Source organism: Burkholderia sp. Bmkn7, from assembly GCF_041103175.1.
GTDB lineage: Bacteria > Pseudomonadota > Gammaproteobacteria > Burkholderiales > Burkholderiaceae > Burkholderia > Burkholderia cepacia.
In genome coordinates, this window is the sequence record NZ_JBGCUH010000003.1 from 2,096,828 (window position 1) to 2,548,641 (window position 451,814).

Below are 451,814 nucleotides of genomic sequence, written 5' to 3' on the forward strand. Positions count from 1 at the left end.
GATGATGAGCAGGCGCAGTTGTCGGAACTGCTGGGGAAACTGCTGGCGGGGGTGGGAGGCAGGGCGCCGGGAGAGTTGGGAGGCAAGTAGCGTCGCTGAATGCGTCACGCAAATGCACGCTGCGGGCAAAAGCACGGTTCTGCGTGAATTTTCGTGGATGTCGCTTGGCGACCCAGAACGGCCGGACGAGGGAGCGAGATCGACGCCTGTTACCAGTCACTCATATGGTTCGAGCCGGCTCCTCGCCCTTTCGCAATGCGTTCCCCAGGCTTCATGCCTCGATTAGGGCAAGCGCCCGCTCGAAGAATGTTTTGCCTCCGGAAGAAAAACCGCCGGAATCTTGCTTGGCGATTCGCTCTCTCGCGACATCAACAGCAGAACTCATTTCTCCCCGCAGCATGTGCACGAGCAGACGCTCCTTCCAGACGGTTACCGCCGCACATGGGTGCTTCTGCATGAAGATTTCGTACTCTCTATCGAGGAAACGAATGTAGGAGTCCAGGGAGTCAACCGCAAGCGCTACCTCTTCAGCCCTAGATGCCGCTTGTCGGGTGGCGATCTCGAGCTGCTGTTCCAGCACCCCTGGTTCCCACATAAGATCACGGACTGTGAAACGTTGAATTTCCCACCCGGTAAGCACGAAGGCTCCGTTGGCGTGAAGACTGAAGGGTGCGTTCTCGTTGCTTGACATGCCGAGGACGTGCCAGAGTAGATGATCAAGTTCAAGCCACTTGAAACCCAGCCACGAGTGAAATGAACCCTCCTTCGCCCCCGAGGACAAGGTCATGGAGAAGAAGAGAGGGCCATTGGTCCAGTAAGGCGTTGCGCCGACTGACTTCCAGCGCCTCGCTTTAGCTTCTGCCTTTACCAGCAGTCGAAGTTCTCGGTCGATTTCGGATTGTTTCATTGGAGGAAGTCGAGTTCTCTTACATCAATTCTTGATCGATTGGGCCGGCAGGTACCGGTCATCCGACAACGGCTGCTCTTGGCCGGCCTCGTCCTTACGAAGAAGGTTTGAGGCAATCACTTCGACGGATCAAGACCCTTACCGCGCGCATGAGGTGATGGTTTATCGTCGGAATCAGTGTTGCCGGAATCTCATAAGGGCCAGCGGTCCGAAAATCGGCTGCATGCAAAATGTGAGCCCGCCCACCGTTGAACTGAACGAACGCTTCGATCGTCGGATCGTCCCGCATAGCCGCTTTCATTTCATCTTCCCCGAACCAGGGTGACGAATAAAGGGTGAACGTCGGTCCATCGAATGGCGGTAGCGCTCGGAAACCCGCGTGAACGAGCCAGTCGAATTGCGCCCGATTCACCTTGACGATACTGGACGCGCCGTAAAGACTGCTACCGCTGCGCGCGAGATAGTCGATCCACCAGTCGTTTTGCCATGGCTCGTAACCAAGCAAAGCACCCTCCAGCCGCTCCATGTTTTCGTAGCCGTCGCCTTGTCGGTTGAGGTTCTGGCGGAAAAACTCCAGGGCAGGGATGCGCCACTCCTCGCCTTTGAGCGTATATAGAACTTGCCCGATTCGACGTGCTGGACGGCCTTGAAGCACCGGTGCGTCGACGATGATTTCCTGCGAGTGCAAGACACCTTGAGCCACATACTCGTCAAAGCGAGCCTTCAGTTTGACCGACGGCCGGCATTCGCTGTCGAAATCGATGAACCCGAATGGTTTACGCCCTTGCACCATCAAAGCCAGTTCGTAACCGGTATGGACAAGGTACGGTACGGGAACACGGGCTTCTACATACTTCGTGAGAATGGCTTCGCGTGAACTGTGTTCAAAGTCGATCGCGAAGAATTCGCAAACGTCGGCGACCTGTATCGGCGACAGAAGATACCAATCGTCAAGCGCGGCATCCTCCGGGGCGTCCGGGTCGACCAGCTGCCGCAGCGCCGCAACATCGTCGATTTCGAATCGGATCTGAAGGCAGGGGTACAGAAGATCAGGATCGATCGCCGACAGAATGAACGAGTTTCTCGGATCTCTCATGGCAGCTTCCCGTGCGTCAGTGCGAAGACTTCGATTCAATACGCGCGAAGATTGTCGATGATCTACTGGCCCACACGCAATCAGAAACGATCTGGACTTCGGCGCCAGATTTACCTTTTAACGTCCGTCCTTGGCTGAACGCGGTCGCCCAGCATTAGGCGTCACATCAGGCGAAACCAAGTTCGAGAAGCTCAAATTGGATACTCGAACATTCCGATGTAGACCAGTTCGAATCCTTCGCCTTGCACTGACCTTGGCGATTTTATCTGTTCGCAATTTATGAAAATCAGCGCGTTCGCATCTCCCAAATTTGCGGCGCGCGCCGCTTCACATAGCGCTTCCGACCATTTGTCCGAGTACGAGTGAGGTGCAAAGAACTCTTCCAGTGAAGTACCCGGCTGTCGCAGCCCTGTTTCCATGAAATCATGGTCACAGAAGAACTCACCCTGAGAGCCGTAGAACTCGGAAACTGGTCGACTTTCATCTTCGCCGTAGTGTTCTGCGAGAAAGCTTGAAAATCGGGAGGCGTCAGTTATCCGGCCAAGATAGAAATGAGAAGCTTCCATTCTATGCATCGTTGGTTGGCTCCCCTTGAGCGCAAAGAAAATTGTATTCCTTCACCTACTGAGCGGCTGCCTCTGGCCGAACACCGCCCGTCTCCCCCAGCATTCCCCGGAAATTCGCAATGCCTCCCGAAAGCCCGCCGCCCAATGCGAGCGTTTCAAGTCCGCAGCCGCGCGGGCCGCACAACGCATAGCGCGCGACCCGCCCAACCGCTCAGCCCCGTGCCGGAATATTGAGCCCACGCGCAACGGCCGGACGCGCAACGAACGCATCGAGCACCCGCTTGACGTTGCGGAATTCACTGAAGCCGACCAGGTCGCCCGCTTCGTAGAAACCCACGAGATTTCGCACCCACGGGAAGATCGCGATGTCGGCGATCGTATAGGCATCGCCCATCACCCACTGGCGGTTCGCGAGACGCGCGTCGAGCACGCCGAGCAGGCGCTTCGACTCGTCGACATAGCGGTCGCGCGGGCGCTTGTCCTCGTAGTCGCGGCCAGCGAACTTATGGAAGAAGCCGACCTGGCCGAACATCGGCCCGATGCCGCCCATCTGGAACATCACCCACTGGATCGTCTCGTAGCGGCCCGCGAGATCCTTCGGGATCAGCTGGCCCGTCTTGTCCGCGAGATAGATCAGGATCGCGCCCGATTCGAACAGCGGCAGCGGCTTGCCGTCGGGGCCGTCCGGATCGATGATCGCCGGGATCTTGTTGTTCGGGTTCAGCGACAGGAACGCGGGCGAGAGCTGGTCGTTCGTGTCGAAGCGCACGAGGTGCGGCTCGTACGGCAGGCCGGTTTCCTCGAGCATGATCGACACCTTGACGCCGTTCGGCGTCGGCAGCGAATAGAGCTGGAGACGGTCGGGATGCTGGGCCGGCCACTTTTGCGTGATCGGGAAGGCGGACAGATCGGGCATGAAGGTTCGCTCGTCGAAGTGAATGACTTGCGCACCGTCCTTGCTGCCGTGCGCCACGGACGGTGGCGCGGCGGCGGGACGGTGCGCGCCGAAAACGCCCACTGTAGCCGATCCCGGCGATCGATGCTGGCGGCGGCCGCGCGCGGCGGTCGCCACGCCACCAATGGCCACCGCACGTCCACCACATGCCCCGCAGCCGTCAAAAATTGTGCCGCAGCCCGACCATCGCGGCCGTCGTGCCGACGCCCGGCGCGACCGGTTGCCCGTACACGAGCATCTGGTCCATCGTGCCGCGGTTGTTCACGTGGCCGACCTGCGCATAGACCGTCGTGCGCTTCGACAGGCTGTAGTCGGCCGCGAGCACGACCGACGTCGACTTGTTGGCCGAGACGTTGCGATCCTTCAGGTAATACACGGCCGAGCTCACCTGAAGGAAAGGCGTGAAGCGATAGCCGATGCCGGCCGACAGCATGTCGAGGTTCACCTTGTCCGCATGCGACGGATTCCGGCCGTTGCCGTACGACGCCGACACCGAGAAATCGCGGATCGTGTATTTCGCGCCGACGTAGACGAAGCGGTTGTTGTCGACGCCGGTCGGCGCGACGCCCGGCGCCGGGTTCGTGTCGTGCCCGTTGTAGTACACGGCCGACGCGTTCAGCCCGTAGTTCGCATACTTGAGCACGACCGATTCGCGCGTGCCGCCCTGGAACTGCCCGGCCACGCCGCCCGGCGCGTATTCGAGCGCGATCGACGCGCCCGCGAACACCGGCGACTGGTAGACGAGCGCATTGCTGTCGTACAGCGCGCCGATCGCGCCGTTGGTGCTCGTCCCGGGCCAGCCGGCCGCCGTGTTCAGGCCGAGCCACGCGGTCAGCACGCTGCCGAAGAACTGCGCGTTGCGCACGTCGGTGTCGGCCATCGCATAGATCATCGGCACGATCTGGCGGCCGGCCGTGAAGGTGCCGAACGGGCCCGACACGCCGAGCGACGCGACCTGGTTGAAGATCGCGACGGCGCCCGGCGTATCGCTCAGCTGCAGCTTGCCGGTGCCGCTGTCGAACGACCCCTGCAGCTTGAAGTTGACCTTGTAGCCGCCGCCGATGTCCTCGCTGCCCTTGATGCCCCAGAAGCTCGAGTAGATGCCGCCGTCCTTCATGCGGAACACCTTGCCCGTATTCGGCGCGGTGGGGCTGAACGACGCCGCCGATGTGCTCTGGTACAGCAGGCCTGTGTCGATCACGCCGTAGAGCGTGACGGAGGATTGCGCGTGCGCGAACGCCGAACAGCCGGCAAGCGCCGCGAGCGCGGCCAGTTTCGTCTTCATGAAGTCTCCAGGGTCGTATTGGACCGGACGGGATCGAGCCCGTCCGGGTGAAGCGGGGAAGCAACGAGGCGGGCGGGAAGACGTGACAGGCGGCGCCCGCGTGAGCCATGCGGAAAGACTACGCAACGGCGGGCGGCCGCTCCCCCCCATGCGCGGGGGGCAGGGTTGCGGAGAATCGCGGGAGGTGGAGGCGGGGGCGCCGTCCGATCGGCGGAACCGGCGTTACGGCGCGCTTTCGAGCAGGCCGAGCACCAGCGCGCGGCGTACCGCATGCTTGCGCGAGCTGGCGTCGAGCTTGCCGAACAGGTTCTTCAGGTGCCACTTCACGGTTTCCTCGCCGACGGCGAGCGCCACCGCGATCTCCTTGTTCGACAGGTTGCGCGCGAGCAGCTCGAGAATCGCGCGCTCCTTCGGCGTCAAGACGACGCTCGGCACCGCGCGTGGGCTGGCCGCGCCGCGCGGGGCGGGCGGCACGATGCGCGGCGGCGGCAGCGCGTGGCGCGCGGGGCCGGCGCCGGCGGCCGCTTCGTCGCCGGCGCGGCGCGCCCAGTCGGCGATGGCCGGATGCGCGTCGGCGAGCGTGCGCGTGAGCCCGAACAGCTCCGCGAGGTTCATCGCCTCGTCGAGCAGCGCGCGGCCGTCGCCCCCGGACTGTTCGCGCGCGAACGCGCCAAGCGCCATGATCTCGATGCGCGCCTGCCCCATGCTCATTTCACGGGCCAGCACCGCCGCTTCGTCGAGCGCCGCGCGCGCGTCGTCCCAGCGGCGCGCGGCCAGCGCCGCACCCGCATGCGCGCTCGCCTGCAGCAGCACGACCGGGCGCCGCCACAACGGGCCGTGCGACGGAAACTCGGCGGCCGCGATCGCATCGATCCGCTCGACGAGCGCATGGCAGGTCGCCTCGCGATAACGCGCCGCGTGAATACGCACCTGTTCGGCGAGGCTCGCGACTGACAGGCGCGGCAGGCGGCGCGCGACGCCCATCGCATCGAGCGCTTCGAGCAGGTCGATCGCGCGGTGCTCGACGCCGCGCAGTAGCGCGATGCGCGCGGCGGTGCGATAGCCGAGCAGCACGGTATCGGGCGTGCCCGCGTGTTCGAGCACGTCGAGCCGGTTCGCGAGCAACGCGGCGGCCTGGTCGACGCGGTCGGCCTCGTACGCGAGCGCCGCGCACATCGCCGCGAGCATGCAGGTGAGCGGATGGCGGCGCCCGAGATTGGCTTCCGCGCGTGCCAGCGCCGGCGACAGCGTGTCGTCGGCCAGCCGGACCTGGCCTTCGCGCAGGTAGCTCAGGCCCGTGATCAGCTCGCCCCAGCGCGCGACGTAGCCGAACCCGGCCGCCGTCTCGCCGCGTGGCGCGGCGTGCTGGAAGCGGCGCGCCTGCGCCGGTTCGCCGACGATGATCGCGCGCGCCGACAGCCGGTTCGCGTGCATTTGCGCGAGCCACGTGGCCGCCGGCGGCGTGAAGTCGGCCCACGGTTCGAACAGCTCGACGAAACGGTCGATTTCGTCGGCGTAATACGCGGCCGCGCTGAGGATCAGCGCGCATTCGTAGCGCATCGCCGCGGGCGTGCCGGTGTCGGCGAGGATGCCCGCGATCTGGCGCTGCGCCTCGACGTGGCGCTCGCCGAGCGCCAGTGCCCACGCGACCGCGATGCGCAGCGTCGGGCGCTTGTCGAGCTCCGCGTCGGGCAGCAGCGCGAGCCAGTCGAGCACGTCGTTGATGCGGCCCTGCTTGATCGCATCCTCGAGGCAGCGCTGCGCGAGCCCGTACGCCACCTCGAACTGGCCCGCCGCATACGCGTGGCGCGCGGCTTCCTCGGTCATCCCGTGCGCATCGAGCCAGGCGGCCGCACGCGCATGCAATGCGTTGCGCCCGGCGTCCGCGGCCAGGCGGTCGCGCAGCGTGTCGCGCACGAGAGGATGCAGGCGGCACCAGTCCGAATCGTCCGACGCGATGAACAGCGGCGTGTCGCGGGCGAGCCGCGCGAGACGGCCGGGCGCGTCCGCGTCGTCGAGCAGCGCGGCGCACAGCGACGGATGCAGGCGATCGGCGACGCTCGTGCGGATCAGGAACGCCGTGTCGTCGGCCGACAGGTTCGCGAGCAGCAGCTCGACGAGGCGGTCGCGCGTGCCGTCCACGCGGGCGGCGAGCGCGTCGACCGCCTGGCGCGGATCGGCCGAGCGCGCCATCGCGGCCATCGCGAGCTGCAGGCCGAGCGGCCAGCCGTCGACGCGTTCGAACAGCCGCGCGCACGCGTCGGCGTCGACCCGCTGCGCAAAACGCGCGCCGACCAGCGCGATCGTCTCGTCGAGCGTGAAGCGCAGCCAGTCGGGGCCCGCGAGCGTGCATTGCCCGCCGGCGAGCAGGTCGCCGGCCGTGTGGTCGAGGCCGCGCCGCGCGGCGACGACGACATGCAGGTTTTGCGGCGCATTGTGCAGCACGTAGGTCAGCGCCTCGAGGCCGGCCGGCGGCAACCGCTCCGCATCGTCGACGATCAGGAGCGCGTCGATCGACAGCTGCGCGACCTCGGCCAGCCAGGCGGTCACGCCCTCGAGCGCACGCGCCGCGTCGGCCGCGCCGGGCGGGATCAGGCGCCCGAAGCCGGGCCGGGCGCAACCGGTCCGCACCGCCTGCACGAGGCCCTGCAGCAACCGGGGCGCATCGTCGCGCTCGTCGGCCGACAGCCATACGACCGCGCGGCCAAGCGCGAGGGTCTCGCGACGCCATTGCGCGAGCAGCGACGTCTTGCCGTAACCGGCCGGCGCCTGCACGAGCGTGACCGGCCGGCCGTCGAAAGCGGGCGACGCGAGGCTCAGCCGCGCGCGGGCCAGCAACTGCGCCGGCACGCGCGGCGCGGTCGTCTTCAGGACCAGTTCGGTGGGAGGCGCGTCGGCGCGAGCGGGTGGGTGGGCCATCGGGGCAGCAGTGGGAATCCGGCGGTGCCGTGCGGGCCAGCGTCCGGGGTGGGTGTGGGGGGAAGGATCGGCCGAACCGCGTTCGCGCGTCAATCCCCCCCGCGACGAGTGGGGCCGTACCGGCACCGCGTCGATAGCATGGGTTCCGATTCACGACGAACGCAACGAGGAGAGGGCCATGAACATCGTATCGACAGGCACGCGGCGCAACGCGTCGCTCGCCGGATAAACGGAGCGGCACGATGTACCGCCATCTGCTCGTGACGGTCGACGGCGCGCCCGGCGGCATCGACGCGATCGGCCATGCGCTCGAACTGGCGCGCGCGGTCGGCGCCCGGGTCACGTTCCTGCTGGCCGGCGCCGCGCCGGCCTCGCGTTTATCCGGAGCGCGGCTGCCGGAACACGGTGCGAAAGTGGAAGCCGCCGCGCGGGCGCAGGGTTTGTCCCATGTGATCGCGGGGGCCGGCCATCCGGGGGCCGGCCTTCCGGGGGCCGGCGACGCGGCACCTGCCGCGCTGGCGGCCGAACTCGGCTGCGACCTGATCGGCGTTGCGGCGCTGCCGCACGACGCCGATGCGGCGGCCTGCGCGCAGCGGCGGCACCTGCTCGCGACGAGCGGTGTACCGGTGCTCGTGTGCACGTCGCGGCGCACGCCGGCCGAGGCGCGCGTGATTGCGCGTTGCCTGGATGCGCATCGCGCGGTCGGCGAGTTGCTGCATGCGCTGATGGCGTTCGGCGTGGACGCGGATGTGGACGTGGATGCACAGCAGCAGCGGCAAGCGAGAGACGCGCAGCGTGGCCTGATGGCGATCGACGCACACGCGGACGTACCGCTGCGCCGCGCGGCCGACGCGCAGCGTGCGCTGGCATCGCTCGCCGCGTTGCAGCGCGCCCGTGTCGGCACGGCCGCCGAAGCGCAGCTCTTCGCGGCATTGCGCGTGCGCGCGGAGTGCGTCGCGGCCGAACTGGACGAACTCGACCGCCAGCGGCAGCGCGATGCGCAAGCGCTCGATGCGCTCGAGCGAATCGCCGCGGACGGCCTGCCGTCGGCCGCATTCGACGCGGCGCTCGCCCGTTATGCGCACGGCGCGTTCGAGCAGATGGGGCGGATGGAAGGCGTGATTTTCCCGGCCGCGCGACGCTACCTGGGCGACGCGGACTGGGCCGGACTGGACGACCCGCTGGCGGACGGCGCAGCCGCGACGCCGCCGGGCATGAACGAACCCGACGATGCGCGGCGCGCATCCGACTGACAACATACGGAGAACACGATGGCACATGCAGTGCGATTCCACGAAACCGGCGGCCCCGACGTGCTGCGCTGGGAAGCAGTCGACGTCGGCGATCCGGGCGCCGGCCAGGTGCGCCTGCGGCACGAGGCCGTCGGACTGAATTTCGCCGACACGTATTTCCGCAGCGGCCTGTATCCGGTGCCGCTGCCGGCCGGGATCGGCGTCGAGGCGGCCGGCGTGGTCGACGCCGTCGGCCCGGGTGTGACGAACGTCGCCGTCGGCGACCGCGTGACCTACACGGGCTTCCTGAACACGCTCGGCGCGTACAGCACCGAGCGGCTGATCCCCGCCGCGCCGCTCGTGCGGCTGCCGGCCGGCATTTCGTGCGAAACGGCCGCGGCGATGACGATGCGCGGCCTGACGTCGGCCTACCTGCTGCGCCGTATCCACGCGTTCGCGCCGGGCGACACGATCCTGCTGCACGCGGCCGCCGGCGGCGTCGGGCTGATCGTGTCGCAATGGGCGAAGCTGCTCGGGCTCACGGTGATCGGCACGGTTTCCAGCGAGCACAAGGCCGCGATCGCCCGCGCGCACGGCTGCGACCATACGATCGACTACAGCCGCGAGGACGTCGCGAAACGCGTGCGCGAGCTGACGGACGGCGCGGGCGTCGACGTCGTGTTCGACAGTGTCGGCAAGGACACCTTCGAAGGCTCGCTCGATTCGCTGAAGCGGCGCGGGCTGATGGTGTGCGTCGGCACCGCGTCGGGCCCGATCCCGCCGTTCGATCCGCAGCGCCTCGCGATGAAGGGCTCGCTGTACCTGACGCGCCCGGCGCTGGCCGACTACATCGCCGATCCGGCCGAGAAGAACGAGCTGGCCGGCGAACTGTTCGCGCACGTCGCGGCCGGCCGCATCAGGATCGAAATCAACCAGCGCTACGCGCTGCAGGATGCCGCGCAGGCGCACCGCGATCTCGAATCGCGCAAGACGACCGGTTCGTCGGTGTTCATCGTCTGAGGAGACGCGCATGCGAGTCGAACCCCTGACCTGCGCGCTGGGCGCGGAACTGCTGGACGTGAGCCTCGCCGACGCCGTGCACGACGACGGCCTGTTCGCCGAGATCCGCGCGCAGCTGCTGCGGCATCGCGTGCTGTTCCTGCGTGACCAGGACATCACGCGCGCCGAGCACGTCGCGTTCGCGCGGCGCTTCGGCGAGCTCGAGGATCATCCGGTCGCCGGCAGCGACCCGGAACACCCGGGGCTCGTGCGGATCTACAAGTCGCCCGACCAGCCGAACGACCGCTACGAGAATGCGTGGCACAGCGATGCGAGCTGGCGCGTGGCGCCGCCGTTCGGCTGCGTGCTGCGCTGCATCGACGGTCCGCCGGTTGGCGGCGACACGATGTGGGCGAACATGGTGCTCGCCTACGAGCGCCTGCCGCACCACGTGAAGCAGCAGATCGACGACCTGCGCGCGCGCCACAGCATCGAGGCGAGCTTCGGTGCGGCGATGCCGATCGACAAGCGCCTCGCGCTGAAGGCGCAGTACCCGGACGCCGAGCATCCGGTCGTGCGCACGCACCCCGAAACCGGCGAGAAGGTGCTGTACGTGAACGCGTTCACCACGCATTTCACGAACTACCACACGCCCGCGCGCGTGCGGGTCGGGCAGGACGCGAATCCCGGCGCGGGCCAGCTGCTGCAATACCTGATCAGCCAGGCATACATCCCCGAATACCAGGTGCGCTGGCGCTGGAAGAAGAACAGCGTCGCGATCTGGGACAACCGCAGCACGCAGCATTACGCGGTCATGGACTACCCGCCGTGCGTGCGCCGGATGGAGCGCGCGGGCATCGTCGGCGACGTGCCGTTCTGAGCGCGCTCGCACCCTAACCGATTCGCCACCCCGAACAACGCGCCGGGCCCGCCGCCCGGCGCGGCGGGATACGCGCGCCCGTACGCCTGCACAAAAACGATTTCCACTGGAGGACGACATGCAATTTCTCGACGATTCGCTGCACCCGGAAAACCAGGACAAGGTAGTCATCACGGTCGCGCCGTATGGCCCCGAATGGATGCCCGCCGATTTTCCGGAAGACATTCCGGTGACGATGGACGAGCACGTGCAGAAGGCCGTCGACTGCTACAACGCGGGCGCGACGGTGCTGCACCTGCATGTGCGCGAACTCGACGGCAAGGGCAGCAAGCGGCTGTCGAAGTTCAACGAGCTGCTCGGCCGGCTGCGCGAGGCGGTGCCCGACATGATCCTGCAGGTGGGCGGCTCGATCTCGTTCGCGCCGGAAGGCGACGGCGCGGAAGCGAAATGGCTGTCCGACGACACGCGCCACATGCTCGCCGAGCTGACGCCGAAGCCCGACCAGGTGACGGTCGCGATCAACACCGTGCAGATGAACATCACCGAGCTGATGAACCGCAAGGACATCGCCGGCACGTCGCTGAACGAAGCCGCGCTGTGGGACGCGTACCGCGAGATGACCGTGCCGGCCGGCCCCGGCTGGGTCGACGAGCACCTGCGCCGCCTCCAGGCGGCCGGCATCCAGCCGCATTTCCAGCTCACCGGCATGCATGCGCTGGAAACGCTCGAACGGATCATCCGCCGCGGCGTCTATCGCGGCCCGCTGAACGTCACGTGGGTCGGCATCGGCGGCGGCTTCGACGGCCCGAATCCGTACAACTTCATGGAATTCGTGCGGCGCTGCCCGGACGGCGCATGCATCACGCTCGAATCCCTGATGAAGAACGTGCTGCCGATCAACACGGTCGCGATGGCGCTGGGCCTGCATCCGCGCTGCGGGATCGAGGACACGATCATCGACCAGAAGGGCAACCGGATGACCTCGGTGCAGCAGGTCGAACAGTGCGCACGGATCGCGCGCGAGCTCGGCCGCGACATCGCGACCGGCAAGGAAGCGAAGGCGATCTACCGGATCGGCGTGCAGTACGACGGCATCGACGAGACCCTCGCGCAGCTCGGGATGGCGCCGAACCGCCGGCCGGGCCAGCCGAACGTGCCGCTGCGGGCCGCCTGACGCGCCGCGCATCCGCGCATCCGGGCCCGCGGCCATGGCGGCCGCGGCCCGCCGATCGTTGTGGCGTGGCACCCATCCCCGCGCGTGATGCGGGGGCGGACTCCGGTCAACGGAGCGGGGCCACGCAAGCCGCGCCGGAGCACGACCGCTCCGGTGCCGGAGGAGACACGCATGCTGATCCATCATGTCGAGCCGTCGATCCAGGACGTCGCCGCCGCCGGCCGGCGCGCGCCCGCCTATGCGTGGCTCGTGTTCGGGCTGACCGTCGGCCTGCTGCTGTCGGACTACATGTCGCGGCAGGTGCTCAACGCCGTGTTCCCGCTGCTCAAGCAAGCATGGGCGCTGTCGGACACGCAGCTCGGTTCGCTCTCCGGCGTCGTCGCGCTGCTGGTCGGGCTGCTGACGTTTCCGCTGTCGGTGCTCGCCGACCGCTTCGGGCGCGTGCGCAGCATCGTGCTGATGGCCGCGCTGTGGAGCGTCGCGACGCTCGGCTGCGCGCTGTCGACTCATTACACGGAGATGCTCGTCGCGCGCGGCCTCGTCGGGCTCGGTGAAGCCGCGTACGGCAGCGTCGGCGTCGCGCTGATCCTCAGCATCTTCCCGGCGCGGCTGCGCGCGACGCTGACCGGCGCGTTCATGGCCGGCGGCGCATTCGGCTCCGTGTTCGGCATGGCGCTCGGCGGGCTCGTCGGCGCGCATCTCGGCTGGCGCTGGTCGTTCGGCGTGATGGCCGCGCTCGGCATCGTGCTGCTCGTCGCGTATCGCTGCGTCGTGACCGAACGGCGGCTCGCCGCATATCGCTCTGAATTCGGCACCGAATGCGGCGCCGAATGCGGCACCGAACCCTGCCGGCGCGACACCGACACGCCGCGCGACCTGCGCGGCAGCGTGCGCGTGCTGATGTCGGGGCTGTTCGCGTCGCGTTCGGTGATCTGCGCGTATCTCGGCAGCGGGCTGCACCTGTTCGTGCCGGGCGCGCTGTTCGCATGGCTGCCGAGCTACCTGAACCGCTACTACGCGATGGCGCCCGACCGCGCGGCCGTGCTCGCCGCCGGCTTCGTGCTGCTCGCGGGTATCGGGATGGTCGGCTGCGGGATCGTCACCGACCGCGTCGGCAAAACCGACGGCAAGCGCAAGTGGCTGACCGCGATCGCGTATTGCGTGCTGACCGGCGTCTGCCTCGCGGTCGCGTTCCGGCTGCCGCCCGGGCCGCTGCAGCTCGCGCTGATCTGCGCGGGAATGCTGGTCGGCGCGGGCGCGTCCGGTGCGTCGGGCGCGATGGTCGCGAACCTGACGCCGGCCGCGATCCACGCATCGGCGTTCGCGACGCTCACGCTCGCCAACAACCTGCTCGGCATGGCGCCGGGCCCGCTGCTGACGGGGTGGGCCGCCGATCGCGCCGGCCTCGTCGGCGCACTCCAATGGATTCCCGTCGTGCCGCTCATGGCCGCCGTGCTGTTCGCGATCGGACGCGCGAGCTATGTGGCCGACCTCGCGCGCGTCGAACGCGAACGGCGCGCGTCCAGACTTTCCTGAACGCTTCGGAGGCTGCATGACCCTGACGACCGCACCCACCATCCTGATCGTGCCCGGCTTGCGCGATCACGTCGAAGACCACTGGCAGACGCACCTCGAACGACGCCTGCCGAACGCACGCGCCGTCGCGCCGCTCGAAGCCGACAAGCTGAGCCGCGCCGCACGCGTCGCGGCGCTCGATGCGGCGCTGGCCGCGATCGACGGCCCCGTGATCCTCGTCGCGCACAGCGCGGGGGTGATGATTGCCGTGCACTGGGCGCGGCAGGCCACGCGCAAGATCCACGGCGCGCTGCTCGCGGCGCCGGCCGATCTCGATACGCCGATGCCCGCCGGTTATCCGGCGCCCGACGCGATCGACGCGCACGGCTGGACGCCGGTACCGACCGGGCGGCTGCCGTTTCCGAGCATCGTCGCCGCGAGCCGCAACGATCCGCTCGCGCGCTTCGATCGCATCGAAACGCTGGCGGCAGGGTGGGGCAGCAGGCTCATCGATCTCGGCGAAGTGGGGCACCTGAATCCGGCGTCGGGGTATGGCGAGTGGCGCGATGCGGAACGGTTGATCGGCGAGGTGATGGCGTTGGGTGAAGGCGATTCAGCCTTGAGGAATTGATATTCGGGCATGGTTTGCCGTCCTCGGGCCGTTTTCGTCCATTCATCGGGCGCCATGACTGGCAGCGACGCGACCGCTCCATCCGATTGACGGACAAGCGGCCGATCGCTGTCATTTTTTGCGGAATGCCGTCACGGATCCCAAACGAAAGGTGCTGTACGGCGTTGCGTTGAAACCCGCACGATCATCCGTCCTACCCACGAGGCCAAGGCTTCGACCGAAGCCGAGGAGGACGACGTCCCGCGCGGCGCGAAAAATCATTTCCGGCCACCGGGACGTGTTGATCGCGCTGAAGAACCGCTGATTTGCCGGGCCTGCCGAACGCTGACGGCACCGATCCAGTCGGGGCCAGTTGAATCCACTTCGCCGGGATTGCCCCAGCAGAGATATGACGTCGCAAGACGACTGGGCATCCAGCCGCGATCCCGGCCCATCTTGCCGGGTAATCAAACTGGCACTCACCGGAAGGTGTTTGTCAGGGAAAGTCCCGCCCCGGCCACCTCGGTTTTTTGTTGACCGACATCGTATAACACCGTCATGATTTCCTGAAAAGAAAGGTCCCATCCACCGACCGAAGTGAGGAGACATGAACGCCACCACGATCGCTCGCCGTGTCCGCCGGATCGCACTCGCCGTGAGCTTCACGCTGTCGGCCTCGGCAGCCGTTGCCGCCCCCGTATCGCTGAACATCGTCGATGTCGCGGGCAACCTGCAGCTCACGCAGAAGGCCATCGAAGCCTTCAGGGACAAGAACCCGACCGTCGTGTCGAGCGTCACGTTCACGAACGCGCCGGCGCCGCAGCTGCCGGGCAAGATCAAGGCGATGCAGGCGGCGGGGCGCGCCGACATCGACCTCGTGCTGACGGGCACCGACGCGCTGGCCGCCGGCATCGAGCAGAACCTGTGGCTGAAGGTGCTGCCCGACAACGCGGGCGCATTCCCCGGCGTGCTCGACCGGTACGCACCCGGCCCGCGCAAGATGCAGGACCTCGCACAGGGCTTCGGCCTCGAAGTCACCTACATGCCGGCCGGCCCGCTGCTCGAATACAACCCGGCGAAGGTCAGCGACCCGCCGAAGACGCCCGACCAGTTGCTCGCGTGGTGCAAGGCGCACCCGAACAAGCTGATCTACGCGCGCCCGGCGAACTCGGGCCCCGGCCGCACGTTCCTGATGGGGCTGCCGTACGTGCTCGGCGACAAGAACCCGCAGGACCCGATCAACGGCTGGGACAAGACCTGGGCGTTCCTGAAGCAGCTCAACGACTGCGTCCCGTACTACCCGGGCGGCACGTCGGCGGTGATGAAGGAGCTCGGCGAAGGCACGCGCGACATGACCGTGACCGTCACCGGCTGGGACCTCAACCCGCGTGCGCTCGGCATCGTGCCGGCCGAGTTCCGGGTCCAGGCGTTCGACAACATGACGTGGGTCAACGATGCGCACTACATGGTGATCCCGAAGGGCGTGCCGAAGGACAAGCTCGACGTGCTGTTCAAGCTGATGAACTTCCTGCTCGAACCGGCGCAGCAGGCGATGACCTACGACGACGGTTACTTCTATCCGGGCCCGGCGGTGAAGGGCGTGACGCTCGAGATGGCGCCCGCGCACAGCCAGGAAGTGATCCGCAAGTTCGGCCGCCCGGAATACGCGAAGCTGCTGGCGGATCGCCCGCACGTGCAGCCGCTCAGCGCGCAGGCGATGGTCGCCGCGTTCCAGAAGTGGGACCGCGAGATCGGTTCGCAGAAGTCGAAGTGACGCATGGGCCGGCGGGCGCCGCGGCGCCCGCGTCGATGGAGTTCGCGCAATGAAGCAGAGTTTCGAACGGCTGCGGCTCGATGGCGTCAGCCGCAGCTTCACCAATGCGGAAGGTGCGCAGGTCGCCGCGCTGAACGGGCTCGACCTCGAGATCCGGCGCGGCGAGTTCATCGCGCTGCTCGGCCCGTCGGGCTGCGGCAAGTCGACCGCGCTGAACTGCATCGCGGGGCTGCAGCCGCTCACGAGCGGCGGCATCTGGCTCGACGACACGCGCATCGACGTGCTGCCCCCCGAGCGCCGCGGCTTCGGGATGGTGTTCCAGAACTACGCGCTGTTTCCGCACCTGTCAGTGCTCGACAACGTCGGTTTCGGCCTCAAGATGCGCGGCGTGCCGAAGCAGGAAACGCGGCGGCGCGCACAACAGGCGCTCGAACTCGTGCAGCTCGTCGGCCACGAGGGTAAGCTGCCCGGGCAGCTGTCGGGCGGGCAGCAGCAGCGCGTCGCGATCGCACGCGCGATCGTCATCGAGCCGCCGCTCGTGCTGATGGACGAACCGCTGTCGAACCTCGACACGAAGCTGCGCATCGAGATGCGCGCCGAGATCCGCCGCATCCACACGCAGCTCGAACGCGCGACGATCTACGTGACGCACGATCAGGACGAGGCGCTGTCGATGGCCGACCGCATCGTCGTGATGAAGGAGGGCGTCGTACAGCAGGTCGCGACACCGAAGGACGTCTACACGCGCCCGCACAACCTGCACGTCGCGCGTTTCATGGGTTATCGCAACGTGCTGCCGTTCACGCTCGACGGGATGGCCGGCGGCCACGTAAACGTCAGCGCCGCAGGCGTGCAGCTCACGGGCGTGCCGATGGCCGGCTTCGACGCGAAGGACGTCGCGGTCGCGCTGCGTCCCGACGACATCGAGCGCGCGGCAGACGGCGCCGACAACGCGTTCGACGCGACCGTCGAAACGGTCGAATACGGCGGCCGCGATTCGCTGATCCGTGCGGCCACGCCGTTCGGCCCGATCTGGGCGCGCGTGGCCGGAGAATTCGCGGAAGGCGAGCATTTGCGGTTATGTGTTGCGCCGTCGCGCACGCTCGTCTATGCGGGAGACGCGTGATGAACGGCCGCCGCATCGCGCGCACCGCAACGCGCCACCGGGAGGCCGCGTGAGCACGCTCCCTGCCGGCGGCACACCGCGCGACGCGAAAGCCTGGCTCGTCACACCCGCACTCGCGTTCATCGTCGCGCTGTTCATCTATCCGTTCGCCTACGGTCTCGTGCTGTCGTTCCAGCCGATGAACGGCGGCGGCGCGCTCGCGAACTACGTGCAGTTCTTCACCGACACCGCGATGTGGCCCACGGTGCTCGTCACGCTGAAGCTGGCGGTGCCGGCGGCGCTGCTCAACGTCGGCGTCGCGGTGCCCGTCGCATTCGCGCTGCGCCGCAATTCGCCTTACCAGAAGTTCGTCACGACGCTGCTCGTGATTCCCGTCACGCTCGGCACGGTGCTCGTCGCCGACGGGATGCTCACGTATTTCGGGCCGAACGGCTGGTTCCCGCAGGCGTTGCAGGGGCTGCACCTGTACACCGACGAAGTGCGCCTCACGCACAACTACTGGGGCGTGCTGCTGTCGCTGATCGTGTCGGGCTTTCCGTTCGCATTCCTGCTGATGCTCTCGTACATCAGCGGCATCGACCCGACACTCGCTCGTGCGGCGGCGACGCTCGGCGCGAACCCGTGGCAGCAGTTCCGGCGAATCTACCTGCCGCTGCTCGTGCCGGGGCTCACGATGGCCGCGTGCCTGTCGTTCGTGCAGGCGTTCTCGGTGTTCCCGTCGGCCGTGCTGCTCGGCGCGCCGGCCGGGCCCACGCGCGTGATCTCGATCGCGGCGGCGGAAGCGGCGTTCGAGAGCTACGACTATTCGCTCGCGTCGGCGATCGCGATCGTGATGGGTTTCGTGCAGCTGCTGGTGGTCGCGTCGATGCTCGGCGCGCGCCGCTTCTTCTATACCGGCGCGGTGACGGGGGGCAAGGGCTGATGGCGACCGACAATCATGCCGCCCGCGCGTGGCCGCCGAAGCACGATGCGCCCGATGCGCGGCCCGCCGACGCGAGGAAACCGCGGAAGATGGCGGGCCATCTCGCCGGCCGCGCGTGGCACGCGCTCGTCGGGGCGCTGATGGCGTTCTTCCTGCTGAACGTGATGCTGCTGATCGCGACCGTCGCGGTGAACTCGATCGCGACACGCTGGTTCGGCACGCCGCTGCCGCAGGGTTTCACGCTGCACTGGTACGCGAAGGCGTGGGCGGACTTCCAGCTCGCGAGCGTGCTGTGGGTGACCGTCGAGGTCGTTGGCGCGGTCGTGCTGCTGTCGATCGCGCTCGGCGTGCCGGCCGCCTATGCGCTCGCGCGCGTGCAGTTTCGCGGCAAGCGCTTCGCGCTGCTGGTGTTCCTGCTGCCGCTGATGGTGCCGCCCGTCACGTACGGGATCCCGATGGCCACCGTGATGTACAAGGTCGGGCTCGCGGGCACGCTGCCCGGCGTGATCCTCGCGAACCTCGTGCCGGCGCTGCCGTTCGTGATCCTCGTGATGACGCCGTTCATCGAGCAGATCGATCCGAATCTCGAAGCCGCCGCGCGCATCTTCGGTGCAAACACGTGGCGTTATTTCCGCCATGTGCTGCTGCCGCTGCTCGTGCCCGGCATGCTCGCGGCGGGGCTGCTCGTGCTAGTGCGCACGATCGGGATGTTCGAGCTGACCTTCTTCACCGCGGGGCCGAGCACGCAGACACTCGTCGTCGCGCTGTATTACGCGGTGTTCTCGACCGGCGTGCGCGCGCCGCAGTCGATCGACGCGATGGCGATGATCTACATGGCCATCACGCTCGTATGGGTGGTCATCGCGCTGCAGTTCGTGAGCCCAACGCAGCTCGTGAGCCGCGTGAAGCAGGAGCGGCAGTAGGGGCGTCAGCAGGCGCGGGCGAAGCGGAGGACGATCGCGCCCGTGCAATTGGTTACAAATGGATACCGCGCACGATACGCGGACGTTGCAGACTACGCGGCGTTCACCCGATAACGGATATCCATGAAGTTCCAGACGCTGCTGACACTCGCCGGTGCATCGACCCTCCTTGCCGCCTGCAACCTGCTCCACGACGGCCCCGGCTCGGGCGACGTCGATGCCGCCGTGCGCCGCGCGCTCGAGGCGGAAAACCACGGCGGGCTGAACGCGCTGTTCGGCCAGCCGCTGCCCGTCTCGGCCGATGTCGTGTCGGCGAAGCCCGACGGCGACTGCAAGAAGGTCGGCGATCGCACCTACTCGTGCGACGTCGTGGTCACGTGGCGCAATACCGACTACAAGCCGTCGCGCGCGAACCTGACGTTCGTGAAGGCCGCTGACGGCTCGTGGCAGACGTCCGGCGTCGACGCGGCGATCGTGACGGGCACCGCGAAATCGCTGGTCGACCAGATCGGCAAGGCATGGCCCGGCAACGCGGCAAGCGGCGCGTCGGCACCGCAGTGACGCAGTGACCTGCGAGGGCAACAAGCGGGGCGTTTCCCTCCGGTAATACGCGGCCTGTCGCGCCCGAACGCCGCGCCACGCCTTCCACCGACTTCACGCCACCGACCGATTGCCCGCAAGCGCATCGCCGGATGCACCGGGGCTGGCGCACCGCGACCGGGCTGGCGGCCGGACACGGTTGCCGGCAGCGCCAATACGGCGCGAACCCCGCAACCGGTCGACCCATCCTGTTCGATCGACACTCAGGCGCGGACTGGCAGGAAAAAAGGGCGAGAGCATCGCGTCCGCGCGTGACCGAATGCATCCTCGGTATGCGGGCCGACTTATAGGGAAAACCCTTATTTCGAGATATAATCACGGCCTAAGTGATAGGTCGAACCATGCCTGAACGTTTCCAAACCCTTGAAAAATTTGTGTTTTCCCTCGTCGTGATGTCCGCGGTCGTGTGCTCGGCATTCCTCGCGTACGAGCGTCATCCCGAGATCAAGATCGCGCTGCACGAAGGCGAAGCGCTGATGCGCGAGAGCGCCAAGTATTCGGTCATCTGCTCGCCGTCCAAGGTCGATCCTTGCGTCGAGATGTCCGCTTACTGAAACGCGCGCATTCGGGTCGGGATCAGCGCGTCGGGTGGTGCGCCGCAGCCAAAGCCGGCGAGATCCAGTGCGCGGCCCGACCAGCGTCAGGCCGGCCCTGCAGCATCGGCGGCCCGAGTTCCCTGACGTAGCGCTCGTCAGGCATTCAGAAACCCGCTGCAAGACAGCGCGGATGCATGAACCCGATGCACAAACCCGCTACGTGCCGGGTCACCGGCGTAAGCAACTCCCGATCCAAAGCCCCGCTTCGAGCAATCGAGCGGGGCTTTTCTCGTAGAGCCGTCGAAACGATCCCCGCGGCTGCGCATCACACGACATGCGTCGGAGCGCCCTCGACGAACGCGGCGACATTGTCGACGAGCTGATCGGCGAGCGCCTGCATCGCCTCGTCGCTCGCCCACGCGACGTGCGGCGTCAGGATGAAGGCCGGATGCGACAGGATCGCGTGGAACGGATGCGCGGCCGGCAGCGGCTCCTGCGTGACCACGTCGAACCCGGCGCCCGCGATCTGCCCCGACTGCAACGCGTCGACGAGCGCGTTTTCATCCACGAGCCCGCCGCGCGCGGTATTGATCAGCAACGGCCGGCGTGCCATCCGCGCGAACGCGGCCGCGTCGATCAGGTGTCGCGTCGCCGGCGTGAGAGGACAGTGCAGCGTGATCACGTCGCTGTCCCGAAGCAGCGTGTCGAGCGGCGCGTAGTCGTCCCCCGACGCATCGCCGTGCGCGGCGAACCGTACCCGCATGTCGAGCGCGCGCGCGATGCCGGCCACCGCGCGCCCGAGCACGCCGTCGCCGACGATCCCGAGCGTCGAGCCGGTCAGGTCGCGAATCGGATGATCGAAGAAGCAGAACTGCCCGCTGTCGAGCCAGCGCCCCGCGCGCACCGCGTCGCGGTACGCGACGAGGCTGCGGCGCAGCGCGAAGATCAGCGCGAACGTGTGCTCGGGCACCGTGCGGACCGCATACCCGCGAATGTTGCTCACGACGATGCCGTGCGCGGCACACGCGTCGAGATCGACGATGTCGGTGCCCGTCGCGGCGATCGCGATCATCCGCAGGCGCCGCGCGTCGGCAAGCGCCGCTGCGTCGAGCCGCACCTTGTTGGTCACGACGATGTCCGCGTCGCCGATGCGTGCAGCGACTTCGTGCGCGGCCGTCCGCTCGAACGAGCGCAACACGTACGGAAACGGGAACGGCTTCAGCACGGTTTGCGGCGACAGCGTCGCGCGGTCGAGGAACACGATCGTCGCGGGAGAGGAAACGGAAAACATGGCGGGCCTCGCTGGCAGGCGCCCGGGGCGGGCGCGGAACGGGTTCGATTCTGCCGGCGGCACGCGGGCCGTCGTTTGACCGTTGCGCGAGTGCGCTTTCCCGGATGGAAAGGCTGGCGCACCGCATTTGTGAACGGACGCGGCGCACGCCTTTCCGTTTCGGAAAGGCTGGTTGAGCATCGATCGATTTTCGCCGGACGGGAACGCCGTCATGATCGCCGTCATCGACAACACGCTTTCATCGGAGACAACCATGACACGGCCCCTCGACGGCATCCGCGTGCTGGAACTCGGACAACTGATCGCCGGCCCGTTCGCGGGCCGGATGCTCGCCGAATTCGGTGCGGACGTGCTCAAGGTCGAGCCGCCCGCGCTCGGCGACCCGCTGCGCAAATGGCGGCTGCTGCACGACGGCACGTCGGTCTGGTGGGCCGCGCAGTCGCGCAACAAGCGCTCGCTGACGCTCGACCTGCGCACGCCCGAAGGGCAGGACGTGGTACGCCGCCTCGTCGCGGAAACCGACGTGCTGATCGAGAACTTCCGGCCGGGCACGCTCGAGGGCTGGGGGCTCGGCTGGGACGCGCTGTCCGCGATCAACCCGGGGCTCGTGATGCTGCGCGTGTCGGGCTTCGGCCAGACGGGCCCGTACCGCGACCGGCCCGGCTTCGGCGTGATCGCCGAGGCGATGGGCGGCCTGCGGCACCTGACCGGCGAGCCGGGCCGCACGCCGGTGCGCGTCGGCATCTCGCTCGGCGATTCGCTGTCGGCGCTGCACGGCGTGATCGGCGTGCTGCTCGCGCTGCGGCATCGCGAGCAGCAGGGCGGCAAGGGGCAGGTCGTCGATGTCGCGCTGTACGAGTCGGTATTCAACATGATGGAAAGCCTGCTGCCCGAATACTCGGCGTTCGGTGCCGTGCGCGAGGCGGCCGGCAGCAGCCTGCCCGGCATCGCGCCGACCAACGCATATCGCTGCCGCGACGGCCGGTATGCACTGATCGCCGGGAACGGCGACAGCATCTTCCGGCGCCTGATGGAGTTGATCGGCCGGCCCGATCTCGGCAACGATCCCGCGCTCGCGCACAACGACGGGCGCGTCGCGCAGGTCGAACGCATCGACGCGGCGATCGGCGCGTGGAGCGCGCGGCACGATCTCGACGCGGTGCTGGCCGCATTGAACGACGCGCGCATCCCGTCCGGGCGCATCTACGACGTGGCCGACATCGCCGCCGATCCGCATTACCGCGCGCGCGACATGCTCGTCGATGCCGCGCTGCCCGACGGCACGCCCGTGCTCGTGCCCGGCATCGTGCCGAAGCTCGGTGCGACGCCCGGGCGCATCGAGCGCCCGGCGCCCGCGCTGGGCGCGGATACCGACGCGGTACTCGAAACGCTCGGCATCGATGCGGCGACGCGCGGCGACTGGCGCACGCGCGGCGTGATCTGAACCCGAACCAGGAGACGACGACATGAGCGCGCAACGCACACGGCTCTACATCCACGAAGTCGCGACGCGCGACGGTTTCCAGAACGAAGCGGCATTCGTCGACACCGACGACAAGATCGCGCTCGTCGACGCGCTGAGCGCCTGCGGCTACGCGAAGATCGAGGTCACGTCGTTCACGTCGCCGAGGGCGATCCCCGCGTTGCGCGACGCCGAGGCCGTGATGCACGGCATCGCGCGCGCACCGGGCGTCGTCTACACGGTGCTCGTGCCGAACGTGCGCGGTGCCGAGCGCGCGCTGTCGTGCGGCGTCGACGAAGTGAACCTCGTGATGTCGACGAGCGAAAGCCACAACCGCGCGAACCTGCGGATGACGCGCGAGCAATCGTTCGCGCAGCTGCGCGACGTGATCGACGCGGTACGCGGCACGGGTGTCGCCATCAACGTCTCGCTGTCGACCGCGATGGGCTGCCCGATGGAAGGGGACGTCGCGGCCGAGGGCGTGCTCGCGTGGATGCAGCGTTTCGCCGATCTCGGCGTGCATGGCTTCACGCTGTGCGATACGACGGGCATGGCATTTCCGTCGCAAGTGCGGGAGCTGTCGGCACGTGCGCGCGAGCGCTTCGGCGCGCTGCAGCTCACGCTGCACTTCCACAACACACGCGGGATGGCGCTTGCGAACACGCTCGCGGCACTCGACGCCGGTATCGACCGCTTCGACGCATCGCTCGGCGGCCTCGGCGGTTGCCCGTACGCGCCGGGCGCGACCGGCAACGCGTGCACCGAGGAACTCGTGCACATGCTCGAACTCGACGGCTACGATACGGGCGTCGATCTCGCGGCCGTGCTGGCCGCGTCGGCACGGCTGCCGGCGCTGATCGGCCATGACGTGCCGAGCCAGATCCTGAAGGCCGGGCGCCGCTCGGACCTTCATCCGCCGCCGCGCGCCGACGCCGGCGACATGCCCGCGCAACGCGCTTTCTCGTGAACGACCAACCGGAGCGAACCTCATGGCACTGATTGACCACCTCGACCATCTCGTGCTGACCTGCGTCGATCCCGACCGGACGACGCATTTCTACACCGAGGTGCTGCAGATGCAGCTCGAAACCTTCGGGGCCGGCCGGATCGCGTTCCGCTTCGGCAACCAGAAGATCAACCTGCACGTGCGCGGCGCGGAGTTCGAACCGAAAGCGCATGTGCCGGTGCCTGGCGCGCTCGACCTGTGCTTCATCGCGTCGGTGCCGCTCGACGACGTGATCGCGCACCTGAAGCGCGTCGAATGGCCGATCGTCGAAGGGCCCGTCGAACGCACGGGCGCGACGCGGAAGATCCGCTCGGTCTACGTGCGCGATCCCGACCTGAACCTGATCGAGATCTCCGAGCTGATCTGACTCGATCCGACCGCCGGCGCATCGTCGGGCATCTCGTGCCATCGCGCATGCGGCCCGGATCGTACCGGTGCGGCCTCCTGCCGCGTCGATCTGCCGCCGAAAACGGACAGCCGGTTTCCGCGCTCGCCGATTCCGGATAGCCGGCCAGTGCCGCGCTGCGGATAATGCGTGCTTCGGCGACTGAGAAGCCGCCTTCGCACCGGACGCAACGCCTGCGTCCGCGCTTCCGCAACCCGACCCGAACGATTCCGATGACGATCCTCTATCGCGGCATGGACCGCGCGGCCCTCGACGCCGCCTATCTGAACACGAAGGTGGTACCCGATTTCCCGGCGCTGCTGGCGTCGATGCAGGCGCGCAGTGCGGCGCTCTACGACACGACGCGCGGCCGGCGCGACCTGCGTTACGGTGCGCAGCCCGCGCAGCGATTCGACTGGCTGTCGTGCGGTCGGCCGGATGCGCCGCTGTTCGTGTTCATTCACGGCGGCTACTGGCAGCACTGCGCGAAAGAGGATTTCGCGTACGCGGCGAGCGGGCCGCTCGCACGCGGTTTCGACGTGATACTCGCCGAATACACGCTGGCGCCGGTCGCGACGATGACCGGCATCGTCGGCGAGATCGGTGCGCTGCTCGACTACCTGGCGAACGACCCCGACGCAATCGGTACCGCCGGGCGGCCGATCCACCTGGGCGGCCATTCGGCGGGCGGCCACCTGACGGCCGTGTACCGCGCGCATCCGGCCGTCGTGTCGGCGCTCGCGATCAGCCCGCTCGTCGATCTCGAACCGATCTCGCTGTGCGTCCTGAACGACAAGCTGCAGCTCAGCGCGCGCGAAGTGGACGCGTACAGCCCGTTGCGCCATGTCGGGCCCGGCGCACCGACGGTCGTGGCGGTCGGCGATGCCGAGCTGCCCGAACTCGTCCGGCAGGCACGCGACTATGCGACGGCATGCGAAGCGGCAGGCGAACGGATCGTCCACGTCGGGCTCCCCGGCATGCGGCACTTCGACGTGCTCGACGATCTCGCGAAGCCGGACGGTGCGATGCTCGCCGCGTTGCAGTCGATCGCGCCGCGCTAGGCGCCGTTTTGCGTCGTCGTGCACCGTGTCGCGAGGGGACGGCCGGGCGTATGATCGGCGTCAGGCCGCCGCGCTGACGGCAAGCACCGGCCTGGCCTCCCCAGGACCCACGACATGGTGAACCCGCTTCATTTCGATCTGCAATCGCTGCGCGTGTTCGCGCTCGTCGCCGAGCACGGCAGCCTGACGAAAGCGGCCGAGCATGGCCAGCTCACGCTGTCCGCGGTCAGCAAGCGCATCGCCGAGCTCGAAAGCGTGACGGGCAGCGCGCTGTTCGTCCGGCATGCGCGCGGTGTCGAGCTGACGCCCGCGGGCCGCGCGCTGCTCGACCATGCGGCGAAGGTGATCGAGCAGGTCAACCGGATGGCGCACGAGATGAGCGACTACGTCGCCGGCGTGCGTGGCCACATCCATGTGTGGACCAACACGTCCGCGATCGTCCAGTTCCTGCCCGCCGATCTCGCGGCGTTCCTCACCGACAATCCGGGTATCAAGGTCAGCCTCGAGGAGCGTTTGAGCCACGAAATCGTCGACGCGCTCGCGTCCGGCAAGGCCGATCTCGGCGTGTTCGCCGACAACGTGCCGGCTCCCGGTATCGAACGGCGGCTGTACCGCCGCGACGAACTCGTGCTGCTCGTGCCGCGCACGCACCGGTTCGCCGCGCGCGACAGCATCCGCTTCGCGGACACGCTCGACGAGGACTACGTCGGGCTCAGCGACGGCAGTTCGCTGCTCGCGCGGATGACCGACGCCGCGTTCGCGGTCGAGCGCTCGCTGAAGCTGCGGATCCAGGTATCGAATTTCGATGGCGTGAGCCGGATGATCGAGGCCGGGCTCGGGATCGGCATCCTGCCGCGCGACGCGGTGACCGGCGAGCGCGCGGCGCGGCTCGGGGTCGTGAAGCTCGACGATGCGTGGGCGACGCGCACGCTGTGGGTCGGCGTGAAGGCCGGAACCGTGCTGACGACCGATATCGCGAAGCTGTTCGATTTCATGTCGGCGCGTTGAGGCCCGCCTGCAAGCTGGCGGGAATGGTCGCGGTGCGGCTTCGGGGAAGGGCGATCGTCAGGGCGCGTTCGGCTCGCCGTCGCGGGAAGCAGATGCCGTTGCGGGAAGCGATTCGTAGCAGCCGCGCCGGACCGACCGGCGGACGACCGCGAACAGCCGGCGCATAGTGCGGCCCGGATGCAGCCGACAGTCGCGAGCACGGCGCGCGCGCTCCTGTCTGGCCGCGGCAACGCCCGTGCCTGCCGCACACGCCGGTGCCCGCACACGTCGCCGCCGCGAAGCGCATGCTTCGCCTTGCCGTCGCGGGTTCGTTCCTTGCACTATCGTTACGCCGTTCCCGCTCGTGTCGGCGATGACCGTCGGGCCGGACACATTCCCGCCTGCTGGATGGGCGGTGTAACCGATCTCTCCGTTGAAGCCGCCCCGTTGAGCAGTCATTTTTCGCACTCGCCACAATATTCCCGCGCCTGAAACGTCTTCAGGTGCATGGAATCGCCACCCACTTCACGCACATGACCGACCCAGACCGCGACATCACCGCGATAGTGATGCGTGAACGAACGAGGCTGGTGAGCTTCATCCGGCGTCGGATTCGCGATCCGGACGATGCCGAGGACATCCTTCAGGACGTGTTTCACGAATTCGTCCAGGCTTACCGGCTTCCGGCGCCCATCGAACAGGCGAGCGCGTGGCTGTTCCGCGCGGCGCGCAACCGTATCGTCGACCGCTTTCGCAAGAGGAAGGAGCAGCCGCTGACCGATCTGTCCGAGGCCGACGACGACGCGGACAGCGAGTACCGGCTGGATCTCGTGCTGCCGGCGCACGATGCCGGCCCCGAAGCCGTCTACGCGCGCACGCTCCTGCTCGAAGCCTTGCAGGATGCGCTCGACGAGCTGCCGGCGAATCAGCGCGAGGTGTTTATCGCGCACGAACTGGAGGGCCGTTCCTTCAAGGAGATGGCCACGCAAAGCGGCGTTGCGCTCAATACGCTGCTCGCGCGCAAACGCTATGCGGTCTTGCATCTGCGTGCACGGCTGCAGCTCATTCATGACGAACTGGACAATATCTAGAGGAGTCGACAAATGAATTTTCGAATCAGATGCGCGGGCAAGGCGGTGCTCGTCTTGATCGCCATAGGCGTGCTCGGATGGGTCGTCATGATGTTGTGGAACTGGGTGATGCCGGCGCTGTTCGTCGGTGCCCGCACGATCGATTTCGCCCGGGCGCTGGGCCTGCTCGTGTTGAGCCGCATCCTGTTCGGCGGCTTCCGCGGACACCACGGCTGGCGCGGCCGGCGCCACTGGCGCAAGTGGGAATCGATGACGCCCGAGGAACGCGAGCATTTCCGCAACGCGTGGCGCTCCGGCGGCGACCGGCCCACGGGAGCGTGAACGTGCGCGAAAAATCCACGGGCGACTGCAAACAGCAACCGGGCGTGATCGCGCCGGTCGTCGATCTGAAACGTTGCGAAGGCAAAGCGGATTGCGTTGCGATTTGCCCTGAAAACGTGTTCGAGGTCAGACGCATCGACCCGGCCGATTACGTCGGCCTCGGCCTGATGCATCGCCTGAAGCTGCGCGTGCACGGCATGAAAGTCGCCTACACGCCGAACGCGCATGCGTGCCGGTCATGCGGACTATGTGTGACCGCGTGCCCCGAGCGCGCCATCACGCTCGCCCGAATCGCATGACAACCTCCGCGTGTCGCCGATATCGAGCGGCCGCGCCGAAACCCTGGCGCAAGAGGCGCGGCCGGATACATCGTCGACGTGATCAATCTCGTCAAGGAACACACATGGCTTCATCCACCGCCGTTCTTCTGCGACGGCTCCACGAAGAGAGCCGGACCGAAATCATCGCCCGTGCCCGCGCGCAGTTCCCGGGATCGAACGAGGAGCTTCTGTCGTTGGCAGAGGAATACGAAGCGATCGCCCCCCGTCTGCGGGGGCGGTTTCTCGAAACGTTCGGGCTGTTCACCGACGACTTCGACTCCCCGGAAGGCAGCCGGCTATCGTTGGCCGTGTCGCCGGAAACGGGCGGGTTCTTGCGCAACATGGTGCTCTCGCAACGGCCGGCCCGCATCCTCGAACTCGGCAGCTCATGCGGCGTGTCCACGCTGTATTTCGCCGACGCACTGCGCACGTTGGGCCGTGGCGTGGTCATCGCGACCGAACGCGATGCGCTCAAGTGCGCCCGATTGCGCGATCACGTCGGCACGGCGGGCCTGGACGCCCATGTCGACATCCGGGAGGGCGACGTATTCGAGACCGTTGCCGAACTGGACGGCCACTTCGACATGGTATTCATCGACGTCTGGGCCGACGCCTACCTGAAGTTGTTCACGCAGATCGAGCGCCTGCTGCGCCCGGGGTCGATCGTCCTGGCCGACAACATGTACACGGCCGAGGACGCCGTTCGACCGTACAAGCACTATCTCGATGGCGATCCGCGCTTCTCGACCACGACACTGGATTTTGAATCCGGGATCGAATTCACGGTCGTCGTTTCCCGAGCGGACATGGCATCGCAGGGCCCTTGCCGAGACGGCGCGCAGTGAAGGGCAGAACCATCGATCGCCGGGCATCTCGCTTCGGATTTCGCGTGCCAGCGGTCGACGCATACGAGCGTTACGTGACCGTAACCGTATGCGGGAAACACGACCGCCTGCCGTGGGCCGCCGGGCGACCGATACCCCGGCCATCGGCGAAGCATCAGGAACGACGCGTGAACGCGTTCCCGCGCCCCGCATCGACACGCGCTCAAACCGGATTGATCTCGTCCTGGCTGCGCCGCGTCGTCAGCGGCCCGAGCACGCGCAGCGTGACGGCGACAATGCCGAGCGCAACCGAGATCACGCCAAACATCGCGCCCGCGCCGTAACCGCCGAGCACCGGCAGCAACACGAACGGCAGCGCACCGCTGACGATGCGCGACAGCGCATAGGTACTGCCGATCGCCGTCGAACGCACGCGCGCCGGAAAAATCTCCGCCTGGTACACGTGGTACGCGTTGCTGAACACGTTCGACGCGCAGGTCGTCAGGAACCCGAAGCCGACGATCAGCACGGTTTGGCCCGAGTACGCGAAACACAGCCCGAACGCCGCGATCGACAGGATCGACGCAATCACGAGCGTGCGGCGCTCGATCCAGTTGAGCAGCGGAATCGACAGCAGCGAGCCGACCGGATAGCCGATGAACGACAGCGCGATGAACAGCGTACTGTCCGTCACGTCGAAGCCGCGGCTCTTCACGACCGTGCCGGCCAGCGTGCCGAAACCGTAATAACCGAAGCCCTGGAACAGATGAAAGATCGCGAGCATCAGGTAGCGCGCGCCGTACGGCTCGCGCCGCAGCAGCGCGATACGCTCGCCGAGCCCGAGCGGCCGTTGCGGCTCGACCGGTTCCGCGAATTGCTCGGGCACGCGCACGCCGGTGCCCTCCGCGAAACGCCGCAATGCCGCGTACGCATCGGCGGTGCGGCCCTGTGCGAGCAGCCAGCGCGGGCTTTCCGGCAGCCGGTGCTGGACGAACAGCACGTACACCGCGCCGAGGCTGCCGATCGCGAGGATGATGCGCCAGCCGGCCACGCCGCCCACGTGCAGCGGATTCAGCCACAGCGCGAGGAAACCGACGAGCGGCACCGCGACATAGGAAGTCGTATAGGCCCACGCGGCGAGCCGCCCGCGCTTTTCCTTCGGCAGGATCTCGGACAGGAAGCTGTCGGCAACCGGATAGATCGCGCCGACGCCGATGCCGGTCAGGAACCGGCACGCGACGAGCATGTCGGCGTTCACGGAAAACGCGCCGACCAGCGAGAACGCGCTGTACCACGTGAGCGTCAGCAGGAAGGCCTTGCGCCGGCCGATGCGGTCGGCGAGGCTGCCGAGGCACATCGCGCCGACGAACATGCCGATGAACGCCGATGCCAGCAGCAGCTTGAAATCGGTGCTCTGCCGGCTCAGCCCGTATTCGTTCTGCAACGCGGAACCGATCGTGCTGACGAGGAAGATCTCGTACATGTCGAAAAACAGCCCGATGCCGATCACCCAGACGACGAACCGGTGCAATGCGCCGACCGGCAGGTCGTCCATGAAATCGCCGAGCGTGACGCGGCGGGCGGGGAGGGCCGACCCGGCGGCGCCAGTGCCGGCGGCGGCCGCTGGTCGTGCGGGCGCGGGTTCGCCCGTGTTGCCGCCGAGATCGAGGGAATGGCTGTTCATCGTGTCTCCTGATTATCGGTACGCCGTGGCGCGGGGCCCGGCCGTTCGCGACCGGCGCGATGCATCCGGTCGCACGACGTGGCGGCAGGCACCGCAAGCCCGTTGAAAGGGCCGGACAGGCGGGCTGTACCGATCGTCCGGCACATGGTGGGCAAATCCGCGGCACGTGATAATTGCGGATGTTTCAAGCGTCCTTTCCCGCGCAGAAAGGGTGCGGAACACGCGGCAGCCGGCATCCGTGCGAGAGGCCCGTGCAGCCTGCGTGGCGTGCGGTCGTGCACCGGAATCGCCGGCGCGCTCACGCAACCGGCTGGCCGGGAAAACCATGAGGCCCGTCGCGCGACTGCCGGCGAAACAACCGCCGGCAGTCGGGCCGTCATGCTCAGTCGGCCGGCACGAACGCCGCCCCGTGAAACACGCGCACGGGGTTGCCGCGCTCGAGCGCAAAGTGCTGCATCCGCCGCTGCCGGCGCGCGTCGGACGCGTGACGGTCGGCCTCCTGCTGCAGTCGAACCTGCAGCAACTGCAGCGCGAGGCGCTTGTTCGCATGCTGGCTGCGCTCGCTTTCCACGCGCACCGACAGGCCGGTCGCGACATGGGTCGCGCGAATCGCCGAGCTCGTCTTGTTCACGTGCTGGCCGCCCGGCCCGCGTGCACGCATCGCTTCGAATCGCACGTCGCCGTCCGGCAGCGGCTGCGCGTCGGCGCAGCGCGTGACACCGATGAACCAGTTCTTGCGCGGATGGCGCAACCGGTACGGGCTCGCGCAGATCCATTGCAGCGTGCCCGTCCAGCGGTCCGCCAGCGCCTGCGCGCCGGCACCGTCGAGATCGAGCAGCGCCGAGCGCAGCGTGCCGGGCCGTTCACCCGGCTGCACGTCCAGCACCGTGACGACGACGCGCTGCGCATCGGCTTCCGCCTGCAGGCGCCGCAACGCATTGGCCGCGGCGAGCTGGCACTCCAGCGGCCCGTGCGCGGAAGAAATCTGCATCAGCATCGGCCTGCCTCCCCGGACGTCTTGTAGGTCAGCACCGGCGCGAGCCGCGCGAGCTTGCGCAGCAGGCCGGCCGCCTCGAGCGCGTCGACGACGCTGTCGATCGGCTTGTAGGCCTGCGGCGCTTCCTCGTACAGCAGTTCGCGGTCTTCGCAGACGACGTGGCTGCCGAGCGGCGTACGCGTGAGCTGCGATGGCGTGAAGCGCCGTTCGAGACGCCCCTTGCAATCGCCGCGCGCCCACTTGCGGCCCGCGCCGTGTGCAAGCGACGCGAGGCTGGCCGCATCGTCGGGCCGCACGGGGGCGACGAGATAGCTGTAGTCGCCGCGCGACCCGGGAATCACGACCGGCCCCGCATCGGCCGGCGTCGCGCCTTTGCGATGGAGCCAGCCGGGCTCGCCGTCGACGCGCGCGCGGCTCACCAGGTTGTGGTTCACGTCGAGCACGCACCGGCCGTCGCTGCGCCAGCGCGCCAGCATGCGCCGCGCGATCAGGTCGCGATTCGCGATCGCGTAGCGCAACGCCGCGTCGTGGCGCGCAAGGTATGCCGTGCATGCGGCATCCGTGTCGTCGAGCCCGTTGTAGCCGTGCTCGCGCATGTGCTGTTCGAGGATCGACTGGCCGAAACCGCGCGACCCGCTGTGCACGAGCAGCAGCAGGCGCTCGTGATCGAGGCCGAGTGCGTGGACGGCATCGGCGTCGTACACCGCGTCGATCCGCTGCGCTTCCGCGAAATGATTGCCGCTGCCGATCGTGCCGAGCGATGCCGCGAACGCGTGATCCGCGAACCCGGCGGCCGCGATGAGCGGCTGCCAGCTTGCATCGGGCGTGGCGTCGATCGAGCCGAGCCGGCTCGCGAGCTTCGACGCGCTGACGCGCCGCGCATCGAGCGCGGTTTGCCACAGCGCCATTCCGCAGCCGATATCGCCGCCGATCAGCGCCGGGTACAGCCGGCCCGTCGAGAAGAACGCGGCGCCGACCGGGTAGCCGCGTCCGGGGTGAAGATCGGGCATGCCGGCGACACGCCGCATGCCGGGGAGGGTGGCAGCGTGTTCGAGCTGCCGGATGGCCTCACCTTCGATCCAGGTGGTGGCGCAAGCGCACAAGGTGACGCGCTCGCCCAGGTATTGCATGGAATTGCCCATGGAGGTTTCCGTTCGATGAAAAGGTAGAACGGCGGGCCATGGCGCAGGCAGCGCTCGAATGCGCTGCCCGACATCGGAAGTCGGGAAGAGGGCGGCACGACCGGATCGGAACGACCCGGCTCATCGCCGTGACGGCGATACGGTGTGCTGCTGCGTGGCGTGAACGATGAAACGGACGGACGCGAAAAACCCGGACTACGACCCGCGACGGGAGGAGCGTTGGCGTGACGTCATGATGTTCTTCTCCTTGCGAGTGAGGGGTTGATCGGAATGGCGGCGACTCTAGCATGCACGCAGCGGACGCAGCAAGCGGGCAGCACGGCGCTGCCCATCGAATCGTCGCCCGATGTGGCGAAAAACACACATATAGATATCCTGACAATGTGCGTGCCGACGGCGCGTGCGGCACGCCACAGCAGGTATTCAACGCATGCAGGCGGTCGCAACAGCGGGTTCCGACAGCGCTTGACAGTGCAAAAGCCGTTTCGTAGCATCCGCCTGCTTCATCCCTGAACCCTCATCGAACCGGTGATCCAAGTGCCCGCAAACATTCGTCCCTTCGCCTGATACGCCGACGACTGCCGTCCCGGCCGCGTGTCGTCCTGCCCGTTTCCGCCTGCCTCGCGGCGCTGGAACGTCGACTGCAGGAACGCGCCCGGACAAGCACTGACACCGCAACGCACACCAGACCGTTCGTTCACGTCGTCGGCTTTTTCCCCTGTTTCCGGAGAAAGACCATGACGCTGGATTTTCGCGCATACGCGCAATCGCTCGACCTCGCCCGTTACCCGCGCACGCCGCATCTCGAAGGCTCGCGCCTGCAGGACGGCGACGAAGGTCGCGAACACGTTCCCTATCGCACCCTCGCGGGCGCACACATCGTCGTCGAGGAAAAACTCGACGGCGCGAACACGGGCATCAGCTTCGGCCCGGCGGGCGAACTGCTGCTGCAGTCGCGCGGCCACTATCTGGCCGGCGGCGGCCGCGAGCGGCAGTTCGGTTTCGTGAAGACGTGGGCCGCCGCCCATGCTGGCTGGCTGCTCGACCGCCTCGGCGATCGCTACGTGATGTACGGCGAGACGATGAGCAAGAAGCACGCGGTGTTCTACGACGCGCTGCCGCATCACTTCTTCGAATTCGACGTGTTCGACCGCACGACGGGCCGTTTCCTGTCGACGGGCGCGCGTCGTGCGCTGCTTGCCGACGGGCCCGTGCTGTCGGTGCCCGTGTTGTACGAAGGCATCGCGCCGGCGCGGCTCGCCGACCTGAAGGCCCTGCTCGGCCCGTCGCTCGCGAAGACGCCGGACTGGCGTCGCGCGTTCGAGGAAACGGTGCGGCGGCAGGGGCTCGACCTCGCGCGCGCATGGCAGCAGTGCGACAAGTCGGCCTGCGCGGAAGGGCTCTACGTGAAGGTCGAGACGGACGACACGACGACCGCGCGCCTGAAGTGGGTCCGCCACGATTTCGTGCAGGCGATTCTCGAATCGGCGTGCCATCACTCGGAGCAGCCGTTCATCCCGAACCTGCTCGCGCCGGATGTCGACCTGTATGCGCCGCGCCCGACGGTCACGTGGCGATCGATCGCCACGACGCGCGCGCACCCATGAATGCGGAACGGCCGTGCGCCGTTTCGAGAGGAGTCTTGATCATGAAGTACGAACAACTGCAGGCACTCGTGCCGGCGCCCGGCCGGCAGCCGGACTACCGCGCGTGCCTCGCGGCGTTTCCCGCGCTCGAACAGGCGAAGACGACACCACAGGAGCCGGCGCATCACGGCGAAGGCGACGTGTGGACGCATACGACGATGGTGATCGATGCGCTGCTCGCGTTGCCCGGTTATCAGGCCGCATCGCGCGCCGACCAGGAAATCGTGTTCCTGGCCGCGCTGCTGCACGACATCGCGAAGTACCGCACGACGGTCGTCGATCCCGTTACCGGCGCGATCGGCCATCCCGGCCACTCGCGCAAGGGGGCGATCGATGCGCGTATCGCGCTGTGGGATGCCGGCGTGCCGTTCGCGGTGCGCGAGGCGATCTGCCGGATGATCGCCGTGCACCAGGTGCCGTTTTTCGCGATGAGCGGGTCGCGCCGCGGCACGCCCGAGTTCATCGCGCGCGAACTGTCGTGGCAGGTGAGCCTGCCGCTGCTGTGCCTGCTCGCCGAAGCCGATATGCGCGGGCGCATCTGCAGCGATACGCAGCGCGTGCTCGACAACATCGAACTGTTGCGCGAACTGGCGCGGGAAGAGGGGTGTTATGGCCAGCCGCGCGCATTCGCCGACGCGCACACCGCGCTCAGCTATTTTCGCGGCGCGGACGTGCATCCCGACTATCCGCTGTTCCGCACGCCGGGCTCGCGGGTCGTCGTGATGTCGGGCCTGCCCGCGTCGGGCAAGAACACGTGGGTCGCGCAGCATCATCCGGAGCTGCCCGTCGTTTCGTTCGACGATGCACGCGATGCATTGGGGCTGCGCCATGGCCAAAACGAGGGCGCCGTCGCGCACCGTGCGGTCGACGCCGCGAAGGCACTGTTGCGGGAGAAGCGGCCGTTCGTGTGGAACGCGACGAACCTGTCGCCGCTGATGCGCAAGAAGACGCTCGACCTGCTGTTCGCGTACGGCGCCGACGTGACGCTCGTCTATCTCGAGCAGCCGCGCGCGGAGTTGTTGCGCCGCAACGCGCGGCGCGACACGTCGCTGACGAACCGCGCGCTCGAGGCGATGCTGCCGCGCTGGGATCCGCCGCTGCCCACCGAAGCGCACGCGGTGCGGTACGAAGCCTGATGCGGCAACGTCGCGACAAATGTCACCGCACGAACCGGTACACCGCCCATCATGGCGGCATACCGGCTCGCATCATTTCAGCGCGGGATTCTGCTGCGTCGCACACGCGCGCAACGCTGTGACGAGATCGGGCTGGCCGAGCTTCTCGAACAGGTCGGCCATTTCCATCTGCGCGACCGGATCGCCTTCGCGCGCCGCGCGCCAGCGCAGCGACGCGATCATCCCGCTCATGCCTTCGCCGGGCGTTTCGCCGTCGTAGCCCGACATCGCCTGCAATACGTCCGCGAGCTTGTTGTAGCCGGCCGGCACGTGATGAACGAGCAGCCACGCAATCGCCGGCTGCGCGCCTTCCCAATCCTCGTCGTCGAGCGAACTGCTCGCGAGGCGCGCGGCCGCGCGCCACGAACCGAGCGATGCGGCTTTCGCGTAGGCCTTGTCGGCGTCGCGGCCGCGCGACGACGGCGCCGCGTCGAACGCGGCCTGCGCTTCGGCGGACGGCGGCGGCAGCGCGAGCTTCGTGCAGCTGAACGCACCGGCATCCGGTGCGTTGCCGGGCTGGCCGGCCCAGCGCGCCTGGTCCTTCAGCGCGCGATCGAGCGTGGGCCGCACGTCGCTTTCCTTCATCGACGCGAACACCCAGTCGGTACGGACATGGCGCGCGGCGTCCCAGTCGCTTTCGGCGGCGGCATGTTGCGCGAACGCGAGGCAGGCCGCCACGCAGCCGATGCGGAACAGGTTTCGGACAGGAGATTTCATCGCCGACCGCACCTCAACTCGCCACGATGATGAAGGTGGTGAGCGCGATCGGAAACAGCGCGAGGCCGAGCAGGCCCAACGCGCCATCGGCCGCCATCGCGATCGGCGACAAGGCCAGCTTCGCGCCGCGGCCGACAGCCGTCAGCTTGTCCGTCACCGTGACCTCGTACGGACGATTGAACGCCTGCGGTACCGACGAAGACGTGACATCGTTCGGCAGATAGCGCTTGCCGCTGATCCTGCCTTCCGACTCCAGGTAGGCACCGTCCTTCTTGAAACCGTCCGCGAGCGCACGCTCGCGCACGTCGGAGCCGGTCGGCGCATCCGCATAGTCCAGCCGCATCGTGTATTGACCGGTGATCGCGTCGCCGTGCGCCTCGAAATCGCTGAACCCCGTGTGAATCTTGGGGCGATAGGGGGCGTTGAGCACCGTCGCAAGGCTCGGCGGCATCTCGAAGATGTAGTGATACTTCTTGCCGAGCACGACGAGCTGTTTGCCGTCCGCGGTAATCAGGAACGTCGACAAGGTTTCGTCGTATTTCGAATCGCTCATCCACGCCTTGGTGACGGGGCCGAAATTGGAGCAGCCGGCAAGCATGCCGGACGCCGCCACGGCGGGCAGCGCGAGAAATGTTCTTCTTTTCATGAGTGCTGGTGGGTTGTGGTTCGTTATTCAGCGGTACCGCTTGAATGTCGGACGCCGCGTTCGATGAACGCGGCACCCTGACGGCCGTTCGTGCGGTTTCTGCGCCTGCGCATTGTAGGGCCAAAGCGGCAAGTGCAGTGTCCCCGGAGCCGGGCATCGCGTCGGTGTGCGGTAGACTGCTCGCTCGCTTGCCCGCCGCCCATTACACGGCCGTTCGCACCCGGCCCGCTCAAACCATGGATCGAATCGACGCGATGAAGGTGTTCGTCGCCACGCTGGACGAAGGCAGCCTCGCGGGCGCGGGCCGCAAGCTCGGCCGGTCGCCGGCGGCGATCAGCCGCGCGATCGCGTTTCTCGAGGCGCACACGGGCACCGCGCTGCTGTACCGCACGACCCGGACGATCCGGCTCAGCGAAGCCGGCGAACGCTACGCCGCCGCGTGCCGCCGCATCCTGTCCGATCTCGAGGAAGCCGACATGCTGGTCGCCGACGAACGCTCGGCGCCGCGCGGCATGCTGACTGTCACCGCGCCGGTCGCCGCGGGCGAGGACGTGCTGCGCGCGCTGCTCGACGAATTCATCGAACGCCATCCCGCCGTGTCGATCCGCCTGCAGTTGCTCGACCGTCCCGTCAGCCTGATCGACGAAGGCATGGACGTCGCGCTGCGAATCGCGCACCTGAGCGATTCGACGCTGGTCGCGATTCCGGTCGGCGCGGTGCGGCGGGTCGTCGTGGCGTCGCCCGATTACCTGGCCAGACATCCTGCCATCGAGACGCCGGCCGATCTCGCCCGGCACCGGATCATCTCGATGACGCATTTCGGCCTCGATTCGTGGAGCTTCCCGCCGTCCGCGCCGGCGGCGCTGCCGCAAGTCGTCCAGTTCGCGCCGCGCTTCATCATCAACACGGTCCGCGGCGCGGTCGCGTCGGCCGTCGCCGGCCACGGCGTCACGCGGCTCTTTTCCTATCACGTCGCCGAACCGGTGCGGGACGGCACGCTGCGGATCGTGTTGCGCGACAGCGAACACGCGCCGTTGCCGATCCATCTCGTCACACCTTACGGGCGCCTTTCCGTACCGAAGGTGCGTGCGTTCGTCGATTTCGCGGCGCCGCGCCTGCGCGAGCACTTCGCGCGGCTGGCGGCCATCACCGACGGCGATTGAACCGGGATGCGGAAGAATGGCTTTCGAGTGACGGCGATTCACTCGGCAATCGGCTCAATCTAGACTTCCTTCAACCCACGGACGCGCAGGGCGCCCGTTCAGCGAATGGAGGTCAACATGGATCGAGCGCTTTCCAGCCGGCCCCGCGCCGGTGCGTTCGGCGCGCGCCGCGCCGGGTCCGGCATCGGCATGGCGCGTTTCGCCTTCGTGCCGTTGCCGGCGAATATCGTCGCGCAAGGGTTTGCCGCACCGATGACCGCGACGGCGAGGGCGGAATGAGCACGATCTCGCAGGCCCCCGCCGCGGCACGGGCCGAACGGCCCGCCGCCGGCTACGCCGAACGCAACGCGCGCTACTGGCGGCGCAATCTCGCCGTCTGCGTGTTCGGGTCGTTCACGACGCTCGTCAGCCTGAGCATGCTGCTGCCGTTCCTGCCGCTGTACGTGCGGCAACTCGGCGTCGACGCGCAGTCGGCCGTGATCCAGTGGTCGGGCGTCGCATTCGGCGCGACGTTTCTCGGCACGGCCGTCACCGCGCCGCTGTGGGGCCGGCTCGCGGACCGCTTCGGCCGCAAGCCGATGCTCGTGCGCGCGGCGATCGGCATGGCGATCGTGATGTCGCTGATCGGCGTCGCGCACAACGTGGTCGAACTCGTCGTGCTGCGGCTGCTCGCGGGGCTCGTCGGCGGTTACGCGTCGGCATCGACCGTGATGGTCGGCACGCAGGCGCCGCGCGAACGCGCGGGCTGGGCGCTCGGCATCCTGTCGACCGGCGCGCTCGCGGGCAACCTGGTCGGGCCGCTCGTCGGCGGGCTGCTGCCGGGCTGGCTCGGCATTCGCGGCACGTTCTTCGCCGGTGGCGCGATGATCGCCGTCGCCGCGCTGCTGACGATCTTCGTCGTGAAGGAGGATTTCCACGCGGGCACCGATGCGAAACCGCGCACCGCGAGCGCGACGGCCGGCACGTCGCGCGGCACGGATCGTGCGGCGGTGGCCGCGCTGCTGGTGACGGCGATGATGGTGCTGCTCGCGAACATGTCGATCGAGCCGATCATCACCGTCTATATCGGCGGCCTCGGCGTCGGCGGCGATCATCTCGCGCGTGTCGCCGGCGTCGTGATGGCGTGCTCGGCGCTCGGCAGCATGCTGACCGCCGCCCGGCTCGGCGCGCTGGCCGACCGGATCGGCAGCTGGAACGTGATCATCGGCTGCCTGTTGCTGACCGCGCTCGCGATGGTGCCGCAGGCGTTCGTCACGCACTGGTGGCAGCTCGCCGCGCTGCGCGCGCTGATGGGCATGACCCTCGCGGGGTTGCTGCCGTCGATCGGCAAGCTCGTGCGGCAATCGGTCGACGAGCGTGCGACCGGGCAGATGCTCGGTTACCTGCAGTCCGCCCAGTTCAGCGGGCAGGTGATCGGCCCGGTGATCGGCGGGCAGATCGGCGTCGCGCTCGGGCTGCATTCGGTGTTCTTCGTGACGGGTGCGCTGCTGGCGGCTTGCGCGGGGCTCGCGCATTGGGCGCGCGGCCGATAGCCGTTGGCCGCTGGCCCGCGGGTCACGGGCGGGCGTAGCATGAGCGCAGCAGCAGGTGCCGCGCCGCGCAACGCGCGATGCCGTACACCGTCGCTGCGAAGGCAAACACCGCATCGCACGGCTGCGCGCCTTTTTCGACAGAACTTTCATGCGACCGGCTGCGCGCAAGGCACGATCCACGCGCACCGGTCCGAACCCGACTCACGCTTCGGCCCGCATCCGGTCGAAGCATTTCGATTGCGGATCTTGCAGGAGGCCAGCGACATGAATCAATCGACCGACAACCGGACGCTGTTGCGCACACTCGGCGTGCGCATACCGATCGTCCAGGCGCCGATGGCCGGCGTCAGCACGCCGGCGCTGGCGGCCGCCGTGTCGAATGCGGGCGGGCTCGGCTCGCTCGGCGTGGGCGCGACGAACGCCGACGGCGCCCGCAAGATGATCCGCGACACGCGCGCGCTCACCGACCGGCCGTTCAACATCAACGTGTTCTGCCACCAGCCGGCACGCGCCGACGCGGCCGTCGAACGCGCGTGGCTCGACTGGCTCGCGCCGGCGTTCCGCGAATACGGCGCGACGCCGCCCGCCTCGCTGTCGGAGATCTATACGAGCTTCGTCGCGGACGACGCGATGCAGGCGCTGCTCGTCGAAGAGAAGCCGGCCGTCGTCAGCTTCCATTTCGGGCTGCCGTCCGCGGACGTGATCGACGCGCTGAAGCGCGCGGGCGTCACGCTGTTCGCGGCCGCGACGAATCTCGACGAGGCGCACCGGATCGCCGCCGCCGGCATCGACGCGATCGTCGCGCAGGGCGTCGAAGCGGGCGGCCACCGTGGCGTGTTCGATTCGACCGCCCATGACGACCGCCTCGGCACGTTCGCGCTCACGCGCCTGATCGTGCGCGAATGCGCGCTGCCGGTGATCGCCGCCGGCGGCATCATGGACGGCGAGGGCATCGCCGCCGCGCTCGCGCTCGGCGCGCAGGCCGCGCAGCTCGGCACGGCGTTCGTCGCGTGCCCGGAGACATCGATCGACGACGGTTATCGCCGCGCGCTGCTGAGCGACGCCGCACGGCGCACGACGTTCACGGCCGCGATCTCCGGCCGGATCGCGCGCGGCATCGCGAACCGGCTGACCGCGCTCGGTGACGACCCGCAGGCGCCGGCCACGCCCGCGTACCCGATCGCCTACGACGCCGGCAAGGCGCTGCATGCAGCCGCGAAGGCAAAGGGCGAATTCGGCTACGGCGCGCAGTGGGCCGGGCAGGCGGCGCCGCTCGTGCGGCAGTTGCCGGCGGCCGAGCTGTTCGCCGCGCTCGAACGCGAGACGCGGGCGGCGATCGAGCGGATGCAGCACGTGCTGGATTGATCGCACGATCCGCGCTCCACGCGCGGCGGGCCGCATGCGCATGCCGGCGATCGGAGCATGCAATCCGATTGCCCGCCGCCGATTTGAAACGTCCTGTATCTGCGCGAACCGCGGATACATCGCGATACATCGCGGGTTCGGGCGTCCGCTATAAAGCAGGCATGACCTCTTCTGGAGTGCACCATGTCTGCCACCTGGCTCAAAGGGTCCTGCCATTGCGGGGCCGTCAGATTCGAAGTCCGGGCCGCCGTGACGCCGGCGGTTCGCTGCAACTGCAGCCTGTGCCGCCGGCGCGGCGCACTGATGAGCCCGATGTTCGCCGCGAGTGAACTGAAGATCGTCGAAGGCGAGGGCGCGCTGACGTGCTACCGCTTCAACACACACACGGCGCGCCACTATTTCTGCAGCCATTGCGGCGTCTATCCGTTCCATCAGACCCGCAAGGACCCGGCCTGCTGGCGCGTCAATCTCGGCTGCCTCGACGGTATCGACCCGTATGCGCTCGACGCGACGGTCGCCGACGGCGCGAGCCTTTCGGTCGTGGAGGACGCATGAAACGCTGGCTGATGATCCTGCTGTTTGCGGCAGGCGGGGTCGCGACCGAAATCGCGCATCCGGTGCAATGCACGCTGTTGTCGGCCAGCCGCGTGCAGACCGGCAAGCGCCGCACGCCGGATTGACGGCGCGTGGCGCCCGTTGGTTCATCGAGGCCGATTTATCATGCTTCCGATAAGATCGCACGCGATATATAATGCGTCCATCTGCGGCCGTTCGCGTCGCTGGAGGACGTTCATGAAACCGACCGAAGCACCATCCGCCGCCGCGCCGAAGCTGTCCGAGTTCCTGTGCTTCGCGATCTACTCGACGAACCTCGCGTTCGGCAAGGCCTACAAGCCGATCCTCGAAGAGCTGGGGCTCACGTACACGCAATACATCACGATCATTGCGCTGTGGGAGCAGGACCACCAGACGGTCGGCCAGCTCGGCGAGAAGCTGTTCCTCGAATCCAATACGCTGACGCCGATCCTGAAGAAGCTCGAGGCAATGGGCTACCTGGAGCGGCATCGCGATCCGTCGGACGAGCGCCAGGTGCTCGTCAGCCTGACGAAGAGCGGGCGCCGCGTGCGCGAGAAGGGGCTCGACATGAACCTGGTCGAGGCCACCGGGCTGAAGCCGGACGAATTCGCGAAGATGCAGAAGGCGATCGTCACGCTGCGCGGCAACCTGATCCAGTCGATCGACGAATAAGCCCACGGGCTACCGGCGGCCGGCACGTGCATCGTGCCGGCCGCGTCGTCATGCGTGCCCGTCGCCCAGCACCAGCAGGTGCATCTCGCGGCGCACGACAAAACCCAGTGCGAGATAGCGCTCGATCGCGACCCGGTTGGACGTGAGGACGTGCAGGAAAGGCGTTTCCGCGCGCGCATCGATGGCCGCGATCAACGACCGGATCAGACGTGCCGCCAGCCCTTGCCGCCGGAACGCGGCATCCACGCACACGGCGCTGATCTCGGTATACCCGTCGACCTGCATCCGCTCGCCGGCCATCGCGGCCAGCCTGCCTTCGTTGCGGATGCCGATGTAGCGGCCGAGCTCGAACGTGCGCGGGCCGAACGGGCCGGGCTGCGCGGCCGTGGTCAGCGCGAGCATGTCCGGCACGTCGGCTTCCGCGAGCGTGACGTGGCCCGCTTCAGGTGCCGGGGCGGGCGTCCCTTGCCAGACCATTTGCAACAGGGTCGCGCGCCGGATCGCCGACAAGCCCGCCGGCAATTCGATCTCGTCGGGCATGACGAGTGCCGCCGGCCCGTGTGCGGCGACCAGTGCGCGCAACGCGTCGAACGATGCCCCGCCGGTATCCTCGATCGCGGCAAACGGCGCGATGGCCGCCGGAAACCGCCATGCACGGCCGTCGCCGAGCGCAAAGCGGCGCTGCCTGCCGGTCAGCGCGTTCCACACCACATGGTCGAGCGGGTGCGTACTGTCTGTTGCGCCTGTTGCGCCTGTCGCGTTTCCGGTCGTTGCATCGGACATCGGCTGCTCCTCGATTGAAGGTGTCGGTTGCACAGCATAGACCGGGACCGGACGGGCAGGGCGCCGCGCAACATCGATCGTGTCACCGGCACGGTGCGGGATGCGCGGCACGTGTTACCGAAGCCCGGGCCAGCGTTGCCGGCGTGCCGGCTCCACCCGGAGCGGGAACGACAGGATCGCCGCCAGTCCTTGCCCTCCGGTACCGGCCGTCACCGCGACGGGATGCCGCTCGTCGCGATGCCGGCCGAACAGGCCGTCGCGATCGCTCACTGCGCGTTCGCGCGCCACCTCGCCGAGGATGGCGCGTTCGACCAGTTCACCTGCGTGCCGCGCTGCCGGATCCCGGCGCGCTACCTGGAGGCGATGCGCATTCGCGCCGTTCGGATCGGCATTGCGTGGATGAGCTTTCCGCCCGCCGTCGTGTACCGCTTCGAACGCCGGGTCGATGCAATCGGCCGTCAATGGCCCGATGCTGCGCCGCAGTGGCATGTGGTTGCGGAAGCAACGATCCTGCACGGCGTCGGTATTGTCCGGTTGCGCCGTACGCCGTCACTCGATTCGAGCGGCGCCGGGCCATCGGCAGACGCGCGTTCATCATCGTGAACGCGCTCGGGAATGGGGTGTTGTGCGGCATGCCACCGCTGCTGTCTTTTCCTGCATGCCCGCTGGTCGCGAGAACCGGCGGGGCCGCGTCGGTGCGGCGGGCGATCGAAGCCCGGGCTGACGCAAATAACGGATGTACGTCAGCCTGCATCGCCGCTTTCCGCCGAAGGCCGACGAGGGGCGCGCCGTGCTCGCGCGCCCCCGCTCCCCGCACGTCGTACCGGGCCGCCCGGACAGGCGTCACGATTCCGGCGACGCATGCTCAATGGCCGAAGTAGATCGAACGCTCCGCCATGCGAATCGCGCTGCGGTTTCCCGACTGCGTCGCCCCGACGGCGTCGCCGCCGTAACCGGACGCTTGCGGCCCGACCGCGACCGCATCGTTGTCGTGAACCCGACGCAGCGCAGCCTGCAGATTGTCCGGATAGTTCGGGTCGTTGGGGCGGTTCGGCAGGTAGCCGGCCGTTTGCAGCGCGGCCAGTTCCGCACGCACCTGCGCACGCGTCACGGTTTTTTCGCCGGCGTACGTCGGCGCGGCAACGGCGGCCGACACGGCAACAAGAAGGGCGGCGATCAGTGGGGTCTTCATCATTCACCTCGACAAATAATTGGATTCAGCGGTTGCGCATCGTGCGCCGGCAGCCGGCGCCGTACGCGGATTCGTTCAATGACCGAAGTAGATCGAACGTTCGGCGACGCGTGTCGCGGGCCGGCGGCCCGACTGCGTCGCGGCGACGGCATCGCTGCCGTAACCGGATGTCGCCGCATCGGCCACCACGGCGTCGTTCGCGTGAATGCGCGTCAGCGCGGCCTGCAGGTCGACCGGATAGTGCGGATCGTTCGCGCGGCCCGGCCGATAACCGGCCTGTTCCAGCTGGACGAGCTCGGCACGCACCTGCGCGCGGGACACGACGGCTTCATCGGCGAACGCCGGTACGGCGGCGGAGGCGGACACGGCGACGAGAAGGGCGGCGATCAATTGGGTTTTCATCATTTACCTCGACAGAACAGGGATGGAAGGAATTCAGGGTTCGCGTTTCGACGGACGGCGCAGCACGCTCAATGTCCGAAATACACCGAGCGGTCGGCCACGCTGACTGCATGGCGGCGGCCCGATTGCGTGGCCGCATCGCCGTTGCCGCCGTAGCCGGACGCCCGGTCGTTGCCGGCGACCGCATCGGCCGCCTGGATCCGCGTGAGTGCGGCCTGAAGATCGTCCGGATAGGTTGCGTCGGTCGCGCGATTCAGCGGGTAGCCGGCGTGTTGCAGCTGGGTAAGTTCGGCGCGCACCTGCGCACGCGTCACGGCGGCTTCGCTGGAGAACGCCGGTGCGGCGGCGGTGGCCGAAACAGCGACGAGAAGGGCGGCGATCAATCGGGTATTCATCATTCACCTCGAAAAAAAAAGAAGAAGAACCGGGCATTCGGTCAGGCGGCGCCGGGCCGCCCGACGCACGTTCAGGCGATGCGGATGTCGACGTCGATGTTGCCGCGCGTCGCCTTCGAATACGGGCAGGTCTGGTGTGCGGCATCGACGATGCGCTGGGCGACGTCGCGATCGAGCCCCGGCACGCTCACGTTCAACCGGGCCTGAAGGAAGTACGCGTTGCCGGCGGTGCCGAGATCCACTTCGGCGTCGACGGCGAGATCGGCCGGCAACGTCACCTTCGCGGCACGCGCCGCGAGCTGCATCGCGCCGATGAAGCAGGCCGACCAGCCCGCCGCGAACAGTTGCTCGGGATTGGTGCCGGTGCCGGCGCTGCCCGGCGACGACAACTGGATGTCGAGGCGGCCGTCGGAACTGCGTGCGGCGCCGTCGCGGCCGCCGGAAGTCGTATGCGTCTTGCCCGTGTACAGCACGTGTTCGATCTTGCTCATCATTTGCTCCGTCAGTTGAGGTTTGTCTCAGATGCGATTCGATCGCATGCGACGCAGTTTGGTCTTGTCGCCGACCCACGTCAAGCGCATTCGATTAAATCGTATGCGATATTTTGTATTTCAATGTATCCGGAACGCGGAGCGCCTTTCAGGGCAAGCCTTCCCGGCGATCGATCCCTGATAACCGGGGAACACTGAACGACGCCGAAACAGGCACGGAAGCGGGGAGTTGCCGCCCCGACTTTCCATAAAGCGAACAGGTTCCTTGTCATTATTTCGCTTTCTACAATGCATCGTCTCTTCTAACCTTGCCGCACCCGATCGCAAGCGGCCCGCCCACGGCCGGCACTTGCACGGATCACGAGCACAATCGAAACGGAGACATTACGTGTCGCGCGTCAGCCCTCTTGCAACGGCCACGGATTCCCGGCCGACCGGAACCCTCGCGAACCTTCGATCCATCTTCAGCGGATCGGTAGGCAACCTCATCGAGTATTACGACTGGTACGTGTATTCCGCGTTTTCGCTGTATTTCGCGAAGGCGTTCTTTCCGAACGGCAACCTGACCGTGCAGTTGCTGAACACGGCGGCCATCTTCGCCGTCGGTTTCGTCATGCGCCCGATCGGCGGCTGGCTCGTCGGCCTGTACGCGGATCGCAACGGACGCAAGGCCGCGCTGCTCGTCTCGGTGCTGGCGATGTGCGTCGGCTCGCTGATCATCGGCCTGACCCCCGGTTACGACACGATCGGCCTTGCCGCGCCGGTGCTCCTGGTCTTCGCGCGGCTGCTGCAAGGGCTGAGCCTCGGCGGCGAATACGCGAGTTCGGCAACGTACCTGAGCGAGATGGCCGACAAGTCCCGGCGCGGCTTCTATTCGAGCTTCCTGTTCGCGACCCTGTCGCTCGGCCAGTTGCTCGCGATGGGTGTGCTGGTCGTGCTGCAGCAGTTTTTCCTGACCACCGCGCAACTCGAAAGCTGGGGATGGCGCATCCCGTTCCTGCTCGGGTCGCTGCTGGCCTGCAGCGCGATCTTCCTGCGCAGCAACATGCAGGAAACGGCATCGTTCGAGCAGCACCGCCGCAGCAAGCGCCGCCACGCGTCGATCGCCGACCTGTTCCACCACAAACGCGAGTGCCTGATCGTGGCCGGCCTGACGCTCGGCGGCACGGTCGCGTTTTATGCCTATACGACGTACATGCAGAAATTCCTCGTCAACAGCGCGGGGATGAGCAAGGCCGACGCATCGATGGTCTCCGTGATCAGCCTGCTGGCATTCGTCGCGATGCAGCCGATCTTCGGCAGCCTGTCCGATCGCGTCGGGCGTCGCCCGCTGCTGATCGCGTTCGGCGTACTCGGCACGCTCTGCACCGTGCCGATCTTCCAGGCGCTCCGCGGCGTTCAGACAACCGGCGCCGCGCTGGCGCTGATCGTCGCCGCGCTGCTGATCGTCAGCCTGTATTCGTCGGTCAGCGCCGTGGCCAAGGCCGAACTGTTCCCGGTCGGCGTGCGCGCACTGGGCGTCGGGTTGCCGTATGCGATCACGGTGTCGCTGTTCGGCGGAACGGCCGAATACGTCGCGCTTTGGATGAAGAGCATCGGACACGAAGCGTGGTTCTTCTACTACGTGTCCGCGTGCGTGCTCGTGTCGCTGCTGTGCTACCTGTGGATGCCCGATCCCAGGCAGGTCTCGCGCATCGACGAAGCGTGACGACGGCACGCATCATCGAAATCGCCCGGCCCGACGCCGGGCGGCAAATCACGGTTCAGCAGAAGTCCGCGTACTGACGCACCAGCGACAGCATCGACGGAATCAGCCCGCGCACGTCGCCGCGGCGCCACTGGAACGCATATTGAAGCGGCGCCAGCGGCGGCTCGCTCGTCAGCTGCACGAGATGGCCGCCCGGCCGCGCGCGTGCCCAGTCGACCGGCAGGAAGCCGATGCCGACACCTTCGCCCAGCATGCCGGCCACGGCACTCCAGTTGTTGCACTCGATCCTGCGCGCATGATTGACGCCGCACGCGAGCAGCCAGTCGTCGAGGATGCGTGTCACGCCCGAACCGGACGGCAGCAGCACCAGCGCATGACTGGCGAGCAGCGCCGGCGTCAGCACGCGCTCGCGGCCGACCAGCGCCTCGGCCGCCATCCACGCGAACCGCGCTTCCGCCACCGGCTGCGACAGCACGCTGCTGCGCGACGACCGGCCGGCGATTACCGCGAAATCCAGTTCACCGGCATCGACTTTCTCCTCCAGTGCCGCGCCCACGTCGACATACGGCTCCAGCGCCAGCTTCGGGTGCTGCTTCTGGACCGCCGCCACGAAGCGCGGCAGCCACGTCAGCGCCGACAGTTCGCCGACGCCGAAGCGCAGCCGGCCGCTCAACCCTTCGTCCCTGGCAACCGATTCCTGCAGCGCGGCGACGGACTCGAGCACCCGCACCACGGCCGGCAGCAGCGCCTCGCCGTCGTCGGTCAGCACGGCCCGGTGGCCGCTCCGGTCGAACAGCGTGCGTTCGACGACCTGTTCCAGTTCGTTGATGCGCTTGGACAGCGACGACACCGACAGGTGCAGCCGTTGCGCGGCGGTCGAGAAGTTTGCGCAGGTCGCCGCCCAGTAGAACGCGTCGAGCTGCTTGAGAGTCGGGGTCGCCATTGTCTTTCGCTTTTATCGAACAAATTCATTGGAAGATTATCGCTTTTTAAGCACGCCGCGCGTACCTAAAATTCCGCCATCGACTCGAAAACAGGCTTCAGACATGACTCCTTCCGCCTCATCCGTTTCCGGAACAAGCCGCCCCCTGGCCGATACGCGCACGCCGCACATGCCGCGCGTGCTGCGAAAGATGCTGTGCCTCCATGATTTCGAAGCCGCGGCACGCCGCGCGCTGCCGCGCCCGATCTTCGGCTACGTCAGCGGCGCCGCGGAAGACAACCGCACGCGCGACGACAATCGTGCCGTGTTCGACGAGTACGGGTTTGCGACGCGCGTGCTGCGCAACGTGTCGCAGCGGGAGCAGGGCGTCGAGCTGTTCGGACGACGCTATGCGTCGCCGTTCGGCATCGCGCCGATGGGGATCCATGCGCTGTCGGCCTATCGCGGCGATATCGTGCTGGCGCGGGCCGCACAGCGCGCGGGCATCGCGTCGATCATGAGCGGCTCGTCGCTCATTCCACTGGAGGAGGTCGCCGCCGCCGCGCCGGAAACCTGGTTCCAGGCATACCTGCCCGGCGACGCAGGCCGCATCGCCGCGCTGCTCGAACGCGTGGCACGTGCCGGCTACCGGACACTCGTGATCACGGTCGACATCCCTGTATCCGCCAATCGCGAAAACAACGTGCGGACCGGCTTCACCACGCCGCTGCGCCCCGGGCCGCGCCTGTTCTGGGACGGCATCGTGCGCCCGCGCTGGCTCGCCGGCACCTTCGCCCGGACGTTGCTCGCGCACGGCATGCCGCATTTCGAGAACTCCTTTGCCACCCGCGGCGCGCCGATCCTGTCGTCCACGGTGCAGCGGGATTTCTCGGCCCGCGACCATCTCGACTGGGGCCACCTGGAACGGATCCGGCAGGAATGGAAGGGCGAACTGGTGATCAAGGGCATCCTCAGCGTGGACGATGCCGTCATCGCCCGCGACGCCGGCGCCGACGGCATCATCCTGTCGAACCACGGCGGCCGGCAGCTTGACGGCGCGGTCTCGCCGATGCGAATCCTGCCCGACGTGGTTCGGGCGCTGGGCGCGGACTATCCGGTGATGATCGACAGCGGCTTTCGGCGCGGGTCGGACGTGCTGAAAGCGGTCGCGATGGGCGCGCGCATGGTGTTCGTCGGGCGGCCGTTCAATTACGCGGCGGCCGTGGCCGGTGAAGCCGGCGTCATGCACGCGATCGGGCTGCTGCGCGACGAAGTGGACCGGAACATGGCGATGCTGGGCGTCGAACGGTGCAGCGGCCTGACGCCCGATGTGCTGATCCGGAAAGGCGGCGTGCCGGCGTCGCCGGTGGCCGTCTAGCGCGGGGAAGGCCGGTTGCCGCCCTCCGGGACGATACCCGCATTACGCCGGGTCGATCGCGGCGATCACGACGAGGGCCACGGCCGCGTCGGCCGGCAACTGGCGCAGGGAGAACACCGAGCGCGCGTGTCCCGCCTTGTCGCCCAGCACGGCAGCGAACAGGTCGGACGCGCCGTCGATCACGGCCGGCTGCCCGAAAAAACCGTCGGCCGAACTCACGTGCCCCTCGACGCGCGCGATCTTGCGCAGGCGCTCGAAGCCGCCCAGGTACCGGCGGATCTGCGCGAGCACGTTCAGCGCCGCAAGCCGGGCGGCATGCTTGCCGTCGTCGACGCTCAACTGCTCGCCGACGCGGCCGGAATAGGCGACCTTGCCGTTGACGAGCGGCAGTTGTCCCGACACGAACAGCAGGTTGCCCGCTTCGCTGACGGCCGTATAGCTGCCGAGCGGGTTCGGCGGTTCGGGTAACGCGAGGCCGAGCTCGGCCAGCTTCTGTTCGACGGTCATGTCATGCTCCTTGCAGGAAAAGGGTTGGGGCAATCGGTGCTGCCTGCGAGTCACTGTAGTCATGCGACCGAAACCGGTAAATGTCAGCTGAGCAATTGATTCACGACACGGTGTAACAAATCGCGCGACGCATGCCCGCTGGTTTGCCGCGCGAGATTCATGCACACTCGTGGCTCCATCGCGCGCCCTACGCCGGAGACGGCAGCAACCATGCAACGACAATTCGACGACCTGCTGCTGGGCAGCATCGAGCTGTTCTGTCTTGCCGCCGAACTCGGCAGCTTCACGCTCGCGGCAAACGCGGCGGGCGTCACGCCGGCCGCGGTCAGCCGGTCGGTGGCGCGGCTCGAGGAGCGTCTCGGCGTGCGGCTGTTCGTGCGCACGACACGCCAGATCCGCCTGACCGATTCCGGCCGCCGCTACTTCGAGCAATGCCGCGACGCGCTGTCGCAACTCGTCGACGCGGAGCGCGAAGCGACCGGCCAGCAGGCGACGCCCGCCGGCCTGCTGCGGATCAGCATGCCGACGCCGTACGGGCACTATCGCGTGCTGCCGCTGCTGCCGGCGTTCCGCGAGCGGTACCCCGAGGTACGCGTCGAAACCCACCTGAGCAACCGCAACATCGATTTCGCGGAGGAAGGCTACGATCTCGCGATTCGCGGCCGCGCGCCGGCCGATTCGAACCTGGTCGCGCGCAAGCTGGAGGACGCCGAACTCGTGGTCGTCGCGACGCCCGGCTACCTGAAGCGCGCGGGCATGCCGGCCGCCATCGACGACCTGCATGCGCACGAATGCATCCAGTTCGAACTGCCGAGCAGCGGGCGGCCGGTTCCGTGGCTGTTCAACGACGGGACGGAGGAAGTCGATGTCGCGACGACCGGCAGCTACGGAACGTCGGGGGACTACCTTGGCGGTGTGACGCTCGCGCGCAACGGCGCGGGCCTGTTCCAGACCTACCGCTTCATCGTCGAGCAGGACCTGCGTGCCGGCACGCTCGTGGAAGTGCTGCCCGGCCTCGGCGGCCGGTCGCGGCCCTTCGTGCTGCTGTATCCGCATGCGCGTTTTTTGTCGTCGCGCGTGCGCGTATTCGTCGACTTTCTGGTCGAGCAACTCGAGCGTGCCCCGACCAGGCAGCCGGTCGGGCCACGCGCCAAACGGGCCGGCGCATCGCGTTAGGTGTGCCGGCTCGCGGTTTCGACGCCGCGACTCAATGCCCGGCGCTCTGGCCGCCGTCGACGTGCAGGATCTCGCCCGTGACGAACGGTGCCGAGTCCAGGTACAGGATCGCGTCGACGATGTCGCTCATCTCGCCCATGCGGCCGACCGGATGCAGCGACGCGAGCGTCGCATGGGTTTCGGGCGCATGCATCGGCGACTTGATGATGCCGGGCGACACCGCATTCACGCGAATGCCGGCCTTCGCATACTCGATCGCGAGCGACTTCGTCGCCGCATTCAATCCGCCCTTCGTCAGCGAGGCGAGCACCGACGGCACGTTGCTGTTCGCATGATCGACCAGGCTCGTCGTGATGCTGACCACGTGTCCGCCGCCGTGCTTCTGCATCGCGGCGATCGCATGCTGCGTGATATGGAAGAAACCGCTCAGGTTGACGCTCGTGATCTGCGCATAGTCGTCCGCGGTGTACTGCGTGAACGGCTTCGCGATGAACACGCCGGCGTTGTTGACGAGCGTGTCGACGCGGCCGAAGTGCTCGATGGCCGCGTCGACCACGCGCCGGGCGACGGCCGGATCGCCGATGTCGCCCGCGACGGTGACGAGATCCGGATCGTTCGACGGGCCGATCGAACGTGACGTCGCGACGACGTGATGGCCGCGTGCGCGGAATGCGTTGACCGTTTCCGCGCCGATGCCTTGCGATGCGCCGGTGACGATGATGACCTTGGATGCGCTCATGATTTGCCTCGATAGGTGAAGGGTTTCCCGGCTTCAGTGCCGAACGGATCGATGAATCCGATGGGCTCACTGTAGGCGTGCCGGTCACGATCTCGAACACCCACCATGGCGCAACAGTCTTGCGTCGCAGGAACAAATGCGGCGGAGGGCGATTGACGCCCGTTGGCGCGACGCGCGGTCGTCGACGAACTCCGCGCGTGCTGCGGGACCCGCGAACCTCGCCGGAGACGATGCGCCGGTTCGTGAAGGCAGGCCGCCGCGATTCATCCCCGAGCCTCTCCTGAAAGCGGACGACGCAGCGCGTTTCGACGGCATGGTGACGGTCACCCGGCCGTGCCGCGCCAATTCGAAGCTCAGGCGAGCAAAACCGGCATGAAACAGCGCACGTTCCAGCAGCGCCTTTTCAGCGTCTTTGCTCTCCTGCTCGCATCATCAAGATAACTTTTCTTATCACAACGACATGATTAAAAATCCAAACTCGTCGTTTCGAAAACGCGTCGGGTACTCGAAGTTCGCGCCGTGCCCCTGCGTCCCGCGATCGCTTCGGGGGCAGGGGAGCGAACGTCCGTCGCACGCGCCGTCAATCCGGCGCATCGAGCCGCGCCAGCAGCACCGTCAACACGTCAGCCGTCGCGCGCGCGACGTCCTGCGCTGTCGTGTCGACGAACGCATGTGCGCATTCGCGATACAGCGGGTCGCGCATCCGGTACAGCGCGGCGAGGGTTTGCCGCGGGTCGGCCACCTGCAGCAGCGGCCGCCGCGTGTCATCGCGCGTGCGGCGCCACAGCGCATCGGGGTCCGCATGCAGGTAGATCACGCAGCCGCGCTCGCTCAGGCGCGCGCGGCTGCGCGGATTCAGCACCGCGCCCCCGCCGGTCGCCACGACGACGTTCGGGCGCTGCGTCAGTTCGTCGACGATTTGCGTTTCGAGCAGCCGAAAGCCGCCTTCGCCGACCCTGTCGAACAGCTCGGCGACCGAGCGGCCGGTGCGCCGCGCGATCTCGTCATCGCTGTCGGCGAACGTCCAGCCGAGCGATGCCGCGAGCGCGCGGCCGAGCGTCGATTTGCCCGCGCCCATCATGCCGACTAGGAACGCGCGGTCGGGCAGGGCACGCACGTCGACCGTCGTGGCGACGGCGCTCATAACCGTCGCGCAAGCGGCCAGCCGGCCCGCGTCGCCGCGCAGATCCGCCGCGCGCGTACCGCGTCCGACAACGTGTCGAGCGCCGCGTCGGTGGCTGTGTCGTCGGCGTCGAGCAACGCGCCGAGCACCTGGCCGTCCGGATCGCCGGCCGCGATGTGCTCGGCCGCATCCGCCGCGATCGTTTGCGGCGTGCGTTCGTGGGCCTCGTCACGTTCCGGCCGCCGCCACCCGTTGCGCAAGTCGCGCCATCGCACGACCAGGCCGCAGAACAGCCCGCCGCCCGGCACGGCTGCATCGTCGCGCGGCGGCGCCGTGTCGCCGGGCGTCGCGCACTGCGTGACCCAGCTCGCGAACTCGAGCAGCGACGCGTCGTGAGCGAGCGTCGCCGCGTCGAGCGCGACGGTCACGCCGGCATCCCGCAGCCGCCCGAGCAGCAGGCGCACGCCGTCGTGCGCGCCACCGCACGGCTGCAGCAGCACCTCGAGTTCGTCCTCGTGACGGCTGACGAGCGAACGATGCCGCTCGAGCGCGGCCGGCTCGAGCAACGCCTGCGCCGCATGCCGGACGATGACGATCGCGCGGTCGTCGCGGCGCTCGACGATCGCGCCGATCCGGCGCCGGGCGCGCGCCACCGCGGCGCTCACGTGTCGCTCCCGAAATGGCGCGCGCGCATCACAGCGAACCCTGGAATTCGAGCACGCGCGCCTTGAACTCGTCGGGCACGGCCTGCGTCGTGTTGTTCGCGTAATCGAACATCACGTGCGTCGACATGCCGCGCGCGACGATGGTCTGGTCGTCGCGTTCCATCAGGTGTTCGAGGTCGAAGCTCTTGCTGCCGAAACGCACGATGCTCGACCGGATCGTCAGGTTGTCGCCGAATTGCGCCGGTGCGAGGTACTCGCACTGCGTCTTCACCATGATGTGCGGCAGCTTCTCGCTCCGCGGCAGGCCGAGGAGATCGAACATGTAGCAGAGATAGGAGTGCTGCAGATAGTCGTAATAGACGGGACTGCTCACATGGCCCATCGAATCGGTATCGCGATACTTGACGTGAATCGGCGTTTCATAATGACGTTTCGACATGGTGATTCTCCGCAATGACTGGGTTGATTTATATATATGAACCTGATCGGCCTATCAGGAATCTGAAAATTAATTGAACGCCTATCGCGACGCCACTATCAGAACGAATAGCGGCCCGCTTCGAAAGGTTGAACAATCGGCATCCGTACGCCATAAAATGCTACAGAATCGAGAATGGAAAATCACAGTCCCGGCCCGGAACGTGTCTCGAAATCAGGCAAATCCAATGCCTGAATTTCCTATCCTCTTGCTTATTTCTGTCATTCATAAGGTTATGAATTAGAAACTGGCAACTATGTTAGTTGCGCACGGAAAGCACCATTCAATACAGTCGCGCTGTAGTAAAAAATCCCCCGAATTATCGACAGGAGGGCAGTCCCCATGCATGCGAATACCTGGACGACGAACTGTGACGCGGAGCTGCACCTGCCGTCCCCCGCGGATCTGGCCTGCGCGCTGCAGCCCGCGTTGCGCGCGTCGCGCACGGTTCATCTGGCTCGCCACGCGATCGTCGACGTGTTGAACGGCACGGACGACCGTCTCGTGGTCATCGCCGGCCCGTGCTCGGTGCACGACCCGGCCGCGGCGCGCGACTATGCGGCACGGCTCGCGCTGCAACGCGCGCGCTTCGCGGACGAGCTGGAAATCGTGATGCGCGTGTACTTCGAGAAGCCGCGCACGACGGTCGGCTGGAAGGGGCTCATCAACGACCCGCTGCTGGACGGCAGCGAACGGATCGACACGGGGCTGCATACGGCCCGCGCGCTGCTGTGCGACATCAACGGCGCCGAGATGCCGGCGGCGACCGAGTTTCTCGATCCGCTGTCGCCGCGCTACCTCGCCGACCTGGTCGCATGGGGGGCGATCGGCGCCCGCACCGTGGAATCGCAGGTGCATCGCGAGCTGGCGTCGTCGCTGCCGATCCCGATCGGTTTCAAGAACGGCACCGACGGCAATGTCCAGGTGGCCGTCGATGCGATGTGCGCGGCCGCGCGCGCGCATCGCTTCCTGTCGGTCGACACGGGCGGCCGGCTATGCGCGGCGGCCTCGCCCGGCAATCCGCATACGCACGTCGTGCTGCGCGGCGGGCGCGAGCCGAATTTCGACGCAGCCGCGGTGAATGCCGCATGCGAACGCATGGCGGCCGCGCACTGCGCGCCGCGCGTGATGATCGACGTCAGCCACGGCAACAGCCGCCGCCAGTTCCGCAATCAGCTGGGTGTCGGCACGGCCGTCGCCGCGCAGGTCGCGGCCGGCGATACGCGCATCGTCGGCGTGCTGGTCGAGTCGAACCTGATCGAAGGGCGCCAGGATCTCGTGCCCGGCGTGCCGCTGCGCTACGGGCAGAGCATCACCGACGCATGCCTCTCGTTCGCCGATACCACGCAGCTCCTCGAGACGCTCGCGCACGCGGTTCGTGCGCGCCGGCGCGGGCATGCGCCGGCGCCGGACGTCGAGTTCGCGCACGAGCCGCTCCTCGCGTGCTGCGCATGAGCGGCCCCGCGCGACGCGGTCAGATTTCGGCTTCGTCGTAGATCCGCGTCGCGTCGCCGGCCCACGCGTCGCGATAGCGGGCAAGCCAGTGCTCGGCCTGGGTCGGCGCACCGGCGACGATCTCGTCGAGCGGCGCGAGATACACGGATTCGTCGCGGCCGGCCGCATCCCTGCGCGCCCGCGCGCGCAGGCCGCGATGCGCGATCGCGAGCGCATCGGCCGCGATCGCGCGCAACGGGCGGCCGTCGACCGACGCGCCGAGCCCGAAACGCGGCACGTCGCGCCGCAGGGTCAGCAGCGCGCCGCGGTCGATCGCGGCGGCCAGCGTCTCGGCCTCCGACAGCGCGGTCGGATCGTACAGCAGGCCGGTCCAGAATGCCGACAGCGCGACCATCGTGGCGGGCGAACCCGCATCGGCGCCGCGCATCTCGAGGTAGCGCTTGAGCCGCACTTCGGTGAAGACCGTCGTCAGGTGGTCGGCGAAGTCGCCGAGGGTCGGCGTCTCGCCCTCGAGATGCGGAATGCGGCGTCGCATGAAATCGCGGAACGTCCATCCGGTTGCGTCCGCGTAGCGGTCGCCGCGCCGCACGAAATACATCGGCACGTTGTCGAGCAGCCAGCTCACGTAGCGCTCGAAACCGAAGCTGCGCGACAGGAACAGCGCAGGTACCCCGCAGCGATCCTCGTCGGTGTCGAGCCACGTGTGCGCGCGCGTCGACAGCAGGCCGGTCGGCCTGCCTTCGGCAAACGGCGAGTTCGCGAACAGCGCGGTCGCGACGGGCTGCAACGCAAGCGACACGCGCATCTTGCGCGCCATGTCGCTTTCCGATGCGAAATCGAGGTTGACCTGCACGGTGCAGGTGCGCTGCATCATGTCGAGCCCGCGCGTCCCGACGCGCGGCATGTAGCGCTGCATGATCCCGTAACGCTGCTTCGGCATCCACGGCAGTGCCGCGCGCGCAAGGTGAGGGTGAAACCCCAGCGGCGCGCAGCGCAGGCCGAGCGGTTCGCACGCGTCGCGCACCGCGGCGAGGTGCGCATGCAGCTCGGCATGCGTATCGTGCAGCGTTTCGAGCGGCGCACCCGACAGTTCGAGCTGGCCGGCCGGCTCGAGCGAGATCGCGGCGCCGTCGCGCTGGATCACGCCGACGGTCCGCCCGGCATCGACGATCGGCGCGCCGTCGCCTTGCAGCCCCGCGAGCACCGCGGCGATTCCTGACGGCCCGTCGTAAGGCGCGGCTGCGTGCGTCGCACGCGCGACGACGAACTTCTCGTGCTCGGTCCCGATCCGGAACTGCACGGCCGGCTTGCAGCCGGCGGCCAGATGATCGGCGAGCTGCTGCTCGGAGACGATCGGCGTGTGGTCCGACCCAACGGCATTCGACATCGACACCCTCCACAAGTCACATTGAGCGACCGACCGGCCGGTCGCACGGCGACTATAACGACGTCGATGCGGGTGCTGTACTGGCAGGGGTGATAGGGGCAGGGCCGTACCGCGCTACGGCTGCCTGCGCTTCGCGAAGTAATGCGCGGGCGAATCGCCGAACGCGCGGCGGAACATCGCGATGAAGTTGCTCGGCGTCGCATAGCCCAGCGCGTCGGCGATGTTGGCGACGCTGTCGCCGCTCGCGAGACGTTCGAGCGCATGCGTGAGGCGCGCCTGCTGGCGCCATTGCGCGAAGCTCGTGCCGGTTTCGGCGACGAACAGCCGGCTCAGCGTGCGGGCGGACAGCCCGGCCCATTCGGCCCACGCTTCGAGCGTGCGGCTGTCGTGCGGCTGCCCGAGGATCGCGTTGGCGATGCGCAGCAGCCGCCGGTCGCGCGGCATCGGCAGGTGCAGCGGCTCGTGCGGCGCGCGGCGCATCTCGTCGAGCAGCACGACGCTGATGCGTGCCTGCTCGACATCGAGCCTGTCCTGGTCCGCCCACGACACCGCGCGCCGCACGAGCGCGCGCATCAGCTCGGTGATCGCGATCACGCATGGCTGTCCCGGCATCCTCCGGCTTGCGGCCGGTGCGATCACGACGCTCCAGCCGCTCAACGCGCCGCTGATGCTGACCTTGTGCTGCTCGCCGGGCGGAATCCAGCCCGCGCGATGCGGCGGCAACAGCCATGAACCGTGCGGCGTGCGCACGTGCGCGAAACCGCTTTCCACGCAGAACACCTGCCCGCGCAGATGGCTGTGCCAGTCGACCTCGCGGGTGCCGAGCCGGTAGGTGTTGCTGCCGTCGTCTTCCCCCCAGACGGCGATCAGTGACGGGCCGTCCTCGCGTTCGCTCGGATCGGAATCGGCGCGCTGCACGGTGCGCGGTGGAGAAGTGTCTCGGATGGGCATGGCCGGAATTCATTATTTTTTGTCTAAACAACATTATCAGCTTTGCCCTGGGGCGTCCAACAATGCGTGTCGTGTTCAAACCGATACGAAGCAGAGGAATGCGATGCATGCAGCACTTGCTCCCTGGGCACGCGATGCCGGCGCACTGCGCGTCATGTCGCGAATCGCCGCCGCCGCCGCGCTCGTCGTGCTCGGCGCGTGCGCGAGCCGCGACGGGCTCGCACCCGCAGGCACGCTGCGCGGCGCCGATACGCTCGCCGCATCGCGCAGCCTCGCGCATGTGCCCGCCGCCGACTGGCCGGCCGCCGACTGGTGGCGCGCGCTGAACGACGCGCAACTGAGCGCGCTGATCGACGAGGCGCTCGCCGGCAACCCCGATCTCGCGACCGCCGATGCGCGCGCACGCGAAGCGCAGGCGCTGGTGATCGAAGCGCGGGCCGCGCGGCTGCCGCATCTCGACGGCCGCGCGAGCGCAAAGGCCGAGCGGCTGTCCGGTACCCAGTTTTCGTCGGGCGAGGGCGGCGGCTTCTTCAGCCACACACGCGAGGTCAATCTCGGCCTGAGCTGGGATCTCGATCTGTGGGGCGGCCGTCGTGCCGCGTGGGAAGCCGCGCTCGGCGAAGCGCGCGCCGCGCAGATCGATGCGCAGGCCGCACGCGTGCTGCTGTCGGTCAACGTTGCGCGCGCCTACGTGAATCTCGCGTATGCGTTCGATCAGCAGGACGTCGCGCGGGCCGAATACGCGCGCGCCGACGAAGCGCTCACGCTCACGCGCCAGCGTGTCACCAAGGGCATCGACAACGTCGCGCAACAGCGCCAGGCGGAAAGCGAAGTCGCGGCCGCGACGCGCGAGCAGGCACGCACGGCCCAGGCGATCGACAGTGCGCGCATCGCGCTCGCGATCCTGCTCGGCGCCGGCCCCGACCGCGGCCTTGCGCTCGTGCGGCCCGCGCCGCTGCCGACCGCCGCGCTCGCGGTGCCGGCCGACCTCCCGGCCGCGCTGCTCGGCCGGCGCGCCGACCTCGTCGCCGCGCGCTGGCGGGTCGAGGCGGCCAGCCGCAACGTCGCGGCCGCCCGTGCGGATTTCCTGCCCAACGTCAGTCTCACCGCGCTGATCGGGCTCGCGACGCGCGGGGGCGCATCGCTGTTCCAGGCGGCATCGCGCACCTACAACGCCAGCCCGGCCGTGAGCCTGCCGATCTTCGACGGCGGCGAGCGGCGCGGCGTGCTGCGCAGGCGTGACGCGCAATACGACCTCGCGGTCGCCGGTTACAACAAGACGCTGATCGGGGCGATCGGCGAGGTGGCCGACGATCTGCACCGGCTGGATTCGCTCGCCGTGCAGACCGATGCGCAGCAGCGTGCGTTCGACTCGGCCACCGATGCGTGGCGACTCGCGGACGCGCGCTACCGGGCCGGCGTCGGCAGCTACCTCGACGCGCTCGTCGTGCGCCAGCAACTGCTGGTCGCGAGCCGCGAGGTCGCCGCGTTGCGCGCGCAGCGCGCGGACCAGTCGCTGCAGCTCGTCGCCGCGCTCGGCGGCGGCTTTCGCGCCGAGCCGGACGACGTCGCGCTCGCCGCCACTCCTTCCCAACGTCCTTGATATCGAACCATGAGCAGCGACAACTCCCTGCAGACTCCCGCGCGGCCGGCCGCCGCCGATTCCGCCAGCGCCCGCCAGCAGCCGGCGGCCGACCACACCGGCGCACCCCGCGCGCCGGGCGGGCCGGACGCGCGCACGCCACCGGCATCCGGCGGTGCCGCACCCGCGACGCCGCCCGCACCGCCGGCACGGCGCAAGCATCTGGTGCGCGCGCTCGTCGCCGTGTTCGCGCTGGGCATCCTCGGCTGGGGCATCTGGTACGTGATCGTCGGACGCTGGTACGAATCCACCGACAACGCATACGCGCAAGGCAACGTCGTCGAGCTGACGCCGCAGGTGACTGGCACCGTCGTGTCGATCGACGCGGACGACGGCAACCTCGTCCGCGCCGGCACGCCGCTCGTACGCCTCGACCCGAGCGACGCGCAGATCGCGCTCGCCACCGCGCAGGCCGATCTCGCGGCAACGGTGCGCAAGGTGCGCGGCCTGTACAGCAACGAACGCGGGCTGGCGAACAGCATCGACGGCGCACGCGCCGAACTCGACTCGCGACGCACCGCGCTCGACAAGGCGAAGGCCGACTACAGCCGCCGTGAGGATCTCGGCCGCTCCGGCGCGATTTCACGCGAGGAACTCGCGCATGCACGCGACACGCTGACCTCCGCGCAAAGCGCGTACGCGGCCGCGCAAAGCGCGCTCGCCACGTTGAGCGAGCAGCACCAGACGAGCAAGGCGCTGATCGACGACACCGCGGTCGCGTCGCACCCCGACGTGCAGGCCGCGGCCGAACGGCTGCGCGCCGCGTACCTCGCGCATGCACGCACCGACGTCGTCACGCCCGTCACCGGTTATGTCGCGAAGCGCACGGTGCAGGTCGGGCAGCGCGTGTCGCCCGGCGTGCCGCTGCTGGCGGTGGTGCCGCTGCGCGAGCTGTGGGTCGATGCGAACTTCACCGAGAAGCAGCTCGAACACATGCGCATCGGGCAGCCGGTCGAACTGACCGCCGACCTGTACGGCGACGCGGTGCGTTATACCGGCCGCGTGCAAAGCCTCGGCGTCGGCACCGGCAGCGCGTTTTCGCTGCTGCCGGCGCAGAACGCGACCGGCAACTGGATCAAGATCGTGCAACGGCTGCCGGTGCGCATCGAGCTGACGGAGCCGGCCCAGCTCGACGCGCATCCGCTGCGCATCGGCCTGTCGATGCACGCACGCGTCGACCAGCACGACCGCAGCGGCGCGATGCTGTCGCGTCGCGAGCAGCGCGCGCCGGTCTTCCGCACCGACGTGTACCGCGACGAGCTGGCACGCGCCGACAGCCTGATCGCCGACGTCATCCATGCGAACCTGCCGTCGGCAGCGCGCGCGGAGACGGTGCGATGAGCGGCCCGATGGCGGCCGCCGACAGCGGCTTTCGACCGTCGAGCGTCGGACTCACGACCTTCGGCCTCGCGCTCGCGGTTTTCATGCAGGTGCTGGACGGCACCGTCGCCAACGTGTCGCTGCCGACGATCGCCGGCAACTTCGGCGTGAGCACGACGCAGAGCGCGTGGGTCGTCACGACGTTCTCGGTCAGCAATGCGATCGCGCTGCCGCTGACCGGGTTTCTCGTCAAGCGCGTCGGGCAGGTGCGGCTGTTCGTGTGGGCGACGCTCGCGTTCACGTTCGCGTCGCTCCTGTGCGGCCTCGCGCAAAACCTGCCGCAGCTCGTTGCGTTCCGCGCGCTGCAGGGCCTGGTGGCCGGGCCGATGATCCCGACCACGCAGGCGCTGATGCTGTCGATCTACCCGCCGCAGCGGCGCGGTTTCGCGCTGTCGATGATCGCGATGGTCACGGTCGTCGCGCCGATCGCGGGGCCCGTGTTCGGCGGCTGGGTCACCGAGCATTACTCGTGGCGCTGGGCGTTCCTGATCAACCTGCCGATCGGCGTGTTCGCCGCGATGTGCGTGTTCGCGCAGATGCGCGCACGCGTCGAGACGACCGTTGCCGCGCGCGTCGACTATGTGGGCCTCGCCGCGCTGATCGTCGGCGTCGGCGCGCTGCAGATCGTGCTCGACAAGGGCAACGAAGCCGACTGGTTCAACTCGACGTTCATCGTCGTGATGTCGGTGGTTGCCGCGTTCGGCATCGCGCTGTTCCTGATCTGGGAGCTCAACGAGCCGAACCCGATCGTGAACCTGCGGCTCTTCGCGCATCGCAACTTCGCGGCCGGCACGCTGACGCTCGTGCTCGCGTATTCGGCGTTCTTCGCAGTCAACGTGATCGTGCCGCAGTGGCTGCAGCGCACGCTCGGCTACACCGCGTTCTGGGCCGGGCTCGCCGTCGCGCCGATGGGCGTGATCCCGGTGCTGATGACGCCGTTCATGGGCAAGTACGCGCCGCGCTTCAACATGCGCGTGCTCGTGTGCTGCGCGTTCGCGATCCTCGGCACGTCGTCGTTCCTGCGCGCGGGTTTCGTGCCCGACATCGACTTCACGCACATCGCGCTGATCCAGCTGCTGCAGGGCCTCGGCCTCGCACTGTTCATCATGCCGATCAACAGCATCCTGCTGTCCGACCTGAAGCCGGACGAGATCGCCGCCGGCTCCGGCCTGTCGACGTTCCTGCGCACGCTCGGCGCGAGCTTCGCGGTGTCGATCACGTCGTTCCTGTGGGACCGGCGGGCGATCCTGCACCACGCGCAGCTCAGCGAGCACGTAAGCGCGTTCGACCCGGCCGTGCGCGCCGAAGTCGCGCGGCTCGGCGGCGGCGATCCGCAGCGCGCGGCGACGCTGCTGGGCAACCTGGTCGATGCGCAGGCGTACCAGATCTCGTTCAACGACGTTTCGTTCGCGCTCGGCTGCGTGTATCTCGCGGTGATCGCGGTGGTCTGGCTCGCCCGTCCGCCGTTCGGCCCCGGTGCCGCCGCGAAACGATGAAGCGGGCGCCGCGCGGCCCGTTCCGACCCATGCTGTTCAATTCGATGGAGGTTGACCCGATGCCCACCGACCACGCTGGTGCCATGCCCCCCGACCTGGCGACGCTCGCCGTGTTCGACGTCGCGGAATTTCCGTTCGTCGTCGTGCGCAACGATGCGATCGCATCCGCCGGCTACGCACAGCGCTGGCTCGACGACATGCACGCGCTGATGCGGCACGGCGAGCCGTTTGTCATGATCTTTCCGCCGGCCCGCCCGGATGAAGCGCACGACGACCGCAAGGAACGCGGCATGTGGCTCAAGCAGAACCGCGCCGCGCTCGCCGCGGTCTGCCGTGCGCTCATCACGATCGAACCGGACCCGGCCGAGCGTGAGGCGGCCATCGCGAACGCATCCGGCATCGAAAAGGCGTTCGGCATTCCGTTCGACGTGACGGCGTCGCTCGACGACGCGAGGCAGGCAGGCCGGCGACGTCTGGCCGAGGCGGTCTAGCGCGGCCCGTTCACGCGCAACGTCTCGAACCGGTTGCGCAAGTCCGCCTGGCTGCAGATTCCAACTAAACGAACGGGGTGGCTTGTATGAATGGACTGGATTGTCTGAAATGGTTGGTACCCGGCGACACGGACGCGTCATGGCAGAGAATGACCGACGCGGCCGCCGGAATGGGGTTCGACAAGGTCGTGCTGATCGTGTTGCCGTTCAGCGGCGCGTCGTTCGATCTCGCGCGCAAATGGAGCAGCGGCGTGCCCGGCTGGACGGCGCTGTACCGGCAGCGCCAGTTCGACCGCGTCGACCCGATGCTGCGGCATTGCTTCCGTTCGGCACTGCCGCTCGTCTGGGACGACGCATTGTTCGCGCTGCCGGAGCAGCGCCCGTGTTACGAAGCGGCGGCCGCGTACGGCATGCGCAGCGGCGTCGTGCTGCCGGTGCGCGGCGCGAAGGGGGAGGTCGGCATGCTGTTGTGTGCGAGCACCGACGAGCTCGCCGCGACGCGCGAGCACTGCGACCGCCATCTCGCGGCGCTGACGCTGCTGCGCGACGTCGCGTGCGAAGCGATCGCCGGCACGCGCTGCCATGCACCGCCCGACAGCGTGCCGCGGCTCAGCCGGCGGGAAGTCGAATGCCTGCGCTGGCACGCGGCCGGCAAGACGTCGTGGGAAATCGGCCACATCCTGAACGTGACCGAGTCGTGCATCAATTTCCACTTCATGAACATCCGCCGCAAGTTCAACGTGTCACGTCGGCACGAAGCCGTGCTGCGCGCGGTCGAGTGGGGGCTGATCAGCATCTCCGACGTGACCGTGCCGACCTGATGCGGGCGCGTCGTCGAGCCAGCGGTCGAGAAACGCGCTGAGCCACGCGGCCGTCGCGCGGTCGTGCCGCCGGCCTTCGCGTGCCTGCGTCGCGAGATCCTGCGCACCGGGCGCCGACAGCTTGTGCGCGGCGGCCGTACTCCAGCGCCGCATCATCGGATAGCTCACTTCCGGATGAAACTGCACGCCGTATGCGCGCGGCCCGTAGCGCACGGCCTGGTTCTCGAAGTGCTCGCCGGTCGCGAGGATCTCGAGCCCGGCGACGCGTTCGAAGCCCTCGCGATGCCACTGGTAGACGTGCGACGGCCACGACCCGAGGCGCCGGCCGGCGGGCGTCGCGGCGATCGGCCAATAGCCGATTTCCGCGCGCCCGTCACGATGGGCGACCACGCGGCCGCCCAGGTGGCGGATCATCATCTGCGCCCCCAGGCAGACACCGAGAAAGGGCGCCGCCTCGCGCAGCGGCACGCCGATCCAGTCGATTTCATCCTGAATCCAGCGATCGCCGTCGTTGGCGCTCATCGGGCCGCCGAACACCACCGCGCCCGCATGGTCGGCCAGCGTCGCCGGCAGCGGATCGCCGAGCGGCGGGCGGCGAATGTCGAGCGGATGGCCACGGGCGGCAAGCAGCCGGCCGATCCGGCCGGGGCTCGACTGTTCGCGGTGCAGGACGATCAGGATCGGACGAAGGGCGGAGTGCGTCATGTCGTGTCGAGAGGGTCGTGAGTTCGTGAGACCGCGAGGCCGTGTGAGCCGTCACGCGGAGCGTCAGCCCGGCTGGCCGCGCAACGCGTCGAACGACACCATGACCTGTTCGCGATAGGCGGGGCGTCGGCACAGGCGGGCGTACCAGGCCTCGACGTGCGGCAACGGCGGCCGCTCGACGTCGAGCGAGAAATAGCGGAACAGCGTCGCGCCGGCCGGAATGTCGGCCAGGCCCGGCGTCGCACCGCCCAGGAAGGGCTGGGTCGACAGCAGCCGGTCGAGCAGCTGGAAATGCGTCGCGCTGCGCGCGGCCTTGTCGCGCACGAGCGCATCGTCGCGCCGCTCCGGCGGCGTTCGCACGAGCGCCCAGAACAGCCCGGTCATCACGTCCGGTTCGAGCGCGGTCTGCGACCAGTCCATCCAGCGCTCGGCGCGCGAACGGGCGAACGCGTCGCGGCACCAGAACGGATTGTTCGGCACCCGCGCGGCGAGATAGCGCAGGATCGTGTGCGACTCCCACACGACGTCGCCATCCCAGTCGATCACCGGAATCCGGCAGGTCGGATTCAGCGCCGCGAACGCGGGCGTCTGCAGCGAACCGTGTTCACCGCCTGCCGCGATGTGCTGGTACGGCACGCCCAGCTCGCCGATGAGCCACAACACCTTCTGCACGTTGAACGACGTGCGGCGGCCCCAGACGGTCAGCATCGCGCGGCATCCTCGCAGGCGGCGGCCTGCCGCGCGCACGCCGCATAACGATCGAGACCGGCCGCGAGATCGGCGATCAGGTCGTCCGGGTCCTCGAGCCCGACATGCACGCGCACGCCGCGACTGCCGGCCGGCCAGCGCGCGGCAAGGCCGTGCGCGTCCAGTTCGAACGGCAGCGCGAGGCTCTCGTAGCCGCCCCACGAATAACCGAGCCCGAACAGCGCGAGGTGGTCGAGAAACGCTTCGACCGCGTGCGGCGGCGCCGGCTGCAGCACGACCGAGAACAGCCCCGATGCGCCGCGAAAATCGCGGCGCCACAGCGCATGTCCGTCGTCGCCGGGGAGGGCCGGATACAGCACGCGCTGCACTTCGGGGCGCGTCGCGAGCCAGCTCGCGATCGCCAGCGCGTTGCGCTGGTGCTGCCGCAGCCGCACGCCGAGCGTGCGCAACCCGCGCAGCGCGAGATAGACGTCGTCGGGGCCTGCGCACAGCCCGAGATCGCCATGCACTTGCTTCAATGCGGGCCACGCGCGTTCGGTGGCCGACACGGTGCCGAGCATCGCATCGGAATGCCCGACCAGGTACTTGGTGCCGGCCTGGATCGACAGGTCGATGCCGAACGCATGCGGTTGGAAGAAGAGCGGCGTGGCCCAGCTGTTGTCCGCGACGACCAGTGCGCCGTGTGCGTGCGCGAGCCGGACGAGCGTCGGGATATCGTGCATGTCGAACGTATAGGAGCCCGGCACTTCGACATACAGCGCGCGCGTATTCGCACGGAATGCGGCGGCGACGGGGGTGCTGCCGTCGTACCAGGTCGTCTCGACGCCGAGCCGCGCAAGCACGCCTTCGCACGCATGGCGTACCGGGCCGTAGACCGATGCGGTCATCAGCAGGTGATCGCCGGGCTTCAGGCACGACAGCAGCGCCAGCGTGCACGCGGACAAGCCCGACGGACACAGCACCGCACCGGCACCGCCTTCGAGGCTCGTCACCGCGCGCTCGAGCGCGTCGGTCGTCGGCGTGCCGCGGCGGCCGTAGATATACGGCTGCGTGCGGTTCAGCAGATCGGACACCGTCGGACTGAGCACGGTCGACGCATGGTAGACGGGCGGATTGACGAAGCCGTGCCAGGTCGCGCTGTCGCGGCCCGCGTGCATGAGGCGCGTGTCTTCGTGCATCCGGTCGTGCATCCGGTCGTTCATGCCGTCGTGCCGGGTGCCGTCCGGTCGCGACGGGGGGGCGGCGGACTTCAAGGCCATAGCGCACACCGTTCCCAGCGCTGACCGTCGCGACGGTACGCCTGCCGCGCGAAGCGGCGTGCGCTGTCGGCACGCCAGAATTCGGCTTCGTCCGGCGCGAGCGTGTACAGGTGCCAGTCCTCCGACACGAGTGCGGGGTCGGCGGCCAGCCGCGCGAGCTGCGCGTCGATCGCGCGCGTCAGGTCGGCGGGATCGTCGAGCCGTTCGCTTTGCCGGCCGGCCAGGATGCTCGCGCGCGACCGCTCCGGGCGGCCCGCGAAATCGGCGCGGCCTTCGGCGGCCGGCAGCCGCTCGACCGGGCCGCTCAGGCGGACCTGGCTCGCGATCGCCGGCCAATAGAACGTCAGCGCGGCGAACGGCCGGTTTTCGATCTGGCGCCCCTTGGGGCTGCGCGTGCTCGCCGCGAAATGCCAGCCGCGTGCGTCGACGTTAAGCAGTACGACGGAGCGAGCGTCGGGCCGCCCGTCCGGGCGGACCGTCGACAGCGTCATCACCTGCGGTTCGACGGCGCCTGCGACAACGGCCTCGTCGAGCCAGCGTTCGAATTGCGCTTGCGGCGTGTCGGGCCAGTTCTCGGCCGGAACATGCGGCGCCGCATGCGCGAGGGTTTTCAGCGCCTTCAGGCGCGTGGCGATCGTATCCATGGCGGGCTCAGGCAATGCCGAATTGCGTCGCGCGGGCGATCAGCCGATGCGCGGCGAGATAGTCGGGGACTTCCGCGAGGAAACCGTCGACGACGGCCGCGGCCACGCGGCGGCCGCCGGACGCGCGCCGGGCGGTGTCGAACGCGTCGATCACGCGGCGGGCGAGGGCGACTTCATCGGCCGTCGGCGTCAGCACGCGATTGACGACCGGCACGAACTGCGCGTTGACGATCGCCTTGGCCTGGTATCCGAGGCCGCGCGACACGCGCATGTCGAGCTCCGCGCCTTCGTTGTCGGCATAGCTGTACGGGCAGTCGATCGCGGTGACGCCGACGGCCGCGCATTCGACGCGAAAGCGCGAACGCACATAGTCGAGCTCGCGGCCCGCGCGGGTGCGCTCGGCCCCCATGTCGGCCACCATGTCCTCGGTCGCGACGAGCACGGCGGACACGCGCGGGCTCGAACGCGCGATCGCCATCGTGTTCACGAGCCCAAGCGTCGACTCGATGTTCGGTACCAGTTCCGTCGAGCCGGGCGCGATATCGTATTCGCGCTCGAAGCGCGTGACGGCTTCGTCGAGCGCGACGACCTGCTCGGGCGTCGCGACGTACGACATCATCACGATGTCCGGCCGGCCGCGCATCGCCGCGCGCAGGTCGTCGATGCCGCCCGCGTCGAGCGGGTTCACGCGCACGGACGCGAGGATGCCGGCATCGCGCCAGCCCGCGAGCACGCGCTCGCTGAGTTCGCGCGCGGCCGGACGCCGGTCCGGCGGCGTAAAGGTCTCGAGTTCCTGGATCAATACGTCCGCGCCGCTCGCGGCGCCGTCGACGAGCGCATCGTGATCGGCGCCGGCGAGGAACAGCCAGGAGCGGCGCAGGCGGGAAGGGCGTCGGTGGGTCGTTGTCATGCTTGGATTCCTGTAGGGTGCGTCGTACGCATGTCGATGGCGGGCGGTCAGCCGGCGCGCATCATCTGGTTGAAGATGTTCTTGCGATGCATTTCCTCGGTTCCGCCGACGCTCATGAAACCCAGCGCGTCCGACGCGAATGCGGCCACCGGCCCGGCCTGGTAGCCGAGGCTGCCGTACAGCCGCACGAGGCCGAGCGCGCCGTCGACGAGATCCTGCGCACCGACCAGCTTCGCGATCGAGCAGGTCATCAGCGCTTGCGGGTGATCCGTCAGCAACTGCGCGAGCGCGCCGCGCGCGAGCCACGTGCCGCGCTCGATGCCGATCTGCAGGTCGACCAGACGGCGCTGCACATACTGGTGCGCGTCGATCGTGCTGTCGAAGCTGCGCCGGTCGCGGCAATAGGCGATTGCGTCGCGCAGGTACGGCGCCGTCACCTGCGCGGCGACGAGGCCGTAGTAGAGGCGGCCGAGCGAAATGATGTCGATCAGGTTGCCGAGCCCGGCGCCCGGTTCGCCCAGCAGCTGGCCACGCGCGATCGGGCAGTCGTCGAAATGCAGCGCGCCGGTGGGCAGGTCGTCGAGGCCGAGCTTGCTGTCGGGCGCCGCGACGGTCATGCCTGGCTGGTCGCGGTCGACGATCACGAGCGCCGTATTGCGTCGGCCGAGCGTTTCGACACGCGTGACGACGAGAATGAAGCGCGCGAGCGGCGCGTGCGCGATGTTGAATTTGCTGCCGGTCAGCCGGTAGCCGTCGCCGTGCTCGACCAGCTTTGTCGCAATGCTGCGCACGTCGGTGCCGGTGCCCGGTTCGGCGATCGCCGTCGCACTCAGTTCGCCGCGCAGGATCGCGCCGAAATAGCGGTCCTGCTGGGTTGCCGTGCCGTAGCGTTCGAGCGCGCGCACCATGCCGGCCTGCGCGATCACCGACAGCAGCAGCGCCGGGCGGCGGATCGTCGATGCAAGCCCTTCCAGTGCCGCGGAAAAGTGCCACCAGCCGTGACCGTCGCCGCCATAGGTCTCCGGCACGATCATGTCCCACAGTCCTTCCTGGCCGAGCCGGGTCCAGCCGGCTGCATCGAATCCGGCAGGCGCGCGAGCGTCGCGTTCCGCCGCGGCGATCTCCGTGCCGATGTCGCGAAAGCGCGCGAGCGTCGCATGCTGTTCCTGCGTCCAGTCAAATGGCATCTGTCGTGTCTCCGGTCGAAGCGGCGCGGCCTCGGACGGCGCGCCAGCGATGCCGACAAGAGTAAGGGGGCACGGACAGCGGAGGTACTGGCAGTAGTGGTAGTTGCCGGGTGGGGTGTCGCGGCAGGGACAGGCGGGCGTGGATCTTCGCAGGGTGTGTGCGAGTGCACGCGTCTCGGTTGCTGGTTGGATCCCGGCATCGCATTTCATCTCGCGTCGCGGGACGATATCGAATCGGAATAGCTGTTCACGGAGCGACTCGTTCTAGCGGTCGGTCATCATCTTCTCGCGAAGAAGCGCCGGATCCATGGGAAGCGCTCGACTCGATCCCGTTGGTATTGCTCACTTATTGCCGGGCTTCGCTCGGTGTCCCGATACCAGACCCGCCGCACCATGCTTCCGCAGCCTGGCGACCAGCCGGCGAATCTGCCGTGTCGTCAGCTTGAGTCGTTCGGCCGCGCGGTCAGGCTTCAAGCCTGTGTCCACCACGGCCTGGATTACCTTCAGACGGTCGCAGAACGCGTCGATGTTCAGCTCGTACATCGCGCGGCCGAAGTGCGTCACTCGATTACCAGTCTTGCCTGGCGTTACGTTGCGGAACACGCTGTACTTGTCGCTGTAAAACGCCCCCGGCTTGCCGTGACGTTCGATGTACGCTCGCGTCGCCTCGAAGTAGCTGAAGGTCGATTCGGTCTGCGTGAAGTGCAGCATCATCAGCCGACTCGTTGCGTCATCCACATAGACAAGCAACGTGCAGGCCGGCGCCCGTTCCTCGAACCACCGATGATCGCTGCCGTCGATCTGGATCAATTCGCCCAGGCAGGCCCGACGTGCTCGCGGCTGGTACACCTTCGGCGGTCGCTGCCGACGTGGAATCCACAAGCCAGCGTCCGTCATCAGCCTCCTGACCGTTTCCTTGGCCAACCGAATGCCGTGGCATTCCCAGAGCTTCTCGCAGGCCAATGTCGGTCCGAAATCGGCGTAGCGATCGCGGATGATCGTCAGCGCCCGTTGGGCCAACTCCGCATCCAGCCGCCGGTTGCCGGGACCGCCACGCTTGCGCGAGGCCAGGCCCGCCGCACCAGACTCCCGGTATCGAATCACCAGCCGCTCGATCTGCCGGACCGTCAGGCCCAGCCGTTCTGCCGCGCGGCCAGGCTTCAGGTCCAAATCCACCACGGCCCGGATTACCTTCAGACGGTCGAGTTCTCGCATGTTCAATGTCACCAGAGCTGTTCGGTGCATCGCCGGCTCCATGATCTGACGGGGAGCCGGCAAGCTTACCGAGTTCCAAACGCGACATTTCTAAATGGCTAGAACACGACATTTCTAAAAAGCTACTACAACAAAAACCACCGATAACTATGATTATGTCAACTATGATTTGCGCGAAGTACCACGCCGTTCCCTCGCTCATCTGATGCCGGCATAATATCGCCCGCCGCGCGAGCGTACCCGTCTTTGCTACGCCGGTATATCGAATCTGTACCCCGGGAGCAAACATGCGTGACGTCATCGACGGTTTTCTTCGTTTCCAGCGCGACATCTATCCGCAACGGGCCGGCCTCTTCAAGCAGCTCGCCACATCACAGAACCCCAAGGCACTGTTTGTCACGTGCTCGGACAGTCGCGTCGTGCCCGAATTGCTCACGCAGCGCGAGCCGGGCGAACTGTTCGTGATCCGCAATGCAGGCAACATCGTGCCGTCCTACGGCCCCGAGCCCGGCGGCGTGTCCGCCACCGTCGAATACGCGGTCGCCGTCCTCGGCGTTCGCGATATCGTGATCTGCGGTCACTCCGATTGCGGTGCGATGGGCGCGATTTCACGCTGCACCTGCCTCGATCATCTGCCGGCGGTCGCGAACTGGCTGCGTCATGCCGACGCCGCTAAAGTCATCAACGCCGCGCATGAATACGACACGCCTCGCGCGAAGCTCGACGGGCTCGTGCGCGAAAACGTGATCGCGCAACTCGCCAATCTGCGCACTCACCCGTCCGTGGCGCTCGCCCTCGAACAGGGGCGCATGAATCTGCACGGCTGGGTTTACGACATCGAGACAGGCAACATAGATGCGCTGGACGGCGTCACCCGAAGCTTTGTCTCGCTCGCCGAGTCGCCTACGGTAGTCGCCGTGAGCTCGCGCGATCGCGGGCAGGTCTAGTCTCCCCGACGGCTCGCGCCCAGAGTCGGGGGCGAACACGCCCCCGCTCCCAAACAGACCGGGCCCCGCTCCTCTCCTTCACGATCGTCGCCGACAACAACGCACGCGGTGCCCGACGTTCTCCCGAGCGTGACGCGGCCGCGGATGCATGGCTGCCCATGCAGTCGGGCTAATGCGCAGTGCGCCGCAACATCATCGTGTCGTAGCCGAGCGTCCGCACGCGCTCGACAAGCGCGTCGGCTTGCTCGGTCGACGGCCTGGCGACGCGCGTCAGGATCCACAGGAATCGCCCTGACGGCTCGCCGACGATCGACCACGAGTAGTCGTCGGCGTGATCGAGTATCCAGTAGTTGCCGAAAAAGAACGGCCCGAAGAACGACACTTTCAGCTTCGCGTCGCCGCTGTTCGCCACGATCTTCGCCCGTCCGTCCGAGCTTCGTGCGCGGCCGCCCGGCCCGCCTTCGCGACACGTATTGCGCACGTCGACGAGGCCGTCTTCCCGCTTCGCATAATCGGCCGTCACGCCGTCGCAACCGCGCTCGAAGCGGTTTTCATAGCGCGCGAACTCGTACCATCTACCCACATAGCGATCAAGATCGACCGCCTTGGCCGGCTGCGGCACCTGGGCGTTGCCGCTCTCGCCTCCCGCCAGGCCCGCGCATCCCGCGAGCAACAGCGCCGCTCCAGCCAGCGCCATGGAAGTCGTCCACACGGACGACGTACAAAGGACAGATCGCTTCATTGACTCCCTCCCGGCCAGGAAATCACGCCATTGTGCACGCAACCACCCCGCCGCAGTGACGGCGGCCGGTTGCATCCCGGCGGGCGATTCGTTCGTATCTCGCTGCAACGTCTTCATACGGTTCGCCACCATGCACGACATTCAGCGAGTCCGCCGTCGATTGCTCGATCAAGTGCATCCGGCAGTGCTATATTTCGCTCGACATTCACGCCATGGCGATCCTCGCCATTTCTTCAGCATGAACGACACGCCGGATGGTGCCGAGCGCTTCGCCCCGTCAACCGACGCGGATGCCGTGCGTCGCGAGCACCTGAATCAGGTCATGTCGCAGGTCGCGAGCGGCGACCAGGCGGCTTTCGCCGAGCTGTACCGGCTGACCTCGTCGCGGGTGTTCGGCATCATCCTGCGAATGGTTCACGATCGCGGGGAAGCCGAGGATCTGCTCCAGGATGTCTACACGGCCGTGTGGCGACGTGCTGACGCGTTCGACCCGGCACGCGGCGGTGCGATGACGTGGCTGACCACGCTGGCGCGCAACAGGACGATCGACCGGTTACGGCAGCATCGCGAGGCGCAACTCGACGAAGAGCAGGTGCTGGATCTCCCCGACGAGGATCCGACGCCCGCCGCGCTCGCGGAAGCAAGCCAGGAGCGCCAACGCCTCGAACGGTGCCTCGAGCGGCTCGATCCGGATCAGGGCCGCGCAATACGCGAGGCTTTTTTCAGCGGCGCGACTTATAGCGAACTCGCAGCGCGACTGCGTGTGCCTCTCGGAACCATGAAAAGCTGGATCCGGCGCAGCCTGATGCAGCTGAAGGTATGTCTCGAGCAATGAATACGCCAGCCGATCACGATCCCGAATTGCGCTGCGCGGAATACGCGCTCGGCGTGCTCGACGCCGATGCGCGGCACGCACTCGAGGAGTCCGCCGCACGCGATCCGCTGTTGCAGGCGACGCTCGAGCGCTGGCAGCGCCGCTTCGCACCGCTCGCGGAAGACATCGCACGCGTCGCCCCGCCCGGCCGGGTCTGGACGAGAATCCAGCGTGACCTCGGCTTCCTCGTTCCGCCGGCCGCGCGCGGCGCCCCGCCATCGGGCGGATGGTGGAACAGCCTGCGACTGTGGCGCTGGGTCGGCCTTGGCGCGAGCTTGGCCGCGCTCGGACTGCTCGCGTTCAACCTGATCCTGGTGAGCGAAGCGCCACCGCGCGTGGCAGCTGTCGAGGGCAGCTACATGGTGGCCACGATCGCACGGTCGGACGGCGTCGCACACTGGACCGCCACCGTCGACCTGCGCCGCGCCCGGATGGTCGTGGTGCCGGCGGACAAGCCGACGATCGCCGCGAATCGCTCGGCCGAGCTCTGGCTGATTCCGCCGAATGCGAAGCCGATCTCGCTCGGCGTATTCACGCCGGACGCACCGGCGTCGATGACGCTGCCGCCCGCGATCGTCGCGCAGTTCAGCGCACGTGCGGTGCTCGCCGTGTCGATCGAGCCGCGCGGCGGCTCGCCGAGCGGTCAACCCACGGGTCCGGTGCTCGCCACCGGGGCAATGCACGCGGCATAACAGGCGCCGCGCCAACCTGCGGCGGACATCCGTCCGTCGAGGGTGAGCGCGGTGCGTGCGCCTGTCGCCCGCGCGCAGGTCGCGGCGCATCCCGATGCATCCGTTTGGCCTTCGGCTCCGTATATGACGGAAATCGCGTCCCCGGAGCCGCCCGCATGCATGCCGTCGCCGTTGCCCTCCTCGCTTTCGTCGGACTGTTTCTGTCGTTCACGGCGGTGTGGATCAGCCAGTTGCGCTCCCGGAATGCCGGGATGATCGACCCGGTCTGGGCAGTGACGCTCGGCGGCATGGCCGTGTTCGTCGCGGGGCTCGGCACCGGCCCGGCATTGAACCGCGCACTCGTCGCGACAGGCGGCGGCATCTGGGGGCTGCGGCTCGCGCGGCACCTGTGGCGTCGCAACCGCCGGCAGCCCGAGGACCGGCGCTATCGGCAGTTCCGCCTGCAATGGGGCGACGCCGCGCCGCGCAACATGTTCTGGCTGTTCCAGTTGCAGGCGCTGATCTCGATGTTGCTGTCGGTCGCGTTCTTCGTGCCGGCGTACAGTCCGGACACGCCGTCCCGGTCCGCAGCCGTCGCGGCCGTCTCGATCTGGCTCGTCGCCGTGGCCGGAGAGGCCGCCGCCGACCGGCAGCTCAAGCGCTTCCTCGCCGCCCCCGGGCACCGCGACCGCGTCTGTCGAGTGGGCTGGTGGCGCTATTCGCGGCACCCCAACTACTTCTTCGAATGCCTGCACTGGTGCGCATACGCGGCGCTCGCGATCGGCATGCCGTGGGGCTGGCTCACGCTGATGCCGCCGTTCCTGATGGCGTGGCTGCTGCTCAGGGTCTCCGGCCTGCCGCTACTCGAAGCGCATCTCGTGCGAACGCGGCCGGGTTACCGGGAATACATGCTCACGACCAGCGCCCTCGTTCCGTGGCCGCCCAGGCCGGCCGCACCACCGCCCGTTGCCCGCCCCGACCATCCAGAAGACAGGAGTACGCGCTCATGACCGCCACCGCCTCGCAACCGTCGCCCGCCCGGATGCCTGCCCCCGGCGACACCTGGCTGATCCGCTGCTGCGAACGCGGCTGGCTGCCGGATCCGCTGATCCGCGCCGGCATGCGCACGCTGCTGCGGCAGCGCCTGCGCGACGAACATCTGCTCGACGGCGAGCGACGCACGGCCGCCTTCGACCGGCTGGTGCACGAACTGAACGCGAGCCCCATCGCGATCGACACGCATGCGGCCAACATGCAGCATTACGAAGTGCCCGGCGCGTTCTTTGAAGCCCATCTCGGCCCCCGGCTGAAATACTCGTGCGGCTATTACCCGCACGGCAACGAAACGCTCGCGCAAGCCGAGGACGCCATGCTGTCGCTTTACGCGGAGCGGGCCGGCCTCGCGGACGGCCAGCGCATCCTGGATCTCGGCTGCGGCTGGGGGTCGCTGTCGCTGTGGCTCGCCGAGCGCTATCCGCACGCGCGGATCGTGGGCCTGTCGAATGCTCACGGTCAGCGGAACTTCATCGAGCAATGCGCGGCCCGGCGCGGGCTGACCAATCTGCGGATCGTCACGGGCAACGTGGTGGACTTCGATTTCGCGCCCGGCGAAGCGGGTTTCGACCGCGTGCTGTCGATCGAGATGTTCGAGCACATGAAGAACTACGGGCAACTGCTGGCGAAAATCGCACGCTGGATGCACGACGACGGCAAGTTGTTCGTGCACGTCTTCGCGCACAAGCTGCTCGCCTATCATTTCGCGGTGCGCGACGACACCGACTGGATGTCGCGCAATTTCTTCACCGGCGGCACGATGCCGTCGGCCCATCTGCTGCTGCGGTTCCAGGACGACGTCCGCCTCGACCGCCAATGGTGGATCGACGGCACCGCCTACGCCCGCACGGCCAACCACTGGCTCGCTTCGCTTGACGCCGCGCGCGGCCGGATCATGCCGATTTTCGAAACGGTCTACGGCGCCGACGCGCGGATCTGGTTCCAGCGCTGGCGAATGTTCTACATGGCCGTCGCCGAACTGTTCGGTTATGCCGGCGGCCAGGAATGGGGCATCGCGCACTACCTGTTCGACAAGCGGCCCGTACGCGCGTGAGACGTGTCATGCCGTACCCAATCGTCCGCCGTTTCGCCGCCATGCTCGCGGCCGGTCTTGCGCTCGCCATCGCCGCGGGCTGCTCGGGCAATGCACCGAACACGAATCCGCGCGCAGCCGTGCCCCTGTCGAGCGTGGCCGTCGACCTGCCACGCTACATGGGCCGCTGGTACGTGATCGCGAACATCCCGTATTTCGCGGAACGCAACTACGTGGGCAGCCGTGCCGAGTGGACGCTGCGCGAGGACGGCCGGATCGACGACGTGTTCGTCGGCCGCAAGGGCGGCTTCGACCGACCCGAGAAACGCTATCGCTTCGTCGATACGGCAAAGCCCGGCAGCGGGGGCGGCGAATGGCGCGTGCGGCTGTTCTGGCCGGTATACGTCACGCAGTTGACGCTCTATGTCGATCCCGACTACCGCTACACGATCCTCGGCTACCCGGGCAAGACGCTCGGATGGATCTTCTCGCGCGAGCCGACGATGGACGACGCGACGTATCGCTCGCTGCTCGCGCGGCTCGATGCGATGGGCTACGACACGTCGCGCTTCAGGCGCGTGCCGCAAACACCCGGACAGATCGGTCAACCGGGCTTCGCCTCGCCGGGCGAGCGCGACTGAAGCGGGCCCGGCGCATCCGCCGACCGCTTTGCTCCGTATCTTCGAAAAACCGTTCCCGAGACCGCCGACCCGCCTGACGGAGACCCTTCGCGATGCACCAGCCCTTCACTGCCTTGCCGCCCGGGCGGCGGATCGCCGTCGTCGGCGCCGGCATCGCCGGCCTGGCGAGCGCCTACCTGCTGGCCCGTCGTCACCGCGTGACGCTGTTCGAGGCGGCCGGCTACCTCGGCGGCCACACGCACACCGTCGATGTCGAACTCGACGGCGCGAGCCACCCGGTCGATACCGGGTTCCTCGTGTTCAACGATCGCACCTATCCGAACCTGATCGCGCTGCTCGCCGAACTCGCCGTGGCCGCGCATCCGAGCGACATGTCGTTCTCGGTTTCGATCGACGGCGGCCGGCTCGAATGGGCCGGCAGCAATCTCAACACGGTGTTCGCGCAACGCCGCAACCTGTTCTCGCCGTCGTTCCTCGGCATGCTGCGCGACATCCTGCGCTTCAACGCGTCCGCGCAGCATCACCTCGAAACGGCACACCGCCAGCGTCTGTCGGTCGGCGAGCTGCTCGTCGCGGGCGGCTACGGCACCTCGTTCCAGGAGCACTACTTGCTGCCGATGGCGGCCGCGATCTGGTCGAGCGCGGCCGACGACATCCTGCGGTTTCCGGCGGCGACGTTCCTGCGCTTCTGCCTGAACCACGCGCTGCTGCAGGTCAACGACCGACCGCCCTGGCGCACGATCGCCGGTGGCGCGCGGCAGTATGTCGAGCGCATCGCCGCGACGCTCGACGACGTACGCGTGAACACGCCGGTCCGCACGATTCGGCGCGACGAGCACGGCGTCACGGTGGCGACCGACGCGGCCGGCCATGAGCGGTTCGACGCCATCGTGCTCGCGTGCCACGCGCCGACGAGCCTGCGGCTGCTCGCGGACACCACCGACGCCGAGCGCCGCGTGCTGGGCGCCGTGCGCTACCAGCGCAACGTCGCGGTGCTGCATACCGATACGGCGTTGCTACCGCGCCGGCGGCGCGTCTGGTCGGCGTGGAACTACCTGAGCCGCCGTGCGGCGCCGGCCGCCGGCGGCGCATCGCCCGTGTGTGTCAGCTACCTGATTAACCAGCTGCAGCCGCTGCCTTTCCGCACTCCGGTCGTCGTCACGCTGAATCCAGTCGACGCGCCCGCGCCCGGCACACAGCTCGGCCGCTACGACTACGAGCATCCGCTGCTCGATCTCGCCGCCGTCGATGCGCAGCAACACCTGCCCGCGCTGCAGGGGCAGCGCCGCACGTGGTTCGCGGGTGCGTGGACGGGCTACGGCTTTCATGAAGACGGCCTGAAATCCGCCTTGCGCGTGGCCGGCGACTTCGGCGTAAAGCCGGCCTGGGCCACGTCATGAACGCGCCGTTCGCGAGCGACGGCAGCGCCGCGCGGCTGCTCGTCGGGCACGTGATGCACGAGCGGCTGCGGCCCGTGCACCATGCGTTCACGTATCCGCTGTTCCAGATCTGCTGCGATATCGAGCGGCTTCACGAGATCGACGGCAACTGGTTCGGCGTCGATCGCTGGCGGCCGTTCGGACTCGCGTCGCGCGACTACGGGCCGCGTGACGGCCAGCCGCTTGCGCCGTGGCTGCGCGCCCGCCTCGTCGAAGCCGGTATTCCGGCCGACGGCCCGATCTGGCTGCAGACGATCCCGCGCCTCTTCGGCCATGCGTTCAACCCCGTGAGCTTCTGGTACTGCTACGACCGCGCGGGTCGCCTTCGCGCGCTGTACGCGGACGTGCGCAATACGTTCGGCGCGCACCACGGCTACTTGCTGAGCGCGAGGCGGCACGTGCCGATCGGGGACGACACCGTCCTCGTCTGCCGCAAGACGTTTCACGTATCGCCGTTTTGCGACGTCGTCGGGACATACGCGTTTCGCGTGCGCCAGCGCGGCGACCACCTGCGGGTCGCCATCGACTACCGCGACGATGACGGCCTGCTGCTGCGGACGGCGCTCGTCATGCAGGCCGGCCCGCTGAGCGCCGCGCGGGCGTGGCGCGCGCTCGCGCGGCAGCCGTTCAACGCGATCGGTGTGATCGTCCGGATCCATTGGCAGGCGCTGCGGCTCTGGCTCAAGCGCGTGCCGTTCCACGGCAGGACGCCCCCTGCCCGGCCGTCCTGCGCCGATGCGCCGCCGCCCCCGTCGGCACGGGTGTCGCCGCCCTGCCGCCCTGCGGTGTCCGACCACGAGGTCCGCCCATGACCCTGCTGCGCCTGTTATCGAATGCATCGCAACCCGCGCTGCCGCTTTCTTCGCGGTTGTTCGTCGCGCTGCTGCGGCGGCTGCGGCACGGCCACGTGATACTCGTGACGCCCGAAGGCGCGCAATACGTGTTCGGCGATCCGCACTGCCAGCCGGCCGCGACGCTGCAGATCCGCGACTGGCGGGCGTGCCGCGCGATCCTGCGCGCGGGCGACATCGGGTTCGCGGAAGCGTATCGCGCACGCCAGGTCGACACCCCCGACCTCGTCGCGCTGCTGCGTCTGGCGATCCGCAACGAGCCGGCGATCGCACAGACGCTGACGGGCGGGCGCGTCGCCCGCCTTTGGTATGCGCTACGCCACCGGCTGCGGATGAATACACGCGCCGGCAGCCGCCGCAACATCCACGCGCATTACGATCTCGGCAACCGCTTCTACGGGTTGTGGCTCGATGACACGTGGACGTATTCGAGCGCCTGCTTCGACGGCGACGAGCAGCGCTCGCTCGCCGATGCGCAGGCGGCGAAATATCAACGCATCGTCGCATCGCTCGGGCTGCGCGCCGGCATGCACGTGCTCGAGATCGGCTGCGGCTGGGGCGGCTTCGCGATGTACGCCGCACGCCAGGGCATCCGCGTGCGTGCGCTGACGATCTCGGAGGCGCAATACGCGCTGGCGGTCGAGCGCATCGCGCGTGCGGGGCTGTCCGATCGCGTGACGGTCGAGTTGCGCGACTACCGCGACATCGACGGACAGTACGACGCGATCGTGTCGATCGAGATGTTCGAGGCCGTGGGCGAAGCGTTCTGGCCGGTGTATTTCGACACGCTCGGGCAGCATCTGAAGGCAGGCGCGCGGGCGCTGATCCAGTCGATCACGATCGCCGAGTCGCAGTTCGAGGCCTACCGGGCTTCGAGCGACTTCATTCGCGAGTTCATCTTTCCGGGCGGCATGCTGCCGAGCGCCGAGCGCTTCGTCGACGCCGCTGGCCGCGCCGGTCTCGCCGCGGAGCCGGTGCTCGCGTTCGGACTCGACTACGCACGCACGTTGCGCGCCTGGCGGGAGGCGTTCGAGGATCACGTCGACGCCGTGCGTGCACTGGGGTTCGACGAGACCTTCATCCGAACGTGGCGGCTTTACCTCGCCTATTGCGAGGCGGGGTTCGCCGAGCGGCGCACCGACGTGATGCATTTCGTCGTGTCGTCGGCACGCTGACATGAACGCGAGACACCGGGCTGCGATCCTCGCGCTGGCGGCGGTGCTTTCCGCGGCGCCGGAGGCCGGCGCGCGTTGCGTTGACGAGGTCGCGTCGGCACGGATGATCGGGGCCGGCCAATTCTGCGTATTCGGCGTCTGTCTGTACGACGCGCAGCTGTGGGCGCCCCACCCGCCCGCGGGATTCGACACGCCGTTCGCACTTTCGCTCACGTATCGCCACGACGTGAGCGGCGCGCGGCTCGTCGCCACCGGCATGGCCGAAATCGAGCGCCTCGCGCCCGCACCACTGCCCGCGGCGACCCGCGACGCGTGGCGCGCCGACATCGCACGGGCATTTACCGACGTCGTGCGTGGCGACGTACTTTGCGGCGTCTACCTGCCCGATCAGGGTGCGCGCTTCTACACGAACGGCCGCCTCACGGCCGACATCCCCGATCCGGTCTTCGCGCGCGCCTTCTTCGACATCTGGCTCGATCCGCGCACCCGTGCACAATCGTTGCGCCGCCAGTTGCTCGGCGACACCGCACGTTGACGGCGGAACGCGCAACGATCGCCACCACCGCGCGTCTCACGGATCGGCCCCGGAGCCATTCCGCCATCGCCGAAACCGCCGCCTGTCTCGTGCTGTCGCAGGCCGGCTGGCTCGTCTGCGTCCCGAGCACCGCGCACCGGCAACGCTGGATCGGCACGTTCAGTGCGGGGCTGCTCGCGGGCGCACACCTGCTGCGCACCCGCGCGCCCCCTCAAATGCACTACGCCGCCCAGTGCAATTGAACATGCCCTGCACGCTGCGCCCCCTCTACACTGAGCCCCGGGATATCGAATGGCGTCACGAATGTGATCCAGCATTGTCCCAATGGTCACGCAACCCGATTGAACGACGAGGTCGATCATGTTCGAAAAGACGGAAGGCACGGTGCAGAAGCTGGCGGGCAAAGCGCAGGAGGCGGTGGGTGACGCCACGGGAAGTGCCGACATGCAATTCGACGGAAAAGCGCGCCAGGTGGCCGGCGCGGTTCAGCAAACCTATGGCGAGGCGCTCGAGCAGGTGCGCGACGTTGCCGCAAGCAATCCGATTGCGACGCTGGCGACCGTCGCAGCGGTGAGTTTCATCATCGGCGCAATGTGGTCGAAGCGCTGATCGGCTGTCACGAGCCCGACGGCATGCGTTGAGGTCATCATCGGAGCATGTCATGGTTTTGCTTTCGAGAATCAGGAAATGGCAGGATGTCGCGCAATTCTCGGTCGCGCGTCTGGCCGACTACGCGGGTCTCGCGGCAATCGAATTCGACCTTGCCAGGAAGTACTTCCTGCGCGATCTGATGCTGTATGCGTTGCTCGGCCTGAGCGTGACGTTCGGACTGGCTTTCGTGTGCGTGGCGGCGATCGTCAGCGCCGCACGAACGCCGTATTTGATCGAGACGTCATGGGTCGTCGCCGGGTTCTGGGTGTGCGTGTCGATCGCCTCCTTTGCGGCGGTGCGCATGCGTGACAAACACGGCACGTTTTCCGTCCTGACCGAGGAATTGCAGCGCGACATCCAGACCGCCAGAGAGAGCCTGTGATGAAACGACGAATCTCCGATGGTTCGCCGGAATCGAGGCAGCGTGTCCTGCTGGCCCGCATGGCGGCGACCCGGGCCGAACTGTCCGCGTCGAACCACGTCGTCGAAACGGCCCGGCGAGCGCGTTCCGGCGACATCGCGGACTATCCGGCGATGAAGCTGCCGACCCTCGGCGGCTCGGCCGTCGCGGCCGTCGCGGTGGCGCTGGCCGGTTTCGTGATCCTTGGGCCGCGGCGCATCGTGACGACGGCCGTTCGCGCCGGGCTGGTCGCGTTGATCGGGCGAATGACGCGGGACATGGTGGAGAAGTAAACCGGCGCAGACCCGCGCGAAACGTCCGGGCGAGTGCCGGAGCGGCCGCTTCCACGAGAGGCCCGGCCGGCTGAACGGTCCGATTTCTTCGGACCACTTCAATCGTGCTGGACGGCTTCAAGGTAGTGCAAAAACGAGCAATTCCGTTTCGCGTTCTGTCCTGTTGCGCGGACGGTCGGGCAGATCCCGTTTCACGAATCTGCCGTCGATCCAAAGGAGAGGGGAAACATCATGGATGTACATGGTTTGATCGTATGGCTGATCATCGGCGCAGTCGCAGGATGGCTCGCGGGCGTACTCGTCAAGGGCGGAGGCTTCGGCTTGCTGATCGACATCGTGGTCGGCATCGTCGGCGCGGTGATCGGCGGCTGGCTCGCCGGGTTGCTCGGCATCGGCTTCAGCGGCATTCTCGGCTCGATCGTCATCGCCGTCATCGGCGCCGTGATCCTGCTGTTCGTGATCCGTCTGTTCAATCGCGCGGTCTGACGGGGTCTGACGGCCGACCGCGTGTTCTTCGTCACCATCCGGCATGCGACACCGCATGCCGCTTACCGATCATGCCGCGAAAACCGGTGAGTCATTGGCCGAGATTGAATCCGTTCGCTTCGCTGCCCAAGAGAACGGCGACGCGACGCACGGCGGCGCCGCGCACGAAGCCCGCTTCCCGCAAGCCCGCGCTGTCCACCGACGGCGTGTGGGCCCGCTCGTTCTTCTCGTCGCTGCCGGCGCCCGGCCGTTTCGTCAATCACGTCACCTACTCGCTGTATCGTCCGCGAAACGCGCCGCGCCATGGCCCGCTCGTCGTCATGCTTCACGGCTGCAAGCAGACTGCCGAGTCGTTCGCGCTCGGCACGCGGATCGATCGTGCCGCCGATCGTTTCGGCTTCTCCGTGCTCTTGCCCGAACAATCGAAAAGCAGGCACCCCCATCGCTGCTGGAACTGGTTCGACCCGCCCGAGCCGACCGCCGGCTCCGACGCGGATGCGATCGCGTCGCTGATCCGGGCGATCGTCCGGCAGCACGCGTTCGATCCCGCCCGTGTCTACGTCGCGGGCATGTCCGCCGGCGCCGGGCTTGCCGCCCAACTCGCGCTGCACGCCCCGACGCTATTTGCGGCCGTAGCGCTTCATTCGGGCGCCGTTTCGGCGGCCGCCCGCTCGTCGCTCGACGCATTGAAGGTGATGCAGTACGGCAGCCGCAGCGACCCGGTGCAACTCATCGATGCGGCCGTCTGCGTGCGGGACTACCCCGGCATGCCGGCGCTGATCGTGCATGGCGAACGGGACGGCGTCGTTGCGAAAATCAACGCGGAACAGGCCGCGCGCCAGTGGTTGCGTGTCAATCGTTTCATCGACGCGGAGGGTGAGCCCATCAGCGGTACGCGCACCGTGTCGGATCGAGGCGACCGGCTGGTCATCGACCATCGGCGCAGCGGCCGCTGCGTCGTGCGTGTCTGCATCGTACGCAGGCTCGGTCACGCGTGGAGCGGCGGCGACGCTCGCGTGCCGTTTCACGCGGCGGAGGGCCCGGACGCGACCGCGATGTTGTGGTCGTTTTTCAGATACCGCCGCCGCGACGCTCCGGCGAGCGCGGGCACCTGACGCCGGATATTCGCCGCCGGTCTCATGTCGCTTGAGACACGACCGCGGGTATTGCTCAAACAGACGAGCAGCCCCCCCAATCGACTGCTGCGTCACTTTTCAAGAACACTCAAGAAACCGGATTCATCCACTCAGTCAACCCTTCCCGCGCATTCAACTCGACAAACGTCGGCATCCCGCGAAGGTGCTGTATGTACCTCGCAAGATGCGGCCATGTCGTTGCCGGGCGCGGCATGTTGCGCGTCCAGCGCATGAGCATCAACGCAAGGAAGTCCGCCGTACTCAACCGATTGTTGATCAGGTACGAACGACCGTCGGACAGCAGATTGTCGAGATGCGCCATCGATTCCTCGATCTGCCCCCGCGAAAACGCCTTCACCATCTCGGCGCATCGCGGATCGCCATCCGTCTCCGCATAGAACCAGTTTCGCATCGCAGGCAATACCGAATTGGCCAGATAGACCATCATCTCGAACCACTCGGGACGTTCGGGCGCGCCCGGACGGGGAGCCAGCGACGGCTCCGGATGGCGTTCGGCAAGCAGCATCAGCAAGGCGGCCGATTCGGTCCGCGGTATGCCGTCGACGACCAGCGTCGGCACTCTGCCGGCCGGATTCATCCGCAGGTACTCGGGCGTATGCTGCGCACCCGCATCGATATCGACGAGACGCGTTTCGAACGGCACACCGAGTTCGATCAGCATCCAGTGCACGGCCATGCTGGCCGCACCGGGCGAGTAATACAGAACGTAGGACATCGTTTGAATCCGTCTCCTGGAATTCGAATTGAGCATCGCGCCGTCTGCGAGACGTCCGCACGACGATCGCATTCAATCAACGCAACGCAACGCACGAAATCCACCTGCCGGCACTGCGTGGCACGTCGTCACTCCCCCACCGCCTCGGCCTGACGATCGTCGCGCGTCGCCACCGCCGCACGCCGGCCGCGTCGCCCGGCCGACGCCACGACACGAAACGCCACCGGCGCGAACACGAGCCCGAACACCGTTGCCGCCAGCACACCCCCGAACGCGCCCGTGCCGATCGATCGCCGGCTTTCCGCCCCGGCGCCTGTCGCCAGCACGAGCGGCACGACGCCGAGCAGGAACGCCATCGACGTCATCACGATCGGCCGGAATCGCGCAGCGGCCGCATCGACCACCGCCTGCCGCAGCGGCACGCCATGACCGGCCAGGTCGCGCGCGTACTGCACGATCAGGATCGCGTTCTTCGCCGCCAGCCCGACCACGGTGATCATCCCGACCTTGAAGTACACGTCGTTCGGCATGCCGCGCACGAGTGCCGCCGCGATCGCGCCGATCATGCCGAGCGGCACGATCGTCAGCACCGACAGCGGAATCGTCCAGCTTTCGTACAGCGCGGCCAGCGCCATGAAGACCGCGAGCACCGACAACCCGACGAGCAGCGGCGTCTGCCGGGCGGCAACCTGCTCCTCGCGCGCCGCATCGACCCAGTCGAAACCGATCCCGGCCGGCAGCGCACCGGCCAGCCGCTCCATCTCCGCCATCGCCGCGCCCGAACTCGTGCCGGTCGCCGCCCGGCCGCTGATGTCGAGCGACGGATAACCGTTGTACCGGTTCAGCATCACCGGGCCGATCGTCCAGTGCGGCGCGGCAAGCGCCGAAAGCGGCACCATGTCGCCGGTGCGGTTCGGGACGGTCAGCGCCATCAGTTGCGCGTCGGTCGCGCGCGCGACCGGGTCGGCCTCGATGATCACCCGCCGCATCCGGCCCGACGCCGGAAAGTCGTTGATGTAGTTCGAACCGAACGTGCCGCCCAGGAGCCCGGCGATCCGCTCGAACGGCACGCCGAGCGCGTACGCCTTCGCGCGATCGACGTCGAGCTCGATACGCGGCGCGTCCGGCAGGTCTTCGAAATGCACGGCCGAGAGCAGCGGATCCGCCTTCGCACGCTCGGCAAGCTGCGCGCGGGCCGCCTTCAGCGCGTCGAGCCCGCCCCCGCCGCGATCCTCGAGCCGGAACGTGAATCCGTCGGAATGCCCGATGCCGCGCACCGAAGGCGGCAGCGCCGCCTCGACGTCGCCGTCGAGGATCGCGCCGAAACGCGCGTTGAGCCGGTCGCGCAACGCCATCGCGTCGACGTCGCGTTGCGCCCAGTCCTTCAGTTCCACGAACGCCATCCCGACGTTCTGCCCGCTGCCCGCGAAACTCCAGCCGATCACGCTCGTCACGTTCGCTATCGCCGGCTCCGCGCGCAGGATCGCCTCGACACGCTCGACGACCGCGAGCGTGCGCGCCTGCGTGGCGCCCGCCGGCAACTGGATCATCACCTGCAGTTGCCCCTGATCCTCGGTGGGCAGGAAGCCGCCCGGCATCATCCAGTACAGCAGCCCGCATGCGAGCACGAGTGCCGCATAGACGGCCACGACCATCCCGGTGCGGCGCACGGCAAACACCGCGACGCGGCGATAGCCGGATTCGGCGCGCGCGAAGGCCGCACCGAACCGGTCGGCCAGACGCGCGCCGATGCCGCGTCGCGTCGCCCGGCCGGTTCCGCTGCCGTGTCGCGCGACCGGCTTCAGCAGGTTCGCGCACAGCGCGGGCGTGAGCGACAGCGCCATGAACGACGACACCAGCATCGACGCGATCATCGCCACCGCGAACTGCCGGTAGATGCCGCCGACACTGCCCGGGAAAAACGCCATCGGCACGAATACGGCGGTCAGCACCGCGGTCACGCCGACGATCGCCCCGCCGATCCGCTTCATGGCCCGCCGTGTGGCGTCGCGCGGCGATACGCCCTCCTCCATCACGCGATGCACGCTCTCGACCACGACGATCGCATCGTCGACCAGGATGCCGATCGCCAGCACGAGGCCGAACATCGTGAACACGTTGATCGACAACCCGAACGCCCACATCGCGACGAACGCGCCCATCAGCGTGACCGGAATCACGACGGTCGGCACCAGCGTGTAGCGCAGGTCGCGCAGGAACAGCCACATCACGCAGAACACCAGCACGACGGCCTCGACGAGCGTCAGCACGACTTCGTGGATCGCGATCTTGACGAAATGCGCGCCGTCGAAGGGAATCTCGACCGCGATGCCCGGCGGCAGCGTCCGCGACAGCTCGGCGAGCCGTGCGCGGATCGCATTCGACGTTTCGAGCGCGTTGCCGCGCGGGCCAAGCTGGATGCCGACCGTCGCGGCCGGCCGGCCGTTCAGCCGCGAATAAAACGAATAGTCGTCGCGGCCGATCTCGACGCGCGCGACGTCGGCGACGCGCACCGCCGAACCGTCCTGCTTCGATTTCAGCACGATCCGGCCGAACTCCTCGGGCGACGCAAGCTGCCCCTTGACCACGACCGTCGCGGTCAGCTGCTGGCCGTGCACGAACGGCGCGTCGCCGATCGCGCCGGCCGTGACCGTCGCGTTCTGCGCGCTGATCGCCGCGATCACGTCGTCGGCGCCGAGATCGTATTCGCGCAACTTCACGGGATCGAGCCAGACCCGCAGCGCCTCGTCGGCATCCCACAGCTCGGCCGCCCCGACACCCGGCGCGCGCTTCAGCTCACGCAGCACGTAGCGGTTCAGGTAGTCGCCGAGCTGCGCGGAATCGCGTGTGCCGTCGGTCGACGTCAGCGTGACGAGCATCAGGAACGTGTTCGCCGCCTTGAACACGCCGATCCCCTGCTGGACGACCTGCTGCGGCAGCCGCGGCTCGACCTGCTTCAACCGGTTGTTGACGTCGATGAGCGCGATGTCCGGATCGGTGCCGGGCGAGAACGTCACGTCGATCTCGAGGTTGCCGTGGCCGTCGCTGCTCGTCTCGTAGTACAGCAGCCCGTCGGCGCCGTCGAGGCTTTCCTCGATGACGCTGCCGACGTCGGCATCGACCGTCTCGGTCGACGCGCCCGGATAAGACGCGGTGACCACGACCCGCGGCGGCGCCAGGCGCGGATACTGCGCGATCGGCAATTGCGGAATGGCCAGCACGCCCGCGACGACGATCGCGAGCGCGACGATCCACGCAAAGACGGGACGGTCGATGAAGAATGACGGCATCGGCGAGTACCGGCAGCCGCGCTACAGCGTGAGTTCGAACGCGCGCGCGAGCAGCCCCGGCAGCTGCGCGCCTCCGGTGGCGCGCTCGCCGTACGTGTCGTCGTTCGCGAGCAGCACGGGCGCCGCGCCGAGCTGCTCGAGCTCCGATCCGAACAGCCGGTAGAAACTGTCGTCGAACCGCATCGCGTCGACCGGCGCGACGATGCGCCCGCCTTCGACCCAGAACGTCGCGAAGCGCGTCATCCCCGTCATCCGGCAGGCGATCGGGTCCGAAAAGTTCAGGTACCAGAGGTTGCCGACGTAGAGCCCCGTGTCGAGCGCGGCCAGCACGTCGGCATCCGCGAGCGTGCCGCCCGCGATCGTCAGCGACTGCGGTGATTCGCCGTTGTCCGCCCCGTTCGGCACACGCCCGTGCTCGCGCGCGGTGCGTGCGCTCACGAGCTGCCCTTCCCCCCGCCCGCCGACGACGAGCGGCACGCTGTCGCGCCGGTAGCCGTCCGCGTTGAACGCCGGCGCGATGCCCAGCGAGAAATCCTCGGTGATCGACACGCGCGGATCGAGCGCGACCTCGCCGGCGTACAGGCGATGCAGCGGGCTGCGGGCGCTCGCCAGCGCACGCGCCGAAAAGCCGCTCCAGCCGAGCAGGCTCGTCATCTCGTGAACGGCGTCCGGCGCGAAATACGCGCGATAGCGTCCGGGCGCAAGCGCCTTCGGCGTGCGGCCGAGCACGGGCAGCCGCGCGGCGGCCGCCTCGACGCGGGCGGCGAACGCCGCATCGCTCCAGTCGTCGCCTGCGTAGGCGGTCTTGATCGCCCGTCCGCTCGGGTCGTACAGCGACCAGCTGAAGTTGAAGTTCTCGACCTCGTACCAGCCGCGGCTGCCGGTCGACGACGCGAAGCCGCGCGCCAGCGTGCCGCCCGCGTAGAAGCCGACGAAATCGAGACCGCGCGCGCATTCGGCCACGACGCGCGCGAGCCCGTCCGCATCCGGCAGGCGCCCGGTGCGGTGGGTTTCCTGCAGCCACGACGAGGTATCGAACAGCAGGTGCGGATCGTCCGGCGCATCGCGCAGGCCGTCGCGCAGCACGGCCAGCGCGGCGGCCAGTTCGGGCAGGTCGGCCGCCGGATCGCCGCAGACGGTCAGCGCCGAGTGCGCTTGCCGCGCCCCGTCGACGAGCCGCACGGACAATCGCCCCTGCGTGACGCGACCGGTCTGGCGAATCCTGCCGCCGTTGAAGCGGACGAAGTCGGACGTTTCGCTCGAGAAGCCGAGCAGGACGGTTTCGGCCGGCGCCTTCAACCGTTGTGCCTCGTCGGCGAGCCGGGTGAAATGCGCATGCCAGTCGATGCCGGCGCGGCGTGCCATCGGATCGAATCCCGTCATCACGCGCCTCCGAATACGTCGACATCGGCGAACACGCAGGCCGGCGCGGCGTGGCCGACCCGGATGATCTGCGCGGGCTCGCCCTTCCCGCAATAAGGCGTGCCGTAGATGCCGAACGTGCCCGCGTCGCCTACCGCGCGCAGGCTGCGCCAGAACTGCGCGGAGATGCCGCGGTAGTTCGGGCGCTTGACGACCTGCGTGAGCCGGCCGTTCTCGATCAGTTGCCCGAATTCGCAACCGAACTGGAATTTGTTGCGGTGGTCGTCGATCGACCAGGACGTGTTGGTGCGCATCAGGATCCCGTGCTCGGTGCCCGCGACCAGCGCATCGAGCGACTGGTCGCCGGGTTCGACGTTCAGGTTCGCCATCCGGTCGATCGGCGCGCGGTTCCAGCTCGACGCGCGCGAATTGGCGACACCCGGCAGGCCCGCACGCTGCTGCGACAGCGCCCCGCCAAGCAGCCGTTCGAGCACGCCGTTGCGGATCAGGTACTGCTTGCGCGCCGGCGTGCCGTCGTCGTCGAACGCGTAGGACGCGGCTTCGGCGGCCGGCTCGGGATCGAACGTGACGTTCAGCAGCGGCGAGCCGTACTGGTAGTGGCCGACCATCTCCGGCCTGACGAAGCTCGATCCGGCGAAGTTGCGCTCGTCGCCGAGAATCCGGTCGAGTTCGAGCGGATGGCCGATCGATTCGTGGATCTGCAGCATCATCTGGTCGGGCATCAGCAACAGGTCGCGCCGGCCGGTCGGGCAGTTCGGCGCGGCGAGCAGCTGCAGCGCCTCGTCGGCAACGCGCGCGCCGGCGCCGTCGAAGCCGTAGCGCGCCAGCACGTCGATGCCGCCCTGCGCCAGCGTGCCCGATTGACCGAGCGAGCGCGTCTGCGTGTCGCCGTCGCCGTGGGCGACGGCGTGCAGCTCGGGCATCAGGAAGCGGAACCGCTGGTCGATCCGGACGCCGTCGCTCGTCAGGTAACACTGCTCGGTGTCGACGATCATCACGCTCGCCGCGCGCTCGACGATGCGCGCGCCGAGGTTCGCCGCCGCGCATTCGTGCGCGAGACGCTCGATCCATTCCGCGCGCGACGGCAGCGCCGCGTCGACATCGGGCGACGCATACGTGCCACTCGTCTGCGGGCGCGCGGCCTGGCGATGATCGACCAGCGCCCACGGCGCGCTGGCCCGTGCCCGCGCGGTCGCGATGTCGAGCGCCGCCTGCAGCCCGGCCGGGGACAGGTCGGGTGTCGCCGCATAACCCGCGCCCGTGCCGGCCCGCGCCATCAGCATCGCGCCGCGCTCGCGCGTGCGCGAGAACGGCTGCGCGACGTCGTTGCGCACCGCATGTTCGTCGATCGTCTCGTCGACGATACGCAGCGACCAGAAATCGGCGTCGCTTCGCAACGTCTGCGCCGCCTGTACGGCTCGGGCGCCCGGCGCCCGGTTCTCGTCAATCATCGGTTCTCTCTTGCCTCTGCTCCGGGCCGCGCGCCGGCGTCGGCGTCGGCATGGACGACGCGAGCAGCGCCCGTGTATACGGATGGGATGGCGCGTGCAGCACGTCGAGCGTCTCGCCCGCCTCGACCACGCGCCCCGCCTTCATCACGATGACCCGGTGGGCCATCGCGCGCATCACCGCCAGATCGTGCGTGATGAACAGGTAGCTGAGTTTGTACTTCTTTTGCAGATTCGTCAGCAGATTCAGCACCTGCTTCTGGATCGACACGTCGAGCGCGCTGGTCGGCTCGTCGAGCACCAGCAGTTCCGGCTCCACCGCCAGCGCCCGCGCGATCGCGATCCGCTGCCGCTGCCCGCCGGAAAACTCGTGCGGATAACGCAGCATCGCCTCGGCAGGCAGCCCGACCTCCTGCAGCAGCGCGGCGATCCGCGCCCGCCGCGCGTCGCCGGTCACCTGCGGCCGGTGCACGCCCAGCCCTTCGCCGACGATCTGCTCGACCGTCATGCGCGGCGACAGCGAGCCGAACGGATCCTGGAACACCACCTGCATGCGTCCGTACAGCGTGCGCCGGCCCTGCGTCGTGCGCAGCGACGCGAGCGGCATGCCGTCGATCTCGATCCCGCCCGACGCCGGCCGCTGCAAGCCGAGCACCGCCGACGCGAGCGTCGATTTCCCCGAACCCGACTCGCCGACGATCCCGAGCGTTTCGCCGCGCTTCAGGCTCAACTGCACGTCGTGCACGGCGCGGAACGTCGTCTTGCCGAGCACCGAGCGCCAGCCCTTTGCCGCGATGCGGTAGTCGACGGCGAGTTGCCGCACGTCGAGGATCGTCTGCGCGCCGGCGGCGACCGGTTCGACCGCCCGTTGCGGCGCGCTGTCGAGCAGCCGGCGCGTGTACGGATGCTGCGGCGCCGCGAACAGCCCGGCGGTCGTGCCGGTCTCCACCAGCACGCCCTTCTCCATCACGGCCACACGCTGCGCGAAGCGCCGCACGAGGTTCAGGTCGTGCGTGATCAGCAGCACGGCCATCCCGCGCTCGGCGGCCTCCCGCTCCTGCAGCTCGATCAGCAGCTCGACGATCTGCTGGCGCACCGTCACGTCGAGCGCGGTGGTCGGCTCGTCCGCGAGCAGCAGCCGCGGCCGGCACGCCAGCGCCATCGCGATCATCGCGCGTTGCCGCTGCCCGCCCGACAGCTGGTGCGGAAAACTGTCGATACGCCGCTCCGGCTCGGGAATCCCGGTGCGGCGCAGCAGCGCGATCCCGCGCTCGCGCGCTTCACCCGGGCGCAGCCCCTCGTGCAGCCGCAGGCTCTCGGCGATCTGCTTGCCGATCGTATACAGCGGATTGAGCGCCGTCATCGGCTCCTGGAACACCATCGCGATATCGGCGCCGCGGATCCCGCGCATCTGCTGCTCGGTCTTCGCGAGCAGATCCTCGCCGTCGAACAGCATCCGCCCCGACAGCGTCGCCTGCTGCGCGAGCCGCAGGATCGACAGCGCGGTCACGCTCTTGCCCGACCCCGACTCGCCGACGAGCGCCACGCGCTCGCCGCGGCCGATCGACAGGTTCAGGTCCTGAACGGCCGCGTTTGCGCCGAAATGCGCGGAAAACCCGTCGATCTGCAGCAACGGTCTCGTCATCATCGCCCTCCGCCGAATGCCGAGCCGCGCGTGCGCGTGTCGAGCGCGTTGCGCAGCGCATCGCCCATGAAGGTGAGCAGCAGCAGCGTCACCACCAGCGCCGCGAACGCCGCGATCGAGATCCACCACGCATCCAGGTTGTTCTTCCCCTCCTGCAGCAGTTCGCCGAGGCTCGGCGTCGGCGGCGGCACGCCGAGCCCGAGGAAGTCGAGGCTCGTCAGCGACAGGATCGCCGCGCTCATCCTGAACGGCAGGAACGTGATCACGGGCGTCAGGCTGTTCGGCAGCACGTGGCGCCAGATGATCTGCGCGTTCGTGAGCCCCATCGTGCGTGCCGCTTTCACGTAGTCGAGCGCGCGGTTGCGCAGGAATTCGGCGCGCACGTAGTCGGACAGCACGAGCCAGCCGAACATCGACAGCAGCACGAACAGCAGCCACAGCGACGGCGTGAAGATCGACGCGAAGATGATCAGCAGGTACAGGTCGGGCAGCGCGCTCCAGATCTCGATCAGGCGCTGGCCGACCAGGTCGGTACGGCCGCCGTAGAAGCCTTGCAGCGCGCCGGTGAGCACGCCGACCAGCACGCCCGATACCGTCAGCGCGAACGCCATCAGCACCGACAGCCGGAACCCGTACAGCAGCCGCGCGAGCACGTCGCGCCCGAACTGGTCGGTGCCGAGCCAGTTGCTGGCGGACGGCGGCGCAGGATACGGCCGCGACGCGAAATAGTCGATCGTGTCGTAGCGATAGCGGTTCGGCGGATAAAGCGCGAAATTGCCGTGCGACTCGAGTTTCGTGCGGATGTACGGGTCGAGATAGTTCGTCATCGCGGGAAAATCGCCGCCGAACGCGGTCTCCGGATAGTCCTTCACGATCGGGAAGTAATAGTGCCCGCCGTAGCGCACGATCAGCGGCCGGTCGTTCGACAGCAGGTTCGCGCCCAGGCTGAGCACGAACAGCACCGTGAAGATCACGAGGCTCCAGTAGCCGAGCGGCTGTGCGCGAAAACGCAACCACGTGCGCCGCCACGGCGACGGCGAGGCCGCGCACGCGGCGCATGCCCGGTCAGTGGTCCAGGCGGTTGAACTGGATACGGGGGTCGACGAGGACATAGCAGATATCCGCGATGAGTTTGGTCAGCAGGCCGATCAGCGTGAACAGGAACAGCGAGCCGAGCACGACCGGATAGTCGCGGCGGATCACCGAGTCGTACGACAGTTGCCCCATGCCGTCGAGCGAGAACAGCGTCTCGATCAGCAGGTTGCCGTTCAGGAAGGCGCCGACGAACGCGGCCGGCAGCCCGGTGAGCAGCGGGATCGCCGCGTTGCGCAGCACGTGCTTCCACAGCACGTCGCGCTCGGGCGCGCCCTTCGCGCGTGCGGTCAGCACGTATTGCCGGCCGATCTCCTCGAGGAACGTGTTCTTGGTGAGGATCGTGACGATCGCGAAGTTGCCGACGACCGACGCCGTCACCGGCATCACGATGTGCCACAGATAGTCGAGCGCCTTTCCGATCAGCGTCAGGTCGTCGAAGTTGTCGGACGTGAGCCCGCGCATCGGGAACACCTGCCAGAACGTGCCGCCGCCGAACAGCATCAGCAGCAGCACGCCGAGCACGAAGCCCGGCACCGCGTAGCCGGCCAGCACCAGCACGCTCGTCACGGTATCGAACCGCGACCCGTTGCGCACCGCCTTCGCGATGCCGAGCGGCACCGACACCAGGTACGTGAGGATCACCGTCCACATCCCGAGCGTGATCGACACCGGCAGCTTCGAGCGAATGACGGCCCACACGCTGCGATGCGCGAAATAGGACTGGCCGAGGTCGAACGTCGCATAACTCTTCAGCATCAGCACGTAGCGTTCGAGCGGCGGCCTGTCGAAGCCGAACTGCTTGCGGATCTGTTCGATCTGCTGCGGATCGACGCCCTGGCTGCCGTGGTACCCGCCGCCTCCGCCGCCCGCCTCTCCGCCGCGCGCACTGCCGTGGCGCAGCTGCGCGAGCACCTGTTCGACCGGGCCGCCCGGCACGAACTGCGTGACCGCGAACGTGATCGTCACCACCCCGATCAGCGTCGGGACCATCAGCAGCAACCGCCTGAGTATGTATGCCAGCATCGTCGTTCCCCGTCAGGCTGCCGGCGCGGGTTTCGCCGCCGGATGCTTCACGTACCAGTAGTCGATGATCCAGTCTTCATACTGATAGGAGTCCGGCACGATCGCCGGGTGGCCGAGCGTCGCCTTGTACGCGATCCGCGCATTCGGCAGGTAGTACTGCGGAATCAGCGCGTACAGGTTGATCAGCACGCGGTCGAGCGCGTGCGTGGCCGTCTCGAGATCGTCGAGCGTGTCGGCGGCGAGCGCCGCGCGGATCAGCGCATCGACGGCCTTCGACTTCACGCCCGGATAGTTCTCGGAGCCCGGCTGCGACGCGGCCGCACTGCCGAAGCGGCGCGTCAGCTCCGCACCCGGGATCGTCACGGGCAGGTAGATGTACGTCGTCATGTCGTACTCGAAGTTGTCGAGCCGCTTCAGGTAGACCGCGCTGTCGATCTCGCGCAGGTACGCGTGGATGCCGAGCATCGCGAGCGCCTGCGTGTACGGCAGGATCAGGCGGTCCATGCCGGGCTGGTCGTCGATGATCTCGATCGTCATCGGCGTGCCGTTCGCGTCGCGCAGCGCGCCGTCGCGGTAAAACCAGCCGGCCTGCGCGAGCAGGTCGCGCGCCTGCTTCAGGTTCTCGCGCAACGAGCCGGGCGGCAGCGTCGACGGCTGCCGGACCATCGGGCCGAACACCTCCGGGGGCAGCGTCGAGCGGAACGGTTCGAGCAACGCGCGCTCCTTCTCGCTCGGCATGCCGGTTGCCGCGAACGGGCTCGCCTCCCAGAAGCTGTTGGTGCGGCGATACTGCCCGTAGAACATCATCCGGCTCATCCAGTCGAAGTCGAACGCCAGCGCGAGCGCGTGCCGCACCCGCACGTCCTGGAACATCGGCTTGCGCATGTTGATCAGGAAGCCCTGCATCTGCGCGGGGCCGTCTGGAAACTCGCCGCGCTCGAGCATGCCGTTGCGGAAGTTCTTGCCGACGTACTTGCGCGCCCACTGCGTCGCGCTGTATTCCATGCGCGCGTCGATGTCGCCGGCCTTGAATGCCTCGAGCGCCGTGTACTGATCCAGGTACAGCTTGAACGACACGCGCGCGAAGCGGAACATGCCGCGTCGCGACGGCAGGTTCGCCGCCCAGTAGTGCGGGTTGCGCACATAGATGATCTGCTTGTCGTTCTTGCGCTGCTCGATCAGGTACGGGCCGCTCGCGATCGGCGGCACCGTCGCGATCTGGTCGAACGGCGGCCGCGTGCCGTCCGCACGCATGCCCCACTTCGGCGAGAACACCGGCAGGTCGCCCGCGATCAGCGCGGCGTCGCGCTCCGCGTGCTTGAACTCGAAGCGCACCGTGTGGCCGTCGACGACCACCGCACGCCTGATGATCGAGAACTGCGCGTTGTACAGCGGCGAGGCCTGCGGGCTCGTCAGCGTATCGAACGAATACCTGACGTCGGCCGCGGTGATCGGGTCGCCGTTCGAGAAGCGCGCGGCCGGATCGATATGGAACGTCGCCGACAGCCCGTCGGGCGCGACCTCGACATCGTCGGCGATCAGCGCGTATTCGGACGCGAGCTCGTCCCAGCTGCGCTGCATCAGCGTGTCGAACATCAGGTTCTTGATGTCCGGCGCAGGCGAGCCGCGCACGAGAAACGGGTTCAGCGAGTCGTAGCTTTGCGCTTCGTCGTAGTTTTCGAAATCGAGCGTGCCGCTGTCCGGCGCGTCCGGATTCGCGTAGTCGAAATGCGTGAAGCCCGGCGGATACTTCGGATGGTCGTATTGCGAGATCGCCGGCACGGCGAGCGCGGCCTGCGGCATGACGCCGCCCGACACGAGCCACACGGCGCACGCGAGCAGCGCGGCGCGCGCGGCGGCACGTATCCGCGCATGCAGGCGCTTCAGGTGCGAGTGGCGCGGCACGCGTGCCCGTCGCCCAATCAACAGTCTCATGGTCGGTCTGTCCGGAAGCGTGCGGGCGCGCTGCCTGCGCACGGTCGATGCCTGTGCCGGACGCCGCATGCCGGCCGCGCCCCGCGTGTGGTTCGTGCTGTACACGATCGGATCAACTGCGCCGCCGCGCGGCCCGGTTGCGGGACGTCGTGGCGCCAGGCGAAAAAAGGCCGCCCCGAAAAGGGGGTAGTGGACGTGGAGCGGCCTGTCCAAAGCCTGTCAGCGCATAACGATCGCCGTCAGAACTTGTACGTCGCGCCCACCTGCGCGAACCGGCCGATGTACGAATACACCGACGTGTCGTACCCGCTCTGGTCCAGCGTGCCGTTCGCGAAGATCGGGTCGTACGGCGGCGTGCGGTTGAAGAGGTTGTTGATGCCGCCGTAGATCGTCCAGTTCTTGAAGCCCGTGTACGTCATCATCAGGTTGAACTGGCTGTACGAGCCGACCTTCGACGGCGCGGGCGCCGGCAGCAGGTTCTGCGCGTACGGGCCCGTGAACTGCCACGTCAGCGCCGCATCGAACTTCCGGTAGTTCCAGTCCAGCGTCGTATTGCCGCGCCAGCGCGGGAAACTGCCGCCGAACGGCTGCGTGATCGTGAAGTTGTTGCCCGCGCCGTTGACCGGCGTGCCGCCCGGGAAGCCGATCTTGTAGCTGTTGATGTACGCCCAGTCGCCCGACAGCGTGACCGTGCCCCAGCCCTTGAGCGGCAGGCCCTGGCGGAACGTGCCTTCGAAGCCGTTCGTGTCGAGGTAACCGAGGTTCTGGTACGGAATCATCTTGTACAGCAGCTGGCCCGTCGTCGGATCGGTCACGACCTGTGACGGCGCGCCCTGGCCGATCACGTTGTCGATGCGGATCTTGTACCAGTCGAAGCCGAGATCCGTGTAGCGGCTCGGCGATACCTGGAAGCCGATATTGAAGTTGCGCGTGCGTTCCGGCGCGAGGTTCGGGTTGCCGACGGTGATCGACGTGTAGTTCTGGCCGGTGGCCGGATCGACCTGGATGCCGAGCGTCTGCGACTTGCTGTCCTCGACGAAGGTCGGCGCACGGAAGCCGCGGTTGTACGACGTATACAGCGTGAGGGCCTTGATCGGCTGGTAGCGCAACGCGAAGCGCGGCGAGAAGGCACCGCCCACGTCCGTGTAGTGGTCGTAGCGGCCGGCCTGGCTGAACGTCAGGTTCTCGAGGATCGGCACGTTGATCTGGTAATAGACGGCCGCGACGTTGCGCTGGCCGTTCACCGTCTCGAGGTCCGGGGTAACGACCGCCCCGCTCAGGTATTCGGAGCCCGGCGTCAGCACTTCGCTCTGGTGCGTGAACTGCGCGCCGAAACCGATCCCGACGTCGCCGGCCGGCAGATGGAACAGGTTCGGCGTCGACAGCGTCGCGTCGATCGTGTCGAGCTTCGAGATGCCGAGGTTGTTCGCTTCCTGGAACAGCCCGTTGAACGCGTTCGGCGTTGCCGCCGGGTTCGCAAAATTCAGCGTGCCGTTCTGGTAGATGTTGTTCAGCGCGTTGACGTTCAGCTGGTTCGTGAACACGTTCGACACCGTGCTCTGCGAGTGGCTGACCGACGTTGCCCAGTCCCAGTCGCCGTACGGCAGCGTGAACGACCCCTTGATGCCGGCGGCCGCACGCCAGTAGTTCGCCCAGGTCTTCTGCGCGACCGTGTTCGGAAACGCGTAGGTGAGCGGCGTGGCCGCGCCCGTCGTGTTGTACGGGTTGCTGACCGGTACCGTGTAGTTGAACGGCGACAGCAGCTTCGTCTGCGGATTCCAGACGAGCGCCGGGTTCTGCGGGTTGCCGATCACGTTGTTCCACAGGCCGTCGTTGGTCGTGGTCGTGTTGTAGCTCTCGAGGAAATCCGCGAACGCGGTCGTCTTGTCGTCGATCTTGAAGTCACCATGGAGCTTCGCGTTCAGACGCTCGGTCATCGGCAGGATCGACGTGCTTTCGGCCGTGTTGTACGCGCAGACGGTGCCCGGCGAGCCGGACGACAGCGAATTCGATGCGGCCGGATGCACCGAGCCGCCGAACGGGCAGCCCCCGCTCAGCGCCTGCGCGACGCCGCCGGGCATGTTCCAGTACGAAGGCGCGAGCAGCGAGAAGCCGCCCGGCTTGCCCGTGAAGTCCTGGTTGCGCGTCGAGTCGCGATCGGCCAGCGTGAAGCCGTTCGACTTGTAGTAGCTGAGCGCGGCCGTCACGTTGAAGCGGTCGGCGTTCAGGTCGCCGAAGCCGCCGAGCACGCCGAACTTCGTCGTGCCGTCGCCGTTGCCGGCATTGATCGCGCTGCCGAGGCTGCCGTCGAGCTGCAGGCCGCGGAAATTGTGTTTCGTGATGATGTTGACGACCCCGCCGATCGCGTCCGAACCGTACTGCGACACGGCGCCCGTCTTCACGATTTCGATCCGCTCGATATCGTTGAGCGGGATCGTGTTGAGGTCGAAGAACGAGTCGACGCTGTTCGAGAAGAATGCGTAAGGTGCGACGCGCTGGCCGTCGACCATCACGAGCGTGTACTTCTCGGACAGGCCGCGCAGCGCGATACCGGCCGCGCCGGCCGCGAAGTTGCCCGATTGCCCTTCACCCCAGCTGTTCGCCGAGTTGGCCGCCGCATCGCGCAGGAAGTCGGTGACGGTCACCGCGCCGCTGGCCTGGATTTCCTTCGGCGTGATCGTCTGCACCTGCTGGAAACCGGTCTTGTCGGCCTGCCGGATCAGCGACCCCGTCACTTCGAAGCGCTTGATCTGCGCGACCTTGCCCTGCCCGTTCGCACCGGGTGCGGCAGGCGCGGCCTCGGTTGCCGTACCCGCTGCCGCGTCGGGCGCCGCAGCGCCCGTGGCAGCGGCGGCGTCGGGCGTGCCGCCCGCCTGTGCAACGGTCACGGGCGCGCCGTTCGCGACCGCATCCGCGATCGCGACGGCGCCCGGCGCCGGCTGGCTCTGGGCAAACGCCGGCGGCGCCAATGCCGCCGTCAGCGCCAGCTCCGCCCAGACTATCCTCTTGATGGCCAACGCCAAAACTCTCTGCTTCATCTTGTTCCCTCTCGCTCGTAGTAAGACCCCACCTGCTGCGCGCCGGAACCTTGTGAATTCCTTGCGCGTCCTGGGTGCCCGTGTACCGGAACCCGCGATTGCCACGCCTTCGAATGCCACGCTTTCTACCGCCACAACTCGAACGGCTCGGCTTCGGGGCACCCGCGCCATTCAGCATCACCGTCGTTTTCTATTTTGATTCGCCATACTAAACACCTACATTGAGCGCATTGCCTGCTTCCTGCCGATCCGACCGGCATCCGCTACCGATCTGGTACCTCTCCTTCCTGACGGCCCGCCGCGCCGGCCGCCCTTGCTAGAACAGCCTGGGCGTGCCGACCCAGACGATCACCGCCTCTTCGTCGGCCGTGTTGCGCCACGCATGCGGCATCGTCGACTCGTAATGCGCGGTATCGCCCTCGTTCAGCGTGAACGTGCAATCCTCGAGCGTCAGCGCCACCTGCCCGCGCAACACGTAGACGAATTCCTCGCCCGCGTGCGTCGTCATCTCGGACGACAACTGCCCCGCCGGCATCCTGACGAGAATCGCGTCGAGCTTGCGGCCGTCCACCAGATTCGTCAGCCTGGCGAACCGGCTGGCCGAGTTCGTGAACTGGAAATACTGCAGCGCATCGCCGCGGCATACCGAGCGTGCCTCCGTCGGCGTGTCGATGAAGTACTGCATCGTCACACCCAGCGCCTTCGCGATCCGGACCAGCGACGTGATCGACGGCGTCGCCCGCCCACGCTCGACCTGCGACAGGAACGGCTTCGAAATGCCGGCGATCGTCGACGTTTCGTCGAGCGTGAGTTTCAGGCGCTGGCGCAGCGCCCGGATCTTGTTGCCTAGCGACACGGCGACGAGCACCGACTCATCAGGGGGCACAACCATGGGAAGACGGTCCCTCGCAGTCGAAATCGGTTTGATGTCGTCAAGCCTCGACCGATGCGATGATGCGACCGGCCCGGCGCGATACCCGGCTGCACGCTGTCGCGGCGTGCACGCCGCGCGTGGTGCGGCACGGCACCCGCATCGCGCAGTCGCGCCGATCCGGCACATTTCATTCGGTTTACTAATCAACAAGGCTGCCCCTTTTCCCTCGGCTGACCTGCCCTTCATGCGTCGGTGCCATTGCAGCGGCGCACCGATTTCCGCTCACCGACCACGCCCGCTCCCGCGCTGCGAGCCGTCCTGCCCGTGCGTTGCGTTAGCGGGATGCCACCGCCGTCCAGAGCCGTGCGAGGTCGGCGGAACCGTCGGTGCCCTTGACGGTGCGCAGCAACTGGACCGCCCGCGCCTTCTGACCGGCCACGTAATACGCCTCGCCGAGCCGCAGTCGCGCCGCGTCCGGATGCTCGAGGCCGCCCTTCGCGATCGCCTGCTCCATCATCGGCAGCCCCTGCTGCGCCTTGCCTGCGAAGACGAGGTTCATGCCCGCGTCGATCGGCGCAGCCGGTGTCGCGGCGTCCCCGCCCGACTGCGCGCGCTTTGCCGCGAGCGCCTGCAGCCGTTTCTCGCGATCCGCCTGCGCGTCCTTGCCGAGTACGCCGGACGCGAACCCCTGGTCGATCACCTGCTTGCCTTCGGCGGGCAACCCTGCCACCAGCGCGAGCTGCGTCATCTCCATGTACGCGTCGGCTGTCGCGAGCGAGCCCGTCGCCCGGCGCAACCGGTAGATGTCGAGATCGAGCGACGGCAGATACCCCGGGTTGCCGCGAATCGCCGTGACCATTTCGTCCCAGTACGCGGGGCTCGGGTGGTAAGCCACCAGCAGCCCGAGCGCACCGCGATATGCGTTGCCGTCCTTCACTTTCTGCGCACAGCTCGCAAGCATCTGCAACTGCCCTTCATCCGGCGCGTGTCCGCCGTTCGCCTGCGCGTCGGTGCTCGCCTTCAACTGGCTCACGAGCGGTGTGCAATCGTTTGACAGGTAGTACGACTGCGTGAGCAGCGTGCGCATTTCCGGATCGGATCCGCCGGCCTTCAGGTAGCGCTGGGCGATCCGGATCGCCAGCGGGTAGTTCTTCTGCTGGAAGTAGATGCCAGCCAGCGCCGCCGTGGTCCGCTGCTCGTCCTCGCCCGACAGCCGTCCCGAGTTCAGCACGGCCTCGTAGGCCTGCGCGGCCGTGCCGGAATCGCCGGCCGCCATCGCGGCCGCGCCGCGCATTTCCTCCACCATGTAGGTTTCGTACGGCGTCCGGTTCGGCACGGCCGCCGCCTGGGCGATCTTGCCCAGTGCATCGCGATACTTGTGCGCCCGGTACAGGTCCTGTGCGGCCGCCAACGGTTTTGCCACGTCCGGCCGCAGCGCGTCCGCCGGCAATGCCGGGCGTCCGAGCAAGCCTGCCGCGCCGAGCGCCGCCACCGCCATCATCCGTTTCCATCGTCGCTGGTTCATCGGCTCGTCCGTGGCGTCATTGCATGAACTGTTCGTTGCCGATCAGGCCGATCTTGGTCGCGCCCACGCGTTGCGCGGATGCGAGCACGGCGGCCACGTCCTTGTACGGCACCAGCTTGTTGGGGCGCAGGTGGATTTCCGCCTGCACGGGTTCCGCCGCCACCTGGGTCAGTTTCGCCTCGAGCGCCGTGCGGTCCGGCACCGGTGCGCCGTTCCACGTCGTCGTGCCGTCAAAGTCGATGTCGATCTGCACGATTTCCGGCGGCGTGGCCGGCGGCGGCGGGTTACCCACCGGCAGGTCCATCTTCACCGAATGCATCTGAATCGGGATCGTGATGATCAGCATGATCAGCAACACCAGCATCACGTCGATCAGCGGCGTGGTGTTGATATCGACCATCACTTCCGGTTCGGCATTGCTTCCGCCCGAAGGCACATTCATTCCCATCGTCGACTCCTGTCGACCAGCGTTAGTGCTTCAGCACTTACGCTGGTCCCATGCTTCGCGGTCGATCAGCATTAATGCTTCAGCACCTACGCCGACCCCATGCCCCAAGGCCCACCGGCGTCAGTGCATCAACCCCTGCCGCCAGCCCGCCCTCTCACCAAGGTTCCCGCCCACGACTAGCCGCCGCGTGCGGGCGGCTCCGTAATGAACGACAGTTTCGCAATCCCCGCGCGTTCGCACATCGTGACCACCCGGCCGATGAACTCGTAACGCGTGTTCTGGTCGCCCCGCACGTGGACGCTCGGCTGCGGCTGCTGCTGCGATACGTCCTTCAGCTTCGCGAGCAGTGTCTGCGCATCCACCAGTTGTTCGCCCCAGAAGAAGTCGCCATCGCGGTTCACCGCGATCTCGATGCTCTTCGGCGTCGTCTGCAGCGGTTGCACCGTCTCCTTCGGCAACTGAAGCTGGATCGTGTGCGTCACGACCGGAATCGTGATCAGGAAGATGATCAGCAACACCAGCATCACGTCGACGAGCGGCGTCGTGTTGATGTTGGCGATCACCTCGTCGCTGTCGTCCTGCCCGACGTTCATGGCCATCGCGCGTCTCCGTCAGGCGGTCAGTTCGCAAGCGACGCCGCGGCCGGCGACGAGGACGCCGCGCGTACCGGGCGCCGATTGCCGGCCAGCAACACCGTATGCAGTTGCGCGCCGAAGTTGCGAACCCGCTCCATCACCGACTTGTTGCGCCGGACCAGGAAGTTGTAGCCGAGCACCGCGGGCACCGCGACGGCGAGGCCGATCGCGGTCATGATGAGCGCCTCGCCCACCGGGCCCGCGACCTTGTCGATCGACGCCTGGCCGGCGATACCGATCGCGGTCAGCGCGTGATAAATCCCCCAGACCGTGCCGAACAGCCCGACGAACGGCGCCGTGGAGCCCACCGTGGCCAGGAATGCGAGCCCGTCCTGCATCCGGTTCGACACGTTCGTGATCGAGCGCTCGACCGACACGTCGATCCACGTGTTGCGGTCCACGGCTTCCAGCAGCGCATCTTCATGGTGCTCGCCGGCCTCGATCGCCGTTTCGGCGATGAAGCGGAACGGCGAGGCCTCGTCGAGGAGCCTGGCGCCCTCGGCCAGCGACGGTGCGGACCAGAGCTGCGCATCTGCCAGTTTCGCGCGGCGATTGGCGCGCAACTGCTCCAGGAACTTCGTGATCATGATGTACCAGCTCCCCATCGACATGATCACCAGCAGGATCAGCACGAAACGGGCGACGAAGTCGCCGTTCTTCCACAACGCGCCGAGCCCGTACGGGTTCTCGACTGCTTCCGTCGTGGCCGGCGCGGGCGGCGGAGCCGGTTCGGCGGCGGCCGGAGCCGTGGCCGGTGCGGCAGACGGCGCCGCCTGTGCCGCCGTGCCGGCCGCGCCGCTTGCCTGCGCATGGGCGAGCTGCGGCGCAACGAATCCGTCGACTGCGACGACGGACATCAGGATGCTTGCCGCCAACGCGGCCAGTGAACGCTTCGTCATACCCCACTCCAGTTATTTCGGTGAACTTAATACGTCAGTTCGTGATGGTTTTTCCCGACCCGGTTCGCGCCGGGCCGCCCACTGCATCAATTCAGATTGAACGAGAACGGCACCTGGACCCGCACCGACTGGCCCTGCGCGACGCACTTGAATCGTTTTACGGTGTTGTAGGCAGCGCGATCGAGGACCGGATCGGCCGACTGCGCCACGCGCTCGTTCGTGATGTTCCCTTCCGCATCCACGACGAATTCGATCGTCACGTCACCCGTGATGTTGTTTTCCTGCGCTTCCTTCGGATACTGGATCGACGCGCGAAGCGCATCCGAATTCGGGCACACGACACCCACGTCATGGCTGACGGGCTTGGCGGGCGCCGGGGGCGCCACGACCGGTGCCTGCACGGCCGGCGCGGTGGGTACCGGGGCCGACTGGTGCGTGATCGTCGCCTGCGGCGGCGCCTGCACCGGCACTTCCGGCGGCGGGACGAACGGCGGCGGCGGCGGCGCGAACTTCGGCGGCGGGAGCTTGACCACGGGCATCGGCGGTGGCGGCGGCGGCTTGACCGGCTCGATGATGCGGGTTTCGATCGGGTGCTGGATCACCTGCACGACTTTCGTCGCCAGGCCGTTGAGCAGCGCGTAGATCAGCACTGCATGCAGCACCAGGACGATTCCGATGCCGCCGAACCGGCGTACCGGATTCTGTTGCTTCTTGCCGAACTCTCGCGGACGGCCCAGCGTAGCCAGTCCGCTGTTCGACGTAACCAGACCTTCTTCGACTTTCATGCCCACCATCCATCCCCCAAGCGATTCGCCCAGTTTCGGATTGCTGCCGGCGGCGAAACCAGGTCGGCATCGCCACCGCATCCACCCGAACATTTCATTTCAAATTCAATTTGCAATCCGAATTGAAAGAATTGCATTCGAATTCCAATACATTCTTTTTCAAGGAATCGTTCCGGCCGGCGCGGCCCGGTGTTTGCACCGGAAAACCACGCGCCTGCACGTTCAGGCAATTGTCAGCTGAGCGGGCGGCACCGCGTGTTTCGTATGACGATTCGCCGTTCGTTACACGGTGATGTCATTGGCGCCGTTCACTTGGGTGCAGAAGATAGCAAGGAAAAAATTTTGCCGTCAAACTTTATTTGATACCCGAATACAAAGTTTGGAGGGGATATTCAAATAATATTCCGGTAAGCACAAATACAACTTTTATTATTCAATTGGTAATTGAATTGTATGGGTATATGCAGAAACGGATATTGATCCGCTTCAACATAAATATCGGCATATCTCCTGCACCGCACCAAAAAAGGGCATTCGAACAATAATCTCGAGATTGCATCCCCCCGCCTCGTCATCGCCCGCATGTCGACGGACATGCCGGTCGACCGCCTCGAAGTGGCCGGGATCGTTTCCTCAAGGACGGCGTACCAGCGATGCCGTACCCGAGGTACCCAAAACAGTTAATCTGGAATGCGACATAAATTAAGGATTGGTCGTCGGACTGAAACACATCACCCAACACTTCGCACATCGAATTAACTATCCTGCGACCTGCCCACTGGCAGGACCTGCACCCCTGTCACACACGCACCGACAATTGCCCGCTCACCGCACGCATCAGGACTGCATGCCCTGCATCTTGTGCGAGAAATGCGCACGCTCGGCCGTCTCCATCAGCGTCAGGAATTCATCCTGCATCATGTGGATCAGCGCTTCGTGGTCGCCGGCCTCGAAATAGACTTCCGGCTGCTGTGCAAGACGTTCCTCGAGAAACGTCTTCATGCCGTACGCCATGCAGACCGGCGGCAGCGCACCCATGTCGCAATCCTTGAACAGTTCGCGCAGTTCGACCTCGCGGGCGAGCACGAGATGGCGTCCCGTCTTCACCCAGAGATCCGACAGGCGCACGGCGTGCGTGGTCGGCAATACGGCTGCGACGTAGCCTTCGTCGTCTTCGAGGAGCACGGTTTTCGCGAGGCGATCGCCGGGGATATGCGCGGCGGCGGCCGTCTCCATGCTCGTATGGCTATAGGGGTGGTACACCACTTCGTACCGCGATGACTTCTGGCGCAGGCAATCCTGCAGGGTGGCTGATACTGGCATGGCACACCTCGTCTGGGCGAATCGGGCGAACGGCGTTCGCTCCGGATCTGTTCAGCATAGGTCGCATTCGAGCCAATGGAAACGCCGCCTCACCCCCTGCTCATTCGGGCTCCCGTTCCGGTTCCAACCCCGGTTCCAACCCTTTTTCGCGCAGCCATTCGCGATTGAAGAGCCGCGCACGATAGATGTCGCCGCGATCGCACAGCAAAGTCACGATCGTATGCCCCGGGCCCATCCTGCGGGCCAGCCAGACCGCCGCCGCGACGTTGATTCCGCTCGATCCGCCGACGTACAGCCCTTCTTCGCGCAGCAGCCGGTAGACCATCGTCACGCACTGCGAATCGTCGATTCTCACGGCGTCGTCGATCGGTGCACCGGCCAGATTCGCGGTGACCCGCGTCGAGCCGATGCCTTCGGTGATCGAACTGCCTTCGGCACCGAGGTCGCCCGTTTTCACGTAACCGTAGAGCCCGCTGCCGTGCGGATCGGCCAGCACGATCCGGACCTCCGGATCCTGCTCCTTCAGGTAGCGGCTCACGCCCGCCAGCGTGCCGCCCGTGCCGGTTGCGCAGACGAACGCATCGACCGTGCCCGCCGTATCGCGCCAGATTTCCGGTCCGGTCGTCTCGTAGTGCGCCTGCCGGTTGACGACGTTGTCGAACTGGTTGGCCCATACCGCGTTGTCGAGTTCGTCCGCGAGTCGCCCGGCAATCTTCTGATAGTTGTTCGGGTCGCGATACGGCGCCGCCGGCACCGGGCGCACGTCGGCGCCGAGCGTGCGCAGGATCGCCATCTTGTCCGGCGATTGCGTGTCGGGAATCACGATCACGCAGCGATAACCGCGCGCCGCGCAGATGTGCGCAAGACCGATGCCCGTGTTGCCCGCCGTGCCCTCGACGACGGTGCCGCCCGGCTTCAGTGCGCCACGCTGCTCGGCATCGCGGATGATGTAGAGCGCCGCGCGGTCCTTCACCGAACCGCCCGGATTCATGAATTCCGCCTTGCCCAGGATTTCGCAGCCCGTTTCCGCGCTGAGCTTCGCCAGCCGGATCAACGGCGTGCGTCCCACGCAGTCGACGAAGCCGTGTCGCACGTCCATGTTGCCCTCCGTTGCATTCGCGCTCGCGCGCCCTACACAACCAAGGATAGGACGCGTCGCTTTCGACGCCAGCCGCCGCGTACTAAGCTTGGAGAGCCCATTGCGGCGCGCGCGCCGCATCGCCAGACGAGGTCCGCCATGCTGCAATTCGAAACCTTCGCCGTCGACAAACCCGAGGCCGTGAATTTCATCCTCGGCCAGTCGCATTTCATCAAGTCCGTCGAGGACATCCACGAGACGCTGGTCGGCACCGTGCCGGGCATTCGTTTCGGGCTCGCATTCTGCGAGGCATCGGGCAAACGTCTCGTGCGGCGCTCCGGCACCGATGCGGAACTCGTCGAACTCGCGTGCCGCAACGCCCTTGCGATCGGCGCCGGTCACGCGTTCATCGTGTTCCTCGGCGACGGTTTCTATCCGGTCAACGTGCTCAATGCGATCAAGGCCGTGCCGGAGGTCTGCCGGATCTACTGCGCGACCGCGAACCCGACCGACGTAATCGTCGCGGAAAGCGCGCAGGGACGCGGGATCGCCGGTGTCGTCGACGGCTTTCCGCCGCTCGGCGTCGAGAACGACGACGACGTGCGCTGGCGCAAGGATCTGCTGCGCACGATCGGATACAAGGCGTAGGCGCGGGCCGCCGGAGCGGCCGCGGCGCATACACCGAGCTTCCGCCAGGGCCTGCCCTGCCGACGTGACCGCGTCGGCGATGCGAACCGCGTCTCCCGACCCTGCGAAACAAGAAGAAAAAGCGGCGAGATCAAAGGCGCGGCCGCGGTCAGGATTTCAGGTCGCGGAGTTGGCCGACCGTTAGTTGCAATTCCGGGAGCGTGATTACGCTCCCGGTGGCGACGCGCCGGCCATCCGGCTGTCCTATACTGGCCGCAACAGACTGACCGGCAGCCGTGCCGACACGACGACCGCGCCGCCGTCCCTTCCCGGAGCCACGCATGCATTACCAGCTGATCTACGAACTCGTCGACGATTACCTGTCGCGGCGCGAACCGTTCCGCACCGAACATCTCGCGCTTGCACAGGCCGCGACCGAGCGCGGCGAACTCGTGCTCGCCGGCGCGCTGTCGGACCCGGCCGACCAGGCCGTGCTCGTGTTCGAGGGCGATTCGCCGGAGGCGGCCGAGTCGTTCGCGCGCGCCGATCCGTATGTGCAGAACGGCCTCGTTAAATCGTGGCGTGTGCGTCCGTGGCGCGTCGTGATCGGCAAGCACGCGCCGCGCTAGGCGCGACGCGGGACTACAGCCACCCTGCCCGCTTGAATCGCCACCAAAGCGCGAAGTCGGCGACGACCATCACCGCGATGCAGCCGTAGAAACCGTATTTCAGGTGCAGTTCGGGCATGTTCGCGAAGTTCATCCCGTAGATGCCGGCGATCATCGTCGGTATCGCGAACAGCGCGGCGAACGAACCGAGCCGCTTCGTCACTTCGTTCTCGGCCAGCGAGATCATCCCGAGGTTGACCTGGATCGCCGTGACGACCATCTCGCGGCGCCCTTCGATCGTCTTCACGATCCGCTGCAGATGGTCGTACACGTCGCGGAAATAAGCCGCCATCCCGCTGCAGACCTGCGGCACGCGTCCGCCGGTGAGTTTCGCGAGCGGCTCGATCAGCGGCGCCGTGTGCTGGTACAGCATCACGAGCCGGCGCTTCAGCGAATAGAGATCCTCGATGATCGCGCGCGACGACGCGGGCGTCGCCTTCGCGAAGATCCGATCCTCGAGTTCCTCGAGCTCGGTGCCGAGCGTTTCGAGGATCGGGAAATAGCGGTCGACGACCTGGTCCATCAGCGCGTAGAACACGAACGCCGAGCCTTCCCGCAGCAGATGCGGCTCGTGCTCGCAGCGCTTGCGCACGTCGCGGAAGTCCTGCTCGGTGTGGTTGCGGATCGACAGCACGTAGTTCGGGCCGACGAACACGTTCAGCTCGCCCACCTTGAATTCGCCGTCGTCATCGAGCTCGACCGTATGCAGCACCGCGAACAGCGAATCGCCGTACTCCTCGATCTTCGGCCGCTGGTGCCCCTTGCGGGCATCCTCGAGTGCGAGCTCGTGCAGCCCGAACTCCTCGCCCATCAGGTCGATTTCCTCGGGTGTCGGATCCTTCAGCGCGACCCACACGAAGCATTCGGGCTTCGACACGTAGTCGCTGATGGCGTCGATATCGATGTCGGCCAGCTTGCGGCCGTCCTGGTATGCAGCACAGTTGATCAGCATGGTGCCTCTGATGTTGCGGTTTGCGCATCAGTTTACCGGTTTGCTGCGCGGGCGGCCCGGCTTGCGCGGCACGACGATATTGGTCATGATCGGGCTGCGTGCGCCGCAGCACGCGCACCAGGACACTGCGGCCCAACCGTCAAGGAGACAGACCCATGTGGTATTTCTCGTGGATACTCGGCATCGGCGTGGCGCTCGGCTTCGGCATCATCAACGCGATGTGGCTGGAGGCGGAAGTGTTCTCGCGCGGCGACAAGCGCAACGGTACGCCGAGCCCGCGGCCGGGAGGCAAGGTTTCGTGACGCACCTGGTGTTCTTCTGCGGTCACGCCGGCACCGGCAAGACCACGCTCGCGAAGCGGCTCATCGGGCCGCTGATGCGCGCGACCGGCGAGGCCTTCTGCCTGCTCGACAAGGACACGCTGTACGGCCGCTACAGCTCGGCCGCGATGGGCGCGCTCACCGAGGATCCGAACGACCGCGACAGCCCGCTCTACCTGAAGCACCTGCGCGATCCCGAATACCAGGGCCTGCTCGACACGGCCCGTGAAAACCTCGCGCTGGGCATCGGCGCGCTCGTCGTCGGCCCGCTGTCGCGCGAAGTGCGCGATCGCCGCATTCTCGACCGCGCATGGCTCGGCATCGCCCCCGACGTCACGCTGACGGTCGTCTGGGTCTACACGTCGGAAGACGTCGCGCACCAGCGGATCGTCGCACGCGGCAACCCGAACGATGCCTACAAGCTCGCGCACTGGGTCGAATACCGGCAGCGCCGCTTCGTGCCGACCGGCCACGAATGCGACGGCATCGTGATGTTCGACAACACCGCGCCCTCCGACGCCGACATCGATACGCTGCTGTACCGCATCGCGCCGCGCCCGCCCGCGGCGACGATCGTCCCGCCGCTGCCGGCCTGATCGCCCCTCCTTTTCGTTCCCGCAAAAAACAACGCCGGAAGCGCTGCTGCGCTCCCGGCGTCGTACGGCCCTCGTGCCTGAGGCTGGCGGACGGTCAGGCCACCGCGTGCACTCGCTCCATCGTGCCGCCTTCGTACAGCTTGCCGAAGCGGTTCGACAGGAACGCCTTCAGCGACACCTTTTCCTGCGGGATGAAACCGCTTTGCGGCAGCTTCTTCTCGCGGAACAGATCCAGCACCGCGCACATTGCGCCGGCCGTCGTGATCTGGATCGCGCTCATGTGCATCCCGCACACGTCCTTCGCGAAGATCTTGCGCGTGAACACGTCCTGCACCAGCTGGCCGTCCTTCACGCCCGTCACGGTGATGAACACCAGCACGACGTCCTGCTTCGTCGACGGTACCGCGCGGCGCATGATCGACTTCAGCGTGTCGCGATCGGTCGACAGGCGCAGGTCCTCGAGCAGGAACTGCACGAGATCGCGGTGGCCCGGGTAGCGCACCGACTTGTAGTCGAGCGTCTCGACCTTGCCCGACAGCGTTTCGCACAGCGTGCCGAGGCCGCCCGACGTGTTGAACGCTTCGTATTCGGTACCGTCGAGCGAGAAGTGCTCGAGGCCTTCGAGCGGCTGCACCCACTGCTTGCGGCCGTCGCGGATCGCTTCGCACGGCTGGCAGTATTCGTTGATCAGGCCGTCGACGCTCCACGTCAGGTTGTACTTCAGCGCGTTGGTCGGATACTCGGGCAACGCGCCGACGCGCATCTTCACGTCGCGCACTTCGGTGAAGCCGTTCACCAGTTCATGCGCGGCGAGACCGATGAAGCCCGGTGCGAGGCCGCACTGCGGCATGAACGCACGGTCGGAGCCTTCGGCCAGCTCGCGGATCGCGTGGGTCGCGCGCACGTCTTCGGTCAGGTCGAAGTAGTGGACGCCGGCAGCCTTCGCGGCGGCGGCAACGTTGACCGCGAGGTAATAAGGCAGCGCATTGACGAGCGCATCGAAACCCTTCACTGCTTCGCGAATCGCGTTGGCGTCGGCCGAATCGACCCGTTGCGTCGCGATGCCTTCACGCGACAGCTTCGCGAGCGCATCCGCATCGCGGTCGAACGCGACGACTTCGTAGTCGCCCGTTTCACGCAGCATGTGAGCAATGGTGTGGCCGATCAGACCTGCGCCGACGATGGCGATTTTCATGCGCTTATCTCCTGATGATGGGTTTGATGTAGTGGACGGCGTTGAGCCATGAACACAGTTTAGGGACGCGCAAAATCAGTTCCAAGACGAAGAATGATGCGAAACGACCGATAATTTCGACGTTACGACGACACATTTCGTCGAAACGTCGAAATGCAGGTTTTTCACCCGCTACGGGCCCGCCGAACGCACGCCGCGCTGGCTGAACAAGGTGCCCGACTTCGCGCTGTCGCTCCGGATCGGCAAGATCATGTCGACCACGGTCGGCGAAAACGGCGCGGACTTTCTCGCAGTCAACGTGGGGCTCGGCCGGATCGTGACGCGCATCGCGATGGCGTCGCGGCTCGCGATGGCGCCGTGGATGCAGTTGCGTACGCACTGCGATGTGCCGTGGATCTGCCAGCCAACGGTGGTGCTGGTCAACATCGTCGGTACGCGGATCACCGACCTGCCCATCGTCGGAGTGAACGTCAGCCTCCGAGCGAGCGCGCCGCGTTGATCGTCGAGCTCGCGGCGATCTCCATCGTGCGGCATCGCGTTGAACGCACGCTGTCGATCGACACGATCGTCACACCGCGATGCGAGCGGCTCCATTCGACCGCGATCCCATGCACGTTCGCGTCCGGCACCGCCGCGGGCGATCTTGCAACCGAGACGATCGGCCTCGGCTTCACGTTCGGCGCGCCGTGCGTCGCTGGGGTGACCGCGACTGTGTTCGCGACGTGGCGGTTCGGCGTCAATGCGGTGCCGTCGTTCCGGATCGTGTCCATGCTGACGCGCGCATTCGTCGCGCCGGTCGGCGATCTGCTCTCGCAAGCGCGCAACGATGCGGTGCCCGGTTTCGCAGCGGCATGGACGATCCCGCCGTTCCCGACCGCGATCGTGCTGCCCGTCGCGAACCGGCTGAGCGTCGACATCACGCTCGTCCGTGCAAACGAAGCGCAGTCGTGCGGGTGGGCACATCCCGGTGCGGACCCGTGTGCGGGGCGCCTGGCACGACGCAGCCCGGCAGTCGGGCCGATACGACAGCACAACAAGCGCGGCGCAATGAACGCCGCGCCTGAACGTCAGCCGCCGATCGTCCCGCGATCGATCTTGCGCGACAGGATGATCGACGTCGTCGTGCGCTCGACGCCTTCGAGCGTGCCGATCTGGTCGAGCAGGTCGTTGAGCCGTTCGGGAGAATCGGCGCGCAGCCATGCGACGTAATCGTACTCGCCGCTCACCGCGCACAGCAGTTGCACCTCGGGCATCCGGTCGAGCTTGCGCAACACGTCCTTGCCGAACTTCGGCGTGAGGATGATGCCGACATACGCGTAAATGCTCGCGTCGAGTACGTCCTGCCCCAGCCGGACGCTGTAGCCGGCGATCACGTTGGTCCGTTCGAGCCGCGCGATGCGTGCGACGACCGTCGTGCGCGCGACGTCGAGCTGGCGCGCGAGATCCGCGACGCTGGCGCGCGCATCGGCCTGCAGCAGCGCGACGAGTTGCCGGTCGAGATCGTCGAGTTGGTCGAGACGGGGTGGACGCATGAGGCTGGGCCGGGGCACGACGCGCCGGCAAAGTGGAAGGTGACGCGATGATAGCGCCGAACGCCGGCCTGCCCAAACGGCATCGCCCGGAACCGATTCGAACCTTTCAATTTCGATTCGTATCGGATGTAAGCAAGTGTCGCATTCGCTGCTGCGCCGCACTCGACGTGCTACTAATAGCAGGCGACGCGAGATGCGCGCTTGCGGCAATTGCCGCCGCGCCCGCTCGCCAGACACCACCCCGGAGAGCCAACCATGAAGAAAATTTCGCTCACCCTCGCTACGCTCGCCGTTGCAGCCAGTGCGTTCGCGCAAACCCCGGCGCAGCCGCAAGCGCCCGCTCAGGCCACGACGGCCGCGGCCGCGGCTTCGGCCCCGAGCGCCGAGCAGCGCGAGGCGCGCCATGAAGCCCGCGTCGAGCAACGCATCAAGTACCTGCACGACCAGCTGAAGATCACGTCGGCGCAGGAGCCGCAGTGGAAGACGTTCGCCGACACGATGCGCGGCAACGGCGACACGATGGGCCGTCTCTATCGTGAACGGATGGCCAGGCACGACGTCTCCGCACTCGACGACATGAAGCAGTATGCGGAACTGTCGCAGGCGAACGCGGACGGCGCGAAGAAGCTCGCCGACGCCTTCGCACCTCTCTACGAGAGTTTCCCGGCCGACCAGAAGGCACTGGCCGACACGACGTTCCGCAGCTGGCTGCACCACGGCGGCGAGCATCGTGGCAAGGGCAAGACGAAGGGCAAGGAAGGCAAGGCGGCGGCCGCGCCGGCCGCCAGCGCCCCCGCGCAGCCCTGACGCCCGCCCTGCCGGCGCCGCCGGCACCGCCGGCACCGCCGGCACCGTATACGGCCCGTCCGGGCCGAACGGCACCGCTACAGGCGACCGGCGCGTCACACGGCGCGCCGGATTCGGGATAAGCTCCCGGCTTTTCCCGCACTTCCCAGCCATGCTCGAACTCAAGCACATCGACCTGCGTACCGATCCGCAGGCCCGTCGCGTCGTCAAGGACGAAACCGTCGCCGTTTCCTTCGCGGACGCCGACGGCGAACTGATGAGCCTCGAAGGCCCGAACCGCTATGTGGCGGGCGACGCGCTGATCACGGGCTCCACCGGCGACCGCTGGGTCGTGTCGCGCGCGCGCTTCGACGCCAAATACCTGCCCGCCGATCCGGCACTCGCACACGGCGCGCCGGGTGCCTACCGGAACCGGCCGGCCGTCGTGCTCGCCCGCCGGATGGACGAGCCGTTCACGATCGCCCGCTCGGAAAACGGCGACACGCTGCGCGGCGTCGCCGGCGACTGGGTGATGCAATACGCGCCCGGCGACTACGGTGTCGTGCAGGCGCAGCGCTTCGCGCAGGTCTACCGCGACGCGTGACGCGGCGCGCCGGCATCGCGCCGGCGCGAACGATCACGCAAAGTCTTCGTCGAGTTCGAGTTCGGCGTCCCGCTCGACGGCCTCGCCGGCCGCGTGGCGCTCCTCGAGCGACCCGAGCATCGCTTCCGTATACGCATGCAGCACCGCATGGCTGCGCGCGCGCTGCATCGGCTTGAGCGCCAGATAGCGCGCGAATGCCGCCGGCACGATGCGGATATCGAGCGTCATCCGCTTCGGCGTCGCGCCGAAACGCATCGCGAGCCAGTGCACGGACAGGAACCGCCCGCGCGCGTCGCTGCTTTCGGCGAACCGCGTCTGCTCCGGAAAGAGATCGCAGATCACGCGTGCGAGCGCGTCGAATTCCGCGCTCTGGCATTCGATCAGATAGTCGTCCATCCCGTCTCTCCCGTCAGGCTGCCGATTGCGACGGCCGGCAGGTCTTCACCAGCACGACGACCAGAAGCGCGGCCAGCACGAAATACGCGGCCTCGACCCAGCCGGCCGGCAGCACGCGCACCTGATACAGCAGCGCCGGCGCGGCTGCCAGCGCATGCAGCACGATCGCGAGCGGCAACACGCCCGCGCGGCCGGCGCGCACGCCGCGCCAGACCAGCACCGACAGCGCAAGCTGCAGCACGAACGCCGCGCAGCGTTCGAGCAGCAACAGCAGGATCGACTGTGCCGATAGCGTCGCGAGCATCACGTGCAGCCGCACGACGGTATCGCCCGGCAGGTCGGCGAGCTGGGTCTCCAGCTGGCCGCGGCTCGCGAGCCACGCGAGATACGACCACTGGCCCCACACGAGTACGCCGACGAACCACGCTTCGGCGCCGCCGTGGCCGATCCCGTAGCCGATTCCGCGGCTGTCGCCGGCCGACGCGCCGTAGCGGCGGTTCAGGAAACGCATCCCGAGATAACGACCGGCTTCCTCGAACACGGCGGTCGCAAGCGCGCTGTACGCGACGAACGCGAGCGGCTGCGTGAGCCAGCCGTCGGGCGGCGTCCGGCTCAGCACGAGCCCGTGGAATGCGCGCTCGAGGATCATCGCGAACAGCGTGAAGACGGCCACGCCGACAATCGTGTCGCGGCGGTTCAGCGCAAGCGGCTTGCGCAGGATACGGAAGAGGACGAGCGGCAGGAGCGCGATGATCAGCGTGGCGGCGATCAGCACCGCCAGCGTGACGGGGGCGACAGTCATGTATTTCCTTGTTCGGGGCAGCGCACCTGACGCGCTGCGTGCCCCGAATGATACTCAGCTTGCGGTCGACGCGCGCACAACCAGCTCGCCGGGCAACAGCGAGACGCGTACGTCGCCCGCTGCGCCGTCGATCCGCTCGTGCACGAATTCGACGGCCTTGTAGCCGATTTCGTAGGTCGGCTGCCGGATCGTCGTGATACCGATCAGCTCGGCCCATTCCGGATCGTCGATCGACAGCAGCGCCGCCTTCTGTTGCCACGCGGCGCCGAAGCGCGCGCGCAGGTGGCGCGCGATTGCAAGCGCGACCGGCGCGTTCGCGGCGAACAGCGCCGCGCGCACGCCGCGCCGTGCCGCGTCGTCGATGCGGGCATCGATGTCGGCGAGCGCCGTCGCGGTCGCGTCGGGCTCGTTCAGGTCGAGCACGACGGTCGACGGCACCGTCAGCCCGCGCGCGCCCAGTGCCGCGCGGAATGCGGCCTCGCGCAGGCGCCGCGAGCTGACGCGCTCGAACGGCTGCACGACGAAATGGATCGCGTCGAAACCATGTTCGACCAGGTGCGCGAGTGCCGTCTCGATCGCGTCGGCGTTGTCGAGGCCGATCAGGTCGGCCTCGAAGCCCTCGACGGTCCGGTCGACGAGCACCGCCGGGATGCCGGCCCCGCGCAGCGGGCGCAGCACGTCCTCATCGGCGCCGAGCGCGTTGACGATCAGCCCTTCGACGCGGTAGGTCGTGAGCAGCTGCAGGAAGCGGCGTTCCATCTCGACTTCGTTCGCCGCGTGACAGATCAGCGGCATGTAGCCGAGCGCCTGGCAGGCAGCCTCGACGCCTTGCAGCACTTCGACGGTATAGGGATTGGTCAGGTCGGCCGCGAGCATGCCGAGCAGCCGGTTGCGGCCGCGCTTGAGCCCGCGCGCCATCTGGTTCGGCCGGTAGTTGAGCCGCGCGATTGCCGCTTCGATCCGCTGGCGCAGATCGGTGGACAGCACGTGCGTCTCGCCGTTCAGGTAGCGCGACACGCTGGTTTTGCCGGTGCCGGCTTCGCGCGCGACATCGCTGATCGTCGCCGGACGCGTTGTGGTTGGTTGCGAATCGGTCACTGTCGTGCCTCGCGACGTTCGATCCGCGCCGCTTCGTGAGCAGACGGATCTTTGTTGTTGGAAACGTAAGCCACCCGGTGGAATCTCCTGTCGATCCGCGTTAGCGCTTCAGCGCTTACGCGGATCCCATGCTTCGCGGTCGATCCGCGTCCGCCCTTCACCGCTTGCGCGGATCCCACGCTTCGCGGTCGATCCGCGTCCGCCCTTCACCGCTTACACGGATCCCACGCTTCGCGGTCGATCCGCGTCCGCCCTTCACCGCTTACACGGATCCCGCGCTTCGCGGTCGATCGGCGCCGGCGCATCGGCACCCGCCCCGGTCACGTGCACAAGCAGCCGGCCGCGCCGGACCCGGCGCGGATACCCGTCGCTGGACGCCGCCGGCAGCGCTGCCGTGCCGTCGATACGACGCGCGGGGATCATAACGCAGCCAGCCCTCCGGCACCAAGACCATCGACTCTAACGAAGGCGCCCGCCCGCCGGGCGGGCACCTGCTCGTGGTGGCCCGTTACCCGCCGCGCCTCAGGCGCGCGCGAGCGCATCCGGATTGACGAGATTCGTGCGCAGCGTGCCGGCCAGCGCGCCGACCAGGTTTTCCGCGGCGCAGCGCGCCATCGCGTGGCGCGTCTCGTGCGTCGCCGAGCCGATATGCGGCAGCGCGACGACATTCTTCATTTGCAGCAGCGGCGAATCCGCGGCCAGCGGTTCCTTCTCGAACACGTCGAGCCCCGCGCCGCGGATCGTACCCGCGCGCAGTGCATCGATCAGCGCGGCTTCGTCGACCACCGGCCCGCGCGATGCGTTGATCAGGATCGCGCCGCGCTTCATCTTCGCGAATTCGGCCGCGCCGATCAGGTGGTGCGTTTCGGGCGACAGCGGCACCTGCAGGCACACGAAATCCGCTTGTGCGAGCAGTTCGTCGAGCGTCACGCGCCGTGCGCCGTACTGCGTTTCGGCTTCCGCGTGCGCGGAACGGTTCGCGTACAGCACCTGCATCCGGAAGCCGAGCGCCGCGCGGCGCGCGACCGCGCCGCCGATCCGCCCGAGCCCGACGATGCCGAGCGTCTTGCCCTGCACGTCGGTGCCGTACAGGTCAGGGCCGATGCTGCGATGCCAGTGGCCTGCCTTCACCCACTCGGCCAGCTCGACCACCCGTCGCGCGGACGCGAGGATCAGCGAGAACACCGTATCGGCGGTCGATTCGGTCAGCACGTCCGGCGTATGCGCGAGCACGATTCCGCGCCGCGTGAGATCCGCGACGTCGAAGTTGTCGTAGCCGACCGAGATCGTCGACCACGCCTTCAGCCGCGGTGCGCGGTCGAGCATGTCCGGCGTGACCTTCAGGCTCGCGCCGATCGCGCCGTCCGCGTCGCCGAGGGCATCGGCGAGGGCTGCGGCACCGTCGGCCTGCACGACGTCCGCATGCTCGCGCAGGTACGCGAGGACGTCATCGGGCAGCGGCTTGTACGCGACGATACGGGGCTTCATCTGATTCATTTTCCTTGCAGCGGCGCCGCGAGCGGATGCGTATCGGGCGCCTGGGGTTTGACGGACAGCGTGAGGATCACCGCGGCGACGAGCGCGGCGCTCATGAACGCGTACGACGCGACGGGCGAGCCGGTCGCACCGTTCAGGTAGCCGACGAAGTACGAGCCGACGAACGAGCCGAGCGCGCCCATGCTGTTGATCAGCGCCATCGCGCCGCCGGCGACGTTCTTCGGCAGCAGTTCCGGCACGATCGCGAAGAACGGGCCGTACGGCGCGTACATGGCGGCGCCCGCCACGACCAGCAGCGCATACGAGATCCAGAAATGCGACGAGCCGAGTGCGTACGATGCGGCGAACGCGGCCGCGCCGATCAGCAGGAACGGCCATACGAAGCCACGGCGCGAACCGACCTTGTCGGACGCCCACGACGCGGCGAGCATCGCGATCGTCGCGGCGAGATACGGCAGCGCGGACAGCCAGCCGGTCGCGACCATCCCGAGGTCGGAGCCGTTCTTGACGATCGACGGCAGCCACAGCACGAAGCCGTATACGCCGATGCTCCAGCAGAAGTACTGGGCGCACAGCTTGATCACGGCCGGCGAGCGGAATGCCTCGCCATAGTTGCGCACGGGCTTGATCGCCGCCTGCTCGGCCGCGAGCGCGGCGTCGAGGTCGCGTTTTTCCTGTGCGTTGAGCCACGGCGAATCGGCCGGCTTGTCCTGCACGAGGAACCACCAGCACACGGCCCAGAGGACGGCCGGCACGCCTTCGGCGATGAACATGTGGCGCCAGCCGAATTCGTGCACGAGATAACCCGAGACGATCGACATCCACAGCACGGTGACCGGGTTGCCGAGGATCAGGAACGTGTTCGCGCGCGAGCGTTCGTTCTTCGTGAACCAGTTGCTGATGTAGATCAACATCGCCGGCATCACGGCCGCCTCGACGACGCCGAGCACGAAGCGGATCGCCATCAGCGACGGGATGTTGCTGACGACGCCCGTGAGCGCCGCGCAGGCGCCCCACAGGATGAGGCTGACGAACACGAGCTTCTTCACGCTGCGGCGTTCCGCATAGATTGCGCCGGGGATCTGGAAGAAGAAGTAGCCGAGGAAGAACAGCGCGCCGATCAGCGACGACAGGCCTTTGCTGATCCCGAGGTCCTGGTTGATGCCGGCTGCGGCGGCGAACCCGTAGTTCGCGCGGTCGAGGTAGGCGAGGCTGTAGGTGATGAAGACGATCGGCATGATCGTCCACCAGCGGCGGGCAGCGAGTGTATTGGCCATCAGAATGTCTCCTGTGTCGATCGGAGTTAGTGCTTTAGCACTTACTCCGATCCCATGCTTCGCGGTCGATCAGAGTTAGCGCTTTAGCGCTTACTCTGATCCCATGCTTCGCGATCGATCAGAGTTCGCGCTTCAGCCCTTACTCCGATCCCATGCTTCGCGGTCGACCAGAGTTCGCGCTTCAGCCCTTACTCCGATCCCATGCTTCGCGGTCGATCAGAGTTCGCGCTTCAGCGCTTACTCCGATCCCATACATGCACGACTAAATGAGTCCGCGGATTGTGCCGTGTCCGGCCTCTCATTGCGCGGTGAAGGTTTCCTCTAAGCGATCGGCGTGATTGGTGACGTTTTCGAATCGATCGAGCGCGGCACGGGTCGGCAGCCCTTCCGAGTCGCCGATCACCTGGATCGCGAGCGCACCGATGCGGTTGCCGCGCGCCACGGCCTGTTCGATCGTCTTCCCTTCCAGCAGCGCGCTGACCACGCCGACCGCGAAGCCGTCACCGGCGCCGACCGTGTCGACGACGTTCCGCACACGCTCGCCCGCCACCGTTCCGTCACGGCCGTCAGCCGTCCGGTAATACGCACCTTCGGCACCGAGCTTGATCACCACACCGCGCGCGCCTTGCGCGAGATAGAAGCCCGCGATATCGGCCGGCGTGTCGTGCCCGGTCAGTTGCCGCCCCTCGGCGATGCCCGGCAGTACCCAGTCGGCGAGCGACGCGAGCGCATTCAGCGTCTTCGCCATCACGTCGGCGGACGGCCACAGCGTCGGGCGCAGGTTCGGGTCGAACGAGATCGTCTTGCCGGCCGCGCGCATTTCGCGCGCCAGCTTGAACGCGAGCTCGCACGACGTCGCGGAGATCGCCGGCGCCACGCCCGTCAGGTGCAGGTGGCGCGCGCCGAGCACGTAGTCGGCCACGTAGTCGTCGCACGACAGGTGGCTCGCGGCCGAGCCCTTGCGGAAATACTCGACGGTCGGGTCGCTGCCGTCGTCGTTGCGCGACTTGAGCTGAAAGCCGGTCGGGTAGCGCGGATCGACGGTCACGCACGATGCGTCGATGCCCTCGCGCGCCAGCGTGTCGAGCACGTAGCCGCCGAACGAATCGCGGCCGACGCGGCTCATCCAGCCGACCCGGAAGCCGAGCCGCGACAGGCCGATCGCGACGTTCAGGTCGGCGCCCGCGATCCGCTTCGCGAATTGCGCCGCATGCGCGAGATGACCGGGCTCGGTCGCGACGAACATCGCCATCGCTTCGCCGTAGGTCACGACATCGAGTGGTGCTTTCATGAATGAACTCTCCAGGATCCTTCCGCCGTCACGCGGTTGCGAGCCACGCGACACGCCGGCACGCATCGCCCGCCAGGTCGGTCGCGTCGAACGGAAACTCGATGCCGCGCGGCGCCTGCTGCGGCAGCACCGCGAGCACGCCGGTCACGAGCGGGTCGTTCGGCGCCGGCGCGGCGGCGAAACGGCGCGCGCCCTCGCCCTCGACGGCCTTGCAGTGAATGTATTCCACATGGGATGCGAGCACTTGCGCGCAATCAAGCGGCGCCTCGCCGGGCCACTGCCAGTTGCCGATGTCGAACGTCATCCCGAGCGCATCGGGCATGCCCGCGGCGGCCAATGCATCGAACAGCCCGCGGAACTGCGCGAGCGCGCCGCCGACCGGAAGCTGGCCGTTCTCGACCACCACGCGAGCCTTCGCGTCGCGCGACAGCGCGACGATGTCGGCCGCGTGCGCGTCGCCGGCGAAGCCGCCGAGCTGGAATTTCACGAAGCGCGCGCCAAGCGCGTCGGCTTCCGCGAGCGCGCCGCGCAATGCGTCCGCATCGAGCGCGCCCGTTTCCGTGTACAGGTTGGCCGGCGTCGAATAGACCGACCACAGCCCGTGGCCGGCCAGTAGCGCACCCAGCGCGGCGAGCGCGCCGGGCGCGGCGTCCGCTTCCGACGCGAACAGTTCGCGCCGCACCTCGAAACCGGTCGCACCCGATGCCGCCGCGGTCGCGACGAATGCGCTGTGGCCCTCCTGACGCACGCGGTCCATCCCGAATGCGCTCGCCACGATCACGATGTCTGTCATTTAGCCCTCTTTTCCCCGGAATGGAACCGGTTCCATCTGCTTGAGACGGATGGTGCGCTTCGCCTCGAACCCACGCCATAGAGGAAATCCCTAAGTTGGGGCATCGCGCGGACGCACGTTCCGACGGCACGCATCACGCATGCCCGGGCCGGCTTCGGCCGTTCAGGCGAGGTTCAGGCGATATCGTGCGCGAGGCTCATGTCGAGGAATTGTGCGGCGACCCGCGACGGCGCACCGCCGTGCGGCACGAGGATGGAGAAGTGACGCGTGAGCGGCGCGGGCGCGAGCGAGCGCAGGACGAGCGCGGCATCGTCGTGACGCAGCGACATCGCGGACACGAACCCGACGCCCATCCCGGCACGCACGGCTTCCTTCACGGCCTCGACACCCGCGATCTCGAATGCGACCCGCATCGGCGCCGCGCCTTGCGCGAACGCGCGCTCGACGAGTTGCCGCACGGCGGAGCCCGCCTCGCGCAGGACGAGCGGATGGGCCGCCAGCGCGTCGAGCGTGACGCCCGGCGCGTATTCGGGCGCGGCCAGCGGATGCCCGGTCGGCACGATCGCGACGATCTCGTCCTCGCGCCACGCGTGCACCGCGGTGCCCGGCGGCAGCGCCTCGCCGGGCGGCCCTTCGATCATCGCGATGTCGAGCGACGGCAGCGCCGCGACCACGTCGGCCGTATTGCCGCTCATCGTGTGGATCGCCACGCGCGGGGCGCGCGGCTGGAACGCCGCGATCAGGTAAGGCAACAGGTAGCTCGCGGGTGTCGTGCTCGCGCCGATGCGCAGCGTGCCGGCTTCCAGGCCGCGCACCGCGTCGCGAAACGCGCGCGCCTGCGCGAATGTGTCGCGTTGCGCCTTCGCGTACTGCGCGAGCTGTTCGCCGACCGGCGTCAGGCGGATGCCGCGCCCTTCGCGCTGGTACAGCGGCTCGCCGAATTCGTCCTGCAGCAGCCGCAACTGGCCCGACACGGCCGGCTGCGACAGATGCAGCGCCACGGCGGCGTGGCTGATGTTCAGGTGTTCGGCGACGGCGGCGAACGTTATCAGTTGATCCGGGGTCATGGGGATAAATTATCGGCTTTCCGGATAGTTTACGTCACAAATCACAATTTTTCATATCGATATAACGAAATTAGGATTACACCATCGCAACACGCTCCATCACGGTGCTTCCATGTCCACTGCCCCGACTCCCCATCTCAACCATGCCGCGCCGTCGATGCGCGGCCAGTTGAACGGCGTGCTGTTCGTCGCGCTGTTCGCCGCCGCCGTCACGAGCCTGTCCCAGCTTCCCGCGATCGCGGGGCTCGGCCTGTCGCCGCTGATCGTCGGCATCGTCGCCGGTGCGCTGTACGGCAACGCGCTGCGCGACGGCATGCCGGCCAGCTGGGCGGCCGGCGTCAATTTCTCCGCGCGCAAGCTGCTGCGCATCGCGGTCGCGTTCTTCGGGTTGCGCGTGAGCCTGCAGGAAATCGCGCAGGTCGGGCTGCCGGGCCTGACGGTGTCGGTCCTCGTCGTCGTCAGCACGCTCGCGATCGGCACTTGGGCGGGCATGAAGCTGATGAAGCTCGACCGCGATTCCGCGCTGCTGACCGCCGCCGGCAGCGCGATCTGCGGCGCGGCCGCCGTGCTCGCGTTCGAGTCGACGCTGCAGTCGAAGCCGCACCAGAGCGCGATGGCCGTGGGCAGCGTCGTGCTGTTCGGCACGCTGTCGATGTTCCTGTACCCGATCGCCTATCACGCCGGTCTGCTGAACCTCGACCCGGCCGGCCTGGGCCTGTTCTTCGGCGGCACGATCCACGAGGTCGCGCAGGTGGTCGGCGCGGCGAGCGACATCAGCCCGCAGGTCGCGCACATCGCGACGATCGTCAAGATGACGCGCGTGATGCTGCTGGTGCCGGTGCTGCTGGTGCTCGGCTGGTGGCTCGCCCGCTCGGCCCGCGCAACGGCCGGCGGCGCGCAAGGCAAGCGCAAGGTGGCGGTACCCTGGTTCGCGCTCGGTTTCCTCGGCTTCGTGATCGTCAATTCGCTGAACGTGCTGCCGACGGACGTCACGCACACGCTGAACGTGCTCGACACCTTCGCGCTGACGATGGCCATGACCGCGCTCGGCATCGAAACCCGCGTCGCGCAGATCCGCGCCGCCGGCCCGCGCGCGCTGATGACCGGCCTGATCCTGTACGTGTGGCTGATCGCCGGCGGCTACGGGATCACGTGGGCCGTGCAGCACTGGCTTGGCTGAGTTGCCCGCCCGTGACACGTCGCGCGCCGCGCCCGACGGGATGGTCCCGCGGGCGCGGCGCAGTGCTATGCTTCGCGTCGTTTTCCTTCGCCCTCTTTCAGCCGTGCTCTCGTTCCTGCTGAAGCTGCGCACTCGCGCCCAAAAGCTGTTCCGCCTGTCGGACGCCCACACGATGCTGATCTGGTCGGCCATCGTCGGCGTCGGCGGCGCCTTTGCCACGATGGCGTTCCGCGAAGGCATCGACCTGATGCAGCACCTGATCTCCGGGCAAAGCGGCAGCTTCGTGCAGATGGCGAAACGCCTGCCGTGGTACGTGCGGTTCTGGATGCCGGCCGCGGGCGGCTTCCTCGCTGGCTGCGTGCTGCTGCTCGCGACGCGCGGCGACAGGAAGGCGGGCAATACCGACTACATGGAATCGGTCGCGCTCGGCAACGGCGTCGTGCCGGTACGGCAGAGCCTGTGGCGCAGCGTGTCGTCGCTGCTGACGATCGGCACCGGCGGCTCGATCGGCCGCGAAGGCCCGATGGTGCAGCTCGCGGCGCTCGCCGCGTCGCTCGTCGGCCGCTTCGTGCATTTCGACCCGCCGCGCCTGCGCCTGCTGGTCGCCTGCGGGGCGGCCGCCGGCATCACGTCCGCCTACAACGCGCCGATCGCCGGCGCGTTCTTCGTGTCGGAAATCGTGCTCGGCACGATCGCGATGGAGAGCTTCGGGCCGATGGTCGTCGCATCGGTCGTCGCGAACATCGTGATGCGCGAATTCGCCGGCTACAAGCCGCCGTACGAGATGCCGGTGTTTCCGGCCGTCACCGGCCCCGAGGTGCTGCTGTTCGTCGTGCTCGGCGCGCTGTGCGGCGTGCTCGCGCCGCAGTTCCTGCACCTGCTCGACGCGTCGAAGAACCAGTTCAAGCGGCTGCCGGTGCCGCTGCCGGTGCGGCTCGCGCTCGGCGGCCTCGTCGTCGGCGTGATCTCGGTGTGGACGCCGGACGTATGGGGCAACGGCTATAGCGTCGTCAACCAGATCCTGCATTCGCCATGGACCTGGCAGGCGCTGGTCGCGGTGCTCGTGTTCAAGGTCATCGCAACCTCGGCCACGGTCGGCTCGGGTGCGATCGGCGGCGTGTTCACGCCGACGCTGTTCGTCGGCGCGGTGTTCGGTTCGCTGTTCGGGCTCGCGATGGAAGCGCTGTGGCCCGGCCATACGTCGGCGTACTTCGCGTACGCGATCGTCGGGATGGGTGCGTTCATGGCGGGCGCCACGCAGGCGCCGCTGATGGCGATCCTGATGATCTTCGAGATGACGCTGAGTTATCAGGTCGTGTTGCCGCTGCTGGTGTCGTGCGTATTCGCGTATTTCGTCGCGCGCGCGACCGGCACGACATCGATGTACGAGATCACGCAGCACCATTACCAGGACGCGCAGGAGAAGTTGCGGCTGCGCACCACGCAGATGCGCGAGCTGATCCAGCCCGCGCAGACGGTCGTGCCGCTCACGGCGAGCGTCGCCGACATGACGCGCGTGTTTCTCGAATATCCGGTGAAGTACCTGTACGTCACCGATGATGCCGGGCGCTTTCGCGGCGCGGTCGCGCTGAAGGACATCACGTCGGACCTGCTCGACAAGCGCGACACGACCGACAAGACGGCCGCGCATTACGCGCACACGCCGTTTCCGCTCCTGACGCCCGACATGCCGCTCGCCACCGCGCTCGAACGCTTCATGGCGTTCCAGGGCGAACGCCTGCCGGTGATCGAAAGCGAAGCCGAGCCGACGCTCGCCGGGGTGGTCTACAAGACGTCGCTGCTCGACGCGTACCGGCGGATGACCGGCGAGCGCTGATTCGCACGACACGATGAGGCGCGGCGCATGCCGCATGCTTCATCGCCCCCCGCCTTTGCCGCGCATCGCACGCGGCACGACGAATCCGCTGCCGCGTCAGTCGGGCGCGCGCCCGAGCACGACACGCGCGAAGAACCCCGCGAGCACCGACTCGGCCACGTCGGCCGGCACGTGTTGCGGATCGGCCGCGTAATACGACTGCACGCCGTCGCACAGGCACATCAGCCCGAACGCGAGCGTCTCCGCCGGCAACAGCAGCGGCGTGCCGGAGCGCTCGGAGAAGCGCCGGATGAATTCGGCCATCTGCACGCGCTTGGCGTGCAGGAACTGGTTGAAGCGCACGCGGAACTTCGCGTCACGCGCGGCCTGCAGCTTCGCCTCGCCCCACAGCAACGAGAATTCGTCGTCGGCGAACAGCGTGCGGTAATGCGCGAGCGTCATCGATTCCATCTGTTCGCGCGACCCGCCCTCGTCGAAGATCGCCTGGAAATCGGCCTGCACCAGCGCATGGTTGCGCTCCAGCAACTCCAGCAGGAGTTCCGACTTGCTGCGGAAATTCGAGTAGAACGCGCCGCGCGTATAGCCGGCCGCGGCCGCGATGTCCTCGACGCTCGCGGCCACAAAGCCTTTCTTCAGAAAAATGCGATGCGCGGCATTCAGCAGACGTTCGCGCGTCTGATCCCTGCTCTGCTCGCGGGTTAAGCGCTGTGGTTTCATGGCGCGCAGTCTAGCATCGATTCCCTTTCAAATTCATCTTTGCACTCAGATACAGGTGTGTATTAGAATTCGCCACAGTTTCTGAAAATGCTGTCCGCGCCTCTGTCGGCGCCGCTCGGGGCAAGCGCAGGCCGCGCTTGCCGCCTTCGTTCCGCTCTCGCTCTCACCTCACTTGGGGGTTTCGTGAATCGCTCCGGTTCCCGCGCCGTGCTGCTGGTCGGCACCGCGCTCGTCCTCGCCGCCTGTCATCCAAAAGAATCCGCGCCGCCCGCCCCGCGCCCCGTCGTCGCACTGCCCGCGCATGCCGACGACGCCGCGGTCGCCCGCACGCTCCCCGGCGAGATCCAGCCGCGTTATGCCACCCCGCTGTCGTTCCGCATCGCCGGCAAGATCATCGAGCGCAAGGTGCGTCTCGGCGATACGGTCAAGGTCGGCCAGGTCGTCGCGCTGCTCGATCCGTCCGACGTCGAGAAGAACGCCGCGAGCGCACAGGCGCAACTCGACGCCGCGACGCACAGCCTCGCGTTCGCGAAGCAGCAGCTCGACCGCGACCGCGCACAGGCGCGCGAAAACCTGATCGCGACCGCCCAGCTCGAACAGACCGAGAACAGCTACACGTCGGCGCTCGCGCAGCGCGACCAGGCGCAGCAGCAGCTCGCGCTCGCCCGGAACCAGCTTCGCTACGCGACGCTCGTCGCCGATCACGCGGGCTACATCACCGCCGAACAGGCCGACACCGGCCAGAACGTGTCGGCCGGCCAGCCCGTCTACCAGCTCGCGTGGTCCGGCGACGTCGACGTCGTCAGCGACGTGCCCGAAGCCGCGCTTGCATCGCTCACGCCCGGCCACGCGGCCAGCGTCACGCTGCCGTCGCTGCCCGGTCGCCAGTTCGCGGCGAAGGTGCGCGAAATCGCGCCGGCCGCCGATCCGCAAAGCCGCACGTATCGCGTGAAGCTCACGCTCGCCGCGCCCGATCCGGCGATCCGGCTCGGCATGACGGCCAGCGTCGCGTTCGACGGCGCACCGGCCTCAGGCGACGCGCCGTCGATCACGCTGCCCGCGACCGCGCTGTTCCATGACGGCGCGCAGCCGGCCGTGTGGGTCGTGCGCACGAAGGACGACACGCTCGAGCTGCGCCGCGTCGACGTCGCGCGCTTCAACGAGCGCACGGTGACGGTGTCGCACGGGCTGCAGCCCGGCGAGCGCGTCGTGTTGCAGGGCGTGCACACGGTCAGCGCGGGCGAGAAGGTACGCGCGATCGCGCCGCTGCATCCGGAGGACTTCGCATCGTGAGCACTCCGCACGAAGAAGGCCGGTTCAACCTGTCTGCATGGGCGCTGCGCCACCAGGCGCTCGTCGTCTACCTGATCGCGCTTGCGACGCTCGCGGGCATCCTCGCGTACACGCGGCTCGCGCAGTCCGAAGACCCGCCGTTCACGTTCCGCGTGATGGTGATCCGCACGTTCTGGCCCGGCGCGACTGCGCGGCAGGTGCAGGAACAGGTGACCGACCGGATCGGCCGCAAGCTGCAGGAAACGCCGGCCATCGACTTCCTGCGCAGCTATTCGCGCCCCGGCGAATCGCTGATCTTCTTCACGATGAAGGATTCGGCGCCCGTAAAGGACGTGCCCGAGACCTGGTACCAGATCCGCAAGAAGGTCGGCGACATCGGCTATACGCTGCCGCCCGGCGTGCAGGGCCCGTTCTTCAACGACGAATTCGGCGACGTCTACACCAACATCTGGACGCTCGAGGGCGACGGCTTCACGCCCGCGCAACTGCACGACTACGCCGATCAGTTGCGCACCGTGCTGCTGCGCGTGCCGGGCGTCGGCAAGGTCGACTATTTCGGCGACCCCGACCAGCGGATCTTCATCGAGGTGAACAACGCGCAGCTCACGCGCCTCGGCATCTCGCCGCAGCAGCTCGGCCAGGCAATCAACGCGCAGAACGACATCTCGTCGGCCGGTGTACTGACGACCGCCGACGATCGCGTGTTCGTGCGGCCGAGCGGCCAGTTCGATAACGTCAATGCAATCGCCGATACGCTGATCCGCATCAACGGCCGCACGTTCCGGCTCGGCGATCTCGCGACCGTGAAGCGCGGCTACGACGACCCGGTCGTCACGCAGATGCGCGCGGCCGGTCCAGGTTCGGCCGGCAAGGCCGTGCTCGGCATCGGCGTGACGATGCAGCCGGGCGGCGACGTGATCCGCCTCGGCAAGGCGCTCGACGCCGAATCGAAGGACCTGCAGGCGCAACTGCCGGCCGGCCTCAAGCTGGTCGAGGTGTCGAGCATGCCGCACGCGGTCGCGCATTCGGTGGACGACTTCCTCGAAGCCGTCGCCGAAGCGGTCGCGATCGTGCTGGTCGTGAGCCTCGTGTCGCTCGGCCTGCGCACCGGGATGGTGGTCGTGATCTCGATTCCGGTCGTGCTCGCGGTCACCGCCCTCTTCATGTACCTGTTCGACATCGGGCTGCACAAGGTGTCGCTCGGCACGCTCGTGCTCGCGCTCGGGCTGCTCGTCGACGACGCGATCATCGCGGTCGAGATGATGGCCGTGAAGCTCGAACAGGGCTACACCCGCGCACGCGCCGCCGCGTTCGCCTATACGAGCACCGCGTTCCCGATGCTGACCGGCACGCTCGTCACCGTGTCGGGCTTCCTGCCGATCGCGCTCGCGAAATCGAGCACCGGCGAATACACGCGCTCGATCTTCGAGGTGTCGGCCATCGCGCTGATCGCGTCGTGGTTCGCGGCCGTCGTGCTGATTCCGCTGCTCGGCTACCACATGCTGCCCGAGCGCAAGCGGCACGCGCACGAGGCGCACCTGCCCGACGATCACGAGCACGACATCTACGACACGCGCTTCTACCGCCGCCTGCGCGGCTGGATCGACTGGTGCATCGAGCGGCGCTTCGTCGTGCTGCTGATCACGGGCGCCCTGTTCGTCGTGGCAATGATGGGCTTTTCGCTCGTGCCGCAGCAGTTCTTCCCGAGTTCCGATCGCCCCGAGCTGCTCGTCGACCTGCGTCTGCCCGAAGGCGCGTCGTTCGCGGCGACGCTGCGCGAGACCGAGCGCCTCGAGAAAGTGATCGACAAGCGCCCCGAGATCGATCATTCGGTGAACTTCGTCGGCAGCGGCGCACCGCGCTTCTACCTGCCGCTCGACCAGCAGCTTCAGTTGCCGAACTTCGCGCAGTTCGTGATCACCGCGAAATCGGTGAAGGATCGCGAGAAGCTCGCGACCTGGCTCGAAACCACGCTGCGCGAGCAGTTCCCGGCCGTGCGCTGGCGGCTGTCGCGGCTCGAGAACGGCCCGCCGGTCGGCTACCCGGTGCAGTTCCGCGTGAGCGGCGACAGCATCGCGACGGTCCGCTCGATCGCCGAGAAGGTCGCGGCGACGATGCGCGGCGACACGCGCACGGTCAACGTGCAGTTCGACTGGGACGAGCCGGCCGAGCGCTCGGTGCGCTTCGAGATCGACCAGAAGAAGGCGCGCGAACTGAACGTCACGTCGCAGGACGTCTCGAGCTTCCTCGCGATGACGCTGTCCGGCACGACCGTCACGCAATACCGCGAACGCGACAAGCTGATCGCGGTCGACCTGCGCGCGCCGAAGGCCGATCGCGTCGACCCCGCGAAGCTCGCCGGCCTCGCGCTGCCGACCCCGAACGGCCCGGTGCCGCTCGGCTCGCTCGGCCGCTTCAAGCCGACGCTCGAATACGGCGTCGTGTGGGAGCGCGACCGCCAGCCGACCATCACCGTGCAGTCGGACGTACGCGCCGGCGCGCAGGGCATCGACGTCACGCATGCGGTCGACGCGAAGCTGAACGCATTGCGCGCGCAGTTGCCGGTCGGCTACCAGATCAACATCGGTGGCTCGGTCGAGGAAAGCGCGAAGGCGCAGAAATCGATCAATGCGCAGATGCCGCTGATGGCGATCGCCGTGTTCACGCTGCTGATGATCCAGCTGCAGAGCTTCTCGCGCGTGCTGATGGTCGTGCTGACCGCGCCGCTCGGGCTGATCGGCGTGGTCGCCACGCTGCTGATGTTCGGCCAGCCGTTCGGCTTCGTCGCGATGCTCGGCGTGATCGCGATGTTCGGGATCATCATGCGCAACTCGGTGATCCTCGTCGACCAGATCGAACAGGACATCGCCGCCGGCCACGGCCGCGTCGACGCGATCATCGGCGCGACCGTGCGGCGGTTCCGCCCGATCACGCTGACGGCCGCGGCCGCCGTGCTCGCGCTGATCCCGCTGTTGCGCTCGAACTTCTTCGGGCCGATGGCGACCGCGCTGATGGGCGGCATCACGAGCGCGACCGTGCTGACGCTGTTCTACCTGCCCGCGCTGTATGCAACGTGGTTCCGCGTGAAGCGCGACGAACGCGACCCGCAGAACGGCCCGCCGCCCGGCGGCAGCACGCCGGCCGCACCGTCGGGAGCCTGACCATGGATCGATCGATGAACCTGAAAACGAAAGCCGTGCGGGCACTCGCCGTCGCGAGCCTCGCCGGCCCGCTCGCGGGCTGCGCCTGGTTCGCGCCGAGCGGCGAGCCGCCCGCGATGCCGTCGCCCGCGCACTACGGCACCACGCCGCAAGTGCAGCAGACCGTGTCCGCGCAAGGCGTCGCGCAGCAGTTCGAGGTCGGCGCGCAGCCGGTGCCCGACTGGTGGAAGCAGTACCGCTCCGATGCGCTGAACGCGCTCGTCGACGAAGGGCTGCGCAACAGCCCGACGCTCAGTGCGGCATCGCACTCGCTCGATGCCGCGCGCGAACAGCTGCGCGGGCAGATCGGCAGCTCGATGCTGCCGTCGATCGATGCGGTCGGACAGGCCACGCGCCAGCGTGCGCTCGGCGTGCCGATCCCCGCGCTCGGCGCGCCGACGCTGCTGTACGACACGTTCGTCGGCCAGTTGCAGGCGAGCTACACGATCGACCTGTTCGGCGCGTCGCGTTTCGCGAACCGCGCGCTGGCGCGACGCGTCGACGTCAGCGCGTTCCAGCTCGAATCCGCGCGGCGCGCGCTGGCCGCGAACATCGTCACCGCGTCGATCACGGTGTCGGTGCTGAATGCGCAGATCAACACGACCGAGCGGCTCGTCGCCCTCGCCAACGACCAGGCACACGATGCCGAACGCCGCTACGCACTCGGTTCCGCCTCGCGCAGCGACGCGCTGAACGCGCGGCAAAGCGCCGACACGTTCGCGGCGAGCCTGCCCGCGCTGCGCCAGCAGCGCGACTCGGCCCGCCATGCGCTCGCGGTGCTGGTCGGCCGCACGCCCGACCGGCCGCCGGCCGATCTCACGCTCGCCGATCTGCACCTACCCGAACAGGTGCCCGTCGTCGTGCCGTCGGACCTGCTGCAAAGCCGCCCGGACATCCAGGCCGCCGACGCGGGGCTGAAGGCGGCCGCGGCCGAAGTCGGCCTCGCGACCGCGCAGATGTTCCCGCAGCTGTCGTTGTCGGCCGCGATGGGCAAAGGCGGCTTCAGCTGGCCGGCGATGCTGTCGGGCGCCGGCGCGATCTGGAACGTCGGCGCGTCGCTGAGCCAGCCGATCTTCCACGGCGGCGCGCTGCTCGCCCAGCGCCGCGCGGCGAAGGCGACTTACGAGGCCGCCGTCGACCAGTACAAGCAGGCCGTGCTCGGTGCGTTCCAGAACGTCGCCGATTCGCTCGCGGCGCTCGAGCACGATGCGGAAGCGCTCGACGCGTCGTCGCGCGCCGCGCTGTCCGCGCGCGGCGCGTACGACGACGCGGCGGCCCGCGTGCGGCTCGGCGCACTGCCGCCGTCGGCCGCGCGCGCCAGCGAGCTGCAGTATCGCAACGCGCGGCTCGACGAGATCCGCGCGACCGGCGCGCGGTTCGCGGATACCGCGCGGCTCTACCAGGCGATGGGCACGCCGCCGGTCGACAAGGGCGGGCCGTCCGGCAAGGCCGGCGACACAGCCGCCGACGGCGCAACCGGCCAGCAAGCGCGCGCCGCCACCGCCGATACTGCCGCCACCGACACGCCGCCTTCGCCGCCTTCACCGCAATAAGCCGGCCCGCCATCGCGTGCGCGCGGAATCCCCGCGCGCACGCCCCCCCATCTTCCGCTTGACCCTCACGTAGCGTAACGTTCGAGACTCCAGTGCGCGTACCGAACGGAGGAACGAATGCGACTGAAAGTGGGAGAACTGGCGAAACGCAGCGGGCTGACCGTCCGCACGCTTCATCACTATCACGCGATCGGTCTGCTGACGCCTTCGGCGCGCGCCGACAACGGCTACCGGCTGTACGACCGCCACGACATCGCCCGGCTCCACCAGATCCAGGCGCTGCGTCGCTTCGGCCTGTCGCTCACCGAAATCGGCGACCACCTGAACCAGCCCGGCACTCCGCTCGTCGATCTCGTCGCGAAGCAGATCGCGCTGCTCGACCGCCAGCTCGCGCAGACCGCGCAGCTGCGCGAGCGCCTCGTGAGCCTGCATGCGCAGCTCGCCGCGGGCACGGAGCCGGAGCTGGCCGATTGGCTCACCACACTGGAGTTGATGACCGTGTACGACAAGTATTTTTCCGAGGAAGAACTCGCGCGCCTGCCGATGTACCAGAAAAGCCAGGCGGGCGACGCCGAATGGATCGCACTCGTCGACGAAGTGCGCGCGCTGCACGACGCGGGCGTACCCGCCGAGGACGAACGCCCCCGTGCGCTCGCCAGTCGCTGGATGACGCTGCTCGTGCGCGACACGAACAACGACCCGCGGCTGCTGGCGAAGCTGAACCTGATGCACGAGCACGAACCGGCGATGCAGTCGAAGATCGGCATTTCGACCGCGCTGCGCGACTATGTGCTGCGTGCGTCGTCCGAAAACAAGATGCGGATCTTCGAGAAGTATCTCGCGCCGGACGAGATCCGCTTCATGCGCGCGCACTACGGCGAACGCGCGATGGAATGGCCGCAACTGATGGGCGACGTGCGCGACGCGATCGATGCGGGTACCCGACCTGCTTCGCCGGAAGGCCGCGCGCTTGCGCAGCGCTGGCTCGAGCTGTTCTGCAGCTACGCCGGCCACGATCCGGCCACGCACGCGAAATTCCGCGCGGCGATGATGAACGAGCCTGCATTGACGCAGGATACGTGGGCCGACGACACGCTGATCGGTTTCGTGCGGGAGGCGATGGCGCAGCTTGCGCCCGCGCGCTGAACGCGTTGAGCGCATGAAAGTGCGGGCGGCACGCGGGTTTCCCGCGTGCCGCCCGTTTCACCATTTGCAGCCCGTGTCGCGCACCGCATCCAGCGCGAGCATCGGCAATGCCAGCAGGCCCGCGCGTGAATATGCCTGACGGCAGTCGGTGCGACGGGCATTCGACACGCCGTCGGCCAGCCTCGCGTCGACGCTGTCACGGCGCGCGACCACGCCGCCGGACGACGCGCCCAAGGCCCCGACCGCCGCCTGCGCCGGACTGCGCGCCGCCGCATGCCGCGAGCCGATCGCGTCCAGGTCGCGGCGCCAGTCGAGATCGGGGCCTGGTGCGGGCTCGGGAAGGGGTTCACGTCGGGTCGCGATTGCACCGGCAGGCGTTTCACCTTGCCGATGCGAAACGCCCTCCGTATTCGAAGACGCCTGCGTCGTCGTGCGCGACACCGCAACCGCGGCGGATCGTTTCGTCGATGACACGGCGCCCTGGGCACCGCGCCCGCTCGCGGCGGGCCCGGTTCGCCCGGCGTCAGGCACGCCCGCCACGGGCACCGGCCGCGCGGGAATCAGCTCGACGCGCAGCGCGAGCCGGGGCCGCGCCCCGGCGTTCGGGCGGGCCACCGTCGACGCCCGCTGCAGCACGAACCATCCGAGCAGGTGAATCGATACGGACGCGACGACAGCCAGCGCGACGATGCGCGGCCGGCGCCGCCCCGCCACGCCGGCAAGCCGCGAGGGCAATGCGTCAGTCCGGCTCGCCGACACCGTCATCGCTGAACGCGAGCAGGTCGCCGGGCTGGCAGTCGAGATAACGGCAGATCGCCTCGAGCGTCGCGAAACGGATGCCCTTGACCTTCCCTTGCTTGAGCAGCGACAGATTCTGTTCGGTGATGCCGACCGCCGCCGCGAGATCCTTCGAGCGGACCTTGCGCGTCGCGAGCATCACATCGAGCTTGACCACGATCGACATGGCGCGCCTCAGACGAACTGCCGATGTTCGGCATCGAGTTCGCTCGCCTGCCGGAGGATATGCGCGATGACCGCGATGCAGGCCGCGGTGAACAGCGCGACCACGTACGGCAGGCTGAAACCGATGCTGACCACGCGATGGCCGACCGGTTCGCGCAGCGTCGCCCACACGCTCAGGAGCGGTTCGCACAGCAGGCTCAGCAACACCCACATCCCGATCGCACGGCCCGTCTTGCCGAGATGGCCGGCCGCTTGCGCGGAGAAATAATCGCGGCGCGCGTAGGTGCGGAACAGCGCACGCAGATGACGCAGGCCGTTCGCGAGCGCGATCAGCGGCACGCTCGACAGCAGGATGCCGACCGCCTTCTGCCACCACGGGAACGCGGCGACATCCACGTGCAGGTTCGAGATCACCGAATCGGTGAGGCCGAATACGAGGCCGGGCCCCGACGCCGCGTTCAGCGACGGGAACGCCCAGCACGCGGCGTTGAGCACCAGCATGCCGACGATGAACCACAGCGTGACGGTGGCCATCTGCTGGCTGATACGGGCGATACGATCGGAATGCATGACGTGTCCTCGACGACGAATGAATGAGCGTCGATTGTACGTCTAAAATTATCGTAAAACGATAATTTATTGTCGTTGCACCATGATTTCTTATTGTTCGACAGGTTCGACTCACCCCCGACAGGCGTGAGTCGCGCGCGCCGTCACGAGCGCCGGGCGCGCGCCTATCGATAGTCGTGCGCGCTGATCGCGTGCCAGCGCTTCGTCATGTAGCGCAGAAACGCGGGTCGGGCTTTCAGGTCCGCATTCGGCACGGGCGCCGCGCCGCCGTCCATGAACTTGCCGTTGACCGTGACGGTTTCCTCGCCGCGCAGCACGTACTTCGTGCCCTGGTCGATCAGGAAGTACTTGACCTGGTCGGCGCTGACGTCGCCGCGGCAGCCGATCCTGTACGCGAACAGAAACTGCTTGCGGCCGTTGCCGAGCAGGTCGCGCATCTCGATCGACGCGGGCACGACGTCGAGAATCACGTCGACCGGGCATGCCTTCACGTAGTCGCGCACGGTCCAGTCGGGCCGGCCGTCGAGCGTCGCGGCGACCTTGAGCTCGAGGTCGTCGCCGGACGCGGTGCGCACGAGCGTCACCGCATGTGCGCCGGCCGCATCGGTCCATGTGTATTCGGTGGCGGCCTGCGCCAGGCTGCACAGCGCAGTGGCGGCCAGAAACAGGCAAGGCGAAAGGAAGTGTCTCTTCATCGGCGAGGTGGAAGCGGGATCGAACGCGCCATTATCGACACAGCCGCGTGCCTCTGCCAGCCGCCCGCCGCCTGCCCGTTCAGCGCTCGCGCGCCCCGAGCCCGAGCGCCTTCATCCGCCGGTACAACGTCCGCTCGCTCATCCCGACCTGCTCGGCGAGCGCCTTGCGTGTGCCGTCAAACGTGCGCGCGATGCGCACGAGCTCCGCGTCCGACATGCCGCGCGCATCGGACGCGCGATCCTGCGGCGCCGCCGATGCGGCGACCAGTTCGGCCGGCAGGTGTTCGACCCGGATCGTCCCGTCGTCCGCGAACAGGCATGCGCGTTCGAGCACGTTGCGCAGCTCGCGGATATTGCCCGGCCACGCATAGGCATCGAGACACGCACGCGCGCGTTCGGTCAGGACGAACGGCCGGGCCGCGAACGGCCGGGCGCCCGCCTCGCCCGCGCCGGCACGCGCGTTCACGATTCGCCGCAGGATCGATTCGGACAGCAGCGCGACGTCGCCCTGCCGGTCGCGCAGCGCCGGCAGCGGAATCGGGAACGCGTTGATCCGGTAGTAAAGATCCTGCCGGAACCGGCCGTCGTCGATCATCTCGCGCAGCGGCTTGTGCGTTGCCGCGACCAGCCGGAAATCCGCGCGCAGCGCCTCGACGCCGCCGACGCGCCGGAACGTGCCCGACTCGATCAGGCGCAGCAGCTTCACCTGCATCGGCAGCGGCACGTCGCCGATCTCGTCGAGAAACAGCGTGCCGCCCTGCGCGGTCTCGACGAGGCCCGGCTTGCGCTGGTTCGCGCCCGTGAACGCGCCCTTCTCGTAACCGAACAGTTCGCTCTCGAACAGCGTCTCGGCGATCCCCGAGCAATCGACGACGACGAACGGCCCCATCGCACGATCGCTCGCCTCGTGCAGCGCACGGGCGAACAGTTCCTTGCCGGTGCCCGATTCGCCGAGCAGCAGCACCGGCAGCATCGACGGCGCGACGCGCTGCAGTGCGCCGAGCGCCGCATTGAACGCGTCGGCGCCGCCGACGAGCCCTTCCGCACTCGGCTGCGCGGATGCGCTGCGCACCGTGGTCAGCCGCTCGACGTACGCGATCACGTTGCCGTGCGCATCGAAGATCGGCCGCAATTCGACGTCGACATGCTCGGGGCCGCGCGGCGTGTGATGGATGTGCAGCACGCGGTTCAGCCCGCGCGACTCGAGCGCCTGCTTCATCGGGCAATGCTCGCCGGCCTGGTCGCACGGCACGTCGTAGTGATGCGACACCTGGAAGCAGTGCCGGCCCACGTGCTCGACGCCCGCGACGCCGAACTGGCGCCGGTACGCATCGTTGGCCGCGAGGATGCGGTAATCGGGATCGACGACGATCATCGGCTGCGGATCCTGCTCGAGATACGCGACGAGCGCGCGCACGTCGGGCATGACGTCGGGGCGCGGCGCGGGGACGATCGGGATGGTGTCGTGCGGATTCATGCGGATGCTCGGTGAAGGAGATGCCTGACGAACGGGCGGGCGCACTGCCAGGCGGACTGCCAATTCTGCCACGACACTGCCAGAAGTGGCAGTCCGCAGCGGCAACCGTATGCCGGCGACGCCCGTGCTTCACCGCGCCTGCGCCGAAAACCCGAGTCGAATCAAATCCCTGGCAGATCGGCCGGTGCCGCGACGCAGGCTGGCACGCTTCTTGAGTTATAGGTTGCGATTGCAGATGCAGAACCTGATCGAGGACACCCCGTGAGCGATGCCACCACACTGTCGGTCGAAGGCTTTTTCGACCCGGCGACCCACACCGTCAGCTATCTCGTGCTCGATACCGCGAGCCGCGCATGCGCGCTGATCGACAGCGTGCTCGACTACGACCCGACATCCGGCCGCACGCGCACCGCCAGCGCCGACCGGCTGATCGCCCGCGTCGCCGAACTCGGCGCGGACGTGCACTGGCTGCTGGAAACCCACGTGCACGCCGACCACCTGTCGGCCGCGCCGTACCTGAAGAAACACGTCGGCGGCCGGATCGCGATCGGTTCGCACGTGCGCCGCGTGCAGCACGTGTTCGGCACGCTGTTCAACGCGGGCCCCGGCTTCGCGCACGATGGCCGCCAGTTCGACCGGCTGCTCGACGACGGCGATACGCTAGCGCTCGGCACGCTGACGATCCGCGCGATGCATACGCCGGGCCACACGCCCGCGTGCATGACCTACTGCGTCGACGACGCGACGCAGCGCGCGGCATTCGTCGGCGACACGCTGTTCATGCCCGACTACGGCACGGCCCGCTGCGACTTCCCGGGCGGCGACGCGCGCACGCTGTACCGATCGATCGCGCGCGTGCTCGCGCTGCCGCCCGACACGCGCCTGTACCTGTGCCACGACTACCAGCCGGGCGGCCGCGACGTGCAGTTCGTGACGACCGTGGCCGAGCAGCGCCGCGCGAACGTGCACGTGAAGGACGGAGTGACCGAGGACGATTTCGTCGCGATGCGTACCACACGCGACGCCACGCTCGCCATGCCGGTGCTGATGCTGCCGTCCGTGCAGGTCAACATGCGCGCCGGCCACCTGCCCGAGCCCGAAGACAACGGCGTGCGCTACCTGAAGATCCCGCTCGACGCGATCTGAGCGCCGGCGCCCCAACCGAGACCCCCGACATGACCTCCATCCGCAAGCTGACCGACGCGCTGTCGGTCTCGCCGCAGATCGCGGCGGCCGACCTGCCCGCGCTTCACGCGGCCGGCATCCGCGCGATCGTCTGCAACCGCCCCGACGGCGAAGGCGCCGACCAGCCGACCGTCACCGAAATCCGCGCGGCCGCCGCGCCGCTCGGCATCGACGTGCTTTACCTGCCGGTCGATACGGGCAAGGTGACCGACGACCAGGCCGCACAATTCGGCGCACTCGTCGCGTCGCTCGACGGCCCGGTGCTCGCGTACTGCCGCAGCGGCATGCGTTCGGCCACGCTGTGGGCGTTGTCGCAAGCCGGCCTGCGCCCGCTGAACGACATCGTCGCGACGGCCGCCGCGGCCGGCTACGACCTGCACGCGCTCGCGTCGCGTGTCGTGCAAGGCGGCAAGCAGGCGGCACCGGCCGTCGACGCGCGGCACGACATCGTGATCGTCGGCGCGGGCGCGGCCGGCATCGCAGTCGCGTCGAGCCTGCTCGCGCGCGACGCGTCGCTCGACATCGCGGTGATCGATCCGGCCGACGTCCACTACTACCAGCCGGGCTGGACGATGGTTGGCGCGGGCGTGTTCCGGCCCGAGACCACCGCACGCCGGATCACCGACGTGCTGCCGCGCGGCGTGCACCGGATCCAGGCCGCCGTTGCGGGCTTCGAGCCCGACGCGCACGCGGTCGTGCTCGACGGCTGCCGCCGCATCGGCTATCGCAAGCTCGTCGTGTGCCCGGGGCTCAAGCTCGACTGGCACGCGATCGAAGGCCTCGCCGATACGCTCGGCCGCAACGGCGTCACGTCCAACTACCGTTACGACCTGGCGCCGTACACGTGGGAACTCGTGCGCGCGTTCCGCGGCGGCAACGCACTCTTCACGCAGCCGCCGATGCCGATCAAGTGCGCAGGCGCACCGCAGAAAGCGATGTACCTGTCGTGCGACCACTGGCGGCGCGCGGGCCGCCTCGAGGCCGCGAACGTCGAGTTCCTGAATGCGGGCGGCGCCCTGTTCGGCGTCGCCGACTACGTACCCGCGCTGATGGAGTACGTGAAAAGCTACGACATCGCGTTGTCGTTCGGCCACAACCTCGTCGCGATCGACGGCCCGGCACGCCAGGCGACGTTCGCGCGCGCGCTGCCCGACGGCGGCAAGGAAACCGTGGTGCGCTCGTTCGACATGATCCACGTCGTGCCGCCGCAGAAGGCGCCCGATTTCGTGCGGTCGAGCCCGCTCGCCGATGCGGCCGGCTGGATCGACGTCGATCCGGCGACATTGCGCCATCGGCAGTACCCGGACATCTATGCGCTCGGCGACGCCACCAACACGACCAATGCGAAAACGGCCGCGGCCGCGCGCAAGCAGGCGCCCGTCGTCGCGCACAACCTGCTCGTGTCGCTCGGCCGCGCGCACGGCGACGCCGCATACGACGGCTACGGCTCGTGCCCGCTCACCGTCGAGCGCGGCAAGATCGTGCTCGCCGAATTCCTGTACGGCGGCAAGGTCGCGCCGACCTTCCCCGCGTGGCTGATCGACGGCAAGCGCCCGTCGCGGCTCGCGTGGCTGCTCAAGGAACGCGTGCTGCCGCCGCTCTACTGGAAGGCGATGCTCAAGGGCCGCGAATGGCTCGCGAAACCCGCGATCGCGCGTTGACCGGAGCCCGATGACGTCATGCTGATTTCCCTCGTACTGGGCGGTTTCGTCGGCGCCGTGCTCGGCCTGACCGGCGCCGGCGGCGGCATCCTCGCGGTGCCCGCGCTCGTCGTCGGCATGAGCTGGCCGATGCAGCAGGCCACGCCCGTCGCGCTCGTCGCGGTGGCCGGCAGCGCGGCGCTCGGCGCGCTCGAAGGCTTCCGCCGCGGACTCGTGCGCTATCGCGCGGCATTGCTGATGGCCGTGGCCGGCGTGCCGCTGACCACGCTCGGCGTACGGCTCGCGCACGTGTTGCCGCAGCGCCTGCTGCTCGCGCTGTTCGCACTGACGATGCTGATCGTCGCCGGCCGCCTGTTGCGGCAGGCGCTGCGGCAGGCGGTGGTCGATGCCGACGCGTCGCCGCTGTGCGTCGGCCGCGTGAATCCCGATACGGGCCGGCTGATGTGGTCCTGGCCCGTGGGCATCGCGCTGGCATCGACCGGCGCGATGACGGGCCTGATGACGGGGCTGCTCGGTGTCGGCGGCGGCTTCGTGATCGTGCCGATGCTGCGCAAGTTCACGAACGTGTCGATGCATGGGGTGGTCGCGACATCGCTGATGGTGATCGCGCTGGTCGGCACCGGCGGCGTGTTCGCGACGCTCGTGTCGGGCACGCGCGCGCCGCTCGACGTGACGCTGTGGTTCACCGTCGCGACCGCGCTCGGCATGGCTGCCGGTCGCGGCGCGTCGCGCCACCTCGCCGCGCGGCACGTGCAGGCCGGGTTCGCGGCCGTGCTTGTGTGTGTCGCGCTGGGGCTGCTGGCGAAAGCGGCGTTCGGCGCGTAATCGCGTACCGACCGGCGCCGACTCGACGCAGCTCGACGCGCAGCGCCTCCAGACAAAACGCCCGGCCGACTCGACGTCCGCACCGGGCGTTCTTTATCGCGGGCGCCACCGGCCAACGGCGCGACGCGCCGTCGTCGTCAAGGCAGATGCTGGATGGCCGTCAATTCGGCCTTTCGAGCCATTTGCGCAGCCTGCCGGCAATCCCGGATCGCTCGACATACCCCAGCGCCGAAACCGCACACATCATTCCGATTGCCGCATACAGCAGGGCCATTTCTCCGTTCCCTGCGATGTCCGGCCAGGCTGCCTGTGTCAGAACCGCAAGAACGGTCAATCCAGCCGCACCGCCCACGATGACCAGCATCGGCAATACCGCCCTCCGAGGAAGCAGCGTGCTGGCCCGATAGACCGGATACGAAAGCAGCATTGCCACGGGAAACGCAACCGTGAAAGCCACAGCGGAAAAAACGATCGAAACTTCGCCGAAATCCTTGACGGACACAATGCCGATCAACAAGCCTGCCACGATCGCGGCAGTCAGGCTTGCACCAAGCAATTCTGAAATCTTCAATTCCTTTCTCCCGTCGCGCCAGACAAAACGCCCGGCCCGACTCGTCGTCGGCACCGGGCGTTGTTCATGGCAGACGCCATTCACGCGTCAGGTCGCGAACCCCGCCATCCGCTTGCGCTCCTGGCGCAGCATCACGAAGTTCGCGATCACGACGCCGGCCGTCACCGCGACGATGAACAGCGTCGCGAGCGCGTTCATCTCCGGGTTCAGCCCGAGACGCACACGCGAGAACACCACGAGCGGCAGCGTCGTCGAGCCGGGGCCCGACAGGAACGCCGACAGCACGAGGTCGTCGATCGACAGCGTGAACGACAGCAGCCAGCCGGCGATCAGCGCCTGCGAGATCAGCGGCAGCGTGATCGTGAAGAACACCTTCAGCGGCGTCGCGCCGAGATCGAGCGCGGCCTCTTCCAGCGACGGGTTCAGCTCGCGCACGCGCGACTGCACGATGATCGCGACGTACGAGATGCACAGCATCACGTGGCCGAGCCAGATCGTGAAGATGCCGCGCTCGGCCGGCCAGCCGATCCACTTCGCCAGTTCGATGAACAGCAGCAGCAGCGAGATCCCCTGGATCACCTCGGGAATCACGAGCGGCGCGTTGATCATCCCGCTGAACAGCGCGAAACCGCGAAAACGCCCCATCCGCGCGAGCACGAAACCGGCCCAGGTGCCGATGATCACCGACGCGAACGCGGTCAGCACGCCGATCTTCAGCGACAGCCACGCGGCCGTCAGCAGCTCGTCGTCCTCGACCAGCGCCGAGTACCAGCGGAACGAGAACCCCGACCACACGGTGACGAGCTTCGACTCGTTGAACGAATAGACGATCAGGCTGATGATCGGGATGTACAGGAACGCGAAGCCGGCAAACAGCGCCGCGAACTGCAGGTAACGATTCGGCTTCATCGACGGCCTCCCTGCTCCTTCGCCTGGAAGTGCTGGAACATCGCCATCGGCACGAGCAGCAGCAGCACCATCGCGCAGGTCACGGCCGATGCCATCGGCCAGTCTGCGTTGTTGAAGAACTCGTTCCACATCACGCGGCCGATCATCAGCGTGTTCGCGCCGCCGAGCAGCTCGGGAATCACGTACTCGCCCACCGCCGGGATGAACACGAGCAGGCAGCCCGCGATGATCCCGTTCTTCGACAGCGGCAGCGTGATCTGCACGAACGCCTTCCACGGTTTCGCGCCGAGGTCGTATGCGGCCTCGAGCAGACGCAGGTCCATCTTCACCAGGTGCGCGTACAGCGGCATCACGAGGAACGGCAGGTACGAATACACCATCCCGATGTACACCGCGTAGTTGGTGCGATACAGCTCGATCGGCGTATGCGTGAGGCCGATCCACATCAGGAAGTTGTTCAGCAGCCCGTTGTTCTTCAGGATGCCGATCCACGCGTACACGCGAATCAGGAACGACGTCCAGAACGGCAGCATCACGCCCATCATCAGCAGGTTGCGGGTCGCCGGGTTCGAGCGCGCGATGTAGTACGCCATCGGATAGCCGATCAGCAGGCACAGCAGCGTCGTGATCGCGGCCACCCACACCGAGTTCACGTAGGTCGCGAAATACAGGCTGTCCGTGAACAGGAACGCGTAGTGCGACAGGTTCAGCGCGACGTGCACGACGCCGTCGGCGTACGACGCAAGCTCCGTGTACGGCGGGATGCCGAGCTGCAGTTCCGCGAAACTGATCTTGACGACCAGCACGAACGGCACGAGGAAGAACAGCACGAGCCACGTGAACGGGCCGGCCACGACCGCCGTGGCGCCCGTCAGGTTGAAGCGCCGCACCGGCCACGAGAGCATGGACTTGAACGAGGTCATGACGTCAGCACCACGCCGGCAGTCGCGCTCCAGCGCACGTAGATCTCGTCGCCGAGCGACGGCGTGTCGAGCTCCGAAATCGCGAGGCTCGACACGTTCGCGATCACCGTCTTGCCGCCGTCGAGCTTCACGTGGTACAGCGAATAGCCGCCCATGTACGCGACGTTGCCGATCCGGCCGCGCGCCCAGTTGAACGCACCTTCGGGCGGCTTGCGCGTGAGCGCGATCCGCTCGGGGCGCACCGACACCGTGACCGGCATCCCGAGCGGGCCCGAGATCCCGTGGCTCACGTACAACCGGCTCGGCAGCTCCGGCGATTCGATGTACACGTGGTCGGGTTCGTCCTCGACGGTCACGCCTTCGAACAGGTTCGTCGAGCCGATGAACTCGGCCGAGAAGCGGCTGTTCGGGTATTCGTACACTTCGTTCGGCGAGCCGATCTGCACGATCTGGCCTTCGCTCATCACCGCAAGGCGATTGGCCATCGTCATCGCTTCTTCCTGGTCGTGCGTGACCATGATGCAGGTGACGCCAACCTTGTTCAGGATGTTGACGAGCTCGATCTGCGTGCGCTGGCGGATCTGCTTGTCGAGCGCGGACATCGGCTCGTCGAGCAGCAGCAGCTTCGGGCGCTTGACCAGCGAGCGCGCGAGCGCGACGCGCTGCTGCTGGCCGCCCGACAGCTGGTGCGGCTTGCGCTTCGCGTACTTGCTCATCTGCACGAGTTCGAGCGCCGCGGCCACGCGTTCCTTCAGCTCGGCCTTCGGCGTGCCTTCCTGCTTGAGGCCGAACGCGACGTTCGACTCGACCGACATGTGCGGGAACAGCGCATACGACTGGAACATCATGTTCACGGGCCGCTTGTACGGCGGCATCTGCGCGAGGTCCTCGCCGTCGATCAGGATCTTGCCCGACGTGACCGTCTCGAGGCCCGCGAGCATCCGCAGCAACGTCGACTTGCCGCAGCCCGAGCTGCCGAGCAGCGCGAACAGCTCGCCCTGGCGCACGGTCAGGTTGACGCTGCGCACGGCTTCGGTGTCGCCGAATTTCTTGACGACGTCGACGATCTGGACAAAGTTCTCGGCGCGCGCATCGGCGCCGGAGGAGGAAACGGAGGACGGTGCGCCCGCGACCGGCGCACCCGACTGGCTATTCATGATGTGCTGCATCTCTCCTGCGTTGAACGAACAAAGCCCCCGGGGGCACCAGGGGCTTCATGACTGCTGGGAACGCCGGCTCGCGTCAGCGGCCCGACTTCAGCTCGGTCCACAGACGCGTCTGCAGACGCTGGATTTCAGGCGGCAGCGGCTTGAGCAGGAACAGCGTCTTCACGACGTCGGCCGGCGGATAGACGGCCGGATCGTTCGCGACGTCGGGCCGCACGTACTTGCGGGCCTCGGCGTTGGCGCTCGGGTAGTACACCGCGTTCGTGATCGCCGCGTGCACCTTCGGATCCTCGATGTAGTTGATCCACTCCAGCGCGGCTTCCTTGTTCTTCGCGTCCTTCGGGATCGCCATCACGTCGAACCACACCGGCGCGCCGCCCTTCGGAATGTAGTACTCGACCTTGTACGACTTCTTCGCCTCGATCGCGCGATGCTTCGCGATCACGACGTCGCCCGACCAGCCGAACGCGAAGCAGATGTCGCCGCCGACCAGGTCGTTGATGTAGCCCGACGAGTTGAATTGCGTGATGTACGGGCGGATCTTCTTCAGCACTTCCATCGCGGCCTTGTAGTCGGCCGGGTTCGTGCTCATCGGATCCTTGCCGATGTAGTGCAGCGTCGCCGCGAACATCTGGTCGGGCGCGTCGAGCACCGACACGCCGCAGGTCTTCAGCTTCGAGATGTTTTCCGGCTTGAACAGGATGTCCCAGTTGTCGAGCGGTACCTTGCCGAGCGCCTGCTGCGCCTTCGTCAGGTTGTACGCGAGACCGGTCGTGCCGTACGCCCAGGGCACCGAGAACTTGTTGCCCGGGTCCGCGCCGGCGACGAGCGCCATCAGCTGCGGATCGAGGTACTTGAGGTTCGGCAGCTTCGACTTGTCGAGCGGCGCGAAGATGCCGGCGGCGATCTGCTTGCCTGCGTAGTTGCTGGTCGGCACGACGATGTCGTAGCCCGAGCTGCCCGTCAGCAGCTTCGCCTGCAGCGTATCGTCGCTGTCGTAGTTGTCGTAGCGGACCTTGACGCCCGTCTGCTTCTCGAAGTTCGGGATCGTGTCCTTCGCAATGTAGTCCGACCAGTTATAGACATTGAGCTGCGTATCCTTCGCCGCTGCCGCCGATGCACCCACGCACAGCGCGAGCGCTGCGAACCGGCCCACTACCTTTGCTTTCATCCCGTTCTCCCTCCGGCCGGACACGTTGCCCGGCTGCCGTCTGCCTCGTCATGGCGGCGCATTCTGGCGCGCCGCCCCTCGAAAACCCCGAAAACTACCATCATTCGCGCCCCGTCACAAAAAAATCATGCCGGTGTCGCGCAAACGGAACAGATCTCCCGCTGCCGGCCGGTCAGGCGGCCCGTGCGGCGAGACGTTCCCGGGGAATTCTATCGGGTAATCGGCGGCTGTCCACCGGGAAAGACAGGCGGCGACGAAACCGCGTTCGCCGGCCGGACGCGAGCCGAGCGGCGGCTGCGCCCGAACCCGGCCGTACTGTCACGCCGCTGCACCGGTACGGTATGCCGGCCGCGCCCGTCCGACCGACCGGCCGCGATGCATTAAAATGGCGGCTGACGATTCAACTGCGTGAACCCCTCCGATGGCCTCCAATCTCCACGACCTGCCCGACAGCCCCTGCATCGGCGTGTGCTCGACCCTCTTCGACGAAGTCTGCAAGGGCTGCGGCCGCACGGCGGCCGAAGTGTCGAACTGGGTGTTCCTCAGCGACGACGAAAAGCGCGCGGTATGGGAGCGCATCCAGCGCGAAGGCACCGCGATGCGCTTCCAGTACGACAAGCTGTAAATCCGCCGCGCAAAAAAAGCGGCATGCAGACCGCCATGCCGCCAACCCCAACTCTGTTCTGTTTCTGTACCTGTTTCTGTTCGTTTCCCGCCGCGTCTAGAACTTCATCCCGACGCCCACGCCGACGATCAGCGGATCGATGTGCAGCGTGCCGATGCCCTTGTCGCCGAGCGTCGCATCGGTGCTCATCCAGATCTTCTTCACGTCGACGTTCATGAAGACCTTCTTCGTCAACTGCACGTCCACGCCGAACTGCAATGCCGGGCCGAAGCTGCTCTTGTTGATCGACACGCCCTGCCCGCCGACGTTGAGCCCGTTGTTGTAGAAGTACGTGTAGTTCACGCCCGCGCCGAAATACGGACGCACCTTGCCGGCATGGTTGAAGTGATACTGCAGCAGCAGTGTCGGCGGCAGCACGCCCACGCCGCCGAGATTGCCCAGGCTCGACGTCAGCTGGTGCCGCGACGTGCCGAGAATCAGTTCGACGCCGAGGTAGTCGCGGATCATGTACGTGAAGTCGAGCTCGGGCACGATCGCGTTGTTCACGCCGACGTTGAGCGCGCCCAGCGTGTCGCTCGCGCGTTCGTTCGGCTGGATGCTGATCGCACGCAGCCGGACCAGGACGTCGCCCTGGTTGATGCCTTCGCCCGGCGAAGCCGCGTGCGACAGCGACGGCATCGCGACGAAACTGGCCGCAACGGCGGCAGCGGTGACACAAGTTCGAATCGTTTTAAGCATGGTACGGACCCCCAAAGAATGGTTCCCATTCTCCTCGTAGGGTCTTTTCATGTTCTTGATATCCGTCAAGCCAGCGTAAACGTGGGACGGTTTGCCGCAGGCTCGGTCGCACAGCCCGTCAGCAGCAGGTCGAGCAGGTCGCGCACGCTGCGAATCGCAGGGCCGAACGGCAACGCCTCACGGCCGCGGAAGAACAGCCCGTTCGCGACGTCGCCGCGCAGCGCCGCCGCCAGCCGCGTGTCGATGCAGAAATGGCCGAACTTCTCGATGCCGTCGCGCAAGCCGCATACGCTCAGGCATTCGAGCGCGGTCGGGCAGCGCTGCTTCAGCGCGCCGAGCTTGCTGCGGATGCGCGTCTCGTTGCGCAGGTAACGATCGAGCCACGGCGTCTTCACCGCGCGCGCGGGCAGCCCCGTCACGCTGACGAATTCGACGATGTCGTCGGGCGTCGCATCGGCCAGCACGCGCTTGAATTGCGGATGCGCATCGCCCTCTTCCGTCACCGCGAACGGCGTGCCGACCTGCACGCCGTTCGCGCCGGCCTCGAGCGCCGCGCGCACCGTGTCGTGACTGTTGATCCCGCCCGCAACGATCAGCGGGATCGTTTCGCGTTCGATGCCGAGCGATGCCATCACCTGCGCGGTCTCGTCGAGCACGCGTGCGAAATCGAAACGGCGGTCGAGCATGTCGTCGATCTGCGTGACGCCGAGATGGCCGCCCGCATGCGCCGGATGCTCGATCACGATCGCGTCGGGCAGGCGCCCCTTCTTCATCCACTTCTTCAGCACGAGCGCGATCCCGCGGCTGTCCGACAGGATCGGGATCAGCGCGATGTCGTGTCCTTGCGTGAGATCGGGCAGGTCGAGCGGCAGGCCCGCGCCCATCACGATCGCATCCGCGCCCTCGTCGCATGCGACCCGCACGTAGTCCGCATGCGCGCTCACGGCCTTCATCACGTTGACCGCGATCATCCCGCGTCCTTCGCTGTAGGTCTTCGCAAGACGGATCTCGCGGGCGAGCGCCTCGAGGTTCGCGGCCTCGAGCGTCGCGCGATCGGGTTGCGCGCGGCAACGCGCGAGCAGGTCCGCATGATGGTGACGCAGGTCGATGCTCGCGATCGTGCCGACCGCGCCTTCGCGCGCGACGCTGCCCGCCAGCCGGTGCGCGGAAATGCCGACACCCATGCCGCCCTGCACGACAGGCAGCAAGGTGCGGCCGCGGATCGTCAGCGGCGGAAAGGAAGTGCGTACGGTCATCTGAAACCTCGTCGGAACATCGGAACCGCGATGATCGACGATCCACCGCCGCGCACCTTGACGACCGTCAATAAAAAAACGGCACCAGCGTGCCGTTTCCGGTTCGTGCGGTGCGAAGCGCTCAGGCAGGCTTCGCGGGCTTGAGCTGCATCGACTTGTACTCGAGATATTCCTCGAGCCCGTACACGCCGTTCTCGCGGCCATGCCCCGACTGCTTGTAGCCGCCGAACGGCGCGGCGCCGTTCCACGTGCCGCCGTTGATGTCCACCTGCCCGGTGCGGATACGGCGCGCGATGCCCATTGCGCGTTCGTCGCTGCCGGCCCACACCGCGCCGCCGAGCCCGTACGGCGAATCGTTCGCGATCCGCACGGCCTCGTCCTCATCGCGATACGTGATGATCGACAGCACCGGCCCGAAGATTTCTTCCTGCGCGATCGTCGATTTCGGATCGACGCGGCCGAACACGGTCGGCTTCACGAAGAAGCCCTTCGTGAGCCCTTCCGGCAGGCCCGTGCCGCCCGTCACGAGCTCCGCGCCTTCGTCGATCCCGCGCTGGATGTAGTCCTGCACACGCTGCTGCTGCACGGCCGACGCAAGCGCGCCGAGACGCGTCGCATCCTGCCGCGGGTCGCCCGCGACGTACGATTCGGCCGCGGCCTTCGCGATCTCGCGCGCTTCGTCGTAGCGCGCTTCCGGAACCAGCATGCGCGTGTGCGCCGAGCAGGTCTGCCCCGCGTTCAGGTAGCACGCGTTGACCGTGCCCTTCACCGCCGTCGCGAAATCGGCATCGTCGAGGATCACCGACGCCGACTTGCCGCCCAGCTCGAGCGCAACGCGCTTGACGCCCGCGGCCGCCAGCTCAGCGACGCGCTTGCCGGCGCGCGTCGAGCCCGTGAACGACACCATGTCGACGTCCGGATCGGTGGCCAGCACCTCGCCGACCACGGGGCCGTAGCCGCACACGAGGTTGAACACGCCGGCCGGCAGCCCGGCTTCGTGAATCGCTTCGGCAAGCATGAACGCGTTGAGCGGTGCGACCTCGGACGGCTTCAGGACGACCGTGCAGCCGGCCGCGAGCGCCGGCGCGACCTTCAGCGTCACCTGGTTGAGCGGGTAGTTCCACGGCGTGATCGCCGCGACGACACCCACCGGTTCGCGCACGACGAGCGAGTTGCCGACCTGTGCCTCGAACTCGAACGACTCGGCAAGCTTCGCGTACGCCTTCCAGTTGTAGATCGGGCCGCCGACCTGGATCGCGCGCGACAGCTTGATCGGCATCCCGACTTCGCCGGTGATCGACTGCGCGAGCTCCTCGCTGCGCGCCTGCAGATGCTCGACGATCTTGCGCAGGTAGCCCGCGCGCGTCGAGGCCGGCGTGGCCGCCCACGCGTCGAAGGCCGCGCGCGCCGCGCGGATCGCGTCCTGCGCGTCGGACGCGACGCCTTCCGGAATCCGGCCGATCACGGCTTCGGTGCCCGAGTCGATCACGTCGATCGTGCCGGTGCCGGCCGGCTTGCGCCACGCGCCGTCGATATAGAACTGGTCGTAGATTTTCATCGTTTTCCGCCTCCAGGAAAGCCGACATTCTAGCGAGCGTTTCGGCCGGCCGGTGTGACGATTGACAGCTATTGGAAAGGTCTTTAGCCTCGGCGCCTCATTCATCATAAGAAAGGAGAATGCCTTGAGCATCCTGACCAAAATCGAGGGCGGCTATCTTCAGGTATTGCGCGTGATCGTGTTGTTGTTCGCGACCGCGGTCCTGATCGGCGGGGTCATATTCGGCGCGATCGCACTCGATGCGCGCCTGTCGAAACCGCCGAAGGTCGATTCGGCCATCCAGGTCGATCCTGCATCGTTCGCGTGGGAGAACGGCGCAACCGCCAAGGCCACGCCGGCCGCCGACGGCGCGGCAGCGAAGGACGACAACGCGTCGCCCGCGCTGCGCCTGTCGACGCAACTGTCGGGCATCGTGCAGAAGCACGGCCGGGCGGCCCTGTCGCCGGACTACGCGGTCGATCGCGACGCGTACGAGCCGTCGTTCCAGCGCGTGCTCGGCGACGACGACCATCCGGACGTCGCGTACTACGAACAGCAGATCGCGTATCTCGACAAGGTGCTGTCACGCGCGGACGTCGCGGCAAGCGTCAAGAAGAAAGTCACCGGGCACGGCGACGAATATGCGCGCGAGCAGGCGTACACCGACGTCGTGTCGGCGGTCATGCGCGACTTCTCCGAGCGCTACGACGCACGCCGGACGGCGATCGACAACGAGAAGAAGGCCGCGGAAGAAACGGCTGCCGAGAACGGCCAGACCGCGCGCTTCGCCGGTGTCGCCGCGCTCGTCGCGCTGTATTCGTTCGTGTCGCTCGCGGTGCTGATCATCCTGATCCGCGTCGAGCGCAGCATCCGCTCGATCGCGCGCGCCACGCACACGGCGAACTGAACCCGCGCATCCGCCAGCCCGCGCGCCGGGCTGCGGGGGCCCGGCAACGGGCCCGCTTCGCGGCGCAAGCGGCCGCTTCCTGGTCGCTTCCTGGTCGCATCTTCCCGCGTCGTTCCTCACGCGCTCGCGCACTTTTCGTTCCCGCCGCCCCCTCATTCCGCCATCGGCCATCCGCGCCGGCGCAGCGTCCATTTCGCCACCGCCATGTCAGCATCCGCCCGGGTGCGCGGGCGGGCCCGCATCGTGCTATGTTTTTACTATCGGCACCGGCCCGTTGCAACCGGCGCCGCCCGGAATCGACGTATTTCGTGAGCGCTGCCATGTCCGACGCACCCCATACCCTCGGCTCGCAAGACCGCCTCGAGCTGCTTTGCTGGCTCACCTGCGGCAACCTCGGCGCGTTTTACCTCAACGAATCGTGGCCGGACGCCACGTTCCAGGTCCAGGCCGCGCACCGCTGGCTCGACCGCCATCACCGTCAGGCCGACTGGCTCGCGATCGCCAAGCTCGCGGCGCTCGCGCAGGACATCGCCAAGCGGCACGCCGGATTCGTCGATGCGTCGTGGGCGCGCGACGCGGTCGAGGAAATCGTCGATACCGACGACCTCGACTATCGGGCGAAACTCGTGCAATGGGTCTACGAAGACTGCTGCAAGGCGCTCGCCGACAAGCGGCTGGCCGATTGACGATCGGGACGGCACGCGTGCCGCCGCGCTCCTTTCGTTGACGGGAACGTCAGCCGGAAAGACTGACGGGGGCGGTACGTCGCGCACCGCACCCCGACCCGCGATGCGCGCTTACAGCAGCGATTTCGCCTGCGTCAGCACCTTGTCGCAGATCTGCCTGGTCACCTGCTGCTTCAGTCCGCCGCCGCTCAGGTCGAGCTTGCTGCCATTGCCGGCGTCGAGAACACCGCTCACGCCGCTGGTATAGCCGCTGTCGGACGACGCGTTGCCGCCGAGCTTGCCCATCAGCGCGTCCTTCACCGACGACGCACCGCCGGATGCCCCGCCGAGATAGTTGTTCTGGATGCAGAACTGCAGCAGGCCCGCGACGTTGCCGGTGCTGCCCGGCATCAGCGACGAACCGCCGCCGCCCGTCAACGCGCCGCCGATGCCGCCGAGGTTGCCGAGCGCACCACCCGCGCTGCCGCCCGAATCGCCCCCGCCGCCGACCTGCTTCAGGACATCGCCCAGCTGCGCATGCGCCACCGAAAACGGCGCGAGCAACCCGATCAGCGTACCGGCAATGGTCGCGCGGTATAGACGTGCATTCATGTGAAGCCTCCCGGTTGTGACTGCGTGAGTACCGTGAATCGAATCCAAGGATACTCAATCAACCCGTGCATGACAGCCTTCGGAGGCGGCCTGAAACGTCAGGCATCGTGATATCGCCACGATTTGACAAAGCTTGACGGCGCGCCGCGTGCGGACATGCCGGTGTTGCATCCGTGCGCGATCGCCCGCCCGGGTCGCCCACGCGCGCGAAGCGTCATAGAATCGTCGTCGCCGGCCGCCCGGACCCTCCGGCCCGATCTCGATCCCGAACATGAAGGACGCTCGCGTGATGCTTGCCCATCGATTTCTGCTGTTCGCCGGCGCAGCGGCCGCGCTGGGTTGCGGCGCCGGCACCGCCGGCGCGGCCACGGCCACGGCCGCCGCCGCATGCCCTTCGCCGTCGTTCGAGCGCTATCCGGCACCCGCCGCAAGCGCACCGCGCAAGCCGGCCGCGGCACCGCGCCTGACCACCCGGGAAGCCCGCCTCTACCGCACCGTCATTCGCGACGAATTCACGCAGCCGGCCAACTTTGCCGGCCACTACCGCGTCGCGACCTGGGGTTGCGGAACGGATTGCCGGAATTTCGCGATCGTCGACAAGTACACGGGTGCGACGTACACGATGCCCGGCGTACAGGCCATCGCAGGCGTAATGGGCAACGACGAGGAGCGCGTCGATTTCCGGCCCGGCAGTACGCTGCTGATCGTCGCGGGCTGCTTCAACGACGACTGCGACTACAACGACGCGAAGGCGGCCCGGTTCTTCTACGAGTGGACCGGTACGCGCTTGCGTCGGGTCGGCACCTGTCCATTGGCCATCGAGCCGCGCGAGTAGCCGGTAGCCGGCTGCCGCTCGCCGCGACTTGCGCTATCGTTCCCCCGGTACACCTTGAACGGCGCACCCACCTGCGATGCCCATTTGCCTCAGTTTCGATGACGGCCCCGGCCCGTCGACGCCCCTCCTGCTCGACGTCCTGCACGCCGCGTCGTGCCGCGCGACCTTCTTCCTGCTCGGCCGGAATCTGGCAGGCGCGCTCGATGTGGCCGCACGCATGGCACGCGAAGGCCACCGGCTCGGCAATCACACCCGTTCGCACGCGAAGCCGGGCACGCTGTCGGACGACGCGTTGATCGACGAGATCGAGACGACCGACGCGCTGATCCGCGATGCCTACCGCGAGGCCCGCGTGCCCGCGCCGGATGCGATCCCGCTGCGCCTGCCTTATGGACTGATGCCGCAGGACAGTCGCGCCCGCGTGCTCGCACGGCTGCAACGCGAACACACCGGCTGGACCGCGATCCTCGACGACTGGCAGCGGCCGGCGCCGTCGCCGCAGGCGCTATTCGACGCGATGTGCGCCCATGTCGACGCCAGCACGTCACGGCAGCGCGACGTGCTGTTCTGCATGCACGACGGATCCCGGCACGGCGAGGCGCGGCCCAACACGGTCGAAGCCGTGCGCCTGTTCCTGAATCGGCCGCGCTGACGCGGCATCCGGCCGGCGTCAGGGCGCAGCGCCATCCAGCAACTGCCGCCAGCCGCCGAGAAAACCGATGCCGGGCCCCGGCACCCACAGGCCGCGCTGCGCGGCTTCCAGGTGAATCAGCGTCTGGTCCGCGCAGAACAGGGCCGTCAGCGCGTCGCGGCGGTCATGCATCCAGTCAGGCACGGCATCGGGCCGCGTCGCCGCATAAGCCCGCAGGCCGGCGTCCCAGCGGCGCGCGTCGAATACGAAGCGATCGTCTCGGCCCGCATCGCGCGACAGCGCAAACAGCGCAAACGCCGCTTCGAGCCACTGCGCGCCCTGCCCAACGTCGTCGAAATCGAGCACGCCGTTCACGGCGCCCCCTACGTACAGCAGGTTGCCCGCGTGATAGTCGCCGTGCAGCCAGTGCACCGTCCCCGTCAGCCAGCGTGCGGCAGCGTCGAGATGCGCGCCGATCCGACGGATCATCGTCCCGTACCGGTCGCTCAGGTTCCCCGGCAACGGCGGCGCGGCACGCGCGGCTACGCGTGCGTGCCGCGCCGACAGCCAGGCCAGCGGCGCCGATTCGGTCACGGGAATCGCCGCCAGCGCCGCATGCAGATGCGCGAGCGCACGCATCGCGTCGATCGCGCCCGCCTCCGCTTCGGGCGGCAGGCCGGGGCTGCCGTCGATATGCTCGAACAGATGCAGCCAGCTTCCGTCAGGCAGTCGCACGCCGGATTGCGCGTCGACGGTCGGCCGCAGGCGCGGCAGCGCCGGCAGCATCGGCGCCGCCCGCGTATCACCGAGATGACCGAGTATCGCCGCCTCGCGATCCACCTGCCCGACCGGCTTGCCGGACCACGACACGCGCAGCACCGCGCGCCCCGCGTCGCACTCGACGAGATACGTTTTGTTAGTATGGCCCGACGCCAGCGCCTGCAAGCGTGCAGGCCCGATGTTCCAATACCGGTGAAGCCACGGTTCCAGCGTTTTCACGTCACTCCTACTCGTTGCATTGACCATGTCAGAGCGTCCTTCGGCCCGCATGCGGGACATCAACATCGAATGGCTGACGCGCGCCGCCGAATTCGACCACCTGTTCCAGACGCGCTGGCTCGGCGAGCGCTTCTTCCACTTGCCCGGCGACATGCTCGCGCTCCAGGAACTGATCTGGCGCGAGCGTCCCGACTGCATCGTGCAGACCGGCATCGCGGCGGGCGGCGGCGTCGTGTTCTCCGCGTCGATGCTGGCGCTGAACGGCGATCGCGGCCGTGTCGTCGCGATCGAGCCGCGCCTGCGCGACGACGTCAGGCAGCGCCTGCAGTCGCATCGGCTCGCCGATCGCATGGTGCTGATCGAAGGCGAGTCGTGCGCGGCCGACACGCTCGCATCGGTGTGCGCGCAGATCCCGCAGGATGCGCGCGTGATGGCGATCCTCGACCTCACGCATACCCACGCACACGTGCTGCGCGAACTCGAATGCTATGCGCCGCTCGTGACGCCGGGCAGTTACGCGATCGTGATGGATACCGTGATGGAATACCTGCCCGCGTCGATGTTCGACGGCAAGCCGTACGGCAAAGGCAATAACCCGGCCACCGCCGTGCGCGACTATCTCGGCCGCGACGACCGGTTCGAGGTCGACTACGACATCGAAGACCGCGTACTCATGACGCTGTCGCCAGGCGGTTTCCTGAAGCGAGTTCGCTGATCAGGCGCGCGGCCTCCGCCGAGCCGTCACGCGCGTAGCTCGCACGGATCCGCGCCGCCTGCTCGCGCAACGAACCGGGGCGCAACAGGCCCGCGAGCGCATCGGCAATGTCGGCCACGCCGGCGCGCTGCAGATCCAGCACGCGCCCCGCGCCGGCCCGCTCGACGAAGTGCGCCGAATGAAACTGGTCGTTGCAGAACGGCGACAGCAACATCGGCACGCCGCATGCAAGCGATTCCATCACCGAATTCGCGCCACCATGGCTGACGAACGCGTGCGTGCGTCGCAGCAGCGCCAGTTGCGGCACGTAACGCACCGCGATGACACGCGCGTCGCCGGCCGGCAGCAGATCCGCATCGACCAGCTCGCCCACCGACAACACCAGTTGCGCCGGCGTCGCACGCGCCGCCTCGATGACTTTCGCGAACACATCGGGATGGTAATAAAGCTGGCTGCCGAGCGACATGTAGACGAGCGGACGATCGGCATCGAGGCGCTCCCACGGGAACGGCGTCTCGTCGCCACGCGGGCCGGACGGCAGCGCGGGGCCGACCAGCTCGACACCGGGCGGCGGCGCGCCGACCAGCGCGTCGGTCGTGAACGCGAGCGTCAGGTGCGGCGACAGGATGTCGCAACCGCGAAAGCGCGCATCGAGCCCGTAGCGCGCGAACAGCCGGGTGCGTTCCGGCGCCAGCCATCGCACCGTGCGCAGCAATTCGGAGTCGAGATCGTCCGGCAGCACCGGATTCAGCGAATTCGACATCGCCACCCACGGCAGCCCCTCCAGCTCGGCGGCGATCGCCGCCGCATAGAGCAGCGGATCGATCACGACCACGTCGGGCCGCCAGTCGCGCAGCACCGCGCGGATGCCGTCCACCTGTGCGGGCGCCAGGTCGATCAGCAGCGTGCGGATCCAGTGCCGCAGCCAGTCCGCGTCGCGGATGTTCGCGGCAAAGCTCGCGCCGCGCGACAGGTCGTGACGCTCGGGTGTCTCGCGCGGCCCGACGAACGCGAAGCCGCCGGCGCCGTCGAGCTGGGCGCTGATGTCGGCCGGCGCATAGAACGCGACGTCGCAACCGGCGGCGCGCAGGTGCTGGGCCGGGCCGATGCACGGATTGACGTGCCCTTTCTCGGGCACCACGCAGAACAGGATGCGTTTCATGAGTGGCTCAGGTTGGGCGATGCGCGGCATCGAGGGGAGTGTCGAGGCGGTTGAAATGATCTAGGATCAGCGACAGCGTCGTCCACAGCACGCGTTCGTTGTCCGTTTGCAGCGTGGGCGCGTCCAGACCGAGCGTGTCGGCCAGCGCGCGCGTGCGGTCGCGATCGAGCAGCGTCGCGAGATCCATCGCCGGGGCGAGCCGCCCGCGCTTGGGGCCATGCACGAGCCGGTCCGGCAGGTTCAGGCGCGCACCGAGATCGCGCAGGCATTGCTTGTCCGGATCGGGTGCGATGCTGGTCAGATGCGCGACGACGGCATCGTCGACGAACGGCGGATGCAGGTCGACCGACGCCGCATCGAACAACGCATGGCACAGCGGCAGATAGTTGGCCGACTGGTCGCGGCGCAGCACCTGGTCCGCGCCGTCGCCGGTGATGGCCACCTCGACGCCGTCCGCGGCCATCGCCTCGGCCAGCAGCAGCTTCGCGACCGGATGCAGGTTGAACATCGGCTCCTCGACCGCATGGGTCGTTCTCGGCAGCGCCGCGACGAAATCCGCCTCGTTCACGCGCACGAGCTTCACGTTCGCCTGCATCTGCCCGGCCAGTTCGAGTGCCGCATCGCGTTCGCAATAGTCCGGCATGTCGGTCACGAGGATGTAGGACGTCACGTGCCGCTGCGCGCCGAGTTCGCGCAGCAGCGCAAGCAGCAACGCCGAATCGAGCCCGCCGCTCAACGCCAGCGCAACGCGCTTGCCGCTGTCGAGCGCACGTTGCAGCGACGCGCGCAGCACGGTTTCCAGATCCGCGTGCTGCGGCCGCCCGGGTACCGGCTGAACGGCCAGCCCTTGCGGCGAACGGATCAGCGCATGGCCGGGCGGCACCGCGCGCACGTCGCGCAGCACGGTGCGGCCGGCCAGACGCTCGCCGCTCAGGTAGCCCGCGATGGCCGCCGCGTCCGGCTCGCCGGCCGGTTGCGCCGACGCGCGCAGGACGGCCCGGATGCCGGACGCCGCCGTGCCGCTGCGCGGATGGTAGTGAAGCCGGTCGAAGCCGAACAGGTCGCGCGTGCCGACGATCATGGATAACGAGCCTTCAAGGAGTCCACTTCAATGCGTTTGAGGATGCGATGCGGCGCCACCGGCGCGCTGCCGCCCTGGCAATGCAGGCACGCTTCGAGCGGCGCCTCGCGTTGCAGATAGGCGAGCATCGCGTCGAGCATGCCCGCGTCGTCGCGCAGCGGCAGGCCGTCGGATCGAAAATCCTTCTCGCCCTTGTAGAGTGTGTGGAAATGCGCCGGACGCGTGCACGTGTAGAACATGCCGTCGCGAATCATATGGCAGCGCTCGCGAATCCAGCAATCGTGATAAAGGCGCTGCGCGGCGTCCCGGTCGGTGCCGGGCTGTGCACGGTTCATCGTCGTGAACACGTCCTGCACCTTCCAGTTCAGGCGCACGTCGAAGCGCGCGGCCTGGTGCTCGATGTGCGCGACCAGGTCGGCCGAAAGCGACGGCTTCGGATAGCGCGAGATCGTCAGCGCATCCACCGCCTGCCAGAACGCATCCGTCATCTCGCCGAGCTTCAGGCCATTCGTCGTGACGGAGATCACGGGCGCGATACCCGTGGCGCGCACGCGCCCGACGAGCTCGACGAGCGCCGGATGCAGCAGCGGTTCGCCGCCGACCAGCTTGAACATGCGCGGGCGCAGCACCTTCGCCGCACGGCGCAGGTCGGCCTCGAGCGATGCAGGGCTCGCGTACCACTCGGGCAGAAGCGGCGACAGCGAGCAGCATTCCGCGCACGTCAGGTTGCAGTGGTCGACGATATGCGCTTCCAGCGAGCGCGTCAGGACACGCCCGTCTTCGACACGGTAGTCGCGATCCAGCGGCGGCGGAAATACGTGCTGCCGCTCGCTCGGCGGCGACGTCGAAGGCGACATCCGGTTCAGGTTCGAATTCACTTCAGCGTCCTGCTTCGATGCAACGGGAAAAGAAATCGACCAGGCGGTCGCGGGCATCCACCATCGCGGATGCCATCGTCACCGCGCCGCTCAGATGCGACGCGAAACGCGACGGATCGTCGAGCCAGCCTTGCACGATCCAGAGCTTCAGCGCGTGCTGCAGGCATGCGGCATCGACCGCCCAGGCAATGCGTGCGGGATCCACCGGCCGCACCCGCCGGTATGCGCGCACGAACGCTTCCGCCAGCTGCGGCGCTTCCAGCGGCAAATGGTTCAGGCAACGCACCAGTTCGTATTCGCGCGGCGCGCCGATCGTCGCTTCCCAGTCGAGGATCAGCGGCGGCAGCGTGCCCGTGAACAGATAGTTGAACTGGTTGTAGTCGTTGTGGATCGGGTGCTGCGGATCGTCGGCGGGAAACGCGTCGATGCTGCCCGGATAGTAGCGGTCGAGCATGCGCAGCGCGAGATCGACGTAGCGGCGCAGGTTCGCGGCGTTCTCGTTCGAGCGTGCGCGATTCAGCGCATCGAGCAGACTGCGCCGCACCGCATCCGCGTCGATCGCGATCAACCGCGCACGGATCGTGTCGAGCGACGGCAGTTGAAGCCGCTCGAGACTCAGGTGCAACGCGGCCAGGCTCGCGCCCAGCGCATCCCATTCGGCCGGCGAAAACGTGTCGTAGGTTCTGAACTGCCCGGGTTCCCAGCGCGTGAGCATCGCGTGGGCGTTCGCCCCCGTCCACAGCGGTGCGCCGGCTGCCGTGCGTTTCAGCGCCTGCACATGGAAACGTGTATCGCCGTGCGTCTCGAAGTGCGCGAGCACCGCGGCTTCCCTGGCCGCACGCGCCTGATGCCCGGCCGCATAGAGCTTGACCGCCACGCCGCCGTCGTCGGTCGGCAGGTGCCACACGCGTTCGCTGACCTGGCGCGGCGGCCCGCTACGGCCGAGCGCGCAGGCTTCCAGGATCTCGTCGAAGGTCGCGGCGAGCGGGCCCATTCAGATGTGCTCGGCCGGCCCGTGCCGATACGGATGACCGGTCAGGAACGTGTTGTGTCCGACATAGCGCAGCTTGTACATCGCGGGCCGGAACAGCACCGAAGGATCGTTGTTCGCGATGCCGAGCAGCGGATACAGGTCCTGACGCACGAAGAATGCGTTGTTGCCCATGTCGTCGCAGCAGACGAGTTCATAACCCTTCTGCCTGCCGAGGTGCACGAGCGATTCGAGGCTCGCGCCGTAATAGGTCGAGCCGTCCCATTCGTGATCCGGGTTGAAGCACATGACCCAACGCTCGGGCGGCGTGTAGTACGGGTTGTATTCGATCACGACGATGCGCGGCTTGAACGCCTGCAGGCCACGCCAGACCCAGTAGTCGTTGCCGTCGATGTCGATCGACAGCAGGTCGAAGTCGGTCGGCGTGTTCGCGTCGGCGAGCAGATGATCGACCGTGTCGGGCTGGACGCGGTCGTGATGCAGGCGGATGCGCGCTGCACCCGCGTAGTGCGCGGCCAGCTTGCCGAACCGGTACGCGCTGCCTTCCACCAGCACGCCGGCCCAGTCCTGTTCGCGCAACAACCGGGCGGTGTTGCTGTTGCGCAGGCCGTCGCTGGCGCCGATATCGACGCAGAACCGGTTGACCGGCGCGATCCGCTCCATCAGGCGCGACAGGATGCCCTCCTCGGTGCCCTGCGCGTACAGGCTTTGCGCAAGGCCGGACAGGTCGAGCGGGAGTGGATGGTCCGGCATCGGGAGCGGCTCCGGGTCGATATGGGGAATGATGATTGGCGTTCGGTGGGTAATTTACCCGAAGTCGATTGATGGGAGGAAACCGGAATGACACACGCTGCCGGGTTGCGCGGCAAGCGGAAATGAAAAAAGCCCGCATCGACAACGCTGTCGATGCGGGCTCGATTTACTTCCGGCGGTTCGCTTCGTGGGGACGGCTGGAGGTACTGCTTGCCTGCCCAGCCGCGACCCTTGGCCGGAGGAACGCTCAGGACACTTATTCCTGCCCCTGGCTCGTCAGGAACTCCTCGTAATTCCCGCCGAAGTCGAACAGCGTGCCGTCCGTGCGCACTTCGATGATCCGGTTCGCCAGCCCGCTCACGAATTCGCGGTCGTGCGACACGAAGATCAGCGTGCCTTCGAACTGCTCGAGCGCGATCTGCAGCGACTCGATCGATTCCATGTCCATGTGGTTGGTCGGCTCGTCCATCAGCAGCACGTTGTGGCGGCCGAGCATCAGCTTGCCCCAGATCATCCGGCCCTTCTCGCCGCCCGACAGCACCTTCACCGACTTCTTGATGTCGTCCGACGAGAACAGCAGGCGGCCCAGCGTGCCGCGCACCATCGTTTCGTCGTCGCCGTCCTTGCGGTACTGGTCGATCCAGTCCATCAGCGTGATGTCGTTCGGGAACTCCTCGTACGTGTCCTGCGGCATGTAGCCGACATTCGCGTTCTCGGACCACTTCACCGTGCCGTGCTCGAGCGGGAGCGCGCCGAGCAGCGAACGCAGCAGCGTCGTCTTGCCCGCGCCGTTCTCGCCGATGATCGCGATCCGCTCGCCCGGCTGCACCGACAGGTTGAAGTTCTGGAAGATCGTGCGCTCGTACTTCTTCGTGATGTCTTCCGCGACCACCGCGACGTTGTGCAGCTTCTTCTCGAACTCGAAGCGGATGAACGGGTTCTGACGCGACGACGGCTTGAATTCCTCGATCTTGATCTTGTCGATCTGCTTCGCGCGGCTCGTTGCCTGACGGGCCTTCGACTTGTTCGCCGAGAAGCGGCGCACGAAGTCCTGCAGCTCGGCCACGCGCTCCTTCGCACGCGCGTTCGCCGCGGCCTGGCGCTCGCGCGCCTGTGCCGACGCGAGCATGTAGTCGTCGTAGTTGCCCGGCCAGACCTTCAGCGTGCCGTAGTCCATGTCGGCCATGTGCGTGCACACCGAGTTCAGGAAGTGACGATCGTGCGAGATGATGATCATCGTCGAGTTGTACTCGTTGAGCGTGTGCTCGAGCCAACGGATCGAGTTGATGTCGAGGTTGTTGGTCGGTTCGTCGAGCAGCAGCACGTCCGGCTTCGAGAACAGCGCCTGCGCGAGCAGCACGCGCAGCTTCCAGCCCGGTGCGACGTCGCTCATCGTGCCGTTGTGGAATTTCTCCTCGATGCCGATGCCGAGCAGCAGCGCGCCCGCGCGCGCCTCGGCGTCGTAGCCGCCGTATTCGGCGAACTTGCCTTCGAGCTCGGCAGCGTGCATGTAGTCGTCGTCGGTGGCTTCCGGGTTCGCGTAGATCGCGTCGCGCTCGGTCATCGCGGCCCACATCTCGGTGTGGCCCATCATCACGACGTCGAGCACGCGCACGTCTTCATACGCGAACTGGTCCTGGCGCAACTTGCCCAGGCGCACGTTCGGCTCCAGCGCGACGTTGCCGGCGCTCGGCTCGAGGTCGCCGCCGAGGATCTTCATGAAGGTCGACTTGCCACAGCCGTTCGCGCCGATCAGACCGTAGCGGTTGCCCTCGCCGAATTTGACCGAGATATTCTCGAACAAGGGCTTCGGCCCGAATTGCATCGTGATGTTGGCAGTAGAAAGCACGGCAGGTCCCGTAAGAGAGAAATCGACGGAAAACCGTGTATTTTAGCAGGTGTCGGAGAAACTGCCGACCGCACCGCCCCGACGGCGTATTCCCGGCCCTCCCGGCCCGCCGCCCGGCGGCCCGTCAACACGACGGCACGCGCTCCACCGCCGTCTCACCGGAACCCCCGCATGCTTGCCAGCCAGCTTCGCGAACAACTCGTCGGCGCATGGCGCCTCGTGTCCTACGAAATCCGCCCGCGCGACGGCAGTACCGTCACCTATCCGCTCGGCCGCGACGCACGCGGCTGGATCCTCTATACGCCCGACGGCTATATGTCCGCCCAGTTGATGGCGGCCGGCCGCCCGCCCTACGCGGACGGCGACCTGCAGGGCGGCAGCGTCGAGGAACGCGCGGCCGCGGCGCACGGCTACATCGCGTATTCCGGCCCCTTTAACGTCGACGACGACGGCACGTTGACCCATGAAATGGACGTCAGCCTGTATCCGAACTGGATCGGCAACGTCCAGCAGCGTGTGGTCAGCCTGGACGGCGACCGGCTGCAACTCGGCACCGCCGAACCGGTACGGATCGGCGGCCGGGAAGTCGAGCCGGTGATCGTCTGGGTACGCGCCGGCCGCTGAGCGCACCCCGATGGCGCCCCGAGCGGCCGGCGCTTCGCCGGGCGCGGCCACGACCCCAAACGGCACCGTGGCGCAAGCCGCTCCAGCGGCTGCGTGCGTCACTTGCCGGCTTTCGCGGCCGCTCTTTGCGCGGCCTTCGCGTTGATCTGCCCGAACAACTCCGAGCACGGCACGTCGCGGTTGTTGCTCGGCGCGATCAGCGGAATCAGCGCCGCGAACGGGTTGATCAGCCCGAGCCCGACCATCGCGCCGGCGCGCAGCGCGAGCGCGCCCGCATCGACGCCGACCTTCGGATTCTTGAACGTGCCCTTCGCATACAGCGGCGAGCGCAGCGAGAAGATCCGGAAACCCTTCGTATGCGGATGGATCTTCAGGTCGAGCGTTTCGTCGCGCAGGCTGATCGGGCCGTCGACGTTGATCAGCGCATCGTCGGTATCGAGCGCGAACACCTTGGGGTCGAGCATCCCGTTGGTTGCGACGAAGTCGACTGCCGCGCAGTTGATCTTCACGTCGTTGTTGCCGAACAGCTTCTCGTAGACGACGTTGGCGACGTTCAGCCCCGCCGCTTCCATCAGCAGGCGGCTGATGCGGCCGTCCGTCACGAGCGCCTTCACTTCGCCGGTCGACGTCGCGGCGAGCGCGGCCGGCGAGTTGCCCGTCGCCGACAGCGACGCGTCGCCGTTGATCTCGCCGAGCGCCGACTGCATGACCTTCTGCGTCGGGAACAGTTGCTTGAGCTTCAGGTGCCGCGCGGCCACCGTAAAGCGGCCCTTCAACGGCGTGCCGCTGCCGTCGAGGTGCGCGGTCGTCGCGAGCGTGCCGCCCGCGACGCCGAACTGCAGCGGTTCGAGCGACAGCACGCCGTCCTGCATCACGATGTGCGTGTACAGGTTCGTGATCGGCAGGTTCGAACTCTTGATCAGCTTGCGGCCCGTGAACTTGACGTCCGCGTCGAGCGCGCGCCAGCGATCAGTACGGAACGTCTCGACCGGCAGCACGCGGTCCGGCGGCTGGCGCGTCGTGTCGCCGCGCCTGGCCTTGCTCGCGGCCGTATCCGCGCCGATCACCGGCGCGAGGTCCGAGAACTGCAGCAGGTTCGACACGAGCTCGCCCGACAGCTTCGGCCGCGGCTCGCGCTGCTCGTACACCAGCGTGCCGCCGAGATCGCTGCCGCCGACGCGGCCGTTGAAGTTCTCGTAGCGGAACGTGCTCGCGCGTCGCTTGAAGTTGCCGATCAGCCGCCCTTCCGTCGCATAAGGCGGCGTGTCGGGCAGCGTGATGCCGGTGAGCTGGTAAAGGTGCGACATCGACGTGCCCTGCAGCCACAGCCGCAGGTCGATCGCCGCGAGATGCATCGGATCGGTCAACGTGCCGACGATCGCGAGCCGCGTGTCGCCGGCCTTCACGTCGGCCTGCAGCGGGAACGGCCGCGACGCGTCCTGGATCGCCAGCACGCCGCCGAGCTTGCCGGTACCGCTGATCGGCACGTTCTTGTAGCGGCCGTCGACCTTCAGCCCGAACGCATAGGTCGGGCCGGACGGCTTCGCGGGCGCCGCGGCGCCGCTTGCGCCGGACGCGGCGGCAGCCGTCGATGCAGAAGAAGCGGAGGAAGCAGAAGCAGCGGAGGAAGCAGAAGCAGCGGACGAAGTCGAAGAAGCCGAAGCAACGCGCGAACCAGCCGAATCGCCCGGCGCCGACGCCGCGCTCGACACCTCCGCGCCCGACGCAGCTTCCGCGCTGGCCTTCGCGCTCAGTTGCGCGGCGCCGCGCTTGCCGACACGCTGCGCGGATGCCGCGCGCGACGTCTGCTCCTGCTCCTTCAGCACATCGCCGAGGGGAATCGGCTGCCCGAGCGTATCGATCGCGACGGTCAGGTCGGCCTTCGTGATCGCGTCGCGATACGTGACGGTGCCCTTCGCGAAGCCGAAGCTGTCGAGCCGCACTTTCCACGGCGACGGCTGCGACGATTGCTTGAACTGGAAGGTCCACGTGTTGCGGCCGTCGGCGAGCCGCTCGAGGTCGACGGCCGGATTCACGACGTCGATCGACGGGATGACGATTTCATGCGCGAGCAGCGGCAGGATCGCGAGGTCGAAGTGCGCGGCATCGAGCGTGACGAACTTGGGCGTCTTCGCCCAGTCGGGGTTGCCGATCTCGAGTTGCGTGGCCGAAAAGCTCGGCCAGGGCACCCAGGCACGCCAGCCGGTTTCGCCGTCGGGTCGGCGCCAGCCGACCTTGAGATCGCCGTTGATCGCGAACGGGCGGCCGAGTGCGGCACTCACCTGTTCGTTGACCCACGGCTTCGCGCGGTTCCAGTCGAACGCAAAGAGAAAGACGCCGGCCGCCGCGATGAGCACCGCGACGATACCGACGATCCATGCAGCCGATTTGCCGATGGCTCGGGTAAGCGTCATGGCGGTTCCGTTGTTGTTCTGAAATGTCGCCGCACCATGCCGGGCCGCTTGCGTGGACGAACGGCGCACGACACCCGCGGCTTTTCAGTCGGTATTATGACGCACGCCATGGTGACGTTTCGGCGCCATTAACGCTTTTTTTCATTTGTGACATGACAGCCCCCACCGGCCTCATCGATGCGCAGCACATCACGCGGCGCGACGCCAGCAGCGGCAAGACCCTGCTCGCCCCGACCGATTTCAGCCTCGCAGCGGGATCGCGAATTGCTGTCACGGGACCGTCCGGGTCGGGCAAGAGCGTGCTGCTGCGCGCGCTCGCGCTGCTCGATCCGCTTGACGGCGGCCACATCCTGTGGCGCGGCAAACGGATCCGGCGCAGCGCGATCCCGCGTTACCGGCGCAGCGTCGCCTATGTCCGCCAGCGCCCCGCGCAAATGGACGGCACCGTCGAATCGCAGTTGCGCTATCCGTATTCGCTCGCGATCTATCGCGACGTCGCGTTCGATCGCGCGCGCGCCGAAGCGCTCGCCGCGCAGGCCGGCCGCGGCCCCGACTTCCTCGACAAGCGCGCGAGCGACCTGTCGGGCGGCGAAGCCCAGATCGCCGCGCTGCTGCGCGTGCTGCAGCTCGATCCCGACGTGCTGCTGCTCGACGAGCCGACCTCCGCGCTCGATCCCGAATCGGCGCGCGCGATCGAGTCGCTCGTCGGCGCATGGTTCGACGCGGCGCCCGAGGCCCGCGCGTACATGTGGATCTCGCACGATCCCGCCCAGGCAGCACGAATCGGCACGATGCGGCTCGTGATGCAGGCCGGCGTGATACACGTTGCCGACCCGACGGAGGCAACACGATGAGCCCCGCACTGCAGGACCTGAGCCTCGTCGACGTCGGCATCGCCGCCGCACTCGTCGCGGTCAACGGCGCGATCTCGATGGCACTGTCGCTCGGCCTCGGCCGCAAGCTCGCGCTCGCGGCCGTGCGCACCGTCGTGCAGTTGCTCGCGATCGGCTACGTGCTCGGCTGGGTATTCGGTCATCCTCACTGGTACATCGTGCTGCCGCTCACCGCGCTGATGACCTTGATCGCCGGGTTCGCCGGCGCGGGGCGCGGCAAGCGCACCTACCGCGGCCAGCGCATCGACAGCATCGCATCGATCTGGTTCAGCAGCTGGTTCGTCGCGGCGGTCGGCCTGTTCGTCGTGATCCGCATCCATCCGTGGTACGCACCGCAATACGCGATTCCGATCCTCGGGATGATTCTCGGCAATACGCTCACGGGCGTGTCGCTCGGCGTCGAGCGGATGATGGAGGAACTCACGGCGCGCCGCGACCGCGTCGAAACCGCACTCGCGCTCGGCGCGACGCGCTGGGAAGCCGCGCAGGACGCCGCGCGCCAGGCCGTGCGCGCAGGCATGCTGCCGACGCTGAACCAGATGGCCGTCGTCGGCGTCGTGAGCCTGCCGGGAATGATGACGGGCCAGGTGCTGGCTGGCCAGTCGCCGCTGCAGGCCGTGCGCTACCAGATCGTGATCATGTTCCTGATCGCCGCGGCTTCCGCGCTCGGCACCGTCGGCGCGGTGCTGATGACCTATCGCCGGCTGTTCTCGGCGGATCACCGCTTTCTCGCATCGCGGCTCGAGGAACGCGCGCACTGACACGCGGAGTCGCCGCGCGGTGCGTCCGCGCGATGCGTCCGCGCGGTTCGCCGGTCAGCGCGCGCCGCGACGCTTGCCGATCGCCTGCCGCAATGCGGCCGCGATGTCCGCGTCCGCCGCGAGCCCGTCGACCGACGCAATGAGCCGCACCGTGCGCGGCGTCGTCACATAGGCCTGCGCGCCGACATAACCGCCGCTGCCGGCCGAGCGTGTCGTCACGACGAGCGCCTGCGGCGCCCGCGCACCGAGGTCGGCCGTGAACGCATCGGTAACCGTACCGTCACGCGCATGCAGCGCGCCCGTCACGTAGTCGTCGGTATCGAAGCCGGCGGCGGCATGCGCGGTCGAATACACCCGCACCGCGTAGCTGCCGGTCGAGCACGGTTCGAGCGCGCCGCTCGACACGACGGCCACCTGCTGCCGGGACGGCAGCCCGACCTTTTTCACGAAACCGCAATCGTCGGCCGCGTGCGCGTGCATGGCGGCGAACGCAATGGCGCACAGCAATGCGCGGATTCGGCATTTCATCGGGATGTCGTTACGGGAAGTGGATGATGCGGGCGAGCATAGCGTGACATTCGCATGACGTCACGCAGGTCGACGCGCGACACCGCCGCATGCCGGGCGGCCGCCATACCGCTGCCGCAGCACGGCACCGCGAGCGGGTCGCGGGAAAGCATCGTGACGGCGACACGAAACGCTCACGCGCCGCCGGGCCGGCCCGCGCGTCGAATCCGTTGCGCGCGCACCGGTTCCGGCAGCGTCCCGCGCGCGCCGTTCAGCGCTTGATCGACACCGTCACCTTCGTGCCGTCGCTCATCGTGACGGACTTGGAACCGCCGTTGGTCGGGATCGACACCCACTTCACCTGGCTCACCGACGCGACGTCCGGGCATTGCAGCGACTTGCCGCCGGCCGTCACGCTGCGCGTGCCCTTCGGCGCGGCCGCCTGGAAGCTCATCTGCACGTTGGCGACGCCTTTCGCGTCGATCGACGGCGCGAGCCGCACCTGGGTCTGGCGGACCATCGCGCCGTTCGCGTCACGCGGCAGGCTGTCGGCGTTCGGGCAACCGTCCGGCATCGCGACCGCACCGCTCGGCGGCACCGACTTCCAGTTGAAGTCGTCCGTCTCGCCCGAGCGGATCTTGCGGGTCTCCTGCGTGTTGCCGAAGGTCTTCGATTCGACCTTGACGGTGTATTCGAGCTGTCCGGTGCCGCCGCCCTTCAGGCTGCCCTTGACCGGCGGCGCCGCGAATACGCTCGCGCTGACGGACGCCGCCGCGAACACGACCGACCACGATGCGGCGACTGACAAGCTGCGTTGGCTCATGCTGACCTCCTTGGTATGCGGCGGCACGCGCGTGCCGCGCGGTTTTCGATGCATGATGCGCTGCCAGTCTACCGCCAAGCGGGGTGCAATGCGCCGCAAACGCATCGGGTGTTACCCCGCTTGCGTTCGCGGCGCCGCAACCTTACGCGCGATACCGGCTCAGAAGCCGCTCAGCACGAGCTTGCCGATCGCACGCCCGGCCTCGAGCAGCTGGTGCGCGCGCCGCACGTTCGCGGCATTGATCGTGCCGAGCTGTTCGCCGAGCGTGGTGCGCAGCGTGCCGCCGTCGACGAGCCGCGCGACTTCGCCGAGGATCCGGTGCTGCTCGATCATGTCCGGCGTCTCGAACATCGCACGCGTGAACATGAACTCCCAGTGAAACGCCGCACTTTTCGCCTTCAGCAGTTCGACCGGCACCGGCTTGTCGTTCTCGACGATTGTGCAAATGCCGCCCTGCGGCCGGATTACCTCCGCAGCGGCAGGGAAATGACGATCGGTATCGTTGAAGATCAGCACGTAGTCGACGCTCGGATGCCCGGCCTCGCGCAACTGCGCAGGCAAGTCGCCGAAATGGTCGACCACCGCATCCGCGCCCAGCGCGCGCACCCATTCGGCCGACGCCGGCCGCGACGCGGTCGCGATCACGTGCAGCTTGCCGAGCGCCTTCGCGAGCTGGATCGCGATCGAGCCCACGCCACCCGCGCCGCCGATGATCAGCACCGATTTGCCGGCGTCCGCACCCTGCGGCGACACGTGCAGCCGGTCGAACAGCGCCTCCCACGCGGTCAGTGCGGTGAGCGGCAGCGCGGCCGCCGCGGCGAAATCGAGCGTACGCGGCTTCAGCGCGGCGATCCGCTCGTCGACCGTATGGAATTCGCTGTTCGCGCCGGGCCGCGTGATGCTGCCCGCATAGAACACTTCGTCGCCGGGCCGGAACAACGTGACGTCGGCACCGACCGAGACCACCGTGCCCGCCGCATCCCAGCCGAGCACGCGCGGCGTGTCCTCGACCTGCGGCTTCGGCGCGCGCACCTTGGTGTCCACCGGGTTCACGGAAATCGCCTCGACCTTCGCGAGCAGGTCGCGCGGGCCCGGCACGGGCTGCGGCAGCTCCACGTCGAGCAAGGCTTGCGGATCGTCGATCGGCAGATAACGGGTCAGTCCAACGGCCTTCATCACGAAACTCCTTCAGGGAAACCTGGGGGCCGCGGCGCAGCCCCATGAACGTCATCGTAGGCAACCCGATCATTCGAGAAAACCGCTATATTTCCTGAAACATTTTCAGGAAATTCAGAATAATGGCCTCCGATCCGATTCCGGCCCCCGACAAGCCGCTCGACCTGCTCGACGTCGCGCTGTTCGTTCGCGCGGCCCTGCTCGCGAACGTCAGCGCGGCCGGGCGCGAATTCGGCGTGTCGGCCGCGGTCGCGAGCGCGCGCATCGCACAACTCGAGCGTCAGCTCGGCGCACGGCTGCTGCACCGCACCACGCGCCGTATCAGCCTCACGCAGGACGGCGAGGTATTCATGGCGCACGCCGACACGCTGCTGTCGGCCGCCGACGCCGCGCGCGCCTCGGTCGGCCACGGCCGCACCGAACCGTACGGGCGGTTGAAGGTGTCGATGTCGTCGTCGTTCGGCCGGCAGCATGTCGCGCCGGTGATTCCCGCATTCCTGCGCCGTTATCCGTCCGTGTCGCTCGACCTGCGGCTGTCGGACGAGATCGTCGACCTGGTCGACGACGGCTACGACGTCGCGATCCGCCTCGGCGCGCTGAAGGATTCGACGCTCGTCGCGCGCAAGCTCGCCGCCAACCGCCGCGTGCTGTGCTGCTCGCCCGCGTATCTCGCCGGGCACGGCACGCCGCGCCATCCGGCCGACCTGACGCAGCACGAATGCGTGATCCTCGGTGACCAGCGCGACTGGTCGTTCACGACGCCGCAAGGCCCGCTGACCGTGCGGGTCGGCGGCCGGCTCGTCGCGAGCAATGGCGAGGCGATCCGCGAAGCGCTGGTCGACGGCTTCGGGATCGCGATCAAGTCGACCTGGGACGTCGGCCCGCTGCTCGCGAGCGGCGCACTCGTCACGATACTCGACGACTATCCGTTCGCCGACGACGTCGCGATCTGGGCCGTCTACCCGAGCCGCACACACGTGCCGTTGAAGACGCTCGCGTTCATCGCGTTCCTGGCCGAGCATTTCGGCGATCCGCCGTACTGGGATCGCGCGGACGGGCGATAGGTGCCTTCGTTCGGCTCGCACCGCGGGCGTGCCGGTTCGAGTCGGGCCTCAGGATTCGTCCCTGCCGCGACCGCCCGGCCCGGCCAACCGGCTACAATGGCGCGTTCGCGACGCAATGGCCCGCAGTCGAACGGGGCCACGCACGCAGACGGCCGCCCATTGGCCGCGCACGCTTTTCATACGCCTCCCAACCATCCCGTCATGACCCACAACCTCGTCATCCAGAGCCTTGCGCCGCTGTCGGACGCCCATCACAAACCGCTGCTCGCGCTGTCGCGCGGCACCCGCATCGTGCAGACCGACGATCATGCGCTGCGCATCGAAGACGCGAGCCCGGCACAGCGCCTCGACATCGACGCGTACTGCGGCACGCACGCGCTCGACTTCGCGTTCGTCGAGGCCGGCCGCACGCTCGCCGATTTCGGGCTCGCCGTGATGGACATGGATTCGACGCTGATCACGATCGAATGCATCGACGAGATCGCCGATTTCTGCGGGTTGAAAACGCAGGTCGCCGAGATCACCGAAGCGTCGATGCGCGGCGAGATCCGCGACTTCAACGAAAGCCTCACGCGCCGCGTCGCGCTGCTGGCCGGGCTCGACGCGCACGCGCTCGAACGCGTGTACGAGGAACGGCTGCAACTGACGCCGGGCGCCGAGACGATGCTCGCCGGCGTGAAGGCCGCCGGCATGAAGACGCTGCTCGTGTCGGGCGGCTTCACGTTCTTCACCGAGCGGCTGAAGGCGCGCCTCGGCCTCGACTACGCGCATGCGAACACGCTCGAGATCGTCGACGGCAAGCTGACCGGCAAGGTGCTCGGCGAGATCGTCAACGCCGACGTGAAGGCGCGCCTGCTGCGCGAGACGTGCGCGTCGCTCGGCCTCGAGCCGAGCCGCGCGATCGCGATGGGCGACGGATCGAACGACCTGAAGATGATGGCCGAAGCCGGGCTGTCGGTCGCGTACCACGCGAAACCCGTCGTGCGCGACGCGGCGACGGTCGCGTTCGATCACGTCGGCCTCGACGGGCTGCTGCGGCTGTTCTGATCCTGCCGCGCGTCAAATGAAAAACGCCGGCGCGATGTGGCATCGCGCCGGCGTTTTGTCGTGCCGGGGAACCTGACCGGCCGGCGATCAGCCGAGTGCGGCCTGCATCGCGCGTTCGATGTCCGCGCGCAGGTCGGCTTCGTCTTCCAGGCCCACATAAAAACGCACCAGCGTGCCGCGATGCGGCCAGTCCGGACGCATCGACGCGACGTCGTAAGGCATCGCAAGGCTGCATGCGCCACCCCAGCTCCAGCCGATCGCGAACAGTTCGAGCGACTCGACGAAGCGGTCGACCTGCTCCGCGCTGTAGCGTTCGTCGAACACCACCGAGAACAGCCCGCCCGCACCGGTGAAATCGCGCATGAACGACGCGTGCCCCGGACAGTCGGCGATCTGCGGATGCAGCACCGTGGCGATCTCCGGCCGCGCCTTCAGCCATTGCGCCAGCGCGAGCGCGCTCTTGCCGTGCGCGTCGAAGCGCACCTGCATGCTCGGCAGGCTGCGCAGCACGAGCGAGCAATCGTCGACCGACACGCCGATCCCGCAGCGCATCCGCGCGAGCTTCAGCTTCGCCTGCAGGTCGGCACTCGCGGTGATCGTCGCGCCCATCAGCACGTCGCTGCCGCCCGACTGGTACTTGGTCAGCGCCTGCACCGAGATGTCGACGCCGTGCTCGAACGGCTTGAACGCGAGCCCGGCCGAAAAGGTATTGTCGATCGCGGTGACGATGCCGCGCGCCTTCGCGGCCGCCGTGATCGCCTGCACGTCGGGCACTTCCATCGTCACCGAGCCGGGCGCCTCGATCCAGATCAGCCGCGTGTTCGGCTGGATCAGGTCGGCGATGCCGGCACCGACGAGCGGATCGTAGTAGCGCGCGGTAATGCCGAAATCCTTCGTGAGCCAGTTGCCGAAATCGGCGTTCGGCCCGTACACGTTGTGCGGAATCAGCACGTCGTCGCCCGCTTTCACGATCCCGAAATAGACGTTCATGATCGCCGCGAGGCCCGACGGCTGCAGCAGCGCATGCGTGCCGCCCTCGATCTCGGCAAGCCGCTGCGCGAGCGCGAGCGACGTCGGCGTCGAATGCAGCCCGTAGCGCCACTGGTTGTCATTGTGCCAGACGAGCGCACGCATCGTCGCGAGATCGGGAAACACGACCGTCGATGCGCGCGCGACCGGCGGCACGAACGAACGGAAACCTTCCGGGATCACGTCGTCGGGTTGAACGATGCGGGTTTGCAGCGCGCGCTTGGGAGTGGATGCAGTCATGACAGGAAGCCGGGCACGAGGCCGTTCGGTTGCGGAACAAGTCGCCAGATTAGCCAAAATCGGCACGATTGGCCCGGTACAATGCGCGCCGCGCGCGCCGAGCCAGCGCGGGTTCAGTTGTCGGTGCGCAGGTTGACGACGCCGCCCACCGTCTCGATTTCCTGCACGCGGCCGTCGCGCACCTGCAGCGCCGCGCGCTTGCCCGGCGCGAGACGCAGCACGACGGGCTGCGGATCCGACTCGTCCGAGTTCATCCGGTCGGCCTTCAGGGTGCCCGTCGCGTCGAAGCGGCCGATCCACACGCCCGTGATGTTCGTGCCGTCGTTCGATTCCTCGATTTCCAGCGTGTCGCCGTCGCGATCGCCCGCGAGCAGTACGACCTCGCCCGTATCCGCGAACTGGTATTCGCCGTGCACGCCTTCCTCGTCCGTCTTCGGGCCGAGATGCGCGACGATCGGGCGGTCGCCGAGCGTGCCTTCGTAGCGCGGCAGGCGGGCAAACTCCGGATTCGGCTTCAGCGGCCGCGCCGGTGCCGGCTCGTCCTGCTGCATGCCCGGCGCGACAGCCTGCGCCGCGACCACGCCCGGCATCGCCATGCCCGCCGCCAGCGCGCCCGCGACGACGAGCGCCCGTTGCCATTGCGAATATCGACCCACCTTGTGTTGCTCCTTGCTTCAGATTCGCTCGTAAATTGCGGCGATGCGCTGGCCGTCATACGGGGCCGCGGCCGGCGCGCGTACTTTGCATCAGCGTTGCATCAGGCGCTCCACCGCCTCGCGCCGCGGAATCGGCGCGACCGCGCCGTAGCCCGTCGTCGACAATGCCGCCGCGGCGTTCGCGTAACGCGCCGCCGCGAACGGATCGTCGCCCGCGACGATCCGCGCGACGAAGGCACCGCCGAAGCAGTCGCCCGCGCCCGTCGCGTCGACGGCTTCGACCGCGAAACCCGGCACGACGCGCCGCTCGTTCGGCGTCGCCACGTAGGCGCCTTCCTTGCCGAGCTTCAGCGCAACGACCTGCGGCCCGTGTTCGAGCATCGCGTCGACGATCGCGTCGCGATCGTTCGCGCCGGTGATTGCCGTCACGTCGTCCCAACTGGGCAGGCAGATATCCGTCTGGCGCAGCGCCTCGCGCATCACCGCGCGGGCGCGCGGCAGCGGCCACAGCTTCAGGCGCAGGTTCGTGTCGAAGCTGACCTTCGCACCGTTGCGGCGCGCGTGGTCGATCGCCGCGAACGCGGCGTCGCACGCGGCCGTGCTGATCGCGAGGCTGATGCCCGACAGGTGCACGGCCTTCGCGGCGGCCAGTGCGTCGAGCGGCAGGTCGCCTGCCGCATAGCGGCTCGCCGCCGAGCCCGCACGCAGATAGTCGAACTGGTGGCCGTCGGCGCCGTGCGTGACGAAATACACGCCGGTCGGCGCCTTGCGATCGATCCGCACGTACGTCGTGTCGACGCGTTCCGCGCGCCACATGTCGGCCAGCAGCCGGCCGAACGGATCGTCGCCGATCGCCGACACGAAGCCCGTCGACGCGCCCTGGCGCGCCGCGGCGATGCAGAAGTTCGACGTGTCGCCGCCGAAGCCCTGCAGGAATTCAGGCCGGCCCGGCTGCGACTGGTTGAATTCGATCATCGCTTCGCCGAGCGCGAGGATCTCCGGGAATGCGGCGGCCATCGCTTACACCTCGCCCCACAGATCGTGGCCGTCGGCGCCCGTGATCTTCACGGACACGAAATCGCCGACCTTGTAGCGCTTCGAGGCCTTCGCCGCCGGCTCGACATAGACCACGCCGTCGATCTCCGGCGCATCGGCCGCCGTGCGGCCGATCCCGCCTTCCTCGCTGACTTCGTCGATCAGCACCTTGAGGGTCTTGCCGACCTTGCGCTGAATGCGGTTCGCCGACACTTCCTCGGCGACTTCCATGAAGCGTGCGCGACGTTCCTCGCGAACCTCATCCGGCAGCGCGCCGTCGAGTTCGTTTGCCGTCGCGCCTTCGACCGGCGAATACGCGAAGCAGCCGACGCGATCGAGTTCCGCCTCGCGGATGAAGTCGAGCAGCGTTTCGAACTGCTCTTCCGTCTCGCCGGGGAAGCCCGCGATGAACGTGCTGCGGATCGTCAGGTCCGGGCAGATCTCGCGCCACTTCTGCACGCGCTCGAGCACCTTCTCGGCGTTCGCCGGACGCTTCATGCGCTTCAGCACTTCCGGATGCGCGTGCTGGAACGGCACGTCGAGATACGGCAGCACGTGGCCCTTGAAGGGGCCTTCGGCCATCAACGGAATCACTTCGTCGACGCTCGGGTACGGATACACGTAGTGCAGGCGCACCCATGCGCCGTACTGTGCCGCGAGTTCGCCGAGCGCGGCGACCAGGTCGGTCATGCGCGTCTTGATCGGCTTGCCGTTCCAGAAGCCCGTGCGGTACTTCACGTCGACGCCGTATGCGCTCGTGTCCTGCGAGATCACGAGCAGTTCCTTCACGCCCGACTTGAAGAGGTTCTCCGCTTCCAGCATCACTTCGGCGACCGGGCGCGACACGAGGTCGCCGCGCATCGACGGGATGATGCAGAACGTGCAACGGTGGTTGCAGCCTTCGGAGATCTTCAGGTACGCGTAGTGGCGCGGCGTGAGCTTGATGCCGGCCGCCGGTACGAGGTCGGTGAACGGGTCGTGCGGCTTCGGCAGGTGCGAATGCACGGCCTGCATCACTTCGCCCACCGCGTGCGGGCCGGTGACGGCGAGCACCTTCGGGTGGACTTCCTCGATCAGGTTCGAGCCGCTGGCGCTCGACTTCGCGCCGAGACAGCCGGTGACGATCACCTTGCCGTTCTCGGTCAGCGCTTCGCCGATCGCATCGAGGCTTTCCTGCACGGCTTCGTCGATGAAGCCGCAGGTGTTCACGACGACGAGGTCGGCGCCGTCGTAGGTGCCGGAGATTTCATAACCTTCGGCACGCAGTTGCGTGATGATCTGTTCGGAATCGACGAGGGCTTTCGGGCACCCGAGGGATACGAACCCTACTTTGGGGGATTGGGACATCTGGAATGTGGGGGCGTGGCAGCAAAAGCGTGAGTTTACAGCGATTTAGGGTTCGGCGAAGCAAAACAGGCGGCCGGCAACGGCATCGACCGTCAAATCGGATGCACGCCGCGCCAACGGCCCGTCATGCAAGGCAGTTCGATATGCCCCCTTTCATTTTGAAGCAACGCGTCCGATCGGCGCGCGACGCCCAAACAATGGAATTTGATGCGCTGAGAGCGCCACGCCTCCTTCCGATCCCGGTGTGCTTCAATCGCGGGCTTTCGGCCGAAAGGACCGCGAAACGCAGCCTGCGTTCACGATCTCTCACCGGCCGGTCATGCCGACGAATACGCCGGTTCTGCCCCAAGAATTCGAACTCGTCTCATTTCACGATGATGGAGCGCGAAGTAGCATCGCACCTGAGCCTCCCTGCCCCCGCCTGCATTGTCACGTGGGGTCGAATTTGGCTCACCAGTTCGCAATGGGGCCGCGCTGCCTTCGATGTCACGACGTCGAGCCGCACGAGCCTGTCGATTGCGGTCGTGCGTCGATCGCCCTTACCCTGGAACGGGATGCCGAATGAAGGTCGCCACCTTGCGCGTGCTCGCGCGCCGACTTGCGATGTTGGTTTCCGTACCGGCCTCGATAAACACCGAAGCCGCCACGCCCCCGATGGCGGAACCGGCAACGCAGCATACCACCCGAGTCAACGCGGACCGTTGGCCTCCGAACTTCTTTGCTTGCGACAGACTGCCCAGTCGTGCCTCCATTGCCATCACGCCCGACCGGGGCACCGGCGACGGGTCCCGATTTTCCGCCGATGCGTCAGCGTCGAACGGTCCCCTGCCTGCGTTGTTTGCCGCCAGCCCCCAGAGCGATGCGCCATCGAACAAGTCCAAGCCCGACAATCGCTTTCAGGTGATCTGCACATTCAAAGGAGATCGCGCCGTCTGTCGCTACGCATCGACGGTCAAACAGCGCATGGCCGTCAACGAGCGCATCACGGCATTGATGTCCCCGCCATACGCCATCGGTCAACGCGCATCGGAAAATATGAAAAACTTCACGTTCGCCGCGCTCGGCGCATGGCAGGTCAACTGACCTGCCGAGCCGGCGCCCGATCTTCCGCGTTCATCCTGCCCACACCAAAGGACGTTCCATGTCAGTACGACGTTTGATATGCACCGGGCTCTCACTGTGCCTGTTGATTGCAGGCACTGCGATGGCCCAACCCGTCGAGGTAGCGGGCTTCACCCACGTCCGCTCCCTGGGCGGTATCGACGAATACCGTCTGGATGCCAATGGTCTCACCGTGCTTGCCCTGCCCGACCCGGCAGCGACGGTAGTCAGTTTCCAGGTGTTGTACCAAGTGGGTTCACGCAACGAAGCCACCGGCACGACCGGCGACACCCATCTGCTCGAGCACCTGATGTTCAAGGGCAGCCGCCACTACAACTCGGCGCTCGGCAACTCATTGAACAGCTACATGGAGCGAGTGGGGGCGACCTTCAACGCAACCACCTCGACGGACCGCACCAACTACTTCGGCACGCTCGGTCGCGACGCGCTGGAAGGCTACATCGCCATCGAGGCCGACCGCATGCGCAACCTCCTGCTGCGCCCGGAAGATCTGGCCAGCGAGATGACGGTGGTGCGCAACGAGTACGAGCGGGGCGAAAACAGTCCTTTCACCGCATTGTTCCAGCAGGTCATGGCCACTGCTTACCAGGCGCACCCCTATCACCATCCCACCATTGGCTGGCGCAGCGACATCGAGCATGCGAGCGTGGACAAGCTGCGCCGTTTCTACGACACCTTCTACTGGCCGGACAACGCAGTCGTCATCCTGGTCGGCGATTTTCGGCCGGACCAGGCGTTGGGCTGGGTCAGGCAGTACTACAGCGGCATCCCGCGCGCGCCCCAGGCCATCCCCGCTGTCACGACCGAGGAACCTCCGCAGCAGGGGCCGCGAAGGCTGGTGCTCAAGCGCGCCGGCGCAACAGGCAATCTGATCATTGCCTTCAAGGCACCGCGCGCGCTTGATCCCGATGCGCCTGCCCTGACCGTACTGGGCCTGGTATTGAGCCAGGGCAAGAGCAGCCCGCTGTATCGCGCACTGGTTGACACTGCGATTGCCACGCATGCCGGAGCCAGTTTCCACGCGCTGCGCGACCCCGGTCCGTTCGTGGTGACGGTCAGCCTGCCGCCCGACGCGAAACACGAGCAGGCCGAGAAAATCGCCTGGACCGAACTGGAGCGCATCAAGACCGAGGGCGTCACTCGCGAGGATATCCAGCGGGTGCTGGGGCCGTACCGGGCCGATCAGATCTACCAGCGTGACGGCGTCAGCCTGACGTCCGCCCGACTGGGCAACGCGGTCTCGCTGGGAGACTGGACACGGTTCGTCACCGAGCTTGAAGAACTGGAGAAGGTAACGCCCGCCGACGTGCAACGCGTCGCCCGCAAGTACCTCATCGAAAACCAGAGCACGACCGGCTGGTTCGTCCCGGAGAAATCTTCATGAAGCATGTTCGTTTCAATCATCTGCGGGCTTGGTTCGTGTGGTTCGCCGTGCTGTGGCTGCCTGTTGCGGCTCAGGCCGGCATCGCCGACCGCGTCGTGCGCACCCAGGCCGGCAGCATCGCGCTGCTGACCTATCCGATGTCGCCGCATGAAATGGTGTCACTGGTCGGCGTCATGCCCCTGGGCGACGCCGACGCGGCCAGCAAGACAGCCAATCCGGCCGTGCCCCTGCTGACCGGCATGTTGCTGCAGGAAGGCAGCGCCCGTCGCGACAAGGTGGCGATCTCCGCGCTGCTGGACAGCCTGGGCGCGCAGTTGTCATTCCAGTCCGACGGAGGTTACGTCGGCATACGTGGCCAATGCCTGACCAAGGATCTGCCGACGCTGATCGACCTGATGGCTGACCAGTTGCGCCAGCCAGCCTTCAGGCCTGAGGAACTGGCCAAGGCCAAGACCCGGCTGGAGGCCGCGGTCCGCAACGCCGGAGAAAACCCGTCGGTCCGGGCTACCGAGGCGCTGTATCGGTCCATCTACCCCGACTCGCACCTCAACGCCCCGGTGCCGCGCGAACGGATGCTCGAGGCCATTGCCGCTGCCACGCTGGACGATATCAAGGCGTTTCATCGAACCTACTACGGACCGGCACATATGACGCTGGTGGTAGTGGGCGGAGCGGACCCGGGACGCCTGCAATCCACGGTGACCAAGGCCTTCGCGGGCTGGAGCGGTGGCAAGGCCCTCGTGCGACAGAGTCCGCCACCCAAGGCGAGCCAGGCCGACACGCAGCGAATCGCGATGAAGGACAAGGCATCCATCAGCGTGATGCTGGGTCAGGCCATCGACCTGCGCGCGAACGATGCCGACTACCTGCCCCTCAGCGCTGCCGTCAACATCCTGGGCAACGGCTTCACCGGCCGGTTGATGGCAGGGGTCCGAGACAAGGAAGGCCTCACCTACGGCATCCGTGCCAGCCTGTCCGGGCTCTCCCTGATGGACGGCGGATTCTTCATCGCCAGCAGCTTCGCCCCGCCCCTGCTGGACAAGGGCATTGCCAGTACGCGCCGCATTCTGGATGTCTGGTGGAAACAGGGCATCACCCAGGCAGAACTGGATGCACGCAAGGACGGCATGATCGGTCGCCATCAAGTCGCGATGGAAACCACCGGCCAGATGGCCGCCATGATCGCCCAGACGGTGCTCCAGGATCGCCCGCTGAGTGACCTGGACACCTATTCCGAGCGCATCCGCGCGTTGACCGTCGAGCAGGTCAACACCGCCATCCGCGCATACCTGGACCCCGCCAAGATGACGTTGGTGGAAGCAGGCACGTTTGCAGGGAAATAACGCCGCCTCGCATCGTTCCGCGCCGCCCGGCTTCGGCCGGGCCGCTGCCATCGTACTGTCTCACGTTTATCCAGCGGGAGGCTCGCTGCTGGGCTCGCGAGAAAATCCTCGACGAACGCGTGTTCCGGTGAGCCGGAGCCCGGCGGGCCAGCACGATCCGCAAGCACCGGTGCATGACAATCGCTCCGGAAGCGAACCGCCATTATGCGAGAATCGGAACCTCCAACCGCTTCAATCCACCCACGACGGGGCCTGCATGACCACCCACATCACGATCGAATTCACCGAACACGCAGCAGAGGCCATCGGAGAACAAACCAGCACCAGCTTTTCCTACGATCAAGGCGGGCACGTACCGCAACCGGGCGATTTCGTCGAACTCGAGAATTCGCGCCAGACGTTTCTCGTGATCGGCCGCGTGTTTTCGCTCAAGGCCAACTACAGCGCCGTCAAGCTCGTGCTCGACCTCCCCCCGTCGGACGACGATCAGGACTACGGTACGGCGCACTGAACGACGTCAAGAAATAAAAATGGCCCGCCATGGCGGGCCTTGCTGGAACACGAAACGCGATACGTCACCGCGCATCAGGAAACACCGACGCAGTCAGACACCGCTCAAACCACACCGCATCGTCTCCGTCGCCGATCGGCCACATTTCCGCATCGAGTTGCGGCAAACCGATTGCCGGCGCGGACGCACGCTTATCGTCACCGGACACCCCCGCACGCATCCAACCCGATTGCGCGCCCCCGTTATCGCACGCACGCCCATGCGCCTGTGCCTCGCAAAACGCCACCGGGCGCGCCCGCCCGCCATCGGCCGCGCTCACCGAGCGGTACTGATAAACCGCGCCGGTCGCCCAGTCCTCGCTCTGGCTGCAGATGCGCGTGCGATTCTGCACGTGCACCGCGCCGAAACACGCATACGAAACGTGCGCGCCGCTCGCATCGTCGGGGATGAAATCGCAGTTGCCATCGAAACCGGTCAACGGACCGCCCGTGAATTTCGCGAGCCACTGGCGTTCGGCCAGTGCTCGCGCGATCAGGCCTTTACCGGACTGATCCGCCAGCTCGGCGCTGCGTCGGTCGATTGCCTTGCGCACTTCATTGACTGCCAGCAGATGGCCGTCATAATCGGCATCGAGACGGTTGTTGCGCGCGGCGATCCAGCGGCGCTGGCTGCGCACGAGCATGTCGCGAATAGCAGCGTCCGGCGCGACCTTCAGCGCGCCCGCATAGGCCGAATTCATTCGCGCATCGGCTGCCCGCAGCGCGGGGCTCGTGCAGATGCGCTTCTCGACGGGTTGCGCGGCCTTCGTGCAATCCAGCGCCAGCGCCGGCAAGGCCAAACCCACCCCACACATGAACACCGAAGCAAGACCGGCCAGCCTGACGGTCGATGCCATCCGAATCCTTCGCATGCGCTCTCTCAGTTAGTTTGTTGTTGTCGGTCGCATCGGATCGACGCGGCATCGCCTCTCTCGCGTGCCCGGAACCGGTACCGCGCGTTGCCGTGCAGCGCCGCTCCGGGTGCGACAGGCACACACCCGCACCGGGTCGAACACATGCCCTCAAGCGCAACGTGCCCCGGCTTTCATTCACTGTTGACTGGATTTCGATCGACCGGACAATGGTCATACCCGCACCGTATACGGCGCGAGTGTGTCGTGCCGACGATCACGAACGATCGTCGGCGATGTCTTCCGGCAGGCGGCAGCCACGCATCGTTGTGCCCGGGCACCCGATCGGCCAACCCGCGCCGCCCTGCTTCGCGGCGCCGACGCCCGACGGCTCGCGCCGCCGCGGCCGGCCCGCCGCGAATCGCTACTTCTTCTCCGGCTCCGGCGCGCCCGGCTGCTTGAACGGGAACGTGCTGAACATCGACTTCGCCTGGTTCTGCATCTGTTCCTGCATCTGCACGAACATGTTCTTCGACTGCTCGATGTAGCTCGTCATCATCCCTTGCATCATCGGCGCCTGCATGTTCATGAACTGCGACCAGACCTCCGGATTCATCGCGTTACCTTCGTAGAGGTTCTTCGATTGATCCGCGAGCTTGTTCTGGATGTCGATGAATGCCTGGATGTTCTTTTCCAGATACGTGCCCATCATGCCCTGCATCGCATGCCCGTAGAAACGGATGATCTGCGACAGCATCGACGACGAGAACATCGGCACGCCACCGCTTTCCTCTTCGAGGATGATCTGCAGGAGAATGCTGCGCGTCAGGTCTTCGTTGGATTTCGCATCGACGACCTTGAAATCCTCCTGCTCCAGCACGAGCTGCTTCACGTCGGTCAGCGTAATGTACGTGCTTGTCTCTGTATCGTAGAGCCGGCGGTTCGGGTACTTCTTGATGAGCCGTTCGGCCGTCTTCTTTGTAGTAGTCATGTAACGCCTTTGAGTGCAGCGTAGCGCAAGTGACGAATCCCCGCCGCCCGAATCCGGGAGGCGGGGGCCTTCGGAAAACGCCCGGCTGCGCGGCCACCCGGCCCGCGCAGCGCGGACGCTCAGCCCATGTGCAGGCCGCCGTTCAGCGAGAAGTCGGCGCCGGTCGCGAAACCGGAATCGTTCGACGCGAGCCACGCGACGATCGAGCCGATTTCCTCGGGGCCGCCAAGACGCCGCACCGGGATCGTCGCAACGATCTTCTCGAGCACGTCGGGGCGGATCGCCTTCACCATGTCGGTGCCGATGTAGCCCGGCGACACGGTATTGACCGTCACGCCCTTCGTCGCGACTTCCTGTGCGAGCGACATCGTGAAGCCGTGGATACCGGCCTTCGCGGTCGAATAGTTCGTCTGGCCGAATTGCCCTTTCTGGCCGTTCACCGACGAAATGTTGATGATGCGGCCCCAGCCACGTTCGACCATCCCGTCGATCACCTGCTTCGTCACGTTGAACAGGCTCGTCAGGTTGGTGTCGATCACGGCGGTCCAGTCTTCGTGCGTCATCTTGCGGAACACGACGTCGCGCGTGATACCCGCGTTGTTGACCAGCACGTCGATCTCGCCGACTTCAGCCTTGACCTTGTCGAACGCTTCCTTGGTCGAGTCCCAGTCGCCGACGTTGCCTTCCGATGCGATGAAATCGTACCCGAGCGCCTTCTGGTCCTCGAGCCATTTCACCCGGCGCGGCGAGTTCGGGCCGCAGCCTGCGACCACCTTGAAGCCGTCTTTCGACAGGCGCTGGCAGATGCTGGTGCCGATGCCGCCCATCCCGCCCGTTACGTACGCAATTCGCTGAGACATAAATCTCACTCCATTTTTTGGTTTCGAGAGCTGCCGGAGCCCCCTCTGACTTCACGTGACGCCGGCCGAAGCCGCAATCGGCCGGCGCACGGATTCGGTTCGCCGGTTGCGAACGGCCTGTTACGGACGCTCGACCGCGAGCGCGACGCCCATCCCGCCGCCGATGCACAGCGACGCCAGCCCGCGCTTCGCGTCGCGCTTGGCCATCTCGTGCAGCAGCGTCACCAGGATCCGGCAGCCCGACGCGCCGATCGGGTGACCGATCGCGATCGCCCCGCCGTTCACGTTCACCTTCGACGTGTCCCAGCCCATCTGCTTGTGCACCGCCAGCGCCTGCGCCGCGAACGCCTCGTTGATCTCCATCAGGTCCAGGTCGCCCGGCGTCCAGCCCGCGCGCTCCAGGCACCGGCGCGAGGCCGGCACCGGGCCCATCCCCATCACGCTCGGATCGACACCCGCGTTCGCGTATGCCTTGATCTTCGCCAGCGGCGTCAGACCCAGCGCCGCCGCCTTCTGCGCCGACATCACCAGCACCGCCGCCGCGCCGTCGTTCAGCCCCGACGCGTTCGCCGCCGTCACCGAGCCGTCCTTCGAGAACGCCGGCTTCAGCCCGGCCAGCGACTCCGCCGTCACGCCGTGACGCACGAATTCGTCGGTCGCGAACTGCAGCGGCTCGCCCTTGCGTTGCGGGATCGACACCGGCACGATCTCGTCGTTGAAGCGGCCCGCCTTCTGCGCGGCTTCCGCCTTGTTCTGCGACAGCGCCGCGAATGCGTCCTGCTCTTCGCGCGTGATCCCGTATTCCTTCGCGACGTTCTCCGCCGTGATGCCCATGTGGTACTGGTTGTACACGTCCCACAGGCCGTCGACGATCATCGTGTCGACCAGCTTCGCATCGCCCATCCGGAAGCCGTCGCGCGAGCCCGGCAGCACGTGCGGCGACGCGCTCATGTTCTCCTGGCCACCCGCGATCACGATGTCCGCGTCGCCCGCGACGATCGCGTTCGCCGCCAGCATCACGGCCTTCAGGCCCGAGCCGCACACCTTGTTGATCGTCATCCCCGGTACTGCCGTCGGCAGCCCGGCCTTGATCAGCGACTGCCGCGCCGGGTTCTGGCCCGAGCCGGCCGTCAACACCTGGCCCATGATCACTTCGCTCACCTGCTCGGGCTTCACGCCCGCGCGCTCCAGCACCGCGCGGATCACCGTCGCGCCCAGTTCGGGCGCCGCAATCTTCGCAAGCGAACCGCCGAATTTGCCGACCGCGGTCCGCGCGGCCGATACGATCACTACGTCCGTCATTTCCCTTTCCTCCAGGCCCGCACGACACGGCGCATCGCTACCGGCCCTGTTAAAAAAACTGCGGTGCACCGGACAGCGTGCGCCGCTGTCCGTCTTTCGTCAATCGCGCTGCAATACGTACCGGCCCGGCGCCGGCTCGATCACCGGGAACTGTGCGGAACCGGGCTGGGCAGGCGGCGCCACCTTGCGGCCGCCGTACTGGTCGAGCCACTCGACCCAGGTCGTCCACCAGCTTCCCGGATGCTCGGTCGCACCGGCAAACCAGTCGTCCGCCGATTCGGGCAGGTCGCTGTCGTTGATCCAGTAGCTGCGCTTCTTCTTCGCCGGCGGATTGATCACGCCCGCGATGTGCCCCGACGCGCCGAGCACGAACTTCAGCGGGCCCGACAGGATCGACGTCGACGCATAGGCCGTCTGCCACGGCACGATGTGATCCTCGCGCGAGCCGTAGATGAAGGTCGGCACGTCGATCAGCGTCAGGTCGACCGATTCGCCGCACACGGTCAACGCGCCCGGCTCGCGCAACTTGTTCTCGAGATAGGTATTGCGCAGATACCACGCGTACATCGGGCCCGGCAGGCTCGTCGAATCGCCGTTCCAGTACAGCAGGTCGAACGGCGCCGGCGTGCGGCCCTTCAGGTAGTTGTCGACGACGTAGTTCCACACGAGGTCGTTCGGCCGCAGGAACGAGAACGTGTTCGCGAACTCGACGCCGCGCATCAGCCCCGGCTGCGTGCCGTTCTTGCCGCCGATGGTCTGCTCGCGCATCTGCACGTGCGCCTCGTCGACGAACACGTCGAGGATGCCGGTGTCGCTGAAGTCGAGCATCGCGGTGAGCAGCGTCATCGACGCGACCGGATGTTCGCCGCGCGCGGCGAGCACCGCGAGCGCAGTCGCGAGCATCGTGCCGCCGACGCAGAAGCCGAGCGTGTTGATCTGCTCGCGGCCGCTCACCTGCTGCACGGCGTCGATCGCCGCGAGCAGCCCTTCGTTCATGTAGTCGTCCCACGTCTTGTGCGCGACCGACGCGTCCGCGTTGCGCCACGACACGAGGAACACCTGATGGCCGTTCGACAGCGCATGCGCGACGAGCGAATTCTCGGGCTGCAGGTCGAGGATGTAGAACTTGTTAATGCACGGCGGGACGATCAGGAGCGGCCGCTCGAACACCTTGTCCGTCTTCGGCGTGTACTGGATCAGCTGGATCAGGTCGTTCTCGTAGACGACCGCACCTTCAGTACACCCGAGGTTCTTGCCGACCACGAACTGCGATTCGTCGGTCTGCGAAATCTTGCCGCGCTGCAGGTCGCCGAGCAGGTTCATCATCCCCTGCCGCAGGCTTTCGCCCTGCGTCTCGAGAATCGATTTCTGTGCGTCGGGATTGAGTGCGAGGAAGTTGCTCGGCGCGGCGGCGGCCGTCCACTGCTGGACCGTGAAACGAATGCGCTCGCGCGTCTTCGGATCGGTCTGAAGCGCGTCGGCCAGCTCCTGCAGATAGCGCGCGTTGAGCAGATACCAGGCCGCCGCGAACGCATGCGCCGGCGACGCCTTCCATGCATCGCCGCTGAAGCGGCGGTCCTTCAGTTCGGGCGACTCGAGCTTCGCGGCGGCGGCCTGCTGCATCAGCGCCATGCAATCGCGCGCGTAGTCGGCCTGCAACGCCTGAAGCCGCTCGGGGGGAATCGCGGCGGCCGGCAGCTTCAGCCCGGCGAACGGCGACGCCATCGCGCCGAAATCGGGCATCGACGGCACCTGGAACGGAAACGAGGTCGGAAACTGGAATGTCGCGAACGGATTCACGGTGGCCGATGCAGTCGCGGCACGTGCCGGATCCGCAAAACCGCGCCACGCGTTCAACCACGACTCGAACATCTGCTGCATCGGCTGGGCGGCCGGATCGAAACCAATGCTGCCCGAGGAAGTGCCCGCTTCAGCGGACGTCGACGATTTTTTCGATGCTGTCATTACCTGCCTTACCGGTGATTCGTGAGCGTCTATCGTGAAATCCTGCTCGCGCGCGGCGTGCCGGCTGCGAGCCGGGCCGTCATGCTCTGGAGAGGCGTCTCCAGATTCTGCCGCAGTGCGGTATTTTTATCATTATCGTTTTCCCCATGTGAAGCGCCATATCAAACCGCTGAACAATTCCGCACGGAGATAATCCTCGCGCAACAGGCGGGACAAGGGTTCCGGCGAAACATAAAACATTTTGATTGACTTGACTTCGCATTTTTCATTCAGCCGCGCACGTAACGCGGCATGGCCACCGCAAAATCGAGATAACCCGATTTTGCAGCGCGACAAATTCCGCGCCCATGCGCATCCCGTCAATCCGCCAGCCAGATCGCCGCCGCCATGCGGCCCGTCACGCGGTCGCGCCGGTACGAATAGAAGCGCGCCTGCTCGGTGACCGTGCAGGCCGTCCCGCCGCTCACGTGCGCCACGCCCGCACGGGCAAGACGCAAGCGCGCGAGCGCGTAGAGATCGGCCAGGAACTTGCCGGGCGCGCCGTCGATCGCGACGAACGCAAGCCGGGTTTCATCATGCTCCGACTGCGGGGCCGTGTCGAGAAACGCGTCACGCACGTCGGCGCCGACCTCGAACGCCCTCGGGCCGATCGCCGGCCCGAGGTAAGCATGAAGCGCGTCCGTTGCACCGCCCGCGAGTGCCGCGACCCGCGCCGCCGTCTGTTCGACGATGCCGGCCGCGAGCCCGCGCCAGCCCGCATGCGCGGCGCCGACGGCGCGGCCCTGCGTGTCGCACAGCAGCACGGGCAGGCAATCCGCGACCATCACGACGCAGACGGCGCCGGCACGGTCGGTGACACTCGCGTCGGCCTGCACCGGCGCAACCGCCGCGTCTGCCGCCGCGATCACCTCGTCCGCGCGCACGATCTGCGCGCCGTGAACCTGCTCGAGCCACGCGGCGCTCGACTGGCCAGCCAGCGCGAGCAGGCGCGCGCGATTCGCGGCGACATGAGCCGGATCGTCACCGGTATGCAGGCCGAGATTCATCCCGCCCGGCAGAGCTTCCGCGCCCTGCCAGCGCCCGTACGGGCCTTCGCTCACCCCGCCGTCGCGCGTCGTGATCAGCGCGCGCACGCGCGGCGACACCTGCCAGTCGGGCTGTACGCAGTCCTGCCACGTCAACGGCGCCAGGTTCGTCATCGGCACTCACTCCTCCTCATCGTCCAGGTACGGCTCATCGTCGTGATACTCGCCGCCGAAATCGTCATCGTCGTAGACACCGTCATCGTCGTCGAATTCCTCGTCGCCCTGCCCGAAGCCGAGCGCCGCGACGAGGGCGTTCATGTCGTCCGGCAGCGGGCAGCGCCACTGCATCGCCTTGCCCGTGACCGGGTGCACGAGACCGAGCCGCCATGCATGCAGCGCCTGCCGCGCGAAACCGTCCGGCAACGGCGCGACCGAGCGCTTGCCGCGCGCGCGCCCGTACACGGGGTCGCCGAGCAGCGGGTGCCCGGCATGCGCGCAGTGCACGCGGATCTGGTGCGTGCGGCCGGTCTCGAGATCGCACTGGATCGCGGAAACCGGCTGACGTTGCCACAGGCATGTGTCAACCGTGCGGAAATGCGTGCGCGCGGGCTTGCCCGATGCGCCGGTGACGACGGCCATGCGCGTGCGTTCGCGCGGATCGCGGCCGATCGGCGCATCGATCGTGCCTTCCTCGGGCATCGTGCCCCACACGAGCGCGAAATAGCGGCGCTTCACCGTGCGGGCCTGCAACTGGCGCACGAGATCCGTCTGCGCGGCCAGCGTACGCGCCACCACCATCAGGCCCGAAGTCTCCTTGTCGAGCCGGTGGACGATCCCCGCGCGCGGCAGGCCGACCGCCGCGTCGCCATAGCGATGCAGCAGCCCGTTGAGGATCGTGCCGCTCCAGTTGCCGGCGGCCGGATGCACGACGAGGCCGGCCGGCTTGTTGATGACGACGAGCGCGTCGTCCTCGTAGATCACGTCGAACGGCACCGGTTCCGGCGTAAAGGCGAGCTGCTCGGGGAGCAGGTCGGGCACGAGCTCGATCCTGGCGCCAAGCGGCACCGGCTGGCGGATCTTCGCCGGCGCGCCGTCGACGAGCACGCGCTGCGCCTCGATCCAGCTCTGCAGGCGGCTACGCGAGAATTCAGGGAACAGTTGGGCGAGCGCCTTGTCGAGGCGCTCACCCGCGAGCGACAGCGGCACTTCGACGACGCGCGGCGCGTCGTCGGCCGCCGCGGACGGCACGACGGGCGCCTGCATGGCGTCGCCGGCCAGATCGTCATCGAGGGAATCCCCCGACGCAGCGTCGGCGGGCCGATCGCTTGGGCTATAATCTTCGCGATTTGGTGTGCCCGGCTGGGCATTCTGCGAACTTGAACGGGTCATTTAGACTGGGTCACCGAGACTTGAAGCTAGGACATGCGAGCATGATGAATTCGACCAAACGCACGGCCAGAACCGTCGCCGCCCGGGCTGCGGCGGTAGCGGCCGCGGCCCTCATCGCCGGCTGCCACGGCTTGCCGCAGAAGCAGGACGAGACGGCTACCTGGTCGAACAACAAATTATACTCAGAGGCCCAGGACGCACTGTCCGGCGGCGACTGGGGCAAGTGCGCGAAATATTTCGAATCGCTGCAAGGTCGCGATCCGTTCGGCCACTTCGCACAACAGGCGCAGATCAACGTTGCGTACTGCAACTGGAAGGACAACGAAGCGGCCGCCGCCGACCAGGCCGTCGATCGCTTCATCCAGCTCCACCCGGATCATCCGGATATCCCTTACGCGTACTACCTGAAGGGGATGATCCACTTCAACGACGATCTCGGCCTGTTCGGCCGGTTCTCCGGCCAGGACATGAGCGAGCGCGATCCGCAGGCACTGCGTGAATCGTACGATGCGTTCAAGGTCGTCGTCGACCGCTTCCCGAAGAGCAAGTACGCGCCCGACGCCGCCGCGCGGATGCGCTACATCGTCAACGCGCTCGCGTCGCACGAAGTGCACGCGGCCGACTACTACTACCGGCGTGGCGCCTACGTCGCGGCCATCAACCGTGCGCAGCTCGCGATCAAGGACTACAAGGGCGCCCCGGCGATCGAGGACGCGCTGCACATCATGATCCTGTCGTACGGCAAGCTGAACCAGCCGCAACTCGCCGAGGACACGAAGCGCGTGCTCGCAGGCACGTTCCCCGACAGCCCGTACGTCACGGGCCACTCGCGCCCCGGCGCGAAGAAATCGTGGTGGCAGTTCTGACGAAAGCACCATGCAGCGCCCGCTGCACGAACAAAAAACCCGGCCGTCGAGCCGGGTTTTTTATTGGCGCCGCGCTCAGGCAGCGTCGGTGCAAGCGCGCGACGAGCGCCGCGCGCGTCGTCACGTGCGCTTTGCGGAACGGTGCTCGTCGAAGAAGTCCTGGACGACCGCGATCTCGCGAGTCCGCTTGAACGGCGGCAGGCTCTGCCAGATCCGGCGCCCGTAGGGCTTGTCGACGAGCCGCGTGTCGCAGATCATCAGCACGCCGCGATCCGTCTCCGCGCGAATCAGCCGGCCCGCGCCCTGCTTCAGCGTGATCACGGCCTGCGGCAACTGGTGCACGGCGAACGGGCTCAGCCCCTTCTTCGTCAGCGCATCGAGGCGCGCGGCGAGCACCGGATCGTCCGGCGGCGCGAACGGCAGCTTGTCGATCACGACGAGCGACAGCGCATCGCCGCGCACGTCGACGCCTTCCCAGAAACTCTGGCTGCCGACCAGGATCGCATTGCCGTATGCACGGAAACGGTCGAGCAGTTCGGTACGGCTCGCATCGCCCTGCACGAGCAGCGGCGTGTTCCAGCCGCGCGATTCGATCACGTCGCGCAGCTTCGACGCGATCCGGTCGACCGCGCGCAGCGTCGTGCACAGCATGAAGACGCCGCCACCGGACGCCTCGATCGCCGGCAGCGCGGCGTCGAAGACGGCATCGGTAAACGCCGGCGAAGACGGTTGCGGCAGGTTGCGCGGCACGTACAGCAGCCCTTGCGACTGGTAGTCGAACGGGCTCGCGAGCGTCATCGAGCGACGCGAGCTGAGGCCCATCTGTGCCGCGTAGTGCGTGAAATCGCCGCGCACCGACAGCGTGGCCGACGTAAACACCCATGCACGCGGCACACCCGCGCGCTGCTTGGCAAAGATCGGCGCGACCGACAGCGGCGTTTCGTGCAGCTGGACCGTGTGCGCGAACACTTCGACCCAGCGCACCTTCTCGTTCGGATCACCGTCGGATGCCGCCTTGTCGCCGGCCGCCGCCGCGTCGGCCTTCGCGGCCGCCTCCGTCGCGCCGGGCGCGACCCAGCCGGCCAGCAGGTCCTGCAGTTCGCGTGCGCGCCGCAGGCACGCGCCGAGCGATTCCGCCCGTTCGGCCTGGCTGGCAAGCGCCGACGCAAGCGCGTCGAGCGCGGCCTCGAGCGCGTCGAGCGCGCCGAACATCGGGTGATCGTCGCCGAGCTGGGCGAGCGACATCCGGACGATCTGGTCGTTCGCGAACGCCAGGCGCAAGTCGCGCGCCGCGCGCTCGAGATCGCCGCCGAGCTTCACCCATTCGACCGCGTCGCGCGCATGGCTCAGGCCTTCGGCTACCGTGTCGCGTGCGAGTTCGAGAATCTGCGTCGTCGACAGCGTCTCGCCGAAGAACAGCGTCGCCGTTTCCGGCAACTGGTGCGCTTCGTCGAAGATGACCGTGTTCGCGTTCGGCAGCAGCTCGGCCATCCCCGTGTCGCGCAGCATGATGTCCGCAAAGAACAGGTGGTGGTTGACGACGACGACGTCGGCCTGCTGCGCCTCGCGCCGCGCCTGCATCACGAAACATTCCTTGTAGTGCGGGCATTCCTGGCCAAGGCAGTTGTCGCGCGTCGACGTGACCATCGACCAGACGGGTGCCGTTTCCGGCACGCTCGCGAGCTCGGCCTTGTCGCCGCTCTTCGTGATCTTCGCGAAACGGACGATTTCCTGCAGGTAGGCCGTATCCTGCCGCGACGGCAGCCGGCCGTTGTCGGCCGTGCGTTGCAGGTAGTAGTGGCACAGGTAGTTTGCGCGCCCCTTGAGCATCGCGACCGACACCGGCACCGCCAGCGCGTTGCGCACGGTCGGGATGTCGCGCTGGAACAGCTGGTCCTGCAGGTGTTTCGTGCCGGTCGACACGATCACCTTGCCGCCCCACAGCATCGCGGGCACGAGGTACGCATAGGTCTTGCCCGTCCCCGTGCCGGCCTCGACGATCAGCGTGTTGTCCCCGGCATCGCTGTCGGGCTCGGCTGCGGCGGCGTCCGCGCCCGGCTCGGCCGCCTTGTCGCCGTCGCCGAGGCGACGCGCCGGCCGCTTGCGGGTTTCGAAGATCTCGGGCTCGGGCATCCGGCGAGCGGACGCCTCCATCGCGGACGCGACGGCGCGCGCCATCTCGATCTGCGAGGTACGCGGCCGATAGCCGTCGAGCGCGCGCGCGAGCAATCCGCCCTCGCCGAAAATCGTGTCGAGTTCGTCGACGCGCTTGCGGCTCAGTTCAAAGGTGCCTTCGGGCGCACGAGCGCGCCCGGCGGACGACTCGTCGCGCCGGGCATCGGGGGTGGCTTCAAGCGGTGAATTCAAGGCAAGCGTTCCTGTGTCCAGCGCCCGGGCGGCGCCGGCGCTTGCCAGGCCGCGCTCAGGCGCGCTTATCCGGTTCCAGCTGCGATTGCAGCAAAATGATTTTGTCCTTGGCCGCCAGCTTTTCCTTCTTCAGCCGGTGCAGCGTGATGTCGTCGATGTCGGAGTGTCCTTCCTTCAGCTCGATCTCCCGAGCGAGCTGCTGGTGCTGCTCCTGCAATGCAGCCAAACGGTTGTGCAATTCCTGCTGCTGTTCCGTGTGACGGTTTTGCATAGTTGCCTCCTCATCGAAGCAGCGCGCCGGCTGGCGTGCCAGCGCGCACGAGACTGATTCCGGATCAATCCAACACGTTACTGCCCCTGCTGTTGCTTCTGCTGCGCCTTTTCGGTCGCTTCCTTCTGACGCCGCTCGACATCGGCCTTGTGCTGCTCGGCTTCCTTCTGCTTCTGCTCGTAGCGCGCCGCGTTGTCCGCCCGCTCCTGCGCCTTCTGCGCGGCCTGCTGGTGCGCCTGGTCGAGCTTGCGCTGGAAGTCGCCCTGCTTCTGGTCGTACGCCTGCTTGTTCGCCGCGCGCTGCGGCCCTTCCGCGCCGCGCTGCGCCTGCTTCAGCGCATTCTGCTCCTGCTTGTCGCGGAACGCAGCGGCGTTTGCCGCGTCGTTCGCCGCGCGCTGCGGCGCTTCCGCCGCGTCCTGCGCCTGCTTCAGCGCCTGCTGCTGGTCGCGCTGCTGCGCGCGCACCGCCCGCTGCTCGTCGTTGAGCGCGAGCTGCTCCTGGCGGATGCTCGCCCGCTCGTCGCGCATCTGGTCACGCGCCTTGCCGAGACAGTGATTGACGAAGAACTTGCTGTAGCAATCGTGCTCGGCCACCGCATAACGATAATCGTTTTCCGCGGAGCGTTGATTGAGCACTTTTTGACGGGCGTCGAAATCCGGCGCGGCCGTGGCCGTCACGGGTGCGGCCGCGGCGGCGGCCGGCGCGGTGGCGCCCGAAGCTTGCGCGAACGCACCGGAAGGCCCGGCAGACAAAGCCGCGGCGAGCGCTGCGCCGAGCGCGACGAGAGAAATTCGGGAAGTTGGCAACGTCGTAGGAAAGCTGCGGGACATGTGTCAAATTCTATCACCCCCGGCTGGACGCTCCGCCATTTATGGCAAAATGCCCCGCTTCACTCACCCGCGGCATCTGGCCCGTCGGGCCCGCCACGCAGCCCGCCGCTTCGGGCCTGCCGGCCCGCGCCGCGATTTCAGCAGGCAGATCATCCACGACATGACGGAAACCGTAGCACTCAAGATCGTACAGCGCATCGCCACCGAACTGTCCGTCCAGCCGCGCCAGGTCGCGGCGGCCGTGCAACTCCTCGACGAAGGCTCGACCGTTCCGTTCATTGCCCGGTACCGCAAGGAAGTGACCGGCAACCTGGACGACACGCAGTTGCGCCAGCTCGAGGAGCGCCTCCTGTATCTGCGCGAGCTCGAGGACCGCCGCGCGGCGATCCTGTCGAGCATCGACGAACAGGGCAAGCTGACCGACGAGCTGCGCGCCGCGATCGACGCGGCCGACAGCAAGCAGGTGCTCGAAGACCTTTATCTGCCGTACAAGCCGAAGCGCCGCACCCGTGCACAGATCGCCCGCGAAGCCGGCCTCGAGCCGCTCGCACAGGCCCTGCTCGCGAACCCGCTGCTCGACCCGCAGGCCGAGGCGGCCGCGTACGTCGACGCCGACAAGGGCGTCGCCGACGTGAAGGCCGCGCTCGACGGCGCGCGCGACATCCTGTCCGAACAGTTCGGCGAAACGGCCGAGCTGCTCGGCAAGCTGCGCGACTACCTGCACAGCCAGGGCGTCGTGTCGTCGGCCGTCGTCGAGGGCAAGGAAAACGAGGAAGGCGAGAAATTCCGCGACTATTACGACTACGCGGAAACGATCAGGACCGTGCCGTCACACCGCGCCCTCGCACTGTTCCGCGGCCGCAACGCGGGCGTGCTGACGATCAAGCTCGGCCTTGGCGAAGAGCTCGACGCCCAGGTGCCGCATCCCGGCGAGGCGATGATCGCGCGCCATTTCGGCATCGCGAACCAGAACCGCCCGGCCGACAAATGGCTGTCCGACGTATGCCGCTGGTGCTGGCGCGTGAAGGTGCAGCCGCACATCGAGAACGAACTCCTCACGCAGCTTCGCGAAACGGCCGAAACCGAAGCGATCCGCGTGTTCGCGCGCAACCTGAACGACCTGCTGCTGGCCGCGCCGGCCGGCCCGAAGGCCGTGATCGGTCTCGACCCCGGCCTGCGCACGGGCGTGAAGGTCGCGGTCGTCGACCGCACCGGCAAGGTGCTCGCGACCGACACGATCTACCCGCACGAGCCGCGCCGCGACTGGGACGGCTCGATCGCAAAACTCGCGCGCCTCGCCGCGCAAACGCAGGCCGAGCTGATCAGCATCGGCAACGGCACCGCATCGCGCGAAACCGACAAGCTCGCGAGCGAACTGATCGCAAAACATCCGGAGCTGCGCCTGCAGAAAATCGTCGTGTCGGAAGCCGGCGCGTCGGTCTACTCGGCGTCCGAACTCGCGGCGAAGGAATTCCCCGACATGGACGTGTCGCTGCGCGGCGCCGTATCGATCGCGCGCCGCCTGCAGGACCCGCTCGCCGAGCTCGTGAAGATCGAGCCGAAGGCGATCGGCGTCGGCCAGTACCAGCACGACGTGAACCAGCGCGAACTGGCCCGCTCGCTCGACGCGGTCGTCGAGGATTGCGTGAACGCGGTCGGCGTCGACGCGAACACCGCGTCGGCCGCGCTGCTGGCGCGCGTGTCGGGCCTGAACGCGACGCTCGCGCGCAACATCGTCGACTACCGCGACGCAAACGGCCCGTTCCCGTCGCGCGAGCACCTGCGCAAGGTTCCGCGCCTCGGCGACAAGACCTTCGAACAGGCCGCCGGCTTCCTGCGCATCAACGGCGGCGAGAATCCGCTCGACCGCTCGTCGGTGCACCCGGAAGCGTATCCGGTCGTCGAGCGGATGCTCGCGAAGATCAGCAAGCGCATCGACGACGTGCTCGGCAACCGCGAAGCGCTGTCGGGCCTGTCCCCGACGGAATTTGTTGACGAACGTTTCGGCCTGCCGACCGTGCGCGACATCCTGTCCGAACTGGAGAAGCCGGGCCGCGATCCGCGTCCGGAATTCAAGACGGCCACGTTCCGCGAAGGCGTCGAGAAGGTGTCGGATCTCGTGCCAGGCATGACGCTCGAAGGCGTCGTGACGAACGTCGCCGCGTTCGGCGCGTTCGTGGATATCGGCGTGCACCAGGATGGGCTCGTCCATGTGTCCGCGATGTCGACGAAGTTCATCAAGGACCCGCACGAAGTCGTGAAGGCCGGCCAGGTCGTCAAGGTGAAGGTGCTCGACGTCGACGTGAAACGCCAGCGGATTGCGCTGACGATGCGCCTCGACGACGAGGCAGCAGCGCCTGGCATGTCGTCGCGCAGCAGCCAGGACCGCGGCAACGCGGGGCGCGGCGCTGCCCGCCCGCAGCGTTCGCGCGAGCCGGAACCGGCCGGCGCAATGGCCGCGGCGTTCGCGAAGCTGAAGCGCTGAGCACGCAAAAAAGGCGTCGCCGCACAAAAAAACCCGCCTCCCGGCGGGTTTTTTATTGAGTCGTCGTTTGCATTTCCGATATCCGGGATGAAAACCGAATATGCGCGTTTCCATCGCCATTCCCCTGCGTTTAATCGGCAAATTAAACAATCCGCATTGCGACATGCGTTTTCTTGACGCTTCACAAGCGACACATAAAATAAGTTTTCGAACGGCCGTATTTTGATGCTTCTGTATTGGGCAGGGATCTTGCCGTTCAGCGACAGCGTTCTCCGCGGCGCTCGCATGCCCGGTGAATATCCTGCCTCCCGTATTTCGGTCTCGCTTTTTTGCAGTCGATTCGCGACGCATTGCATCCGGTATTCGCCTGACCGGCGAACCGGGACGGATTCGCGAAAATGGATCGGGGAACCATGACAGACGATCATCTGAAAACCGAACTGGCCGCATTGCGCGTGCCCGTTTTCGACGTGCCGTGGGCCGGCGCCTGTTCACCGCACGTCGAGCGAATCGAATCGCGCATGCTCGAGTGGGCCGACGCATACGGCCTGCTCATCAGCGATGCCTACCGGGAACGCGTCGTACGCACCCGATACGGCTGGCTCGCCGCGCGCTGTTACCCGAACGCCGATCCTTCCCTGCTGCAGGCGCTCGCCGATTATTTCGTGTGGTTCTTTCTCGTCGACGACCTGTTCGTCGATCGCGTCGAGCCGGTCGGCCCCGATACGTTGCGCAATCTGACCGCGATGATCGATGTGCTCGACTACGAATGTACCGGCCCCCAGCCCATATATGGCGAGCGAGCATGGCTCGATGTGTGCCAGCGCCTGCGCGCACGCCTGTCGGCCGAACATTTCGCGCGCTTCGCACAAGGCATGCGCCTGTGGGCCACCACGGCCGGACTGCAGATTATCGGCCACCTGAGGGCCGAGCCGATCGCAGTGCAGCAATACGAAACGATCCGGCGTCACACGAGCGGGATGAATCCTTGCCTCGCGCTGGCGGACGCGGCCAATGCCGGTGCCGTCCCGCCCGATACGTTCCATCGGCCGGAAATCCAGACACTGTTCCGGCACGCGAACCATATCGTCTGCTGGAGCAACGACATCCAGAGCGTTGGCGTCGAAGCGTGCCAGCCCGGGCAGTTCCGGAACATGGTGATGATCCACGCTTCCCGCGGCCATACGCTGCAGGCCAGCGTCGACTACACGGCCGAGCGTGTGCGCGCCGAGATCAGCGCATTCGTCCTCTGCGCCGATGCACTCGCCCAGCATGCCGACACGCGCGTGCGCGGCCTTGTCGACGGCTGCCGATACTGGATACGCGGTTATCTGGATTGGGTTGCGCGGGATACGCAGCGCTATACGGCTGCGGCCGCGGCCGGCGATGCGGACGATCGCGGCCTGATTGCCTGGTCGGCGGACTCGGCGGCGCGCGGCTGAACGACCCGCGCGCCGCACCCGGTCAGATTTCGATCTTCGTGCCGAGCTCGACCACGCGGTTCGCCGGAATCGAGAAGAAGTCGGTCGGCTTCGCCGCGTTCTGGTGCATCCACGCGAACACGCGCTCACGCCAGATCGACATCCCGGGCAGATGCGTCGGCACGACCGTTTCGCGCGCGAGGAAGAACGACGTGTCCATCAGTTCGAACGTCATGTCGTGCGTGCGGCCGAATTCCTCGAGCACGGCCTTCACGTCGGGCGTCTCGTTGAAGCCGTACTCGGCCTTCACGATGTACAGCCCGCCGCCCGCATCACGCGCGGTCTGGCGCTTGTCGTCGCGCACGTAGGGAAAATCGCGCGTCACGAACGTGAGGAAAATGGTCCGCTCATGCAGCACCTTGTTGTGTTTCAGGTTGTGCAGCAGGCTGACGGGCACGAGCTTGTCGTTGCCGGTCAGGTAGATCGCGGTGCCCGACACACGATGCGGCGGATGTGCGAGCAGGCCCTGCAGGAACGGCTCGAGCGGAATACCGTCGGCGGCCGTGCGCTCCTTGACGATGTGACGCCCCTTGTACCAGGTCATCAGCAGGAAGAACAGCAACGCGCCGATGCCGAGCGGCAGCCAGCCGCCCTGCGCAACCTTCAGCAGGTTCGCGCCGAAAAAGCCGAGATCGACCGCGAGGAACACGGCGATGATCGCGCCGACCAGCAGCCGGTTCCAGTTCCATACCTTCACCATCACGACTGCGGCGAGCACGGTCGTGATCACCATCGTCGCCGTCACCGCGATGCCGTACGCAGCCGCGAGGTTGTCCGAGCTCTTGAAGCCGATGACGATGCAGAGGATCACGAACAGCAGCAGCCAGTTCACGACCGGCACGTAGATCTGGCCGATCGCCAGTTCCGACGTATGCAGCACTTTCATGCGCGGCACGTAGCCGAGCTGGATGGCCTGCGACGTCAGCGAATACGCGCCCGAGATCACCGCCTGCGACGCGATCACGGTCGCGACCGTCGACAGCACGACGAGCGGCAGCAGCCCCCATTCGGGTGCCAGCAGGAAGAACGGGTTCTCGATCGCCTTCGGGTTCTGGATCAGCAGCGCGCCCTGGCCGAAGTAGTTCAGCACGAGCGACGGCATCACGAGCCCGTACGCGGCGATGCGGATCGGCTTCGCGCCGAAGTGGCCCATGTCCGCGTAAAGCGCTTCCGCACCGGTCAGCACCAGCACGACCGAGCCGAGCACGACATAGGCCTGCAGCACATGCTCCGACATGAACGACGCGGCGTAATACGGGTTGATGGCCGCCATGATGCCCGGCACGCGCACGATGTGGTACACGCCGAGCGCGGCAATCACAACGAACCACAGCACCATGATCGGGCCGAACAGCTTGCCGACCAGCGCGGTACCGTGGCGCTGGATCCAGAACAGCGCGATCAGGATCACGATCGTGATCGGCATCACGAGATGGGACAGGTGCGGCGTCGCGATCTCGAGACCTTCGACCGCCGACATCACCGAGATCGCCGGCGTGATCACCGCGTCCCCGTAGAACATGCATGCGCCGAATATCCCGAGCGCCATCAGCGCGCCCGCGACGCGGGTCTTCGAGTCGAGAGGCCGCAACGACAGCGCCATCAGCGCGAGCACGCCGCCTTCGCCGTTGTTGTCCGCCCGCATCACGAACAGCAGGTACTTGATGCCGACCACCAGGATGATTGCCCAGAACAGCAGCGAGATCACGCCGAGGATCGACCCTTCGGTGAGCGGAATGCCGTGTGCGGGGCTGAACGCCTCCTTGAGCGAATACAGCGGGCTGGTGCCGATGTCGCCGAACACGACGCCGATGGCTGCTATCGCTAGCGCCCGCATCGAGTGTTGCTGCGTCGAATGCGGCGCGTGTGCTGCGTCGGTCGCGTGGATCGTGTCGTTCATATGAAGCGTAATAATCGGGTCCGGGTCGGACAAAACGAGCGCTATTCTACTCGCGCCCCCTTGAAACGCCGCCCTGCTCTGTTGCCATGGAACCACGTGAGCCACGCCATGCATGCAATCCGGCGCAAGCTGTGGCAGGGCTGCCAATCATAGCCGGGGCAGCGCCGTCTGCCTACCGGATCCGCGGCCCGCGCGCCGCCGGCGTGCATGGCGCCCCAATGAAAAACGGCGCCGCAAGCGGCGCCGTACAAGGCTTTCCTTCGATTGGCCGGCCGCTTACGCGCCCGAACCGTCGCGCTGGGCGCGACCGCGCTTGATCCACGCCTCGAGGTTGTGCGGGCGAACCGTGTCCCACTCCTCGAACGGCTGATGAATCCACGGATTCGTCGGCAGATACTGCGTGTGATAGTCGGGCTTGACCTTCGAGCAACCCTTGTACCAGAGCACGGCAGAACGCACGGCCGTCACGGACGGGTAGCGCTCCTTCAGGTGCTCCTGCACGCGCGCAAGCGTGACGCCCGAATCCACGAGATCGTCGACCAGCAGCACGTTGCCCGCCAGGTTGCCGCGCGTCATCGTGATGTACTGCGCGATGTCGAGCTCGCCCTGCTCCGTGCCGGCCGCTTCCCGGTACGAACTCGTCGCGAGGATCGCGAGCGGCACGTCGTAGATGCGCGACAGTTGATCGCCGACGCGCAGGCCGCCGCGCGCGAGGCACAGGATCTGGTCGAACTTCCAGCCCGATGCATGCACCTGGAGCGCGAGCAGCTCGATGAGACGGTGATATTCGTCCCAGCCTACCCACAGGTTCTTGTCGTCGTTGCGCGGATCGGTCATCAAGTCTGCCGCCGTCATCGTGATTTGCTGCGTCATCTGGGGTTACACCTTGAATGGATGGCGGAGCAGGATCGTTTCGTCGCGGTCCGGGCCCGTCGATACCATGTCGACCGGCACACCGGCCACTTCCTGGACGCGGGTCAGGTAAGCCTGGGCGTTTGCCGGCAGCGCTTCCCACGTCTTGATGCCGACCGTGCTTTCCTTCCAGCCGGCAAACGTTTCGTACACGGGCTCGCAACGGGCCACGTCGGCGGCACCGCGCGGCAGGATGTCCGCATCCTTGCCGTCGATCTTGTAGCCGACGCACAGCTTGACTTCGTCGAGGCCGTCGAGCACGTCGAGCTTCGTCATGCACAGGCCCGACACGCCGTTGATCTGGATCGAGCGGCGCAGCGCGGCCGCGTCGAGCCAGCCCGTGCGGCGCGGACGGCCGGTGACCGAACCGAATTCCTTGCCGACGTTCGCGAGCGTGACGCCGACCTGGTCCTGACGCTGCGGGTTGTCCGCATCGTACAGTTCGCTCGGAAACGGGCCCGAGCCGACGCGCGTGCAATACGCCTTCGTGATACCGAGGATGTAGTTGAGCTTCTGCGGGCCCACGCCCGCGCCGGCCGACGCCGCACCCGCGACGCAGTTGCTCGACGTGACGAACGGATAGGTACCGTGATCGATGTCGAGCAGCGTGCCTTGTGCGCCTTCGAACAGCAGGTTCTGGCCCGCATTGTTCGCGTCGTACAGGCGGCGCGACACGTCGGCCACCATCGGCTTCAGGCGGTCGGCATAACCGAGCATCGTGTCGAGCGTCGCCTGGAAATCGACGGCCGCGCCGCCCAGGTACTGGGTCAGCACGAAGTTGTGGAAATCGAGGTTTTCGCGCAGGCGGTCGGCGAAGGTCTTCGCGTCGAACAGGTCCTGCACGCGCAGCGCGCGGCGGCCGACCTTGTCTTCGTACGCGGGGCCGATGCCGCGGCCCGTCGTGCCGATCTTGCCCGCGCCCTTGCGCGCTTCGCGCGCCTGGTCGATCGCGATGTGGTACGGCAGGATCAGCGTCGTCGCTTCGGAAATGAACAGGCGGTCGCGCACGTTCACGCCGGCCTCTTCCAGCTCGCCGATTTCCTTGAACAGTGCTTCGGGGGACAGGACGACGCCGTTGCCGATGTAGCAGGCGACGCCTTCACGCATGATGCCCGACGGAATGAGGCGCAAGATCGTTTTCTTGCCGCCGATGATGAGGGTGTGGCCGGCGTTGTGACCGCCCTGGAAACGCACGACGCCCTTAGCGTGGTCCGTCAGCCAGTCGACGATCTTGCCCTTGCCTTCATCACCCCATTGCGTTCCCACGACGACGACATTGCGCCCGGGAGTCACGTTCACTGCGCTGGCAGACATGTTGATTCGTTAGCTGGTTAAAAACGTATTCTACCTATGTTCGCGGGCGATTCCGAATTTTTCCGTTTCGCTTCAACGATATGCACGCCGAAGTACGTCCCGCGAACGCCTGTTTATCGGGGTTCGACCACCCATGCGCCGCCGCGCTCGACGAGCGAACGGTCGCAGGCGAACTCGTCGAGCACGTGATCATGGCCCGGCAGTGCCTGGATCACGACCTCGCCCGCATCGCGCAGCGCCGCAACGGCCGCGCTCAGCGCATCGTCCTGCGCCCACGGCGCGAGAATCGCGGTACCGCGAGCCTCGACCGGCGAAATCCGGGCGAGCTCGCGCAGGTCGAGCGAGAAGCCGGTGGCCGGACGCGCACGACCATACGCCTGGCCGACGTGGTCGTAACGGCCGCCGCGCGCGATCGCGTTCGGCACGCCGTCGATGTAGGCGCTGAACATCGCGCCGCTGTGATACGCGTAGCCGCGCAGATCGCCCAGATCGATCGCCACTTCGGCACCCTTCGCCTGCGCCGCGAGTTGCGCCAGATCGTCGAGCGCCCGCGTGATTTCGGGCAGCACCGGCAACCGCGTCCGCGCCTCGGCGAGCACGCTCGCATCGCCATAGAGGTGGGGCAGCGCGCGCAGCGCGGCGCGCGTATCGGCGCCGAGATCGTCGGTCAGTTCGTTCAGCAACGGCACGTCCTTGCCCGACAGCGCGTCGTACAGCGACTCGCCACGCTCCGCGGCCTGCGCGTCGCGCGCCAGCAGCGCCGCGAGCACGCCCGCGTGGCCGAGATCGAGACGGATCCGCGACAGGCCTGCGAGATGCAGCGCATCGAGCATCAGTTGCTGGATCTCGAGGTCGGCCTCCAGCCCGGCATGCCCGTAGATTTCGGCGCCGATCTGGATCTGCTCGCGCGTCGCGTGCAGGCCGCGCGGACGCGTATGCATCACGTGGCCCGCATAGCAGAGGCGCGTCACGCCCTGGCGGTTCAACAGGTGGGCGTCGATCCGCGCGACCTGCGGCGTGATGTCCGCGCGCAGGCCGAGCGTACGGCCCGACAGCTGGTCGACCAGCTTGAAGGTGCGCAGGCGCAGGTCGGCGCCGCCGCTCGTCAGCAGCGACTCGAGATACTCGAGCAGCGGCGGCATCACCATTTCGTAGCCATACGAACGGAAGCGGTCGAGCAGCCTGCGGCGCAGCTCCTCGATCTTGCGCGCTTCCGACGGCAGCACGTCGGCGATATTCTCGGGAAGTAACCAGGTCGACATCGGTACGGTCCTACGACGGGAAACAGCGCGCGACCACGCGCGCCGCGATGTGAATCGGAAATTCTGAATTCGGGCGGGACGGACGGCGGATGCGCCGTCCGGATCAGGTGGCGAGCAGCAGCAGTATGAGCCCGAGCACCATCACGATCAGCCCGCCGATCCGGATATGATGCGGCGGCCGCTCAGCTATTCTACGAAACGTGTCGCGCCAGGCGACGGGAAACACGAAGGGGAACGCCCCCTCGATGATCAGCATCAGCGCTACTGCGAGCAACAACGAGCCAGCCAGGTCCATGCGAGCGACGGCGCCGCTCGACGCGGCGCCCCAAGGTCAGTGTTTGCGGGGAGCAGCCGCCGCCGGTGCGGCACCGCCCGTCGGGCTGCGCATGAAGCGGAAGAACTCGCTGTCGGGATCGACGACGATGATGTCGTTGCGCTTGAACGTGTTCCGGTAAGCCTGCAGGCTCGCGTAGAACTGATAGAACTGCGGATCGCGGCCGAACGCATCGGCGGCGATCGTCGCGGCCTTCGCGTCGCCCTCGCCCTTGATCGTCTGCGCGGATTTGTACGCGTTCGCGAGCACGGCCTGCTGATCGCGTTCGGCGTCGGCCTTGATCTGCTCGACGTCGGCCGCGCCTTGCGCACGCACCTGCGCGGCCTGATCGCGCAGAGCGCCGATCATCCGCTGATAGACGGCATCGGTTTGCGCAGCGGGCAAGTCGACGCGCGTCAGCTGGACGTCGACCACGTCGACGCCGAAACCGGACGCCTTTGCCTTCACTTCGTCGCGGGCCGCATCGGCGATCGCACGCTGGCCGCCGAGCGCATCGTCGAGCGCATGCTTGCCGAACGCGTCGCCGAGTGCGCTCTTCAGTGCGCCGGCCAGACGTTCGCTGGCGGCCGCCGGGTCGCCCCCCGTCGCCGTGAAATACTTCATCGGATCGCCGATCCGGTACTTCACCGCATAGGCGACGAGCAGATCGTGCTTGTCTTCAGTCGCCACTTGCAGCGGATCCGAAGACTCGAGCGATTGAAGCCGCGTGTCGATCAGCGTCGCCGTCTGCAGCGGCGGCGGCAATTTGAAATGGATGCCAGGCCCGGCCAGTTCAGGCTGCGCGCCGTCGCGCCCCGACAGCACGGCCGCATGGCGCGGATCGACGGTAAGGACTGTCGAGGATGCCGCGAAGGCAACGATCACGATTGCGACGACGAGCGCAATGATTCGGTTCATGTTCTGCGCTCCCCGTTACTTCAGATCGTCTTCGCGCGACCGGCTGCGAAACGCCTCGCGCGATCGCAGCACGTCGTTGCCCGACGCTGCCGCGGCCGACGCCGCACTCGCGGGCGCCGCTACCGCCGGCGCGACGGCCGCCGGTGCCGACGCCACATCGGGTGCGGATGCCCCCGTGGACGCCGCGGCGTTTTGTCGCCCCTGCTCGACGAGCTTGTCGAGCGGCAGGTAAACGACGCTGTTGCCGCCCTTGTTGCCGACGAACACCTTCGTCGAGTTCGAATAGATTTCCTGCATCGTCTCGAGATACATCCGCTCACGGATCACCGCAGGCGCCTTCGAGTACTGCGCATAGACCTGCTTGAAGCGGTCGGCATCGCCTTCGGCTTCCGTGACCACGCGATCGGCATACGCCTTTGCTTCGTCGACGAGCTTCGCGGCATCGCCCTGCGCCTTCGGCAGCAGGTCGTTTGCATACGCCTGCGCGGCGCGCTTCGCGGCCTCGCGCTCGTCGCGCGCCTTGGCGACTTCGCCGTACGCGGCCTGCGTCTGCTCGGGCGCCGCAACGCTCTGCATCGTGACGGCCGTCACCTCGAGTCCCGACTGGTAGCGGTCGAGATCGCGCTGGATCGCGGTGGAAAGCTGCTCGCGCAGCGCGTCGCGGTCCTGGTTCAGCACGTCGGCCGCGCTGCGCGTACCGACGATCGCACGCACCGCGGCCTGCGCGGCCTGCGACACGCTGCGCTCAGGATCGACGCTGCGGAACAGGTAATCGGTCGCGGAACGGATCCGGTACTGGACGATGAAGCGCACGTCGACGATATCGGCATCGCGCGTCAGCATCGCGGCTTCCTTCACGTTCGCGAGGCGCACGACGTTGTTGCGGCCGATCTCGATCGAGCGGACCTGCGACGTGTCGACGATCTCGTGCGACGCGAACGGATACGGCGCGCGCCAGTGCACGCCCTGGCCGACCGTACCCGACAGCTTGCCGAGCTGCAGCACGACGCCTGTCTGGCCTTCCTGCACGACGAACAGCCCGCTGCCCGCGTAGACCGCGACCAGCACGCCGATCACGATGCCTACGCCGACTCGCGCGGCCCGCCCGTTGTCAGGACGAAAACCATTGCCGCCCTTGCCGCCGAAAAGGCCGTTCAGGCGCCGGTTGAAGTTGCGCCACATCTCGTCGAGATCGGGCGGACCATCGCCGTCGCCGCCTTGCGGACGCTTCGATTCGTTCGCACGGGGACGGGATCCGTCTTTGCCATTGCCTTCGCCGCGTCCCCAGCGGGGATCGTTGATCGACAGCAAGGCGCGCATCCGCCGCCAGGTACTCCGCTCGTTGTATTCGTTCACCAGAGTTTGTTCACCAGATTAGACGCCGGCGAACCGGCCGGGACCGGTTAGCGCCCGTGTTCGGAAATCGTGTGGTCTTCGTGTGGTTCAGCGGGAGCGCCGTCGAGCGCGCCGTCGGGTAACGTCGCGCTGGAAAGGTGTTCCGCGGAGGCGATTTCGGCGATGGCGGCACGCAACGCGTCAAGACCCTGACCGGTGCGCGCGCTCAAAAAGACGCGCGAAATATTACCATACTCGTCCCGCTCGACCGCGTCGCCGCGGGCCGCCAGCTCAGGCACGGCGTCGATCTTGTTGAACACCAGTACCTGCCGGATCGTGTCCGCGCCGATCTCATGCAGCACGCCGTTGACCTGCTCGATCTGTTCGAGCCTGACCGCGCTCGATGCATCGACCACGTGCAACAGCAGATCCGCGTGAATCGTTTCCTCGAGGGTCGCGCGGAATGCGGCGACCAGCTGGTGAGGCAACTCGCGGATGAACCCGACCGTATCCGACACGACGATCTGGCCGACCTCGTCGCCGAGGTACACGCGCCGCGACGTCGTGTCGAGCGTGGCGAACAGCTGGTCGGCCGCATAGGCCTGCGCTTTCGTCAGCGCATTGAACAGCGTCGACTTGCCCGCGTTCGTATAGCCGACCAGCGACACCGACATCGTGCCGCTGCGCGCGCGTTGCCGGCGCTGCGTGCTGTGCTGGCGGCGCAACCGGTCGAGCCGCGACTTCAGCATCTTGATGCGTTCGCCGATCAGCCGGCGGTCGGTTTCGAGCTGGGTTTCGCCAGGGCCGCGCAGGCCGATACCACCCTTCTGCCGTTCGAGGTGGGTCCACGCGCGAATGAGTCGCGTCGACAGGTACTGGAGCTGCGCGAGCTCGACCTGCAGCTTGCCTTCGTGGCTACGGGCGCGCTGCGCGAAGATGTCGAGGATGAGGCTGGTGCGATCGACCACACGCCTGTTAAGTGCCTGCTCCAGATTACGTTGCTGGGCCGGCGCCAATGCGTGATTGAAGATGACGATTTCGACGTTGTGCGCGTCGCAGGCGAGCCGGAGTTCTTCGGCTTTGCCGCTGCCGATGAACATCTTGGCATCGGGACTGGAGCGACGACCCGTGAGGGTGACGGCGGGACGGGCCCCCGCACTGGAGGCGAGAAGACTGAGTTCTTCGAGACTGGCTTCGAAATCGGTCTTGCCGAAATCGATGCCGACGAGCGCTGCGTTGATCAAATTTTCAGGTGTCAAGATAAGGCGGCTGGCATCGGTCGCTCGCGGCGACCGGATGCCGGCCGCTGCGATAGGTTAGGACGAGGCTTCCGCGTCCGGGTGGAAATTCACCGGGCGCGCCGGCACGACCGTCGAGATGGCGTGCTTGTACACCATCTGGGTCACCGTATTACGGAGCAACACGACGTACTGGTCGAACGATTCAATGTTCCCTTGAAGCTTGATGCCGTTGACGAGGTAGATCGAAACGGGAACGTGCTCTTTGCGCAGTGCGTTCAAAAACGGGTCTTGTAACAATTGCCCTTTGTTGCTCATGGCGTACTCCATCTTTTTTTGCAGGTTGATCTGGATTGGCGGCGAAGAAAAAGAGATCCGGCGCCAATCGCTACACTATAGCCGATTTTGCCTGGCCCACCCGGGGCATAGGCCGTGCGGCCTACCCCTCGTGTAACGCGTGTAACAGGCGTGCTTCAGCTCTTGTCCGCGTACGGATTGTTCGACGAACGGAACTCTATGCGCAATGGAGTCCCCGTCAGTGAGAAAGTTTCGCGGAACCGGTTTTCCAGGTAACGCTTGTACGTTTCCGTCACGGCGTCGAGCGCGTTGCCGTGGATGACGATGATCGGCGGATTCTGGCCGCCCTGGTGCGCGTAGCGCAGCTTCGGACGCACCGGGCCGCGACGGCGCGGCTGCTGGAACTCGACTGCCTCGATCAGCGCGCGCGTGAGCTTCGGCGTCGGCAGCTTCGCCATTGCCGCCGCGTACGCGTCGTCGACCGAGCGCATCAGCGTGCCGATGCCGGTCTTCTTCGTGGCGGAAATGAAGTGCGATTTCGCGAAGTCGAGGAATTTCAGCTTGCGGGTCAAATCCGCTTTCGCCCGATCGCGCGCATGCTCGTCGAGCCCGTCCCACTTGTTGACGCCGATCACGAGCGCGCGACCCTGTTCGACGACGAAGCCGGCGATGTGCGCGTCCTGGTCGGAAATGTCCTGCTGCGCATCCAGCAGAAGAATGACGACGTTCGCGTCGGAGATCGACTGCAGGGTCTTCACGACCGAGAATTTCTCGATCGCCTCGAACACCTTGCCGCGGCGCCGCAGGCCGGCCGTGTCGATCAGCGTGTATTTCTTGCCGTTACGCTCGAAGTCGACGTAGATCGAATCGCGCGTCGTGCCCGGCATGTCGAACGCGATCACGCGATCCTCGCCGATCAGCGCGTTCACGAGCGTCGATTTGCCGACGTTCGGGCGGCCGACGATCGCGATCTTGATGCCGCGCGACGGATCGTCGAGGTCTTCCTCTTCCGGCTGGCCCGCATACGCGACCTCCAGCGCCTCGTTGATCATGTCGGTCACGCCGTCGCCGTGCGCGGCCGAGATCGCGCGCGGATCGCCGAGCCCGAGCTCGTAGAAGTCGGTCGCGACCGCCGTGTACTTCATCCCCTCGGCCTTGTTGACGACCAGGAAGATCGGCCGGCCGGTCTTGCGCAGGTAGTCGGCGATCGACTTGTCCTGCGGCGCAAGCCCGTTGCGGCCGTCGACGATGAACACGACGACGTCGGCTTCCTCGACCGCCTGACGCGTCTGGCGCGCCATCTCGTGCAGGATGCCGTCCTTCGCGACAGGCTCGAAGCCGCCCGTATCGACGACCAGGTACGGCCGCTCGCCGACGCGCCCTTCGCCATAATGGCGATCGCGCGTCAGGCCGGGCAAGTCGGCGACCAGCGCATCACGCGAACGCGTGAGCCGGTTGAACAGCGTGGATTTCCCCACATTGGGGCGCCCAACGAGGGCAATGACCGGTTTCATCTGTGTTTTCTACGGTGAAGCGCAGCAGCGGGAGGCCCGCTGCTGCGGGCGGCTGCGCTGAATGAAAATATCACGAATTCGCGCCGCGCCGGATGCGCGCGCCTGGCGCGATGCGCGCCGTCGTCTTTCGTCTCGAACTGCCTTTCAAATACCGAGCGGCCGGGAGCACCGGCCGCCTTCAAGTCGCACGACCACGGCGCGCGGGACGAGCCCGTCGCGCTGCGGTCGCGCATGTTTCCTGTGCGTCAGCGCGGACGGAATCCGTACAGGCCGCCGTCCTTCGTCTGCACGACGAGCGTATTGCCCGCGAGGACCGGTGCCGCCGTGATCGCGCTGCCGTCGGTCTTCATCCGCGCGATGAAGCTGCCGTCTTCGCGCGACAGGAAGTGCACGAAACCCTTGTAATCGCCCATCACGACCGCGTGCCCCAGCAGGTACGGCACGCCGACGTCGCGGCTCTTCAGCTTGTCGTTGCGCCAGAGCTGGTTGCCCGAAGCGGCATCGTACGCGGTCACGACCGACCAGTCGTCGCCGCCGGCAACGACCGAATCGTCCTGTGCGAGGCCGCTGCGGCTCGAGAACGGCTTTTCCCACAGCGGGCGCCCCGAGTTCGCATCGAAGCAGCCGAGCTGACCCTGGAACGTCACCGCGCAGGCTTCCGCACCCACGAGCGTCGGCGGGCCGCTGACGTCGTTGATGCGCTCGACCTCGGTCACGCCCTTCGGGAACGACACCGGCGTCTGCCAGAACGGTTCGCCCGTCTGCAGGTTGATCGCGACCAGCCCGCCGCCGGGGAAACCCGCCAGCACCGCCGCGTCACCGGCGAACGTCATGCCGGCCGACACACGCAGGTTCAGCGGCACCGCGCGGTTGCGGTAGTTCCACTTCTGCTCGCCCGTCTGTGCGTTGAACGCGACCACCTGGCCGTCGATCGTGCGGACGACCACCAGGCCGTTGCCGACGAGCGGCGGCGAGAAGATCTCGCCCTGCACGCTGGTCTTCCACAGTTGCTTGCCGTCCGGGCCCAGTACGAACACGCCGCCCTTCAGCGCGCCGACCGCGGTCAGGTTGCCGTCGCTGCCGACACCGGCCGACAGGTCGGAGCCAACCTTCGCGCGCCAGACCGTCTGGCCCGTCTTCGCGTCGATCTTCTCGACCGAACCGTTTTCGCCCGCCGCATAGACGGCGTCGCCCACGGCCACCGGCGAGAACAGGTAGCGCCCGCCCTTGCCGACGCTCGCCTTCCAGACCTGTTGCACGTCCATCACGGGCTTGAACTCGGTGAGCGGCGTCGGCACGCGGCGCGCGTCCTTCGACGACGAGCAGGCCGCCAATGCGAGGACAGCCGCCGCGCAGGCAACGGGCACAGCGTAACGTTTCAGCAAATTCATCGGTTAGCGAGGCAGAGTTAAGAGGTTGAGGGGACCGGGGTTCAGCCGCCGAGCGCGTCCAGCTTGAACTGCACGAGCTGGCGGGCAGACTGGTCGTCCTTCGACAGGCCGTCGAGCGCGAGCTTGTATGCGGCGCGCGCGTCGTCGGTCTTGCCTTGCGCGGCAAGCAGATCGCCGCGGCGATCGGCCACGAGGCCCTTGAATGCATCGACCGGCGTACCCGACAGCAGCGCGAGGCCCGCGTCGTACGCCTTCTCGTCGAGCAGCAGCGACGCGAGGCGCAGCTTCGCGATCTGCTTGTACTCGTCATCCTTGGCGTGATCGACGGCCCATTGCAGCTGCGCCTTCGCACCTGCCGTGTCACCGGCCGCGTACAGCGTCTTTGCCGCGGAGAGCGCCGTCATCTGTGCATACGGCGTGCTGCCGAACTTGGCTTCCATGTCGGCGGCCGCGCGAGCCATCGTCGCCTTGTCGTTCGCGGCGGCAGCCTTCTGGACCTGTTCGTACAGCCCGGACGCCTCGGCAGCCTGACGGCGCTGCCAGTAGTTCCAGCCATTGAAACCGGCCGCGACGACGAGCGCCGCGAGCACGATCCACGTGGTGAGGTTGCCCCAGCGGGCCCACCACGCCTTCAGACTTTCAATCGATTCTTGTTCGTCGTGATAACTCATCGGCGAGCGATTCCTTCCTGTTCAGGCCTTTCTTGTCGAGCGGATGCCAGCGCGATCAGTCGTCGCCGTCTTCGGCGGATGCAACCATCGCATTGATTAGGAATTCGGTCAAGCCTTCGACCGGTACGGTCTGCTGAACGTTCTTTTCCCCGTCTCCGCCCGCACCGCGCAGCGCCTTCACGCCCACCGTACCGTTCGCAACCTCCTCTTCGCCGAAGATCACCGCGAACGCGGCGCCACTGGCGTCGGCCCGTTTCATTTGCGACTTGAAGCTCGCCGGTGCGCCGTCCGCGCTGCAGTGGAAGATCACGTCGAGGCCCGTATCGCGCAGGCGTTCGGCCGCGATGAACGCCTGTTCGCGCGCGGTCTCGCCCTGGTGCACGACGTACACGTCGACGCCTTCCTGCTCGGGCGCGAGATCTTCTTCCTTCAGCAGTTCGAGGATCCGCTCGATGCCCATCGCCCAGCCGCACGCCGCGGTCGGCTTGCCGCCGAGCTGCTCGATCAGCGGATCGTAGCGACCGCCGGCCGCGACCGTGCCCTGCGCGCCGAGCTTGTCGGTCACCCACTCGAACACGGTCAGGTTGTAATAGTCGAGACCACGCACGAGACGCGGGTTGATCTTGAACGGGATGTTGTTCGCGAGCAGCAGGCGCTGCAGCCCTTCGAAGTGCGCGCGCGATTCTTCGCCGAGGAAGTCGATCAGCTTCGGCGCGTTCTGCGCGATTTCCTGCAGCGCGGGATTCTTCGTGTCGAGCACGCGCAGCGGGTTCGTATACAGACGGCGCTTTGCATCCTCGTCGAGCACGTCGGCGAACTGCTCGAGGTACTTGATCAGTTCGACGCGGTGCGCGGCACGCTCTTCGGCGAGGCCGAGCGAGTTGATCTCGAGCTTGATGCCGGTCAGGCCGAGGTCATCCCACAGGCGCTGGCACATCATGATGATCTCGGCATCCGCATCGGGGCCCGCGAAGCCGAGCGCCTCGACGCCGACCTGGTGGAACTGGCGATAGCGGCCGCGCTGCGGACGCTCGTGACGGAACATCGGACCGATGTACCACAGGCGCTTCGGGCCGTCGTACAGCATGTTGTGCTCGATCGACGCGCGCACCACCGCCGCGGTATTTTCCGGGCGCATCGTCAGGTTCTCGCCATTCAGCGCGTCGGTGAAGCTGTACATCTCCTTCTCGACGATGTCCGTGACCTCGCCGATACCGCGCGTGAAGAGCTGCGTGTGTTCGACGATCGGCGTGCGGATGTTCTGGTAGCCGTATGCGCGCAGCAGCGATTTCACGGTGGCTTCGAAGAACTCCCAAAGGCCGGCATCCTGCGGGAGGATGTCGTTCATGCCCTTGACGCCGGTGAGCTTCTCGATCTTGCGTTTTTGTTCAGTCATCGTGTGTGTGGACGAATTAGTTCAGGGCCTCGGTACGGCCGTAATTGCGTGCGACGTAGTCGCTGACGATCTGCTGGAATTCCTCGGCGATCCGCTCGCCGCGCAGCGTCTTGACCTTCTCGCCGTCGATGAAGACGGGCGCGGCCGGGTTCTCGCCCGAACCCGGCAGGCTGATGCCGATGTTTGCATGCTTCGATTCGCCCGGGCCGTTGACGATGCAGCCCATCACCGCGACGTTCATCTTCTCGACGCCCGGATACTCCTTGCGCCAGACCGGCATCTGTTCGCGCAGGTAGGTCTGGATCTGCATCGCGAGTTCCTGGAACAGCGTGCTCGTCGTACGGCCGCAGCCCGGGCACGCGATCACCATCGGTGCGAACGAGCGCAGGCCCATCGTCTGGAGGATTTCCTGGCCGACGATCACCTCGCCCGTGCGCGATGCGCCCGGTTCCGGCGTCAGCGAGATGCGGATCGTGTCGCCGATCCCTTCCTGCAGCAGCACGCCGAGCGCAGCCGTCGAAGCCACGATGCCCTTCGAGCCCATGCCGGCCTCGGTCAGCCCGAGGTGCAGCGCGAAGCCGCAGCGGCGGCCGAGTTCGCGGTACACGGCGATCAGGTCCTGCACGCCGCTGACCTTGCACGACAGCACGATACGGTCGCGGCCGAGGCCCAGTTCGACCGCACGCTCGGCCGAGCCGATCGCCGACTGGATCAGCGCCTCGTACATCACGCTCTGCGCATCCCACGGCTGCGAACGCGCGCCGTTCTCGTCCATCATGCGCGCGAGCAGATCCTGGTCGAGACTGCCCCAGTTCACGCCGATCCGTACCGGCTTGTCGTACTTGGCCGCGGCCTCGATCATCTGCGCGAACTGCGTATCGCGCTTCGCGCCCTGGCCGACGTTGCCCGGGTTGATCCGGTACTTCGACAGCGACTCGGCGCAGCCCGGGTAGTCACGCAGCAGCAGGTGGCCGTTGTAGTGGAAATCGCCGACGAGCGGCACGGTCACGCCCATGCGGTCGAGCTGCTCGCGGATCGCCGGCACGGCGGCCGCGGCCTCGGGCGTGTTGACCGTGATGCGCACCAGTTCGGAGCCCGCGTTCGCGAGTTCCTTGATCTGGATTGCCGTGCCGATCGCGTCGGCCGTGTCGGTATTCGTCATCGACTGCACGCGCACCGGCGCGTCGCCGCCGATCGTCACGAGCTGCCCGCCCCAGCGGACATCCACCGCATGCGATACGCGGCGCGGCTGATGCCCGCCGAACACCGGCTCGGTTGAACAAATCTGACTGCTGCGTGGGGATTGAGCTTCGGATTGCATCGATAGATCCATTTACGCGGAATGCGCCGCGACGCGGCGCATGAATTGAAAAAGCGCCGTGCCCTCACGGCCTGCCGATATCGACGACAGGCCTTCGCCACGGCGCTTGACGTCAGGGCAACGTGAACCGCGCCACGTTACCCCGCGCTGCCGAATATTTTGCCGGATCGACGGGTTTTCCGTCGAACGCAACGGTGTCGAGGCCCGCCTTGTTGCCGATCGTGACCTTGAACGGGCCGTCGCCCGCGACCTGCTTCGCCTCGCCGCCGCGCACCAGCCCGGAGAACAGCTCCTTGCCGCTCTTGTCGCGCACGCTGAACCAGCTGTCCTGCTTGACCTTCAGTTCGACCATGGACTGGCCGGCCGCGACCGCGACGCTCGCCGGCTGAGCCGGCGCGGCGGCGCTTGCCGCCGCCGTCGCCACGACAGGCTGCGATGCGGCCGCCGTCACGGCCGGCGCCACCGGCGCGGGCGCCGGAACTGCCGACGCAATAACCGGCGCCGACGGAGCAGATGCAGCAGCCGGGGCCGGAACCTCATTCGCGACCACGACAGCCGCACCGCTCGAGGCCGCCTCTTCGACGGTTGACGAGGATGCCGCCGCCGGCACGCTCGCGGCCGACGCATGCTCCGCGTCGCCGCTCTTGAAGCGCGCGAGCAGGCTCGACGAATCGCCGCCAGTGTGCCACATCAGTACGGCGACCACCGCGACGACGACGATCGCCGTGCCCCACAACCACGGATGATGCCGCGACGATCCGCCCAGCGGAATCGACACGCGGCCGCGCGGCAGATCCGTCCCCGACGACGCGGGCATCGACAGGTCGACTTCCGGCACCCCGCGCTCACGGCGCAACGCCTGCGCGAACGGCTCCGGATCGACGCCGAGCATCTTCGCGTAGCTGCGTACGACGCCGAGTGCAAACGTCACGCCGGGCAAATGACTGATGTCACCCGCCTCGAGCGCCCGGAGCTTCTGCGGTGCGACCTTGAGTCGCGCCGACACGTCGTCGACGGTCCACCCTCTTGCCTCCCGAAGCTGCGCCAGCCGGCTGCCGACCGCCGCAAGCGATTCCAACCCCGCCGGTGCCGGCTTCGCGCCATTCGTCTCTGCGCCGTTAGACGGCTGCGGCTCACTCATCCTTGTCCTCGCGTCGATTCTTCTTCACTGGCGGCCGCCGCCGGCTCCCGCCGGCCGGCACCCGCAACTGTCCATACCATGCGCGACGCCGTGGCGCCGCGACCGATCGCTATTCGCGTGTTGTACCGCCCAAAAGGCGCTGGCATCCCCGGCCAGGCGCCCCTGTCAAATCGCCCGAACCTCGATGATTTTCCCTGCTGCGCCCGTTCGTTCCGCGAGGCGCGTGCGATCCTTCACTGCGCCGGCCAGCTGGCCGCACGCGGCATCGATGTCGTCGCCGCGCGTCTTGCGCACGGTCGTGACGACACCCGCGTCGATGAGGACCTGCGCAAAGCGCTTGATCTGCTCCGGTTTCGAGCGGATGAGGCCCGATTCCGGAAACGGATTGAACGGGATCAGATTGAACTTGCACGGCACGTCGCGCGTGACGGCCAGCAGTTCGCGAGCATGCGCTTCGGTGTCGTTGACGCCGTCCAGCATGCAGTATTCGAAAGTAATGAAGTCGCGCGGCGCGACTTTCAGGTAGCGCTGGCAAGCCGCCATCAGCTCACGCAGCGGATACTTCTTGTTGAGCGGCACCAGCTCGTCGCGCAGCGCATCGTTGGGCGCGTGCAGCGAAACGGCCAGCGCAACCGGCAACTCGGCGCCGAGGCGGTCCATCATCGGCACCACGCCGGACGTGGACAGCGTGACGCGGCGGCGCGACAGGCCGTACGCGTTGTCGTCGAGCATCAGCCGCATGGCCGGCACGACCGCGCTGTAATTCAGCAGCGGCTCGCCCATGCCCATCATCACCACGTTGGTGACGACCCGCTCGGCCTTGCCGTTCGGGCCGGGTGCGCGACCCAGCGATGCTCGCAATGCAAATTCGGCCATCCGTAGCTGGCCGATGATTTCGGCTGTCGACAGGTTGCGGGAAAAGCCCTGCTTCCCCGTCGAGCAGAAGCGGCAGTTCACCGCACACCCGGCCTGCGACGACACGCACAGCGTGCCGCGCGTCTCTTCCGGGATGAACACGGTTTCGACCGCATTGCCGTTTCCGACGTCGATCAGCCACTTGCGCGTGCCGTCGGCGGAAACGTGATCGCTGGCGATCTCGGGCATGACGATCGACGCGCGGCCCTTGAGTTTCTCTCTCAAGGACTTCGCAAGATCGGTCATGCCGTCGAAATCGCCAGCGTTGTACTGGTGGATCCAGCGCTGCAACTGCTTGGCGCGGAACGGCTTCTCGCCGAGGCTGCCGCAGTACGCGACAAGACCCTCGGCATCGAAGTCGAGAAGATTGACGGAAGTTTCGCTCGTCATGATGTGCTGCCTTGCCGCGTGCGCTGAATCCTGCCTACTTGCTGCCAGCCAGGGCTTAGCGCGAGTAAACGTTCATTTCCGGGAAGAAGAACGCGATTTCGACCGCTGCCGTTTCCGCAGCGTCCGAGCCGTGCACGGCGTTCGCGTCGATGCTGTCGGCGAAGTCGGCGCGGATCGTGCCCTTTTCCGCCTTCTTCGGATCCGTTGCGCCCATCAGGTCGCGGTTCTTCAGGATCGCGCCTTCACCCTCCAGAACCTGGATCATCACCGGGCCCGAGATCATGAAATCGACGAGGTCCTTGAAGAACGGACGCGCTGCGTGAACCGCGTAGAACTTCTCTGCGTCAGCACGCGACAGGTGTGCCATGCGCGATGCGACGATCTTCAGGCCGGCGCCTTCGAAACGGCTGTAGATCTGGCCGATCACGTTCTTTGCCACCGCATCCGGCTTGATGATCGACAGGGTGCGCTCGATTGCCATAAAAACTCCAAAAAATTAAGAAGTTACAGGTTCAAATGAATCCGCTATTGTAGCACGATCCCGTGTATCATTGCGATTGAACCCTTACACGCGTGAAAGGTTCAGAATCCATATGTTTTGTGCTGCCCGGCCATTGAAACCTCCCGGCACGGAACGTATCTTAGCCATAGCTGCTCCGGTTTGCTGCGCCGCACACCGCGCGCGCCGAACCGGCCCCGGACGCCCACGCGTTCAATGTTAGGAGAAACCATGAACGACTATCCGTACAATTTCGGCCGCGGCGGTTCCGTCAGCACCGCCGAGGTTCGCAACCGCGTGCTGCGGAACACGTACTGGCTGCTCGCGCTGTCGATGGTGCCGACCGTGCTGGGCGCCTGGGTCGGCGTCGCGACGGGCTTCTCGCTGTTCGCGGCCACGAGCCCGATGATGAGCCTGCTCGCGTTCTTCGCGATCGCGTTCGGCTTCATGTTCGCGATCGAGCGGACGAAAAACAGCGCGGCCGGCGTATTCGTGCTGCTCGGCTTCACGTTCTTCATGGGCCTGATGCTGTCCCGGCTGCTGAGCTTCATCCTCGGCTTCTCGAACGGCCCGTCGCTGATCATGCTCGCGTTCGGCGGCACCGGCATCATCTTTGCCGCGATGGCGACGATCGCCACCGTCAGCAAGCGTGATTTCTCGGGGCTCGGCAAGTGGCTGTTCATGGGCGTGATCGTCATCCTGCTTGCCTCGGTCGCGAACATCTTCCTGCAACTCCCGGCGCTGATGCTCACCGTGTCGGTACTCGCGATCGCGATCTTCTCCGCCTACATGCTGTTCGACGTCCAGCGCGTCGTGAACGGCGGCGAGACGAACTACATCTCGGCAACGCTCGCGATCTACCTCGACCTGTACAACGTGTTCACGAACCTGCTCGCGCTGCTCGGCATCTTCGGCGGCAACCGCAACTGACGTTCGCCACGCATCATGAAAAAACCGGCCCGCGGGCCGGTTTTTTTACGTCCGCCGCCCGGAACTCAGTCGCGCTCGAACAGCGCGATCGATTCGACGTGCGACGTATTCGGGAACATGTTCACGACACCGGCGCCCTTCAGGCGGTAGCCGGCCTCGTGCACGAGCAGGCCCGCGTCGCGCGCCAGCGTCGACGGGTTGCACGACACATAGACGATGCGCTTCGGCAGCGGGCCTTCACCGCTCTGCGCGATCTCGGCCAGCGCCTTCGATACCGCGAGCGCGCCTTCGCGCGGCGGGTCGATCAGGAACTTGTCGAATGCGCCGAGCGCACGGATGTCGTCGCCCGTCACTTCGAACAGGTTCCGGCACGCGAACGTCGTGTGGCCGTCGACACCGTTTTCGCGCGCGTTCGCCAGTGCGCGCGTCGTCAGCGTGTCGCTGCCCTCGATGCCCATCACCTCGCGCGACAGCCGCGCAAGCGGCAGCGTGAAGTTGCCGATCCCGCAGAACAGGTCGAGCACGCGGTCGTCGCGCGACGGCGCGAGCAGGCGCAGCGCACGGCCCACCAGCACGCGGTTGATCTGATGATTGACCTGCGTGAAGTCGGTCGGCTTGAACGGCATGCGGATACCGAATTCCGGCAGCGTGTAATCGAGCGACACGTCGAGCGGATAGAACGGCGTCACCGTATCGGGGCCCTTCGGCTGCAGCCAGAACTGCACCTTGTGCTCGTCCGCGAATGCGCGCAGCAGCGCTTCGTCGTCCGCGTTGATCGGCTCCAGCACACGCAGCACGAGCGCCGTGACTTCCGAGCCCACCGCGAGCTCGATCTGCGGCATCCGATCGCGAATCGACAGCCCTTCGACGAGCCGGCGCAGCGGCACCAGCATCGCCGACACGTGCGGCGGCAGCACTTCGCAGCTCGTCATGTCGGCCACGTAGCTGCTCTTCTTCTCATGGAATCCGACCAGCACGCCGCCCTTCTTCGCAACGTTGCGCACGGTCAGGCGTGCACGGTAGCGATAGCCCCACGACGGGCCGTGGATCGGCGCGAACATCGTTTCCGCGCGCAGCTTCGCCAGGTGCCACAGGTTGTCTTCGAGCACGCGCTGCTTGACCGCCACCTGTGCGCGCATGTCGAGATGCTGCATCGAGCAGCCACCGCAGGTGCCGAAGAACGCGCATTTCGGCTTCGTGCGCATCACGCTCGGGCGCAGAATGTCGACAACCGTCGCCTGCTCGTAGCTCGGCTTGCGGCGGAAGCTCGAATAAGTCACGCGCTCACCCGGCAGCGCGCCCTCGACGAAGATGACCTTGCCCGGCTCGCCGTCCTCGGTGATCGTGCGGCCGACACCGCGCGCTTCCATGTCGAGCGATTCGATCTCGAGAACCGGGGCGATTCCGGGCGCGACGGGCGCATTTCTTGATTTGCGCGCAGAAGTGGGGACGGCTTCGGACACCAGCTTTTCCTGACAAACGTTGAAGAAGGCGAGATTGTAGACGACGAAGGCCCGCATCGCCCGCTTTGCATGAGGCAGGCGTCCATACTTGAGCATGGACCGCACGACATTGCGCCGGAATGGCCAGGGACGCAACTCCGCCGGGCGGGCGCGGCGAAGCCGAGCGGGCGCCCTCCCCCGGGCCTGGAATCCACCCGTCAGGAGATTCGACCATGCGACTGATCGACTGGAACATCCAATGGGGTCGGGACGCGGACGGCGTCGTCGATCTTTCGCGCACCGTCGCGGCAATCCGCAGGCTCGGCGACTTCCACGTGCTGTGCCTGCAGGAGGTCACGCGCGGCTTCGGCGCATTGCCCGGCCGGCCCGGCGCCGACCAGTTCGCCGAACTCGCGGCGCTGCTGCCCGGCCATACGATCGTCGAAGCGATCGGCGCCGACCTGCCGCCGATCGAAGCCGGCGCACCGCGTCGCCAGTTCGGCAATGCGATCGCGACCCGGCTGCCGGTCGGGCGCGTGCTCCGCCAGTTGCTGCCGTGGCCGGCCGACGCCGGCGCGCCGTCGATGCCGCGGGTCGCGCTCGACGTCGAGCTGCAGGCGCCCTTCGGACCGCTGCGCGTGGTCACCACGCATCTGGAATACTATTCGGCGCGCCAGCGGCTCGCCCAGGTCGACGCGCTGCGCGACCGGCACCGAGAGGCCTGCGCACACGCTGCACGACCAGCGCCCGCCGAAACCGCCGAGGGGCCGTTCAGCACGACCGGCCAGCCGTGCGACGCGATCGTCTGCGGCGATTTCAACAGCGCGTTCGGCAGCGATGCCTATTGTCGATTCCTGGCGCCGATCGCAGACGCGCCGCGCTTCGTCGACGCATGGGTCGCCCGGCACCCCGGCCGGATGCCACCGCCGACGGCGGGTGTCTACGATACGGCGCAATGGTCGGAGGGGCCGCTCGCGTGCGACTTCGTATTCGTGACCGATACGCTGCTGCCGCACGTGATGCGCTGCGAAATCGACGGCGACGTCCGCGCATCGGATCACCAGCCGGTGCTGCTCGAACTCGATTGATCGCGCCGGCCTCGGCGCACCCCACCCGCGCTACGCGGTGAAGCCGGCGAGGTATTCGGCCCAGTGCGACGCCGGCTCCTGCGCCAGCGAGTTCTTCACGAGCAGGATCTCGTCCGCATACTCGCTCGGCGTCAGGCCGCCGCGCATCAACTGGAACCGGCAATACAGCAGGTACGTATTGACGACGTCGGTTTCGCAATAGTTGCGGATTTCCTCGATCCGCCCGTCCAGGAACGCCGGCCACACCTGGCTGCCGTCCATCCCGAGCTTGCCCGGAAAGCCGCACATCTTCGCGAGTGCGTCGAGCGGCGCGTTCGCGCGCGCCTGATACATCGCGAGCACATCCATCAGGTCGGTATGCCGCGAGTGGTAACGCGAGATGTAGTTGTTCCACTTGAATTCGCGGTCGTCCTCGCCGAGATCCCAGTAGCGGGTCGCGGGAATGCCGTGCACGAGCGCGCGGTAATGGAGCACAGGCAGATCGAAGCCACCGCCGTTCCACGACACCAGCTGCGGCGTGTATTTCTCGATCACGCGGTAGAACGACTGGATCAGCGTGGCTTCGTTGTCCTGCGGCGTGCCGAGCGAGCGTACGCGAAACCCGTTGTTGTCACGGAACACGCACGAGATCGCCGCGATGCGCTGCAGGTGGTGCGGCAGGAAATCGCCGCCGGTCTTCTCGCGGCGCGCGGCGAACGCATGTTCGGCCACCGCGGCATCGTCGAGCGTCGCGGGCAGGTCTTCCAGACGGCGAATGCCGTCGACATCGGGAATCGTCTCGATGTCAAAAACAAGAATCGGAGTCATCAGTTACAGAACGGCGTCCTTGCGCACGCCGTTGGAGGCGAAAAACCGCTTGAGGCGCACCAGCGCTTCCTGCTGGATCTGGCGCACGCGCTCGCGCGTGAGCCCCATCTCGTCGGCCAGCTCCTCGAGCGTCGCCGGTTCGATGTGATTCAGGCCGAAGCGGCGCTCGATCACGTGGCGGTGCTTGTCGGACAGCCGCGACAGCCACGCGCGAGTGAGCGTCTCGAGTTCGCGATGCTGCACTTCGGCGTCGGGCGACTGGCTCTGGTCGTCGGGCAGCAGGTCGAGCAGGCTGCTCGCGGGATCGAGGTCGAGCGGCGCGTCGAGCGACGCCGTGTGCTCGTTGAGCGCGAGGATATCGGTGACTTCCTCGGCGGTCTTGCCGGTGAGATAGGCGATGTCGTCGATGCTGGCTTCGCGGCGCTCGGCCGCCTCGCCCGTCGACATCGAATTCTTTTCGAGGTGGCGCTTCGCGCGCAGCACCTGGTTCAGTTCGCGGATCACGTGCACGGGCAGGCGCACCGTGCGGGCCTGGTTCATGATCGCCCGCTCGATGCTCTGGCGGATCCACCACGTCGCGTAGGTCGAAAAACGGAAGCCGCGCGTCGGGTCAAATTTTTCGATCGCATGCATCAGGCCTAGGTTGCCCTCCTCGATCAGGTCGAGCAGCGGCACGCCACGGTTCAGGTATCCCTTCGCGATGCTGACGACGAGGCGCAGGTTGCGCTCGATCATCACCTGCCGCGCCTCGAATTCACCGGCCTTGGCCTGACGCGAATAGCGCTGCTCCTCCTCGACGGTGAGCAGCGGCTTCACGCTGATGCGGTTCAGGTAATGCTGGATCGTGTCGGCCGTGAGTTCGGCCTGCAGCAGCGTGCGGAAATCGTCGACGTCGGGCGACGCCTCGGCCCGGCCTTCGCGCTCGTCGTCGCCACCGTCAGCCTCGGCGTCGCGCGCCTCGAGATCGCGTTCGTTATCCGCGTTGTCGTCTTCGTCGTCCGTCGAAGCACCCGCTCGCCCCACCGATGCTTGCGTGGCACGACTGATCTTCTCAGACTCGGCTTGCGGCTCGTGGCGCTTCGATTTCGGCATGGTCGTCTCGGTTATTGAGGCGGCAAATACTTCAGCGGATCGACAGGCTTACCCTGCCGGCGAACCTCGAAATGCAGCATCACGCGGTCGGAATCGCTGTTACCCATCTCGGCGATCTTCTGCCCCTTCGTCACCGCGTCCCCCTCTTTTACCATCAAAGCGCGATTGTGTGCATACGCCGTGAGGTAAGTTGCATCGTGTTTGATGATAATGAGGTTGCCGTAGCCACGCAGGCCATTGCCGGAATAAACGACGCGGCCATCGGCTGCCGCCTTCACGGCCTCGCCGGCCGTACCGCCGATATTGACACCCTTGTTCTTCGCGTCGTCGAACCCGTTCAGCACGGGGCCGCGCGCGGGCCACGCGAACGTCACGGGGCCGCTCGGCGCAGCGGCCGTGTCGCTCGATGCGGCCGCCGCGACAGGCGGCGTCGCGACCGACGACGTACCGGCGGCCGGCGTTGCCGGGCCGCTGCTGAGCGGCGCGGTAGCGACGGCGGCGCCCGCGATCGGCGCGGCGACCTGCGTGCCCGCAACAGCGGCACCGGCCTGCGGCGACACGCGCAGCAGCTGGTCGACTTCGATCTGATTCGGGTTCGCCAGGTTGTTCCACGCGGCGATGTCGCGATAGTTCTGCCCGTTTTCGAGTGCGATCCGGTACAGCGTGTCGCCCGGCTTTACCCGGTAGTAACCCGGCGGCGCCGGCGGAAGCGGTACCGCGGGCTGCGCGGCGGCAGTCGTGCCGAGCGAACCGGAGCGATCGACGACGGGCGCGTTGTCGAGCCGCGTCGCACAGGCGGCCAGTAGCGTGGAGAACGCAGCTACGCAGATCGCGCGCTGGGCGAGCGTGAGCGGTTCCCTGGAACGGTTGTTTTGCATCGCGCGCAACATACTCATCGGTTTCAAATTACTCCGGATTTTAAAGGGACAAAGAAAACGCGATCAAGCCGTGACTCCCGCCATTGCGCGTGCGCGACGCGCTCGACGAGCGTGAGCACCTGGTGCTGCCCGCTCTGCGCGCCGACCGGCGCGACAAGGCGCCCGCCGATCGCGAGCTGCTCGAGCAGCGCCTGCGGCACGTCGAGCCCCGCCGCCGCGATCACGATCGCGTCGAACGGGGCCGCGGACGGCAGGCCGACACGCCCGTCGCCGTAGTGCAGACGGATGTTCGGCACGCGCAGCGGCCGCAGGTTCAGCTTCGCGCGCTCGTAGAGCGGCTTGATGCGTTCAATCGAATACACGTCGCGTGCCACGTGGCTCAGCACGGCGGCCTGATAGCCGCAGCCCGTGCCGATCTCGAGCACGCGCTCGAGCGTGCGGCCGGCCATCGCGAGCTCGATCATGCGCGCGACAACCGACGGCTTTGAAATGGTCTGCTGGTGGCCGATCGGCAGCGCGGAATCCTCGTAGGCCTGCGTCGCCAGCCCCGGATCCACGAACAGGTGGCGCGGCACCGCGGCCATCGCGTCCAGCACGCGCGCGTCGGTCACGCCGTTCGCGCGCAGCCGTTCGACCATCCGTTCGCGCACGCGTTCCGACGTGAGCGCGAACGCGCCGGCCGGCGCAACGCTCGGCGCGGCCGGCTTCGGCATCGCGGGCTTCAGCGCGGTCGGCTTCGGTGCGGTCGCGGGCTTCGCGGCGGGGGAACCGGGCATGGCCGTGCGCGCGGCAGCGGCTTTCACCGCAACCGGTTTCAGCACGGCCGCGGGCTTGTCGGCGGCCTTCGATGCCGCGACCGCCGCATGGCGTTCGCCGGCCCGACCTTCCGACTTGCGTGGCGCTCGCTTGAGATCTTCGAGCGCGAGCGGAAACCGCTTCGCGCGCTCGCCGCTCATGAAGCCCGCCCTCCGGCGCGCGCCCATTCGCGCGTCGCGGGCAGCATCTGCGTATGCGTGAGGTCCAGCTGCAGCGGCGTGATCGATACGAAACCGTTTGCCACCGCATGAAAATCGGTGCCTTCGCTGGCGTCCAGCGCTTCGCCCGCCGCACCGATCCAGTAGATCGGTTCGCCGCGCGGGTCGATCTGGCGAATCACCGGCTGCGACGGATGACGTTTGCCGAGACGCGTGACTTTCCAGCCTTTCAGTTCGTCGTAAGGCAGGTTCGGAATATTGACGTTCAACAGCGGCTGCCCCGGCAGCGGATGCGCGAGGGAGTGCTCGACGATCTCCGCGGCGACGCGCGCGGCGTCCGCGAGATGGGCCCAGCCCTTGTCGACCAGCGAGAACGCAATGGCCGGCACGCCGAACATGATGCCTTCGGTGGCGGCTGCAACTGTCCCCGAATAGAGCGTGTCTTCGCCCATGTTCTGGCCGTTGTTGATCCCGGAAACGACGAGATCCGGCCTGGCGTCGGCCATCCCTGTCAACGCGACGTGCACCGAATCGGTCGGCGTGCCGTTCACGTAGAAGAAACCCGTACTCGCTGCGCGCTGCACCGACAGCGGCCGCGACAGCGTGAGGGAATTCGACGCGCCGCTGCAGTTCTGCTCGGGCGCGATCACCGTGAGTTCGGCCAGCGGCTGCAGCGCGTCGCTGAGCGCGGCGAGACCGCGGGCGAGATAGCCGTCGTCGTTGCTGAGTAGGATTCGCATCCGGCGATTGTAACCGAGGAAAGATGGCGCGAGAGCGACAGTCCGGCGACTGCGGAAGGACGGTTGCGGGCAACCGTACACGCTGCACCGGCGCGTTGCGCGGCGGCGTTCCGCACGCTCAGGAAAACGCCCCGCCGCCCCGGGTTTTCCAGCACCAACGGCGCTCGCTTGCGAAACATGCCCTTCGGGGAGCCCGGCGCGAGGCGACAGGCCCACGGGCGGTCAGATCGCGCCGGCGTCGCGCAGTGCGGCAATCGCCTGCGCATCGTAGCCGAGGCCGCGCAGCACCTCGTCGGTATGCTCGCCGAGTTCGGGCCCGAGCCAGCGCGTTTCGCCCGGCGTGTCCGACAGCTTCGGCGTGATGTTCGGCAACGGAATGTCGGTGCCGTCGGCCAGCTTGAAGCGCTGGATCATCTGCCGCGCGACGAACTGCGGATCGGTGAACATGTCGGCGGCGCTGTAGATGCGCCCGGCAGGCACGTCAGCCGCGTTGAGCACGACGAGCGCTTCATCGATCGTGCGCGGCGCGAGCCATGCGGCAATCGCGTCGTCGATCTCCTGGGTGCGCGGCACGCGCCCGTCGTTTTGCGCGAGCGCGGGATCGTCGGCGAGGTCGTCGCGCTCGATCGCCTTCATCAGCCGCTTGAAGATCGGGTCGCTGTTGCCGCCGATCACGATGCTGCCGTCGCGGCATGCATACGTGTTCGACGGCACGATACCCGGCAGCGACGCGCCGGTGCGCTCGCGCACCATCCCGTACACGCCGTATTCGGGCACCACGCTTTCCATCATGTTGAAGACGGCTTCATACAGTGCAACGTCGACCACCTGCCCCGCACCGCCGTTGACCTTGCGGTGATGCAATGCCATCAGCGCGCCGATCACGCCATGCAGCGCGGCGATCGAATCGCCGATGGAGATGCCGATGCGCGGCGGCGGCAGGTCGGGATACCCGGTGATGTGGCGCAGCCCGCCCATCGATTCGGCGATCGCGCCGAAACCGGGCCGGTCGCGGTACGGGCCCGTCTGCCCGTAGCCGGACAGGCGCACCATCACGAGGCCCGGGTTCTCGGCCGACAGCACGTCGTAGCCGAGCCCGAGCTTTTCCAGCAGGCCCGGGCGGAAATTCTCGATCACGATGTCGGCCTCGCGCGCGAGTTGCCGTGCAATCGCCTTGCCGGCGTCGGCCTTCAGGTTGAGCGTGACCGATTTCTTGTTGCGCGCCTGCACGGACCACCACAGTGACGTGCCGCCCTGCTCCGGATGGAGCTTGCGCCACTTGCGCAGCGGGTCGCCGCCGTTCGGATCCTCGATCTTGATCACTTCCGCGCCGAATTCGGCGAACAGCCGCGACGCGAACGGCCCCGCGATCAATGTTCCGAATTCGAGCACTTTGACGCCCGCGAGCGGGCCCTGGCTGGTGCTCATGTGTCTCCCTGGCATGAGGAACGGCGCCGCCGACCGGCGGCGCCCGGCTTACATCGTGCGGCGGTCGAGCATCGCGCGGGCGATGGTGCCCGCGTCGACATATTCGAGCTCGCCGCCCACCGGCACGCCACGCGCGAGGCGCGTGACCGCGAGCCCGCGCGCCTTCAGCGTCTGGCCGAGGTAGTGCGCGGTGGCCTCGCCCTCGTTCGTGAAGTTGGTCGCGAGCACGACCTCCTTGACGACCCCGTCGGACGCGCGCCGCACGAGGCGGTCGAAATGGATTTCCTTCGGGCCGATCCCGTCGAGCGGGCTCAGCCGGCCCATCAGCACGAAATACAGCCCGCGGTAAGTCATCGTCTGCTCGAGCATGATCTGGTCGGCAGGCGTCTCGACGACGCACAGCAGCGTCGGATCACGCTCCTCGTCGCTGCAGACCTCGCAGATCTGCGCTTCGGTGAACGTATTGCACTTCTCGCAATGCTGCAGGTGCTCGGTCGCGAACAGCAGCGACCGGCCGAGCCGCTCCGCGCCCTCCCGATCGTGCTGCATCAGGTGGACCGCCATGCGCTGGGCGGATTTCGGCCCGACACCGGGCAGCACGCGCAACGCTTCGACGAGAGCGGACAGGGCGGACGGCTGTTTCATACGGCGACAAAAAGTGGCACGGACGCCGCGTTCAGAACGGCAGCTTGAAGCCCGGGGGCAGCGGCAGGCCGGACGTCATGCCGCTCATCTTTTCCTGCGACGTCGCTTCGGCCTTGCGCACGGCGTCGTTGAACGCAGCCGCAACGAGATCCTCGAGCATGTCCTTGTCGTCCGCGAGCAGGCTCGGGTCGATCGACACGCGACGCACTTCGTTGCGGCACGTCATCGTCACCTTGACGAGGCCGGCGCCCGACTGCCCTTCGACTTCGATCAGTGCAAGCTGCTCCTGCATCTTCTTCATGTTTTCCTGCATTTGCTGCGCTTGCTTCATCAGTCCGGCGAGGTTGCCTTTCAACATGGGAATACTCCTTCTTGATCGTGTGAACACCGGCACGCGGCGCGTGCCGGCCAATGTGTGGGCGTGATTGTGCCTGTCGCGGGGCGCTCAGTTCAATGCAGCGTCGGCGGCGGGCCGTCCGGCGCCGCGTCGGCCAGCGGGCGCACTGAACCCTCGACGATGCGCGCACCGAAGTCGCGCACGAGCTGCTGGACGAACGGATCGCCGTGAATCTCCTGCTCGGCCTCACGCTGGCGCGCCGCGCGCGCAGCCGCATCGAGTGCCGCCGCCGTACGCCGGGCAGGCCCGACCTCGACGGCCACCTCGACCGGCTTGCCGAGCGCATCGGCCAGCGCGGCTTTCAGCTTCGCCACCTGCGCAGCGTCCGCATATTGCGGCACCGGCACTGAAAGTTTCAACGTAGTCGCATCGACGGCCGTCAGCTCGCTGTTGAACGCGAGCTGGTACGCGACGCCCTTGAGCGGCAGCCGCGCGGCCAGCGCCGGCCACTCGCCGTCGAAGCCGACTGGATCGAGCGCGATCGCGGGCGGCAGCGGACGCGTGTCGACCGGAGTGGACGGGCGGGCTTCCGTCGGCTTCGGCGTCACGCGCACATCGTCGGGGCCGCTGTCGAATACCGGCACGAAGCCGTCGTCGGGCGGGCCGCCAAACATCTCGTCGGCACTGAGCGGCACGTATTCGTCGGGCGGGATGTCCTCCCACGGCGGCGGGGCCTGACGCGCATCGGCTGCCTGCGGCACACGGGCCGCCGCGCGCGGCGTCGGTACCTGTACGGCGGCGGGACGCGGCGCGACGGGCTTCTCGGCGGCCGGCTGGGCGGCCGGTTTCGCGGCGGCGCCTGCGCGACCGCGGTCGGACGACACGCGCATCCCCGCATTGCGCAGCACGTCCAGCGCGGCGGCGGCTCCCCCGGAACGCGCTGCCGGACGGGCGGCGGGCTCGGCCGGCGCAGCGCGCGGCACCGGTTCGGCCGGCGCAGCCGGCGTGTCGCTTCGCTGGACAACCGCAGCCGGCGGCTCGGGTTCATCGCGGGCGGGTGTCGGCCTCTCGCTGGCCGGCTCCGCTTGCGGTACTGCGGCCACGCGCGGCTGCGGCGTTTCGACGACCGGCTCATCAACCGGGGCCGGCGCGGATGCGGGGACGGCAGCCGGCTTCTCGGCCGGCTGGTCTGCTTCGCCGCCAGCCGGTGCCGGCGCCGCTGGCGCAGCCGTTGCCGTAGCCTGCGGCCGCGCTGCCTCGACGGGTGCGGCGGATGCCGGCTTCGCCACGGCAGCCGATGCCGCCGCGACGCGCGGACCCGGCACCGCTCGCGGCACGGACGGCTGTCCGCCCGGCGCGCTGCCGGCTGCCACAGCCGGCTCGAACGCGAGCATCCGCAGCAGCGTCATCGTGAAACCGGCGTATTCGTCCGGCGCCAGGCCGAGTTCCGCGCGGCCGACCGTCGCGATCTGATAGAACAACTGGACCTGCTCGGGGCTCAGCGTCTCCGCGAAGCGGCGCAGGTCGCCCGCTTCGGGCCATTCGTCGAGCACCGAGCCTGGCGCGAACTGCGCCCACGCGATCCGGTGCAGCAGGCTCGCGAGATCCTGAAGCGCGGTCGAGAACGACAGGCTGCGCAGCGACATCTCGTCGGCAATCGCAAGGATTTCCGGGCCGCTGCCCGCGGCAAGCGCGTCGAGCAGACGCACCATGTAGGTCTGGTCGAGCGCGCCGAGCATGCCCGACACGGCCGACTCGGTCACCTCGTTTGCCGAATAGGCGATCGCCTGGTCGGTGAGGGACAGCGCGTCACGCATGCTGCCCTGCGCGGCACGCGCGAGCAGGCGCAGCGCCTGCGGCTCGAACGTGATGTGCTCTTCGCCGAGAATCCGTTCGAGATGCGACACGATGTGCCCGGCCGGCATCTGCTTCAGGTTGAACTGCAGGCAGCGCGACAGCACGGTGACGGGAATTTTCTGCGGATCGGTCGTCGCAAGGATGAACTTGACGTGCGGCGGCGGCTCTTCGAGCGTCTTCAGCATCGCGTTGAACGCGTGATTCGTCAGCATGTGCACTTCGTCGATCATGTAGACCTTGAAGCGCGCATCGACGGGCGCGTACACGGCGCGCTCGAGCAGCGCGGCCATTTCATCGACGCCGCGGTTGCTCGCGGCATCCATCTCGACGTAATCGACGAAACGCCCTTCGTCGATCTCGCGACAGGCGCGACACACGCCGCACGGCTGCGACGTGACGCCGGTTTCACAGTTGAGTGCCTTGGCGAAGATCCGCGACAGCGTCGTCTTGCCGACACCGCGGGTTCCGGTAAACAGATAGGCGTGATGGAGACGCCCGCCGTCGAGCGCGTGCGTGAGCGCCCTGACGACGTGCTCCTGGCCGACGAGCGAAGCGAAATCCTTCGGACGCCACTTGCGTGCGAGAACTTGATAGGTCATCGGGAAATTGTATCAGTAACGCTGCGTCGCGCCGACACGCGAAACGGTGCGAAAGACAGGCAACGCGCAGGTAAAACGGCGTGGGGTGCAGAAATAAAAAACGCCCGGCGAACGGGGCGAGAAGGAAGGTGACGAGCCCAACCCTCGGCACTGGCGGAAAACGATTGTGGCTGCTTCGTTCCCGACCTGACCAGGTTCACCGCCCCACCATGCGAGGAGGCCCGTCACGGCATATTCTATCACCGCTTCCGGACGAATGCGACCGTTTGTTCGCACCAATGCGAATATGACCGGGCAAACCGGCGCGCATCGGGTCGCACGACGATCGCCCGCATCGAATTGCCCGCGTCCCCTTGTAATTTGCGGGCCGGCCTCCACCTGCAGGGCACAACGGTCGAACGGCGCGCCGTACCCCTACTCGCGTAGCGGCTACTATCGCCGCCCGCAGCAGATAGCAATTTAGGCTAATATGACGCCCGAACGACCCGCGAGCCGCGGCATGCAGCGCTTACACCCCTCCTGTCCGGAGAGCGGAGTGACCTGCCGCAGCGGCCGGCAGCCAACGGCGGCCGGTACGCCGCAACGCGCAAGCAGGCAGTCCCCGAACCGTAAGAGGTATTGACCCAATGAGCGAACAGATCAAACACATCAGCGACGCATCGTTCGAACAGGACGTCGTCAAGTCCGACAAGCCCGTGCTCGTCGATTTCTGGGCCGAATGGTGCGGCCCGTGCAAGATGATCGCCCCGATCCTCGACGAAGTCGCGAAGGACTACGGCGACAAGCTGCAGATCGCGAAAATCAACGTCGACGACAACCAGGCAACGCCCGCCAAGTTCGGCGTGCGCGGCATCCCGACGCTGATCCTGTTCAAGAATGGCGCGGCCGCCGCGCAGAAGGTCGGCGCGCTGTCGAAGTCGCAGCTCACCGCATTCCTGGACAGCCACCTGTAATACCGGCAGTTCCGCGGACGTGTTGTCAACCGGCAACACGTCCGTCGCCAAGCCGCCGTTCGCTCGCTCAAGCGCGAATCGGCCTATGCTAGAATTAAAAAACGTCTACAAGACGCATTTAAGTCTCTGAGCGCTTCCGCTCGCCCTCCTCCCTTTATTTCTTTCGTCGTCTCCTCCCTGGCGGGTTCTCCGTATGCATTTATCCGAGCTCAAGTCTCTGCACGTGTCCGAACTGATCGAAATGGCCAATGGCCTCGAGATCGAAAACGCGAACCGCCTGCGCAAGCAGGAGTTGATGTTTGCCATTCTTAAAAAGCGCGCCAAGACGGGTGAGACGATCTTCGGTGACGGTACGCTCGAAGTGCTGCCGGACGGTTTCGGCTTCCTGCGCTCGCCGGAAATGTCGTACCTCGCGAGCACCGACGACATCTACATCAGCCCGTCGCAGATCCGCCGCTTCAACCTGCACACCGGCGACACCATCGAAGGTGAAGTCCGCACGCCGAAGGACGGCGAGCGCTACTTCGCGCTGGTGAAGGTCGACAAAGTCAACGGGCAGCCGCCCGAGGCCTCGAAACACAAGATCATGTTCGAGAACCTCACGCCGCTGCACCCGAACAAGCCGCTCTCGCTCGAACGCGAAATGCGCGGCGAAGAGAACGTCACGGGCCGCATCATCGACATGATCGCGCCGATCGGCAAGGGCCAGCGCGGCCTGCTCGTCGCATCGCCGAAGTCGGGCAAGACCGTGATGCTCCAGCACATCGCGCACGCGATCAAGCAGAACCACCCGGACGTGATCCTGTTCGTGCTGCTGATCGACGAGCGTCCTGAAGAAGTGACCGAAATGCAGCGCTCGGTCGCGGGCGAAGTGATCGCCTCGACGTTCGACGAACCGGCCACGCGCCACGTCCAGGTCGCCGAAATGGTGATCGAGAAGGCCAAGCGCCTCGTCGAAATGAAGCACGACGTCGTGATCCTGCTCGACTCGATCACGCGTCTCGCACGTGCATACAACACCGTGATCCCGGCATCGGGCAAGGTGCTGACGGGCGGTGTCGACGCGAACGCACTGCAGCGTCCGAAGCGCTTCTTCGGCGCGGCACGCAACATCGAGGAAGGCGGCTCACTGACGATCATCGGCACCGCACTGATCGAAACCGGCAGCCGCATGGACGACGTGATCTACGAAGAGTTCAAGGGCACCGGCAACATGGAAGTGCACCTCGAGCGCCGCCTCGCGGAAAAGCGCGTCTATCCGTCGATCAACCTGAACAAGTCGGGCACGCGCCGCGAGGAAATGCTGATCAAACCCGAGATCCTCCAGAAGATCTGGGTGCTGCGCAAGTTCATCCACGACATGGACGAGGTCGAGGCAATGGAATTCCTGCTCGACAAGATCCGCCAGACGAAAAGCAACTCCGAGTTCTTCGACCTGATGCGCCGCGGCGGCTAAGCGCCCCCGCCCCGCACCGAACGGCCGCCCGCGCATCCTGCCCGGCGGCCGTTTTTCGGTGCCAACATGAACGTGAACGTACAGGTTGATCTATAATCGCGTCATCACCCCGATCGCATTCCCTCCACGCCCCATGCCGAACGACACCTCCACCCCGCTGCTGACCGTGAGCGACGCCGCGTCGCGACTCGGCGTCACGCCGCGCACGCTGAAGTATTACGAGGAGCGCGGGCTCGTCACGCCGTCGCGCAGCGAGGGCCGCTACCGCCTCTACGACGAAGCCGACCTCGAGCGCTTCGCGCGTATCCTGCGGCTGCGCGCGCTCGGCTTCTCGCTGCACGGCATCACCGAAATGCTGAAGCGCCCGCTGGAAGAAACGGGCGACGGCCGGCGCCGCTACTCGGAAGCGTCGCTGCGCGACATCCGTACCGGGCTCGCCGAGCAGGTCGATACACTCGACCGGCGAATCGCGGCCGTCCAGCGCGAACTGAAGGAAGCCGTCGCGCTGCGCAAGGAACTGCAGCACGACATCGACTACGTCGAGCGGCGTCTTGCCGGCGAAAGCGCCGACACGCTGATCGCGCAGCGGCAGGCCGAAAGCGGCACGCGGCGCGCGCGCAAGGCGCGCGAATGAACGCGATGCCCGGCCGCCCGCCGCTGTGGAGCCGCGCAAACCTGCGCGCGGACCTGTTCCCGTGGGCGCTCGCGCTCGTCACCGGCATCGACTATTTCGACAACGCGGCCTTCTCGTTCTTCGCGAGCTACATCGCGGGCGGCATCAACGCTTCGCCCGACGAACTCGTGTGGTCGTCGAGCGCTTACGCGGTCACGGCCGTGCTCGGCATCCTGCAGCAGCAATGGTGGGTCGACCGGCTCGGCCATCGCCGCTACGTCGCCGGCTGCATGCTGATGTTCTCGTTCGGCGCGATCGCTGCCGCGCTCGCCGACACGTCGCTCGAACTCGCGTTCGCGCGCGGTTTCCAGGGATATTTCATCGGCCCGATGATGGGCGCGTGCCGGATCCTGATCCAGATCAGTTTCAAGCCGCAGGAACGGCCGCCCGCGACACGCGCGTTCCTCGTCATGATCCTGCTCGGCAGCGCGCTCGCGCCGATCGTGGGCGGCCTGCTCGTCGCGCATGCGACATGGCGCGCACTGTTTGCGTGCACGGCGCCGGCCGGCATCGCGTTCGCGATCCTCGCGCTGCTCACGCTGCCCGACTCGGGCCGGACGCCCGACGACGAACGCGGCTCCGGACATTTCTGGCCGTATGTCGTGTTCGCGCTCGCACAAGGTGCGCTGCAGATCGTGCTGCAGCAGGTGCATTACCAGCTCTACAGCGGCTCGCCGATGCTGATCCTGCTGACGATCGCGGGGATCGGCGCGCTCGCGTGGTTCGCGTATCACCAGTGGAACCATCCGACGCCGCTCGTGCGCCTTCACGCGTTCCGCGAACGGACGTTCCAGGTCGGGCTGCTGCTCTACATGTTCTATTACTACGAGTCGACAGGCTTCAGTTACCTGACCTCGCGGCTTCTCGAAGGCGGGCTCGGCTATCCGGTCGAGAACGCCGGGCGGCTCGTCGGCACGATGTCGCTGATTTCGGCCACCGCGCTGTTCGCCTACCTGCGTTACGCGAAATTCGTCACGCACAAGAAGTGGTTCGTCGTGCCGGGGTTCGCGATCGCCATCACGGCCGCGCTGTGGATGACGCGAATGACGCCGCAGGTCGGCGAAGCCGCACTGATCGTCCCGCTGCTGCTGCGTGGGCTGCTCCTGCTCTTCATCGTGCTGCCGGTGGCCAACCTGACGTTCCGGATCTTCGCGATCGACGAATACACGCACGGCTACCGGCTGAAGAACATCGTGCGGCAACTGACGATCTCGTTTGCGACGTCGTCGGTGATCATCGTCGAACAGCACCGCGTGGCCGTGCACCAGACGCGACTCGTCGAGCGCGCGAACGTGTTCGATCCGCTGTTCCAGCAGGCCGTCGATGCGCTGACGCGCAGCTATGCGGCCGCCGGCCACACGCTGAACGACGCGCACGGGCTCGCGATTGCGTCGATCGCGCGCATGGTCGCGCAACAGGCGTCGTTTCTCGCGTCGCTCGACGGCTTTTACTTCCTGGCGGGCGTGGCGCTCGTCGGCGGCCTCTTTGCGGCATGGCAAAAAGAGATCGATTGAGTTAAAAGACAGGCTTTGGATTTCCGCGAGCCGCCTTCATGCTCTCGAAACTGACCCGCTGGTTCGACGACCGCCGCCGCGATCGCGCGCTGCGCAGCCATCCGATCCCCGACGCGCTATGGCAGGACACCGTCGAGCGCCTGCCGTTCCTCGCGGCGCTGTCGCCCGACGCGCTCGGCCGGCTGCGCGAACTGACGAGCCTGTTCGTCGCGAAGAAATCGTTCTCGACCGCGCACGGGCTCGAGCTGACCGACGCGATGATCGTCGCGATCGCCGCGCAGGCCTGCCTGCCCGTGCTGAATCTCGACCTGTCGCTGTACGACGGCTGGGTCGGCGTCGTCGTGTATCCGGGCGAATTCGTGATCCGCAAGACGGTGCAGGACGAGGACGGCGTCGTCCACGAAGTGGAGCAGGACGCGAGCGGCGAGGCCTGGGAAGGCGGCCCCGTGATCCTGTCGTGGGAGGATGCGCAGATGACGGACGGCCGCGACGCGTACAACGTCGTGATCCACGAGTTCGCGCACAAGATCGACATGGTAAACGGCGCAGCCGACGGCTATCCGCCCCTTTTTCGCCGCTGGCACGCGCCGCACCTCGATGCGCAGGCCTGGGCCGACGTGTTCGAGCACGCGTACGACCAGTTCTGCGCGCGCGTCGACGCGGTGCCGGACCGCGCGTGGGCGCGCTTCGAGCGGGAATCGCTGATCGATCCGTATGCGGCCGACCACCCGTCCGAATTCTTCGCGGTGTGCAGCGAAGCGCTGTTCGTACGACCGAAAGCGTTCGAGTCCGAATTTCCGGAGCTGTACCGGCTGCTCGCGCGTTACTACCGGCAGGATCCGGCCGGCACCGGCGCGCTCGACGCACCGTGAAAATAATTCGTCAACCATCTGATTTTCTGGCATAATCGCCGTTTTTCGACCTTAGGCAAGTGGCTCGCGCCGGGCTTGACGTCGGCTGGATCGCGCAACTTTGTGCGGCACGGCACGGCAAGCGGCGGGTTGGCTACCGCTCTCACCAAGGAAAATCATGAAACCTGGCATTCACCCGGATTACCGCGAAGTCGTCTTCCAAGACATGTCGAACGGCTTCAAGTTCATCACGCGCTCGACGATCCAGACGCGTGAAAACATCGAACTCGACGGCAAGACCTACCCGCTCGCCAAGATCGAAGTGTCGTCGGAATCGCACTCGTTCTACACGGGTCAGCAAAAGATCATGGACACGGCCGGCCGTGTCGAGAAGTTCAAGAACAAGTTCGGCGTTCGCGCCAGCGGCAAGGCGAAGTAAGCTTTGCACCGCATCCGGTGGTTGCAACGCACCGGTATCGCACAAAAGGGCAGCCCAGGCTGCCCTTTTTTGTCTCTGCTCGCCGGAAAAGCACCGGCCGGCGTCCGGGCATCGGCCTGACGCGCAACTGCCGGCGCGTCTACAATGCCGGATGCTCGAAACCGGCTCGACCGCGCGCACCCGCGCCGGCCGCCCGCCCATAACAAATCGCTCATCTGCATGAAGCCTGTCGTCCGTCTCACCGCCTCCGCCACGCGTGCGCTGCCGCGCTGGCTGCTGCTTACCCTCTGCTTCGTCTACGCAGCGTTCGGCCTGTTCGGCCGCGACCCGTGGAAGAACGAGGACGCGGCGGGCTTCGGCGTGATGTGGACGATGGCCAAGGGCGGCTGGCACGACTGGCTGCTGCCGAACCTCGTCGGCAAGTTCATCACGACCGACGGGCCGCTCGGCTACTGGCTCGGCGCGCTGTCGATCCGCGGCCTCGGCCCGTGGGTCGATGCGAGCAACGCGTCGCGCGTCGATACCGGCGTGCTGTTCTGCGTCGCGTGCGCGTTCGTCTGGTACGCAGCCTACCTGCTCGGCCGGCGTGCCGAGGTCCAGCCGTTCAAATACGCATTCGGTGGCGAACCCGAGCCGCGCGACTACGGCCGCACGCTCGCCGACGGCGCGCTGCTGGTGCTCGTCGCCTGCTTCGGCCTCGCGGAACGCGGGCACGAAACGACGCCGCAGCTGGCGCAGTTCGCGTGGATCGCCATGCTCGTCTACGGGATCGTCCGCGGCATCGACAAGCCGATGCAGGGCGCGCTGTGGTGGGGTCTCGCGATCGGCCTCGTCGCCCTGTCCGGCAACCCGGTGCTCGTCGTCGCCCTGCTCGCCGGCACGGCCGTGCTGTGGCTCGTCACGCCCGAGATGCGCAACCTGCGCCTGCCGCTGGTCGGCGTACCGCTCGCGGCCGCGATCTTCGCGCTGTGGCCGCTTGCCGCGTTCGTCGCGGCGCCCGACGACGCCGCATGGTTCTTCAACCAGTGGATTCACGGCAGCCTGATGCGCTTTTCCGGCCCGCCGACCGCCGTGCTCGGCTATGCGGCAAAGAACCTGCCGCTGTTCACGTGGCCCGCGTGGCCGCTCGCGATCTGGGCATGGTGGAGCTGGGCCGGCATGCGCCGCCGCGCGCACGTCGCGATTCCGCTGTCGGTCGCCGTGCCGCTCGTCGCGCTCGTGATCCTGCAGAGCCAGCAGTCGAACCGCATGTACATGCTGCTGATGCCGCCGCTGGCGGTGCTCGCGACGTTCGCGCTGCCGACCCTCAAGCGCGGCGCGATCAACGCGATCGACTGGTTCGCGGTGCTGAGCTTCACGATCCTCGGCACCTTCGTGTGGCTCGTGTGGCTCGCGTCGCTCACGGGTTTCCCGCATCCGCTCGCCCGCAACCTCGCGCGGCTCGTGCCCGGCTATGAGCCGCACTTCAAGATCCTGTCGTTCATCTGCGCGGTGATCGCCACGGTGTGCTGGTGCTTCCTCGTGCGCTGGCGCATCTCGCGGCAGCCGAAGGTCCTGTGGCGCAGCGTCGTGCTGTCGGGTGCGGGCACCACGCTGATGTGGGTGCTGCTGATGACGCTGTGGCTGCCGATCGTCAATTATGGCCGGACCTATCGCGACGTCGCGCAGCAGATCGCCGTGCACCTGCCGTCCGACTACGAGTGCATCTCGCCCGTGCGGCTCGGTGACGCGCAGCTCGCGACCTTCGCGTATTTCGGCAACATGCGCTTCGATTTCTCCGGCGACTGCGACGTGATCCTGCGCCAGGACCGCGCGGACTTCGGCGAGCCGAGCTCGATGTCGCAATACGTGTGGCGTCTCGTGTGGGAGGGCCGCCGCGTCGCCGACCGCGACGAGCGCTTCCGCCTGTACGAGCGCATCGAACGGCCGAAGACGCCCGTCAAGCGGCGTCCGCCGCGCCGTCAGCCGGCCGACTGACGATGTTCGGCGACATCCGCCGGATCGTCGGTCTCGCGTGGCCGGTGCTCGTCGGCCAGCTCGCGATCATCGCGTTCGGCGTGATCGACACCGCGATGGTCGGCCGCTACTCGGCCGTCGATCTGGCCGCGCTCGGGCTCGGCTCGTCGATCTACGTGTCGATCTACATCGGCCTGACGGGCATCCTGTCCGCGCTGCAGCCGATCACCGGGCAACTGTACGGCGCGCGACGCTATGCCGAAATCGGCGAGGAAGTGCGCCAGGCCCTGTGGCTCGCGCTGCTGCTCGCGGTGCCCGGCTTTCTCCTGCTGCATTTTCCCGAGCCGCTGCTGCGCGTCGCGCACGCACCCGCCGCGCTGCACGACCGCACCGTCGACTACCTGCGCATCCTGTCGTACGGGCTGCCCGCCAGCCTCGTCTTCCGCATCTACAACGCGCTGACCAACGCGGCCGGCAAGCCGCGCCTCGCGATGATCCTGCAGATCGGCGCGCTGGTGCTCAAGTTTCCGCTCAACGTGTGGTTCATCTTCGGCGGGTTCGGCGTACCGGCCCTCGGCGGCCCCGGCTGCGGGCTCGCGAGCACGCTGATCAACTGGGCGCTCGCGCTGATCGGCTACACGCTGCTCGCGAAGCTCGACGTGTTCGCGCCGCTCGCGATCTTCTCGCGCTTCTGCTGGCCGGTGTGGGAACGCCAGAAGGCGATCCTGAAACTCGGCGTGCCGATGGGCCTGTCGTACCTGATCGAGGTCACGTCGTACACGTGCATGGCGCTGTTCATCGCGCAATTCGGCACGACGACGCTCGCCGGCCACCAGATCGCCGGCAACATCGGCGCGGTGCTGTACATGACCCCGCTGTCGATCGGCGTGGCGGCATCGACGCTGGTCGCGCGCGCGCTCGGCGCCGGACGGCCCGAAGAAGCCCGGCTGCTCGGCCGGCACAGCGTGATCTTCGCGTGCGGCATTGCCGCGACATACGGCCTGCTCGTGTTCGTGCTGCGACCGCTGATCATCGGCGGCTATACGCCGAACCCGGCCGTCGCCGCGGCCGCGATGCCGCTCGTCGCGATCGTCGCGTGCTATCACGTCTTCGATGCGCTGCAGGTCACGTCGGCGTTCGTGCTGCGGGCCTACAAGGTCGCGGTCGTGCCGACCGTGATCTATGCGGTCGCGCTGTGGGGCGTCGGGCTCAGCGGCGGCTACGTGCTCGGCTTCGACGTGGGCGGCATCGCGCCCGCGTGGCTGACCGGCGCGCGCGGCTTCTGGTTCGCGAACACGGTCAGCCTGATGCTCGCGGGCGCCGGGCTCGTGTTGTACCTGCGCCGGGTGAGTCGCGCGCACGCCCCGGCGCCGGCCTGACGCGCCGCCCTCTACCTGTCCTCCAGCACGTCGGCCGCATGGTATGACGACCGCACGAGCGGGCCGGCGACGACTTCCCTGAAACCCAGCGCCAGCGCGTCGTCGCGCCACGCGGCGAATGCCTCCGGGCTCACGTAGCGTCGCACCGGCAGGTGGTGCGCCGACGGCGCCAGATACTGGCCGAGCGTCAGCACGTCGACTTCGTGCGCGCGCAGGTCGCGCAGCGTGTCGCGCACCTCGTCGTCGCGCTCGCCGAGCCCGAGCATCAGTCCCGACTTCGTCACGAGCGTCGGCCGCGCGGCCTTCGCCTGCGCGAGCAATTCGAGCGAGCCGCGATACTCGGCGCCCGGCCGCGCCGCGCGATACAGCGACGGCACCGTCTCGATGTTGTGGTTGAACACGTCGGGCCAGGCCGTCGACAGCGCATCGAGCGCACGGGACACGCGGCCGCGGAAGTCCGGCGTCAGCACTTCGACGCCGATGCCCGGCACGCTCGCGCGCACCGCCGCGATGCACGCGGCGAAATGCGCGGCACCGCCGTCGCGCAAGTCGTCGCGGTCGACCGACGTGATCACGACGTAGCGCAGCCCGAGCGCCGCGGCCGCGTCGGCCAGCCGCGCCGGCTCGTCGGGATCGAGCGGCTCGGGACGACCGTGCGCGACGTCGCAGAACGGGCAGCGCCGCGTGCACAGGCCGCCCATGATCATGAAGGTCGCGGTGCGCTGCGCGAAGCACTCGCCGATGTTCGGGCACATCGCCTCCTCGCAGACGGAATGCAGCCGATGGTCGCGCAGCACGGCAGCCACGTCGGCCACCGCCGCGCTCATCATCGGCCGCGCGCGCAGCCACGGCGGCTTCGGCAACGCCGCGCCGGCCGCGGGCTCGACGCGCACCGGAATGCGCGCGAGCTTGTCGCGGCTTCTCGCGCCCGGCTGGCCGAGCGCCGTGAGGCTGGGTCGTTCGAGCGCGGCGGCCATCGTCAGTCTCCGAGGAACGCGACGATCAGGCGGTTCACGTCGGCGGCCGCCTCCATCTGCACCATGTGCCCGCTGCCGGCGATCACTTCGGCACGCACGCCGTCAGGCAAACCCTGCGCGTGATGCGCCGGGATCACCTGGTCGCGCTCGCCCCAGATCACGAGCGTGCGCGGTGCAAGCGTCACGAGCCGGTCGCGGAACACACGCCGCTGTGCGGCGCCGTCGAACGCCGCGTTCGCGATCTTCTCGAGCGCGGCCTGCACGCCTTCGAGCCGCTTGTACTTGACGAGATCCTCGACGAGCTGCCGCGTGACCAGCGCGTTGTCCGCGAACAGCGCACCGAGGTGCGGCTTCAGCGTGTTGCGGCTGTTGCCGGCGACGAAACCGTCGATGTAAGCGCGGTTGATGTCGGTGCCGAGCCCCGCGCTCGCGATCAGCGTCAGCGACGCGACACGTTGCGGCGCGCGTTCCGCTGCCGCCATCGCAACCGCGCCGCCCATCGAATGGCCGATCAGGTGTGCCTGGTCGATGCCCTTCGCATCGAGCAGCGCGAGCACCGCGTCGGCGAGTTCGTCGAGGCTGCCCGTCTCGACCGCCTTGCCCGATTCGCCATGGCCGGGCAGGTCCAGTGCCCACACGGGCCGGTGCGCGGCGAGATCCGCGTGATTGAACAACCAGTTGTTCAGGTCGCCGCCGAAGCCGTGAATCAGCACGGCGGGTGTGCCGGTGCCTTCGCCGAGCTTCAGGAAGCGCACCGTCCGGCCGCCGATCTGCGCCTTCTCGGGTTGCGGGCCGGCCGCTTCGTCGGAGGCCGCGCTCGGCACGAAATCGCGCTGGAAATCGGCGATCGCCGCGTCGATGTCCGCATCGCTCGCATCGGCCGCCGCGACGACGCCGAGCAGCGCGCCGACCGGCAGCGTCTCGCCTTCCTGCGCGACCTGCCGGCGCAGCGTGCCGTCGAACGCGCATTCGACGCCCGACGAGATCTTGTCGGTCTCGACGTCGAGCACCTCGTCGCCCTTCGTCACGCGTTCGCCGATCGTCTTCAACCAGCCGTTGACCTGCCCCTGCTCCATCGACAGCCCCCACTTGGGCATCGTGATCATGTGAATCGACATCGTGTCAGCTCCTCGTCTTCAGGACCGCCTGCGCAATCGCATCGGCGGACGGGATATACAGGTCTTCCAGCACGCTCGCGAACGGCGCGGGCGTGTGCGGCGCGGTCACGAGCTCGATCGGCGCCTTCAGCGCATGGAACGCGCGCTGCGCGACGAGCGCGGCAATGTCGGTCGCGATCGAGCAGCGCGGGTTCGCTTCGTCGACGACCACGACGCGCCCGGTGCGCTCCGCGCTTTCGAGGATCGTTTCCTCGTCGAGCGGCGACGTCGTGCGCAGATCGATCACGTCGACCTGAATGCCGTCCTTCGCGAGCTTCGCGGCCGCGTCCATCGCGAGATGCACCATCCGGCCGTACGTGACGATCGTCGCGTCGTCGCCGTCGCGCATCACGTTTGCCTCGCCGAACGGAATCGCATAGGACTCCTCCGGCACGTCGCCTTCGCGGGTATAGAGCAGCTTGTGTTCGAGGAAGATCACGGGATCGTTGTCGCGGATCGCCTGGATCAGCAGCCCCTTCGCGTCGTACGGCGTCGACGGGCACACGACCTTCAGCCCCGGGATGTGCGTGAACAGCGACGTGAGCATCTGCGAGTGCTGCGCGGCCGCGCGCAGTCCGGCGCCGTACATCGCGCGGATCACGACCGGCGTCACGGCCTTGCCGCCGAACATGTAGCGGAACTTGGCGGCCTGGTTGAAGATCTGGTCGAAGCACACGCCCATGAAGTCGATGAACATCAGCTCCGCGACGGGCCGCATCCCGCATGCGGCCGCACCGACCGCCGCGCCGATGTAGCCGCCCTCCGACAGCGGCGTATCGAGCACGCGGCCCGGAAACTTGTGGAACAGCCCCTTCGTCACGCCGAGCACGCCGCCCCACGCGTCGTCCTCGCCCGGCGCGCCCGCGCCGCCTGCATTGTCCTCGCCCATCACGATCACGCTGTCGTCGCGCGCCATTTCCTGCGCGAGCGCCTCGTTGATCGCCTGCGAATAAGTAATCTTCCTTGCCATGTCTGTCTCCTGGAATGTTCGGTTCGCCGTGTCGGCCGCGGTGTCAGGCCGCGCTCACGGGTACGACACGTAGACGTCGGTCAGCAGGTCGGCTGCGTCGGGCAGCGGCGCGGCCTTGGCCTGCGCGACCGCGTCGTCGATCAGCGCCTTCACCTGGGCATCGACCGCGCGCAGATCGGCGGTCGTCAACGCTTCGGCCCGCACGACGCGCGTCTCGAAATGCTTCAGGCAGTCCTTCTCGTCGCGCAGCTTCTGCACCTCGCCGGGTGCGCGATAGGTCTGCGCGTCGCCTTCGAAGTGGCCGAAATAGCGCGTGAACTTCACCTCGACGAGCGTCGGGCCACCGCCGTTGCGCGCGCGCTCGACCGCTTCGCCGAGCGCTTCGTGCACCGCGAAGAAATCGAAGCCGTCGACGATCACGCCCGGCATCCCGAACCCGTTCGCGCGATCGGCGATGTTGTCGGTCGCGACCGACCAGCTCGACGACGTCGCTTCCGCGTAGCCGTTGTTTTCGGCGACGAAGATCGCGGGCAGCCGCCACACCGACGCGAGGTTCATCGATTCGAAGATCACGCCCTGGTTCGACGCGCCGTCGCCGAAGAAGCACACGCCGACGCCGCCCGTCTTCTTGTGCTTCGCCGCGAGCGCGGCGCCGCACACGAGCGGGCCGCCCGCGCCGACGATCCCGTTGGCGCCGAGCATCCCCATCGACAGGTCGGCGATGTGCATCGAGCCGCCCTTGCCGTGGCAGACGCCGGTTTTCTTGCCGTAGATCTCGGCCATCATCCCGTGCACGTCGACGCCCTTCGCGATGCAATGGCCGTGGCCACGGTGCGTGGTCGCGACGTAGTCGTCGAGGCCGAGGTGCAGTATCGTGCCGACCGCGGACGCCTCCTCGCCCGCGTACAGGTGAACGAAGCCGGGGATCTCGCCGGTCGCGAATTCGACGTGCAGGCGTTCCTCGAATTCGCGGATCGTGCGCATCAGCCGATAGGCGTCCAGCAGCTTGTCCCTGCTGAGCTGTGTCGAAACGGTCATGTGTGTCTCCTGGGTAGGTCTGACTGCGAATGCCGCCGCGGCGATGCCGTGGCGACGGATTGCACGGCCTGCGGCCGTCAGTGGAACGTGAAGCCGCCGTCGACGTTCACGGCCTGGCCCGTCACGTTGTCCATCGTCGCGAAGAACAGCGCGAGCCGGCCCATGTCTTCCGGTGTCTGCGCGCGGCCCTGCGGGATCAGCGTCAACTGGTGCCGCTGCCACGATTCCTCGACCGTTTCGCCGTCGGCCTTCCATTCGTCGGACAGCCGGTCCCACATATAGGTACGGACGATGCCGGGGCAGATCGCGTTGACGGTCACGCCGTCGCGCGCAAGCTCCTTCGCAAGCGCGTTCGTGAAGCCGACGACCGCGAATTTCGATGCGCTGTAGTGCGCGAGATTCGGAAAGCCTTCCTTGCCGGCGATCGACGCGACGTTGATGATCCGGCCGCGGCCCTGCGCCTTCAGGTGCGCGAGCGCCGCGCGGCAGCCGAGGAAGGTGCCCTTCGCGTTCACGTCCATCACGACATCCCAGTCGCGCTCGGTCAGTTCGGCGACCGGATGAATGCTGATCACGCCCGCGCAATTCACGAGGATGTCGAGCCGGCCGAGCTCGGCGAGCGCCTGCGCGACCATCGCGTCGACCTGCTCGGCCTGCGTGACGTCGACCTTCGCGACCGCCGCCCGCCGGCCGAGCGCGCGTACCTCGCGCGCGGTGGCGTCGAGCGCGTCGTCGAGCAGGTCGGCCAGCAGGATGTCGGCGCCCGCGCCGGCAAGCGTCAGCGCAATGCCGCGGCCGATGCCGCGCGCGCCGCCCGTGACGATGGCGACCTGTCCTTCGAGTGAAGCCGTCATGGCAATGTCTCCTTGAGGATCGTTATGGATGTCGAAATGTCATGCGAAAAAGCGGCGGCTCAGTCGTGCCACGCACCGGCATCGCGCAGCAGTTGCCGCGACGACGCGTAACGCAGCGTGCGGCCGACATCGACCGTCAGCGGCCCGCGCCAGTCGAGCGAGATCTCGTAGCGATCGCCGCGCGCGACCTCGATCTCGCGTTCACCGTCGAACGCGAGCGTGCCGCGCTCGAACGGGATCGTCTGCCACGCGCCCGGCTCGAGCCGTTCGCAACTGCGCATCACGACGCGATCGACGCGGCCCGGCGCAATCGGCGCGACGAGCGGCGTGCCGGCCGCCTTGCCTTCGGCCGCGAAACGCATCGCGAGCCCGTGCGGCGCGCTGCGTTCGAGCGGCGCCCACGCGCCGCCGAGCGCGGACAGGCCGATCCCGTCCGGTTCCGCGAACGTCAGGTAGAGCGAATCGATGTCGTCGGACCCCGAGATCGCGCGGGCGCCGATGAAACGCTGGCGTGCGGCGCACACGTCGACGAGCGCGATCTCCTCGCGCCCCGGCTGCGCACCCGCCACGCAGCGCACGACGAGCCGCTTGTTGCGCGTGAACGCGACTTCGGCCGGCACCGCGCCGGTCGCGGCGAGTCCTGCCGCGACGCCCGCGACGGTTGCCTCGCGATGTTCGGGAAACGCGTTGTTGGTGCCGGTGGACAGCGCGACGAGCGGAGTCGCGCCACAGTGCGCGGCCACGGCGCGATGCGTGCCGTCGCCGCCGAGCACGACGATCAGCGCGACTTCCATCCGGTGCAGGTACGCGGCACCGGCCCGTGTATCGGCGACGGTATCGGTGATCGGCAGGTCGACGAATTCGACCTCGGGCCAGCGCTCGTGCGGCGCGACCGCGCGATGCGTGTCGATCGCGCGCAGCAGCAGCGTCGCGATGCCCGTGCGGTCGCGCAGCGTCAGCACGCGCTCGACGCCCATCGCGCCGAGGCCGGCCAGCAGGCGCACGATCATGTTCGCCTTCTCCGCCGTCGGAAACACGGAGGCATGCGTCGTGAGGCGGCGAATGTCGCGCCCCGATGCGGGGTTCGCGATCACGCCGACGGTAACGGGCGTCGTCACGGGTTTGTCTCCATCCAGTTGGCCGGCCCCGGCGCGTTGGTGTACGCCGCAGCCCTGCCTGTCTCGTCCGCTGCCATCGCCGGGCGGCGGATCTTCATCGTCGACGCGACCGCGCCGACCTGCCCGTGATCTCTGCAAGCGGCGTGCCATCGTGCGTGCGATGACCGTGAAACCCGTGTGCACGCTGGCGCGGCGGGAATGTCGACGCCGCCGGTTCGCTGCCGGAGCCACGGCGTGCGCGGCAATTCCCCCCGTTCGTCTCACCCCGTCGATGCGACGAAATGGCCACCGCGACGCCGATGCAAGCGCGCCGTTGCGCCCGCAAACCCCGCGCTGTCGCGGTGCCGCGCGGGCCGCGTCATGCCGGACGATCCGCGCATGCCGCACATGCGCGCGTCTCAGCGACACGAGACAGCGCGCGATACCGGTGAGACGAACGTCTCACGCCCGCCGCGTGCTGCGATGCAATGTGATCCGTCGAACGGGATGTGCTACAAGAACATCGCATTCCTCGCCGTACGGAACCGGAGCCGACCATGCCCTACGCCGTCCCCCAGGCCCAGCACGCCGACCGTGTGCTCGGCGCGCTCGCCGGACGCCTGCCCGCGCCGGCCGAATCCACGCGCCTCGTGTCATCGTGGCAACGGTCGCTCGAGCGCTACCGTCTCGACCCCGCTTCGTCGATCGGCCCGCGCGTGCTGACCGCGGCGGAGCTGCGCGAAGTGCGCGACAAGGAAGAGGCCTTCCTGCGCGCGTCGGGCCAGTGCCTGACGCGGCTGCACGACATGATCCGCGTCGCCGACTACTGCGTGATGCTGACCGACGCGCACGGCGTGACGATCGACTACCGGATCGACCGCGAGCGCCGCAACGACTTCCGCCACGCGGGGCTGCACATCGGCTCGTGCTGGTCGGAAAGCGAGGAAGGCACCTGCGGTGTCGCGAACGTGCTGACCGATCTCGCGCCGATCACCGTGCACAAGACCGATCACTTTCGCGCGGCCTTCACGACGCTCACCTGCAGCGCGGCGCCGATCTTCTCGCCGGGCGGCGAACTGATCGGCGTGCTCGACGCGTCGGCCGTTCAATCGCCCGACGGTCGCGACAGCCAGCGTCTCGTCTATCAGCTCGTGCGGCAGAGCGCGGCACTGATCGAAGACGGCTACTTCGTGCACAGCACCGCGCAGCACTGGATCCTGTTCGGGCATCCGAATCGTCATTACGTCGAAGCGCAACCCGAGTGGCTGATCGCGTTCGACGAATGCGGCAATATCGTCGCCGCGAACCGGCAGGCGCGCGACGCACTGCCGGCGTTGCGCGAACCGCGCCATATCGACGAGATCTTCGATGCGACCGAGATGCCGCTGCGCGATGCCGCGCGGCTCGATGCGATCGTCGCGCTGCGGCTGCGCGCGACCGGCGCGCCGCTCTATGCGCGGCTGCGCGCGCCGCTACGGCGCACCGGCCGCGAGCCCGGCACGGCCTCGCGCCGCCCGGGCACCACGCAACGCCACGTCGGCGCGCTGACGCCGTTCCTGCACAGCAGTGATGCGCATATCGCGCAACAGGCCGAACTCGCGTTGCGGGTCGCGAGCAAGCGGCTGCCGATTCTCGTGCTCGGCGAGACCGGTGCGGGCAAGGAAGTGTTTGCGCGCGCGATCCACGACGCCGGCGCGCGGCGCGCGCGGCCGTTCGTCGCCGTCAACTGCGGCGCACTGCCGGAAGCACTGATCGAGAGTGAATTGTTCGGTTATGCGGCCGGTGCGTTTACCGGCGCACGCAAACACGGCGCGCGCGGCAAGATCGCCCTCGCCGACGGCGGCACGCTGTTCCTCGACGAAATCGGCGACATGCCGCTCGCGCTGCAGACACGCCTGTTGCGCGTGCTCGCCGATGGCGAGGTCGTGCCGCTCGGCAGCGATACGCCCGTGCGCGTCGATCTCGACGTGATCTGCGCGACGCACCGCGATCTCGCGCGCATGGTGGCCGACGGCACGTTCCGCGAGGATCTGTACTACCGGCTGAGCGGCGCGACGTTCGAACTGCCGCCGCTGCGCGCGCGCGCGGACGTGCGCGACGTGATCGCCACCGTGTTCGCCGAGGAGGCGCAGGCAACCGGCCACGTGCTGACACTCGATGCAACGCTCGCGGAACAGCTCGCCGCGTATCCGTGGCCCGGCAACGTCCGGCAGTTGCGCAACGTGCTGCGCTATGCGTGCGCGGTGTGCGACGCCGCGCGCGTGACGCGACAGGATCTGCCGGCCGATATCGCCGCGCAGCTCGGCGGTGCGTCGATCGGCCCCCTGCCTGACGACGAGCGCGGCCGCATCGTCGCCGCGCTCACCGCGCACCGCTGGCGGCCCGACGCCGCCGCGCAGGCGCTCGGCATCTCGCGCGCGACGTTGTACCGGCGCATCGCGAAGCACCGGATTGTCGCGCCGCACCGCGCGTGACGCGCGGGTGCCGACGCGTGCCCCGTCACGCGAGCTGCCCGACCGCGTCGTGCGCGTCGTTCGCGTCGTTTTCCTCTGCGGCCGCTTCGTCGAGCCGCGCGAACACCTCGCGCGCCGCGAACAGCGCGTTGAGCGCGGCCGGGAAACCCGCGTACACGGACATCTGCATGAACACCTCGACGATCTCGTCGCGCGTGCAGCCCACGTTCAGCGCGGCCTCGATATGCACCTTCAACTGCGGCTGCGCGTTGCCGAGCGCGGCCAGTGCCGAGATCGTCGCGATCTCGCGCGCCTTCAGGTCGAGTTGCGGCCGGCTGTAGATGTCGCCGAAGCCGAATTCGACCAGCAGCCGTGCGAAGTCCGGGGCGATCGGCGCAAGCGCCGCGATCACGCGTTCGCCCACCTCCCCGTCGATTTCCTTCAGTTTGTTCCAGCCGCGCGTGTAGCGGTCTTCAACGAGTCGTTCCATGGTGTTCGTCCTGTTCCGATGGGGAGTGAGAGGGTTTTGCCCGTCGTGCCGCATCGCGCTCCTGTGCCTCGTAGTACGCGATCTTGTCGCTGATCACGTCGAGGCTCGCCTGCAGCTCCGCGAGATGCGCGCGCACCGCGTCGCGATGCGTGACCAGCAGGCTGCGCCGCGCACCGAAGGTCGGCTCGCCCTGCGCGCGCAGCGCCGCGAATTCCTGCATCTGCGCGATCGGCATGCCGGTCGCCTTCAGGCGCATCACGAAGGCCAGCCAGTCAAGGTCGGCCGGCGCATAGAGCCGGTGCCCGGCCGCCGTGCGCGAAATCGCACGCAGCAGGCCGGCCTGCTCGTAGTAGCGCAGCGTATGCGTGGACAAGCCGGTCAGCTCGGCGACTTGCCCGATCGTCAGCGGACCGGTGGCGGAAGGTTTGGATACGGTTTTCGACATGGCAGGAACAAGGTTAGGAGTTAGAGTCAACTCTAAGTCAAGCGCTTTTGAACGGCCAGCGCGACGACGACCCACGACACCCCGCGACACCGTAAAGAATGGTCAAAACCGCCGCCCGGCACGGGTTTCGGTCTTTACAGCGCCGCAAGCCTTCAGCAAGATTCGGTCAGCCTGTCTTAAAAAGGGCACGCATTTGTCCTATGCTTAACGGCGACACCCGGCCAAGTCTCGCCCGCCGTCCGTTGCAACAGCCATTCATCCGTCAGAATCAGAACCAGGGAGCCTTTGCCATGCTGAAAAAGCTGCTGATGCTGTTCGTCGCGCTGTCGCTGTCACTCGCCGCAGGCCTTGCCGCGGCCGTCGAAGTCAACACGGCCGACCAGGCCGCGCTCGAATCCGTGAAGGGGCTCGGGCCGGTGAAGTCGAAGGCGATCATCGACGAACGCACCAAGAACGGCCCGTTCAAGGACGCGGACGATCTCGCGAACCGCGTAAAGGGCCTCGGCACGAAGTCGGTCGGCCATCTCGAGGAAAACGGACTGACGATCGGCGGCTCGTCGGCGCCGCCGAAGGGCGTGAAGCTGTCGAAGCCGGCCGCGACCCCGTCGGCAACGACGTCGGCAGGCACCGCGTCGACGTCCACGACCGCAACGGCCGGTACGACGGCCACTGCGCCGGCACCGGCGGCAAGCGCGCCGGACACGGCGGCGAAACCGGCCAAGACCAAGCGCGCGTCGAAGAAGGAAAAGGCCGCCGCGGCCGCAGCGGCATCCGCCGACGCGGGTGCGAGCGCACCGGCCGCCGCGTCGTCGACCAAGGCGACGAAGGGTTCGAAGAAGAAAAACAAGAAGGACAAGGCAGCCTCCGCCGCCGCGGCGTCGGGCGCCTGATGTGCGCCGCGCGCGCGACGGCGTGCGCGCGGCATTCGTTCAACGGGCGTCGTCGTCACGACGCCCTTTTCAGTAAAGGTGAAGCACCATGGGTCTCCTCGACATCGTTGGCGGTCTGCTCGGCGGCCAGGCCGGCGGCAACTCGCAAAGCGCGCTGATCACGACCGCGCTCGAATTCATCAACAACCAGCCGGGCGGCCTGAACGGCCTGATCGAGAAATTCAAGGCAGGCGGCGCCGGCGACATCATCGGCTCGTGGGTCGGCAACGGCGAAAACCAGCCGATCTCGGCAGACACGCTGCAGAACGTGCTCGGCTCCGACGTCGTCGGCTCGCTCGCGAGCAAGGTCGGCATCGATCCGTCGCAGGCTTCGTCGATCCTCGCGCAGGTGCTGCCGCACGTCGTCAACGGCGCGACGCCGAACGGCGAAGTGCCGGCAGGCGGCCAGGTCGATACGTCGAACGTGCTCGGCACGCTCACGCAACTCGCCGGCATGTTCGGCGGCAACAAGCAGGGCTGAGCCCGCACCACGCCGGCTGACGGCCCCGGCGGCGGTTTTGGCCGCCCCATAAGCAAACACCCCGCCGAGGCGGGGTGTTTGTTTTTGCGCGCCCGGCGCGAACCGGGCGGGCAGCCGATGGCAGGCGATCAGTGAACGACGCGGTCGAACACGAACTTGCCGTCGTTGACGTCGACCGGAATCACGTCCTTCGGACCGAAACGGCCAGCGAGGATGAGCTTCGCGACCGGGTTCTCGATCTCCTGCTGGATCGCGCGCTTCAGCGGCCGCGCACCGAACAGCGGATCGTAGCCGACCTTGCCGATCTGTTCGAGCGCCGCCGGCGACACGTCGAGCGCCATGTCGAGCTTCGCGAGCCGGTCGTGCAGGCGGGCGAGCTGGATCTTCGCGATCGACTCGATGTTGCTGCGGTCGAGCGCATGGAACACGACGACGTCGTCGATCCGGTTCAGGAACTCGGGGCGGAAATGCTGCTTCACCTCGAGCCACACCGCGTCCTTGATCTCTTCCTGCGGCGCGCCCGTCATCGCCTGGATCACCTGCGAGCCGAGGTTCGACGTCATCACGATCACCGTGTTCTTGAAGTCGACCGTGCGCCCCTGCCCGTCCGTCATGCGGCCGTCGTCGAGCACCTGCAGCAGCACGTTGAACACGTCCGGATGCGCCTTCTCGATCTCGTCGAGCAGGATCACGCTGTACGGCTTGCGGCGCACGGCTTCCGTCAGGTAGCCGCCTTCCTCGTAGCCGACATAGCCCGGCGGCGCGCCGATCAGCCGCGCGACGCTGTGCTTCTCCATGAACTCGCTCATGTCGATGCGGATCAGATGCTCTTCCGAATCGAACAGGAACGTCGCCAGCGCCTTGCACAGCTCGGTCTTGCCGACACCCGTCGGACCGAGGAACAGGAACGAGCCGTACGGACGGTTCGGATCGGCGAGACCCGCGCGCGAACGGCGGATCGCGTCGGCCACCGCGCTGATCGCCTCATGCTGGCCGACCACGCGCTCGTGCAGCTTTTCCTCGATGTGCAGCAGCTTCTCGCGTTCGCCCTGCATCATCCGCGACACCGGAATCCCGGTCGAACGCGACACGACTTCCGCGATTTCCTCGGCACCGACCTGCGTGCGCAGCAGGCGCGGACGCGTCGGGTTGTGCTGCTCCTGCTCTTCGGCCTGCGTGACCTGCTTCAGCTGCGCCTCGAGCTGCGGCAGCTTGCCGTACTGCAGTTCGGCGACCTTCTCCAGCTTGCCGTCGCGCTGCAGACGCGCGATGTCCGCACGCACCTTCTCGATCTCTTCCTTCAACTGCGCGCTGCCCTGCACCGCGGCCTTCTCGGCGGTCCAGATCTCCTCGAGGTCCGCATATTCGCGGCCGAGGCGCTCGATCTCTTCCTCGATCAGCTGCAGGCGCTTCTGCGATGCTTCGTCCTGCTCCTTCTTCACGGCTTCGCGCTCGATCTTCAGCTGGATCAGCCGGCGGTCGAGCTTGTCCATCTCTTCGGGCTTCGAATCGATTTCCATCTTGATCTTCGAAGCGGCTTCGTCGATCAGGTCGATGGCCTTGTCGGGCAGGAACCGATCGGTGATGTAGCGGTGCGACAGTTCGGCCGCGGCGACGATCGCCGGATCGGTGATGTCGACGCCGTGGTGCAGCTCGTACTTCTCCTGCAGCCCGCGCAGGATCGCGATCGTCGCCTCGACGCTCGGCTCGTCGACGAGCACCTTCTGGAAGCGGCGCTCGAGCGCGGCATCCTTCTCGATGTACTTGCGGTATTCGTCGAGCGTGGTCGCGCCGATGCAGTGCAGCTCGCCGCGCGACAGCGCCGGCTTCAGCATGTTGCCCGCATCCATCGCGCCTTCGGCCTTGCCCGCGCCGACCATCGTGTGGATTTCGTCGATGAAGACGATCGTCTGGCCTTCGTCCTTCGCGATGTCGTTGAGCACCGCCTTCAGGCGCTCCTCGAATTCACCGCGATACTTCGCGCCGGCGAGCAGCGCGGCCATGTCGAGCGACAGCACGCGCTTGCCCTTCAGCGTCTCCGGCACCTCGCCGTTGACGATCCGCTGCGCGAGCCCTTCGACGATCGCGGTCTTGCCGACGCCCGGCTCGCCGATCAGCACCGGGTTGTTCTTGGTGCGGCGCTGCAGGATCTGGATCGAACGGCGGATTTCGTCGTCGCGGCCGATCACCGGGTCGAGCTTGCCCGCACGGGCGCGCTCGGTCAGGTCGACCGTGTACTTCTTCAGCGCCTCGCGCTGGCTTTCCGCATCCTGGCTGTGCACCTGCGAGCCGCCGCGCACCGCGGCGATCGCGGCTTCGAGCGACTTGCGCGTAAGGCCGTGCTGGCGCGCGAGCTTGCCGGCTTCGCCCTTGTCGTCGGACACGGCGAGCAGGAACATCTCGCTCGCGATGAACGTGTCGTTGAGCTTCTGCGCTTCCTTGTCGGCCTGGTTCAGCAGCCCGGCCAGCTCGCGGCCGATCTGAATGTCGCCGCCCGTGCCCGTCACTTGCGGCAGGCGCGAGATCGCTTCGTTCAGCGCGCCTTGCAGCGCCTGGATGTGAACACCCGCGCGTGACATCAGCGAGCGCGCGGAACCGTCCTGCTGCGCGACCAGCGCGGCCAGCACGTGAACGGGTTCGATGTATTGATTGTCGCGGCCGGCCGCAAGGCTTTGCGCGTCAGCGAGTGCTTCCTGGAACTTGGTGGTGAGCTTGTCGATTCTCATTTTGTCGAGACCTCCAATTTTCGATTAACACCAAGATGAGGATGGTTATGCGGCTTTCAAGCGAAATTCGGGTTGATTCAGCGCAAAAATCGATGGATATCCTCGAAGCGGCCCCGGGACGGGCCGCTGCCGGGTCGCAGGGCGCGGCGCTCGCGTATCAGTCGGCCGTCGACGGCGGCTCGACGGACACGGGCGCGTCTTCCGGCAGCGGCGCGGAGGGATGCACGCGCACGACCGGGCGAATGCCGAGCAGCGCCATGAGCGGCGCAGCGGGTTCGACCAGTTCACCGAGCGTGTGACGGTCGAGTTCGGCGAAGAACGCGTCGCGCGCTGCCGCCAGTACGCCCTTCAGCCGACACTGCGGCTCGATCACGCAGCCGCGCGACTCACCTTCGGCCGAAAAGCAGCCGACCAGCGCGAAATCGCTCTCGGTTGCGCGCACGACCTGACCGACGGTCAGTTGCAGCGATTCAGGGAACAGCCTCAGCCCGCCATTGCGGCCGCGAACGGTGTCGACCCATCCCAGCTCGCCGAGCTGCTGCACGACTTTCATCAGATGGTTCTTCGAGATGCCGTAGGCGTCCGAGATCTCCTGGATCGTCGCGAGTCCCTCGCCGCGCACGGCAAGGTAAAGCATCACGCGCAGCGAATAGTCGGTGTAGTCGGTGAGTCTCATGGGTGAATACGGAAGAGATCGATCGTGTCCCATTTACGTGAGCCGGGCCGATCGGGATGCGCACGGGGCCGGTCGACAGCCCTGTTCCGCGGCCCCGGGTTGCCGGGATGGCGCGCGCACAATAAGATGCGTGACATCTACACGTTTTTCAGGGGTCGTTGGTCGCTATTTTGCGTCAAAATCCGGCCGGCGTCCTGCCCGATGCCGGCGCCGCCGCCCCGTCGTTGTCTGTCTCTCCCGGCCCTTTTTTGCCATGACCGCCCTGCCCGCCTCGCCCGAACCCGCACCGGCCCGCCCTCGCGACGCCGAGCCGACCGAAGAAAACATCCGCGATCTCGTCTACGCGTTCTACGACCGCGTGCGCACCGATCCGCTGCTCGGGCCCGTGTTCGACGCAAGGCTGGCCGGCCGCTGGGACGACCACCTGCCGAAGATGGTCACGTTCTGGTCGAGCCTCGTGCTCGGCACCAAGGGCTATCGCGGCAACGTGCAACAGGCGCACCAGCCGCTCGGCGGGATCGAGCCGGCCCATTTCAGCCGCTGGCTGTCGCTGTTCCTGAAGACCGTCGAGGCGCGCTACGCACCGCCCGCGGCGATCCGCTTCATGGAGCCGGCGCTGCGGATCGCACAGAGCCTGCAGTTGAGCCGCTTCGGCTGGGATTACCGGATTCCGCCCGAGCAGCAGGCGCTGCTCGACGCGATCGCACCGCGCCGCCGCGGCGGGGACGACGGGTGCGACGATCCGCACGCGTTGCCGTCGCGTGCCCGCGGCGAGCCGTTTCCGGCGAAGATCATCGGGCGCAGCACCGATCCGGACGCATAACGGGGGTTGCCGTCACGGGTTGCCGTCGCGCGCGGCGCTTGCGTGCTGCGCTACCTTGCCGCACGAGGCCGACGCCGCGCTCAGCGTCGTGTATTGCCCGATTCGATCCCCCAGCGCGCGAGCGCGGCATCGTCGGTGCTGCGCGCGTCGACCCAGCGCTCGCCGTCCGGCGTGGTTTCCTTCTTCCAGAACGGCGCTTCGGTCTTCAGGTAGTCCATCACGAACTCGCACGACGCGAACGCGTCGCCGCGGTGCGACGCAACCGTGGCGACCATCACGATCTGGTCGAGCGGCAGGAGCCTGCCGACGCGATGCACGATCGCGACGTCGATGCCCGGCCAGCGCCGGCCGGCCTCGGCGGCAATCTTCTCGAGCGCCTTCTCGGTCATCCCCGGATAGTGCTCGAGTTCCATCGCGGCAACCGCATCACCTTCGTTCAGATCGCGCACCGTGCCGACGAAGCACGCGACCGCGCCGATCTTCGGGTTGCGCGCACGCAATGCCGCGACCTCGGCGTTCAGGTCGAAGTCGTCGGTCTGGATTCGTACCGTTGCCATTGCCGATGCCTCAACCGCCCGTCACCGGCGGAAAGAACGCCACTTCGCAGCCTTCGGTGAGCCGCGTATCGGGATCGGTCATCTCGTGATTGCACGCCATGCGCAGCGCGCGCCCTTCCGCGAGCGTCTCGGCCCATGCCCCGCCGCGCACGCGCAGCCATGCGCGCACGTCGCCCACGGTCGTGACGCTGTCCGGCACGTCGGCCTGCTCGTCGGCCACACCCAGTGCCTCGCGTACGCTTGCAAAAAATTTCAGCTGAATCTTCATGGTTCGGGAAGCCGTCGCGTTACGACAGCAGTTCGGAAAACGGAATGAAACGCACGGTCTCGCCGGCGCTGATCGCGTGCTGCGGCGGATTGTCGATCAGGCCGTCGCCCCACACCGTCGACGTCAGCACCGCCGAACTCTGGTTCGGGAACAGGTCGAGGCCGCCGGCCGCGTTCACGCGGGCACGCAGGAATTCGTTGCGGCGGTCGCCCTTGCGTTGCGAGAAGTCGGCACGCAGCGACAGCGCGCGCGGCGCGACGTCGCGCACGCCGGACAGGCGCAGCAGGAACGGCCGCACGAACAGCAGGAACGTGACGAAACTCGATACCGGGTTGCCGGGCAGCCCGATGAAGTGCGCATCGGGGCGATCGTCGCCGCGGCGCACCGCGCCGTAGGCAAGCGGCTTGCCGGGCTTCATCGCGATCTGCCACAGCGCGAGCCGCCCTTCGGCCTCGACGGCCGGCTTCACGTGATCCTCGTCGCCGACCGACACGCCGCCGCTCGTCAGGATCACGTCGTGATCGCGCGCGGCCGCGCGCAGCGTGTCGCGCGTCGCAGCGAGCGAATCGGGCACGATCCCGTAGTCGGTCACGTGGCAGCCGAGCCGCTCCAGCAGCCCGCGCAGTGTGAAGCGGTTCGAGTTGTAGATCGCGCCGGGCTTCAGCGGCTCGCCCGGCATCGTCAGTTCGTCGCCGGTGAAGAACACCGCGACGCGAATCCGCCGCGCGACCAGCAACTGCGCGCAGCCGACCGATGCGGCAAGACCGAGCGCCTGCGGCGTGAGCCGCGTGCCGGCCGGCAGGATCACCGAGCCCTGCCGGATATCCGCGCCCTGCGCTGTGATCCATTCACCGGCCTTCGGCGTGTGCAGGATCTCGACCGCATCGCCGTCGGCCGACGCCTGCTCCTGCATCACGACAGCGTCGGCGCCGGGCGGCACCGTCGCGCCGGTGAAGATCCGCGCGGCCGTGCCGGCAACGAGCGGCGCGGCCGGATGGCCCGCCGGAATGCGCTGCGACACCGGCAAACGCCGCTCGCCATGCAGCAGGTCGGCGACGCGCACCGCATAGCCGTCCATCGCGCTCGTATGCATCGGCGGCACGTCGAGCGGCGAGCTCACGTCGGCCGCCAGCACGCGGCCGAGCGCATCGAGCGTGGCGACGGTTTCGACGCCGGGCAACGGCTTCGCGGCATCGAGCAGCGCGGCGAGCGCCTCGGCGGTCGACAGCATCGGCGCGCGCGGCGCCGCGGGATTCGGGTTCGACATCGATGGAATCGGGGATCGTTGGATGCAATACGTCATTGTAGCGACGCCGTCGCGCGGACGCGCGATATGGCGGACATGCGGAAACTGTGATTCGCGCGAACGCGCGGGTCTGGCACTTGTTTCACGCGCGATGCCGGTTTGACCGCAGCCGCGCGGCGCGGCACCGCCAAACGAAACGGCCGGAACCCCGATCCGTTCGACGAATCGGCATTCCGGCCGTCCTGCGCTGCCGGGCCCGCGGCCCGGCCACGCGTCATGCGCCCGTATGGGCGGCGATGAAGTCCTTCACCTGCTGCGCATCGGCCTTCACGACCTCGAAACGTTGCGGCAGCGCCTCGAGCCCGTCGAATGCGGCCGGACGCTCGGCTTCGCGATCGAGCGCCTCGCGAATCGTCTCGCCGAACTTGATCGGCTGTGCGGTCTCGAGCACGACCATCGGCACGCCCGCGTCGAGATGCTCGCGCGCGACCTTCACGCCGTCGGCCGTGTGCGTATCGATCATCGTGTCGTAACGCGAGAACACGTCGCGGATCGTCGCGATGCGGTCCGTGTGGCTGCTGCGGCCCGACACGAAACCGAACTCGGCGACCCGTGCGAAATCGCCGCTCGCCGCGAGATCGAAGCCGCCTTTCTCCTCGACGTCGCGGAACAGCTGCATCACGCGCGCCGGATCGCGGCCGAGCAGGTCGAACACGAAGCGCTCGAAGTTCGATGCCTTCGAGATGTCCATGCTCGGGCTGCTCGTGTGATAGGTGTTCTCGGCGCTGCGCACGCGATACGCGCCCGTGCGGAAGAACTCGTCGAGCACGTCGTTCTCGTTGGTCGCGACCACGAGCTTCGCGATCGGCAGGCCCATCATCCGCGCGATGTGGCCCGCGCAGACGTTGCCGAAGTTGCCCGACGGCACCGTGAACGACACGCGCTCGTCGTTGGACTGCGTCGCCGCGAAGTAGCCCTTGAAGTAGTACACGACCTGCGCGACGACGCGCGCCCAGTTGATCGAGTTGACCGTGCCGATCTTCTGCTGCGCCTTGAACGCGTGATCGTTCGACACCGCCTTCACGATGTCCTGGCAGTCGTCGAACACGCCCTCGACCGCGAGGTTGAAGATGTTCGGATCCTGCAGGCTGAACATCTGGGCCGTCTGGAACGCGCTCATCTTCTTGTGCGGCGACAGCATGAACACGCGCACGCCGGCCTTGCCGCGCATCGCGTATTCGGCCGCGCTGCCCGTGTCGCCGGACGTCGCGCCGAGAATGTTCAGCGTCTGCCCGTGCTTCGCGAGCGTGTACTCGAACAGGCTGCCGAGCAGCTGCATCGCCATGTCCTTGAACGCGAGCGTCGGGCCGTTCGACAGTTCCAGCAGCGACAGCGCCGCGCCGTTCTCGGTGCCGAGCGTCTTCAGCGGCGTGATGTCGGACGCGTTCTCGCCATGGCGCGTGTTGCGGTACACGTCGGCCGTGTACGTGCGGCGCGTGATCGCGCGCAGGTCGTCGGCCGGCACGTCGTCGCAGAACTTCGACAGGATCTCGAACGCGAGATCCGCATACGACAGCGTGCGCCAGCGCGCGAGCTCGTCGGCCGACACCTTCGGATATTCGGACGGCAGGTACAGCCCGCCGTCCTTCGCGAGGCCGCCGAGCAGGATGTCGGAGAACGTGTGGCGCTCGCCGATGCCGGCGCCGCGCGTGGAGATGTAGTTCATGTCGCCTTCCGTCCTCAGTTCAGCGCTTCCATGCGCAGCTTCGTTACCTTCGAGACCACCGTCGAGAGGCTCTCGATCTGCGCGATCGCCGCGTTGACGTTCTTCTCGACCGTCTCGTGCGTGATCAGGATGATGTCGGTCTCGCCGTTCGCGCCGTCGATCTGCTCCGATTCCTTCTGCAGCAGCGCGTCGATCGAGATGCCCGATGCGGCGAGGATGCGCGTGATGTCGGCCAGCACGCCCGTCTGGTCGGCGACGCGCAGGCGCAGGTAGTAGCCGCTCGTCACTTCCTCGATCGGCAGGATCGGCGTGTTCGACAGGCTGTCCGGCTGGAACGCGAGATGCGGCACGCGATGCTCCGGGTCCGCCGTGTGCAGGCGCGTGACGTCGACGAGATCCGCGACCACGGCCGACGCGGTCGGCTCCGCGCCCGCGCCCTTGCCGTAATACAGCGTCGTGCCGACCGCGTCGCCGTGCACGACGACCGCGTTCATCGCGCCCTCGACGTTCGCGAGCAGGCGCTTTTCCGGGATCAGCGTCGGGTGCACGCGCAGCTCGATGCCGTTTGCGGCGCGGCGCGCGATGCCGAGCAGCTTGATCCGGTAGCCGAGCTCTTCCGCGTAGCGGATGTCGGTCGCGTCGAGCTTGCTGATGCCTTCGACGTATGCGCGGTCGAACTGCACCGGCACGCCGAACGCGATCGCGCTCATGATCGTCGCCTTGTGCGCGGCGTCGACGCCTTCGATGTCGAAGGTCGGATCGGCTTCCGCGTAGCCGAGCTCCTGCGCGGCCTTCAGCGCGGTCGCGAAGTCGAGCCCGCGATCGCGCATTTCCGACAGGATGTAGTTGGTCGTGCCGTTGATGATGCCCGCGATGTACTGGATGCGGTTCGCGGTCAGGCCTTCGCGCAGCGCCTTGATGATCGGGATGCCGCCGGCGACGGCCGCCTCGAACGCGACCATCACGCCCTTCGCGCGCGCGGCCTCGAAGATCTCGGTGCCGTGCACCGCGAGCAGCGCCTTGTTGGCCGTCACGACATGCTTGCCGTTCGCGATCGCGCGCAGCACGAGGTCGCGCGCGATGCCGGTGCCGCCGATCATCTCGGCGACGATCGCGATCGACGGATCATCGACGACCGCGTTGAAATCGTCGGTGATCTGCGCAGCGCCGGCGTCGCCGCCGAGCGCAGCCAGCGCCTTGGCCGGGTTGCGCACCGCAATGCGCGTCACCTCGATGCCGCGCCCCGCGCGTCGCTTGATTTCTTCCTGGTTGCGGCCCAGCACCGTGAAGGTGCCGCTGCCCACCGTGCCGAAGCCCAACAGGCCAACTTTGATCGGTTCCATGCTGCGTGTGATCGATGAGTAAGAAGTAGTGAGTACCGTGTGGCCCTGCCGCTCAGGCCGAATGGCGCTTGCGGTAGCCGTCGAGGAAGCGTGCGATCCGGTTGATCGAATCGGTCAGGTCGTCGAGGTTCGGCAGGAAGACCACGCGGAAGTGGTCCGGCGTCGTCCAGTTGAAGCCCGTGCCCTGCACGAGCAGTACGCGCTCCTCGAGCAACAGGTCGAGAATGAACTGCTGGTCGTTCTGGATCGGATAAAGCTTCGGGTCGAGGCGCGGGAACATGTACAGCGCGGCCTGCGGCTTCACGCAGGTCACGCCAGGGATCGACGTGAGCATGTCGTACGCGAGTTCGCGCTGCTTGTACAGGCGCCCGCTCGGCACGATCAGCTCGTTGATGCTCTGGTAGCCGCCGAGCGCCGTCTGGATCGCGAACTGCCCGGGCACGTTCGCGCACAGGCGCATCGACGACAGGATGCCGAGCCCCTCGAGGTAATCCTTCGCGCGCCGGCGGTTGTCGCCGCCGAGGCCCGACACGGCCATCCAGCCCGCGCGGTAGCCGCACGAACGATAGCTCTTCGACAGGCTGTTGAACGTGACGGTGATCACGTCCTCCGACAGCGAACCCAGCGCCGTGTGCTCGAGGCCGTCGTAGACGATCTTGTCGTACACCTCGTCGGCGAACACGATCAGCCCGTGCTGGCGCGCGATCTCGAGCAGTTCGAGCAGCAATTCGTCCGAATAAAGCGCGCCCGTCGGGTTGTTCGGGTTGATCACGACGATCGCCTTCGTGTTCGGCGTGATCTTGCGGCGGATGTCGTCGAGATCGGGCATCCATGCGTTCTGCTCGTCGCAGATGTAATGCACCGGCGTGCCGCCCGACAGGCTGACCGCCGCCGTCCACAGCGGGTAGTCGGGCGCGGGCAGCAGCACTTCGTCGCCGTCGTTCAGGAGCGCCTGGGTCGCCATCACGATCAGCTCGGACGCGCCGTTGCCGATGTAGATGTCGTCGAGGCCGACGCCCACGACGCCCTTTTCCTGCGTGTAGTGCATCACCGCCTTGCGCGCCGAGAACACGCCCTTCGAATCCGAATAGCCGGACGACGTCGGCAGGTTGCGGATCATGTCCTGGATGATCTCGTCCGGTGCATCGAAACCGAACGGCGCGAGGTTGCCGATGTTCAGCTTGATGATGCGGTGGCCTTCTTCCTCGAGGCGCTTCGCGTGCTCGAGCACCGGGCCACGGATGTCGTAGCAGACGTTGAGCAGCTTGTTCGACTTCTGAATCGGTTTCACGACGACACGGTTCCTGGGTTGGCCTTGCGGCCGGGGGGACGGGATCAAAACTGGAAAGCGGCCGGTCTGTGCGCGCTGTCTAGACTGGGGAAAAGCGGGCGGTCGGGCGCGGCTTGTGGCGACGCGCGACGCAAGTGGCGCCCGGGGGCGACCAAAAAGTTATAATTTAGCGGATTTTGGCCGACTTTCGCAATGCACCATAGCCGCGCCGGGCCCACGCCGTCAGGCGTCCCGCGTGCCCGGGCAAGCGAAACCGGCCTTCCGGGCCCCCTGTGGCCCTGCAACACATTCCCCTTCGGAACCGCGGAATACCGACTTGAAACTGCACCAGGACGCGAGCGGCGCGCTCAACACCGTCACCGGCTACGGCCCCGATTATGTCGACGTCAATCTCGAACGCCATGAAACGAGCGTCATCGTGCTGCCCGGCGCGCCGGTCCAGACGTGGCCCGTGTCGTCGTTCGATGCGCTCGCGCCCGAGCATTTCGCGATGCTGCTCGAACCGACCCCCGAACTCGTGATCTTCGGCAGCGGCGCACGGCTGCGCTTCCCGCACCCGCGCCTCGTCGCGGCGCTCACGGCCAAGCGGATCGGCGTCGAGACGATGGATTTCCAGGCGGCCTGCCGCACCTACAACATCCTGATGGCCGAAGGCCGCAAAGTCGCCGCCGCGCTCTTAATTGAACGTTAATCCGCGATGCGGTAAAACTCGGGCCGGCGCAGCGGGTCGATCCCCCGGATCGGCCCGGCCAGGCCGCCCGCCCCCGGCGCAACCCGCCGGCGGCCCGTCACAACAACCAACAGGCTGAAAATCCATGAACGATACGCCGTCGAGGCTACCGCTCAACCGCATCACGCTCGTCCTCCTCGTCGTCGCGCTCGCGATCGTCTGGTTCGCGCCGCTCGGGCTGCGCCACCTGATCCCGAGCGACGAAGGCCGCTACGCGGAAATGGCGCGCGAGATGTTCGTCACCGGCGACTGGATCACGCCGCGCTACAACGGCTACAAGTATTTCGAGAAGCCGCCGCTGCAGACCTGGCTGAACGCGCTCACGTTCGCGTGGTTCGGCATCGGCGAATGGCAGGCGCGCCTCTACACGGCCGTCGCGAGCTTCGCCGGCGTGCTGCTGGTCGGCTTCACGGGCGCGCGCCTGTTCAACCCGCTGTCGGGCTTCCTCGCCGCCGTCGCGCTCGCGGCGTCGCCGTACTGGAACCTGATGGGCCACTTCAACGCGCTCGACATGGGCCTTGCGTTCTGGATGGCACTGTCGCTGTGCTCGCTGCTGCTCGCGCAACGGCCCGGGCTGCGCCCGGCCGCGGCACGCGGCTGGATGTGGGCGTGCTGGGCCGCGATGGCGTTCGCGGTGCTGTCGAAGGGCCTCGTCGGCCTGATCCTGCCCGGCGCCGTGCTCGTGCTCTATACGTTGATCGCGCGCGACTGGGCGCTCTGGAAGCGCCTGTACCTGGTGAGCGGCCTCGTGATCTTCTTCGCGATCGTCACGCCTTGGTTCGTACTCGTCCAGCAGCGCAACCCCGAGTTCTTCAACTTCTTCTTCATCGTCCAGCAGTTCCGCCGGTACCTGACCCCGGAACAGAACCGCCCGGGCCCGCTCTATTACTTCGTGCCCGTGCTGCTGGTCGGCTTCCTGCCGTGGCTGTCGGTTGCGTGGCAGAGCATCCGCCATGCGCTGCGGATGCCGCGCCAGCCGAACGGCTTCTCGCCGATGCTCGTGCTGCTGATCTGGAGCGCATTCATCTTCCTGTTCTTCAGCGCGTCGCATTCGAAGCTGATCTCGTACGTGCTGCCGGTCGCGCCGGCGCTCGCGCTGATCATCGGCGCGTACCTGCCGCTGATGACCGCCGACCGGTTCCGCCGCCACCTGCTCGGCTACCTCGTGTTCTTCGTCGCCGCGGCGTTCGGGATCATCTTCCTCGCGTACCAGGGCGATGCCCGCACGCCGAACGCGCTGTACCGCGCGTTCCAGATGTGGCTGTACGCGGGCCTCGCGGTCGCCGCCGCGCTGACGCTCGGGGCCGCCTGGCTGAACCGCCGCACGGGCGTCGCCGCCGCGCTTGCCGCGTTCGGCGCCGCGTGGCTCGCCTTCGGCACGATCGGCGGCACGGGGCACGACGAGTTCGGCCGCTACAGCTCGGGCGCGCTGCTCGCACCGACGGTGCGCGCCGAGCTGGCGAAACTGCCGCCCGACACGCCGTTCTACTCGATCGAGATGCTCGATCACACGTTCCCGTTCTACATGGGCCATACGACGATCATGGTCCAGCGCCAGGACGAGCTCGCGTTCGGCATCTCGATGGAGCCCAACAAGTGGATTCCGACCGTCGACGAATGGATCACGCGCTGGAAGCAGGAAACCCATGCGCTCGCGATCATGCCGCCGGGCCAGTACGACGCCCTGGTCAAGCAAGGCGTGCCGATGCGCGTGATCGCGCGCGACAACCGTCGCGTGATCGTCGAGAAACCGCAATCGTAAGGACGCCCATCGCATGAATCCCGTTTCGCTCGTCTGCATCGTCACCGGCGTGATGCTCAACGCCGTTGCGCAACTGCTGCTGAAGGCCGGCGTCAACGCCGTCGGGCACTTCGAGTTCAGCCGTGCGAACATCATCCCGGTCGGGCTGAAGATCGCCACCCAGCTGCCGATCATCGGCGGCCTCGGCTGCTACGTGCTGAGCGTCGTGGTCTGGATCCTCGGGCTGTCGCGGGTCGACGTGTCGATCGCGTACCCGATGCTGTCGCTCGGCTACGTCGTCAACGCTTTCGCGGCCTGGTACCTGTTCGGCGAGGTGCTGTCGATCCAGCGGCTCGTCGGCATCGGCATCATCCTGATCGGCGTGCTGGTGCTCGCGCGAAGCTGAGCACGCTCCGCCGCGTTAAGCGTCCGCCTACAAAAAATCACGGTGCGTTTCCGCCAACCGGTGTTTAATGCCGGTTTCGGCCGGGATCGCCCGACCCTTTTATTACACGCCATTACAGGCCAAAGCGTACATGAGCCAGACTACCGCTCCGTTTCTGCCGTTCACCCGCCCCGAGATCGATGAGGAAACCATCCAGGGCGTCGTCGAAGTGCTGCGTTCGGGCTGGATCACCACCGGCCCGCAAAGCCAGAAATTCGAAGCGGCGCTGTCCGAATACTGCGGCGGCCGTCCGGTCCGCGCGTTCAACTCGGGCACCTGCACGCTCGAGATCGGCCTGCGCATCGCGGGCGTCGGCCCCGGCGACGAGGTGATCACGACGCCGGCGTCGTGGGTCTCGACCAGCAACGTGATCCTCGAGACGGGCGCGACGCCCGTGTTCGCCGACATCGATCCCGTCACGCGCAACATCGACCTCGACAAGCTCGAGCAGGCGATCACGCCGCGCACGAAGGCGATCATCCCCGTGTTCCTGTCCGGCCTGCCGGTCGACATGGACCGCCTGTACGCGATCGCGCGCGCGCACAAGCTGCGCGTGATCGAGGACGCCGCGCAGGCGTTCGGCTCGACGTGGAACGGCAAGCGCATCGGCGCGATCGGCGACATCGTGTCGTTCAGCTTCCACGCGAACAAGAACCTCACGACGATCGAAGGCGGCGCGCTCGTGCTGAACAACGAGGAAGAAGCGACGCTCGCGCAGAAGTACCGGCTGCAGGGCATCACGCGCACCGGCTTCGACGGGATGGACTGCGACGTGCTCGGCGGCAAGTACAACCTGACCGACGTCGCCGCGCGTGTCGGCCTCGGCCAGCTGCCGCACATCGAACGCTTCACCGCGCAGCGCCGCGCGCTCGCCCGCGCGTATTTCGACGCATTCGACGGCAGCGCGGCCGTGAAACTCGGCGTCGGCCTGCCGGTCGCCGAATTCGAGAACGGCAACTGGCACATGTTCCTGATCACGCTGCCGCTCGAGCGGCTGACGATCACCCGCGCCGAGTTCATGGCGCAGATGAAGGAACGCGGCATCGGCACGGGCATCCACTACCCGGCGATCCATCTTTTCACGCTGTACCGTGCGCGCGGCTTCAAGGAGGGCATGTTCCCCCACGCCGAACGGTACGGCGCGTCGACCGTCACGCTGCCGCTCTTCACGCAGATGACGGAAGGCGATGTGCGTCGCGTGGTCGACGCCATCAACCAGATTTGCGAACAATACGGAAATTAAGCGTACATGAGTCACCTTGAAGCACGCGCCGGGCATCCGGGCGCCGGGCACCTGGACGCAGGCCGTCCCGAAGTATCGGTCATCATCCCCGTGTACAACGAGGAAGACGGCCTCGCCGCGCTGTTCGCGCGGCTGTATCCGGCACTCGACGCACTCGACACGTCATACGAAGTGATCCTGATCAACGACGGCAGCCGCGACCGCTCGGCCGCGATGCTCGCCGATCAGTTCCACGTACGTCCCGACACGACGCGCATCGTGCTGCTCAACGGCAACTACGGCCAGCACATGGCGATCCTCGCCGGCTTCGCGCAATCGCGCGGCGAGATCGTCATCACGCTCGACGCCGACCTGCAGAACCCGCCCGAGGAAATCGCCAAGCTGATCGCGAAGATGCGCGAGGGCTACGACTACGTCGGCTCGATCCGCAAGCAGCGCCAGGACAGCCTGTGGCGGCGCAAGGCGTCGCAGATGATGAACCGGCTGCGCGAGCGCATCACGCGCATCAAGATGACCGACCAGGGCTGCATGCTGCGCGCGTACAGCCGCCGCATCATCGATACGATCAACGTGTGCGGCGAAGTCAACACGTTCATCCCCGCGCTCGCCTATACGTTCGCGCAGAAGCCGACCGAGATCGAGGTCGCGCACGAGGAGCGCTTCGCCGGCGAATCGAAGTACTCGCTGTACAGCCTGATCCGGCTGAACTTCGACCTCGTGACGGGCTTCTCGGTCGTGCCGCTGCAGTGGCTGTCGTTCATCGGCGTGATCCTGTCGCTCGGCTCCGCCGCGCTGTTCGTGCTGCTGCTCGTGCGACGCTTCATCGTCGGCGCGGAAGTGCAAGGCGTGTTCACGCTGTTCGCGATCACGTTCTTCCTGCTCGGCGTGATCATCTTCGCGCTCGGCCTGCTCGGCGAGTACGTCGGACGCATCTACCAGCAGGTGCGCGCGCGGCCGCGCTACCTGATCCAGGCCGTGCTCGAGCAGCACGACGGCGTGCCGCCGGTGCCGGCCGGCGCGAACCGCACGGGAGCCGGGCAATGAAACCGCGCGCAGTCGTCTTCGCGTATCACAACGTCGGCGTGCGCTGCCTGCAGGTACTGCTCGCGCGCGGCGTCGACGTCGCACTCGTCGTCACGCACGAGGACAACCCGAACGAGAACATCTGGTTCGGCAGCGTCGCATCGGTCGCCGCCGAGCACGGGATCCCGGTCGTCACGCCGGCCGATCCCGCCGATCCGGCGCTGCGCCGCGCGGTGTCCGACGCGCAGCCCGATTTCATCTTCTCGTTCTACTACCGTCACATGCTGCCGGTGGACCTGCTCGCGATCGCGCCGCGCGGCGCGTACAACATGCACGGTTCGCTGCTGCCGAAATACCGGGGTCGGGTACCGACCAACTGGGCCGTGCTGAACGGCGAGACCGAAACCGGCGCGACGCTGCACGAGATGGCCGCGAAGCCCGACGCGGGCGCGATCATCGCCCAGACCGCGGTGCCGATCCTGCCGGACGACACGGCCGCGCAGGTGTTCGACAAGGTCACGGTGGCCGCCGAGCAGACGCTCTGGCGCGTACTGCCCGCGCTGCTCGCGGGCGAGGCGCCGCACCTGCCGAACGACCTCGCGACCGGCAGCTACTACGGCGGGCGCAAGCCCGAGGACGGCCGCGTCGACTGGTCGAAGCCGGCCGCGCAGGTCTACAACCTGGTGCGCGCGGTCGCGCCCCCGTATCCGGGCGCGTTCACGGACGTCGACGGCACGCGTTTCGTGATCGCGCGCGCGCGCCTCGCGGCGCCCGGCAGCGCGGCAGCGGCCGCCGCGGCAGATTTGCCGCCCGGCCTGCACGTAAGCGATAATGCGCTATTCGGCGTCTGCGGCGACAGCCGCGCCCTATCCATTCTCGAGCTGTGGCAGCAGCGCGACGGCAGCGAAACCGTCGTGACGCCCGCGGAATTCGCGCAGTTCATTCATTCTTCCCGTCATTCATGAAAGCAAAAAAAGTCCTGATCCTGGGTGTGAACGGCTTCATCGGCCATCACCTGTCGAAGCGCATTCTTGAAACCACCGATTGGGAAGTGTTCGGCATGGACATGCAGACCGATCGGCTTGGCGACCTCGTCAACCACGAGCGGATGCATTTCTTCGAAGGCGACATCACGATCAACAAGGAGTGGGTCGAGTATCACGTGAAGAAGTGCGACGTGATCCTGCCGCTCGTCGCGATCGCGACGCCCGCCACCTACGTCCAGCAGCCGCTGCGCGTGTTCGAACTCGACTTCGAGGCGAACCTGCCGATCGTGCGTTCGGCCGTCAAGTACGGCAAGCACCTCGTGTTCCCGTCGACCTCCGAGGTCTACGGCATGTGCTCGGACGAGCAGTTCGACCCGGATGCATCGGCCCTCACCTACGGCCCGATCAACAAGCCGCGCTGGATCTACGCGTGCTCGAAGCAGCTGATGGATCGCGTGATCTGGGGCTACGGGATGGAAGGCCTGAACTTCACGCTGTTCCGTCCGTTCAACTGGATCGGCCCGGGCCTCGACTCGATCTACACGCCGAAGGAAGGCAGCTCCCGCGTCGTCACGCAGTTCCTCGGCCACATCGTGCGCGGCGAGAACATCAGCCTCGTCGACGGCGGCTCGCAGAAGCGCGCGTTCACCGACATCGGCGACGGCATCAGCGCGCTGATGAAGATCATCGAGAACAAGGACGGCGTCGCGTCGGGCAAGATCTACAACATCGGGAATCCGAAGAACAACTTCTCGGTTCGCGAACTCGCGCACAAGATGCTCGAACTGGCGGCGGAATTCCCCGAATACGCCGATTCGGCCAAGCAGGTGAAGCTCGTCGAGACGACGTCCGGCGCGTACTATGGCAACGGCTACCAGGACGTGCAGAACCGCGTGCCGAAGATCGACAACACGATGCAGGAGCTCGGCTGGGCACCGCAGGCGACGTTCGACGACGCGCTGCGCAACATCTTCGAAGCGTATCGCGGCCACGTCGCCGACGCGCGCGCGCTCGTCGAGCAGCAAGGCTGAGCGGGACGTTCGCTTGGCTCGCATCGTCCTCAAGATCGACGTCGACACGCTGCGCGGCACGCGCGAAGGCGTGCCGAACCTCGCGCGCATCTTCGACCGCTTCAGTGCGCGCGCGACCTTCCTCTTCAGCCTCGGGCCCGATCACACGGGCTGGGCGCTGCGGCGCGTGTTCCGCCCCGGCTTCCTGAAGAAGGTGTCGCGCACGTCGGTGGTCGAGCACTACGGCGTGAAGCAGCTGATGTACGGCGTGCTGCTGCCGGGCCCCGACATCGGCCGCCGCGCGATCGCCGACATGCGCGCGATTCACGAGGCCGGCTTCGAATGCGGGATCCACACGTGGGATCACGTGTACTGGCAGGACAACGTCCGTGCGCGCGATCGCGACTGGACCGCGCGTGAAATGCAGAAGAGTCACGCGCGCTTCATCGAGATCTTCGGTGCGCCGCCCGTCACGCACGGCGCGGCCGGCTGGCAGATGAACGATTCCGCGTTCGAGCAGATCGACGCATGGGGGATGCGCTACGCATCCGACGGCCGCGGCCATTCGCCGTACCTGCCCGTCGTCGACGGCCGCACGCTGTCGCACGTGCAGATGCCGACCACGCTGCCGACGCTCGACGAAGTGCTCGGCATCGACGGCGTCGACACGCACAACGTCGCCGCGCACATCCTCAAGTTCACCGAAACCAATCCGCACGACCAGGTGTTCACGCTGCATGCGGAACTGGAAGGCCAGAAGCTCGCGCCCGTGTTCGAGCAACTGCTCGCCGGCTGGCGCGCGCAAGGCCACACGTTTGCGACGATGGGCGACTACCACGCGACGCTGGACCGCGACTCGCTGCCATCGTACCCTGTCACGTGGGGCGAAATTCCCGGCCGCTCCGGCGAACTGATCGTCCAGCCCGACTGAGTTCGCGCGCGCCGGCGTCGCCCGCGCCGCCCATGCGGCGCGCTGCCGCGACGCCCCGCCGAACCGCGCCGCCGCAGCGGCGCCTTTCCATAACAACAGGAGAAACACGTGTCCGTCGAAGTTGACCGTCAAGTTCCCGATTTCACCGCACCGGCCACGGGCGGCGACATTTCGCTGTCCGGCCTGAAGGGCAAGAAACTCGTGCTGTACTTCTATCCGAAGGACAACACGCCGGGCTGCACGACCGAAGGGCTGCAGTTCCGCGATCTCTATCCGAAGTTCAAGAAAGCCGGTGCGGAAGTCATCGGCGTGTCGCGCGACAGCCTGCGCTCGCATGACAATTTCAAGGCAAAGCTCGAACTGCCGTTCCCGCTGATTTCCGATGCCGACGAAGCGCTGTGCGCGCTGTTCGATGTCATCAAGATGAAGAAAATGTATGGGAAGGAAGTGCGCGGAATCGAGCGCTCGACGTTCCTGATCGACGCCGACGGCGTGCTTCGCCAGGCATGGCGCGGCATCAAGGTACCGGGTCATGTGGACGACGTGCTAAGTGCTGTACAAGCGCTTTGAGGCGCGTTATATTGGGCCGCAATGAATGCCAGTTCGCCCCATATTTCTCGTAGCTGCGCCGGTGCCTGTTGCAATGCTTCACGGCACCTGACGCGCATCACGACGGCATCAGCCGAGCCGCATGTCCCTGTCGACGGGGCAGCGGCTTTTTTTATGGAACGCGCGCCGGCCCTCCCCGGTCCGGCCTTTACCGCATCGAGGAGCTGATCGACACTTAGGCGAACCGGCTAGACGAAATTCCTGTGCGCCACCGCGCGCAAACTGCATGCATCTACGTCACGCAGGATGCGATCAGCGGCGCACGCCATGCGACACGATTCCTCCCGAGGGACACCATGCCTTTGCCTACTCCCCCCAGCAAGCTCGGCAGCCTGCTGCCGCCCGACGAATACAAGGCGAAAGCGCGGCCCGCGAAAGCCGCGAAGAAATCCGCCGAAGGGGACGCATCCACAGCCGGTGACTACGGTCCGGCGAGCGTGGCCCAACCGATGATCGAAGCCGCGAACACGGCCGCGCCGCTGCGCGCCGTCGCGTCTTCGGCGCAGGAAACCGCGAGCGCACCCGCACGCGGTCGCAAGACCAGACAGACGGCCGCACTGTTGCAGCCGATGCCGGCACCCGCCGAACCCGCGGCGCCGGTCGTCGCGCGCAACGACAAGCCGGCCGCCGGCAAACCGGCCGCGGCTCCCGCGCGCGACACGGGCGCCGCGACGAAATCGCGCAGCCGCAAGGCCGCCGAAGCCGAACAGCAGAAACTGTTCGTGCTCGACACCAACGTGCTGATGCACGACCCGAGCAGCCTCTTCCGCTTCGAGGAACACGACGTCTATCTGCCGATGATGACGCTCGAGGAACTCGACAACCACAAGAAGGGGATGTCCGAAGTCGCGCGCAACGCACGCCAGGTCAGCCGCACGCTCGACGCGCTCGTCGCCGACGCGGGCCCGATCACGGCCGGCATTCCGCTGTCGCGCCTCGGCAGCCGCGAGGCGGTCGGCCGCCTGTACTTCCAGACGAAGCTCACCGACATCGCGCCCGTCGAAGGCCTGCCCGAAGGCAAGGCCGACAACCAGATCCTCGGCGTCGTGCGCGCGCTGCAGCGCGACCGGCCGGACCGCCAGGTCGTGCTGGTGTCGAAAGACATCAACATGCGGATCAAGGCGCATGCGCTCGGCCTGCCCGCTGAAGACTACTTCAACGACCAGGTGCTCGAGGATTCGGATCTCCTGTACAACGGCGTGCGTGAGCTGCCGCAGGATTTCTGGACCAAGCATGCGAAGGGCATGGAGAGCTGGCAGGACACGAAGACGGGCACCACGTACTACCGCGTGACGGGCCCGCTCGTCGCGTCGATGCTCGTCAACGAGTTCGTCTATCTCGAGCCGCAGAACGGCGAGCCGACGTTCCATGCGATCGTCCGCGAACTGAACGGCAAGACGGCGCTGCTGCAGACGCTGCGCGACTACAGCCACCACAAGAACAACGTGTGGGGCATCACGGCGCGCAATCGCGAGCAGAATTTCGCGCTGAACCTGCTGATGAACCCGGAGATCGACTTCGTCACGCTGCTCGGCCAGGCCGGTACCGGCAAGACGCTCGTCGCGCTCGCGGCCGGCCTCGCGCAGGTGCTCGACGACAAGCGCTACAACGAGATCATCGTGACGCGCGCGACCGTGCCCGTCGGCGAGGACATCGGTTTCCTGCCCGGCACCGAGGAAGAGAAGATGCAGCCGTGGATGGGTGCCTTCGACGACAACCTCGAAGTGCTGCAGAAGACCGACGACGCCGCCGGTGAATGGGGGCGTGCCGCGACGCAGGAACTGATCCGTTCGCGCCTGAAGGTGAAGAGCATGAACTTCATGCGCGGCCGCACGTTCGTCGACAAGTACCTGATCATCGACGAGGCGCAGAACCTGACGCCGAAGCAGATGAAGACGCTCGTCACGCGTGCGGGCCCGGGCACGAAGATCGTGTGCCTCGGCAACATCGCGCAGATCGACACGCCTTACCTGACCGAAGGCAGCTCGGGGCTCACGTACGTCGTCGACCGCTTCAAGGGCTGGGGCCACAGCGGCCACGTGACGCTCGCGCGCGGCGAACGCTCGCGACTCGCCGACTACGCGTCGGACATCCTGTAACGCGACAGGCCGGCCCGTCGGCCGGCCGTCGACGCATCGCGGCGCTCCGTTCCCGGAGCGCCGTTTTTATTTTTGGGGTCTGAAACGTTGGTCATGCATCGTTACGCAACAGCCGCACTTACGCGCGAAACTTCAAGTAAATTCTCAGGAATGGTTGATTAAGCCCCGCCGGAACGTCTACCATCGGGTCTGTCTGTTGTCATACGATTCGCGAGCGTCCCGCGCTCGCCCGCCTTGCCATGCTTCGAATCTGGGTTCCCGTTGCTGTCGTTTCACTGCTTGCGGCCTGCTCCAGCGTGCCGCCGCAGTCGGCATCGCGCCCCGCGTCGGGCATGAGGATCACGACGCCGCGCGCATTCCCCGCTCCCGCCAATTTCCCGAAGTTCGTCGATCACAGCGTCGGCCAGGAAGAAATTTCGATCCAGGCGATGAGCCTCGTCGGCGTCCCATATCGCTGGGGCGGCAACACGCCGACGAGCGGCTTCGACTGCAGCGGGCTCGTGCGCTACGTGATCGGCCGCGCAGCCGACGTGAACCTGCCGCGCACGACCGCCGACATGAGCGGCCGCGGCGTATCGGTCGAGCCCGAGCAGATCGCGCCGGGCGACCTGATCTTCTTCAACACGACCGGACGGCCGCATTCGCACGTCGGCATCTACGTCGGCAAGCTGCGCTTCGTCAACGCACCGTCGACGGGCGGCACCGTGCGGCTCGACTACCTGACGAACCCGTACTGGGCCAAGCGTTTCGACGGCATTCGCCGCGTCGCGCCGCCGCGCGGGGCACCGACGCCGTTCGATGCGCCGACCTACGAGGCCAAGCGCGACGAGCCGCGCAATTCGCCGGCGGTCGCGGCTGCTCCGGTGGTCGTGACGGCTGCTACCGCGCCGCGGCAACCCGCGACTGCGTCGTCGCAAGCGAGAGCTGCGCAGGTGCAGGCGCCCGCCCCGACCACGCCGGTCGTGACGACGGCCGCAGTTGCACCGGCAGCACCGGCCGCCGATCCGTACGAACCGCCGCCCTCGCGGATGCAGGCGGCCCAGCAGCAGGCCACGTCGATGAATGACGAGATGACCGCGACGACGGCCAATGCCGCACCCGCCGCCACGGCGGAAGTCGGCACGCAGATTCCGACGACCGCGCTGACGGCCGCCCAGGCCGCCGCCTTCGATGCCGAACCGCCGCCCGCCACCACGTCGATGCCTCCACGCAGCATCGAGCCCGTGCAGGTGTGGCGTGCGTCGACGCAATCCGCGCCCGTCAGTCCGCGCACGAGTACGGCAGACGATCCGATCGCGCGGTTCGCGAACGGCAGTTACTGACCGGTCGCTCGACCTTCGACCGCCGCGAGGTTGGCGGCATCCGCCGCCCTCCACCTCGCCGCCCCCTTCCGCCGCCCCAATAGAAAATGCGCCGCAGCCTTTCGGCTTGCGGCGCACTTCATGTCCGTTCGACAGTGCTGGCGATCAGAAGATCTGGTGGCCGAGCCACCATCCGCCGGCCGCGAACAGCGCGGCTGCGGGCAGTGTCAGCACCCACGCCCACACGATGTTGCCGGCGACACCCCAGCGCACGGCCGACAGCTTCTGTGTCGCACCGACACCGACGATCGCGCCGGTGATCGTATGCGTGGTCGATACGGGAATGCCGAGGAACGACGCGATGAACAGCGTGATCGCCCCGCCGCTTTCCGCGCAGAAACCGCCGACCGGCTTGAGCTTCGTGATCTTCTGGCCCATCGTGCGCACGATGCGCCAGCCGCCGAACAGCGTGCCGAGGCCCATCGACAGGTAGCACGCGCCGATCACCCACGCGGGCGGCGCATCGGCGGTGGCCGATGCGTAGCCGCTCGCGATCAGCAGCATCCAGATGATGCCGATCGTCTTCTGTGCGTCGTTGCCGCCGTGGCCGAGGCTGTACAAGCCGGCCGACAGCAGCTGCAGCCGGCGGAAGCGCCGGTCGACCTTGCTGGGCGCGGTTCGGAAGTACAGCCACGACACGCCGAGCATGAACAGCGAACCGAGGATGAAACCGAGCAGCGGCGAAATGAAGATGAACGCAACCGTCTTCAGCAGCCCGTCGATGTTCAGCGAGCCCCAGCCCGACTTCGCGAGCGCGGCGCCGACGAGGCCGCCGATCAGTGCGTGCGACGAGCTCGACGGAATCCCGTAGTACCAGGTGATCACGTTCCAGCCTATCGCGCCGACCAGCGCGCCGAATATGACGTAGTGGTCGACGATCTCGGGGTCGATCGTGCCTTTGCCGACGGTCTGCGCGACTTTAAGGTGGAAGATGAAATACGCGATCACGTTGAACGCGGCCGCGAACACGACGGCCTGCTGGGGCTTCAGCACCCCGGTCGACACGACGGTGGCGATCGAGTTCGCCGCGTCGTGAAAGCCGTTCATGAAGTCGAATACGAGCGCGACGAGAACGAGCGTCGCGACCATCCAGAGGGCGAGTTGTATCGAATGCATCGTGGTCCGCTCAGGCGTTTTCCAGCACGATGCCTTCGATGATGTTCGCGACGTCCTCGCACTTGTCGGTGATCTCTTCGAGCAGCTCGTAGATCGCCTTCAGCTTGATGAGCGTCTTCACGTCGTCTTCCTCGCGGAACAGCTTCGACATCGCCGCGCGCAGCACGCGATCGGCCTCCGATTCCCAGCGGTCGATCTCCTCGCACTGCTTGAGGATCTGCGCGGACTGCTTCATGTCCGACAGCAACCCGACCGCCTGCTGCACGTGCTGGGCGGACTGCGTGACGATGTGCGCGAGCTGGCTCGCCTCGGACGTGACGGACTGCACGTCGTACAGCGACACGGCGGTCGCGACGTCTTCCATCAGGTCGAGGATGTCGTCCATCGTCGTGATCAGCTTGTGGATCTCGTCGCGATCGAGCGGCGTGATGAAAGTCTTGTGCAGCAGATCGATCGCCTCGTGCGTGAGCTTGTCAGCGGCCTTCTCGGCAATTTGCACGTTTTGCTTGTGAATCTCGGCGTCGGCGAGATTGTCGATCAGCAGTTCGAGCTCGCGGCCACCGGAAACGATGTGCTTCGCGTGCGCGTTGAAGAGTTCAAAGAACTTGCCCTCGGTGGGCATGAATCGACCGAACATGGGATTCCTGAGAGATTGTCAAACTACTGTCACGAAAACGGGCGACATTGTACCGTTTTCGGTCGCGCCGCGACGCGCGCACATGCGCGCACCGGGATTGGATACAACGTTTGGCGATTTAGGACTTTACAATCGGCGTTACTCGCCGTAGAACGTCTGCGCTCCCGCAAAGTTGTCGAACTTCGTGTATTGCCCCAGGAACGTGAGCCGAACGGGGCCGATCGGGCCGTTACGCTGCTTGCCGATGATGATCTCGGCCGTGCCCTTGTCGGGGCTGTCCGGGTTGTAAACTTCGTCGCGGTAAATGAACAGGATCACGTCCGCATCCTGTTCGATTGCGCCCGATTCGCGCAAATCGGACATCACCGGACGCTTGTTCGGGCGCTGTTCGAGGCCACGGTTCAACTGCGACAGCGCGATCACCGGCACGTCGAGTTCCTTCGCGAGACTCTTCAGCGATCGCGAGATTTCCGAGATTTCGGTCGCGCGGTTCTCGCCCTGCGACGAACCCGACATCAGCTGCAGGTAGTCGACGATGATCAGGCCGAGCTTGCCGCACTGCCGCGCCAGGCGCCGCGCGCGCGAGCGCAATTCCATCGGGTTCAGGCCGCCCGTCTCGTCGATGAAGAGCTGCGCCTCGCTCATCTTCTGCACCGCGTGCGTCAGCTTCGGCCAATCCTCGTCCGTCAGGCGCCCGGTACGCATCCGGTGCTGGTCGAGCCGGCCGATCGAGCCGAGCATACGCATCACGAGCTGGGTGCCCGGCATTTCCATCGAGAACACCGCGACCGGCAGCCCGTACTCGACCGCGACGTATTCGCCGATGTTCATCGAGAACGCGGTCTTACCCATCGACGGTCGTCCCGCGACGATGATCAGTTCGCCGCCGTGCATCCCGGAGGTCATCCGGTCGAGGTCGACGAAGCCCGTCGGCGTGCCCGTGACGTCGCTCGGGTTCGCGGTGTGGTACAGCGTGTCGATGCGCTCGACGACCTGCGTGAGCAGCGGGCCGATCTCGAGGAAGCCCTGGTTGCCGCGCGCGCCCTCTTCGGCGATCGAGAACACCTTCGATTCGGCCTCGTCGAGCAGCTGACGGACTTCCTTGCCCTGCGGGTTGAACGCATCGGCCGAGATTTCGTCGGCAACCGACACGAGCCGGCGCAGCACCGCACGGTCGCGCACGATTTCCGCATAACGGCGGATGTTCGCGGCGCTCGGCGTGTTCTGCGCGAGGGCATTCAGGTACGCGAGGCCGCCGACGTCGTCGGCCTTGCCGGACGTGGTCAGCGCTTCGTACACGGTCACGACGTCGGCCGGGCGCGTCGACGCGATCAGCCGGCCGATGTGCTCGTAGATGATCCGGTGATCGTAGCGATAGAAATCGCCCTGAGACAGGAAGTCGGCAATCCGGTCCCATGCCGCGTTGTCGAGCAACAGGCCGCCGAGCACCGACTGTTCGGCTTCGACCGAATGCGGCGGGACTTTCAGCGATTCGATTTGGGGATCTTGCGGCGCGTTCATGGGTTGGGATTATCGCGAATAGATCGCAGCAGCGCTACCGCTCCGGCGATCGGGCAATAAAAAAGGCAGGCCCCGGTTGCCCGGGCGCCTGCCCTTGTCCGGACGACGGAAGCCGCCCGGAAAGCTTGCGTACGCTTACGCGTGGTCGCCGATCACGTTGATCGTGACGTCGACGACGACGTCCGTGTGCAGCGCGACCTGGACGTTGTGCTCGCCGATCATCTTCAGCGGGCCTTCCGGCATGCGAACTTGCAGCTTCTCGACTTCGAAACCTGCCTTCTTCAGCAGTTCCGCGACGTCGCCGTTCGTGACCGAGCCGAACAGACGGCCGTCAACGCCCGACTTCTGCGTGATTTCGAACGACTGGCCGTTCAGCTTCTCGCCGACTGCCTGCGATGCTGCCAGCTTTTCAGCGGCGATCTTTTCGAGTTCAGCGCGGCGCACTTCGAATTCGGCGATCGCTTCCTTCGTTGCACGGCGAGCCTTGCGGTTCGGGATCAGGAAGTTGCGAGCGTAACCGTCCTTGACCTTGACGATGTCGCCGAGGTTGCCCAGATTGGCGACTTTTTCCAACAGAATGATTTGCATTCGAATTCTCCTTATGGCGTCGCCGAGTTACGCCTTGTGCTGATCGGTGTACGGCAGCAGCGCGAGGAAACGCGCACGCTTGATTGCCGTGTCGAGCTGACGCTGATAGTGCGCCTTCGTACCCGTCAGACGCGCCGGCGTGATCTTGCCGTTTTCGCCGATGAAGTCCTTCAGCGTTTCCGTGTCCTTGTAGTCGATCTGCTCGACGCCTGCGGCCGTGAAACGGCAGAACTTCTTGCGCTTGAAGAGCGGGTTTTGTTGCTGACGACGCTTGTCGAATTTCTTACCAGTCGGGCGGGGCATGATTTCAGTCCTTTCCAATGTCCTGCAATGCTGTGATGTGAAACACCAAGGTTCTCGCGTTGCGGCTTTTCTTTGCCAGGAAGCCCGTGAACAGCGTTTCGACGCCCATTTCACGGCTTTCCAGCCTGCCGCTCGCCTCACCGGCCGCCACCGCCTCGATCGTCATTTCGACCTGACGGGGAATGCCTGCTTCGACGACTTCCGTGCGGTGATGCAATGTGGCGCTTGCGATCGGAACACCTGCCGGCGTATATCGCACCGGTGCGCGTTCGACGACGCTCGCCGTCAATTGCAACCTGTTCACGTGAGTGGCGCGCTCCTTGATGGCTTAATGAATGACGAACTTAAGCCTGCGCTTCGGTCGGCTGAGCTGCAGCCGCCTTCTTGGCTTCTTCGCGCTGAACTTCCTTCATCATCGGCGACGGGCCGGTTTCGGCCTTCTTCATCTTGACGATGAGGTGGCGCAGCACGGCGTCGTTGAACTTGAACGCGTGTTCGAGTTCGTCGAGCGTCGTCTGGTCGCACTCGATGTTCATGCAGACGTAGTGAGCCTTCGCGAGTTTCTCGATCATGTAGGCCAGTTGGCGACGGCCCCAGTCTTCGACACGGTGGATCTGACCGCCGTGCGACGTGATCGTGGTCTTGTAACGCTCGATCATCGCGGGCACTTGCTCGCTCTGATCGGGGTGCACGATGAATACGATTTCGTAATGACGCATTACACACTCCTTGTGGATTAAAGCCACCCGGGCGTCTGAACCGGTGTGGCAAGTGAGAAGCCGAAAATTCTAACCCGGATACGGGGCGCATGCAAGACCAATCGACGATCGGCGTGCGGATTCGGCCATGATTTCAAAGACTTGAAGGGGCGAGGCCGGGCAGCCGGGCCATTCTTCGGCCTTTTCCCCGCTCAGGGTCGGAGCGCAAGCGGGCGGCGGGCCCGCAGGCAGCCGTCGCGACGTCACTCGCTGCGCGTGCCGGCCAGCCGCGCGTCGAGTGCGGTCCTGAACGCCGCAAGTGCCGACGGCTCGGCGTCGGTCACGGCCCACCACGTCATCCCGGCCGCATCCCAGCGATCGAGCGCATAACCCTGCGACACGGTCGAGTACGGCGCCCCCGGCCCTTCCCCGGCCGGCCGCACATAGACGTCGATCACGTGCTGCCGGTAACGGTAGACCAGCACCGCGACACGGCGGCGCCCGACGTAGTCGAGCCGGCCGCCGACCAGCGCGAAGCCGTTCGCCGCGAGATCCTCGACCGGCGGCGCATAGTCGAGCCGGCCGTTGAACCACGGCTTGACCGTGTGCCGGTCGGTCGAGATCACGTCGATGTCGCGCGCCGACAGGTCGGCACGCACGTGGCTCGACACGAGTTCGTCGACCGTGCGGTCGGTGTCGGCGTGGCGCGCGGACACCACCATCCCGCCCGCCGCGGCAAGCGCCACCAGCAGCGCGACGCCCCAGCCGAGGCCGGGCAATGCCGCGACGCGCGGCCCGGTGCCGGCCGTGGCCGGGCGTGCCGCCCCGCCAAGCCCCCGCAGCCAGGACAACCCGTTACGCCCGCGCGGCCGCCGCGGCTGCGATCGGGATCCGGATTGCGGCTCCGCCCGCGCCTGCTCGCGGGCAGGCGCGTCGGCCGCGGCAGGCAGGCTCGCAAGAATGCTCGCCCGCAACGCATCCGGCGCACGGTGATAGTCGGCCTGACGCACGGCCTGCACCAGCGTGACGATCCGTTCGCGTTCCTGGCGACACACGTCGCACCCTTCGACATGCTGCTGGACCCGCAACGCGTCGGGCGCCGACAGCTCGCGGTCGACGTCCGCGTCCAGCAACGCTCGCGCTTCGTTACAGTCCATCGATAGCCTCCGATGCGGTTCCGCCTGCCGGCGTACGGCCCGGCCTGCCTTCGGCCGCCGGTGCCGGCGCGCCGCCCAGCAGCGCGGCGAGCTTGCGCCGGCCACGTGCGAGCCGCGACATCACCGTGCCGACCGGCACGTCGGCGATCGCCGCGATCTCGCGGTAGCTCAGGTCCTCCATCTCGCGCAGCACCAGCACCTCGCGGTATTCGGGCGGCAGCTTCGCGAGCGCCGCGTTCACGAGCCGCACGTTCTCGCCGCGCAGCAGGTGCGCGAGCGGATCCTCGGTGGCGGGCTGCCAGTCGTCGGGCACGTCGGTGTCGTCCAGCGTGTCGGGCAGCGCGACCTCGTGCGCATGCGTGCGGCGGCGCCACTCCGTGTACCAGGTGTGGCGCACGATCGTCAGCAGCCACGGCCGCGCGTTGTCGCCGCGACACGAATCGACGAAGCGCAGTGCGCGCATGCACGCGTCCTGGACGACGTCGTCCGCATCGCCGGCGTTGCCGCTCAGCCAGCGTGCGAGGTTGTACGCGGCGTCGAGATGCGGCAGCACGAGCGCGCGAAACCGCTCGCCGCGCGCGACTGCGTCGTCTGCCACCCGTTCTTCGACCGCCTGTCCGGCTTGCCCCACATGGCCTCCCTGGTCCCGGCGGCCGAAACCGCGCCCGTTCCGCGCACGGCGCCCGGACAGACCGGCAACGTGCGCGCTCGATGACCATACCGTTGCTGCGTCGAGTTTATTCCCGCGCCGGGCGCATGAAGCGTAAAAAAATCGGCGGGCCGCCCGCCTCCCGTTACGGCGTGGTGCTCCAGTAACCGGGGCGCGCATACGCGGCGCGCAGGTAGTCGATGAAATAACGCACGCGCGCCGGCACGTAGCGCTGCTGCGGATAGACCGCGAGGATGTCGTAATCGGGCAGCGCGTATTCGTCGAGCACGGTCTCGAGCTCGCCCGTCTCGAGCTGCGCGGCGATTTCCCAGGTGGAGCGCCAGCCAAGCCCGAGGCCTTCGGCCACCCAGCGGTGCAGCAGTTCGCCGTCGTTGCAGTCGAGGTTGCCGGCCACGCGCATCGTCGCGATCTTGCCGTGGCGCTGGAAATACCAGCCGCGGTTCTGCCCGCCCTGCAGGTTGAACGCCAGGCAGTTGTGCCTCAGCAGGTCGTCGAGCGACTTCGGCCGGCCGTGCCGGCGGAAATACTCGGGCGTGCCGCACACGACGCGCCGGTTCGACGCGAGCTTCACCGCGACGAAGTTCGGATCGACCGCACCGCCGATCCGGATCGACAGGTCGTAGCCTTCGCGCACGAGATCGACGACGCGGTCGGTCAGGTTGAACGACAACTGCATCTCGGGCTTGTCGGCCAGAAAGCCCGGCGCGTGCGGCGCGACATGCTTGCGCCCGAACGCGGCCGGCGCCGACACGATCAGGTGCCCGCTGACCGCGCGCCGCCCGGCGGCCAGTTCGTTCTCGGCCTGGTCCCATTCGGACAGCAGCCCGCGGCAGCGCTCGAGGAACGCCGCCCCCTCCTCGCTGACCACCAGCCGCCGCGTCGAGCGGTACATCAGCTTCACGCCGAGCCGCTTCTCGAGCGCGTCGATGCGCCGCCCGAGCACGACCGGCGACACGCCCTCCTCGAGCGCCGCCGCCGCGAGGCTGCCGGCATCGGCCACGCGCACGAACGTCTCGATCTGCTTGAAGCGATCCATCTCCCGTCTCCGTCTCTGTTCCGGCTCCGGCGGAAAGCCCCGCCCGGCCGTCATTCCATACTTTTAGTTTCGAAAAAAGCGACTTCGGCTGATCTTATCAAACCTTTCCTGCATCCCTAAAGTGTCCCCAACAGACCCATTCGCAAGATCCACCCCATTCAAGGAGACATTCATGGCCAAGATGAGAGCCGTCGACGCAGCTGTGCTCGTGCTCGAGAAGGAAGGCATCCAGACCGCGTTCGGCGTGCCGGGTGCGGCGATCAACCCGTTCTACTCGGCGATGCGCAAGTCCGGCGGCATCAGCCACGTGCTGGCCCGCCACGTCGAAGGCGCGTCGCACATGGCCGAAGGCTTCACGCGTGCGGCCCCGGGCAACATCGGCGTGTGCATCGGCACGTCGGGCCCGGCCGGCACCGACATGATCACCGGTCTCTACTCCGCTTCCGCCGACTCGATCCCGATCCTCGCGATCACGGGCCAGGCACCGCGCGCCCGCCTGTACAAGGAAGACTTCCAGGCCGTCGACATCGAATCGATCGCAAAGCCCGTCACCAAGTGGGCCGTCACCGTGCGCGAACCGGCGCTGGTGCCGCGCGTGTTCCAGCAGGCATTCCACCTGATGCGCTCGGGCCGTCCGGGCCCGGTGCTGGTCGACCTGCCGATCGACGTGCAGCTCGCCGAAATCGAGTTCGACATCGACACCTATGAACCGCTGCCGGTCTACAAGCCCGCGGCCACCCGCGCGCAGATCGAGAAGGCGCTCGCAATGCTCAACGACGCGGACAAGCCGCTGATCGTGTCGGGCGGCGGCGTGCTCAACGCGGCGGCCGAAGACCTGCTCGTGCAGTTCGCGGAAACGGTCGGCGTGCCGGTGATCCCGACGCTGATGTCGTGGGGCGCGATTCCGGACGACCACCCGCTGATGGCCGGCATGGTCGGCCTGCAGACGTCGCACCGCTACGGCAACGCGACGCTGCTCGCGTCCGACTTCGTGCTCGGCATCGGCAACCGCTGGGCGAACCGTCACACGGGCAGCGTCGAGGTCTATACGAAGGGCCGCAAGTTCGTGCACGTCGACATCGAGCCGACGCAGATCGGCCGCGTGTTCGGCCCGGATCTCGGCATCGTGTCGGACGCGAAAGCCGCACTCGAACTGTTCGTCGCGGTCGCGCAGGAATGGAAGGCCGCCGGCAAGCTGAAGGACCGCAGCGCATGGGTTGCCGACTGCCAGGCACGCAAGCGCACGCTGCAGCGCAAGACGCACTTCGACAACGTGCCGGTCAAGCCGCAGCGCGTGTACGAAGAGATGAACAAGGTGTTCGGCCGCGATACCTGCTACGTCAGCACGATCGGCCTGTCGCAGATCGCCGCCGCGCAGTTCCTGCACGTGTTCAAGGCACGCAACTGGATCAACTGCGGCCAGGCGGGCCCGCTCGGCTGGACGATCCCCGCCGCGCTCGGCGTGCGTGCCGCCGACCCGAGCCGCCCGATCGTCGCGCTGTCCGGCGACTACGACTTCCAGTTCATGATCGAGGAACTCGCAGCCGGCGCGCAATTCAAGCTGCCGTACGTGCACGTCGTCGTGAACAACTCGTACCTCGGCCTGATCCGCCAGGCACAGCGTGCGTTCGACATGGACTACTGCGTGCAGCTCGCGTTCGACAACGTGAATGCGCCGGAGCTGAACGGCTATGGCGTCGACCACGTGGCCGTCGCGGAGGGCCTCGGCTGCAAGGCGCTGCGCGTGTTCAAGCCGGAAGAGATCGAGCCGGCGCTGCGCCAGGCGCAAACGCTCGCGGAAGAATTCAGCGTGCCGGTGGTCGTCGAAGTGATCCTCGAGCGCGTGACGAACATCTCGATGGGTACCGAAATCGACGCGATCAACGAATTCGAGGATCTCGCCGAAAAGGCCGAGCACGCACCGACCGCGATCTCGATGCTCGACTGAACCGCACGCCATTTTTGACTGACCGACCGAAGAGGCTTAGCTCATGCCGAAGTTTGCTGCAAACCTGACCATGCTGTTCAACGAAGTGCCGTTCCTCGACCGCTTCAAGGCGGCCGCCGATGCGGGCTTCGACGCCGTCGAGTTCCTGTTCCCGTACCCGTACGCGAAAGAGGAACTCGCCGAGCGGCTCGAGACGCATCGCCTGCGCCTCGTGCTGCACAACCTGCCCGCCGGCAACTGGGACCAGGGCGAGCGCGGCATCGCGTGCCTGCCCGATCGCGTCGGCGAGTTCCAGGAAGGTGTCGGCCGCGCGATCGAGTACGCGAAGGCGCTGAAGGTGCCGCAGCTGAACTGCCTCGTCGGGATTCCGTCGGCGAGCACGGCGCGCGACAAGACATTCGTCACGATCGTCGACAACCTGCGCTTTGCCGCCGACGCGCTGAAGCGCGAAGGCATCCGCCTGCTCGTCGAGCCGTGCAACAGCTTCGACATCCCGGGTTTCGCGCTGAACCGCTCGTCGGAAGGGCTCGACGTGATCCGCGCGGTCGGCTCGGACAACCTGTTCCTGCAGTACGACATCTATCACATGCAGCGCATGGAAGGCGAACTGGCCGCGACGATCGAACGCAACCTCGCGTCGATCGGCCACGTCCAGCTCGCGGACAACCCGGGCCGCAACGAGCCGGGCACGGGCGAGATCAACTACGCATTCCTGTTCGCGCTGCTCGACCGGCTCGGTTATGCCGGCTACGTCGGCTGCGAATACAAGCCCCGCACCACCACGACGGAAGGCCTCGGCTGGCTGCACAGCGTCGCCGGCTGCGCACCGGGCTCGGCGCGTCGCGCCGCCTGAGATCCGCCCTTTCCGCATACGCCCCTATAGGAGACTTTCACATGGCAACCATCGGTTTCATCGGCCTCGGCATCATGGGCGCGCACATGGCGCGCAACCTGCTCAAGGGTGACCACCAGCTCGTCGTGAACGGCGCGTTCCCGATTCCCGACGACCTGCGCACGAGCGCGAAGGTCGTCGCGAACTCGACCGAAGTCGCACGGAACGCGGACATCATCATCTCGATGGTGCCGGATACGCCGGACGTGCGTAACGTGCTGTTCGCCGACGACGGCGTCGCGAAGGGCCTGACGGCCGGCAAGCTCGTGATCGACATGAGCTCGATCTCGCCGCTCGACACGCAGGAATTCGCGAAGCAGATCAACGCGCTCGGTTGCGACTACCTCGACGCGCCGGTGTCAGGCGGCGAAGTCGGCGCCCGCGAAGCGACGCTGACGATCATGGTCGGCGGCCCGGAGGCGGCATTCGAGCGCGCGAAGCCGCTGTTCGAGAAGATGGGCAAGAACATCACGCTCGTCGGCGACAACGGCGCGGGCCAGACCTGCAAGGTCGCGAACCAGATCATCGTCGCGCTGAACATCGAAGCCGTCGGCGAAGCGCTGTTGTTCGCCGCACGCTCGGGCGCGGATCCGGAGCGCGTGCGCCAGGCGCTGATGGGCGGCTTCGCCGCGTCGCGCATCCTCGAAGTGCACGGCGCGCGGATGACGAAGCGCACGTTCGATCCGGGCTTCCGCATCGAACTGCACCAGAAGGACCTGAACCTCGCGCTCGACGGCGCACGCAAGCTCGGCCTCGCCCTGCCGCACACGGCGAGCGCGCAGCAGCTGTTCAGCGTGTGCGCATCGCACGGCGGCAAGGCATGGGATCACTCGGCACTCGTGCGTGCGCTCGAGATCATGTCGAACTTCGAGATCGAGAAGACGGCGGGCTGAACGCATGCCGCCTGGCGCGGCTTCGTTCGGATGATGCCGTAACGCGCGGTCCGTCGCGATGACGGACACGCGAATGACACACGCGACCGGCACGACCGGTCGCATCGATGCGCGAGACACGTGCGCATCACGGTGGGGCGCCCCGCCCTGCACTGCCGACGGCATGCGGGACGGGGCGAAAAACGCCGCTCTGGGCTGAGAGCGGCGTGGTGGGGTCCGCAGCGGCACCCGGCGACGCCGGGGAAGCCTTGGTCGGTCAGACGTCGTCGTCGGGTGTCCGCCTGTCGGATTTCGCGTATTACATTTCTTTACGTTCGAGCGTGCGATTTTTCATGCAATCGTCGCGCTGAACGCCTACACTTTCGCCACGCCTTTCGAGAAAACCGCCGCGCTTGTGGTCACTTCCGGTGACCGCGCCCAGCGCGGTGTTTTTTTCGCCACTTCACGGCGCGTTTTCTTTTCAACCACCCAAGGAGTGCAACGATGGGTCTTCTTTCGTTTATCAAAGAGGCGGGTGAAAAACTGCTGGGTCATGCCGACGCGCAAGCAGCGGAAGATCCGAATGCCGCAAACCAGACCGCGGCCGATGCCATCAAGAACTACATCAACACGCAGGGTCTCGATACGTCGAACCTGACCGTGGCGTTCGACGGCGCATCGCGCACCGTGACGCTGTCGGGCAGCGTCGCCGACCTCGACACGAAGGCGAAGGTCAAGGTCGCGGCCGGCAACGTGCAGGGCGTCGCGGGCGTCAACGACGACGATCTGCAACCGGACGATCCGGAAGTGCAGTACCACGACGTGAAGCCGGGCGACACGCTGTCGGCGATCGCCAAGGAAGTGTATGGCGACGCGAACAAGTACCCGGCGATCTTCGAGGCGAACAAGCCGATGCTGTCGAGCCCGGACCGGATCTACCCGGGCCAGAAGCTCGTGATTCCGCCGCAGTCCTGAGCATTCGTGCAGCACTGACGCAAAAAAGGCAGGCCGCTCGGCCTGCCTTTTTCATGGGCGACGCGCGCCGTGCAATCGGCGCGTATCGGTCATCCCGTCATCGAATCACAGCGTATCGAACGCGCGTTGCAATGCGTCGCGATCGTGAATGCCGTTCGCGAGCGCGAGCATCAGCAGCACGCGCGCCTTGAACGGGTGCAGCGACCCCGCGCTCACGAAACCGAGCGCATCGTCGCTCGCGGCGCCGTTGCGCATCACGTGCCCCGACCCGACGCGCGACGCACGCACCACCGCCACGCCCGCGTTCACCGCATCGGCGAGCGCCGCCTGCAGCGTCACATGGATCGAGCCGTTGCCGGTGCCGGCGACGACGAGACCGCGCACGCCGGCCGCGACGAGCGCGTCGACGGCCGTGCGCGTCACACCCGCGTAGCTGGCGACCACTTCGACGGGCGGCCATGCTGCGGCGATCGCCAGCTGCGCGTCGCGCGAACGCGTGACGCGGCGTGCGAATTCGACCCGGCCGTCCTGCACCCAGCCGAGCGCGCCGAGTTCCGGCGACTGGAACGCGTCGACCGCATAGGTGCTCGTCTTCACCACGTCGCGCGCGCCGTGGATCCGGTTGTTGAACGCGACCAGCACGCCCTGCCCGCGCGCGGACGGATGCGCGGCCACCGTCACCGCATTCAGCAGGTTCAGCGGGCCGTCGGACGACAGCGCGGTCGCCGGCCGCATCGCGGCCGTCAGCACGACCGGCTTGTCGCCCCTGACGACCAGGTGCAGCGCATACGCGGTTTCCTCGAGCGTGTCGGTGCCGTGGGTGATCACGATACCGTCGACCGCCGGGTCGGCCATCAGCGCGTCGATGCGCGCGGCGAGCGTGTTCCACAGCGGCAGCGCGAGATCCTTGCTGTCGATGCTGGCGACTTGCTCGGCGTCGATGCGCGCGACGGACGCGAGCGCCGGCACCGCGTCGACCAGGAAATTGACGCCGAGCGCGCCGGCCTGGTAGCCGGCCGTGCTGGCCGCGTCGGGCGCGGCACCGGCAATCGTGCCGCCGGTGGCGAGCACGGCGATGCGCGGCAGGGCCGCCGCGGACGAAGGGGATGCGGGATTCAGAGTATTCATGGCCGCGATTGTAAAGGCTTGCGGCCGGTATCCGGCAGGTTCCGGCACGGCGGCCGGGGCCGGCCGCCGCACATCATGGTTTGCCCCGATCGTCCGGCCGGGTGCGCCGTCAACGGACGTGGTATCTGCAACGTTATAGGAAGTGCCGTTTTGGTGTTTTCACATTGATTTGCCATAATCGGATCGCCCCGCGCGATGCGGCCCTATGCTCATCGTGCGGTGCGTCGTGACGGCGTCGATAAAACGCAATTCACCCCATGGGAGTGTCGAAATGAAAATCCAATCGCTCGTAGCCGCAGTGCTTCTCGGCGGCATGCTGGCTTCCCCCGCGTTCGCGGCGAACAGCCAGCAGGACAAGATGAAGGCCTGCAACACCCAGGCAGCCGGCAAGACGGGCGATGAACGCAAGGCGTTCATGAAGGACTGCCTGTCGGCGAAGCCCGCGAAGGCGATGACGCAGCAGGAAAAGATGAAGGCATGCAACACGCAGGCCACCGGCAAGAAGGGCGACGACCGCAAGGCGTTCATGAAGAGCTGCCTGAGCAATCAGCCGGCAGCCTGAGTTCCGGCGCTCCCGTATCGAATGCCGCGCACCGCTTCGGCGGGCGCGGCATTTTTGTTTTCGTTGCACGCGCATCGACGCGCCCGGCCCCGACCTCTCCCGCCCCGCTTTCCCGGCCCGCCGTGCCAGCCCCGCCACATGGTGCGGCAATTCGCCGCGATTTCTTCTATGATGGCTGCAACGCGGCCCATCCAAGTACAAGAAGCGCCATCGGGCCGCCCTCGAGACGGACGCGCACGCGCGTCAAACGGAGGCATGGATGGCATGGAGACAACACCGCTGGTTCCGCCGCTGGCTGATCGTGATCGTGTTCTGGGCCGTGCCCGTCGCGATCGTCGCCGTCCGCGAGATCCGCGAGGAAATGGCCTACAACAAGGCGGACCTGCAGCTCGCGCTGACCACCTGGCAGCTCACCGATGCGCAGCAGGCCGCCGGCGCCGCCGCGAAGTGCCACGGGGATCCTGACGAGGCGCGCGCGGCCGGCTGCCCGGCCGACGTGCTCGCCGCCAACGCGCCGCGCCAGCAGGCGGCCCGCGACGAATACATGCTGCGCCGCAACACGCTCGCGGGCTACCTGTGGCATGCGTTCGTCGGCTATTGGGTCGTGCCGGCCGCGTTCCTGTTCGCGTGCGGCGTCGTGATCGCGCTGATCCGTCGCGTGCTGCGCCGCCCGCCGATCAAGCCGCCCGTTCCACCCGTCACGCACTGATGCGCGCCGCGGGCGCCCCCCACCGCACGATCGACCGCGGCGCCCGCATGCCACGCCGCCCCCGGCGCGCGGGCGCCGGATCGTCCGTTGGCACGCCGCGACACCCTCGCCCGATTTGACGCTTTTTGTTGCGCGGACGAAAAGGGGGTGTAATCCACTGTGATATAACTGCCGACGTGATCCGCTCCCTGAGCGAGACTCACTCCGAACGTCATCCGATGGAGAAGAACGATGCAAAAACGGAATCTCGTGCTGAAAGCCGCCGCTGCGCTCATCGTCGGTAGCCTCGCGCTCACCGGTTGCACCACCACCCCCGACAAGCCGGACAACGCCGCGACCAACGCGTCGAAGCGCCAGGCAATCGACTCGAGCGTCGACGCCACGCTGTCGCGCATGTATTCCACGGTCAAGGGTTCGCGCGAACTCGTCGCGAAGTCGCGCGGCGTGCTCGTCTTCCCGGACGTGATCCAGGCCGGCTTCATCGTCGGCGGCCAGTCCGGCAACGGCGCACTGCGCGTCGGCGGCAGCACGGTCGGCTACTACAACACGTCGTCGCTGTCGGTCGGCCTGCAGGCCGGTGCGCAGTCGAAGGCGATCGTGTTCCTGTTCATGACGCAGGAAGCGCTCGACGAATTCCGCGGCTCGGACGGCTGGGCCGCCGGTGCCGGCGCGTCGGTCGCGCTCGTGAAGATGGGCGCGAACGGCGCGGTCGACACGACCACGGCCACCGCACCGGTCCAGGTCGTCGTGCTGACGAACGCGGGCCTGATGGGCGACGTGTCGATCAACGGCACGAAGGTCTCGAAGCTGAAGATCTGACGCTGGCGTGCCGCCCGTGCGCACCGCGCGCGGGCCACGCACGAACGGCGATGTCCTCGCGGGCATCGCCGTTTTTTTATCCGCGCGCGACGCGCGTCAGGTCGTCGAGTCGATGACCTTGAAGCGCGAGCGTTTCTGCGCGCGGATCACCGACTGGTAGACGTCGACATACTGCTGCGCCATGCGGCGCGACGTGAAGCGCGCCTCGAAGCGCTGCCGCACGCGCGCGCGCGGCAGCAGGTGCAGCCGGTTCACGGCGGCCACCGCGCTGATTTCATCCTCGACGATGAAACCCGACACGCCCTCGTCCACCACTTCAGGCACCGCGCCGCGATTGAACGCGATCACCGGCGTGCCGCACGACATCGCCTCGATCATCACGAGGCCGAACGGCTCCGGCCAGTCGATCGGAAACAGCAGCGCATGCGCGCCCGACAGGAACTCGGCCTTCTGGTGATCGGCGATCTCGCCGATGTATTCGACGTGCGGCAACGCGAAGAGCGGCTTGATCTCGCGCTCGAAGTATTCCTGGTCGGCCGCATCGACCTTCGCGGCGATCCTGATCGGCAACCCGCACTGACGGGCGATGCGGATCGCCGTGTCGACGCGCTTCTCCGGCGAGATGCGGCCGAGGAATGCGAGATAGCGCGGCTCGACGGGCTGCGGCATGTACAGCGTATCGGGCAGCCCGTGGTAGACGGTCGTCAGCCATTTCGCCTGCGGCAGCGGCTGGCGCTGCGAGTTCGAAATCGAGATCACCGGCGCCGTGTTGAACGTGTCGAACACCGGCTGCTGCTCGGGCAGGTCGAGCCGGCCGTGCAGCGTCGTCACGTAAGGCGTTTCCTGCCGGTTGAAGACCGAGAACGAGTAGTAATCCATGTGGAAATGGAGCACGTCGAAGTCCTTCGCGCGGCGCGCGACCGTCTCCATCAGCAGCATGTGCGGCGCGACCCGGTCGCGGATCGACGAGTCGAGCCGCAGTGCACGCGGCCAGACCGGCTCGAGCTTCGCCCGTGTCGTCGAATCGCCGCTGGCGAACAGCGTCACGTCATGACCGAGCTCGACGAGCGCCTCGGTGATGTAGGACACGACGCGCTCCGTGCCGCCGTACAGCTTCGGCGGCACCGATTCGGTCAGCGGCGCGATCTGGGCAATTCTCATGGTCCACGTCTCCTGTGTCCTGTCCGTTGCGGCACGGCCGGCGGGCCCTTGCGCTTTCGCGCGCGGCTCGCCCCGATGCAGCGCCCGCCGGACATCTCCTCATTATTCGCGATCCGGTTGCCCGGAACCGCCCGTCTTTCATTTTATGGGTGTTGTTACAGGCAGGATACATTCCGCCTGCCGGGCTGATATGGCCCCCGACACGGCCATCGCACCCGAACGCGCGCCGCGCCGCCCGTCAGCGCGACGGCCACTTCCATGCCGGCAGGTCGCGCGTGTCCGCGTCGACGAGCCCCGTCGCGCCGAGCTGCTTGTCGAGCACCAGCGATTCGCAGCCGGCCTCGCGCTCGAGCGTCGCGATGAGCCGCGCCGCGTGCGACACGACCAGTACCTGCGAATGCGGCGCCGCCTGCGCGATCAGGCGGCCGAGCGCCGGCAGCAGATCGGGATGCAGGCTGGTTTCCGGTTCGTTCAGCACCATCAGCGCCGGCGGTCGCGGTGTCAGCAGCGCCGCCGCGAGCAGCAGGTAACGCAGCGTGCCGTCCGACAGCTCGGCCGCCGCGAGCGGCCGCAGCAGCCCCGGCTGGCGCATCAGCACGTCGAAGCGGCCACGGCCGCCCGGATTGTCGATCTCGACCGACGCGCCCGGAAACGCGTCGTCGATCGCCGCATCGAGTGCCGCGCCGTCGCCGATTTCGCGAATCGTCTGCAGCGCGGCGGCCAGGTCGGCGCCGTCGTCCGCGAGCACCGGCGTATGGGTGCCGACGTGCGACTGCCGCGCGGGTGCCTGCGCATCGGTGCGGAAATGGTCGTAGAAGCGCCACGAGCGGATCCGTTCGCGCACCGCGATCATTTCCGGCGCACCGGTCGGATCGGCGAACTCGGTCATCATGCTGTCGAAGCTCGCCACCGGCTGCGGAATCGTCTGCCAGTCGCCGGTCGCGGTGCGCGCGCGGATCTGCGCGCCCTGCCGGTCGACCAGCAGCGTCGACGGGCGCAGCACCGCGCCGCCCCAGATGCACTCGCGCTTGACGACCGGATCGAGCGAGAACTGCGAGTGGCTCGGAATCGGCATGCCGAGATCGATCGAATAACCGAAATCGTCACAGGCGAAACCGAGCTTCAGGCTCACGGGCCCCTTGCGCACCGTGCCGGTGACCGGCGCGTCGCCGTCCAGCATCGCCCGCGAGAAACGCTCGGGGCCGGCCCACAGCGTCGACGGCAACCCGCCTTCGCGCGCGAGGGACGGGATCACGCGCCCCTGCGCGGTGTCGGCGAGCAGCCGCAGCGCGCGGTACACGCTCGACTTGCCGCTGCCGTTCGGCCCCGTGACGACGTTGAGCGCCGCGAGCGGCACGATCAGCTCGCGCAGCGAGCGGTAATTGGCAATGGCAAGCGTTTTCAGCACGGTCATGACGGTGACGGGCGGGCCGCTTTCAGCGGCCTTCGACGGCCTGCGGGTCGGCCGCGGTGTTGGCCGCCGTACTGGCGGCAGGGGCGCGCGCGTGCGGCCGTTCGGGATTCGGCGCATCCGGTGCGGAATCGTGCGGATACAGTTCCATCCGGCTGCGCGGCAGGCATTGCGGATAGCGGTCCTGCAGATAGGCGATCAACCCTTCGCGCACGCGGCAGCGCAGGTCCCAGCACGACGACGAGTCGGCCGCGCTGACCAACGCGCGCAACTGCATCGTGCGCTCCGTCGCGTCGGTCACCTGCAGCACCTGCACACGGCCGTCCCACTCCGGCGCCGCATGGACGAGCCGCGCGAGCTCCTCGCGCAGCGGCGCGAGCGGCGTACGGTAATCGACCGACAGGTAAACCGTGCCGATGATCTCCGAGCTGCTGCGCGTCCAGTTCGTGAACGGGTTCTCGATGATCCATTGCAGCGGCACGACGAGGCGCCGCTGGTCCCACAGCCGCACCGACACGAACGAACCGGTGATTTCCTCGATGCGCCCCCACTCGCCCTGGATCACGACCACGTCGTCGAGCCGGATCGGCTGCGTGAGCGCGATCTGCAGCCCGGCGATCAGGTTGCCGAGCACCGGCCGCGCGGCGATACCGGCGACCAGGCCCGCGACGCCGGCCGACGCCAGCAGGCTCGCGCCCACCTGGCGCACGTTCGGGAACGTCATCAGCGCGGCGCCGGTGCCGATGATCACGATCAGCACCATCACGGTCCGCACGAGCACCTTGGCCTGCGTATGGATGCGCCGCGCCTGGAGGTTGTCGGCCGTATCGATCGGATGGGCCTGGATGATCGCGTCGCCGACGCCGGCCGCGAGCCGCACCAGCAGCCACGTGAGCGACACGATCGAGCCGACCGCGGCCGCGGTGCGCATGCCGCGCACGAACGACATGCCGTCGTCCGCCTGGAGCCACACGAACTCGAGCGCCAGCAGCGCCAGCACGACGAGCGACGGCTTGTCGATGTAGCGCAGGATCGCGCTCATCAGCGGATACGGCTGCGCGAGGCGCTTGACGATGCGTGCGCCGAGGCGGTGCACGACCGTGACGACCAGTATGACGATGACCGACACGGCCAGCGTGCCGAGCCACGAATGCAGCGGCGCATCGGCGATGCGCTGCAGTTCCTCGATTGAAATCATCGGCGCCCTTCGGTGATGAGGCGTGCATGCCTCGTCCTGGGATGCGTCGGCGACGTCCGGGCCACGCGCGTGCCCGGACACGGCGTCAGATCAGTTGCCGCTCCTGCAGGGAAACGCCTTGCCGAGACCGAGCGACACCGCGGTGCTCGCGTTGTAGTCGGCCAGCTTCGGATTTTCCGCGATGTACTTGCGCACCGCGTCGGTCATCTGCTGCGCCCGGATGTCGGGCGGCAGGCAGAAATACTGGCCGACCCGCGGCCCCGTCGTGCCGCCGATCGCATCGATGGTGTTGTAGACGCCGTCGGCGGCACCTTCGATGTAGGCCGCGCACGACGCCCGCGACTTGACGTCCGTCTTCGCGCACAGCCGGTCGAGATCCGCGCCCGTGAAAGCCGCCGCCGACAACGGCACGGCAAACGCCGCGGCACAAAACATTGCGCGCAACATGGTGTTCCTTATGTCAATGCGGCCCGAGGCCGCCTGCTGCCCTGGCCGGCGCGGCGCCGGGATGCCCGGCTCCGGCCGGCATCCGGCCGGGCGGGCACCGTCTGCCGCACCGAAAACCGTCATTTTGCACTCTTTTGCGCGTCTGCCGGCGTCGATGCCCCGATGCGCGTCGTCCGCTTGCTCAGGATCTCGATCGCGTCCGGCGCGTTGTAGTGCTTCGCGAATTCGAGCGCGGTGATGCCGAGCTGGTTCTTCACCTGCGGATCGGCGCCCTGGTCGAGCAGCAGGGTCACCGTCGACGCATGGTTGCCGCGTGCGGCCATCATCAGCGGCGTCGTACCGTTCGGCGATGCGGTATCGATATACGCGTCGTGGTCGAGCAGCAGCTTCACGACCGCGTCCTGGCCGTTGGTGGCCGCGTAGTGCAGCGGCGCCCAGCCCTTCTTGCTGACTTCCGCGCCCTTGTCGACCAGCAGCTTCGCCAGGCCGAGGTCGCCGTTCAGCGACGCGAGCATCAGCGCGGTTTCGCCGGCCTTGTCTTCCTTCTCGAGGTCGACGTTCGGCGTCGCGGCGAGCGCCGCCGCGACCTTGTCGGACTTCTCGCGCGCGGCGATCACGATCAGCGGGTCGCCATTCGGCGCGATCGTGTTCGGGTCGAGCTTGCCGCTCTTGAGCTGCTTGCCGATGTCGGCGATGTCGTCGAACTTGACGGCCTTGACGATCGCGTCGAGCGATTCGGCATGTGCGCCGGCTGCCGCGAACAGGCCGCTCGCGACGAGCGCGGCGGCAACGAGTGCACGTTTCGGCAGATGGTTGGTCGGCTTCGTCATTGTTGTGGGCTCCTTCCCTGGGTTGTCGGCTGCGCGCACGTCATTAGCGGGCGATCTTGAACAGCCGGAAAAAGTTCTGCGTCGTCGCGTCGGCCAGTGCCTCGACGGCGATCCCGCGCTCGGACGCGATAAAGCGTCCGACATGGCTGACGTACGCAGGTTCATTCGGCTTGCCGCGATACGGCACCGGCGCGAGGTACGGCGAGTCGGTCTCGATCAGCAGCCGGTCGAGCGGCACGCGCCGCGCGACGTCCTGCACGTCGGTCGCGTTCTTGAACGTGACGATGCCCGACAGCGAGATATGGAAGTTCTGCGCGAGCGCCTGCTCGGCCACCGGCCACGGCTCGGTGAAGCAGTGCATCACGCCGCCCGGCACGTCCGCGCGCTCCTCGGCCATGATCCGCAGCGTGTCCTCCGACGACGAGCGCGTGTGGATGATCAGCGGCTTCATCGTCGCGGTCGCCGCGCGGATGTGCGTGCGAAAGCGTTCGCGCTGCCATTCCATGTCGGCGATCGAGCGGCCTTCGAGGCGGTAGTAGTCGAGGCCCGTTTCGCCGATCGCGACGACCTTCGGGTGCGCGGCCAGCTCGACGAGCTCCACGAGTGTCGGCTCGCGCATGTCCTCGTGATCGGGATGCACGCCGACCGATGCGTACACGTTGTCGTGCGCTTCGGCGATTGCGAGCACGTCGGGCAGCGTCTCGAGATCGACCGACACGCATAGCGCGTGCGTGACGTCGTGCTCGCGCATGTTCTCGAGCACGGCCGGCAGGCGGTCGGCCAGGCCCTTGAAATTGATATGGCAGTGAGAGTCGACGAACATCGTGTTTCCTGAATTCGTAAGGCGCGCGCTCATGCACGCGCCGGCATGCGGCAACAGGCGGCGTTCGCGGGCCGGCCGGCCACGGTCGCGTCGCGGCGTGAGCCGGTCATCGTTTCGCAACCCACGGGAAACAATGCCGGATCACGCGAAGATTTCCCGGTACCCGAGAAACAATTCCTCGAATACGAGCCGCGCGTTGAGCGGATGGTTCTCGACCGTCCGCTGTCGCGTCACGGCCTTCATGAAACGCGCGAACGCGTTCGCATCGACCGCTTCCGCACAGCGCGCGAGCGCCGCCGCATGCGTCGGAAAGTAGCGCGGCGCGCCCGCCATCCGCTGCGCGAGCAGGTCGTACAGCCAGCGCTGCAGCCAGCCGAGCACCAGCGGCACCGGCAGTTTCTGCAGCGTCTCGCCGCACGCGAACGGGTCGCATGCCGCACCGGCCGCGAGCTGCCCGAGCGTGTAGTCGCGCAGCGGGCGGTTCTCGTCGCTCGCGAGCGCCAGCGCGGCGAGCGGCGCGCCGCCGGCCTCGGCGAGCAGCGCGTCCGCATGCTCGACGCCCTGCGCCGCGAGCCAGGCCGCGGCCGCGTCGGGCGCCGGCACGGTCATCGGCCACTGCCGGCAGCGGCTGATGATCGTCGGCAGCAGGCGGTCGATACGCGCCGACACGAGCAGGAACACGACGCCGGACGGCGGCTCCTCCAGCGTTTTCAGCAGCGCATTCGACGCGGCGACGTTGAGCGCCTCGGCCGGATACAGCACGACGACGCGCGCGCCGCCGCGGTGCGAACCGACCCCGCAGAAGTCGAGCAGCGCGCGCACCTGCTCGATCTTGATTTCCTTGCTCGGCGCGCGGGTCTTCTTGCCGCCTTCGTCCGCGTCGGCCGCTTTCGGGTCGTCCGCGGCGCCCGGCGCCTCGCCCGCCAGCGCCTCGGGCAGCACGATCCGGTAGTCCGGATGATTGCCCTGCGAAAACCACGTGCAGGCCGCGCAGGCGCCGCACGGCTCGCCGTTCGGCTGCGGCGATTCGCACAGGAAGCCCTGCGCGAGATGCTGCGCGAACTGCAGCTTGCCGATCCCGGCCTGGCCATGCAGCAGCAGCGCATGCGGCCATTGCGCACGCAGTTGCTGCAAGCGGTTCCAGTCGTCGGTCTGCCACGGATAGATCATGTGGTGCGTTCCTTGCGAATTACAGCGCGGCGAGCACGCGCTCGAGCTGCTGGCGAATCTCGGGAATCGTCTGCGTCGCGTCGACGATCGCGAAGCGGTGCGGCGCCTCTTCCGCACGCCGCAGGTATTCGCCGCGCGTGCGCGCGAAGAACGCGTCGGATTCGCTTTCGAACTTGTCGGGCATGCGCGCGGCGCCGCGCCGCTCGCTCGCGACCTGCGGCGCGACGTCGAACAGCACCGTCAGGTCGGGCTGGAAGCCGCCCTGCACCCAGCGCTCGAGCGTCTCGAGCTTGTCGCGCGGCAGCCCGCGGCCGCCGCCCTGGTACGCGAACGTCGCATCGGTGAAGCGATCGGACACGACCCAGTCGCCGCGCGCGAGCGCCGGCTCGATCACGAGCGCGAGATGCTCGCGACGCGCGGCGAACATCAGCAGCGCTTCCGTCTCGAGATCCATCGGCTGGTTCAGCAGGATCTCCCGCAGTTTCTCGCCGAGCTGCGTGCCGCCCGGCTCGCGGGTGACGACGACCTGCCGGCCGGCCGAGGCCAGCTTGCCCTGGAGGCGTTCGCAGAACCATTGCAGGTGGGTGGTCTTCCCCGCCCCGTCGATGCCTTCGAACGTGATGAATTTACCGCTCGCCATTATTGACCTCGTATGTACTTGTCCACGGCCTTGTTGTGGTCGCCGAGCGTGTCCGAGAACACGCTCGTGCCATCGCCTTTCGCGACGAAATAGAGCGCGCTCGTCTGGGCCGGATTGATCGCCGCCTGCAACGCGGCGACGCCCGGCAACGCGATCGGCGTCGGCGGCAGCCCGCGTCGGGTGTAGGTATTGTAAGGAGTGTCGGCCTGCAGGTCGCGCTTGCGCAGGCGGCCGTCGTACGCGTCGCCGAGCCCGTAGATCACCGACGGATCGGTCTGCAGCGGCATGCCGATGCGCAGCCGGTTCGCGAACACGGCCGCGACGAACGCGCGATCGGCCGCATGGCCCGTTTCCTTCTCGACGATCGACGCGATCGTCAGCGCTTCGTAAGGCGTCTTGTACGGCAGGCCCGGCACGCGCGCGGCCCAGGCCTCGTCGAGACGCGTCTGCATCAGATGGTAGGCGCGCCGATAGATGTTCAGGTCGCTCGTGCCCTTGTCGAACAGGTAGGTATCGGGGAAGAACAGCCCCTCGCCGCTGCCGCGTTGCACCGCGTTGTCCGGCGCGCCGATCGCGCGCAGCAGCTCGGCGTCGCTCATGCCGGCCGTCGAGTGGGCAAGATCGGGGTTCGCATCGAGTTCCGCGCGCATCCGCTTGAAGGTCCAGCCTTCGATGACCGTCGCCACGTACTCGTTCACGTCGCCGCGCGCGATCTTCTGGAGCACCTCGTACGGCGTGATGCCGGTCTTGAATTCGTAGTTGCCGGACTTGAGCCGGCTCGACAGCCCGAGCACGCGCGTCATCGCGACGAAGCCGAGCGGCTCGACCGGCACGCCGCCGCGCCTGAGCTGCAGCGCGACGCTCTTCACGCTGCTGCGCGGCTTGATCGTGACGTCGAGCGATGCGGAACCCAGCAGCAGTGGCCGGGTTGCCCAGTAATACCCGCCGCCCGCGCCGGCAGCGGCCACAACGACGGCCAGCGCCACGATCGTCGCGGCGCATTTCTTCAGTAGGGACATGGAAACGTGACTCAGGTAAGACCCATATAATACTTGCTCGCCTTCGTCAAAGTCAGGGTTGACTGTTCCCTCATTCCATGAGCACACCGTTCGCTTCACCGGCTGCCCAGGCCGCATCTGCCTCGCTCCCCGTTTTCCCCCGCCCGTCCGCCGCCGATTTCGACGCGCCGGGCGCCTGCATGCCGCTGCCGCAGTTCGGCGTGATCGACGTGGCCGGCGACGACGCCGCGACGTTCCTGCATAGCCAGCTCACCAACGACATCGAGCATCTCGACGCCGCGAGCGCGCGGCTGTCCGGCTATTGCTCGCCGAAGGGGCGCCTCCTCGGATCGTTCCTCGCGTGGCGCGCCGGCCACGGCGTGCGCCTGCTGGTGTCGAAGGACGTGCAGCCCGCCGTGCAGAAGCGGCTGTCGATGTTCGTGCTGCGCGCGAAGGCGAAACTGACGGACGCGAGCGACACGCTCGCGGTGGCCGGCTTCGCGGGCGACGTGCGCGACGCGCTGTCGGGCATCTTCGACGCGCTGCCGGACGGCGTGCACGTGAAGGTCGACGGCCCGGCCGGCACGCTGATCCGCGTGCCCGATGCGGCCGGCCGCAAGCGCTATCTGTGGATCGGCCCGCGTGCGGAAGTCGATGCGCGCATCGCCGCGCTCGGCGGTACGCTGCCGGTCGTGTCGCCGGCCGTATGGGACTGGCTCGACATCCGCGCGGGCGAACCGCGCATCACGCAGCCTGCCGTCGAACAGTTCGTGCCGCAGATGGTCAACTTCGACGTGATCGGCGCCGTTAACTTCAGGAAAGGGTGCTACCCGGGCCAGGAAATCGTCGCACGCAGCCAGTACCGCGGCACGATCAAGCGCCGCACGGCGCTCGCGCACGTCGCCGGCGAGACCGATACCGTGCATGCCGGCGTCGAGCTGTTCCACAGCGACGATCCCGGCCAACCGTGCGGGATGATCGTCAACGCGGCGGCCGCGCCCGCGGGCGGCATCGACGCGCTCGTCGAGATCAAGCTCGCCGCGCTCGACAACGGCACGGTACACGTCGGTTCGGCCGACGGCCCGGCGCTCGCGTTCGACGCGCTGCCGTACGCATGGCCGACGGAAGCGTGACGCACTGACAACCCGTTCGCGCGCCGGCTCGCGAGTCGCAGCCGGCGCCCGATGTTTCCTGCGAGAGATTCGCCCGATGTGTCTGATTGCCTTCGACTGGCAGCCCGATGCCGCCGCCGGTCCCGTCTTTACCCTCATCGCCAACCGCGACGAGTTCTTTCGCCGGACGAGCGCGCCGCTTTCGTGGTGGGAGGACGTCCCGGGCGTACTGGCCGGCCGCGATCTCGAAGCGGGCGGCACGTGGCTCGGCGTGTCGCGCGACGGCCGGTTCGCCGCGCTGACGAACTACCGCGCGCCGTTCGACATTCGCGCCGGCGCGCCGACCCGTGGCAAGCTCGTGTCCGATTTCCTCGGCGGCCCGTCCGTTGCACCGCTCGACTATCTCGGGCGGCTGGCCGAGCATGCGGCCGTCTACAACGGCTTCAACCTGCTCGTCGGCGACTGGAGGCGGCGCGAACTCGCGTGGTTCTGCAATCGTGCGCCCGAAGGCGAAAGCGGCGTCGCCGCCCCCGTCGCGATCGCGCCCGGCGTGCATGCGCTGTCGAATGCGCGGCTCGATACGCCCTGGCCGAAAGTGGTGCGCAAACGCGCGGAACTCGGCACGCTGCTTACCGACAATCCGACCCCGTCGCTCGACGACCTGATCGCGTTGATGCGCGACCCGCATGTCGCGGACGACGACGCGCTGCCGCACACGGGCATTCCGATCGAGCGCGAACGTGCGCTGTCGGCCGCGTTCATCGAGACGCCCGAATACGGCACGCGCGGCACGACCGCACTGCGCGTCACGATGAAGGAAGGCGTGCGGCTCACGGTCGAGATCAAGGAGCGCTGCGACGACGACGGTTCGCACCGCACCGTGCGGCCGGGTTCGTTCGAGCGCGCATTCACGTTCGACCTAGACGCGACCCCGCCGCGCTGAGCGCGCGGGTGGGCGCCGTGCTACGGCGCGCGCGCCATCTCGACGTGCGGCACGCCCGCTTCGACGAACGGTTCGCCGACCGCCGTGAAGCCGTGCCGCAAGTAGAACGACACGGCCGAATCCTGCGCATAGAGCCGCACGACGATTTCGCCGCGGCGCCGCGCCGCGTCCAGCAGCGCGTCCAATACGGCCGACCCGACGCCCTGGCCGCGTGCATCGGCCAGCACCGCGACGCGGCCGATCGTGCCCGACGGCAGCAGCCGCCCCGTCGCGACCGCGCGGCGCACGCCGGTCGCCGCATCGACCCGGTACGCCACCGCATGGAGCGATAGCGGATCGTCGTCGTCGAGTTCCCATTCCGGCGGAATCTGCTGCTCGCGCACGAACACCGCGTCGCGGATCCGCGCGGCGTCGCCGCCGAGCACCGCCCAGTCGCCCGTTTCCACCACGCCGTCCGTCATCGCAGCCCTCCACGCGGCGCGCGCGCCGTCAAATGCCGTCAAACGTCGTCAAACATCGTCGAATGCGGCCTTCAGTGCCGCGACCGCGTCGGCATGCGCGGCCCGCACCTCGGGGATGTAGCCGCCCATCTTGAAGAATTCGTGGATCATCCCCGGATAGCAGACCAGCGTGACCGCATTGCCCGCCGCACGCAACTTCTCCGCATACGCGGCACCCTCGTCGCTCAACGGATCGTATTCGGCCGTCGCGATCCACGCCGGCGCGACGCCCGCGAACGACGGCGCATCGTGCGTGCCGTCGAGCGGTGCGAAACGCCAGTCGTCGCGATCCGCCCGATCGCGCACGTATTGCGTGAAGAACCACTGGATCGTGTCCTGCGTCAGCAAGTAGCCGTTCGCGAGCCGTGCGTGCGATCCGGTGTCCTGGTAGCCCGTCACGCCCGGATAGATCAGCATCTGCAGCGCAAGGCGAATGCCCGAGTCGCGTGCGAGCACCGCGCAGACGGTCGCGAGCGTGCCGCCCGCGCTGTCGCCGCCGACGGCCAGCCGTTCGGCATCGATGCCGAACATAGCGGCCTCGCGATGCAGCCATTGCAACGCGTCGTCGGCGTCGTTCACCGCGGTCGGGAACCGATGCTCCGGCGCGAGCCGGTAGCCGACCGACAGCACCGCACACTGCGCGTCGTGCGCGAACATCCGGCACAACGCGTCGTGCGTATCGACGCTGCCGACCGTGAAACCGCCGCCGTGGTAGTACACGAGCGCAGGCAGCGGCTCCGCGAGGCTCGGCGCGACCGGCAGGTACAGCCGCGCGCCGATCGTGCGGCCATCGCGCGTCGGGACGACGCACTCCTCGACCGAATGCATCGGCGCCGGTGCGACGTCGAGGATCGGCGCGCTCTTCTCGTACGCGGCGCGCGCCTGCTGCGGCGTCTGGTGATGGTAGGACGGACGTTTCGCGCGCTCGATCATGTCGAGCACCTGGGCGATCTTCGGATTCAGCGGCATCGATAAGGACGGCGCCAGTGCGACGCCGTGAACGGACAAGCGTCACATGATGCCACGCCCTCGTCGCGCGGGCGCGGTGCGCAATCCCGGCCCTCTCTCGGCCTGCCGCGAACGCGTTCGACGGTACACCTGCGACGTGCAAAACAAAACGGCCCTGCCGACAAAGCGGCAGGGCCGTGCGTCCCGGCGCTTATGCGTCGCTCGGGCCGGGCTGGGCGTCCGGCGCCGTGCGCGAGCGTTGCCGCTTGATGTCGCGGCCCACCGCGAGCCGCCGCATGTACTTGAACGTGCCGAGCGCCTTCGCGACGAAATTGCCGTCGCTGTCGCGCACTTCGCCTTCACAGTAGGCCATCGTCGTCGAGCGATGCATCACGCGCCCGTAAGCGCGCAACTCGCCGCGCCCCGGCTGCATGAAGTTCACCTTCATCTCGACCGTCACGACGCCGACACCGTCGTCGGTCAGGCTGCGCGCGGCCATCGCGAGGGCGATGTCCGCGAGCGTCATCGTCACACCGCCGTGCGCGATGCTCCACGTGTTCATGTGCCGCTCTTCGAGCGGCAGCACGAGCTCGCTCGCCCCGTCCTTCGCGGACACGAGCTGCACGCCGAGCAGGTCGACGAACGGGCTTTCGATCGACGGGCCGTCCGTCGGGGTTGCCGCGTCGCTCATCGTGCGCTGTCGACGATGTAGTCGACGCATTCGCGCGACTCGGCCACCGCGACGACGAATTTCTTCACTTCCTGGTGAACCGGGTGCACCTGGTAGGCATCGAGCGCGGCCTTGTCCGCGAAATCGGACACGAGCACGATGTCGGCGGTCGCGTCGAGGCCGGGCGTTGCCACGCCGACGTCGATCTGCAGCGTGCCCGGCACGAGGTCGCGGCAGCCCTCGAGCTTTTCCTTCAGCTTCAGCGCGTTCTGCGCGCGCGTCGCGCCTTCGGCCGATTCCTTCAACTTCCACATGACGATATGTCTGATCACTTCGGTTGCTCCAGTTCGTTGGTGTTCACGATGCGGGCTCGGCCCGCCTCGTGGCCGGCCGGGTGATGCCCGGCCAGTCGTCTGCCCGCTTCGCTTGCACGCGGTCGCGGCAACGGAGGGAAAACTCGTATCGAATCGGCTGTCGCCCGGCCTTTCCGGCGACGATACGCGCAATTTCACCGTGTCGCTCACCGACGGCGCGATCCGCGCAAGCGGCGGCAATCGCCAAGCCTACCAAACTTGAAGGCTCCGATGGAACGATCGCGCACCTTCCATTGAATCGCGGGAACGCGGCTTGCCCGGCTTCGCGTGCGTCGCTTCGCGCAAGTCTGCGCGCCTCGGCAATCGCCCGCGCAAACTGGACGATTCAATTCCGGCACGGCAGCAATCGGCAAAATGAAACGTCATTGCCGATTATTTATTCACCGAATATCCGGATTCCAATACCCGCCTTCATTAAATCGCATAATTTACCGACTCAACGAGTAATAGTTACGATCGCTTTTTTCGCAAAACAGCCTGAAATCAGAAAAACGCCATTGACTTCGATTCTTCTGAAAATTTAGAATTCCCTACAGCGGCTTACGATTGATTTTCTCCCGCCGCACACAAGCCGGCACGCGCCTCCACGAACGCCGCCCGCCTTGCCTTTTCTCGCTTCACGTCGGGGCGGCGTCCCTTGCCGTTTCAGCTTTCGGCATTTATCGCCTGTTTGCCAATTTCCTGCTCGATTCACTCACCGCAACAGCATCACATCCTGATTAACACCCGGCATTCACTCGAATGCCCGCGACACGGTACCAAACGGACAACAGATCCGTTCATTCGACCATCCCGATAAAAAATCGCCAGTCATCAGGAGGGACATCAACATGCATCGCCTTGTGAAGTCGCTGTGCCTCGGATTCATCTGCGCCGGCCTGCTCGCGGCCTGCAACGACGACGACGTCAAATCGAACAGCCCGCCGTCGAACAACGCCGCCCTATCGTTCCGCATGGACGCCGGCGGCCAGATCAACGCGTTCTACCGGCAGGACAAGGTCGCCGCGCACCTGCTGGTGCGCTCGTCGACGAAACCGCGCCTGCTCGTGGTCTTCCCCGCCGGCAACAGCGGCACGGGGCTGTGGTTCGACGACACCGCGCAGCCGGTGAACTGGAGCCTCGACACGCCGCCGTCCGCGCTGTCGGCACCCGACGCGCACGGCCGCCCGCTGTACGGCATCGGCGCCGACGTGTCGGTGGACACCGGCACGCTGACGATCCGCCAGGGCGTGCTCAGCAACGTGCGCTTCCTGCGCGACTTCAACGGCGGCGCAACGATTCCGCAACAGATTCTCGCCGCGCCGACGGTCCAGGGCAGCGCCGCGCAATGGCAACGCGACCGGATCGACGGCGCGCCCGGCTATTCGCTGCGCATCACGTTGCGCGACGGCGGCAGCATCGTGCCGGCTGCGGGCGGCAAGCTCGTCCTGAGCGCACCCGCGGGCTCGCACACGCTGCGGCTGCATGTCGATGCGCTGTCGGGCGAGACGCCGTTGTCGCCGATCACGCGCGCGGATCTGCTCGCGCCGTCGGTGAACCCCGACCCCGTGAGCCAGAACGTGCTCGAATTCCTGAGCTTCCACGACAAGCTGCTGGCGGGCTCGTGGCAGTACGACACCTACTTCGGCCGCGACACGCTGATCTCGGTTCGCATGCTGATGCCCGTGCTCGAACCCGCGGCGATCGAGGCCGGCCTGTCGTCGGTGCTGAGCCGGCTGTCGGCCGACGGCAAGGTCGCGCACGAGGAAGGCATCGGCGAGTTCGCACTCGTCGACAACCAGAAGAACGGGAAACCGAACGATCCGACGCCGACCTACGACTACAAGATGATCGACAGCGACTACCTGCTCGCGCCGATCGCGGCCGCGTGGCTGATCGACGATACGCGCGGCCAGGCGCGTGCGGCTGCGTATCTGGCCCAGCGCGGCAGCGACGGGCAGACCAACGGCGCCCGCCTGGTCGTCAACCTGCTGCACGTCGCGACCACCGCGCAGCCGTTCGCGCAGCAGCCGTCGGTCGCGAACCTGATCCACCTGCGGCCCGGCGAGATCGTCGGCAACTGGCGCGACAGTACCGATGGGCTCGGCGGCGGCGTCTACCCGTATGACGTGAACGCGGTGCTCGTGCCGGCCGCGTTGCGCGCGGCGAACGCGTTCCTCGCGCGCGGCCTGCTCGATCCGTACCTGGATGCCGGACAGCGCGCGACGCTCGCCAACACGGCGAACCAGGCAGCCACATGGGAAACGCAGGCGCCGCCGCTGTTCCAGGTCAGCGTGCCGGCCGCGCAGGCGACCGCCGACGTGTCGGCCTATGCGCCGTCCGCCGGCGTGCCGCCCGGTGCCGCGCCAAGCGCACCGATGGCCTTCTACGCGCTCTCGCTCGATCAGCAGGGCAATCCGATTCCGGTGATGAACTCCGATGGCGGCTTCGCGTTGCTGTTCGGCACACCGCCGGACGACCAGCTCCAGCGGATCGTCGCCGACGTCACGCGGCCGTTCCCGACCGGGCTCGTGACCGATGCCGGCATGCTGATCGCGAACCCTGCGTATGCGAGCCAGGCACTGTGGCCGAAGTTCACGAGTTCCGCCTATCACGGCACGGTGATCTGGTCGTGGCAGCAGGCGATGTGGGTGGCCGGTCTCGATCGCCAGCTCGCGCGCCAGGACCTGTCGGCCGCGACCCGCACGCTGCTCGCGCAGGCGCGGCAGACGATCTGGCAGGTGATCTCGAACGGGCGCGACATGCGGACGTCGGAAATGTGGACGTGGTCCTACGTGAACGGCAAGTACCAGACCGACGCGTTCGGCACGCGCAGCGCCGATGCGACCGAAGCCAACGCGGCACAGCTCTGGAGTACGACGTATCTCGCGATCCGCGATCCGCAGCAGCGCGCGGGCAAGTATTGGTGGCAGGCGTCGCGGCAGATGCAGGATGCGCAGCCGGAAAACGCGGCGGCCCTGGCATCGCGCTAGTTGCGTATCGCCCGTCGCATGCCGACCGGACATGCCGAAGCCACGGGTACGTTACCTCGCCCGGGGCTTGGGCGGAAATCGAAACGATCGACACGCCTTCGGCACGGCCGCGTTGCCGAACGTCCCGCGTGCCACGCCACCCCGCGTCACCGCGACACGACGCGGTTTCGCCCTTCCCGCTTCGCCTGGTACAACCGTTCGTCGACGACGCGCAGCAACGCGTCGACCGTGCTGCCGTCGACCCCGTATTGCGCGACGCCGACGCTGACCGTCACCTGCACGCGCTTGAAATCGAGCCCGAACGGCGAACTCGCGATCGACGAGCGCACGCGCTCGGCCGTCATCCGCGCGCCTTCGAGCGGCATCTCGGGCAGCAGCGCCATGAACTCCTCGCCGCCGACCCGCGCGAGCCCGCCGGCCGGCCGGATCGCGTCGAGGCACTGACGCACGACGCCGCGCAGCACCTCGTCGCCGATCTGGTGCCCGTACGCATCGTTGATGTTCTTGAAATTGTCGAGATCGAGTGCGAGCAGGCAGAACGGCGTGCCGTCGCGCTCGGCCCGAACCATCTCGCGCTCGACCTGCGCGATGAACTGCCGGCGGTTCGACGCGCCCGTCATCGGATCGGTCGCGGCCATGTATTCGAGCTTCTGGTTCGTGCGCCGCAGTTCCTGCAGCGCGCTCTCGGTGCGCGCCATCGATTCCGACAGCCGGCTCATCAGGTCTTCCTGGCTGTAGATCGCCGAGAACGAGCGCGTCGTCTGCAGCGCCTGCACGACGCCGTAGCTGAGCAGGAAGAAGCCGCCCGCGAAAATCGCGTGCGCGAGCCACCACATGTGATTCCACGGCTTGCCGAGAATGAACGCCAGCGACGACAGCGCAAACGCCATGATCGACACGCCGTAGATCACCATCAGCGGCGAGCGGATCCGGCGCGCGAGCAGCATGGCGACGTTCAGCAGCGAGAACACGAGCGCGCCGCCTTCCATCGACAGCCGCGTGCCCGGCGCGCCCGCGACCGGCGAATACGCGATGTACGCCACGACGACGTTGACGATCACGAAGAACACGATCCACGGCAGCCACGTGCGCACGCTCGTGCGCTTGTCGAAGCGATCGGGCGGACGGGCATAGGACAGCAGGCCCGTGAGCAGCAGGATCGACATCACGAGCCGCGACGCGGGCCCGTACAGCAGGAACAGCCAGATATTGTGATGCGCCATCCCGGTGAACGCACCGTGCAGCGCGTAGATCATCGCGAAGCCGAGAAAGCCGAGTGTCAGCCAGCGCAGCAGCGGTTCGCCGGACGACCGGTAGCACACCCACGTCACGTAGGTAACGAACCCGCCCTCGAGGGTCGCGGCCGCGATCGCGATTTCATGGAACGCGTGGTTCTCGAACACCGCGTGCGGGTCGCTGAAGAACCACAGATAGGCGATCAGATAGGCGGGCAGCAACGCGAATCCGACCAGCAGGCATTTCGCGTAGAGCCTCGCGGCCGCGCTGACGACGCGCGGCGGTTCCCCGGCTGCATAGGTCGTACTCATTCGGTCCCCGGTCGGTCTGCTGCGTTGGTTCGAACCTTCGCGGCACGGATCGTGCGACGCACGATCCGGCCCATCGTGCCGAAAGGCAAATGTCAGAGCAAGTATAGGTGGGGCAAATTGTTTGACAAGTAAGGGGAAACGGCATTGCCCGGCGCACGCCTTTTGCTTCCCGATTGTTTCGAATGGCGGTTCAGTCGCGCCGATTCGCATCGCGGCCGCCTGCCTCGCCGAAGCGAAGCCGCGGCCGCCACCCGCCAAAGATCAGAGGATTTCGAACAGGCCGGCCGCCCCCTGCCCGCCGCCGATGCACATCGTGACGACCACGTACTTCACGCCGCGCCGCTTGCCTTCGATCAGCGCGTGGCCCGTCAGGCGCGCGCCCGACACGCCGTACGGATGGCCGACCGCGATCGCGCCGCCGTTCACGTTCAGGCGATCCTCAGGAATCCCGAGTGTATCGCGGCAGTACAGCACCTGCACCGCGAACGCTTCGTTCAGTTCCCACAGGCCGATATCGTCGACCTTCAGCCCCGCCTGCTTCAGCAGCTTGGGCACCGCGAACACGGGGCCGATGCCCATCTCGTCCGGCTCGCAGCCCGCCACCGCGAAACCGCGGAATACGCCGAGCGGCTGCAGCCCTTCGCGCTGCGCGGCGTCGGCGCTCATGACGACGCAGGCCGACGCGCCGTCCGAGAACTGGCTGGCGTTGCCGGCGGTGATCACGCCGCCCGGCACGGCCGACCGGATCTTCGACACGCCTTCGAGCGTCGTGTCCGGGCGGATCCCTTCGTCGGCCGATACCGTCACTTCCTTCGTGAACAGACGGCCCGTGGCCTTGTCGGCGATGCCCGCGAGCACCGTGATCGGCACGATCTCGTCGCGAAAGCGTCCGGCTTCCTGCGCGGCCGCGGCACGCAGTTGCGACTGCACGCCGTACTCGTCCTGCCGCTCCTTCGAGATGCCGTAGCGCTTCGCGACGTTCTCGGCCGTCTGCAGCATGTTCCAGTAGATCTCGGGCTTGTGCTGCGCGAGCCAGCCTTCCTGGATCATGTGGTGGTTCATCTCGTTCTGCACGCACGAGATCGATTCGACGCCGCCCGCGACGTACACCTCGCCTTCGCCCGCGATGATCCGCTGCGCGGCCAGCGCGATGGTCTGCAGCCCCGACGAGCAGAAGCGGTTCACCGTCATTCCCGGCACGCTCACGGGCAGCCCCGCGCGCAAGGCGATCTGCCGCGCGATGTTCGCGCCGGTCGCGCCTTCGGGGTTCGCGCACCCCATGATCACGTCCTCGACGCGCGCGGGGTCGAGCTTCGCGCGTTCGAGCGCGGCCGCGACCACGTGGCCGCCGAGCGTCGCGCCGTGCGTCATGTTGAAAGCACCGCGCCAGGATTTCGCCAGCGGCGTGCGGGCGGTCGATACGATTACGGCTTCGGTCATGCGAGTCTCCTTCGGTCCTGCTTCATGTCCTGCATCGAATGGGGAAATGCGCTACGCCGCCGGGCGCGCGCCCGCGGACGTCACATGCGCGACACCCGCTGCCTGCATCTGCTGCCATGCGTGGGCGAGCGACCCGTTCAGGTCGATCGCGCGGCACGCATCGTTGATCACCGCGGCGTCGAAACCGGCCGCACGCGCGTCGAGCGCCGACCACGCGACGCAATAGTCGGTCGCGAGCCCGCAGCACCACACGCGCTTCGCGCCGAGCTCGCGCAGATAGCCCGCGAGCCCCGTGCGCGTCGTGCGATCCGCTTCGACGAATGCGGAATAGCTGTCGACCTGCGCGTCGCCGCCCTTGCGGATGACGAGCCGCGCATGCGGGATGTCGAGATCGCGATGCAGCGCCGCGCCGTCGGTGTCCTGCACGCAGTGCACGGGCCACAGCACCTGCTCGCCGTACGGCAGCGCGAGCGTGGAGAACGGTTCGCGGCCCGGATGGTTCGCCGCGAACGACACGTGCTCGCGCGGGTGCCAGTCCTGCGTCAGCACGACCTGGTCGAAGCGCCGCGCCAGCGCGTTGATCACCGGCACGACCGCGTCGCCGTCGGGCACTGCGAGCGCGCCGCCCGGCATGAAGTCGTATTGCACGTCGATCACGAGCAGCACGTCGTCGGTGTGTCTCATTGCGTTTCTCCGGGTGTGCGTCGCGCCGCGATCCGGCGCGTCAGCCGTTGAACCCGCGGCCGGCCTTCGCGAGCTCCGCGATCGACGGCGCGAGCTGCCATGCGTCGCCGTTCGGCGCGGCCGCGTAGCGGCGAATCGCGCGCTCGACGTTGTAGAGGCCGACCACGTCCGCGTACAGCATCGGGCCGCCGCGCCACAGCGGGAAGCCATAGCCGGTCAGGTAGACCATGTCGATGTCGGACGCCTTCGACGCGATCTTCTCCTCGAGGATCTTCGCGCCTTCGTTCACCAGCGCGAACACGAGCCGCTCGACGATCTCGTCGTCGCCGATCTTGCGCCGCTCGACGCCGCGCTCCTTCGAATACGCGACGACCATCTCGTCGACGAGCGACGACGGCTTTGCCTTGCGCTCGCCCGGCACGTAGTCGTACCAGCCGGCGCCTGTCTTCTGGCCGAAGCGGCCCTGCTCGCACAGGCGGTCGGCGATCTTCGAGTACTGCAGGCCGGGCTGCTCGACATAGCGGCGCTTGCGGATCGCCCAGCCGATATCGTTGCCGGCGAGGTCGCTCATCCGGAACGGCCCCATCGCGAAACCGAATTTCTCGATCGCGCGATCGACCTGCGCGGGCAGCGCGCCTTCCTCGAGCATGAAGAGCGCCTGGCGGATGTACTGCTCGATCATCCGGTTGCCGATGAAGCCGTCGCACACGCCCGACACGACCGCCGTCTTGCGGATCTTCTTCGCCACGGCCATCACGGTGGCGAGCACGTCCTTCGCGGTCTGCGCGCCGCGCACGACCTCGAGCAGCTTCATCACGTTCGCCGGGCTGAAGAAGTGCATGCCGACGACGTCCTGCGGACGCTTCGTGAATGCTGCGATCTTGTCGACGTCGAGCGTCGACGTGTTCGACGCGAGGATCGCGCCCGCCTTCGCGACTTCGTCGAGCTTCCTGAACACCTGCTCCTTCACGCCGAGTTCCTCGAACACGGCCTCGACGATCAGGTCGGCATCCTTCAGGTCGTCGTAGGACAGCGTCGGCGTGATCAGCGCCATGCGCGCGTCGAGCTTCTCCTGCGTGAGCTTGCCCTTCTTCACCTGCGCGTCGTAGTTCTTGCGGATCGTCGCGACGCCGCGCTCGAGCGCTTCCTGTTTCGTTTCGAGCAGCGTGACGGGCAGCCCTGCATTCACGAAATTCATCGCGATGCCACCGCCCATCGTGCCCGCGCCGATCACGCCGACACGGCGAATCTCGCGCAGCGGCGTATCGGACGGCACGTCGGGAATCTTGCTCGCCGCGCGCTCACCGAAGAACGCATGCCGCAGCGCGCGGCTTTCCGGCGTCATCATCAGCGCGACGAAACCCTCGCGCTCGGCGATGCTGCCCTTGTCGAAGCCGTGCAGCACGCCGGCCTCGATCGCGTCGATGCACTTGTGCGGCGCGGGGAAATTCGGTGCGGCGGCCCGGGCCGAATTGCGCGCGAACTGGATGAAGCCCGCGGCGTTCGCGTGGACGATCTTGCGATCGCGCACGCGCGGATGCGGCCCCTTCTGCGCACCGGCCTTGCGCGCGAACGCGACGGCCGCGTCGAGCAGGTCGCCGTCGGCCATCTCGTCGAACAGCCCGCTCTTCGCGAGTTGCTCCGACGGCACGGGCGCGCCCGACACGATCATGTTCAGCGCGGTTTCGAGTCCCACCGCGCGCGGCAGGCGCTGCGTGCCGCCCGCGCCCGGCAGCAGGCCGAGCTTCACCTCGGGCAGCGCGACCTGCGCGCCGGGTGCCGCGACACGGTAATGCGCGCCGAGCGCGAGCTCGAGGCCGCCGCCCATCACGACGCTGTGCAGCGCCGCGACGACGGGCTTCGCGCTCGCCTCCACCGCGCGGATCACGGTGTGCAGCGTCGGCTCCTGCAGCGCCTTCGGCGTATTGAATTCGGTGATGTCGGCGCCGCCCGAGAATGCGCGTCCCGCGCCGGTCAGCACGATGGCCGTGACCGACGGGTCCTGCGCGGCGCGATCGAGCGCGTCCATGACGCCCTGACGGGTCGACAGGCCGAGCCCGTTGACGGGCGGATTGTTGAGCGTAAGGACGGCCACGCCGTCGCGAGTCGAGTAATCCACTGCCATCTGCCTGCCTCCATGCATCGCGCGCCGGGGTGGCTGCGCTTCATTGTGCGCGGTCGAACAGCCGCATGTCCGGTTGAACGCAGGCAGCATACAACGAAAAAGCACGGTCGTTCAATTTGAATTTTGTTCCCGATCCGGGGACGGATCGGGCGACCGTTTCGCGAGCCGCTTGCGGCCCGGGCGCAGACGTTACGGCTCGCGTTACGACTCGCCGACCGCCGTCGGCAACACGTAATCGCGGAATGTCTCGCGCAGCTTCAGCTTCTGCAGCTTGCCGGTCGCGGTGTGCGGCAGCGAGTCGACGAACACGACGTCGTCGGGAATCCACCACTTCGCGACCTTGCCTTCGTAGAACGCGAGCAGCGCGTCGCGGTTCAGGTTCGCCCCTTCGCGCGGCACCACGACGAGCAGCGGGCGCTCGGTCCATTTCGGGTGCGCACAGGCGATGCAGGCGGCCTCGGCCACGCCCGGGTGCGCGATCGCGACGTTCTCGATGTCGATCGAGCTGATCCACTCGCCGCCCGACTTGATCACGTCCTTGCTGCGGTCGGTGATCTGCAGGAAACCGTCGGGGTCGATCGTCGCGACGTCGCCGGTCGGGAACCAGCCGTCCGACAGCGGCGACGTATCGCCGCGAAAGTAGTGGTCGATCACCCACGGGCCGCGCACCTGCAGCTCGCCGAACGCGACGCCGTCCCACGGCAGCTCGTGGCCGTCCTCGCCGACGATGCGCATGTCGACGCCGCAGATCACGCGCCCCTGCTTCTCGAGCAGCTTGCGCTGCGCGTCGAGCGGCCGCTGCGACTGCGCCCAGTTGAGCTTCGCGAGCGTGCCGAGCGGCGACAGTTCGGTCATCCCCCACGCATGGATCACGCGCACGCCGTATTCGTCCTCGAAGGTGCGCAGCATCGCGGGCGGGCACGCGGAGCCGCCGATCACCGTGCGGTTCAGCGTCGAGAAGCGCACACCGGCCTCGCGCATGTAGTTCAGCAGGCCGAGCCACACGGTCGGCACGCCCGCGGAGAACGTCACGCGCTCGGCTTCCATCAGCTCATACAGCGATTTCCCGTCGAGATCCTTGCCGGGCAACACGAGCTTGCCGCCCGTGAGCGGCACCGCGTACGGCAGCCCCCACGCGTTGACGTGGAACATCGGCACGACGGGCAGCACCGCGTCCATCGCGGACAGGTTCATCGCGTCCGGCAACGCGGCGCCGTACGCGTGCAGCACGGTCGAGCGGTGCGAATACAGCACGCCCTTCGGGTTGCCGGTCGTGCCCGACGTGTAGCAGAGCCCCGACGCCTGCTGCTCGTCGAGGCGCGGCCAGTCGTAGCGGCCGTCCTCCGCTTCGACGAGCGTTTCGTAGCACAGGAACGGCGTCGTGCCGGACGGCAGGTGCGCGGCGTCCGTCATCGCGACCCAGCCCTTCACGTGCGGGCATTGCGGCGCGATCGCATCGACGAGCGGGGCGAAATTGAGGTCGAAGAAGACGTAGCGGTCTTCCGCGTGATTGACGATGTACGCGATCTGCTCGGGGAACAGGCGCGGGTTGATCGTGTGGCACACGGCACCCATGCCGCCGATCCCGTAATACGCTTCCAGATGCCGGTAGCCGTTCCACGCCAGCGTGCCGACGCGATCGCCGGTTTCGACGCCGAGCCGCGCGAGCGCCTGCGCCAGTTGCTTCGCGCGGCGTTCGCAATCGCGGTACGTGTAGCGATGCAGATCGCCTTCCACGCGCCTCGATACGATCTCCGTGTCGCCGGCATGTCGCGCGGCATGAGAAATCAGCGAGGACACCAGCAACGGCATGTCCATCATCTGGCCCAGCAACGGCTTACCCATCGTCTTGTTCTCCGTGAGGATGCGAATCGGTGACCAGCCTCTGCGGCGCGCCCGTCAGCGGCCCCGGACGGGCGTCGCGCATCGCGCGCGAGCCGCCATGCGGGCGGCGCGGCGCCGCCTTACAATATCGGCTTACCCAGAGGCGCTCAACATGTCGTTTTCCCGAAGCGCAGCCGATACGGCTGACACCCTCCCCGACCTCGCCGCCACGCTCGGCGCGCCCGCCGCCGGCGCGTTCGTCGCGCTCGGCGACGCGTTTCATACGCGGCTGCCGGCCGCGCCGCTTGCCGCGCCGTACGTCGTCGGCTTTTCCGGCGAAGTCGCGCACCTGCTCGACCTGCCGCCGTCGCTCGCCGCGCAGCCCGGTTTCGCCGAGCTGTTCGCCGGCAACCCGACACGCGACTGGCCCGCGCACGCGATGCCGTACGCAGCGGTGTATTCCGGCCACCAGTTCGGCGTGTGGGCGGGCCAGCTCGGCGACGGCCGCGCGCTGACGATCGGCGAGCGCACCGGCACCGACGGCCGCCGCTACGAATTGCAGCTGAAAGGCAGCGGCCGCACGCCGTATTCGCGCATGGGCGACGGCCGCGCGGTGCTGCGCTCGTCGATCCGCGAATTCCTGTGCTCGGAAGCGATGCATCACCTCGGCATCCCGACCACGCGCGCCCTGACGGTGATCGGTTCCGACCAGCCGGTGGTGCGCGAGGAAATCGAGACGTCGGCCGTCGTCACGCGCGTGTCGGAGAGCTTCGTGCGCTTCGGCCACTTCGAGCACTTCTTCTCGAACGATCGCCCCGACCTGCTGCGCCAGCTCGCCGATCACGTGATCGACCGCTTCTATCCGGATTGCCGCCATGCCGACGATCCGTACCTCGCGCTGCTCGAAGCCGCGACGCTGCGCACGGCGGATCTCGTCGCGCAATGGCAGGCCGTCGGCTTCTGCCACGGCGTGATGAACACCGACAACATGTCGATCCTCGGCGTGACGATCGACTACGGCCCGTTCGGTTTCGTCGATGCGTTCGATGCGAACCACATCTGCAACCACTCGGATACGAACGGCCGTTATGCGTACCGGATGCAGCCGCGCATCGCGCACTGGAACTGCTACTGCCTCGCGCAGGCGCTGCTGCCGCTGATCGGGCTGCAGCACGGCATCGCCGACGATGATGCGCGCGCCGAGCGCGCGGTGGACGACGCGCAGGCCGTGCTCGCGAAATTCCCGGAACGTTTCGGCCCCGCGCTCGAGCGCGCGATGCGCGCAAAGCTCGGCCTCGAGCTCGAACGCGAGAACGATGCCGACCTCGCGAACAAGCTGCTCGAGACGATGCATGCGAGCCACGCGGATTTCACGCTGACGTTCCGCCGGCTCGCACAGGTCTCGAAGCACGACGCGAGCCGCGACGCCCCCGTGCGCGACCTGTTCATCGACCGCGACGCGTTCGATGCGTGGGCGAACCTCTACCGCGCACGGCTGTCCGAGGAAACGCGCGACGACGCGACACGCGCGGCCGCGATGAATCGCGCGAACCCGAAATACGTGTTGCGCAACCATCTGGCCGAAGTCGCGATCCGGCGCGCGAAGGAAAAGGATTTTTCGGAGGTCGAGCGGCTCGCGCAGATCCTGCGCCGGCCGTTCGACGAACAACCGGAGCATGAAGCGTACGCGGCGTTGCCGCCCGACTGGGCCGGGTCGCTCGAAGTGAGCTGCTCGTCCTGAGGCCCGCAACCCGCGCGTATCGACCGACCGATCAGGAGAACCCCATGTCCCACGATTCCGACGACAAGACCTTCCCGTACCAGAAGGACGACGCCGAGCTGCGCCGGCGGCTCACGCCGATGCAGTACGAAGTCACGCAGCACGCGGCAACCGAGCGTGCGTTCACCGGCGAATACACCGACACCGAGGACGCCGGCATCTACAAATGCGTCGTCTGCAGCACGCCCCTGTTCGAATCCGGCTCCAAGTTCCACTCCGGCTGCGGCTGGCCCAGCTACTTCAAGCCGCTCAACGGCGAGGTGATCGACGAGAAGGTCGACTACTCGCACGGGATGGTGCGCGTCGAGGTCCGCTGCAACCACTGCGGCGCGCATCTCGGCCACGTCTTCGAGGACGGCCCGCGCGACAAGACCGGTTTGCGCTACTGCATCAATTCGGCTGCGTTAAACTTCGAGTCCCGACCCGAAAACGAATGAGCGGCGCCGGGCGGATCGGCGGGGTACGCCGCGCCGCCGCCCCGATCCGCTCCGGCGGTGCCTGGCGGGTCCCTACAACGGTGAAAGGCCGCGCAAGCGGCCTTTCACGCAGCTGCGAGCGCCATGAAATTCCTGTTCGATCTGTTTCCGATCATCCTGTTTTTTGCCGCCTTCAAGGTCTGGGGCATCTTTACCGCCACCGCCGTCGCGATCGTCGCGACGCTGGCCCAGGTCGCGTGGGTCGCCTTCCGGCACCGGAAGGTCGACACGATGCTGTGGGTCAGCCTGGGCGTGATCGTCGTTTTCGGTGGTGCCACCCTCGTCCTGCATGACGAGAAATTCATTCAATGGAAACCGACTGTGCTGTACTGGCTGTTTGCGATCGGGCTGCTCGCCGCGCGCTATGCGTTCGGCAACAACCTGATCGAGAAGATGATGGGCAAGCAGCTCACGCTGCCGCACCCCGTGTGGGACAAGCTGAACGTCGCGTGGGCGCTGTTCTTCGCGGTGCTCGGCGTCGCGAACCTGTACGTGGTGCACAACTTCACCGAGTCGCAATGGGTGAACTTCAAGCTGTTCGGCACGACGGGCGCGATGGTCGTCTTCATCATCCTGCAGAGCCTGTGGCTCACGAAATACCTGAAGGACGAGTGACATGACGGACGCCTTTCTCCACGCGTCGCCCGACGAACGCATCGCGCTGATCGAAGCGCGCCTCACCGCAGCGCTCGCCCCGCTGTCGCTCACCGTGCGCGACGACAGCGCGCAGCACGCGGGCCACGCCGGCGCGTCCGCCGGCGGCCACTTCACGGTCACGATCGTGTCGGCCGCGTTCGCGGGCAAGCCGCGCGTCGCGCGGCACCGGCTGGTGTATGATGCGCTCGCTGATGCGATGCAGCGCGGCATTCACGCGCTCGCGATCGTGGCTTACACGCCCGAAGAATTCAACGAATCTTCAATCTAGTCTCATTAGGAATTCCCGATGATCCTGAAATCCCCCCGCCTGTGGGTCGCGGCGGCTGCTTTCGCAGCGGCACCGGCATTTGCCCAGAACATCGCCGTCGTCAACGGCACGCCGATTCCGAAGTCGCGCGCGGACGCGATGGTCGCCCAGCTCGTGCAGCAAGGCCAGACCGACAACGCGCAGCTGCAGCAGGCCGTGCGCCAGGAACTCGTGAACCGCGAAATCCTGATGCAGGAAGCAATCCGTGAAGGCATCCCGAACCGTCCGGACGTGAAGGCGCAGGTCGCCGTCGCGCAGCAGACCGTCGTGCTGCGTTCGATGATCGAGAGTTTCCTGAAGAAGAACCAGCCGACCGACGCCGAAGTGAAGGCGCGCTACGACGACCTCGTCAAGGGCGCCGGCGGCAACCGCGAATACCACCTGCACCACATCCTCGTCAGCGACGAGCAGCAGGCGAAGGACCTGATCGCGAAGATCAAGGCCGGCGCGAAGTTCGAGGATCTCGCGAAGCAGTTCTCGAAGGACCCGGGCTCGGGCAAGAACGGCGGCGATCTCGACTGGTCCGACCCGAAGGCGTACGTGCCGGAATTCGCGGCGGCCGCGCAGAAGCTGCAGAAAGGCCAGATGACCGACACGCCGGTGAAGACGCAGTTCGGCTGGCACATCATCCGCGTCGACGACATCCGCGACATCGCGCCGCCGCCGCTCGAGCAGGTGAAGGCGCAGATCGCGCAGCAGCTCGTGCAGCAGAAGCTGCAGGCGTTCGAGGAAGGTCTGCGCCAGCAGGCAAAGATCCAGTAACGCAGGCGCTCGCCGCTCGTGCATCGAAAAGCCGCTCCCTGGAGCGGCTTTTTTGTTGCCCGCAGGCTGGCCTGCCGGCGCATCACGATGTGCGGTGTTCCCACCAAAGAAAAGGCCGCTCCGAAGAGCGGCCTTTGCCGTATGCCTGATCGGCTCGCGCCGCGGACTTATGCGGGATGGAACACGTCGTGATAACGAACGTCGCCGGACGGCCGCGGCGCCGAGTCGTCGAGCGACAGCGCAAGGAAATACTCGGGCGGTACGCCCGGGAACACGATGTCGCCGGACGGCGCAAAGCCGAAACGCGTGTAGTACGCGGGCTCCCCGAGCAGGACGCAGCCGCGCGCACCGAGGCGGCGCAACGCGTCGAGCCCCGCGCGCACCAGCCCCGTGCCGATGCTCTGCCGCTGGCAGTCGGGCAGCACCGCGAGCGGCGCGAGCCCGTACCAGCCCTGGCTGCCGGGCGCCTCGCCGCCGATCGACACCGGCGAGAACGCGACGTGCCCGATCAGCCGGCCGTCGCGTTCCGCGACGAGCGAGACGCTCAACGCACCGTCCGCACGCAACGTGTCGACGATCCGCCGCTCGAACTGCCCGCCTTCCGGCTCGCCCGCGAACGCGGCGACGATCACACGGCCGATCGCGTCGGCCTCGCTCGCGCGCTCGTCGCGCAGCGTGACGACCTCGACCGGCGCGTTCGGATCGAACATCATCCCGATCAGCCGATCCAGCGGCGCGCGTTGCGGAACACGCGCATCCACGGGCTCGCTTCGCCCCAGCTTTCCGGGTGCCAGCTCATCGTGACCGTACGATGCACGCGCTCCATGTGCGGCATCAGCACCGAGAAGCGGCCGTCGGCCGTCGTGACCGACGTGATGCCGGCCGGCGAGCCGTTCGGGTTGAACGGATAACGCTCGGTTGCTTCGCCGCGGTGGTCGACGAAGCGCATCGCGACCGCGACGCGATCGATGTCGCCCTGTTGCGAGAAGTCCGCATAACCTTCGCCGTGCGCGACCGCGACCGGAATCCGCGAGCCTTCCATCCCCGCGAAGAAGATCGACGGCGATTTCTCGACTTCGACGAACGAGAAACGCGCCTCGAACTGCTCGGACTTGTTGCGCGTGAACTTCGGCCAGGCTTCCGCACCCGGGATCATCGACGAGATGCTCGACAGCATCTGGCAGCCGTTGCAGATGCCGAGCGCGAACGTGTCGGGACGCGCGAAGAACGCCGAGAACATGTCGGCGAGATTCGCGTTGAAGCGGATCGTCTTCGCCCAGCCTTCGCCCGCGCCCAGCACGTCGCCGTACGAGAAGCCGCCGCATGCGACCGCACCCGCGAAATCGGCGAGATTCGCGCGGCCGGCCAGCAGGTCGCTCATGTGCACGTCGTGCGCATCGAAGCCCGCGCGGTCGAACGCGTAGGCCGTTTCGAGATGCGAGTTCACGCCCTGCTCGCGCAGGATCGCGACACGCGGCCGTGCGCCCGTCGCGATGAACGGCGCCGCGATGTCGTCGGCCGGATCGAAGCTCAGCACCGGCGAGATGCCCGGGTCGGCCACGTCCAGCAGCGCGTCGTATTCGGCATCCGCGCACGCGGGGTTGTCGCGCAGGCGCGCGATGCGCCAGCTAACTTCGCTCCACGCGCGATGGAGTTCGGCGCGCGGTGCGTCGAAAATCTTCTTCGCGTCGCGGTACACCTCGATCACGTCGCGATCGTTGACCGAGCCGATCACGTGCGAGCATGCCGACAGGCCGAACTCGCGCAGCGCGCCCAGCACCGCGTCACGGTCGGTCGCGCGCACCTGCACGACGGCGCCCAGTTCCTCGGAGAACAGCGCGCGCAGCGTGCGATCCTCGCGGCGGCCGCTCGTCTGCTTCGCCCAGTCCTTCGCGTCGCCGTAGTCGGATTCGTGATTCGGGTCGAGCGTCAGCATGTCGACGTTCAGCGACACGCCCGCGTGGCCCGCGAACGCCATTTCGCACACCGTCGCCCACAGGCCGCCGTCCGAGCGGTCGTGGTACGCGAGCAGCTTGTCTTGCGCATTGAGCGACTGGATCGCGTTGAAGAAACGCTTCAGGTCTTCCGCATCGTCGACGTCCGGCGTCGTGTCGCCGACCTGCTGCGTGACCTGCGCGAAGATGCTGCCGCCCATCCGGTTCTTGCCGCGGCCGAGATCGATCGCGATCAGCACGCTGTCGCCCGCGTCGGCGATGCGGCGCAGCTGCGGCGTCAGGTGACGGCGCACGTCCTCGACCGGCGCGAACGCGGAGATGATCAGCGACACCGGCGACACCACTTCCTTCGCGACGCCCTGCTCGTCCCACTTCGTCTTCATCGACAGCGAGTCCTTGCCGACCGGGATGCCGATCCCGAGTGCCGGGCACAGCTCCATGCCGATCGCCTTGACCGTGTCGAACAGCGCGGCGTCCTCGCCGGCCGTGCCGCACGCGGCCATCCAGTTCGCCGACAGCTTCAGCTTGTCGAGCGACGCGATCGGCGCGCTCGCGATGTTCGTGATCGCCTCGCCGACCGCCATGCGGCCCGATGCAGGCGCGTCGATCACCGCGAGCGGCGTGCGCTCGGCCATCGTCATCGCCTCGCCCTTGAAACCCGCGTAGTCGAGCGCGGTGACCGCGCAGTCGGCCACCGGCACCTGCCACGGGCCGACCATCTGGTCGCGCACCGACGTGCCGCCGACCGAACGGTCGCCGATCGTGATCAGGAACGACTTGCTGCCGACCGTCGGGTGCTTCAGCACGTCGATCGCGACTTCCGACAGCGCGATGCCCGTCACGTCGACCGGTGCACGCTCGGTCGTCACGCGCGTGACGTCGCGATGCATGCGCGGCGGCTTGCCGAGCAGCACTTCCATCGGCATGTCGACCGGGTATTCGTCGGCGCCCGTCGCTTCGTCGTCGACGAGCTTCAGCTGGCGTTCGTCGGTCGCGACACCGACCACCGCGAACGGGCAGCGCTCGCGCGCGCAGATCGCCTCGAAACGCGGCAGGTCGGCCGGCGCGATCGCCAGCACGTAGCGCTCCTGCGCTTCGTTCGACCAGATTTCGCGCGGCGACAGGCCCGATTCCTCGAGCGCGACCTTGCGCAGCTCGAAGCGCGCGCCCTTGCCCGCGCCGTCGACGATCTCGGGGAACGCATTCGACAGGCCGCCCGCGCCGACGTCGTGGATGCTCAGGATCGGGTTTTCCGCGCCGAGCTGCCAGCAGCCGTTGATCACTTCCTGCGCGCGACGTTCGATTTCCGGGTTGCCGCGCTGCACCGAGTCGAAGTCGAGTTCGGCCGTGTTCGCGCCGGTCGCCATCGAGCTCGCGGCGCCGCCGCCCATCCCGATCCGCATGCCGGGGCCGCCGATCTGGATCAGCAGCGAGCCGGCCGGCACGTCGTGCTTGTGCGTATGCTGATCCGCGATGTTGCCGAGGCCGCCCGCGATCATGATCGGCTTGTGATAACCATGCACCTTCCCGCCGACGTTCTGCTCGTACACGCGGAAGTAGCCGCCGAGGTTCGGGCGGCCGAATTCGTTGTTGAACGCGGCGCCGCCGAGCGGGCCGTCGATCATGATCTGCAGCGGCGACGCGATGCGGTCCGGACGGCCGTACGGGCCGTACGCGTCGTTGGGGTTGCGCTCGCCGACCGGCTGCGCGGCGTCGCGCGCGTTTTCCCACGGCTGGCGGGCGTCCGGCAGGTCGAGGTTCGACACGGTGAAGCCCGTCAGGCCGGCCTTCGGACGCGCGCCGCGGCCCGTCGCGCCTTCGTCGCGGATCTCGCCGCCCGCGCCGGTCGCCGCACCCGGGAACGGCGAGATCGCCGTCGGGTGGTTGTGCGTCTCGACCTTCATCAGCGTGTGCGTGAGCTCGGTGTGGCGGCCGTAGCGCTCGCCCGGCTCGCCGGCCGCGCCCGTGTTGCGCGGGAACCAGCGTTCGGCTTCGGCGCCGACCATGATCGACGAGTTGTCCGAATAGGCGACGATCGTGCCCTGCGGGCTCAGCTTCTCGGTGTTGCGGATCATCGCGAACAGCGACATGTCCTGCGCTTCGCCGTCGATCGTCCACTGCGCGTTGAAGATCTTGTGGCGGCAGTGTTCGCTGTTCGCCTGCGCGAACATCATCAGTTCCACGTCGGTCGGGTTGCGTTCGAGCTTGCGGAACGCGTCGACCAGGTAGTCGATCTCGTCGTCGGCGAGCGCGAGGCCCAGCTCGACGTTCGCGCGCTCGAGCGCGCCGCGGCCGATACCCAGCACGTCGACGGTCGACAGCGGCTTGGCCGGCAGTTCGTCGAACAGGTGCTGCGCGTCGTCGCGCGCCGCGACCACGCTTTCGGTCATCCGGTCATGCAGCGCGGCCGCGACGGCCGCGCGCGCGTCGTCCGACAGCGCCTTCTTGCCGCCGAGCAGGCCCGACTTCAGCGTGACCGTGAATTCGACGCCGCGCTCGATGCGGCGCACGTGCGTGAGGCCGCAGTGCCGGGCGATGTCGGTCGCCTTGCTCGCCCACGGCGAAACCGTGCCGAAACGCGGCAGCACGACGAAGGTCTCGGTCGTGCCCTTCTCGGCCGCCGCCTCGAACGGCGCGCCGTAGTGCATCAGCGCGTCGATGCGCGCGCTGTCGTCGGCCGACAGCGGCTCGGCCGCATTGACGAAGTGCAGGAACTGCCCGCGCACCGCGACGACGTTGGCGTCGATTTGCCTGAGCGTGTCGAGCAGACGGGTTTGACGGAAATCGGAGAGGGCCGAAGCGCCGGGAAAACACGAGAAGTGAGCCATGGGCTGGACTGACGTCGATGAGTCGCGCGAGGTGGCGACGTGGGGCGAAAGGAAGGCCGTAATTATACCCGGAAGTCGGTCGCCCAAGACCGGCCGATCGGCAACCCGCATGCACCGCATCGGTGCCGCGATATCCACCGCGCACGGCCTGCCCGCCGGGCCGCCCCGCGCGGGCGCGGCAGCCGGCGGCCGCGGCCCGGCGGCACGGCACGTGTCACCCCGGCGCCGGCTCCCGCGATTTTGGCGCTATCATTCCGGGTTCACCGGGCCCGGGCCCTCAGCGAATTCTCACCGGGCAGCGCCTGCGCGCCGCCCGTCATCGAAGCAATCCATGGATGTCATCGTCATCGGCGGCGGAATCAGCGGCGTCGCCACCGCCTACCAGTTGCGCGCGGCCGGCCATCGCGTATGCGTGGTCGAACGCCACGCGACCGTCGCGCAGGGTGCGACCTACGGCGACGGCGGCGCGCTGCTGCCGAGCCCGCTCGACGTCTGGTTCGGCCCGACCTTCATGCGCCAGCGCCAGCCGCGCGACAGCGGCATCGTCTACAAGCCCGGCTTCAACGGCGGCGTACGGCGCTTCGTCAAGCAGCTCGGCAGGCTGCGCGAGCCCGACGCGTTCGCCGCGCAGTACACGCGGCTGCGGCCGCTGATCGACGCGTCGCGCGACGCGCTCGCCGACATCGAGACGCGCCTCGAGCTCGAGTTCGAGCAGAAGCCCGGCATCCTGCACGTCGTGCGCGATCCGCGTGACTGGGAAGCGATGCAGCCCGCGCTCGACCTCCTTCGCACGCTCGACCAGCCGTACCGCCTGCTCTCCGCAGACGAATGCGCGGCACTCGAGCCGTCGGTGCCGGCCGAGCCCGGTTTCGCCGGCGGCGTGCTGCTCGAGACCGAGCGCACCGGGAATTGCCCGCTGTTCGCGAAACTGGTCAAGCAGACGCTCGACGAGCACGGCGTGCAGTTCCGCTTCGGCGCGGAAGTCGCCGCGATCCGCGTCGACAACGGCCGCGTCGCGGTCGAGCTCGTCCCGCCCGGCGACCGCCACGCGTCGAACGCCCGCGACGTCGACGTGATTTCCGCCGATGCAATCGTGGTCGCCGCCGGCGCCGGCAGCCTGCCGCTGCTCGACCGGCTCGGCTGGCGCCTGCCGCTGCACCCGGTGCGGGTCCACGCACTGACCGCGCCGGTCGCCTACGAAGAACATGCGCCGCACCTGAACGTCATCGATTCGATCAAGCGCATCTCGATCACGCGCACCCACCAGCGGCTGCGCGTCGGCGGCGGCGCCGTGCTGCAGAGCCTGCCCGACACCGCGAAGCCGCTCGCCGAGCCGCTGTCGGAGGCCGCGCTCGCGTTGCTCGGCCAGGCCGTCCACGACTGGGTGCCCGGTGCCGCGAAGATCTCGGCCGCGCTGTCCTGGCAAGGTACGCAACTGCTGTCGCCGGACGGCCTGCCGGTCGTCGGTCCGACCCCGCATCCGCGCGTATTCGTCAATTTCGGGCACGGCCCGGCCGGCTGGGGGCTCGCATGCGGGTCTGCTAAAGTGGTGGCCGACTACCTGGGCGGCGACGTGCAGCACTGGCGCGCCGACACGCTCGCCGCGCTAACCGCCGGGCGCTTCACGACCTGACCGCTGCGGGCCCGTCCCCGGCGGCCGCCTTGCCAGCCGCCGCGACCCGGCGATGACCCCGCGATGACCGTTACCCTTCCGCTTCCCGATTCCGCTCCGATCGCGCTGCTGCGCGTCGCCGACCTGCGCACGGCCGAAGCCGATGCAGCCGCGGCGCTGCCGCCGCATACGCTGATGGGTCGCGCAGGCGCCGCCGCCGCGCGCTGGCTGTCCGAACGCGCGGCCGGCGACGACCGCCCCGTCTGGTTCGCGGTCGGCCCGGGCAACAACGGCGGCGACGCGCTCGTAGCCGCCGCGCACCTCCAGCAGCTCGGCGTCGCGACCCAGGCGTGGATGCCGGTGCCGGTAAAGCCCGACGACGCGCAATGGGCGCTCGGCCTCGCGCGCGCCGCCGGCGTGCCGCTGTCGGCCACGCCGCCTGCTTCGCTGGACGGCTATGCGTGGGTGGTCGACGGACTCTTCGGCATCGGTCTCGGCCGCGCGCTCGACGGCGCGTTCGCCGAGCAGGCCGCGCGCATCGCCGCGCATGCGCGCAGCGGCGGCCGCGTGCTTGCACTGGATGTGCCGAGCGGCCTCGACAGCGATACGGGCCAGATCGTCGGCGCAGGTGTCGCCGTCGCCGCCACCCACACGCTCACTTTCATCGGCGCGAAGCCGGGCCTCTACACCGGCGAAGGCCGCGATCTCGCCGGCGCGATCGACGTCGAATCGCTCGACGTCGCGCCACCGGCCGCGCCGGCCATCGTACTGAACACGCCCGCGCTATTCGCCGCCGCCCTGCCCGCGCGCGCATTCGCGTCCCACAAGGGCACATACGGCAGCCTCGCGGTACTCGGCGGCGACACCGGCATGTGCGGCGCGCCGATCCTGGCCGCGCGCGCCGCGCTGTTCGCCGGCGCCGGCAAGGTGCATGTCGGCTTCCTCGGCACCGGCGCGCCGCCGTACGATCCGCCGTTCCCCGAACTGATGCTGCACGCGGCCGACACCCTCGACCCCGGCGCGATGACCGCCATCGCCGCAGGCTGCGGGCTGGGCACGCGCGAGGCCGCGGCGACGCTCGTGCGCGACGTGCTTGCCCACGACGCCGCGACGCTGCTCGACGCCGACGCGCTGAACCTCGTCGCGACGCACGCGGATCTCGCGGCCGCCGTCGCGACGCGCGGTGCGCGCGGTTATCCGTGCGTGCTGACGCCGCATCCGCTCGAGGCCGCGCGGCTGCTCGGCTGCGACACGGCTGCGATTCAGCGCGACCGCCTCGCGGCCGCGCAGGCGCTCGCGTCACGTTATGCGGCCATCGTCGTGCTGAAAGGCTCGGGCACGGTGATTGCGGCGCCCGACGGCCGCATGACGATCAACCCGACCGGCAACGCGGCGCTTGCCACGGGCGGCACCGGCGACGTGCTCGGCGGCCTGATCGGCGCGTTGCTCGCGCAACGCGTCGCGCCGTACGAAGCGGCGCTGGCAGGCGTCTACCTGCACGGCCTCGCGGCCGACACGCTGACCGCGAACGGGACCGGCCCGGCCGGACTCACGGCAGGCGAACTCGCGCCGATGGTGCGCACGCTGGTCAATCGCCTTTTTTATGCGTCGCCGCGCGCCGGCACATAACGCCGCTATACTGACTGCCCCGCCGCACGGCGGGCCCTCTCGTCCGCCGGCCTTCCGATCCCGATGAGCCGGCGCGGCATTCCTCCCGATTCACGCTTCACTCGAACCGCCATGACGCTGAATTCGCTCCCCGCCTGGACTGCCCTTCAATCCCACTTCGAACAGATCCGCCACGCCCGGCTGCGCGACTGGTTCGCGCCGGAACACGACCACGCGCCGACCCGCGCCGAACGCTTCACGATTCCGGGCGGCGGTCTTGCGGCCGATTTCTCGAAGAACCGCATCAACGACGAAACGCTGCGCCTGCTCGTCCAGCTCGCGCGCGACGCGGGTGTCGAGGCGCGCCGCGACGCGATGTTCGCGGGCGAAATCGTGAACCCGACCGAAGGCCGTGCCGCCCTGCACACCGCGCTGCGCGCGACCGATCCGCAAGCGCCGTTCCACGCGCAGGTGAGCGCCGAGCGCGCGAAGATGGCGACGTTCGCTCGCGCCGTGCGCAGCGGCACCTGGACCGGCTACACCGGCAAACGCATCCGCCACGTGATCAACATCGGCATCGGCGGCTCCGATCTCGGGCCGAAGATGGTCGTACACGCGCTGCACCACGTCGCGACGCCCGAAATTGCCACGCACTTCGTGTCGAACGTCGACGGCGCCGATCTCGCACGCGTGCTCGAACAGGTCGATCCCGAGGAAACGCTCGCGATCATCGTGTCGAAGACCTTCACGACGCTCGAGACGATGACGAACGCACGCTCGCTGCGCGACTGGTTCGTCGCGCGCGGCTGCCCCGAGGACGCGCTTGCAAAGCACTTCGTCGGCGTGTCGGCGAACCCGGCCGAAGTCGTGAAGTTCGGCATCGCTGCGGACAACGTGTTCGAAATGTGGGACTGGGTCGGCGGCCGTTATTCGCTGTGGTCGGCGGTCGGGCTGTCGATCATGATCGCGATCGGCCCCGAGCAGTTCGACGAGCTGCTGGCCGGCGCGAACGACATGGACCGTCATTTCCGCGAGGCGCCGCTCGAGCGCAACCTGCCCGTGCTGCTGGGCCTGATCGGCATCTGGTACCGGAATTTCTTCGGTTCGCAGAGTTATCTCGTCGCGCCGTATTCGGAAGCGCTGCACTACCTGCCGTCGTACCTGCAGCAGCTCGAAATGGAAAGCAACGGCAAATCCGCGCGCCTGGACGGCACCTTCGTCGACTACCCGACGTCGGCCGTCACGTGGGGCGAGCCGGGCACCAACGGTCAGCATGCGTTCTTCCAGATGCTGCACCAGGGGCCGACGATCGTGCCGATCGACTTCATCGCGGTGCTGACGCCCGAGCATCCGCTCGCGAGCCACCACCCGAAGCTGCTCGCGAACTGCTTCGCGCAGAGCGAGGCGCTGATGCTCGGCCGCACGCTCGAGGAAGCGCGCAAGGTCGCGGGGCCGGGCAAGGAGGCGCTCGCGCCGCACCTGACGTTCCCGGGCAACCGCCCGACGACGACGCTGCTCGTCGATGCGCTGACGCCGCGCACGCTCGGCGCGCTGATCGCGCTGTACGAACACAAGGTGCTCGTGCAGGCAACGGTGTGGGACATCAACCCGTTCGACCAGTGGGGCGTCGAGCTCGGCAAGATACTCGGCAAGGTGGTGGAAGCCGACCTGTCGGCCGAGTCGGTCGATCCGGCGAAGCACGACTCGTCGACCACCGCGCTGATCGAGCGCGCCCGCGCGGCGTTGAAGCGCTGAGGCGTTTGAGGCACCGACGCAGCGGCGTCGTGCCCATGCCGGCCGCTCGGCGCACGCCGCGCGGCCGCCAAAAGCATTCAGCCGTTGCGCTGCGCCGCGCGCGGCTCGACGATGCGCCCGGCGTCGAGCGTCACCGTCGTCGCGCAACGGCGTGCCAGTTCGGCATCGTGCGTGACGAGCACGAGCGTTGCACCGTTCGTGCGGTTCAGTTCGAACATCAGGTCGATGACCGCATGGCCCGTGGCCGCATCGAGGCTGCCGGTCGGCTCGTCGGCGAAGAGGATCGCCGGGCGCGTGACGAATGCGCGTGCAAGTGCGACACGCTGCTGCTCGCCGCCGGACAACAGCTTCGGATAATGCGCGGTGCGTTCGCCGAGGCCGACCTGCAAGAGCAGCGCCCGGGCGCGATCGGCGGCATCGCGCGCACTGATGCCGCCCTGCAGTTCGAGCGGCAGCATCACGTTCTCGAGCGCCGTCAGGTGCGGCATCAACTGGAACGACTGGAATACGAACCCGACTGCGCCGTTGCGCAGCGCCGCGCGCGCGTCCTCGTCGAGCTGGTCGAGCGCGCGACCGAGCAGGCGAACCGTGCCGCTCGTCGCGCTGTCCAACCCCGCAAGCAGGCCGAGCAGCGTCGATTTACCCGACCCCGACGCGCCGACGATCGCGAGACTGCTGCCCGGCCGCACGGCGAGCGTGATGCCGTCGAGGATCGTCAGCTCGCCGGTTGCGTCGGCGACCCGCTTGCACACGTCATGGACTTCGATGATCGGATCGGTAATCTTGAACATGGACACGACATTTCGCTGGAAAAGACGCGCGGCGATCGCCGCGCTGCTGGGTACGCTGCTGGCCGCCGCCGCGCCCGCACGCGCCGCGACGACGCCGGCCGCGACATCGGGCCAGCCCGTGATCGTCGTGCTCGGCGACAGCCTGTCGGCCGAATACGGGCTGCCGCGCGACACCGGCTGGGTGGCGTTGCTGCGGCAACGGCTCACGACCGAGCGAATCGATTATAGCGTCGCGAACGCCAGCGTCAGCGGCGACACCACCAGCGGCGGCCGCGCGCGGCTGCCTGCGGTGCTGCAGCGGCTCAAGCCGTCGATCGTCGTCGTCGAGCTCGGCTCGAACGATGCGCTGCGCGGCGTGCCGCTCGCGACGACCGAACAGAACCTGCGCGACATCATCGCCGGTGCGCGGCAAGCGCGGGCCAGGGTCGTGCTGGTCGGCATGTACGTGCCGCCCAACTACGGCCCGGACTACACGCAGAAGTTCCACGCCGTCTATACGCGGCTGTCGAAGGATCTCGGCGTGCCGCTCGTGCCGTTCCTGCTGGCCGGCATCGAGAACAAACCCGAGATGTTCCAGGCCGACCAGATGCATCCAACGCAGCAGGCGCAGGGCATTCTGCTCGACAACGTCTGGCCGGCGCTGAAACCGCTGCTCGGCAAGCCGCGCGGCTGACGCCGCCTCGCCCCGCCGGAAAACAAAAAGCCCCGCGTGAAGCGGGGCTTTTTGTTGCGGGCGAAACGATGCTCAGTTGTCGCCGTCCGGCGACTGGCTGGCCGTCGAGCCGTACAGCTTCACCTTCGAGCGATCGCGCAGCGCGGCGAGATACGCTTCGCCTTCGCTCTGCGCGTCGACCTGCGCCATCTGCTGCTGCGCGGCCGCCAGTTGCTGCGGATCGACCGCCGAACCCGGGATCACCGCGTTCACGCGATAGATCGCATAGCCGTCCGCGCCGAGATCGACACCGACGTAGGCCGGCAGCGTCTTCGCGTCGACCTTGTAGACGGCGCTCAGCGCAGCCGGCGTCAGGCCCTGCGACTGCGTACGCGATACCTTCTGCGCGGCCGCGAACCCGTCGGTCGACTTCGACTTCTGCAGTTCGGCCAGCTTCGCCGCGCCGTCCTTCTTCGCGAGTTCGGCAGCCTGCTCGGCGACCACCTTCTGGCGCACGACATCCTTGATCGCGTCGAGCGCGGGCACGGCAGCCGGTTTGTAGTCGGTCACACGCGCCGAGATCAGCGTGTTGTTGCCGACGTCGATCGCCTGCGTGTTGTTCTGGTTCTTCACCGAGTCGTTGGCGAACACGGCGGCCAGGAACTTCGGATTGTTCAGCGGGCTCGTCGGCGGCAACTGCGGATTCGGCGTCGGCGTGACGGTAGCCGTCTGGATCGTCAGCTTGTACTTGTCCGCGGCCGGCTGCAGCGTCTTCGCCTTTTCGTAGACGGTGGACGTGAAGCCTTCCGCGTTGTCCGTGAACGCCTTCGATGCGTACTGCTGCTTCAGGTCGGCTGCGATCTGGTCCTTCACTTCCGCGAACGGCTTGACGGCCGCCGGCTTCACTTCCGTTGCCTTCAGGATGTGGAAGCCCAGATCCGACTGCACGACACCGCTCACATCACCTTGCTTGAGCGCGAACGCGGCATCGTCGAACGCCTTGCCGCCCGCCGTCGAGCCGCGCGTGATGAAGCCGAGGTCGCCGCCCTTCGCGGCCGACGGTGCATCCTGCGAGTCCTTCTGTGCGATCTGCGCGAACTGGTCCGGGTGCGCCTTCACGTCGGCGAGCAGTTGCTCGGCCTTCGTCTTCGCTGCAGTCTTGTCGGCCGCGCTTGCGCTGCCCGGTGCGGCGATGAAGATGTGGCTCACGCGCACCTGCGCTTCGGTGCGGAAGTGCGTCGGGTTGTCGTCGTAGAACTTCTTGATGTCCGCGTCGGTCGGCTGCGCGCTCGCGGCCGCTGCCGCCGGCGAATAGACGAGGTACTGGATCGTCGCGGTCTCGGGCGTCGCGAAGCTCTGCTTGTGCGCGTCGTAGTACGCGGTGAGCTGTGCGTCGGTCGGCTGGACCTTCGCGGCGAAGTCGCTCGTCTTCAGCACGAGCGCCTGCACTTCGCGCTGCTGCGCGGCGAGTTCGGACAGGCGTTGCGCGAGGCTCTTCGGCGTGAACGCGCTCGACACGATGCTGGCCGGAATCTGCTGCAGCGCGAGGCTGTAGCGCACGCGCTCCTGGTACTGCTCGGGCGTCATCCCCTGGAACGACAGCAGCTGCGCATAGCGCTCGACGTCGATCGACCCGTCGGGCTTCTTCAGCGACGCGATCATCGGGTCGCTCATCAGTGCATCGCGCACGGCGTTGTCCGATGCGGTCAGGTGCAGACGTTGGGTCTCGTCGGCCAGCACGCGTTGCTGGATCAGGCCGTCGAGCACCTGCTTGCGATGCTCGGGCGTATCGAACATCTTGATGTCGAACTGCCCGCCGAGTGCCTGGCGCGCCTGGTCGATCTGCTGGCGGAACGCGCCGTCGAATTCGACCCGCGTGATCTTGTGCCCGTTGACTGCCGCGACGTTCGCACTATCGTCGAAGAAGCCGCGGAAGCCTTGGATCCCGACGAAACCCAGCCCCGGCAACACGATCAGGAGCAGGAGCGCCATCATCAGGCGCTGGTGATTACGGAAGAAATCGAGCATGCGTGACGGGAAAATTGGACAAAACGCCCGATATTACAACATACGGGGTGGGTCGGGAGAAAAGCGGCGGCGCCCGCGGCGATCACCACCGGAAGTACAGGCAAAAATACCCGTCTTTCAGAGCCGGGCATGCGCCGTCACCCGCCTCTCCTCGTGAAGTTCAGAAAGCAGTTCGCCCAATGATCGACTCCATCGCGGCCGCCCAGGCTCGCGGCAGCACACGATCATTCGTTCGCCGAGCGGCTTGCCCGATGCGGGACTGCCTCCATCCGCGCCGACGACCGCAAGGCACCGCCGGGGCAGCGAATCGAGCCAACGGGAGGTGCTCGACACGGAAGCACGCGGTACAAGCCTGGCCTGTACGTCCCGGCATAAGCCGCGAGAAACGTGACGGCCGGAAAGACGACAGGGATCAACCGCACGATGCCGATCGGTCTCCACCGCCCTAACGAGTCGTCGGACTTTGCTTATCGAAAATGGATCGTTCGTGCCGCATCGCAAGCCGGATACGCTTTTCGCGCCGTGCAATCCGTGCCACGCTCGTCGACGGAACGATGAACGGGTGCGGCCCATTCGACCATTCAACCCTACCGCACCACTCGATGAGTTTTCTTCACCACGCGCGCCTCGTCGCATTCGCTGCCTCTGTCGGCCTTCTGGCGGGCTGCAATGGGGAAAGTGTCGATAGCTCGGGCGTTTCGCCCGTCGCGACGGAAAATGCCGCAAACAGTGCCACGCAATTCACGATTGCGCTGTACCAGTTCTACGCAACCCGACAGAGCTACATCGCCCAGGGCCTTGCGCCGAATACGTTTCTGCACAATCGCCAGCTGTCCGATGCTTCGTCCACCTCGGTGACGAAACCCAATCACGACACGCTGTATTCCATCGCCATGCTTCAACTGGACGCGGGCCCGATTCAGATCGACACGCCCGCCAGCGGCACCCGCTACTTCTCCCTCGCACTGATGGACGCCTATACGAACAACTTCGCGATTCGCGGCACGAGCGCCGACAACGGTGTCGCGAAGGTCTTCTGGGTCGTGGGGCCGAACTGGCAGGGAACCGCTCCGGCAGGCGTCACCGTGCTCCGCTCGTCGACCAACGCGGTGTGGGCGTTGGCGCGGACTTACGTGAGCGATGCGAACGATTATCCCGCCGCGTGGGCCGTTCAGAATCAACTGGTCGTGTCGCGCCCCGCTGGAACCGGTGTCGCTGCGTGGGACAGCGTGGACACGCAAAAGCCGCCCGGTTATGCCAACTGGCCGTCGTACTTTCAGTACGTGAACCGGCTCTTGAAAAAGAGTCCGCCGACGCCGCAGGACACGGCCGAGGCGACGAACGCGCTCGACGTGATAGGTATAGGCCCGGCGCAGACCTTCAACGCGTCGTCCGCCGACGTCGCATCGATCGACGCGGGCGCGGCCCGGGCGCTGGCGAGCCTGACGGGCGGCGGAACGCAGCAGGCCGCCGCCCAGGCGAGTACCGGCTCGAATGGCTGGACAGGCGGCCCGGCCAACGTCGGCAACTACGGAACCCAGTACACGCTACGGGCGCGCGTTGCGCTGAACGGCCTCGGTGCGCTGCCCGGCAGCGAAGCGATCTACTACACCAGTACGGGAGCGGCGAACACGTCGGGGACGAATTACGACGGCAACGGCGTCTATCAGATGACGTTCCCGGCGGGACAGCTTCCTCCGGCGCGCGCCTTCTGGTCGTTGACGCTGTACGCCGGCACGAACCAGGCGCAGGCTTTCTTTTATCCGAATCCCGATGGAATCTATGCGCTGTCCTATCCGGCGTCGAACTTTCAGTTCGCGAGCGACGGCTCGCTCGTGCTCACCATCAGCCATGTGCGACCCGCGGGTGTACCCGCCAGCAACTGGCTGCCGGCCCCTGCCGGCGCGTTCAATCTGACGCTGCGCACCTACTTGCCGGACGCCCCGCTCCTGAACGCAACCTACAAGTTACCGCCGGTAATACGCGTTCAGTAATATCGCTCCGCGCGAGCCGGAAAAACCGGCGCCTCCGCGGCGAGAAAGCATGAAAAACCCGCGACCGCGCTCGAGCCGTCGCGGGTTTTCCGTTCCGACGACTGCGCACTCCGGGGCATTTCCTGTCGGATTGTCTGCTGCCATGCCGCTCGCCCGGCATCGTAAGGTCAAGCCCCGCCGGTAGCCGCGCAGGCGGCTTCCTCCGCTCCGCGGTCACGCGCCCGCCAGCGGGCGCAATCGACGATACAAATGAAAAAGCCCGCACAAGGCGGGCTTTTTCATTTTCTGGCGGAGCGGACGGGACTCGAACCCGCGACCCCCGGCGTGACAGGCCGGTATTCTAACCGACTGAACTACCGCTCCTTGGTCTGGCTGAATCAGGAAACTGGTGGGTGCTGAGGGGTTCGAACCCCCGACCTACGCCTTGTAAGGGCGCCGCTCTACCAGCTGAGCTAAGCACCCGTTTCCGATTCGTTCTGGCTGCGATCTGCGTTTCGGCATCAACAACCAGCGAGCCCGCAAGTTTAATTCATCCCCGATCATTTTGCAAAGCTCCGGCGCGAATATTTTTCACGCTCGCGCATACGATTCCGGGACGCATAAAAAAACCCGCGGCCAGGCCGCGGGTTTCGTGAACAACCGTCAGAACGAACGGCGCTCCGATGCTCAGTGCTTGACGAATTCCGTCGAGCCGGCATCCTTCGCCGCATCGGCGACCGGTGCCGCCGCCTTCGCCTCTTCTTCCGGCGGCAGCGGGGTCGGCGAACGCTCGAGCGCGAGTTCAAGCACCTTGTCGATCCAGCGGACCGGCACGATCTCGATCGCGTTCTTCACGTTGTCCGGAATCTCGGCGAGATCCTTGACGTTCTCTTCCGGGATCAGCACGAGCTTGATGCCGCCGCGATGCGCTGCGAGCAGCTTCTCCTTCAGGCCGCCGATCGGCAGGACTTCACCACGCAGTGTGATTTCGCCCGTCATCGCGACATCGGCACGCACCGGGATACCCGTCAGCACCGACACCAGCGCGGTCGTCATCGCACCGCCGGCGGACGGACCGTCCTTCGGCGTCGCGCCTTCCGGCACGTGGATGTGGATGTCCTGCTTCTCGAACGCTTCGTCCTTGATGCCCAGACGCCGCGAACGCGAGCGCACGACCGAACGTGCCGCCTCGACCGACTCCTTCATCACGTCGCCGAGCGAACCCGTGCGGATCACGTTGCCCTTGCCCGGCATCACCGCGGCTTCGATCGTCAGCAGATCGCCACCGACTTCCGTCCACGCGAGGCCCGTCACCTGACCGACCTGGTTTTCCTTCGCCGCGAGGCCGAAGTCGTACTTGCGCACGCCGAGGAAGGTATCGAGGTTCTCGCCGTCGACCTTGATCGCGCCCGATGCCTTCTTCAGCAGCAGCATCTTCACGACCTTGCGGCAGATCTTCGACACTTCCCGCTCGAGCGAACGCACACCGGCTTCGCGCGTGTAGTAGCGGATGATGTCGCGGATCGCCTGCTCGGTGACCTCGATCTCGCCTTCCTTCAGCCCGTTGTTCTTCTTCTGCTTCGGCAGCAGGTAACGCTGGGCAATGCTGACCTTCTCGTCTTCCGTGTAGCCCGACAGACGGATCACTTCCATCCGGTCGAGCAGCGGCGGCGGGATGTTCAGCGAGTTCGACGTCGCGACGAACATCACGTCCGACAGGTCGAAGTCGACTTCGATGTAGTGGTCGGCGAACGTGTGGTTCTGTTCCGGATCGAGCACCTCGAGCAGCGCCGACGACGGATCGCCGCGGAAATCCATGCCCATCTTGTCGACTTCGTCGAGCAGGAAGAGCGGATTGCGCACGCCGACCTTCGTGAGGCTCTGCAGGATCTTGCCCGGCATCGAACCGATATACGTGCGACGGTGGCCGCGGATCTCGGCTTCGTCACGCACGCCGCCGAGCGCCATCCGGACGAACTTGCGGTTCGTCGCACGGGCGATCGACTGGCCGAGCGAGGTCTTGCCGACGCCCGGGGGCCCGACGAGGCACAGGATCGGCGCCTTGACCTTGTCCACGCGCTGTTGCACCGCGAGATACTCGAGGATGCGTTCCTTCACCTTCTCGAGGCCGAAGTGATCTTCGTCGAGCACCTGCTCGGCGTTCGACAGGTCGTTGTTGACCTTGCTCTTCTTGCGCCACGGCAGGCCGATCAGCGTGTCGATGTAGTTGCGCACGACGGTGGCTTCCGCCGACATCGGCGACATCAGCTTCAGCTTCTTCAGCTCGGCGTCGGCCTTCTTCTTCGCTTCCTTCGGCATGCGCGCGGCGTTGATGCGCTTCTCGAGCTCCTCGAGATCCGCACCCTCTTCGCCTTCGCCCAGTTCCTTCTGGATCGCCTTGACCTGCTCGTTCAGGTAGTACTCGCGCTGGCTCTTTTCCATCTGGCGCTTCACGCGCCCGCGGATGCGCTTTTCGACCTGCAGGATGTCGATCTCGGCTTCGAGCTGCGCGAGCAGGTGCTCGAGGCGCTCGATGACCGGGAACATCTCGAGGATGTGCTGCTTCTGGTCGAGCTTCAGCGGCAGGCGCTCGGCGATCATGTCGGCGAGGCGGCCCGCTTCGTCGATGCCCGACAGCGACGTGAGGATCTCCGGCGGGATCTTCTTGTTCAGCTTCACGTACTGGTCGAACTGCGACACGATCGCGCGGCGCAGCGCTTCCGTTTCAGCGCTGTCGGCGTGATCGGGCTCGAGCGGCATCACTTCGCAGGAGAATTGCGTTTCCTGCTCTTCGATCGACAACGCCTTCGCACGCTGCAGGCCCTCGACGAGCACCTTCACGGTGCCGTCCGGCAGTTTCAGCATCTGCAGGATGTTGGCGATACAACCGACCTCGTACATGTCCTTTTCGGTCGGTTCGTCCTTGGCCGCGGTTTTCTGGGCGACAAGCATGATGTGCTTGCCGCCTTCCATCGCTGCTTCGAGGGCCTTGATCGATTTCGGCCGGCCCACGAAGAGCGGAATGACCATGTGCGGGAAAACGACGACATCCCGCAGCGGCAGCAGCGGGAGCGTGATGCGTTCCGGCGGGAGAAGTTGGGTGCCTGACATTTCATTTCCCCATGAGTGGAATCAATTGTTCGGTAATTGAGGCCGCCACAACGAATTGCAAGCCTTCAAGTGCGGGAAATATTCGGTAAGAAAGTAACCACCGCGTTTCGAGTCAGAGTTACCCACAAGATAAACGAAAAAAAGCCGCCCACGGACTCATGAACGGCCTTTTTCGCAGAACATCGTCGGCAAGCCGGTCAGTTCGAACCCGCCACCTTCGGCGTGTCCTCGTAAATCAGCAAGGGCTTGCCGTCCCCATCGATCACGTTCTCATCGATGATGACCTTGCTGACCCCTTTCATCGTCGGCAGCTCGTACATCACGTCGAGCAATGCCTGTTCGATGATCGAACGCAAACCGCGCGCGCCGGTCTTGCGGCGGATCGCCTTGCGGGCGACTGCCTGCAGCGCGCCCGGCCGGATCTCCAGCTCGACGCGCTCCATCGCGAACAGCTTGTGATACTGCTTGACGAGCGCATTCTTCGGCTCGACCAGGATCTTCATCAGCGCGGCTTCATCGAGCTTGCCGAGCGTCGCGACCACCGGCAGGCGGCCGATCAATTCGGGGATCAGACCGAATTTGATCAGGTCTTCCGGTTCCGTTTCGCGCAGCACTTCGCCCGCGTCGCGTTCCTGCTTGCTCTTGACCGTCGCGCCGAAGCCGATGCCGGTTTTCTCGGTACGGTCGGTGATCACCTTTTCGAGACCGTCGAACGCGCCGCCGCAGATGAACAGGATGTTGGTCGTGTCGACCTGGATGAAATCCTGGTTCGGGTGCTTGCGGCCGCCCTGCGGCGGCACCGACGCCATCGTGCCCTCGACGAGCTTCAGCAGCGCCTGCTGGACGCCCTCGCCCGACACGTCGCGCGTGATCGACGGGTTGTCCGACTTGCGGCTGATCTTGTCGATTTCGTCGATGTAGACGATCCCGCGCTGGGCCTTGTCGACCTCGTAGTTGCAGTTCTGCAACAGCTTCTGGATGATGTTCTCGACGTCCTCGCCGACGTAGCCGGCTTCGGTCAGCGTCGTCGCATCGGCGATCACGAACGGCACGTTGAGCAACCGCGCGAGCGTCTGCGCGAGCAGCGTCTTGCCGGAGCCCGTCGGGCCGATCAGCAGGATGTTGCTCTTCGACAGCTCGACGTCGTCCTTCTTGTCGAGATGCTTCAGGCGCTTGTAGTGGTTGTACACGGCCACCGCGAGGATCTTCTTCGCGCGCTCCTGGCCGATCACGTACTGATCGAGGATATCGCGAATTTCCTGCGGGCTCGGCAGATCCGACCGGGACAGGCTGGCCTCGACGCCGGCGGCAGCCGCCTCGTCGCGAATGATTTCGTTGCAGAGGTCGATACATTCATCGCAGATGAACACCGACGGGCCCGCGATGAGTTTTTTCACCTCATGCTGGCTTTTTCCGCAAAACGAGCAATACAACAGCTTCTCGCTGTTCGAACCTTTTTTGTCCGCCATGAATGTAGAGCCTCCGGACAGGTAAATGACATGATACGCCGAATGCTCCGGGCACCGCGCCTAGGGCGCGACCGGAGCCGACCGGATGCGCTTGCCGCAGATGCTCTGGGCGTTCGGGAAGTCGCAGGGGCGCCGCACGAATCGGGGCGGCACCCCACTTAATCTCACGGGCGCTTCAGCAGCACCTGGTCGATCAGCCCGTACGCCTTCGCATCCTCGCTCGACATGAAGTTATCACGGTCGGTGTCGCGCGCGATGCGCTCGACGTCCTGGCCCGTGTGCTGCGCGAGCAACTGGTTCAGCCGCTCCTTCAGGTAGAGGATTTCGCGCGCCTGGATCTCGATGTCCGATGCCTGGCCGCGTGCGCCGCCGAGCGGCTGGTGAATCATCACGCGCGAGTTCGGCAGCGCGAAACGCTTGCCCTTCGCGCCCGACGCGAGCAGGAACGCGCCCATGCTCGCCGCGAGGCCCATGCACAGCGTCGACACGTCCGGCTTGATGAACTGCATCGTGTCGTAGATCGCCATGCCGGCCGACACCGACCCGCCCGGGCTGTTGATGTACAGGCTGATGTCCTTGTCGGGATTCTCGCTCTCGAGGAACAGCAACTGCGCGACCACGAGGTTGGCAGTCTGGTCGTTCACTTCACCGACCATGAACACCAGGCGCTCCTTCAGGAGACGCGAATAGATATCGTACGAACGCTCGCCGCGGCCGCTCGTTTCGACGACGATCGGCACCAGCCCCAGCGCTTGCGCCTCGAAACCTTGCGGCGCGTTCGAAGCAAGCATGTCCAGCAATTCAGCGCGAGTGATCATTCAATGAACCTTGTTCGAATGGAAAATTGAACGGAAGGAAGCCGCCCGCTCAATCGCCATATTAATGGCAACCGTGCGCTTGACGTAAAAACGGCGTGCGGGCCGTCGCTCCGACAGCCGGCACGCCGCTAGAGCAACACTTACGCTTGCGCCGATGCGCTCGCGAGTGCTTCGAAGCTCACTTCCTTGTCCGTCACCTTCGCCTTGCCCAGCACGAAATCGACGACGTTGCTTTCAACGACGAACGCTTCCATCTCGGCGAGGCGCTGCTGGTTCGAATAATACCAGCGGACCACTTCCTTCGGGTCTTCGTAGCTCTTCGCGAACTCATCGACTTCCGCGCGGATCTGTTCCGGCTTCGCTTCGAGGCCGTTCGACTTCACCAGCTCGGCCAGCACGAGGCCCAGCTTCACGCGGCGCTCTGCCTGCTCGGTGAACATCTCGGCCGGGATCGGTGCGTCCTTCGCGTTCGGCACGCCGCGCTGCGCCAGATCCTGGCGAGCCATTTCGACGAGGCGTTGCTGGTCCTGCTCGATCAGCGCCTTCGGCACGTCGAGTTCGGAGATCTTCAGTAGCGCGTCCATCACCTGGTTCTTGACGATCGATTGCGTGCGGCGCTTCGCTTCACGCTCGAGGTTTTCCTTGATCTCGGCGCGCATCTTCGCGAGATCGCCGTCTTCGATGCCGAGCGACTTTGCGAATTCCGCGTCGATTTCCGGCAGGTGCGGCCACTCGATCTTCTTCATCGTGACCGTGAACTGCGCCGTTTTGCCTGCCACGTCCTTGCCGTGGTAGTCGTCCGGGAACTTCAGGTCGAACGTGCGCGCTTCGCCGACCTTCAGGCCCAGCGCCGCGGTTTCGAATTCCGGCAGCATGCGGCCTTCGCCGAGCACGAACGGGAAATCTTCGGCCGTGCCGCCCTGGAACGCGACGTCGTCGATCTTGCCGACGAAGTCGACCGTCACGCGGTCGCCGTTCTTCGCTGCGGTGTCCGCGCCGCCGTCGCCGTGCTCGCCGGCTTCGCCGCGTGCGTGGAAGTGCACGCGCTGCTTGCGCAGGATGTCGAGCGTGCGGTCGATTTCGGCGTCGCCGATCGACGTCGTCGAGCGCTCGACTTCAGCCGTCGCCAGATCGCCGATCTTGACTTCCGGGTAGACCTCGAACGTCGCGTCGAACGCGTATGCATCTTCAGCCTGCTCCTGCTTCGGCTCGAAGCTCGGCTGGCCGGCGACGCGCAGGTTTTCCGCGCGGCTGATCGTGAAGAATTCCTGGCCGATCTTGTCGCTCAGCACTTCCGCTTCGACCTGACCCGCGTACTGTTGCGCGACCATCTTCAGCGGCACCTTGCCCGGGCGGAAACCCGGCATGCGCACGTTCTTCGCGAGTTTCTGGATACGGGCGTCGATTTCCTTCTGCACGGTGTCTTTCGGCAGGGAAATCGTCACGCGGCGTTCAAGCTTGCCGAGGTTCTCAACAACGTTAGCCATGGCTTCAATCGTCCTAAAATTATTCGAGCGAATCGGGTTTTCCTTGCCGTGCCTGCCCGCGGCGTGATGTGCGTCACATACACTCGCCGCGCCGGAGCGCCACGCCATCCCTGCACGCGCCGGATGGCTAGCGCAAGCGGCTCGGAGCACGGCTTTGGCCGGAAGAATCGACTATTCTAGCAAACAATTTTCCTCACACCGCCAGATCGGCGCGACGCGCGTGCGTCCGCACCGCGCCGGCGGCCCTTCGCACGGCAATGCGCGCGGATCGCCGCTATGCCGCATGCCGTATCCACCACGGGCCCGCCATCCTGTAAGCTCCGAATGAGGGTGCACCGCCGTCGCGCCCCAATATTCTTCACACCAATCACGCCTTCCGGAGACACCATGCCGCAACACCCGTCCGCGCCTGTCGTCGTCATCGCGCCCGATTCGTTCAAAGGCTCGCTTTCCGCCGAGCAGGTCGCGGACGCGATCGCCACCGGCATCCGCCGCGCCCGGCCCGACGCCGTCGTGCGCTGCTGCCCGATGGCAGACGGCGGCGAAGGCACGCTCGACGCGATGCTGGCAGGCGGCGGCACGCGGCGCACGCTGCGGGTGGCCGGTGCGTCGCTCGCGGCACGCGACGCGGCGGTCGGCGTGATCGACGCGCGCACCGCGATCGTCGAAACGGCCGAGATCGTCGGCATCACGGATCCGGTCGGCATGAGCGTGCCGGTCGACGCGCGCAGCACGCGCGGGATGGGCGAGGCGATCCGCACGCTGCTCGACGAAGGCGTGCGCCGCTTCTTCGTCGCGCTGGGCGGCAGCAGCACCAACGACGCGGGCGCCGGGCTGCTCGCAGGCCTCGGCCTGCAGTGCTTCGACGCGGGCGGCCAGCCGGTCGAGCCCGTGCCGTCGCGGCTCGCCGACATCGCGCGCATCGACGCGTCGGGGCTCGACCCGCGGCTGAAGGAAACCGAATTCATCGGCATGTCCGACGTCGACAACCCGCTGACGGGCGCGCACGGCGCAACCGCCGTGTTCGGCCCGCAAAAGGGCGTGACGCCCCGGCAGATCGCCACCCTCGACGCCGCACTCGCCCGCTTCGCCGACCTGCTCGAAGCCGCGCTCGACCGTCGCGGCCGCGACCTGCCGGGCGCCGGTGCCGCGGGCGGCCTCGGATTCGCGCTGCACATGCTCGGCGCGCAATTCGAAGCGGGGGCCGAGGTGGTCGCGCGGCAGGTCGGGCTCGACGCGGCGCTCGCCGGCGCGGGCTGGCTGATCACCGGCGAAGGCCGCTCCGACGTACAGACGCTGCACGGCAAGGCGCCGTTCATCGCGTGCCGCCACGCGCAAGCCGCCGGCGTACCCGCGTCACTGCTGTCCGGCGCGGTCGACCCGGCCGCACTGCCCCGCCTGTCCGAACATTTTTCCGGCTGCTTCTCGCCGGCTCCCGGGCCGATCACGCTCGACGTCGCGATCCGCGACGCGGCCAATCTGCTCGCGAACGAAGCGGAGCAATTGACACGCCTGAAGTACGGCGCACACTGACCGTTGACCCGAGCGCGCGATACAGGAACAATCGGGCCCGCCCTTTTTCTTCAGGATTCGACATGAAAGGCCGTCAAGCCGGGCTCGATCAGTTTCTGACCTATCGCCTCCACGCGCTCACGAAGCGATCCGACCGCGGGATCGGCGAGGTGTACCGGCACAAGCTCGACATCTCGCTGCCCGAGGCGCGCGTGATCGCCGCCGTCGGCGCCTTCGGCCCGTTCTCGATCATGGATCTGGCGCGCCACACCAATCTCGACAAGAGCCAGGCGAGCCGGGCAGCCGAGGCGCTGCTGCGCCAGGGGCTGCTCGAACGCAGCGCAAGCGAGGAGGATGGCCGGATCGTGTTGATCGCGCTGACCGCCGACGGCCGCGCGCTGCATCGCAAGATCATGCCGATCGTGCGCAAGTGGAACGACGGCTTGCTCGCATGCCTGTCCGACAGCGAACGCCAGACATTCGAGCGGCTGCTCGACAAGGTCGTCGCGCACGCGATCGAGCGGGACGACTGACCGGCACGCGGGCACGATGCCCGCGGTATTGATCCGATGAATTCGACGGGCCGCCCCGGTCGCCACACCCGCGACGCGGGCGGCCCGCTTTGCGTGATACGCTGCGCGCGGCAACCGGATTGCAGCGCGCGACCTCGCCGGCATCGCGCATGCAGCGGCCCCGCCCGCGCTTACAGCCCGCTGTTCGTCGCCCGCTGGCGCAGCAGCCCGAGCACCGCGTCGCAATACGGAGTCGGCACGTCGAGCTTGCGCCCGAGCTCGGGAAACACTCCGAGGATCGGCCCGATCTCGAGCGCGCGGCCCGCTTCGAAATCCTGCAGCATCGACGTCTTGAACGCACCGAGCTTGCGCGTGACCGCGATCCGCTCGGGCCCGCTCATCCCCGTCGACAGGCCGAGCTTCGCGCCGATCGCGGCCGCCTCCTCCATCATCCGCAGCGCGAGACCCTGCGTGAACGGATCGTCGAGCAGCTGCTCGGCCGTCGACCCCGTCAGCGCGCTCAGCGGATTCATGTTCATGTTGCCCCACAGCTTGGTCCAGATCTCGGCCCGGATCGCCGGCGTCGACTCGACGTCGAAACCGCCCGCCGCGAGCGCCGCGGCGAACCGGGCAGTAGCCGTATCGAGCCGCGCATCGGGCGCCCCGACGATCAGCCGGTTGCCGCGCCCGCGGCGCACGACGCCCGGCGCATCGGTACTCGACGACAGGTGGACGACACACCCGATCGCCTGTGCGGGCGGCAACGCCGCCGACACCGCGCCGGCCGGGTCGACCGCGTCGAGCGGCACGCCGTCGAGCGCGCCGTCGAGCCCGTGCGTGAACCACCACGGCAGCCCGTTCATCGCCGCGACGATCACGGTGTCCGGCCCGACCAGCGGCGCGATGCGCGCGGCCAGTGCCGGCAGTGCCTGTGCCTTCAGCGCGATCACCACGTAGTCCTGCACGCCGAGCGCGGCCGCATCGTCACTCGCTCGCACCGGAACCGACGACGTCGTGCCCGCCTCGTCGATCACGCGCACGCCGTGCGCGTTCAGCGCGTCGAGCGTCGCGCCGCGCGCGTACGCGCTCACGGTCATCCCGGCCCGCGACAACGCGGCCGCGAGCAATCCGCCGATCGCGCCGACCCCGACCACCGCCGCGCGCACCGACCCTGAATTCGTGTCGTTCATGATGGAATTCCCTCTCCTGGGAGCTGACGAGCATAACGCTCAATGGTTGCGGGCACAACCATTCACGCGCCGCCGTGCGACGCATGGCGTTCGCATGCGTCATGCGTGGCTCGCCACCGGCTTCCACCGGTTCGTCGTCGGTCGCGCCGCCCGTCGCGCCGAGCACGCCGGCGATCTGGCTCTTGTCGTGCATGCCGAGCTTGCGGTACGCGCAGCGCAGGTAATGGCGCACGGTCGTCGGCGAAATCGCCATCTGTTGCGCGACTTCCTTGTGCGAGCGCCCGGCGCCGTAATAGCGGATCGCCGCGAGCTCGCGCGGGCTCAGGCGGTCGAGCAGCGAGCGCGGCCGAGCCTCGATCTGGAATAGCCCCGCAACCGGCACGCACAGGATCCGCAATGCATCGCCGACGAACGGCTGGCCCGGCTGGCGCCGCAGGTGCGCAACGAGCGGCTCCGGCACGCGTGCACCGGCCCATGCCGGCCATTCGGTGCGCAGCACGTCGTCGAAACCATGATCGGCGTGATGCAGCACACCGAAGTTGTCGCACAACGCGCGGGCGGCCGGTGCAACCGCATCGCCGCGCTCGCGCGTGAGCTGCGCGGCGCGATTGATGGTCAGCGCCGCCGCGAGATGCGGAATCACTTCCTCGAAACGGCGCGCATCGTCATCGCCGAACGGACGGTTCAGGCCCTGTCGGTAGATCGACATGAACGTCGTCAGGCCGAAACGGCGATCGAGCGTGCACACGCACATCAGTTGCGCGAGCCCGTACTTCACGCACCAGTCGCGAAACCGTGCATCGAGCCCCGGCTCGACGACCGACAGCCGCACCGCGTGGCCGTGCGCGCCGCGCAGCGTGCGGTGCGCGAGCGGGTCGCAATCGCGCACGCGCTTCCAGTCGCTGAAGAACGCGTGCGGCAGACGGTACAGGAAACTGTTGTGCATCACCGGGCCGGTCGGCACATGCGTCGCGACGCCTGTCCACGCGGCGTCGAACGGAATGAGCGCCTGCAGCAGCGTAAAGAAGCGGTATTCGAATTCACCGATGCCGGACCGCGCGGCAACCGCGTACAGGTCGAGCAGCATCAACCCGAGTTCGCGCTGCGCTGCGTCGCCGCGCGTGACGCCGTCGAAATCCGCGCGCCGGGACGGCAGCGGCGGCCAGGCGAAGTCGTCGAGCACGATGGCGGCCGGCACGTCACGCAGCGCTTCGAGATCCTGCCCGATATCCGTCGTGATCCTCACCTTCCGCTCCCCTGCCCGATCGGGCTGCTGACGTGCCCAACGACACCGGCCGATTATAGCGACCGGCTTTTTTGACGGGCCCCGGTGCCGGAACCGGCACCAGCCCCATCCATTTGAACGGTGCGCGGCACGTTGCTGCTCCGCAGCACGCCGCGCGACGCCAGCGCGTCGCGACCATGCCGCGCACCTCGGGTTTTCCGCACCGTTCATCTGTACGACTGTTCGAAGGTTTTCCCGCTGCGGACACTGCGTCGCGACAACACCAACGACAAACCGATGCAGGACGGTATGGAGAACCCCACGTGACGAAACCCCGCTTCATCCGCACGGCCGCGGCCGTCGCGACGCTTGCCGCGTGCAGCGCCGCCGCGCATGCGCAGTCGACCCTCACGCTGTACGGCGCGCTCGATGCCGGCGTGCAATACCTGACGCATGCCGACGGGCGCCATTCGGCCGTGCAGTTGCAGAACTACGGCACCCTGCCTTCCCAGGTCGGCCTGAAGGGCAACGAGGATCTCGGCGGCGGCTGGCGTGCGCTGTTCAAGCTCGAACAGGGCCTCAACCTCAACGACGGCACCGCGACCGCGCCCGGCTACGCGTTCTTCCGCGGCGCGTACGTCGGCATCGCCGGGCCCGTGGGCACCGTCACGCTCGGCCGTCAGTTCAGCGTGCTGTTCGACAAGACGCTGTTCTACGACCCGCTCTGGTACGCGTCGTACAGCGGCCAGGGCGTCATCGTGCCGATGAACGCGAACTTCATCGACCACTCCGTCAAGTACCAGTCGCCGACCTTCGCCGGCTTCGACGTCGAGGCGCTTGCCGCGACGTCCGGCGTCGCCGGCAATACGCGCGCCGGACGCGTGCTCGAACTCGGCGGCCAGTACACGAGCAACGGCCTGTCGGTCAGCGCGGTGCTGCATCAGGCACACGGCGATGTATCGGCGGCCGACGACACGTCGGCGCGCCGCCGCGAACTCGGCACGCTCGCCGCGCGCTATGCGTTCGCCGCGCTGCCGCTCACCGTCTACGCAGGTGTCGAACGCCTGACCGGCGACCTCGACGCCGCGCGCACGATCGTCTGGGGCGGTGCGCGCTACCTGACACCGAACGGGATCGGCCTGAACGCCGGCGTCTACCACACCGACTCGCGCGCGCCGGCCATCGGCCACCCGACGCTGTTCATCGCGAGCACCACGTATGCGCTGTCGAAACGCACCGTCGCCTACGTGAACCTCGGCTATGCGCGCAACAGCGGCCAGAGTTCGCAGACCGTCTACGAATACGACCCGACGCCGCTCGCCGGCGCATCGCAGTTCGGCGCGATGGTCGGCATGTACCACCTGTTCTGATTCCCCACACGAGACCCCGCCATGAAAACCCTGTCCCCGGATGCCGCACTCCCGCCCGACGGCCGCGCATCGACCTTCGCGCGCTCGACGCTCGTCGCGATCGTCGTGTTCGCGGCCATCACGCCGCTGCTGCTGCTCGTGGCGCCCGCCGTCGCCGGCCAGCTCGCGACGCAGCTCGGGCTGTCCGCCTCGCAGATCGGCACCTACTTCTTCGTCGAACTCGGCGCGTTCAGCCTTGCGACCGTGCCGTCGTACCTGTGGCTCGGTCGCATCGACGCACGCCGCGTGGCCGCCTTCGCCATCGCGCTGTTCGGCGCGGGCAACCTGCTGACCGCGCTGTGGATGCCGGGCTTCGTCGCGCTGCTCGCACTGCGCGCCGTGACCGCGCTCGGCGGCGGTTCGCTGATGGTGCTCTGCATGACGAGCGCCGCAACGAGCGAGAACAGCGACCGCGTGTACGGCCTGTGGGTCGTCGGCCAGTTGATCGCGGGCGCGCTCGGCCTGTTCGTGCTGCCGCATGTATTCGCGGCATTCGGGCTGCGCGCGCTGTACGTCGCGCTCGCCGGGCTCGCGCTGCTCGCGGCGCCGCTGTCGCGCGGCTTCCCGTCATCGCTGGGCGCGCGAACCGCGCCTGCGCAACACGCGCGCGGCGCGGCGGCACGGACGCCGCAAGGCTCGATCGTGCTCGCGATCGGCGCGGTGCTGACGTTCTATCTCGCGATCGGAAGCGTGTGGACGTTCGCAAGCCGTGCCGCGGCCGAAGCCGGGCTCGATCCGCAGTCGACCGGCAACGTACTCGCGATCGCGAGCGTGATGGGCATCGCCGGCGCGGCGCTCGCGTCGTGCGCGGGCGGCCGGCTCGCGCGGCGCGCCATGCTGACGGCCGGTTACGCGCTGCTGGCGGCCTCGCTCGTCGCGCTCGCCGTGATGCGGCAAGCCGGCGGCTACAGCGCGGCGATCTTCGCGTTCAAGTTCGCGTGGACGTTCGTCCTGCCGTTCATCCTCGCGACCGTCGCGCAGATCGATACGTCGGGCCGCCTCGTGGCCACGCTCAATTTCGTGATCGGCGCCGGCCTCGCTGCCGGCCCGTTGCTCGCCGGGCTGATGCTCGACGCCGGCGGCACGATGCACGCGCTGTTCACGGCCGCGACGGCCGTCGCGATCGTGTCTTTCGCCGCGCTGCGCCACATCGATCGCCGCACGCACGCCTCCGTTTCCTCCCAACCGTGACAGGTCTCGCACATCCATGAATCGCACTGCCTTCTTCACCGACGAACGCACTTTCTGGCACACCGGCGGCACGCATGCGCTGTTCTTCCCGGTCGGCGGCTGGGTCCAGCCGCCGTCGAGCGCGGGCTACGCGGAATCGCCCGATTCGAAGCGCCGTTTCCTGTCGCTCGTGCAGGCCTCGGGCCTGGCCGCGCAGCTCGACCTGCGCGGCGCCGAACCGGCAACGACCGCCGACCTGCTGCGCATTCATCCCGCCCACTATCTCGATGCGTTCCGCGCACTCAGCGACGCGAACGGCGGCGACCTCGGCGATCTCGCGCCGTTCGGCAAAGGGAGCTACGAGATCGCCGCGCTGTCTGCCGGCCTTGCGATCGCGGCCGTCGATACGGTGGTCGGCGAGCGTGCGGCCAATGCGTTCTCGCTGTCGCGGCCGCCCGGCCACCATTGCCTGCGCGATCGCCCGATGGGCTTCTGCATGCTGGCGAACATCCCGATCGCGATCGAGGCCGCCCGCGCGAAACACGGCGTCGAGCGCGTCGCGGTGATCGACTGGGACGTGCATCACGGCAACGGCACGCAGTCGATCTATTACGACGATCCGGACACGCTGACGATCTCGCTGCACCAGGACCGCTGCTTCCCGCCCGGCTATAGCGGCGCGGACGATCGCGGCGAAGGCGCGGGCGTCGGCGCGAACCTGAATGTGCCGCTGCTCGCGGGCAGCGGCGACGATGCCTATCGCTACGCGTTCGAGCGGATCGTGCTGCCGGCGCTGGCGCGTTTCCGGCCCGAGCTGATCGTCGTCGCCAGCGGCCTCGACGCGAGCGCGGTCGATCCGCTCGCGCGCATGCAGTTGCATACCGACAGCTACCGGTTCATGACGCGTGCGGTGAAGGATGCCGCGCAGCGCCATTGCGGCGGGCGGCTCGTGATCGTTCACGAAGGCGGCTATTCGGAGGCGTACGTGCCGTTCTGCGGGCTCGCGATCGTCGAGGAACTGGCCGGCATTCGTACCGACGTCGCCGATCCGATGCTCGACCTCGCGATCGCGCAGCAGCCGGGCGAGCGGTTCATCGCGTTCCAGCGCGGGCTGCTCGACGAGCTGGCGGCGTCGTTCGGGTTGTAATGCGCGCTGACGAATGCGCCGGGGCCGGCGGGCGGCGGCCCTCTTGCGCGATCGGAGCGGATGGGGTCTCCTGTGCCTTTATCCCCGTTCCGGCCCGAAGCCGTACTCTTCCGATGAAATCGTCCCCGCGCGACAACAATGACGATGCCAAGACGCGCCGCCAGCCTTCGAAGCTGGCGCTGAACATCGCCGCCGTGACGGTCGGCCTCATCACGTTCGCGCTCGGCGCGGCGTGGGTGATCTATAGCTGGATCGTCGATCGCGAAGCGCAGTATTTCGCGATCCCGCTGGTTTTTTCGGTGCCGGTGATCGTGGCGGTCGCGATCCGGAGTTTCTGGGAGTAGACGCGCCTGAAACGGCGAAGCGCCGCGAGTCGGGTGACGCGCGGCGCTTCGTCGGGCTTGTTCTGGATAACGCGGCGAGCCCCTCGACTCGCCTGCGCGCCGGTCACAGGCCGGGACGCGGGCACGGATTGGAGACCGTGCCCTGATACCCACCGGTGACGGCGCCCAGCACGGCGCCGGCCAGCGACGTGCCGAGCGCTTTCAGCACGTTTTCGGTCGACGGCGACTCGCCGCCCGACATCACCCGCCCCGAGTAAGCGGAGCACGCCGACGTCGATGCCGCCGCGTGCAGCGGCCTGGCGCTCCATGCGACGTTGTCGGCAGGTGTATTGGCAAATGCCGGCGCGATCGGTGGCCCCTCGGTGTTGTCGTACTTGCTGTATTCGATCGCGCTGACGATGTTACACGCGGCCGAATTCGAGGGTGCGCTCCTCGCACGCGCTGCACGTCCACGAACAAGACGGGCATCAACAAAAAAAGCGCTGCGGTCAGCCGACCGGCAGCGCTTTTTCGGGAATAGCACCCTGACGAGTGCATGTTCGACTTCTGGTGTGAGGCCGGCATCATACCGGCTCGATAAGTCATTGTCGCAAAACACACTTTTCGAGTTCGAATTTTCTGAATGCCCCCAGATGTGCCCCCTGAGTGATTTACTTGGGATAGACGCTGGGACCGAAAATCGTTATCTCCCGATCCGCTCGCCTGTGTCTCTCGCGCAACAGGCTAAGAGTGGTGACCACGCACCAATTATCGATCGGGAATACATCATGGACGAGCAGACTGCACGCACAATTCTCCGTCAGGCCGACGGGTACGTCGACTGGAGCGACGCTCGAGATTGCCCTGCGTGGCATCTGAGCAAGATCTATCTTGAGGGACGGTTCACATCTGACGAGCTTCGCGCAATAATCGAATTCGAAGGAAAGATGCGTCGAAGCAGATGACAGCGGCAAATAAGGTAACCACTCATGTCAAAAAAAACGGCCTTTCGCTTTTTCGTGGCTGACAAAGAAAGATGCTCCTTAACCTGGAGCCTCACTATTCAACAGAACGATATCTATATCTCACATAGCGGATCGCGCCAAGACAAAATCAGCTTACATGAAAGCGGGACGTATCAGTGGTCCGTGCGTTCAGAGCATGTGGAAAGTGTTCCGTTTGCTAAAGATAATCGTCATATAGCGCGATGGAACAATCCCCCTCATCCGGCAGGCAGCCTGACACGCCAGTTCTTTGTACTCATCCCGACATCCGAGCTTGAGCTTAATCGACCGCGACCGCTTAAACAGGCAACCTATTTGCAGCCGCCGCCGATCGGATGGGCTACATACATCCATTTTGTGTTTTTCACACCTGATACTGGGAAGCACGTCACGAGCGCCGAATGGACACCCAAGCCACTCTTCGAGGCGAAACTTGCGTCTGGCCAAATTCTGCTCGTCGTCCGGTCAGAGATACCCCTTGATCAAGCTACAAGGACCAAACTGGAGGCAGTGAAAGACTCCGCTAGACGCGACGAAAAGTACGGGAAAAAAGCTGCGAGAGCTTTGGCAAAGCTGACGGATCCACAAGGGGTTTCCGGTTTGGCCGAGGTTGTGGTTAAGTCTAGCCAACCGATGGTATCGCCGTCCACAGCAGAAACATCTCTGTAGGCGCACAAAGGGAGGTGTCAGTGCGCCATAAAGCACCTACAGACGATTTCTCAAAAAATTGCTGATTCGCATCCGTTGAGTAGCAATGCCCGGTTCTGCTCGGTATCTACGTGCACCTCCACCCCAGATGCTATTCGGCGTCAAGGCCGTCAGCGCGTCGTAGTCGTGCGCACCGCTGGAAGGTTCTGCGGCCGGCGTGACGCTCCCCGGCGATACCGCGAACTGTGTGATCGTCTGCGTCTGCATCGAGGCATCCTTCGTCATGCCAAAGTAGAAACCGAGCGCCGTCTTCAGTCCGTTGAAGAGGTATCCGATCACAATGCCGAGCGTGCCCGCGGCGGTCGGGTCCTTCATGACCTGCGCGGCGCGACCATCGAGCATCAGGATCACGACCGCCAAGCAGCCGATCAGCAGCACGACCGTAACCGTCGGGCGTACCCAGTCGTTCGGTTGCTGCGCGGCGAGCCGGCGCGCGCTGTCGCGATCGGCCGCCTCGGCGGCGTAGATATCCTTCTCGTAACCGATTTTCGTTTGCTGCAGCTGCGCGTCAATCTGCGCGAGCTGGGACTGCTGCTCGAGCACCGCCTTCTGGAACTGCAGGGCGAGATTCGGATCGGCCTGCAACGCGGCGAGCGCGGCGTCCGGCGCCGACTGTCCGGTGACGGCCTGAGCGACGCCGACGACCTTCGTCGCGACGTCCTCCGCCTTCGAACCGCCCAGCCAGCAATCATCGGCGCGAACTGTGCGAGCGCCATCGCAATCGGGATCAAAGGCATCATGCAGTTCCTTTCGACAGGTTGGAGGCGACACGCCGCGTCCAGCCCTTGCCGAACGTCACCCAGGTCGCCAGCGAGGTGAAATAGGTCAAGCGCAGCGCGTTCCAGCGAAGGATGAAGCGCAGCGGATCGGTTGCCTGCACCGCGGCGATCGTCGCCGGGCCGAGCACGCCGTCGACGCCAGCGCCGGCCGCGCCCTGCATCCAGATCACCGGATGGCCGCCGTTGTAGTTCGCGTCGAGGATCTGGAACGCGACGCGCGGATCGAACTGGTCGAGGTGCAGCGGGTCCCAGTACAGCCGCTTCGCGATCACCTTCGCGGTATCGCGCGGCAGGTCGCGCATCGGGCCGGTGTAGCCGGCCGCGCGCGCGACGTGCGCCGTGATACCCCACATCGTTTCGCCGCCCGGGTCCTTCGGGTTGTTCGAATAGCCGCCTTCGTTGCCGATCAGCGCATCGAACGCGTCATCAAAGCTGCTCATCGTGCGCCTCCGCGCGTGCGGCGGGGAAACAGGCGGTCGCGGACCTGCAGCAACAGCAGCGCGATAGTAAACACCCCCACCCACCACGAGATGTCGTGGCCGTTGAACCACGTCCAGATCGAGACAACGACCCCGCCGGCCGTCGTAGCGGGCGCCGATGCTGTCAGCACTCCACTCACCGCGTTGCTCACCATTTCCTTATACAAGCGGCTCACCGTGCATGAGGAATCTCCATCAGAAGGGATCGCGTTGGCGGCCGCGACGTGCCCACCGCAATCGAGTTGACTGGCAGCACCGCAACTTTACCGAGGCCCAATCGATGAACACGGTCTTCATACTCATGGCACAGTACGGCGCCCGCGCCATCATCCCGATTGAAGACGTCTGCCGAGATTACTTCGCGCCGCTCACCCTGCCGAAACTGCTGCAAAAGATCGCGACCGGTGACATTGCACTACCCCTCGTACGGATGAGTGGGTCACTGAAGGCCGCTAAGGGCGTCCACATCATGGATCTGGCGGCGTATATCGACAAGCAACGTGCCGCCGCGATCAAGGAGTACGAATCGTTCCACGGACAGAAGTGGATTGGCGAGTAGCGACTTCGCCGCGATGAAATCACTAATCGAGTTTCCAGTCAGTCACTTCAGCGTATACATGGGTATAGCCAAGGGCCGCGAATAGATGGTAGCGATGAAACCCTGCAAGCAACTCGTATCGCACTTCCCCGGGTCGCTGAAACAACAACAGTGGCGGTAATGCGACGTCATCTCGCACGGCAGCTAGTAGGTCGTCGCTCCGAATCACCCCGGGCCTGCGAGGATCAGGCTTATTGAATGTTGGAGTACCGGGACTCCGTCGGGGGGAATCAATCAGATCGATAGCAACGAGACTGCCGCCGATGCTCCGAGGCGCCAGAGTTTTGATGACAAAGTCCGACATGCCAGCGGCCGCCACAAGCGCATACGCCTGGGAAAGCACGATCGGATCTATCGGCACTCTAAAATCTCCAGTCATCAATTGCGCTTCGCAAGCATATCCTCAGCAGGATATAACTGCAGCATCGCTCGCGCAGCCTCGACGTCCGACGTCGTGAGCCATTCCTCCCAGTCGTCCGGCCGCAGAATCACGGTCGACTGCTTCCTCGCATGGTCGGTGCATGTGCGGAGTGACCGGAACAACTGCCGCCATTCACGTGCCGTCGCCGCATGACTGCGGAGGGGTCGTCGATGCGATTCCGGTAAAATCTGCAGGCTCACGAAATGTGAGTTTAGATGATTATTCGAAAGCGACAGCGGACATCCCTTATGTTGAAATTCTTGGGCATTGGTGCACAAAAGTGCGGTACGACGTGGCTATATCACGCCCTATCTCGTCATCCGTCCCTCGCGTTTCCCGGAGGAAAAGAGGTGCACTTTTGGGATGCGCATCGGGCCCGTGGCCTAGCTTGGTACTCTGCCCTTTTTTCAGATGAGACGCGGACGAATGGCGACATTACGCCCGCCTACAGTTTTTTGCCGCTTGATGTCGTTCGCGAGGTTGGAGCGTTCGCGCCGGACTTGCGCTTGATTTACATGATTCGGGATCCGCGGGAACGGGCCTGGTCGTCGGCACGCATGGCGCTTGCCCGCGCAGAGATGACGCATGAGGAAGCATCAGACGAATGGTTCATTGATCATTTCCGGTCGCGTGGCTCATTGGGTCGCGGCGACTACGAGCTATGCATTCGTAACTGGCGATCAGTCTTCGGTAAAGACCGCTTGTTAGTCATTCGTTACGAGAATTTGATCGAGGATGCTGTCGCCGTCGCCAATCGATGCCTAGCTCATCTTGGAGTTTCCGACGGCTGGTTTGGTGAAGAGGATCGAGCAGTTTTGCAAGAGCGGCAATTCGAGGGCGATGGCGTTCCCTTGCGCCCCTCTTTGCGTCCGATTCTGGATGCACTATACGCAGAACGGGTGTCTTCGCTGGGTCGGTATTTGCATGAAGATTTTTCGGCCTGGCAAAGCTAATCCTGCTTGGCGCTGAAGGCTCAGGGAGCGGTCATGCTCGCCGGCCAAAAACGTCGCCAACAAGGGAGTTCTCGCCGGCGCGCAGGGGCAGTTGTATCGGCTGATGCATCTGCTACGCGAGGAGATGAGGCGCGCGGGGATGCGGTGACTTGCACGAAACTCTCCGAGCCACGCAGCAGCATCGTCATCACGCAGCGTCCCGGATGTGAAAAGCCCCGCTTAAGACGGGGCTTTGCTGGAGGCTAACTGCTGCCAATCACCCACCCAAGCTTGATGATCGAAGAGACAACTGCCATAGCGAATCCCGATATCAACATCCAATAATCGCAGAGGCTGAACTGACTGATGCCCTTTTCGATATCTTGGCTCAATTTCGCCGCTAGTCTCCCAAAGTCACCTTGGATATTTTCAGCAGTGCGTCGCATGTTTCTCGCATCGCGAAGTGACCTACTCAATTTATAAGCGGGCCACCATATCAACAAGACACTGCCCAGAGACAGGCCCTCAGCGACATACTCAAGCAGATGAGGAATCAAAATCTCTCCATTGCAACCATGTCGAGATCAGACAGCTCCTCTCGGGCATCTCGCCTAGTTTTCCTGGACTCAAGCGCCAGGTGTGCGAGACGTTGCGTCCCTCTTGGAGTCAGTGCGATACACAATTCGAGATCAAGCGCATGGGCATATTTGATCATCGTATCGAACGTCGGCCCACGCTCTCCTTCACCGTTTTCTATACGGCTGAGATCCGCTTGATCTATGCCGGTTCGGTCGTGGACATCTCGTTGAGTAAGTCCACGCTCTTTTCGTACGCTGCGCAACAGCTGACCAAGCCGGACCATGCGGCCTTGCGCAACATATGCTTCGCGTGCCTCAGGATCTTTCATCAACTCGGCACGCAAGTCTTCAAAGGTACGAGGTTTAGTCATCACCGATCCTCCGTCAAGCCCGGGGCGCTGCTGCCGTAAGAGCTGCCCCCAAACCGCTACCATTGGCGTTAGGCGCAACCGAAAGCACGTGAAGCTCAGGTTTCGCGTTTGGCGACGGTGCCGGTTCAATCTTGAACACCGCGTCAAGCTTGGAGACGCTCCGCTTGAACAGCGGGACCCCGCCCGGAGATTGGGCTACGGGTTGCTCGTTGTTGGGAAGTCCATACATCAGGATGCCCTCCAGAACAGAAACCAGCCTCGCTACGCGCCAAAAATGACCATTCGTGCGGAGCGTATCGATTTCAGTCATTGCGTCCGGGTGGATCACGCAGTCAAACACCATAGTCTCCGCCTTGAATTATGGACTTTTCCCCATAAAATACAACCGATGCAGTGCCGTCGATTATCAATCGCCGAGAGACGATTTGTCACCACATAACCGTCACTCAGTCGACGAGTTTTTGTAGGTAGTCGCCCCACCATTGCATCATCTTCCGGCGCTCGGGTAGGTACTCGGCGTGGTTGTAGGCCGCCCGGACGCCGTCGCGCTCGCTGTGCGCCAGTTGGCGCTCAATCCAGTCGCGGTTGAAATTGTGCTCGTTCAGGATAGTCGACGCGAGGCCGCGGAAGCCGTGCCCCGTCATCCGTGAGTGGTAGCCCATTCGATAGAGCGCGTATAGGATCGTGTTTTCGCTCATCGGCTTCTTGGTACTCGACCGACTCGGGAACAGGAACTGGCTCTGGCCGTTCAGTTCGCGGAGCTTCGCAACAACCTCGAGCGCCTGCTTTGACAGCGGCACGATGTGGGGCGAACGCATCTTCATCTTCTCGGCCGGAATCTTCCACTCCTCCTTCTTCTCATCGATCTCCGTCCACTCCGCGAACCGTAACTCGCTCGTACGAACGAACGTCAACGCCATGAGTTGCAACGCCAGCCGTGTCTGATAGTCGCCCTCGTAAGTGTCAATTTTTTGCATGAGCTCCGGCAGTTCTGACTCGCTGACGCGCCTCATGTGGACGACGGTTCGAGTCTTCAGCGCGCCGCGGAGATCTGGCGCTGGGTCGCGCTCTGCGCGACCGGTGGCGATCGCGTATCGGAAGATCTGGCTCGTTGCCCGAATCGACTTGTGCGCGAGTTCGATCGCGTCACGCGCTTCGATCTTGCGAATGACCTCAAGCAGTTCCGGCGCCGAAATCTTGGCGATCGGGCGCTCACCGAGCACCGGAAACAGCTCGCGCTCGAGAAGCTTCATGATCCGGTCCGCGTGACGCTCGCTCCAGGCATCCCGCCGCTTCTCGTGCCATTCCCGGGCAATGGGCTCGAACGAGTTTTCACGATCAAGGCTGCGCTGCAACTTGACACGCTTTTTCTCGTGCGACGGATCAAGGCCGGCGCGCAACTGCCCCTTCACCTCGTCGCGTGCATTTCGCGCCGCGAGGAGAGAGACGGCCGGATAGACGCCGAGGGCGACACGCTTTTCCTTTCCGTCGACTCGATACTTCAGACGCCAGTACTTCGACCCGTTCGGCATGACCTCCAGGTACATGCCCTGGCCGTCGGCCAGCTTGTAGGATTTTTCGCGAGGTTTGGCCGCACGGACAGCGACGTCAGTAAGGGGCATTTGGTCACGGGGGCATTTCGATGCCCCAGATCTGAAAAACTGCCCCCTACGATGCCCCCTGATTTCGTGGGTGTCAATGGGAATAGTTGGGCAACCGTGGAAAGAAAAAGCCCCGCAAGTCATTGACTGGCAGGGCTTTTTGGTCAACGATGGGAATCGTTGGGAGATACTTTGGTGCGTGAGGCCGGACTCGAACCGGCACACCCTTGCGGGCGTCAGGACCTAAACCTGGTGCGTCTACCAATTTCGCCACTCACGCGCATTTTCCGTCGCCTGACTACGCGGCACGCAAGCTGCGTTGCCGCGCGCCCGGGACATCGCGCCGGCCTCGAGCCGGCACGCCCGATCAGGCGAGCGCGAGATTCTACCCGATCCGGGCGGCGTTGTCTCGCCTCACCGGCACCCGTCGTGCGGCGGTGCTAGAATGCCGCGCTCGACGTTTCGGCAACGCGCCGCCGCGCGTCCCCCGAACCCGCCCCCACACGATTCCGCCCGTGAACTTCGACGACTACTGTCAGCAAAAGGCCGCCCCTGCGGGCTCCAGCGTCTACTACGCGCTGCGTCAGGCGCCGCTCGCCACGCAACCGCGCCTGACCGCGCTGTTCGCGCTGCGCCGCGAACTCGAGGAAACCGTCAAGGAAACCAGCGACCCGACCGTCGGACACACGAAGCTCGCGTGGTGGCACAAGGAACTCGCGGCGCTGGCCGACGGACAGCCGTCGCATCCGGTCACGAAGGCACTCGCGCAGCATCACCCCGCGATCGCCGCCGAAGCCGACGCGTTGCGCACGCTCGTCAACGGCTACGGGATGGATCTCGAACAGGCGCGCTACCTCGATTTCGCGAATCTGCAGCGCTACATCGCGCAGGTCGGCGGCACCTTCGCGTCGCTGGTCGCGCGCGCCAGTTCGGCCAACCCGGCCGACCCGCAGCCGTGGGCCGCGGACGCCGGCCGCGCGCTGATGCTCGCGCAGTTCGTGCAAGAACTCGGCAACGACGCGCGCCACGGCCGTATCTACCTGCCGATCGACGAACTGCAGCGCTACAACGTGACGGCGGCCGACCTGCTGAACCGTCGCTACAGCCCGGCGTTCACCGAGCTGCTGCAATTCCAGACGGCACGGGCGCGCGAAGCGCTTGCGGCCGCCGAAGCGGCGATCCCCGCGTCCGGGCGCCGCGCACAGCGCACGCTGCGCGCGCAGATCGCACTGGCCGGCGCGCTGCTCGACGAAATCGAGCGCGACGATTACCAGGTGCTGCACCAGCGCATTGCGCTGACGCCGATCCGCAAGCTGTGGATTGCGTGGCGCGCCGCGCGCCGCCGCTGAACGTCACGACGCATCACGCCTTCAACAACGGCAGCGTGTCGAAGCGCTGCTGCAGCACGCGCGTCGCATCGAGCCCCCACCACGGCCCGAGCACGGTCGCATAAAGCTGGCGGAAATCGACCGCGACCGGCAGGTTGCCGTTGCCGTCGAGCCGCCCGAGCGCCGGCGGTGCGCCGTACAGCCCGCCGGCCACGCGACCGCCCATCACGAAATGCGGCGCGGCCGTGCCGTGATCGGTGCCGTTGCTCTGGTTCTCCCGCACGCGCCGCCCGAATTCCGCATACGTCATCACGAGCGTCTGGTTCCAGCGCCCGAGTTCGATCAATGCGCCGCGCATCGCGCTCATCCCTTCCGCGAACTGCTTGAGCAGCGCGGCCTGCTGCCCCGGCTGGTTCTGGTGCGTGTCGAAGCCGTTGAGCGTCAGGCGCAGCACCGCGACACCATCCTGCGCGCCGGGCCCGGACGCTTCGCACGCGGCCAGCACCTGCATCGCGGTCTTCACCGACGTGCCGAACGTGCCGGCCGGAAACGCCGTCCGGAATTCGCGCATCCCGCCGCGCGGGCGCAGCCGGTCGGCGGCCTTCACGATGTCGTTCTCGACGTCGATGATGTGTGCGAGCGCGGGGTTCTGTTCGCGCAGCGACGACGGCTCGGCGAGGCGGGCCGCACGGATGAACTGCGCGGGATTGACGAGCGCGATCGCGCGCGCGCCGTTCGCGAGCGGCCCCATCTCGGCGCTGCCGAGCACGACGCCGTCCGCCGCGAACCCGGGCGGCACCGGCGCCTGCGCGAACGTCCGCGTGAGCCAGCCTTCGTGCAGGTACTGGTCGGAGCGTGACGCGGTATCCCAGATCTCGATCGAGCGGAAATGCGACAGGTTCGGCTGCGGATAACCGACGCCCTGCACGACCGCGACCTGCCCGTCGCGCCACAGCGGCATCAGCGGCGCGAGTGACGGATGCAGCCCCGTGTGGGCGTCGAGTTGCAGCACCTGCTCGCGCTTGATGCCGATGCTGCGCCGGAACTGGTAGTACAGCGGATCGGCATACGGCACCACCGTGTTGAGGCCATCGTTGCCGCCCTTCAGCTCGACGAGGATCAGCACGTTCGCATACCCTGCCTCCGGCTGCCGTCCGGTGGCAGCCATCGCGGGCGCCTGCCACAGCGACACGCCGGCTGCGGCCGCGGCGCCCGTCAGCGTCAGAAAATCACGTCGGTTCATCGCGCATCCTTTGGTTCGCCGCCCGGCACCTTTGCCGCACCGGCTCCCCGCTTCATCGTCGTTCGAATCATTTCAGTTGATAGGCCGGGTCCATCAGCAGCGCCTCGAGATACGCGCTGCCGGTCGAATCCGTGTCGATCGCCGCGACCGGCGAAAGCTGCAGCACCGCGCGCTGCAACTGAAGCTCGGTCGACAAGCCCGCGATCGCCTGCGGCCGCGCGCGATATTGCGCGAGCCAGCGTTCGAGGTCGAAACGCAGGCCGCCGCGCGCGGGCCTGGCAGGCGCCGCGCGCATGCCGGCGGCGGACGCCGCATCGACCACCGGCATCGCGTGCGCGCGGACATTCGGCGGCGGCACCGTCGCACGCGCCGGCGGGTGCATGCCGGCCGTCTCGGTCGCGCGGAACAGTTGCTCGACGAACTGCTTGCGCGCGAGCAGCGTGGTGCTGTTGATCCACAGCGCGCCGCCCGGCCAGCCCTTCACGTTCGGCGGATAAAACAGGTTCTGCCCGAGCGTGCGCACGGTGTTCGCAAGCATCTGCGGATCGCCGTACGCAACGTCGAACAGCCGTACCGAGCCGACGACGAATTCCGCCGGCGACTTGACGAGCACGCCGCGATTGCGCGGGTCCCAGAAGGCGTCGGTCGACCACAGTGCGGCGAGCGCCGCGCGAATGTCGTAGCCGCTCGAGCGAAACCACTCGGCCACCGCATCGAGCGCGCCCGGATCGGGCGTATCCGACACGAACTCGCGCCACAGCTTGCCGGCGATGAAGCGCGCGGTACCGGGCCGCTTCAGCAGGATGTCGAGAAAGCCGTCGCCGTCGAACGGCCCGGTTTCGCCGAGGATCGTCTTGTCGCCCGCATCGTGCCATTCCGGCCGCACCTCGAAGCGCAGCGTGTCGGGATCGACCGTCCAGCCCGTCATCGCGCGCGCGGCTTCGGTCACGTCGTATTGCGTGTAATGCCCTTCGCCGAGCGTGAACAGCTCCATCACCTCGCGTGCGAAGTTCTCGTTCGGACGGCCCTTGCGATTGCTCGCGCCGTCGAGATACTGAAGCATCGCCGGATCCTTCGCGACCGCGTGCAGCAGCACGCCGAAGTTGCCGAGCGCCTCGCGGCGAAACAGCGCGTTCTGCGCGGCCATCGTCTGCGGGAAAGGCACCTTGTCCTGCCCCGACGTGAAGTGCCCGTGCCAGAACAGCGTCATGCGCTCGGTCAGCGGCGACGGCGTGACGATCATCTCGTTGACCCAGGCCGCGCGCAGCGCATCGTAGCGGACATTGCGCTCGCGCTGCTCGTCGCGCCGCATGTCGGGGGTCAGCGCCTGGCGTTGCGCGCGCGTCGGCGGCAACTCGGCGATCCAGTCCGGCCACGTCGTGACGGGCTCGCGCCGAACACTGCCGAGCGTGTCGGCCACGACCTGCGCGCGCGTCATGCCGACGATGCGCGCGACATCGGCGGGCGCGGGAGAAAAACCGGTACGGCTCAGGAAAAACAATGCATCGTCGGCGTCGAGCGGCGACTGCATGGCGGGCGACGGCGCCGGTGCGGCAGCGTTCGCTTTCATCGTCATGGACTCCCGGTGCGCACCGGCGGTGCGGATGCCGGTACAACGGCAATCGGCAGGCGAAAGTTGACGGAAAAATTGCTACGAATCTTTTCCGCGCGATGGATCGCGTTGTGATCCGCAGGGCGAAAGACGGCGCGTCAGCGCTTGTACAGCTCGCGAACGGCGTCCTCGATGTGCTGGCGCAAAAGGTGGCGCTCCTCGGGCGTCATGTGCCCGTCGCGGCGGCGCTGTTCGAGATCGGGAGGCACGGCGGAACGAACCGTCATCTCGGCGGTACGATCCGACTGCGGCGCTTTGCCGCGCGGCAGCTTGCGCGACGATGCGCCCTGCTCGGGGCGCTGCGCATACGCGAAGTTCGACGCATACGGACCGGCGAGCGCGATCGTCAGCATCAGTGCAATCCGGGCAGATCGCATGACCGTCCTCGCTTCTTTGGTCGATTTGTTCCCTTCGTCACGCGGCAACCGGTTACCTCTGGTACTTGAAAAACCCTGCGGAATTCGGGTGTGCAAAGATGAATGATGGAGTGCAGGGGAGTATCTACCGAATTTCGGCTTCGAGTAAAGGAATCTCTATAGCCTGCCTTTACTCGGCGCGACACTACGGGTAAATTTTGTAACCGACTGTAACGCACGAAAATACGCGGCCGTGCGTCAATTCCCATTCGCGATAAGATGCCGATCATGGAAACGAAAAACCCCTCCAAGATTCTCGTCGTCGACGACGACCCGCGCCTGCGCGATCTGCTGCGCCGCTATCTCGGCGAGCAGGGTTTCAATGTCTACGTCGCCGAAAACGCGACCGCAATGAACAAGCTCTGGGTCCGCGAGCGTTTCGACCTGCTCGTGCTCGACCTGATGCTCCCGGGCGAAGACGGCCTGTCGATCTGTCGCCGCCTGCGCGGCAGCAACGACCGCACGCCGATCATCATGCTCACCGCGAAGGGCGAGGACGTCGATCGCATCGTCGGCCTCGAGATGGGCGCCGACGATTACCTGCCGAAGCCGTTCAACCCGCGCGAGCTCGTCGCGCGCATTCATGCGGTGCTGCGCCGCCAGGCGCCGGCCGAGCTGCCGGGCGCACCGTCGGAAACCACCGAGGTGTTCGAGTTCGGTGAGTTCTCGCTGAACCTCGCGACCCGCACACTGACGAAATCCGGCCAGGAAATTCCACTGACGACCGGCGAATTCTCGGTGCTGAAGGTATTCGCGCGCCATCCGCGCCAGCCGCTGTCGCGCGAGAAGCTGATGGAGCTCGCCCGCGGCCGTGAATACGAAGTGTTCGACCGCAGCCTCGACGTGCAGATCTCGCGCCTGCGCAAGCTGATCGAACCGGATCCGGGCAGCCCGCGTTTCATCCAGACCGTCTGGGGCCTCGGCTACGTGTTCATCCCGGACGGCGCCGCCTGATCTTTTTCCTTTCCGGTTTCGCCCGCCCACGGCCCGTCCCATGCGTATCGACCGGCGCCTCCTGCAGCTCGCGTTCGGCGGGCTGTTCTGGCGCACCTTCCTGCTGATCGCGCTGCTGATCTCGGTCAGTCTCGCCGCGTGGTTCCAGAGCTTTCGTGTGATCGAGCGCGAGCCGCGCGCGCAGCGCGTGGCGCTGCAGCTCGTCGCGGTCGTGAAGCTCACGCGCACCGCCCTGCTCTATTCCGATCCCGACCTGCGGCGCGCGCTGCTGCAGGATCTCGAGAGCAACGAGGGCGTGCGCGTGTACCCGCGCGAAAAGACCGACAAGTTCAAGCTGCAGCCCGACGAATCGCTGAACCGCCTGATCGAGCACGACATCCGCAGCCGCCTCGGCGACGATACCGTGATCGCACAGTCGGTCAACGACATTCCCGGCGTGTGGATCAGCTTCAAGATCGACGACGACGATTACTGGGTCGCGCTCGACCGCGACCAGCTCGACAACGTCACGGGCCTGCAGTGGGCCGGCTGGGGGTTGTTCGCGCTCGCGCTGTCGCTGTTCGGCTCCGCGTTCATCACCAGCCTCGTGAACCGGCCGTTCTCGCGGCTCGCGCTCGTCGCGCGCCAGGTCGGCTCGGGGCAGGCGCCCGACCCGCTGCCCGAGCGCGGGATGGGCGTCGCGGCCGACACCAACCGCAGCTTCAACCAGATGGTGCGCGACCTCGAGCAGCTCGAGGCCGATCGCGCGCTGATGCTCGCGGGCATCTCGCACGACCTGCGCACGCCGCTCGCGCGGCTGCGGCTCGAGACCGAGATGAGCCCGTCCGACCAGGCGACCAAGGACGCGATGGTCGACGACATCGAGCAAATGGATCGCATCATTGCGGCCTTCATCGACTACGCGCGTCCGACCCAGCGCAAGCCGGAGCCGGTCGACCTGTCGTCGATCGCGCACGAAGTCGCTGCGCGCGTGTCGGGCGAGGACGGCGTCCAGATCCGCACGCGGCTCGCGCCGAACGCCGTGATCGAAGCCGACGAGACCGACATGCGCCGCGTGATCGGCAACCTCGTCGAAAACGCGCGCAAATACGGCCAGAGCCGCGACGACGGCGTGTCGCGCATCACGCTCGAGACGCGCGTGACGCACGCGCGCGTCGAGTTGTCGGTGAGCGACGAGGGCCCCGGCATCCCCGAGGACCAGCTGCCGCTCGTGATGCGGCCGTTCTATCGCGTCGACACGGCGCGCACCAAGGCGGACGGCACGGGGCTCGGGATGGCGATCGTGCTGCGCCTCGTCGGCCGCTATCGCGGTGCACTGCGCCTGCGCAACCGCAGCCCCGACGCGGGCCTCGAAGTCACGCTCGAATTCCCCGGCGCCGGCAAGGCACGTGCGACGGCGTGACGCGCTCGCGTACGCCTGCCGCCCTTCACACTATCGATCCGGTTGAAAAAAACTATGGATGGTGTTAGTCAAAATCTATTGAAGCGCCTTACTAATAGTGTTACAGTCCCACCCATGCTGTCACACCATCGTTGCAGCACCGAGGTAGCTTGACTCAGTCTTCTTCCCAACTCATACAGGAGTATCCGCATGAAAACCGTTGGCGATAAACTCGAAGCTTTCACCGTCGTGGCCGCGAAGCCGGGCTTCAACAACCACGAAGAAAACGGCCAGTCGGCATTCGAGACCGTCACCGAAGCGTCGTTCCCGGGCAAGTGGAAGATCATCTACTTCTACCCGAAGGACTTCACGTTCGTGTGCCCGACGGAAATCGTCGAATTCGCCAAGCTCACGAAGCAGTTCGAAGAGCGCGACGCCGTTCTGCTGGGCGGCAGCTCGGACAACGAATTCGTCAAGCTCGCATGGCGCCGTGAGCACAAGGATCTCGACAAGCTGAACCACTACTCGTTCGGCGACGTCAAGGGCGAGCTGATCGACCAGCTCGGCGTGCGCGACAAGGAAGCCGGCGTGGCCCTGCGTGCAACGTTCATCGTCGATCCGGACAACACGATCCAGCACGTTTCGGTGAACAACCTGAACGTCGGCCGCAGCCCGGAAGAAGTCCTGCGGATTCTGGACGGCCTGCAAACGGACGAACTCTGCCCGTGCAACCGTGCAGTCGGCGGCGCAACGCTGTAAGCGCATCGATGCACGAAGCCCGCGGCGCACGTCCTGCCTGCGGGCTTTTTTAACGGCCAACCCATAGGAGATATCAATGGAATTCATCGATTCGATTAAGGCACGTATTCCCGACTACGCGAAGGACATTCGCCTGAACCTCGACGGCACGATCTCGCGCTCGTCGCTCGAAGGTACCGACGCTGTCGGCGTCGCGCTGGCGGCGGCGATCGCGGCGAAGAGCACGGTGCTCATCAAGACGATCCGCGAAGCCGGCGTCCTGTCGCCCGAAGAGACGAACGCCGTGCTGACGGCGGCCGCGCTGATGGGGATGAACAACACCTGGTATCCGTATGTCGAGATGGCCGACGACGCCGACCTGAAGACGCAACGCGCCGAACTGCGGATGGGCGCGTACGCGACGCACGGCGGCGTCGACAAGCGCAAGTTCGAGATGTACGCGCTCGCCGCGTCGATCGTCGGCAAGTGCCACTTCTGCGTGAAGTCGCACTATGCGCTGCTGAAGAACGAGCAAGGGATGACCGTCACGCAGCTGCGCGACGTCGGCCGTATCGCATCGGTGATCAACGCCGCCGCACAGGTGATCGCCGCCGAAGGCGAATAAGCGGTTGCGCCGCGCGCACCGGCGGCGATGCCGGGAGCGACGCCAGCTTCATACGAAAATGCCACGCTGATGCGTGGCATTTTCGTTTCCGCGGGGACGGCGTGCGGCGCGAACCGCGCGCCGTCACGGGCAACCGTCAGCCGCCCTGCTTCACCAGCAGCGCGGCGGCCTGCGCCTCGATCCCTTCGCCGCGGCCGAGATAGCCGAGCTTTTCGTTGGTCTTCGCCTTCACGTTCACACGATCGAGCGGCAGCCCGAGATCGGCCGCGATGTTCGCGCGCATCCCGTCGATATGCGGTGCCAGCTTCGGCGCCTGGGCGATCACGGTGCTGTCGACGTTCTGGATCGTGAAGCCGGCCGCCTTGATGCGCTCGGCGCACGCGCGCAGCAACACGCGGCTGTCCGCGCCCTTGAATGCCGCGTCCGTGTCGGAGAAGTGGCGGCCGATGTCGCCGAGCGCCGCCGCGCCGAACAGCGCGTCGGTGATCGCGTGCAGCAGCACGTCCGCGTCCGAGTGGCCGAGCAGGCCGCGTTCGTACGGAATCGTCACGCCGCCGATGATGAGGGGGCGCCCCTCGACGAGCTGGTGCACGTCGTAGCCTTGTCCGATTCTGAAATCCATGCGTGTTCCGATAAAGAAGGGGTGAAAGTCAGGAGGCGTTCGCGGGGCGCGCGAGGATCGCTTCCGCGAGCGCGAAATCTTCGGGGTACGTGACCTTGAAATTGCGCAGGCTGCCCTGCACGACGCGCGGCGTATGGCCGGCCCATTCGATCGCGCTCGCTTCGTCGGTCAGGTCGTGCCCTTCGCGCTGCGCGCGCAGGATCGCCTCGCGCAGCATGCCGATGCGGAACATCTGCGGCGTCTGCGCCTGCCACAGCGCGTCGCGCGACTCGGTGCGCGCGATCGCGTCGCCGCCGGCCGGCACGCGTTTGAGCGTATCGGCAACCGGCAGCGCGACGATGCCGCCGACCGGATCGTCCTTCAGCGCCGCGACGAGCGTGCGGATCAGCTCCGGCGTGATGCCCGGGCGCGCGGCGTCGTGCACCAGCACCCAGTCCTGGTCGGTCGCGCCGAATTCGGCCAGCTCGAGCAGCCCGTTCAGCACCGACGCCTGGCGCGAGCCGCCGCCGCAGCGGCGCACCGCGAAGCGCAGGCCCGCGAAGCGGCGCGCGTCGAAATGGGAATCGTCGGGCGCGAGGACGACGAGCGTCTGCGCGAATTCGCTGCACGCGTCGAACGCGGCGAGCGTGTAGTGCAGCAGCGCGCGGCCGGCCAGCGTGCGGTATTGCTTCGGCACGGCCGAGCCGGAACGGCTGCCCGTGCCGGCACAGGGAATCAGGGCGAAAAGTCGGGGAGTCACGAAGGGAAACGCCGGAAAGATGAAATCGAGAAGCGGATTTTATAATAGGTCTTTCGTCTCGACCGGCGCACCGCGATGCGCCCGTGCACGCCACCCCTGTCGTCCCTATGCCAGATAACGCTTCCACCCCGTCCGCCTCGCCCATTGCCCGCGTCAAGTCCGGCCAGCGTTTCGCCTTCGACGGCGCGCATGGTTCCGCCGACGCGCTCGCCATCGCCCGTTATCTCGCCGACAACCGCCAGGACGTGCCGCTCCTCGCGGTGATCTGCGCGAACGCGGTCGACGCGCAGCGGCTTTCCCAGGAAATCCGCTACTTCTCGCCCGACGCCCGCGTGCGCCTGCTGCCGGACTGGGAAACGCTGCCGTACGACACGTTCTCGCCGCACCAGGACCTCGTATCGGAGCGTCTCGCGACGCTGCACGATCTCGGCGAGGGCCGCTGCGACATCCTGCTCGTGCCCGCGACCACCGCGCTGTACCGGATGCCGCCCGCGTCGTTCATGGCCGCGTATACGTTTGCATTCGCGCAGGGCGAGCGGCTCGACGAGGCGAAGCTGAAGGCGCAGCTCACGCTGGCCGGCTACGAGCACGTGAGCCAGGTCGTGCGGCCCGGCGAATACTGCGTACGCGGCTCGCTGATCGACCTGTACCCGATGGGCTCGCCGCTGCCGTACCGGATCGACCTGTTCGACGACCAGGTCGACTCGATCCGCGCGTTCGACCCCGACACGCAGCGCAGCCTCTACCCGGTGCGCGACGTGCGCCTGCTGCCCGGCCGCGAGTTTCCGTTCGACGAAGCCGCGCGCACGGCCTTCCGCAGCCGCTGGCGCGAGACGTTCGAAGGCGACCCGAGCCGCGCGCCGATCTACAAGGACATCGGTAACGGCGTGCCGTCGGCCGGCATCGAGTATTACCTGCCGCTGTTCTTCGACGAAACCGCCACGCTGTTCCACTACCTGCCGCAGGATGCGCACCTCGTGTTCGCCGGCGATCTCGACGCGTCGATCCGACGCTTCACGGCCGATACGAAGCAGCGTCATGCGTTCCTCGCGCACGATCGCGAGCGGCCGATCCTCGAACCGCAGCGCCTGTTCCTGTCCGACGAGGATTTCTTCGCGCTCGCGAAGCCGTTCGCACGCGTCGTGCTGCCCGCGCAGCCGGCCGGCGGCTGGGCGACGGCGCTGCCCCAGCTCTCCGTCGATCGCCATGCCGACGATCCGCTCGCGTCGCTGCGCACGTTCGTCGAATCGTCGGGCAAGCGCGTCCTGCTGACCGTCGAATCGGCCGGCCGTCGCGAGACGATCCTGCAACTGCTCGCCGAACACCATCTGCGCCCCGCGTCGAACGACCACTTCGCGGGCTGGCTCGAGAGCGACGAACGTTTCGCGCTCGGCGTCGCGCCGCTCGCGAACGGCTTCGCGGTACCGGGCGAAGGTTACGCGGTCGTCACCGAGACCGAGCTGTACGGCGCGCTCGGCCGCCGCGCGGGCCGCCGCCGGCAGGAACAGGCCAGCAACGTCGACGCGATGGTGCGCGACCTGTCGGAACTGAAGGTCGGCGACCCGGTCGTCCACGCGCAGCACGGCATCGGCCGCTACATGGGCCTCGTGTCGATGGACCTCGGCGAAGGCGAGACCGAATTCCTGCATCTCGAATACTCGGGCGACAGCAAGCTCTACGTGCCGGTCGCGCAATTGCACGTGATCTCGCGCTACAGCGGCGCCGATCCGGACAGCGCGCCGCTGCACGCGCTCGGCTCCGGCCAGTGGGAGCGCGCGAAACGCAAGGCCGCGCAGCAGATCCGCGATACGGCCGCCGAGCTGCTGAACCTGTATGCGCGCCGCGCGGCCCGCGAAGGCCACGCGTTCTCGCTGGATCCGCGCGACTACGTGAAGTTCGCGGAAAGCTTCGGCTTCGAGGAAACACCCGACCAGGCGGCAGCCATCGCGGCCGTGATCGGCGACATGACGAGCGGCAAGCCGATGGACCGCCTCGTGTGCGGCGACGTCGGCTTCGGCAAGACCGAGGTCGCGCTGCGCGCCGCGTTCATCGCGGTGCTGGGCGGCAAGCAGGTCGCGCTGCTGTCGCCGACCACGCTGCTCGCCGAGCAGCACACGCAGACCTTCGCCGACCGCTTCGCGGACTGGCCGGTGCGGATCGTCGAGCTGTCGCGCTTCAAGACGACGAAGGAAGTGAACGCGGCGATCGCGCAGATCAACGAAGGCAGCGTCGACATCGTGATCGGCACGCACAAGCTGCTGTCGTCGGACGTGCAGTTCAAGCGCCTCGGCCTCGTGATCATCGACGAGGAACACCGCTTCGGCGTGCGCCAGAAGGAAGCGCTGAAGGCGCTGCGCGCGGAAGTCGACGTGCTGACGCTCACCGCGACGCCGATTCCGCGCACGCTCGGGATGGCGCTCGAGGGGCTGCGCGACTTCTCGGTCATCGCGACCGCGCCGCAGAAGCGGCTCGCGATCAAGACCTTCGTGCGCCGCGAGGAAGAAAGCGTGATTCGCGAGGCGATGCTGCGCGAGCTGAAGCGCGGCGGCCAGGTGTACTTCCTGCACAACGAGGTCGAGACGATCGAGAACCGCAAGGCGATGCTCGAGGCGCTCGTGCCCGAGGCACGCATCGTGATCGCGCACGGCCAGATGCACGAACGCGAGCTCGAACGGGTGATGCGCGATTTCGTCGCGCAGCGCGCGAACGTGCTGCTGTGCACGACCATCATCGAGACCGGCATCGACGTGCCGAGCGCGAACACGATCATCATGCATCGCGCGGACAAGTTCGGCCTCGCGCAGCTCCACCAGTTGCGCGGCCGCGTCGGCCGCTCGCACCACCAGGCATACGCGTACCTGCTCGTGCACGATCCGCAGGCGCTGACCAAGCAGGCGCAGCGCCGGCTCGAAGCGATCCAGCAGATGGAGGAACTCGGTTCGGGCTTCTATCTCGCGATGCACGACCTCGAGATCCGCGGCACCGGCGAGGTGCTCGGCGACAAGCAGTCGGGCGAGATCCACGAGATCGGCTTCCAGCTCTATACCGACATGCTGAACGACGCGGTGAAGGCACTGAAGAACGGCAAGGAACCCGACCTCACCGCCCCGCTCGCCGCGACGACGGAAATCAACCTGCATGCGCCGGCGATCCTGCCGGCCGACTACTGCGCGGACGTGCAGGAGCGGCTGTCGCTGTACAAGCGGCTCGCGAACTGCGAGCACGGCGACGCGATCGACGGTATCCAGGAAGAACTGATCGACCGCTTCGGCAAGCTGCCGCCGCAGGCGCACGCGCTGGTCGAGACACACCGGCTGCGGATCGCCGCGAAGCCGCTCGGCATCGTGAAGATCGATGCGAGCGAGGCTGCGATCGGGCTGCAGTTCGAGCCGAATCCGCCGATCGATCCGATGCGGATCATCGAGATGGTGCAGAAGCACCGGCACATCAAGCTGGCGGGACAGGACAAGCTGCGGATCGAGACGCGCTCGCCCGACCTCGCGATCCGCGTGTCGACGATCAAGGAAACGCTGCGCGCGCTCGCCCCGAGGCAGGGCGCGGTGGCCGCGGCGCGCTGACGGGTCGTGACGCGGTACTGACGGCCGCGCCGATGCTGCACCGCACTGCGCGCGGCGCGGGCGGGCCGGCGCGTTTTTGAGTATGATTTTCGCATTCATCAGACGGAGTTTTGCCATGTCCACTCTCGACGCCACGGCGCCGTCCACCGACACCCAGGGCGACGCGTCGCTCGTCAGCCTGCCCTGGATCAAGCAACTGGTGTCGATGGACACGACGAGCCGCGTGCCGAACCTCGGCCTGATCGAAACGGTGCGCGACGCGCTCGCCGCGAAAGGCATCGCATCGACGATCACGCACGATCCACGCGAGGGCTGGGCGAACTTGTTCGCGACCGTGCCCGCGCACGACGGCTCGACGAACGGCGGCATCGTGCTGTCGGGGCATACCGACGTCGTGCCGGTCGACGGCCAGCAATGGGACAGCAACCCGTTCGCGCCGGAAATCCGCGACGGCCGCCTGTATGGCCGCGGCACCTGCGACATGAAGGGTTTCATCGGCGCCGCGCTCGCGCTGCTGCCCGAGATGCAGGCGACGAAGCTCGCGAAGCCGATCCATTTCGCGCTCTCCTACGACGAGGAAATCGGCTGCGCCGGCGCGCCGCTGATGATCGCCGATCTCGTCAAGCGCGGCGTGCAACCGTCGGGCTGCATCGTCGGTGAGCCGACCAGCATGCGGCCGATCATCGCGCACAAAGGCATCAACGCATACCGCTGCTGCGTGCGCGGCCACGCGGCGCATTCGTCGCTGACGCCGAAGGGGCTGAACGCGATCGAGTATGCGGCGCGCCTCATCTGCCACATCCGCGACATCGCCGACCGCTTCCGCGCCGAAGGCCCGTTCGACGCGCTGTACGACGTGCCGTTCACGACCGCGCAGACGAGCACGATCCAGGGCGGCAACGCGATCAACACGGTGCCGGCCGAGTGCCGCTTCGACTTCGAATTCCGCAACCTGCCGACGCTCGATCCCGAGCAGATCTTCACGCGCATCGAAGCGTATGCACGGGAAACACTGCTGCCGCAGATGCTTCGCGAGCATCCGAATGCCGCGATCGAATTTTCGAAGATCGCCGCGGCGCCGGGCCTCGACGCAACCGAACAAGCCGCGATCACGCAACTCGTGCGCGCGCTGACGGCGGACCAGGACAAGCGCAAGGTCGCATACGGCACCGAGGCCGGACTGTTCGAACGCGCGGGCATCCCGAGCGTCGTATGCGGGCCCGGCAACATCGAGCAGGCGCACAAGCCGAACGAATATGTCGAGCTCGCGCAGCTCGCCGGCTGCGAGCAGTTCCTCCGCAAGTTCATCCGCAGCATGTCGGTCGACGCGCACTGACTGCCTCCCGCCACGCCGCCACCCGCCACGTCATGTCGACTGAACAACAGGGCACGGCCCATACGACGATCGACGGCGAGCCGATCCCGACGCTCGACGAAATCGCCGCGCAGCATTTCGCGCTGTCGCCCTGGGTCGCGCGCACGCCCGTGTTCGAACGCGCCGACCTGCCGTCCCTCGAGGGCACGCACGTCAACTTCAAGTTCGAACTGCTGCAGGTGAGCGGCAGCTTCAAGGCGCGCGGCGCATTCACGAACCTGCTTGCGCTCGACGAGGCCCGCAAGAACGCGGGCGTCACCTGCGTGTCGGCCGGCAATCACGCGGCGGCCGTCGCGTATGCGGCCATGCGGCTCGGCAGCAGCGCCAAGGTCGTGATGTTTCACACCGCGAGCCCGACGCGCATCGCGCAGTGCAAGCAGTACCGCGCGGAAGTCGTGCTGGCCGGCAGCGCGTCGCAGGCGTTCGATCTGGTGCGCCGGATCGAGGCCGAGGAAGGCCGCTTCTTCATCCATCCGTTCAACGGCTATCACACGATCCTCGGCACCGCGACGCTCGGCTACGAATGGGCGACGCAGACTCCCGACCTCGACGCGGTGATCGTACCGATCGGCGGCGGCGGGCTCGCGGCCGGCATGGCGACCGCGCTGCGGCTCGCGAATCCGCGCGTACACGTGTACGGCGTCGAGCCGGAAGGCGCCGACGCGATGAGCCGCAGCTTCGCGGCCAATCACACGATCAAGATGAGCGCGATGCAGACGATCGCCGATTCGCTGATGGCGCCGCATACCGAGGAATACAGCTACCAGCTGTGCCGGCGCCACGTCGACCGCATCGTCACCGTGTCCGACGACGCGCTGCGTGCCGCGATGCTGTTCCTGTTCTCGCAACTGAAGCTGTCGGTCGAACCGGCATGCGCGGCCGCCCTCGCCGCGCTGCTCGGCCCGCTGCGCGAAACGCTGCAGGGCAAGCGCGTCGGCGTGCTGCTGTCGGGCACGAATACCGACCCGGGCACGCTCGGCATGCATCTCGCGCATGCGAAACCGCAGCACTGATCGCGCACCGGGCGTCAGCGAACCAACCTAGGGTTATCCCCAGATTATGTTGACAGCCCTGTTGATAACCCGCCGGACAAACACGCAAGTGGTTGAGCGCGCAGCGTTTTGCGCGCGCGGAGGTCGATCGACACGAATTGGGCAGATGCGCCCTTCAGCCGCCTGCCCCAAGACCTGGTGGCACCGCGCGGCGCCCATGATCGGCGGCGTCGCGATCGCACTGCTCGCCGGTTGCGCGGCACCGCCCCCGCCCGCCGCCGGCACGGCGCCGGCCTGCACCCAGCCGGGCGAGAGCCGCATGCTGCAGGCCGACCTGCTGTTCGGGCGCGACATCGCGGGACACGGCTCCGTCACCGATGCGGAACGCGCGGCGTTTCTCGCCGACACGGTCACGCCGCGTTTTCCCGACGGCCTGACCTACTGGGATACGCACGGCCAATGGCGCGACCGCACGACCGGCGGTATCACGCGCGAGGACAGCTTCGTGATCCGTATCATCGCCGACGATACGCCCGACACGCGCGTGCGGCTCGCCGCGATTCGCAAGGCCTATATGGAGCGGTTTCATCAGGAATCGGTCGGCATGACGGTGGTGCCTGCCTGCGCGTCGTTCTGATTCAGCCGCTCCCGCTTGCGTCGACGCACAAAAAAACGGGCGCCCGAAGGCGCCCGTCGCATGCATGAACAGCGGTATCCCGCTTACTTGTTCTCGAACATGTCCATGATCTGCTGCTTCTCCTGCGGCGTGACGGGCGGTGGCGCGAGCCCGGCCGCACCGGCCGAACCCAGCGCGTCGTTCGCGCTGATCGCGTTCTCGGCCGGGTTGATGTCGACGTTCGCGACGAAGCCGTTGCCCGGCGTGCGATCTGCGTAGTACAGCTCGCCGTCGATCGAGGTCAGGCCGTCCGGCATCGGCATCTGCTGCTCGGGCACGCCGTTCAGCGCGGTGCGCATGTAGTTCACCCAGATCGGCAGCGCCAGCTGCGCGCCGAACTCGCGGCTGCCGAGGCTCTTCGGCTGGTCGAAGCCCATCCATGCCACCGCGACGAGCGATTGCTGGTAGCCGGCGAACCAGCCGTCCTTCGCGTCGTTCGTCGTACCGGTCTTGCCCTGCAGGTCGCTGCGGCCCAGTGCGTTGGTGCCCGCGCCCGTGCCGGCCGTCGCGACCGAATGCAGCAGGCTGTTCATCACGTACGCGTTGCGGCCTTCGATCGTGCGCGGGGCCGTGCTGCCCGCCAGCACCGGCTGCGACTTCTGCAGCGGCTGGCCGCGCGCGTCGTCGACCTCGGCGATCAGGTACGGATCGACCTTGTAGCCGCCGTTCGCGAACACCGCATAACCCGTCGCGAGCTGCAGCGGCGTCACGAGGCCCGCGCCGAGCGCCATCGGCAGGTAAGGCGGCGTCTTCGCGGGATCGAAGCCGAAGCGCTGCGTCACGTACTGCTGCGCATACTGCGTGCCGATCGACGCGAGGATCCGGATCGACACGAGGTTCTTCGAACGCTGCAGGCCGGTACGCATCGTCATCGGGCCGTCCGGCTGGTCGTCGTCCTTCGGCTCCCAGGCGGTGCCGCCCGGCACGCTCGGCGGGAAGTACAGCGGCGCGTCGTTGATCATCGTCGCCGGCCCCATGCCCTTGTCGAGCGACGCCGAGTAGATGAACGGCTTGAACGACGAGCCCGGCTGCCGCCATGCCTGCGTCACGTGGTTGAACTTGCTCTTGTTGAAGTCGAAGCCGCCGACGAGCGAGCGGATCGCGCCATCCTGCGGCGCGATCGCGACGAGCGCGCCTTCGACCTGCGGCAGCTGCACGACCTGCCAGCCCGTCTTGCCGTCCTTCAGCACGCGCACGACCGAGCCCGGCTTGATGCGCAGCGTATCGTTCGCGCGCGGGCTCAATGCGGCCGACACGAAGCGCAGCCCGGCCGGCCCGATCGTCGTGGTCGCGCCGCCGACGAACTGCACCTCGACCGCGTTCGGCGACGCCGACAGCACGACCGCCGACTGCAGGTCGCCGTTGTCCGGGTGATCGGCGAGCGCGTCGTCGATCGCCTCGTCGCGGTCGTCGCCGGCCGCGGGCAGCTGGATCGACGCTTCCGGCCCGCGATAGCCGTGGCGGCGCTCGTAGTCGAGAATGCCGCGACGCACGGCCTGGTATGCGGCTTCCTGGTCGGCCGAATTGATCGTCGTCGTGACGGTCAGCCCGCGCGTATAGGTTTCGTCCTTGTACTGCTGGTACATCATCTGCCGCACCATCTCGGCGACGTACTCGCCGTGCACCGCGTACTGGTTGCCCGGCGTGCGCACGTGGATCTCTTCCTTCACGGCCTCGTCGTACTGCGGCTGCGTGATGTAGCCGACCTCGAGCATGCGCTTCAGGATGTATTCCTGGCGCACCTTCGCGCGCTTCGGATTGACGACCGGGTTATAGGCGGACGGCGCCTTCGGCAGCCCCGCGAGCATCGCCGCTTCCGCGAGCGTGATGTCCTTCAGGTCCTTGCCGAAATACACGCGCGCGGCGGCCGCGAAGCCGTACGAGCGCTGGCCGAGATAGATCTGGTTCATGTACAGCTCGAGGATCTGGTCCTTCGTCAGGGCCTTCTCGATCTTGTACGCGAGCAGCATTTCGTAAATCTTGCGCGTGTAGGTCTTCTCGCTCGACAGGAAGAAGTTGCGCGCGACCTGCATCGTGATCGTGCTCGCGCCCTGGCGCGCGCCGCCGTGCATCAGGTCGGCGACGCCCGCGCGCAGGATGCCGACGAAGTCGACACCGCCGTGCTCGTAGAAGCGGTAGTCCTCGATCGCGAGCACAGCCTTCTTCATCACGTCGGGAATGTCCTGGAACCGCACGAGGCTGCGGCGCTCCTCGCCGAACTCGCCGATCAGTACGTGATCGGCCGTGAACACGCGCAGCGGCACCTTCGGCTGGTAGTTGGTCAGCGCATCGAGCGACGGCAGTTGCGGCGCCATCACGACCAGCGCGTAGCCGACGATCAGCGCGCCGACGATCGCCAGCGTCGCGAACAGGCCGGCGAACCACAGCGCGACGCGCGAGCCGAACGAGCGACGGCGCCCTCCGCCGCCGCTGCTGCGCTGGGTGCGGCGGTCGTCGTCGCGATCGTCGTCATCGGGGTAATAGGCTCCGGACGGCGAACGGCGCAGCGTGTAGTGGGGTTCGTTCCTGTCGGAAGAAGAAGGCGGTCGTTTGATAATTGGCATGTCGGAATGGCGGGCGTACGTGGCACCCTCGGACGCATGCGGAAATGCAAGCGGATGAATCAGAGCGGGTACAGCGTGATGCGGCTGTCACGTCGACAGACCCCGCCGCGCGGCGATCCGTTCCCGCGACGTGACAGCGCATTTTAATGAAATCGACCGGGTGCCTTCGCGATTTTTTGTAAAAATTCCCGCAATGCCGTGATTTGAGGAACGTATTGTCGGCATCCTCTGCCTATCATGGACACGCAATATGGTGCGCACGGTCGATTTTCTTTCAACCGCGAAAGGTTCGACATCCTGATGCGCACGCGGCTTGAACTCGCGCGTTTAAGCCGTATTTAAGTGAACCGGTGGTGTAATATCCGCCGGCTCATGCGGGTCGAAACCGGCTCGCTACGGGCACTGCCGCGGTGACGCGGCGCCTTTCAATCACGGAGGATTTCATGTCGCTTTTCGACTCTGTTTCGCGCACGATCAAAGGCCTGCTGAACGATGCGGCCGATTCGGTACAGGATCCGTCGCGCGACGCACGGCAGATCGTGCGGGAGCTCGACGACAGCATCGGTCGTGCCGAGAATTCGCTGATCGAGATCGAGGCACAGGTCGCGACCCAGCGCAGCAAGCGCGATGCGGCCGACGACAAGGTGAAGAAGTACGAGGACGGCGCGAAACGCGCGCTGCAGGCCGGCGACGAGGCGCTCGCACGCGAGGCGCTCGGCGCGCAGTCGAACGCGGAAGCCGAGCGTGACGCGCTCGCGGCCGAACTGTCGACGCTCGAGCCGTCGGTCGACAAGCTGAAGGGGCAGATCGCCGACATGCGTCAGCGCCGCAACGACCTGAATGCACGCTCGAACATCCTGCAGGCCAAGCAGGAAATCGCACAGGCGAAGGACGTCGCGGCCAGCGCGCTGGGCGGCATCGGCGGCAAGAACCTGTCCGAAGACTTCCAGAAGCTCGAGGACAAGGTCGCGCTGCAGAACGCCCGCTCGGACGCGCGCCTCAATTCCGCCGACACGTCGAGCGGCAAGGCACTCGACGACAAGCTCGCCGCGCTGAACAAGGGCCCGTCGGTCGAGGATCGCCTCGCCGCGCTGAAGAAGCAGCTCGACACGCCCGCGCAGTAACGGCAACTGCGGGCAACCGCGCCGCCGCCCGTCCCGGGCGTGCGGCGCGAACCGATCGTCAGGAGACGGGCGCCTGCGCCCGGTTCGACCATGAAGAAATCTCTCGCCGCACTCGGCCTCTCGCTGATGTTGCTGTCGTCCGCCGCGTTTGCGGTCCCGTCGCTGCAGCAGGTCGAGCAGTCGATCGCGCAACGCAACTGGCAGCAGGCCGACACGCAGCTGTCGCAAGTCATCGACGCCCATCCGAACAACGCGCACGCGCGCTACCTGTATGCACAGGTGCTGGACCGCGAGGGCCGCGCGTCCGATGCGCTCGCGCAGCTGCAGCGCGCGAAGTCGCTCGATCCGCAACTGAAGTTCACCGATGCGTCGCGCTTTGCCCAGACGGAGTCGCGCATTCGCGCCGACGCCGCGCGCGTGAGCGCCAACGTGCCGTCGGCGACGCAGGCCGGTACGCTGCAATCGTCGCTCGCGCCCGCCGCCGCGCCGGCCGAAAAACACGGCCCGTCGACCGGCATGTGGATCGGCCTCGGGCTGATCGTCGCGGTGATCGCGCTGGTGCTGCGCTGGACGCTGCGGCGCGCGCGCACGGCCGACGACAGCCGCGCCGACGACGAACGCCGCACGCAGCTCAAGCGTGCCACCGACGTGCTGAACGACATCCGCCCGCTGAAGCTCGACGCGAAGCTGTCGACGGCGCCGGGCGCCGCGGCGCTCACGGGCGAACTCGAAGCGATCGAGACCGACGCGCGCACGCTCGTCGAAACGCTGTCCAACGGCAAGAATCCGGTACCGCCCTATCGCGTCGACGAACTCGAACAGCGCCATGCGAGCGTGAAGGCACGCGTCGAAGGGCGTCCCGACCCGGCCGCGCAACCTGCTGCACCGGCGAACGGCAGCGGCTCCGTGTATGCGCAGGAAGCCGATCGCATGACGGGCGCGCAGGGCCAGCCGTATCCGCCGCCACCCTACCCGCAACAGCAACCGCCCGTCGTGATCCAGCAAGGCGGCGGCGGTTTCGGCGGCGGCATGGGCGGGCTGCTGACGGGCGTATTGCTCGGCGAGGCGATGTCGGGCGGCCGCGAGCGCGTGGTCGAACGCGACGTGATCGTCGACGGCGAACGCCGCCGGCAGGAGAACGACCCGGGCTTCGACCTGGGCCGCGGCGATGCGTCGAACTGGAGCGACGGCAACGGCGGCGGCGGCATGGACCTCGGCAGCAACGACGACGGCTGGACCGACGACAACACCTGACGCCGCGCAGCGCGTCGACACACCCGCGACGCGCTGCAACGCACGCCACGCTCCCCTTCATCGCCGGCCGCGCCGGCGCGCGGATTTGTCAATCATTTCAAGATGGACTACCGGCAATGGGGAGCGTTCGCTATCATGCGGCCATCGGCGTGCCACCGACCCTCATTCGACGCTCCGCATCCCCGCGCGTCGCGGCACGCCTCCCCTCGCCCCCCAACAGGAGAAAGCCGCTCATGAGCATCATCAAGGAATTCAAGGAGTTCGCCGTCAAGGGCAACGTCATGGATCTCGCCGTCGGCGTGATCATCGGCGGCGCGTTCTCGAAGATCGTCGACTCGGTCGTGAAAGACCTCATCATGCCGGTGATCGGCGTGCTGACGGGCGGTCTGGATTTCTCGAACAAGTTCGTTCTGCTCGGCACCATCCCCCCGACGTTCAAGGGTAATCCCGATTCGTTCAAGGACCTGCAGGCCGCGGGTGTCGCCGCGTTCGGCTACGGCTCGTTCATCACCGTGGCGATCAATTTCGTCATCCTCGCGTTCATCATTTTCCTGATGGTGAAATTCATCAACAAGCTGCGCAAGCCGGAAGAAGCCGCACCGGCCGCGACGCCGGAAGACACGGTGCTGCTGCGCGAGATCCGCGATTCGCTGAAGCAGCGCTGATCGCCGAGCACCCCGCCTGCCAGGCCCGCCCCGTGCGGGCCTTTTTATTGCGCGCGCGATGCACCGCCGCATGCGGCCTGTCTCACTTTTTTGTGACGAGCGAATGCACGCGCGGGAAAAGCAGGTCTATGATGGAGACTAAACGACAGTACGGGCGCCAAGACGCTGGCTGTGTCGATCATGGCGAGCAGGTCGACGGGAGACATTGATCGTCGTACTGCACGAAGGCAGCATTTTCGTGTGCTATAAAGGATCGACATGCGGCGTACATAGCCGGGAGTGGGTCGCATGAAAATGCCGCATTTCTTGCAATTGTTTTTGAGGCGAGTGTTTATGTCCTTCCCGAAAAAACGTCGGCGTGCCCAGCAGGATGGCCAGGAGTCATTCCTCGCGGTATTGCGCCACTCGAAACCGTTTGCCCAGCTCGACACCAAGATTGCCCGCGCCCGCGCGCAGGACGAACCCGTCCTGTACGCCCACGTGCTGCCCGGTCTCGACGTGCTCCTGTGCAGCGTGCGCGGCGCCCAGCCGCCCTATCCCGCCATCGCCGAGCTGCGCAAGCGCTGCATCGAATCGATCGCCAACGCACTCGAGCAGCCGCTCGACGGCCTCGAGAACGGTGGTTACTGGTACGAAGCGAACGGCTTCGGTTTCCTCGTGTTCGCCAGCCGTGCGCGTGCGCGCATCCTGCCCGAGTTTGGTGCAGGCACGAAAGCGAGCCTGCGCGGCGGGCTCGGCCGCCAGAACGCCGGCGACACGACACCCCGCTCCCTCGGCTGATCCGCCTGCCATTCGATGGGCCGCCTCCGGGCGGCCCATCTGCCATTCACGCGCCCCGCTTGCCCGTCACGACGCCTGGCGACGCCCGTTGCCGGGCCGCACGATGTCGATGAACGCGGCGAAATCGGCGCCGGCGAGCCCTTGCGCGGCGCCCAGCCGCAGCACCTGCTGCACGGTGGCCGACACCGGCATGACCGCACCCGTGTCGCGCGCCGCGTCGGCGATCGCATCGACGTCCTTCTGGAACGTGCCGAGCGCGCCGATCGGTGCATGACCGCCCGACGTCATGCGCGGCACGAACGTCTGCAGCAGCACCGAATCGGCCCAGCCGCCGGCCAGCGCTTCGGCCAGGCGGGCGGCATCGATGCCGCTCGCCTGCGCGAGGCCGACGGCCTCGGCAATCGCGGTCACCGTCGCGGTGACGATCGCCTGGTTGCACAGCTTCGCCGTCTGCCCCGCGCCCGCGTCGCCCATGTGCGTGATGCGCGACGCGTACGTGTCGATCAGCGGCCGCACCGTGTCGAGATCGGCCGCGCGGCCGCCCGCCATCACCGCGAGCGTGCCGGCCTGCGCGCCGGGCACGCCGCCCGATACGGGCGCATCGATCCAGCCAACGCCGAGTGCGGCCGCGCGCGCCGCGTAATCGCGCGTCGCGGCGGGCGGGATGCTCGAATGATCGACGATGCGTTGCAGGCGACGCGCGGCGGCATCGCCGGCCAGCAGCCCGTGCTCGCCGAACACGACGTCGCCCACCGCGCGGCCGTCGAGCACGCACACGAATACCGTATCGACGCGCTCCGCCAGTTCACGCGGCGTGCCGGCCACTTGCGCGCCGTCCTTCACGAGCGCCTCGGCCTTGTCGCGCGAGCGATTCCACACGCTGACCCGATGCCCGGCCGCCAGCAAATGCCGAATCATCGGCGCGCCCATCAATCCCGGTCCGCAAAATCCGACTTCCACGATGTTCCTCGTCTCCGATATGGGTTGCACTTGCCGCCCATCATACCTATCACTCAAGAAGCCGGGCATGCGCGGCGCCGCTTCGGGAACGCGACCTGCACCGGCGATATATGCCGATATCCCAGGGAGCGCATCATGAGCGACCACGTGTACAAGATGATCGAACTGACCGGTTCGTCACAGCAATCGAGCGATGACGCCATCCGCAACGCGATCTCGAAAGCCGGCAAGACGCTGCACAACCTGCACTGGTTCCAGGTGACCGAAACGCGCGGCCACATCGAAGGCGACCAGGTCGTTCACTGGCAGGTGACGCTGAAGGTCGGCATGCGCATCGACGACTGACGCGCCCGTCGCATCCCACGCCGCGCCGCGATCCGGAGTCGCACTACACGTGCCTCCGCACGGCGCGGCGCGCCCGCTTGCAGCCCCGTTCAGGCCCCTTGTCGAGGCCCGGCCGGCGGGTGCGTGCGGGTATCCATCTCTTGACGCTGACTTTCGTTCATATTAAAAACGATATACCCACAGTACCCCTCGATCAGCCCAGACATATAACCCGGAGAAATCATGAGTCAGCAACGCGAGGCGATCGACACGTACCTCTTGCGCGTCTTGCACACCTTGTTGATGGAGCGCAGCGTCACGCGCGCGGCCGTCAAACTGAACCAGTCGCAACCGGCGATCAGCGCCGCGCTGCGGCGCCTGCGCGACATCACCGGCGATCCGCTGCTGGTGCGCGGCAAATCCGGCATGGTGCCGACCGAATACGGGCTGCGCCTGCTCGAGCCCGTGCAGAACGCGCTGCGTGAAATCGAGCGGATCAAGTTCCAGCAGCACAACTTCGACCCGGCCACGTCGATCCGCTGCTACCGAATTGGCTGCCCCGACTACCTGAACGTGCTGTTCGTGCCGACCGTCGTCGAGCGCTTTCGCCTGGCCGCGCCGAACGCGACGCTCGAGTTCCATTCGCTCGGCCCCGCATTCGACTACGAGCTCGCGCTGGAGGACGGCAAGCTCGACATCGTCGTCGGCAACTGGCCGGAACCGCCCGAGCAGCTGCATCTGTCGAACCTGTTCGTCGACGAAATCGTCTGCCTGATGAGCAACACGCACCCGTTCGCGAAGCGCGGCGGGCTCACGCTCGACCAGTACCTGAACGCGCCGCATCTCGCGCCGACACCGTACTCGGTCGGCCAGCGCGGCGCGATCGACGTGCATCTCGCGCGCGAACGCCTGAAGCGCCACGTGGTCGTCACGCTGCCGTACTTCAACCTCGCGCCGTACGTGCTCGTGAAATCCGACCTGATCTTCACGACGACGCGCCTGTTCGCCGATCACTACGCGAAGTTCCTGCCGCTGTCGGTCGTGCCGGCACCGCTCGACTTCCCGCCGATGCAGTACTACCAGCTGTGGCACGAGCGCTGCCACTACTCCGACGAAGTGCGCTGGCTGCGCAGCCTCGTCGCCGAAGCCACCCGCACGCTGATCGAAGCGTAAGCGCGCACGACGCGCGCGCCGGCCACGCCGCTGCGGCGTGGCCCGAAGTGGCCCGAAGTGGCCTCGTGCGGCCGCGCGTGACGGGTCCCGGCCTCGGCCGCCACGCGCCCGACGTGCAGCGCGCGGCGCACTCTCCCGCTCACGGCATCAGCGCGACGCCTCCACGAGTGCCTGCGCCAGCGCGTTATGCCGCGCGATGACAGGCGGCAGATCGAGCGTCGCCAGCCGCCCCTCGCGCACCACCACCTTCCCGTTCACCACCGTGTATGCCGTCTGCGACGGCGCGCAGAACACCAGCGCCGCGACCGGATCGTGCAGCGCGCCCGCGAACAGCGGCTGGCGCAGGTCGAATGCGGCGAAGTCGGCGGCCATGCCGGGCTTCAGCGCGCCGATATCGTCGCGGTTCAGCACCTTCGCGCCGCCGAGCGTCGCGATCTCGAGCGCTTCGCGCGCGGTCATCGCATCGGGCCCGAAACCGACCCGTTGCAGCAGCAGCGCCTGCCGCACTTCCGCGACCATCTGCGCGCCGTCGTTCGACGCGGAGCCGTCGACGCCAAGGCCGACCGGCACGCCCGCGAGACGCATCTTCTTCACCGGCGCGATGCCCGACGCGAGCCGCATGTTCGAGCACGGACAGTGCGCGACGCCGGTGCCGGTGCGCGCGAACAGGCCGATGCCCGCATCGTCGAGCTGCACGCAGTGCGCATGCCACACGTCGTGGCCGACCCAGCCGAGATCTTCCGCATATTCGGCCGGCGTCATCCCGAATTTCTCGCGGCTGTACGCGATATCGTTGACGTTCTCCGCGAGGTGCGTGTGCAGCGACACGCCGTATTCGCGCGCGAGCACGGCCGCGTCGCGCATCAGCTCGCGGCTCACCGAGAACGGCGAGCACGGCGCGACCACCACGCGCAGCATCGCGTAACGGCCTTCGTCGTGATAGGTCTCGATCAGGCGCTGCGTGTCGCGCAGGATCTCGGGCTCGCGCTCGACGACCGAATCGGGCGGCAGCCCGCCGTCGCGCTGGCCGACGCTCATCGCGCCGCGGCTCGCGTGAAAGCGCATGCCGATCCGCTGCGCGGCGCCGATGCTGTCGTCGAGGCGGCTGCCGTTCGGGTAGATGTACAGGTGGTCGCTCGACGTCGTGCAGCCCGACTGCAGCAGCTCGGCCATCGCGGTGAGCGTCGACACCTCGATCATCTCGGGCGTCAGGTGCGCCCAGATCCGGTAAAGGTTCGTGAGCCAGCCGAACAGTTCGGCATTCTGCGCGGCCGGCACCGCGCGCGTCAGGCTCTGGTACATGTGGTGGTGCGTGTTCACGAGCCCCGGGATCACGAGATGGCCGCGCAGGTCCAGCACTTCGTCGGCCGTATCGGGCAGTTCGGCGCTCGGGCCGACCGCGACGATCCGGTTGTCTTCGATGTAGAGCCCGGCGTCGCGCAGCTCGCGGCGCGTGTCGTCCATGGTCACGAGCACGTCGGCGTGCTTGACCAGCAGGGTTTTCGGGCGGGATGAGGAAGGGTTCGGCGCGCGTGCGCCAGCGTGCTGCTCGAGGTTCATGCGTTCTCCGCGTCGGTCTGCCCCAGGCGCTGATCCTGGTGGCGGTCACACAGCCGTTCGAACGCTGAATCGCGGCACGCTCCGGTGCCTGCGTCCGTTCGAACGCCCTGGCCCGGTTACCCGGCGTGCTCGCCGTCTTCGGGGTACGCGCGGGCCACAGGCCGACGCGCACGGCGGGAGGATCGCCCAAGCACGCGCTGCACACAATGCGCGATCCGGAATACCGCGCTTCACGGTTTCGATATGGTACGCCGCGCACCGCCCGGCGGAAGGCCGGAAACACCCGAAAAGCGCGCCGGAAGCGGTGTCCGGCGTACCGTCGACAGCCGCTCATGCGCGGCGCATTATCTTTGATATCGCGCCCGTATTTGCGCGGGGAACCTTTTTACAATGCCTGCACGGCGCTCGCTTCAATCTCGCCGACGGGTATGTAGCCACGTGACGTGGAGCCTCGATCCGCCGCACAGTCAATGGATCGAGTCGCCGCCGAACCTCGCATTCACACAAGGACTCAACGAATGGGAAAGCTCACTACCCACGTACTCGATACGGCGCACGGCCGTCCCGGCGCGGCCATCAAGGTGGACCTCTACGCGCTGGACGGCGAATCGCGCCGCGCGATCAAGACCGTGCTGACCAATAGCGACGGCCGCTGCGACGAACCCCTGCTCGAAGGCGCCGCGCTCGCCGCCGGCGAATACGAACTCGTGTTCCATGCCGGCGACTACTTCGCGTCGCTCGGCGTGAAGGTGCCCGAACCCCGTTTCGTCGACCGCGTCGTGCTGCGCTTCGGCATCGCCGACACCGCTTCGCACTACCACGTGCCGCTGCTCGTGTCGCCGTGGTCGTACAGCACCTATCGCGGCAGCTGACATTCGAATCAGCGCCCGCATCAAACAAACGATTTGAGTCTGGAGGAGTTTCATGGAAGGCTTCATCACCGACTGGCTGAACCTCGCGCTGCGATGGCTGCACGTCATCGTCGCCATTGCGTGGATCGGCGAGTCGTTCTATTTCGTCGCGCTCGACAACAGCCTGAAACCGCCGACCGACCCGAACCAGCGCAAGCGCGGTGTGTTCGGCGAGCTGTGGCATGTCCACGGCGGCGGTTTCTACAACATGCAGAAGTACACGGTCGCCCCGCCAGAAATGCCGGATGACCTGCACTGGTCGAAGTGGCCGTCGTACACGACCTGGCTGTCGGGCTTCTCGCTGTTCTTCGTGCTGTACCTGCTCGCACCGAACACCTACCTGATCGACAAGAGCGTGCTCGACATGGGCCCGGTGGTCGCCGTCGCGTCCGCACTCGGCTTCCTCGCGGCCGGCTGGATCGTCTACGACTCGCTGTGCCGCATCCTCGGCACCAACGACCGCGTGCTCGGCATCTGCGTCGGCATCTACGTGGTCGCCGCCGCCTACCTCGCGTGCCATATCTTCGCGGGCCGTGCCGCCTACCTGATCGTCGGCGCGATGCTCGCGACGATCATGTCGGCGAACGTGTTCTTCGTGATCATCCCCGGCCAGCGCAAGATGGTCGACAAGATGCTCAAGGGCGAAGAGCCGAACCCGATCTACGGCAAGCGCGGCAAGCAGCGCTCGGTGCACAACACGTACTTCACGCTGCCGGTCGTGTTCGCGATGCTGTCGAACCACTACGCGATGACCTACACGAACAAGTTCAACTGGGTCGTGCTCGTGCTGATCATGCTGGCCGGCGCGCTGATCCGCCAGTTCTTCGTGATGCGTCACCGCGGCAAGCAGCTGTGGTACCTGCCGATCGGCGGCGTCGCGCTGCTGTCGGGCGCGCTGGTCTGGACGATGCCGAAGCCGGTCGCGCCGGAAGCGCAAGCGGCCAACGCACCGAAGATCGTGATCAACGACATCATGCCGATCCTGCAGCAACGCTGCGTCGAGTGCCACTCGTCGAAGCCGACGCTGATGGGCAGCGCGCCCGCGGGCGTGATGTTCGACACGCCGGACGAAGTGTCGAAGAACGCCCAGCGTATCTACGAGCAGGCCGTGCGCCTGAAGGCGATGCCGATCGGCAACGTCACGCACATGACCGACGACGAGCGGACGAAGCTCGCCGCCTGGTTCGAGGGTGGCGCGAACAAGTAAGCCGCCGCGCGCCGGGTGTGAGTGCCCGGTGCAATCCTCTCCGTTCTCGGGCCCGGTGACGGGCCCGTTTTTTTTGGCGCGGCCCGGATGCCCTGCGCGCGTCAGCCGCGCGTCGCGCCGCGCTGGAGCGCGACGAGCGCATCGAGCGCGCGCGGGCCGTCGTCGAACGGCACGAAGATGTGATCGTGGTAAGCGGCCGCCATCACGTTGCAGCTGATGCCGGCCGCGCCGAGTGCCCGCGCGAACGCCGCCGTGAGGCCGACGGCCGCCAGGTCGGAATGCACGGTCAGCGTGATCCAGGCCGAGCGGAACAGCACCGGCCAGCCGCGACGTGCAGCCGTTTCCTCGTCGACCACGACCGTCAGCCCTTCCGCTTCGCGGAACGTCGCAATGACTTCGGATAACGATACGTCTGCATCGGCCGGCAGCGACACGAAGGCGAACGCACCCGGATGCAGTTCGGGCTGCATCGTGCGCAGCAGGATCGCGAGGTCGTTTTCAGGTTGGCTCATCGGAAGAACACGCCCGGAACCGGGCATCGTGCGGTGGAGACGCGGGCACGATAGCATGCGCCGTCGCTGCCACAGCTACAACTACGCGCGCATCGTCGCGACTTCGTCCGCGAGCCAGCCGCGCAGTGCGACGATGCGCGGATCGTCCTGCGTGCGTTCGGGATACACGACGTGATACGCAAGGCCCGGCGCCACCCCGACGTTCACGTCGAACAGCTGCACGACGCGCCCTTCCGCGAGATCGCGCGCGATCATGTGCGGTTCCGCAAGACCGACCGCCGTGCCGTCCGTCACGGCCTGCACGACGTGGCTCGAATCCGGAAACGACACGCACCGGCTGTCGTCGAAACCGTCGACGCCGGCCGCGGCCATCCACGCCGACCAGCGCGGCCAGGTCACGCCGTCGACTTCGCAGTCGACATGGCAGAGCGTATGGCGCAGCAGATCGCGCGGCTTGCGCAACGGCGGCCCGGCCGACAGCAGTGCCGGGCCGCAGACCGCGACGACCGACGTATCGAACAGGCGCTGCGCGCACGCGTCGCGATAACGCCCGGTGCCGAAGCGGATTGCGATATCGACGTCGTCCTCGTCGAAATCGCGCAACCGGTCGGTGATGTCGAACGTCAGCTCGAACGCCGGATGCGCGTCCCTGAAACGCGGCAGGCGCGGCAGCAGCCAGTGCGTCGCGAAACGCGCGCCGACCGACACGCGCAACTCCGTCTGCTCCCGCGTGATGCGCCGCGCCCGGGCCGTCGCGCGCTGCAGGCCCGCCAGCGCATCGGCGGCCGCGGCGGCCAGCACGACACCGGCCGGCGTCAACCGGATGCTGCGGCTCGTGCGGACGAACAGTACGACGTCGAGCTGCGCCTCGATTTCCTTGATCTGATGACTGACTGCCGCCGGCGTCAGCCCGACCTCGTCGGCCGCCCGCGAGAAATTCAGGTGCCGCGCCGCCGCATCGAACGTCCTCAGCGCGCGCGTACCGGGCCACATGCGTTCCATCGATCTTCAAACCGGATTTGATGACCGTTCCAAAACTACTCGTTTTTCAAGATGCCATCAATCCGCAAACAATAGGCTTTCTTGACGATGCCGCGAGCCGCCCCGCGCTCGCGACCGAACCCGGAGATCCGCCGATGACCATTGCCCCGTTCCCGTCCGTCGTTCAGCTCAACGGCGGCGCCGCCACCCCGGACGCGCTCGCGCCGCTCGCATTCGCGGGCCACGCGCATTTCACCGCGATGCAGGTGCGCGACGGCCGCGTACGCGGCCTCGACCTGCATCTCGCGCGGCTGCGCGATGCGTCGAACGCACTGTTCGGCCAGGCACTGCCCAACGACCGGATTCGCGCGCTCCTGCGCGCTGCGCTCGAGCGCGCGCCGTCGGCGCTGTCGCTGACGGCGACCGTGCATGCGACGACGGGTGAATTCGTCGCGCCGCGCGACGACGAAGCGCTCGACGTGCTGGTGCGCACCGCCGCACCGTCGTCGGGGCCGGCGGGCCCGCTCGATCTCGCGCTGTTCGAATACGAGCGCGTGCTGCCGGAAATCAAGCATGTCGGCGAAGTCGCCAAGACGCACTTCCTGCGCCGCGCGATCGCGCAGGGATTCGACGATGCGGCATTCGTCGATCGCCACGGGCGCATCAGCGAAGGCTCGATCTGGAATCTGGCGTTCTGGACCGGCGACACGGTTGTGTGGCCGGTGGCGGACATGCTCGGCGGCGTCACGATGCGCATCGTGCGCCGGCAACTGGCACGCCTGGGCGTCGCACAGCGCGATCGCGAACTGACGCCGGCCGATCTGCCGTCGATGGCCGGCGCCGTCGTGATGAATTCGTGGACACCCGGTGTCGCCGTGCGCCGGTTCGGCACGGCGACGCTGCCGGACTCGTCGTCGCTCGTCGCGCTGCTGCATCGTGCGTATGAACAGGAAATGCCCGTCGCGCCGTGACGCGCGGGCCCCGTGTCGGGCATGGCTCACCCGTCGACCGTCTCCGGCAGCCGCGCGATCGCCTTGATCTCGAACTGGAAGCCGTACAACCAGGTCACGCCGACGGCAGTCAGCGTCGGATAAGGCGCGTCGCCCCAGTACTCGGGGACGATCTCCCAGATCCGCTCGAACGTCGCTTCGGGATCCACGAGGAACACCGTCACGTCGACGACGTCGTCGAACGTGCAGCCGGCCGCGCGCAGGACCGCGTTCAGGTTGTCGAACGCGCGGCGGACCTGCGCGCCCAGTTCCGGTTCAGGCGAGCCGTCCTCGCGGCTGCCCACCTGCCCGGACACGAACAGGAAGCCGTTCGAGCGCAGCGCCGGCGAATAGCGGTTGCGCTCGTACAGTGCCCGCCGACCGGGCGGAAAAACCACGCTACGCTTTACCATTCAGCACCTCCTTCGGTTGGTGGGGCGAAACCGCCCCGGCATCGACGATGAAGGCACTTTAAGGACGGTGGCGCGGTGAATAAACCGGCAACCCTGTCCAACACTGTTTGCGCGCCTCAAACAATTCCCGACCGACGCGGAGCCCTGACCCGATGGACCGATTCGACGCAATGCAGGCATTCGCCCGCGTGGTGGAAGCCGGCAGCTTCACGAAGGCCGCCGAGACACTGCACATGAGCCGCACCACCGTCACGCAACTCGTGCAGCAGCTCGAGGCACGGCTGCGCGTGAAGCTGTTCAACCGCACGACGCGCAAGGTTGTCGTCACCGCGGACGGCGCCGCGTACTACGACCGCGTCGTGCGGCTGCTGGCCGACATGGACGATGCCGAAACCAGCTTGTCCGCGGCGTCCGCGACGCCCCGCGGGCGGTTGCGCGTGGACGTGCCGAGCCCGTTCGCGCGCCTGATCCTGATCCCCGCGCTGCCCGCGTTCCATGCGCGCTATCCGGACATCCAGCTCGACATGGGCGTGAGCGACCGCGTGGTGGACGTGATTGGCGAAAACGTCGACTGCGTCGTGCGCGGCGGCGAGCCGACCGACCGCTCGCTGGTCGCGCGGCATGTCGGCGACCTGCGGCTCGGCGTGTACGCGTCGCCGGCCTATCTCGCGCGTGCCGGCACGCCGGCTCATCCGGACGAGCTGGAGGACTCGCATCACCGGATCGTCGGGTTCCTGTGGGCGCGCACCGGCAAGCCGTTGCCGTTTGCGATGGCATGCGACGGCGAGCGGATCACCGTGCGCGGACGCTACGTGCTCGCGGTCGACGACGGTAATGCGTACCTCGAGGCCGGCCTCGCCGGGCTGGGCATTCTGTGGCTGCCCGACTACATGGCCGGCGTGCATCGCGCCCGTGGCGAACTGGTGCCGCTGTTCGAGCGATGGCAGCTCGAACCGATGCCGATGTACGTCGCGTTCCCGCCGAACCGGCACGTCAGCGCGAAGCTGCGTGTCTTCATCGACTGGGCCGCCGGGCTGATCGCCGAGCATGCGCCGGTCGCGAACCGGCGCCGCGGCGCCCATGGTTCGCGCGACGCGCGCAAGACCGCGGCGACCTGAATCGCGTCGAAACGGCGGCACCATGAAAAAACCCGCGCAACGTGCGCGGGTTTTGGACCGGGAATGGCGGAACCGCCGGCGACGACTCAGGCCGTCAGCGCGTGCAGCGCCTCGTCGGTGAGCCACAGCGATTCCTGCAGGTCCTGCTCGTTCAGGTTCAGGCCGTCGCCGCCGCGATCGACGACGATGAAGTCGCTGACGCCGCCCAGCGCGATCAGCGGGTGATGCCACACGCCCTTCGCATAGTTGACGCCCTGCCACCCGCTCGTCACGAACGCACGGATCTTCGCCGGATCGAGATCGCCCGCGGGCGCCACGACGACGAGATACGGCTGGTCGTTCAGCGGCACGAACGCCTGGCTGCCGAGCGGGTGCCGTTCGAGCATCTTCACTTCGAACGGCAGCGTGCGCGGCTGGCCGCGGAACAGGTTGACGAGCGTGCGGCCATCTTCGTCGGTCACGTCGACTTTCGCGAGATCGTGGAAGCGGATCGTCGTGCCGAGGTTGATCGGGATCTGCTTTGCCCCTTCCGTTTCGATCACGTCGCCGAACGGCGCGAACGCTTCCTTTGTCAGCGGTTCGATGACAAGCGTCTTCATTTGTCGAGCGTCCCCCACAGACGCAGGCGCGACACGCCGCCGTCCGGAATGATGTTCAGGCGCACGTGCGTGACGGGGCCCAGCGACGCGATCTCCTGTTCGAAGTAGTGCTGCTTGTCCATCTGCAGCTTCTGTTCGCCGAGCAGCACCGGCCAGAACATCGACTGCGTGATCAGCGAGCTGTCCGTTCCGCCCGACACGTACGCGGCCTGGATCGAGCAGCGATCCGGATAGTTGCCCTTGAAGAACGCGGTATCGACTTCGATCTTGCGGATCACGCCCGGCTGCGCGAGCGCGATGATCGCCCAGTCGTTGCCCGGTTCGCGGCGGCGGCGGGTTTCCCAGCCGTCGCCCATGTTCACGCCGCGGCCCGGCAGCAGCAGGTTCGACGCGACGCCGAAGTGCTGGTTGTTCGCGGCCACCACGTAACCGCCGTTTTCCATTGCCGCGAGGTCGAACTGCTCGGTCGCGCTCGCGCCGGCCCAGTCGAGCTGCGGCTGGCCGTACACGCGCAGGCGTGCAATGCCGCCGTCCGGGTAGATGTTCACGCGCAGGTGCGTGAACGCACGCGCGTCGCTCGCGTCGACATAGTGATGGCTGTTGCCCTGCAGCGTCGTTGACGGCACGATCTCGACCCACTCGGTCGCATGCGTCGGCGCGCCGTCGGCCACGAACGCGGCCTCGATCGACGCGGCCGGCGGGAAGTTGCCGGTGAAGTGGCTCGTGTCGATGTCGAAGCCCTTGATCACGCCCGGGCGCGCGAGCTTGACGATGCACCAGTCGTAGCCCGTCGTGCGCTTGCGGCGCGTTTCCCAGCCGTCCATCCACTTGCCGTGGTCGTCGTACTTGCCGGGAATGAAGACGGCCGGCTCGGGGTTCAGCATGCGGTCCTTCGGCGCGAAGAAATCGTCGCTGGCCTCGAGCGCCTGCGCACCGAGACGCGGGTCGGCAAGATTCACGTAGCGCCGCGTGAATTCGGGTGCGTTGGGATCGAGAAGCGGAACAGCCATGATGTTTCCTTGTTTCAGTGAGGCGATCCGGCCGCTGCGACGCAGCGGGCCGTACTGCGGTGTCAGGCGTCGATCAGGTCGTCGAGGCGAAAGCGCGCGATCCGGTAGATCTGGTCGAGGCTCGCGCGCAGTTCCTCGGTGCGCGAATGATTCACGCGCGACTCGAAGTTCGCGATGATGCCGTGCCGGTCATAACCGCGCACCGCGAGGATGAACGGGAAGCCGAACTTCTCGCGATACGTGCGGTTCAGCGTCAGCAGCTTGTCGAACTCTTCCTGCGTGCACTGGTCGAGGCCCGCGCCGCTCTGCTCGCGCGTCGACTCGGCCGTCAGCTCGCCGCGCACGGCGGCCTTGCCGGCCAGTTCCGGGTGGGCGTTGATCAGCGCGAGCTGGCGCGCTTCGCCGGCCGATTCCACGGCACCCGACATCGTCTTGTGCAGCGCGTCGATGCTCGCGAACGGCCGCTCGCCGGCGGCGACTTCGGCCACCCAAGGCGAATGTTCGAAGATCCCCGACAGCGCCGCGACAAATGCGCTCGGCGCCATCGTGTTCAGTTGATCCAACGTGTAGCGCATCGCCTTCATGCTTTCCCTTCGTTTCGATGATTGGGCTGATACGGATGATGTTCACGCCAGTGACGCGCGATATCGACACGGCGCGTCACCCATACGCGATCGTGCTTTTCGATGTGATCGAGGAAACGCTGCAGCCCGCGGAAACGGCCCGGCCGGCCGAGCAGCCGGCAGTGCATGCCGATCGACAGCATCTTCGGCGCCTCGTCGCCCTCCGCGTACAGCACGTCGAACGCGTCGCGCAGGTAGTCGAAGAAATGATCGCCGGTGTTGAAGCCCTGCGGCGTCGCGAAGCGCATGTCGTTCGTGTCGAGCGTATACGGCACGATCAGCTGCGGCGACGTCTTGCCGCCCGACACTTCGACGTCCATCCAGAACGGCAGGTCGTCGCCGTAGTTGTCGGAGTCGTACAGGAAACCGCCGTATTCCGCGACGAGACGGTGCGTGTTGGGGCTGTCGCGGCCGGTGTACCAGCCGAGCGGGCGCTCGCCCGTCACGCGCTCGATCGCTTCCATTCCGAGGCGCATGTGTTCGGCCTCGAGTTCCGGCGTCATGCTCTGGTAGTGGATCCAGCGCCAGCCGTGGCACGCGATTTCATGGCCCAGCTCGACGAACGCGCGCGCGAGCTCCGGGTGGCGTTCGATCGCCATGCCGACGCCGAATACCGTCAGCGGCATCCCGCGCTTCTCGAATTCGCGCAGGATGCGCCACACGCCGGCCCGCGAACCGTATTCGTAGATCGACTCCATGCTCATGTGGCGGTCGGGATACGCGGCCGCCCCGACGATTTCGGACAGGAACTGCTCGGAGCCCGGATCGCCGTGCAGCACGCAGTTCTCGCCGCCCTCTTCGTAGTTCAGCACGAATTGCACGGCGACGCGGGCGCGCCCCGGCCAGTTCGCCTGCACGGGATGGCGGCCGTAGCCGATCAGGTCGCGAGGATAGTTGGGATCGAGTGACATGGTTCGAAGTGCGGCGAAAGCTCGCTGAAATAATGGGTTCGCATCGACCGCGCGGGTGCCGCAGGCCGGCCGCGCGGGCCGATGCGATGACGGCCCAGTGTAGCGAAAACGCCCATACGCGCCCATACAGCGGCGCAGATAGTGCGTGTCAGACGGTGTGTATGTGCGGTTGCGGCAAATTCGGGGCCGGCTCTGCCTCGTCCCCGCCCGGCGGGCTGAAGCGGGCGAACGCGCCGTCGTAGCGCTTGGGCAGCGGCCGCGCGTAATCGCCGCGCTTCGCCGTCGCGAGGCGCAGCGCGACGAGCGCCTCGGCCCACTTGACCGCCGCGGTGACGCCCTCGACCACCGGCGCGCCGATCTGCTGCTCGATTTCGTGCGCGAACTCGGCCATCCCCGCGCAGCCGAGCACGATCGCGTCGGCACCGTCCTCGTCGAGCGCGCGCCGGCATTCGTCGACGATGATCCGCCGCGCGGCCGAGCCCGGCCGGTCGAGCTCGAGCACCGCGACGTCGGTCGCGCGCACGTTGCGGCAGAAGCGCTTCATCCCGTAGCGTTCCGCGAGGTGCCACGCCATCCCGCAGGTGCGCGCGAGCGTCGTGACGACCGAGAAGCCGGGCGCGAGCACGCTCGCCGCATGCATCGCGGCCTCGGCGATGCCGATCACCGGCCCGCGCGCGAGTTCGCGCGCCGCGTACAGGCCCGGATCGCCGAAGCACGCGATCACGTATGCGTCGCAGCCGTCGCGCTCGCCTTGCGCGATCTCGGCAAGCAGCCCCGGTGTCGCGAGCGCCTCGTCGTAATACCCTTCGATCGACGGCGGCCCCATCGGCGGGCTCACCGCCACGATCTCCGTGCCGGCGGCCGCGACCTCGCGCGCGCAGCGGCCCATCGCCTCGGTCATCCGCTGCGTCGTATTCGGATTGATCAGCCGGATCTTCATCGCACGCTCCTCAGGCCTTCGTGTTCACGAGCAGCCGGTAGAACACGAAGCCGAGCCCCGCGCCGATGAACCACGAGAAGTTCGCGACGCCCTGCCAGCCCGGCACCATCACGCACACGATCGCGATCACCGCGGCCGGCAACAGCGCGGCGAGCGCGCGGCGGTTCACGCCGCCCGTGTACCAGTACGTCCCGCTTTCCGACATCGTGTACAGGTCGTCGCGCACGAGCCGGCCGCGCTTGACGAGGTAGAAGTCCGCAATCAGCACGCCGTACAGCGGGCCGATGAATGCGCCGAGCACGTCGAGCGTGTAGTGGATCACGGCCGGGTTGTTGAACAGGTTCCACGGCGTGATGAAGATCGACGCGACGGCCGCGAGCATCCCGCCCGCGCGCCAGCTGATCAGGCGCGGCGCGACGTTCGAGAAGTCGAACGCGGGCGACACGAAGTTCGCGACGATGTTGATGCCGATCGTCGCGATCGTGAACGTCAGCGCGCCGAGGATCACCGCGGTCGGATGGTCGATGCGGCCGACCGTCTCGACCGGGTCGGTGATGAGTTCGCCGAACACGGGCAAGGTCGCTGCCGTCGTGATCACCGTGACGAGCGAGAACGCGAGGAAGTTGACCGGCAGCCCCCAGAAATTGCCGCGCTTCACGTCGCCGAACGAGCGGCAGTAGCGCGAGAAATCGCCGAAGTTCAGCATCGGCCCGGAGAAGTACGACACGACCAGCGACACGGCCGTGATCATCACCGGAATCACTTCCGCGCCGTGATACTTGACGCCGCCGAGGTTGATGCCGATGTTGCGCCAGCCCGCGCGCCACACCATGTAGCCGGCGAGGATGAACATCACGACGTAGACGGCCGGGCCCGCGAAGTCGATGAACTTCTTGATCGTCTCCATCCCGTTCCAGAACACGAACGCCTGGAGCACCCACAGCAGCATGAAGCCGGCCCAGCCCACCGCCGACAGCCCGAGGAAGCCGTAGCGATGCACGTCCGCGTAAGGCAGCCATTGCGGGAAGAATTTCAGCACGACGATCACGAGCGCGCTCGACGCGAGATAGGTCTGGATGCCGTACCACGCGATCGCGATCAGCCCGCGAATCACGGCCGGCACGTTCGCGCCGAGCACGCCGAACGTCGCGCGGCACGCGACCGGATACGGCACGCCGATCTGCTGGCTCGGCCGTGCGATCAGGTTGCACAGCACGTTCACGAGGCTGATCCCGACGATCAGCGCGATCAGCACCTGCCAGCTCGTCAGCCCGAGCGCGAACAGGCTGCCCGCGAACACGTAGCCGCCCACACTGTGCACATCCGACATCCAGAACGCGAAGATATTGTACGAACCCCATGTCTGGTTTTTAAGGGGTGCCAAATCTTCGTTGTACAGACGTTCGCTGTAACCCTTCGGCAGCGTCGGGTCGCCGCCCTCGCCGCCTTCATCCGCCGGATAGGCGCTATCGTGCGCCACACTGAACTGAGCCATGACTTCTCCTTGACGCGACCGGATGGCCGCTCCACCGTCATCGATATCGCTCCGGATCGACGCCCGGAGTCGGACCAGCGGCCCGCGGCAAACGCCGCGGGCCTGCATTTCGCTCGTTCTGTGGCGCGCGGCCGGGTTCGCGTCGCCGCTCAGGCGCCGCCGAACACTTCGCGCAAATCGACCTGCCCTTGTGCGGGCCGGTCCAGCATCTTCAGTTCAACATGCTGCAGGTGGTGCGCCATCAGCGTCACCGCCCGCTTCGGATCGCCCGCCTCCAGCGCGGCGAGGATCTCGTCATGGTCGTCGCACGAGCACGGGCTGCGCCCGTGCGATTCGTACAGCGCCGACATCAGCGTCGAGCGTGCGACGAGCCCTTCGAGGCACTCGCTGAGCGTCGCATTGCCCATCAGCGTGGCGAGCGCCGTGTGGAATTCGCCCGACAGCCGGATCCACGCCGCGAAGTCGTGCCGCTCGAACGCCTTGCGTTCCTTGTCGATCAGCGCGGCGACGCCCTTCAGCCGCTTTGCGCCGGGCCCGGTCGCGAGCCGCTCGACCACGGCGAGCTCGATGATCCGGCGCATCTCGAACACCTCGTGCACGTCCTGCAGCGTCGGGCTCGCGACGAACGCACCGCGGTTCGGCTCGAGCTCGACGAGCTTGTCGGTCGCGAGCTGCGCAAGCGCCTGGCGGATCGCCCCGCGCTTCACGCCGAATACGTCGCAGAGCTGCGCCTCCGTCAGCTTCGAACCAGGCGCGAGCCGATGCTCGAGGATCGCCGTGCGGATCCGCTCGGCGATCGCTTCGGGGCTGGCTGCACCGGACAGGTGGGCTTCGGGCTCGTTCATGATCGGCATCGTGTGATGATCCTCATCCTAGGGCGGACATAAAGATTGTCAACAATTCTTTTCCAGCATTGCGCACAATCGGCGTGCATCGACGCGACCCCGTTCGGTGCATGATGCGTCGAATCCATGCACGACAGGGCTGAGACGTACGACAGAGGCCCTTCTCGTCGTATACCCTTCCGGCTTTTTTGTTGACAAAACTGGTGCAAGATTCGGCGATCGCACTGCAGATGCCGACGAAAAAACTTGACCGTTAGTTGCGTGCCTACATAAAGAAAAAGGCGGGGAACCCGCCTTTCGATCGATCGCGCCCACCTCAGCCGAGGTGCGGATAGTCCGACAGCGTGAGCCGGAACCCGTGCGCATTCGCGACCAGTTGCGCGTGCGCGCCGAACGGCAGCGTCAGCAGGTCGGGCACGTGGCCGAACTGGAGCCCCGTGACGACAGGAATCCCGACCACCGCGCGCACCTGCTCGATCATCGCCTGCATGTCGTAGCCGTTGTCGTACTCGAACGGCCGCGCCCCGGTGAACTGGCCGAGCACCAGCGCCTGCTGGCGCGCGAGCAGCCCCGACAGGTGCAGTTGATAGATCATCCGTTCGATCCGGAACGGCTGCTCGTTGACGTCCTCGATGAACAGGATGCCGCCTTCGATGTCGGGCATGTACGGCGTACCGACGAGCGACGTGAGGATCGCGAGGTTGCCGCCCCACAGCGTCCCCGTCACGTTCACGCTCTGCACCTGCGGCGCGTCGGCGATGATCGTCGTGCTCGGCTGCGTCAGCGTCTGCCAGAAGTGCTGCATCGTGAAGTCGCTCGGCGTTTCCGCGCCGAAATCGGCGGACAGCATCGGGCCGCCGAACGTCTTGATGCGTGCCTTCGCATACAGCGCGAGCTGGAGTGCCGTGAAGTCGCTGTGGCCGACGAGCGCGACCGGCTGGTCGCGCAGCCTGCGTTCGAGCCCGCGATAGTCGAGCCCGTGCAGGATGCGCGCGGCGCCGTAGCCGCCGCGCACCGCCAGCGCGATGTCCGGCAGCGGCCGCTCGGGATCGGCAAGACGGTTCAGGTCGCCTGCCCGCTCGCCGTCGGTGCCGCCGAACCGCTGGAAGCGCCGCTGCGTCGCCTCGATGTTCTCGATGCGGTGCTGTGCGGTGCTGAGGCGCTCGAGCGCGCGGTTGATCGCGTCGGGGTCGTGCGGATAGCCGGACGGCGCAAGCAGCCGGATGGTGTAGGACGCGGCGGGCTGGAAGGACATGGCGAAAGGTGTCGGGTCGTCAAACCTGCTTAGAGGGTCTGAACCGTCTCCGGTTCACGAAGCCGGGCACGCCCGGCTCGGGCCGGGGCGGCGGGCGCGCCTATGACGCGCCGGATTCGGCGTCGCGGGCCAGCCGCGCTTCGCGCAGCGCGCGACGGCGCTCGGCGAAGAACGACTTCAGCGCGGCGCCGCACTCGTCGGCGAGCACGCCGCCGGTCACTTCGGTATGGTGGTTCAGCTGCGGATTCGCGAACGCGTCGATCACGCTGCCGCAGGCGCCCGTCTTCGGATCGGCGGCGCCGAAGACGACCCGCGCGATACGCGCATGCATGATCGCGCCCGCGCACATCAGGCACGGTTCGAGCGTCACGTACAGCTCGCAGCCTGGCATCCGGTAATTCTGCAGATGCTGCGCGGCCATGCGCAGCGCGGCCATTTCCGCATGGGCCGACGGGTCGTGCCCACCGATCGGATGGTTGAAGCCGCGCGCGATCACTTCGTCGCCGCGCACGAGCACCGCACCGACCGGCACTTCGCCGGCCGCGCGCGCCTCTTCGGCGGCGGCCTGCGCGAGACGCATGAAATGCAGGTCGCGCGCCGATACGGGCGCAGCTTCGGGAACGGGGGAATCGGCGCCGGGTTCAGCCGCCGGGGTGTCTGCCGGACGGGCTGCGTCGTGCAGCGCGTCGGACGTCACATCGGCCCCGCTTCGGCGGACGCTTCGTCGAGCCCGCGCTCACACAGGCGCTCCGCGATGCGCCGGCAGTAGTCGCGCGGCATCACCATCGGGCCGCCGCGCAGCGATTCGAGCGCCATGTCGAGCGCGAGGATCTTCGCCTGCAGCCGGCACCGCGCGGCACGGTCGCTGACCGCCTGCACTTCGTCGTGCAGGTTGCGCAGCGCGCGCAATTGCTCGACGGCCGGCGGCACGAAGCCTGCATTCTTCAGGATACGGTTGGCCACCCGCACCTCCTCGGGCACGAGCAGGTCGTCATCCAGCGCCTGAGGCGCGCCGGTACCCGGCAAATCGTCGAACTCGCCCCGCGCGGCGGCGGCGGCAATACGTTGTTCGACCAGGGCGTCAAGCAATCTCATCAGTCAATCGGAACAATGCGGCAGGCCGAATTCTAGCAGGGTGACGCGGGTATGACAGGCCCTTCGAATATATGCTCGATATTGCGTTTTTAGGGGCCGAATCGCGGCGCATGCGTGCCGATCGGCATCATTTGCCGCGCTGCTGCGCCGCAGCGGGCTGCAGGCTGCCCAGACACCCGCGAACGGGCACAATGCCGGCCCTGTTTTTTGTCAGTGGCAAGGCGGGCCGCGCCTATACGGTGAAATTCAGGCCGCCGCGCTTCCGCCGCCGAGTCACGCGGCCACCGTTTCCGGCCGCGCTTTCGCGAACGGGCGGAACATCATCGCCATCAGGAACGCGCCGACGCCGATCGCGAACGAACCGACGTACAACCAGCCATAGCTGCCGAACGTATCGACGATCAGGCCGCCGGCCACGGGGCCCGCCGCCATCCCGAGGCTGCCGGCCATCGCGCAGCCGCCGATCACGGTGCCCATCATCCGCAGCGGGAAATTCTCGCGCGCGAGCACCGAATACAGCGGCATCACGCCCGCATAGATGAAGCCGAACAGGGTCGCGACCGCGTAGAACCCGTCGAGCGTGCGCACGAAGTCGTACCCGAGCGCGCCGAGCGCCTGCGCAAACAGCCCGGCCACCAGCGTGCGCTTCGCGCCGATGCGGTCGCCCAGGATCCCGAACACGATCCGGCCGCCCATGCCGGCGAGCCCTTCGACGCTGTAGATCGACACCGCGACGATCAACGGAATCCCGCACGTCACCGCGTAGCTGACCGTATGGAAGATCGGGCCGGAATGCGTCGCGCAACAGAAGAAGTTGGTCAGCAGCAGCACGATGAACTGCGGCGAACGCAGTGCGTGCGCGACCGACATCGCCGCGGGGTCACCGGCCGGCGCGGGGGCCGCGGGGGCCGCATGCGCGCCGTCGAGCGCGGGTGCCCGGCGCACCAGCAGCGACACCGGAATCATCACGACGGCCGCCAGCGCCGCAATCAGCAGCATCGACGTACGCCAGTCGCGCACCGACACGAGCCACGCGGCCAGCGGGGCCATCGTCATCGGCGCCATCCCCATGCCGGCCGACACGAGCGACACCGCCAGGCTGCGGTGTGTGTCGAACCAGCCCGTCACGCATGCCATCATCGGCGCGAATATCGCGGCCGTCGCACCGCCGACGGCGAGGCCGAACGTCAGCTGGAACGCGAGCAGCGACGGCGCGCGGCTCGCCAGCGCGAGGCTTGCCGACAGCAGGACGGCACCCGTCATGACGACCGGGCGCGTGCCGACGCGGTCCGACAGGCTGCCCCACCCCATGCTCGCGAAGGCCATCGCGATGAAGCCGAGCGTCATCGCGCCGGAAATGCCGGTCATCGACCAGCCGGTGTCGCGCGCGATCGCGCGCAGGAAAACGGGCAGCGAAAACATCGCGCCGATGGCGATGCAGCCCATCAAGCCGCCCGCGGCGACGATGACCCAGCGGTATCGGGAATCCGGCATGGGAGATCTCCTTTTCGTTACGGCAATCCTCGGTACTCGGGCGCTACCCGCAAGGTGCAATGCCCGGTCGACATGGATACGACGGGCGACGCATCGCGAAATCGACACGCGCGACACATGCGCCTGCGAATTGCCTTGATTGTCCGCCGCTCCACTTTGCCCGTCATGGGTGGATCGGGCCGACACCGCACGCCGGATCGTCCGTTCGGTCCGCCCCTGCCGCCGTGCTTTTCCGGAATCGGAAAGTCGAAATCAGAAATCGTTGGTTGGGGCGCGCGATCGCGCTGACTACACTCGAGCAATCTTGTCATAACAAGTTGATCGATGACCTCACCCAACGTCGTGCCGCTGTCGGCGGCCCCGCTCTACGTGCAGATCAAGGACACGCTGCGCGCACGCATCCTCGACGGCACCTATGCGCCGCACAGCCGGATGCCCTCCGAGCACGAACTCTGCGCGGCGTTCGGCGTCAGCCGGATCACGGTGCGCCAGGCGCTCGGCGATCTGCAGAAGGAAGGACTGCTGTTCAAGCTGCACGGCAAGGGCACCTTCGTATCGAGGCCGAAGGCATTCCAGAACGTGACGTCGCTGCAGGGTTTCGCCGAGGCGATGTCGTCGATGGGCTACGAGATCGTCAACCAGGTGCGCAGTGTCCGCACCGTCAAGGCCGACCGCCATCTCGCAACGAAGCTGAACGTGCCGGAAGGCGCGCCGCTCGTCGAGATTCACCGCGTGCGGCTGCTGAATCGCGAGCCCGTGTCGCTCGAACAGACCTGGGTGCCAGAAGCGCTCGGCAAGCGCCTCGCGGGAGCCGATCTCGCGACCCGCGACATCTTCCTCGTGCTCGAAAACGACTGCGGCATTCCGCTCGGCCATGCCGACGTGTCGATCGACGCGATCCTCGCCGACGACGAGATCGTCGATGCGCTGCAGGTCGAGGAAAGCAGCCCCGTGCTGCGCATCGAGCGCCTCACGCATGACGCGTCGGGTGCACCGATCGACTACGAATACCTGTACTTCCGCGGCGATGCCTTCCAGTACCGGCTGCGCATCGACCGGCAAAAACCGCGCAAACCTGCAAGGAAACAACGATGACTACCCATGTGTTCGAATACGACATCGTCGTGGTCGGCGGCGGCACGGCCGGCCCGATGGCGGCGATCAAGGCGAAGGAGCGCGACCCGTCCCTGCGCGTGCTGCTGCTCGAAAAAGCCAACGTGAAACGCAGCGGCGCGATCTCGATGGGGATGGACGGCCTGAACAACGCGGTGATTCCCGGGCATGCGACGCCCGAGCAATACACGCGCGAGATCACGATCGCCAACGACGGGATCGTCGACCAGGAAGCCGTGTACGCGTATGCGACACACAGCTTCGCGACGATCGAGCAGCTCGACCGCTGGGGCGTGAAGTTCGAGAAGGACGGCACCGGCGACTATGCGGTGAAGAAGGTCCATCACATGGGTTCGTACGTGCTGCCGATGCCGGAAGGACACGACATCAAGAAGGTGCTGTACCGGCAACTGAAGCGCGCACGCATCGCGATCACGAACCGGATCGTCGCGACGCGCGTGCTGACCGACGCACAGGGCCGCGCGAGCGGCGTACTCGGCTTCGACTGCCGCACGGCCGAGTTCCACGTGATCCGCGCGAAGGCCGTGATTCTCTGCTGCGGCGCGGCCGGCCGCCTCGGCCTGCCGGCCTCGGGCTACCTGATGGGCACGTACGAGAACCCGACCAACGCGGGCGACGGCTACGCAATGGCCTATCACGCCGGTGCCGCGCTCGCGAATCTCGAATGCTTCCAGATCAATCCGCTGATCAAGGACTACAACGGCCCCGCGTGCGCGTACGTGACGGGCCCGCTCGGCGGTTTCACCGCGAACGGCAAGGGCGAACGCTTCATCGAATGCGACTACTGGAGCGGCCAGATGATGTGGGAGTTCTATCAGGAACTGCAAAGCGGCAACGGCCCCGTGTTCCTCAAGCTCGACCATCTCGCGGAGGAAACGATCCAGACCATCGAGCAGATCCTGCATACGAACGAGCGGCCGAGCCGCGGCCGCTTCCATGCGGGGCGCGGCACCGACTACCGCAGCCAGATGGTCGAGATGCACATCTCCGAGATCGGTTTCTGCAGCGGCCACAGCGCGTCCGGTGTGTACGTGAACGCACGCGCGGAGACGACCGTGCCCGGCCTCTACGCGGCCGGCGACATGGCGGCCGTCCCGCACAACTACATGCTCGGCGCATTTACGTACGGCTGGTTTGCCGGGCAGAACGCGGCCGATTACGTGGCCGGCCGCGAGCATGCGCCGGTAAACGACGAACAGGTCGACGCCGAACGCAAGCGCGTGCTTGCCCCGCTGCTGCGCGAGCGCGGCCTGGCACCGGCGCAGGTCGAATACAAGCTGCGCCGCATGGTGAACGACTATCTGCAACCGCCGAAGGTGACGCGAAAAATGGAAATCGGCCTCCAGCGCTTTGACGCCATTACTGAGGATATCGAAGAGATAAAGGCAAGCCATCCGCACGAACTGATGCGCGCCGCCGAGGTGCGCGCGATCCGCGACTGCGCGGAAATGGCCGCGCGCGCTTCGCTGTTCCGCACCGAGAGCCGCTGGGGGCTGTACCACCATCGCGTCGACTTTCCGCATCGCAACGACGCCGAATGGTTCTGCCACACCTGGCTGCGCAAGGACGCCGACGGCGCGATGCGCAGCGAGAAGCGCCCGGTCGAGCCGTACGTCGTGCCGCTCGCCGACGACGATCGCGGCGCCTACACGAATCTGCGCATCCGCGAACCCGCCGCGCTCGCGGCCGCCCTCTGAGGAGCCCTACCGTGCCCCATACCCCGCACGACATCTTCCTGCGCAGCAGCGCGCCCGTGACGATCGACGAGGAACGCTGCATTGCCGACAAGGGCTGCACCGTCTGCGTCGACGTGTGCCCGCTCGACCTGCTCGCGATCGACGTGACCAAGGGCAAGGCCTACATGCAGTTCGACGAATGCTGGTACTGCATGCCGTGCGAGCGCGACTGCCCGACCGGCGCGGTCAAGGTCGACATCCCTTACCTGCTGCGCTGAGCGCGCGCGGCCGGTCGTCGTCGTGCCGCCCGTGCAGGCCGTGCGGGCCGTGCGGGCCGTGCGGGCCGTGCGGGCCGTGCGGGCCGTGCGGGCCGTGCGGGCCGTGCATCGACGACGTGACGGCCGGGCCGGCGTTCGCCAGGTTCGCATCGCCATGCCGTGCCGCCCATGCATCGCGCTCCGCGACCAGCGGCTTTTTCACCGAACCGATCCTTTGCCCATGACCGCTTTCTCCTTCACCGCCTCGTTGCCCGGCACGCACGATCCGGATCGTGCCGCACTCGCCGTCCGCCTCGCCGCGCCCGACGCATCCGTGCGCCGCATCGCACTGATCGAGCTTGCCGATCTCGAGGAATCCGATCTGGTGCCGTCATTCGTTGCGGCACTGTGCGACGATCCGTCGGCCGACGTGCGCAGCGAGGCCGCGCGCGTGCTCGGCGCTTGGGAGCAGCCCGACGTCGTCGACGCACTGTGCGGCGCATTGCTCGATCCGGACGAAGGTGTACGCGCCACCGCCGCGCAGAGCCTGTCCGAACTGAAGGACGCGGCATCGGGTACCGTGCTGCGCCGATGGGCCGACCGGCCCGAGTCGTTCGTGCGCCGCGCCGTGCTGCGCGGATTGCGCGAGTTGCGCGACCCCGGCGCGTTCGCGCCCGCGCTGCGCGCACTCGATGCCGAACACGCCGCCGTGCGCGCCGAAGCCGTCGCGGTGCTCGGCTGGCTCAGGGACCCTCGTGCGCTGCCGCCGCTCGCGCGCATCGCGACCACCGATGCCGCAGCGGACGTGCGACGCGCCGCGGTCGGCGCGATCGGGTTCGCGGCACCCGACGATGCGGCCACCATCGACGCACTGCTCGCCGCGCTGCGCGACCGCGAATGGCAGGTACGCGAGGAAGCGGCCACGACGCTCGGCAAGTTGCGTGTCGCGGCCGCGCGCGACCCGCTCGCCGCCGCGCTCGACGACGACTACTGGCAGGTGCGCTTGCGTGCCGCGCGTGCGCTCGGGCAACTGCGCGATGCTGCGGCGGCGCCGGCCGTCGCTGCACTGCTGTCGCATGCGATCAGCAACCTGCGCAAGGAAGCCGCGCTTGCGCTGGGTGAATTGCGCGACCGCGCGACGTTGGCCGCGCTCACTCACGCATTGGAGGATCACGATCCGGAAGTGCGCAAAGCCGTGCGAATCGCGATCCGGCAAATCGACGAGGCGTCGCGATGATCGCGCCGACCGAAATCGCGCTCGATCACGCTGCACGCACGTTGACACTCCGCTGGCCGGGCGGCCGCACGCAACACATCGGTTATGCGCGGTTGCGCGGCGATTGCCCGTGCGCGGAATGCCGAAGGATCCGGCTCGACGGCGGTCGTGTCGATGCGCGGCCCGACCTGACGCTGGCCGGCCTCGAGGCAGCCGGATACGGCATCCGCGCCCTCTTCGGCGACGGCCATGCCCGCGGCATCTATCCGTGGCCGTTTTTGGCCGACATGGCCGATAGGGCTGATAGGGCGGACACGACGGCGCAGCCGTGACGTGGCTCCCGCGGGTGCGCGGACGACATGGCAGACGTGCGGAAACGCTGCGATACTGACGCCCACGATCGTCTCCACCCACCGTGGGAGTCAGAACATGCAAACCGCAGTCGGATTCATCGGCCTCGGCGTGATGGGCACGCCGATGGCGCTCAATCTCGCGCGAGCCGGCACGCCGCTCGTCGTATGGAGCCGGTCGCACGGCAGCGACGATGCGTTGCGCGACGCCGGCGCACGCGTGGCCGAGCACGCCGACGACGTGTTCGCCGCCTGCTCCACCGTGATCCTGATGCTCGCGAACGACGCGGCAATCGACGCCGTTCTCGCGCGCGGCACGCCCGGTTTTGCTACCCGTGTCGGCGGGCACACCATCGTGAACATGGGCACGAACGCACCCGGTTTTTCGCGCGCGCTGGCCGATGAAATCGCCGCCGCGTCGGGCCGTTACGTCGAAGCGCCGGTGTCGGGTTCGCGCAAGCCGGCCGAAGCCGGTCAGCTCGTCGTGATGCTCGCCGGCGCGCCGGACGACGTCGACGCCGTCCGCGCGCTCGTGAAGCCGCTGTGCCGCGACAGCTTCGTGTGCGGCGACGTACCGTCGGCGCTGACGATGAAGCTCGCCGTGAACCTGTTCCTCATCACGATGGTCACCGGCCTGACCGAAGCCACACATTTCGCGCAACGCCACGGTATCGATCTCGCCCGCTTCGCCGACGTGCTGAACGCGGGACCGATGGCGAGCGACGTGTCGCGCGTGAAACTCGGCAAACTCGTCGCGGCGGATTTCTCGGTGCAGGCCGCGATCACCGACGTGCTGAAAAATGCACGCCTCGTCGCGGAATCCGCGCGCGGCGCCAACATCGCGTCGCCGCTGCTCGACATCTGCCACGCGCTTTACGGCGAGACCGAGCGGGCCGGACACGGCGCGGACGACATGGTCGCCGTGATCCGCGCGATCGAGCAGCGCACGCACGATGCGCAGTGAATCGCCACCGGCCGCCCCCTCGACCACACGCACGCATCGATCCGTCATGTCCGATTCGCCCCGCTCCCCGACCGGTGTCATCGCCGCCGTACGCCCCGTTCCCGCCGTGATCGGCGTCGTCCTGCGGGAACGCGACGTGCTGCTGGTGCGCCGCGCCAATCCGCCCGATGCGGGATGCTGGGGCTTTCCTGGCGGCAAGATCGAAGCAGGCGAATCGATTGCGAACGCGATCGTGCGCGAGATCGTAGAAGAGACGACCGTCGACGTCGAGGCACTCGACGTCTTTACCGCGCTGGATGCCTTCGATTACGATGCTGGCGGCAACGTGCACCAGCATTTCGTCATGGTCGCGGTGCTGTGCAACTGGCTGCGCGGCACACCTGCTGCCGGCGACGATGCGCTCGACGCGCGCTGGTTCGACCTCGCCGAGCTCGACCGCGACGATTTACCGATGAGCGCGGGCGTTCGCGACGTCGCGCGCCGAGCGATCGAACGTGCAGCGGGCCTCGGCGACGCACGGCGCGCGGCCACTCCCTGAAACAACGCCGTCTGCCCGCATCCCTTGCGCGCGGCCCGATCGCGGCCATGACGGTGTCGGCGAGCCGCCGACCTTCAAACTACCAATCAAAACAGGTCAGACATGATCAGAATTCGCAAGTCCACCGAGGCCGACGGCGCACGCGTGCTGGATATCTGGCGCAACGCGGTCGACGCCACGCATCACTTCCTGAGCGACGACGACCGTCGCGCGATCGAATCCGAAGTGGTCGGGTTCCTGCCCGGTGCGCCGCTCGATCTCGCCGTCGACGAGGCCGACCATGCGATCGGCTTCATGCTGCTCGACGGCAGTCACATGGAAGCCCTGTTCGTCGATCCCGCGCACCATCGCGCAGGCATCGGGCGCCTGCTCGTGGAAGACGCACTCACGCGCCATCCCGACCTGTCGACCGACGTCAACGAGCAGAACGAATCGGCAGCACGATTCTATGAACGGCTGGGCTTCGAGCGCTGCGGGCGATCGGCGCTCGATGGACAAGGACGGCCCTATCCGCTGATCCACCTGCGCCATCGCGCGGCACCGCCCTCGTCGCCACGGCACGCGTAACCACTTTTCCGGGCCGGGATATCGCGCCGCCCGCCACGTCACACGCGCCGGACACGCGAATGCGGCTGCGTATTGCCGCGTCCGCTCCACGCATGCCGCGCGCGCACCGGTACGTGTGCCAGATGGCGCGTCATGGGCGACGCATCGGCAGCACGCGTTCGACCATTGAAAAAGCACGCTGCACGAAGCCGTTGAACCGGTCGGCATCGCGCCGCAGCCCGGTCTGTTGTCCGCCAATCATGCACAAGTGCACGGCCTGCCCGACGATCTCGGCCTCGCCCGGCGTGCGCACCAGCCGGCGCGACGTGTCGATCGCAAACGCGAGCCGCGCCGCGTCGACGCGCTGCTGGCATTCCGCGACCAGCGGATCGTGCAACGCCCAGGCGCGGATCGCGATTTCACGCCCGGGCCGTTTCTCGGCGGCAATGCGCAGGTAGCGCAACAGCGTGTCGCCGGCACCGTGGCCCTCCGCCGCATACGCCAGCATGCGCGCGGTGTAGTCGTCCTCCCACGCGGTCAGCAACGTCCTGACGAAGTCCTCGCGATTGCGGAAGTGGTGATAGAACGATCCGCGCGTCACGTTCAGCCGACGCGCGAGGCTCTCGGCCGAAATCCCCGCGTACCCTTCTCCGTCGAGGGCGTCGAAGCCCGCGGCAATCCAGTCATTTCGCGTCAGTGTGCTCATCGTCATCGCCATACAGGCTGTGTATGGTGCGGCATGGACAGATAGGCTGCGCACTCTATCACGGCCGCCGCCGCTTCCGGCAGCGCGCCATTACTTAAGGAGTCCGCCTTGAAAGACATTGCACTCGTCGCATTCGACCGGTTCACCGACGTCGACCTGTTCCTGATGTGGGACATCCTCGGTCGCAACAACAAGGACTGGCGCGTCCGGATCCTGGGTGCAACGCCGGTGCTGCATTCCGCCCATGGTCTGGCCATCCCGACGCACGGCCCGCTCGCCGACGCCAATCGCGCCGACGCGGTCCTGTTTTCGAGCGGCAAGGAAGGCGTACCGGCCGCGCTCGCCGATCCCGGTTTCCTGCCGTCGTTCGATCTCGATCCCGAACGCCAGCTTGTCGGGTCGATCTGCGGCGGCGCCTTCATTCTCGAACGGCTCGGGCTGCTGCCGCAGCGCCGCGCGACGACGCACCCCGAAGCGCGGCAGGGTTTGCAGGCAGTCGGGCTGCAAGTGATGGACCAGCCGCTGGTGTGTCACGGCAACGTCGCGACCGCGGGCGGATGCCTTGCGTCGCTCTACCTGACGGGATGGCTGGTGGAATCGATGTTCGACGCGGACAAGCGGCGCGAGACGCTGCTGCCCGTGCTGCCTGCCGGGCAACGGGAGATTTACGAGGACCTGATCGAGTTCAGCATCAGGCAGGGTGCGGGACAAGCGACGGGCCCGATCCGGATCGTCGAAGGCGAAAACGGGCTCGCGGCATGACGCGCGGGTCGATGGGCTGTCGATAGCCGGCAGCCAGTACGCCGTTGCAGCATCGTGCGTCCTGCCGAGCCAACGGCGGATCGGGACGCATTCGCGGGCGATCCGGGTCATCGATCGGGTCGGCCTTCGCCGCACGGATGGTCGTTTCTCGAGCCGAACGAGTCTGCCGCGGGCCTGGAGATGCTAACCTCTCGGCCTCTCTGAACGACACCGCGTGAAGCAACAGGATTCGACCATGCAAACCGTTGCGGTACTGGACTTCGAAACAACCGGACTTTCGCCGAACCTGGGTGATCGTGCGACCGAAATCGCCGTCATCCTCCTCCGGGACGGACAAGTCGTCGATCGTTTCCAGAGTCTGATGAATGCAGGCAGACGCATACCGTCGGACGTCGTCGCGCTGACCGGCATCACGAACGAGATGATCGCATCGGCGCCGCCGGCATCGAAAGTCATGAAGGAAGCGGCTGCGTTCGTCGGCAAACACGCGGTCGTCGCGCACAACGCCGGTTTCGACAAACGGTTCTGGCAGGCGGAACTCGGGTTGCTTGGCATGACGGCCGAGCATGCCTTTGCCTGCACGATGCTCGTGGCGCGACGCATTTACCCGGACGCGCTGAGTCATCGCCTGTCGAGCCTCGCGGACATGCTGCGGCTGCCGAAATCGGGACGGGCGCACCGGGCGATGGTCGATGCCGAAATGGCCAGCCACCTGTGGTGCAGGCTGCAGCAGGACATTGCCCGGACTTACGGGCTGGATCGTATCGATCACGCGCTCATGGCACGTGTCCAGGCAACGGCGAAGGCGAAAGTGCCGATGTACCTGCGCTCGCTCGCGGGCGCGCATGCGTGAGAATCGGTCGACGGCCACGGGCGATCGCTGTCGGGCACATGACGGATTGCCGCATCACGCGTGCCACGCGACGTTTCATGACTCAGGCAGCATGTGAGCGCAAAACGGCTTGGGAATCTCCCGACACGCAATGAAAAAAGGCCATGCAGTCGCATGGCCTTGGTCAACGATTGCCGCAGGTACTGAAAAATCGTTATCAGGTGCCTCAGGCGAAAACGGCATTCAGCGTCGCGAGGATTGCGGTCTGGCTGCCCCCTGCCAACGGAACCGTCACCGTCGATCCACTGAAGCCGACCACGCTTTGTCCGGCCGGAGCAGATTGTACGAAACCATTCCGGGTGGTCGAGCCGGCCATGCTGCCGAACGGGCCATAAGTGGCCCCGCTTTTCCCGGTCAATGTGAGTTGCAAAACACATTGCCAGCCGTACCACACGCCCGTGTAGCCGGAAATGGACACGATCGGATCGTCAAGCGGAATATTGATGACCTGGGCAGTCCCGCTGTTTCCGCCGTGTTGCAACAAGGTAAATATTCCGGTTCCCGTTCCCTGGGTGCCGGTGTTATAGGGCCCCGTCCCGGTATTGACGGCCTGAACCGCGTTGAGTACGTCGCCTGACCGGATCGTCACTCGGGTTAGGTTGGGATTACCTGCGGCGCTGATAATCGGTGTGTCGTCGAAGGTGTTGCTGGTGGGCGGATTGCCGAGTTGATCGAGAATCATGAACTGCGCCTGCTCGAACTGGAAGTTTCCAGAATTGAAGCGCCAGACGAAAATATCCTGATAATCGTACCGTGTACCCCCGGAAGAAAAACCTTCCGAAACCATGCTCCAGACCTGTTGCGCACTGGCATTGGGGGCTGAATTTCCTGGTTCGAACTGAGCACCATAGCCGATCCTGGACGGCGATATGCCGGCATCAAGAAAATCCGACAGCGGCGTGCCGTCGTAGAATTGAGGCGAGACAAAATCGAACTGGCTATTGACCGTAGCGTAATCAATCGAACTGGTGGGCCATGCAGGCGTGAACGACAGATAATACTTCACCGGCTGCCGATCGAATTCGGCGTGAATTGCAGAGAACAGAATCTGGAACTGCGATCGCGTCATTTTATCGGAAACATCGCCTTCCCAATCGATATCCAGGCCATTCATTCCGTTATTCCGGAGATATGTCACCAGATTATTCGCAAAATTGGCCGCCTGCGTTTGCGGATCTCCACCTCCCGAGAAAACCGCCGCCAATGTATTGGCGCCGGAATACACCATCGTGGCCAGAAATTTGATTCCAGGATTCACCTGACGCGCATCACGGAGTACAAAATTCAAATAATCCTGATTGGTCAGCCCACCCGAATGCGATGCGTTGCCGATCTGGATCGTGGAACCCTGTGCGGCGGGAACGACTTCGAAAAAAGCAATGCCAAGAAAATTTGTACTGTCGTAAACCTTGCAATCGATCAGCGATTGATAGCAACTTTCGGGACTGTTGTAGTTGGTTTGTGGCGGTTCGTCTTCGTTCAAGAAAATCCACGCATTGATGCCGTTTTGTAGGTTTGCCATTTTTCTTTCCTGTGACGTAGCGTTTTTTTGGCGGTGGCGCACGACGCTGCAACTACAGTAGAAGGCCACCAAATACCACGGCCAATTGACCGTGGCGCATCGGCAATGCGGTCACGCCCGGAGACGATACAGCCACGTAATGAACCAAGGCGTTCCACGTTGCTGAAGACCATTATAGGAAGTGGCAAAAGATAAAACGGCGCAAACTGCGCGAAAAAAATATCGATCCTTTGGGGAAACACGTGACATCAATTCGACGACAAAATCCCTGTCGAGCGCAACAATGCACTTTCGGATTCACCATTCCGGCTTCATTACGCCAACTGGCGACGCATTCGGCGAAGGGCTTCGACGCGGCGCACGGCCGCTGCCGTTTCTCTTCACTCAATAATGCGGGTAATCGTATCGAAGAAAGGAAATGTGCCCGCCTGAGATACTGCGACATGCATGCCGTCGCGGTCGACGATCTCGTACAGGGCTGTGCGGGATTCAAGAGGATTGCGGAATGCGAATTCAGTGAGCCTCGTTTTTTGTTCTCGTGATGGGCACCGCTTTTACCGTTACCAATCACGAGCCCTCGATGTGCCCGCAAACCCGCACCGCGTCCCGCATTCTGGAAGGAGTTTTACTGCCACGACCGAATCCCGTTGCCGGCAGATTATCGAGTCGCAATCGTGCATTCGGCTACTGCCCGCCCCACTGTCATTGGCAGCGCATACGCGGCGGGCAGTCTCCGGATTCGTAGAAAGTTCGCTTCTGCGTCAATGGCTTAGAACCATGCGGATCGCAACGAAAACCCTGCAAGGTCCTGCGTCAGCCAATGATTCAAGAGGAGCTTTTTACCGCTCACTCCCACTCGATCGTCAACGAGACTCGCAAGTCCACATGGTTAAAGGGATTTGCAGTGATCAACATGGGTCTTTACCGTCGCTTTTACCGTCGCTTTTACCGTCAGGAAAACAGGCTCTTTTCTGACGCGGGATTCGGAACGATTTGCGGAGCGCCGACCCATCATCAATCAGCTTCAATCATACCGAATAGGCAGCAAGACTTCAGGCTCTTCTGCACTGCTCTCCAAGGAATTGCCAGTGTTAACACGAGGTCGTGTTGTCAGCTCGTCGGAACACCGTAGCGCTTGAAGAGCGCCTCGAAGAAGGCCTTCACATCCGCCTTGGCTGTGGGTGCCTGCAGCTCCGCTGCCCCAAAGCGAAAGACTTCATATCCTGCAAGCTTGAGTTCGCGGTCGCCTCTGACCATCTGCGCATAGCGTTGCACGTCGGCGCACCCGGCGCCGTCCGCGTAGTGGTGCTTGCCGTCCACTTCGATGACGACCCGCACTCCCTGTGGTAGCAGCAACAGGAAGTCCATGCGAAAGCGCAGCAGCGCATCCGGCCCTCGCTCCTTGACCGTGCGTGGGTCCCAGTGAAGCCATACTTCCGGCAGCAGTGCCGGCAGGTTCGGCACGGCACTGCGGAATCCCTCGAAGAAGGCATCGAACAGCAAGGACTGCGGCGGGGAGTTGCTGGGCAAGCTGGCCTTGAGACGCGCGTACAGTGAGCGCTTAGCCTGCGTGGCATCGGCAATCCGCTCGGTATCGCCCCACCACTGCTGCAGATCATTCCAGCGCAGTCCGTCGTTGCCGATGGGACGGTCATAGACAAGCACCTTATCGGCATTGGTGACGATCTCGACGTCGTTGTCCAGCGCGTCGCGGAAACGTAGGTCAGGCTTGTCGGGTGAGGCAAAGATGAGATTCTTCGGCCGGCCTTTGACTGCCGCGTGCAACGAGACTATCGAGAAGACCGGGTAGCCTCCCTCCGAATCCGTCTCGCGCAGCTCGACACCGCAATTGCGCAGCGACTCGTTGACGCAAGCAACGAAGTGGCGTTGCGCTGCCTCGTCGGGTCGCACGTCGGCCGAAGCCAGCCCCTCTAGAAACAGCGCAAAGCGCCGATCGGAAGCGTCATAGGCGCCCAACTGGTCGAACAGTGTTTCAGCAGGCCAGTCCTCCGGATTCCGATGGACGTGCTGCTGAATGTCCTCGCGCAACCCGCTGGGCTTGCCACCCAGCAAATTAAGCCAGTCATCGGCATCCAATATCCACAACCGCTCCAGAAGGTCATCGAACCTGCGAGCATCCCCATACAGCTCTTCGCTGTTGAGTCTTCTAGCGACCTCGCGCCGATACCGCTTCGGGATCGGCGGACACCCGCTGTCGCTCCAGAGAATGTCCTGAATCTGGTTGCGCGTCGTGGCATTGGGTGGATGGCGAACCAACAGCTTGCGTGCAACCGCAGGCAGATCAGCGTCGGCGGTAGCCTCGAAGCTGGCGGTCATGCGGTCACGCTTGGAGCCGTCAGTGGCGGGCATGGGCAACCCCAATTCCTCGCAAAGCGTCGGCAGCATGGTATGCGTGCCGGCGTCCTTTAACGCCATGATGAGCGGAGCCAATAGCGAGCGAAGTCGCGCGTAGTCCATTGGGTACGATTCAAGCTCGCAGCGTCATGGCGCGCAGCAGCGCGTCTATCTGACCGAAGGCATCCTGCTGCCACTGCTCGGGCGTGCGATCACCCAGCGCATGCGTTTCTTCGACGAAGCGCTTCACACAGGTCGGCCCGTATCCCTCGAAGTTGTCGAACTTCTCAGCGATGTAGCGGAACCCACGTTCACCGCTTGGATGCACCAGAAGCTGCTGACATTCCCGCGCCAACGCGTCGATCCCCTCGGGGTAGTTCCGCACGCAGTAGTAGATGTCGTAGGCGTCCTTCTGCTTATAACGGCCCACCAGTGCGTGGCCCTTCATCGCCAGCAGAGCCGGGATGGAACATACCGCGATCTCCACACGGTTTGTCCCTCCGTCTGGCATCGCCCCTGTCACCGCCACGAGTTGATAGAAGCGCATCGCCAGATCGGCGCCATCCGCCCGCTGCACGGCAAAGTCGCTGATCAGGGGCGGATCGTTCTTGACGATCTCAGCGTCGCGGGGCATCAAGAAATCGACCACGACATCGATTGCTTCCCCGCCATCTCGCGCGGGAACCTGGCGAACCAGTTGGAAACGCCGAAGCCCCTCGCGCTGGGCATATCCATGGCCTTGAAGCGCACCGATCAAGGTGGCGTACTCGCCATCGCCGAGTGCTTCTGCGTCCAGCCCGACGTCCACGTCGAGCGTCCCGACGTGGGGCATGTCCTCGCTGGCCAGCAGCAGCCAGGGAACCGCGCCGCCGACGATGGCGAACTTGCCTTTGAAGCTGCCGAGGATCTGCCCTATTTCGATCAGCACGGACTTCACGGCCGCAGTCGTGCGGTCGTCGTACTCGGCCGCCGACTGCGGTTCCTGTGGGGGTGTCATTTGGACCATGAGAGTCGTTCCTGTCGCAAGTGGTTCGCCGCCTCGACGCCACGCTCGCCAGCAATGGAGAGATCGAGGTAGGTTTGAACCGGGCTCGTGCAGATCGCACCTGGCGCTGGCTCAACGGTATCGGCGAGAAGTCCCAAGTCCTTCGGCACAGTGACGACCACGTTCTCCCCTTTCGAGCTTGGCGTGAGCTTCAATGCTGATTTGAGCTTGCGCAGGCCTTCGTCGTCGGCAAAGAAGTAATGCGAGCCAGTACGCGCATAGGGAGAAAGCCACTGCGCCGCCGAGAACGATGCGAAAGCCCCACGGCCAGAACTGTTGTCCGCGCGCAGAGCGCTTCGAGCCGCATCTTCAAGTGCGCTGCCATGCAGTGGCGTATAGAAGCGCAACCGCTCACCGGGTGGCGCGGTGTAACTCTCCCGCCAGGCATCCAGCAGTGCATCGGGCTCCGTGAGAATCAGGCCATCGTCCGAGGCGCGTGCCCATTCCCGATCAATCAAGCCGGTACGCACATTGCTGACGTGTCCTAGGCTGACCCCAGAAATTTCCGACAACTCGGTGACCCGCCATGCTCGGCCCGGCTCACGCAGCATGGCGCGCAGCACTTGCGCAGATTTTGGCCTGAACAGTGACTTGAGTTCGCGCTGTTCGGCCACCGGCTTGTCCGTCACCGCGCGCTCGATGAACACGCCACCGAAGGCGATCCGGGCATTACCTTCCAAGTCGATATAGCCGACGCCCTTCTCTTCGCACATCAGCCTCACTGCCGGTGAGATGTAGGGGGCGATAAAGATGGGCGTCGCCGCCGGGGCAACGTGCGCAACGTAGTTCCGCAGTTCCAGCAGTGCGGACCGGGCGTACCGCGGTTGCCCGTTCGACTTGTATTCGCAGATCAGCAGGTGCCGCCGGCCGTCCACGAGCAGCCGGGCGATCAAGTCCGGCTGCCATTCGCCAGACGTGACTTCAGCGTCGATGCCTTCGACCTCCAGGATCGGAACTTTCTCAAGCACCTTGCGCAGTGCTTCGCCAGCACGGGCCTCGGCCTCTTTCATTAAATTTACCTCTTTCAACGTACGTTGAAAGTAGCATATTTTCTGAAATCCGTGTGCTAACTTCACCAGGAAGCCGATTTCAGCGAATGCTGAAATCGGTCATAACACTGAAATTTTAAGATTGTTGAGGCAACCGTAGCCACGCTACGGCAACGACACCACCCGAATCCTTGCTGAAGATCAGCCCCTTGCTCCCTTCTTGAACCCTCGATCCCCCGCCATGAACGCCTCCAGCATGTGCGGAATCAGCGTCGCCGCCTCGACCTGTTCGCCATAGGTTTGCGCGTGCATGGCCGCACAGCGGTCAAGGTCAGTCTTGAGCGTGGCCGTGCACGCAAAAGTCAGCTTGACACTCTCGGTCTCCATCTATTGCACAAACAGTCGGATTTCCAGCGGCGACAAGGCCCGGTCCTTCGGTACGAAGGTGGCGATCGACACCGCGCCCACGCTGTCGGCGGGGTTGTCCACCTTTTCGCCGTGGGCGATGGCGTAGACGTAGACCTGCTTCACGATGTCCCGAATCTGGACCGCGGTGGCGGGCGCCCCGCGTTCCTTGACGTTGTTGCACAAGGCTCGCAAGTCTTCGGCTTGGATCTCGGTCAGCAGGCGGTTCTGGAAGACCGGCGGGATGCCCCGGTCAATGATGTGCTTGCGCATGGCACGGGTGCTGTCGGCCAATCGTGCATTGGCCAGCCACGTCTCCATCGCCGCGCCGAAGGTCTTGATGGCAACCACTCGGCGTTTCTCGCGCTGCTTTTCCAGCGCGGGCGAGACGCCCTTGAGAACGGCTTTCCGCGCGCCCAGGAGCAGTTCGCGCGCCATCGCCAGCGAGATGCCGCCGGGGCCGTAGCGGCCGAGGGCCAGCGTCTCGCGGCATCCGTTGAGGCGGTAGTCGTAGCGGAAGGTGACAGTACCGCTGGGCGATACCGTCACGTACATCCCGTCCCGTCAGAAGCCTTATAAATCTTAGACTTAGGCTTCAGATTTCGTAGTGCCGCGTCAGTAAGCATCGAGGTTTCCTACGGCTTTTGACGGCTTTACCGTCAAGAACCTAGAGACCCGTTGATGCCCGGAAAGCCGCTTAGAGCAAACTTTCCCGAGAAGACTTTTACCGTCAAAGACGGTAAAAGTCTGAATAGTGAATGAGAATGTCTTAATCTGGCCTCGATTTTTACCGTCCGCTCTACCGCCAACTTGTTTTGCTGGCCGGCGATAGTCACCGATAGATGCCGCGCCGCATTTTCTTCTAAATCAATACGTTACGGAAGTTTTTCGATAGCTGGCGATAGTCCCCGAAGGACCTGATTTCACTCCCACTCGATCGTCGCCGGCGGCTTGCCCGAGATGTCGTACACGACCCGGTTGATCCCGCGCACCTCGTTGATGATCCGATTCGACGCACGGCCGAGCAGCGCATACGGCAGGTGCGCCCAGTGTGCGGTCATGAAGTCGGTCGTCTGCACGGCACGCAGCGACGTCACGTAGTCATACGTGCGGCCATCGCCCATCACGCCCACCGACTTGACCGGCAGAAACACCGCGAACGCCTGGCTCGTCAGGTCGTACCAGGTCTTGCCGACGTCGGCTTCGCCGCACAGGCCGGCAGCCGCATCCTGCGCGGTCGCGGTCGTGTTGCGCAGTTCCTCGATGAAGATCGCGTCCGCGCGGCGCAGCAGGTCTGCATACTCGCGCTTCACTTCGCCGAGAATCCGCACGCCGAGGCCCGGGCCCGGGAACGGATGGCGGTACACCATCTCCGGCGGCAGGCCGAGTGCGACACCCAGCTCGCGCACTTCGTCCTTGAACAGGTCGCGCAGCGGCTCGAGCAGCTTCAGGCCGAGCGTTTCCGGCAGGCCGCCGACGTTGTGGTGGCTCTTGATCGTCGTCGCCTTCTTCGTCTTCGTGCCGCCCGATTCGACCACGTCCGGGTAGATCGTGCCCTGCGCGAGCCACTTCGCCTTCGACAGCTTCTTCGCCTCGGCCTGGAACACCTCGACGAACTCGCGGCCGATGATCTTGCGCTTCGCTTCCGGATCGGTCACGCCGGCCAGGTGGCCGAGGAACTGTTCGGATGCGTCGACGTGCACGACCTTCGCATGCAGGCGGCCTTCGAACATGTCGAGCACCATCTTGCCTTCGTTGAGGCGCAGCAGGCCGTGGTCGACGAACACGCAGGTCAACTGGTCGCCGATCGCGCGATGGATCAGCGCGGCTGCGACGCTCGAATCGACACCACCCGACAGGCCGAGAATCACTTCCTCGTCACCGACCTGCTCGCGGATCTTCGCGACGGCTTCCTCGATGTGATTCTTCATGATCCAGTCGGGCTTCGCGCCGGCGATCTGCAGCACGAAGCGCTCGATGATCTGGCGGCCCTTCACCGTATGCGTGACTTCCGGGTGGAACTGCACCGCGTAGTACCCGCGCGCCTCGTCGGCCATCCCGGCGATCGGGCAGCTCGGCGTCGACGCCATCAGCGCGAAGCCCGGCGGCAGCTCGGCCACCTTGTCGCCGTGGCTCATCCAGACCTTCAGCATCCCGTGGCCTTCGTCCGTCTTGAAATCCTCGATGCCGTCGAGCAGGCGCGTATGGCCGTGCGCGCGCATTTCCGCGTAACCGAATTCGCGGTGGTCGCTCCACTCGACCTTGCCGCCGAGCTGCACGGCCATCGTCTGCATGCCGTAGCAGATGCCGAGCACCGGCACGCCGAGATCCCACACGGCCTGCGGCGCGCGCAGCTGGTGGTCTTCGTACGTGCTCGCGTGGCTGCCCGACAGGATCACCGCCTTCGGCGCGAATTCGCGGACGAAGTCATCGGACACGTCGTTCGGATGGATTTCGCAGTAGACGTGCGCTTCACGCACGCGGCGCGCGATCAGTTGGGTGACTTGCGAACCGAAGTCGAGAATCAGGATTTTGTCGTGCATGGCTGCGGACGGGATGAAGAGAATAAGAAAAGCAGCGCATCGTTTGCATCATGCGCTGCGTCAAAAGCATGGACAGCGGCGTCGGGCGGAAGGCTGCACGCGCGACGCATGGCCGGTCAATCCTGCATCGGCGGGCGCTCGTCGAGTGCGACGGTGCCTGACGACGATTGGCCGGATGCGGCCGATGACGGTGCGGCGGCCGGCGACGCCGCCGCGGGACGGCTGACGACGGGTTCGACACGCTGCGGCGCGGCCGACGACGCTTGCGCCATCGCCGGCTCGGCCGGACGCGGCGCCGGCGCGCGCGCCTCGAGCGCCTGCGCTTTTTCGCGCCGACGCACGGCCGATGCGAGCCGCACGCCGCCGAGGCCGAGCACGATCAGCGCGACTCCGGCCACGGCCGACAGCACCCTGCCGGCGGCGGCGAGCGCGGGACCGCTGCCGGTGCCGATCGACCAGACGATCGTCAACGCGCCGGTCAGCCAGTACACATGGCCGACCGCGCGCGCGACGGGCGCGGTGAGATCCCCGTTGAACGCTGCATGAAACGCGAGCCACGCGAGCCCGAGCAACGCAATGCCGAACGCCTGGCCGAGCATCGCCGGCTGGACGTTCGCAAGCTGCAGCGCGTTGAAGAGCGACTGCCAGGGCGTCAGCACGAACAGCACGCCGAACGCCAGCAGCAGCACGGCATCGATGATCAGCACGGCACGCAGCAGCGGTTTCATCGGCGATCAGTCCACGTGGTAGTTCGGCGCTTCCTTCGTGATCTGCACGTCGTGCACGTGCGACTCGCGCATGCCTGCCGCGGTGATCTGGACGAATTCAGCCTTGTCGTGCAGCTCGTCGATCGTGCGGCAGCCGCAGTAGCCCATGCTCGCGCGCACACCGCCGACCAGCTGGAACAGGATCGCGTTGACCGAACCCTTGTACGCGACACGGCCTTCGATACCTTCCGGCACGAGCTTGTCGATGTTCGCCGAGTTGTCCTGGAAGTAGCGGTCCGCCGCGCCGTCCTTCATCGCACCGACCGAACCCATGCCGCGATACGACTTGTACTGGCGGCCCTGGTACAGGAACACGTCGCCCGGCGCCTCTTCGGTGCCCGCGAACATGCTGCCCATCATCACCGCGTTCGCACCGGCCGCGAGGGCCTTCGACACGTCGCCCGAGAAGCGCACGCCGCCGTCGGCGATGCACGGCACGCCCGTGCCCTTCAGCGCTTCCGCGACGTTCGCGATCGCGCTGATCTGCGGCACGCCGACACCGGCGACGATCCGCGTCGTGCAGATCGAACCCGGGCCGATACCGACCTTGACCGCGTCCGCGCCGTATTCGACGAGCGCCTTCGCGGCGGCGGCCGTCGCGATGTTGCCGCCGATCACTTCGACGTGCGGGAAGTTCTGCTTGACCCAGCGAACGCGCTCGAGCACGCCCTTGCTGTGGCCGTGCGCGGTATCGACCACGATCACGTCGACGCCAGCCTGCACCAGCAGCTCGACGCGCTCTTCGTTGTCCGGGCCGACGCCGACCGCCGCGCCTGCGCGCAGCTTGCCGTGTTCGTCCTTGCACGCATCCGGGTGCTCGGTCTGCTTCGTGATGTCCTTGACGGTCATCAGGCCGCGCAGTTCGAACGCGTCGTTGACGACCAGCACGCGCTCGAGGCGGTGGCTGTGCATCAGCGCCTTCGCTTCGGCGAGCGGCGTGCCTTCCTTGACCGTGACGAGGCGCTCGCGCGGCGTCATGATCGACTTGACCGGCTCATCGAGGCGCGTTTCGAAACGCAGGTCGCGGTTCGTGACGATGCCGACGAGCTGCGGGCCTTCGACGACCGGGAAGCCCGAGATGCCATGCTGGCGCGACAGCGCGATCACGTCGCGCACCTTCATTTGCGGCGGCACCGTGATCGGGTCGCGGACGACGCCCGATTCGAAACGCTTGACCTTCGCGACCTCGCGGGCCTGCTCGGCCGGCGTGAGGTTCTTGTGGACGATACCGACGCCACCCTGCTGGGCCATCGCGATCGCGAGGCGACCTTCGGTGACCGTGTCCATCGCGGCGGACACGAGCGGCATGTTCAGGGAGATGTTGCGGGTCAGCTTGGTCTTGAGGCTGGTGTCGCGCGGGAGAACGTCGGAGAAGGCGGGAACGAGGAGCACGTCATCGAAAGTGAGTGCTTTTTGGATCAGACGCATGGCAAATCCTATGGGCGCAAAAGCGAATTATACGCGAAGCGCCGTGAATTTTCACAACACGAACAACGGCTTAGCCGGTTTCGGCCGTTCGGGGGCCGAATCGTTCGGTTCGCCGTTCGGTTCGTTTTCGATCGCCTTTCGTTTCACCGCCGCATCGAGCCATTCGCGCAACGGGCGGCAACACGGCCCATCTGCCTGTTGCAAACGGGTCACGCGGCCGAAGCGGCCGCGGCGAAGCAAGGCCCGGCAATGTGTCGAATCGGCCTGGCTAACTTGAGTTATAGCAGCCCGGCCGCGCGCGCGATCATCGCAATGCCGCCGCCGACGGCCACGCAACCGGCGATCCGCTCGACATGGCCGCCGGACGGCGCGAGACGCTCGGCGGCAATCGCGACCGTCACGGCAGGCATCACGCGCAGGTCCGTCATGCCGGCCGCCAGCGCGATCGCCATCAGGTTCCCGCAACAGGCGCCGCAGTGCATGGCGCCCCGCACGCCGTGCCACCATGCCGCACCGGCACCCGCCGACGACCGGTGTGCGTCGCCTGCCGCATGCCGGCAGCAAGCCAGCCGCCGGACCTTCCACGCGGAGAATTGCAGCATGCCCGCAACCGACACGACCGCGCCGGCCGCAAACGGCAGCGCACGGGCAAATGCCGGCAGCCGTGCGGCGGCGGCCGTCAGCGCGGCGCCAGCCGGAAACACGAGTGCCCCGAGCGCCATCCACACCGCGAAGTACCCGGCGCCCGTCACGACGACGAGCCAGGCGGAACGCGCCGTCGCCATCGGGCCGATGCGCTGCCGGTATCGCCAGAGCATCGGCGCCAGCACCGGCAGCATCATCGTCACCGTCATCGCGCCCCACATTGCGGCGAACGCCGCGAATGCGCGCCCGGCGCTTCGGCCGCACGGCTGCAGCCATGCGGCCGAAGCCATCCAGCCGCCGGCCATCGGTTCGCTGCCCATCGCGGCCATCGACGCATGCTGCGCCACGGTCGCGAGCGCGGCAACGGCGAACATGGCCACGAGCGCCGCGCCGAACGCTCGCGGATCGTGGCCCGCGTCGCCGGCCGGCGGCCGTGCCATCGCCCGCCCGTCGCCGGCGCGCTCAGCCGCGTGCGTACTCGTCATGACGGCGCCACCACGGTCCGGCCTCGTTGCGTCCGCGCGGCGCGCGATCGAGCCACTGGTACATCCCCCACAGCCCGTCGAGCCCGCGCGCATAGGTGGAGTACGTGTGATAAACGGCGTCGTCCTCGCGCACGAACGCGCTCATCCCCGGCCGGTCGAGCGAATACGTGAGCGCATCGGTGCCGCACGTCGCAGCGAACTGCACGACGGGTGCCGGCGGCGGATCCATGTCCATCGCGTGACCGGCCAGCGCGTAGTTGTATTCGACGGCGCCCGCGCGCTGCTGCGTTTCGGTGAACGACACATTGAAGTCGAAGTTGAAATCGCTGCCGACCGACGACGCCCACGGGAAGCGCCACCCCATCCGCTGCCGGTAAGCGAGGAGTTTCGCGAGCGGCGCACGCGATACGGCGGCGAGCGTCACGTCGTGGTTCGCCAGGTGCACGGCAAAGCCGTCGAAACCGTCGGCGAGCGCCGAACACGACGGGCAGCCTGCCTGGTAGTCGGGGCCGAACATGAAGTGATAGACGAGCAGTTGCGAACGGCCGCGAAACAGGTCGCCGAGCGTGGCCTGCCCGTCTTCGGTGTCGAACCGGTAGGTCTTGTCGATGCGCACCCAGGGCAGCGCCTGGCGCCGCCGCGCGAGTTCGTCGCCTTGCCGCGTCAGCGCCTTTTCCGCGTCGAGCAGTGCGCGCCGCGCGGCCAGCCATTCGTCGCGTGTTCCGGTGAGATGGGTCGTCATTGCGGGTTCCTCCTTCCGATGGGTATCCGGGCACGGCGTCCGGTGCCGTGTGCGTGGTGCTAGATTAGTGGCGGGCATCGGGCCGGAGGGAGTGACAAGTGTGTCGGGATTCGGATGGATTCGGATGGATTCGCTGATCACGGCGGCCGCGCGCGCGCTCGCGGCCGGTGACGCGCTCGGCGCGCTGAACCGCGTCGCGCTGCGCGACGATGCGCCGGCGCTCGCGCTGCGCGGGATCGCGATGGCGCAGCTCGGCGATTTCGAACGCGCGCGCACACTCGTGCGCGGCGCCGCACGCGCGTTCGGCACCCGGGAGGCCGTGGCGCGTGCGCGCTGCGTCGTCGCGGAAGCGGAGATCGCGCTCGCATCGCGCGACTTGCGCTGGCCGACACGCGCGCTCGATGCCGCCTGTGCGACGCTCGACGCGCACGGCGACCGCGCGAACGCCGCGCACGCGCGCTACCTCGGCGTGCGACGGCTGCTGCTGGTCGGCCAGCTCGACGACGCCGAGCGGATGCTCGCGAATCTCGATCCCGCACCGCTGCCGGCTGCATCGCGCGCCGCCCATGAGCTGATCGCGGCCGGCATCGCGATGCGCCGCATCCGCACGCAGGCGGCCCGCGCGGCGCTCGTGCGGGCGCGCGCGGCGGCCCGCGACGCCGGCATCGCCGCGCTGACGGCCGAGATCGACACCGCGGCACGCGTGCTCGACGCACCGGCCGCGCGCCTCATCGCGCGCGGCACGTCGCGGCTCGTGCCGCTCGACGAAGTCGAGACGCTGTTCGCGTCGAACGCACTCGTCGTCGATGCGTGCCGCCACACGGTGCGCGACGCGCGCACGACCGTGTCGCTCGCGCGGCGGCCCGTGCTGTTCGTGCTCGCCCGCGCGCTCGGCGAGGCATGGCCGGCCGACATGTCGCGAAACGCGCTCGTCGCGGCCGCGTTCCGCGCGAAACACGCGGACGAATCGCATCGCGCACGCCTGCGCGTCGAGATCGGCCGATTGCGCGCGGTGCTGCGGCCGCTCGCAAACATCGTCGCGACGCCGCGCGGCTTTGCGCTCGAACCGCTCGGCGTACGCGAGACCGTCGTCCTCGCGCGCCCGGTCGACGATCGCCACGCAGCCGTGCTCGCGCTCCTCGCCGATGGCGAAGCATGGTCGAGTTCCGCGCTGGCGCTGGCCCTCGGCGCGAGCCAGCGCACCGTGCAGCGCGCGCTCGACGTGCTCGCCGAAGCCGACAAGGTCCAGGCGCTCGGCCGGGGCCGCGCGCGCCGGTGGATGACGCCGCCGCTGCCCGGTTTCGCGACGACCTTGTTACTCCCTGCCCCGCTGCCGGGAGACTAGGATGACCTCACCGAACGACGAGGTGACGAACATGAAACGCTCCAGTGCAGAGATCCTTCGCGAATACGGCCCGTTTCCCGGCGTCGACGGCGTACACGGCGTCACGTTCGACGGGAAGTACGTGTGGTATGCGTCCGGCGACAAGCTGAATGCACTCGACCCGGAGCGCGGCACGACCGTCCGCTCGATCGACGTCGCCGCGCACGCGGGCACGGCATTCGACGGCCGCCACCTGTACCAGATCGTCGAGGACCGCATCGAGAAGATCGCCCCCGAATCGGGCCGCGTGCTCGCGACGATTCCCGCTCCCGGCGGCGGCGGCGATTCGGGGTTGGCATGGGCCGAAGGCGCGCTGTGGGTCGGCCAGTACCGCGATCGCAAGATTCATCAGGTGGATCCGCAGTCGGGCACCGTGCTGCGCACGATCGAGTCGAACCGCTTCGTCACCGGCGTGACGTGGGTCGACGGAGAGCTGTGGCACGGCACCTGGGAAGCCGACCAGGCCGACTTGCGGCACGTCGATCCGCGCACGGGCAGGGTGCTCGAGCAGATCGACATGCCGGCCGGCGTCGGTGTGTCGGGGCTCGAATCCGACGGCCACGACCGCTTCTACTGCGGCGGCGGCAACAGCGGCACGCTGCGCGCCGTGCGGCGGCCCGTGCGGGCGCGGGCGCCGGGCGACGGTGCGGCGACGCCCGATCCGGCTGACGACTGATCCGCCGCCTGCCGCGATCGCTGCTGCGCGCGGCGCGCCCACCCACCCACCGGCCTGCACCGAGTGCAGGAATGAACAAGACGACGCCGCGACGGCGTCGCTAAGATGCGCGCTCGTCAGTCATGTGTTCGGAGCGGTCGATGCAGCGCGGTGTGGTTTATGGTGTCCTGGCAGGTGCCCTGTGGGGCATGGTGTTTCTCGTTCCGCGGCTGCTGACCGACTTCTCGCCGCTGCTGCTGAGCGCCGGCCGCTATGCGATGTACGGTCTCGTGTCGCTCGCGGCCGCGCTGCCGGCCGCCCGCTCGCTGCTCGCGCGGCTGACCCGCGAGGATCTCGTCGCGCTGGTCAGGCTCGCCGTCATCGGCAACGTCGCGTACTACATGCTGCTGTCCGGTGCGGTGCACCTGATCGGCATCGCACCCAGCTCCCTGATCGTCGGCGTGCTGCCCGTCACGGTGACGCTCGCCGGCCTCGGCGACCACGGCGCCGTGCCGCTGCGCCGGCTCGCCGCCCCGCTGGCGCTGGTGATCGCGGGCATCGTCTGCATCAACGTCGACCTGTTCACGTCCGAGGCCGCGCATGCGACGACGCTCGGCCAGAAACTCGCCGGCATCGCCTGCGCGGCGGGCGCGCTCGCGAGCTGGACCTGGTATGCGGTCGCGAACGCACGTTATCTGCAGCGCCATCATCGTTTCGGCGGCAACGAGTGGTCGGTGCTGTGGGGTGTCGTGACGGGCCTGATCGGCGGGCTCGTCTGGATCGCGATCCTCGCGCTGCCGGCCGGCACGTTCCAGGAAGCGGTGCCCGCGTCGCGCTGGCAGTTGTTCTGGCTGCTGAACCTCGTGCTCGCGATCGGCGCGTCGTGGCTCGGCAACGGGCTGTGGAATGCGGCGTCGAAGCGGCTGCCCCTCACGCTGTCGGGCCAGCTGATCGTGTTCGAAACCGTATTCGCGATGCTTTACGCGTTCGTGTACGACCGGCGGATGCCGCATGCGCTCGAGATCGCCGCGCTGGTGCTGCTGCTCGCCGGCGTCTATGGATCGGTGCGCCGGCATGGCGACACGCCCGCCGGCGGCGGGACGTCGGGAAGCGCACCGGCAAACGCGAATGCCTCAGCCCTCTGAACGCCGCGGCGTTTGCTCAGACGAATCGTGTTGAAGGACGCGGATCGCTCCGCGTCAGCGCGCGTCCTTGTGCATCCACTTGCGGCCCTCGATGGAGCCGTCGCGGCGCGACTTGTCGACGCGCCGCTGGCGCGCGAGCTTCGGATCGACGATCAACGGGCGGTAGATCTCGACGCGGTCGTGGTCGGCGAGCAGCGTGTCGAGCGGCGCGAGCTTCCCGTACACGCCCGTCTTCGCTTTCGCGAGATCGATTTCCGGATGCAGCGCGAGCACGCCGCTCGCATCGATCGCCGAACGAACGGTCGCCCCTTCGGGGAGCGACAGCGGAATCAACGTCTGGCGATCCGGCAGCGCGTAGCAGACTTCGATCGACAGCATCGCGTCACCCCTTCCCGTAGCGCTGGTCGGCGCGCTTCACGAACGAATCGACGAACGTGTTCGCGATGTGGCTGAACACCGGCCCGATGATCTTCTCGAGCAGGATGCTCGAAAACTCGTAGTGCAGCGCGAATTCGATCTTGCACGCATCGGCGCGCAGCGGGATGAAGCGCCACGAACCCGTGAACTTCTTGAACGGCCCGTCCGCGAACTCCATGTCGATCCGTGTCGGACGCTGCTGCGTGTTGCGCGTCGCGAAATGCTGCTTGATACCCTTGAAGTTGATGTCGATGCGCGCTTCCATTCCGCTCTCGTCCTGACGGCGAACCTCGACACCGCCGCACCAGGGCAGGAAATTGGGGTAGTCGGCCACGTCGGTGACGAGGTCGAACATCTGTTCCGCCGAGTGGCGGATCAATACGGTTTTCTGGACATCTGCCATAAATCGCGCGGCATCGCTTAAAGTGGGAACGCCAAGCCGGGCGATACTCGCCCCGCTTTGCTAAAATCGTGATTTTAAACGAGTTGGCCCGATCCTTTCATGAGCATCATCGACAACAGGAAAGCGCACTTCGATTATCACATCGAGGAACGCTACGAGGCGGGGCTCGTGCTCGAGGGCTGGGAAGTCAAGGCGCTGCGCGCCGGGCGCGGCCAGATCAAGGAAGGCTACGTCGTCGTGAAGAACGCCGAGATCTTCCTGATCGGTACCCATATCAGCCCGCTGCCCGAAGCCTCGACGCACATCAAGCCCGACCCGGTTCGCACGCGCAAGCTGCTGCTGCACCGCGAGGAAATCAAGAAGCTGATCGGCAAGGTCGAGCAGCGCGGCTACACGCTCGTGCCGCTGAACTTCCACTACAAGGGCGGTCGCGTGAAGTGCGACATCGCGCTCGCGAAGGGCAAGAAGCTGCACGACAAGCGCGAAACCGAGAAGAAGCGCGACTGGGAACGCGAAAAGGCACGCATCATGCGCGCCGGCACCTGACGCGCGACGCACCCACGCAAACGACACGGCCCGCTCGAAGCGGGCCGTGTTGCTTTGGACTACGTGAATCGCCGACGCCGGCTGCGCGGCGGCGGCTGAGGCGGCGCGGCTGAGGCAGTTTTCGGCACGCCCTACCGCCTGCGTCGACTGAAGAAAGGTGCCGCGGGCATCATCCGCGCCCCGGCTGCGCGACGATTCGCCGCACACCGATCGCACGCGGCGCGCCCTTCGCTCACCGCGTACGTCCGACTCAGGCCTTCCCGCCCGAGGCCGCCCCCGCGTTCTTGACGATCGTCAGCGCCGACGAGATCGCGGTGCCGAGATCCGACAGGTTCGACGGCACGATCAGCGTGTTGCCCTGCTTCGCGAGATTCGAGAACGCCCCGACATACTGTTCGGCAACCTTCAGGTTCACCGCATCCATCCCGCCCTGCGACTGGATCGCGTTCGCGATCTTCTGGATCGCCTGCGCGTTCGCCTCGGCCACCGCCAGAATCGCAGCGGCCTCGCCCTGCGCCTGGTTGATCGCAGCCTGGCGCTCGCCTTCGGATTTCTGGATCGCCGCTTCGCGCGCGCCCGACGCGAGGTTGATCTGCTCCTGCTTGCGGCCTTCGGATGCGGCGATCAGCGCGCGCTTTTCACGCTCCGCGGTGATCTGCGCCTGCATCGCATGCAGGATTTCCTTCGGCGGCGTCAGGTCCTTGATCTCGTAACGCAGCACCTTCACGCCCCAGTTCGCCGCGGCCTGGTCGAGCGCCGACACGATGTTGTGGTTGATGAAGTCGCGCTCCTCGAACGTCTTGTCGAGCTCGAGCTTGCCGACCACCGAACGCAAGGTCGTTTGCGCGAGCTGCGTGATCGCGAGCACGAAGTTGCTCGACCCGTAAGACGCCTTCATCGGATCGGTCACCTGGAAGTACAGCACGCCGTCGACCTGCAGCTGCGTGTTGTCGCGCGTGATACAGACCTGGCTCGGCACGTCGAGCGGGATTTCCTTCAGCACGTGCCGGTACGCGATGCGATCGACGAACGGCAGCACGATATTCAGGCCGGGCGACAGCGTCGCGTGATAGCGCCCGAAGCGCTCGAGCACCCACGCATGCTGCTGCGGCACGATCTTCACCGTCTTCGACACGATCACGATCGCGATGACGAGCAGGACAACCCAGATGATCAGCGAATCCATGAAATATTCCCTCCTTGTTGTATCGGCGGACGATCAGCCCGCGGGTTTCGCCACGACCACGAGACAATTGCCGCGCACGGCACTCACCTGATACACGTGCACATCGTCGCGCTCGCCGTTCGCCAGCTCGACGTCCCAATCGGCGCCGCGATACTGCACGCGCGCGCGGCCGTCGCGCCACGCATCGACCGTCACGGTCGAGCCGATGTCGAGATTGACGTCGGGATTCGTCGACGTGTCGCGCTTCTGCTTGCGGCCGAGCCCCGAGCGGCGCAGCGCGATCATCGCGACGATCGCAACCGCGGCCGCCGCGCCGAACTGCACGTGCGGCGCGAAACCGGCCAGTTGCAGCAAGCCGCCCGCGAGAAAGCCGAGTGCGATCATCAGCAGGTAGAACGTGCCCGTCAGCAGTTCGGCCACGACCAGCACGCCCACCGCGATCCACCAGAACAGATGCCCCGACATCATTTTGGCCTCCAGAAAAACGCCCCCGATACTCACTATATTCGCTGCCGCGAGCGGAGGCGACCGGCACGCCCGGATCGGCACGTTGCGTACCGACAAATAAAAACACCCCGGTGCGTACCGGGGTGTTTATAACACGAACCTTGCATTTTGCCTTCAACGAAAGCGCGGCGGCACCGCGCTTTCGCCGAAGAGGCATCGCCGACCGTTACTTCCGGTTGGCAAGCGCCTGCCACGTATCGATGATCGTGTCGGGGTTCAGCGAGATCGACACGATGCCTTCGTCGGTCAGCCATTGCGCGAAGTCCGGATGATCGGACGGGCCCTGGCCGCAGATACCGACGTACTTGCCCATCTTGCGGCAGGTATCGATCGCGCGCTTCAGCAGGAACTTGACGGCCGGGTCACGTTCGTCGAAGTCGACAGCCAGCAGTTCCATGCCCGAATCGCGGTCAAGGCCGAGCGTGAGCTGCGTGAGGTCGTTCGAGCCGATCGAGAAACCGTCGAAGTGTTCCAGGAACTCTTCGGCGAGGATCGCGTTGGTCGGGACTTCGCACATCATCACGAGGCGCAGGCCGTTTTCGCCGCGCTTCAGGCCGAACTTCTCGAGCAGGCCGACGACACGCTCCGCCTGCTTCACGGTACGCACGAACGGCACCATGATCTCGACGTTGGTCAGGCCCATCTCGTCGCGCACGCGCTTCAGTGCACGGCATTCCATCTCGAATGCCTGCGCGAAGTCTTCGGCGATGTAGCGCGATGCGCCGCGGAAACCCAGCATCGGGTTTTCCTCGTCCGGCTCGTAACGCGAACCGCCGATCAGCTTCTTGTACTCGTTCGACTTGAAGTCGGACAGGCGCACGATCACGGGCTTCGGATAGAACGCCGCCGCGATCGTCGCGACACCTTCCGTCAGCTTGTCGACGTAGAACTGACGCGGCGATGCGTGACCGCGCGCGACGCTCTCGACGGCCTTCTTCAGGTCCTGGTCGATGTTCGGGTACTCGAGGATCGCCTTCGGGTGAACGCCGATGTTGTTGTTGATGATGAACTCGAGACGCGCGAGACCCACGCCGCCGTTCGGCAGTTGCGAGAAGTCGAACGCGAGCTGCGGGTTGCCGACGTTCATCATGATCTTGACCGGGATTTCCGGCAGTTCGCCGCGCTGCACTTCCGTGACTTCCGTCTCGAGCAGGCCGTCGTAGATCTTGCCTTCGTCGCCTTCCGCGCACGACACGGTGACGAGCGCGCCGTCCTTCAGGACGTCGGTCGCATCGCCGCAACCGACGACTGCCGGCACGCCGAGCTCACGCGCGATGATCGCCGCGTGGCAGGTCCGGCCGCCACGGTTCGTGACGATCGCGGCCGCACGCTTCATCACCGGCTCCCAGTTCGGGTCGGTCATGTCGGCCACCAGCACGTCGCCCGGCTGTACGCGCTCCATTTCCGACGGATCCTGGATCACGCGCACGGGGCCCGCGCCGATCTTCTGGCCGATCGCACGACCCGTCGCGAGCACCTGCGACTGGCCCTTCAGCTTGAAGCGCTGCTCGGCCTTGCCGGTTGCCTGGCTCTTCACGGTTTCCGGGCGTGCCTGCAGGATGAAGATCTTGCCGTCGCGGCCGTCCTTGCCCCACTCGATGTCCATCGGACGCTGATAGTGCTTCTCGATGATGACCGCGTACTTCGCCAGCTCGATCACGTCTTCGTCGGTGATCGAGTAGCGGTTGCGCTGCTCGTGCGGCACGTCGACCGTCTTCACGCGGCCCGGCTCGCCCGGCTGCGTGAATTCCATCTTGATCAGCTTCGAGCCGATCGAGCGGCGGATGATCGGGTACTTGTCCTGTGCGAGCGTCGTCTTGAACACGTAGAACTCGTCCGGGTTCACCGCGCCCTGCACGACGGTTTCGCCCAGGCCGTAGCTCGACGTGATGAACACGGCGTCCTTGAAGCCCGATTCGGTATCGATCGTGAACATCACGCCGGCCGCGCCGACGTCCGAGCGGACCATGCGCTGCACACCGGCCGACAGCGCGACTTCCGCGTGCGTGAAGCCCTTGTGCACGCGGTACGAGATCGCGCGGTCGTTGTACAGCGACGCGAACACGTGCTTCATGCGGTCGAGCACGTCTTCGATGCCGACGACGTTCAGGTACGACTCCTGCTGACCGGCGAACGATGCGTCGGGCAGGTCTTCCGCGGTAGCGGACGAACGCACGGCGAACGACAGCTCGCCCGGCGAGCCGCTCTTCAGGATGTCGAACTGCTCGCGGATTTCCTGCTCGAGACGTGCCTGCATCGGCGCATCGACGATCCACTTGCGGATTTCCGCACCGGCTTCGGCGAGCGCCTTCACGTCGTCGATGTCGAGCGACTCGAGACGCTTGGCGATGCGGTCGGTAAGGTCGTTGTGCTTGAGGAAATCGCGGAACGCGAGCGCGGTCGTGGCGAAACCGGTGGGTACGCGAACGCCTGCTTCGGAAAGCTGGCTGATCATTTCGCCAAGCGACGCATTCTTGCCGCCGACGATTTCCACATCGGTCATCCGCAACTGCTCGAACGGAATTACATACGCCTGGTCCTTTGCGACGTTTGCTGCGTTAGTCATACAAGCCCCTAAGTGTGAAAAAAATGCTCGATTGCGCAAGTGGGCTCGGACGCGGGCGCTTGCAAAAAGGCGCGGCGCGTCTTGCGCAACCTGTTGGAGAAACACTCGCAGCGGCGAAAATCTTCCGACCCGATTTGCAAAAATCCCGGCAGAAGGGCGATATTTGCAGACAAATCGCCAAACTTGCCGGGAATTATGGAATCGAGCGGCAAAGCCTGGGGCGCCGTTCGCGCCCTGCCCCCGCAATTGCTTATCCAACAGGTTGCCGCTATTCTACCGTGCCGGCTGCCGGATGTGGCGCGACCTTGTCACTGCGTCTGGAGGCGACCCTCCAGCCGCCCGCGCAACCGCCCTTCACGCTCGACGCCCAGATTCATGCTGCCTACCGTATTCATCGTCTCCGACGGTACCGGGATCACTGCCGAAACCTTCGCGCACTCGATCCTCTCCCAGTTCGACCAGAAATTCCGTCTCGTGCGCGTGCCGTTCGTCGACTCGCTCGACAAGGCCTATGCGACCGTCGAGAAGATCAACGAGGCCGCCGTGCACGACGGCCGCCGCGCGATCGTGTTCACGACGCTCGTCGACAGCGAGTCGAACGACATCGTCAAACGCTCGAACGCGCTCGTGCTCGACATGTTCCAGCGCTTCGTCGAACCGCTCGAACAGGAACTGGAGCTCAAGTCGAGCCACGCGATGGGCCGCGGCCACCAGAACGCGGACACCGAGGAATACAAGACCCGGATCGAGGCGATCAACTTCTCGCTCGCGCACGACGACGGCCAGTCGAACCGCAACCTGTCGGAGGCCGACGTGATCCTCGTCGGCGTGTCGCGCAGCGGCAAGACACCGACGAGCCTGTATCTCGCGATGCAGTACGGCGTGAAGGCCGCGAACTATCCGCTGATTCCGGAAGACTTCGAACGCGGCAAGCTGCCGTCGGCGCTCGCCTCGCACCGCGAGAAGCTGTTCGGGCTGTCGATCGACCCGCAGCGCCTGTCGGAGATCCGGAACGAGCGGCGCCCGGGCAGCAAGTACGCCGCGCCCGAGAACTGCCGCTACGAAATCAACGAGGCGGAAGCGATGATGCGCCGCGAGGGGATCAAGTGGCTGTCGTCGACGCACAAGTCTATCGAGGAAATCGCGACGACGATCCTGCAGGAAGTCCGCCTCGACCGGCAGTCGTACTAAGGTCGAGCGTCGGCGGCCGCCCTGCCGCCGCCGGAAACAAAAAGGCCGCGTCTAACGCGGCCTTTTTTCGTGGTGCGGGGAATGCGCGAGCGTGGCGCCACGCTCACCGCTGCTGGCGCACCTGCTCGAACAGGCACACCGCCGCCGCGGCTGCGACGTTCAGCGACTCCATCCCGCCCGGCTGCGGAATCGTCACGCGATGCGTGGCCACCTCGCGCCAGTACGCGGAAACGCCTGCCCCCTCGTTGCCGAACACCCACGCCACGGGGCCCGACAGGTCGCAATCGTAGATCGCCTGCGCGCCGTGCGAGTCGGTCAGCGCAACCGGCACATCGAGGCGTTCGGCAAGTTCACCGGCTTCGACGTCCTCGTGGATCGACAGCAGGAAGTGCGCGCCCATGCCCGAACGCAGCACCTTCGACGACCATGCGTACGCGGTCCCCGGCGCACAGAACACGTGGCGCACGCCTGCGGCCGCCGCGCTGCGCAGGATCGAGCCGACGTTGCCGGCGTCCTGCACGCCGTCGAGCACGACCGACGTATGCGTGACGCGAGTGGGCAACGGTTGCGCCGGCCGGTCGACGAGCAGCAGGAAGCCGACGCCGTTGACGACGTTCGACAACTGCCCGAACAGCGCGTCGGGCAGTGTGACGATCCGTTGCGCATCGATGCGCGCGACGATCGCCTGCGCCTCCGCGTGGCCGAGTGCGCCTTCGGTCGCCACGCACAGCTCGGGCGTCGCGCCCGTATCGAGGTACGCGCTCGCGAGATGGAATCCTTCGAGCAGCGCCTGGCCGCTGCGGCGCTGATGGGGCGTCGAACCCGCGAGCGCCTTCAGGCGCTTGTACAGCGGGTTGTCGCGGGAAGTAATGCTTTTCATCGAATCAGGTCGAGTGCCGCGCGAACCGGCGCGAACGAGCGCCGGTGCGCTTCGCATGGCCCGTGCTCGCGCAGCGCGGCAAGGTGTTTCGCGGTGCCGTAGCCCGCATGTACGTTGAAGCCGTACACCGGGAAACGTTCGTGCAGGTCGACGAGCATGCGATCGCGCGTGACCTTCGCGAGAATCGACGCGGCCGAGATGCTCGGCACGAGCGCATCGCCGCTGACGATCGCCTCGGCACGCACCGTCAGCGTCGGGCAGCGGTTGCCATCGATCTGCGCGAGCGTCGGCAGCAGCGACAGGCCCTCGACCGCCCGCTTCATCGCGAGCATCGTCGCGTGCAGGATGTTCAGCGTGTCGATTTCGTCGACGCTTGCCGACGCGACGCAATACGCGCGCGAACGTGCGACGATCAGGTCGTACAGCGCGTCGCGCTTCTTCGCGGACAGCGCCTTCGAATCGTCGAGCCCGTCGATCGGCTGCGCCGGATCGAGGATCACGGCGGCGGCCACCACCGGCCCCGCGAGCGGGCCACGGCCGGCTTCGTCGACACCGCAGACAATCTCGTCGGGCCGGCTGAAATCGAAACCGTCCTGCACGTCGCTCGACGCGCGGCGGCGTGATGCACGTACTGCGGTCATGCGCGCCCCTTGCGTTGTTCGAGCACGCGCACGACCGCTTCGGCCGCCTTCGTAGCCGTGTTCTGCCGCAGCGAAAGATGCATTTCGGTGAAGACTTCGGTCAGTGTGCGGCGGTTCGCGTCGTCGCGCAGCTGCGTGAGCGTCGCATCGGCGAGCGCCTCGGGCGTCGCGAAATGCTGCAGCAGCTCGGGCACGACGAAACGCCCCGCCAGGATGTTCGGCAGGCCGACGTACGGCAGGTACCCCTGCCGGCGCATGATCTGCCCGGTCAGCCAGGGCACCTTGTACGAGATCACCATCGGCTTCTTCAGCAGCGCGGCTTCCAGCGTGACCGTGCCGCTCTTCACGAGGATCGCGTCGGCCGCCGTCATCGCAACCTGCGAGCGGCCGTCGGTGAGCGTCAGCGCAAGCTGCGGATGCGCGTCGACGAGCGGCTGCAGCAGCGCGCGCAACGCGGGCGTCGCCGCCGGCATCACGAACCGCACGCCAGGCTCGCGCTGCTGCATCAGCGCCATCGCCGCAAAGAACGTCGGGCCGATCAGCGCGATTTCCGAACGCCGGCTGCCCGGCAGCACCGCGATCACCGGGCCGTCGGCCGGCAATCCGAGCGCGATGCGCGCACCGTGCATGTCGGGTTCGAGCGGGATCTCGTCGGCCAGCGGATGGCCGACGTAGGTCGAGGCGACACCTGCCTTGTCGAGAATCGCCGGTTCGAACGGGAACAGGCACAGCATGTGATCGACGGACTTCGCGATCTTCTTGATCCGGCCGCCGCGCCATGCCCAGATCGACGGGCACACGAAGTGGATCGACGGGATACCGGCATCGCGCGCGGCCTGTTCCACGCTGAAGTTGAAGTCGGGTGCGTCGATGCCGATGAATGCGTCCGGTCGCTCGGCGAGCAACTGGCGCTTCAGCTCACCGCGAATCCGCAGGATCTCGGGAATCTGGCCGAGCGCCTCGACGTAGCCGCGCACGGTCAGCTTGTCCATCTGCCAGTGCGAGTCGAAGCCCTGCGCGATCATCCGCTGCCCGCCGATCCCGTAATACTGGGCCGATTCGGGCAGCCGCTCGCGCAGGCCGCCGAGCAGCGACGCCCCGAGCAGGTCGCCCGACGGTTCGCCGGCCGCCATCGCGAGCCGGAGCTGGGTGGTCGGAAGCGGCATCGCTTAGCGGATGATGCCGCGTTGCGACGCGTCGATGAACTCGACGAACGCCTTGACCGCCGCGTCGCCGTCGCCGCCCGCTTCCGCGAGCTCGCGCAGCTGTACCTTCGCTTCCTCGAACGACAGGCCGTTCTTGTACAGCAGGCGGTAAGCGCTGCGCAGCGCCGAGATCGCATCGGGCGAGAAGCCGCGCCGACGCAGCCCTTCGACGTTGATGCCGTGCGGCTCTGCCTTGTTGCCCGCCGCGATCACGAACGGCGGAATGTCCTGCACGAGCGCCGAAGCGCCCCCGAGCATCGAGTGCGCGCCGATGCGCACGAACTGGTGGACACCCGACATCCCGCCGACGATCGCCCAGTCGCCGATCTCGACGTGGCCGGCCATCTGCGCGTTGCTCGACAGGATCACGTGGCTGCCGACGGTGCAGTCGTGACCGATGTGCACATAGGCCATGATCCAGTTGTCGTCGCCGAGCGTCGTCACGCCGCCGTCCTGCACGGTGCCGGTGTGGATCGTCGTGAATTCGCGGATCGTGTTGCGGCTGCCGATCACGAGCTTCGTCGGCTCGTCCTTGTACTTCATGTCCTGCGGACGGCCGCCGACCGACGCGTAATGGCCGATGCGGTTGTCCTCGCCGAGCGTCGTATGGCCTTCGATCACGCTGTGCGAGCCGATCGTCGTGCGCGCGCCGATCGTGACGTGCGGGCCGACGATAGCGTACGGGCCGATCTCTACCGATTCGTCGATCTGCGCGCCCGGTTCGACAATCGCGGTGGGATGAATCCTGGTCATGCGCCGTTGCCTCTCGATGTGATGTGTCGCGTTGCGTTGCCTGTGCGTGCCGCGTCGCTCAGGGCGCCACGTCGGTCGTCTTGACCGTGCACATCAGTTCGGCTTCCGCCGCCACCTTGCCGTCCACTTCCGCCACCGCCTTGAACTTCCAGATGCCGCGGATGTAGCGTTCGAACGTCACGTTCAGAATCAGTTGGTCGCCCGGTTCGACCGGACGCTTGAAGCGCGCGCCGTCGATCCCGACGAAGTAGTACAGCGTGTTCTCCGGATCCTTCGGCTGCTCTTCCGAGAAGGTCAGCAGCGCCGCGGCCTGCGCGAGCGCCTCGAGGATCAGCACGCCCGGCATCACCGGCCGCTTCGGGAAATGCCCCTGGAAGAACGGCTCGTTGATCGACACGTTCTTCAGCGCTTTGATTCCCTTGTGCGGTTCGAGTTCGAGCACGCGATCGACGAGCAGAATCGGGTAGCGATGCGGCAGCAGCGTGAGGATCTTGTGGATGTCGAGATTGATTTTTTCAGTGCTCATGATGGTTCGTCTCACGCAGAGGCTGCGCGGTGGTGATGCAAAGGCTGAAGCGGGCCGCCGTGCGGCCCAGTCTGGCAAACCGGGCCGGTTGCGCTGGCCGTGCCCGGTTCGAGGTCTCGCATGATGCGCTCAGGCGCCCGTGCCGCCCTGGGCGGCGAGCGCGGCTTCGAGCGCCTTGATGCGCTCGCGCAGCTTGTCGAGGTTGCGCACGAGCGCGGCGCTCTTGTTCCATTCGCCGTGGTCGACGGCCGGGAACGCGCTGGTATAGATGCCGGCCTTCGGCAGCGACTTCGATACGCCCGAATTCGCGGTGATGATGACATAGTCGCCGAGCGTCACGTGGCCGGCGATCCCTGCCGCGCCGCCGATCATGCAATGGCGGCCGATCGTCGTGCTGCCCGCGATGCCCGCCTTGCCGGCGATTACCGTGTAGGCGCCGATCCGGCAGTTGTGGGCGATCTGCACCTGGTTGTCGATCTTCACGCATTCGTCGATGACGGTGTCCGCCATCGCGCCGCGGTCGATCGTCGTGTTCGCGCCGATCTCGACGTCCGGGCCGATCGATACGCCGCCGACCTGCGGGATCTTGACCCAGCTGCCGGTGCGCGCGTCGCCGTCGCCGACGAAATCCGGCGCGAAGCCGAAACCGTCGGAGCCGATCACGGCACCCGCATGGATGATCGCGCGCGGGCCGACCTTGCAGCCGTGGTACACCGACGCGTTCGGATAGATGTGCGAGCCCGCGCCGATCGTCGTGCCGCGGCCGATGAAGACGTTCGCGTCGAGCTGCACGCCGTCCTCGATCACCGCACCGGCCTCGACCGTCACGTGCGGGCCGATCACCGCGCTCGCGGCGACCTGCGCGGCCGGATCGATCGTCGCGCTCGGATGCACGCCGGCGGCACGCTGCGGCGTGGCCAGATCGATGAACATCTGCGCGACGCGCGCGAAGTACGCGTACGGATTCGGCGTGACAATGAAATTGCGACCCGTCGCGGCCGCGCCCAGCTTTTCCAGATCCTTCGGCGCGATCAGCACCGCGCCGGCGCGGGTCGACTCGACCTGCGACAGGTACTTCGGATTCGCGAGGAACGCGAGTTGCTGCGGGCCTGCCTGGTCGAGCGGTGCGAGCCCGCTCACCTTGCACTGTGCGTCGCCGGCGATCTCGCCGCCGAACCGCTTTACGAGTTCCTCAAGCGTCAATGCCATTCGTCGTCTGCTCCGTTCAGTTCGTCGAGCCGGACGCGAGCGCCTTGAGCACCTTGTCGGTGATGTCGATGCGCGGGCTGACGTACACGGCTTCCTGCACGATCAGGTCGTAATTCTGCTGCTCGGCGATCTGCTTGATGACCTTGTTCGCCTTCTCGAGCACGGCCGCCAGCTCCTCGTTGCGGCGCTGGTTCAGGTCTTCGCGGAACTCGCGCTGCTTGCGCTGGAAGTCGGTATCGAGCTGGGCGAGATCGCGCTGCTTCTGCGCGCGGTCGGCCGCCGACAGCGACGCGCCGTTCTTGTCCAGCGAATCGGACATCGACTTCAGGCGTGCCGCCAGATCCTGCAGATCCTTGTCACGCTTCGCGAACTCGGCTTCGAGCTTCGTCTGCGCCGCCTTCGCGGGCGCCGACTCGCGCAGGATCCGATCCGAATTGACCGCCGCGATGCGGGCGACGTCCTGTGCGTGCACCGTTGCCGCGCCCAAGGCCAGCGCAACGGTCAGCGCGCACATCACTCGTTTCGAAAACTTACCGGTTAGCAAAATTACCCTCTCGTTGCTGTTGTCATGCGTTCGGTCAGAACGCCGTCCCGATCTGGAACTGGAATTTCTGGTACTGGTCGCCTTCGTGCTTCTGCAGCGGGAAGCCGAGGCTCAGCTTCAGCGGGCCGATCGGCGAGATCCACGCGAGACCCACACCGTAGCCGTAACGCAGGCCGTTGGCGCCCGTACTCGTGCCGCCCGGCGCGTTGCCCCACACGTTACCGCCGTCGAGGAACGTGAACACGCGCAGCGTGCGGTCGTAACCCGTGCCCGGCAGCGGGAACGTCAGCTCGATGTTGCCGACGAGCATCTTCGAACCGCCGATCGGGTCGTTCGTCTTCGTGTCGCGCGGGCCCAGCGAGCTCGGCTCGTAGCCACGCACGGAGCCGATACCGCCCGCGTAGTAGTTCTTGAAGATCGGGTACGGGTTGCCGATACCGTTACCGTAGCCGCCTTGCAGGTTCAGGCCCAGGATGAAGCCCCGCGAGAACGAATAGTAGTACTGGGCCTGCAGGTCGGCCTTGTAGTACTGGATCTTGCCGACCGGTACGCCGTACTCCATGTTCGCCTGCGTGAAGTAGCCGCGGCTCGGAATCAGCGCGCTGTCACGCGCGTCGCGCGACCACGCGACCGTCAGCGGCACGGTGTTCGACACGCGGCCGAACTCGTTCACGTAATCCTGGTAGCTCTGCGGCGTGTTCGAATCGACGTCGAGACGGTTCTGCTCGAAGCCGGCGCCGAAGTAGACCGTGTCGACTTCCGAGAACGGAATGCCGAACTTCAGGTTGCCGCCCGCGCTGATGATCCGGAAGCTCGAACTCGTCGAATAGTAGAGCGGCTGGTACGTGCGGTAGTAGACGTCCGTGATCCGCTTGATGCCGTCGACCGTGAAATACGGGTCGACCTGCGTGACGGTCAGCGTGCGGTAGCTCTTCGCGGTGTTGACGTTCACCGACAGGCTGGTACCCGAGCCGAACACGTTGTCCTGCGACACGCCCGCCGACAGCACGACCTTGTCCGTCGACGAGAAGCCGGCGCCCAGCGTGATCGCGCCGGTCGGCTTTTCATCGACCTTCACGTTCACGTCGACCTGGTCGTTCGTGCCGTCGACCGGCACCGTCGTCACGTCGACGTTGGTGAAGTAGCCGAGACGGTTCACGCGATCCTTCGACAGCGCGAGGCGGTTCGAATCGAACCACGAGCTTTCGAGCTGGCGCATTTCGCGGCGCACGACTTCGTCGCGCGTGCGCGTGTTGCCGACGACGTTGATCCGGCGCACGTACACGCGGCGGCTCGGATCGACGACGAGGTTCAGGTTCACCTTGTGGTTCGCCTGGTCAATGTCCGGCTGCGCGTTGACGGTCGCGAATGCATAACCGTACTCACCGAGCTTGTCGACGATCGACTTGGTGGTCTGCTGCAGCTTTTCGGCCGAGAAGCGGTCGCCCGGCTTGATCTTGATCAGCTTGTTGAGTTCGGCCTCGCGATCGAGCAGGTTGCCCGACAGCTTGATGCCCGACACCGTGTACGGCTCGCCCTCGTGCAGCGTGACCGTCAGGTACATGTCCTTCTTGTCGGGCGAGATCGACACCTGGGTCGAATCGATGTTGAACTCGAGATAACCGCGGTTCAGGTAGTACGAGCGCACCGCTTCGAGGTCGCCCGTCAGCTTTTCCTTCGAGTACAGGTCGTTCTTCGTGTACCAGGAGAACCAGTTCGGCGTGGACAGCTGCATCTCGTCGCGCAGCGTGCTGGTGCTGAATGCCTTGTTGCCGATGAAGTTGATCTGGCGGATCTTCGCGCTCGGGCCTTCGGCCACCGCGAACAGGATCGACACACGGTTCGCGTCGACCGGCGTGACCGTCGTCTTGACCTCGGCCGCGTAGAAGCCGCGCGTGAGGTACTGGCGCTTGAGCTCCTGCTCCGCCTTGTCGACGAGCGCCTTGTCGTAATAGCGGCCGTCGGCAAGGCCGACCGCGCGCAGCGCCTTCGTCAGGTTGTCCTTGTCGAATTCCTTCGTGCCGGTGAAGTCGATCGACGCGATGGCCGGACGCTCCTGCACCTGCACGATCACGACGTTGCCCTGCGTGGCGATGCGTACGTCGTTGAAAAAGCCCGTCGCGTACAGCGCGCGGATTGCTTCGGATGCCTTGTCGTCCGTGAAGGTATCGCCCTGCTTGATCGGCAGGTAGGCGAACACCGAACCCGCTTCGACGCGCTGCAGCCCCTCGATCTTGATGTCTTGCACCACGAACGGTGCCGCTGCATGCGCCGCGAGGCCGTGCGCGGCGAGCGCGGCCGCTGCAACTGTCTTAGGTACAAAACGATGAGGTTTGAACAACATGCATCCCCAATATTTAGCTGCATCAAATCGGGCGACTGCCCTGCGGCCGCCGCCTGACGCTTCAGAAATGGATTAACCGAGCCAGATCGTTGAACAGCGCGATCGCCGACAACGCGACGATGCAGATCAACCCGGCTCTTTGCAGAATCAGCTGCCAGCGCTCCGAGACGGCTTTCCCGGTCGCGGCTTCAACCGCATAATATAACAGATGCCCCCCGTCCAAAACGGGAATCGGCAACAAGTTCAGGACGCCAAGGCTAATGCTGACAAGGGCGAGGAACGACAGGAACGCCGACGGACCGAGCCGCGCACTCTTGCCCGCGTAGTCGGCAATCGTCACGGGGCCGGACAGGTTCTTCAGCGACGCGTTGCCCGTGATCATGCGCCCGAACATCCGCAGCGAATACACGGAGATGTCCCACGTGCGGTGCGCGCCGAGCCGCAGGCTCTCGATCGGCCCGTAACGCACGTCGACGGACGGCGCGTGCATCGACAGCGCCGCACCGATACGGCCGACCTGCTGCCCCGATTCATCGTCGCGCTGCATCTGCGGCACGATCGACACCGTCTGCGCGGCGCCGTCGCGCTCGATCTGCAGCTCGAGCGGCTTGCCTGCATGGTGTTTCACGAAATCGATGAAGCGCGTCGCGCCGCCGATCGGCTTGCCGTCGAGCGCGACCAGCTTGTCGCCGGACTTCAGGCCCGCCTGCTCCGCCGCGCTGCCGGGCTGCACCGTCGCGATCGACAGCGTGCCGCCGCCGGCCTCGAAACCCAGACGGGCCATGAAATCGTCGTCGAGCTGACTTTCGGGAACGTTGCGCAGGTCGACGCGGAAATCGAACGTCGTGTTGCCGTCGCGCGCGCCGAGCACGATCTCGCGGTGATCGAACGCGGCCGCGAGCAGCTTCCAGCGCAGGTCCGACCACGACCTTACCGGCTCGGACTCGCCGCCTTGCGCGTCGCCCGTGCGCACGTTGCGGATCGACACGATCGCCTCACCACCGTCGAAGCCCGCGCGCGCCGCCGCCGTACCGGCGGCCGGCGGCGCGACGATCGCGGCCGGCTCGGTCACGCCGGTGGCAAATACGACGGAAAACAGGAAGATTGCCAACAGGAAGTTGGCAATCGGGCCGGCCGCGACGATCGCGATGCGCTTGTAGACCGATTGCCGGTTGAACGCCTGGCCGAGCTCCTCGGGCGGGATGCCGGGGCCGGGATCGCGCTCGTCGAGCATCTTCACGTAGCCGCCGAGCGGCAACGCGGACAGCGTCCACTCGGTGCCCGTCCGGCGGCTGACCCAGCGCGCGACGGGCTGGCCGAAGCCGATCGAGAAACGCAGCACCTTCACGCCGCACCAGCGCGCGACGCGATAATGTCCGTACTCATGCACGACGACCAGCACCCCGATCGCCACCGCAAACGCGATCAGTTCGACCAGCACGTTCATGAGCACCCCATTCAGACAGTGCGCTCCACGCGTGGCGCAGGCGCTTTGGCAATGATCTCGGCGGCGAGGCGGCGTGCCTCTGCATCCGCCGCCAGGACGTCGTCGAGCCCGTCGGGCGCGCGGTTCGGCAGCGTGTTGAGCACGGCGTCGACCGTCGCCGCAATCGCCATGAAGCCGATGCGGCGCGCGAGAAACGCTTCGACCGCCACTTCGTTCGCCGCGTTCAATGCGGCGCTCGCGATACCGCCTTCCTCGAGTGCCTTCAGCGCGAGCGCGAGGCACGGGAAGCGCGCGTAATCGGGCTTCTCGAACGACAGCTGGGCGATCTGCGCGAGGTCGAGCTGATCGACGCCCGCATCGACGCGCTCGGGGAACGCGAGTGCGTGCGCGATCGGCGTGCGCATGTCGGGGTTGCCGAGCTGGGCGAGCACCGAGCCGTCGCGGTACGACACGAGCGAATGGATCACGCTCTGCGGATGGATCAGCACGTCGATCCGGTCGCCCGGCAGCCCGAAGATCCAGTGCGCCTCGATCACCTCGAGACCCTTGTTCATCATCGTCGCGGAGTCGACCGAGATCTTGCGGCCCATCACCCAGTTCGGATGCTTGCACGCTTCGTCCGGCGTCACGTCGACGAGCGTGGCCGGCTCGCGCGTGCGGAACGGGCCGCCCGACGCGGTCAGGATGATCTTCGAGATCCCGCCGTGCTCGTTCTCGTCGCGGGGCATGCACTGGAAGATTGCGTTGTGTTCGCTGTCGACCGGCAGCAGGATCGCGCCATGGTCGCGCACGGCGTCCATGAAGATCGCGCCCGACATCACCAGCGATTCCTTGTTCGCGAGCAGGATGCGCTTGCCGGCGCGCGCGGCCGCGAGGCTCGGCGCGAGGCCGGCCGCGCCGACGATCGCCGCGACCACCGTGTCGCAGCCGTCGCTCTTCGACACGTCGACGAGCGCCTGCGGCCCGTGCAGCACGGTCGTCTTGCTGCCCGCCGCACGCAGCTTCGCTTCGACCTGCGCGGCGGTCGCGGCATCGCCGACCACCGCCACTTCAGGCGCGAAGCGCAGGCATTGCTCGACCAGCTTGTCGCCGTTGCGGTGTGCGGTCAGCGCGTAGACCGAGAAGCGCTCGGGATGGCGCGCGACCACGTCGAGCGTGCTGTCTCCGATCGAGCCCGTGGAACCGAGCAATGTCAGACGTTTTTGCATAACAGAAATAGTGGTTTAACCAAGCAGCAGCATCGCGAGCGGCAGCACCGGAAGCAGCGCGTCGACACGGTCGAGCACGCCGCCATGGCCAGGCAGCAGTCCACTCGAATCCTTCACGCCCGCCTGCCGCTTCAGCAGCGACTCGAACAGGTCGCCGATCACGCTGTACGCGACCAGCAGCGTCAGTGCGGCCCACGCGCCGGGCATCCCGTAACGCACGGCGAACGCGGAAAACAGGGTCGGCTCGAACGCGTGCACGACCATCGCGACACCGGCAACGACCATCACGGCGAGCCAGCCCCCGATCGCGCCTTCCCAGCTCTTGCCGGGACTGATCGTGACGGCCAGTTTACGCTTTCCGAAGGCCTTGCCCGCGAAGTATGCGCCGATATCGGCCAGCCAGACGACCAGAAGCAGCGACAGCACGAACGGCACGCCCAGCGCGCGCGCCGCGACGAGCGCATGCCAGCAGGCTGCAAAGACCACGAGGCCGGCCGCCAGCAGGAACGGCCGCCAGACGCCGCCCGCGAGTTCGGGCTTGCGCCGCAGCGCGAACGGGCCGACCAGCAGCCAGAACACGCCGGCTGCCATGAAAAGGGGACGGGACGAAGCCGCATCGACGCCGAGCGGCACCGTTGCCGCGAGCGCAAGCGCCGCGACGACGGCATAGACGACCGGGCCGGCGCCGCCGAGCTTGAGCAGGCGCGCCCATTCCCACGCGGCGAACACGAGCACGACGCCGATCAGCGCGCCGAACGCGGTGAGCGGCGCGAACAGCGTCACCGGCAGCAATACCGCCAGCATCACGATCGCCGTGATCACACGGGTTTTCAGCATGAAAGGGAGTCGGCGTTCTGCGATTGCGGTTCGAGCTGTGCGCTCGTGCGGCCGAAACGACGTTCGCGCTCCGTATACGACGCCATGGCGTCGGCCAGTGCCGCGCCGTCGAAATCCGGCCAGTATTTGTCGGTGAAATAGAATTCGGCGTACGCGAGCTGCCACAGCAGGAAGTTGCTGACGCGCTGCTCGCCACCGGTACGGATGAAGAGATCGGGCTCCGGCGCATAGGCCATCGCCAGGTGCGGCGCGAACGCGTCCTCGGTCACTTCGACCTCGCGCCCTTCGCGCACGGCCTGCTCGACGAGCTTCTTCGTCGCCTGCAGGATGTCCCACCGGCCGCCGTAGTTGGCCGCGATGGTGAGCGTAAGACGGGTGTTGCGCGCCGTCTTGGTTTCGGCGCGGCGAATCAGTTCGCGGATGCGCGGCTCGAAACGGTCGAGATCGCCGACGACACGCAGGCGGATCCCGTTCGCATGGAGCTTGCCGACCTCGCGCTCGAGCGCGGTGATGAAGAGCCGCATCAGGAACGATACTTCGTCGTTCGGCCGGCGCCAGTTTTCCGAACTGAACGCGAACAGCGTCAGGTATTCGACGCCGGCGCGCGCGCAGCCTTCGACCACCGCCCGCACGGCATCGACGCCGCGGGTATGCCCCGCGACGCGCGGCAAGCGGCGTTCGGTCGCCCAACGGCCGTTGCCGTCCATGATGATCGCGATGTGACGCGGCACGACACCGACGTCAGGCACGCGAACGGTAGAGCTGGTATAGGTCATGGCCGTTGAGACAGTTGCGGGAAGAAGGCGGCGCGCGAGGACGGTCGTCAGACCGTCATGATCTCGGCTTCCTTGGTCTGCACGAGCTTGTCGATTTCGGCGACGTGCTTGTCGGTCAGCTTCTGCACGTCGTCGCTCGCACGGCGCTCGTCGTCTTCCGAGATTTCCTTGTCCTTCACGAGCTTCTTGAGCGCTTCGTTCGCGTCGCGGCGCAGGTTGCGGATCGCGACCTTGGCCGTTTCGCCTTCGCTCTTGACGACCTTGGTCAGTTCGCGGCGGCGCTCTTCCGTCAGCGCGGGCATCGGCACGCGGATCAGGTCGCCGGCCGTCGCCGGGTTCAGGCCCAGGTCGGCTTCGCGAATGGCCTTCTCGACCTTCGCGACCATGTTCTTTTCCCACGGCTGCACGCCGATCGTGCGCGCATCGACGAGCGTCAGGTTAGCGACCTGCGAGATCGGCACCATCGACCCGTAGTAGTCGACCTGCACGTGATCGAGCAGACCGGTGTGTGCACGGCCCGTACGGATCTTTGCCAGATCGTTCTTGAACGCCTCGATCGAGCGCTGCATCTTTTGCTCGACGCCCTTCTTGGTATCAGCGACACTCATTTCAACCTCCGAACCTTCTAACCTTCAAAGAACGCGGGCCCTGCCCGGCGCGTCCGGCGCGCCGCGGCCGATGGCCCGCATCCGCGGGAGTTTACACGTGGACGAGCGTACCTTCGTCCTCGCCCAGCACGATGCGCTTGAGCGCGCCCGGCTTGTTGATCGAAAACACGCGAATCGGCAGCTTCTGGTCGCGGCACAGCGCGAAGGCCGTCGCGTCCATCACCTGCAGGTTGCGGCTGATCGCCTCGTCGAACGTGATCGTCGTGTAGCGCGTGGCCGACGGATCCTTCTTCGGATCGGCAGAATATACGCCATCGACCTTGGTCGCCTTCAGCACGACCTCGGCGCCCACTTCCGAACCGCGCAGCGCGGCGGCCGTGTCGGTCGTGAAGAACGGGTTGCCCGTACCGGCCGCGAAGATCACGACGCGGCCTTCCTCGAGCTGGCGAATCGCGCGGGGCCGGATGTACGGCTCGACGACCTGGTCCATGCGCAGCGCGGACTGCACGCGCGCCTCGATGCCGGCGTGGCGCATCGCGTCCTGCAGCGCCAGCGCGTTCATCATCGTCGCGAGCATCCCCATGTAGTCCGCCGTCGCGCGATCCATGCCGGCCGCGCCACCCGCGACACCGCGGAAAATATTACCGCCACCGATCACGACCGCGAGCTGCGTACCGAGACGCACGACTTCGGCGATATCGGCCACCATCCGTTCGATCGTCGCGCGATTGATGCCGAAGGCATCGTCGCCCATCAGCGCTTCGCCGGAGAGTTTGAGGAGGACGCGTTTATAGGCATTGGACATAGGGGCTTCCGAGCGACGAGAGGATGACAACCACGAACTGTAGGGGCGAAATACTGATTCGGGCAAGCGCCGACGGTCGAACCGGGTTTCCCGGCCGGCCGGCGGCGGCGCCGACCGCGGCGGAGCGGACGCCCGCCGCGGATACTGCCTGACTGCTTACGGCTTACTGCTGCTTTGCTGCTGCGACTTGCGCGGCCACTTCGGCGGCGAAGTCGTCCTGGCGCTTCTCGATGCCTTCGCCGACGACGAACAGCGCGAACTTCTGCACTGCCGCATTCGCTGCCTTCAGCATCTGCTCGATCGTCTGCTTGTCGTTCTTCACGAACGTCTGGTTCAGCAGCGACACTTCCTTCAGGTACTTCTGGACGCTGCCGTCGACCATCTTCGCGACGATCTCGGCCGGCTTGCCCGATTCCGCAGCCTTCTGCTCGGCCACGCGGCGTTCCGTCTCGATCAGTTCCGCCGGCACGTCAGCCGACGACAGCGCGACCGGCTTCATTGCCGCGATGTGCATCGCGACGTCCTTGCCGACCTGCTCTTCCGCGCCCGTGTACTCGACGATCACGCCGATACGCGCGCCGTGCAGGTACGTTGCGATCTTGTTCGCGGTTTCGAAACGGACGAAACGGCGGATCGACACGTTCTCGCCGATCTTGCCGATCAGGGCCAGACGCACTGCGTCGACCGTCGAGCCTTCGAGCGGCAGTGCCGACAGCGCTGCCACGTCGGCCGGGTTCTGCGTCGCGACGAGTTCTGCAACCGTCTTCGAGAATGCGAGGAAGTCGTCGTTCTTCGCGACGAAGTCGGTTTCGCAGTTCAGCTCGACCAGCGCGCCTGCGTTGCCGCCGACGAACGATGCGACGACGCCTTCTGCCGTCACGCGCGATGCCGCCTTGCTTGCCTTGTTGCCGAGCTTGACGCGCAGCAGCTCTTCAGCCTTGGCCAGATCGCCGTCGGCTTCCGTCAGCGCCTTCTTGCACTCCATCATCGGTGCGTCGGTCTTCGCGCGCAGTTCTGCCACCATGCTTGCGGTAATTGCCGCCATCATTCGCTCCTTGAGTCTGTATTCACAACGCCGCCCGCTTGGACGCGAACGGCCGAAAATCGTTTCCGGACCCGCGCCGATTCGGCGCGATCAGGTCCGGCGCACAAGCTTAAAAAAAGGGGGCCTGTTGAGAGCCCCCTTTTTGCGCCGGCTCGGGGCCAGTTACGCGTTTTCCTCGACGTACTCGTCGTCGCCGCGTGCGGCCTGGACCACTTCGTTGACCGCGTTCGCACGGCCTTCGAGGATCGCGTCGGCCACGCCTTCGGCGTACAGCGCGACTGCCTTGCTCGAGTCGTCGTTACCCGGGATCACGTAATCCACACCTTCCGGCGAGTGGTTCGTATCGACCACGGCGATGACCGGCACGCCCAGCTTGTTCGCTTCCGTGACGGCAATCTTGTGGTAGCCGACGTCGACGACGAAGATTGCGTCCGGAATGCCGCCCATGTCCTTCACGCCGCCGATCGACTTCTGCAGCTTCGCGATTTCGCGTTCGAACAGCAGCGCTTCCTTCTTGCTCATCTTCTCGAGCTCGCCTGCCTCGACTGCCGCTTCCATGTCCTTCAGGCGCTTGATCGATACCTTCAGCGTCTTGAAGTTGGTCATCATGCCGCCGAGCCAGCGTGCGTTGACGTACGGCATGCCCGCGCGCTGCGCTTCCTGGGCGATCGTGTCACGCGATTGACGCTTCGTGCCGACGAACAGGATCGTGCCGCGGTTCGCTGCCAGCTGGCGCACGTACTTCTGTGCGTCCGTGAACATCGGCAGCGTCTTTTCGAGGTTGATGATGTGAATCTTGTTGCGGTGACCGAAAATGAACGGAGCCATCTTCGGGTTCCAGAAGCGCGTCTGGTGACCGAAGTGGACACCCGCTTCCAGCATTTGGCGCATCGTAACTGCCATGTAAATTCTCCACGAGGGTTGGGTCTTAAGCCGGCCGCCGTACCGCCGCACGAACCTGCCCCGAAAGGCACGATCTCCGCGCGGCCGGCACCCTGGTTGCGCCGGCTTGCGATTCGGCACGTGCAAAACGCCCGTGCCGTAAGCCTTTCACCGCGATGCCGCCCCGCAATGGGGCACTACGGCATTTGGATGTCGACTTAGCCAAAGAGTATAGCACGCCGATTTGTCCGCTCTCAAGTCGCTCACCACTTTCGCTTGCCGCGCGGCAGCCGGCCGGACAATCCGCGAAAACCCGCATCCGCACCGCCGGCAGGGGCTGCGACGCCTGCCAGAAGGTGCGATAATCCGTCAATTCACCGCATTCCAGGCATACCTCGATGGCTATTACGCTCAAAAACGAACACGATATCGCCGAGATGCGCGTCGCCTGCCGTCTCGCGAGCGAAGTGCTCGACTTCATCACGCCGCACGTCGTCGCGGGCATCACGACCGCCGAACTCGACCGCCTCTGCCACGAGTTCATGCTCAACGAACAGGGCACGATCCCGGCACCGCTGAACTACCAGCCGCCCGGCTATCCGCCGTACCCGAAGGCCACCTGCATTTCGGTCAACGACGTGATCTGCCACGGCATTCCCGGCGAGAAGGTGATCAAGAACGGCGACGCGCTGAACATCGACATCACCGTGATCAAGAACGGCTACTTCGGCGACACCAGCCGGATGTTCATCGTCGGCGAGGGCTCGATCCTCGCGAAGCGCCTCGTGCAGACCACCTACGAGTGCATGTGGCTCGGCATCGACCAGGTCAAGCCCGGCGCGCACCTCGGCGACATCGGCTACGCGATCCAGAAGCACGCGGAAGCGCAAGGCTACAGCGTCGTGCGCGAATACTGCGGCCACGGCATCGGCACGGTGTTCCACGAGGATCCGCAGGTCGTCCACTACGGCCGCCCGGGCACCGGCATCGAACTGAAGGCCGGGATGATCTTCACGATCGAGCCGATGATCAACGCCGGCAAGCGCGACATCCGCACGATGCCCGACCAGTGGACCGTCAAGACGCGCGACCGCAGCCTGTCGGCGCAGTGGGAGCACACGGTGCTCGTCACCGAAACCGGCTACGAGGTGCTGACCGTGTCGGCCGGCACGCCGGCGCGCCCCGTGTTCGCGCAACCGGCCGCCGCGGTCTGAGCGCCGTCGCGCCAGCCCGCCCTACCCGCACCACCCGCACCTGACCGGCTGCCCATGAGCGCTCACGCCGCCCCCTCGCCCGACGCGCTGTCGCGGCGCGCCGAATTCAAGGCCGCCAAGACGGAGATGCTCGAGCGCTTTCGCCGCGCGACGAACGTCGCGTCCCTGATGCACGCGCTGTCGAAACTCACCGACGATGCGCTCAAGCGCGTGTGGGACGACTGCGGGCTGCCCGCGACGCTGGCGCTCGTCGCCGTCGGCGGCTACGGGCGCGGCGAGCTCGCGCCCTATTCCGACGTCGACATCCTCGTGCTGCTGCCCGATGCGCACGACCCGGCGCTCGACGCGCGCATCGAGCGCTTCATCGGGATGGCGTGGGATCTCGGCCTCGAGATCGGCAGCAGCGTGCGCACGGTCGCGCAGTGCATCGAGGAGGCGTCGCAGGACGTCACGGTGCAAACATCCCTGCTGGAAGCGCGGCGCATCGTCGGCAGCACCGCGCTGTTCGAGCGCTTCACGGTGCGCTACCACGAGGCGCTCGACGCCCGCGCGTTCTTCACCGCGAAGGTGCTCGAGATGCGCCAGCGCCACGCGAAGTTCCAGGACACGCCGTACAGCCTCGAGCCGAACGTGAAGGAAAGCCCCGGCGGGCTGCGCGACCTGCAGACGATCCTGTGGATCGCGCGCGCGGCGGGCTTCGGCAGCAGCTGGCGCGAACTCGACACGCGCGGCCTCATCACCGATCGCGAAGCGCGCGAGCTGCGCCGCAACGAAGGTTTCCTGAAGACGCTGCGCGCGCGGCTGCACGTGATCGCCGGCCGCCGCCAGGACATGCTCGTGTTCGACCTGCAGACGCAGGCGGCCGAGAGCTTCGGCTACCAGCCGACGCAGACCAAGCGCGCGAGCGAGCAGCTGATGCGCCGCTATTACTGGGCCGCGAAAGCCGTCACGCAGCTCGCGACGATCCTGATCCAGAACATCGAGGCGCAGCTCTTTCCCGCGACGAGCGGCATCACGCGCGTGCTGTCGCCCGACCGCTTCGTCGAGAAACAGGGGATGCTCGAGATCGTCGACGACGGCGTGTTCGAGCGCCATCCCGACGCGATCCTCGAAGCGTTCCTGCTGTACGAGACGACCCGCGGCGTGAAGGGCCTGTCCGCCCGCACGCTGCGCGCGCTGTACAACTCGCGCGAGATCATGAACAACGCGTGGCGCCGCGATCCGCAGAACCGCGACACGTTCATGCGGATCCTGCAGCAGCCCGAAGGCATCACGCACGCGTTCCGGCTGATGAACCAGACGAGCGTGCTCGGCCGCTATCTGCTGAACTTCCGCCGTATCGTCGGCCAGATGCAGCACGACCTGTACCACGTGTACACGGTCGACCAGCACATCCTGATGGTGTTGCGCAACATCCGCCGCTTCGCGGTGGCCGAGCACGCGCACGAATATCCGTTCTGCAGCCAGTTGATCGGCAACTTCGAGCGTCCGTGGGTGCTGTATGTCGCCGCGCTGTTCCACGACATCGCGAAAGGCCGCGGCGGCGATCACTCGACGCTCGGAATGGCCGATGCGCGGCGCTTCTGCCGCGAGCACGGCATCGCCGGCGACGACGCGTCGCTGATCGTGTGGCTCGTCCAGCATCACCTGACGATGAGCCAGGTCGCGCAGAAGCAGGACACGAGCGACCCGGAGGTCATCAAGCGCTTTGCGGAAGTCGTCGGCAACGAACGCTACCTCACCGCGCTGTACCTGCTGACCGTCGCCGATATCCGCGGCACGAGCCCGAAGGTGTGGAACACGTGGAAAGGCAAGCTGCTCGAGGACCTGTACCGCATCACGCTCGCGGTGCTCGGCGGGGCCAACCCCGACGCGCATTCGGAGCTGAAGTCGCGGCAGGAGCAGGCGCTCGCGCTGCTGCGCCTCGAAACCGTGCCCGACGACGCCCATCGCGCACTGTGGGACCAGCTCGACGTCGGCTTCTTCCTGCGTCACGACGCAGCCGACATCGCGTGGCAGACACGCGTGCTGTACCGTCACGTGAACGCCGAAACCGCGATCGTCCGCGCGCGGCCGTCGCCGATCGGCGACGCGCTGCAGGTGCTCGTGTACGTGAAGGATCGGCCCGACCTGTTCGCGGGCATCTGCGCGTATTTCGACCGCAACGGGCTGTCGGTGCTCGACGCGCGCGTCAGCACGACGCGGCACGGCTACGCGCTCGACAACTTCATCGTCACGCAGACCGAACGCGACGTGCGCTACCGCGACATCGCGAATCTCGTCGAACAACAGCTCGCGTCGCGGCTCACCGAAACCGCATCGCTGCCGGAGCCGTCCAAGGGCCGCCTGTCGAGGCTGTCCCGGACGTTTCCGATCACGCCGCGCGTCGACCTGCGGGCCGACGAGCGCGGCCAATACTACATCCTGTCCGTGTCGGCCAACGACCGGCCGGGCCTTCTCTATTCGATCGCGCGCGTACTCGCCGAGCATCGGATCGGCGTCCATGCGGCGCGGATCAATACGCTCGGCGAACGCGTCGAGGACATCTTCCTGCTCGCGGGTGCCGGCCTGTCCGACAACCGCCTGCAGATCCAGCTTGAAACCGAGTTGCTGCGTGCGATCGCAGTCTGAATGAATCCCAGCGTTTATGCGCACCAAACTAACCGTCAAGAATCCGAAGCCGGCGTCGCCGACCCGCGCCCCTGTCCGCTCCGGCAGCCTCGTCGCCCGCAAGGCGGTGCGTCCCGCTGCGCCGCCCGCAGGGGACAAGCCGGCCCGCCCGAAGAAGGCGTCCCCGGCCGCCGCCGGCGAACGCTCGTTCAAGCCGCGCGGCGCGGCAGGCGCCGAGCGCCCGGGCGCGGATCGCGCACCGGCCAAGCGTGCGCCGCGTGACGGCGGTGCCGAACGCGGCACGCGCGCGCCGTATCGCGAAAACGCGGCCGGCGAAGGGGCGAAGCGTAGCTTCGGCGATCGACGCACGTCGTCCGATCGTCCGCCGCGCCGTGATGACGACGCACGTCCGCGTCGCGCAGGTGGCGACGACGACAAACGCTCGTCCTATCGCGACAAGGCAGCCGGTGAAGGTGCAAAGCGCAGCTTCGGCGATCGACGCACGTCGTCCGATCGTCCGCCGCGCCGTGATGAAGATGCCCGTCCGCGCCGCGCAGGTGGCGACGACGACAAACGCTCGTCCTATCGCGACAAGGCAGCCGGCGAAGGCGCGAAGCGCAGCTTCGGCGACCGTCGCACGTCGTCCGATCGACCGCCGCGCCGTGATGACGATGCCCGTCCGCGCCGCGCAGGTGGCGACGACGACAAACGCTCGTCCTATCGCGACAAGGCAGCCGGTGAAGGCGCGAAGCGCAGCTTCGGCGACCGCCGCCCGTCGTCCGATCGTCCGCCGCGCCGCGATGACGATGCCCGTCCGCGCCGCGCAGGTGGCGACGACGACAAACGCCCGTCCTATCGCGACAAGGCATCCGGCGAAGGCGCAAAGCGCAGCTTCGGCGACCGCCGCACGTCGTCCGATCGTCCGCCGCGTCGTGATGACGATGCCCGTCCGCGCCGCGCAGGTGCCGACGACGGCAAACGCCCGTCCTATCGCGACAAGGCGCCCGCCGAAGGCGCAAAGCGCAGCTTCGGCGACCGCCCGGCTCGCCCCGCACGCGACGGCGAACGCCGCTCGTTCGGTGCGGTCAAGACCGCGCAACCGGTCAAGCGCGCGGCGGCCGACGTCGACTACGGCGACGAAACGGGCCTGATGCGCCTGTCGAAGCGGATGTCCGAGCTCGGCATGTGCTCGCGCCGCGAAGCCGACGAATGGATCGAGAAGGGTTGGGTACTCGTCGACGGCGAACGCATCGACACGCTCGGCACCAAGGTCCGCGCCGACCAGAAGATCGAGATCGACGAGCGCGCGAGCGCCGCGCAGGCCGCGCAAGTGACGATCCTGCTGCACAAGCCCGTCGGTTATGTGTCGGGCCAGGCGGAAGACGGCTACGAGCCCGCAGCCGTGCTGATCACGCGCGCGAACCGCTGGAGCGGCGACCATTCACCGGTACGCTTCTCGCCGCAGCACCTGCACGCGCTCGCACCGGCCGGCCGCCTGGACATCGATTCGACCGGCCTGCTCGTGCTGACGCAGAACGGCGTGATCGCGAAGCAGCTGATCGGCGAACAGTCGGATATCGACAAGGAGTACCTGGTGCGCGTGCGCTTCGGCGAACGGCTGATCGACATCGACCAGCACTTCCCGGCGGAATCGCTCGCGAAGCTGCGCCACGGCCTCGAGCTCGACGGCGTCGCGCTGAAGCCCGCGATGGTGAGCTGGCAGAACGGCGAGCAGTTGCGCTTCGTGCTGCGCGAAGGCAAGAAGCGCCAGATCCGCCGCATGTGCGAACTGGTGGGTCTCGACGTGATCGGCCTGAAGCGCGTCCGGATGGGCCGCGTGATGCTCGGCGCACTGCCGCAGGGGCAATGGCGCTATCTGTCGGCCGACGAGACGTTCTGACCGCCGGCGCGCCACCCGTGGCCATGCAATGAAAAAGCCCGCGCAAGCGGGCTTTTTCTTGTCTGCGAGAAACCGGGAAAGCAGAGGGATCAGTCGTCGGAAGCCGGATCGAGCCCCGGGAACAGCACCTCCGTGAAGCCGAAGCGCGTGAAATCGGTGATCCGCATCGGATACAGCTTGCCGATCAGGTGATCGTATTCGTGCTGGACGACGCGTGCGTGGAATCCCTCGGCGACACGATCGATCTTCTCGCCGAACTGGTCGAAGCCGCTGTAGCGCACCTTCGCGTAGCGGCTGACGACGCCGCGCATGCCCGGCACCGACAGGCAGCCTTCCCAGCCCTCTTCCATGTCCGGCGGCAGGTACTCGACCTTCGGGTTGATCAGCACGGTCTCGGGCACCGGCGGCGCTTCCGGGTAGCGGTTGTTGTTGCCGAAGCCGAAGATGATGATCTGCAGCCCGATGCCGATCTGCGGCGCAGCCAGGCCGGCGCCGTTCGCATGGTGCATCGTCTCGAACATGTCCGCGACGATCTCGTGCAGCTCGGGTGTATCGAACCGCTCGACCGGCTTGGCGACTTCGAGCAGGCGCGGATCGCCCATCTTCAGGATCTCGCGAATCATGGCGTATTGCCCTCCAGGAGTTGGTGCAGGCCGTCTTCGTCCAGCACGGGGATGCCGAGTTCCTCGGCCTTCGCGAGCTTGCTGCCGGCTTCGGCGCCCGCGACCACGTAATCCGTCTTCTTCGATACCGAACCGGCCACTTTCGCGCCCGCCGCTTCGAGCATTTCCTTCGCGGCATCGCGCGTGAGCGTCGGCAGCGTGCCCGTCAGCACGACGGTCTTGCCGGCCAGCACGCCCTGCGGCGCCTTCGGCGCGGGCGGCCCTTCCGGCCACGTCACCTTGCCCGGCGCGCGCAACTGCTCGATCACGGTCCGGTTGTGCTCTTCCGCGAAAAACTGGTGGAGCGACTCGGCGACGATCGGCCCGACGTCGTTGACTTCGAGCAGCTCTTCGATCGACGCGTCCATGATCGGCGTGAGCGAGCCGAAATGCTTCGCGAGATCCTTCGCGGTCGATTCGCCCACGTGACGGATACCGAGCCCGTAGATGAAGCGCGCGAGCGTCGTGTGCTTCGCCTTCTCGAGCGAGTCGAGCAGGTTCTGTGCGGACTTCTCGGCAAACCGGTCGAGCTCGGCGAGCGTCGCAAAGCCGAGATTGAACAGGTCGGCCGGCGTGCGCACGAGATTCAGCTCGACGAGCTGGTCGATGATCTTCTCGCCGAGACCGTCGATGTCGAGTGCGCGGCGCTGCGCGAAGTGCCACAGTGCCTGCTTGCGCTGCGCCGGACAGAACAGGCCGCCCGTGCAGCGCGCGATCGCCTCGTCCGGCAGGCGCTCGATCTTCGAGCCGCACACCGGGCATTCGGTCGGCATCACGAATTCGGCCGCATCGGCCGGGCGCCGGTCGAGCAGCGCACCGACCACTTCGGGGATCACGTCGCCGGCGCGGCGCACGATCACGGTATCGCCGATCCGGATGTCCTTGCGGCGCACCTCGTCCTCGTTGTGCAGCGTCGCGTTGGTCACCGTCGCACCGCCGACGAACACCGGCTCGAGGCGCGCGACCGGTGTGATCGCACCGGTGCGCCCGACCTGCACGTCGATCGCGACGAGCTTCGTCAGCGCTTCCTGCGCGGGGAACTTGTGAGCGAGCGCAAAGCGCGGCGCACGCGACACGAAGCCGAGGCGCTCCTGCTCGTCACGCCGGTTGACCTTGTAGACGACACCGTCGATGTCGTAGGGCAGCGACTCGCGCTTCTCGCCGATCTTGCGGAAGAAGTCGAGCAAACCCTGGGCGCCCTGCACGACCGCGCGCTCGCGGTTCACGGGCAGGCCGAGCGACTCGTACCAGTCGAGCAGCGCGCTGTGCGTATCGGGCATCGGCATCCCGTCGAGCACGCCAATCCCGTACGCGAAGAACGACAGCGGACGCTGCGCGGTGATCTTCGAGTCGAGCTGGCGCAGGCTGCCGGCCGCCGCGTTGCGCGGGTTCGCGAATTCGCGCTGCTCGGCCGCGCGCTGGCGTTCGTTCAGGCGTGCGAAATCGCGCTTGAACATCAGCACCTCGCCGCGCACGTCGAGTACGGCCGGCACGTTCTTGCCCTTCAGCTTCAGCGGAATCGAGCGGATCGTGCGCACGTTCTCGGTCACGTCCTCGCCGGTCGTGCCGTCGCCGCGCGTCGACGCCTGCACGAATACGCCCTGCTCGTAGCGCAGCGAGATCGCGAGACCGTCGAACTTCAGTTCGCACGCGTAGTCGACCGGCTCCGTCACCGAACCGGCGAGATCGGTCGCCTTGTCGAGCGCATCGGCGACGCGCTTGTCGAACGCGACGATGTCCTCGTCGGTAAAACCGTTGTTCAGCGACAGCATCGGCGCGTCGTGGACGACCGGCGTGAAGCCGCCGGCCGCCTCGCCGCCTACGCGCTGCGTCGGCGAATCGGGCGTCACGAGTTCGGGATGATCGGTTTCGAGCTGCTGCAGTTCGCGAAACAGTCGGTCGTACTCGGCGTCGGGCAGATCCGGCTGATCGAGCACGTAGTAGGCGTAGTTCGCCCGCTCGAGTTGGTCGCGCAGCCACGCGGCGCGCGCGTCGGGCTGGCTGGCTGGCGGTTCGGCTTGGGTTCGGGCCATGCTGGCGGCAGATTCGTTCTGAGAAAATCGGATGCCCGATTATCTCAGTTTGCCGCCGTGGCGGGGCGCGCAAAACGCGCCCGATGCGCGTGCTGCAGCGCAAACAGCGAGGTGTGCGCCGCAGCGACGAACGGCGGCGCCGAAGCCCGCCGCCCGTGCGTTCGCGTTACTGGCTGAAGAGGCGGCGCGTGACCGGCGAACCGGCCGGGATGCCGGCTTCCTCGAGCTTCGCGTACAGCTTCATCAGTTGCTGGTCGATCGCGACGAGCGTCGATTCCGGCAGCGGCCGGCGCGAATCGTCGACGACCCGCGCACCGATCCGTTCGGACAGCGACTTCGCGTAGTCGCACATCAGCCGGAACGGCAGGATGTCCTCTTCGGCGACCGGCACGTCGAGCACCAGCGTGATCATGTTGCCGCCCTTGTACGTGAGGTCGTCACGCAGGAAGTTCGTGTCGCCGAACTGCAGCATGAACACCGGGTTCTGCTTCGCGTCGAGCTTCACGAAACGCGTGCCGTCGCGGGACAGCAGCAGCCCGTCCTGCGACGCGACCGCCTGCACGTAGTTCGCCGACCAAGGCGCGCCGTCCGACATCACGTTGATCGACAGTTGCGCGTCGCACTGCGCGGCAAACGCGTCGAGCTCGCGCGCCATCGCGACCGTTTCCATCATGTCCGGGAATTCCGGCGCGCCGTCGATCGCGTCGGCGAACTGCTGGACACCCGTCACGAATTCGGAAAACTCGAGCTCGTTCAGCGCGCCGCTGCGGTTCGCGAGCTGCGCGGCTGCGCGCAGTTCCTCGTAGCGCACGCCGTTC

428 protein-coding genes, 3 tRNA genes, 1 other RNA gene and 7 pseudogenes (2 of these 439 running past the window's edge) are annotated in these 451,814 nt (G+C 67.0%); 183 read left to right on the forward strand and 256 right to left on the reverse strand.

Annotated features, from left to right (window positions below):
* Positions 1-90: the 3' end of a MarR family winged helix-turn-helix transcriptional regulator gene (locus AB3K92_RS31220; protein WP_042978338.1), read on the forward strand. 426 nt of this gene lie to the left of the window's left edge; only the last 90 of its 516 coding nucleotides appear in the window; its start codon lies off the left edge, out of view; the stop codon is at positions 88-90.
* Between the two features lie 181 nt (positions 91-271).
* Here AB3K92_RS31220 and AB3K92_RS31225 read toward each other — a convergent pair whose 3' ends face one another.
* The 6 genes from AB3K92_RS31225 to AB3K92_RS31250 all read right to left on the reverse strand — a co-directional run bounded on the left by AB3K92_RS31225 (position 272) and on the right by AB3K92_RS31250 (position 7,728).
* Positions 272-907, reverse strand: a complete 636-nt coding sequence (locus AB3K92_RS31225; protein WP_059677732.1) for a hypothetical protein — start codon at positions 905-907, stop codon at positions 272-274.
* 94 nt (positions 908-1,001) lie between these two features.
* A complete protein-coding gene (locus AB3K92_RS31230) occupies positions 1,002-2,003 on the reverse strand; it encodes a hypothetical protein (protein ID WP_226817214.1) in 1,002 nt (333 codons plus the stop codon).
* A gap of 191 nt (positions 2,004-2,194) precedes the next feature.
* Positions 2,195-2,569, reverse strand: coding sequence for an immunity 22 family protein (locus tag AB3K92_RS31235; protein WP_175904056.1), 375 nt, complete (start codon positions 2,567-2,569; stop codon positions 2,195-2,197).
* Positions 2,570-2,780: 211 nt separating this feature from the next.
* A complete protein-coding gene (locus tag AB3K92_RS31240; RefSeq protein WP_059817186.1) occupies positions 2,781-3,485 on the reverse strand; it encodes a glutathione binding-like protein in 705 nt (234 codons plus the stop codon).
* 199 nt (positions 3,486-3,684) lie between these two features.
* Positions 3,685-4,809 carry a porin gene (locus tag AB3K92_RS31245; protein ID WP_060221770.1) on the reverse strand — a complete coding sequence of 375 codons (1,125 nt, stop codon included), beginning with the start codon at positions 4,807-4,809 and terminating at the stop codon, positions 3,685-3,687.
* Positions 4,810-5,031: 222 nt separating this feature from the next.
* Positions 5,032-7,728, reverse strand: coding sequence for a LuxR C-terminal-related transcriptional regulator (locus AB3K92_RS31250; RefSeq protein WP_369466524.1), 2,697 nt, complete (start codon positions 7,726-7,728; stop codon positions 5,032-5,034).
* 242 nt (positions 7,729-7,970) lie between these two features.
* Here AB3K92_RS31250 and AB3K92_RS31255 point away from each other — a divergent pair, with 242 nt between their 5' ends.
* From AB3K92_RS31255 to AB3K92_RS31310, 12 genes are all read left to right on the forward strand, one after another.
* Positions 7,971-8,981: a universal stress protein gene (locus AB3K92_RS31255; RefSeq protein WP_369466526.1), complete on the forward strand. Its 1,011-nt coding sequence runs from the start codon at positions 7,971-7,973 to the stop codon at positions 8,979-8,981.
* 18 nt (positions 8,982-8,999) lie between these two features.
* Entirely contained in the window at positions 9,000-9,980 is a 981-nt protein-coding gene (locus AB3K92_RS31260; RefSeq protein ID WP_369466527.1) for a quinone oxidoreductase, read from the forward strand.
* A 10-nt stretch (positions 9,981-9,990) separates the two neighbouring features.
* The gene (locus tag AB3K92_RS31265; RefSeq protein WP_369466528.1) at positions 9,991-10,839 is read left to right on the forward strand and encodes a TauD/TfdA dioxygenase family protein; all 849 of its coding nucleotides are present in this window, start codon (positions 9,991-9,993) and stop codon (positions 10,837-10,839) included.
* Positions 10,840-10,957: 118 nt separating this feature from the next.
* On the forward strand, positions 10,958-12,013 hold the full coding sequence (locus AB3K92_RS31270) for a 3-keto-5-aminohexanoate cleavage protein (protein ID WP_021159631.1): 1,056 nt from the start codon (positions 10,958-10,960) through the stop codon (positions 12,011-12,013).
* Positions 12,014-12,184: 171 nt separating this feature from the next.
* A complete protein-coding gene (locus tag AB3K92_RS31275; protein WP_369466529.1) occupies positions 12,185-13,549 on the forward strand; it encodes an MFS transporter in 1,365 nt (454 codons plus the stop codon).
* Positions 13,550-13,565: 16 nt separating this feature from the next.
* Positions 13,566-14,159 carry an RBBP9/YdeN family alpha/beta hydrolase gene (locus AB3K92_RS31280; protein ID WP_369466530.1) on the forward strand — a complete coding sequence of 198 codons (594 nt, stop codon included), beginning with the start codon at positions 13,566-13,568 and terminating at the stop codon, positions 14,157-14,159.
* Between the two features lie 586 nt (positions 14,160-14,745).
* Positions 14,746-15,912, forward strand: a complete 1,167-nt coding sequence (locus AB3K92_RS31285; RefSeq protein WP_369466531.1) for an extracellular solute-binding protein — start codon at positions 14,746-14,748, stop codon at positions 15,910-15,912.
* Between the two features lie 49 nt (positions 15,913-15,961).
* Entirely contained in the window at positions 15,962-17,038 is a 1,077-nt protein-coding gene (locus AB3K92_RS31290; protein WP_369466532.1) for an ABC transporter ATP-binding protein, read from the forward strand.
* A gap of 49 nt (positions 17,039-17,087) precedes the next feature.
* Complete coding sequence (locus AB3K92_RS31295; protein WP_369466533.1) at positions 17,088-17,960, forward strand: ABC transporter permease; 873 nt, start codon at positions 17,088-17,090, stop codon at positions 17,958-17,960.
* Positions 17,960-18,883, forward strand: coding sequence for an ABC transporter permease (locus AB3K92_RS31300; protein ID WP_369466534.1), 924 nt, complete (start codon positions 17,960-17,962; stop codon positions 18,881-18,883). The genes AB3K92_RS31295 and AB3K92_RS31300 overlap by 1 nt, the downstream gene beginning before the upstream one ends.
* 123 nt (positions 18,884-19,006) lie before the next feature.
* Positions 19,007-19,444 (forward strand): hypothetical protein, encoded by a 438-nt coding sequence (locus AB3K92_RS31305; protein ID WP_021159623.1) that lies wholly within the window; start codon positions 19,007-19,009, stop codon positions 19,442-19,444.
* 380 nt (positions 19,445-19,824) lie between these two features.
* Positions 19,825-20,037 carry a hypothetical protein gene (locus AB3K92_RS31310; protein WP_006497261.1) on the forward strand — a complete coding sequence of 71 codons (213 nt, stop codon included), beginning with the start codon at positions 19,825-19,827 and terminating at the stop codon, positions 20,035-20,037.
* A gap of 307 nt (positions 20,038-20,344) precedes the next feature.
* Here the strand turns inward: AB3K92_RS31310 and AB3K92_RS31315 are convergent, their stop codons facing one another.
* A complete protein-coding gene (locus AB3K92_RS31315; RefSeq protein ID WP_124923930.1) occupies positions 20,345-21,310 on the reverse strand; it encodes a D-2-hydroxyacid dehydrogenase in 966 nt (321 codons plus the stop codon).
* Between the two features lie 253 nt (positions 21,311-21,563).
* On the opposite strand from AB3K92_RS31315, the gene AB3K92_RS31320 reads away from it, so the two are divergent.
* The 9 genes from AB3K92_RS31320 (at position 21,564) to AB3K92_RS31360 (ending at position 28,788) form a co-directional block, all read left to right on the forward strand.
* Positions 21,564-22,754, forward strand: a complete 1,191-nt coding sequence (locus AB3K92_RS31320; RefSeq protein WP_059488553.1) for a CaiB/BaiF CoA-transferase family protein — start codon at positions 21,564-21,566, stop codon at positions 22,752-22,754.
* 22 nt (positions 22,755-22,776) lie between these two features.
* Positions 22,777-23,739 (forward strand): hydroxymethylglutaryl-CoA lyase, encoded by a 963-nt coding sequence (locus AB3K92_RS31325; RefSeq protein ID WP_192387383.1) that lies wholly within the window; start codon positions 22,777-22,779, stop codon positions 23,737-23,739.
* Between the two features lie 22 nt (positions 23,740-23,761).
* Positions 23,762-24,145 (forward strand): VOC family protein, encoded by a 384-nt coding sequence (locus AB3K92_RS31330; protein WP_027787387.1) that lies wholly within the window; start codon positions 23,762-23,764, stop codon positions 24,143-24,145.
* A 251-nt stretch (positions 24,146-24,396) separates the two neighbouring features.
* Positions 24,397-25,224, forward strand: a complete 828-nt coding sequence (locus AB3K92_RS31335) for an alpha/beta hydrolase (protein WP_021159619.1) — start codon at positions 24,397-24,399, stop codon at positions 25,222-25,224.
* A 114-nt stretch (positions 25,225-25,338) separates the two neighbouring features.
* Positions 25,339-26,232, forward strand: coding sequence for a LysR family transcriptional regulator (locus tag AB3K92_RS31340; protein WP_021159618.1), 894 nt, complete (start codon positions 25,339-25,341; stop codon positions 26,230-26,232).
* A 512-nt stretch (positions 26,233-26,744) separates the two neighbouring features.
* Positions 26,745-27,302, forward strand: a complete 558-nt coding sequence (locus tag AB3K92_RS31345; protein WP_059488520.1) for an RNA polymerase sigma factor — start codon at positions 26,745-26,747, stop codon at positions 27,300-27,302.
* Positions 27,303-27,314: 12 nt separating this feature from the next.
* The gene (locus AB3K92_RS31350) at positions 27,315-27,623 is read left to right on the forward strand and encodes a hypothetical protein (protein WP_021159616.1); all 309 of its coding nucleotides are present in this window, start codon (positions 27,315-27,317) and stop codon (positions 27,621-27,623) included.
* Positions 27,624-27,625: 2 nt separating this feature from the next.
* Positions 27,626-27,922 (forward strand): 4Fe-4S binding protein, encoded by a 297-nt coding sequence (locus AB3K92_RS31355; protein ID WP_369466535.1) that lies wholly within the window; start codon positions 27,626-27,628, stop codon positions 27,920-27,922.
* Positions 27,923-28,026: 104 nt separating this feature from the next.
* Entirely contained in the window at positions 28,027-28,788 is a 762-nt protein-coding gene (locus AB3K92_RS31360; RefSeq protein ID WP_175892493.1) for an O-methyltransferase, read from the forward strand.
* Between the two features lie 202 nt (positions 28,789-28,990).
* Here the strand turns inward: AB3K92_RS31360 and AB3K92_RS31365 are convergent, their stop codons facing one another.
* From AB3K92_RS31365 to AB3K92_RS31375, 3 genes are all read right to left on the reverse strand, one after another.
* Entirely contained in the window at positions 28,991-30,451 is a 1,461-nt protein-coding gene (locus tag AB3K92_RS31365; RefSeq protein WP_369466536.1) for an MFS transporter, read from the reverse strand.
* Between the two features lie 382 nt (positions 30,452-30,833).
* On the reverse strand, positions 30,834-31,448 hold the full coding sequence (gene prfH / locus AB3K92_RS31370; RefSeq protein ID WP_021159612.1) for a peptide chain release factor H: 615 nt from the start codon (positions 31,446-31,448) through the stop codon (positions 30,834-30,836).
* Positions 31,442-32,590 carry an RNA ligase RtcB family protein gene (locus AB3K92_RS31375; protein ID WP_059653156.1) on the reverse strand — a complete coding sequence of 383 codons (1,149 nt, stop codon included), beginning with the start codon at positions 32,588-32,590 and terminating at the stop codon, positions 31,442-31,444. Before AB3K92_RS31375 ends, prfH begins: the two co-directional genes overlap by 7 nt.
* A gap of 737 nt (positions 32,591-33,327) precedes the next feature.
* Here AB3K92_RS31375 and AB3K92_RS31380 point away from each other — a divergent pair.
* Positions 33,328-34,197 (forward strand): RNA ligase family protein, encoded by an 870-nt coding sequence (locus AB3K92_RS31380; RefSeq protein ID WP_369466537.1) that lies wholly within the window; start codon positions 33,328-33,330, stop codon positions 34,195-34,197.
* 41 nt (positions 34,198-34,238) lie between these two features.
* On the forward strand, positions 34,239-35,372 hold the full coding sequence (locus AB3K92_RS31385; RefSeq protein ID WP_369466538.1) for an AAA family ATPase: 1,134 nt from the start codon (positions 34,239-34,241) through the stop codon (positions 35,370-35,372).
* A gap of 72 nt (positions 35,373-35,444) precedes the next feature.
* Here the strand turns inward: AB3K92_RS31385 and AB3K92_RS31390 are convergent, their stop codons facing one another.
* Both AB3K92_RS31390 and AB3K92_RS31395 read right to left on the reverse strand, forming a co-directional pair.
* Complete coding sequence (locus AB3K92_RS31390; protein WP_059653143.1) at positions 35,445-36,128, reverse strand: hypothetical protein; 684 nt, start codon at positions 36,126-36,128, stop codon at positions 35,445-35,447.
* A gap of 13 nt (positions 36,129-36,141) precedes the next feature.
* Positions 36,142-36,774 carry a hypothetical protein gene (locus AB3K92_RS31395; protein WP_059488505.1) on the reverse strand — a complete coding sequence of 211 codons (633 nt, stop codon included), beginning with the start codon at positions 36,772-36,774 and terminating at the stop codon, positions 36,142-36,144.
* A gap of 236 nt (positions 36,775-37,010) precedes the next feature.
* On the opposite strand from AB3K92_RS31395, the gene AB3K92_RS31400 reads away from it, so the two are divergent.
* The 7 genes from AB3K92_RS31400 (at position 37,011) to AB3K92_RS31430 (ending at position 42,082) form a co-directional block, all read left to right on the forward strand.
* The gene (locus AB3K92_RS31400) at positions 37,011-37,937 is read left to right on the forward strand and encodes a LysR family transcriptional regulator (RefSeq protein WP_059488503.1); all 927 of its coding nucleotides are present in this window, start codon (positions 37,011-37,013) and stop codon (positions 37,935-37,937) included.
* Positions 37,938-38,042: 105 nt separating this feature from the next.
* Complete coding sequence (locus AB3K92_RS31405) at positions 38,043-38,216, forward strand: hypothetical protein (RefSeq protein ID WP_369466539.1); 174 nt, start codon at positions 38,043-38,045, stop codon at positions 38,214-38,216.
* Positions 38,213-39,469, forward strand: a complete 1,257-nt coding sequence (locus AB3K92_RS31410; RefSeq protein ID WP_021159603.1) for an MFS transporter — start codon at positions 38,213-38,215, stop codon at positions 39,467-39,469. Before AB3K92_RS31405 ends, AB3K92_RS31410 begins: the two co-directional genes overlap by 4 nt.
* 264 nt (positions 39,470-39,733) lie before the next feature.
* Positions 39,734-40,834, forward strand: coding sequence for a nitronate monooxygenase family protein (locus tag AB3K92_RS31415; protein ID WP_193094324.1), 1,101 nt, complete (start codon positions 39,734-39,736; stop codon positions 40,832-40,834).
* A gap of 183 nt (positions 40,835-41,017) precedes the next feature.
* On the forward strand, positions 41,018-41,389 hold the full coding sequence (locus tag AB3K92_RS31420) for a GFA family protein (protein ID WP_048022703.1): 372 nt from the start codon (positions 41,018-41,020) through the stop codon (positions 41,387-41,389).
* On the forward strand, positions 41,386-41,514 hold the full coding sequence (locus tag AB3K92_RS31425) for a hypothetical protein (RefSeq protein ID WP_021159600.1): 129 nt from the start codon (positions 41,386-41,388) through the stop codon (positions 41,512-41,514). Before AB3K92_RS31420 ends, AB3K92_RS31425 begins: the two co-directional genes overlap by 4 nt.
* Before the next feature lie 112 nt (positions 41,515-41,626).
* Complete coding sequence (locus AB3K92_RS31430; protein WP_021159599.1) at positions 41,627-42,082, forward strand: MarR family winged helix-turn-helix transcriptional regulator; 456 nt, start codon at positions 41,627-41,629, stop codon at positions 42,080-42,082.
* 48 nt (positions 42,083-42,130) lie between these two features.
* Here the strand turns inward: AB3K92_RS31430 and AB3K92_RS31435 are convergent, their stop codons facing one another.
* Positions 42,131-42,865 carry a GNAT family N-acetyltransferase gene (locus tag AB3K92_RS31435; protein ID WP_059488494.1) on the reverse strand — a complete coding sequence of 245 codons (735 nt, stop codon included), beginning with the start codon at positions 42,863-42,865 and terminating at the stop codon, positions 42,131-42,133.
* Between the two features lie 219 nt (positions 42,866-43,084).
* Between AB3K92_RS31435 and AB3K92_RS31440 the strand changes: the two are divergent.
* Positions 43,085-43,468: pseudogene (locus tag AB3K92_RS31440) on the forward strand (phospholipid methyltransferase); the annotation flags it as partial.
* A gap of 262 nt (positions 43,469-43,730) precedes the next feature.
* Here the strand turns inward: AB3K92_RS31440 and AB3K92_RS31445 are convergent.
* From AB3K92_RS31445 to AB3K92_RS31460, 4 genes are all read right to left on the reverse strand, one after another.
* Positions 43,731-44,060 (reverse strand): DUF4148 domain-containing protein, encoded by a 330-nt coding sequence (locus AB3K92_RS31445; RefSeq protein WP_369466540.1) that lies wholly within the window; start codon positions 44,058-44,060, stop codon positions 43,731-43,733.
* A 72-nt stretch (positions 44,061-44,132) separates the two neighbouring features.
* Positions 44,133-44,459 (reverse strand): DUF4148 domain-containing protein, encoded by a 327-nt coding sequence (locus tag AB3K92_RS31450; protein ID WP_059496174.1) that lies wholly within the window; start codon positions 44,457-44,459, stop codon positions 44,133-44,135.
* 68 nt (positions 44,460-44,527) lie between these two features.
* Entirely contained in the window at positions 44,528-44,854 is a 327-nt protein-coding gene (locus AB3K92_RS31455; RefSeq protein WP_081077412.1) for a DUF4148 domain-containing protein, read from the reverse strand.
* A gap of 71 nt (positions 44,855-44,925) precedes the next feature.
* Entirely contained in the window at positions 44,926-45,345 is a 420-nt protein-coding gene (locus tag AB3K92_RS31460; RefSeq protein ID WP_042975135.1) for an organic hydroperoxide resistance protein, read from the reverse strand.
* A 388-nt stretch (positions 45,346-45,733) separates the two neighbouring features.
* Between AB3K92_RS31460 and AB3K92_RS31465 the strand changes: the two genes are divergently transcribed.
* The gene (locus tag AB3K92_RS31465; protein WP_059621064.1) at positions 45,734-47,053 is read left to right on the forward strand and encodes an MFS transporter; all 1,320 of its coding nucleotides are present in this window, start codon (positions 45,734-45,736) and stop codon (positions 47,051-47,053) included.
* 55 nt (positions 47,054-47,108) lie between these two features.
* Here the strand turns inward: AB3K92_RS31465 and AB3K92_RS31470 are convergent, their stop codons facing one another.
* A complete protein-coding gene (locus tag AB3K92_RS31470) occupies positions 47,109-47,996 on the reverse strand; it encodes a LysR family transcriptional regulator (RefSeq protein ID WP_060306624.1) in 888 nt (295 codons plus the stop codon).
* On the opposite strand from AB3K92_RS31470, the gene AB3K92_RS31475 reads away from it, so the two are divergent.
* Positions 47,995-49,353, forward strand: coding sequence for an alpha-hydroxy acid oxidase (locus tag AB3K92_RS31475; RefSeq protein WP_369466863.1), 1,359 nt, complete (start codon positions 47,995-47,997; stop codon positions 49,351-49,353). The genes AB3K92_RS31470 and AB3K92_RS31475 overlap by 2 nt on opposite strands.
* Before the next feature lie 42 nt (positions 49,354-49,395).
* Here the strand turns inward: AB3K92_RS31475 and AB3K92_RS31480 are convergent, their stop codons facing one another.
* Complete coding sequence (locus AB3K92_RS31480; RefSeq protein ID WP_369466541.1) at positions 49,396-49,860, reverse strand: RidA family protein; 465 nt, start codon at positions 49,858-49,860, stop codon at positions 49,396-49,398.
* Between the two features lie 210 nt (positions 49,861-50,070).
* Between AB3K92_RS31480 and AB3K92_RS31485 the strand changes: the two genes are divergently transcribed.
* Positions 50,071-51,036, forward strand: a complete 966-nt coding sequence (locus AB3K92_RS31485; protein WP_104767932.1) for a LysR family transcriptional regulator — start codon at positions 50,071-50,073, stop codon at positions 51,034-51,036.
* Between the two features lie 31 nt (positions 51,037-51,067).
* Here the strand turns inward: AB3K92_RS31485 and AB3K92_RS31490 are convergent, their stop codons facing one another.
* From AB3K92_RS31490 to AB3K92_RS31505, 4 genes are all read right to left on the reverse strand, one after another.
* Positions 51,068-51,775, reverse strand: coding sequence for an SDR family NAD(P)-dependent oxidoreductase (locus AB3K92_RS31490; protein ID WP_369466542.1), 708 nt, complete (start codon positions 51,773-51,775; stop codon positions 51,068-51,070).
* Positions 51,776-52,355: 580 nt separating this feature from the next.
* Positions 52,356-52,919, reverse strand: a complete 564-nt coding sequence (locus AB3K92_RS31495; RefSeq protein WP_060306612.1) for a shikimate kinase — start codon at positions 52,917-52,919, stop codon at positions 52,356-52,358.
* Positions 52,916-53,563: a hypothetical protein gene (locus AB3K92_RS31500; RefSeq protein WP_124923918.1), complete on the reverse strand. Its 648-nt coding sequence runs from the start codon at positions 53,561-53,563 to the stop codon at positions 52,916-52,918. Before AB3K92_RS31500 ends, AB3K92_RS31495 begins: the two co-directional genes overlap by 4 nt.
* A 28-nt stretch (positions 53,564-53,591) precedes the next feature.
* Positions 53,592-54,002, reverse strand: a complete 411-nt coding sequence (locus AB3K92_RS31505; protein ID WP_021159585.1) for a thioesterase family protein — start codon at positions 54,000-54,002, stop codon at positions 53,592-53,594.
* A gap of 381 nt (positions 54,003-54,383) precedes the next feature.
* On the opposite strand from AB3K92_RS31505, the gene AB3K92_RS31510 reads away from it, so the two are divergent.
* Positions 54,384-55,496, forward strand: a complete 1,113-nt coding sequence (locus AB3K92_RS31510) for a 3-deoxy-7-phosphoheptulonate synthase (protein WP_369466543.1) — start codon at positions 54,384-54,386, stop codon at positions 55,494-55,496.
* A gap of 19 nt (positions 55,497-55,515) precedes the next feature.
* Here AB3K92_RS31510 and AB3K92_RS31515 read toward each other — a convergent pair whose 3' ends face one another.
* Together AB3K92_RS31515 and AB3K92_RS31520 are read right to left on the reverse strand one after the other, a co-directional pair.
* Complete coding sequence (locus AB3K92_RS31515; protein ID WP_369466544.1) at positions 55,516-56,883, reverse strand: glutamate--cysteine ligase; 1,368 nt, start codon at positions 56,881-56,883, stop codon at positions 55,516-55,518.
* Positions 56,884-56,997: 114 nt separating this feature from the next.
* Entirely contained in the window at positions 56,998-57,834 is an 837-nt protein-coding gene (locus tag AB3K92_RS31520; RefSeq protein ID WP_021159581.1) for a helix-turn-helix domain-containing protein, read from the reverse strand.
* A gap of 154 nt (positions 57,835-57,988) precedes the next feature.
* Here AB3K92_RS31520 and AB3K92_RS31525 point away from each other — a divergent pair, with 154 nt between their 5' ends.
* The 5 genes from AB3K92_RS31525 to AB3K92_RS31545 all read left to right on the forward strand — a co-directional run bounded on the left by AB3K92_RS31525 (position 57,989) and on the right by AB3K92_RS31545 (position 63,664).
* The gene (locus tag AB3K92_RS31525; RefSeq protein WP_226129736.1) at positions 57,989-59,437 is read left to right on the forward strand and encodes an efflux transporter outer membrane subunit; all 1,449 of its coding nucleotides are present in this window, start codon (positions 57,989-57,991) and stop codon (positions 59,435-59,437) included.
* Between the two features lie 9 nt (positions 59,438-59,446).
* Entirely contained in the window at positions 59,447-60,817 is a 1,371-nt protein-coding gene (locus AB3K92_RS31530) for an HlyD family efflux transporter periplasmic adaptor subunit (protein ID WP_081061187.1), read from the forward strand.
* A complete protein-coding gene (locus tag AB3K92_RS31535; RefSeq protein WP_059700335.1) occupies positions 60,814-62,352 on the forward strand; it encodes a DHA2 family efflux MFS transporter permease subunit in 1,539 nt (512 codons plus the stop codon). The genes AB3K92_RS31530 and AB3K92_RS31535 overlap by 4 nt, the downstream gene beginning before the upstream one ends.
* Positions 62,349-62,843 carry a hypothetical protein gene (locus tag AB3K92_RS31540; protein ID WP_369466545.1) on the forward strand — a complete coding sequence of 165 codons (495 nt, stop codon included), beginning with the start codon at positions 62,349-62,351 and terminating at the stop codon, positions 62,841-62,843. Before AB3K92_RS31535 ends, AB3K92_RS31540 begins: the two co-directional genes overlap by 4 nt.
* Before the next feature lie 86 nt (positions 62,844-62,929).
* Positions 62,930-63,664 carry an autoinducer binding domain-containing protein gene (locus tag AB3K92_RS31545; RefSeq protein ID WP_081057231.1) on the forward strand — a complete coding sequence of 245 codons (735 nt, stop codon included), beginning with the start codon at positions 62,930-62,932 and terminating at the stop codon, positions 63,662-63,664.
* Here AB3K92_RS31545 and AB3K92_RS31550 read toward each other — a convergent pair.
* The 8 genes and pseudogenes from AB3K92_RS31550 to AB3K92_RS31585 all read right to left on the reverse strand — a co-directional run.
* A complete protein-coding gene (locus AB3K92_RS31550; RefSeq protein ID WP_063800523.1) occupies positions 63,587-64,369 on the reverse strand; it encodes a glutamine amidotransferase in 783 nt (260 codons plus the stop codon). The genes AB3K92_RS31545 and AB3K92_RS31550 overlap by 78 nt on opposite strands.
* Positions 64,370-64,432: 63 nt before the next feature.
* Positions 64,433-65,077, reverse strand: coding sequence for a glutathione S-transferase family protein (locus AB3K92_RS31555; protein WP_369466546.1), 645 nt, complete (start codon positions 65,075-65,077; stop codon positions 64,433-64,435).
* Positions 65,071-66,336 (reverse strand): cystathionine beta-lyase, encoded by a 1,266-nt coding sequence (metC, locus tag AB3K92_RS31560; RefSeq protein WP_369466547.1) that lies wholly within the window; start codon positions 66,334-66,336, stop codon positions 65,071-65,073. Before metC ends, AB3K92_RS31555 begins: the two co-directional genes overlap by 7 nt.
* On the reverse strand, positions 66,327-66,980 hold the full coding sequence (locus AB3K92_RS31565; RefSeq protein ID WP_021160967.1) for a pyridoxal 5'-phosphate synthase: 654 nt from the start codon (positions 66,978-66,980) through the stop codon (positions 66,327-66,329). Before AB3K92_RS31565 ends, metC begins: the two co-directional genes overlap by 10 nt.
* 7 nt (positions 66,981-66,987) lie before the next feature.
* On the reverse strand, positions 66,988-67,890 hold the full coding sequence (locus AB3K92_RS31570) for a CoA ester lyase (RefSeq protein ID WP_027787350.1): 903 nt from the start codon (positions 67,888-67,890) through the stop codon (positions 66,988-66,990).
* Positions 67,891-67,937: 47 nt separating this feature from the next.
* Positions 67,938-69,077 (reverse strand): acyl-CoA dehydrogenase family protein, encoded by a 1,140-nt coding sequence (locus tag AB3K92_RS31575; RefSeq protein WP_059495916.1) that lies wholly within the window; start codon positions 69,075-69,077, stop codon positions 67,938-67,940.
* Between the two features lie 348 nt (positions 69,078-69,425).
* Positions 69,426-69,620, reverse strand: a pseudogene (locus AB3K92_RS31580) (helix-turn-helix domain-containing protein); the annotation flags it as partial.
* Positions 69,603-70,322 (reverse strand): annotated as a pseudogene (locus tag AB3K92_RS31585) (ISNCY family transposase); the annotation flags it as partial. The pseudogenes AB3K92_RS31585 and AB3K92_RS31580, both read right to left, overlap by 18 nt.
* 257 nt (positions 70,323-70,579) lie before the next feature.
* Here AB3K92_RS31585 and AB3K92_RS31590 point away from each other — a divergent pair.
* Entirely contained in the window at positions 70,580-71,239 is a 660-nt protein-coding gene (locus AB3K92_RS31590) for a carbonic anhydrase (RefSeq protein WP_021160963.1), read from the forward strand.
* A 169-nt stretch (positions 71,240-71,408) separates the two neighbouring features.
* Here AB3K92_RS31590 and AB3K92_RS31595 read toward each other — a convergent pair whose 3' ends face one another.
* Positions 71,409-71,936, reverse strand: coding sequence for a lipocalin family protein (locus AB3K92_RS31595; RefSeq protein ID WP_165581777.1), 528 nt, complete (start codon positions 71,934-71,936; stop codon positions 71,409-71,411).
* Positions 71,937-72,219: 283 nt separating this feature from the next.
* Here AB3K92_RS31595 and AB3K92_RS31600 point away from each other — a divergent pair, with 283 nt between their 5' ends.
* The 15 genes from AB3K92_RS31600 to AB3K92_RS31670 all read left to right on the forward strand — a co-directional run bounded on the left by AB3K92_RS31600 (position 72,220) and on the right by AB3K92_RS31670 (position 83,198).
* Positions 72,220-72,816, forward strand: coding sequence for a sigma-70 family RNA polymerase sigma factor (locus AB3K92_RS31600; RefSeq protein WP_042975896.1), 597 nt, complete (start codon positions 72,220-72,222; stop codon positions 72,814-72,816).
* Complete coding sequence (locus AB3K92_RS31605; RefSeq protein ID WP_369466548.1) at positions 72,813-73,547, forward strand: anti-sigma factor; 735 nt, start codon at positions 72,813-72,815, stop codon at positions 73,545-73,547. Before AB3K92_RS31600 ends, AB3K92_RS31605 begins: the two co-directional genes overlap by 4 nt.
* Before the next feature lie 155 nt (positions 73,548-73,702).
* A complete protein-coding gene (locus tag AB3K92_RS31610; protein WP_192387407.1) occupies positions 73,703-74,536 on the forward strand; it encodes a DUF1295 domain-containing protein in 834 nt (277 codons plus the stop codon).
* Complete coding sequence (locus AB3K92_RS31615) at positions 74,533-75,633, forward strand: cyclopropane-fatty-acyl-phospholipid synthase family protein (RefSeq protein ID WP_369466549.1); 1,101 nt, start codon at positions 74,533-74,535, stop codon at positions 75,631-75,633. Before AB3K92_RS31610 ends, AB3K92_RS31615 begins: the two co-directional genes overlap by 4 nt.
* 8 nt (positions 75,634-75,641) lie before the next feature.
* The gene (locus tag AB3K92_RS31620; RefSeq protein WP_059495909.1) at positions 75,642-76,253 is read left to right on the forward strand and encodes a lipocalin family protein; all 612 of its coding nucleotides are present in this window, start codon (positions 75,642-75,644) and stop codon (positions 76,251-76,253) included.
* A gap of 92 nt (positions 76,254-76,345) precedes the next feature.
* Positions 76,346-77,653, forward strand: coding sequence for an NAD(P)/FAD-dependent oxidoreductase (locus tag AB3K92_RS31625; protein ID WP_369466550.1), 1,308 nt, complete (start codon positions 76,346-76,348; stop codon positions 77,651-77,653).
* The gene (locus AB3K92_RS31630; protein ID WP_059862943.1) at positions 77,650-78,504 is read left to right on the forward strand and encodes a DUF1365 domain-containing protein; all 855 of its coding nucleotides are present in this window, start codon (positions 77,650-77,652) and stop codon (positions 78,502-78,504) included. The genes AB3K92_RS31625 and AB3K92_RS31630 overlap by 4 nt, the downstream gene beginning before the upstream one ends.
* Positions 78,501-79,718 (forward strand): cyclopropane-fatty-acyl-phospholipid synthase family protein, encoded by a 1,218-nt coding sequence (locus AB3K92_RS31635; protein WP_059488458.1) that lies wholly within the window; start codon positions 78,501-78,503, stop codon positions 79,716-79,718. Before AB3K92_RS31630 ends, AB3K92_RS31635 begins: the two co-directional genes overlap by 4 nt.
* A 1-nt stretch (position 79,719) precedes the next feature.
* Positions 79,720-80,253 carry a chalcone isomerase family protein gene (locus AB3K92_RS31640; RefSeq protein WP_021160953.1) on the forward strand — a complete coding sequence of 178 codons (534 nt, stop codon included), beginning with the start codon at positions 79,720-79,722 and terminating at the stop codon, positions 80,251-80,253.
* Entirely contained in the window at positions 80,250-80,495 is a 246-nt protein-coding gene (locus AB3K92_RS31645) for a hypothetical protein (protein ID WP_369466551.1), read from the forward strand. Before AB3K92_RS31640 ends, AB3K92_RS31645 begins: the two co-directional genes overlap by 4 nt.
* 118 nt (positions 80,496-80,613) lie before the next feature.
* Complete coding sequence (locus AB3K92_RS31650; protein WP_021160952.1) at positions 80,614-80,862, forward strand: CsbD family protein; 249 nt, start codon at positions 80,614-80,616, stop codon at positions 80,860-80,862.
* Between the two features lie 52 nt (positions 80,863-80,914).
* Positions 80,915-81,286: a hypothetical protein gene (locus AB3K92_RS31655; RefSeq protein ID WP_048022763.1), complete on the forward strand. Its 372-nt coding sequence runs from the start codon at positions 80,915-80,917 to the stop codon at positions 81,284-81,286.
* Positions 81,286-81,597, forward strand: a complete 312-nt coding sequence (locus tag AB3K92_RS31660) for a hypothetical protein (protein ID WP_369466552.1) — start codon at positions 81,286-81,288, stop codon at positions 81,595-81,597. Before AB3K92_RS31655 ends, AB3K92_RS31660 begins: the two co-directional genes overlap by 1 nt.
* 231 nt (positions 81,598-81,828) lie before the next feature.
* On the forward strand, positions 81,829-82,083 hold the full coding sequence (locus AB3K92_RS31665; RefSeq protein ID WP_021160949.1) for a GlsB/YeaQ/YmgE family stress response membrane protein: 255 nt from the start codon (positions 81,829-81,831) through the stop codon (positions 82,081-82,083).
* A gap of 104 nt (positions 82,084-82,187) precedes the next feature.
* Positions 82,188-83,198, forward strand: a complete 1,011-nt coding sequence (locus AB3K92_RS31670; protein WP_369466553.1) for a PHB depolymerase family esterase — start codon at positions 82,188-82,190, stop codon at positions 83,196-83,198.
* 109 nt (positions 83,199-83,307) lie between these two features.
* On the opposite strand, the gene AB3K92_RS31675 is transcribed toward AB3K92_RS31670, so the two are convergent.
* The 15 genes from AB3K92_RS31675 to AB3K92_RS31745 all read right to left on the reverse strand — a co-directional run bounded on the left by AB3K92_RS31675 (position 83,308) and on the right by AB3K92_RS31745 (position 103,978).
* Complete coding sequence (locus tag AB3K92_RS31675; RefSeq protein ID WP_059588424.1) at positions 83,308-83,955, reverse strand: glutathione S-transferase family protein; 648 nt, start codon at positions 83,953-83,955, stop codon at positions 83,308-83,310.
* A 128-nt stretch (positions 83,956-84,083) separates the two neighbouring features.
* Positions 84,084-87,245 (reverse strand): multidrug efflux RND transporter permease subunit, encoded by a 3,162-nt coding sequence (locus AB3K92_RS31680; RefSeq protein ID WP_369466554.1) that lies wholly within the window; start codon positions 87,243-87,245, stop codon positions 84,084-84,086.
* A 21-nt stretch (positions 87,246-87,266) separates the two neighbouring features.
* Positions 87,267-88,628, reverse strand: coding sequence for a TldD/PmbA family protein (locus AB3K92_RS31685; protein WP_059495890.1), 1,362 nt, complete (start codon positions 88,626-88,628; stop codon positions 87,267-87,269).
* The gene (locus AB3K92_RS31690) at positions 88,628-90,079 is read right to left on the reverse strand and encodes a TldD/PmbA family protein (protein ID WP_059588428.1); all 1,452 of its coding nucleotides are present in this window, start codon (positions 90,077-90,079) and stop codon (positions 88,628-88,630) included. The genes AB3K92_RS31685 and AB3K92_RS31690 overlap by 1 nt, the downstream gene beginning before the upstream one ends.
* On the reverse strand, positions 90,072-91,721 hold the full coding sequence (locus tag AB3K92_RS31695; protein WP_060056558.1) for an ABC transporter ATP-binding protein: 1,650 nt from the start codon (positions 91,719-91,721) through the stop codon (positions 90,072-90,074). Before AB3K92_RS31695 ends, AB3K92_RS31690 begins: the two co-directional genes overlap by 8 nt.
* Positions 91,721-92,833, reverse strand: coding sequence for an ABC transporter permease (locus AB3K92_RS31700; RefSeq protein WP_124467396.1), 1,113 nt, complete (start codon positions 92,831-92,833; stop codon positions 91,721-91,723). The genes AB3K92_RS31695 and AB3K92_RS31700 overlap by 1 nt, the downstream gene beginning before the upstream one ends.
* The gene (locus tag AB3K92_RS31705; protein ID WP_027787337.1) at positions 92,787-93,839 is read right to left on the reverse strand and encodes a microcin C ABC transporter permease YejB; all 1,053 of its coding nucleotides are present in this window, start codon (positions 93,837-93,839) and stop codon (positions 92,787-92,789) included. The genes AB3K92_RS31700 and AB3K92_RS31705 overlap by 47 nt, the downstream gene beginning before the upstream one ends.
* 12 nt (positions 93,840-93,851) lie before the next feature.
* Positions 93,852-95,774 carry an extracellular solute-binding protein gene (locus AB3K92_RS31710; protein ID WP_369466555.1) on the reverse strand — a complete coding sequence of 641 codons (1,923 nt, stop codon included), beginning with the start codon at positions 95,772-95,774 and terminating at the stop codon, positions 93,852-93,854.
* A 239-nt stretch (positions 95,775-96,013) separates the two neighbouring features.
* Positions 96,014-98,812, reverse strand: coding sequence for a TonB-dependent receptor (locus AB3K92_RS31715; protein ID WP_059816992.1), 2,799 nt, complete (start codon positions 98,810-98,812; stop codon positions 96,014-96,016).
* A 316-nt stretch (positions 98,813-99,128) separates the two neighbouring features.
* The gene (locus AB3K92_RS31720; RefSeq protein WP_042975880.1) at positions 99,129-99,704 is read right to left on the reverse strand and encodes a helix-turn-helix domain-containing protein; all 576 of its coding nucleotides are present in this window, start codon (positions 99,702-99,704) and stop codon (positions 99,129-99,131) included.
* A gap of 316 nt (positions 99,705-100,020) precedes the next feature.
* The gene (locus AB3K92_RS31725) at positions 100,021-101,211 is read right to left on the reverse strand and encodes a tetratricopeptide repeat protein (RefSeq protein ID WP_369466556.1); all 1,191 of its coding nucleotides are present in this window, start codon (positions 101,209-101,211) and stop codon (positions 100,021-100,023) included.
* 16 nt (positions 101,212-101,227) lie between these two features.
* Entirely contained in the window at positions 101,228-101,659 is a 432-nt protein-coding gene (locus AB3K92_RS31730) for a biopolymer transporter ExbD (protein WP_048022780.1), read from the reverse strand.
* A 176-nt stretch (positions 101,660-101,835) separates the two neighbouring features.
* Complete coding sequence (locus tag AB3K92_RS31735; protein ID WP_021160935.1) at positions 101,836-102,258, reverse strand: biopolymer transporter ExbD; 423 nt, start codon at positions 102,256-102,258, stop codon at positions 101,836-101,838.
* Between the two features lie 20 nt (positions 102,259-102,278).
* On the reverse strand, positions 102,279-103,193 hold the full coding sequence (locus AB3K92_RS31740) for a MotA/TolQ/ExbB proton channel family protein (protein WP_021160934.1): 915 nt from the start codon (positions 103,191-103,193) through the stop codon (positions 102,279-102,281).
* Positions 103,194-103,279: 86 nt separating this feature from the next.
* On the reverse strand, positions 103,280-103,978 hold the full coding sequence (locus AB3K92_RS31745; protein ID WP_042975914.1) for an energy transducer TonB: 699 nt from the start codon (positions 103,976-103,978) through the stop codon (positions 103,280-103,282).
* Between AB3K92_RS31745 and AB3K92_RS31750 the strand changes: the two genes are divergently transcribed.
* The gene (locus AB3K92_RS31750) at positions 103,977-104,219 is read left to right on the forward strand and encodes a hypothetical protein (RefSeq protein ID WP_124467399.1); all 243 of its coding nucleotides are present in this window, start codon (positions 103,977-103,979) and stop codon (positions 104,217-104,219) included. The two genes, AB3K92_RS31745 and AB3K92_RS31750, sit on opposite strands and share 2 nt — an antisense overlap.
* Before the next feature lie 596 nt (positions 104,220-104,815).
* On the opposite strand, the gene AB3K92_RS31755 is transcribed toward AB3K92_RS31750, so the two are convergent.
* Both AB3K92_RS31755 and AB3K92_RS31760 read right to left on the reverse strand, forming a co-directional pair.
* Positions 104,816-105,301, reverse strand: a complete 486-nt coding sequence (locus tag AB3K92_RS31755) for an aminoacyl-tRNA deacylase (RefSeq protein WP_027787328.1) — start codon at positions 105,299-105,301, stop codon at positions 104,816-104,818.
* 100 nt (positions 105,302-105,401) lie between these two features.
* Complete coding sequence (locus tag AB3K92_RS31760; protein WP_059495877.1) at positions 105,402-106,400, reverse strand: cysteine synthase A; 999 nt, start codon at positions 106,398-106,400, stop codon at positions 105,402-105,404.
* 138 nt (positions 106,401-106,538) lie between these two features.
* Here AB3K92_RS31760 and AB3K92_RS31765 point away from each other — a divergent pair, with 138 nt between their 5' ends.
* Positions 106,539-107,027 (forward strand): adenosine-specific kinase, encoded by a 489-nt coding sequence (locus AB3K92_RS31765; protein ID WP_369466557.1) that lies wholly within the window; start codon positions 106,539-106,541, stop codon positions 107,025-107,027.
* 320 nt (positions 107,028-107,347) lie between these two features.
* Positions 107,348-107,635 (forward strand): YciI-like protein, encoded by a 288-nt coding sequence (locus AB3K92_RS31770; RefSeq protein ID WP_369466558.1) that lies wholly within the window; start codon positions 107,348-107,350, stop codon positions 107,633-107,635.
* A 13-nt stretch (positions 107,636-107,648) separates the two neighbouring features.
* On the opposite strand, the gene corA is transcribed toward AB3K92_RS31770, so the two are convergent.
* Positions 107,649-108,626, reverse strand: a complete 978-nt coding sequence (gene corA / locus AB3K92_RS31775; RefSeq protein ID WP_048022784.1) for a magnesium/cobalt transporter CorA — start codon at positions 108,624-108,626, stop codon at positions 107,649-107,651.
* A gap of 155 nt (positions 108,627-108,781) precedes the next feature.
* Between corA and cydX the strand changes: the two genes are divergently transcribed.
* Entirely contained in the window at positions 108,782-108,928 is a 147-nt protein-coding gene (cydX, locus tag AB3K92_RS31780; RefSeq protein WP_048022786.1) for a cytochrome bd-I oxidase subunit CydX, read from the forward strand.
* Positions 108,925-109,542: an AAA family ATPase gene (locus AB3K92_RS31785; RefSeq protein WP_369466559.1), complete on the forward strand. Its 618-nt coding sequence runs from the start codon at positions 108,925-108,927 to the stop codon at positions 109,540-109,542. Before cydX ends, AB3K92_RS31785 begins: the two co-directional genes overlap by 4 nt.
* Positions 109,543-109,636: 94 nt before the next feature.
* On the opposite strand, the gene AB3K92_RS31790 is transcribed toward AB3K92_RS31785, so the two are convergent.
* A complete protein-coding gene (locus AB3K92_RS31790) occupies positions 109,637-110,737 on the reverse strand; it encodes a saccharopine dehydrogenase family protein (RefSeq protein WP_021160924.1) in 1,101 nt (366 codons plus the stop codon).
* A gap of 211 nt (positions 110,738-110,948) precedes the next feature.
* On the opposite strand from AB3K92_RS31790, the gene AB3K92_RS31795 reads away from it, so the two are divergent.
* A complete protein-coding gene (locus tag AB3K92_RS31795; RefSeq protein WP_321896398.1) occupies positions 110,949-111,236 on the forward strand; it encodes a hypothetical protein in 288 nt (95 codons plus the stop codon).
* On the opposite strand, the gene AB3K92_RS31800 is transcribed toward AB3K92_RS31795, so the two are convergent.
* Together AB3K92_RS31800 and AB3K92_RS31805 are read right to left on the reverse strand one after the other, a co-directional pair.
* Positions 111,208-111,654: a hypothetical protein gene (locus tag AB3K92_RS31800; protein WP_369466560.1), complete on the reverse strand. Its 447-nt coding sequence runs from the start codon at positions 111,652-111,654 to the stop codon at positions 111,208-111,210. The two genes, AB3K92_RS31795 and AB3K92_RS31800, sit on opposite strands and share 29 nt — an antisense overlap.
* A gap of 150 nt (positions 111,655-111,804) precedes the next feature.
* Entirely contained in the window at positions 111,805-112,269 is a 465-nt protein-coding gene (locus AB3K92_RS31805) for an Lrp/AsnC family transcriptional regulator (protein ID WP_006481526.1), read from the reverse strand.
* Between the two features lie 255 nt (positions 112,270-112,524).
* Between AB3K92_RS31805 and AB3K92_RS31810 the strand changes: the two genes are divergently transcribed.
* Both AB3K92_RS31810 and AB3K92_RS31815 read left to right on the forward strand, forming a co-directional pair.
* A complete protein-coding gene (locus AB3K92_RS31810) occupies positions 112,525-113,076 on the forward strand; it encodes a Spy/CpxP family protein refolding chaperone (protein WP_021160922.1) in 552 nt (183 codons plus the stop codon).
* Positions 113,077-113,227: 151 nt separating this feature from the next.
* Complete coding sequence (locus AB3K92_RS31815; protein WP_021160921.1) at positions 113,228-113,659, forward strand: PGDYG domain-containing protein; 432 nt, start codon at positions 113,228-113,230, stop codon at positions 113,657-113,659.
* 33 nt (positions 113,660-113,692) lie between these two features.
* Here AB3K92_RS31815 and AB3K92_RS31820 read toward each other — a convergent pair whose 3' ends face one another.
* The 8 genes from AB3K92_RS31820 to AB3K92_RS31855 all read right to left on the reverse strand — a co-directional run bounded on the left by AB3K92_RS31820 (position 113,693) and on the right by AB3K92_RS31855 (position 121,880).
* Positions 113,693-114,055 carry a DUF3022 domain-containing protein gene (locus AB3K92_RS31820; protein WP_048022794.1) on the reverse strand — a complete coding sequence of 121 codons (363 nt, stop codon included), beginning with the start codon at positions 114,053-114,055 and terminating at the stop codon, positions 113,693-113,695.
* Between the two features lie 13 nt (positions 114,056-114,068).
* Complete coding sequence (locus AB3K92_RS31825) at positions 114,069-114,857, reverse strand: YhfC family intramembrane metalloprotease (RefSeq protein WP_021160919.1); 789 nt, start codon at positions 114,855-114,857, stop codon at positions 114,069-114,071.
* 54 nt (positions 114,858-114,911) lie between these two features.
* On the reverse strand, positions 114,912-115,955 hold the full coding sequence (locus AB3K92_RS31830) for a LacI family DNA-binding transcriptional regulator (RefSeq protein ID WP_021160918.1): 1,044 nt from the start codon (positions 115,953-115,955) through the stop codon (positions 114,912-114,914).
* 522 nt (positions 115,956-116,477) lie between these two features.
* On the reverse strand, positions 116,478-117,443 hold the full coding sequence (locus AB3K92_RS31835; protein WP_021160916.1) for an NAD(P)-dependent oxidoreductase: 966 nt from the start codon (positions 117,441-117,443) through the stop codon (positions 116,478-116,480).
* 5 nt (positions 117,444-117,448) lie between these two features.
* Entirely contained in the window at positions 117,449-118,729 is a 1,281-nt protein-coding gene (locus tag AB3K92_RS31840; RefSeq protein ID WP_021160915.1) for an MFS transporter, read from the reverse strand.
* A gap of 298 nt (positions 118,730-119,027) precedes the next feature.
* A complete protein-coding gene (locus AB3K92_RS31845; RefSeq protein ID WP_059488420.1) occupies positions 119,028-120,020 on the reverse strand; it encodes a sugar kinase in 993 nt (330 codons plus the stop codon).
* Between the two features lie 28 nt (positions 120,021-120,048).
* Positions 120,049-120,813, reverse strand: a complete 765-nt coding sequence (locus tag AB3K92_RS31850; protein ID WP_059488418.1) for a TIM barrel protein — start codon at positions 120,811-120,813, stop codon at positions 120,049-120,051.
* 173 nt (positions 120,814-120,986) lie between these two features.
* Positions 120,987-121,880: a LysR family transcriptional regulator gene (locus AB3K92_RS31855; RefSeq protein ID WP_021160912.1), complete on the reverse strand. Its 894-nt coding sequence runs from the start codon at positions 121,878-121,880 to the stop codon at positions 120,987-120,989.
* A 112-nt stretch (positions 121,881-121,992) separates the two neighbouring features.
* Here AB3K92_RS31855 and AB3K92_RS31860 point away from each other — a divergent pair, with 112 nt between their 5' ends.
* Together AB3K92_RS31860 and AB3K92_RS31865 are read left to right on the forward strand one after the other, a co-directional pair.
* Positions 121,993-123,060 carry a YeiH family protein gene (locus tag AB3K92_RS31860; RefSeq protein WP_048022797.1) on the forward strand — a complete coding sequence of 356 codons (1,068 nt, stop codon included), beginning with the start codon at positions 121,993-121,995 and terminating at the stop codon, positions 123,058-123,060.
* 103 nt (positions 123,061-123,163) lie between these two features.
* Positions 123,164-124,897 carry a ClcB-like voltage-gated chloride channel protein gene (locus AB3K92_RS31865; RefSeq protein ID WP_196481673.1) on the forward strand — a complete coding sequence of 578 codons (1,734 nt, stop codon included), beginning with the start codon at positions 123,164-123,166 and terminating at the stop codon, positions 124,895-124,897.
* Between the two features lie 96 nt (positions 124,898-124,993).
* Here AB3K92_RS31865 and AB3K92_RS31870 read toward each other — a convergent pair whose 3' ends face one another.
* Complete coding sequence (locus tag AB3K92_RS31870; protein WP_021160908.1) at positions 124,994-125,614, reverse strand: TetR/AcrR family transcriptional regulator; 621 nt, start codon at positions 125,612-125,614, stop codon at positions 124,994-124,996.
* A gap of 183 nt (positions 125,615-125,797) precedes the next feature.
* On the opposite strand from AB3K92_RS31870, the gene AB3K92_RS31875 reads away from it, so the two are divergent.
* From AB3K92_RS31875 to AB3K92_RS31890, 4 genes are all read left to right on the forward strand, one after another.
* A complete protein-coding gene (locus tag AB3K92_RS31875; protein WP_042975870.1) occupies positions 125,798-126,907 on the forward strand; it encodes an efflux RND transporter periplasmic adaptor subunit in 1,110 nt (369 codons plus the stop codon).
* Positions 126,904-130,068, forward strand: coding sequence for an efflux RND transporter permease subunit (locus tag AB3K92_RS31880; RefSeq protein WP_369466561.1), 3,165 nt, complete (start codon positions 126,904-126,906; stop codon positions 130,066-130,068). Before AB3K92_RS31875 ends, AB3K92_RS31880 begins: the two co-directional genes overlap by 4 nt.
* Before the next feature lie 2 nt (positions 130,069-130,070).
* On the forward strand, positions 130,071-131,660 hold the full coding sequence (locus AB3K92_RS31885) for an efflux transporter outer membrane subunit (RefSeq protein WP_059816978.1): 1,590 nt from the start codon (positions 130,071-130,073) through the stop codon (positions 131,658-131,660).
* Positions 131,661-131,777: 117 nt separating this feature from the next.
* Positions 131,778-132,806: a MerR family transcriptional regulator gene (locus AB3K92_RS31890; protein WP_059488413.1), complete on the forward strand. Its 1,029-nt coding sequence runs from the start codon at positions 131,778-131,780 to the stop codon at positions 132,804-132,806.
* A gap of 57 nt (positions 132,807-132,863) precedes the next feature.
* On the opposite strand, the gene AB3K92_RS31895 is transcribed toward AB3K92_RS31890, so the two are convergent.
* The 5 genes from AB3K92_RS31895 to AB3K92_RS31915 all read right to left on the reverse strand — a co-directional run bounded on the left by AB3K92_RS31895 (position 132,864) and on the right by AB3K92_RS31915 (position 136,511).
* On the reverse strand, positions 132,864-133,571 hold the full coding sequence (locus AB3K92_RS31895) for a hypothetical protein (RefSeq protein ID WP_369466562.1): 708 nt from the start codon (positions 133,569-133,571) through the stop codon (positions 132,864-132,866).
* On the reverse strand, positions 133,546-133,770 hold the full coding sequence (locus AB3K92_RS31900; RefSeq protein WP_027787308.1) for a helix-turn-helix transcriptional regulator: 225 nt from the start codon (positions 133,768-133,770) through the stop codon (positions 133,546-133,548). The genes AB3K92_RS31895 and AB3K92_RS31900 overlap by 26 nt, the downstream gene beginning before the upstream one ends.
* A gap of 8 nt (positions 133,771-133,778) precedes the next feature.
* Positions 133,779-134,339, reverse strand: a complete 561-nt coding sequence (locus AB3K92_RS31905; RefSeq protein ID WP_048022805.1) for a DUF2975 domain-containing protein — start codon at positions 134,337-134,339, stop codon at positions 133,779-133,781.
* A gap of 164 nt (positions 134,340-134,503) precedes the next feature.
* Positions 134,504-135,034, reverse strand: coding sequence for a M949_RS01915 family surface polysaccharide biosynthesis protein (locus AB3K92_RS31910; RefSeq protein ID WP_060128506.1), 531 nt, complete (start codon positions 135,032-135,034; stop codon positions 134,504-134,506).
* Between the two features lie 79 nt (positions 135,035-135,113).
* Complete coding sequence (locus tag AB3K92_RS31915; protein WP_369466563.1) at positions 135,114-136,511, reverse strand: sigma-54 interaction domain-containing protein; 1,398 nt, start codon at positions 136,509-136,511, stop codon at positions 135,114-135,116.
* A gap of 261 nt (positions 136,512-136,772) precedes the next feature.
* On the opposite strand from AB3K92_RS31915, the gene AB3K92_RS31920 reads away from it, so the two are divergent.
* Genes AB3K92_RS31920 through AB3K92_RS31930 form a run of 3 tightly spaced genes read left to right on the forward strand, consistent with a single transcriptional unit; the run spans position 136,773 to position 140,182 of the window.
* Positions 136,773-137,657, forward strand: coding sequence for an MBL fold metallo-hydrolase (locus AB3K92_RS31920; RefSeq protein ID WP_059495849.1), 885 nt, complete (start codon positions 136,773-136,775; stop codon positions 137,655-137,657).
* Between the two features lie 29 nt (positions 137,658-137,686).
* Entirely contained in the window at positions 137,687-139,357 is a 1,671-nt protein-coding gene (locus AB3K92_RS31925) for a TIGR01244 family sulfur transferase (RefSeq protein WP_369466564.1), read from the forward strand.
* Between the two features lie 18 nt (positions 139,358-139,375).
* A complete protein-coding gene (locus AB3K92_RS31930; RefSeq protein ID WP_059488400.1) occupies positions 139,376-140,182 on the forward strand; it encodes a sulfite exporter TauE/SafE family protein in 807 nt (268 codons plus the stop codon).
* A gap of 160 nt (positions 140,183-140,342) precedes the next feature.
* Here AB3K92_RS31930 and AB3K92_RS31935 read toward each other — a convergent pair whose 3' ends face one another.
* The 5 genes from AB3K92_RS31935 to AB3K92_RS31955 all read right to left on the reverse strand — a co-directional run bounded on the left by AB3K92_RS31935 (position 140,343) and on the right by AB3K92_RS31955 (position 144,922).
* On the reverse strand, positions 140,343-140,753 hold the full coding sequence (locus tag AB3K92_RS31935; RefSeq protein ID WP_369466565.1) for a hypothetical protein: 411 nt from the start codon (positions 140,751-140,753) through the stop codon (positions 140,343-140,345).
* Between the two features lie 87 nt (positions 140,754-140,840).
* Positions 140,841-141,662 carry an ABC transporter permease subunit gene (locus tag AB3K92_RS31940; RefSeq protein WP_027787300.1) on the reverse strand — a complete coding sequence of 274 codons (822 nt, stop codon included), beginning with the start codon at positions 141,660-141,662 and terminating at the stop codon, positions 140,841-140,843.
* Positions 141,659-142,585, reverse strand: a complete 927-nt coding sequence (locus AB3K92_RS31945; RefSeq protein ID WP_027787299.1) for an ABC transporter permease subunit — start codon at positions 142,583-142,585, stop codon at positions 141,659-141,661. Before AB3K92_RS31945 ends, AB3K92_RS31940 begins: the two co-directional genes overlap by 4 nt.
* Positions 142,582-143,742: an ABC transporter ATP-binding protein gene (locus AB3K92_RS31950; protein ID WP_048022911.1), complete on the reverse strand. Its 1,161-nt coding sequence runs from the start codon at positions 143,740-143,742 to the stop codon at positions 142,582-142,584. Before AB3K92_RS31950 ends, AB3K92_RS31945 begins: the two co-directional genes overlap by 4 nt.
* An 85-nt stretch (positions 143,743-143,827) precedes the next feature.
* Positions 143,828-144,922, reverse strand: coding sequence for a polyamine ABC transporter substrate-binding protein (locus AB3K92_RS31955; protein WP_027787297.1), 1,095 nt, complete (start codon positions 144,920-144,922; stop codon positions 143,828-143,830).
* Positions 144,923-145,343: 421 nt separating this feature from the next.
* Here AB3K92_RS31955 and AB3K92_RS31960 point away from each other — a divergent pair, with 421 nt between their 5' ends.
* Positions 145,344-145,547, forward strand: coding sequence for a DUF1289 domain-containing protein (locus AB3K92_RS31960; RefSeq protein WP_021159754.1), 204 nt, complete (start codon positions 145,344-145,346; stop codon positions 145,545-145,547).
* 96 nt (positions 145,548-145,643) lie between these two features.
* Here AB3K92_RS31960 and AB3K92_RS31965 read toward each other — a convergent pair whose 3' ends face one another.
* From AB3K92_RS31965 to AB3K92_RS31975, 3 genes are all read right to left on the reverse strand, one after another.
* Positions 145,644-146,285 carry an OmpW family protein gene (locus tag AB3K92_RS31965; RefSeq protein ID WP_021159755.1) on the reverse strand — a complete coding sequence of 214 codons (642 nt, stop codon included), beginning with the start codon at positions 146,283-146,285 and terminating at the stop codon, positions 145,644-145,646.
* Positions 146,286-146,350: 65 nt separating this feature from the next.
* Positions 146,351-147,541: an NAD(P)H-dependent flavin oxidoreductase gene (locus AB3K92_RS31970; protein WP_369466566.1), complete on the reverse strand. Its 1,191-nt coding sequence runs from the start codon at positions 147,539-147,541 to the stop codon at positions 146,351-146,353.
* A gap of 121 nt (positions 147,542-147,662) precedes the next feature.
* Positions 147,663-149,099 (reverse strand): aldehyde dehydrogenase family protein, encoded by a 1,437-nt coding sequence (locus AB3K92_RS31975; protein WP_048022815.1) that lies wholly within the window; start codon positions 149,097-149,099, stop codon positions 147,663-147,665.
* A 124-nt stretch (positions 149,100-149,223) separates the two neighbouring features.
* On the opposite strand from AB3K92_RS31975, the gene AB3K92_RS31980 reads away from it, so the two are divergent.
* Together AB3K92_RS31980 and AB3K92_RS31985 are read left to right on the forward strand one after the other, a co-directional pair.
* Positions 149,224-149,985: a hypothetical protein gene (locus AB3K92_RS31980; protein ID WP_059488392.1), complete on the forward strand. Its 762-nt coding sequence runs from the start codon at positions 149,224-149,226 to the stop codon at positions 149,983-149,985.
* Between the two features lie 320 nt (positions 149,986-150,305).
* Complete coding sequence (locus tag AB3K92_RS31985; RefSeq protein ID WP_027787292.1) at positions 150,306-150,671, forward strand: hypothetical protein; 366 nt, start codon at positions 150,306-150,308, stop codon at positions 150,669-150,671.
* A 111-nt stretch (positions 150,672-150,782) separates the two neighbouring features.
* Here AB3K92_RS31985 and AB3K92_RS31990 read toward each other — a convergent pair whose 3' ends face one another.
* A complete protein-coding gene (locus AB3K92_RS31990) occupies positions 150,783-151,262 on the reverse strand; it encodes a DUF2501 domain-containing protein (protein ID WP_060326316.1) in 480 nt (159 codons plus the stop codon).
* A gap of 286 nt (positions 151,263-151,548) precedes the next feature.
* Between AB3K92_RS31990 and AB3K92_RS31995 the strand changes: the two genes are divergently transcribed.
* The gene (locus AB3K92_RS31995; protein WP_155629116.1) at positions 151,549-152,097 is read left to right on the forward strand and encodes a hypothetical protein; all 549 of its coding nucleotides are present in this window, start codon (positions 151,549-151,551) and stop codon (positions 152,095-152,097) included.
* Between the two features lie 76 nt (positions 152,098-152,173).
* On the forward strand, positions 152,174-152,749 hold the full coding sequence (locus AB3K92_RS32000; protein WP_021159762.1) for a polysaccharide deacetylase family protein: 576 nt from the start codon (positions 152,174-152,176) through the stop codon (positions 152,747-152,749).
* A gap of 18 nt (positions 152,750-152,767) precedes the next feature.
* On the opposite strand, the gene AB3K92_RS32005 is transcribed toward AB3K92_RS32000, so the two are convergent.
* On the reverse strand, positions 152,768-153,754 hold the full coding sequence (locus AB3K92_RS32005) for a phosphotransferase (RefSeq protein ID WP_369466567.1): 987 nt from the start codon (positions 153,752-153,754) through the stop codon (positions 152,768-152,770).
* On the opposite strand from AB3K92_RS32005, the gene AB3K92_RS32010 reads away from it, so the two are divergent.
* Positions 153,753-154,442, forward strand: coding sequence for a cephalosporin hydroxylase family protein (locus AB3K92_RS32010; protein ID WP_059488385.1), 690 nt, complete (start codon positions 153,753-153,755; stop codon positions 154,440-154,442). The two genes, AB3K92_RS32005 and AB3K92_RS32010, sit on opposite strands and share 2 nt — an antisense overlap.
* Here the strand turns inward: AB3K92_RS32010 and AB3K92_RS32015 are convergent.
* The 6 genes from AB3K92_RS32015 to AB3K92_RS32040 form a co-directional block, all read right to left on the reverse strand.
* Positions 154,399-155,604: a glycosyltransferase gene (locus AB3K92_RS32015; protein WP_059621725.1), complete on the reverse strand. Its 1,206-nt coding sequence runs from the start codon at positions 155,602-155,604 to the stop codon at positions 154,399-154,401. The genes AB3K92_RS32010 and AB3K92_RS32015 overlap by 44 nt on opposite strands.
* 7 nt (positions 155,605-155,611) lie before the next feature.
* Positions 155,612-156,685 carry an asparagine synthase-related protein gene (locus tag AB3K92_RS32020; RefSeq protein WP_059653055.1) on the reverse strand — a complete coding sequence of 358 codons (1,074 nt, stop codon included), beginning with the start codon at positions 156,683-156,685 and terminating at the stop codon, positions 155,612-155,614.
* Positions 156,682-157,542 (reverse strand): 4Fe-4S cluster-binding domain-containing protein, encoded by an 861-nt coding sequence (locus tag AB3K92_RS32025; protein ID WP_104767982.1) that lies wholly within the window; start codon positions 157,540-157,542, stop codon positions 156,682-156,684. The genes AB3K92_RS32020 and AB3K92_RS32025 overlap by 4 nt, the downstream gene beginning before the upstream one ends.
* A gap of 22 nt (positions 157,543-157,564) precedes the next feature.
* Entirely contained in the window at positions 157,565-158,557 is a 993-nt protein-coding gene (locus AB3K92_RS32030; protein WP_060128469.1) for a phosphotransferase enzyme family protein, read from the reverse strand.
* Positions 158,558-159,307, reverse strand: coding sequence for an FkbM family methyltransferase (locus tag AB3K92_RS32035; protein WP_059687992.1), 750 nt, complete (start codon positions 159,305-159,307; stop codon positions 158,558-158,560).
* A gap of 256 nt (positions 159,308-159,563) precedes the next feature.
* Positions 159,564-161,156 (reverse strand): ABC-F family ATPase, encoded by a 1,593-nt coding sequence (locus tag AB3K92_RS32040; RefSeq protein WP_027787281.1) that lies wholly within the window; start codon positions 161,154-161,156, stop codon positions 159,564-159,566.
* A 171-nt stretch (positions 161,157-161,327) separates the two neighbouring features.
* Here AB3K92_RS32040 and AB3K92_RS32045 point away from each other — a divergent pair, with 171 nt between their 5' ends.
* Entirely contained in the window at positions 161,328-161,780 is a 453-nt protein-coding gene (locus AB3K92_RS32045; RefSeq protein WP_021159771.1) for a lipocalin-like domain-containing protein, read from the forward strand.
* A gap of 98 nt (positions 161,781-161,878) precedes the next feature.
* Here AB3K92_RS32045 and AB3K92_RS32050 read toward each other — a convergent pair whose 3' ends face one another.
* Positions 161,879-164,194, reverse strand: coding sequence for an AsmA family protein (locus AB3K92_RS32050; protein WP_369466568.1), 2,316 nt, complete (start codon positions 164,192-164,194; stop codon positions 161,879-161,881).
* A 152-nt stretch (positions 164,195-164,346) separates the two neighbouring features.
* On the opposite strand from AB3K92_RS32050, the gene AB3K92_RS32055 reads away from it, so the two are divergent.
* Positions 164,347-165,048 carry an ATP-binding cassette domain-containing protein gene (locus AB3K92_RS32055; protein WP_059488370.1) on the forward strand — a complete coding sequence of 234 codons (702 nt, stop codon included), beginning with the start codon at positions 164,347-164,349 and terminating at the stop codon, positions 165,046-165,048.
* Positions 165,045-165,848: an iron export ABC transporter permease subunit FetB gene (gene fetB, locus AB3K92_RS32060; protein ID WP_021159773.1), complete on the forward strand. Its 804-nt coding sequence runs from the start codon at positions 165,045-165,047 to the stop codon at positions 165,846-165,848. Before AB3K92_RS32055 ends, fetB begins: the two co-directional genes overlap by 4 nt.
* A 54-nt stretch (positions 165,849-165,902) precedes the next feature.
* On the opposite strand, the gene AB3K92_RS32065 is transcribed toward fetB, so the two are convergent.
* The 3 genes from AB3K92_RS32065 to AB3K92_RS32075 all read right to left on the reverse strand — a co-directional run bounded on the left by AB3K92_RS32065 (position 165,903) and on the right by AB3K92_RS32075 (position 168,354).
* On the reverse strand, positions 165,903-166,376 hold the full coding sequence (locus AB3K92_RS32065; protein WP_369466569.1) for a PliI family lysozyme inhibitor of I-type lysozyme: 474 nt from the start codon (positions 166,374-166,376) through the stop codon (positions 165,903-165,905).
* Positions 166,377-166,626: 250 nt separating this feature from the next.
* Positions 166,627-167,178, reverse strand: a complete 552-nt coding sequence (locus AB3K92_RS32070; RefSeq protein ID WP_369466570.1) for a DUF6013 family protein — start codon at positions 167,176-167,178, stop codon at positions 166,627-166,629.
* Positions 167,179-167,337: 159 nt separating this feature from the next.
* Positions 167,338-168,354 (reverse strand): zinc-binding alcohol dehydrogenase family protein, encoded by a 1,017-nt coding sequence (locus AB3K92_RS32075; RefSeq protein WP_369466571.1) that lies wholly within the window; start codon positions 168,352-168,354, stop codon positions 167,338-167,340.
* Between the two features lie 122 nt (positions 168,355-168,476).
* On the opposite strand from AB3K92_RS32075, the gene AB3K92_RS32080 reads away from it, so the two are divergent.
* Together AB3K92_RS32080 and serB are read left to right on the forward strand one after the other, a co-directional pair.
* Positions 168,477-169,418, forward strand: a complete 942-nt coding sequence (locus AB3K92_RS32080) for a LysR family transcriptional regulator (RefSeq protein WP_021159778.1) — start codon at positions 168,477-168,479, stop codon at positions 169,416-169,418.
* Positions 169,419-169,619: 201 nt separating this feature from the next.
* Positions 169,620-170,465: a phosphoserine phosphatase SerB gene (serB, locus tag AB3K92_RS32085; RefSeq protein WP_042975202.1), complete on the forward strand. Its 846-nt coding sequence runs from the start codon at positions 169,620-169,622 to the stop codon at positions 170,463-170,465.
* A gap of 87 nt (positions 170,466-170,552) precedes the next feature.
* On the opposite strand, the gene AB3K92_RS32090 is transcribed toward serB, so the two are convergent.
* The 4 genes from AB3K92_RS32090 to rimO all read right to left on the reverse strand — a co-directional run bounded on the left by AB3K92_RS32090 (position 170,553) and on the right by rimO (position 174,772).
* Positions 170,553-171,734, reverse strand: coding sequence for a cystathionine beta-lyase (locus AB3K92_RS32090; protein ID WP_369466572.1), 1,182 nt, complete (start codon positions 171,732-171,734; stop codon positions 170,553-170,555).
* A gap of 113 nt (positions 171,735-171,847) precedes the next feature.
* A complete protein-coding gene (locus tag AB3K92_RS32095; RefSeq protein WP_226166379.1) occupies positions 171,848-172,390 on the reverse strand; it encodes a hypothetical protein in 543 nt (180 codons plus the stop codon).
* A gap of 90 nt (positions 172,391-172,480) precedes the next feature.
* Complete coding sequence (locus AB3K92_RS32100) at positions 172,481-173,407, reverse strand: sugar kinase (protein ID WP_369466573.1); 927 nt, start codon at positions 173,405-173,407, stop codon at positions 172,481-172,483.
* Between the two features lie 3 nt (positions 173,408-173,410).
* Positions 173,411-174,772: a 30S ribosomal protein S12 methylthiotransferase RimO gene (gene rimO / locus AB3K92_RS32105; RefSeq protein WP_027787268.1), complete on the reverse strand. Its 1,362-nt coding sequence runs from the start codon at positions 174,770-174,772 to the stop codon at positions 173,411-173,413.
* 561 nt (positions 174,773-175,333) lie between these two features.
* Between rimO and AB3K92_RS32110 the strand changes: the two genes are divergently transcribed.
* The 4 genes from AB3K92_RS32110 to AB3K92_RS32125 all read left to right on the forward strand — a co-directional run bounded on the left by AB3K92_RS32110 (position 175,334) and on the right by AB3K92_RS32125 (position 179,132).
* On the forward strand, positions 175,334-175,855 hold the full coding sequence (locus AB3K92_RS32110; protein ID WP_369466574.1) for a hypothetical protein: 522 nt from the start codon (positions 175,334-175,336) through the stop codon (positions 175,853-175,855).
* A 121-nt stretch (positions 175,856-175,976) separates the two neighbouring features.
* Complete coding sequence (locus tag AB3K92_RS32115) at positions 175,977-177,278, forward strand: M16 family metallopeptidase (protein WP_369466575.1); 1,302 nt, start codon at positions 175,977-175,979, stop codon at positions 177,276-177,278.
* Positions 177,275-178,621, forward strand: coding sequence for a M16 family metallopeptidase (locus AB3K92_RS32120; protein WP_369466576.1), 1,347 nt, complete (start codon positions 177,275-177,277; stop codon positions 178,619-178,621). The genes AB3K92_RS32115 and AB3K92_RS32120 overlap by 4 nt, the downstream gene beginning before the upstream one ends.
* Positions 178,622-178,877: 256 nt before the next feature.
* A complete protein-coding gene (locus AB3K92_RS32125) occupies positions 178,878-179,132 on the forward strand; it encodes a hypothetical protein (protein ID WP_021159790.1) in 255 nt (84 codons plus the stop codon).
* A 64-nt stretch (positions 179,133-179,196) separates the two neighbouring features.
* On the opposite strand, the gene AB3K92_RS32130 is transcribed toward AB3K92_RS32125, so the two are convergent.
* From AB3K92_RS32130 to AB3K92_RS32160, 7 genes are all read right to left on the reverse strand, one after another.
* A complete protein-coding gene (locus AB3K92_RS32130) occupies positions 179,197-180,027 on the reverse strand; it encodes a lysozyme inhibitor LprI family protein (RefSeq protein WP_224052107.1) in 831 nt (276 codons plus the stop codon).
* Positions 180,028-180,445: 418 nt separating this feature from the next.
* Positions 180,446-181,012 carry a polyhydroxyalkanoate synthesis repressor PhaR gene (gene phaR / locus AB3K92_RS32135; RefSeq protein WP_011549704.1) on the reverse strand — a complete coding sequence of 189 codons (567 nt, stop codon included), beginning with the start codon at positions 181,010-181,012 and terminating at the stop codon, positions 180,446-180,448.
* 119 nt (positions 181,013-181,131) lie between these two features.
* Entirely contained in the window at positions 181,132-181,872 is a 741-nt protein-coding gene (locus AB3K92_RS32140) for a 3-ketoacyl-ACP reductase (RefSeq protein ID WP_006491801.1), read from the reverse strand.
* 120 nt (positions 181,873-181,992) lie between these two features.
* Positions 181,993-183,174, reverse strand: coding sequence for an acetyl-CoA C-acetyltransferase (locus AB3K92_RS32145; RefSeq protein ID WP_124918540.1), 1,182 nt, complete (start codon positions 183,172-183,174; stop codon positions 181,993-181,995).
* A 99-nt stretch (positions 183,175-183,273) separates the two neighbouring features.
* The gene (locus tag AB3K92_RS32150; protein ID WP_042977626.1) at positions 183,274-185,139 is read right to left on the reverse strand and encodes an alpha/beta hydrolase; all 1,866 of its coding nucleotides are present in this window, start codon (positions 185,137-185,139) and stop codon (positions 183,274-183,276) included.
* A 359-nt stretch (positions 185,140-185,498) separates the two neighbouring features.
* A complete protein-coding gene (pgeF, locus tag AB3K92_RS32155) occupies positions 185,499-186,338 on the reverse strand; it encodes a peptidoglycan editing factor PgeF (RefSeq protein WP_059494268.1) in 840 nt (279 codons plus the stop codon).
* 6 nt (positions 186,339-186,344) lie between these two features.
* Positions 186,345-187,553, reverse strand: a complete 1,209-nt coding sequence (locus AB3K92_RS32160) for an RluA family pseudouridine synthase (protein WP_369466577.1) — start codon at positions 187,551-187,553, stop codon at positions 186,345-186,347.
* 41 nt (positions 187,554-187,594) lie between these two features.
* On the opposite strand from AB3K92_RS32160, the gene AB3K92_RS32165 reads away from it, so the two are divergent.
* Positions 187,595-188,419, forward strand: coding sequence for an outer membrane protein assembly factor BamD (locus tag AB3K92_RS32165; RefSeq protein ID WP_021163132.1), 825 nt, complete (start codon positions 187,595-187,597; stop codon positions 188,417-188,419).
* Between the two features lie 120 nt (positions 188,420-188,539).
* Here AB3K92_RS32165 and AB3K92_RS32170 read toward each other — a convergent pair whose 3' ends face one another.
* The 3 genes from AB3K92_RS32170 to AB3K92_RS32180 form a co-directional block, all read right to left on the reverse strand.
* Entirely contained in the window at positions 188,540-190,786 is a 2,247-nt protein-coding gene (locus AB3K92_RS32170; RefSeq protein WP_021163130.1) for an ATP-dependent DNA helicase, read from the reverse strand.
* 55 nt (positions 190,787-190,841) lie between these two features.
* Positions 190,842-191,057 (reverse strand): YdcH family protein, encoded by a 216-nt coding sequence (locus AB3K92_RS32175; RefSeq protein WP_006478692.1) that lies wholly within the window; start codon positions 191,055-191,057, stop codon positions 190,842-190,844.
* A 77-nt stretch (positions 191,058-191,134) separates the two neighbouring features.
* Positions 191,135-191,887, reverse strand: a complete 753-nt coding sequence (locus tag AB3K92_RS32180) for a hypothetical protein (RefSeq protein ID WP_059553332.1) — start codon at positions 191,885-191,887, stop codon at positions 191,135-191,137.
* Between the two features lie 160 nt (positions 191,888-192,047).
* Here AB3K92_RS32180 and AB3K92_RS32185 point away from each other — a divergent pair, with 160 nt between their 5' ends.
* Together AB3K92_RS32185 and AB3K92_RS32190 are read left to right on the forward strand one after the other, a co-directional pair.
* Entirely contained in the window at positions 192,048-194,372 is a 2,325-nt protein-coding gene (locus AB3K92_RS32185) for a Tex family protein (RefSeq protein WP_059489917.1), read from the forward strand.
* Between the two features lie 413 nt (positions 194,373-194,785).
* Entirely contained in the window at positions 194,786-195,814 is a 1,029-nt protein-coding gene (locus AB3K92_RS32190) for a sesquiterpene cyclase (RefSeq protein ID WP_059494262.1), read from the forward strand.
* Positions 195,815-195,836: 22 nt separating this feature from the next.
* Here AB3K92_RS32190 and AB3K92_RS32195 read toward each other — a convergent pair whose 3' ends face one another.
* From AB3K92_RS32195 to ndk, 17 genes are all read right to left on the reverse strand, one after another.
* Entirely contained in the window at positions 195,837-197,753 is a 1,917-nt protein-coding gene (locus tag AB3K92_RS32195) for a potassium transporter Kup (protein WP_021163125.1), read from the reverse strand.
* A 276-nt stretch (positions 197,754-198,029) separates the two neighbouring features.
* Positions 198,030-198,626 carry a phosphoribosyltransferase gene (locus AB3K92_RS32200; RefSeq protein ID WP_021163124.1) on the reverse strand — a complete coding sequence of 199 codons (597 nt, stop codon included), beginning with the start codon at positions 198,624-198,626 and terminating at the stop codon, positions 198,030-198,032.
* A gap of 6 nt (positions 198,627-198,632) precedes the next feature.
* Positions 198,633-199,979: an adenylosuccinate synthase gene (locus AB3K92_RS32205; protein WP_021163123.1), complete on the reverse strand. Its 1,347-nt coding sequence runs from the start codon at positions 199,977-199,979 to the stop codon at positions 198,633-198,635.
* A 113-nt stretch (positions 199,980-200,092) separates the two neighbouring features.
* Complete coding sequence (locus AB3K92_RS32210; protein ID WP_021163122.1) at positions 200,093-201,241, reverse strand: ATP phosphoribosyltransferase regulatory subunit; 1,149 nt, start codon at positions 201,239-201,241, stop codon at positions 200,093-200,095.
* 103 nt (positions 201,242-201,344) lie between these two features.
* Positions 201,345-201,536: a DUF2065 domain-containing protein gene (locus tag AB3K92_RS32215; RefSeq protein WP_011352254.1), complete on the reverse strand. Its 192-nt coding sequence runs from the start codon at positions 201,534-201,536 to the stop codon at positions 201,345-201,347.
* Positions 201,537-201,572: 36 nt separating this feature from the next.
* A complete protein-coding gene (gene hflC / locus AB3K92_RS32220; RefSeq protein WP_059494255.1) occupies positions 201,573-202,472 on the reverse strand; it encodes a protease modulator HflC in 900 nt (299 codons plus the stop codon).
* 15 nt (positions 202,473-202,487) lie between these two features.
* Positions 202,488-203,828 (reverse strand): FtsH protease activity modulator HflK, encoded by a 1,341-nt coding sequence (hflK, locus tag AB3K92_RS32225; RefSeq protein ID WP_059651715.1) that lies wholly within the window; start codon positions 203,826-203,828, stop codon positions 202,488-202,490.
* 47 nt (positions 203,829-203,875) lie between these two features.
* Entirely contained in the window at positions 203,876-205,051 is a 1,176-nt protein-coding gene (hflX, locus tag AB3K92_RS32230; protein WP_175829770.1) for a GTPase HflX, read from the reverse strand.
* A 72-nt stretch (positions 205,052-205,123) separates the two neighbouring features.
* Entirely contained in the window at positions 205,124-205,363 is a 240-nt protein-coding gene (gene hfq / locus AB3K92_RS32235) for an RNA chaperone Hfq (RefSeq protein ID WP_006399927.1), read from the reverse strand.
* Positions 205,364-205,518: 155 nt separating this feature from the next.
* Positions 205,519-206,856 (reverse strand): ribosome biogenesis GTPase Der, encoded by a 1,338-nt coding sequence (gene der / locus AB3K92_RS32240; protein WP_051392374.1) that lies wholly within the window; start codon positions 206,854-206,856, stop codon positions 205,519-205,521.
* A gap of 245 nt (positions 206,857-207,101) precedes the next feature.
* Complete coding sequence (gene bamB, locus AB3K92_RS32245; RefSeq protein ID WP_042977620.1) at positions 207,102-208,247, reverse strand: outer membrane protein assembly factor BamB; 1,146 nt, start codon at positions 208,245-208,247, stop codon at positions 207,102-207,104.
* A gap of 41 nt (positions 208,248-208,288) precedes the next feature.
* On the reverse strand, positions 208,289-208,918 hold the full coding sequence (locus AB3K92_RS32250; RefSeq protein WP_021163115.1) for a tetratricopeptide repeat protein: 630 nt from the start codon (positions 208,916-208,918) through the stop codon (positions 208,289-208,291).
* A gap of 55 nt (positions 208,919-208,973) precedes the next feature.
* Positions 208,974-210,314, reverse strand: a complete 1,341-nt coding sequence (gene hisS / locus AB3K92_RS32255) for a histidine--tRNA ligase (protein ID WP_027787236.1) — start codon at positions 210,312-210,314, stop codon at positions 208,974-208,976.
* A 16-nt stretch (positions 210,315-210,330) separates the two neighbouring features.
* Complete coding sequence (gene ispG, locus AB3K92_RS32260) at positions 210,331-211,635, reverse strand: flavodoxin-dependent (E)-4-hydroxy-3-methylbut-2-enyl-diphosphate synthase (protein WP_027787235.1); 1,305 nt, start codon at positions 211,633-211,635, stop codon at positions 210,331-210,333.
* Between the two features lie 112 nt (positions 211,636-211,747).
* On the reverse strand, positions 211,748-212,776 hold the full coding sequence (locus AB3K92_RS32265; protein ID WP_369466578.1) for a helix-turn-helix domain-containing protein: 1,029 nt from the start codon (positions 212,774-212,776) through the stop codon (positions 211,748-211,750).
* 165 nt (positions 212,777-212,941) lie between these two features.
* Positions 212,942-214,081, reverse strand: coding sequence for a 23S rRNA (adenine(2503)-C(2))-methyltransferase RlmN (gene rlmN / locus AB3K92_RS32270; RefSeq protein ID WP_048021097.1), 1,140 nt, complete (start codon positions 214,079-214,081; stop codon positions 212,942-212,944).
* A 55-nt stretch (positions 214,082-214,136) separates the two neighbouring features.
* Complete coding sequence (ndk, locus tag AB3K92_RS32275; protein ID WP_006478674.1) at positions 214,137-214,562, reverse strand: nucleoside-diphosphate kinase; 426 nt, start codon at positions 214,560-214,562, stop codon at positions 214,137-214,139.
* Between the two features lie 249 nt (positions 214,563-214,811).
* Between ndk and AB3K92_RS32280 the strand changes: the two genes are divergently transcribed.
* Positions 214,812-215,510: a Bax inhibitor-1/YccA family protein gene (locus tag AB3K92_RS32280; protein WP_006761414.1), complete on the forward strand. Its 699-nt coding sequence runs from the start codon at positions 214,812-214,814 to the stop codon at positions 215,508-215,510.
* A gap of 65 nt (positions 215,511-215,575) precedes the next feature.
* Here AB3K92_RS32280 and rlmD read toward each other — a convergent pair whose 3' ends face one another.
* Positions 215,576-216,973 carry a 23S rRNA (uracil(1939)-C(5))-methyltransferase RlmD gene (gene rlmD, locus AB3K92_RS32285; protein WP_081052719.1) on the reverse strand — a complete coding sequence of 466 codons (1,398 nt, stop codon included), beginning with the start codon at positions 216,971-216,973 and terminating at the stop codon, positions 215,576-215,578.
* Positions 216,974-217,185: 212 nt separating this feature from the next.
* Between rlmD and AB3K92_RS32290 the strand changes: the two genes are divergently transcribed.
* Complete coding sequence (locus AB3K92_RS32290; RefSeq protein ID WP_369466579.1) at positions 217,186-218,040, forward strand: endonuclease/exonuclease/phosphatase family protein; 855 nt, start codon at positions 217,186-217,188, stop codon at positions 218,038-218,040.
* Positions 218,041-218,070: 30 nt separating this feature from the next.
* Here the strand turns inward: AB3K92_RS32290 and AB3K92_RS32295 are convergent, their stop codons facing one another.
* From AB3K92_RS32295 to ffs, 10 genes are all read right to left on the reverse strand, one after another.
* Positions 218,071-218,847, reverse strand: a complete 777-nt coding sequence (locus AB3K92_RS32295) for a 3'-5' exonuclease (protein WP_021163110.1) — start codon at positions 218,845-218,847, stop codon at positions 218,071-218,073.
* A 3-nt stretch (positions 218,848-218,850) separates the two neighbouring features.
* The gene (gene rpoS / locus AB3K92_RS32300; RefSeq protein ID WP_124466375.1) at positions 218,851-219,939 is read right to left on the reverse strand and encodes an RNA polymerase sigma factor RpoS; all 1,089 of its coding nucleotides are present in this window, start codon (positions 219,937-219,939) and stop codon (positions 218,851-218,853) included.
* An 11-nt stretch (positions 219,940-219,950) separates the two neighbouring features.
* Positions 219,951-220,835 carry a peptidoglycan DD-metalloendopeptidase family protein gene (locus tag AB3K92_RS32305; RefSeq protein WP_048021090.1) on the reverse strand — a complete coding sequence of 295 codons (885 nt, stop codon included), beginning with the start codon at positions 220,833-220,835 and terminating at the stop codon, positions 219,951-219,953.
* 5 nt (positions 220,836-220,840) lie between these two features.
* Complete coding sequence (locus AB3K92_RS32310) at positions 220,841-221,773, reverse strand: protein-L-isoaspartate(D-aspartate) O-methyltransferase (RefSeq protein WP_048021145.1); 933 nt, start codon at positions 221,771-221,773, stop codon at positions 220,841-220,843.
* Positions 221,770-222,531: a 5'/3'-nucleotidase SurE gene (surE, locus tag AB3K92_RS32315; protein WP_060157919.1), complete on the reverse strand. Its 762-nt coding sequence runs from the start codon at positions 222,529-222,531 to the stop codon at positions 221,770-221,772. Before surE ends, AB3K92_RS32310 begins: the two co-directional genes overlap by 4 nt.
* Positions 222,532-222,753: 222 nt before the next feature.
* A complete protein-coding gene (locus tag AB3K92_RS32320) occupies positions 222,754-223,959 on the reverse strand; it encodes a CaiB/BaiF CoA-transferase family protein (RefSeq protein WP_027787226.1) in 1,206 nt (401 codons plus the stop codon).
* Positions 223,960-224,007: 48 nt separating this feature from the next.
* Positions 224,008-224,604, reverse strand: coding sequence for a recombination mediator RecR (gene recR / locus AB3K92_RS32325; protein ID WP_006478665.1), 597 nt, complete (start codon positions 224,602-224,604; stop codon positions 224,008-224,010).
* Between the two features lie 31 nt (positions 224,605-224,635).
* On the reverse strand, positions 224,636-224,962 hold the full coding sequence (locus tag AB3K92_RS32330) for a YbaB/EbfC family nucleoid-associated protein (protein WP_006482124.1): 327 nt from the start codon (positions 224,960-224,962) through the stop codon (positions 224,636-224,638).
* Between the two features lie 92 nt (positions 224,963-225,054).
* Positions 225,055-227,397 (reverse strand): DNA polymerase III subunit gamma/tau, encoded by a 2,343-nt coding sequence (locus AB3K92_RS32335; RefSeq protein WP_175851331.1) that lies wholly within the window; start codon positions 227,395-227,397, stop codon positions 225,055-225,057.
* Between the two features lie 127 nt (positions 227,398-227,524).
* Positions 227,525-227,623: signal recognition particle sRNA small type (gene ffs / locus AB3K92_RS32340), an RNA gene on the reverse strand.
* Between the two features lie 400 nt (positions 227,624-228,023).
* Here ffs and trxA point away from each other — a divergent pair.
* The 8 genes from trxA to AB3K92_RS32380 all read left to right on the forward strand — a co-directional run bounded on the left by trxA (position 228,024) and on the right by AB3K92_RS32380 (position 236,618).
* Positions 228,024-228,350 carry a thioredoxin TrxA gene (gene trxA / locus AB3K92_RS32345; protein WP_006402348.1) on the forward strand — a complete coding sequence of 109 codons (327 nt, stop codon included), beginning with the start codon at positions 228,024-228,026 and terminating at the stop codon, positions 228,348-228,350.
* A 193-nt stretch (positions 228,351-228,543) separates the two neighbouring features.
* Positions 228,544-229,806 (forward strand): transcription termination factor Rho, encoded by a 1,263-nt coding sequence (gene rho, locus AB3K92_RS32350; protein WP_006478662.1) that lies wholly within the window; start codon positions 228,544-228,546, stop codon positions 229,804-229,806.
* Between the two features lie 133 nt (positions 229,807-229,939).
* On the forward strand, positions 229,940-230,440 hold the full coding sequence (locus AB3K92_RS32355) for a MerR family transcriptional regulator (protein ID WP_059553313.1): 501 nt from the start codon (positions 229,940-229,942) through the stop codon (positions 230,438-230,440).
* Positions 230,437-231,993: an MFS transporter gene (locus AB3K92_RS32360; RefSeq protein ID WP_369466580.1), complete on the forward strand. Its 1,557-nt coding sequence runs from the start codon at positions 230,437-230,439 to the stop codon at positions 231,991-231,993. The genes AB3K92_RS32355 and AB3K92_RS32360 overlap by 4 nt, the downstream gene beginning before the upstream one ends.
* A gap of 38 nt (positions 231,994-232,031) precedes the next feature.
* On the forward strand, positions 232,032-232,865 hold the full coding sequence (locus AB3K92_RS32365; protein ID WP_021156485.1) for a zinc-dependent peptidase: 834 nt from the start codon (positions 232,032-232,034) through the stop codon (positions 232,863-232,865).
* A gap of 157 nt (positions 232,866-233,022) precedes the next feature.
* Positions 233,023-233,283: a type B 50S ribosomal protein L31 gene (locus AB3K92_RS32370; RefSeq protein ID WP_021156486.1), complete on the forward strand. Its 261-nt coding sequence runs from the start codon at positions 233,023-233,025 to the stop codon at positions 233,281-233,283.
* Positions 233,284-233,427: 144 nt separating this feature from the next.
* Complete coding sequence (locus tag AB3K92_RS32375) at positions 233,428-235,260, forward strand: glycosyltransferase family 39 protein (protein WP_104766265.1); 1,833 nt, start codon at positions 233,428-233,430, stop codon at positions 235,258-235,260.
* 2 nt (positions 235,261-235,262) lie between these two features.
* A complete protein-coding gene (locus tag AB3K92_RS32380; RefSeq protein WP_048021078.1) occupies positions 235,263-236,618 on the forward strand; it encodes an MATE family efflux transporter in 1,356 nt (451 codons plus the stop codon).
* An 11-nt stretch (positions 236,619-236,629) separates the two neighbouring features.
* On the opposite strand, the gene lipA is transcribed toward AB3K92_RS32380, so the two are convergent.
* The 6 genes from lipA to AB3K92_RS32410 all read right to left on the reverse strand — a co-directional run bounded on the left by lipA (position 236,630) and on the right by AB3K92_RS32410 (position 242,732).
* On the reverse strand, positions 236,630-237,595 hold the full coding sequence (gene lipA, locus AB3K92_RS32385; protein ID WP_369466581.1) for a lipoyl synthase: 966 nt from the start codon (positions 237,593-237,595) through the stop codon (positions 236,630-236,632).
* A 2-nt stretch (positions 237,596-237,597) separates the two neighbouring features.
* Positions 237,598-238,713: an acetoin dehydrogenase dihydrolipoyllysine-residue acetyltransferase subunit gene (locus AB3K92_RS32390; protein ID WP_048021075.1), complete on the reverse strand. Its 1,116-nt coding sequence runs from the start codon at positions 238,711-238,713 to the stop codon at positions 237,598-237,600.
* A gap of 4 nt (positions 238,714-238,717) precedes the next feature.
* On the reverse strand, positions 238,718-239,722 hold the full coding sequence (locus tag AB3K92_RS32395) for an alpha-ketoacid dehydrogenase subunit beta (RefSeq protein WP_048021073.1): 1,005 nt from the start codon (positions 239,720-239,722) through the stop codon (positions 238,718-238,720).
* 54 nt (positions 239,723-239,776) lie between these two features.
* Positions 239,777-240,760: a thiamine pyrophosphate-dependent dehydrogenase E1 component subunit alpha gene (locus AB3K92_RS32400; RefSeq protein WP_021156490.1), complete on the reverse strand. Its 984-nt coding sequence runs from the start codon at positions 240,758-240,760 to the stop codon at positions 239,777-239,779.
* Positions 240,761-240,837: 77 nt separating this feature from the next.
* Entirely contained in the window at positions 240,838-241,614 is a 777-nt protein-coding gene (locus AB3K92_RS32405) for an SDR family NAD(P)-dependent oxidoreductase (RefSeq protein WP_048021071.1), read from the reverse strand.
* A 59-nt stretch (positions 241,615-241,673) separates the two neighbouring features.
* Positions 241,674-242,732, reverse strand: a complete 1,059-nt coding sequence (locus AB3K92_RS32410) for an ATP-NAD kinase family protein (protein ID WP_369466582.1) — start codon at positions 242,730-242,732, stop codon at positions 241,674-241,676.
* Positions 242,733-243,268: 536 nt separating this feature from the next.
* Here AB3K92_RS32410 and AB3K92_RS32415 point away from each other — a divergent pair.
* Positions 243,269-245,185 carry a sigma-54-dependent Fis family transcriptional regulator gene (locus AB3K92_RS32415; RefSeq protein ID WP_369466583.1) on the forward strand — a complete coding sequence of 639 codons (1,917 nt, stop codon included), beginning with the start codon at positions 243,269-243,271 and terminating at the stop codon, positions 245,183-245,185.
* A gap of 25 nt (positions 245,186-245,210) precedes the next feature.
* Here AB3K92_RS32415 and AB3K92_RS32420 read toward each other — a convergent pair whose 3' ends face one another.
* On the reverse strand, positions 245,211-245,654 hold the full coding sequence (locus AB3K92_RS32420) for a carboxymuconolactone decarboxylase family protein (protein WP_048021065.1): 444 nt from the start codon (positions 245,652-245,654) through the stop codon (positions 245,211-245,213).
* Positions 245,638-246,099, reverse strand: a complete 462-nt coding sequence (locus AB3K92_RS32425) for a MerR family transcriptional regulator (RefSeq protein WP_021156495.1) — start codon at positions 246,097-246,099, stop codon at positions 245,638-245,640. Before AB3K92_RS32425 ends, AB3K92_RS32420 begins: the two co-directional genes overlap by 17 nt.
* A gap of 290 nt (positions 246,100-246,389) precedes the next feature.
* On the opposite strand from AB3K92_RS32425, the gene AB3K92_RS32430 reads away from it, so the two are divergent.
* Both AB3K92_RS32430 and AB3K92_RS32435 read left to right on the forward strand, forming a co-directional pair.
* The gene (locus AB3K92_RS32430) at positions 246,390-246,989 is read left to right on the forward strand and encodes a ComEA family DNA-binding protein (protein WP_369466584.1); all 600 of its coding nucleotides are present in this window, start codon (positions 246,390-246,392) and stop codon (positions 246,987-246,989) included.
* Positions 246,990-247,077: 88 nt separating this feature from the next.
* The gene (locus AB3K92_RS32435; RefSeq protein WP_021156497.1) at positions 247,078-247,509 is read left to right on the forward strand and encodes a YidB family protein; all 432 of its coding nucleotides are present in this window, start codon (positions 247,078-247,080) and stop codon (positions 247,507-247,509) included.
* Between the two features lie 128 nt (positions 247,510-247,637).
* On the opposite strand, the gene clpB is transcribed toward AB3K92_RS32435, so the two are convergent.
* Both clpB and AB3K92_RS32445 read right to left on the reverse strand, forming a co-directional pair.
* On the reverse strand, positions 247,638-250,235 hold the full coding sequence (gene clpB / locus AB3K92_RS32440; protein ID WP_059862141.1) for an ATP-dependent chaperone ClpB: 2,598 nt from the start codon (positions 250,233-250,235) through the stop codon (positions 247,638-247,640).
* 157 nt (positions 250,236-250,392) lie between these two features.
* A complete protein-coding gene (locus tag AB3K92_RS32445) occupies positions 250,393-250,911 on the reverse strand; it encodes an Rrf2 family transcriptional regulator (protein WP_059553301.1) in 519 nt (172 codons plus the stop codon).
* A gap of 253 nt (positions 250,912-251,164) precedes the next feature.
* On the opposite strand from AB3K92_RS32445, the gene AB3K92_RS32450 reads away from it, so the two are divergent.
* The gene (locus AB3K92_RS32450; RefSeq protein WP_369466585.1) at positions 251,165-251,734 is read left to right on the forward strand and encodes a group III truncated hemoglobin; all 570 of its coding nucleotides are present in this window, start codon (positions 251,165-251,167) and stop codon (positions 251,732-251,734) included.
* Between the two features lie 80 nt (positions 251,735-251,814).
* Here the strand turns inward: AB3K92_RS32450 and AB3K92_RS32455 are convergent, their stop codons facing one another.
* The 6 genes from AB3K92_RS32455 to AB3K92_RS32480 all read right to left on the reverse strand — a co-directional run bounded on the left by AB3K92_RS32455 (position 251,815) and on the right by AB3K92_RS32480 (position 258,165).
* Positions 251,815-252,291: a molybdenum cofactor biosynthesis protein MoaE gene (locus tag AB3K92_RS32455; protein WP_021156501.1), complete on the reverse strand. Its 477-nt coding sequence runs from the start codon at positions 252,289-252,291 to the stop codon at positions 251,815-251,817.
* Positions 252,292-252,301: 10 nt separating this feature from the next.
* Positions 252,302-252,559 (reverse strand): molybdopterin converting factor subunit 1, encoded by a 258-nt coding sequence (gene moaD / locus AB3K92_RS32460; RefSeq protein ID WP_011352296.1) that lies wholly within the window; start codon positions 252,557-252,559, stop codon positions 252,302-252,304.
* A gap of 19 nt (positions 252,560-252,578) precedes the next feature.
* The gene (gene glp / locus AB3K92_RS32465) at positions 252,579-253,826 is read right to left on the reverse strand and encodes a gephyrin-like molybdotransferase Glp (protein WP_048021055.1); all 1,248 of its coding nucleotides are present in this window, start codon (positions 253,824-253,826) and stop codon (positions 252,579-252,581) included.
* A gap of 253 nt (positions 253,827-254,079) precedes the next feature.
* A complete protein-coding gene (thrC, locus tag AB3K92_RS32470; RefSeq protein WP_059494224.1) occupies positions 254,080-255,531 on the reverse strand; it encodes a threonine synthase in 1,452 nt (483 codons plus the stop codon).
* A 14-nt stretch (positions 255,532-255,545) separates the two neighbouring features.
* Positions 255,546-256,874, reverse strand: a complete 1,329-nt coding sequence (locus AB3K92_RS32475) for a homoserine dehydrogenase (protein ID WP_021156505.1) — start codon at positions 256,872-256,874, stop codon at positions 255,546-255,548.
* A gap of 52 nt (positions 256,875-256,926) precedes the next feature.
* Positions 256,927-258,165, reverse strand: a complete 1,239-nt coding sequence (locus AB3K92_RS32480; protein WP_021156506.1) for a pyridoxal phosphate-dependent aminotransferase — start codon at positions 258,163-258,165, stop codon at positions 256,927-256,929.
* 316 nt (positions 258,166-258,481) lie between these two features.
* Here AB3K92_RS32480 and AB3K92_RS32485 point away from each other — a divergent pair, with 316 nt between their 5' ends.
* From AB3K92_RS32485 to AB3K92_RS32525, 9 genes are all read left to right on the forward strand, one after another.
* Positions 258,482-258,856, forward strand: coding sequence for an Mth938-like domain-containing protein (locus AB3K92_RS32485; protein WP_021156508.1), 375 nt, complete (start codon positions 258,482-258,484; stop codon positions 258,854-258,856).
* Positions 258,857-258,980: 124 nt separating this feature from the next.
* Positions 258,981-260,657 (forward strand): glycosyltransferase family 39 protein, encoded by a 1,677-nt coding sequence (locus tag AB3K92_RS32490; protein WP_059553294.1) that lies wholly within the window; start codon positions 258,981-258,983, stop codon positions 260,655-260,657.
* A gap of 13 nt (positions 260,658-260,670) precedes the next feature.
* On the forward strand, positions 260,671-261,042 hold the full coding sequence (locus AB3K92_RS32495) for an EamA family transporter (protein ID WP_021156511.1): 372 nt from the start codon (positions 260,671-260,673) through the stop codon (positions 261,040-261,042).
* A 130-nt stretch (positions 261,043-261,172) separates the two neighbouring features.
* On the forward strand, positions 261,173-262,324 hold the full coding sequence (locus tag AB3K92_RS32500) for a DegT/DnrJ/EryC1/StrS aminotransferase family protein (protein ID WP_021156512.1): 1,152 nt from the start codon (positions 261,173-261,175) through the stop codon (positions 262,322-262,324).
* A 6-nt stretch (positions 262,325-262,330) separates the two neighbouring features.
* Positions 262,331-263,368 (forward strand): glycosyltransferase, encoded by a 1,038-nt coding sequence (locus tag AB3K92_RS32505; protein WP_060275158.1) that lies wholly within the window; start codon positions 262,331-262,333, stop codon positions 263,366-263,368.
* Positions 263,365-264,312 (forward strand): formyltransferase, encoded by a 948-nt coding sequence (locus tag AB3K92_RS32510; RefSeq protein WP_021156514.1) that lies wholly within the window; start codon positions 263,365-263,367, stop codon positions 264,310-264,312. Before AB3K92_RS32505 ends, AB3K92_RS32510 begins: the two co-directional genes overlap by 4 nt.
* Positions 264,309-265,364 (forward strand): bifunctional UDP-4-keto-pentose/UDP-xylose synthase, encoded by a 1,056-nt coding sequence (locus AB3K92_RS32515; RefSeq protein ID WP_006482864.1) that lies wholly within the window; start codon positions 264,309-264,311, stop codon positions 265,362-265,364. The genes AB3K92_RS32510 and AB3K92_RS32515 overlap by 4 nt, the downstream gene beginning before the upstream one ends.
* Before the next feature lie 13 nt (positions 265,365-265,377).
* Positions 265,378-266,274: a polysaccharide deacetylase family protein gene (locus AB3K92_RS32520; protein ID WP_021156515.1), complete on the forward strand. Its 897-nt coding sequence runs from the start codon at positions 265,378-265,380 to the stop codon at positions 266,272-266,274.
* A 108-nt stretch (positions 266,275-266,382) separates the two neighbouring features.
* The gene (locus tag AB3K92_RS32525; RefSeq protein WP_011657063.1) at positions 266,383-266,844 is read left to right on the forward strand and encodes a peroxiredoxin; all 462 of its coding nucleotides are present in this window, start codon (positions 266,383-266,385) and stop codon (positions 266,842-266,844) included.
* Between the two features lie 198 nt (positions 266,845-267,042).
* Here the strand turns inward: AB3K92_RS32525 and AB3K92_RS32530 are convergent.
* Positions 267,043-267,284 (reverse strand): annotated as a pseudogene (locus AB3K92_RS32530) (hypothetical protein); the annotation flags it as partial.
* On the opposite strand from AB3K92_RS32530, the gene AB3K92_RS32535 reads away from it, so the two are divergent.
* Together AB3K92_RS32535 and AB3K92_RS32540 are read left to right on the forward strand one after the other, a co-directional pair.
* The gene (locus AB3K92_RS32535; protein WP_042972757.1) at positions 267,180-268,982 is read left to right on the forward strand and encodes a PhoH family protein; all 1,803 of its coding nucleotides are present in this window, start codon (positions 267,180-267,182) and stop codon (positions 268,980-268,982) included. The pseudogene AB3K92_RS32530 and the gene AB3K92_RS32535 overlap by 105 nt on opposite strands.
* A 239-nt stretch (positions 268,983-269,221) precedes the next feature.
* A complete protein-coding gene (locus tag AB3K92_RS32540; RefSeq protein ID WP_175851338.1) occupies positions 269,222-270,304 on the forward strand; it encodes a C40 family peptidase in 1,083 nt (360 codons plus the stop codon).
* A 144-nt stretch (positions 270,305-270,448) separates the two neighbouring features.
* Here the strand turns inward: AB3K92_RS32540 and AB3K92_RS32545 are convergent, their stop codons facing one another.
* The 10 genes from AB3K92_RS32545 to AB3K92_RS32590 form a co-directional block, all read right to left on the reverse strand.
* Positions 270,449-271,459: an inorganic phosphate transporter gene (locus AB3K92_RS32545; protein WP_021156518.1), complete on the reverse strand. Its 1,011-nt coding sequence runs from the start codon at positions 271,457-271,459 to the stop codon at positions 270,449-270,451.
* A 10-nt stretch (positions 271,460-271,469) separates the two neighbouring features.
* Entirely contained in the window at positions 271,470-272,096 is a 627-nt protein-coding gene (locus tag AB3K92_RS32550; protein WP_006478627.1) for a DUF47 domain-containing protein, read from the reverse strand.
* A 138-nt stretch (positions 272,097-272,234) separates the two neighbouring features.
* Complete coding sequence (locus AB3K92_RS32555) at positions 272,235-273,617, reverse strand: replicative DNA helicase (RefSeq protein ID WP_006486249.1); 1,383 nt, start codon at positions 273,615-273,617, stop codon at positions 272,235-272,237.
* Positions 273,618-273,752: 135 nt separating this feature from the next.
* Complete coding sequence (rplI, locus tag AB3K92_RS32560; RefSeq protein WP_021156519.1) at positions 273,753-274,205, reverse strand: 50S ribosomal protein L9; 453 nt, start codon at positions 274,203-274,205, stop codon at positions 273,753-273,755.
* A 27-nt stretch (positions 274,206-274,232) separates the two neighbouring features.
* On the reverse strand, positions 274,233-274,508 hold the full coding sequence (rpsR, locus tag AB3K92_RS32565) for a 30S ribosomal protein S18 (protein ID WP_006486248.1): 276 nt from the start codon (positions 274,506-274,508) through the stop codon (positions 274,233-274,235).
* Between the two features lie 4 nt (positions 274,509-274,512).
* Entirely contained in the window at positions 274,513-274,812 is a 300-nt protein-coding gene (gene priB, locus AB3K92_RS32570; protein ID WP_011657069.1) for a primosomal replication protein N, read from the reverse strand.
* 40 nt (positions 274,813-274,852) lie between these two features.
* Positions 274,853-275,227: a 30S ribosomal protein S6 gene (gene rpsF / locus AB3K92_RS32575; protein ID WP_006402295.1), complete on the reverse strand. Its 375-nt coding sequence runs from the start codon at positions 275,225-275,227 to the stop codon at positions 274,853-274,855.
* 242 nt (positions 275,228-275,469) lie between these two features.
* On the reverse strand, positions 275,470-276,363 hold the full coding sequence (locus AB3K92_RS32580) for an anti-sigma factor (protein WP_060073088.1): 894 nt from the start codon (positions 276,361-276,363) through the stop codon (positions 275,470-275,472).
* Positions 276,353-276,994 carry an RNA polymerase sigma factor gene (locus AB3K92_RS32585; protein WP_048021041.1) on the reverse strand — a complete coding sequence of 214 codons (642 nt, stop codon included), beginning with the start codon at positions 276,992-276,994 and terminating at the stop codon, positions 276,353-276,355. The genes AB3K92_RS32580 and AB3K92_RS32585 overlap by 11 nt, the downstream gene beginning before the upstream one ends.
* 163 nt (positions 276,995-277,157) lie before the next feature.
* Positions 277,158-278,069, reverse strand: a complete 912-nt coding sequence (locus tag AB3K92_RS32590) for a substrate binding domain-containing protein (RefSeq protein WP_021162120.1) — start codon at positions 278,067-278,069, stop codon at positions 277,158-277,160.
* Positions 278,070-278,241: 172 nt separating this feature from the next.
* On the opposite strand from AB3K92_RS32590, the gene gcl reads away from it, so the two are divergent.
* The 4 genes from gcl to lysM all read left to right on the forward strand — a co-directional run bounded on the left by gcl (position 278,242) and on the right by lysM (position 282,756).
* Positions 278,242-280,017 (forward strand): glyoxylate carboligase, encoded by a 1,776-nt coding sequence (gene gcl / locus AB3K92_RS32595; protein ID WP_021162121.1) that lies wholly within the window; start codon positions 278,242-278,244, stop codon positions 280,015-280,017.
* 43 nt (positions 280,018-280,060) lie between these two features.
* Positions 280,061-280,870, forward strand: coding sequence for a hydroxypyruvate isomerase (gene hyi / locus AB3K92_RS32600; RefSeq protein WP_021162122.1), 810 nt, complete (start codon positions 280,061-280,063; stop codon positions 280,868-280,870).
* Between the two features lie 26 nt (positions 280,871-280,896).
* Positions 280,897-281,802 (forward strand): 2-hydroxy-3-oxopropionate reductase, encoded by a 906-nt coding sequence (locus AB3K92_RS32605; protein WP_330744519.1) that lies wholly within the window; start codon positions 280,897-280,899, stop codon positions 281,800-281,802.
* Positions 281,803-282,285: 483 nt separating this feature from the next.
* Positions 282,286-282,756: a peptidoglycan-binding protein LysM gene (gene lysM, locus AB3K92_RS32610; RefSeq protein ID WP_021162125.1), complete on the forward strand. Its 471-nt coding sequence runs from the start codon at positions 282,286-282,288 to the stop codon at positions 282,754-282,756.
* 105 nt (positions 282,757-282,861) lie between these two features.
* Here lysM and AB3K92_RS32615 read toward each other — a convergent pair whose 3' ends face one another.
* Entirely contained in the window at positions 282,862-283,884 is a 1,023-nt protein-coding gene (locus AB3K92_RS32615) for an asparaginase (protein WP_021162126.1), read from the reverse strand.
* Between the two features lie 271 nt (positions 283,885-284,155).
* On the opposite strand from AB3K92_RS32615, the gene AB3K92_RS32620 reads away from it, so the two are divergent.
* The 3 genes from AB3K92_RS32620 (at position 284,156) to AB3K92_RS32630 (ending at position 285,974) form a co-directional block, all read left to right on the forward strand.
* Entirely contained in the window at positions 284,156-284,446 is a 291-nt protein-coding gene (locus AB3K92_RS32620; protein WP_011549641.1) for a PsiF family protein, read from the forward strand.
* Positions 284,447-284,705: 259 nt separating this feature from the next.
* Positions 284,706-285,155 carry a hypothetical protein gene (locus AB3K92_RS32625; RefSeq protein ID WP_059862133.1) on the forward strand — a complete coding sequence of 150 codons (450 nt, stop codon included), beginning with the start codon at positions 284,706-284,708 and terminating at the stop codon, positions 285,153-285,155.
* A 231-nt stretch (positions 285,156-285,386) separates the two neighbouring features.
* Entirely contained in the window at positions 285,387-285,974 is a 588-nt protein-coding gene (locus tag AB3K92_RS32630; RefSeq protein WP_011352325.1) for a YSC84-related protein, read from the forward strand.
* A 96-nt stretch (positions 285,975-286,070) separates the two neighbouring features.
* On the opposite strand, the gene AB3K92_RS32635 is transcribed toward AB3K92_RS32630, so the two are convergent.
* From AB3K92_RS32635 to mltG, 9 genes are all read right to left on the reverse strand, one after another.
* Complete coding sequence (locus tag AB3K92_RS32635) at positions 286,071-287,135, reverse strand: glycosyltransferase family 4 protein (RefSeq protein WP_021162641.1); 1,065 nt, start codon at positions 287,133-287,135, stop codon at positions 286,071-286,073.
* 238 nt (positions 287,136-287,373) lie between these two features.
* On the reverse strand, positions 287,374-288,549 hold the full coding sequence (locus AB3K92_RS32640) for an AAA family ATPase (RefSeq protein WP_369466586.1): 1,176 nt from the start codon (positions 288,547-288,549) through the stop codon (positions 287,374-287,376).
* Between the two features lie 22 nt (positions 288,550-288,571).
* A complete protein-coding gene (locus tag AB3K92_RS32645) occupies positions 288,572-289,744 on the reverse strand; it encodes a mechanosensitive ion channel family protein (protein WP_059494204.1) in 1,173 nt (390 codons plus the stop codon).
* A gap of 90 nt (positions 289,745-289,834) precedes the next feature.
* Positions 289,835-290,191, reverse strand: a complete 357-nt coding sequence (locus tag AB3K92_RS32650; RefSeq protein WP_006485939.1) for a Rap1a/Tai family immunity protein — start codon at positions 290,189-290,191, stop codon at positions 289,835-289,837.
* Between the two features lie 119 nt (positions 290,192-290,310).
* Positions 290,311-291,021: an ankyrin repeat domain-containing protein gene (locus tag AB3K92_RS32655; RefSeq protein ID WP_021162644.1), complete on the reverse strand. Its 711-nt coding sequence runs from the start codon at positions 291,019-291,021 to the stop codon at positions 290,311-290,313.
* A 43-nt stretch (positions 291,022-291,064) separates the two neighbouring features.
* A complete protein-coding gene (locus AB3K92_RS32660) occupies positions 291,065-291,844 on the reverse strand; it encodes a TatD family hydrolase (RefSeq protein WP_318826924.1) in 780 nt (259 codons plus the stop codon).
* A 141-nt stretch (positions 291,845-291,985) separates the two neighbouring features.
* The gene (locus AB3K92_RS32665) at positions 291,986-293,014 is read right to left on the reverse strand and encodes a DNA polymerase III subunit delta' (RefSeq protein WP_059687383.1); all 1,029 of its coding nucleotides are present in this window, start codon (positions 293,012-293,014) and stop codon (positions 291,986-291,988) included.
* A gap of 19 nt (positions 293,015-293,033) precedes the next feature.
* Positions 293,034-293,654, reverse strand: coding sequence for a dTMP kinase (tmk, locus tag AB3K92_RS32670; RefSeq protein WP_021162647.1), 621 nt, complete (start codon positions 293,652-293,654; stop codon positions 293,034-293,036).
* A complete protein-coding gene (mltG, locus tag AB3K92_RS32675) occupies positions 293,654-294,673 on the reverse strand; it encodes an endolytic transglycosylase MltG (protein ID WP_021162648.1) in 1,020 nt (339 codons plus the stop codon). Before mltG ends, tmk begins: the two co-directional genes overlap by 1 nt.
* Before the next feature lie 77 nt (positions 294,674-294,750).
* On the opposite strand from mltG, the gene AB3K92_RS32680 reads away from it, so the two are divergent.
* A complete protein-coding gene (locus AB3K92_RS32680) occupies positions 294,751-295,785 on the forward strand; it encodes a folate-binding protein YgfZ (protein WP_042977209.1) in 1,035 nt (344 codons plus the stop codon).
* 76 nt (positions 295,786-295,861) lie between these two features.
* Positions 295,862-296,707 carry an NRDE family protein gene (locus AB3K92_RS32685; protein ID WP_021162650.1) on the forward strand — a complete coding sequence of 282 codons (846 nt, stop codon included), beginning with the start codon at positions 295,862-295,864 and terminating at the stop codon, positions 296,705-296,707.
* Between the two features lie 20 nt (positions 296,708-296,727).
* Here the strand turns inward: AB3K92_RS32685 and AB3K92_RS32690 are convergent, their stop codons facing one another.
* From AB3K92_RS32690 to AB3K92_RS32705, 4 genes are all read right to left on the reverse strand, one after another.
* Positions 296,728-297,168 carry a GNAT family N-acetyltransferase gene (locus AB3K92_RS32690; protein WP_021162651.1) on the reverse strand — a complete coding sequence of 147 codons (441 nt, stop codon included), beginning with the start codon at positions 297,166-297,168 and terminating at the stop codon, positions 296,728-296,730.
* 48 nt (positions 297,169-297,216) lie between these two features.
* Complete coding sequence (locus AB3K92_RS32695; protein WP_318826927.1) at positions 297,217-298,176, reverse strand: alpha/beta hydrolase; 960 nt, start codon at positions 298,174-298,176, stop codon at positions 297,217-297,219.
* Positions 298,177-298,366: 190 nt separating this feature from the next.
* Positions 298,367-298,846 carry a PaaI family thioesterase gene (locus tag AB3K92_RS32700; protein ID WP_011352338.1) on the reverse strand — a complete coding sequence of 160 codons (480 nt, stop codon included), beginning with the start codon at positions 298,844-298,846 and terminating at the stop codon, positions 298,367-298,369.
* Positions 298,843-299,157 carry a Dabb family protein gene (locus AB3K92_RS32705; protein ID WP_027787175.1) on the reverse strand — a complete coding sequence of 105 codons (315 nt, stop codon included), beginning with the start codon at positions 299,155-299,157 and terminating at the stop codon, positions 298,843-298,845. The genes AB3K92_RS32700 and AB3K92_RS32705 overlap by 4 nt, the downstream gene beginning before the upstream one ends.
* Positions 299,158-300,029: 872 nt before the next feature.
* On the opposite strand from AB3K92_RS32705, the gene AB3K92_RS32710 reads away from it, so the two are divergent.
* Complete coding sequence (locus tag AB3K92_RS32710; RefSeq protein WP_369466587.1) at positions 300,030-302,171, forward strand: hypothetical protein; 2,142 nt, start codon at positions 300,030-300,032, stop codon at positions 302,169-302,171.
* Positions 302,172-302,317: 146 nt separating this feature from the next.
* Here AB3K92_RS32710 and AB3K92_RS32715 read toward each other — a convergent pair whose 3' ends face one another.
* The 5 genes from AB3K92_RS32715 to AB3K92_RS32735 all read right to left on the reverse strand — a co-directional run bounded on the left by AB3K92_RS32715 (position 302,318) and on the right by AB3K92_RS32735 (position 309,812).
* Positions 302,318-303,718 (reverse strand): GGDEF domain-containing protein, encoded by a 1,401-nt coding sequence (locus AB3K92_RS32715; RefSeq protein WP_021163392.1) that lies wholly within the window; start codon positions 303,716-303,718, stop codon positions 302,318-302,320.
* Between the two features lie 261 nt (positions 303,719-303,979).
* Positions 303,980-305,158, reverse strand: a complete 1,179-nt coding sequence (locus AB3K92_RS32720; RefSeq protein ID WP_027787172.1) for an acetyl-CoA C-acyltransferase — start codon at positions 305,156-305,158, stop codon at positions 303,980-303,982.
* A gap of 51 nt (positions 305,159-305,209) precedes the next feature.
* Positions 305,210-305,842 (reverse strand): bifunctional nicotinamidase/pyrazinamidase, encoded by a 633-nt coding sequence (gene pncA, locus AB3K92_RS32725; protein ID WP_027787171.1) that lies wholly within the window; start codon positions 305,840-305,842, stop codon positions 305,210-305,212.
* Positions 305,843-305,882: 40 nt separating this feature from the next.
* Positions 305,883-307,967, reverse strand: a complete 2,085-nt coding sequence (locus tag AB3K92_RS32730) for a 3-hydroxyacyl-CoA dehydrogenase NAD-binding domain-containing protein (RefSeq protein ID WP_027787170.1) — start codon at positions 307,965-307,967, stop codon at positions 305,883-305,885.
* Between the two features lie 201 nt (positions 307,968-308,168).
* Positions 308,169-309,812, reverse strand: coding sequence for a 3-(methylthio)propionyl-CoA ligase (locus tag AB3K92_RS32735; protein ID WP_059708046.1), 1,644 nt, complete (start codon positions 309,810-309,812; stop codon positions 308,169-308,171).
* A 151-nt stretch (positions 309,813-309,963) separates the two neighbouring features.
* Between AB3K92_RS32735 and AB3K92_RS32740 the strand changes: the two genes are divergently transcribed.
* From AB3K92_RS32740 to AB3K92_RS32760, 5 genes are all read left to right on the forward strand, one after another.
* On the forward strand, positions 309,964-311,532 hold the full coding sequence (locus AB3K92_RS32740) for a YdiU family protein (RefSeq protein ID WP_059494190.1): 1,569 nt from the start codon (positions 309,964-309,966) through the stop codon (positions 311,530-311,532).
* Positions 311,533-311,576: 44 nt separating this feature from the next.
* Positions 311,577-312,008 (forward strand): peptide-methionine (R)-S-oxide reductase MsrB, encoded by a 432-nt coding sequence (gene msrB, locus AB3K92_RS32745; protein ID WP_021163396.1) that lies wholly within the window; start codon positions 311,577-311,579, stop codon positions 312,006-312,008.
* Between the two features lie 123 nt (positions 312,009-312,131).
* Positions 312,132-312,662: a septation protein A gene (locus AB3K92_RS32750; RefSeq protein ID WP_011352350.1), complete on the forward strand. Its 531-nt coding sequence runs from the start codon at positions 312,132-312,134 to the stop codon at positions 312,660-312,662.
* Position 312,663: 1 nt separating this feature from the next.
* Positions 312,664-312,972, forward strand: coding sequence for a BolA family transcriptional regulator (locus AB3K92_RS32755; RefSeq protein ID WP_021163397.1), 309 nt, complete (start codon positions 312,664-312,666; stop codon positions 312,970-312,972).
* A gap of 18 nt (positions 312,973-312,990) precedes the next feature.
* Complete coding sequence (locus tag AB3K92_RS32760) at positions 312,991-313,773, forward strand: peptidylprolyl isomerase (protein ID WP_048021011.1); 783 nt, start codon at positions 312,991-312,993, stop codon at positions 313,771-313,773.
* 167 nt (positions 313,774-313,940) lie between these two features.
* Here AB3K92_RS32760 and AB3K92_RS32765 read toward each other — a convergent pair whose 3' ends face one another.
* Positions 313,941-314,486 carry a GNAT family N-acetyltransferase gene (locus tag AB3K92_RS32765; RefSeq protein WP_059490102.1) on the reverse strand — a complete coding sequence of 182 codons (546 nt, stop codon included), beginning with the start codon at positions 314,484-314,486 and terminating at the stop codon, positions 313,941-313,943.
* Between the two features lie 5 nt (positions 314,487-314,491).
* Positions 314,492-318,556, reverse strand: coding sequence for a phosphoribosylformylglycinamidine synthase (purL, locus tag AB3K92_RS32770; RefSeq protein WP_369466588.1), 4,065 nt, complete (start codon positions 318,554-318,556; stop codon positions 314,492-314,494).
* Positions 318,557-318,887: 331 nt separating this feature from the next.
* Between purL and AB3K92_RS32775 the strand changes: the two genes are divergently transcribed.
* The 3 genes from AB3K92_RS32775 (at position 318,888) to pgi (ending at position 323,531) form a co-directional block, all read left to right on the forward strand.
* Entirely contained in the window at positions 318,888-320,189 is a 1,302-nt protein-coding gene (locus tag AB3K92_RS32775) for an FAD-dependent oxidoreductase (RefSeq protein WP_369466589.1), read from the forward strand.
* A gap of 63 nt (positions 320,190-320,252) precedes the next feature.
* Entirely contained in the window at positions 320,253-321,797 is a 1,545-nt protein-coding gene (locus tag AB3K92_RS32780; protein WP_369466590.1) for an NAD(P)H-hydrate dehydratase, read from the forward strand.
* Positions 321,798-321,908: 111 nt separating this feature from the next.
* Complete coding sequence (pgi, locus tag AB3K92_RS32785; protein ID WP_027787161.1) at positions 321,909-323,531, forward strand: glucose-6-phosphate isomerase; 1,623 nt, start codon at positions 321,909-321,911, stop codon at positions 323,529-323,531.
* 77 nt (positions 323,532-323,608) lie between these two features.
* Here the strand turns inward: pgi and AB3K92_RS32790 are convergent, their stop codons facing one another.
* Positions 323,609-324,322, reverse strand: coding sequence for an ABC transporter ATP-binding protein (locus tag AB3K92_RS32790; protein WP_369466591.1), 714 nt, complete (start codon positions 324,320-324,322; stop codon positions 323,609-323,611).
* Between AB3K92_RS32790 and AB3K92_RS32795 the strand changes: the two genes are divergently transcribed.
* A complete protein-coding gene (locus AB3K92_RS32795; RefSeq protein ID WP_059651663.1) occupies positions 324,321-324,995 on the forward strand; it encodes an arylesterase in 675 nt (224 codons plus the stop codon). The two genes, AB3K92_RS32790 and AB3K92_RS32795, sit on opposite strands and share 2 nt — an antisense overlap.
* Positions 324,996-325,067: 72 nt before the next feature.
* On the opposite strand, the gene AB3K92_RS32800 is transcribed toward AB3K92_RS32795, so the two are convergent.
* A complete protein-coding gene (locus AB3K92_RS32800; RefSeq protein WP_059553259.1) occupies positions 325,068-327,002 on the reverse strand; it encodes a SurA N-terminal domain-containing protein in 1,935 nt (644 codons plus the stop codon).
* 602 nt (positions 327,003-327,604) lie between these two features.
* On the opposite strand from AB3K92_RS32800, the gene AB3K92_RS32805 reads away from it, so the two are divergent.
* Positions 327,605-328,996 carry a DUF1254 domain-containing protein gene (locus tag AB3K92_RS32805; protein ID WP_224052898.1) on the forward strand — a complete coding sequence of 464 codons (1,392 nt, stop codon included), beginning with the start codon at positions 327,605-327,607 and terminating at the stop codon, positions 328,994-328,996.
* 286 nt (positions 328,997-329,282) lie between these two features.
* Here the strand turns inward: AB3K92_RS32805 and AB3K92_RS32810 are convergent.
* From AB3K92_RS32810 to tig, 6 genes are all read right to left on the reverse strand, one after another.
* Positions 329,283-329,359, reverse strand: a tRNA-Asp gene (locus AB3K92_RS32810).
* A gap of 23 nt (positions 329,360-329,382) precedes the next feature.
* Positions 329,383-329,458: transfer RNA gene (locus AB3K92_RS32815), tRNA-Val, on the reverse strand.
* A 204-nt stretch (positions 329,459-329,662) separates the two neighbouring features.
* Entirely contained in the window at positions 329,663-332,086 is a 2,424-nt protein-coding gene (lon, locus tag AB3K92_RS32820) for an endopeptidase La (protein ID WP_011352361.1), read from the reverse strand.
* Positions 332,087-332,283: 197 nt separating this feature from the next.
* Positions 332,284-333,555, reverse strand: coding sequence for an ATP-dependent Clp protease ATP-binding subunit ClpX (clpX, locus tag AB3K92_RS32825; RefSeq protein WP_006489345.1), 1,272 nt, complete (start codon positions 333,553-333,555; stop codon positions 332,284-332,286).
* Between the two features lie 164 nt (positions 333,556-333,719).
* The gene (gene clpP, locus AB3K92_RS32830) at positions 333,720-334,373 is read right to left on the reverse strand and encodes an ATP-dependent Clp endopeptidase proteolytic subunit ClpP (protein WP_010092137.1); all 654 of its coding nucleotides are present in this window, start codon (positions 334,371-334,373) and stop codon (positions 333,720-333,722) included.
* 140 nt (positions 334,374-334,513) lie between these two features.
* Positions 334,514-335,860 (reverse strand): trigger factor, encoded by a 1,347-nt coding sequence (gene tig / locus AB3K92_RS32835; RefSeq protein ID WP_059651660.1) that lies wholly within the window; start codon positions 335,858-335,860, stop codon positions 334,514-334,516.
* 387 nt (positions 335,861-336,247) lie between these two features.
* On the opposite strand from tig, the gene AB3K92_RS32840 reads away from it, so the two are divergent.
* Both AB3K92_RS32840 and AB3K92_RS32845 read left to right on the forward strand, forming a co-directional pair.
* Entirely contained in the window at positions 336,248-337,393 is a 1,146-nt protein-coding gene (locus tag AB3K92_RS32840) for a glycerate kinase (RefSeq protein WP_369466592.1), read from the forward strand.
* 62 nt (positions 337,394-337,455) lie between these two features.
* Positions 337,456-337,905: a MarR family winged helix-turn-helix transcriptional regulator gene (locus tag AB3K92_RS32845; RefSeq protein ID WP_021160399.1), complete on the forward strand. Its 450-nt coding sequence runs from the start codon at positions 337,456-337,458 to the stop codon at positions 337,903-337,905.
* A gap of 170 nt (positions 337,906-338,075) precedes the next feature.
* On the opposite strand, the gene AB3K92_RS32850 is transcribed toward AB3K92_RS32845, so the two are convergent.
* Together AB3K92_RS32850 and AB3K92_RS32855 are read right to left on the reverse strand one after the other, a co-directional pair.
* Complete coding sequence (locus AB3K92_RS32850; RefSeq protein ID WP_104766737.1) at positions 338,076-339,074, reverse strand: 2-dehydropantoate 2-reductase; 999 nt, start codon at positions 339,072-339,074, stop codon at positions 338,076-338,078.
* Positions 339,075-339,177: 103 nt separating this feature from the next.
* A pseudogene (locus AB3K92_RS32855) lies at positions 339,178-340,320 on the reverse strand (response regulator transcription factor); the annotation flags it as partial.
* 302 nt (positions 340,321-340,622) lie between these two features.
* On the opposite strand from AB3K92_RS32855, the gene AB3K92_RS32860 reads away from it, so the two are divergent.
* The 4 genes from AB3K92_RS32860 (at position 340,623) to AB3K92_RS32875 (ending at position 344,369) form a co-directional block, all read left to right on the forward strand.
* A complete protein-coding gene (locus AB3K92_RS32860) occupies positions 340,623-341,669 on the forward strand; it encodes a porin (protein ID WP_369466593.1) in 1,047 nt (348 codons plus the stop codon).
* 21 nt (positions 341,670-341,690) lie between these two features.
* Entirely contained in the window at positions 341,691-342,899 is a 1,209-nt protein-coding gene (locus AB3K92_RS32865; RefSeq protein ID WP_369466594.1) for an MFS transporter, read from the forward strand.
* Positions 342,900-342,915: 16 nt separating this feature from the next.
* Positions 342,916-344,025 (forward strand): class II histone deacetylase, encoded by a 1,110-nt coding sequence (locus AB3K92_RS32870; RefSeq protein ID WP_060049123.1) that lies wholly within the window; start codon positions 342,916-342,918, stop codon positions 344,023-344,025.
* A gap of 113 nt (positions 344,026-344,138) precedes the next feature.
* Positions 344,139-344,369: a hypothetical protein gene (locus tag AB3K92_RS32875; RefSeq protein ID WP_021160392.1), complete on the forward strand. Its 231-nt coding sequence runs from the start codon at positions 344,139-344,141 to the stop codon at positions 344,367-344,369.
* Between the two features lie 103 nt (positions 344,370-344,472).
* Here the strand turns inward: AB3K92_RS32875 and AB3K92_RS32880 are convergent, their stop codons facing one another.
* Entirely contained in the window at positions 344,473-344,967 is a 495-nt protein-coding gene (locus AB3K92_RS32880) for a hypothetical protein (protein WP_369466595.1), read from the reverse strand.
* Between the two features lie 370 nt (positions 344,968-345,337).
* On the opposite strand from AB3K92_RS32880, the gene AB3K92_RS32885 reads away from it, so the two are divergent.
* On the forward strand, positions 345,338-346,021 hold the full coding sequence (locus AB3K92_RS32885; protein ID WP_369466596.1) for a hypothetical protein: 684 nt from the start codon (positions 345,338-345,340) through the stop codon (positions 346,019-346,021).
* Between the two features lie 36 nt (positions 346,022-346,057).
* Here AB3K92_RS32885 and AB3K92_RS32890 read toward each other — a convergent pair whose 3' ends face one another.
* The 3 genes from AB3K92_RS32890 to AB3K92_RS32900 are packed head-to-tail and all read right to left on the reverse strand — an operon-like array spanning position 346,058 to position 347,494.
* Positions 346,058-346,831, reverse strand: coding sequence for a hypothetical protein (locus tag AB3K92_RS32890; protein ID WP_369466597.1), 774 nt, complete (start codon positions 346,829-346,831; stop codon positions 346,058-346,060).
* Positions 346,797-347,279: a glycoside hydrolase family 108 protein gene (locus AB3K92_RS32895; protein ID WP_369466598.1), complete on the reverse strand. Its 483-nt coding sequence runs from the start codon at positions 347,277-347,279 to the stop codon at positions 346,797-346,799. Before AB3K92_RS32895 ends, AB3K92_RS32890 begins: the two co-directional genes overlap by 35 nt.
* A complete protein-coding gene (locus tag AB3K92_RS32900) occupies positions 347,276-347,494 on the reverse strand; it encodes a hypothetical protein (RefSeq protein WP_369466599.1) in 219 nt (72 codons plus the stop codon). The genes AB3K92_RS32895 and AB3K92_RS32900 overlap by 4 nt, the downstream gene beginning before the upstream one ends.
* A gap of 104 nt (positions 347,495-347,598) precedes the next feature.
* On the opposite strand from AB3K92_RS32900, the gene AB3K92_RS32905 reads away from it, so the two are divergent.
* The gene (locus AB3K92_RS32905) at positions 347,599-347,877 is read left to right on the forward strand and encodes a pyocin activator PrtN family protein (RefSeq protein WP_369466600.1); all 279 of its coding nucleotides are present in this window, start codon (positions 347,599-347,601) and stop codon (positions 347,875-347,877) included.
* 417 nt (positions 347,878-348,294) lie between these two features.
* On the opposite strand, the pseudogene AB3K92_RS32910 reads toward AB3K92_RS32905, so the two are convergent.
* A pseudogene (locus tag AB3K92_RS32910) lies at positions 348,295-348,439 on the reverse strand (DUF159 family protein); the annotation flags it as partial.
* A 146-nt stretch (positions 348,440-348,585) separates the two neighbouring features.
* Between AB3K92_RS32910 and AB3K92_RS32915 the strand changes: the two are divergent.
* Positions 348,586-349,290: a sulfotransferase gene (locus AB3K92_RS32915; RefSeq protein ID WP_369466601.1), complete on the forward strand. Its 705-nt coding sequence runs from the start codon at positions 348,586-348,588 to the stop codon at positions 349,288-349,290.
* A 532-nt stretch (positions 349,291-349,822) separates the two neighbouring features.
* Here the strand turns inward: AB3K92_RS32915 and AB3K92_RS32920 are convergent.
* The 3 genes from AB3K92_RS32920 to AB3K92_RS32930 form a co-directional block, all read right to left on the reverse strand.
* Positions 349,823-350,218 carry a helix-turn-helix domain-containing protein gene (locus AB3K92_RS32920; RefSeq protein WP_369466602.1) on the reverse strand — a complete coding sequence of 132 codons (396 nt, stop codon included), beginning with the start codon at positions 350,216-350,218 and terminating at the stop codon, positions 349,823-349,825.
* A gap of 446 nt (positions 350,219-350,664) precedes the next feature.
* Entirely contained in the window at positions 350,665-351,840 is a 1,176-nt protein-coding gene (locus tag AB3K92_RS32925) for a tyrosine-type recombinase/integrase (RefSeq protein ID WP_369466603.1), read from the reverse strand.
* Between the two features lie 172 nt (positions 351,841-352,012).
* Positions 352,013-352,099 (reverse strand) — tRNA-Leu (locus tag AB3K92_RS32930).
* 235 nt (positions 352,100-352,334) lie between these two features.
* On the opposite strand from AB3K92_RS32930, the gene hpnD reads away from it, so the two are divergent.
* Positions 352,335-353,168 carry a presqualene diphosphate synthase HpnD gene (gene hpnD / locus AB3K92_RS32935; protein WP_059490014.1) on the forward strand — a complete coding sequence of 278 codons (834 nt, stop codon included), beginning with the start codon at positions 352,335-352,337 and terminating at the stop codon, positions 353,166-353,168.
* A gap of 13 nt (positions 353,169-353,181) precedes the next feature.
* On the opposite strand, the gene AB3K92_RS32940 is transcribed toward hpnD, so the two are convergent.
* The 3 genes from AB3K92_RS32940 to AB3K92_RS32950 all read right to left on the reverse strand — a co-directional run bounded on the left by AB3K92_RS32940 (position 353,182) and on the right by AB3K92_RS32950 (position 356,379).
* Positions 353,182-354,390, reverse strand: a complete 1,209-nt coding sequence (locus AB3K92_RS32940) for a DUF1501 domain-containing protein (RefSeq protein ID WP_226202868.1) — start codon at positions 354,388-354,390, stop codon at positions 353,182-353,184.
* Positions 354,391-354,457: 67 nt separating this feature from the next.
* Entirely contained in the window at positions 354,458-355,960 is a 1,503-nt protein-coding gene (locus tag AB3K92_RS32945; RefSeq protein WP_369466604.1) for a DUF1800 family protein, read from the reverse strand.
* A gap of 140 nt (positions 355,961-356,100) precedes the next feature.
* Positions 356,101-356,379 carry a hypothetical protein gene (locus AB3K92_RS32950; RefSeq protein WP_011352385.1) on the reverse strand — a complete coding sequence of 93 codons (279 nt, stop codon included), beginning with the start codon at positions 356,377-356,379 and terminating at the stop codon, positions 356,101-356,103.
* A 267-nt stretch (positions 356,380-356,646) separates the two neighbouring features.
* Here AB3K92_RS32950 and ompR point away from each other — a divergent pair, with 267 nt between their 5' ends.
* The 4 genes from ompR (at position 356,647) to AB3K92_RS32970 (ending at position 360,116) form a co-directional block, all read left to right on the forward strand.
* A complete protein-coding gene (gene ompR / locus AB3K92_RS32955) occupies positions 356,647-357,372 on the forward strand; it encodes a two-component system response regulator OmpR (RefSeq protein ID WP_004199523.1) in 726 nt (241 codons plus the stop codon).
* Between the two features lie 40 nt (positions 357,373-357,412).
* Positions 357,413-358,774, forward strand: a complete 1,362-nt coding sequence (locus AB3K92_RS32960) for an ATP-binding protein (RefSeq protein WP_021160387.1) — start codon at positions 357,413-357,415, stop codon at positions 358,772-358,774.
* A 189-nt stretch (positions 358,775-358,963) separates the two neighbouring features.
* A complete protein-coding gene (locus AB3K92_RS32965) occupies positions 358,964-359,512 on the forward strand; it encodes a peroxiredoxin (RefSeq protein WP_006478563.1) in 549 nt (182 codons plus the stop codon).
* A 76-nt stretch (positions 359,513-359,588) separates the two neighbouring features.
* Positions 359,589-360,116 carry a carboxymuconolactone decarboxylase family protein gene (locus AB3K92_RS32970; protein ID WP_011352388.1) on the forward strand — a complete coding sequence of 176 codons (528 nt, stop codon included), beginning with the start codon at positions 359,589-359,591 and terminating at the stop codon, positions 360,114-360,116.
* Positions 360,117-360,252: 136 nt separating this feature from the next.
* Here AB3K92_RS32970 and ispF read toward each other — a convergent pair whose 3' ends face one another.
* Entirely contained in the window at positions 360,253-360,738 is a 486-nt protein-coding gene (gene ispF / locus AB3K92_RS32975; protein WP_175851781.1) for a 2-C-methyl-D-erythritol 2,4-cyclodiphosphate synthase, read from the reverse strand.
* Between the two features lie 28 nt (positions 360,739-360,766).
* A complete protein-coding gene (ispD, locus tag AB3K92_RS32980; protein ID WP_021160385.1) occupies positions 360,767-361,477 on the reverse strand; it encodes a 2-C-methyl-D-erythritol 4-phosphate cytidylyltransferase in 711 nt (236 codons plus the stop codon).
* A gap of 107 nt (positions 361,478-361,584) precedes the next feature.
* On the opposite strand from ispD, the gene mfd reads away from it, so the two are divergent.
* The 4 genes from mfd (at position 361,585) to AB3K92_RS33000 (ending at position 368,059) form a co-directional block, all read left to right on the forward strand.
* On the forward strand, positions 361,585-365,055 hold the full coding sequence (gene mfd / locus AB3K92_RS32985) for a transcription-repair coupling factor (RefSeq protein ID WP_060228277.1): 3,471 nt from the start codon (positions 361,585-361,587) through the stop codon (positions 365,053-365,055).
* Positions 365,056-365,170: 115 nt separating this feature from the next.
* A complete protein-coding gene (gene argE / locus AB3K92_RS32990; protein WP_021160382.1) occupies positions 365,171-366,391 on the forward strand; it encodes an acetylornithine deacetylase in 1,221 nt (406 codons plus the stop codon).
* Positions 366,392-366,423: 32 nt separating this feature from the next.
* The gene (locus AB3K92_RS32995; RefSeq protein WP_021160381.1) at positions 366,424-367,443 is read left to right on the forward strand and encodes a threonine/serine dehydratase; all 1,020 of its coding nucleotides are present in this window, start codon (positions 366,424-366,426) and stop codon (positions 367,441-367,443) included.
* Between the two features lie 196 nt (positions 367,444-367,639).
* Positions 367,640-368,059 carry a DUF3574 domain-containing protein gene (locus AB3K92_RS33000; RefSeq protein WP_059651651.1) on the forward strand — a complete coding sequence of 140 codons (420 nt, stop codon included), beginning with the start codon at positions 367,640-367,642 and terminating at the stop codon, positions 368,057-368,059.
* Positions 368,060-368,142: 83 nt separating this feature from the next.
* On the opposite strand, the gene AB3K92_RS33005 is transcribed toward AB3K92_RS33000, so the two are convergent.
* Positions 368,143-370,662, reverse strand: a complete 2,520-nt coding sequence (locus AB3K92_RS33005; RefSeq protein WP_021160379.1) for a penicillin-binding protein 1A — start codon at positions 370,660-370,662, stop codon at positions 368,143-368,145.
* A gap of 443 nt (positions 370,663-371,105) precedes the next feature.
* Between AB3K92_RS33005 and AB3K92_RS33010 the strand changes: the two genes are divergently transcribed.
* From AB3K92_RS33010 to AB3K92_RS33025, 4 genes are all read left to right on the forward strand, one after another.
* Complete coding sequence (locus AB3K92_RS33010; protein ID WP_021160377.1) at positions 371,106-371,786, forward strand: PspA/IM30 family protein; 681 nt, start codon at positions 371,106-371,108, stop codon at positions 371,784-371,786.
* A 90-nt stretch (positions 371,787-371,876) separates the two neighbouring features.
* Complete coding sequence (locus AB3K92_RS33015; RefSeq protein WP_369466605.1) at positions 371,877-373,040, forward strand: tetratricopeptide repeat protein; 1,164 nt, start codon at positions 371,877-371,879, stop codon at positions 373,038-373,040.
* 233 nt (positions 373,041-373,273) lie between these two features.
* Entirely contained in the window at positions 373,274-373,705 is a 432-nt protein-coding gene (gene mscL, locus AB3K92_RS33020) for a large conductance mechanosensitive channel protein MscL (RefSeq protein WP_006487991.1), read from the forward strand.
* Positions 373,706-374,038: 333 nt separating this feature from the next.
* Positions 374,039-374,485 carry a hypothetical protein gene (locus AB3K92_RS33025; RefSeq protein WP_027784713.1) on the forward strand — a complete coding sequence of 149 codons (447 nt, stop codon included), beginning with the start codon at positions 374,039-374,041 and terminating at the stop codon, positions 374,483-374,485.
* Between the two features lie 66 nt (positions 374,486-374,551).
* Here AB3K92_RS33025 and AB3K92_RS33030 read toward each other — a convergent pair whose 3' ends face one another.
* Positions 374,552-375,445, reverse strand: a complete 894-nt coding sequence (locus AB3K92_RS33030; protein ID WP_048020970.1) for an NAD(P)-dependent oxidoreductase — start codon at positions 375,443-375,445, stop codon at positions 374,552-374,554.
* A 135-nt stretch (positions 375,446-375,580) separates the two neighbouring features.
* Here AB3K92_RS33030 and AB3K92_RS33035 point away from each other — a divergent pair, with 135 nt between their 5' ends.
* Positions 375,581-375,790, forward strand: a complete 210-nt coding sequence (locus AB3K92_RS33035; RefSeq protein WP_021160372.1) for a dodecin — start codon at positions 375,581-375,583, stop codon at positions 375,788-375,790.
* A gap of 222 nt (positions 375,791-376,012) precedes the next feature.
* Positions 376,013-376,942, forward strand: coding sequence for a LysR substrate-binding domain-containing protein (locus AB3K92_RS33040; RefSeq protein WP_006478550.1), 930 nt, complete (start codon positions 376,013-376,015; stop codon positions 376,940-376,942).
* 147 nt (positions 376,943-377,089) lie between these two features.
* Here AB3K92_RS33040 and AB3K92_RS33045 read toward each other — a convergent pair whose 3' ends face one another.
* On the reverse strand, positions 377,090-378,502 hold the full coding sequence (locus AB3K92_RS33045) for an 8-oxoguanine deaminase (protein WP_069273093.1): 1,413 nt from the start codon (positions 378,500-378,502) through the stop codon (positions 377,090-377,092).
* Between the two features lie 518 nt (positions 378,503-379,020).
* Here AB3K92_RS33045 and uraH point away from each other — a divergent pair.
* The gene (gene uraH, locus AB3K92_RS33050) at positions 379,021-379,374 is read left to right on the forward strand and encodes a hydroxyisourate hydrolase (protein WP_011657188.1); all 354 of its coding nucleotides are present in this window, start codon (positions 379,021-379,023) and stop codon (positions 379,372-379,374) included.
* A gap of 52 nt (positions 379,375-379,426) precedes the next feature.
* Positions 379,427-380,620, forward strand: coding sequence for a urate hydroxylase PuuD (locus AB3K92_RS33055; RefSeq protein ID WP_021160368.1), 1,194 nt, complete (start codon positions 379,427-379,429; stop codon positions 380,618-380,620).
* Positions 380,621-380,721: 101 nt separating this feature from the next.
* On the opposite strand, the gene AB3K92_RS33060 is transcribed toward AB3K92_RS33055, so the two are convergent.
* Both AB3K92_RS33060 and AB3K92_RS33065 read right to left on the reverse strand, forming a co-directional pair.
* Complete coding sequence (locus tag AB3K92_RS33060) at positions 380,722-381,132, reverse strand: ACT domain-containing protein (RefSeq protein WP_021160367.1); 411 nt, start codon at positions 381,130-381,132, stop codon at positions 380,722-380,724.
* An 81-nt stretch (positions 381,133-381,213) separates the two neighbouring features.
* The gene (locus AB3K92_RS33065; protein WP_369466606.1) at positions 381,214-382,134 is read right to left on the reverse strand and encodes a LysR substrate-binding domain-containing protein; all 921 of its coding nucleotides are present in this window, start codon (positions 382,132-382,134) and stop codon (positions 381,214-381,216) included.
* Between the two features lie 134 nt (positions 382,135-382,268).
* Between AB3K92_RS33065 and AB3K92_RS33070 the strand changes: the two genes are divergently transcribed.
* Positions 382,269-383,084, forward strand: a complete 816-nt coding sequence (locus AB3K92_RS33070; protein ID WP_369466607.1) for an aminotransferase class IV family protein — start codon at positions 382,269-382,271, stop codon at positions 383,082-383,084.
* Between the two features lie 26 nt (positions 383,085-383,110).
* Here the strand turns inward: AB3K92_RS33070 and AB3K92_RS33075 are convergent, their stop codons facing one another.
* Positions 383,111-383,515 carry a RidA family protein gene (locus AB3K92_RS33075; RefSeq protein WP_042975609.1) on the reverse strand — a complete coding sequence of 135 codons (405 nt, stop codon included), beginning with the start codon at positions 383,513-383,515 and terminating at the stop codon, positions 383,111-383,113.
* A 152-nt stretch (positions 383,516-383,667) separates the two neighbouring features.
* Between AB3K92_RS33075 and AB3K92_RS33080 the strand changes: the two genes are divergently transcribed.
* Positions 383,668-384,633, forward strand: a complete 966-nt coding sequence (locus AB3K92_RS33080) for a LysR family transcriptional regulator (protein ID WP_060049134.1) — start codon at positions 383,668-383,670, stop codon at positions 384,631-384,633.
* 86 nt (positions 384,634-384,719) lie between these two features.
* Here the strand turns inward: AB3K92_RS33080 and AB3K92_RS33085 are convergent, their stop codons facing one another.
* The 11 genes from AB3K92_RS33085 to AB3K92_RS33135 all read right to left on the reverse strand — a co-directional run bounded on the left by AB3K92_RS33085 (position 384,720) and on the right by AB3K92_RS33135 (position 394,900).
* Positions 384,720-385,232 (reverse strand): ureidoglycolate lyase, encoded by a 513-nt coding sequence (locus AB3K92_RS33085; RefSeq protein WP_021160363.1) that lies wholly within the window; start codon positions 385,230-385,232, stop codon positions 384,720-384,722.
* Positions 385,229-386,242, reverse strand: a complete 1,014-nt coding sequence (alc, locus tag AB3K92_RS33090; RefSeq protein ID WP_021160362.1) for an allantoicase — start codon at positions 386,240-386,242, stop codon at positions 385,229-385,231. The genes AB3K92_RS33085 and alc overlap by 4 nt, the downstream gene beginning before the upstream one ends.
* A gap of 62 nt (positions 386,243-386,304) precedes the next feature.
* Positions 386,305-386,826 carry a 2-oxo-4-hydroxy-4-carboxy-5-ureidoimidazoline decarboxylase gene (uraD, locus tag AB3K92_RS33095; protein ID WP_021160361.1) on the reverse strand — a complete coding sequence of 174 codons (522 nt, stop codon included), beginning with the start codon at positions 386,824-386,826 and terminating at the stop codon, positions 386,305-386,307.
* Entirely contained in the window at positions 386,823-387,776 is a 954-nt protein-coding gene (gene puuE / locus AB3K92_RS33100) for an allantoinase PuuE (protein ID WP_027787128.1), read from the reverse strand. The genes uraD and puuE overlap by 4 nt, the downstream gene beginning before the upstream one ends.
* 148 nt (positions 387,777-387,924) lie before the next feature.
* Entirely contained in the window at positions 387,925-388,716 is a 792-nt protein-coding gene (locus tag AB3K92_RS33105) for an aspartate/glutamate racemase family protein (protein WP_369466608.1), read from the reverse strand.
* A gap of 10 nt (positions 388,717-388,726) precedes the next feature.
* Complete coding sequence (locus tag AB3K92_RS33110; protein WP_059651643.1) at positions 388,727-390,211, reverse strand: NCS1 family nucleobase:cation symporter-1; 1,485 nt, start codon at positions 390,209-390,211, stop codon at positions 388,727-388,729.
* A gap of 149 nt (positions 390,212-390,360) precedes the next feature.
* Positions 390,361-391,065, reverse strand: coding sequence for a GntR family transcriptional regulator (locus tag AB3K92_RS33115; RefSeq protein ID WP_048020953.1), 705 nt, complete (start codon positions 391,063-391,065; stop codon positions 390,361-390,363).
* 307 nt (positions 391,066-391,372) lie between these two features.
* The gene (ldcA, locus tag AB3K92_RS33120; protein WP_021160356.1) at positions 391,373-392,311 is read right to left on the reverse strand and encodes a muramoyltetrapeptide carboxypeptidase; all 939 of its coding nucleotides are present in this window, start codon (positions 392,309-392,311) and stop codon (positions 391,373-391,375) included.
* Positions 392,312-392,411: 100 nt separating this feature from the next.
* A complete protein-coding gene (tadA, locus tag AB3K92_RS33125; RefSeq protein ID WP_059678117.1) occupies positions 392,412-393,008 on the reverse strand; it encodes a tRNA adenosine(34) deaminase TadA in 597 nt (198 codons plus the stop codon).
* Positions 393,005-393,406 carry a DnaJ family domain-containing protein gene (locus tag AB3K92_RS33130; RefSeq protein ID WP_006478536.1) on the reverse strand — a complete coding sequence of 134 codons (402 nt, stop codon included), beginning with the start codon at positions 393,404-393,406 and terminating at the stop codon, positions 393,005-393,007. Before AB3K92_RS33130 ends, tadA begins: the two co-directional genes overlap by 4 nt.
* A 273-nt stretch (positions 393,407-393,679) precedes the next feature.
* The gene (locus AB3K92_RS33135; RefSeq protein WP_369466609.1) at positions 393,680-394,900 is read right to left on the reverse strand and encodes an MFS transporter; all 1,221 of its coding nucleotides are present in this window, start codon (positions 394,898-394,900) and stop codon (positions 393,680-393,682) included.
* 324 nt (positions 394,901-395,224) lie between these two features.
* Here AB3K92_RS33135 and AB3K92_RS33140 point away from each other — a divergent pair, with 324 nt between their 5' ends.
* Genes AB3K92_RS33140 through AB3K92_RS33150 form a run of 3 tightly spaced genes read left to right on the forward strand, consistent with a single transcriptional unit; the run spans position 395,225 to position 397,988 of the window.
* Positions 395,225-395,995, forward strand: a complete 771-nt coding sequence (locus AB3K92_RS33140) for a GntR family transcriptional regulator (protein ID WP_060158223.1) — start codon at positions 395,225-395,227, stop codon at positions 395,993-395,995.
* Positions 395,992-397,731, forward strand: a complete 1,740-nt coding sequence (locus AB3K92_RS33145; RefSeq protein ID WP_369466610.1) for a fumarate reductase/succinate dehydrogenase flavoprotein subunit — start codon at positions 395,992-395,994, stop codon at positions 397,729-397,731. The genes AB3K92_RS33140 and AB3K92_RS33145 overlap by 4 nt, the downstream gene beginning before the upstream one ends.
* 11 nt (positions 397,732-397,742) lie before the next feature.
* Positions 397,743-397,988, forward strand: a complete 246-nt coding sequence (locus AB3K92_RS33150) for a ferredoxin family protein (RefSeq protein WP_006764074.1) — start codon at positions 397,743-397,745, stop codon at positions 397,986-397,988.
* Here the strand turns inward: AB3K92_RS33150 and AB3K92_RS33155 are convergent.
* Positions 397,957-398,190, reverse strand: coding sequence for a hypothetical protein (locus AB3K92_RS33155; protein WP_369466611.1), 234 nt, complete (start codon positions 398,188-398,190; stop codon positions 397,957-397,959). The two genes, AB3K92_RS33150 and AB3K92_RS33155, sit on opposite strands and share 32 nt — an antisense overlap.
* An 18-nt stretch (positions 398,191-398,208) precedes the next feature.
* Between AB3K92_RS33155 and AB3K92_RS33160 the strand changes: the two genes are divergently transcribed.
* The 5 genes from AB3K92_RS33160 (at position 398,209) to AB3K92_RS33180 (ending at position 401,602) form a co-directional block, all read left to right on the forward strand.
* Positions 398,209-399,204: a HEAT repeat domain-containing protein gene (locus tag AB3K92_RS33160; RefSeq protein WP_369466612.1), complete on the forward strand. Its 996-nt coding sequence runs from the start codon at positions 398,209-398,211 to the stop codon at positions 399,202-399,204.
* Entirely contained in the window at positions 399,201-399,515 is a 315-nt protein-coding gene (locus AB3K92_RS33165; RefSeq protein WP_369466613.1) for a gamma-butyrobetaine hydroxylase-like domain-containing protein, read from the forward strand. The genes AB3K92_RS33160 and AB3K92_RS33165 overlap by 4 nt, the downstream gene beginning before the upstream one ends.
* 97 nt (positions 399,516-399,612) lie before the next feature.
* On the forward strand, positions 399,613-400,497 hold the full coding sequence (locus AB3K92_RS33170) for an NAD(P)-dependent oxidoreductase (RefSeq protein ID WP_060126837.1): 885 nt from the start codon (positions 399,613-399,615) through the stop codon (positions 400,495-400,497).
* 46 nt (positions 400,498-400,543) lie between these two features.
* Entirely contained in the window at positions 400,544-401,035 is a 492-nt protein-coding gene (locus AB3K92_RS33175; protein WP_059678123.1) for an NUDIX hydrolase, read from the forward strand.
* A 102-nt stretch (positions 401,036-401,137) separates the two neighbouring features.
* Positions 401,138-401,602 carry an acetyltransferase gene (locus tag AB3K92_RS33180; RefSeq protein WP_059624065.1) on the forward strand — a complete coding sequence of 155 codons (465 nt, stop codon included), beginning with the start codon at positions 401,138-401,140 and terminating at the stop codon, positions 401,600-401,602.
* 130 nt (positions 401,603-401,732) lie between these two features.
* Here AB3K92_RS33180 and AB3K92_RS33185 read toward each other — a convergent pair whose 3' ends face one another.
* Complete coding sequence (locus tag AB3K92_RS33185) at positions 401,733-402,287, reverse strand: TetR/AcrR family transcriptional regulator (RefSeq protein ID WP_060158272.1); 555 nt, start codon at positions 402,285-402,287, stop codon at positions 401,733-401,735.
* 108 nt (positions 402,288-402,395) lie between these two features.
* Between AB3K92_RS33185 and AB3K92_RS33190 the strand changes: the two genes are divergently transcribed.
* A complete protein-coding gene (locus AB3K92_RS33190; protein WP_059816743.1) occupies positions 402,396-403,049 on the forward strand; it encodes a DJ-1/PfpI family protein in 654 nt (217 codons plus the stop codon).
* Positions 403,050-403,284: 235 nt separating this feature from the next.
* Complete coding sequence (locus AB3K92_RS33195; RefSeq protein ID WP_042975604.1) at positions 403,285-403,902, forward strand: PolC-type DNA polymerase III; 618 nt, start codon at positions 403,285-403,287, stop codon at positions 403,900-403,902.
* Positions 403,903-404,107: 205 nt separating this feature from the next.
* Here the strand turns inward: AB3K92_RS33195 and AB3K92_RS33200 are convergent, their stop codons facing one another.
* The 11 genes and pseudogenes from AB3K92_RS33200 to AB3K92_RS33250 all read right to left on the reverse strand — a co-directional run bounded on the left by AB3K92_RS33200 (position 404,108) and on the right by AB3K92_RS33250 (position 416,867).
* Positions 404,108-405,463, reverse strand: a complete 1,356-nt coding sequence (locus tag AB3K92_RS33200) for a glycosyl hydrolase family 18 protein (protein ID WP_369466614.1) — start codon at positions 405,461-405,463, stop codon at positions 404,108-404,110.
* Positions 405,464-406,573: 1,110 nt separating this feature from the next.
* Positions 406,574-407,941 (reverse strand): hypothetical protein, encoded by a 1,368-nt coding sequence (locus AB3K92_RS33205; RefSeq protein ID WP_060228317.1) that lies wholly within the window; start codon positions 407,939-407,941, stop codon positions 406,574-406,576.
* 10 nt (positions 407,942-407,951) lie between these two features.
* Positions 407,952-408,824: a nucleotidyl transferase AbiEii/AbiGii toxin family protein gene (locus AB3K92_RS33210; protein ID WP_196786327.1), complete on the reverse strand. Its 873-nt coding sequence runs from the start codon at positions 408,822-408,824 to the stop codon at positions 407,952-407,954.
* On the reverse strand, positions 408,812-409,873 hold the full coding sequence (locus AB3K92_RS33215) for a type IV toxin-antitoxin system AbiEi family antitoxin (RefSeq protein ID WP_060228319.1): 1,062 nt from the start codon (positions 409,871-409,873) through the stop codon (positions 408,812-408,814). Before AB3K92_RS33215 ends, AB3K92_RS33210 begins: the two co-directional genes overlap by 13 nt.
* 180 nt (positions 409,874-410,053) lie before the next feature.
* Complete coding sequence (locus AB3K92_RS33220; RefSeq protein WP_369466615.1) at positions 410,054-410,239, reverse strand: DUF2274 domain-containing protein; 186 nt, start codon at positions 410,237-410,239, stop codon at positions 410,054-410,056.
* 3 nt (positions 410,240-410,242) lie between these two features.
* A pseudogene (locus AB3K92_RS33225) lies at positions 410,243-410,883 on the reverse strand (tyrosine-type recombinase/integrase); the annotation flags it as partial.
* Between the two features lie 297 nt (positions 410,884-411,180).
* The gene (gene guaA, locus AB3K92_RS33230; protein WP_027787108.1) at positions 411,181-412,800 is read right to left on the reverse strand and encodes a glutamine-hydrolyzing GMP synthase; all 1,620 of its coding nucleotides are present in this window, start codon (positions 412,798-412,800) and stop codon (positions 411,181-411,183) included.
* A 116-nt stretch (positions 412,801-412,916) separates the two neighbouring features.
* Complete coding sequence (locus AB3K92_RS33235; protein WP_059490060.1) at positions 412,917-413,528, reverse strand: hypothetical protein; 612 nt, start codon at positions 413,526-413,528, stop codon at positions 412,917-412,919.
* A gap of 6 nt (positions 413,529-413,534) precedes the next feature.
* Positions 413,535-414,995: an IMP dehydrogenase gene (gene guaB / locus AB3K92_RS33240; protein WP_048020927.1), complete on the reverse strand. Its 1,461-nt coding sequence runs from the start codon at positions 414,993-414,995 to the stop codon at positions 413,535-413,537.
* Positions 414,996-415,273: 278 nt separating this feature from the next.
* Entirely contained in the window at positions 415,274-416,080 is an 807-nt protein-coding gene (locus AB3K92_RS33245) for a DUF2182 domain-containing protein (protein ID WP_369466864.1), read from the reverse strand.
* Positions 416,081-416,102: 22 nt separating this feature from the next.
* Entirely contained in the window at positions 416,103-416,867 is a 765-nt protein-coding gene (locus AB3K92_RS33250; protein ID WP_369466616.1) for a DUF899 domain-containing protein, read from the reverse strand.
* Positions 416,868-416,991: 124 nt separating this feature from the next.
* Between AB3K92_RS33250 and AB3K92_RS33255 the strand changes: the two genes are divergently transcribed.
* The 3 genes from AB3K92_RS33255 to AB3K92_RS33265 all read left to right on the forward strand — a co-directional run bounded on the left by AB3K92_RS33255 (position 416,992) and on the right by AB3K92_RS33265 (position 420,051).
* Complete coding sequence (locus tag AB3K92_RS33255) at positions 416,992-418,212, forward strand: helix-turn-helix domain-containing protein (protein ID WP_369466617.1); 1,221 nt, start codon at positions 416,992-416,994, stop codon at positions 418,210-418,212.
* Positions 418,213-418,243: 31 nt separating this feature from the next.
* Entirely contained in the window at positions 418,244-418,927 is a 684-nt protein-coding gene (locus AB3K92_RS33260) for a glutamine cyclotransferase (protein ID WP_369466865.1), read from the forward strand.
* 140 nt (positions 418,928-419,067) lie between these two features.
* A complete protein-coding gene (locus tag AB3K92_RS33265) occupies positions 419,068-420,051 on the forward strand; it encodes a DMT family transporter (protein WP_369466618.1) in 984 nt (327 codons plus the stop codon).
* Positions 420,052-420,105: 54 nt separating this feature from the next.
* On the opposite strand, the gene AB3K92_RS33270 is transcribed toward AB3K92_RS33265, so the two are convergent.
* On the reverse strand, positions 420,106-420,429 hold the full coding sequence (locus AB3K92_RS33270) for an RnfH family protein (protein WP_060057536.1): 324 nt from the start codon (positions 420,427-420,429) through the stop codon (positions 420,106-420,108).
* Positions 420,430-420,433: 4 nt separating this feature from the next.
* Positions 420,434-420,871 carry a type II toxin-antitoxin system RatA family toxin gene (locus tag AB3K92_RS33275; RefSeq protein WP_006478512.1) on the reverse strand — a complete coding sequence of 146 codons (438 nt, stop codon included), beginning with the start codon at positions 420,869-420,871 and terminating at the stop codon, positions 420,434-420,436.
* 99 nt (positions 420,872-420,970) lie between these two features.
* On the opposite strand from AB3K92_RS33275, the gene smpB reads away from it, so the two are divergent.
* Positions 420,971-421,417, forward strand: coding sequence for an SsrA-binding protein SmpB (gene smpB, locus AB3K92_RS33280; RefSeq protein WP_006478511.1), 447 nt, complete (start codon positions 420,971-420,973; stop codon positions 421,415-421,417).
* Positions 421,418-421,667: 250 nt separating this feature from the next.
* On the opposite strand, the gene AB3K92_RS33285 is transcribed toward smpB, so the two are convergent.
* The 3 genes from AB3K92_RS33285 to ppsA all read right to left on the reverse strand — a co-directional run bounded on the left by AB3K92_RS33285 (position 421,668) and on the right by ppsA (position 425,676).
* On the reverse strand, positions 421,668-422,603 hold the full coding sequence (locus AB3K92_RS33285; protein ID WP_014896750.1) for an SPFH domain-containing protein: 936 nt from the start codon (positions 422,601-422,603) through the stop codon (positions 421,668-421,670).
* A 33-nt stretch (positions 422,604-422,636) separates the two neighbouring features.
* Positions 422,637-423,071 (reverse strand): NfeD family protein, encoded by a 435-nt coding sequence (locus AB3K92_RS33290; protein WP_048020913.1) that lies wholly within the window; start codon positions 423,069-423,071, stop codon positions 422,637-422,639.
* Positions 423,072-423,276: 205 nt separating this feature from the next.
* Positions 423,277-425,676, reverse strand: coding sequence for a phosphoenolpyruvate synthase (ppsA, locus tag AB3K92_RS33295; protein ID WP_369466619.1), 2,400 nt, complete (start codon positions 425,674-425,676; stop codon positions 423,277-423,279).
* Positions 425,677-426,051: 375 nt separating this feature from the next.
* Between ppsA and AB3K92_RS33300 the strand changes: the two genes are divergently transcribed.
* Positions 426,052-426,867, forward strand: a complete 816-nt coding sequence (locus AB3K92_RS33300) for a pyruvate, water dikinase regulatory protein (RefSeq protein ID WP_021159117.1) — start codon at positions 426,052-426,054, stop codon at positions 426,865-426,867.
* A 103-nt stretch (positions 426,868-426,970) separates the two neighbouring features.
* Here the strand turns inward: AB3K92_RS33300 and AB3K92_RS33305 are convergent, their stop codons facing one another.
* From AB3K92_RS33305 to rpsB, 16 genes are all read right to left on the reverse strand, one after another.
* A complete protein-coding gene (locus AB3K92_RS33305) occupies positions 426,971-427,747 on the reverse strand; it encodes an RNA methyltransferase (protein WP_059494106.1) in 777 nt (258 codons plus the stop codon).
* The gene (gene rnhB, locus AB3K92_RS33310) at positions 427,744-428,388 is read right to left on the reverse strand and encodes a ribonuclease HII (protein WP_021159115.1); all 645 of its coding nucleotides are present in this window, start codon (positions 428,386-428,388) and stop codon (positions 427,744-427,746) included. The genes AB3K92_RS33305 and rnhB overlap by 4 nt, the downstream gene beginning before the upstream one ends.
* Complete coding sequence (gene lpxB, locus AB3K92_RS33315) at positions 428,385-429,554, reverse strand: lipid-A-disaccharide synthase (protein ID WP_042974811.1); 1,170 nt, start codon at positions 429,552-429,554, stop codon at positions 428,385-428,387. Before lpxB ends, rnhB begins: the two co-directional genes overlap by 4 nt.
* 3 nt (positions 429,555-429,557) lie before the next feature.
* Positions 429,558-430,346 carry an acyl-ACP--UDP-N-acetylglucosamine O-acyltransferase gene (gene lpxA / locus AB3K92_RS33320; protein ID WP_021159113.1) on the reverse strand — a complete coding sequence of 263 codons (789 nt, stop codon included), beginning with the start codon at positions 430,344-430,346 and terminating at the stop codon, positions 429,558-429,560.
* A gap of 58 nt (positions 430,347-430,404) precedes the next feature.
* Entirely contained in the window at positions 430,405-430,872 is a 468-nt protein-coding gene (gene fabZ, locus AB3K92_RS33325) for a 3-hydroxyacyl-ACP dehydratase FabZ (protein WP_021159112.1), read from the reverse strand.
* A gap of 129 nt (positions 430,873-431,001) precedes the next feature.
* The gene (gene lpxD / locus AB3K92_RS33330; protein ID WP_027787094.1) at positions 431,002-432,081 is read right to left on the reverse strand and encodes a UDP-3-O-(3-hydroxymyristoyl)glucosamine N-acyltransferase; all 1,080 of its coding nucleotides are present in this window, start codon (positions 432,079-432,081) and stop codon (positions 431,002-431,004) included.
* 16 nt (positions 432,082-432,097) lie between these two features.
* Positions 432,098-432,595, reverse strand: coding sequence for an OmpH family outer membrane protein (locus AB3K92_RS33335; protein WP_011549544.1), 498 nt, complete (start codon positions 432,593-432,595; stop codon positions 432,098-432,100).
* A 64-nt stretch (positions 432,596-432,659) separates the two neighbouring features.
* Positions 432,660-434,969 (reverse strand): outer membrane protein assembly factor BamA, encoded by a 2,310-nt coding sequence (gene bamA, locus AB3K92_RS33340; RefSeq protein ID WP_021159110.1) that lies wholly within the window; start codon positions 434,967-434,969, stop codon positions 432,660-432,662.
* 61 nt (positions 434,970-435,030) lie between these two features.
* On the reverse strand, positions 435,031-436,416 hold the full coding sequence (gene rseP, locus AB3K92_RS33345) for an RIP metalloprotease RseP (protein WP_048020907.1): 1,386 nt from the start codon (positions 436,414-436,416) through the stop codon (positions 435,031-435,033).
* A gap of 11 nt (positions 436,417-436,427) precedes the next feature.
* Positions 436,428-437,624 (reverse strand): 1-deoxy-D-xylulose-5-phosphate reductoisomerase, encoded by a 1,197-nt coding sequence (locus tag AB3K92_RS33350; protein ID WP_021159108.1) that lies wholly within the window; start codon positions 437,622-437,624, stop codon positions 436,428-436,430.
* A 15-nt stretch (positions 437,625-437,639) separates the two neighbouring features.
* Positions 437,640-438,461, reverse strand: coding sequence for a phosphatidate cytidylyltransferase (locus AB3K92_RS33355; protein WP_042974809.1), 822 nt, complete (start codon positions 438,459-438,461; stop codon positions 437,640-437,642).
* On the reverse strand, positions 438,455-439,237 hold the full coding sequence (uppS, locus tag AB3K92_RS33360) for a polyprenyl diphosphate synthase (RefSeq protein ID WP_006478494.1): 783 nt from the start codon (positions 439,235-439,237) through the stop codon (positions 438,455-438,457). Before uppS ends, AB3K92_RS33355 begins: the two co-directional genes overlap by 7 nt.
* 47 nt (positions 439,238-439,284) lie before the next feature.
* Positions 439,285-439,845 (reverse strand): ribosome recycling factor, encoded by a 561-nt coding sequence (gene frr, locus AB3K92_RS33365; RefSeq protein ID WP_021159105.1) that lies wholly within the window; start codon positions 439,843-439,845, stop codon positions 439,285-439,287.
* Positions 439,846-439,936: 91 nt separating this feature from the next.
* Entirely contained in the window at positions 439,937-440,650 is a 714-nt protein-coding gene (pyrH, locus tag AB3K92_RS33370; protein ID WP_011352459.1) for a UMP kinase, read from the reverse strand.
* A gap of 163 nt (positions 440,651-440,813) precedes the next feature.
* Positions 440,814-441,695, reverse strand: a complete 882-nt coding sequence (tsf, locus tag AB3K92_RS33375) for a translation elongation factor Ts (RefSeq protein ID WP_021159104.1) — start codon at positions 441,693-441,695, stop codon at positions 440,814-440,816.
* Positions 441,696-441,857: 162 nt separating this feature from the next.
* Positions 441,858-442,598 carry a 30S ribosomal protein S2 gene (gene rpsB / locus AB3K92_RS33380; protein ID WP_006483818.1) on the reverse strand — a complete coding sequence of 247 codons (741 nt, stop codon included), beginning with the start codon at positions 442,596-442,598 and terminating at the stop codon, positions 441,858-441,860.
* 377 nt (positions 442,599-442,975) lie between these two features.
* Between rpsB and map the strand changes: the two genes are divergently transcribed.
* The 3 genes from map to AB3K92_RS33395 are packed head-to-tail and all read left to right on the forward strand — an operon-like array spanning position 442,976 to position 448,301.
* Positions 442,976-443,791, forward strand: coding sequence for a type I methionyl aminopeptidase (map, locus tag AB3K92_RS33385; RefSeq protein WP_021159103.1), 816 nt, complete (start codon positions 442,976-442,978; stop codon positions 443,789-443,791).
* Positions 443,792-443,845: 54 nt separating this feature from the next.
* Positions 443,846-446,422 (forward strand): [protein-PII] uridylyltransferase, encoded by a 2,577-nt coding sequence (locus tag AB3K92_RS33390; protein WP_021159102.1) that lies wholly within the window; start codon positions 443,846-443,848, stop codon positions 446,420-446,422.
* A gap of 16 nt (positions 446,423-446,438) precedes the next feature.
* Complete coding sequence (locus AB3K92_RS33395; protein ID WP_369466620.1) at positions 446,439-448,301, forward strand: pseudouridine synthase; 1,863 nt, start codon at positions 446,439-446,441, stop codon at positions 448,299-448,301.
* A gap of 89 nt (positions 448,302-448,390) precedes the next feature.
* Here AB3K92_RS33395 and def read toward each other — a convergent pair whose 3' ends face one another.
* From def to AB3K92_RS33410, 3 genes are all read right to left on the reverse strand, one after another.
* Positions 448,391-448,924: a peptide deformylase gene (gene def / locus AB3K92_RS33400; protein WP_059490082.1), complete on the reverse strand. Its 534-nt coding sequence runs from the start codon at positions 448,922-448,924 to the stop codon at positions 448,391-448,393.
* Complete coding sequence (gene ligA / locus AB3K92_RS33405) at positions 448,921-450,996, reverse strand: NAD-dependent DNA ligase LigA (protein ID WP_021159099.1); 2,076 nt, start codon at positions 450,994-450,996, stop codon at positions 448,921-448,923. The genes def and ligA overlap by 4 nt, the downstream gene beginning before the upstream one ends.
* A 166-nt stretch (positions 450,997-451,162) precedes the next feature.
* Positions 451,163-451,814: the 3' portion of a cell division protein ZipA C-terminal FtsZ-binding domain-containing protein gene (locus AB3K92_RS33410; RefSeq protein ID WP_059585834.1), read on the reverse strand. Its footprint extends 641 nt past the window's final position; 652 of the gene's 1,293 nt are visible here — the last part of the coding sequence; the start codon falls outside the window, past its right edge; its stop codon occupies positions 451,163-451,165.

Coding starts and splice junctions, on each gene's coding strand:
- AB3K92_RS31225 (WP_059677732.1), bottom strand. CDS start 907: ATGAAACAATCCGAAATCGACCGAGAACTTCGACTGCTGGTAAAGGCA.
- AB3K92_RS31230 (WP_226817214.1), bottom strand. CDS start 2,003: ATGAGAGATCCGAGAAACTCGTTCATTCTGTCGGCGATCGATCCTGAT.
- AB3K92_RS31235 (WP_175904056.1), bottom strand. CDS start 2,569: ATGGAAGCTTCTCATTTCTATCTTGGCCGGATAACTGACGCCTCCCGA.
- AB3K92_RS31240 (WP_059817186.1), bottom strand. CDS start 3,485: ATGCCCGATCTGTCCGCCTTCCCGATCACGCAAAAGTGGCCGGCCCAG.
- AB3K92_RS31245 (WP_060221770.1), bottom strand. CDS start 4,809: ATGAAGACGAAACTGGCCGCGCTCGCGGCGCTTGCCGGCTGTTCGGCG.
- AB3K92_RS31250 (WP_369466524.1), bottom strand. CDS start 7,728: ATGGCCCACCCACCCGCTCGCGCCGACGCGCCTCCCACCGAACTGGTC.
- AB3K92_RS31255 (WP_369466526.1), top strand. CDS start 7,971: ATGTACCGCCATCTGCTCGTGACGGTCGACGGCGCGCCCGGCGGCATC.
- AB3K92_RS31260 (WP_369466527.1), top strand. CDS start 9,000: ATGGCACATGCAGTGCGATTCCACGAAACCGGCGGCCCCGACGTGCTG.
- AB3K92_RS31265 (WP_369466528.1), top strand. CDS start 9,991: ATGCGAGTCGAACCCCTGACCTGCGCGCTGGGCGCGGAACTGCTGGAC.
- AB3K92_RS31270 (WP_021159631.1), top strand. CDS start 10,958: ATGCAATTTCTCGACGATTCGCTGCACCCGGAAAACCAGGACAAGGTA.
- AB3K92_RS31275 (WP_369466529.1), top strand. CDS start 12,185: ATGCTGATCCATCATGTCGAGCCGTCGATCCAGGACGTCGCCGCCGCC.
- AB3K92_RS31280 (WP_369466530.1), top strand. CDS start 13,566: ATGACCCTGACGACCGCACCCACCATCCTGATCGTGCCCGGCTTGCGC.
- AB3K92_RS31285 (WP_369466531.1), top strand. CDS start 14,746: ATGAACGCCACCACGATCGCTCGCCGTGTCCGCCGGATCGCACTCGCC.
- AB3K92_RS31290 (WP_369466532.1), top strand. CDS start 15,962: ATGAAGCAGAGTTTCGAACGGCTGCGGCTCGATGGCGTCAGCCGCAGC.
- AB3K92_RS31300 (WP_369466534.1), top strand. CDS start 17,960: ATGGCGACCGACAATCATGCCGCCCGCGCGTGGCCGCCGAAGCACGAT.
- AB3K92_RS31305 (WP_021159623.1), top strand. CDS start 19,007: ATGAAGTTCCAGACGCTGCTGACACTCGCCGGTGCATCGACCCTCCTT.
- AB3K92_RS31310 (WP_006497261.1), top strand. CDS start 19,825: ATGCCTGAACGTTTCCAAACCCTTGAAAAATTTGTGTTTTCCCTCGTC.
- AB3K92_RS31315 (WP_124923930.1), bottom strand. CDS start 21,310: ATGTTTTCCGTTTCCTCTCCCGCGACGATCGTGTTCCTCGACCGCGCG.
- AB3K92_RS31320 (WP_059488553.1), top strand. CDS start 21,564: ATGACACGGCCCCTCGACGGCATCCGCGTGCTGGAACTCGGACAACTG.
- AB3K92_RS31325 (WP_192387383.1), top strand. CDS start 22,777: ATGAGCGCGCAACGCACACGGCTCTACATCCACGAAGTCGCGACGCGC.
- AB3K92_RS31330 (WP_027787387.1), top strand. CDS start 23,762: ATGGCACTGATTGACCACCTCGACCATCTCGTGCTGACCTGCGTCGAT.
- AB3K92_RS31335 (WP_021159619.1), top strand. CDS start 24,397: ATGACGATCCTCTATCGCGGCATGGACCGCGCGGCCCTCGACGCCGCC.
- AB3K92_RS31340 (WP_021159618.1), top strand. CDS start 25,339: ATGGTGAACCCGCTTCATTTCGATCTGCAATCGCTGCGCGTGTTCGCG.
- AB3K92_RS31345 (WP_059488520.1), top strand. CDS start 26,745: ATGACCGACCCAGACCGCGACATCACCGCGATAGTGATGCGTGAACGA.
- AB3K92_RS31350 (WP_021159616.1), top strand. CDS start 27,315: ATGAATTTTCGAATCAGATGCGCGGGCAAGGCGGTGCTCGTCTTGATC.
- AB3K92_RS31360 (WP_175892493.1), top strand. CDS start 28,027: ATGGCTTCATCCACCGCCGTTCTTCTGCGACGGCTCCACGAAGAGAGC.
- AB3K92_RS31365 (WP_369466536.1), bottom strand. CDS start 30,451: ATGAACAGCCATTCCCTCGATCTCGGCGGCAACACGGGCGAACCCGCG.
- prfH (WP_021159612.1), bottom strand. CDS start 31,448: ATGCTGATGCAGATTTCTTCCGCGCACGGGCCGCTGGAGTGCCAGCTC.
- AB3K92_RS31375 (WP_059653156.1), bottom strand. CDS start 32,590: ATGGGCAATTCCATGCAATACCTGGGCGAGCGCGTCACCTTGTGCGCT.
- AB3K92_RS31380 (WP_369466537.1), top strand. CDS start 33,328: ATGACGCTGGATTTTCGCGCATACGCGCAATCGCTCGACCTCGCCCGT.
- AB3K92_RS31385 (WP_369466538.1), top strand. CDS start 34,239: ATGAAGTACGAACAACTGCAGGCACTCGTGCCGGCGCCCGGCCGGCAG.
- AB3K92_RS31390 (WP_059653143.1), bottom strand. CDS start 36,128: ATGAAATCTCCTGTCCGAAACCTGTTCCGCATCGGCTGCGTGGCGGCC.
- AB3K92_RS31395 (WP_059488505.1), bottom strand. CDS start 36,774: ATGAAAAGAAGAACATTTCTCGCGCTGCCCGCCGTGGCGGCGTCCGGC.
- AB3K92_RS31400 (WP_059488503.1), top strand. CDS start 37,011: ATGGATCGAATCGACGCGATGAAGGTGTTCGTCGCCACGCTGGACGAA.
- AB3K92_RS31405 (WP_369466539.1), top strand. CDS start 38,043: ATGGAGGTCAACATGGATCGAGCGCTTTCCAGCCGGCCCCGCGCCGGT.
- AB3K92_RS31410 (WP_021159603.1), top strand. CDS start 38,213: ATGAGCACGATCTCGCAGGCCCCCGCCGCGGCACGGGCCGAACGGCCC.
- AB3K92_RS31415 (WP_193094324.1), top strand. CDS start 39,734: ATGAATCAATCGACCGACAACCGGACGCTGTTGCGCACACTCGGCGTG.
- AB3K92_RS31420 (WP_048022703.1), top strand. CDS start 41,018: ATGTCTGCCACCTGGCTCAAAGGGTCCTGCCATTGCGGGGCCGTCAGA.
- AB3K92_RS31425 (WP_021159600.1), top strand. CDS start 41,386: ATGAAACGCTGGCTGATGATCCTGCTGTTTGCGGCAGGCGGGGTCGCG.
- AB3K92_RS31430 (WP_021159599.1), top strand. CDS start 41,627: ATGAAACCGACCGAAGCACCATCCGCCGCCGCGCCGAAGCTGTCCGAG.
- AB3K92_RS31435 (WP_059488494.1), bottom strand. CDS start 42,865: ATGTCCGATGCAACGACCGGAAACGCGACAGGCGCAACAGGCGCAACA.
- AB3K92_RS31445 (WP_369466540.1), bottom strand. CDS start 44,060: ATGATGAAGACCCCACTGATCGCCGCCCTTCTTGTTGCCGTGTCGGCC.
- AB3K92_RS31450 (WP_059496174.1), bottom strand. CDS start 44,459: ATGAAAACCCAATTGATCGCCGCCCTTCTCGTCGCCGTGTCCGCCTCC.
- AB3K92_RS31455 (WP_081077412.1), bottom strand. CDS start 44,854: ATGAATACCCGATTGATCGCCGCCCTTCTCGTCGCTGTTTCGGCCACC.
- AB3K92_RS31460 (WP_042975135.1), bottom strand. CDS start 45,345: ATGAGCAAGATCGAACACGTGCTGTACACGGGCAAGACGCATACGACT.
- AB3K92_RS31470 (WP_060306624.1), bottom strand. CDS start 47,996: ATGGCGACCCCGACTCTCAAGCAGCTCGACGCGTTCTACTGGGCGGCG.
- AB3K92_RS31480 (WP_369466541.1), bottom strand. CDS start 49,860: ATGACCGTCGAACAGAAGCTGGCCGAGCTCGGCCTCGCGTTACCCGAA.
- AB3K92_RS31485 (WP_104767932.1), top strand. CDS start 50,071: ATGCAACGACAATTCGACGACCTGCTGCTGGGCAGCATCGAGCTGTTC.
- AB3K92_RS31490 (WP_369466542.1), bottom strand. CDS start 51,775: ATGAGCGCATCCAAGGTCATCATCGTCACCGGCGCATCGCAAGGCATC.
- AB3K92_RS31495 (WP_060306612.1), bottom strand. CDS start 52,919: ATGAGCGCCGTCGCCACGACGGTCGACGTGCGTGCCCTGCCCGACCGC.
- AB3K92_RS31505 (WP_021159585.1), bottom strand. CDS start 54,002: ATGTCGAAACGTCATTATGAAACGCCGATTCACGTCAAGTATCGCGAT.
- AB3K92_RS31510 (WP_369466543.1), top strand. CDS start 54,384: ATGCATGCGAATACCTGGACGACGAACTGTGACGCGGAGCTGCACCTG.
- AB3K92_RS31515 (WP_369466544.1), bottom strand. CDS start 56,883: ATGTCGAATGCCGTTGGGTCGGACCACACGCCGATCGTCTCCGAGCAG.
- AB3K92_RS31520 (WP_021159581.1), bottom strand. CDS start 57,834: ATGCCCATCCGAGACACTTCTCCACCGCGCACCGTGCAGCGCGCCGAT.
- AB3K92_RS31525 (WP_226129736.1), top strand. CDS start 57,989: ATGTCGCGAATCGCCGCCGCCGCCGCGCTCGTCGTGCTCGGCGCGTGC.
- AB3K92_RS31530 (WP_081061187.1), top strand. CDS start 59,447: ATGAGCAGCGACAACTCCCTGCAGACTCCCGCGCGGCCGGCCGCCGCC.
- AB3K92_RS31535 (WP_059700335.1), top strand. CDS start 60,814: ATGAGCGGCCCGATGGCGGCCGCCGACAGCGGCTTTCGACCGTCGAGC.
- AB3K92_RS31540 (WP_369466545.1), top strand. CDS start 62,349: ATGAAGCGGGCGCCGCGCGGCCCGTTCCGACCCATGCTGTTCAATTCG.
- AB3K92_RS31545 (WP_081057231.1), top strand. CDS start 62,930: ATGAATGGACTGGATTGTCTGAAATGGTTGGTACCCGGCGACACGGAC.
- AB3K92_RS31550 (WP_063800523.1), bottom strand. CDS start 64,369: ATGACGCACTCCGCCCTTCGTCCGATCCTGATCGTCCTGCACCGCGAA.
- AB3K92_RS31555 (WP_369466546.1), bottom strand. CDS start 65,077: ATGCTGACCGTCTGGGGCCGCCGCACGTCGTTCAACGTGCAGAAGGTG.
- metC (WP_369466547.1), bottom strand. CDS start 66,336: ATGGCCTTGAAGTCCGCCGCCCCCCCGTCGCGACCGGACGGCACCCGG.
- AB3K92_RS31565 (WP_021160967.1), bottom strand. CDS start 66,980: ATGGATACGATCGCCACGCGCCTGAAGGCGCTGAAAACCCTCGCGCAT.
- AB3K92_RS31570 (WP_027787350.1), bottom strand. CDS start 67,890: ATGACAACGACCCACCGACGCCCTTCCCGCCTGCGCCGCTCCTGGCTG.
- AB3K92_RS31575 (WP_059495916.1), bottom strand. CDS start 69,077: ATGCCATTTGACTGGACGCAGGAACAGCATGCGACGCTCGCGCGCTTT.
- AB3K92_RS31590 (WP_021160963.1), top strand. CDS start 70,580: ATGCGTGACGTCATCGACGGTTTTCTTCGTTTCCAGCGCGACATCTAT.
- AB3K92_RS31595 (WP_165581777.1), bottom strand. CDS start 71,936: ATGGCGCTGGCTGGAGCGGCGCTGTTGCTCGCGGGATGCGCGGGCCTG.
- AB3K92_RS31600 (WP_042975896.1), top strand. CDS start 72,220: ATGAACGACACGCCGGATGGTGCCGAGCGCTTCGCCCCGTCAACCGAC.
- AB3K92_RS31605 (WP_369466548.1), top strand. CDS start 72,813: ATGAATACGCCAGCCGATCACGATCCCGAATTGCGCTGCGCGGAATAC.
- AB3K92_RS31610 (WP_192387407.1), top strand. CDS start 73,703: ATGCATGCCGTCGCCGTTGCCCTCCTCGCTTTCGTCGGACTGTTTCTG.
- AB3K92_RS31615 (WP_369466549.1), top strand. CDS start 74,533: ATGACCGCCACCGCCTCGCAACCGTCGCCCGCCCGGATGCCTGCCCCC.
- AB3K92_RS31620 (WP_059495909.1), top strand. CDS start 75,642: ATGCCGTACCCAATCGTCCGCCGTTTCGCCGCCATGCTCGCGGCCGGT.
- AB3K92_RS31625 (WP_369466550.1), top strand. CDS start 76,346: ATGCACCAGCCCTTCACTGCCTTGCCGCCCGGGCGGCGGATCGCCGTC.
- AB3K92_RS31630 (WP_059862943.1), top strand. CDS start 77,650: ATGAACGCGCCGTTCGCGAGCGACGGCAGCGCCGCGCGGCTGCTCGTC.
- AB3K92_RS31635 (WP_059488458.1), top strand. CDS start 78,501: ATGACCCTGCTGCGCCTGTTATCGAATGCATCGCAACCCGCGCTGCCG.
- AB3K92_RS31640 (WP_021160953.1), top strand. CDS start 79,720: ATGAACGCGAGACACCGGGCTGCGATCCTCGCGCTGGCGGCGGTGCTT.
- AB3K92_RS31650 (WP_021160952.1), top strand. CDS start 80,614: ATGTTCGAAAAGACGGAAGGCACGGTGCAGAAGCTGGCGGGCAAAGCG.
- AB3K92_RS31655 (WP_048022763.1), top strand. CDS start 80,915: ATGGTTTTGCTTTCGAGAATCAGGAAATGGCAGGATGTCGCGCAATTC.
- AB3K92_RS31660 (WP_369466552.1), top strand. CDS start 81,286: ATGAAACGACGAATCTCCGATGGTTCGCCGGAATCGAGGCAGCGTGTC.
- AB3K92_RS31665 (WP_021160949.1), top strand. CDS start 81,829: ATGGATGTACATGGTTTGATCGTATGGCTGATCATCGGCGCAGTCGCA.
- AB3K92_RS31675 (WP_059588424.1), bottom strand. CDS start 83,955: ATGTCCTACGTTCTGTATTACTCGCCCGGTGCGGCCAGCATGGCCGTG.
- AB3K92_RS31680 (WP_369466554.1), bottom strand. CDS start 87,245: ATGCCGTCATTCTTCATCGACCGTCCCGTCTTTGCGTGGATCGTCGCG.
- AB3K92_RS31685 (WP_059495890.1), bottom strand. CDS start 88,628: ATGACGGGATTCGATCCGATGGCACGCCGCGCCGGCATCGACTGGCAT.
- AB3K92_RS31690 (WP_059588428.1), bottom strand. CDS start 90,079: ATGATTGACGAGAACCGGGCGCCGGGCGCCCGAGCCGTACAGGCGGCG.
- AB3K92_RS31695 (WP_060056558.1), bottom strand. CDS start 91,721: ATGACGAGACCGTTGCTGCAGATCGACGGGTTTTCCGCGCATTTCGGC.
- AB3K92_RS31700 (WP_124467396.1), bottom strand. CDS start 92,833: ATGTCCTCGTCGACCCCCGTATCCAGTTCAACCGCCTGGACCACTGAC.
- AB3K92_RS31705 (WP_027787337.1), bottom strand. CDS start 93,839: ATGCTGGCATACATACTCAGGCGGTTGCTGCTGATGGTCCCGACGCTG.
- AB3K92_RS31710 (WP_369466555.1), bottom strand. CDS start 95,774: ATGAGACTGTTGATTGGGCGACGGGCACGCGTGCCGCGCCACTCGCAC.
- AB3K92_RS31715 (WP_059816992.1), bottom strand. CDS start 98,812: ATGAAGCAGAGAGTTTTGGCGTTGGCCATCAAGAGGATAGTCTGGGCG.
- AB3K92_RS31720 (WP_042975880.1), bottom strand. CDS start 99,704: ATGGTTGTGCCCCCTGATGAGTCGGTGCTCGTCGCCGTGTCGCTAGGC.
- AB3K92_RS31725 (WP_369466556.1), bottom strand. CDS start 101,211: ATGAACCAGCGACGATGGAAACGGATGATGGCGGTGGCGGCGCTCGGC.
- AB3K92_RS31730 (WP_048022780.1), bottom strand. CDS start 101,659: ATGGGAATGAATGTGCCTTCGGGCGGAAGCAATGCCGAACCGGAAGTG.
- AB3K92_RS31735 (WP_021160935.1), bottom strand. CDS start 102,258: ATGGCCATGAACGTCGGGCAGGACGACAGCGACGAGGTGATCGCCAAC.
- AB3K92_RS31740 (WP_021160934.1), bottom strand. CDS start 103,193: ATGACGAAGCGTTCACTGGCCGCGTTGGCGGCAAGCATCCTGATGTCC.
- AB3K92_RS31750 (WP_124467399.1), top strand. CDS start 103,977: ATGCCCACCATCCATCCCCCAAGCGATTCGCCCAGTTTCGGATTGCTG.
- AB3K92_RS31745 (WP_042975914.1), bottom strand. CDS start 103,978: ATGAAAGTCGAAGAAGGTCTGGTTACGTCGAACAGCGGACTGGCTACG.
- AB3K92_RS31755 (WP_027787328.1), bottom strand. CDS start 105,301: ATGCCAGTATCAGCCACCCTGCAGGATTGCCTGCGCCAGAAGTCATCG.
- AB3K92_RS31760 (WP_059495877.1), bottom strand. CDS start 106,400: ATGGACGTGCGACACGGCTTCGTCGACTGCGTGGGACGCACGCCGTTG.
- AB3K92_RS31765 (WP_369466557.1), top strand. CDS start 106,539: ATGCTGCAATTCGAAACCTTCGCCGTCGACAAACCCGAGGCCGTGAAT.
- AB3K92_RS31770 (WP_369466558.1), top strand. CDS start 107,348: ATGCATTACCAGCTGATCTACGAACTCGTCGACGATTACCTGTCGCGG.
- corA (WP_048022784.1), bottom strand. CDS start 108,626: ATGCTGATCAACTGTGCTGCATACCAGGACGGCCGCAAGCTGGCCGAC.
- cydX (WP_048022786.1), top strand. CDS start 108,782: ATGTGGTATTTCTCGTGGATACTCGGCATCGGCGTGGCGCTCGGCTTC.
- AB3K92_RS31790 (WP_021160924.1), bottom strand. CDS start 110,737: ATGAAAATCGCCATCGTCGGCGCAGGTCTGATCGGCCACACCATTGCT.
- AB3K92_RS31800 (WP_369466560.1), bottom strand. CDS start 111,654: ATGTCGACGCTCAGCCGGTTCGCGACGGGCAGCACGATCGCGGTCGGG.
- AB3K92_RS31805 (WP_006481526.1), bottom strand. CDS start 112,269: ATGCGTCCACCCCGTCTCGACCAACTCGACGATCTCGACCGGCAACTC.
- AB3K92_RS31810 (WP_021160922.1), top strand. CDS start 112,525: ATGAAGAAAATTTCGCTCACCCTCGCTACGCTCGCCGTTGCAGCCAGT.
- AB3K92_RS31815 (WP_021160921.1), top strand. CDS start 113,228: ATGCTCGAACTCAAGCACATCGACCTGCGTACCGATCCGCAGGCCCGT.
- AB3K92_RS31820 (WP_048022794.1), bottom strand. CDS start 114,055: ATGGACGACTATCTGATCGAATGCCAGAGCGCGGAATTCGACGCGCTC.
- AB3K92_RS31825 (WP_021160919.1), bottom strand. CDS start 114,857: ATGACTGTCGCCCCCGTCACGCTGGCGGTGCTGATCGCCGCCACGCTG.
- AB3K92_RS31835 (WP_021160916.1), bottom strand. CDS start 117,443: ATGAAGCCCCGTATCGTCGCGTACAAGCCGCTGCCCGATGACGTCCTC.
- AB3K92_RS31840 (WP_021160915.1), bottom strand. CDS start 118,729: ATGGCCAATACACTCGCTGCCCGCCGCTGGTGGACGATCATGCCGATC.
- AB3K92_RS31845 (WP_059488420.1), bottom strand. CDS start 120,020: ATGAAAGCACCACTCGATGTCGTGACCTACGGCGAAGCGATGGCGATG.
- AB3K92_RS31850 (WP_059488418.1), bottom strand. CDS start 120,813: ATGACAGACATCGTGATCGTGGCGAGCGCATTCGGGATGGACCGCGTG.
- AB3K92_RS31855 (WP_021160912.1), bottom strand. CDS start 121,880: ATGACCCCGGATCAACTGATAACGTTCGCCGCCGTCGCCGAACACCTG.
- AB3K92_RS31860 (WP_048022797.1), top strand. CDS start 121,993: ATGTCCACTGCCCCGACTCCCCATCTCAACCATGCCGCGCCGTCGATG.
- AB3K92_RS31870 (WP_021160908.1), bottom strand. CDS start 125,614: ATGAAACCACAGCGCTTAACCCGCGAGCAGAGCAGGGATCAGACGCGC.
- AB3K92_RS31885 (WP_059816978.1), top strand. CDS start 130,071: ATGGATCGATCGATGAACCTGAAAACGAAAGCCGTGCGGGCACTCGCC.
- AB3K92_RS31890 (WP_059488413.1), top strand. CDS start 131,778: ATGCGACTGAAAGTGGGAGAACTGGCGAAACGCAGCGGGCTGACCGTC.
- AB3K92_RS31895 (WP_369466562.1), bottom strand. CDS start 133,571: ATGACGGTGTCGGCGAGCCGGACTGACGCATTGCCCTCGCGGCTTGCC.
- AB3K92_RS31900 (WP_027787308.1), bottom strand. CDS start 133,770: ATGTCGATCGTGGTCAAGCTCGATGTGATGCTCGCGACGCGCAAGGTC.
- AB3K92_RS31905 (WP_048022805.1), bottom strand. CDS start 134,339: ATGCATTCCGATCGTATCGCCCGTATCAGCCAGCAGATGGCCACCGTC.
- AB3K92_RS31910 (WP_060128506.1), bottom strand. CDS start 135,034: ATGAAGAGACACTTCCTTTCGCCTTGCCTGTTTCTGGCCGCCACTGCG.
- AB3K92_RS31915 (WP_369466563.1), bottom strand. CDS start 136,511: ATGAATCCGCACGACACCATCCCGATCGTCCCCGCGCCGCGCCCCGAC.
- AB3K92_RS31925 (WP_369466564.1), top strand. CDS start 137,687: ATGACCTCCATCCGCAAGCTGACCGACGCGCTGTCGGTCTCGCCGCAG.
- AB3K92_RS31930 (WP_059488400.1), top strand. CDS start 139,376: ATGCTGATTTCCCTCGTACTGGGCGGTTTCGTCGGCGCCGTGCTCGGC.
- AB3K92_RS31940 (WP_027787300.1), bottom strand. CDS start 141,662: ATGAAGCCGAATCGTTACCTGCAGTTCGCGGCGCTGTTTGCCGGCTTC.
- AB3K92_RS31945 (WP_027787299.1), bottom strand. CDS start 142,585: ATGACCTCGTTCAAGTCCATGCTCTCGTGGCCGGTGCGGCGCTTCAAC.
- AB3K92_RS31950 (WP_048022911.1), bottom strand. CDS start 143,742: ATGAATAGCCAGTCGGGTGCGCCGGTCGCGGGCGCACCGTCCTCCGTT.
- AB3K92_RS31955 (WP_027787297.1), bottom strand. CDS start 144,922: ATGAAAGCAAAGGTAGTGGGCCGGTTCGCAGCGCTCGCGCTGTGCGTG.
- AB3K92_RS31960 (WP_021159754.1), top strand. CDS start 145,344: ATGGCCTCCAATCTCCACGACCTGCCCGACAGCCCCTGCATCGGCGTG.
- AB3K92_RS31965 (WP_021159755.1), bottom strand. CDS start 146,285: ATGCTTAAAACGATTCGAACTTGTGTCACCGCTGCCGCCGTTGCGGCC.
- AB3K92_RS31970 (WP_369466566.1), bottom strand. CDS start 147,541: ATGACCGTACGCACTTCCTTTCCGCCGCTGACGATCCGCGGCCGCACC.
- AB3K92_RS31975 (WP_048022815.1), bottom strand. CDS start 149,099: ATGAAAATCTACGACCAGTTCTATATCGACGGCGCGTGGCGCAAGCCG.
- AB3K92_RS31985 (WP_027787292.1), top strand. CDS start 150,306: ATGTCCGACGCACCCCATACCCTCGGCTCGCAAGACCGCCTCGAGCTG.
- AB3K92_RS31990 (WP_060326316.1), bottom strand. CDS start 151,262: ATGAATGCACGTCTATACCGCGCGACCATTGCCGGTACGCTGATCGGG.
- AB3K92_RS32000 (WP_021159762.1), top strand. CDS start 152,174: ATGCCCATTTGCCTCAGTTTCGATGACGGCCCCGGCCCGTCGACGCCC.
- AB3K92_RS32010 (WP_059488385.1), top strand. CDS start 153,753: ATGTCAGAGCGTCCTTCGGCCCGCATGCGGGACATCAACATCGAATGG.
- AB3K92_RS32005 (WP_369466567.1), bottom strand. CDS start 153,754: ATGGTCAATGCAACGAGTAGGAGTGACGTGAAAACGCTGGAACCGTGG.
- AB3K92_RS32015 (WP_059621725.1), bottom strand. CDS start 155,604: ATGAAACGCATCCTGTTCTGCGTGGTGCCCGAGAAAGGGCACGTCAAT.
- AB3K92_RS32020 (WP_059653055.1), bottom strand. CDS start 156,685: ATGATCGTCGGCACGCGCGACCTGTTCGGCTTCGACCGGCTTCACTAC.
- AB3K92_RS32025 (WP_104767982.1), bottom strand. CDS start 157,542: ATGTCGCCTTCGACGTCGCCGCCGAGCGAGCGGCAGCACGTATTTCCG.
- AB3K92_RS32030 (WP_060128469.1), bottom strand. CDS start 158,557: ATGGGCCCGCTCGCCGCGACCTTCGACGAGATCCTGGAAGCCTGCGCG.
- AB3K92_RS32035 (WP_059687992.1), bottom strand. CDS start 159,307: ATGCCGGACCATCCACTCCCGCTCGACCTGTCCGGCCTTGCGCAAAGC.
- AB3K92_RS32045 (WP_021159771.1), top strand. CDS start 161,328: ATGCTTGCCAGCCAGCTTCGCGAACAACTCGTCGGCGCATGGCGCCTC.
- AB3K92_RS32050 (WP_369466568.1), bottom strand. CDS start 164,194: ATGACGCTTACCCGAGCCATCGGCAAATCGGCTGCATGGATCGTCGGT.
- AB3K92_RS32055 (WP_059488370.1), top strand. CDS start 164,347: ATGACAGCCCCCACCGGCCTCATCGATGCGCAGCACATCACGCGGCGC.
- fetB (WP_021159773.1), top strand. CDS start 165,045: ATGAGCCCCGCACTGCAGGACCTGAGCCTCGTCGACGTCGGCATCGCC.
- AB3K92_RS32065 (WP_369466569.1), bottom strand. CDS start 166,376: ATGAAATGCCGAATCCGCGCATTGCTGTGCGCCATTGCGTTCGCCGCC.
- AB3K92_RS32070 (WP_369466570.1), bottom strand. CDS start 167,178: ATGAGCCAACGCAGCTTGTCAGTCGCCGCATCGTGGTCGGTCGTGTTC.
- AB3K92_RS32075 (WP_369466571.1), bottom strand. CDS start 168,354: ATGAAGGCCGTTGGACTGACCCGTTATCTGCCGATCGACGATCCGCAA.
- AB3K92_RS32080 (WP_021159778.1), top strand. CDS start 168,477: ATGGCCTCCGATCCGATTCCGGCCCCCGACAAGCCGCTCGACCTGCTC.
- serB (WP_042975202.1), top strand. CDS start 169,620: ATGACCCACAACCTCGTCATCCAGAGCCTTGCGCCGCTGTCGGACGCC.
- AB3K92_RS32090 (WP_369466572.1), bottom strand. CDS start 171,734: ATGACTGCATCCACTCCCAAGCGCGCGCTGCAAACCCGCATCGTTCAA.
- AB3K92_RS32100 (WP_369466573.1), bottom strand. CDS start 173,407: ATGGCCGCCGCATTCCCGGAGATCCTCGCGCTCGGCGAAGCGATGATC.
- rimO (WP_027787268.1), bottom strand. CDS start 174,772: ATGTCCCAATCCCCCAAAGTAGGGTTCGTATCCCTCGGGTGCCCGAAA.
- AB3K92_RS32110 (WP_369466574.1), top strand. CDS start 175,334: ATGAAGGTCGCCACCTTGCGCGTGCTCGCGCGCCGACTTGCGATGTTG.
- AB3K92_RS32115 (WP_369466575.1), top strand. CDS start 175,977: ATGGCCCAACCCGTCGAGGTAGCGGGCTTCACCCACGTCCGCTCCCTG.
- AB3K92_RS32120 (WP_369466576.1), top strand. CDS start 177,275: ATGAAGCATGTTCGTTTCAATCATCTGCGGGCTTGGTTCGTGTGGTTC.
- AB3K92_RS32125 (WP_021159790.1), top strand. CDS start 178,878: ATGACCACCCACATCACGATCGAATTCACCGAACACGCAGCAGAGGCC.
- AB3K92_RS32130 (WP_224052107.1), bottom strand. CDS start 180,027: ATGGCATCGACCGTCAGGCTGGCCGGTCTTGCTTCGGTGTTCATGTGT.
- phaR (WP_011549704.1), bottom strand. CDS start 181,012: ATGACTACTACAAAGAAGACGGCCGAACGGCTCATCAAGAAGTACCCG.
- AB3K92_RS32140 (WP_006491801.1), bottom strand. CDS start 181,872: ATGTCTCAGCGAATTGCGTACGTAACGGGCGGGATGGGCGGCATCGGC.
- AB3K92_RS32145 (WP_124918540.1), bottom strand. CDS start 183,174: ATGACGGACGTAGTGATCGTATCGGCCGCGCGGACCGCGGTCGGCAAA.
- AB3K92_RS32150 (WP_042977626.1), bottom strand. CDS start 185,139: ATGACAGCATCGAAAAAATCGTCGACGTCCGCTGAAGCGGGCACTTCC.
- pgeF (WP_059494268.1), bottom strand. CDS start 186,338: ATGACGAACCTGGCGCCGTTGACGTGGCAGGACTGCGTACAGCCCGAC.
- AB3K92_RS32160 (WP_369466577.1), bottom strand. CDS start 187,553: ATGACCCGTTCAAGTTCGCAGAATGCCCAGCCGGGCACACCAAATCGC.
- AB3K92_RS32165 (WP_021163132.1), top strand. CDS start 187,595: ATGATGAATTCGACCAAACGCACGGCCAGAACCGTCGCCGCCCGGGCT.
- AB3K92_RS32175 (WP_006478692.1), bottom strand. CDS start 191,057: ATGCAAAACCGTCACACGGAACAGCAGCAGGAATTGCACAACCGTTTG.
- AB3K92_RS32180 (WP_059553332.1), bottom strand. CDS start 191,887: ATGTCCCGCAGCTTTCCTACGACGTTGCCAACTTCCCGAATTTCTCTC.
- AB3K92_RS32185 (WP_059489917.1), top strand. CDS start 192,048: ATGACGGAAACCGTAGCACTCAAGATCGTACAGCGCATCGCCACCGAA.
- AB3K92_RS32190 (WP_059494262.1), top strand. CDS start 194,786: ATGACAGACGATCATCTGAAAACCGAACTGGCCGCATTGCGCGTGCCC.
- AB3K92_RS32195 (WP_021163125.1), bottom strand. CDS start 197,753: ATGAACGACACGATCCACGCGACCGACGCAGCACACGCGCCGCATTCG.
- AB3K92_RS32200 (WP_021163124.1), bottom strand. CDS start 198,626: ATGACGCAGCAAATCACGATGACGGCGGCAGACTTGATGACCGATCCG.
- AB3K92_RS32205 (WP_021163123.1), bottom strand. CDS start 199,979: ATGTCTGCCAGCGCAGTGAACGTGACTCCCGGGCGCAATGTCGTCGTC.
- AB3K92_RS32210 (WP_021163122.1), bottom strand. CDS start 201,241: ATGTCGACCTGGTTACTTCCCGAGAATATCGCCGACGTGCTGCCGTCG.
- AB3K92_RS32215 (WP_011352254.1), bottom strand. CDS start 201,536: ATGGACCTGGCTGGCTCGTTGTTGCTCGCAGTAGCGCTGATGCTGATC.
- hflC (WP_059494255.1), bottom strand. CDS start 202,472: ATGAACCGAATCATTGCGCTCGTCGTCGCAATCGTGATCGTTGCCTTC.
- hfq (WP_006399927.1), bottom strand. CDS start 205,363: ATGAGCAACAAAGGGCAATTGTTACAAGACCCGTTTTTGAACGCACTG.
- der (WP_051392374.1), bottom strand. CDS start 206,856: ATGAAACCGGTCATTGCCCTCGTTGGGCGCCCCAATGTGGGGAAATCC.
- bamB (WP_042977620.1), bottom strand. CDS start 208,247: ATGAATTTGCTGAAACGTTACGCTGTGCCCGTTGCCTGCGCGGCGGCT.
- AB3K92_RS32250 (WP_021163115.1), bottom strand. CDS start 208,918: ATGAGTTATCACGACGAACAAGAATCGATTGAAAGTCTGAAGGCGTGG.
- hisS (WP_027787236.1), bottom strand. CDS start 210,314: ATGACTGAACAAAAACGCAAGATCGAGAAGCTCACCGGCGTCAAGGGC.
- ispG (WP_027787235.1), bottom strand. CDS start 211,635: ATGCAATCCGAAGCTCAATCCCCACGCAGCAGTCAGATTTGTTCAACC.
- AB3K92_RS32265 (WP_369466578.1), bottom strand. CDS start 212,776: ATGAGTGAGCCGCAGCCGTCTAACGGCGCAGAGACGAATGGCGCGAAG.
- rlmN (WP_048021097.1), bottom strand. CDS start 214,081: ATGACGAGCGAAACTTCCGTCAATCTTCTCGACTTCGATGCCGAGGGT.
- ndk (WP_006478674.1), bottom strand. CDS start 214,562: ATGGCAATCGAGCGCACCCTGTCGATCATCAAGCCGGATGCGGTGGCA.
- AB3K92_RS32280 (WP_006761414.1), top strand. CDS start 214,812: ATGAACGACTATCCGTACAATTTCGGCCGCGGCGGTTCCGTCAGCACC.
- AB3K92_RS32290 (WP_369466579.1), top strand. CDS start 217,186: ATGCGACTGATCGACTGGAACATCCAATGGGGTCGGGACGCGGACGGC.
- AB3K92_RS32295 (WP_021163110.1), bottom strand. CDS start 218,847: ATGACTCCGATTCTTGTTTTTGACATCGAGACGATTCCCGATGTCGAC.
- rpoS (WP_124466375.1), bottom strand. CDS start 219,939: ATGCCGAAATCGAAGCGCCACGAGCCGCAAGCCGAGTCTGAGAAGATC.
- AB3K92_RS32305 (WP_048021090.1), bottom strand. CDS start 220,835: ATGAGTATGTTGCGCGCGATGCAAAACAACCGTTCCAGGGAACCGCTC.
- AB3K92_RS32310 (WP_048021145.1), bottom strand. CDS start 221,773: ATGAGCGGCGAGCGCGCGAAGCGGTTTCCGCTCGCGCTCGAAGATCTC.
- surE (WP_060157919.1), bottom strand. CDS start 222,531: ATGCGAATCCTACTCAGCAACGACGACGGCTATCTCGCCCGCGGTCTC.
- AB3K92_RS32320 (WP_027787226.1), bottom strand. CDS start 223,959: ATGAGCACCAGCCAGGGCCCGCTCGCGGGCGTCAAAGTGCTCGAATTC.
- recR (WP_006478665.1), bottom strand. CDS start 224,604: ATGAAACAGCCGTCCGCCCTGTCCGCTCTCGTCGAAGCGTTGCGCGTG.
- AB3K92_RS32330 (WP_006482124.1), bottom strand. CDS start 224,962: ATGTTGAAAGGCAACCTCGCCGGACTGATGAAGCAAGCGCAGCAAATG.
- AB3K92_RS32335 (WP_175851331.1), bottom strand. CDS start 227,397: ATGACCTATCAAGTTCTCGCACGCAAGTGGCGTCCGAAGGATTTCGCT.
- trxA (WP_006402348.1), top strand. CDS start 228,024: ATGAGCGAACAGATCAAACACATCAGCGACGCATCGTTCGAACAGGAC.
- rho (WP_006478662.1), top strand. CDS start 228,544: ATGCATTTATCCGAGCTCAAGTCTCTGCACGTGTCCGAACTGATCGAA.
- AB3K92_RS32355 (WP_059553313.1), top strand. CDS start 229,940: ATGCCGAACGACACCTCCACCCCGCTGCTGACCGTGAGCGACGCCGCG.
- AB3K92_RS32360 (WP_369466580.1), top strand. CDS start 230,437: ATGAACGCGATGCCCGGCCGCCCGCCGCTGTGGAGCCGCGCAAACCTG.
- AB3K92_RS32365 (WP_021156485.1), top strand. CDS start 232,032: ATGCTCTCGAAACTGACCCGCTGGTTCGACGACCGCCGCCGCGATCGC.
- AB3K92_RS32370 (WP_021156486.1), top strand. CDS start 233,023: ATGAAACCTGGCATTCACCCGGATTACCGCGAAGTCGTCTTCCAAGAC.
- AB3K92_RS32375 (WP_104766265.1), top strand. CDS start 233,428: ATGCCGGATGCTCGAAACCGGCTCGACCGCGCGCACCCGCGCCGGCCG.
- AB3K92_RS32380 (WP_048021078.1), top strand. CDS start 235,263: ATGTTCGGCGACATCCGCCGGATCGTCGGTCTCGCGTGGCCGGTGCTC.
- lipA (WP_369466581.1), bottom strand. CDS start 237,595: ATGGCCGCCGCGCTCGAACGACCCAGCCTCACGGCGCTCGGCCAGCCG.
- AB3K92_RS32390 (WP_048021075.1), bottom strand. CDS start 238,713: ATGTCGATTCACATGATCACGATGCCCAAGTGGGGGCTGTCGATGGAG.
- AB3K92_RS32395 (WP_048021073.1), bottom strand. CDS start 239,722: ATGGCAAGGAAGATTACTTATTCGCAGGCGATCAACGAGGCGCTCGCG.
- AB3K92_RS32400 (WP_021156490.1), bottom strand. CDS start 240,760: ATGACCGTTTCGACACAGCTCAGCAGGGACAAGCTGCTGGACGCCTAT.
- AB3K92_RS32405 (WP_048021071.1), bottom strand. CDS start 241,614: ATGACGGCTTCACTCGAAGGACAGGTCGCCATCGTCACGGGCGGCGCG.
- AB3K92_RS32415 (WP_369466583.1), top strand. CDS start 243,269: ATGCCCTACGCCGTCCCCCAGGCCCAGCACGCCGACCGTGTGCTCGGC.
- AB3K92_RS32420 (WP_048021065.1), bottom strand. CDS start 245,654: ATGGAACGACTCGTTGAAGACCGCTACACGCGCGGCTGGAACAAACTG.
- AB3K92_RS32425 (WP_021156495.1), bottom strand. CDS start 246,099: ATGTCGAAAACCGTATCCAAACCTTCCGCCACCGGTCCGCTGACGATC.
- AB3K92_RS32430 (WP_369466584.1), top strand. CDS start 246,390: ATGCTGAAAAAGCTGCTGATGCTGTTCGTCGCGCTGTCGCTGTCACTC.
- AB3K92_RS32435 (WP_021156497.1), top strand. CDS start 247,078: ATGGGTCTCCTCGACATCGTTGGCGGTCTGCTCGGCGGCCAGGCCGGC.
- clpB (WP_059862141.1), bottom strand. CDS start 250,235: ATGAGAATCGACAAGCTCACCACCAAGTTCCAGGAAGCACTCGCTGAC.
- AB3K92_RS32445 (WP_059553301.1), bottom strand. CDS start 250,911: ATGAGACTCACCGACTACACCGACTATTCGCTGCGCGTGATGCTTTAC.
- AB3K92_RS32450 (WP_369466585.1), top strand. CDS start 251,165: ATGACCGCCCTGCCCGCCTCGCCCGAACCCGCACCGGCCCGCCCTCGC.
- AB3K92_RS32455 (WP_021156501.1), bottom strand. CDS start 252,291: ATGGCAACGGTACGAATCCAGACCGACGACTTCGACCTGAACGCCGAG.
- moaD (WP_011352296.1), bottom strand. CDS start 252,559: ATGAAGATTCAGCTGAAATTTTTTGCAAGCGTACGCGAGGCACTGGGT.
- glp (WP_048021055.1), bottom strand. CDS start 253,826: ATGTCGAACCCGAATCCCGCGGCGCCGCGCGCGCCGATGCTGTCGACC.
- thrC (WP_059494224.1), bottom strand. CDS start 255,531: ATGAACTACATCTCCACGCGCGGCGCCGGCATCGGCGAGCGCCACACG.
- AB3K92_RS32475 (WP_021156505.1), bottom strand. CDS start 256,874: ATGGAACCGATCAAAGTTGGCCTGTTGGGCTTCGGCACGGTGGGCAGC.
- AB3K92_RS32490 (WP_059553294.1), top strand. CDS start 258,981: ATGAACGATACGCCGTCGAGGCTACCGCTCAACCGCATCACGCTCGTC.
- AB3K92_RS32495 (WP_021156511.1), top strand. CDS start 260,671: ATGAATCCCGTTTCGCTCGTCTGCATCGTCACCGGCGTGATGCTCAAC.
- AB3K92_RS32500 (WP_021156512.1), top strand. CDS start 261,173: ATGAGCCAGACTACCGCTCCGTTTCTGCCGTTCACCCGCCCCGAGATC.
- AB3K92_RS32505 (WP_060275158.1), top strand. CDS start 262,331: ATGAGTCACCTTGAAGCACGCGCCGGGCATCCGGGCGCCGGGCACCTG.
- AB3K92_RS32510 (WP_021156514.1), top strand. CDS start 263,365: ATGAAACCGCGCGCAGTCGTCTTCGCGTATCACAACGTCGGCGTGCGC.
- AB3K92_RS32515 (WP_006482864.1), top strand. CDS start 264,309: ATGAAAGCAAAAAAAGTCCTGATCCTGGGTGTGAACGGCTTCATCGGC.
- AB3K92_RS32535 (WP_042972757.1), top strand. CDS start 267,180: ATGCCTTTGCCTACTCCCCCCAGCAAGCTCGGCAGCCTGCTGCCGCCC.
- AB3K92_RS32540 (WP_175851338.1), top strand. CDS start 269,222: ATGCTTCGAATCTGGGTTCCCGTTGCTGTCGTTTCACTGCTTGCGGCC.
- AB3K92_RS32545 (WP_021156518.1), bottom strand. CDS start 271,459: ATGCATTCGATACAACTCGCCCTCTGGATGGTCGCGACGCTCGTTCTC.
- AB3K92_RS32550 (WP_006478627.1), bottom strand. CDS start 272,096: ATGTTCGGTCGATTCATGCCCACCGAGGGCAAGTTCTTTGAACTCTTC.
- AB3K92_RS32555 (WP_006486249.1), bottom strand. CDS start 273,617: ATGAACGCGCCGCAAGATCCCCAAATCGAATCGCTGAAAGTCCCGCCG.
- rplI (WP_021156519.1), bottom strand. CDS start 274,205: ATGCAAATCATTCTGTTGGAAAAAGTCGCCAATCTGGGCAACCTCGGC.
- rpsR (WP_006486248.1), bottom strand. CDS start 274,508: ATGCCCCGCCCGACTGGTAAGAAATTCGACAAGCGTCGTCAGCAACAA.
- rpsF (WP_006402295.1), bottom strand. CDS start 275,227: ATGCGTCATTACGAAATCGTATTCATCGTGCACCCCGATCAGAGCGAG.
- AB3K92_RS32580 (WP_060073088.1), bottom strand. CDS start 276,363: ATGGACTGTAACGAAGCGCGAGCGTTGCTGGACGCGGACGTCGACCGC.
- AB3K92_RS32590 (WP_021162120.1), bottom strand. CDS start 278,069: ATGGATCGCTTCAAGCAGATCGAGACGTTCGTGCGCGTGGCCGATGCC.
- gcl (WP_021162121.1), top strand. CDS start 278,242: ATGGCCAAGATGAGAGCCGTCGACGCAGCTGTGCTCGTGCTCGAGAAG.
- hyi (WP_021162122.1), top strand. CDS start 280,061: ATGCCGAAGTTTGCTGCAAACCTGACCATGCTGTTCAACGAAGTGCCG.
- lysM (WP_021162125.1), top strand. CDS start 282,286: ATGGGTCTTCTTTCGTTTATCAAAGAGGCGGGTGAAAAACTGCTGGGT.
- AB3K92_RS32615 (WP_021162126.1), bottom strand. CDS start 283,884: ATGAATACTCTGAATCCCGCATCCCCTTCGTCCGCGGCGGCCCTGCCG.
- AB3K92_RS32620 (WP_011549641.1), top strand. CDS start 284,156: ATGAAAATCCAATCGCTCGTAGCCGCAGTGCTTCTCGGCGGCATGCTG.
- AB3K92_RS32625 (WP_059862133.1), top strand. CDS start 284,706: ATGGCATGGAGACAACACCGCTGGTTCCGCCGCTGGCTGATCGTGATC.
- AB3K92_RS32630 (WP_011352325.1), top strand. CDS start 285,387: ATGCAAAAACGGAATCTCGTGCTGAAAGCCGCCGCTGCGCTCATCGTC.
- AB3K92_RS32635 (WP_021162641.1), bottom strand. CDS start 287,135: ATGAGAATTGCCCAGATCGCGCCGCTGACCGAATCGGTGCCGCCGAAG.
- AB3K92_RS32640 (WP_369466586.1), bottom strand. CDS start 288,549: ATGACCGTGCTGAAAACGCTTGCCATTGCCAATTACCGCTCGCTGCGC.
- AB3K92_RS32645 (WP_059494204.1), bottom strand. CDS start 289,744: ATGATTTCAATCGAGGAACTGCAGCGCATCGCCGATGCGCCGCTGCAT.
- AB3K92_RS32650 (WP_006485939.1), bottom strand. CDS start 290,191: ATGTTGCGCGCAATGTTTTGTGCCGCGGCGTTTGCCGTGCCGTTGTCG.
- AB3K92_RS32655 (WP_021162644.1), bottom strand. CDS start 291,021: ATGACGAAGCCGACCAACCATCTGCCGAAACGTGCACTCGTTGCCGCC.
- AB3K92_RS32660 (WP_318826924.1), bottom strand. CDS start 291,844: ATGTTCGTCGACTCTCACTGCCATATCAATTTCAAGGGCCTGGCCGAC.
- AB3K92_RS32665 (WP_059687383.1), bottom strand. CDS start 293,014: ATGATCTATCCGTGGCAGACCGACGACTGGAACCGCTTGCAGCAACTG.
- tmk (WP_021162647.1), bottom strand. CDS start 293,654: ATGGCGAGCGGTAAATTCATCACGTTCGAAGGCATCGACGGGGCGGGG.
- mltG (WP_021162648.1), bottom strand. CDS start 294,673: ATGTCCCTACTGAAGAAATGCGCCGCGACGATCGTGGCGCTGGCCGTC.
- AB3K92_RS32680 (WP_042977209.1), top strand. CDS start 294,751: ATGAGCACACCGTTCGCTTCACCGGCTGCCCAGGCCGCATCTGCCTCG.
- AB3K92_RS32685 (WP_021162650.1), top strand. CDS start 295,862: ATGTGTCTGATTGCCTTCGACTGGCAGCCCGATGCCGCCGCCGGTCCC.
- AB3K92_RS32690 (WP_021162651.1), bottom strand. CDS start 297,168: ATGACGGACGGCGTGGTGGAAACGGGCGACTGGGCGGTGCTCGGCGGC.
- AB3K92_RS32695 (WP_318826927.1), bottom strand. CDS start 298,176: ATGCCGCTGAATCCGAAGATCGCCCAGGTGCTCGACATGATCGAGCGC.
- AB3K92_RS32700 (WP_011352338.1), bottom strand. CDS start 298,846: ATGAGCGACGCGGCAACCCCGACGGACGGCCCGTCGATCGAAAGCCCG.
- AB3K92_RS32710 (WP_369466587.1), top strand. CDS start 300,030: ATGCATCGCCTTGTGAAGTCGCTGTGCCTCGGATTCATCTGCGCCGGC.
- AB3K92_RS32715 (WP_021163392.1), bottom strand. CDS start 303,718: ATGAGTACGACCTATGCAGCCGGGGAACCGCCGCGCGTCGTCAGCGCG.
- AB3K92_RS32720 (WP_027787172.1), bottom strand. CDS start 305,158: ATGACCGAAGCCGTAATCGTATCGACCGCCCGCACGCCGCTGGCGAAA.
- pncA (WP_027787171.1), bottom strand. CDS start 305,842: ATGAGACACACCGACGACGTGCTGCTCGTGATCGACGTGCAATACGAC.
- AB3K92_RS32730 (WP_027787170.1), bottom strand. CDS start 307,967: ATGGCAGTGGATTACTCGACTCGCGACGGCGTGGCCGTCCTTACGCTC.
- AB3K92_RS32735 (WP_059708046.1), bottom strand. CDS start 309,812: ATGGGTAAGCCGTTGCTGGGCCAGATGATGGACATGCCGTTGCTGGTG.
- AB3K92_RS32740 (WP_059494190.1), top strand. CDS start 309,964: ATGTCGTTTTCCCGAAGCGCAGCCGATACGGCTGACACCCTCCCCGAC.
- msrB (WP_021163396.1), top strand. CDS start 311,577: ATGTCCCACGATTCCGACGACAAGACCTTCCCGTACCAGAAGGACGAC.
- AB3K92_RS32750 (WP_011352350.1), top strand. CDS start 312,132: ATGAAATTCCTGTTCGATCTGTTTCCGATCATCCTGTTTTTTGCCGCC.
- AB3K92_RS32755 (WP_021163397.1), top strand. CDS start 312,664: ATGACGGACGCCTTTCTCCACGCGTCGCCCGACGAACGCATCGCGCTG.
- AB3K92_RS32760 (WP_048021011.1), top strand. CDS start 312,991: ATGATCCTGAAATCCCCCCGCCTGTGGGTCGCGGCGGCTGCTTTCGCA.
- AB3K92_RS32765 (WP_059490102.1), bottom strand. CDS start 314,486: ATGATGTTCGATCCGAACGCGCCGGTCGAGGTCGTCACGCTGCGCGAC.
- purL (WP_369466588.1), bottom strand. CDS start 318,556: ATGGCTCACTTCTCGTGTTTTCCCGGCGCTTCGGCCCTCTCCGATTTC.
- AB3K92_RS32775 (WP_369466589.1), top strand. CDS start 318,888: ATGGATGTCATCGTCATCGGCGGCGGAATCAGCGGCGTCGCCACCGCC.
- AB3K92_RS32780 (WP_369466590.1), top strand. CDS start 320,253: ATGACCGTTACCCTTCCGCTTCCCGATTCCGCTCCGATCGCGCTGCTG.
- pgi (WP_027787161.1), top strand. CDS start 321,909: ATGACGCTGAATTCGCTCCCCGCCTGGACTGCCCTTCAATCCCACTTC.
- AB3K92_RS32795 (WP_059651663.1), top strand. CDS start 324,321: ATGGACACGACATTTCGCTGGAAAAGACGCGCGGCGATCGCCGCGCTG.
- AB3K92_RS32790 (WP_369466591.1), bottom strand. CDS start 324,322: ATGTTCAAGATTACCGATCCGATCATCGAAGTCCATGACGTGTGCAAG.
- AB3K92_RS32800 (WP_059553259.1), bottom strand. CDS start 327,002: ATGCTCGATTTCTTCCGTAATCACCAGCGCCTGATGATGGCGCTCCTG.
- AB3K92_RS32805 (WP_224052898.1), top strand. CDS start 327,605: ATGAGTTTTCTTCACCACGCGCGCCTCGTCGCATTCGCTGCCTCTGTC.
- lon (WP_011352361.1), bottom strand. CDS start 332,086: ATGTCAGGCACCCAACTTCTCCCGCCGGAACGCATCACGCTCCCGCTG.
- clpX (WP_006489345.1), bottom strand. CDS start 333,555: ATGGCGGACAAAAAAGGTTCGAACAGCGAGAAGCTGTTGTATTGCTCG.
- clpP (WP_010092137.1), bottom strand. CDS start 334,373: ATGATCACTCGCGCTGAATTGCTGGACATGCTTGCTTCGAACGCGCCG.
- tig (WP_059651660.1), bottom strand. CDS start 335,860: ATGGCTAACGTTGTTGAGAACCTCGGCAAGCTTGAACGCCGCGTGACG.
- AB3K92_RS32840 (WP_369466592.1), top strand. CDS start 336,248: ATGCCGCAACACCCGTCCGCGCCTGTCGTCGTCATCGCGCCCGATTCG.
- AB3K92_RS32845 (WP_021160399.1), top strand. CDS start 337,456: ATGAAAGGCCGTCAAGCCGGGCTCGATCAGTTTCTGACCTATCGCCTC.
- AB3K92_RS32850 (WP_104766737.1), bottom strand. CDS start 339,074: ATGAACGACACGAATTCAGGGTCGGTGCGCGCGGCGGTGGTCGGGGTC.
- AB3K92_RS32865 (WP_369466594.1), top strand. CDS start 341,691: ATGAAAACCCTGTCCCCGGATGCCGCACTCCCGCCCGACGGCCGCGCA.
- AB3K92_RS32870 (WP_060049123.1), top strand. CDS start 342,916: ATGAATCGCACTGCCTTCTTCACCGACGAACGCACTTTCTGGCACACC.
- AB3K92_RS32875 (WP_021160392.1), top strand. CDS start 344,139: ATGAAATCGTCCCCGCGCGACAACAATGACGATGCCAAGACGCGCCGC.
- AB3K92_RS32885 (WP_369466596.1), top strand. CDS start 345,338: ATGTCAAAAAAAACGGCCTTTCGCTTTTTCGTGGCTGACAAAGAAAGA.
- AB3K92_RS32895 (WP_369466598.1), bottom strand. CDS start 347,279: ATGAGCAGCTTTGATGACGCGTTCGATGCGCTGATCGGCAACGAAGGC.
- AB3K92_RS32905 (WP_369466600.1), top strand. CDS start 347,599: ATGAACACGGTCTTCATACTCATGGCACAGTACGGCGCCCGCGCCATC.
- AB3K92_RS32915 (WP_369466601.1), top strand. CDS start 348,586: ATGTTGAAATTCTTGGGCATTGGTGCACAAAAGTGCGGTACGACGTGG.
- AB3K92_RS32920 (WP_369466602.1), bottom strand. CDS start 350,218: ATGACTAAACCTCGTACCTTTGAAGACTTGCGTGCCGAGTTGATGAAA.
- AB3K92_RS32925 (WP_369466603.1), bottom strand. CDS start 351,840: ATGCCCCTTACTGACGTCGCTGTCCGTGCGGCCAAACCTCGCGAAAAA.
- AB3K92_RS32940 (WP_226202868.1), bottom strand. CDS start 354,390: ATGAACCGACGTGATTTTCTGACGCTGACGGGCGCCGCGGCCGCAGCC.
- AB3K92_RS32945 (WP_369466604.1), bottom strand. CDS start 355,960: ATGAAAGCGAACGCTGCCGCACCGGCGCCGTCGCCCGCCATGCAGTCG.
- AB3K92_RS32950 (WP_011352385.1), bottom strand. CDS start 356,379: ATGCGATCTGCCCGGATTGCACTGATGCTGACGATCGCGCTCGCCGGT.
- ompR (WP_004199523.1), top strand. CDS start 356,647: ATGGAAACGAAAAACCCCTCCAAGATTCTCGTCGTCGACGACGACCCG.
- AB3K92_RS32960 (WP_021160387.1), top strand. CDS start 357,413: ATGCGTATCGACCGGCGCCTCCTGCAGCTCGCGTTCGGCGGGCTGTTC.
- AB3K92_RS32965 (WP_006478563.1), top strand. CDS start 358,964: ATGAAAACCGTTGGCGATAAACTCGAAGCTTTCACCGTCGTGGCCGCG.
- AB3K92_RS32970 (WP_011352388.1), top strand. CDS start 359,589: ATGGAATTCATCGATTCGATTAAGGCACGTATTCCCGACTACGCGAAG.
- ispF (WP_175851781.1), bottom strand. CDS start 360,738: ATGGATTTCAGAATCGGACAAGGCTACGACGTGCACCAGCTCGTCGAG.
- mfd (WP_060228277.1), top strand. CDS start 361,585: ATGCCAGATAACGCTTCCACCCCGTCCGCCTCGCCCATTGCCCGCGTC.
- argE (WP_021160382.1), top strand. CDS start 365,171: ATGTCCACTCTCGACGCCACGGCGCCGTCCACCGACACCCAGGGCGAC.
- AB3K92_RS32995 (WP_021160381.1), top strand. CDS start 366,424: ATGTCGACTGAACAACAGGGCACGGCCCATACGACGATCGACGGCGAG.
- AB3K92_RS33000 (WP_059651651.1), top strand. CDS start 367,640: ATGATCGGCGGCGTCGCGATCGCACTGCTCGCCGGTTGCGCGGCACCG.
- AB3K92_RS33005 (WP_021160379.1), bottom strand. CDS start 370,662: ATGCCAATTATCAAACGACCGCCTTCTTCTTCCGACAGGAACGAACCC.
- AB3K92_RS33010 (WP_021160377.1), top strand. CDS start 371,106: ATGTCGCTTTTCGACTCTGTTTCGCGCACGATCAAAGGCCTGCTGAAC.
- AB3K92_RS33015 (WP_369466605.1), top strand. CDS start 371,877: ATGAAGAAATCTCTCGCCGCACTCGGCCTCTCGCTGATGTTGCTGTCG.
- mscL (WP_006487991.1), top strand. CDS start 373,274: ATGAGCATCATCAAGGAATTCAAGGAGTTCGCCGTCAAGGGCAACGTC.
- AB3K92_RS33025 (WP_027784713.1), top strand. CDS start 374,039: ATGTCCTTCCCGAAAAAACGTCGGCGTGCCCAGCAGGATGGCCAGGAG.
- AB3K92_RS33035 (WP_021160372.1), top strand. CDS start 375,581: ATGAGCGACCACGTGTACAAGATGATCGAACTGACCGGTTCGTCACAG.
- AB3K92_RS33040 (WP_006478550.1), top strand. CDS start 376,013: ATGAGTCAGCAACGCGAGGCGATCGACACGTACCTCTTGCGCGTCTTG.
- AB3K92_RS33045 (WP_069273093.1), bottom strand. CDS start 378,502: ATGAACCTCGAGCAGCACGCTGGCGCACGCGCGCCGAACCCTTCCTCA.
- uraH (WP_011657188.1), top strand. CDS start 379,021: ATGGGAAAGCTCACTACCCACGTACTCGATACGGCGCACGGCCGTCCC.
- AB3K92_RS33055 (WP_021160368.1), top strand. CDS start 379,427: ATGGAAGGCTTCATCACCGACTGGCTGAACCTCGCGCTGCGATGGCTG.
- AB3K92_RS33060 (WP_021160367.1), bottom strand. CDS start 381,132: ATGAGCCAACCTGAAAACGACCTCGCGATCCTGCTGCGCACGATGCAG.
- AB3K92_RS33065 (WP_369466606.1), bottom strand. CDS start 382,134: ATGGAACGCATGTGGCCCGGTACGCGCGCGCTGAGGACGTTCGATGCG.
- AB3K92_RS33070 (WP_369466607.1), top strand. CDS start 382,269: ATGACCATTGCCCCGTTCCCGTCCGTCGTTCAGCTCAACGGCGGCGCC.
- AB3K92_RS33075 (WP_042975609.1), bottom strand. CDS start 383,515: ATGGTAAAGCGTAGCGTGGTTTTTCCGCCCGGTCGGCGGGCACTGTAC.
- AB3K92_RS33080 (WP_060049134.1), top strand. CDS start 383,668: ATGGACCGATTCGACGCAATGCAGGCATTCGCCCGCGTGGTGGAAGCC.
- AB3K92_RS33085 (WP_021160363.1), bottom strand. CDS start 385,232: ATGAAGACGCTTGTCATCGAACCGCTGACAAAGGAAGCGTTCGCGCCG.
- alc (WP_021160362.1), bottom strand. CDS start 386,242: ATGGCTGTTCCGCTTCTCGATCCCAACGCACCCGAATTCACGCGGCGC.
- uraD (WP_021160361.1), bottom strand. CDS start 386,826: ATGAAGGCGATGCGCTACACGTTGGATCAACTGAACACGATGGCGCCG.
- puuE (WP_027787128.1), bottom strand. CDS start 387,776: ATGTCACTCGATCCCAACTATCCTCGCGACCTGATCGGCTACGGCCGC.
- AB3K92_RS33105 (WP_369466608.1), bottom strand. CDS start 388,716: ATGAAGATCCGGCTGATCAATCCGAATACGACGCAGCGGATGACCGAG.
- AB3K92_RS33110 (WP_059651643.1), bottom strand. CDS start 390,211: ATGGCTCAGTTCAGTGTGGCGCACGATAGCGCCTATCCGGCGGATGAA.
- AB3K92_RS33115 (WP_048020953.1), bottom strand. CDS start 391,065: ATGCCGATCATGAACGAGCCCGAAGCCCACCTGTCCGGTGCAGCCAGC.
- ldcA (WP_021160356.1), bottom strand. CDS start 392,311: ATGTCCTTCCAGCCCGCCGCGTCCTACACCATCCGGCTGCTTGCGCCG.
- AB3K92_RS33130 (WP_006478536.1), bottom strand. CDS start 393,406: ATGAGATTGCTTGACGCCCTGGTCGAACAACGTATTGCCGCCGCCGCC.
- AB3K92_RS33135 (WP_369466609.1), bottom strand. CDS start 394,900: ATGCCGGATTCCCGATACCGCTGGGTCATCGTCGCCGCGGGCGGCTTG.
- AB3K92_RS33140 (WP_060158223.1), top strand. CDS start 395,225: ATGACCTCACCCAACGTCGTGCCGCTGTCGGCGGCCCCGCTCTACGTG.
- AB3K92_RS33145 (WP_369466610.1), top strand. CDS start 395,992: ATGACTACCCATGTGTTCGAATACGACATCGTCGTGGTCGGCGGCGGC.
- AB3K92_RS33160 (WP_369466612.1), top strand. CDS start 398,209: ATGACCGCTTTCTCCTTCACCGCCTCGTTGCCCGGCACGCACGATCCG.
- AB3K92_RS33165 (WP_369466613.1), top strand. CDS start 399,201: ATGATCGCGCCGACCGAAATCGCGCTCGATCACGCTGCACGCACGTTG.
- AB3K92_RS33170 (WP_060126837.1), top strand. CDS start 399,613: ATGCAAACCGCAGTCGGATTCATCGGCCTCGGCGTGATGGGCACGCCG.
- AB3K92_RS33175 (WP_059678123.1), top strand. CDS start 400,544: ATGTCCGATTCGCCCCGCTCCCCGACCGGTGTCATCGCCGCCGTACGC.
- AB3K92_RS33180 (WP_059624065.1), top strand. CDS start 401,138: ATGATCAGAATTCGCAAGTCCACCGAGGCCGACGGCGCACGCGTGCTG.
- AB3K92_RS33185 (WP_060158272.1), bottom strand. CDS start 402,287: ATGAGCACACTGACGCGAAATGACTGGATTGCCGCGGGCTTCGACGCC.
- AB3K92_RS33195 (WP_042975604.1), top strand. CDS start 403,285: ATGCAAACCGTTGCGGTACTGGACTTCGAAACAACCGGACTTTCGCCG.
- AB3K92_RS33200 (WP_369466614.1), bottom strand. CDS start 405,463: ATGGCAAACCTACAAAACGGCATCAATGCGTGGATTTTCTTGAACGAA.
- AB3K92_RS33205 (WP_060228317.1), bottom strand. CDS start 407,941: ATGGACTACGCGCGACTTCGCTCGCTATTGGCTCCGCTCATCATGGCG.
- AB3K92_RS33210 (WP_196786327.1), bottom strand. CDS start 408,824: ATGGTCCAAATGACACCCCCACAGGAACCGCAGTCGGCGGCCGAGTAC.
- AB3K92_RS33215 (WP_060228319.1), bottom strand. CDS start 409,873: ATGAAAGAGGCCGAGGCCCGTGCTGGCGAAGCACTGCGCAAGGTGCTT.
- AB3K92_RS33220 (WP_369466615.1), bottom strand. CDS start 410,239: ATGGAGACCGAGAGTGTCAAGCTGACTTTTGCGTGCACGGCCACGCTC.
- guaA (WP_027787108.1), bottom strand. CDS start 412,800: ATGCACGACAAAATCCTGATTCTCGACTTCGGTTCGCAAGTCACCCAA.
- AB3K92_RS33235 (WP_059490060.1), bottom strand. CDS start 413,528: ATGAAACCGCTGCTGCGTGCCGTGCTGATCATCGATGCCGTGCTGCTG.
- guaB (WP_048020927.1), bottom strand. CDS start 414,995: ATGCGTCTGATCCAAAAAGCACTCACTTTCGATGACGTGCTCCTCGTT.
- AB3K92_RS33245 (WP_369466864.1), bottom strand. CDS start 416,080: ATGGCACGGCCGCCGGCCGGCGACGCGGGCCACGATCCGCGAGCGTTC.
- AB3K92_RS33250 (WP_369466616.1), bottom strand. CDS start 416,867: ATGACGACCCATCTCACCGGAACACGCGACGAATGGCTGGCCGCGCGG.
- AB3K92_RS33255 (WP_369466617.1), top strand. CDS start 416,992: ATGGATTCGCTGATCACGGCGGCCGCGCGCGCGCTCGCGGCCGGTGAC.
- AB3K92_RS33260 (WP_369466865.1), top strand. CDS start 418,244: ATGAAACGCTCCAGTGCAGAGATCCTTCGCGAATACGGCCCGTTTCCC.
- AB3K92_RS33265 (WP_369466618.1), top strand. CDS start 419,068: ATGCAGCGCGGTGTGGTTTATGGTGTCCTGGCAGGTGCCCTGTGGGGC.
- AB3K92_RS33270 (WP_060057536.1), bottom strand. CDS start 420,429: ATGCTGTCGATCGAAGTCTGCTACGCGCTGCCGGATCGCCAGACGTTG.
- AB3K92_RS33275 (WP_006478512.1), bottom strand. CDS start 420,871: ATGGCAGATGTCCAGAAAACCGTATTGATCCGCCACTCGGCGGAACAG.
- smpB (WP_006478511.1), top strand. CDS start 420,971: ATGAGCATCATCGACAACAGGAAAGCGCACTTCGATTATCACATCGAG.
- AB3K92_RS33285 (WP_014896750.1), bottom strand. CDS start 422,603: ATGGATTCGCTGATCATCTGGGTTGTCCTGCTCGTCATCGCGATCGTG.
- AB3K92_RS33290 (WP_048020913.1), bottom strand. CDS start 423,071: ATGATGTCGGGGCATCTGTTCTGGTGGATCGCGGTGGGCGTGCTGGTC.
- ppsA (WP_369466619.1), bottom strand. CDS start 425,676: ATGACTAACGCAGCAAACGTCGCAAAGGACCAGGCGTATGTAATTCCG.
- AB3K92_RS33300 (WP_021159117.1), top strand. CDS start 426,052: ATGCTGCCTACCGTATTCATCGTCTCCGACGGTACCGGGATCACTGCC.
- AB3K92_RS33305 (WP_059494106.1), bottom strand. CDS start 427,747: ATGAAAAGCATTACTTCCCGCGACAACCCGCTGTACAAGCGCCTGAAG.
- rnhB (WP_021159115.1), bottom strand. CDS start 428,388: ATGACCGCAGTACGTGCATCACGCCGCCGCGCGTCGAGCGACGTGCAG.
- lpxB (WP_042974811.1), bottom strand. CDS start 429,554: ATGCCGCTTCCGACCACCCAGCTCCGGCTCGCGATGGCGGCCGGCGAA.
- lpxA (WP_021159113.1), bottom strand. CDS start 430,346: ATGACCAGGATTCATCCCACCGCGATTGTCGAACCGGGCGCGCAGATC.
- fabZ (WP_021159112.1), bottom strand. CDS start 430,872: ATGAGCACTGAAAAAATCAATCTCGACATCCACAAGATCCTCACGCTG.
- lpxD (WP_027787094.1), bottom strand. CDS start 432,081: ATGGCATTGACGCTTGAGGAACTCGTAAAGCGGTTCGGCGGCGAGATC.
- AB3K92_RS33335 (WP_011549544.1), bottom strand. CDS start 432,595: ATGTGCGCGCTGACCGTTGCGCTGGCCTTGGGCGCGGCAACGGTGCAC.
- bamA (WP_021159110.1), bottom strand. CDS start 434,969: ATGTTGTTCAAACCTCATCGTTTTGTACCTAAGACAGTTGCAGCGGCC.
- rseP (WP_048020907.1), bottom strand. CDS start 436,416: ATGAACGTGCTGGTCGAACTGATCGCGTTTGCGGTGGCGATCGGGGTG.
- AB3K92_RS33350 (WP_021159108.1), bottom strand. CDS start 437,624: ATGCAAAAACGTCTGACATTGCTCGGTTCCACGGGCTCGATCGGAGAC.
- AB3K92_RS33355 (WP_042974809.1), bottom strand. CDS start 438,461: ATGCTGAAAACCCGTGTGATCACGGCGATCGTGATGCTGGCGGTATTG.
- uppS (WP_006478494.1), bottom strand. CDS start 439,237: ATGACCTATACCAGCTCTACCGTTCGCGTGCCTGACGTCGGTGTCGTG.
- frr (WP_021159105.1), bottom strand. CDS start 439,845: ATGAGTGTCGCTGATACCAAGAAGGGCGTCGAGCAAAAGATGCAGCGC.
- pyrH (WP_011352459.1), bottom strand. CDS start 440,650: ATGTCCAATGCCTATAAACGCGTCCTCCTCAAACTCTCCGGCGAAGCG.
- tsf (WP_021159104.1), bottom strand. CDS start 441,695: ATGGCGGCAATTACCGCAAGCATGGTGGCAGAACTGCGCGCGAAGACC.
- rpsB (WP_006483818.1), bottom strand. CDS start 442,598: ATGGCAGTTACGATGCGCCAAATGCTGGAAGCGGGTGTCCACTTCGGT.
- map (WP_021159103.1), top strand. CDS start 442,976: ATGGCTATTACGCTCAAAAACGAACACGATATCGCCGAGATGCGCGTC.
- AB3K92_RS33390 (WP_021159102.1), top strand. CDS start 443,846: ATGAGCGCTCACGCCGCCCCCTCGCCCGACGCGCTGTCGCGGCGCGCC.
- AB3K92_RS33395 (WP_369466620.1), top strand. CDS start 446,439: ATGCGCACCAAACTAACCGTCAAGAATCCGAAGCCGGCGTCGCCGACC.
- def (WP_059490082.1), bottom strand. CDS start 448,924: ATGATTCGCGAGATCCTGAAGATGGGCGATCCGCGCCTGCTCGAAGTC.
- ligA (WP_021159099.1), bottom strand. CDS start 450,996: ATGGCCCGAACCCAAGCCGAACCGCCAGCCAGCCAGCCCGACGCGCGC.